452 protein-coding genes, 9 tRNA genes, 3 rRNA genes, 1 other RNA gene and 1 pseudogene (1 of these 466 cut by a window edge) are annotated in these 441,506 nt (G+C 70.3%); 311 read left to right on the top strand and 155 right to left on the bottom strand.

All coding sequences use genetic code 11. From position 1 onward, the window contains the following. Position 1 precedes the first annotated feature (1 nt). The 3 genes from prpB (at position 2) to KZC57_RS08120 (ending at position 3,780) form a co-directional block, all read left to right on the top strand. Positions 2 to 910, top strand: coding sequence for a methylisocitrate lyase (prpB, locus tag KZC57_RS08130; RefSeq protein WP_247641454.1), 909 nt, complete (start codon positions 2 to 4; stop codon positions 908 to 910). A 77-nt stretch (positions 911 to 987) separates the two neighbouring features. Further along, positions 988 to 2,121 carry a bifunctional 2-methylcitrate synthase/citrate synthase gene (locus KZC57_RS08125; protein WP_247641453.1) on the top strand — a complete coding sequence of 378 codons (1,134 nt, stop codon included), beginning with the start codon at positions 988 to 990 and terminating at the stop codon, positions 2,119 to 2,121. A gap of 171 nt (positions 2,122 to 2,292) precedes the next feature. After that, positions 2,293 to 3,780 (top strand): MFS transporter, encoded by a 1,488-nt coding sequence (locus KZC57_RS08120; RefSeq protein WP_144881985.1) that lies wholly within the window; start codon positions 2,293 to 2,295, stop codon positions 3,778 to 3,780. Between the two features lie 13 nt (positions 3,781 to 3,793). Here KZC57_RS08120 and KZC57_RS08115 read toward each other — a convergent pair whose 3' ends face one another. Continuing rightward, positions 3,794 to 4,396, bottom strand: coding sequence for an antibiotic biosynthesis monooxygenase (locus KZC57_RS08115; protein ID WP_247641452.1), 603 nt, complete (start codon positions 4,394 to 4,396; stop codon positions 3,794 to 3,796). 154 nt (positions 4,397 to 4,550) lie between these two features. Next, a complete protein-coding gene (locus KZC57_RS08110) occupies positions 4,551 to 5,525 on the bottom strand; it encodes a hypothetical protein (protein ID WP_060922539.1) in 975 nt (324 codons plus the stop codon). A 392-nt stretch (positions 5,526 to 5,917) separates the two neighbouring features. Here KZC57_RS08110 and KZC57_RS08105 point away from each other — a divergent pair, with 392 nt between their 5' ends. From KZC57_RS08105 to KZC57_RS08090, 4 genes are all read left to right on the top strand, one after another. Continuing rightward, the gene (locus tag KZC57_RS08105) at positions 5,918 to 7,417 is read left to right on the top strand and encodes a CoA-acylating methylmalonate-semialdehyde dehydrogenase (RefSeq protein WP_247641451.1); all 1,500 of its coding nucleotides are present in this window, start codon (positions 5,918 to 5,920) and stop codon (positions 7,415 to 7,417) included. Positions 7,418 to 7,426: 9 nt separating this feature from the next. Continuing rightward, positions 7,427 to 8,608, top strand: coding sequence for an acyl-CoA dehydrogenase family protein (locus KZC57_RS08100; RefSeq protein ID WP_247641450.1), 1,182 nt, complete (start codon positions 7,427 to 7,429; stop codon positions 8,606 to 8,608). Beyond that, positions 8,605 to 9,483, top strand: coding sequence for a 3-hydroxyisobutyrate dehydrogenase (mmsB, locus tag KZC57_RS08095; protein WP_247641449.1), 879 nt, complete (start codon positions 8,605 to 8,607; stop codon positions 9,481 to 9,483). Before KZC57_RS08100 ends, mmsB begins: the two co-directional genes overlap by 4 nt. Positions 9,484 to 9,585: 102 nt before the next feature. Further along, complete coding sequence (locus KZC57_RS08090; protein ID WP_247641448.1) at positions 9,586 to 10,362, top strand: enoyl-CoA hydratase-related protein; 777 nt, start codon at positions 9,586 to 9,588, stop codon at positions 10,360 to 10,362. A gap of 92 nt (positions 10,363 to 10,454) precedes the next feature. On the opposite strand, the gene KZC57_RS08085 is transcribed toward KZC57_RS08090, so the two are convergent. From KZC57_RS08085 to KZC57_RS08075, 3 genes are read right to left on the bottom strand one after another with little or no spacing between them, the layout of a single operon-like run. Further along, positions 10,455 to 10,898 carry a YdeI/OmpD-associated family protein gene (locus KZC57_RS08085; protein WP_217584585.1) on the bottom strand — a complete coding sequence of 148 codons (444 nt, stop codon included), beginning with the start codon at positions 10,896 to 10,898 and terminating at the stop codon, positions 10,455 to 10,457. Beyond that, positions 10,895 to 11,365, bottom strand: coding sequence for an SRPBCC family protein (locus tag KZC57_RS08080; protein WP_217584584.1), 471 nt, complete (start codon positions 11,363 to 11,365; stop codon positions 10,895 to 10,897). Before KZC57_RS08080 ends, KZC57_RS08085 begins: the two co-directional genes overlap by 4 nt. After that, positions 11,365 to 11,901: a MarR family winged helix-turn-helix transcriptional regulator gene (locus KZC57_RS08075; protein WP_025105418.1), complete on the bottom strand. Its 537-nt coding sequence runs from the start codon at positions 11,899 to 11,901 to the stop codon at positions 11,365 to 11,367. The genes KZC57_RS08080 and KZC57_RS08075 overlap by 1 nt, the downstream gene beginning before the upstream one ends. Positions 11,902 to 12,076: 175 nt before the next feature. Here KZC57_RS08075 and KZC57_RS08070 point away from each other — a divergent pair, with 175 nt between their 5' ends. Genes KZC57_RS08070 through KZC57_RS08050 form a run of 5 tightly spaced genes read left to right on the top strand, consistent with a single transcriptional unit; the run spans position 12,077 to position 17,144 of the window. Continuing rightward, a complete protein-coding gene (locus tag KZC57_RS08070; RefSeq protein ID WP_247641447.1) occupies positions 12,077 to 12,853 on the top strand; it encodes an electron transfer flavoprotein subunit beta/FixA family protein in 777 nt (258 codons plus the stop codon). Position 12,854: 1 nt separating this feature from the next. After that, positions 12,855 to 13,826: an electron transfer flavoprotein subunit alpha/FixB family protein gene (locus KZC57_RS08065; protein ID WP_247641446.1), complete on the top strand. Its 972-nt coding sequence runs from the start codon at positions 12,855 to 12,857 to the stop codon at positions 13,824 to 13,826. A 2-nt stretch (positions 13,827 to 13,828) separates the two neighbouring features. Beyond that, on the top strand, positions 13,829 to 15,502 hold the full coding sequence (locus KZC57_RS08060) for a cytochrome b/b6 domain-containing protein (RefSeq protein ID WP_247641445.1): 1,674 nt from the start codon (positions 13,829 to 13,831) through the stop codon (positions 15,500 to 15,502). A 3-nt stretch (positions 15,503 to 15,505) separates the two neighbouring features. Then, positions 15,506 to 15,979, top strand: a complete 474-nt coding sequence (locus KZC57_RS08055) for an ASCH domain-containing protein (protein WP_247641444.1) — start codon at positions 15,506 to 15,508, stop codon at positions 15,977 to 15,979. A gap of 13 nt (positions 15,980 to 15,992) precedes the next feature. Continuing rightward, positions 15,993 to 17,144, top strand: a complete 1,152-nt coding sequence (locus KZC57_RS08050; RefSeq protein ID WP_217584579.1) for an acetyl-CoA C-acetyltransferase — start codon at positions 15,993 to 15,995, stop codon at positions 17,142 to 17,144. A gap of 53 nt (positions 17,145 to 17,197) precedes the next feature. Here KZC57_RS08050 and KZC57_RS08045 read toward each other — a convergent pair whose 3' ends face one another. After that, positions 17,198 to 17,707, bottom strand: a complete 510-nt coding sequence (locus KZC57_RS08045; RefSeq protein ID WP_060922628.1) for a GNAT family N-acetyltransferase — start codon at positions 17,705 to 17,707, stop codon at positions 17,198 to 17,200. A gap of 130 nt (positions 17,708 to 17,837) precedes the next feature. Here KZC57_RS08045 and KZC57_RS08040 point away from each other — a divergent pair, with 130 nt between their 5' ends. From KZC57_RS08040 to rocD, 7 genes are all read left to right on the top strand, one after another. Continuing rightward, entirely contained in the window at positions 17,838 to 18,398 is a 561-nt protein-coding gene (locus KZC57_RS08040; RefSeq protein ID WP_025105424.1) for an acyl-CoA thioesterase, read from the top strand. Between the two features lie 64 nt (positions 18,399 to 18,462). Then, positions 18,463 to 22,137 (top strand): proline dehydrogenase family protein, encoded by a 3,675-nt coding sequence (locus tag KZC57_RS08035; RefSeq protein ID WP_247641443.1) that lies wholly within the window; start codon positions 18,463 to 18,465, stop codon positions 22,135 to 22,137. Between the two features lie 461 nt (positions 22,138 to 22,598). Further along, entirely contained in the window at positions 22,599 to 23,033 is a 435-nt protein-coding gene (locus KZC57_RS08030) for a hypothetical protein (RefSeq protein WP_060922631.1), read from the top strand. Further along, positions 23,033 to 23,263 carry a helix-turn-helix transcriptional regulator gene (locus KZC57_RS08025; protein WP_060922632.1) on the top strand — a complete coding sequence of 77 codons (231 nt, stop codon included), beginning with the start codon at positions 23,033 to 23,035 and terminating at the stop codon, positions 23,261 to 23,263. The genes KZC57_RS08030 and KZC57_RS08025 overlap by 1 nt, the downstream gene beginning before the upstream one ends. After that, positions 23,260 to 24,258, top strand: coding sequence for an NAD(P)-dependent alcohol dehydrogenase (locus tag KZC57_RS08020; protein ID WP_247641442.1), 999 nt, complete (start codon positions 23,260 to 23,262; stop codon positions 24,256 to 24,258). Before KZC57_RS08025 ends, KZC57_RS08020 begins: the two co-directional genes overlap by 4 nt. A 163-nt stretch (positions 24,259 to 24,421) precedes the next feature. After that, positions 24,422 to 25,300, top strand: a complete 879-nt coding sequence (ddaH, locus tag KZC57_RS08015) for a dimethylargininase (RefSeq protein ID WP_247641441.1) — start codon at positions 24,422 to 24,424, stop codon at positions 25,298 to 25,300. Further along, complete coding sequence (rocD, locus tag KZC57_RS08010) at positions 25,297 to 26,607, top strand: ornithine--oxo-acid transaminase (protein WP_247641440.1); 1,311 nt, start codon at positions 25,297 to 25,299, stop codon at positions 26,605 to 26,607. Before ddaH ends, rocD begins: the two co-directional genes overlap by 4 nt. Positions 26,608 to 26,697: 90 nt before the next feature. Here the strand turns inward: rocD and KZC57_RS08005 are convergent, their stop codons facing one another. From KZC57_RS08005 to KZC57_RS07995, 3 genes are read right to left on the bottom strand one after another with little or no spacing between them, the layout of a single operon-like run. Then, on the bottom strand, positions 26,698 to 26,982 hold the full coding sequence (locus tag KZC57_RS08005) for a hypothetical protein (protein ID WP_060922636.1): 285 nt from the start codon (positions 26,980 to 26,982) through the stop codon (positions 26,698 to 26,700). Positions 26,983 to 27,042: 60 nt separating this feature from the next. Continuing rightward, a complete protein-coding gene (locus tag KZC57_RS08000) occupies positions 27,043 to 28,374 on the bottom strand; it encodes an MFS transporter (RefSeq protein WP_060922638.1) in 1,332 nt (443 codons plus the stop codon). A 5-nt stretch (positions 28,375 to 28,379) separates the two neighbouring features. After that, a complete protein-coding gene (locus tag KZC57_RS07995; RefSeq protein ID WP_247641439.1) occupies positions 28,380 to 28,820 on the bottom strand; it encodes a MarR family winged helix-turn-helix transcriptional regulator in 441 nt (146 codons plus the stop codon). A gap of 71 nt (positions 28,821 to 28,891) precedes the next feature. Here KZC57_RS07995 and KZC57_RS07990 point away from each other — a divergent pair, with 71 nt between their 5' ends. From KZC57_RS07990 to KZC57_RS07970, 5 genes are all read left to right on the top strand, one after another. Further along, positions 28,892 to 29,650, top strand: a complete 759-nt coding sequence (locus KZC57_RS07990) for a copper homeostasis protein CutC (RefSeq protein ID WP_247641438.1) — start codon at positions 28,892 to 28,894, stop codon at positions 29,648 to 29,650. Positions 29,651 to 29,659: 9 nt separating this feature from the next. After that, positions 29,660 to 30,514 (top strand): alpha/beta fold hydrolase, encoded by an 855-nt coding sequence (locus tag KZC57_RS07985; RefSeq protein ID WP_247641437.1) that lies wholly within the window; start codon positions 29,660 to 29,662, stop codon positions 30,512 to 30,514. Positions 30,515 to 31,378: 864 nt separating this feature from the next. Further along, positions 31,379 to 32,116 (top strand): DUF1684 domain-containing protein, encoded by a 738-nt coding sequence (locus tag KZC57_RS07980; RefSeq protein WP_105950480.1) that lies wholly within the window; start codon positions 31,379 to 31,381, stop codon positions 32,114 to 32,116. A 33-nt stretch (positions 32,117 to 32,149) separates the two neighbouring features. Then, positions 32,150 to 33,199, top strand: a complete 1,050-nt coding sequence (locus KZC57_RS07975) for a biotin/lipoate A/B protein ligase family protein (protein WP_025105437.1) — start codon at positions 32,150 to 32,152, stop codon at positions 33,197 to 33,199. Positions 33,200 to 33,276: 77 nt separating this feature from the next. After that, complete coding sequence (locus KZC57_RS07970; RefSeq protein ID WP_247641615.1) at positions 33,277 to 34,194, top strand: site-specific DNA-methyltransferase; 918 nt, start codon at positions 33,277 to 33,279, stop codon at positions 34,192 to 34,194. A 23-nt stretch (positions 34,195 to 34,217) separates the two neighbouring features. Here KZC57_RS07970 and KZC57_RS07965 read toward each other — a convergent pair whose 3' ends face one another. The 3 genes from KZC57_RS07965 to KZC57_RS07955 are packed head-to-tail and all read right to left on the bottom strand — an operon-like array spanning position 34,218 to position 36,462. Continuing rightward, positions 34,218 to 34,568, bottom strand: a complete 351-nt coding sequence (locus KZC57_RS07965) for a cupin domain-containing protein (RefSeq protein ID WP_247641436.1) — start codon at positions 34,566 to 34,568, stop codon at positions 34,218 to 34,220. Then, positions 34,565 to 35,968 (bottom strand): FAD-binding oxidoreductase, encoded by a 1,404-nt coding sequence (locus KZC57_RS07960; protein ID WP_247641435.1) that lies wholly within the window; start codon positions 35,966 to 35,968, stop codon positions 34,565 to 34,567. The genes KZC57_RS07965 and KZC57_RS07960 overlap by 4 nt, the downstream gene beginning before the upstream one ends. Before the next feature lie 26 nt (positions 35,969 to 35,994). Then, on the bottom strand, positions 35,995 to 36,462 hold the full coding sequence (locus KZC57_RS07955; protein ID WP_025105441.1) for an Lrp/AsnC family transcriptional regulator: 468 nt from the start codon (positions 36,460 to 36,462) through the stop codon (positions 35,995 to 35,997). A gap of 99 nt (positions 36,463 to 36,561) precedes the next feature. Here KZC57_RS07955 and KZC57_RS07950 point away from each other — a divergent pair, with 99 nt between their 5' ends. Further along, entirely contained in the window at positions 36,562 to 38,010 is a 1,449-nt protein-coding gene (locus tag KZC57_RS07950) for a gamma-aminobutyraldehyde dehydrogenase (RefSeq protein ID WP_247641434.1), read from the top strand. A 13-nt stretch (positions 38,011 to 38,023) separates the two neighbouring features. Here KZC57_RS07950 and KZC57_RS07945 read toward each other — a convergent pair whose 3' ends face one another. Beyond that, the gene (locus tag KZC57_RS07945) at positions 38,024 to 38,551 is read right to left on the bottom strand and encodes a GNAT family N-acetyltransferase (protein ID WP_247641433.1); all 528 of its coding nucleotides are present in this window, start codon (positions 38,549 to 38,551) and stop codon (positions 38,024 to 38,026) included. Between the two features lie 168 nt (positions 38,552 to 38,719). On the opposite strand from KZC57_RS07945, the gene KZC57_RS07940 reads away from it, so the two are divergent. The 3 genes from KZC57_RS07940 to KZC57_RS07930 are packed head-to-tail and all read left to right on the top strand — an operon-like array spanning position 38,720 to position 42,137. Then, entirely contained in the window at positions 38,720 to 39,865 is a 1,146-nt protein-coding gene (locus tag KZC57_RS07940) for an ROK family protein (protein WP_247641432.1), read from the top strand. Positions 39,866 to 39,888: 23 nt separating this feature from the next. Beyond that, positions 39,889 to 40,815, top strand: a complete 927-nt coding sequence (locus KZC57_RS07935; protein ID WP_247641431.1) for a polysaccharide deacetylase family protein — start codon at positions 39,889 to 39,891, stop codon at positions 40,813 to 40,815. Next, the gene (locus KZC57_RS07930) at positions 40,812 to 42,137 is read left to right on the top strand and encodes an MFS transporter (RefSeq protein ID WP_247641430.1); all 1,326 of its coding nucleotides are present in this window, start codon (positions 40,812 to 40,814) and stop codon (positions 42,135 to 42,137) included. The genes KZC57_RS07935 and KZC57_RS07930 overlap by 4 nt, the downstream gene beginning before the upstream one ends. A gap of 2 nt (positions 42,138 to 42,139) precedes the next feature. Here the strand turns inward: KZC57_RS07930 and galE are convergent, their stop codons facing one another. From galE to galT, 3 genes are read right to left on the bottom strand one after another with little or no spacing between them, the layout of a single operon-like run. Next, a complete protein-coding gene (gene galE, locus KZC57_RS07925; RefSeq protein ID WP_247641429.1) occupies positions 42,140 to 43,117 on the bottom strand; it encodes a UDP-glucose 4-epimerase GalE in 978 nt (325 codons plus the stop codon). Positions 43,118 to 43,163: 46 nt separating this feature from the next. Next, positions 43,164 to 44,348, bottom strand: coding sequence for a galactokinase (galK, locus tag KZC57_RS07920; RefSeq protein ID WP_247641428.1), 1,185 nt, complete (start codon positions 44,346 to 44,348; stop codon positions 43,164 to 43,166). Continuing rightward, on the bottom strand, positions 44,345 to 45,532 hold the full coding sequence (galT, locus tag KZC57_RS07915) for a galactose-1-phosphate uridylyltransferase (RefSeq protein ID WP_247641427.1): 1,188 nt from the start codon (positions 45,530 to 45,532) through the stop codon (positions 44,345 to 44,347). The genes galK and galT overlap by 4 nt, the downstream gene beginning before the upstream one ends. A gap of 81 nt (positions 45,533 to 45,613) precedes the next feature. On the opposite strand from galT, the gene KZC57_RS07910 reads away from it, so the two are divergent. After that, a complete protein-coding gene (locus KZC57_RS07910) occupies positions 45,614 to 46,603 on the top strand; it encodes a LacI family DNA-binding transcriptional regulator (protein ID WP_247641426.1) in 990 nt (329 codons plus the stop codon). Positions 46,604 to 46,609: 6 nt separating this feature from the next. Here the strand turns inward: KZC57_RS07910 and KZC57_RS07905 are convergent, their stop codons facing one another. After that, positions 46,610 to 48,565: a DUF2264 domain-containing protein gene (locus KZC57_RS07905; protein ID WP_247641425.1), complete on the bottom strand. Its 1,956-nt coding sequence runs from the start codon at positions 48,563 to 48,565 to the stop codon at positions 46,610 to 46,612. Next, positions 48,562 to 49,575 (bottom strand): hydroxyacid dehydrogenase, encoded by a 1,014-nt coding sequence (locus KZC57_RS07900; protein WP_247641424.1) that lies wholly within the window; start codon positions 49,573 to 49,575, stop codon positions 48,562 to 48,564. Before KZC57_RS07900 ends, KZC57_RS07905 begins: the two co-directional genes overlap by 4 nt. A 136-nt stretch (positions 49,576 to 49,711) precedes the next feature. Between KZC57_RS07900 and KZC57_RS07895 the strand changes: the two genes are divergently transcribed. The 11 genes from KZC57_RS07895 (at position 49,712) to KZC57_RS07845 (ending at position 62,013) form a co-directional block, all read left to right on the top strand. Continuing rightward, positions 49,712 to 51,547 (top strand): heparinase II/III family protein, encoded by a 1,836-nt coding sequence (locus KZC57_RS07895; RefSeq protein WP_247641423.1) that lies wholly within the window; start codon positions 49,712 to 49,714, stop codon positions 51,545 to 51,547. Further along, positions 51,544 to 52,644 (top strand): substrate-binding domain-containing protein, encoded by a 1,101-nt coding sequence (locus KZC57_RS07890; RefSeq protein WP_060922876.1) that lies wholly within the window; start codon positions 51,544 to 51,546, stop codon positions 52,642 to 52,644. The genes KZC57_RS07895 and KZC57_RS07890 overlap by 4 nt, the downstream gene beginning before the upstream one ends. A 102-nt stretch (positions 52,645 to 52,746) precedes the next feature. Beyond that, on the top strand, positions 52,747 to 53,916 hold the full coding sequence (locus KZC57_RS07885) for a Gfo/Idh/MocA family protein (protein WP_085605948.1): 1,170 nt from the start codon (positions 52,747 to 52,749) through the stop codon (positions 53,914 to 53,916). After that, positions 53,913 to 55,133 (top strand): DUF993 family protein, encoded by a 1,221-nt coding sequence (locus KZC57_RS07880; RefSeq protein WP_247641422.1) that lies wholly within the window; start codon positions 53,913 to 53,915, stop codon positions 55,131 to 55,133. Before KZC57_RS07885 ends, KZC57_RS07880 begins: the two co-directional genes overlap by 4 nt. Beyond that, positions 55,130 to 56,047, top strand: a complete 918-nt coding sequence (locus KZC57_RS07875; RefSeq protein WP_247641421.1) for a sugar phosphate isomerase/epimerase — start codon at positions 55,130 to 55,132, stop codon at positions 56,045 to 56,047. The genes KZC57_RS07880 and KZC57_RS07875 overlap by 4 nt, the downstream gene beginning before the upstream one ends. Before the next feature lie 102 nt (positions 56,048 to 56,149). Beyond that, the gene (locus KZC57_RS07870; protein WP_060922879.1) at positions 56,150 to 56,914 is read left to right on the top strand and encodes a sugar phosphate isomerase/epimerase; all 765 of its coding nucleotides are present in this window, start codon (positions 56,150 to 56,152) and stop codon (positions 56,912 to 56,914) included. A 43-nt stretch (positions 56,915 to 56,957) separates the two neighbouring features. After that, entirely contained in the window at positions 56,958 to 58,025 is a 1,068-nt protein-coding gene (locus tag KZC57_RS07865) for a LacI family DNA-binding transcriptional regulator (RefSeq protein ID WP_217584556.1), read from the top strand. Continuing rightward, positions 58,022 to 59,125, top strand: coding sequence for a glycerate kinase (locus KZC57_RS07860; protein ID WP_217584555.1), 1,104 nt, complete (start codon positions 58,022 to 58,024; stop codon positions 59,123 to 59,125). The genes KZC57_RS07865 and KZC57_RS07860 overlap by 4 nt, the downstream gene beginning before the upstream one ends. 141 nt (positions 59,126 to 59,266) lie before the next feature. Continuing rightward, a complete protein-coding gene (locus KZC57_RS07855; protein ID WP_025105461.1) occupies positions 59,267 to 60,118 on the top strand; it encodes an ABC transporter permease in 852 nt (283 codons plus the stop codon). Between the two features lie 30 nt (positions 60,119 to 60,148). Beyond that, positions 60,149 to 61,183 carry an ABC transporter substrate-binding protein gene (locus KZC57_RS07850; protein ID WP_217584554.1) on the top strand — a complete coding sequence of 345 codons (1,035 nt, stop codon included), beginning with the start codon at positions 60,149 to 60,151 and terminating at the stop codon, positions 61,181 to 61,183. 11 nt (positions 61,184 to 61,194) lie between these two features. After that, positions 61,195 to 62,013, top strand: a complete 819-nt coding sequence (locus tag KZC57_RS07845; protein WP_144882036.1) for an ABC transporter ATP-binding protein — start codon at positions 61,195 to 61,197, stop codon at positions 62,011 to 62,013. A gap of 467 nt (positions 62,014 to 62,480) precedes the next feature. Here KZC57_RS07845 and pgm read toward each other — a convergent pair whose 3' ends face one another. Beyond that, the gene (gene pgm / locus KZC57_RS07840) at positions 62,481 to 64,124 is read right to left on the bottom strand and encodes a phosphoglucomutase (alpha-D-glucose-1,6-bisphosphate-dependent) (RefSeq protein WP_217584552.1); all 1,644 of its coding nucleotides are present in this window, start codon (positions 64,122 to 64,124) and stop codon (positions 62,481 to 62,483) included. A gap of 45 nt (positions 64,125 to 64,169) precedes the next feature. On the opposite strand from pgm, the gene pheA reads away from it, so the two are divergent. Beyond that, entirely contained in the window at positions 64,170 to 65,153 is a 984-nt protein-coding gene (gene pheA / locus KZC57_RS07835; RefSeq protein ID WP_060923520.1) for a prephenate dehydratase, read from the top strand. Between the two features lie 167 nt (positions 65,154 to 65,320). Here pheA and KZC57_RS07830 read toward each other — a convergent pair whose 3' ends face one another. From KZC57_RS07830 to KZC57_RS07810, 5 genes are all read right to left on the bottom strand, one after another. Then, on the bottom strand, positions 65,321 to 65,527 hold the full coding sequence (locus KZC57_RS07830) for a methyltransferase (protein ID WP_105950464.1): 207 nt from the start codon (positions 65,525 to 65,527) through the stop codon (positions 65,321 to 65,323). A 100-nt stretch (positions 65,528 to 65,627) separates the two neighbouring features. Then, the gene (locus KZC57_RS07825) at positions 65,628 to 66,563 is read right to left on the bottom strand and encodes an endonuclease domain-containing protein (RefSeq protein WP_247641420.1); all 936 of its coding nucleotides are present in this window, start codon (positions 66,561 to 66,563) and stop codon (positions 65,628 to 65,630) included. A gap of 369 nt (positions 66,564 to 66,932) precedes the next feature. Beyond that, entirely contained in the window at positions 66,933 to 67,970 is a 1,038-nt protein-coding gene (locus KZC57_RS07820; protein ID WP_247641419.1) for an LLM class flavin-dependent oxidoreductase, read from the bottom strand. Between the two features lie 36 nt (positions 67,971 to 68,006). Then, positions 68,007 to 68,234, bottom strand: coding sequence for a DUF2795 domain-containing protein (locus tag KZC57_RS07815; RefSeq protein ID WP_217584549.1), 228 nt, complete (start codon positions 68,232 to 68,234; stop codon positions 68,007 to 68,009). A 67-nt stretch (positions 68,235 to 68,301) separates the two neighbouring features. After that, positions 68,302 to 68,724, bottom strand: a complete 423-nt coding sequence (locus KZC57_RS07810) for an Hsp20/alpha crystallin family protein (RefSeq protein WP_060922486.1) — start codon at positions 68,722 to 68,724, stop codon at positions 68,302 to 68,304. A 129-nt stretch (positions 68,725 to 68,853) separates the two neighbouring features. Here KZC57_RS07810 and KZC57_RS07805 point away from each other — a divergent pair, with 129 nt between their 5' ends. Together KZC57_RS07805 and KZC57_RS07800 are read left to right on the top strand one after the other, a co-directional pair. Beyond that, positions 68,854 to 69,162 carry a MerR family transcriptional regulator gene (locus tag KZC57_RS07805; protein ID WP_060922487.1) on the top strand — a complete coding sequence of 103 codons (309 nt, stop codon included), beginning with the start codon at positions 68,854 to 68,856 and terminating at the stop codon, positions 69,160 to 69,162. Positions 69,163 to 69,207: 45 nt separating this feature from the next. Then, positions 69,208 to 70,938, top strand: a complete 1,731-nt coding sequence (locus KZC57_RS07800; protein WP_247641418.1) for a sodium:proton antiporter — start codon at positions 69,208 to 69,210, stop codon at positions 70,936 to 70,938. 170 nt (positions 70,939 to 71,108) lie between these two features. On the opposite strand, the gene KZC57_RS07795 is transcribed toward KZC57_RS07800, so the two are convergent. The 6 genes from KZC57_RS07795 to KZC57_RS07770 form a co-directional block, all read right to left on the bottom strand. After that, on the bottom strand, positions 71,109 to 72,530 hold the full coding sequence (locus tag KZC57_RS07795; RefSeq protein ID WP_174521436.1) for a dicarboxylate/amino acid:cation symporter: 1,422 nt from the start codon (positions 72,528 to 72,530) through the stop codon (positions 71,109 to 71,111). Positions 72,531 to 72,672: 142 nt separating this feature from the next. Continuing rightward, positions 72,673 to 73,014 (bottom strand): hypothetical protein, encoded by a 342-nt coding sequence (locus KZC57_RS07790; RefSeq protein ID WP_025105474.1) that lies wholly within the window; start codon positions 73,012 to 73,014, stop codon positions 72,673 to 72,675. A 162-nt stretch (positions 73,015 to 73,176) separates the two neighbouring features. Further along, positions 73,177 to 73,413, bottom strand: coding sequence for a helix-turn-helix transcriptional regulator (locus KZC57_RS07785; protein WP_060922489.1), 237 nt, complete (start codon positions 73,411 to 73,413; stop codon positions 73,177 to 73,179). After that, positions 73,410 to 74,162 (bottom strand): hypothetical protein, encoded by a 753-nt coding sequence (locus tag KZC57_RS07780; RefSeq protein ID WP_144882040.1) that lies wholly within the window; start codon positions 74,160 to 74,162, stop codon positions 73,410 to 73,412. Before KZC57_RS07780 ends, KZC57_RS07785 begins: the two co-directional genes overlap by 4 nt. Next, positions 74,162 to 74,794, bottom strand: coding sequence for a hypothetical protein (locus KZC57_RS07775; RefSeq protein WP_060922491.1), 633 nt, complete (start codon positions 74,792 to 74,794; stop codon positions 74,162 to 74,164). Before KZC57_RS07775 ends, KZC57_RS07780 begins: the two co-directional genes overlap by 1 nt. Further along, entirely contained in the window at positions 74,794 to 75,417 is a 624-nt protein-coding gene (locus KZC57_RS07770) for a hypothetical protein (protein ID WP_060922492.1), read from the bottom strand. The genes KZC57_RS07775 and KZC57_RS07770 overlap by 1 nt, the downstream gene beginning before the upstream one ends. Before the next feature lie 175 nt (positions 75,418 to 75,592). Here KZC57_RS07770 and KZC57_RS07765 point away from each other — a divergent pair, with 175 nt between their 5' ends. The 4 genes from KZC57_RS07765 (at position 75,593) to KZC57_RS07750 (ending at position 80,197) form a co-directional block, all read left to right on the top strand. Continuing rightward, entirely contained in the window at positions 75,593 to 78,124 is a 2,532-nt protein-coding gene (locus KZC57_RS07765) for an ATP-dependent Clp protease ATP-binding subunit (protein ID WP_025105479.1), read from the top strand. 203 nt (positions 78,125 to 78,327) lie between these two features. Then, positions 78,328 to 78,828 carry an amino-acid N-acetyltransferase gene (locus KZC57_RS07760; RefSeq protein ID WP_217584545.1) on the top strand — a complete coding sequence of 167 codons (501 nt, stop codon included), beginning with the start codon at positions 78,328 to 78,330 and terminating at the stop codon, positions 78,826 to 78,828. Positions 78,829 to 78,889: 61 nt separating this feature from the next. After that, positions 78,890 to 79,534, top strand: a complete 645-nt coding sequence (locus KZC57_RS07755) for a hypothetical protein (RefSeq protein WP_247641417.1) — start codon at positions 78,890 to 78,892, stop codon at positions 79,532 to 79,534. A gap of 243 nt (positions 79,535 to 79,777) precedes the next feature. Beyond that, entirely contained in the window at positions 79,778 to 80,197 is a 420-nt protein-coding gene (locus KZC57_RS07750) for a dehydrogenase (RefSeq protein ID WP_247641416.1), read from the top strand. A gap of 18 nt (positions 80,198 to 80,215) precedes the next feature. On the opposite strand, the gene radA is transcribed toward KZC57_RS07750, so the two are convergent. Beyond that, on the bottom strand, positions 80,216 to 81,583 hold the full coding sequence (radA, locus tag KZC57_RS07745; RefSeq protein ID WP_060922496.1) for a DNA repair protein RadA: 1,368 nt from the start codon (positions 81,581 to 81,583) through the stop codon (positions 80,216 to 80,218). A 100-nt stretch (positions 81,584 to 81,683) separates the two neighbouring features. Between radA and KZC57_RS07740 the strand changes: the two genes are divergently transcribed. From KZC57_RS07740 to cydC, 5 genes are read left to right on the top strand one after another with little or no spacing between them, the layout of a single operon-like run. After that, complete coding sequence (locus KZC57_RS07740; RefSeq protein ID WP_060922497.1) at positions 81,684 to 82,358, top strand: metalloregulator ArsR/SmtB family transcription factor; 675 nt, start codon at positions 81,684 to 81,686, stop codon at positions 82,356 to 82,358. After that, positions 82,345 to 83,760, top strand: coding sequence for a cytochrome ubiquinol oxidase subunit I (locus KZC57_RS07735; RefSeq protein WP_060922498.1), 1,416 nt, complete (start codon positions 82,345 to 82,347; stop codon positions 83,758 to 83,760). Before KZC57_RS07740 ends, KZC57_RS07735 begins: the two co-directional genes overlap by 14 nt. Positions 83,761 to 83,774: 14 nt before the next feature. After that, positions 83,775 to 84,803, top strand: coding sequence for a cytochrome d ubiquinol oxidase subunit II (cydB, locus tag KZC57_RS07730; protein ID WP_060922499.1), 1,029 nt, complete (start codon positions 83,775 to 83,777; stop codon positions 84,801 to 84,803). Continuing rightward, positions 84,800 to 86,461 carry a thiol reductant ABC exporter subunit CydD gene (cydD, locus tag KZC57_RS07725; RefSeq protein WP_247641415.1) on the top strand — a complete coding sequence of 554 codons (1,662 nt, stop codon included), beginning with the start codon at positions 84,800 to 84,802 and terminating at the stop codon, positions 86,459 to 86,461. Before cydB ends, cydD begins: the two co-directional genes overlap by 4 nt. Next, on the top strand, positions 86,458 to 88,125 hold the full coding sequence (cydC, locus tag KZC57_RS07720; protein ID WP_247641414.1) for a thiol reductant ABC exporter subunit CydC: 1,668 nt from the start codon (positions 86,458 to 86,460) through the stop codon (positions 88,123 to 88,125). Before cydD ends, cydC begins: the two co-directional genes overlap by 4 nt. Positions 88,126 to 88,128: 3 nt before the next feature. Here cydC and KZC57_RS07715 read toward each other — a convergent pair whose 3' ends face one another. Then, positions 88,129 to 88,911: a hypothetical protein gene (locus KZC57_RS07715; protein ID WP_060923423.1), complete on the bottom strand. Its 783-nt coding sequence runs from the start codon at positions 88,909 to 88,911 to the stop codon at positions 88,129 to 88,131. A gap of 176 nt (positions 88,912 to 89,087) precedes the next feature. Between KZC57_RS07715 and KZC57_RS07710 the strand changes: the two genes are divergently transcribed. The 9 genes from KZC57_RS07710 (at position 89,088) to rrf (ending at position 99,835) form a co-directional block, all read left to right on the top strand. After that, on the top strand, positions 89,088 to 90,134 hold the full coding sequence (locus KZC57_RS07710) for a hypothetical protein (protein ID WP_247641413.1): 1,047 nt from the start codon (positions 89,088 to 89,090) through the stop codon (positions 90,132 to 90,134). Positions 90,135 to 90,180: 46 nt separating this feature from the next. After that, positions 90,181 to 90,271, top strand: a tRNA-Ser gene (locus KZC57_RS07705). 92 nt (positions 90,272 to 90,363) lie between these two features. Continuing rightward, positions 90,364 to 90,436, top strand: a tRNA-Ala gene (locus KZC57_RS07700). 146 nt (positions 90,437 to 90,582) lie between these two features. Further along, positions 90,583 to 91,311, top strand: coding sequence for a GntR family transcriptional regulator (locus tag KZC57_RS07695; RefSeq protein WP_247641412.1), 729 nt, complete (start codon positions 90,583 to 90,585; stop codon positions 91,309 to 91,311). 151 nt (positions 91,312 to 91,462) lie between these two features. Then, entirely contained in the window at positions 91,463 to 92,677 is a 1,215-nt protein-coding gene (locus KZC57_RS07690) for an alpha-hydroxy acid oxidase (protein ID WP_247641411.1), read from the top strand. A gap of 42 nt (positions 92,678 to 92,719) precedes the next feature. Further along, complete coding sequence (locus KZC57_RS07685; RefSeq protein WP_247641410.1) at positions 92,720 to 94,072, top strand: MFS transporter; 1,353 nt, start codon at positions 92,720 to 92,722, stop codon at positions 94,070 to 94,072. A 494-nt stretch (positions 94,073 to 94,566) separates the two neighbouring features. Continuing rightward, positions 94,567 to 96,091 (top strand): 16S ribosomal RNA (locus KZC57_RS07680). 413 nt (positions 96,092 to 96,504) lie between these two features. Further along, a 23S ribosomal RNA gene (locus tag KZC57_RS07675) occupies positions 96,505 to 99,607 on the top strand. Positions 99,608 to 99,718: 111 nt separating this feature from the next. After that, positions 99,719 to 99,835: ribosomal RNA gene (rrf, locus tag KZC57_RS07670) — 5S ribosomal RNA — on the top strand. The 16S, 23S and 5S rRNA genes sit together here, the layout of an rRNA operon. 65 nt (positions 99,836 to 99,900) lie before the next feature. Here rrf and KZC57_RS07665 read toward each other — a convergent pair. Continuing rightward, on the bottom strand, positions 99,901 to 100,638 hold the full coding sequence (locus tag KZC57_RS07665) for an IclR family transcriptional regulator (protein ID WP_247641614.1): 738 nt from the start codon (positions 100,636 to 100,638) through the stop codon (positions 99,901 to 99,903). 94 nt (positions 100,639 to 100,732) lie between these two features. On the opposite strand from KZC57_RS07665, the gene hutH reads away from it, so the two are divergent. The 3 genes from hutH to hutI are packed head-to-tail and all read left to right on the top strand — an operon-like array spanning position 100,733 to position 105,088. Further along, entirely contained in the window at positions 100,733 to 102,274 is a 1,542-nt protein-coding gene (gene hutH / locus KZC57_RS07660) for a histidine ammonia-lyase (RefSeq protein ID WP_247641409.1), read from the top strand. Continuing rightward, positions 102,267 to 103,925, top strand: a complete 1,659-nt coding sequence (gene hutU / locus KZC57_RS07655) for a urocanate hydratase (protein ID WP_247641408.1) — start codon at positions 102,267 to 102,269, stop codon at positions 103,923 to 103,925. Before hutH ends, hutU begins: the two co-directional genes overlap by 8 nt. After that, entirely contained in the window at positions 103,922 to 105,088 is a 1,167-nt protein-coding gene (gene hutI / locus KZC57_RS07650; RefSeq protein ID WP_247641407.1) for an imidazolonepropionase, read from the top strand. The genes hutU and hutI overlap by 4 nt, the downstream gene beginning before the upstream one ends. Before the next feature lie 11 nt (positions 105,089 to 105,099). Here the strand turns inward: hutI and KZC57_RS07645 are convergent, their stop codons facing one another. Continuing rightward, positions 105,100 to 106,014, bottom strand: coding sequence for an agmatinase family protein (locus tag KZC57_RS07645; RefSeq protein ID WP_247641406.1), 915 nt, complete (start codon positions 106,012 to 106,014; stop codon positions 105,100 to 105,102). 1 nt (position 106,015) lies between these two features. After that, a complete protein-coding gene (locus KZC57_RS07640; protein WP_247641405.1) occupies positions 106,016 to 107,293 on the bottom strand; it encodes a DUF445 domain-containing protein in 1,278 nt (425 codons plus the stop codon). A 36-nt stretch (positions 107,294 to 107,329) separates the two neighbouring features. On the opposite strand from KZC57_RS07640, the gene KZC57_RS07635 reads away from it, so the two are divergent. Then, entirely contained in the window at positions 107,330 to 107,602 is a 273-nt protein-coding gene (locus KZC57_RS07635; protein ID WP_060922948.1) for a metal-sensitive transcriptional regulator, read from the top strand. A 21-nt stretch (positions 107,603 to 107,623) separates the two neighbouring features. On the opposite strand, the gene KZC57_RS07630 is transcribed toward KZC57_RS07635, so the two are convergent. Both KZC57_RS07630 and KZC57_RS07625 read right to left on the bottom strand, forming a co-directional pair. Further along, positions 107,624 to 109,012, bottom strand: a complete 1,389-nt coding sequence (locus KZC57_RS07630) for an aspartate aminotransferase family protein (protein WP_247641404.1) — start codon at positions 109,010 to 109,012, stop codon at positions 107,624 to 107,626. 15 nt (positions 109,013 to 109,027) lie between these two features. Further along, complete coding sequence (locus tag KZC57_RS07625; protein ID WP_060922946.1) at positions 109,028 to 110,512, bottom strand: CoA-acylating methylmalonate-semialdehyde dehydrogenase; 1,485 nt, start codon at positions 110,510 to 110,512, stop codon at positions 109,028 to 109,030. 123 nt (positions 110,513 to 110,635) lie between these two features. Here KZC57_RS07625 and KZC57_RS07620 point away from each other — a divergent pair, with 123 nt between their 5' ends. Beyond that, complete coding sequence (locus tag KZC57_RS07620; RefSeq protein ID WP_247641403.1) at positions 110,636 to 112,150, top strand: PucR family transcriptional regulator; 1,515 nt, start codon at positions 110,636 to 110,638, stop codon at positions 112,148 to 112,150. 9 nt (positions 112,151 to 112,159) lie between these two features. Here KZC57_RS07620 and KZC57_RS07615 read toward each other — a convergent pair whose 3' ends face one another. The 5 genes from KZC57_RS07615 to KZC57_RS07595 are packed head-to-tail and all read right to left on the bottom strand — an operon-like array spanning position 112,160 to position 116,761. Further along, positions 112,160 to 112,627, bottom strand: coding sequence for an Lrp/AsnC family transcriptional regulator (locus KZC57_RS07615; RefSeq protein WP_025102615.1), 468 nt, complete (start codon positions 112,625 to 112,627; stop codon positions 112,160 to 112,162). A 55-nt stretch (positions 112,628 to 112,682) separates the two neighbouring features. After that, on the bottom strand, positions 112,683 to 113,843 hold the full coding sequence (locus KZC57_RS07610; RefSeq protein WP_247641402.1) for an acyl-CoA dehydrogenase family protein: 1,161 nt from the start codon (positions 113,841 to 113,843) through the stop codon (positions 112,683 to 112,685). Next, the gene (locus tag KZC57_RS07605; protein WP_247641401.1) at positions 113,840 to 114,598 is read right to left on the bottom strand and encodes an alpha/beta fold hydrolase; all 759 of its coding nucleotides are present in this window, start codon (positions 114,596 to 114,598) and stop codon (positions 113,840 to 113,842) included. Before KZC57_RS07605 ends, KZC57_RS07610 begins: the two co-directional genes overlap by 4 nt. 40 nt (positions 114,599 to 114,638) lie before the next feature. Then, positions 114,639 to 115,556 (bottom strand): sugar kinase, encoded by a 918-nt coding sequence (locus KZC57_RS07600; protein ID WP_247641400.1) that lies wholly within the window; start codon positions 115,554 to 115,556, stop codon positions 114,639 to 114,641. Then, positions 115,553 to 116,761: an MFS transporter gene (locus KZC57_RS07595; protein WP_247641399.1), complete on the bottom strand. Its 1,209-nt coding sequence runs from the start codon at positions 116,759 to 116,761 to the stop codon at positions 115,553 to 115,555. Before KZC57_RS07595 ends, KZC57_RS07600 begins: the two co-directional genes overlap by 4 nt. Before the next feature lie 377 nt (positions 116,762 to 117,138). On the opposite strand from KZC57_RS07595, the gene nrdH reads away from it, so the two are divergent. The 4 genes from nrdH to nrdF are packed head-to-tail and all read left to right on the top strand — an operon-like array spanning position 117,139 to position 121,024. After that, positions 117,139 to 117,372, top strand: a complete 234-nt coding sequence (gene nrdH, locus KZC57_RS07590; RefSeq protein WP_017202656.1) for a glutaredoxin-like protein NrdH — start codon at positions 117,139 to 117,141, stop codon at positions 117,370 to 117,372. 56 nt (positions 117,373 to 117,428) lie between these two features. Further along, on the top strand, positions 117,429 to 117,863 hold the full coding sequence (gene nrdI / locus KZC57_RS07585; protein WP_060922465.1) for a class Ib ribonucleoside-diphosphate reductase assembly flavoprotein NrdI: 435 nt from the start codon (positions 117,429 to 117,431) through the stop codon (positions 117,861 to 117,863). Beyond that, complete coding sequence (nrdE, locus tag KZC57_RS07580) at positions 117,860 to 120,004, top strand: class 1b ribonucleoside-diphosphate reductase subunit alpha (protein WP_060922464.1); 2,145 nt, start codon at positions 117,860 to 117,862, stop codon at positions 120,002 to 120,004. Before nrdI ends, nrdE begins: the two co-directional genes overlap by 4 nt. 39 nt (positions 120,005 to 120,043) lie before the next feature. Continuing rightward, entirely contained in the window at positions 120,044 to 121,024 is a 981-nt protein-coding gene (gene nrdF, locus KZC57_RS07575) for a class 1b ribonucleoside-diphosphate reductase subunit beta (RefSeq protein WP_060922463.1), read from the top strand. Positions 121,025 to 121,175: 151 nt separating this feature from the next. Here nrdF and KZC57_RS07570 read toward each other — a convergent pair whose 3' ends face one another. From KZC57_RS07570 to KZC57_RS07555, 4 genes are all read right to left on the bottom strand, one after another. After that, a complete protein-coding gene (locus tag KZC57_RS07570; protein WP_105950407.1) occupies positions 121,176 to 121,604 on the bottom strand; it encodes a hypothetical protein in 429 nt (142 codons plus the stop codon). Positions 121,605 to 122,073: 469 nt separating this feature from the next. After that, entirely contained in the window at positions 122,074 to 122,349 is a 276-nt protein-coding gene (locus KZC57_RS07565) for a hypothetical protein (RefSeq protein ID WP_060922461.1), read from the bottom strand. Between the two features lie 83 nt (positions 122,350 to 122,432). Next, entirely contained in the window at positions 122,433 to 123,080 is a 648-nt protein-coding gene (locus KZC57_RS07560) for a hypothetical protein (protein WP_217584767.1), read from the bottom strand. A 4-nt stretch (positions 123,081 to 123,084) separates the two neighbouring features. Beyond that, positions 123,085 to 123,399: a hypothetical protein gene (locus KZC57_RS07555; protein WP_105950405.1), complete on the bottom strand. Its 315-nt coding sequence runs from the start codon at positions 123,397 to 123,399 to the stop codon at positions 123,085 to 123,087. Between the two features lie 132 nt (positions 123,400 to 123,531). Between KZC57_RS07555 and KZC57_RS07550 the strand changes: the two genes are divergently transcribed. After that, on the top strand, positions 123,532 to 125,340 hold the full coding sequence (locus KZC57_RS07550; RefSeq protein WP_217584768.1) for an oleate hydratase: 1,809 nt from the start codon (positions 123,532 to 123,534) through the stop codon (positions 125,338 to 125,340). Positions 125,341 to 125,387: 47 nt separating this feature from the next. Beyond that, entirely contained in the window at positions 125,388 to 126,014 is a 627-nt protein-coding gene (locus KZC57_RS07545) for a hypothetical protein (protein ID WP_247641398.1), read from the top strand. A 16-nt stretch (positions 126,015 to 126,030) separates the two neighbouring features. Here KZC57_RS07545 and KZC57_RS07540 read toward each other — a convergent pair whose 3' ends face one another. Continuing rightward, positions 126,031 to 126,420: a hypothetical protein gene (locus tag KZC57_RS07540; RefSeq protein ID WP_247641397.1), complete on the bottom strand. Its 390-nt coding sequence runs from the start codon at positions 126,418 to 126,420 to the stop codon at positions 126,031 to 126,033. A 56-nt stretch (positions 126,421 to 126,476) separates the two neighbouring features. Here KZC57_RS07540 and KZC57_RS07535 point away from each other — a divergent pair, with 56 nt between their 5' ends. The 3 genes from KZC57_RS07535 (at position 126,477) to KZC57_RS07525 (ending at position 129,691) form a co-directional block, all read left to right on the top strand. After that, on the top strand, positions 126,477 to 127,097 hold the full coding sequence (locus KZC57_RS07535; RefSeq protein ID WP_082750075.1) for a cyclodeaminase/cyclohydrolase family protein: 621 nt from the start codon (positions 126,477 to 126,479) through the stop codon (positions 127,095 to 127,097). Between the two features lie 283 nt (positions 127,098 to 127,380). Beyond that, on the top strand, positions 127,381 to 127,896 hold the full coding sequence (locus KZC57_RS07530; protein ID WP_247641396.1) for a hypothetical protein: 516 nt from the start codon (positions 127,381 to 127,383) through the stop codon (positions 127,894 to 127,896). 304 nt (positions 127,897 to 128,200) lie between these two features. Beyond that, a complete protein-coding gene (locus tag KZC57_RS07525; RefSeq protein ID WP_247641395.1) occupies positions 128,201 to 129,691 on the top strand; it encodes a thioester domain-containing protein in 1,491 nt (496 codons plus the stop codon). Here the strand turns inward: KZC57_RS07525 and KZC57_RS07520 are convergent. From KZC57_RS07520 to KZC57_RS07505, 4 genes are all read right to left on the bottom strand, one after another. After that, the gene (locus KZC57_RS07520; RefSeq protein ID WP_144882192.1) at positions 129,659 to 130,675 is read right to left on the bottom strand and encodes a cation transporter; all 1,017 of its coding nucleotides are present in this window, start codon (positions 130,673 to 130,675) and stop codon (positions 129,659 to 129,661) included. The two genes, KZC57_RS07525 and KZC57_RS07520, sit on opposite strands and share 33 nt — an antisense overlap. Continuing rightward, entirely contained in the window at positions 130,672 to 131,166 is a 495-nt protein-coding gene (locus tag KZC57_RS07515; protein WP_247641394.1) for an ABC transporter substrate-binding protein, read from the bottom strand. Before KZC57_RS07515 ends, KZC57_RS07520 begins: the two co-directional genes overlap by 4 nt. A 119-nt stretch (positions 131,167 to 131,285) precedes the next feature. After that, positions 131,286 to 132,377, bottom strand: a complete 1,092-nt coding sequence (locus tag KZC57_RS07510; protein WP_247641393.1) for a YihY/virulence factor BrkB family protein — start codon at positions 132,375 to 132,377, stop codon at positions 131,286 to 131,288. A gap of 120 nt (positions 132,378 to 132,497) precedes the next feature. Then, complete coding sequence (locus KZC57_RS07505) at positions 132,498 to 133,031, bottom strand: DUF488 family protein (protein WP_025102556.1); 534 nt, start codon at positions 133,029 to 133,031, stop codon at positions 132,498 to 132,500. A gap of 114 nt (positions 133,032 to 133,145) precedes the next feature. Between KZC57_RS07505 and KZC57_RS07500 the strand changes: the two genes are divergently transcribed. Beyond that, positions 133,146 to 135,917: a hypothetical protein gene (locus tag KZC57_RS07500; RefSeq protein WP_247641392.1), complete on the top strand. Its 2,772-nt coding sequence runs from the start codon at positions 133,146 to 133,148 to the stop codon at positions 135,915 to 135,917. A gap of 64 nt (positions 135,918 to 135,981) precedes the next feature. On the opposite strand, the gene aztD is transcribed toward KZC57_RS07500, so the two are convergent. The 4 genes from aztD to aztB are packed head-to-tail and all read right to left on the bottom strand — an operon-like array spanning position 135,982 to position 140,240. Beyond that, positions 135,982 to 137,181, bottom strand: a complete 1,200-nt coding sequence (gene aztD, locus KZC57_RS07495; protein ID WP_247641391.1) for a zinc metallochaperone AztD — start codon at positions 137,179 to 137,181, stop codon at positions 135,982 to 135,984. A gap of 29 nt (positions 137,182 to 137,210) precedes the next feature. Next, positions 137,211 to 138,125: a zinc ABC transporter substrate-binding protein AztC gene (aztC, locus tag KZC57_RS07490; protein ID WP_247641390.1), complete on the bottom strand. Its 915-nt coding sequence runs from the start codon at positions 138,123 to 138,125 to the stop codon at positions 137,211 to 137,213. A 1-nt stretch (position 138,126) separates the two neighbouring features. Continuing rightward, positions 138,127 to 139,353 carry an ABC transporter gene (locus KZC57_RS07485; RefSeq protein WP_247641389.1) on the bottom strand — a complete coding sequence of 409 codons (1,227 nt, stop codon included), beginning with the start codon at positions 139,351 to 139,353 and terminating at the stop codon, positions 138,127 to 138,129. 20 nt (positions 139,354 to 139,373) lie between these two features. Beyond that, positions 139,374 to 140,240, bottom strand: a complete 867-nt coding sequence (gene aztB / locus KZC57_RS07480) for a zinc ABC transporter permease AztB (protein WP_060923545.1) — start codon at positions 140,238 to 140,240, stop codon at positions 139,374 to 139,376. 55 nt (positions 140,241 to 140,295) lie between these two features. On the opposite strand from aztB, the gene KZC57_RS07475 reads away from it, so the two are divergent. Then, entirely contained in the window at positions 140,296 to 140,952 is a 657-nt protein-coding gene (locus tag KZC57_RS07475; protein ID WP_247641388.1) for a metal ABC transporter ATP-binding protein, read from the top strand. Positions 140,953 to 140,979: 27 nt separating this feature from the next. Here the strand turns inward: KZC57_RS07475 and KZC57_RS07470 are convergent, their stop codons facing one another. Continuing rightward, positions 140,980 to 141,324 (bottom strand): hypothetical protein, encoded by a 345-nt coding sequence (locus tag KZC57_RS07470; RefSeq protein WP_060922700.1) that lies wholly within the window; start codon positions 141,322 to 141,324, stop codon positions 140,980 to 140,982. 106 nt (positions 141,325 to 141,430) lie between these two features. Between KZC57_RS07470 and KZC57_RS07465 the strand changes: the two genes are divergently transcribed. Then, positions 141,431 to 143,026, top strand: a complete 1,596-nt coding sequence (locus tag KZC57_RS07465) for a DHA2 family efflux MFS transporter permease subunit (RefSeq protein WP_247641387.1) — start codon at positions 141,431 to 141,433, stop codon at positions 143,024 to 143,026. Between the two features lie 16 nt (positions 143,027 to 143,042). Here the strand turns inward: KZC57_RS07465 and KZC57_RS07460 are convergent, their stop codons facing one another. Next, positions 143,043 to 143,873 carry a zinc-ribbon domain-containing protein gene (locus KZC57_RS07460; RefSeq protein ID WP_247641386.1) on the bottom strand — a complete coding sequence of 277 codons (831 nt, stop codon included), beginning with the start codon at positions 143,871 to 143,873 and terminating at the stop codon, positions 143,043 to 143,045. Positions 143,874 to 144,042: 169 nt separating this feature from the next. On the opposite strand from KZC57_RS07460, the gene KZC57_RS07455 reads away from it, so the two are divergent. Continuing rightward, positions 144,043 to 144,534 (top strand): DUF1269 domain-containing protein, encoded by a 492-nt coding sequence (locus tag KZC57_RS07455; protein WP_105950393.1) that lies wholly within the window; start codon positions 144,043 to 144,045, stop codon positions 144,532 to 144,534. 86 nt (positions 144,535 to 144,620) lie between these two features. Further along, positions 144,621 to 145,136, top strand: a complete 516-nt coding sequence (locus KZC57_RS07450; protein ID WP_247641385.1) for a GNAT family N-acetyltransferase — start codon at positions 144,621 to 144,623, stop codon at positions 145,134 to 145,136. A gap of 10 nt (positions 145,137 to 145,146) precedes the next feature. Here KZC57_RS07450 and KZC57_RS07445 read toward each other — a convergent pair whose 3' ends face one another. After that, a complete protein-coding gene (locus KZC57_RS07445; RefSeq protein WP_247641384.1) occupies positions 145,147 to 146,547 on the bottom strand; it encodes a threonine/serine exporter ThrE family protein in 1,401 nt (466 codons plus the stop codon). Between the two features lie 134 nt (positions 146,548 to 146,681). Here KZC57_RS07445 and KZC57_RS07440 point away from each other — a divergent pair, with 134 nt between their 5' ends. Then, positions 146,682 to 148,112: a serine/threonine-protein kinase gene (locus KZC57_RS07440; protein WP_247641383.1), complete on the top strand. Its 1,431-nt coding sequence runs from the start codon at positions 146,682 to 146,684 to the stop codon at positions 148,110 to 148,112. 39 nt (positions 148,113 to 148,151) lie between these two features. Here the strand turns inward: KZC57_RS07440 and KZC57_RS07435 are convergent, their stop codons facing one another. The 3 genes from KZC57_RS07435 to KZC57_RS07425 all read right to left on the bottom strand — a co-directional run bounded on the left by KZC57_RS07435 (position 148,152) and on the right by KZC57_RS07425 (position 149,334). Continuing rightward, entirely contained in the window at positions 148,152 to 148,490 is a 339-nt protein-coding gene (locus tag KZC57_RS07435; protein WP_105950390.1) for an ATP-dependent DNA ligase, read from the bottom strand. 152 nt (positions 148,491 to 148,642) lie between these two features. Then, on the bottom strand, positions 148,643 to 149,077 hold the full coding sequence (soxR, locus tag KZC57_RS07430) for a redox-sensitive transcriptional activator SoxR (RefSeq protein ID WP_060922707.1): 435 nt from the start codon (positions 149,075 to 149,077) through the stop codon (positions 148,643 to 148,645). A gap of 50 nt (positions 149,078 to 149,127) precedes the next feature. Continuing rightward, positions 149,128 to 149,334, bottom strand: coding sequence for a hypothetical protein (locus KZC57_RS07425; RefSeq protein ID WP_105950389.1), 207 nt, complete (start codon positions 149,332 to 149,334; stop codon positions 149,128 to 149,130). Between the two features lie 114 nt (positions 149,335 to 149,448). Between KZC57_RS07425 and KZC57_RS07420 the strand changes: the two genes are divergently transcribed. The 4 genes from KZC57_RS07420 (at position 149,449) to KZC57_RS07405 (ending at position 151,953) form a co-directional block, all read left to right on the top strand. After that, a complete protein-coding gene (locus KZC57_RS07420) occupies positions 149,449 to 149,823 on the top strand; it encodes a VOC family protein (protein ID WP_144882218.1) in 375 nt (124 codons plus the stop codon). Positions 149,824 to 149,931: 108 nt separating this feature from the next. After that, complete coding sequence (locus KZC57_RS07415; protein ID WP_247641382.1) at positions 149,932 to 151,257, top strand: NAD(P)/FAD-dependent oxidoreductase; 1,326 nt, start codon at positions 149,932 to 149,934, stop codon at positions 151,255 to 151,257. Positions 151,258 to 151,364: 107 nt separating this feature from the next. Next, a complete protein-coding gene (locus KZC57_RS07410) occupies positions 151,365 to 151,529 on the top strand; it encodes a hypothetical protein (RefSeq protein ID WP_164498166.1) in 165 nt (54 codons plus the stop codon). Positions 151,530 to 151,584: 55 nt separating this feature from the next. After that, the gene (locus KZC57_RS07405) at positions 151,585 to 151,953 is read left to right on the top strand and encodes a hypothetical protein (RefSeq protein ID WP_025102538.1); all 369 of its coding nucleotides are present in this window, start codon (positions 151,585 to 151,587) and stop codon (positions 151,951 to 151,953) included. On the opposite strand, the gene KZC57_RS07400 is transcribed toward KZC57_RS07405, so the two are convergent. Together KZC57_RS07400 and KZC57_RS07395 are read right to left on the bottom strand one after the other, a co-directional pair. Further along, complete coding sequence (locus tag KZC57_RS07400; protein ID WP_247641381.1) at positions 151,887 to 152,768, bottom strand: cytochrome c oxidase assembly protein; 882 nt, start codon at positions 152,766 to 152,768, stop codon at positions 151,887 to 151,889. The two genes, KZC57_RS07405 and KZC57_RS07400, sit on opposite strands and share 67 nt — an antisense overlap. A gap of 5 nt (positions 152,769 to 152,773) precedes the next feature. Further along, a complete protein-coding gene (locus tag KZC57_RS07395) occupies positions 152,774 to 153,235 on the bottom strand; it encodes a DUF2243 domain-containing protein (protein ID WP_217584785.1) in 462 nt (153 codons plus the stop codon). Positions 153,236 to 153,359: 124 nt separating this feature from the next. Between KZC57_RS07395 and KZC57_RS07390 the strand changes: the two genes are divergently transcribed. From KZC57_RS07390 to KZC57_RS07375, 4 genes are all read left to right on the top strand, one after another. Further along, positions 153,360 to 155,087, top strand: coding sequence for an MDR family MFS transporter (locus tag KZC57_RS07390; RefSeq protein ID WP_060922712.1), 1,728 nt, complete (start codon positions 153,360 to 153,362; stop codon positions 155,085 to 155,087). 1 nt (position 155,088) lies between these two features. Beyond that, positions 155,089 to 155,544: a MarR family winged helix-turn-helix transcriptional regulator gene (locus tag KZC57_RS07385; protein WP_025102534.1), complete on the top strand. Its 456-nt coding sequence runs from the start codon at positions 155,089 to 155,091 to the stop codon at positions 155,542 to 155,544. 52 nt (positions 155,545 to 155,596) lie between these two features. Beyond that, on the top strand, positions 155,597 to 156,064 hold the full coding sequence (locus KZC57_RS07380) for a MarR family winged helix-turn-helix transcriptional regulator (RefSeq protein ID WP_102208798.1): 468 nt from the start codon (positions 155,597 to 155,599) through the stop codon (positions 156,062 to 156,064). Between the two features lie 62 nt (positions 156,065 to 156,126). Continuing rightward, a complete protein-coding gene (locus KZC57_RS07375; RefSeq protein ID WP_308194412.1) occupies positions 156,127 to 157,215 on the top strand; it encodes an alkene reductase in 1,089 nt (362 codons plus the stop codon). A 16-nt stretch (positions 157,216 to 157,231) separates the two neighbouring features. Here KZC57_RS07375 and KZC57_RS07370 read toward each other — a convergent pair whose 3' ends face one another. Next, positions 157,232 to 158,017, bottom strand: coding sequence for a DNA/RNA non-specific endonuclease (locus KZC57_RS07370; protein ID WP_247641380.1), 786 nt, complete (start codon positions 158,015 to 158,017; stop codon positions 157,232 to 157,234). 43 nt (positions 158,018 to 158,060) lie between these two features. Next, positions 158,061 to 158,750 carry a DedA family protein gene (locus KZC57_RS07365; RefSeq protein ID WP_060922976.1) on the bottom strand — a complete coding sequence of 230 codons (690 nt, stop codon included), beginning with the start codon at positions 158,748 to 158,750 and terminating at the stop codon, positions 158,061 to 158,063. Positions 158,751 to 158,945: 195 nt separating this feature from the next. On the opposite strand from KZC57_RS07365, the gene KZC57_RS07360 reads away from it, so the two are divergent. The 5 genes from KZC57_RS07360 to KZC57_RS07340 all read left to right on the top strand — a co-directional run bounded on the left by KZC57_RS07360 (position 158,946) and on the right by KZC57_RS07340 (position 162,986). Continuing rightward, positions 158,946 to 159,095 (top strand): hypothetical protein, encoded by a 150-nt coding sequence (locus KZC57_RS07360; protein ID WP_157547026.1) that lies wholly within the window; start codon positions 158,946 to 158,948, stop codon positions 159,093 to 159,095. Positions 159,096 to 159,145: 50 nt separating this feature from the next. Continuing rightward, positions 159,146 to 160,501: an aminotransferase class I/II-fold pyridoxal phosphate-dependent enzyme gene (locus tag KZC57_RS07355; RefSeq protein ID WP_105950382.1), complete on the top strand. Its 1,356-nt coding sequence runs from the start codon at positions 159,146 to 159,148 to the stop codon at positions 160,499 to 160,501. Continuing rightward, positions 160,498 to 161,745 (top strand): aminotransferase class I/II-fold pyridoxal phosphate-dependent enzyme, encoded by a 1,248-nt coding sequence (locus KZC57_RS07350; protein WP_247641379.1) that lies wholly within the window; start codon positions 160,498 to 160,500, stop codon positions 161,743 to 161,745. The genes KZC57_RS07355 and KZC57_RS07350 overlap by 4 nt, the downstream gene beginning before the upstream one ends. Positions 161,746 to 161,758: 13 nt before the next feature. Then, positions 161,759 to 161,829 (top strand) — tRNA-Cys (locus KZC57_RS07345). Positions 161,830 to 161,873: 44 nt separating this feature from the next. Next, the gene (locus KZC57_RS07340; RefSeq protein WP_247641378.1) at positions 161,874 to 162,986 is read left to right on the top strand and encodes a DegT/DnrJ/EryC1/StrS aminotransferase family protein; all 1,113 of its coding nucleotides are present in this window, start codon (positions 161,874 to 161,876) and stop codon (positions 162,984 to 162,986) included. Between the two features lie 2 nt (positions 162,987 to 162,988). On the opposite strand, the gene KZC57_RS07335 is transcribed toward KZC57_RS07340, so the two are convergent. After that, positions 162,989 to 163,840, bottom strand: coding sequence for an AraC family transcriptional regulator (locus tag KZC57_RS07335; RefSeq protein ID WP_247641377.1), 852 nt, complete (start codon positions 163,838 to 163,840; stop codon positions 162,989 to 162,991). A 124-nt stretch (positions 163,841 to 163,964) separates the two neighbouring features. On the opposite strand from KZC57_RS07335, the gene KZC57_RS07330 reads away from it, so the two are divergent. Next, a complete protein-coding gene (locus KZC57_RS07330) occupies positions 163,965 to 164,510 on the top strand; it encodes a carboxymuconolactone decarboxylase family protein (protein WP_105950379.1) in 546 nt (181 codons plus the stop codon). Positions 164,511 to 164,575: 65 nt separating this feature from the next. Here KZC57_RS07330 and KZC57_RS07325 read toward each other — a convergent pair whose 3' ends face one another. After that, positions 164,576 to 165,289, bottom strand: a complete 714-nt coding sequence (locus tag KZC57_RS07325) for a glutamine amidotransferase (protein WP_247641376.1) — start codon at positions 165,287 to 165,289, stop codon at positions 164,576 to 164,578. A 26-nt stretch (positions 165,290 to 165,315) separates the two neighbouring features. Between KZC57_RS07325 and KZC57_RS07320 the strand changes: the two genes are divergently transcribed. Beyond that, positions 165,316 to 165,996 carry an HAD-IA family hydrolase gene (locus KZC57_RS07320; protein ID WP_247641375.1) on the top strand — a complete coding sequence of 227 codons (681 nt, stop codon included), beginning with the start codon at positions 165,316 to 165,318 and terminating at the stop codon, positions 165,994 to 165,996. Here KZC57_RS07320 and gabT (KZC57_RS07315) read toward each other — a convergent pair. Then, positions 165,980 to 167,323 carry a 4-aminobutyrate--2-oxoglutarate transaminase gene (gabT, locus tag KZC57_RS07315; RefSeq protein WP_247641374.1) on the bottom strand — a complete coding sequence of 448 codons (1,344 nt, stop codon included), beginning with the start codon at positions 167,321 to 167,323 and terminating at the stop codon, positions 165,980 to 165,982. The two genes, KZC57_RS07320 and gabT (KZC57_RS07315), sit on opposite strands and share 17 nt — an antisense overlap. A gap of 71 nt (positions 167,324 to 167,394) precedes the next feature. Here gabT (KZC57_RS07315) and KZC57_RS07310 point away from each other — a divergent pair, with 71 nt between their 5' ends. Continuing rightward, positions 167,395 to 168,174 (top strand): YggS family pyridoxal phosphate-dependent enzyme, encoded by a 780-nt coding sequence (locus KZC57_RS07310; RefSeq protein ID WP_247641373.1) that lies wholly within the window; start codon positions 167,395 to 167,397, stop codon positions 168,172 to 168,174. Between the two features lie 7 nt (positions 168,175 to 168,181). Here the strand turns inward: KZC57_RS07310 and KZC57_RS07305 are convergent, their stop codons facing one another. The 6 genes from KZC57_RS07305 to KZC57_RS07280 all read right to left on the bottom strand — a co-directional run bounded on the left by KZC57_RS07305 (position 168,182) and on the right by KZC57_RS07280 (position 173,213). Continuing rightward, positions 168,182 to 168,388, bottom strand: a complete 207-nt coding sequence (locus KZC57_RS07305; RefSeq protein ID WP_060922967.1) for a CDGSH iron-sulfur domain-containing protein — start codon at positions 168,386 to 168,388, stop codon at positions 168,182 to 168,184. Then, on the bottom strand, positions 168,385 to 169,431 hold the full coding sequence (locus KZC57_RS07300) for an iron-containing redox enzyme family protein (RefSeq protein WP_144882247.1): 1,047 nt from the start codon (positions 169,429 to 169,431) through the stop codon (positions 168,385 to 168,387). Before KZC57_RS07300 ends, KZC57_RS07305 begins: the two co-directional genes overlap by 4 nt. A gap of 104 nt (positions 169,432 to 169,535) precedes the next feature. Continuing rightward, positions 169,536 to 170,423 (bottom strand): endo alpha-1,4 polygalactosaminidase, encoded by an 888-nt coding sequence (locus KZC57_RS07295; RefSeq protein ID WP_247641372.1) that lies wholly within the window; start codon positions 170,421 to 170,423, stop codon positions 169,536 to 169,538. After that, complete coding sequence (locus KZC57_RS07290) at positions 170,420 to 171,826, bottom strand: MFS transporter (protein ID WP_060922965.1); 1,407 nt, start codon at positions 171,824 to 171,826, stop codon at positions 170,420 to 170,422. The genes KZC57_RS07295 and KZC57_RS07290 overlap by 4 nt, the downstream gene beginning before the upstream one ends. Before the next feature lie 38 nt (positions 171,827 to 171,864). Further along, positions 171,865 to 172,941 carry a YbdK family carboxylate-amine ligase gene (locus tag KZC57_RS07285; protein ID WP_247641371.1) on the bottom strand — a complete coding sequence of 359 codons (1,077 nt, stop codon included), beginning with the start codon at positions 172,939 to 172,941 and terminating at the stop codon, positions 171,865 to 171,867. A 5-nt stretch (positions 172,942 to 172,946) separates the two neighbouring features. Continuing rightward, a complete protein-coding gene (locus KZC57_RS07280) occupies positions 172,947 to 173,213 on the bottom strand; it encodes a Rho termination factor N-terminal domain-containing protein (protein ID WP_025102516.1) in 267 nt (88 codons plus the stop codon). 121 nt (positions 173,214 to 173,334) lie between these two features. On the opposite strand from KZC57_RS07280, the gene KZC57_RS07275 reads away from it, so the two are divergent. Next, positions 173,335 to 173,499, top strand: coding sequence for a hypothetical protein (locus KZC57_RS07275; RefSeq protein WP_164498167.1), 165 nt, complete (start codon positions 173,335 to 173,337; stop codon positions 173,497 to 173,499). A 69-nt stretch (positions 173,500 to 173,568) separates the two neighbouring features. Here the strand turns inward: KZC57_RS07275 and KZC57_RS07270 are convergent, their stop codons facing one another. Then, complete coding sequence (locus tag KZC57_RS07270; RefSeq protein WP_370670658.1) at positions 173,569 to 173,757, bottom strand: CsbD family protein; 189 nt, start codon at positions 173,755 to 173,757, stop codon at positions 173,569 to 173,571. A gap of 209 nt (positions 173,758 to 173,966) precedes the next feature. Here KZC57_RS07270 and KZC57_RS07265 point away from each other — a divergent pair, with 209 nt between their 5' ends. Next, complete coding sequence (locus tag KZC57_RS07265) at positions 173,967 to 174,368, top strand: hypothetical protein (protein ID WP_144882251.1); 402 nt, start codon at positions 173,967 to 173,969, stop codon at positions 174,366 to 174,368. Positions 174,369 to 174,389: 21 nt separating this feature from the next. Here the strand turns inward: KZC57_RS07265 and KZC57_RS07260 are convergent, their stop codons facing one another. Beyond that, positions 174,390 to 174,737, bottom strand: a complete 348-nt coding sequence (locus KZC57_RS07260; RefSeq protein WP_062636841.1) for a hypothetical protein — start codon at positions 174,735 to 174,737, stop codon at positions 174,390 to 174,392. Between the two features lie 291 nt (positions 174,738 to 175,028). Between KZC57_RS07260 and KZC57_RS07255 the strand changes: the two genes are divergently transcribed. Beyond that, positions 175,029 to 175,520: an FBP domain-containing protein gene (locus KZC57_RS07255; protein WP_060922428.1), complete on the top strand. Its 492-nt coding sequence runs from the start codon at positions 175,029 to 175,031 to the stop codon at positions 175,518 to 175,520. Here the strand turns inward: KZC57_RS07255 and KZC57_RS07250 are convergent. The 6 genes from KZC57_RS07250 to KZC57_RS07225 form a co-directional block, all read right to left on the bottom strand. Continuing rightward, entirely contained in the window at positions 175,517 to 176,338 is an 822-nt protein-coding gene (locus KZC57_RS07250; protein ID WP_247641370.1) for a PaaX family transcriptional regulator C-terminal domain-containing protein, read from the bottom strand. The two genes, KZC57_RS07255 and KZC57_RS07250, sit on opposite strands and share 4 nt — an antisense overlap. Continuing rightward, entirely contained in the window at positions 176,328 to 177,662 is a 1,335-nt protein-coding gene (locus KZC57_RS07245; protein ID WP_060922426.1) for a kynureninase, read from the bottom strand. Before KZC57_RS07245 ends, KZC57_RS07250 begins: the two co-directional genes overlap by 11 nt. 1 nt (position 177,663) lies before the next feature. Further along, a complete protein-coding gene (locus KZC57_RS07240; RefSeq protein WP_060922425.1) occupies positions 177,664 to 178,683 on the bottom strand; it encodes an amidohydrolase family protein in 1,020 nt (339 codons plus the stop codon). After that, positions 178,683 to 179,534: a tryptophan 2,3-dioxygenase gene (locus KZC57_RS07235; protein ID WP_060922424.1), complete on the bottom strand. Its 852-nt coding sequence runs from the start codon at positions 179,532 to 179,534 to the stop codon at positions 178,683 to 178,685. The genes KZC57_RS07240 and KZC57_RS07235 overlap by 1 nt, the downstream gene beginning before the upstream one ends. Positions 179,535 to 179,619: 85 nt before the next feature. Beyond that, positions 179,620 to 180,672, bottom strand: a complete 1,053-nt coding sequence (locus tag KZC57_RS07230) for an alpha/beta hydrolase (protein WP_247641369.1) — start codon at positions 180,670 to 180,672, stop codon at positions 179,620 to 179,622. Positions 180,673 to 180,723: 51 nt separating this feature from the next. Next, the gene (locus KZC57_RS07225; protein WP_060922422.1) at positions 180,724 to 181,248 is read right to left on the bottom strand and encodes a TetR/AcrR family transcriptional regulator; all 525 of its coding nucleotides are present in this window, start codon (positions 181,246 to 181,248) and stop codon (positions 180,724 to 180,726) included. A gap of 78 nt (positions 181,249 to 181,326) precedes the next feature. Here KZC57_RS07225 and KZC57_RS07220 point away from each other — a divergent pair, with 78 nt between their 5' ends. Next, positions 181,327 to 182,037, top strand: a complete 711-nt coding sequence (locus tag KZC57_RS07220; protein ID WP_060922421.1) for an MBL fold metallo-hydrolase — start codon at positions 181,327 to 181,329, stop codon at positions 182,035 to 182,037. A gap of 316 nt (positions 182,038 to 182,353) precedes the next feature. Here KZC57_RS07220 and KZC57_RS07215 read toward each other — a convergent pair whose 3' ends face one another. The 3 genes from KZC57_RS07215 to KZC57_RS07205 form a co-directional block, all read right to left on the bottom strand. Next, positions 182,354 to 182,881 (bottom strand): cysteine hydrolase family protein, encoded by a 528-nt coding sequence (locus tag KZC57_RS07215; RefSeq protein ID WP_060922420.1) that lies wholly within the window; start codon positions 182,879 to 182,881, stop codon positions 182,354 to 182,356. Between the two features lie 107 nt (positions 182,882 to 182,988). Beyond that, positions 182,989 to 184,428: a cytosine permease gene (locus KZC57_RS07210; protein WP_060922419.1), complete on the bottom strand. Its 1,440-nt coding sequence runs from the start codon at positions 184,426 to 184,428 to the stop codon at positions 182,989 to 182,991. A gap of 44 nt (positions 184,429 to 184,472) precedes the next feature. Then, positions 184,473 to 185,756 carry a M18 family aminopeptidase gene (locus KZC57_RS07205; RefSeq protein ID WP_247641368.1) on the bottom strand — a complete coding sequence of 428 codons (1,284 nt, stop codon included), beginning with the start codon at positions 185,754 to 185,756 and terminating at the stop codon, positions 184,473 to 184,475. 227 nt (positions 185,757 to 185,983) lie between these two features. On the opposite strand from KZC57_RS07205, the gene KZC57_RS07200 reads away from it, so the two are divergent. Beyond that, on the top strand, positions 185,984 to 186,847 hold the full coding sequence (locus tag KZC57_RS07200) for an EamA family transporter (protein ID WP_247641367.1): 864 nt from the start codon (positions 185,984 to 185,986) through the stop codon (positions 186,845 to 186,847). Between the two features lie 9 nt (positions 186,848 to 186,856). Here KZC57_RS07200 and KZC57_RS07195 read toward each other — a convergent pair whose 3' ends face one another. Continuing rightward, on the bottom strand, positions 186,857 to 187,510 hold the full coding sequence (locus KZC57_RS07195; protein ID WP_029989098.1) for a response regulator transcription factor: 654 nt from the start codon (positions 187,508 to 187,510) through the stop codon (positions 186,857 to 186,859). A 226-nt stretch (positions 187,511 to 187,736) separates the two neighbouring features. Between KZC57_RS07195 and KZC57_RS07190 the strand changes: the two genes are divergently transcribed. Further along, a complete protein-coding gene (locus tag KZC57_RS07190; protein ID WP_025102499.1) occupies positions 187,737 to 188,879 on the top strand; it encodes a sensor histidine kinase in 1,143 nt (380 codons plus the stop codon). 215 nt (positions 188,880 to 189,094) lie between these two features. Here the strand turns inward: KZC57_RS07190 and KZC57_RS07185 are convergent, their stop codons facing one another. Beyond that, complete coding sequence (locus KZC57_RS07185) at positions 189,095 to 189,838, bottom strand: GntR family transcriptional regulator (RefSeq protein WP_247641366.1); 744 nt, start codon at positions 189,836 to 189,838, stop codon at positions 189,095 to 189,097. A gap of 169 nt (positions 189,839 to 190,007) precedes the next feature. Here KZC57_RS07185 and phnD point away from each other — a divergent pair, with 169 nt between their 5' ends. From phnD to KZC57_RS07155, 6 genes are read left to right on the top strand one after another with little or no spacing between them, the layout of a single operon-like run. Further along, on the top strand, positions 190,008 to 190,931 hold the full coding sequence (gene phnD / locus KZC57_RS07180; RefSeq protein ID WP_105950366.1) for a phosphate/phosphite/phosphonate ABC transporter substrate-binding protein: 924 nt from the start codon (positions 190,008 to 190,010) through the stop codon (positions 190,929 to 190,931). A gap of 28 nt (positions 190,932 to 190,959) precedes the next feature. Next, the gene (gene phnC, locus KZC57_RS07175) at positions 190,960 to 191,787 is read left to right on the top strand and encodes a phosphonate ABC transporter ATP-binding protein (protein ID WP_247641365.1); all 828 of its coding nucleotides are present in this window, start codon (positions 190,960 to 190,962) and stop codon (positions 191,785 to 191,787) included. Further along, positions 191,784 to 193,559 carry a phosphonate ABC transporter, permease protein PhnE gene (gene phnE, locus KZC57_RS07170; RefSeq protein ID WP_247641364.1) on the top strand — a complete coding sequence of 592 codons (1,776 nt, stop codon included), beginning with the start codon at positions 191,784 to 191,786 and terminating at the stop codon, positions 193,557 to 193,559. The genes phnC (KZC57_RS07175) and phnE (KZC57_RS07170) overlap by 4 nt, the downstream gene beginning before the upstream one ends. After that, on the top strand, positions 193,556 to 194,695 hold the full coding sequence (locus KZC57_RS07165; RefSeq protein WP_247641363.1) for a TIGR03364 family FAD-dependent oxidoreductase: 1,140 nt from the start codon (positions 193,556 to 193,558) through the stop codon (positions 194,693 to 194,695). The genes phnE (KZC57_RS07170) and KZC57_RS07165 overlap by 4 nt, the downstream gene beginning before the upstream one ends. Then, positions 194,692 to 195,399, top strand: a complete 708-nt coding sequence (locus tag KZC57_RS07160) for an HAD family hydrolase (RefSeq protein WP_247641362.1) — start codon at positions 194,692 to 194,694, stop codon at positions 195,397 to 195,399. Before KZC57_RS07165 ends, KZC57_RS07160 begins: the two co-directional genes overlap by 4 nt. Before the next feature lie 10 nt (positions 195,400 to 195,409). Next, complete coding sequence (locus tag KZC57_RS07155; RefSeq protein WP_060922819.1) at positions 195,410 to 196,498, top strand: alcohol dehydrogenase catalytic domain-containing protein; 1,089 nt, start codon at positions 195,410 to 195,412, stop codon at positions 196,496 to 196,498. A 4-nt stretch (positions 196,499 to 196,502) separates the two neighbouring features. On the opposite strand, the gene KZC57_RS07150 is transcribed toward KZC57_RS07155, so the two are convergent. After that, entirely contained in the window at positions 196,503 to 197,012 is a 510-nt protein-coding gene (locus tag KZC57_RS07150; protein ID WP_025102491.1) for a CinA family protein, read from the bottom strand. Between the two features lie 260 nt (positions 197,013 to 197,272). Here KZC57_RS07150 and KZC57_RS07145 point away from each other — a divergent pair. Beyond that, positions 197,273 to 197,955 (top strand): annotated as a pseudogene (locus KZC57_RS07145) (DUF6766 family protein). On the opposite strand, the gene KZC57_RS07140 reads toward KZC57_RS07145, so the two are convergent. Next, positions 197,931 to 198,464 (bottom strand): FHA domain-containing protein, encoded by a 534-nt coding sequence (locus KZC57_RS07140; protein WP_025102489.1) that lies wholly within the window; start codon positions 198,462 to 198,464, stop codon positions 197,931 to 197,933. The pseudogene KZC57_RS07145 and the gene KZC57_RS07140 sit on opposite strands and share 25 nt — an antisense overlap. 198 nt (positions 198,465 to 198,662) lie before the next feature. On the opposite strand from KZC57_RS07140, the gene KZC57_RS07135 reads away from it, so the two are divergent. From KZC57_RS07135 to KZC57_RS16520, 3 genes are all read left to right on the top strand, one after another. Next, positions 198,663 to 199,001, top strand: a complete 339-nt coding sequence (locus KZC57_RS07135) for a hypothetical protein (RefSeq protein WP_025102488.1) — start codon at positions 198,663 to 198,665, stop codon at positions 198,999 to 199,001. A gap of 112 nt (positions 199,002 to 199,113) precedes the next feature. Beyond that, positions 199,114 to 200,013 (top strand): SDR family oxidoreductase, encoded by a 900-nt coding sequence (locus KZC57_RS07130; RefSeq protein WP_025102487.1) that lies wholly within the window; start codon positions 199,114 to 199,116, stop codon positions 200,011 to 200,013. A 59-nt stretch (positions 200,014 to 200,072) separates the two neighbouring features. Beyond that, positions 200,073 to 200,990, top strand: a complete 918-nt coding sequence (locus KZC57_RS16520; protein ID WP_247641361.1) for a DMT family transporter — start codon at positions 200,073 to 200,075, stop codon at positions 200,988 to 200,990. A gap of 22 nt (positions 200,991 to 201,012) precedes the next feature. Here the strand turns inward: KZC57_RS16520 and KZC57_RS07120 are convergent, their stop codons facing one another. Next, positions 201,013 to 201,777: a membrane protein insertase YidC gene (locus tag KZC57_RS07120; protein ID WP_105950358.1), complete on the bottom strand. Its 765-nt coding sequence runs from the start codon at positions 201,775 to 201,777 to the stop codon at positions 201,013 to 201,015. A gap of 64 nt (positions 201,778 to 201,841) precedes the next feature. Next, the gene (locus tag KZC57_RS07115; RefSeq protein WP_144882279.1) at positions 201,842 to 202,114 is read right to left on the bottom strand and encodes a DUF6412 domain-containing protein; all 273 of its coding nucleotides are present in this window, start codon (positions 202,112 to 202,114) and stop codon (positions 201,842 to 201,844) included. Between the two features lie 93 nt (positions 202,115 to 202,207). Between KZC57_RS07115 and KZC57_RS07110 the strand changes: the two genes are divergently transcribed. The 3 genes from KZC57_RS07110 to KZC57_RS07100 are packed head-to-tail and all read left to right on the top strand — an operon-like array spanning position 202,208 to position 203,920. Next, positions 202,208 to 203,245 (top strand): nitronate monooxygenase family protein, encoded by a 1,038-nt coding sequence (locus KZC57_RS07110; protein ID WP_247641360.1) that lies wholly within the window; start codon positions 202,208 to 202,210, stop codon positions 203,243 to 203,245. A gap of 31 nt (positions 203,246 to 203,276) precedes the next feature. After that, a complete protein-coding gene (locus KZC57_RS07105) occupies positions 203,277 to 203,534 on the top strand; it encodes a type II toxin-antitoxin system Phd/YefM family antitoxin (RefSeq protein WP_025102482.1) in 258 nt (85 codons plus the stop codon). Continuing rightward, positions 203,531 to 203,920, top strand: coding sequence for a type II toxin-antitoxin system VapC family toxin (locus KZC57_RS07100; RefSeq protein ID WP_025102481.1), 390 nt, complete (start codon positions 203,531 to 203,533; stop codon positions 203,918 to 203,920). The genes KZC57_RS07105 and KZC57_RS07100 overlap by 4 nt, the downstream gene beginning before the upstream one ends. 11 nt (positions 203,921 to 203,931) lie before the next feature. On the opposite strand, the gene purU is transcribed toward KZC57_RS07100, so the two are convergent. Next, on the bottom strand, positions 203,932 to 204,783 hold the full coding sequence (purU, locus tag KZC57_RS07095; RefSeq protein ID WP_062632982.1) for a formyltetrahydrofolate deformylase: 852 nt from the start codon (positions 204,781 to 204,783) through the stop codon (positions 203,932 to 203,934). 83 nt (positions 204,784 to 204,866) lie between these two features. Here purU and KZC57_RS07090 point away from each other — a divergent pair, with 83 nt between their 5' ends. Further along, positions 204,867 to 206,081 (top strand): cation:proton antiporter, encoded by a 1,215-nt coding sequence (locus KZC57_RS07090; RefSeq protein ID WP_025102479.1) that lies wholly within the window; start codon positions 204,867 to 204,869, stop codon positions 206,079 to 206,081. Continuing rightward, positions 206,078 to 206,548 carry a glutaminase gene (locus tag KZC57_RS07085; RefSeq protein ID WP_105950353.1) on the top strand — a complete coding sequence of 157 codons (471 nt, stop codon included), beginning with the start codon at positions 206,078 to 206,080 and terminating at the stop codon, positions 206,546 to 206,548. Before KZC57_RS07090 ends, KZC57_RS07085 begins: the two co-directional genes overlap by 4 nt. A 2-nt stretch (positions 206,549 to 206,550) precedes the next feature. Here KZC57_RS07085 and KZC57_RS07080 read toward each other — a convergent pair whose 3' ends face one another. Genes KZC57_RS07080 through KZC57_RS07065 form a run of 4 tightly spaced genes read right to left on the bottom strand, consistent with a single transcriptional unit; the run spans position 206,551 to position 209,902 of the window. Further along, positions 206,551 to 207,267: a GMP synthase gene (locus KZC57_RS07080; RefSeq protein ID WP_247641359.1), complete on the bottom strand. Its 717-nt coding sequence runs from the start codon at positions 207,265 to 207,267 to the stop codon at positions 206,551 to 206,553. Between the two features lie 40 nt (positions 207,268 to 207,307). Next, positions 207,308 to 208,057 carry a LysR substrate-binding domain-containing protein gene (locus KZC57_RS07075; RefSeq protein ID WP_247641358.1) on the bottom strand — a complete coding sequence of 250 codons (750 nt, stop codon included), beginning with the start codon at positions 208,055 to 208,057 and terminating at the stop codon, positions 207,308 to 207,310. A gap of 10 nt (positions 208,058 to 208,067) precedes the next feature. After that, positions 208,068 to 208,343, bottom strand: coding sequence for a hypothetical protein (locus tag KZC57_RS07070; RefSeq protein ID WP_247641357.1), 276 nt, complete (start codon positions 208,341 to 208,343; stop codon positions 208,068 to 208,070). Further along, positions 208,340 to 209,902 carry a PspC domain-containing protein gene (locus tag KZC57_RS07065; RefSeq protein WP_247641356.1) on the bottom strand — a complete coding sequence of 521 codons (1,563 nt, stop codon included), beginning with the start codon at positions 209,900 to 209,902 and terminating at the stop codon, positions 208,340 to 208,342. The genes KZC57_RS07070 and KZC57_RS07065 overlap by 4 nt, the downstream gene beginning before the upstream one ends. A gap of 114 nt (positions 209,903 to 210,016) precedes the next feature. Between KZC57_RS07065 and KZC57_RS07060 the strand changes: the two genes are divergently transcribed. Both KZC57_RS07060 and KZC57_RS07055 read left to right on the top strand, forming a co-directional pair. Then, positions 210,017 to 211,243, top strand: a complete 1,227-nt coding sequence (locus tag KZC57_RS07060; RefSeq protein WP_247641355.1) for an ATP-binding protein — start codon at positions 210,017 to 210,019, stop codon at positions 211,241 to 211,243. Next, positions 211,236 to 211,895, top strand: a complete 660-nt coding sequence (locus KZC57_RS07055; protein WP_025102472.1) for a response regulator transcription factor — start codon at positions 211,236 to 211,238, stop codon at positions 211,893 to 211,895. Before KZC57_RS07060 ends, KZC57_RS07055 begins: the two co-directional genes overlap by 8 nt. A gap of 6 nt (positions 211,896 to 211,901) precedes the next feature. On the opposite strand, the gene KZC57_RS07050 is transcribed toward KZC57_RS07055, so the two are convergent. From KZC57_RS07050 to KZC57_RS07020, 7 genes are all read right to left on the bottom strand, one after another. Continuing rightward, positions 211,902 to 212,309 (bottom strand): DapH/DapD/GlmU-related protein, encoded by a 408-nt coding sequence (locus tag KZC57_RS07050; protein ID WP_025102471.1) that lies wholly within the window; start codon positions 212,307 to 212,309, stop codon positions 211,902 to 211,904. 81 nt (positions 212,310 to 212,390) lie between these two features. After that, entirely contained in the window at positions 212,391 to 213,164 is a 774-nt protein-coding gene (locus KZC57_RS07045; RefSeq protein ID WP_247641354.1) for a DNA-formamidopyrimidine glycosylase family protein, read from the bottom strand. Further along, complete coding sequence (locus KZC57_RS07040; RefSeq protein ID WP_247641353.1) at positions 213,164 to 213,958, bottom strand: EI24 domain-containing protein; 795 nt, start codon at positions 213,956 to 213,958, stop codon at positions 213,164 to 213,166. The genes KZC57_RS07045 and KZC57_RS07040 overlap by 1 nt, the downstream gene beginning before the upstream one ends. Positions 213,959 to 213,976: 18 nt before the next feature. Then, positions 213,977 to 214,243, bottom strand: coding sequence for a Txe/YoeB family addiction module toxin (locus KZC57_RS07035; protein WP_247641352.1), 267 nt, complete (start codon positions 214,241 to 214,243; stop codon positions 213,977 to 213,979). After that, positions 214,240 to 214,488: a type II toxin-antitoxin system Phd/YefM family antitoxin gene (locus tag KZC57_RS07030; protein WP_247641351.1), complete on the bottom strand. Its 249-nt coding sequence runs from the start codon at positions 214,486 to 214,488 to the stop codon at positions 214,240 to 214,242. The genes KZC57_RS07035 and KZC57_RS07030 overlap by 4 nt, the downstream gene beginning before the upstream one ends. A 47-nt stretch (positions 214,489 to 214,535) precedes the next feature. After that, entirely contained in the window at positions 214,536 to 219,119 is a 4,584-nt protein-coding gene (locus KZC57_RS07025; protein ID WP_247641350.1) for an ATP-dependent helicase, read from the bottom strand. Between the two features lie 150 nt (positions 219,120 to 219,269). Continuing rightward, positions 219,270 to 220,952, bottom strand: coding sequence for an ABC-F family ATP-binding cassette domain-containing protein (locus tag KZC57_RS07020; RefSeq protein ID WP_025102465.1), 1,683 nt, complete (start codon positions 220,950 to 220,952; stop codon positions 219,270 to 219,272). 279 nt (positions 220,953 to 221,231) lie between these two features. On the opposite strand from KZC57_RS07020, the gene KZC57_RS07015 reads away from it, so the two are divergent. Continuing rightward, positions 221,232 to 221,501, top strand: a complete 270-nt coding sequence (locus KZC57_RS07015; protein WP_247641349.1) for a hypothetical protein — start codon at positions 221,232 to 221,234, stop codon at positions 221,499 to 221,501. Here KZC57_RS07015 and KZC57_RS07010 read toward each other — a convergent pair. Further along, positions 221,474 to 222,154, bottom strand: a complete 681-nt coding sequence (locus KZC57_RS07010; protein WP_217584815.1) for an alpha/beta hydrolase — start codon at positions 222,152 to 222,154, stop codon at positions 221,474 to 221,476. The genes KZC57_RS07015 and KZC57_RS07010 overlap by 28 nt on opposite strands. Positions 222,155 to 222,219: 65 nt before the next feature. Between KZC57_RS07010 and KZC57_RS07005 the strand changes: the two genes are divergently transcribed. Both KZC57_RS07005 and KZC57_RS07000 read left to right on the top strand, forming a co-directional pair. Then, on the top strand, positions 222,220 to 222,825 hold the full coding sequence (locus tag KZC57_RS07005; protein ID WP_025102462.1) for a DUF4916 domain-containing protein: 606 nt from the start codon (positions 222,220 to 222,222) through the stop codon (positions 222,823 to 222,825). Between the two features lie 222 nt (positions 222,826 to 223,047). After that, complete coding sequence (locus KZC57_RS07000) at positions 223,048 to 224,829, top strand: hypothetical protein (RefSeq protein WP_247641348.1); 1,782 nt, start codon at positions 223,048 to 223,050, stop codon at positions 224,827 to 224,829. A gap of 95 nt (positions 224,830 to 224,924) precedes the next feature. On the opposite strand, the gene KZC57_RS06995 is transcribed toward KZC57_RS07000, so the two are convergent. Then, the gene (locus tag KZC57_RS06995; RefSeq protein ID WP_025102460.1) at positions 224,925 to 225,992 is read right to left on the bottom strand and encodes a low specificity L-threonine aldolase; all 1,068 of its coding nucleotides are present in this window, start codon (positions 225,990 to 225,992) and stop codon (positions 224,925 to 224,927) included. A gap of 60 nt (positions 225,993 to 226,052) precedes the next feature. Here KZC57_RS06995 and KZC57_RS06990 point away from each other — a divergent pair, with 60 nt between their 5' ends. Next, a complete protein-coding gene (locus KZC57_RS06990; protein ID WP_247641347.1) occupies positions 226,053 to 227,486 on the top strand; it encodes an MFS transporter in 1,434 nt (477 codons plus the stop codon). An 18-nt stretch (positions 227,487 to 227,504) separates the two neighbouring features. Here KZC57_RS06990 and KZC57_RS06985 read toward each other — a convergent pair whose 3' ends face one another. Further along, the gene (locus KZC57_RS06985) at positions 227,505 to 228,164 is read right to left on the bottom strand and encodes an SDR family oxidoreductase (RefSeq protein WP_247641346.1); all 660 of its coding nucleotides are present in this window, start codon (positions 228,162 to 228,164) and stop codon (positions 227,505 to 227,507) included. Positions 228,165 to 228,266: 102 nt separating this feature from the next. Next, positions 228,267 to 229,718, bottom strand: coding sequence for a DUF6421 family protein (locus KZC57_RS06980; RefSeq protein ID WP_247641345.1), 1,452 nt, complete (start codon positions 229,716 to 229,718; stop codon positions 228,267 to 228,269). A 72-nt stretch (positions 229,719 to 229,790) separates the two neighbouring features. Here KZC57_RS06980 and KZC57_RS06975 point away from each other — a divergent pair, with 72 nt between their 5' ends. Then, complete coding sequence (locus KZC57_RS06975; RefSeq protein ID WP_060922394.1) at positions 229,791 to 230,249, top strand: Lrp/AsnC family transcriptional regulator; 459 nt, start codon at positions 229,791 to 229,793, stop codon at positions 230,247 to 230,249. A gap of 7 nt (positions 230,250 to 230,256) precedes the next feature. Here KZC57_RS06975 and KZC57_RS06970 read toward each other — a convergent pair whose 3' ends face one another. Further along, entirely contained in the window at positions 230,257 to 231,282 is a 1,026-nt protein-coding gene (locus tag KZC57_RS06970; protein WP_247641344.1) for a DUF5937 family protein, read from the bottom strand. A 45-nt stretch (positions 231,283 to 231,327) separates the two neighbouring features. On the opposite strand from KZC57_RS06970, the gene KZC57_RS06965 reads away from it, so the two are divergent. From KZC57_RS06965 to KZC57_RS06955, 3 genes are read left to right on the top strand one after another with little or no spacing between them, the layout of a single operon-like run. Continuing rightward, complete coding sequence (locus tag KZC57_RS06965; RefSeq protein WP_247641343.1) at positions 231,328 to 231,687, top strand: cupin domain-containing protein; 360 nt, start codon at positions 231,328 to 231,330, stop codon at positions 231,685 to 231,687. A gap of 14 nt (positions 231,688 to 231,701) precedes the next feature. Continuing rightward, complete coding sequence (locus tag KZC57_RS06960; protein WP_105950345.1) at positions 231,702 to 231,992, top strand: DUF4287 domain-containing protein; 291 nt, start codon at positions 231,702 to 231,704, stop codon at positions 231,990 to 231,992. Between the two features lie 36 nt (positions 231,993 to 232,028). Further along, a complete protein-coding gene (locus KZC57_RS06955; protein WP_247641342.1) occupies positions 232,029 to 232,997 on the top strand; it encodes a 1,4-dihydroxy-2-naphthoate polyprenyltransferase in 969 nt (322 codons plus the stop codon). A gap of 230 nt (positions 232,998 to 233,227) precedes the next feature. On the opposite strand, the gene KZC57_RS06950 is transcribed toward KZC57_RS06955, so the two are convergent. Beyond that, positions 233,228 to 233,518 carry a DUF4229 domain-containing protein gene (locus KZC57_RS06950; RefSeq protein ID WP_060922389.1) on the bottom strand — a complete coding sequence of 97 codons (291 nt, stop codon included), beginning with the start codon at positions 233,516 to 233,518 and terminating at the stop codon, positions 233,228 to 233,230. Between the two features lie 9 nt (positions 233,519 to 233,527). Further along, positions 233,528 to 234,454, bottom strand: coding sequence for a hypothetical protein (locus tag KZC57_RS06945; protein WP_247641341.1), 927 nt, complete (start codon positions 234,452 to 234,454; stop codon positions 233,528 to 233,530). Positions 234,455 to 234,823: 369 nt separating this feature from the next. Here KZC57_RS06945 and KZC57_RS06940 point away from each other — a divergent pair, with 369 nt between their 5' ends. The 5 genes from KZC57_RS06940 (at position 234,824) to KZC57_RS06920 (ending at position 240,705) form a co-directional block, all read left to right on the top strand. Continuing rightward, positions 234,824 to 235,801: a glycosyltransferase family 2 protein gene (locus KZC57_RS06940; RefSeq protein WP_060922387.1), complete on the top strand. Its 978-nt coding sequence runs from the start codon at positions 234,824 to 234,826 to the stop codon at positions 235,799 to 235,801. Further along, a complete protein-coding gene (locus KZC57_RS06935; protein WP_247641340.1) occupies positions 235,801 to 237,165 on the top strand; it encodes an alpha-2,8-polysialyltransferase family protein in 1,365 nt (454 codons plus the stop codon). Before KZC57_RS06940 ends, KZC57_RS06935 begins: the two co-directional genes overlap by 1 nt. Before the next feature lie 11 nt (positions 237,166 to 237,176). Next, positions 237,177 to 238,337, top strand: a complete 1,161-nt coding sequence (locus tag KZC57_RS06930) for an acylneuraminate cytidylyltransferase (protein WP_060922385.1) — start codon at positions 237,177 to 237,179, stop codon at positions 238,335 to 238,337. Positions 238,338 to 238,429: 92 nt separating this feature from the next. Continuing rightward, on the top strand, positions 238,430 to 239,302 hold the full coding sequence (locus tag KZC57_RS06925; protein WP_247641339.1) for an N-acetylneuraminate synthase family protein: 873 nt from the start codon (positions 238,430 to 238,432) through the stop codon (positions 239,300 to 239,302). Further along, complete coding sequence (locus KZC57_RS06920) at positions 239,299 to 240,705, top strand: DUF6716 putative glycosyltransferase (protein WP_247641338.1); 1,407 nt, start codon at positions 239,299 to 239,301, stop codon at positions 240,703 to 240,705. Before KZC57_RS06925 ends, KZC57_RS06920 begins: the two co-directional genes overlap by 4 nt. 18 nt (positions 240,706 to 240,723) lie before the next feature. On the opposite strand, the gene KZC57_RS06915 is transcribed toward KZC57_RS06920, so the two are convergent. Then, positions 240,724 to 241,551: an SDR family oxidoreductase gene (locus tag KZC57_RS06915; protein WP_247641612.1), complete on the bottom strand. Its 828-nt coding sequence runs from the start codon at positions 241,549 to 241,551 to the stop codon at positions 240,724 to 240,726. Between the two features lie 220 nt (positions 241,552 to 241,771). Between KZC57_RS06915 and KZC57_RS06910 the strand changes: the two genes are divergently transcribed. The 4 genes from KZC57_RS06910 (at position 241,772) to arfB (ending at position 244,053) form a co-directional block, all read left to right on the top strand. Next, positions 241,772 to 241,847 (top strand) — tRNA-Met (locus KZC57_RS06910). A 114-nt stretch (positions 241,848 to 241,961) separates the two neighbouring features. Beyond that, positions 241,962 to 242,522, top strand: a complete 561-nt coding sequence (locus KZC57_RS06905) for a hypothetical protein (RefSeq protein WP_247641337.1) — start codon at positions 241,962 to 241,964, stop codon at positions 242,520 to 242,522. Next, a complete protein-coding gene (locus tag KZC57_RS06900; RefSeq protein WP_247641336.1) occupies positions 242,522 to 243,454 on the top strand; it encodes a hypothetical protein in 933 nt (310 codons plus the stop codon). Before KZC57_RS06905 ends, KZC57_RS06900 begins: the two co-directional genes overlap by 1 nt. A 158-nt stretch (positions 243,455 to 243,612) precedes the next feature. Then, positions 243,613 to 244,053, top strand: coding sequence for an alternative ribosome rescue aminoacyl-tRNA hydrolase ArfB (arfB, locus tag KZC57_RS06895; protein WP_247641335.1), 441 nt, complete (start codon positions 243,613 to 243,615; stop codon positions 244,051 to 244,053). Here arfB and KZC57_RS06890 read toward each other — a convergent pair. Further along, complete coding sequence (locus tag KZC57_RS06890) at positions 244,019 to 244,684, bottom strand: TetR/AcrR family transcriptional regulator (RefSeq protein WP_247641334.1); 666 nt, start codon at positions 244,682 to 244,684, stop codon at positions 244,019 to 244,021. The two genes, arfB and KZC57_RS06890, sit on opposite strands and share 35 nt — an antisense overlap. Before the next feature lie 70 nt (positions 244,685 to 244,754). Between KZC57_RS06890 and KZC57_RS06885 the strand changes: the two genes are divergently transcribed. Then, on the top strand, positions 244,755 to 246,029 hold the full coding sequence (locus KZC57_RS06885; protein WP_247641333.1) for an MFS transporter: 1,275 nt from the start codon (positions 244,755 to 244,757) through the stop codon (positions 246,027 to 246,029). A 38-nt stretch (positions 246,030 to 246,067) separates the two neighbouring features. Here the strand turns inward: KZC57_RS06885 and KZC57_RS06880 are convergent, their stop codons facing one another. The 3 genes from KZC57_RS06880 to KZC57_RS06870 form a co-directional block, all read right to left on the bottom strand. After that, a complete protein-coding gene (locus KZC57_RS06880; protein ID WP_247641332.1) occupies positions 246,068 to 248,140 on the bottom strand; it encodes a bifunctional lysylphosphatidylglycerol flippase/synthetase MprF in 2,073 nt (690 codons plus the stop codon). 49 nt (positions 248,141 to 248,189) lie between these two features. Further along, complete coding sequence (locus KZC57_RS06875; protein WP_247641331.1) at positions 248,190 to 248,843, bottom strand: thioredoxin domain-containing protein; 654 nt, start codon at positions 248,841 to 248,843, stop codon at positions 248,190 to 248,192. A 64-nt stretch (positions 248,844 to 248,907) separates the two neighbouring features. Beyond that, entirely contained in the window at positions 248,908 to 249,327 is a 420-nt protein-coding gene (locus KZC57_RS06870; RefSeq protein ID WP_247641330.1) for a hypothetical protein, read from the bottom strand. A gap of 74 nt (positions 249,328 to 249,401) precedes the next feature. On the opposite strand from KZC57_RS06870, the gene KZC57_RS06865 reads away from it, so the two are divergent. Genes KZC57_RS06865 through KZC57_RS06855 form a run of 3 tightly spaced genes read left to right on the top strand, consistent with a single transcriptional unit; the run spans position 249,402 to position 252,275 of the window. Further along, the gene (locus KZC57_RS06865) at positions 249,402 to 249,752 is read left to right on the top strand and encodes a PLD nuclease N-terminal domain-containing protein (RefSeq protein ID WP_025102432.1); all 351 of its coding nucleotides are present in this window, start codon (positions 249,402 to 249,404) and stop codon (positions 249,750 to 249,752) included. 14 nt (positions 249,753 to 249,766) lie between these two features. Then, on the top strand, positions 249,767 to 251,416 hold the full coding sequence (menD, locus tag KZC57_RS06860; protein ID WP_247641611.1) for a 2-succinyl-5-enolpyruvyl-6-hydroxy-3-cyclohexene-1-carboxylic-acid synthase: 1,650 nt from the start codon (positions 249,767 to 249,769) through the stop codon (positions 251,414 to 251,416). Between the two features lie 16 nt (positions 251,417 to 251,432). Further along, positions 251,433 to 252,275 carry a polyphosphate kinase 2 family protein gene (locus tag KZC57_RS06855; protein ID WP_247641329.1) on the top strand — a complete coding sequence of 281 codons (843 nt, stop codon included), beginning with the start codon at positions 251,433 to 251,435 and terminating at the stop codon, positions 252,273 to 252,275. Positions 252,276 to 252,287: 12 nt separating this feature from the next. Here the strand turns inward: KZC57_RS06855 and KZC57_RS06850 are convergent, their stop codons facing one another. Next, complete coding sequence (locus KZC57_RS06850) at positions 252,288 to 253,541, bottom strand: chorismate-binding protein (protein ID WP_247641328.1); 1,254 nt, start codon at positions 253,539 to 253,541, stop codon at positions 252,288 to 252,290. 35 nt (positions 253,542 to 253,576) lie between these two features. Here KZC57_RS06850 and KZC57_RS06845 point away from each other — a divergent pair, with 35 nt between their 5' ends. Genes KZC57_RS06845 through KZC57_RS06820 form a run of 6 tightly spaced genes read left to right on the top strand, consistent with a single transcriptional unit; the run spans position 253,577 to position 259,531 of the window. Next, complete coding sequence (locus KZC57_RS06845) at positions 253,577 to 254,140, top strand: DUF402 domain-containing protein (RefSeq protein ID WP_025102428.1); 564 nt, start codon at positions 253,577 to 253,579, stop codon at positions 254,138 to 254,140. After that, the gene (locus KZC57_RS06840) at positions 254,137 to 254,856 is read left to right on the top strand and encodes a class I SAM-dependent methyltransferase (RefSeq protein ID WP_025102427.1); all 720 of its coding nucleotides are present in this window, start codon (positions 254,137 to 254,139) and stop codon (positions 254,854 to 254,856) included. Before KZC57_RS06845 ends, KZC57_RS06840 begins: the two co-directional genes overlap by 4 nt. Positions 254,857 to 254,899: 43 nt before the next feature. Next, positions 254,900 to 255,961: a polyprenyl synthetase family protein gene (locus tag KZC57_RS06835; RefSeq protein ID WP_247641327.1), complete on the top strand. Its 1,062-nt coding sequence runs from the start codon at positions 254,900 to 254,902 to the stop codon at positions 255,959 to 255,961. Between the two features lie 58 nt (positions 255,962 to 256,019). Continuing rightward, positions 256,020 to 257,393 carry an FAD-dependent oxidoreductase gene (locus tag KZC57_RS06830; protein ID WP_025102425.1) on the top strand — a complete coding sequence of 458 codons (1,374 nt, stop codon included), beginning with the start codon at positions 256,020 to 256,022 and terminating at the stop codon, positions 257,391 to 257,393. 59 nt (positions 257,394 to 257,452) lie between these two features. Beyond that, positions 257,453 to 258,484: a hypothetical protein gene (locus KZC57_RS06825; protein ID WP_247641326.1), complete on the top strand. Its 1,032-nt coding sequence runs from the start codon at positions 257,453 to 257,455 to the stop codon at positions 258,482 to 258,484. 36 nt (positions 258,485 to 258,520) lie between these two features. Next, on the top strand, positions 258,521 to 259,531 hold the full coding sequence (locus KZC57_RS06820; RefSeq protein ID WP_247641325.1) for an alpha/beta hydrolase: 1,011 nt from the start codon (positions 258,521 to 258,523) through the stop codon (positions 259,529 to 259,531). Here KZC57_RS06820 and KZC57_RS06815 read toward each other — a convergent pair. From KZC57_RS06815 to KZC57_RS06805, 3 genes are all read right to left on the bottom strand, one after another. After that, positions 259,522 to 260,154, bottom strand: a complete 633-nt coding sequence (locus KZC57_RS06815) for a GntR family transcriptional regulator (protein WP_247641324.1) — start codon at positions 260,152 to 260,154, stop codon at positions 259,522 to 259,524. The genes KZC57_RS06820 and KZC57_RS06815 overlap by 10 nt on opposite strands. A 580-nt stretch (positions 260,155 to 260,734) precedes the next feature. Next, complete coding sequence (locus KZC57_RS06810; RefSeq protein WP_247641323.1) at positions 260,735 to 261,082, bottom strand: helix-turn-helix domain-containing protein; 348 nt, start codon at positions 261,080 to 261,082, stop codon at positions 260,735 to 260,737. A gap of 10 nt (positions 261,083 to 261,092) precedes the next feature. Further along, the gene (locus KZC57_RS06805) at positions 261,093 to 262,265 is read right to left on the bottom strand and encodes a tyrosine-type recombinase/integrase (RefSeq protein ID WP_247641322.1); all 1,173 of its coding nucleotides are present in this window, start codon (positions 262,263 to 262,265) and stop codon (positions 261,093 to 261,095) included. 55 nt (positions 262,266 to 262,320) lie between these two features. Here KZC57_RS06805 and KZC57_RS06800 point away from each other — a divergent pair, with 55 nt between their 5' ends. Together KZC57_RS06800 and KZC57_RS06795 are read left to right on the top strand one after the other, a co-directional pair. Further along, the gene (locus KZC57_RS06800; RefSeq protein ID WP_247641321.1) at positions 262,321 to 262,524 is read left to right on the top strand and encodes a hypothetical protein; all 204 of its coding nucleotides are present in this window, start codon (positions 262,321 to 262,323) and stop codon (positions 262,522 to 262,524) included. Positions 262,525 to 262,568: 44 nt separating this feature from the next. Further along, positions 262,569 to 262,721, top strand: coding sequence for a hypothetical protein (locus KZC57_RS06795; RefSeq protein WP_247641320.1), 153 nt, complete (start codon positions 262,569 to 262,571; stop codon positions 262,719 to 262,721). A gap of 186 nt (positions 262,722 to 262,907) precedes the next feature. Here KZC57_RS06795 and KZC57_RS06790 read toward each other — a convergent pair whose 3' ends face one another. The 7 genes from KZC57_RS06790 to KZC57_RS06765 all read right to left on the bottom strand — a co-directional run bounded on the left by KZC57_RS06790 (position 262,908) and on the right by KZC57_RS06765 (position 268,681). Next, positions 262,908 to 263,540 (bottom strand): hypothetical protein, encoded by a 633-nt coding sequence (locus tag KZC57_RS06790; RefSeq protein ID WP_247641319.1) that lies wholly within the window; start codon positions 263,538 to 263,540, stop codon positions 262,908 to 262,910. A 17-nt stretch (positions 263,541 to 263,557) separates the two neighbouring features. Further along, complete coding sequence (locus KZC57_RS06785; protein ID WP_247641318.1) at positions 263,558 to 263,998, bottom strand: helix-turn-helix domain-containing protein; 441 nt, start codon at positions 263,996 to 263,998, stop codon at positions 263,558 to 263,560. Positions 263,999 to 264,715: 717 nt separating this feature from the next. Then, complete coding sequence (locus KZC57_RS06780; RefSeq protein WP_247641317.1) at positions 264,716 to 265,249, bottom strand: hypothetical protein; 534 nt, start codon at positions 265,247 to 265,249, stop codon at positions 264,716 to 264,718. A gap of 9 nt (positions 265,250 to 265,258) precedes the next feature. After that, entirely contained in the window at positions 265,259 to 266,470 is a 1,212-nt protein-coding gene (locus KZC57_RS06775) for a hypothetical protein (RefSeq protein WP_247641316.1), read from the bottom strand. Further along, positions 266,452 to 266,952 (bottom strand): DUF4365 domain-containing protein, encoded by a 501-nt coding sequence (locus tag KZC57_RS16580; RefSeq protein WP_374206610.1) that lies wholly within the window; start codon positions 266,950 to 266,952, stop codon positions 266,452 to 266,454. Before KZC57_RS16580 ends, KZC57_RS06775 begins: the two co-directional genes overlap by 19 nt. 430 nt (positions 266,953 to 267,382) lie before the next feature. Next, positions 267,383 to 268,189 (bottom strand): hypothetical protein, encoded by an 807-nt coding sequence (locus KZC57_RS06770; RefSeq protein WP_247641315.1) that lies wholly within the window; start codon positions 268,187 to 268,189, stop codon positions 267,383 to 267,385. A gap of 3 nt (positions 268,190 to 268,192) precedes the next feature. Next, positions 268,193 to 268,681 (bottom strand): YajQ family cyclic di-GMP-binding protein, encoded by a 489-nt coding sequence (locus KZC57_RS06765; RefSeq protein ID WP_025102421.1) that lies wholly within the window; start codon positions 268,679 to 268,681, stop codon positions 268,193 to 268,195. 84 nt (positions 268,682 to 268,765) lie between these two features. On the opposite strand from KZC57_RS06765, the gene KZC57_RS06760 reads away from it, so the two are divergent. The 45 genes from KZC57_RS06760 (at position 268,766) to rplQ (ending at position 299,224) form a co-directional block, all read left to right on the top strand. Next, positions 268,766 to 269,239: an NUDIX domain-containing protein gene (locus tag KZC57_RS06760; RefSeq protein WP_234024152.1), complete on the top strand. Its 474-nt coding sequence runs from the start codon at positions 268,766 to 268,768 to the stop codon at positions 269,237 to 269,239. 170 nt (positions 269,240 to 269,409) lie between these two features. Continuing rightward, positions 269,410 to 270,621, top strand: a complete 1,212-nt coding sequence (locus KZC57_RS06755; RefSeq protein WP_247641314.1) for a maltose ABC transporter substrate-binding protein — start codon at positions 269,410 to 269,412, stop codon at positions 270,619 to 270,621. 72 nt (positions 270,622 to 270,693) lie between these two features. Then, complete coding sequence (gene malF / locus KZC57_RS06750; RefSeq protein WP_144882344.1) at positions 270,694 to 272,298, top strand: maltose ABC transporter permease MalF; 1,605 nt, start codon at positions 270,694 to 270,696, stop codon at positions 272,296 to 272,298. Position 272,299: 1 nt separating this feature from the next. After that, positions 272,300 to 273,214, top strand: coding sequence for a sugar ABC transporter permease (locus KZC57_RS06745; RefSeq protein WP_247641313.1), 915 nt, complete (start codon positions 272,300 to 272,302; stop codon positions 273,212 to 273,214). A 48-nt stretch (positions 273,215 to 273,262) separates the two neighbouring features. Beyond that, positions 273,263 to 273,589 carry a PadR family transcriptional regulator gene (locus KZC57_RS06740; protein ID WP_025102416.1) on the top strand — a complete coding sequence of 109 codons (327 nt, stop codon included), beginning with the start codon at positions 273,263 to 273,265 and terminating at the stop codon, positions 273,587 to 273,589. 2 nt (positions 273,590 to 273,591) lie between these two features. Further along, positions 273,592 to 274,242 carry a hypothetical protein gene (locus KZC57_RS06735; RefSeq protein WP_060921242.1) on the top strand — a complete coding sequence of 217 codons (651 nt, stop codon included), beginning with the start codon at positions 273,592 to 273,594 and terminating at the stop codon, positions 274,240 to 274,242. Between the two features lie 64 nt (positions 274,243 to 274,306). After that, positions 274,307 to 274,459: a hypothetical protein gene (locus tag KZC57_RS06730; RefSeq protein ID WP_167627836.1), complete on the top strand. Its 153-nt coding sequence runs from the start codon at positions 274,307 to 274,309 to the stop codon at positions 274,457 to 274,459. Between the two features lie 112 nt (positions 274,460 to 274,571). Further along, complete coding sequence (locus KZC57_RS06725) at positions 274,572 to 275,672, top strand: ABC transporter (RefSeq protein WP_247641312.1); 1,101 nt, start codon at positions 274,572 to 274,574, stop codon at positions 275,670 to 275,672. Between the two features lie 71 nt (positions 275,673 to 275,743). Next, positions 275,744 to 276,172 (top strand): hypothetical protein, encoded by a 429-nt coding sequence (locus KZC57_RS06720; protein ID WP_060921245.1) that lies wholly within the window; start codon positions 275,744 to 275,746, stop codon positions 276,170 to 276,172. A gap of 49 nt (positions 276,173 to 276,221) precedes the next feature. Next, complete coding sequence (locus KZC57_RS06715) at positions 276,222 to 276,869, top strand: spermidine/putrescine ABC transporter substrate-binding protein (RefSeq protein ID WP_186326386.1); 648 nt, start codon at positions 276,222 to 276,224, stop codon at positions 276,867 to 276,869. Positions 276,870 to 277,096: 227 nt separating this feature from the next. Next, the gene (gene rpsL, locus KZC57_RS06710) at positions 277,097 to 277,465 is read left to right on the top strand and encodes a 30S ribosomal protein S12 (RefSeq protein ID WP_018187369.1); all 369 of its coding nucleotides are present in this window, start codon (positions 277,097 to 277,099) and stop codon (positions 277,463 to 277,465) included. A 5-nt stretch (positions 277,466 to 277,470) separates the two neighbouring features. Next, positions 277,471 to 277,941, top strand: a complete 471-nt coding sequence (rpsG, locus tag KZC57_RS06705) for a 30S ribosomal protein S7 (protein WP_017201608.1) — start codon at positions 277,471 to 277,473, stop codon at positions 277,939 to 277,941. A 96-nt stretch (positions 277,942 to 278,037) separates the two neighbouring features. Beyond that, the gene (gene fusA, locus KZC57_RS06700; RefSeq protein WP_025102411.1) at positions 278,038 to 280,152 is read left to right on the top strand and encodes an elongation factor G; all 2,115 of its coding nucleotides are present in this window, start codon (positions 278,038 to 278,040) and stop codon (positions 280,150 to 280,152) included. A 166-nt stretch (positions 280,153 to 280,318) separates the two neighbouring features. Then, positions 280,319 to 281,512: an elongation factor Tu gene (gene tuf / locus KZC57_RS06695; protein WP_025102410.1), complete on the top strand. Its 1,194-nt coding sequence runs from the start codon at positions 280,319 to 280,321 to the stop codon at positions 281,510 to 281,512. A gap of 146 nt (positions 281,513 to 281,658) precedes the next feature. Continuing rightward, positions 281,659 to 281,871 carry a hypothetical protein gene (locus KZC57_RS06690; protein ID WP_025102409.1) on the top strand — a complete coding sequence of 71 codons (213 nt, stop codon included), beginning with the start codon at positions 281,659 to 281,661 and terminating at the stop codon, positions 281,869 to 281,871. An 858-nt stretch (positions 281,872 to 282,729) separates the two neighbouring features. After that, positions 282,730 to 283,038: a 30S ribosomal protein S10 gene (gene rpsJ, locus KZC57_RS06685; protein WP_017201594.1), complete on the top strand. Its 309-nt coding sequence runs from the start codon at positions 282,730 to 282,732 to the stop codon at positions 283,036 to 283,038. An 8-nt stretch (positions 283,039 to 283,046) separates the two neighbouring features. Then, positions 283,047 to 283,706: a 50S ribosomal protein L3 gene (gene rplC / locus KZC57_RS06680; protein WP_025102408.1), complete on the top strand. Its 660-nt coding sequence runs from the start codon at positions 283,047 to 283,049 to the stop codon at positions 283,704 to 283,706. 2 nt (positions 283,707 to 283,708) lie between these two features. Continuing rightward, a complete protein-coding gene (gene rplD, locus KZC57_RS06675) occupies positions 283,709 to 284,371 on the top strand; it encodes a 50S ribosomal protein L4 (RefSeq protein WP_025102407.1) in 663 nt (220 codons plus the stop codon). Continuing rightward, positions 284,368 to 284,691 (top strand): 50S ribosomal protein L23, encoded by a 324-nt coding sequence (rplW, locus tag KZC57_RS06670; RefSeq protein ID WP_025102406.1) that lies wholly within the window; start codon positions 284,368 to 284,370, stop codon positions 284,689 to 284,691. Before rplD ends, rplW begins: the two co-directional genes overlap by 4 nt. 20 nt (positions 284,692 to 284,711) lie before the next feature. After that, positions 284,712 to 285,551, top strand: a complete 840-nt coding sequence (gene rplB, locus KZC57_RS06665) for a 50S ribosomal protein L2 (RefSeq protein WP_025102405.1) — start codon at positions 284,712 to 284,714, stop codon at positions 285,549 to 285,551. 12 nt (positions 285,552 to 285,563) lie between these two features. Beyond that, positions 285,564 to 285,845, top strand: coding sequence for a 30S ribosomal protein S19 (gene rpsS, locus KZC57_RS06660; protein WP_017201589.1), 282 nt, complete (start codon positions 285,564 to 285,566; stop codon positions 285,843 to 285,845). Positions 285,846 to 285,870: 25 nt separating this feature from the next. After that, positions 285,871 to 286,269 (top strand): 50S ribosomal protein L22, encoded by a 399-nt coding sequence (gene rplV, locus KZC57_RS06655; RefSeq protein ID WP_025102404.1) that lies wholly within the window; start codon positions 285,871 to 285,873, stop codon positions 286,267 to 286,269. Next, complete coding sequence (rpsC, locus tag KZC57_RS06650; RefSeq protein ID WP_025102403.1) at positions 286,269 to 287,021, top strand: 30S ribosomal protein S3; 753 nt, start codon at positions 286,269 to 286,271, stop codon at positions 287,019 to 287,021. The genes rplV and rpsC overlap by 1 nt, the downstream gene beginning before the upstream one ends. Beyond that, positions 287,021 to 287,440 carry a 50S ribosomal protein L16 gene (rplP, locus tag KZC57_RS06645; RefSeq protein WP_025102402.1) on the top strand — a complete coding sequence of 140 codons (420 nt, stop codon included), beginning with the start codon at positions 287,021 to 287,023 and terminating at the stop codon, positions 287,438 to 287,440. The genes rpsC and rplP overlap by 1 nt, the downstream gene beginning before the upstream one ends. Continuing rightward, entirely contained in the window at positions 287,440 to 287,757 is a 318-nt protein-coding gene (rpmC, locus tag KZC57_RS16390) for a 50S ribosomal protein L29 (protein ID WP_025102401.1), read from the top strand. The genes rplP and rpmC overlap by 1 nt, the downstream gene beginning before the upstream one ends. After that, positions 287,757 to 288,074 (top strand): 30S ribosomal protein S17, encoded by a 318-nt coding sequence (gene rpsQ, locus KZC57_RS06635; protein WP_025102400.1) that lies wholly within the window; start codon positions 287,757 to 287,759, stop codon positions 288,072 to 288,074. Before rpmC ends, rpsQ begins: the two co-directional genes overlap by 1 nt. Continuing rightward, a complete protein-coding gene (gene rplN, locus KZC57_RS06630; RefSeq protein WP_247641311.1) occupies positions 288,071 to 288,439 on the top strand; it encodes a 50S ribosomal protein L14 in 369 nt (122 codons plus the stop codon). Before rpsQ ends, rplN begins: the two co-directional genes overlap by 4 nt. A 2-nt stretch (positions 288,440 to 288,441) precedes the next feature. Then, positions 288,442 to 288,801, top strand: a complete 360-nt coding sequence (rplX, locus tag KZC57_RS06625) for a 50S ribosomal protein L24 (RefSeq protein ID WP_025102398.1) — start codon at positions 288,442 to 288,444, stop codon at positions 288,799 to 288,801. Then, complete coding sequence (gene rplE / locus KZC57_RS06620; protein ID WP_025102397.1) at positions 288,801 to 289,391, top strand: 50S ribosomal protein L5; 591 nt, start codon at positions 288,801 to 288,803, stop codon at positions 289,389 to 289,391. The genes rplX and rplE overlap by 1 nt, the downstream gene beginning before the upstream one ends. A gap of 132 nt (positions 289,392 to 289,523) precedes the next feature. Beyond that, a complete protein-coding gene (gene rpsH / locus KZC57_RS06615) occupies positions 289,524 to 289,922 on the top strand; it encodes a 30S ribosomal protein S8 (RefSeq protein WP_025102396.1) in 399 nt (132 codons plus the stop codon). Between the two features lie 6 nt (positions 289,923 to 289,928). Continuing rightward, positions 289,929 to 290,465, top strand: a complete 537-nt coding sequence (gene rplF / locus KZC57_RS06610; protein WP_025102395.1) for a 50S ribosomal protein L6 — start codon at positions 289,929 to 289,931, stop codon at positions 290,463 to 290,465. A 2-nt stretch (positions 290,466 to 290,467) separates the two neighbouring features. Continuing rightward, positions 290,468 to 290,827: a 50S ribosomal protein L18 gene (rplR, locus tag KZC57_RS06605; RefSeq protein WP_025102394.1), complete on the top strand. Its 360-nt coding sequence runs from the start codon at positions 290,468 to 290,470 to the stop codon at positions 290,825 to 290,827. Continuing rightward, the gene (gene rpsE, locus KZC57_RS06600) at positions 290,824 to 291,516 is read left to right on the top strand and encodes a 30S ribosomal protein S5 (RefSeq protein WP_308194408.1); all 693 of its coding nucleotides are present in this window, start codon (positions 290,824 to 290,826) and stop codon (positions 291,514 to 291,516) included. Before rplR ends, rpsE begins: the two co-directional genes overlap by 4 nt. Then, positions 291,516 to 291,701, top strand: a complete 186-nt coding sequence (rpmD, locus tag KZC57_RS06595; RefSeq protein ID WP_017201575.1) for a 50S ribosomal protein L30 — start codon at positions 291,516 to 291,518, stop codon at positions 291,699 to 291,701. Before rpsE ends, rpmD begins: the two co-directional genes overlap by 1 nt. After that, positions 291,701 to 292,318, top strand: a complete 618-nt coding sequence (rplO, locus tag KZC57_RS06590; protein WP_025102392.1) for a 50S ribosomal protein L15 — start codon at positions 291,701 to 291,703, stop codon at positions 292,316 to 292,318. Before rpmD ends, rplO begins: the two co-directional genes overlap by 1 nt. A gap of 153 nt (positions 292,319 to 292,471) precedes the next feature. Further along, positions 292,472 to 293,794, top strand: coding sequence for a preprotein translocase subunit SecY (secY, locus tag KZC57_RS06585; protein ID WP_025102391.1), 1,323 nt, complete (start codon positions 292,472 to 292,474; stop codon positions 293,792 to 293,794). Then, positions 293,791 to 294,414: an adenylate kinase gene (locus tag KZC57_RS06580; protein ID WP_029989083.1), complete on the top strand. Its 624-nt coding sequence runs from the start codon at positions 293,791 to 293,793 to the stop codon at positions 294,412 to 294,414. The genes secY and KZC57_RS06580 overlap by 4 nt, the downstream gene beginning before the upstream one ends. A gap of 1 nt (position 294,415) precedes the next feature. Then, a complete protein-coding gene (gene map, locus KZC57_RS06575; protein WP_217584834.1) occupies positions 294,416 to 295,267 on the top strand; it encodes a type I methionyl aminopeptidase in 852 nt (283 codons plus the stop codon). Continuing rightward, on the top strand, positions 295,267 to 295,938 hold the full coding sequence (locus tag KZC57_RS06570; protein ID WP_217584835.1) for a thioredoxin domain-containing protein: 672 nt from the start codon (positions 295,267 to 295,269) through the stop codon (positions 295,936 to 295,938). The genes map and KZC57_RS06570 overlap by 1 nt, the downstream gene beginning before the upstream one ends. Positions 295,939 to 296,111: 173 nt before the next feature. Then, positions 296,112 to 296,333: a translation initiation factor IF-1 gene (gene infA / locus KZC57_RS06565; RefSeq protein ID WP_017201569.1), complete on the top strand. Its 222-nt coding sequence runs from the start codon at positions 296,112 to 296,114 to the stop codon at positions 296,331 to 296,333. A 97-nt stretch (positions 296,334 to 296,430) separates the two neighbouring features. Beyond that, positions 296,431 to 296,547: a 50S ribosomal protein L36 gene (rpmJ, locus tag KZC57_RS06560; RefSeq protein WP_005050492.1), complete on the top strand. Its 117-nt coding sequence runs from the start codon at positions 296,431 to 296,433 to the stop codon at positions 296,545 to 296,547. Positions 296,548 to 296,693: 146 nt separating this feature from the next. Next, entirely contained in the window at positions 296,694 to 297,068 is a 375-nt protein-coding gene (gene rpsM / locus KZC57_RS06555) for a 30S ribosomal protein S13 (RefSeq protein WP_025102387.1), read from the top strand. 30 nt (positions 297,069 to 297,098) lie between these two features. Beyond that, positions 297,099 to 297,497 (top strand): 30S ribosomal protein S11, encoded by a 399-nt coding sequence (gene rpsK, locus KZC57_RS06550; RefSeq protein WP_017829189.1) that lies wholly within the window; start codon positions 297,099 to 297,101, stop codon positions 297,495 to 297,497. Positions 297,498 to 297,627: 130 nt separating this feature from the next. Continuing rightward, complete coding sequence (locus KZC57_RS06545; RefSeq protein ID WP_247641310.1) at positions 297,628 to 298,617, top strand: DNA-directed RNA polymerase subunit alpha; 990 nt, start codon at positions 297,628 to 297,630, stop codon at positions 298,615 to 298,617. 34 nt (positions 298,618 to 298,651) lie between these two features. Further along, positions 298,652 to 299,224, top strand: coding sequence for a 50S ribosomal protein L17 (gene rplQ, locus KZC57_RS06540; RefSeq protein WP_025102385.1), 573 nt, complete (start codon positions 298,652 to 298,654; stop codon positions 299,222 to 299,224). 54 nt (positions 299,225 to 299,278) lie between these two features. Here the strand turns inward: rplQ and KZC57_RS06535 are convergent, their stop codons facing one another. Then, positions 299,279 to 300,499 (bottom strand): PAS domain-containing protein, encoded by a 1,221-nt coding sequence (locus tag KZC57_RS06535; protein WP_247641309.1) that lies wholly within the window; start codon positions 300,497 to 300,499, stop codon positions 299,279 to 299,281. A 160-nt stretch (positions 300,500 to 300,659) separates the two neighbouring features. Between KZC57_RS06535 and KZC57_RS06530 the strand changes: the two genes are divergently transcribed. The 18 genes from KZC57_RS06530 to KZC57_RS06445 all read left to right on the top strand — a co-directional run bounded on the left by KZC57_RS06530 (position 300,660) and on the right by KZC57_RS06445 (position 317,775). Continuing rightward, positions 300,660 to 301,679: a tripartite tricarboxylate transporter substrate binding protein gene (locus KZC57_RS06530; RefSeq protein WP_247641308.1), complete on the top strand. Its 1,020-nt coding sequence runs from the start codon at positions 300,660 to 300,662 to the stop codon at positions 301,677 to 301,679. Between the two features lies 1 nt (position 301,680). Further along, positions 301,681 to 302,241, top strand: a complete 561-nt coding sequence (locus tag KZC57_RS06525) for a tripartite tricarboxylate transporter TctB family protein (RefSeq protein WP_247641307.1) — start codon at positions 301,681 to 301,683, stop codon at positions 302,239 to 302,241. Continuing rightward, a complete protein-coding gene (locus KZC57_RS06520; RefSeq protein WP_025102381.1) occupies positions 302,241 to 303,788 on the top strand; it encodes a tripartite tricarboxylate transporter permease in 1,548 nt (515 codons plus the stop codon). The genes KZC57_RS06525 and KZC57_RS06520 overlap by 1 nt, the downstream gene beginning before the upstream one ends. 46 nt (positions 303,789 to 303,834) lie before the next feature. Continuing rightward, positions 303,835 to 304,632 (top strand): sulfite exporter TauE/SafE family protein, encoded by a 798-nt coding sequence (locus KZC57_RS06515; protein WP_025102380.1) that lies wholly within the window; start codon positions 303,835 to 303,837, stop codon positions 304,630 to 304,632. A gap of 191 nt (positions 304,633 to 304,823) precedes the next feature. Beyond that, on the top strand, positions 304,824 to 305,828 hold the full coding sequence (locus tag KZC57_RS06510; protein WP_186326387.1) for an SIS domain-containing protein: 1,005 nt from the start codon (positions 304,824 to 304,826) through the stop codon (positions 305,826 to 305,828). Positions 305,829 to 305,847: 19 nt separating this feature from the next. After that, positions 305,848 to 307,131, top strand: a complete 1,284-nt coding sequence (locus KZC57_RS06505) for an extracellular solute-binding protein (RefSeq protein WP_139833308.1) — start codon at positions 305,848 to 305,850, stop codon at positions 307,129 to 307,131. Positions 307,132 to 307,196: 65 nt separating this feature from the next. Continuing rightward, a complete protein-coding gene (locus tag KZC57_RS06500) occupies positions 307,197 to 308,078 on the top strand; it encodes a carbohydrate ABC transporter permease (protein ID WP_025102377.1) in 882 nt (293 codons plus the stop codon). Between the two features lies 1 nt (position 308,079). Continuing rightward, positions 308,080 to 308,922, top strand: coding sequence for a carbohydrate ABC transporter permease (locus KZC57_RS06495; RefSeq protein WP_062765183.1), 843 nt, complete (start codon positions 308,080 to 308,082; stop codon positions 308,920 to 308,922). After that, positions 308,919 to 309,833 carry a PfkB family carbohydrate kinase gene (locus KZC57_RS06490; RefSeq protein ID WP_247641306.1) on the top strand — a complete coding sequence of 305 codons (915 nt, stop codon included), beginning with the start codon at positions 308,919 to 308,921 and terminating at the stop codon, positions 309,831 to 309,833. Before KZC57_RS06495 ends, KZC57_RS06490 begins: the two co-directional genes overlap by 4 nt. A 14-nt stretch (positions 309,834 to 309,847) precedes the next feature. After that, on the top strand, positions 309,848 to 310,585 hold the full coding sequence (locus KZC57_RS06485; RefSeq protein ID WP_025102374.1) for a GntR family transcriptional regulator: 738 nt from the start codon (positions 309,848 to 309,850) through the stop codon (positions 310,583 to 310,585). 92 nt (positions 310,586 to 310,677) lie between these two features. Further along, complete coding sequence (locus KZC57_RS06480; protein ID WP_247641305.1) at positions 310,678 to 311,133, top strand: MaoC family dehydratase N-terminal domain-containing protein; 456 nt, start codon at positions 310,678 to 310,680, stop codon at positions 311,131 to 311,133. After that, positions 311,130 to 311,534 (top strand): MaoC/PaaZ C-terminal domain-containing protein, encoded by a 405-nt coding sequence (locus tag KZC57_RS06475; protein WP_060921254.1) that lies wholly within the window; start codon positions 311,130 to 311,132, stop codon positions 311,532 to 311,534. Before KZC57_RS06480 ends, KZC57_RS06475 begins: the two co-directional genes overlap by 4 nt. Next, positions 311,531 to 312,661, top strand: coding sequence for a UDP-N-acetylmuramate dehydrogenase (locus KZC57_RS06470; protein ID WP_217584838.1), 1,131 nt, complete (start codon positions 311,531 to 311,533; stop codon positions 312,659 to 312,661). The genes KZC57_RS06475 and KZC57_RS06470 overlap by 4 nt, the downstream gene beginning before the upstream one ends. After that, positions 312,658 to 313,368 (top strand): FadR/GntR family transcriptional regulator, encoded by a 711-nt coding sequence (locus KZC57_RS16515; RefSeq protein WP_025102370.1) that lies wholly within the window; start codon positions 312,658 to 312,660, stop codon positions 313,366 to 313,368. Before KZC57_RS06470 ends, KZC57_RS16515 begins: the two co-directional genes overlap by 4 nt. Positions 313,369 to 313,504: 136 nt before the next feature. Next, on the top strand, positions 313,505 to 314,932 hold the full coding sequence (locus tag KZC57_RS06460) for a four-carbon acid sugar kinase family protein (RefSeq protein WP_247641304.1): 1,428 nt from the start codon (positions 313,505 to 313,507) through the stop codon (positions 314,930 to 314,932). Beyond that, positions 314,929 to 315,819 carry an NAD(P)-dependent oxidoreductase gene (locus tag KZC57_RS06455; protein ID WP_060921257.1) on the top strand — a complete coding sequence of 297 codons (891 nt, stop codon included), beginning with the start codon at positions 314,929 to 314,931 and terminating at the stop codon, positions 315,817 to 315,819. The genes KZC57_RS06460 and KZC57_RS06455 overlap by 4 nt, the downstream gene beginning before the upstream one ends. Before the next feature lie 39 nt (positions 315,820 to 315,858). Further along, positions 315,859 to 317,280, top strand: coding sequence for a GntP family transporter (locus KZC57_RS06450; RefSeq protein WP_247641303.1), 1,422 nt, complete (start codon positions 315,859 to 315,861; stop codon positions 317,278 to 317,280). A 93-nt stretch (positions 317,281 to 317,373) separates the two neighbouring features. Beyond that, positions 317,374 to 317,775: a VOC family protein gene (locus KZC57_RS06445; protein ID WP_247641302.1), complete on the top strand. Its 402-nt coding sequence runs from the start codon at positions 317,374 to 317,376 to the stop codon at positions 317,773 to 317,775. A gap of 86 nt (positions 317,776 to 317,861) precedes the next feature. On the opposite strand, the gene KZC57_RS06440 is transcribed toward KZC57_RS06445, so the two are convergent. Next, a complete protein-coding gene (locus KZC57_RS06440; RefSeq protein ID WP_025102364.1) occupies positions 317,862 to 319,064 on the bottom strand; it encodes a pyridoxal phosphate-dependent aminotransferase in 1,203 nt (400 codons plus the stop codon). An 81-nt stretch (positions 319,065 to 319,145) separates the two neighbouring features. After that, a complete protein-coding gene (ald, locus tag KZC57_RS06435; protein WP_247641301.1) occupies positions 319,146 to 320,240 on the bottom strand; it encodes an alanine dehydrogenase in 1,095 nt (364 codons plus the stop codon). A 107-nt stretch (positions 320,241 to 320,347) separates the two neighbouring features. On the opposite strand from ald, the gene KZC57_RS06430 reads away from it, so the two are divergent. Then, a complete protein-coding gene (locus KZC57_RS06430) occupies positions 320,348 to 320,866 on the top strand; it encodes an Lrp/AsnC family transcriptional regulator (protein WP_247641300.1) in 519 nt (172 codons plus the stop codon). Positions 320,867 to 320,882: 16 nt separating this feature from the next. On the opposite strand, the gene KZC57_RS06425 is transcribed toward KZC57_RS06430, so the two are convergent. The 3 genes from KZC57_RS06425 to aceA all read right to left on the bottom strand — a co-directional run bounded on the left by KZC57_RS06425 (position 320,883) and on the right by aceA (position 324,472). Continuing rightward, positions 320,883 to 321,314 carry a hypothetical protein gene (locus tag KZC57_RS06425; RefSeq protein ID WP_247641299.1) on the bottom strand — a complete coding sequence of 144 codons (432 nt, stop codon included), beginning with the start codon at positions 321,312 to 321,314 and terminating at the stop codon, positions 320,883 to 320,885. Between the two features lie 89 nt (positions 321,315 to 321,403). Continuing rightward, on the bottom strand, positions 321,404 to 323,038 hold the full coding sequence (gene aceB / locus KZC57_RS06420) for a malate synthase A (protein WP_247641298.1): 1,635 nt from the start codon (positions 323,036 to 323,038) through the stop codon (positions 321,404 to 321,406). Between the two features lie 108 nt (positions 323,039 to 323,146). Then, on the bottom strand, positions 323,147 to 324,472 hold the full coding sequence (aceA, locus tag KZC57_RS06415; protein WP_060921262.1) for an isocitrate lyase: 1,326 nt from the start codon (positions 324,470 to 324,472) through the stop codon (positions 323,147 to 323,149). Positions 324,473 to 324,714: 242 nt separating this feature from the next. Here aceA and KZC57_RS06410 point away from each other — a divergent pair, with 242 nt between their 5' ends. From KZC57_RS06410 to KZC57_RS06380, 7 genes are all read left to right on the top strand, one after another. After that, positions 324,715 to 326,160: a helix-turn-helix transcriptional regulator gene (locus KZC57_RS06410; protein WP_060921263.1), complete on the top strand. Its 1,446-nt coding sequence runs from the start codon at positions 324,715 to 324,717 to the stop codon at positions 326,158 to 326,160. Positions 326,161 to 326,182: 22 nt separating this feature from the next. Further along, complete coding sequence (locus KZC57_RS06405) at positions 326,183 to 327,313, top strand: DUF6226 family protein (RefSeq protein ID WP_247641297.1); 1,131 nt, start codon at positions 326,183 to 326,185, stop codon at positions 327,311 to 327,313. A gap of 77 nt (positions 327,314 to 327,390) precedes the next feature. Next, on the top strand, positions 327,391 to 328,494 hold the full coding sequence (locus tag KZC57_RS06400) for an ABC transporter substrate-binding protein (RefSeq protein WP_247641296.1): 1,104 nt from the start codon (positions 327,391 to 327,393) through the stop codon (positions 328,492 to 328,494). Continuing rightward, entirely contained in the window at positions 328,494 to 329,291 is a 798-nt protein-coding gene (locus tag KZC57_RS06395) for an ABC transporter ATP-binding protein (RefSeq protein ID WP_029989074.1), read from the top strand. The genes KZC57_RS06400 and KZC57_RS06395 overlap by 1 nt, the downstream gene beginning before the upstream one ends. After that, positions 329,284 to 330,132, top strand: a complete 849-nt coding sequence (locus KZC57_RS06390; RefSeq protein ID WP_062765124.1) for an ABC transporter permease — start codon at positions 329,284 to 329,286, stop codon at positions 330,130 to 330,132. The genes KZC57_RS06395 and KZC57_RS06390 overlap by 8 nt, the downstream gene beginning before the upstream one ends. 109 nt (positions 330,133 to 330,241) lie before the next feature. Further along, positions 330,242 to 331,621, top strand: coding sequence for an NtaA/DmoA family FMN-dependent monooxygenase (locus KZC57_RS06385; protein ID WP_144882373.1), 1,380 nt, complete (start codon positions 330,242 to 330,244; stop codon positions 331,619 to 331,621). Further along, on the top strand, positions 331,614 to 332,498 hold the full coding sequence (locus tag KZC57_RS06380; protein ID WP_105950314.1) for a ribokinase: 885 nt from the start codon (positions 331,614 to 331,616) through the stop codon (positions 332,496 to 332,498). Before KZC57_RS06385 ends, KZC57_RS06380 begins: the two co-directional genes overlap by 8 nt. Positions 332,499 to 332,517: 19 nt before the next feature. Here KZC57_RS06380 and KZC57_RS06375 read toward each other — a convergent pair whose 3' ends face one another. Beyond that, entirely contained in the window at positions 332,518 to 333,120 is a 603-nt protein-coding gene (locus KZC57_RS06375; protein WP_025102352.1) for a PadR family transcriptional regulator, read from the bottom strand. 103 nt (positions 333,121 to 333,223) lie between these two features. Here KZC57_RS06375 and KZC57_RS06370 point away from each other — a divergent pair, with 103 nt between their 5' ends. Next, entirely contained in the window at positions 333,224 to 333,733 is a 510-nt protein-coding gene (locus tag KZC57_RS06370) for a flavin reductase family protein (RefSeq protein WP_247641295.1), read from the top strand. Beyond that, a complete protein-coding gene (locus tag KZC57_RS06365) occupies positions 333,730 to 334,143 on the top strand; it encodes a riboflavin kinase (RefSeq protein ID WP_247641294.1) in 414 nt (137 codons plus the stop codon). Before KZC57_RS06370 ends, KZC57_RS06365 begins: the two co-directional genes overlap by 4 nt. On the opposite strand, the gene KZC57_RS06360 is transcribed toward KZC57_RS06365, so the two are convergent. After that, entirely contained in the window at positions 334,144 to 334,794 is a 651-nt protein-coding gene (locus tag KZC57_RS06360) for an amino acid deaminase (RefSeq protein WP_247641293.1), read from the bottom strand. Positions 334,795 to 334,912: 118 nt separating this feature from the next. Between KZC57_RS06360 and KZC57_RS06355 the strand changes: the two genes are divergently transcribed. The 6 genes from KZC57_RS06355 to KZC57_RS06330 are packed head-to-tail and all read left to right on the top strand — an operon-like array spanning position 334,913 to position 339,900. Continuing rightward, positions 334,913 to 335,605, top strand: coding sequence for an HAD family hydrolase (locus tag KZC57_RS06355; protein ID WP_247641292.1), 693 nt, complete (start codon positions 334,913 to 334,915; stop codon positions 335,603 to 335,605). Positions 335,606 to 335,607: 2 nt separating this feature from the next. Continuing rightward, positions 335,608 to 336,597, top strand: a complete 990-nt coding sequence (locus KZC57_RS06350; RefSeq protein ID WP_247641291.1) for a phosphate/phosphite/phosphonate ABC transporter substrate-binding protein — start codon at positions 335,608 to 335,610, stop codon at positions 336,595 to 336,597. A 1-nt stretch (position 336,598) separates the two neighbouring features. Then, positions 336,599 to 337,423 carry a phosphonate ABC transporter ATP-binding protein gene (gene phnC / locus KZC57_RS06345; protein ID WP_247641290.1) on the top strand — a complete coding sequence of 275 codons (825 nt, stop codon included), beginning with the start codon at positions 336,599 to 336,601 and terminating at the stop codon, positions 337,421 to 337,423. Beyond that, positions 337,420 to 338,247, top strand: a complete 828-nt coding sequence (phnE, locus tag KZC57_RS06340) for a phosphonate ABC transporter, permease protein PhnE (protein ID WP_247641289.1) — start codon at positions 337,420 to 337,422, stop codon at positions 338,245 to 338,247. The genes phnC (KZC57_RS06345) and phnE (KZC57_RS06340) overlap by 4 nt, the downstream gene beginning before the upstream one ends. Further along, positions 338,244 to 339,059 carry a phosphonate ABC transporter, permease protein PhnE gene (gene phnE, locus KZC57_RS06335; protein WP_085606325.1) on the top strand — a complete coding sequence of 272 codons (816 nt, stop codon included), beginning with the start codon at positions 338,244 to 338,246 and terminating at the stop codon, positions 339,057 to 339,059. The genes phnE (KZC57_RS06340) and phnE (KZC57_RS06335) overlap by 4 nt, the downstream gene beginning before the upstream one ends. Continuing rightward, positions 339,046 to 339,900 (top strand): MurR/RpiR family transcriptional regulator, encoded by an 855-nt coding sequence (locus KZC57_RS06330; protein WP_085606323.1) that lies wholly within the window; start codon positions 339,046 to 339,048, stop codon positions 339,898 to 339,900. Before phnE (KZC57_RS06335) ends, KZC57_RS06330 begins: the two co-directional genes overlap by 14 nt. A 121-nt stretch (positions 339,901 to 340,021) precedes the next feature. Here the strand turns inward: KZC57_RS06330 and KZC57_RS06325 are convergent, their stop codons facing one another. Then, entirely contained in the window at positions 340,022 to 341,530 is a 1,509-nt protein-coding gene (locus KZC57_RS06325) for a PucR family transcriptional regulator (protein WP_105950312.1), read from the bottom strand. Positions 341,531 to 341,623: 93 nt separating this feature from the next. Here KZC57_RS06325 and gabT (KZC57_RS06320) point away from each other — a divergent pair, with 93 nt between their 5' ends. The 8 genes from gabT (KZC57_RS06320) to poxB all read left to right on the top strand — a co-directional run bounded on the left by gabT (KZC57_RS06320) (position 341,624) and on the right by poxB (position 352,135). Beyond that, on the top strand, positions 341,624 to 342,985 hold the full coding sequence (gene gabT, locus KZC57_RS06320) for a 4-aminobutyrate--2-oxoglutarate transaminase (RefSeq protein WP_247641288.1): 1,362 nt from the start codon (positions 341,624 to 341,626) through the stop codon (positions 342,983 to 342,985). An 89-nt stretch (positions 342,986 to 343,074) separates the two neighbouring features. Beyond that, a complete protein-coding gene (locus tag KZC57_RS06315) occupies positions 343,075 to 344,457 on the top strand; it encodes an NAD(P)/FAD-dependent oxidoreductase (RefSeq protein ID WP_247641287.1) in 1,383 nt (460 codons plus the stop codon). Continuing rightward, on the top strand, positions 344,457 to 345,341 hold the full coding sequence (locus KZC57_RS06310) for a universal stress protein (protein WP_085606317.1): 885 nt from the start codon (positions 344,457 to 344,459) through the stop codon (positions 345,339 to 345,341). Before KZC57_RS06315 ends, KZC57_RS06310 begins: the two co-directional genes overlap by 1 nt. Then, complete coding sequence (locus tag KZC57_RS06305; RefSeq protein WP_025102346.1) at positions 345,341 to 346,897, top strand: APC family permease; 1,557 nt, start codon at positions 345,341 to 345,343, stop codon at positions 346,895 to 346,897. The genes KZC57_RS06310 and KZC57_RS06305 overlap by 1 nt, the downstream gene beginning before the upstream one ends. 14 nt (positions 346,898 to 346,911) lie before the next feature. Next, entirely contained in the window at positions 346,912 to 348,378 is a 1,467-nt protein-coding gene (locus KZC57_RS06300) for an NAD-dependent succinate-semialdehyde dehydrogenase (RefSeq protein ID WP_247641286.1), read from the top strand. Between the two features lie 66 nt (positions 348,379 to 348,444). Next, a complete protein-coding gene (locus KZC57_RS06295) occupies positions 348,445 to 349,809 on the top strand; it encodes an NAD-dependent succinate-semialdehyde dehydrogenase (RefSeq protein WP_247641285.1) in 1,365 nt (454 codons plus the stop codon). A 123-nt stretch (positions 349,810 to 349,932) separates the two neighbouring features. Continuing rightward, positions 349,933 to 350,370, top strand: coding sequence for a pyridoxamine 5'-phosphate oxidase family protein (locus KZC57_RS06290; RefSeq protein WP_105950310.1), 438 nt, complete (start codon positions 349,933 to 349,935; stop codon positions 350,368 to 350,370). A 40-nt stretch (positions 350,371 to 350,410) separates the two neighbouring features. Continuing rightward, positions 350,411 to 352,135, top strand: a complete 1,725-nt coding sequence (gene poxB / locus KZC57_RS06285) for a ubiquinone-dependent pyruvate dehydrogenase (RefSeq protein WP_060923243.1) — start codon at positions 350,411 to 350,413, stop codon at positions 352,133 to 352,135. A 62-nt stretch (positions 352,136 to 352,197) separates the two neighbouring features. Here poxB and KZC57_RS06280 read toward each other — a convergent pair whose 3' ends face one another. Both KZC57_RS06280 and KZC57_RS06275 read right to left on the bottom strand, forming a co-directional pair. Then, positions 352,198 to 354,990 (bottom strand): hypothetical protein, encoded by a 2,793-nt coding sequence (locus KZC57_RS06280; protein ID WP_247641284.1) that lies wholly within the window; start codon positions 354,988 to 354,990, stop codon positions 352,198 to 352,200. Between the two features lie 28 nt (positions 354,991 to 355,018). Beyond that, on the bottom strand, positions 355,019 to 356,839 hold the full coding sequence (locus KZC57_RS06275) for an HSP90 family protein (RefSeq protein WP_247641283.1): 1,821 nt from the start codon (positions 356,837 to 356,839) through the stop codon (positions 355,019 to 355,021). Positions 356,840 to 357,031: 192 nt separating this feature from the next. Between KZC57_RS06275 and KZC57_RS06270 the strand changes: the two genes are divergently transcribed. The 9 genes from KZC57_RS06270 to KZC57_RS06230 all read left to right on the top strand — a co-directional run bounded on the left by KZC57_RS06270 (position 357,032) and on the right by KZC57_RS06230 (position 362,781). Beyond that, positions 357,032 to 357,104 (top strand) — tRNA-Trp (locus tag KZC57_RS06270). A 39-nt stretch (positions 357,105 to 357,143) separates the two neighbouring features. Beyond that, positions 357,144 to 357,416 (top strand): preprotein translocase subunit SecE, encoded by a 273-nt coding sequence (gene secE / locus KZC57_RS06265; protein ID WP_025102339.1) that lies wholly within the window; start codon positions 357,144 to 357,146, stop codon positions 357,414 to 357,416. A 42-nt stretch (positions 357,417 to 357,458) separates the two neighbouring features. Beyond that, positions 357,459 to 358,493 (top strand): transcription termination/antitermination protein NusG, encoded by a 1,035-nt coding sequence (nusG, locus tag KZC57_RS06260; protein ID WP_060923013.1) that lies wholly within the window; start codon positions 357,459 to 357,461, stop codon positions 358,491 to 358,493. Positions 358,494 to 358,777: 284 nt separating this feature from the next. After that, positions 358,778 to 359,209 (top strand): 50S ribosomal protein L11, encoded by a 432-nt coding sequence (gene rplK / locus KZC57_RS06255; RefSeq protein WP_025102337.1) that lies wholly within the window; start codon positions 358,778 to 358,780, stop codon positions 359,207 to 359,209. Positions 359,210 to 359,220: 11 nt separating this feature from the next. Beyond that, on the top strand, positions 359,221 to 359,910 hold the full coding sequence (gene rplA / locus KZC57_RS06250; RefSeq protein ID WP_025102336.1) for a 50S ribosomal protein L1: 690 nt from the start codon (positions 359,221 to 359,223) through the stop codon (positions 359,908 to 359,910). A 199-nt stretch (positions 359,911 to 360,109) separates the two neighbouring features. After that, positions 360,110 to 360,925, top strand: coding sequence for an amino acid ABC transporter substrate-binding protein (locus KZC57_RS06245; protein WP_247641282.1), 816 nt, complete (start codon positions 360,110 to 360,112; stop codon positions 360,923 to 360,925). A gap of 3 nt (positions 360,926 to 360,928) precedes the next feature. After that, positions 360,929 to 361,594: an amino acid ABC transporter permease gene (locus tag KZC57_RS06240; protein ID WP_144882383.1), complete on the top strand. Its 666-nt coding sequence runs from the start codon at positions 360,929 to 360,931 to the stop codon at positions 361,592 to 361,594. Further along, complete coding sequence (locus KZC57_RS06235; protein WP_085606301.1) at positions 361,581 to 362,384, top strand: amino acid ABC transporter ATP-binding protein; 804 nt, start codon at positions 361,581 to 361,583, stop codon at positions 362,382 to 362,384. The genes KZC57_RS06240 and KZC57_RS06235 overlap by 14 nt, the downstream gene beginning before the upstream one ends. 40 nt (positions 362,385 to 362,424) lie before the next feature. Continuing rightward, positions 362,425 to 362,781 (top strand): iron chaperone, encoded by a 357-nt coding sequence (locus KZC57_RS06230; protein ID WP_105950306.1) that lies wholly within the window; start codon positions 362,425 to 362,427, stop codon positions 362,779 to 362,781. A gap of 4 nt (positions 362,782 to 362,785) precedes the next feature. On the opposite strand, the gene lysE is transcribed toward KZC57_RS06230, so the two are convergent. Beyond that, entirely contained in the window at positions 362,786 to 363,439 is a 654-nt protein-coding gene (gene lysE / locus KZC57_RS06225; RefSeq protein WP_060923008.1) for an L-lysine exporter, read from the bottom strand. 69 nt (positions 363,440 to 363,508) lie between these two features. On the opposite strand from lysE, the gene KZC57_RS06220 reads away from it, so the two are divergent. The 6 genes from KZC57_RS06220 to KZC57_RS06195 all read left to right on the top strand — a co-directional run bounded on the left by KZC57_RS06220 (position 363,509) and on the right by KZC57_RS06195 (position 367,493). Next, the gene (locus tag KZC57_RS06220; protein WP_247641281.1) at positions 363,509 to 364,393 is read left to right on the top strand and encodes a LysR family transcriptional regulator ArgP; all 885 of its coding nucleotides are present in this window, start codon (positions 363,509 to 363,511) and stop codon (positions 364,391 to 364,393) included. Between the two features lie 160 nt (positions 364,394 to 364,553). Continuing rightward, a complete protein-coding gene (locus KZC57_RS06215; protein ID WP_060923006.1) occupies positions 364,554 to 365,180 on the top strand; it encodes a SipW-dependent-type signal peptide-containing protein in 627 nt (208 codons plus the stop codon). Between the two features lie 42 nt (positions 365,181 to 365,222). Next, complete coding sequence (locus tag KZC57_RS06210) at positions 365,223 to 365,804, top strand: SipW-dependent-type signal peptide-containing protein (protein ID WP_234024151.1); 582 nt, start codon at positions 365,223 to 365,225, stop codon at positions 365,802 to 365,804. Then, positions 365,801 to 366,373: a signal peptidase I gene (locus tag KZC57_RS06205; protein ID WP_105950303.1), complete on the top strand. Its 573-nt coding sequence runs from the start codon at positions 365,801 to 365,803 to the stop codon at positions 366,371 to 366,373. The genes KZC57_RS06210 and KZC57_RS06205 overlap by 4 nt, the downstream gene beginning before the upstream one ends. 11 nt (positions 366,374 to 366,384) lie before the next feature. After that, positions 366,385 to 367,005 carry a hypothetical protein gene (locus KZC57_RS06200; protein WP_105950302.1) on the top strand — a complete coding sequence of 207 codons (621 nt, stop codon included), beginning with the start codon at positions 366,385 to 366,387 and terminating at the stop codon, positions 367,003 to 367,005. Then, on the top strand, positions 367,002 to 367,493 hold the full coding sequence (locus KZC57_RS06195; RefSeq protein ID WP_247641280.1) for a hypothetical protein: 492 nt from the start codon (positions 367,002 to 367,004) through the stop codon (positions 367,491 to 367,493). The genes KZC57_RS06200 and KZC57_RS06195 overlap by 4 nt, the downstream gene beginning before the upstream one ends. Before the next feature lie 15 nt (positions 367,494 to 367,508). Here the strand turns inward: KZC57_RS06195 and KZC57_RS06190 are convergent, their stop codons facing one another. Beyond that, positions 367,509 to 368,189 carry a YqaJ viral recombinase family protein gene (locus tag KZC57_RS06190; protein WP_060923575.1) on the bottom strand — a complete coding sequence of 227 codons (681 nt, stop codon included), beginning with the start codon at positions 368,187 to 368,189 and terminating at the stop codon, positions 367,509 to 367,511. Positions 368,190 to 368,428: 239 nt separating this feature from the next. Between KZC57_RS06190 and KZC57_RS06185 the strand changes: the two genes are divergently transcribed. From KZC57_RS06185 to rplL, 3 genes are all read left to right on the top strand, one after another. After that, entirely contained in the window at positions 368,429 to 369,403 is a 975-nt protein-coding gene (locus KZC57_RS06185) for a hypothetical protein (protein ID WP_247641279.1), read from the top strand. Between the two features lie 326 nt (positions 369,404 to 369,729). After that, positions 369,730 to 370,218 carry a 50S ribosomal protein L10 gene (gene rplJ / locus KZC57_RS06180; protein WP_025104226.1) on the top strand — a complete coding sequence of 163 codons (489 nt, stop codon included), beginning with the start codon at positions 369,730 to 369,732 and terminating at the stop codon, positions 370,216 to 370,218. A 48-nt stretch (positions 370,219 to 370,266) separates the two neighbouring features. After that, positions 370,267 to 370,650, top strand: a complete 384-nt coding sequence (gene rplL, locus KZC57_RS06175; RefSeq protein WP_025104227.1) for a 50S ribosomal protein L7/L12 — start codon at positions 370,267 to 370,269, stop codon at positions 370,648 to 370,650. 66 nt (positions 370,651 to 370,716) lie between these two features. Here the strand turns inward: rplL and KZC57_RS06170 are convergent, their stop codons facing one another. After that, entirely contained in the window at positions 370,717 to 371,721 is a 1,005-nt protein-coding gene (locus tag KZC57_RS06170) for a LacI family DNA-binding transcriptional regulator (protein ID WP_083371072.1), read from the bottom strand. A gap of 283 nt (positions 371,722 to 372,004) precedes the next feature. On the opposite strand from KZC57_RS06170, the gene KZC57_RS06165 reads away from it, so the two are divergent. From KZC57_RS06165 to KZC57_RS06135, 7 genes are all read left to right on the top strand, one after another. After that, positions 372,005 to 373,327 carry an ABC transporter substrate-binding protein gene (locus KZC57_RS06165; protein WP_105950299.1) on the top strand — a complete coding sequence of 441 codons (1,323 nt, stop codon included), beginning with the start codon at positions 372,005 to 372,007 and terminating at the stop codon, positions 373,325 to 373,327. A 111-nt stretch (positions 373,328 to 373,438) separates the two neighbouring features. Further along, positions 373,439 to 374,776 carry a carbohydrate ABC transporter permease gene (locus KZC57_RS06160; protein WP_247641278.1) on the top strand — a complete coding sequence of 446 codons (1,338 nt, stop codon included), beginning with the start codon at positions 373,439 to 373,441 and terminating at the stop codon, positions 374,774 to 374,776. Continuing rightward, positions 374,776 to 375,744 carry a carbohydrate ABC transporter permease gene (locus tag KZC57_RS06155; protein ID WP_025104231.1) on the top strand — a complete coding sequence of 323 codons (969 nt, stop codon included), beginning with the start codon at positions 374,776 to 374,778 and terminating at the stop codon, positions 375,742 to 375,744. Before KZC57_RS06160 ends, KZC57_RS06155 begins: the two co-directional genes overlap by 1 nt. Positions 375,745 to 375,946: 202 nt before the next feature. Continuing rightward, positions 375,947 to 377,317 carry a cystathionine beta-synthase gene (locus KZC57_RS06150; protein WP_247641277.1) on the top strand — a complete coding sequence of 457 codons (1,371 nt, stop codon included), beginning with the start codon at positions 375,947 to 375,949 and terminating at the stop codon, positions 377,315 to 377,317. Positions 377,318 to 377,371: 54 nt separating this feature from the next. Beyond that, entirely contained in the window at positions 377,372 to 378,532 is a 1,161-nt protein-coding gene (locus KZC57_RS06145; protein ID WP_060922564.1) for a cystathionine gamma-synthase, read from the top strand. Between the two features lie 47 nt (positions 378,533 to 378,579). After that, positions 378,580 to 379,221, top strand: a complete 642-nt coding sequence (locus KZC57_RS06140; protein ID WP_234024150.1) for a phosphatase PAP2 family protein — start codon at positions 378,580 to 378,582, stop codon at positions 379,219 to 379,221. Positions 379,222 to 379,239: 18 nt separating this feature from the next. Beyond that, positions 379,240 to 379,842, top strand: coding sequence for a GNAT family N-acetyltransferase (locus KZC57_RS06135; protein ID WP_158698559.1), 603 nt, complete (start codon positions 379,240 to 379,242; stop codon positions 379,840 to 379,842). 52 nt (positions 379,843 to 379,894) lie between these two features. Here the strand turns inward: KZC57_RS06135 and KZC57_RS06130 are convergent. Beyond that, positions 379,895 to 379,982, bottom strand: a tRNA-Ser gene (locus tag KZC57_RS06130). A gap of 165 nt (positions 379,983 to 380,147) precedes the next feature. On the opposite strand from KZC57_RS06130, the gene mpaB reads away from it, so the two are divergent. From mpaB to KZC57_RS06085, 12 genes are all read left to right on the top strand, one after another. After that, positions 380,148 to 381,215, top strand: a complete 1,068-nt coding sequence (mpaB, locus tag KZC57_RS06125) for a daptide biosynthesis RiPP recognition protein (protein ID WP_217584246.1) — start codon at positions 380,148 to 380,150, stop codon at positions 381,213 to 381,215. Further along, positions 381,212 to 382,471, top strand: a complete 1,260-nt coding sequence (mpaD, locus tag KZC57_RS06120; RefSeq protein ID WP_247641276.1) for a daptide-type RiPP biosynthesis aminotransferase — start codon at positions 381,212 to 381,214, stop codon at positions 382,469 to 382,471. The genes mpaB and mpaD overlap by 4 nt, the downstream gene beginning before the upstream one ends. Next, positions 382,468 to 383,640: a daptide-type RiPP biosynthesis dehydogenase gene (gene mpaC, locus KZC57_RS06115; RefSeq protein ID WP_247641275.1), complete on the top strand. Its 1,173-nt coding sequence runs from the start codon at positions 382,468 to 382,470 to the stop codon at positions 383,638 to 383,640. The genes mpaD and mpaC overlap by 4 nt, the downstream gene beginning before the upstream one ends. A gap of 5 nt (positions 383,641 to 383,645) precedes the next feature. Next, positions 383,646 to 383,780 (top strand): MpaA1 family daptide-type RiPP, encoded by a 135-nt coding sequence (gene mpaA1 / locus KZC57_RS16375; protein ID WP_255218700.1) that lies wholly within the window; start codon positions 383,646 to 383,648, stop codon positions 383,778 to 383,780. Between the two features lie 43 nt (positions 383,781 to 383,823). Continuing rightward, the gene (mpaA2, locus tag KZC57_RS16370) at positions 383,824 to 383,949 is read left to right on the top strand and encodes an MpaA2 family daptide-type RiPP (protein WP_255218699.1); all 126 of its coding nucleotides are present in this window, start codon (positions 383,824 to 383,826) and stop codon (positions 383,947 to 383,949) included. A gap of 10 nt (positions 383,950 to 383,959) precedes the next feature. Next, on the top strand, positions 383,960 to 384,079 hold the full coding sequence (mpaA3, locus tag KZC57_RS16510) for an MpaA3 family daptide-type RiPP (protein ID WP_301178377.1): 120 nt from the start codon (positions 383,960 to 383,962) through the stop codon (positions 384,077 to 384,079). Positions 384,080 to 384,147: 68 nt separating this feature from the next. After that, positions 384,148 to 384,960, top strand: a complete 813-nt coding sequence (gene mpaM / locus KZC57_RS06110) for a daptide-type RiPP biosynthesis methyltransferase (RefSeq protein ID WP_247641274.1) — start codon at positions 384,148 to 384,150, stop codon at positions 384,958 to 384,960. After that, complete coding sequence (mpaP, locus tag KZC57_RS06105) at positions 384,957 to 386,642, top strand: daptide biosynthesis intramembrane metalloprotease (protein WP_247641273.1); 1,686 nt, start codon at positions 384,957 to 384,959, stop codon at positions 386,640 to 386,642. Before mpaM ends, mpaP begins: the two co-directional genes overlap by 4 nt. A 2-nt stretch (positions 386,643 to 386,644) precedes the next feature. Further along, positions 386,645 to 387,361, top strand: coding sequence for an ATP-binding cassette domain-containing protein (locus KZC57_RS06100; RefSeq protein ID WP_186326391.1), 717 nt, complete (start codon positions 386,645 to 386,647; stop codon positions 387,359 to 387,361). Continuing rightward, positions 387,358 to 388,086 carry an ABC transporter permease gene (locus tag KZC57_RS06095; RefSeq protein ID WP_105950293.1) on the top strand — a complete coding sequence of 243 codons (729 nt, stop codon included), beginning with the start codon at positions 387,358 to 387,360 and terminating at the stop codon, positions 388,084 to 388,086. The genes KZC57_RS06100 and KZC57_RS06095 overlap by 4 nt, the downstream gene beginning before the upstream one ends. Continuing rightward, entirely contained in the window at positions 388,083 to 388,814 is a 732-nt protein-coding gene (locus tag KZC57_RS06090; protein WP_105950292.1) for a hypothetical protein, read from the top strand. The genes KZC57_RS06095 and KZC57_RS06090 overlap by 4 nt, the downstream gene beginning before the upstream one ends. A 29-nt stretch (positions 388,815 to 388,843) precedes the next feature. Beyond that, a complete protein-coding gene (locus tag KZC57_RS06085) occupies positions 388,844 to 389,752 on the top strand; it encodes a rhodanese-related sulfurtransferase (RefSeq protein WP_060922556.1) in 909 nt (302 codons plus the stop codon). An 18-nt stretch (positions 389,753 to 389,770) separates the two neighbouring features. Here the strand turns inward: KZC57_RS06085 and KZC57_RS06080 are convergent, their stop codons facing one another. The 3 genes from KZC57_RS06080 to KZC57_RS06070 are packed head-to-tail and all read right to left on the bottom strand — an operon-like array spanning position 389,771 to position 394,215. Beyond that, complete coding sequence (locus tag KZC57_RS06080) at positions 389,771 to 392,038, bottom strand: DUF3488 and transglutaminase-like domain-containing protein (RefSeq protein ID WP_247641272.1); 2,268 nt, start codon at positions 392,036 to 392,038, stop codon at positions 389,771 to 389,773. Continuing rightward, positions 392,025 to 393,215: a DUF58 domain-containing protein gene (locus KZC57_RS06075; RefSeq protein ID WP_247641271.1), complete on the bottom strand. Its 1,191-nt coding sequence runs from the start codon at positions 393,213 to 393,215 to the stop codon at positions 392,025 to 392,027. Before KZC57_RS06075 ends, KZC57_RS06080 begins: the two co-directional genes overlap by 14 nt. 10 nt (positions 393,216 to 393,225) lie before the next feature. Then, the gene (locus KZC57_RS06070; protein WP_247641270.1) at positions 393,226 to 394,215 is read right to left on the bottom strand and encodes a MoxR family ATPase; all 990 of its coding nucleotides are present in this window, start codon (positions 394,213 to 394,215) and stop codon (positions 393,226 to 393,228) included. Positions 394,216 to 394,476: 261 nt separating this feature from the next. Here KZC57_RS06070 and KZC57_RS06065 point away from each other — a divergent pair, with 261 nt between their 5' ends. From KZC57_RS06065 to KZC57_RS05985, 17 genes are all read left to right on the top strand, one after another. Beyond that, positions 394,477 to 394,944, top strand: a complete 468-nt coding sequence (locus tag KZC57_RS06065; RefSeq protein ID WP_157547022.1) for a hypothetical protein — start codon at positions 394,477 to 394,479, stop codon at positions 394,942 to 394,944. A gap of 63 nt (positions 394,945 to 395,007) precedes the next feature. Beyond that, positions 395,008 to 395,104, top strand: an RNA gene (gene ffs / locus KZC57_RS06060) — signal recognition particle sRNA small type. A 48-nt stretch (positions 395,105 to 395,152) separates the two neighbouring features. Further along, entirely contained in the window at positions 395,153 to 395,761 is a 609-nt protein-coding gene (locus tag KZC57_RS06055; RefSeq protein ID WP_247641269.1) for a rhomboid family intramembrane serine protease, read from the top strand. Beyond that, positions 395,758 to 396,456, top strand: coding sequence for a hypothetical protein (locus tag KZC57_RS06050; protein ID WP_247641268.1), 699 nt, complete (start codon positions 395,758 to 395,760; stop codon positions 396,454 to 396,456). The genes KZC57_RS06055 and KZC57_RS06050 overlap by 4 nt, the downstream gene beginning before the upstream one ends. A 62-nt stretch (positions 396,457 to 396,518) precedes the next feature. Further along, on the top strand, positions 396,519 to 398,648 hold the full coding sequence (pta, locus tag KZC57_RS06045; RefSeq protein WP_247641267.1) for a phosphate acetyltransferase: 2,130 nt from the start codon (positions 396,519 to 396,521) through the stop codon (positions 398,646 to 398,648). Beyond that, positions 398,645 to 399,865 carry an acetate/propionate family kinase gene (locus tag KZC57_RS06040; RefSeq protein WP_144882400.1) on the top strand — a complete coding sequence of 407 codons (1,221 nt, stop codon included), beginning with the start codon at positions 398,645 to 398,647 and terminating at the stop codon, positions 399,863 to 399,865. The genes pta and KZC57_RS06040 overlap by 4 nt, the downstream gene beginning before the upstream one ends. Before the next feature lie 99 nt (positions 399,866 to 399,964). Next, positions 399,965 to 400,723: a beta-phosphoglucomutase family hydrolase gene (locus tag KZC57_RS06035; protein ID WP_217584241.1), complete on the top strand. Its 759-nt coding sequence runs from the start codon at positions 399,965 to 399,967 to the stop codon at positions 400,721 to 400,723. After that, positions 400,720 to 403,227 carry a glycoside hydrolase family 65 protein gene (locus KZC57_RS06030; RefSeq protein ID WP_060923292.1) on the top strand — a complete coding sequence of 836 codons (2,508 nt, stop codon included), beginning with the start codon at positions 400,720 to 400,722 and terminating at the stop codon, positions 403,225 to 403,227. Before KZC57_RS06035 ends, KZC57_RS06030 begins: the two co-directional genes overlap by 4 nt. A 126-nt stretch (positions 403,228 to 403,353) precedes the next feature. Further along, positions 403,354 to 405,642 (top strand): DNA polymerase III subunit gamma and tau, encoded by a 2,289-nt coding sequence (locus tag KZC57_RS06025; protein ID WP_247641266.1) that lies wholly within the window; start codon positions 403,354 to 403,356, stop codon positions 405,640 to 405,642. Continuing rightward, the gene (gene recR, locus KZC57_RS06020; RefSeq protein ID WP_025104255.1) at positions 405,642 to 406,235 is read left to right on the top strand and encodes a recombination mediator RecR; all 594 of its coding nucleotides are present in this window, start codon (positions 405,642 to 405,644) and stop codon (positions 406,233 to 406,235) included. The genes KZC57_RS06025 and recR overlap by 1 nt, the downstream gene beginning before the upstream one ends. Beyond that, positions 406,232 to 407,146 carry a DMT family transporter gene (locus KZC57_RS06015; protein WP_060921884.1) on the top strand — a complete coding sequence of 305 codons (915 nt, stop codon included), beginning with the start codon at positions 406,232 to 406,234 and terminating at the stop codon, positions 407,144 to 407,146. Before recR ends, KZC57_RS06015 begins: the two co-directional genes overlap by 4 nt. Before the next feature lie 81 nt (positions 407,147 to 407,227). Next, positions 407,228 to 408,508 (top strand): aspartate kinase, encoded by a 1,281-nt coding sequence (locus KZC57_RS06010; protein ID WP_025104257.1) that lies wholly within the window; start codon positions 407,228 to 407,230, stop codon positions 408,506 to 408,508. Between the two features lie 353 nt (positions 408,509 to 408,861). Then, the gene (locus KZC57_RS06005; RefSeq protein WP_247641265.1) at positions 408,862 to 409,932 is read left to right on the top strand and encodes an aspartate-semialdehyde dehydrogenase; all 1,071 of its coding nucleotides are present in this window, start codon (positions 408,862 to 408,864) and stop codon (positions 409,930 to 409,932) included. Between the two features lie 46 nt (positions 409,933 to 409,978). Beyond that, complete coding sequence (locus tag KZC57_RS06000) at positions 409,979 to 411,451, top strand: malate:quinone oxidoreductase (RefSeq protein ID WP_060921882.1); 1,473 nt, start codon at positions 409,979 to 409,981, stop codon at positions 411,449 to 411,451. 9 nt (positions 411,452 to 411,460) lie between these two features. Then, the gene (locus tag KZC57_RS05995; RefSeq protein WP_060921881.1) at positions 411,461 to 412,114 is read left to right on the top strand and encodes a thymidine kinase; all 654 of its coding nucleotides are present in this window, start codon (positions 411,461 to 411,463) and stop codon (positions 412,112 to 412,114) included. Positions 412,115 to 412,287: 173 nt separating this feature from the next. After that, positions 412,288 to 413,010 carry a FadR/GntR family transcriptional regulator gene (locus KZC57_RS05990; protein WP_247641264.1) on the top strand — a complete coding sequence of 241 codons (723 nt, stop codon included), beginning with the start codon at positions 412,288 to 412,290 and terminating at the stop codon, positions 413,008 to 413,010. 10 nt (positions 413,011 to 413,020) lie between these two features. After that, entirely contained in the window at positions 413,021 to 414,298 is a 1,278-nt protein-coding gene (locus KZC57_RS05985) for an alpha-hydroxy acid oxidase (RefSeq protein ID WP_247641263.1), read from the top strand. 85 nt (positions 414,299 to 414,383) lie between these two features. Here KZC57_RS05985 and KZC57_RS05980 read toward each other — a convergent pair whose 3' ends face one another. From KZC57_RS05980 to KZC57_RS05960, 5 genes are all read right to left on the bottom strand, one after another. Beyond that, on the bottom strand, positions 414,384 to 415,151 hold the full coding sequence (locus KZC57_RS05980) for an HAD-IIB family hydrolase (protein ID WP_247641262.1): 768 nt from the start codon (positions 415,149 to 415,151) through the stop codon (positions 414,384 to 414,386). Then, complete coding sequence (locus tag KZC57_RS05975) at positions 415,148 to 415,624, bottom strand: VanZ family protein (RefSeq protein ID WP_247641261.1); 477 nt, start codon at positions 415,622 to 415,624, stop codon at positions 415,148 to 415,150. Before KZC57_RS05975 ends, KZC57_RS05980 begins: the two co-directional genes overlap by 4 nt. A 68-nt stretch (positions 415,625 to 415,692) precedes the next feature. After that, a tRNA-Pro gene (locus tag KZC57_RS05970) sits at positions 415,693 to 415,769 on the bottom strand. An 83-nt stretch (positions 415,770 to 415,852) separates the two neighbouring features. Next, positions 415,853 to 416,794, bottom strand: coding sequence for a metallophosphoesterase (locus KZC57_RS05965; protein WP_060921876.1), 942 nt, complete (start codon positions 416,792 to 416,794; stop codon positions 415,853 to 415,855). After that, positions 416,785 to 419,346: a transglycosylase domain-containing protein gene (locus tag KZC57_RS05960; RefSeq protein WP_247641260.1), complete on the bottom strand. Its 2,562-nt coding sequence runs from the start codon at positions 419,344 to 419,346 to the stop codon at positions 416,785 to 416,787. The genes KZC57_RS05965 and KZC57_RS05960 overlap by 10 nt, the downstream gene beginning before the upstream one ends. 89 nt (positions 419,347 to 419,435) lie before the next feature. On the opposite strand from KZC57_RS05960, the gene KZC57_RS05955 reads away from it, so the two are divergent. Both KZC57_RS05955 and KZC57_RS05950 read left to right on the top strand, forming a co-directional pair. Next, the gene (locus KZC57_RS05955; RefSeq protein WP_060921874.1) at positions 419,436 to 419,660 is read left to right on the top strand and encodes a hypothetical protein; all 225 of its coding nucleotides are present in this window, start codon (positions 419,436 to 419,438) and stop codon (positions 419,658 to 419,660) included. Next, positions 419,657 to 420,115 carry a RidA family protein gene (locus KZC57_RS05950; protein ID WP_105950280.1) on the top strand — a complete coding sequence of 153 codons (459 nt, stop codon included), beginning with the start codon at positions 419,657 to 419,659 and terminating at the stop codon, positions 420,113 to 420,115. The genes KZC57_RS05955 and KZC57_RS05950 overlap by 4 nt, the downstream gene beginning before the upstream one ends. A gap of 99 nt (positions 420,116 to 420,214) precedes the next feature. On the opposite strand, the gene acs is transcribed toward KZC57_RS05950, so the two are convergent. Further along, entirely contained in the window at positions 420,215 to 422,182 is a 1,968-nt protein-coding gene (gene acs / locus KZC57_RS05945; protein WP_247641259.1) for an acetate--CoA ligase, read from the bottom strand. 398 nt (positions 422,183 to 422,580) lie between these two features. Between acs and KZC57_RS05940 the strand changes: the two genes are divergently transcribed. From KZC57_RS05940 to KZC57_RS05885, 12 genes are all read left to right on the top strand, one after another. Beyond that, on the top strand, positions 422,581 to 423,585 hold the full coding sequence (locus KZC57_RS05940) for a TadA family conjugal transfer-associated ATPase (protein ID WP_247641258.1): 1,005 nt from the start codon (positions 422,581 to 422,583) through the stop codon (positions 423,583 to 423,585). Next, entirely contained in the window at positions 423,579 to 424,478 is a 900-nt protein-coding gene (locus tag KZC57_RS05935) for a type II secretion system F family protein (RefSeq protein WP_247641257.1), read from the top strand. The genes KZC57_RS05940 and KZC57_RS05935 overlap by 7 nt, the downstream gene beginning before the upstream one ends. 30 nt (positions 424,479 to 424,508) lie before the next feature. Continuing rightward, positions 424,509 to 424,715: a DUF4244 domain-containing protein gene (locus KZC57_RS05930; RefSeq protein ID WP_105950277.1), complete on the top strand. Its 207-nt coding sequence runs from the start codon at positions 424,509 to 424,511 to the stop codon at positions 424,713 to 424,715. Then, positions 424,712 to 425,092 (top strand): TadE family type IV pilus minor pilin, encoded by a 381-nt coding sequence (locus KZC57_RS05925; protein ID WP_231919670.1) that lies wholly within the window; start codon positions 424,712 to 424,714, stop codon positions 425,090 to 425,092. The genes KZC57_RS05930 and KZC57_RS05925 overlap by 4 nt, the downstream gene beginning before the upstream one ends. After that, positions 425,089 to 425,421, top strand: a complete 333-nt coding sequence (locus KZC57_RS05920) for an Rv3654c family TadE-like protein (RefSeq protein ID WP_306663911.1) — start codon at positions 425,089 to 425,091, stop codon at positions 425,419 to 425,421. The genes KZC57_RS05925 and KZC57_RS05920 overlap by 4 nt, the downstream gene beginning before the upstream one ends. A 78-nt stretch (positions 425,422 to 425,499) precedes the next feature. Continuing rightward, entirely contained in the window at positions 425,500 to 428,376 is a 2,877-nt protein-coding gene (topA, locus tag KZC57_RS05915) for a type I DNA topoisomerase (RefSeq protein ID WP_217584233.1), read from the top strand. Beyond that, positions 428,373 to 429,002 carry a dTMP kinase gene (gene tmk, locus KZC57_RS05910; protein ID WP_247641256.1) on the top strand — a complete coding sequence of 210 codons (630 nt, stop codon included), beginning with the start codon at positions 428,373 to 428,375 and terminating at the stop codon, positions 429,000 to 429,002. The genes topA and tmk overlap by 4 nt, the downstream gene beginning before the upstream one ends. An 87-nt stretch (positions 429,003 to 429,089) precedes the next feature. After that, a complete protein-coding gene (locus KZC57_RS05905; protein WP_060922999.1) occupies positions 429,090 to 430,247 on the top strand; it encodes a DNA polymerase III subunit delta' in 1,158 nt (385 codons plus the stop codon). Further along, a complete protein-coding gene (locus tag KZC57_RS05900; protein WP_186326392.1) occupies positions 430,244 to 431,797 on the top strand; it encodes an alpha/beta hydrolase in 1,554 nt (517 codons plus the stop codon). The genes KZC57_RS05905 and KZC57_RS05900 overlap by 4 nt, the downstream gene beginning before the upstream one ends. A gap of 69 nt (positions 431,798 to 431,866) precedes the next feature. Next, a tRNA-Thr gene (locus tag KZC57_RS05895) sits at positions 431,867 to 431,939 on the top strand. Between the two features lie 78 nt (positions 431,940 to 432,017). Further along, positions 432,018 to 432,599, top strand: coding sequence for an isochorismatase family protein (locus KZC57_RS05890; protein WP_217584231.1), 582 nt, complete (start codon positions 432,018 to 432,020; stop codon positions 432,597 to 432,599). Further along, positions 432,596 to 433,129, top strand: coding sequence for a DUF1697 domain-containing protein (locus KZC57_RS05885; RefSeq protein WP_105950272.1), 534 nt, complete (start codon positions 432,596 to 432,598; stop codon positions 433,127 to 433,129). The genes KZC57_RS05890 and KZC57_RS05885 overlap by 4 nt, the downstream gene beginning before the upstream one ends. Here the strand turns inward: KZC57_RS05885 and KZC57_RS05880 are convergent. Continuing rightward, the gene (locus tag KZC57_RS05880) at positions 433,110 to 433,328 is read right to left on the bottom strand and encodes a hypothetical protein (protein WP_105950271.1); all 219 of its coding nucleotides are present in this window, start codon (positions 433,326 to 433,328) and stop codon (positions 433,110 to 433,112) included. The genes KZC57_RS05885 and KZC57_RS05880 overlap by 20 nt on opposite strands. 25 nt (positions 433,329 to 433,353) lie before the next feature. On the opposite strand from KZC57_RS05880, the gene KZC57_RS05875 reads away from it, so the two are divergent. Continuing rightward, positions 433,354 to 433,872: a CGNR zinc finger domain-containing protein gene (locus KZC57_RS05875; RefSeq protein WP_247641255.1), complete on the top strand. Its 519-nt coding sequence runs from the start codon at positions 433,354 to 433,356 to the stop codon at positions 433,870 to 433,872. 3 nt (positions 433,873 to 433,875) lie between these two features. Here the strand turns inward: KZC57_RS05875 and KZC57_RS05870 are convergent, their stop codons facing one another. Further along, a complete protein-coding gene (locus KZC57_RS05870) occupies positions 433,876 to 434,421 on the bottom strand; it encodes a type 1 glutamine amidotransferase domain-containing protein (protein WP_247641254.1) in 546 nt (181 codons plus the stop codon). Positions 434,422 to 434,578: 157 nt separating this feature from the next. On the opposite strand from KZC57_RS05870, the gene KZC57_RS05865 reads away from it, so the two are divergent. Beyond that, complete coding sequence (locus KZC57_RS05865) at positions 434,579 to 435,043, top strand: hypothetical protein (RefSeq protein ID WP_060922992.1); 465 nt, start codon at positions 434,579 to 434,581, stop codon at positions 435,041 to 435,043. Between the two features lie 8 nt (positions 435,044 to 435,051). Here the strand turns inward: KZC57_RS05865 and KZC57_RS05860 are convergent. After that, positions 435,052 to 435,124: transfer RNA gene (locus tag KZC57_RS05860), tRNA-Lys, on the bottom strand. A 135-nt stretch (positions 435,125 to 435,259) separates the two neighbouring features. Then, the gene (locus tag KZC57_RS05855; protein ID WP_105950821.1) at positions 435,260 to 435,919 is read right to left on the bottom strand and encodes a fasciclin domain-containing protein; all 660 of its coding nucleotides are present in this window, start codon (positions 435,917 to 435,919) and stop codon (positions 435,260 to 435,262) included. Between the two features lie 167 nt (positions 435,920 to 436,086). Here KZC57_RS05855 and KZC57_RS05850 point away from each other — a divergent pair, with 167 nt between their 5' ends. The 5 genes from KZC57_RS05850 to KZC57_RS05830 all read left to right on the top strand — a co-directional run bounded on the left by KZC57_RS05850 (position 436,087) and on the right by KZC57_RS05830 (position 440,915). Further along, positions 436,087 to 437,799: a cytochrome c biogenesis protein DipZ gene (locus KZC57_RS05850; RefSeq protein ID WP_247641253.1), complete on the top strand. Its 1,713-nt coding sequence runs from the start codon at positions 436,087 to 436,089 to the stop codon at positions 437,797 to 437,799. Between the two features lie 31 nt (positions 437,800 to 437,830). Beyond that, positions 437,831 to 438,433, top strand: a complete 603-nt coding sequence (gene sigK, locus KZC57_RS05845) for an ECF RNA polymerase sigma factor SigK (RefSeq protein ID WP_174521451.1) — start codon at positions 437,831 to 437,833, stop codon at positions 438,431 to 438,433. Beyond that, the gene (locus KZC57_RS05840) at positions 438,430 to 439,200 is read left to right on the top strand and encodes an anti-sigma factor (RefSeq protein WP_247641252.1); all 771 of its coding nucleotides are present in this window, start codon (positions 438,430 to 438,432) and stop codon (positions 439,198 to 439,200) included. Before sigK ends, KZC57_RS05840 begins: the two co-directional genes overlap by 4 nt. Before the next feature lie 29 nt (positions 439,201 to 439,229). Next, the gene (locus KZC57_RS05835; protein WP_060923078.1) at positions 439,230 to 439,859 is read left to right on the top strand and encodes a hypothetical protein; all 630 of its coding nucleotides are present in this window, start codon (positions 439,230 to 439,232) and stop codon (positions 439,857 to 439,859) included. Positions 439,860 to 440,030: 171 nt separating this feature from the next. Further along, positions 440,031 to 440,915 carry an aminodeoxychorismate lyase gene (locus KZC57_RS05830; protein WP_060923077.1) on the top strand — a complete coding sequence of 295 codons (885 nt, stop codon included), beginning with the start codon at positions 440,031 to 440,033 and terminating at the stop codon, positions 440,913 to 440,915. Positions 440,916 to 440,989: 74 nt separating this feature from the next. Here KZC57_RS05830 and pstB read toward each other — a convergent pair whose 3' ends face one another. Then, positions 440,990 to 441,506 carry the 3' portion of a phosphate ABC transporter ATP-binding protein PstB gene (gene pstB / locus KZC57_RS05825; RefSeq protein WP_025104291.1) on the bottom strand. The gene runs 263 nt beyond the window's last position, so only the last 517 of its 780 coding nucleotides appear in the window; its start codon lies beyond the right edge, outside the window; its stop codon occupies positions 440,990 to 440,992.

Genomic DNA, 441,506 nt, shown 5'->3' with positions numbered 1-441,506 from the left:
GATGCTGTACTCCACCACGACGCCGGCCGAGAAGCGGCGCCTGTTCCGGGAACGGCTCGCCTCCGGGGAGCTGCTGCGCTTCCCCGGCGCGTTCAACCCCCTGAGCGCCAGACTGATCGAGCAGAAGGGGTTCGAGGGGGTCTACATCTCGGGCGCCGTGCTCTCCGCCGACCTCGGTCTGCCGGACATCGGGCTGACCACGCTGACCGAGGTCGCCGGGCGGGCGAAGCAGATCGCCCGCATGACCGACCTCCCCGCGATCGTCGACGCCGACACCGGCTTCGGCGAGCCGATGAACGTCGCGCGGACGATCCAGGAGCTCGAGGACGCCGGTCTCGCGGGAACGCACATTGAGGACCAGATCAACCCGAAGCGCTGCGGACACCTGGACGGCAAGGCCGTGGTCGACGAGGACACCGCGATCAAGCGCATCCGCGCCGCCGCCGACGCCCGCCGCGACGAGAACTTCCTGATCATGGCGCGTACCGACATCCGGGCGATCGAGGGGCTGGATGCGGCGATCGACCGGGCCAAGGCGCTCGTCGACGCGGGAGCGGACGCGATCTTCCCGGAGGCGATGCGCACGATCGGCGAGTTCGAGGCCATGGCCGCGGCGCTGGACGTGCCGATCCTCGCGAACATGACCGAGTTCGGCAAGAGCGAGCTGTTCTCCGTCGATAGCCTCCGCGACGCCGGGGTGCGCATGGTCATCTGGCCGGTGTCGCTGCTGCGGATCGCGATGGGGGCGGCGGGCCGTGCGCTCGATACGCTGAACGACGAGGGGCACCTGACCTCGAAGCTCGGGGAGATGCAGCACCGCGCCGACCTCTACGAGCTGATCGACTACGAGTCGTACAACCGTTTCGACTCCGGCGTCTTCAACTTCACACTCGACAACACCGGTCGCTGAGCGCAGCGAAGCGGACACACGACGCGGTTGCTGAGCGAGGAGCGCAGCGACGAGTCGAAGTACACGAAGGAGTGACCATGACCGAGCCGGACATCAAGAAGGGCCTCGCGGGGGTCGTCGTCGACACGACGGCGATCTCGAAGGTCAACCCCGAGACGAACAGCCTGCTCTACCGCGGCTATCCGGTGCAGGAGCTCGCAGACACGCAGTCCTTCGAGGCCGTGGCGTACCTGCTGTGGAACGGCGAGCTGCCGACGAGCGACGAGCTCGCCGCGTTCCGGCTGGAGGAGCGGAAGCACCGCGCCCTGGCCGACAACGTGAAGGCCGCCATCGACCTCGTGCCCCTCGAGGCGCACCCGATGGACGAGGTGCGCACGGCCGTGAGCCTGATCGGCGCATCGGACCCCGAGGCCGGCGGTTCCGTGCTCGACGCCGGTGGCAGCCCCGAGCAGAACCTGGCGCGCAGTATCCGCCTGTTCGCCGCGCTGCCGGCCATCGTCGCCTACGGCCAGCGTCGCCGTCGCGGCCAGGAGCTCATCGCTCCGCGCGACGACCTCGACTACTCGGCGAACTTCCTCTGGATGACCTTCGGGGAGGAGGCCGACCCGGTCGTGGTCGACGCGTTCAACCGGTCGATGATCCTCTACGCCGAGCACTCCTTCAACGCCTCGACCTTCACCGCCCGGGTCATCACCTCGACCCTCAGCGACATCTACTCGGCTGTGGTCGGGGCCATCGGCGCGCTCAAGGGCCCGCTGCACGGCGGGGCGAATGAGGCCGTGCTGCACATCTTCAAGGAGATCGGTTCGGCGGACGACGTCGAGGCCTGGCTCGACAAGGCCCTCGCGGAGAAGCGCAAGATCATGGGCTTCGGACACCGCGTCTACAAGAACGGCGACTCACGCGTGCCGACCATGAAGGCCGCGCTCGACACCCTCGTCGCGCACTACGGCCGCGAGGACGTCGCCGAGCTGTACAACGCGCTGGAGTCACAGTTCGTCGAGCGCAAGGGCATCCACCCGAACCTCGACTACCCGTCCGGCCCCGCGTACAGCCTCATCGGCTTCGACACGCTCACCTTCACGCCGCTGTTCGTCGCGGCGCGGGTGACGGGGTGGACGGCCCACGTCATCGAGCAGGCCGGCGCGAACGCCCTGATCCGCCCGTTGTCGCACTACGACGGCCCCGACGAGCGGCACGTGGCCGGCTGACTCCGTTCCGTTCGAATCGCCTGAATGGCTCCATCTCACCGCGGGATGGAGCCATTCGCGCGATTCGGAGCAGTAGCGTGCCGACGGCCCGGGGTCAAGCGGATGCGGCGGATTTCCGGGAGGAGTAAACCGGATCCGGGACGACAGCGTGTCCCGCGAGAAGGAGGCCCCATGTCCGCGTCCGACGTCACCGTCAAGGAGGTCCGGTCGCTCGTCCCCGCGCGCATGGACCGGCTCCCCTGGTCGCGCTTCCACTGGATGATCGTCGTCGGACTCGGGTTCTCCTGGATCCTCGACGGCCTCGAGGTGCAGATCGTCGCGGCTAACGGCTACGCGCAGACGCTGGGGATGGGCCCGGCCGAGGTCGGCCTCGCCGGCACCTGCTACCTGCTCGGACAGGTTTTCGGCGCCCTCGTGTTCGGCCGTCTCGCCGACCGTCTCGGCCGCAAGAACCTCTTCCTGCTCTCCCTCGGGGTGTACCTCGTCGGGTCGGCCGTCGCCGGTCTCGCGTTCGCCCCGTGGTTCTTCTACATCTGGCGCTTCGTCGCCGGGGCGGGCATCGGCGGCGAGTACGCGGCCATCAACTCGGCCATCGACGAGATCATCCCCGCGAAGTACCGCGGCCGTGTCGACATCGCCATCAACGGCACCTACTGGGGTGGTGCGGCGCTCGGTGCCGTGGCCAACATGTTCTTCCTCAACACCGACATCCTGCCCGCCGACATCGGCTGGCGGCTGAGCTTCTTCGTCGGCCCGATCCTCGGCCTCCTCATCATCTGGCTGCGGCGGCACATCCCGGAGAGCCCGCGCTGGCAGATGACGCACGGCCGCGAGGAGGAGGCGGAACGCAACGTCGACGAGATCGAGGAGCGCATCCGCAAGGAGGGCAAGACGATCGAGCCCGTCGACGAGAGCAAGGCCATCACGGTCAAGGAGTACGGCAGCGTCCCGTTCCTCGTGATCGCGAAGGTGCTGTTCAAGAAGTACCCGCGGCGCACGCTCGTCGGCATCACGATGATGGTCACGCAGTCCTTCCTCTACAACGCGATCTTCTTCACGTACGCGCTCGTGCTGGAGAACTTCTACGACACCCCGCCGGCGTCCGCGTCGCAGTACTTCATCGTCTTCGCGGTGGGCAACCTCGCCGGCGCCCTCATCCTCGGCCACTTCTTCGACACGTGGGGTCGTCGGCGGATGCTGTTCGGCACCTATGTGCTCGCGGGACTGATCCTGCTTGTCAGCGCCTTCCTCTTCAACGCGGGCGTGCTGAACGCGGGCACGCACACGGCGTTCTGGTGTGCGTCGTTCTTCTTCGCCTCAGCCGGCGCCTCCGCCGCGTATCTGACGGTGAGCGAGATCTTCCCACTCGAGCTGCGCAGCCAGGTGATCTCGTACGTCTTCTCGATCGGGCAGCTCGTCGGCGCCATCGCCCCGGTGCTCTACGGTGCACTGATCGGTGCGAGCGCGGAGTCCGGCGACCGTGGTCCGCTTTTCTGGGGCTACGTGCTCGGTGCGGCGATCATGATGTTCGGCGGTGTCGTGTGCGGTGTCTTCGGCGTCAGCGCCGCCGGGAAGTCGCTGGAGGACATCGCCGATCCGCTTTCGCTCGTGGAACCGGCGAAGAAGGGCGTCACCCCGGGCGCGGAGTCCGGCTCCTGAGAAGGCGGTTCCGCTAGCGGGCGAGCCAGTTCCGCAGGGAGCGCGTGACGAACGGCAGCACCCAGTACGTCATGATCGGCGTGAGCACGAGGGTGGTGACGAGCACCCGGAGCCACAGCGGCACGGCGTCCCATCCCGGCACCGGGCTCATGGCGTAGGTGAACGCGAGGTTCACGGGGAAGAAGCCGAGCCAGATCGAGACGGCCTGCTTCCACCGCGGCGGCGCGGGGGCGACGGTCACGGTGCTGGTCGTGCCGTCCGGGTCGACGACGGGGATGGAGCCCGTGGACGGCTCGTCGAACCAGCCCTCGATGCCGGAGCGGCGCTTGGACCGCTCGCTGCGGACGAAGCCCTGGCCCATCGACAGCCACCACGCGCGTTCCCCGGACTGCTCCCACGCGGTGAGCGCGTCCTCGCTCGCGAAGCGGTAGAGCATGTGCCAGACCTGGGAGTCCTCGCCGGCACGGACCCAGCCGGAGCCGAGGAATCCCGGGTACTTCGTCGCGAGGTTCACCCCGGTCTGCACCCACGCGGTGGCCTCGGTGATGCGCTCCGGGTCGACCTCGCGGCGGATGGAGACGGTGACGGGTTCGGACACAGGGGCGGATGCGGACATGGTGCGGTCCTCGGGGGTGAGCGGCGTCGGGGTGCGGACGCGGGGTGGCGGCGCCAGGGTCGCGGCGCCTGGTCGATTCTAGTTCCCGTTCGAGTCGCGCGATTGGCTGTGAATCCGGGCCGGATGCCGTCATTCGCGCGACTCGAACGCGGGGTCATCGCCCCAGCGCCGACGCCACACGGCGGATCAGCTCCTCGGGTCTGTGGAGGAGAGGTGCGGTGACCTCGATCACCGTCCACCCGGCAGCCCGGAGCGCCGCGACCCGCTCGACATCCCGTGCCCACTGCGCGCCGTGCATCATGCCGTGATACTCCGCCGCGACGCGTTCGGCCTCCCAGACCATGTCGACGCAGGCGAGGAAGCGACCCCGGTCGTCGAACACGTCCACGTTGAGCTGCGGTTCCGGGATTCCGGCTGCCACGAGGAGGCACCGCATCCGGCTCTCCCGCGGCGACCAGGAGTCCTCCCGCACGAGCTCGACCGCCTCCCGCAACCGTGCCGCCCCGCGTCTCCGCCCAGCCGCCAGCATCTCCCGCAGCTCATCGATCGTCGCCCAGGGCTGCCTCGTGACATCCGGCCGTCCGACCCCCGGCCTCCAGTGTCGGCAGAAGTAGTCGCCGAGCGCCACCAGGTCCACGAGCGGCAGCGTGCCGAGGGAGACCCAGGTCGCGGCGGGGGAGGTCACCCGGAGGCCGTCCCGATAACGGATCGAGGTGAGGCTGGACAGCGTGCGGTGTCCGGTCACGCCGCGGGCGCGGGGGAACGGGATCCCGCCGGACGCGCTGACATGGAGGGCGAGGTCGTCCGCCGTCGCGACGCTCCCGCGGTCGTCGAAGGCGAGCGGTAGCGGACCTCCCCAGATCGATGCGGCGGTCTCGTGACTGAAGAAGTGTCCGGTGTGCAAGATCGGCGCGTAGGACTGGGCTCGTGCCACCCGCGCTCGTCGCTGACGTTCGTACGGGTCGGCGATGTCGATCGAGGGGTCCGCTCGCGGGTGCACGCGGACGCCGTGGAACGGAGCCTCGAGGTCGGATCCGCGCAGCCGACCGCGGCTCACGCCGTGCAGTCGCGCCGTCCGTACCGCGAAGTCCACCCCGAAGCGGGCCGGAAGCTGCTGTCGTCGTCCCATGCCCCCACGCTCCCACCCCGGCGGCCGCGACGGGATCGGTCTCCACAGCCCCGCTTCGAATCGCGCACTGTGCTCTATCCCCGGCCGAAATGGAGCAAAGCAAGCGATTCGAAGAAGGAGAAGACCCCCGCCGACCCGATTCGGCGGGGGTCTCGGGAGCGAGAGTGCTCACCGTGTGCACGGGAGACGCGACTACCCGATCCGGTCTGAGTCTGTGCCGTGCATCTGCAGTTGTAATCGGCCCGGATGTCCGGCGGGTGAACGGCCGGAGAACGGGCGACGGCGGCATCCGCACGCGGGGCGCCGCAAAATGCAAGGACGTCCTCGTATTTTCACGGTCGTCGGAGTAAACTCGCCGATGTGCCAAAGAGGGCACGGAGGGATGTCGCACAATGACCCGTACTATCCCGCACTTCGTGGGCGGAACGCATGTCACCCCGGAAGACGGACGCTTCGCCGACGTCTTCGACCCAAGCACCGGAGCCGTGCAGGCCCGGGTGCCGCTCGCGTCCGCGGAGGAGGTGCGCCGCGTGATCGCGAACGCCGAAGAGGCGCAGGTCGCGTGGGCGGCGACCAACCCGCAGAAGCGCGCCCGCGTCCTCCTGCGGTTCCTCGACCTCGTGCAGCAGGAGATGACCTCGCTCGCGGAACTCCTCGCGAGCGAGCACGGCAAGACCGTCGACGACGCCAAGGGTGACATCCAGCGGGGTCTCGAGGTCATCGAGTTCTCCGCCGGAGCCCCGCACCTGCTCAAGGGCGAGTACTCCACCGGTGCCGGGGCGGGCATCGACGTGTACTCGATGCGGCAGCCGCTCGGGGTCGTCGCGGCGATCACGCCCTTCAACTTCCCCGCCATGATCCCCCTGTGGAAGGCCGGGCCCGCGCTCGCCGCCGGCAACGCCGTGGTGCTCAAGCCCAGCGAGCGCGACCCCTCGGTGCCGGTGCGCCTCGCCGAGCTGTTCCTGGAAGCGGGACTGCCGGCCGGCGTCCTCAACGTGGTGCACGGCGACAAGGAGGCGGTGGACACGCTGCTCACCGACGACCGGATCCGCGCGGTCGGCTTCGTCGGCTCCACGCCCATCGCCGAGTACATCTACGCCACCGCGGCCGCCCACGGCAAGCGCGCGCAGTGCTTCGGCGGCGCGAAGAACCACATGATCGTGATGCCGGACGCGGATCTCGACCAGGCCGTCGACGCCCTCATCGGCGCCGGCTACGGCTCCGCGGGGGAGCGGTGCATGGCCATCTCCGTCGCCGTGCCGGTCGGCGAGGAGACCGCGGACGCCCTCGCCGCCAAGCTCACCGAACGCGTCGCTCAGCTGCGGGTCGGCCCTTCCCTCGCGGCGGACGTCGACTACGGACCCCTGGTCACGCGGGCAGCCGTCGAGCGGGTCGAGGGCTACATCCAGCAGGGGATCGACGAGGGCGCGACGCTGCTCGCCGACGGCCGCGGCTTCACGGTCGACGGGCACGAGGAGGGCTTCTACCTCGGACCGACCCTGTTCGATCACGTGACGACCGACATGGCGATCTACCGCGAGGAGATCTTCGGCCCGGTGCTCGTGATCGCCCGCGCCGCCGACTACGAGGAGGCGCTGCGCATGGCCTCCGAGCACGAGTACGGCAACGGGGTCGCCATCTTCACGCGCGACGGTGACGCCGCCCGCGATTTCGCCGCTCGCGTGGAGGTCGGGATGGTGGGCGTGAACGTGCCCATCCCGGTACCGATCGCCTACTACACGTTCGGCGGCTGGAAGCGCAGCGGCTTCGGCGACCTCAACCAGCACGGCGCCGACGCCTTCCGCTTCTACACGAAGACCAAGACCGTGACGAGCCGCTGGCCGTCGGGGATCCGCGAGGGCGCGAGCTTCGTCATCCCCACGATGCACTAAGGACACGCGATGACCATGACCACCGTCACCACCACCGACGAGGAGCGCGAGGCGATCCTCGACGCCGTGCGAGAGTTCGCCGATGCGGAGCTCGCCCCGTTCGCCGCGGAACGCGACGAGAAGCACCTGTTCCCGCGGGAGTCGCTGCAGCGCGGCGGCGAGCTCGGCCTCGGCGGGATCTACGTGAGCGAGGAGTTCGGCGGCACCGGCCTCACCCGCGTCGACACCGTCGCCATCTTCGAGGAGCTCGCCAAGGCCGACCCCGCCGTGGCCGCCTACATCTCCATCCACAACATGGTGGTGTGGATGATCGACACCTACGGCGACGACGAGCAGCGGTCGCGCTGGCTGCCGTCGCTGACCGCCATGCAGGAGTTCGGCGGCTACTGCCTCACGGAGCCGGGAGCCGGATCCGACGCGGCGAACATCGCGACCAGCGCCGTCCGCGAGGGCGACGAGTACGTGCTGACCGGCGTGAAGCAGTTCATCTCCGGAGCCGGTGAGGCCGCGGTGTACGTCGTCATGGCGCGGACCGGCGAGCCGGGAGCCCGGGGCATCAGCGCCTTCCTCGTCCCCGGTGACGCGGAGAACCTGAGCTTCGGCGCCCCGGAGAAGAAGATGGGGTGGCACGCGCAGCCCACCCGCCCCGTGATCATGGACGGCGTGCGGGTGCCGGCGTCCGCGATGCTCGGGGACGAGGGGCGCGGCTTCGCGATCGCAATGTCGGCGCTCAACGGCGGACGCCTCAACATCGCGGCGTGCTCGCTCGGGGGAGCGCAGGCCGCGCTCGACAAGGCCGTGCAGTACGTGCACGAGCGCGTCGCGTTCGGGGAGCCGCTGGCGGAGAAGCAGTCGATCCTCTTCGCGATCGCCGACATGCGCACCGACCTGCAGGCCGCGAGGCTGATGGTGCGCGACGGCGCGGAGGCGGTGGACGAGAAGGCGCCGGACGCGACGATGCGCTGCGCGATGGCCAAGCGCTTCGCGACCGACGCCGGCTTCGAGGTGGCCAACCGCGCCCTCCAGCTGCACGGCGGCTACGGCTACCTGCAGGACTACGGCATCGAGAAGATCGTCCGCGACCTCCGCGTGCACCAGATCCTCGAGGGGACGAACGAGATCATGCGCCTGATCGTCGGCCGGGAGATGCTGCGACCCGCGGGGTCGACGTCGATGCGGAGCGCATCATGACCCGCGTCGCCTTCCTCGGGCTCGGGCACATGGGGCTGCCGATGGCGAAGAACCTCGTCGCCGGCGGACACGAGGTGCACGGCTTCGACCTCGTGCCCGCGGCCATCGAGGCGGCGCGGGCGGCCGCGATCCCCGTGGCGGCCAGCGGCGCGGAGGCGGTGGCGGACGCGGAGGTCGTGGTGACGATGTTCCCGGCGGGGAAGCACGTCATCGAGGCCTACCGCACGGAGCTGCTGGCGGCCGCGCGCCCCGGGACGCTGTTCATCGAGTCGTCGACCATCGCCGTGGACGAGGCGCGGGCCGCCCATGCGCTCGCGCTCGCCGCGGGCCACCGGCACATCGATGCTCCGGTCTCCGGCGGCGTGGTCGGGGCGGAGGCGGGGACCCTCGCGTTCATGGTCGGGGGTTCCGACGACGACTTCGCGGCGGCGCTGCCGCTGCTGGAGATCATGGGGAAGCGCATCGTGCACTGCGGCGGACCGGGACTCGGTCAAGCGGCGAAGGTCTGCAACAACATGGTGCTCGCGGTATCGCAGATCGCCGTCGCCGAGGCCTTCGTGCTGGGCGAGCGGTTGGGGCTGGAGCATCAGGCCCTGTTCGACGTGGTGTCCCAGGCGTCCGGGCAGTGCTGGGCGCTCACCACGAACTGCCCCGTCCCCGGTCCGGTGCCCACGAGCCCCGCGAACCGGGACTACCAGCCGGGGTTCGCGGGGGCCCTCATGGCGAAGGACCTCGGTCTCGCGCTGCAGGCCATCGAGCAGACCTCGACGGACGCCCGGATGGGTCGTCTGGCGCAGGAGCTGTATGCCGCCTACGCCGCCGGCGAGGGCGCGGCCCGCGACTTCTCCGGCATCATCACGGACATCCGTGGCTGACCTCCGGCTTTCGAATCGCCTGAATGGTCGCGAATCCGGCCGAAATGCAGCAAATCGGGCGATTCGAAGGAGAGGGTGGATGACGACAGGAAGGCGGGAGCGATGACCGAGTACGAGACGATCCTGGTGGAGCAGCGCGGACGGGTGGGCTGGATCACCCTCCACCGTCCGGAGGCGCTCAACGCGCTGAACAGCCGGCTCGCCGAGGAGGTCACCGCGGCCGCGCAGGCCTTCGATGCGGATTACGGCGTCGGGGCCATCGTCGTGACCGGCTCCGAGAAGGCCTTCGCGGCCGGCGCCGACATCAAGGAGATGGAGGGGATGTCCGCGGCGGAGATGCTCGAGACCGACCACTTCGGCGTCTGGCACGACTTCGCGGCCGTGCGCACGCCGGTCATCGCGGCGGTCTCCGGGTTCGCGCTCGGCGGCGGCTGCGAGCTGGCGATGATGTGCGACATCATCCTCGCCGCGGACACCGCGAAGTTCGGACAGCCCGAGATCAACCTCGGCGTGATCCCCGGCATGGGCGGCACCCAGCGGCTCATCCGCGCGGTGGGGTACTACAAGGCGGCGGAGCTCGTGCTGTCCGGCCGCTTCATGGGCGCCGAGGAGGCGGAGCGCTCCGGACTCGTGTCCCGCGTCGTACCCGCGGCGGACCTCCTGGCCGAGGCGACGACGCTGGCCGAGACGATCGCGTCGAAGTCGCTGCCGTCGGTCTACGCCGCCAAGGCCGCGCTCGATGCGGCGATGGAGACGACGCTGTCCGCCGGCCTCGCCCACGAAAAGCAGGCGTTCGCGGCGCTGTTCGACACGCACGACCAGAAGGAGGGGATGGCGGCCTTCCGCGAGAAGCGCACGCCGGACTTCCAGAACCGCTGACCGCGGTTCACAACTCAGGAGAATCGGTCGCGGAATCGCCGTTCGGTGGTTGCGCGCGGTTGTGGGCCGCAGTTCTCCTGAGTTGTGAACGATCAGCCGCGCAGGGACTCCACGATCTTCGCGATCCGGCGCTCGCGCGTCGCCTCCTGCTTGGCCTCGGCGACCGCCCTGGCGTGCTCCTTGCGCGCCGACGGGGAGAGGGCGTCGAACGCCGCGCGCACGGCCGGATCGGCGTCGAGGGCGCCGGCCAGCGCCGGCGGCACCTCGACCGCGCGTTCGGCGGTGTCGAGCCGGATCACGGCGTCGACCTCCTGGTCGATCTCGACCCCGAGGTCCGCGCGGGCGGCCTTGCTGAGACCGATCATGTTCTCGCCGCCCATGCGGGCCAGGCGCAGGCGAGCAGTGCGCCCGCCGATCGTGACCGCGACCGGGAAGGCCTTGCCGGCGCCGAAAGACGCCACCTGCTCGTCGGTGAGGAGGATCGCCGCGGCGGGGCCGCGACCGGCGAGGACGGTGTGCACGCGCAGTTCGCTCATGCAGGAAGAGTACGCCCGCCGTCCTCGATCGCGGCGACCAGAGCGGAGTTGCGTTCGGCGATGAGCCGCTCCATGTACCGGCCGAGCACGACGGCGTCGACGACGCGGCCGAGGGGCCCGAAGGGCGACCGGAACACGATCGTGTCGCGCATGAGGGTGCCGCGCGGGTGCTCCTCGAACACATGCTCGTGCCGGAGCTCGCGGAACGGCCCGGCGATCTGTCGGTCCGTGAACCGATGCGGCGCGTCGATGTCGAACACCACGGAGCGCAGGCGGAAAGGGATGCCGAAGTGCCGCGCGCGCCAGGTGACCGTGGACCCCTCGGTGAACGCGCCGCCCGCGGGCTCCTCGATCATCGTCTCGTCGTAACGCGCCATCGACTGCAGATGCAGTTCCGGGTCCAGTGCCGCGGCGAAGACGACAGCGCGCGATGCCGCGATCACGGTCTCGAGCACGAACCGGGGCATCAGAGCGGTTCGGGGAGGGGGCGCGGATCGATGAAGTCGCCGGCGTCGCGACGCAGGCGGGCGACGATGGCGACGAGCTCGGCGGCGTCGGCCTCGCTCATGCCGGGGTCGGCGAAGACGTCGGCGTTGAGCGCGGTCGTGGCGCGCTCGACGAGATCGCGGCCGTCGTCGGTGAGGGCGAGCATCGCCGCGCGTCCGTCGTGCGGGTGCGGTTCGCGGACGACGAGGCCGTCGCGCACGAGGCGCTCGGCCGTGCTGGTGATGGTGGTGGCGTGGACCTGCAGGCGCGCGACGACACTCGACAACGGCAGGCGTCCGGCGCGGCTGAAGGCGAGCAGCCGGAGGACCTCGTAGCGGGCGAAGCTCAGGGCGAAGGGCTTGAGGGCCGCGTCGACGCGGGCCAGGAGGAGCTGCTGGGCGCGCATCACCGAGGTGACCACCGTCATGCCGTCCGCGGCCTCGGTCCAGCCGTGCGCGATCCACTGCCGCTTCGCCTCGGCGAGCGGGTCGACGGGAAGCGGGCGGGGTCGGACCACGTCTCTACGGTACCGGGGGAGTCCGCCCCCGGCTGTCAGCGGCGAGCCGCGGGGCCCGACTGTCGACTATGTATACATTGGCGGCCGAAATCGGGGGTACCACCTGCGGATCCCTCCGCCTTTGGCTACATAGAAGAGCGTGCGGATAGACTCAGCGTGTCGTGAGGAGCATTCGATGAAGATCTTCGTCCTGGTCAAAGAGGTGCCGGACACCTATGGCGATCGCACGTTGAATCTCGAGACCGGACTCGCCGAACGCGGCGCGGGGGATGTGGTCCTCGACGAGATCACGGAACGGGCCCTCGAGGTCGCCCTGGCCCACGCCGACAAGAACGAGGGCACCGAGGTCGTGGCCCTGACGATGGCGCCGGAAAGCGCGACCGCCTCCGTGCGACGCGCCCTCGCGATCGGTGCCGGGTCAGCCGTGCACATCGTCGACGAGCAGCTCGTCGGTGCCGACCTGGGCTTCACCGCCGAGGTCCTCGCCGCCGCGATCCGCCGCGGAGCGCCCGACCTCGTCATCACCGGCAACCTGTCCACCGACGGCGCCGGCGGCGTCCTCCCCGCCATGCTCGCCGAGCACCTCGGCTGGGCGCAGGCCACCGCCCTCACCGCGGTCGAGATCACCGCCGAGGGCGTCTCCGGTACCCGGGGTGCCGACGCGGGCAACCAGCAGGTCACCGCGCCGCTGCCCGCAGTGATCTCCATCACCGAGGCGCTCCCGGACGCCCGGTTCCCGAACTTCAAGGGCATCATGGCGGCGAAGAAGAAGCCGCTGGAGGTGCTGTCCCTCGCCGACCTCGACGTGTCGGCCGACCCGGCACTCGCTCCGCGCACCATCATGACCGCGGTCTCCGAGAAGCCTCCGCGGGCGGCCGGGGTCAAGATCACCGACGAGGGCGATGCCGCCGAGAAGCTCGTCGAGTTCCTCGTGCAGAACAGGCTGGTGTGACATGGCGTACCCCGAGAACCCGATCCTCGTGCTCCTCGACGTCGACCCGTCCGGTGCACTCGCCAGCAGCACCGCCGGACTCCTCGGCGCGGCGGCGGGCATCGGCACACCGGTCGCGGTGATCGTCGGCGGCTCCGACGCCGCAGTCGCCCAGGCGGCGGAGGCCGGAGCCGCGGTCGTGCTCACGGCCGACGGCGACCCGTCCGCGCTGACGGTCCCGATCGTGGACGCGCTGCAGGCCGCCGCCGCGCAGGTGCAGCCCGCGGCCGTCCTCATCTCTAACTCGATCTCCGGACGCGATGTCGCCGGGCGGTTCGCGGTGCGGACGAAGAGTGCTCTCGCCGTGGATGCGGTCGGGGTCTCCCGTGACGACGAGGGCATCGTCGCCCACCACTCGGTCTACGGCGGGGCGTACCTCGTCGACGCGGCCGCGACGTACGGCACGCTCGTCGTCACGGTGCGCCAGGGTGCGGTGGAGGCCAGGGCCGAGGCGGTCGCCTCCCCGCAGGTCGAACAGCTCGCGGTCACTCCGTCCGGAGCGGTCGCCGCGACGGCGGGGCCCGTCGAGACGGTCGAGGCCACCTCGTCCCGGCCCGAGCTGCGCGGAGCGACCCGCGTCGTGTCGGGCGGCCGGGGTCTCGCCTCGAAGGAGAAGTTCGTGCTCGTGGAGGAGCTCGCCGACGCCCTCGGAGCCGCGGTCGGCGCCTCGCGCGCCGCAGTCGACGCGGGCTACATCCCGCAGTCCCACCAGGTCGGGCAGACCGGGGTCTCGGTGTCGCCGCAGCTCTACGTCGCGCTCGGGATCTCCGGCGCGATCCAGCATCGCGCCGGCATGCAGACGTCGAAGAACATCGTGGCGATCAACAAGGACCCGGAAGCGCCCATCTTCGACGTCGCCGACTTCGGCATCGTCGGCGACGTGTTCGCGATCGTCCCGCAGGTGATCGCCGCGCTCGAGGCGCGGAAGAAGTAGTCATGGCGACGCGGGTGCTGCGCCGCGGGCTTCCGCGGGTGCCGGGCGGCGAGCCGTGGCCGCCCGCCGACGTGACCGTCGATGCGGTCGATGCCGTCGGGGTGGCCGCCGTGGCCGAGGTGGCCGCCGTCGAGGCGCCGGTGTCCGCGACGACGGAGCGCGTCGAGCGCGGGGCCGCCGAGGTCGAGGCCGCTGTCGCGACCCCCTCGCTGTCGGAGGACGCCGCACCGCGTCCGGCCCTCCGTCGGGGCCTTCCGCGCGTGCCCGGCGGCGATCCCTGGCCGCCGTCCGCGGTCGGAGCTGCGCCGACGGCCCCGTCCCCACCCGCTGCGCTTCCGGGGGCGGCTGCGCCGTCCGCCGCCGCGCCGTCCGCCGCCGCGCCGTCCGCCGCTGCCGCTGCCGCTGCGCCTGCTGCCGAGCAGGCTGCCGCCGCGACGGCCTCGGCGCCTGCGGCGACGCCCGCCGCTGCGTCGCCCGCCGGAGGCGAGAGCGTCCGTCGTGGACTGCCCCGTGTCCCGGGCGGCGAGCCCTGGCCGCCCGCGGGGACCGTGCCCGCACGGGCGACCGCCGACACCTTCTCGGCCGTGGCGGCGGACGCCCCCGCGATCGCGGAGACTCCGGCTCCGGCCGCGGCACCCGCGACGGCGGAGCCCGCCATCCCCGGCACCGCGCTCGCCCCGGCCGCCGACATCAGCACACCGCTGCCCTGGACCCGCACGGTCTGGAACGGTCGTGCCCCCCGACACCTCCCGGCCGCCGCCTCGACCACCCCGCCCGCTCGCCGGCGCCCGACCTGGACCCAGGCGATCGCGGTGCTGTTCGGCGCCGCCGCTCTCGGCGTGCTCGCGGCCGCGGCCGTGGCTCTCGTCCGCACGCTGCTGAGCCTCCCGTTCATGCAGGACTTCCTGGCAGCCTTCCCGGGCGAGTACGAGCCGCCGATCCCGGTCGAGCCCGGCTTCGCGCCGTGGGTCAACTGGGCGCACTTCTTCAACATGTTCCTGATCGTGCTGATCATCCGCTCGGGGCTGCAGGTGCGCACCGAGAAGCGTCCGAGCGTGTTCTGGACGCCGCGGAACAACCCGAAGGGCAAGATCAGCCTGAACCTCTGGTTCCATCAGGCGCTCGACATCCTGTGGCTGCTGAACGGCGTGATCTTCGTGGTGCTGCTGTTCGCCACGGGGCACTGGGTGCGGATCGTGCCGACGAGCTGGGAGGTCTTCCCGAACGCGCTCTCGGCGGCACTGCAGTACATCTCGTTCGACTGGCCGCACGAGAACGGCTGGAACAACTACAACAGCCTGCAGCAGCTCGCCTACTTCGTCACCGTCTTCCTCGCGGCACCGCTCGCTGCCGTCACCGGGTTCCGCATGTCGGGGCTCTGGCCCAAGAAGGCGGAGCGCCTGTCGAAGGCGTACCCGGTGGAGTGGGCGCGCGCCCTGCACTTCCCGGTGATGCTCTACTTCGTGGCGTTCATCATCGCGCACGTCGCGCTCGTGATGCTGACCGGCTTCCTGCGCAACCTCAACCACATGTTCGCCGCCCAGGATGCCGCGACGTGGACGGGGTTCTGGGTGTTCATCGCCTCGCTCGTCGTGATCGCGATCGCGTGGGTCGCGGCGCGCCCGCTCGTGCTCGCGCCGATCGCGAAGGCGTTCGGCAAGGTCTCGGGGCGCTGATCCATGACCGACCGCACCGCCATCGAGGAGTACTGGCGAGAGGCCCGCATCGCGCTGCCGCACCTTCCCGAGGCTCTTCCCGAGGCGTGGGGTTTCGGCGCGACGCCGGAGCACGCCGACGAGCTCCTGGAGCTCGTGCTCCGCGGCATCAAGGTGGGCACCGCGTCCTCCGTCTGGGACTATGAGGAGACGGGGGATCCGCTGCCGACCGTCGGCGAGCTCAGCATCATCCTCGACGGAACCGGCGCCCCGCGCGCCGTGATCGAGACCACGGCGATCGACATCGTGCCTTTCGACGAGGTCGACGAGGCGCACGCCTTCGCTGAGGGGGAGGGGGACCGCACCCTGGCGCACTGGCGCGAGGTGCACGAGCGCTACTGGCGCACCCACTCCGAGAGCCCGCGCGGCTACGCCCCTGACATGCCGGTGCTGTGCGAGCGCTTCCGGCTGCTCCTGCCCGCCGGCACGGAGGACTGAGGAGAGGGAGATCATGGCAGAGGCCTACATCGTCGACGCGGTCCGTTCGCCGGTCGGACGCCGAGGCGGCGCTCTCGCGGAGATCCACCCCGCCGACCTCGGCGCGCACAGTCTGCGGGCCCTCGTCGACCGGACCGGCATCGACCCCGGCGCCGTGGACGACGTGATCCTCGGAGCCATCGATGCGATCGGCGGGCAGGCCGGGAACGTCGCCCGCACCGCGCTGCTCGTCGCCGACTTCCCGGAGCACGTGCCCGGCGTGACGATCGACCGCCAGTGCGGATCCAGTCAGCAGGCCGTGCACTTCGCCACGCAGGCGGTGCTCAGCGGCACCAGCGACCTCGTGATCGCCGGCGGGCTGCAGAACATGTCGCGGATCCCGCTCACCGCGGCCGCGACCGTCGGCCGGGAGTACGGCTTCACGACGCCGTACGCCGAGTCGCCCGGATGGCAGGAGCGGTACGGCGACCAGGAGATCTCGCAGTTCCGGGGTGCGGAGCTCATCGCCGAGCGGTGGAACATCTCGCGGGAGGAGATGGAGCAATACGCACTGGAGAGCCACCGCCGGGCGGCCGTCGCCCAGGACGAGGGGCGCTTCGCGGCGGAGATCGCGCCGCTCGCCGGGCTCGACCACGACGAGGGCGTGCGCCGGGACACCAGCCTCGAACGCATGGCCGGGCTGCCGCCGCTCACGCCCGGCGGGCGGATCACCGCGGCGGTCGCGTCGCAGATCAGCGATGCGTCGAGTGCCGTGCTCATCGCCAGTGCGCGGGCGGTGCAGGAGCACGGCCTCACCCCGCGCGCTCGCATCCACCACGTCTCCGTCCGCGGCGACGACCCCGTGCTCATGCTCACCGCGCCGATCCCGGCCACCAGGCACGCGCTGGAGCGCACAGGGCTCCGGATCGAGGACATCGACCTGTTCGAGGTCAACGAGGCGTTCGCCTCGGTCGTGCTCGCCTGGATGCGCGAGACCGGTGCGCCGCACGAGAAGGTGAACGTCAACGGCGGCGGCATCGCGCTGGGACACCCGATCGGCGCGACCGGCACCCGCATCCTCGCGACCCTGCTCAACGAGCTGGAGCGCACCGGCGGCCGGTACGGCCTGCAGACGATGTGCGAGGGCGGCGGCGTCGCGAACGTCACGATCATCGAACGCCTCTGAGGGCAGACGAAAAGGGCCGCCCCGCGGGGCGGCCCTTCCGGTGAGGACGAGGGTCAGGGACGCACGAAGCGGACCTCGGTGAGCGTCTCGCCGAGGAACGGCTCGGTGTGCGCGGCGCCGTCGAGGTGGAACCCGTTGCGCGTGTAGAACCGGTGCGCGCGGGGGTTGTCCTCGGCGACCCAGAGGTAGAGCGGCTCGTCCTTCTCGACGGCCGCGTCGAAGAGCTTCTGTCCGATGCCCGTCGAGTGGTATGCGTCGAGCAGGTAGATGAAGTACAGCTCGCGGAACGCCGGGGCGTCCTTGTCGCGGGCCGGACCCGAGCCGACGAAGCCGACGATCTCGCCGTCGACGAGCGCCGCGTTCATCTTGAAGTCGGGACCCTGCGAGGCCCAGTGCGTCCACAGCTCGGCCATACGGCGGGGCGAGACCTTCTCCAGCGCCGCCTTGCTGATGAGGTGATCGTAGGTCTCGTGCCAGCACTGCGCATGCACGCGACCGAGGGCTTCCGCATCCACATCACGGACCGGACGGACGATGACTTCGGGCTGGGCTTCGGCGCTCATGCGGTGACTCTACGGCGGGTCCGTGGAAATCGGAAATCGGGGTGACGGCCGCCGAGAGGGCCACCGGGGGCATGGAGGAATCGGACAACGAAGTTCGACCGTCGTGCGCGGATGGCTACGATCAGTCCTCGTGAACGTGATCTGGCGGACCCTCCTCGTGATCCTCGGTGCGCGTCGTCGCGTGCGGCAGGGGAAGACCCTCGACCCCACCGCCGTCGGCACCGTGACGGTGACCACCCTGCCCACGGACCTCGACATCCTCCGCCACATGAACAACGGCCGCTATCTGTCGCTGTTCGACCTCGGCCGCTGGGACCACCTCATCCGCACGGGGCTGTTCGACGTGATGAAGGAGCAGGGCTGGTACGCGGTCGTGTCGAGCGAGACGATCACCTTCCGCAAGTCGCTCCAGCTCTGGCAGCGGTTCGAGGTGCAGTCCCGCTTCATCGGGCACGACGAGAAGGCCCTGTTCCTGGAGCATCGCGCCGTGGTCGGCGGCGAGGTCTACGCCCGGGCCATCGTGCGGGCCCGCGTGCTGCGGCGCTCCGGCGGCACGGTCAGCAACGAGGAGCTCTTCGCCGCGGTGGGCAAGCCCGACGGGGTGCCCGAGATCGACGCGTGGGTGCACGACTGGGCCGCCGCGTCCGCCCTCCCTCCCGTGCGCACCCCCGCCCCCAGCATCTGGAACTGACCCGACTGGGGCCCGCCCGGTCGGGCACCCCGGGATTCCGCGACCGGAGACCTAGGGTGGTCACATGGCAGAGTCGTCGTCATCCTCCGCGGAGGCGGGGGCATCCGCATCCCTCGCCGATCAGGCCGTCGAGCTCGCGCGCCGCTGGGTGATCGAGGCGGCCGCGGCCGACGTCGACCCCGCCGCGGAACGCCTCGCCGGTGTCCTGCGCGACGCCAACGGTCTGCCGTTCACCCTCGGCTTCGTCGACGGCGTGATGCGGCCGGAGAGCCTGACCGCCGCGGCCGCCCAGCTGCGCCGGATCGCGCCCATCGTGCCGGAGTTCCTGCCGTGGTACCTGCGCTCCGCCGTGCGGCTCGGCGGCGGCGTCGCCCCGGTGCTGCCGACCCCGGTCGTCCCCCTCGCGCGGCGGGCGCTGCGCGAGATGGTGGGGCACCTCGTGGTGGACGCGCGACCCGCGAAGCTCGGACCCGCGATCGAGAAGCTGCGGGAGTCGGGCTCGCGTCTGAACCTCAACCTCCTCGGGGAGGCGGTGCTGGGCGAGGCGGAGGCGCAGCGGCGGCTCGACGGCATCCACGAGCTCATCCGGCGTCCGGACGTCGACTACGTTTCGGTCAAGGTCTCCGCGATCGTCAGCCGCATCTCGATGTGGGGCTTCGACGAGGTCGTCGACCGGGTCGTGGAGCGGCTGCTCCCGCTGTACGTGACGGCTGCGGGAGACGGCACCTTCATCAACCTCGACATGGAGGAGTACCGCGACCTCGACCTCACGATCGCCGTCTTCACGCGGCTCCTGGAGGACCCGCGGCTCACCGGACTCGAGGCCGGGATCGTGCTGCAGGCCTATCTGCCCGACGCGCTCCCGGCCCTCCAGGAGCTCACCGCCTGGGCGCAGGACCGCGTGATCCACGGGGGAGCCCGCATCAAGGTACGCCTCGTGAAGGGTGCGAACCTCGCGATGGAGCACGTCGAGGCGACGCTGCACGGGTGGACGCCCGCACCCTACGACACGAAGCTCGACACCGACGCCAACTACCTGCGCTGCCTGGACTGGGCGCTGCAGCCCGAGCACACGTCCTCGGTGCGGATCGGCGTGGCCGGCCACAACCTCTTCGGCATCGCCCACGCGTGGCTGCTGGCCGGGGAGCGCGGCGTCCGCGACGCGGTCGAGTTCGAGATGCTGCTCGGCATGGCCCAGGGGCAGGTGCAGGCGGTCTCCCGGGAAGTGGGTCCGGTGCTGCTGTACGTGCCGGTCGTCGCGCCCGCCGAGTTCGACGTGGCCATCAGCTACCTCGTGCGGCGGCTGGAGGAGAACGCGTCGTCCGAGAACTTCCTCTCCGCGGCGTTCCACCTGCACGACGACGAGACGCTCTTCGCCCGGGAGGCGGACCGCTTCCTCGACGCTCTCGACCGGGCGGGTGACCCGGCCCTCGGCCTCGGTCCGCGCCGCACGCAGGACCGCCTCGCGCCGGTGCACGAGTCCGTGCGGCCGGCGCCGGTCGGCCCGGTCGCAGAGGCCGATCTCACGAAGGCCGTGCTCGGCATCGTGCGCGGCTCGGACGACGCCGACACCGGCGCCTACCTCGAGACCGCCGTGTACGCGGCGCGCGAGCGCGGGGAGGACACCGGGGGCGCCCCGGGCTTCGAGAACACGGCCGACACGGATCTCGCCCTCCCCGCCAACCGCGAGTGGGCGGCGGGGATCCGCGCCCGGCTCGCGGACTCGACGGTCGGGACGGAGGTTCTGGACGCCGCCCGCGTCGACGACGCCGACGACCTCGGACGCATCGTGCGCGGCGTGCAGGGCGCGGCGGCGGCGTGGGGATCGCGTCCTGCGGCCGAACGCGCCGAGGTGCTGCTGCGCGCGGCGGCGGCGCTCGAATCCCGGCGTGGGGAGCTGATCGAGGTCGCGGCCGTGGAGACCGGCAAGGTCTTCGCCGAAGCCGACGTGGAGGTGAGCGAGGCCGTCGACTTCGCCCGGTACTACGCCGCGACCTGCCGTGAGCTCGATGCGATCTCCGGCGCCGTGTTCGTCCCCGCCCGCGTGACCGTCGTCGCGCCGCCGTGGAACTTCCCGCTCGCGATCCCCGCGGGTGGCGTGCTGGCGGCGCTCGCCGCGGGCTCCGGCGTGGTCCTGAAGCCCGCCCCGCAGGCGCGGCGGTGTGCGGCCGTGCTCGTGGAGGCCCTGTGGGACGGCGGCGTTCCCCGTGAGGCTCTCGCCCTTGTCGACATCGAGGAAGGCGACCTCGGCCGTGCGCTCATCACGGACGAGGCGGTGGACCGGGTGATCCTCACCGGGTCGTGGGAGACCGCGGCGCTGTTCCGCTCCTGGCGTCCCGACCTGCCCCTGCTCGCGGAGACCAGCGGCAAGAACGCCATGATCATCACGCCCTCGGCCGACCTCGACCTCGCCGTGGCCGACCTCGTGAAGAGCGCGTTCGGGCACGCGGGGCAGAAGTGCTCCGCGGCGTCGCTCGCGATCCTCGTCGGGCCGGTGGGGCGCTCGCAGCGTTTCGCCCGTCAGCTCGCCGACGCGGTCCGCTCGCTGCGGGTCGGCTGGCCCTCGGATCCGCTCGCCGAGGTGGGCCCGGTGATCGAGAAACCCGAGGGGAAGCTCGCCTGGGCCCTCTCCGAGCTGGAGGGCGACGAGCGGTGGCTCATCGAACCCGCCCTCGACCGCGCCGACGACGGCAGCGGACGGCTCTGGCGCCCCGGCGTGCGGGTCGGCGTGCAGTCCGGCTCCCGCTTCCACACCGAGGAGTTCTTCGGCCCGGTCCTCGGGATCATGCACGCCCCGACCCTCGCCAAGGCCGTCGACCTGCAGAACGCCGTCGCCTACGGCCTCACCGCGGGGCTGCATACGCAGGACCCGGACGACCTCTCCTTCTGGCTCGACCGTGTGCAGGCCGGGAACCTCTACGTCAACCGCGGCACCACGGGGGCGATCGTGCAGCGGCAGCCGTTCGGCGGGTGGAAGCGCTCCTCCGTCGGGGCCGGTGCCAAGCCGGGCGGGCCGAACCACCTCATCGGACTCGGGTCGTGGCGCGCCCAGCACGGGTCCCCGGCGTCGAGCACCCTTCATCTGCGGGGGCTCGACTCCCGGATCACGGGGCTCATCGAGGCCGCGCAGCCGTCCCTCCCGTTCGAGTCCTTCGAGTGGCTCCGGCGGTCCGCCTTGTCGGACGCGTTGGCCTGGGACCGGGAGTTCGGGCGGGTGCGGGACGTGTCGCGGCTGGAGATCGAGCGCAACCTCTTCCGCTACCGGCCCGTCCCCGTGGAGATCCGCGCCACCGAGGACGCCGCCCTGCACGACCTGCTGCGGGTCGTGATCGCGGGCGTGCGCGCGGGGGCAGGCTTCGTGGTGTCCACTCCGGTCGGGCTTCCGGCGGGCGTGCGGCATGCTCTGGGCGACCTGGACGCCGTGGTGTTCCTGGAGACGGAGGACGAGTGGCTCCAGCGGATGCAGGTGGCCGAGGGCGAGGGGTCCTCGGGAGACGCGGGGGTTCCGGTGCTTCCGCGGCATGAGCGCGTGCGGCTCGTGGGCGGACGGCAGTCGGTGGCGGCGCTGCGCTCCGCGTTGGCGGTGGCCACCGGCGGTGACCCGGACCTCGCGGTATACGACGCGGAGGTGACGGCGGCCGCCCGCATCGAGCTCCTTCCGTTCGTGCACGAGCAATCCGTCTCGATCACCGCGCACCGCTATGGAAACCCCGACCCCTGGAGCGCCTCCGTCATCTGACCCCCGCCCGTTCCGGTGCGGGTGCGAAAAGGCGCCTCCCCTCGCCATCCGGGGTGCGTTTCTGATCCCGCCCGCCGGGGGCCACCGCGCCGGTTTCGGTGCGGGTGCCAAAACGTGCCGCTGCGGAGCGACGGGGGTGCGTTTTCGATCCCGCCTGCGGTGGGTGTGCGGGAGGCGGGGGCTGCGGCGGGCAGGGGAGGTTCCTGGGACGCGGGATCGGAAAGGTGCGTCGGGGGCCTGGGGAGGGGCGTTATTGATCCCGCGTCGCGGGGTGTGGGGGAGGGAAGGGGACGCGGGATCGGAAACGGACGGGAGAGGCGGTGCGGGGGTGCGATTGTGATCCCGGGAGAGGCTGTGGGGAGGGACGGGGTGGGGACGCGAACAGGTGTAAAAGATTCTTGACACGCTCGGGAGTGCGGTCGTAGTCTCGTGTCAAGAATTTTTGACACGAGGAGATTCGCATGGTCTACGAGGAGCGCAACGTCTGGGCCGGGCTCATCGTCAGCCCGATCGTCGCGGTCGTCTACGTCGTGCTGCTGCTGCAGCAGGCCGGCGGCGGTCCGCTCACCGCCACGGACTGGTTCCCGCTGATGCTGTGGACGATCGGCGGGGGCATCGTCGGGACGATCGTGCTCAGCGTCCTCTGGGGGATCATCGCCGGGATGTCCGATCCGGACGGCGTCGGCCGCTCCGACATCCGCGACCGGGACATCGGCCGGATGGGGGCCCGCGTGGAGCAGGCCTTCGTCACCATCGCCGGCCTCGGGGTCATCGTCCTCTGCGGTCTCGGCGCCGACGTGTTCTGGATCGCGAACACCATGTTCGCCGGGTTCCTCGTGGCGGCCGTCGTCGGCGGTGTCGCCCGGGCGATCGCGTACCGCCGGGGGCTCCGCTGATGGTCAAGCCCACCCTCGTCTCCAACACCATCCGCGCCCATCGCGAGCGCGCCGGACTCACGCAGGCCGAGCTCGCCCGCACGATCGGGGTCACCAGGCAGACCCTCATCGCGATCGAACAGCAGAAGTACTCGCCGACACTCGAGCTCGCGTTCCAGATCGCCCGGGCGTTCGGGGTCGGGATCGACGACCTGTTCGCGTATCCGACCGACCCCGGAGGTGCCGCATGACCGAGACGATGCCCGCCTGGACCCGCGGGACGTACGGCCCGGCCGCCGGGACGACATTGACCCGGCAGCCCGTCCCCCAGGCGCATCGCGGCGAGGTCGTGCTGCGCGTGCAGGCCACCGCCCTCAACGCCGGCGACGTGCGGCTGCTCCTCGGCGACCCGCTGCTGGTCCGGCCGTTCTTCGGGCTCACCCGCCCGAAGCACCCGGTGCGGGGACTCGACGTCGCCGGCACCGTCGTGGCGGTCGGCGCCGACGTGGTGAACGCCGAACTCGGTGAACTCGTCGTCGGGGAGCTCCAGGGCGGCGGCGGCCTCGCCTCCCACGCCCGCATCGCGGCCGACCGCGTCGTGCCCGTCCCGCCCGATGTGACGCCCGAGGCGGCGGCCTGCCTGCCGATCGCCGGAGGAACCGCGTGGCAGGCGCTCGACGCCGCCGGGGTGGGGCTGCGGCACCGTGCGCAGCGGGTCCTCGTGATCGGGGGGTCCGGCGGCGTGGGGACGTTCGCCGTGCAGCTCGCGGCGCTCCGCGGGGCCGAGGTCTGGGCGACGTGTGGCGCGCGCAATGCCCTGCTGCTGGAACGCCTCGGAGCCGTGCGCACGCTCGATCACCGCACGTCTCCGCTCACGCACCTGCCCTCCTCGCGGTTCGACGCCGTCATCGACATCGCGGGAGGGGTGCCGATCCGCGAGCTGCAGCGCCTCGTCCGTCCGGGTGGCCGCGTGGTGCTCGTGACCGGCGACGGCGGACGCGTGCTCGGTCCGGTGCCGCGGATGATCCGCGCCGCCGTGCTCTCGCTCCGCGGGCCGCGGGTGGTGTCGCTCACGGCGACCCCGCGCCCTGAGGTCCTCACGAAGCTGCTCGAGCTCGTGGAGGAGGGGCATCTGGTACCGGTGATCGAGCGCATGTATCCATTCGACGAGGCGGTGTCCGCGCTCGCGCACGTCGAAGCCGGGCACACGGTCGGCAAGGTCGTGGTGACGCAGCGCGAGGGCTGAGGGCGACACGGGACGGATGCTGGTGGCGCCCAGGGTCCGGTGGCACAATGGTCACCGGCGTGCCCGAGTCGCATCTTCCCCTCCGCCTCTTCCGAGCAGGGGGTCGAAGGACCGCCGGGCCCCTGGACAGCGTCCGCCGCGCCCGTTCACACGAGGAGCATCCATGTCGACGCCGGAGACCGCCGTCACCACCGCCCCCACGCGCACCGCGCACCGCCGCCACTACCTGATGTGCCGTCCCGAGCACTTCACGGTGAACTACTCCATCAATCCGTGGATGGAGCCGTCGCGGCCGACCGACACCGCCAACGCCGTCGCCCAGTGGCAGAAGCTCTATGACCTGTACGTCGAGCTCGGTCACGAGGTCGAGCTCATCGATCCGCTCCCCGGCTACCCGGACATGGTCTACACGGCCAACGGCGGCTTCCTCATCGATGGCCGCGCCTACGTGCCGGAGTTCCGGTTCGTCGAGCGCCAGGGCGAGGCTCCGGCCTTCGCCGACTGGTTCCGCGCCGCGGGCTACGACACGGTGATGCCGAAGGAGGTCAACGAGGGCGAGGGCGACTTCCTGCTCGTCGGCGACGTGATCCTCGCGGGCACGGGCTTCCGCTCCACCGGCGACAGCCACCGCGAGGTCGGCGAGGTCTTCGGCCGCGAGGTCGTGTCGCTGAACCTCACCGACCCCCGCTTCTACCACCTCGACACCGCGATCGCGGTGCTCGACCCCGTGCAGGGCGGGGAGAACGGCGGTCCCGAGCGGGCGAACATCGCCTACCTCCCCGGGGCCTTCGACGACGCCAGCCGTGCCGAGCTGGAGAAGCGCTTCCCGGACGCGATCCTCGTGTCGGACGAGGACGGCGCGGTGTTCGGCCTGAACTCCTCGAGCGACGGCTACAACGTCATCATCTCGCCGCGGGCGAAGGGCTTCGAGCAGCAGCTCCGGGAGCGCGGCTACAACCCGATCACCGTCGACCTGTCCGAGCTCCTCCTCGGTGGCGGCGGGATCAAGTGCTGCACGCTCGAGCTGCGGGGTGCGAAGTGACGATCGAGCAGGCGGCGAGCGCTTCGACGAGCTCAGCGACCCAGGGAACGGACGCTTCGACCCAGGGAACGGACGCTTCGACCCAGGGAACGGACGCTTCGACGCTTCGACAGGCTCAGGGACCCAGCGCGGTCGCCGAGCCGCACGTCGCGCACAACTACCACCCGCTGCCCGTGATGATCGCGCGCGGCGAGGGGGCATGGGTCACCGACGTCGAGGGCAAGCGGTACCTCGACCTGCTCGCGGCTTATTCCGCGGTCAACTTCGGGCACCGGCACCCCGCGCTCGTCGCGGCGCTGACCGAGCAGCTCGGTCGGGTCACGCTCGTCAGCCGGGCGTTCCAGAGCGACATGCTGGAGCCCTTCGCCGCCGCCCTCGCCGAGCTCTGCGGCAAGGAGCTCGTGCTGCCGATGAACACGGGCGCCGAGGCGGTGGAGACCGGAATCAAGGTCGCCAGGGCCTGGGGCTACCGCGTGAAGGGCATCCCCGAGGGGAAGGCGCGGATCGTCGTGGCGAAGGGCAACTTCCACGGCCGCACGACGACGATCGTCAGCTTCAGCGACGACGAGACCGCGCACGACGACTTCGGCCCCTACACGCCGGGCTTCGACCGCGTGCCGTTCGGCGACGCGGAGGCGATCGCCGCGGCGATCACGGAGGACACGGCGGGCGTGCTCGTGGAGCCGATCCAGGGCGAGGCCGGGGTCGTGATCCCGCCGGAGGGGTACCTGCGCCGCATCCGCGAGATCTGCGACGAGAAGAACGTGCTGTTCATCGCCGATGAGATCCAGGCCGGCCTTGGCCGGGTCGGCGAGACCTTCGCGTGCGACCGTGAAGGCGTCGTTCCGGACCTGTACCTGCTGGGCAAGGCGCTCGGCGGCGGCATCCTGCCGGTCTCGGCCGTGGTGGGGAACACGGATGTGCTGGGCGTGATCCGCCCCGGCGAGCACGGCTCCACGTTCGGCGGCAACCCGCTCGCGGCGGCCGTCGGCCTCCGCGTGGTGGAGATGCTGCAGACGGGCGAGTTCCAGGAGCGTGCGCGGGCGCTGGGCGCGCACCTCGAGCAGGCGCTGCAGCCGCTGATCGGCAATGGGGTCACGGAAGTGCGCATCGCCGGGCTGTGGGCGGGCGTCGACATCGACCCTGCCATCGGCACCGGCCGCGAGATCGCGGAGAAGCTGCTCGACCGGGGTGTGCTCGTGAAGGACACGCATGGGCAGACCATCCGCATCGCCCCGCCGCTCGTCATCCGGGCCACGGAGCTCGACTGGGCCGTCGAGCAGCTCAAGGTGGTGCTCGACGCCTGACCGCGGCCGACCCACCCCCTTCTGTACGAGCCACCCCCTTGCGAACGTTCGCAAGGGGGTGGCTCGTCTCAAAAGGGGTGGGTCGACGGGTCAGGCCGGCGGGGAGTCGGGGTCGAGCGTGCGGAGGGTGTCCTCCTCGGCGGCGTTGTCGGCCGCGAGCTCGTCCTCGGTGTTCTCGTCGCCGCCCAGCGGAGCGTCGCGGCCCGGGCCGGAGCTGCCCTGGATGGCGCCGCCGGTCGACTCGCCGCGGGAGCTGTCGCCCTGGATCGCGCCGCCGGTGCCGTCGCCCTGGCCGGAGTTCTCGTCAGGGACGTCGACGCCGGGAGCGCCTTCGGCCGGATCCTGCGGGTGCGGGGTGCTCATGTTCTCGTCCATGACCCGACGCTACGACCGCCGGGCCGTGATGAGGAAGGCGTTGACAAACGCCTTCGCAGCTCACTCGCCGTCGCGGCGCGGGAGGCGGATGGGCGTGGTCGCCGCCGCCTTCTCCGTGTAGTCGACCGGTTCGACGGGCTGCACGACGCGCAGCGGCCGGGTCTCGTCGAGCGTCAGCCGGAAGCGGCTGCTCTCCTCACGGCGCAGACGCCCTGACGTGAGCACCCAGGTCACGCCGATCGCGCACGCGATGAAGCCGGCGGTCCCGCCGAGCATGATGGCGGCACGAGGACCGAACGCGTCGGCGACCCAGCCGGCGATCGGCGCGCCGACCGGAGTCGACCCCATGATGACGGCCATGTAGAGGGCGAGCACGCGTCCGCGCAGTGCCGGATCCGTCGTGATCTGCACGTAGCCGTTGGCCGTGGTCAGCAGCGTCACGATCATGAAGCCGGTGAACGTGAGCGTGACCGCATAGGAGAGGTAGGTGGGCATCGCGGCCGAGACGAAGGCGGCGATCCCGAAGCCGCCCGCCGCGAGGATCACCACGCGCACCCTCGCCCGGTCCCGACGCGCGGCGAGGAGGGCGCCGATCAGGGACCCGATCGCGAGCACCGAGCTCAGCACCCCGTACCCGTCGGCGCCGGCTCCGAACTCCAGCGCCATGGTCGAGGCGAAGATCGGGAAGTTCATGCCGAACGCGCCGATGAGGAACACGGTCACGAACACGACCTTGAGGTCGCTGCGCGCCCAGACGTACCGGAACCCCTCGGCGAGACCGCCGCGGTTGCGGTTCTTCGGCCGCGGTGCGAGCAGGTGCGTGCGCATGAGCAGCAGCGCGACGATCATGGCGAGGAACGTCGCGGCGTTGACGATGAACACCCAGCCGGAGCCGATCGCGACGATGAGCAGACCGCCGACCGCGGGGCCGATCATCCGGGCGAGGTTGAAGGAGGCGGAGTTGAGCGCCACGGCGTTGGAAGTCTCGGTCGCGGACACCATGTCCGACACGAAGGCCTGCCGCGCGGGGGCATCGAAGGCGTTGACGATGCCGAATCCGAGGGCGAAGGTCAGCATCATCGGCAGGGTCATCACCCCGGCGAGCAGCAGGGAGCCCACGGCGATCGCGAGAGCGAGGAGCGCGGTCTGCGTGGTCAGGAGGATCTTCCGCCGGTCGAAGCGATCCGCGACCCAGCCGGTCAGGCTCACGAGAACCAGGGGAGGACCGAACTGCAGCGCCATGGTGACGCCCATCGCGGTCGCGTCGTTGTCGGTGAGTTCGGTCAGCACGACCCAGTCCTGCGCGGTGGCCTGCATCCACCCGCCGACGTTCGACACGAGGGCTCCGGCGAACCAGATCCGGTAGTTGATGTTCGCGAAGGAGCGGAACATGGCGTTCATCGCTCCACCACCCTCCGCATCAGGGCGCTGGCTTCTCGCAGCGTCGCCAGCTCCTCCTCGGTGTAGTCGACCTCGCGGAGCATGCCGGCCAGCAGCACGTCGCGGCGGCGGATGGTCTCGACGACGATCTCGACGCCGGCGGGGGTGATATCCACCTGCACGCGGCGGCGGTCGTCCTCGTCGGGGGTGCGGGCGACATAGCCCTGCTCCTCCAGGCCGTTCACGATGCTCGTCATCGACGGGGCGGTCACGCGCTCGCGCTCGGCGAGGGTGGAGATCGTGCGCCGACCGTTCATGCGGAGGTCGGCGAGGACGGCGAGCTGAGTGTCGCTCATCATGTCGGCGGCACGGGCGCAGCGGAGCCGGCGGGCGAGCCGGAACGTGGCCATGCGGAGGTCTGTGGCGGTGAGGTGCAGGGAATCATCGGACGCAGACATACTTAGTTAGTCTATCTAATATTTCTGCCCCGAGGGCCGGGGGAGCCGAGGTCAGCGGGCACAATGGAGGGGTGACCCGAACGATCCCTCTCGAAATCGCCGTCCAGGATCCCGCCGGAGTGCGCATCGCCGCCGAGGTCGGCGCCGCTCGCGTCGAGCTCGCCACGGCCCTCGCGCTGGGCGGGCTCACCCCGTCGCCGGCCACCCTGGAGCTCGCGCTCGAAGCCGCGGGGGCGAGCGGCCCCGAGGTGCACGTCCTCATCCGTCCGCGCGCCGGCGGCTTCCACTACAGCGCCGATGAGCTGGCCGTCGCCGAACGCGACGTGCGGCACGCGGTCGCGGCGGGCGCAGCGGGAGTGGTGATCGGCGCGCTCGACGGCGAGGGCCGACTGGATCGCGACGCCATGGCCCGGCTGCGGGATGCGGCCGGGGGAGCTCCGGCGACCCTGCACCGCGCGATCGACGTGACCGCCGACCCGGTGGCGACCCTGCGGGCCGCGAGGGAGCTCGGGCTCCGGCGCGTGCTCACCTCCGGAGGGGCGTCCGCAGCGATCGACGGCATCGACACCCTGCGCGCGCTCGTCGCCGCAGCCGAGGGGCAGATCGAGGTGATGGCCGGCAGCGGCGTCGACGTCGCGAGCGCTCCGGTGCTCGCCCGGGCCGGGGTGGACGCCCTCCACTTCTCCGCGAAGCGGGCCGTGACCGAGGACGGCGGCGTGCGCATGGGCTCCGCCTCCGACGGGGTCGGCGGCTACGAGGTGACGGATCGCGACATCGCCTTCGCCATCCGCGACGCCATCCACGACGCCCTCGCGGAGACCGACCGGTAAGGCAGGACCATGACCGAGACCCGCGAGTACACCGACAGCCACGGCATCGCCATCGTCTACGACGTCCACCCGGCGGAGGGGACGCCCCGCGGCGTCGTCCAGCTCCTGCACGGGGTGGGGGAGCACGCGGGACGGTATCCCGCGCTGATCGCCGCGCTCACTGGAGCGGGATTCACCGTCTACGCCGACGACCACCGCGGGCACGGGCGCACCGGCATGCGTCAGCACGGCGACCCCGCCCGCCTCGGACGGCTCGGTCCCGGGGGACTCCGGGCGGCCAAGGACGCGGTCTGGCAGCTGACCGGCATCATCCGCGACGAGAACCCTGACCTCCCGCTCGTGCTCCTCGGGCACTCGTGGGGGTCGTTCCTCGCGCAGATGCTGGTGAACGAGCACGCGGAGGCCTTCGATGCGGTCATCCTGTCCGGCTCGGCGCTGCGCACGCCTCGCTCCCTGAATCCGGCGCCGCTGAACGCCGCGTGGGCTGCCGACGACGCGACCGGATACGAGTGGCTGAGCCGCGACCCCGCGGTGTGGAAGGCCTTCGAGGAGGATCCGCTCACGACGGGAGTGCCGCTGCTCAAGCTCTTCGGCCTGCTCGACGCGGCGCGGCTGTACGGGCGTCCGGCGAAGCACCTCGCGCGCGACATTCCGGTGCTGCTCCTCGTCGGCCGTGACGATCCGGTCGGCGGTCCCCGCAGCGTCCACAAGCTCGCCGACGCGTACCGCCGACGCTCCGGGCTCACCGACGTCACGACCCTCGTCTACCCCGACGCGCGGCACGAGATCTTCCAGGAGCTCCAGCAGGACGAGGTGCGCGCCGACGTGCTCGCCTGGCTCGACGCCCACATCCCCGCCCGCTGACCCCCGCCCCGGCCGGCCCGTTCCGGTCCGGCCCGTTCCGGTCCGGCATCACTTTCGCGCCTTCCGTCCGCCACGCGCGATCACTTTGGCGCCCGGAGCACGTCCCAGAGGTGCGTTCTTGCCCTCGCGCGAGTGTGGGGCCTCGGCGCGCGTCGACGAGGCAGCGCCCGCGGCAACGTATCGGGATCACTTTCGCGCCGCCGGCCGTCTCGCGGGATCACTTTCGGCCTGGGGCGGGCTGCGAAAGAGCGTTTTCGAACACGCGCGGTGAGCGGGTACGTTGGCGCCCGCGCTCATCGTCGGGATCACGGGCGCCTCACCCCACTCCGGGACAACGTTCGTGCCTCCCTCCGGCCCTGCGGGATCACTTTCGGGCCCGGGGTGGGCGGCGGGAGAGCGTTTTCGAACACACGCGGTGAGCGGGTACGCCGGTGGCCGCGCCGCTGATAGGGGCGGTGGTGGTGAGTTCGGAGCGTACGCGTGGCCGAGGGCCGCGCGGTGGCGGGATCAGAAATGGGCCGGAGGACGGGATGGCGGGTGCGGTTTCGATCCCGAGGGAGGTGTGTGGCGGGCGTGTCTGGCTGGCGGGATCAGAAACGGGCGCGGGATGGGGTGGCGGGGGACGGTTTCGATCCCGCGCGGGAGGCCGGCGGTGGGGGCGCCCGGGGGCGGGATCAGGAACGGGCGGGGGAGGGGGGTGGGGAGGGACGGGTGTGATCCCGCACCGGATGGAGGGACGGGCCGAGAGGTGTGTGACGCGGGATGACGCGGGGTGAAGGCGTGTGACGGAGGGAGGCCACGGGCCGTGGGGGCAGCCCTAGATTCGGGGCACATCCGCACGAGCGAGGGGGAGGGCCCGCGGCGATGAGCTTCCTGACCGACTGGCATGAGTGGCACGCGGCGCGCGAGCGCTATGCGGGGTCGGAGTACGGGCCGTCCGCGCTGGAGTCGACGAACTGGCTCATCACCGAACCCGCCGCGGTCGACGGCGTGCCCGGACTCTGGGCCCTCACCGGGGACGGCGGCATCCGCGGCAGCGAACTGGGACCGTCGGGGTCGGTCGTCACCCTCCGCGGCACCCAGACCCTGCGCCTCGGGCGGCGCGAGCTGCGTGTGTTCGACCGCAACGGACTGCTGGCCCTCCGCGTCTGGAACCCCGCTCGTCCGCAGCGGGAGTGGTTCACGGCGATCGACGCCTACGCCCCCGACGAACGATGGCGGATCCCGGCCACGTTCGAGCCCGCGCCAGACGAGCGGATCGTCGTCACGGCGGTCGACGGCGAGGAGCGCGAGACCGCGATCGCCGGACGCCTGCGGTTCGAGCTCGCCGGGGCCCCGCGCGAGCTCACGGTCACCCGCAGCGGGAGCGGAGCGCTGAGTGCGGTCTTCGCCGACGGGACGAACGGGCTGGAGACGTACCGGTTCCGGTTCCTCCCCGTCGACGAGCCCGCCGCCGACGGGTCCGCCGTGATCGACTTCAACCGGGCGTACCTGCCGCCGTGCGCCTTCTCCGACCAGTTCATCTGCCCCCTGCCCACGCCCGGCAACCGCTACTCCACGCCGATCAGGGCCGGGGAACGCGTGGTCGTGCTCGGCGGCTGACCACGGCGGCAGCGTGCGCCTTAAGCTGGATCCGTGCACGGTGAATACAAGGTTCCTGGGGGCAAGCTCGTCGTCGTCGACCTCGAGGTCGAGAACGACCGGATCGCGCGGTTCCGGCTCGCCGGGGACTTCTTCCTCGAACCGGACTCCGCGCTCGACGACATCAACGCCGCCGTCGAGGGCCTCCCCGCCGAGTCCGACGCCACGGCCATCGCCGCGGCCGTCCGCGGTGCCCTCCCCGAGGGGGCGCAGCTGCTCGGCTTCAGCCCCGAGGCCGTGGGCACCGCCGTGCGTCGCGCTCTGGTCACCGCGCCCGGGTGGCGCGACTTCGACTGGGAGATCGTCCACGAGAAGGCGGTCTCGCCGCGCATGAACCTCGCCCTCGACGAGGTGCTCACCTCCCGGGTGGGCGAGGGGCGCCGTCGTCCGACGCTGCGCATCTGGGAATGGGACGAGTCGGCCGTCGTCATCGGGTCGTTCCAGTCGTACCGCAATGAGGTCGACCCCGAGGGCGCTGCGAAGCACGGCTTCGACGTCGTCCGCCGCATCTCGGGCGGCGGAGCGATGCTCATGGCCGCGGGGCAGATCATCACCTACTCGCTGTACGTGCCGGCCTCGCTCGTGGCGGGAATGACCTTCGCCGACTCCTACGCGTTCCTCGACGACTGGGTGCTGCAGGCGCTCCGGTCGCTCGGCATCGACGCCGTCTACCAGCCGCTCAACGACATCGCGAGCCCGACCGGCAAGATCGGCGGCGCCGCGCAGAAGCGCCTCGCGAACGGTGGCGTGCTGCACCACGCCACCCTCTCCTACGACATCGACGGCCAGATGATGACCGAGGTGCTGCGCATCGGCCGCGAGAAGCTCAGCGACAAGGGCACGACCTCGGCAGCCAAGCGCGTCGACCCGCTGCGCAGCCAGACCGGACTGGAGCGGGCCGAGATCATCGAGCGCTTCAAGGACACGTTCCGCTCGCTCACCTCCGCCGAGGACGGCGGCATCACGCCGGACGAGTACGCCGATGCCCAGGCGCTGGTGGAGTCGAAGTTCTCGACCGACGCGTGGCTGCACCGGGTTCCGTGAGCCCTTCGACAGGCTCACGCCCTTCGACAGGCTCAGGGACCCAGGAGGACGGCTCAGGGACGCAGGTTCCGGGGCGGGTGTCGGTGATCGAGGGGGACAACCTCGCGGTCGCGGCGACCCTCCCGTCCGCATCCTTCACGCTCGTCTACCTCGACCCGCCGTTCAACACCGGAAGAGTGCGGGAGCGGCAGGTGGTCACCGCCCGCCGCACGTTCACAACTCCGGAGGAATCGGCTGATCCGGATGGCAACCGCTCCGAATCGGCCGACACCGCATCAGATCTCCTGGGTTCTGAACGGGCGCCCGGCGAGCCCGAGGTGCGGCACGGCTTCCACGGGCACCGGTACGAGCGGGTGCGGGGCATGCTGCGCGCGTACGATGACAGCTTCGACGACTACGGCGCCTTCCTCATGCCGCGGCTGGAGGAGGCCTGGCGGCTGCTCGCCGACGACGGCACCCTGTACCTGCACCTGGACTACCGCGAGTCGCACTACGCGAAGGTCATGCTCGACGCGGTGTTCGGCCGGGACTGCTTCCTCAACGAGCTCATCTGGGCGTACGACTACGGCGCGAAGTCCCGGCGGCGGTGGCCCACCAAGCACGACACGATCCTGGTGTACGTGAAGAACCCGCGGACGTACGTGTTCAACTCCGACGACGTCGACCGGGAGCCGTACATGGCGCCGGGACTGGTGACCGCGGAGAAGGCCGCGCGCGGCAAGCTGCCGACGGACGTGTGGTGGCACACGATCGTCCCCACCACCGGGCGGGAGAAGACGGGCTATCCGACGCAGAAGCCCGAGGGCGTCCTCCGGCGCATCGTGACCGCGTCGAGCCGGCCGGGCGACCGCGTGCTCGATCTCTTCGCGGGCAGCGGTACGACCGGAGCCGTGGCCTCCGCACTCGGTCGGGAGGCGGTGCTCGTGGACGACAACCCGGAAGCGGTGCGGGTCATGGCCGCGCGCATCCCGCACGCGGAGGTCCGCCGGGCCTGAGCGGGCCTGGTCGGCAGCAGGCGTCAGAGCCCGATCGAGACCTTCCGCAGGGTCTCACTCACCGTCCAGACCGTCCGCATGCCGGCCGTGAGCCGCATCACGGACCCCGGTCCGAGCTCCACCGGAGGGAGCGCGGGCGCGGTGAACGTCACGGTCGCGCGCCCGGAGAGCACGACGAACACCTCGTCCTCCTCGATGTCGGACGCGGTGCCCGCGGTCATCTCCCAGACCCCAACCTCGATCCCGCCCGCATCGTCGAGCACCGCGTAGGCCGTGGTCGGCGCGCCGTCGCGGACGTCCTCGTCGGGCAGCGGGGCGTGCGTCAGCGCGAGGCTCCCCGCGTCGACGACGGCCCCCGGGGGGAGCGCGGTCACGAGTCGAACCCCATGCCGAGGGCGTCGAGCGTCTTCAGGAACAGGTTCCGGCGCCCCTCGTTGTGATCCGCCCTGTCCATCGCGGCACGGACGAGGTTGATGCCGACGGACGCGGCGGGCTCCGGCGGGAACGGGATCGGCTTCTCGCGCACCATCCGGAGCTGCGTGCGCTCGGTCTCCTCGCCGGCGAGCTTGTCGAGCATCACGTCCGCAGCGAACCGGGCGGCGCCGACCCCGAGGCCGGTGAAACCCGTGGCGTAGGCGACCCGGCCGCCGCGGGCGGTGCCGAAGAACGCGCAGAACCGGCTCGACGAGTCGATCGCTCCGGCCCAGCGGTGCGTGAAGCGGAGGCCGGCGAGCTGCGGGAACGTGGTGAAGAAGTGCGAGGCCAGGCGCCGGTGGCTCTCCATCCGATCCTCGTAGGCGGGGCGCACCTTGCCGCCGAAGTGGTAGACCGCGTCGTAGCCGCCGAACAGGATCCGGTCGTCGGCGGTGAGGCGGTAGTAGTGGAACTGGTTGGCGCTGTCGGCGAGCCCCTGGCGGTTCGGCCAGCCGATGGACGCGAGCTGCTCGGCCGACAGCGGCTCCGTCATCAGCACGTAGTCGTACACGGGAACCGTCATGAGGCGGTTGCGCTTCAGGAGCGAGGGGAACACGTTCGTCGCGAGCGCCACCGTGTCGGCCGTCACCCGGCCGTGCTCCGTGACGAGGGTCACCGGACCGGAGTCCGCGCCCTCGATCCGCCGGACGAGGCTGTGCTCGTGGATCTCCACGCCGAGCTCGGCGGCCACCCGCGCGAGCTCCAGGCCCAGCTTCGCCGGGTGTACGAGAGCGCAGCCGTCCCGGTCCCACGCGCCGGCGAGGAACGTGGGCGAGTGCACCTCCGCCTGCACCGCCTCCCGGTCGAGGAAGCCCTCCTCCTCGCGCAGCCACTCGACCTGATGCGGCTCGACGGCCACCGCGAGCTGGCCCGTCCGCTCGAACTCGGCATCCATGTCGTACCGCCGCACGGTCTCGGCGATGCCGTCGAGGTTCTCGTGGCCCAGCTCCTCCAGACGGTCGATCTCCTCGGGCCAGCGGTTCACGCCGTTCTCGTGGCCGTGCGTGAGGCTGGACTCGCAGAAGCCGCCGTTGCGCCCGGACGCCGCCCAGGCCACGCGGGACGCCTCGAGGAGGACCACCCTCCGCTCCGGATCCCGCTCCTTCGCGCGCACGGCTGTCCAGAGTCCGGTGTAGCCGCCGCCGACGACCACGAGGTCCGTGTGCACGGTGCCGCGGAGTGGCGGATGCGCGGGGCGCTCGACGTCGTCGAGCCAGAAGACCGACAGGGCCGTGTCGCGCAGGGCGTCGTCGATGACGGACTGCGGAGGACGCCGGCGTTCGAAGACCGTGGTGCCCATGTTCACTCCGATGCGAGGGGAGCGCGTCAGCGCGTTCCCCAGTTGTAGAGGTCTTTGTAGAGGCCGGCGTAGAGCAGGCTCTCCGTCTGGATGATGCCGGGGATGGTACGGATGCGGGTGGCGATGAGGTCGAGCAGGTGGTCGTCGTCCTCGCACACCGCCTCGACGAGGATGTCGAACGTCCCGAGAGTGACCACGACGTACGCGAGCTCCGGGATCGCCGTGAGCTCCTCCGCGATCGCGCGGGGGTCGCCGGACACCCGGATCCCGATCATCGACATGCGGTGGAAGCCGAGCTGCAGCGGGTCGGTCACGGCGACGATCTGGATCAGGCCCGATTCGGTCAGCCGCTGCACCCGCTGGCGGGCCGCGGCCTCGCTGAGCCCCACCTCCCGGGCGATCTCCGCATAGGGACGCCGACCGTCCTCCTGCAGCAGCTCGACGATGCGCTTCGAGATGTCGTCGAGGGCGGGGGGAGGCGTCTTCGGACTCATGTACCGATCGTGACACTCGGATGGGGGCTGCGCAACTGAATCCGTCGATCTGTGGACGAAAAGCTACAGATTCCGCGTTCCGATGGCTACCATGGCGCTATGTCCTCACCGTCGACGATGACCGTGCCCCTGCAGAACTTCATCGGCGGTCGCGCCGTCACCGCAGCGGGGAGCGGGCGCCTGCCGCTCATCGATCCGGTGACGGAGGAAGCCTACGGCGAGATCCCGATCTCCGACCGCACCGACGTGGATGCCGCGTATGCCGCGGCCGCGGCGGCGTTCCCGATCTGGCGGGACACCCCGCCGTCTGCGCGCCAGCTCGCGCTGTTCCGCATCGCCGAGGAGATGGCCGCGCGGGCCGAGGAGTTCGCCGACCTCGAGTCGAAGGACACCGGCAAGCCGCGGGCGACGCTCGTCGCCGACGAGATCCTGCAGTCCGTGGACCAGCTGCGGTTCTTCGCCGGCGCCGCGCGGAGCCTCGAAGGTCGAGCCGCCGCGGAGTACCTCCCCGGGCACACCTCCTTCGTGCGCCGGGAGCCGATCGGCGTGATCGGGCAGGTGACGCCGTGGAACTACCCCCTGAACATGGCGGTGTGGAAGATCGCTCCCGCGCTCGCCGCCGGGAACACGGTCGTGCTGAAGCCGGCGGAGTCCACGCCGCTCACCACTCTGCTGCTCGCGGAGATCGTCGCGCGCCACACCCCCGCCGGCACCCTCAACATCGTGCTCGGCGACCGTGAGACCGGAGCGGCCCTCGTCGAGCATCCGACGCCGCAGATGGTGGCCATCACCGGCTCGGTGCGCGCGGGCATGGCCGTGGCCCGCTCGGCGGCCGACGACGTCAAACGCGTGCACCTGGAGCTCGGCGGCAAGGCGCCCGCGATCGTCTTCCCCGACGCGTCGATCGAGAAGGCGGTCGAGGGCATCGTCACGGGGGCCTTCTTCAACGCGGGGCAGGACTGCACCGCGGCGACCCGGGTGCTCGTGCACGCGTCGGTGCACGACGAGCTCGTCGCGGCACTGGTGGAGCGGACCCGCACGCACGCGCGGACCGGGGCGCCGGACGAAGAGGGCGTACTGTACGGACCGCTGAGCAGCGCGGCCCAGCTCGCGCAGGTGCAGGGCTTCGTCGACCGGCTTCCCGGGCATGCGACGGTCGCGACCGGCGGGGCGCGGCAGGGTGACCGGGGCTACTTCTGGGAGGCGACCGTCGTGACCGGCGTGCAGCAGGACGACGAGGTCGTGCAGGGGGAGATCTTCGGTCCCGTGCTCACCGTCCAGGCCTTCGACACCGAGGAGGAGGCGCTCGCGATGGCGAACGACGTGCCGTACGCGCTCGCCGCGTCGGTGTGGACCCACGATCATGCCCGCGCCATGCGCTTCTCCCGGGATCTCGACTTCGGGTGCGTCTGGATCAACACCCACATCCCGTTCGTGTCGGACATGCCGCACGGCGGTTTCAAGCACTCCGGATACGGGAAGGACCTGTCGCAGTACGGCTTCGACGACTACACCCGCATCAAGCACGTGATGAGCGCGCTCGACTGACGGCGGGACCGCTTCAGCGCGAGGCGAGGTGCTTGACGCGGCGGTGCTCGCGGAGCGTGAACTGCGGGCGCTGATCGATCTTCGTGGCCCCGTCGAGCTCCCACCCGTGCCGGGCATAGAAGCCGTCGGCGCGGTCGTTGCCGTCGAGCACCCAGAGGTAGGCGCGGGTGTGGCCGGCGTCGATCATGCGCTGCTCGGCGGCGTCGAGGAGGGCGTGCCCCGCCCCCGTCGACCACGCGGTCGGGTCGGCGTAGATGCCGTACAGCTCGGCGTCGTCCAGGCCGTCGGGGTCGCGGCCGGAGCCGAACGACACCCAGCCGACGACGGTGCCGTCGCGCTCGGCCACCAGGGTCCCGAGGCTCGTGGGCAGCGGGTCGGCGAAGATGCGGCGCCACCCGTCGGCCCGCTCCGAGACGGACAACCCGTCCAGCACCTCCTGGTCGATGAGGCCCTCGTAGGCCGCCTGCCACGAGCGCACGTGCACTCCGGCCACGGCCTCGGCATCGTCGGCGACGGCGTCTCGGATCACCAGGGGCGTCATCCCTCCACCCTATGCGCGCCCGCCGACGTCCTTCCGTCCCCTCCCGGTACTCGGTGACCCGGTGCTGGCGACCCGGCCGGAGAAGACGGGTCGACGGGTGCGACGCGATGTGGCAGGCTGGCGGGCACCGACTCCGCACGAGAATCGACCCCCCAGAGGTTCCGCCGCATGTCACGACCCCTCGCAGGACCGCAGACCCTGCTCCGTACACTCAACGGCCGCGCGATCCTCGAGCGCCTCGCCCGGAGCGGACCGCAGACCCGGGCCGAGCTCATGGCGGCGACCGGCCTCTCCCGCACGGCCGTGACCCAGGTGCTGCGGATGCTCGACGCGGCAGGAGCCGTCACCGCGGCCGGGGTGGACCGCGACACCCGCGGGCCGGCGGCCGGCCGTGTCGCGCTGCACCCGGACCTCGGCTTCGCGGCCGCCGTGCACGTGGACCATCACGCCGCCCACGTCGTCCTCGTCGACGCGACCGGCACCGTCAGAGCCGAGCGGCACGGCGCCTTCCCCACGGGCGCAGACCGCGTCGCGCACATCGCCGCGCTCGTCACGGCCTGCCGCCGATCCGTGAAGGGCGCGCTCCACCTCGCCGTCGTCGGAGTGCCCGGGATCGTGGCTGCCGACGGTGCGATCCGCGACGACCAGGGGCCGGACGGCGGCGCCTTCCGCGTGGCTCTCGCGGCCGCCCTCGACTGCCCGGTCCGCGTCGAGAACGACGTCAACCTCGCCGCGCTCGCCGAGTCGACCAGCGGCGTCGGCATCGACCTCTCGAGCTTCGCGCTCCTGCTGCTCGACGACGACCTCGGGGCCGGGATCGTGATCGACGGGACGCTGCATCGCGGGTTCTCCGGAGTGGCGGGCGAGGTGATGTACCTCCCGCAGACCCCGGTGCCCATCGGCGCCCCCGTCGCGGGGGCCACGGTGGTGCGCGACCTCGCCCTCGGCCTGGGGCTGGATGTCGACGCGCCGTTCCTCGCCCACCTGGAGGCGGCACAGCGCGGCGACGAGGCGGCGCAGGCGCTCGTCGCCGAGATCGGACGCCGGCTCTTCCTCGCGGCGGGCAGCGTCGCCCTCGTGCTCGATCCCGAGGCCTTCATCCTCGGCGGGGAGGCGGTGCACCCGGCGCTCCTGGACGCGATCGAGCGCGTCGCGGACGAGTTCTCCGCGCAGCTGCCGCTCCGCTTCCTCGCCTCGGCGTTCGGGCCGGAGGCGCCGCTCGTCGGAGCCGTGGGCGAGGCGGCCTCCGCGCTCCGTGCCGACGTCTTCACCCGGATCCTCACCCCCGCCCGCGCAGCCGCCGCCGGCCGCTGACCGCCCGCCCGACAGGACACGCCATGACCGCCTCCTCCGCCCTCGCCGACCGACTCGGACTGCCGTCCGGAGCCAGGGCGGTCATCCTCAACGCCGACGACTTCGGGATGTGCCATGCCGCGAACGCCGCGATCTCCGGACTCCTCGTGCGCGGCCGGATCGACTCGGCGACGGTGATGGTGCCCTGCGCGTGGTCCCCGGAAGCGCTCGCCTTCGCCGCTGCCCACCCGGACCTCGACGTGGGCGTGCACCTCGTGCTCACGAGCGAGTGGCGCCGGTACCGATGGCGTCCGCTCACCGGGGCCTCGACCCTGGTCGACGCCGACGGGTACTTCCCCGCCGACGTCGCGACGGTGGAGCAACACGCCTCCGAAGCGGACGTCGCGGCCGAGATCGCCGCCCAGCTGCAGACCGCGCTCGATGCCGGCGTCGACGTGACCCACCTCGACAACCACATGGGATCCGTCTACGGGCTGCTGACCGGCCGGGACTTCCTGCGCGCCGTCTTCGAGCTCGCCGCCCGGCATGGCCTCCCCTTCCGCCTGCCCCGCGAGATGGAAGGGGCGGACGCCGATCCGATGCTGCAGGCGAAGCTCACCGAGGCCGCGGCGGTGGCCGATGCGTTCGGCGTCGAGATCGTCGACCGGCTGTGGACGCACCCGTTCGAACTGCGCGGAGAGGGCACCGCCGACGAGGAGTCGTACGAGCAGGTCCGAGACGGCTTCCTCGCGGTGCTGCGCGCCGTCCCGCCCGGGGTCACCGAGATCTACCTGCACCCGATGGCCGACGGCGAGGAGCTGCGCGCGGCGGTGGACTTCGCGGCGGCCAAGCGCGGCTACGAGCTGCGGCTGCTCGACGACCCTCTCGTGCAGCAGACCATCGCCGAGGAGGGCCTGGTCCGCGTCGGCTGGCGCGCGATGCGGGAACTACAGCGGGGAGACGCCCGATGACGACGCTCGGCGAACGGCTGCGCGACCGCCGTCTCGACGCCGCTCCCACCCGCTCCCAGACCATCGCCTTCGGGGCCTCGGGGTTCCCGACGCAGCTGATGACGCAGACGTTCTCGGCGTTCGTCGTGTACTTCTACGTCTCGCACCTCGCCGTCCCCGCGGGGTGGGTGGCGGCGGCGATGATCGCGCACGGCATCCTCAACGCGGCGCTCAACCCGGTCGTCGGGGCGCTCTCCGACCGGATCCGCACGCCGTGGGGCCGCCGCATCCCGTGGATCGGGCTCGGCATCGTGCCGCTCGTCATCGCCTTCGCCCTCGTCTGGATGCCGCCCGCGCTCCCGGCGGCCGGGCTCATCGTGTGGTTCCTCGTGGTCGTCGCGGTCTACGACATCGCCTTCGTCGTGGTGGTGCTGAACATCTCCGCGCTGTTCCCGGAGATCTTCCGCACCACGGAGGAGCGCGCCCGCGGGAACGTGCCGCGGCAGATCTTCGCGATCCTCGGCATGGTGCTCGGCACGGCCGGAGCCCCCGCGCTCTATGACGCGATCGGCTGGCCGGGGATGGCGCTCGTGCTGTCCGGTGTCTGTCTCGTGCTGCTCGCCTGGTCGTTCCTCGGCGGGATGATCGAGCGCCGGGTGCCGGAGGCCGCCTCCGAGGCGATGCGCTGGCGGGATCAGCTCGTCTACACGTTCCGTAACCGCGCCTTCGTGCCGTACGTGCTGGGCTCGCTCTGCGTGCAGACCTCGATCGCCGTGATCCTCGCCGCCGTCCCCTTCTACGTCCGTTACTCGCTGGGGGCGGCCGAGGGCGAGGGGAGCCTCCTGCTCGGCGCCATCTTCCTCACGGCGATCCCGTCGATCGTGCTGTGGAGCGCGGTGGTCCGGCGCACCTCCCCGCGCACGGCCCTGCTCTGGAGCGTCGGGGTGTTCGGGGTCGCGGTGCTCGGGTACCTCATCCCGACCTCCGTGGGGGCGGCGGCTCTCGTCGGGATCGCGGTCGGGGTCGGCGTCGGCGGGCTGCTGCAGCTCCTCGAGGTCGTGCTCGCCCAGATCATCGACGACGACGCGCATCGCACGGGCCACCGCCGCGAGGGCGCCTACTTCGGTGTGAACGGCTTCGTCGTCCGCGGCTCCGTGGTTCTCCAGGCGATCGTCGCCGCGGCCGTGCTGACCGCGACCGGCTTCGATGCCGAGCTCGGCGACGCGCAGCCGGAGGCCGTCGACGGCGGCATCCGGCTCATGCTGGCGGTCATCCCGCTGGCGTTCACCGCCGTCGGATGGCTGTGCTTCTGGCTCTACCCGCTCCGCACCCGCGACGTGTGAGGTCAGCCGGCGGCGCGGCGGGCCTCCCAGCCCGTGCGCACCATCTCGTCGACCGTGTAGCGCATGGTCCAATCGAGGTCGCGCGCCGCGAGCTCGCCGGTCGCCACGATCCGATCCGGGTCGCCGGGGCGACGAGGGCCGACCTCCGGGGTGAAGTCGATGCCGGTGACACGGGCGACCGCATCCATGATCTGCTTCACGCTGAGGCCGTCGCCGGAGCCGAGGTTGTACGCGGGCTCGATCGGAGCGCCCGAGGCCAGGCGCTGCGCTGCGGCGACGTGGGCGGCGGCGATGTCACCCACGTGCACGTAGTCGCGGACGTTCGTGCCATCAGGGGTGTCGTAGTCGTCGCCGAAGATCTTGGGAGTGCGGCCCTCGATCAGCGCCTCGAAGACGATGGGGAAGAGGTTGTGGGGGCTGACGTCGTAGACCGTCGGGTCGGCCGAGCCCACGACGTTGAAGTACCGCAGCGAGGTGTGGCGCAGCGGGCGGTCGGAGTCGGCGGTGGCGATCGCCTGATCGCGGAGCAGCCATTCTCCGATGAGCTTCGACTCGCCGTAGGGGCTCGCGGGCCGCTTGGCGGTGTCCTCGACGACGAGGGAGACGTCCGGGGTGCCGAACACGGCCGCCGAAGACGAGAAGACGATGTTCGCGACACCCGCCGCCGCCATCGCCTCGAGGATGATCCGCGTCCCCTCCACGTTCTGGGCATAGGTGTGCAGCGGGCGCTGGACCGAGACTCCGGCGTACTTGTAGCCCGCGACGTGGATCACGCCCTCCGCCTCGTGCGTGCGCAGCGTCTCCTCGACGAGGGCGCGGTCGAGGATGCTGCCCCGCACGAACGGCACGCCCTCCGGTACGAACGAGGCCACGCCGCTGGACAGGTCGTCCAGCACGACGGGGGAGAGGCCGGCCTCCGCGAGGGCGCGGACGACGTGGGCACCGATGTAGCCGGCGCCGCCGGTGACGATCCAGGACATGCGTTCCTCTCCTGCCGCGGCGGTGGCGGCTCGACCCTTCATTGTGTCAGGCGTCGCGGCGCGGACCTGCGGACGGGCTGACCTCGAACAGGTGCGGGGCGACGAAGCCCTCCGCGGCGAACCGCCCCCGCACCGCATCGGCGAGGTGGGGCACGGCGTCGCGGTCGACGAGGGCGATCGCGGCACCCCCGAACCCGCCGCCGGTCATGCGTGCACCCCCCGCGCCCGCCGTGAGGGCGGTCTCCACGGCGGCGTCGAGCTCGGGCGTGGAGATCTCGAAGTCGTCGCGCATCGACGCGTGGGACGCGACGAGGAGGTCGCCGATGCCGCGTGCGCCCGCGGTGCGCAGCGTCGCCACGGTGTCCTGCACGCGCTGGTTCTCCGTGACGATGTGGCGCACGCGGCGGAAGGTCACGTCGTCCATCAAACTCTCGGCGCGGGCGAGGTCGGCCACGGCGACGTCGCGCAGCGCGGACACTCCGAGGATCGCGGCTCCGCGTTCGCAGGCGGCGCGGCGTTCCCGGTAGCCGCCGGTGGAGTGCGCGTGCGTGACACGGGTGTCCATCACGAGCACCGCGAGTCCGGCATCGGCCATGCCCAGCGGCACGACCTCGGCGGCGAGGGAGCGGCAGTCGAGGAAGATCGCGGCGTCGGGCTCCCCGAGCATCGAGGCCATCTGGTCCATGATCCCGGTGGGGGCGCCCACGGCCTCGTTCTCCGCCGTCCGCCCGACGCGGGCGAGGGCCACGGCGTCGAGATCGGTGCCCCAGAGCTCGTTCAGTGCCGCGGCCGTCGCGCCCTCGATCGCGGCGGACGACGAGAGCCCGGCGCCGACCGGGACGTCGGAGGCGATCGCGATGTCCAGGCCGGAGACCGCGGTCAGGTCGGCGGCCGCACGCAGCGCCCAGGCGACGCCCAGCGGGTAGGCGGCCCACTCCGGCACCGCGGGCTCCGTCCCGGGCGGGGTGGGGAAAAGGAGGTCCAGCTCGTCGAGGGCGACCTCCACCGGCTCGTCGGCGAAGGTCGAGGCGACGCGGAGCCGACCGTCGGCGCGACGACCGACCGCGGCGACCGTCCGCTGGGGGATGGCGAACGGGAGCACGAAGCCGTCGTTGTAGTCGGTGTGCTCGCCGATGAGGTTCACCCGTCCCGGCGCCGACCAGACGCCGCCCGGGGTGCGCCCGGCGAGAGCGGCGAAGAGCTCGGCGGCGGCGTCGTGTGCGGAGGTCATGCGGAGGCTTCCTGATCGGTGCGGGCGAGGGCTTCGCGGAGTCGGGCGGCGCCCTGCTCGGGCGCGACCTCGGCGGCCCACGCCCACATCGCGGCCTCGGAACCCGCGAGGAACTTGAGCTTGTCGGCGGCGCGGCGCGGGCTCGTGAGCTGCAGGTGCAGGCGCACGGTGTCGCGGCCGATGTGGACGGGGGCCTGGTGCCAGGCGGCGATGTACGGCGTCGGGCTGTCGTAGAGCGCGTCGACACCGCGGAGGAGGCGGAGGTAGAGCGGGGCGAGCTCGTCGCGCTCCTCCGTTGTGGTCTCGGCGAGGTCCGGCACGTGCCGATGCGGCATGAGGTGCACCTCGAGCGGCCACCGCGCCGCGAAGGGCACGAACGCCGTCCAGTGCTCGCCGCGGAACACCACCCGCTCGGACGCCTGCTCCTCGGCGAGGATGCGGGCGAAGAGGTCGGGCGCGGTGCGGTCGACCGCGTCCAGCACCCGGGCGGTGCGTGGGGTCACGTAGGGGTACGCGTAGATCTGGCCGTGCGGGTGGGGGAGCGTGACGCCGATCGCCTCGCCCCGGTTCTCGAACGGGAAGACCTGCTGGATGCCGGGGAGGGCGGACAGGGCGGCGGTGCGGTCGGCCCAGGCCTCGATCACGGTGCGGGCGCGGGTCTCGGTCTGCGTCCCGAAGGAGCCGGAGTGCTCGGGGCTGAAGCACACGACTTCGCAGCGGCCGACGGCGCTACGGGTGCGCCCGAGTCCGAGGGCCGCGAGGTCGTCGAGGCCGCGCGGGGGGTTCGTCGCCCCGGGGGCGGTGCCGACGGGCTCGGCAAGGGCGGGGCCGAACGCGGGGGAGCGGTTCTCGAACACGGCCACGTCGTACCGGGACGGCACCTCGGAAGGATTCCCCGGCGTCTGCGGCGCGAGCGGGTCGGCGTCGGCTCCCGGCATCATGACGCGGTTCTGGCGGTTGGCGGCGACGGTGATCCAATCGCCCGTGAGCACGTCGAGCCGCATGGTCGCGGTGTCCGGTCGAGGTGCCAGGGTCCGGGCGTCGACCGACCGCTCGGCACCCAGAGTGGTGTCCGGATCGTCGTAGTAGATGAGGTCACGGCCGTCGGCGAGGGTCGTCGCGCGTTTGACGACGCCGGCGCCGAGAAGCTCGGTGCGGATCTCAGGAGATTCGGGCGTGTTCACGTCAACATGCTAGGTGGGGCGCCGTGCTAACGTCAACATCACTGAGTTGTGAACGGAGGATCCGTGGTCGAGAAGCGCCCGATGGCGACCGCCGCTCGCGTCTCCATGGCGACCGTGGCGGCGCGCGCTGGCGTCTCCGGGCAGACCGTGTCCCGCGTCGTCAACGGCAGCCCGCGCGTCGATCCGGACACCCGGGCGCGGGTCGAGGCCGCGATGTCAGAACTGGGATACCGGCCGCACCGGGCCGCGCGGGCCCTGCGCACCGGCCGCAGCCACACCATCGGCCTCGTCGTGACCACCCTCGCCACGGTCGGCAACTCGCGCATGTTGCAGGCCACGGCCGAAGCCGCGGCGGTCCGTGGATACGCGCTCACCGTCGTCACGGCCGCGGACGGACTGGATGCCGCGTTCGCCCGGCTCGTGGACCAGGGCGTCGACGGCGCCCTCGTGCTGAACGAGGCGTCCGCGCTCGTCCCCGCCGCGACCCTGCCGCCCGGCCTGCACCTCGTCGTCGTAGACGCGCGGGCCGGTGCCGGAGCGACGGTCGTCCACAGCGATCACTTCGCGGGAGCGCGCGCCGCGACGCAGCACCTGCTGGCTCTCGGGCACGAGACCGTCCACCACCTCGCAGGGCCGGAGGAGTCGTTCGCGGCCGTGGAGCGCGAGCGTGGGTGGCGCGACGCCCTGGCGGCGGCCGGACGCACGCCCCCGGCGGTCGCGCGCGGGGACTGGAGCGCGGAGTCGGGCTTCGCCGCGGCACCGGCCCTGGGACCGGCGACGGCGGTATTCTGCGCCAACGACCAGATGGCGCTCGGGCTGCTGCGGGCGGTGGCGGAGTCCGGGCGCACGGTCCCCGCGGACGTCAGCGTGGTCGGCTTCGACGACATCCCCGAGGCGGCGAACTTCCTCCCGCCGCTCACGACCGTCCGGCAGGACTTCCCGGCGCTCGCGCAGCAAGCGGTCACGGCGCTCATCGCGGCTGTGGAGGGCGACGGGACCGCGACGGATCCCGCAGTACCCGTGGTGGTGCCGACCCGGCTCGTGGAACGGGCGAGCACGGCACGCCGCTGACGACGCTCAACCGCGGGGCAGGAACTCCTCGGGGTGAAGGGTCGTCGCGGCGCCGTCCGGCCACGACACCGTCACATCGTCCTGCCGCAGATCGAGCCGGGGAGCCCCGGGCGAACTCCCGAGCAGCACGCCCGCCGCGATCCAGGCGGCGGGTCGCACCGCCGCGGAGAGCCACGGGGTGGCGGTCTCCGGGCCGAGCGGCGTCACGTCCCGCTCCCGCCGGACGCCTGCGGTCGCGTCGTCGAGGCCGTGGAGGCCGACCACCCGGCTCTGCGTCTCCCCGCCGGGGGTGAGGGCGGCGACGGCCGCGGGGCCGGTCTCGACGACGGTGGGGGCGGATAGTGCCCACCCACCGATGCGGAGGACGTCGCCGTCGTGGATCGCCCCCTCCGTCCCCGCGCCCGGCCGGACCCGCACGAGCCGCACCTCCCACGGTCCGCGCACCACCGACACCACATCGACCACGGGGCCGACCGTGGTCTCGGTGGCCGTGCCGCCCCCGCCGACGTCGAACCTCGCGCGGATGCTGCCGTGCCAGTGCGCGGGGCCGGAGGAGCCGCCGAACGCCGTGCCGTCCGTCTCCCTCAGCATTCCCGTCAGGAAGCCCGAGCGGTGGCTCGCTCGGCCCCCGCGCACCACGGCGACCGTGCCGTCGAGCGGGTCGCGTGCCCCGGGGCCGGCGAGAACCGGGGCGGTCGCGGTGGAGTAGCCGAGTTTCGCGTACAGCGGCGCATCCGGCTTGAAGGCGCCGGGCGTGCGGTGGTCGGTGCCGTGGTTGACCACCCGCACCATGCCGTCCGCGGTGCCCGTCGCCAGCCATCCCGGGGCGAGGAGGACGCGGGCGAACGGACCCCGATCGATCGGCAGGGGCTGCTCGACGGCGGTCCAGAACGGATGCGCGGCGGGAAGCGCGAGGGGCAGAAGGCCCTTCGCCGCCCAGTACGGGGAGCCGGGGCCGGAGTAGTCCTGGGCGAGCGGGCGCCAGGGTCCGTGCCAGCCGAGAGGGAGAACTCCGGTCGCGTCCGGCGCGCCCCGGTCGGCGAAGTGCCGCACCTGCCCGCTCACCGCGCGGCGCAGCAGGCCGGGATGGTGCCGGGACGTGCCGCTGAACGCGGCCACCCCGGCCGCGGCCGCCGTGGCGAAGCGGTAGGTGAGGCTGCGCCCCTGAAGGAGCGGTCCGCCGTCGGCGCCGACGAGGTGCAGCGCGTCGTCGAGGAACGCGTCGAGCCGGCGGCGGTACCGGGCGACCCGGTCCGTGTGCCTCGGCTCCTCGCCGACCATGTCCGCCCAGAGCAGCGGATAGAAGGACAGCGCCCAGCCGGCGTAGTGGTCGAACGACCGGGCGGCACCGTCCGCGCTCCAGCCGCCCGCGCGTTCGAAGCCGTCGAGGAGTGCGAGGTCGGTCGCGCGATCCGCGGCTGAGTACGGCCCACCGACGCTCTCCAGGAACTGCTCGACGAGCACCCGGAACCACGCCCAGTTGTTCGGCGGGTAGCTGCCGCCGACGAATTTCGCGAGGTAGTCCACGGTGTGGGTCCGTGCCGTGTCGTCGAGGCGCGCCCACACCGTGTCGCGCGTGAGGTGCAGGCCCACCGCGAGCGCCGCCGCCTCGACCTTCGCCTGGTCGACCTCATCAGGGCGCGGCCACCGTTCGGCACCGTCGGGGTCGACACCGGCAGCGAGGCCCCGGGCGTACCGGTCGGCCAGCGACTCCGTGCCGAGCGGGTCGCCGGCGATGCGGAACGCGGCCAACAGGAACGTGCGGCTGAATCCCTCGAGCGCATCGACCGCGGAGCCGAAGCCACCGGGGGCGCCGGGGTAGCGGATGCCCGCACCCGCCGGGCTCGCATGTCGGGCGGCCCCGTCGAGGATCGCATCGGCCACCGTCATCAGGTGCGCACGCGTCCATCCCGTGTACGGGGAGAGCGCGCGGTCGTCCAGAGGCAGCGCGAGGAGGGTCATGCGCTGTGCGCGAGGTCGGCGCGGTGCACGGGGTGCCGCGGCGGAAGGCCGGTCACCCACGCCTCCAGCTCGTCGAGGGCGGCGTCGGCCAGCCGGTGCGCCTCGGTGCCGAGGGAGCCGGCGAGGTGCGGGGTGACCGCGACGTTCGGCAGGTGCAGCAGCGGGTGGTCGGGCGGAAGCGGCTCCGGGTCCGTGACGTCGAGGATCGCGTCGAGGCGACCGGCGGCGCACTCCGCGAGAAGCGCCTCGTGATCGAGGAGGGCGCCCCGCGCGGTGTTGAGCACCGTGGCGCCGTCGCGCAGGGCCGCGAGCTGCGCGCGGCCGATCATCCCCCGCGTCGCGGGCAGGGCGGGTGCGTGCAGGGAGAGCAGATCGACGGCGGGGAGCAGGGCGTCGAGCGGGACGAGCCGGGCACCGGCCGCGGCCACCTCCTCGGGATCCGCGTACGGGTCGGCGACGAGCACCTCAAGGCCGGGGAAGGGCCGCAGCAGGTCGACGACGCGGCGGCCGATGCGGGAGAACCCGACGATGCCGACCGTGCGGTCGAGGTTGCCGATGCGCCCGCCGACGCGAGGCCCGACGCGCAGGTCGTGCTGCGCGTCGTCCGCACGGAGCGGGAGGAGGGCGCGCTTGCCGGCGAGCAGGATCATCGCGAGCGTGTACTCCGCGACCGGGGCCGCGTTGGCCTCGGCGGCCGAGGTGAGCAGGATGTCGCGCTCCCAGAACGCCTCGGACACGAGGCCGCGCACGCTTCCCGCCGCGTGGAACACCGCGCGCAGCCGGGGGAGCCGATCGAGCAGAGGTGCGTCCAGGACCGGAGCGCCCCACCCCGTCACCAGGACCTCCACGGCGGCGAGGCGGTCGTCCAGCGTCGGGGCGTCGAGAGCGGGGGTGTGCACCGGATCGCCGGGCGCGGTGAGGGTCTGCAGGCGGGCGCGCCGCGCATCGTCGAACACGAGGTCCCACGCCTCCGTCGAGAGAGCGGCGAGGACGACTGGTCGAGGGGTCATGGGTCTCCGCGGGTCTCGGGTATGCGCTTGCCGAAGCGCGCGGTTCCAGTGAAGACTGTGCGTTCGAGTGCAGGCAACGTGATCGAACCGAAACCCTGCTGATCGAACAGACTCGAACAATGAAGGCGAGAACCGGATGCTGATCCCCCGCGGCACCCTGAGCGATCTGTGGCGAGAGCACGGCGCCGTCGCTCGGCCCGTCGTGCCGCCGAGCACCGACCGCGGGACATGGACGTCCGTGGCACCCGAACTCCGCGCGACCATCCTGGCGGCGGCGGACGGCGAGCGCGGCACCGCCTGGGCGCAACCGCTCCTCTCGCAGTGGGCCGCCTACGCCCGCACCGGTGACCGAGCCGGCTGGGAGGGGGCGGTGTTCCGTCGCGACCTCCGGCTCCGTCGCGCCGTCCTGGCCGCTGCCGTCGACCCGGCGGCCGAGCGGCTGGACGAGGTGGCGGACGGACTGTGGCTCCTGGTCGAGCAGTCGACCTGGTGCTGGCCCGCTCACGACGACGCGTTCGCCCGCGGGCGGCGCGCCCCCGACATCGAGCGCCCCGTCCTCGACCTCGGCGCGGGGGAGGCGGCGGCGCTGGCGGGGTGGGCCGTGCTGGTGCTCGGCGACGCTCTCGACGCGCACGCGCCCGGTCTGGTCGCACGGGTACGGGACGAGACGGTCCGCCGGGTGCTGCGCCCGTTCGTCGACCGCCGCGAGTGGGCGTGGGAGGGGTCGGAGGAACGCGTGCACAACTGGGCGCCGTGGATCCACGGCAACCTGCTGCCGGCGGCGCTCGCCTTCGCGGACGAACCGCTGCGTGCGCGGGTGCTCGCCCTCAGCATCGACGGCCTCGATCGCTATCTCGCCCAGCTTCCCGCCGACGGCGGCATCGACGAGGGCTTCGCCTACTGGTGGCAGGGAGCGGGGAGGGCGTTCGATGCGCTCGGCCTCCTCGACGCGCTCACCGACGGAGCAGTGGCCGCTGCGATCCGGGACGGACGCCTCGCCGGGCTGCGGGAGCTCGCCCTCTTCCCGGAGCGCGTGCAGCTCGGGGAGGGGTGGGTGGCGAGCTTCTCGGATGCGGAGGCGCGCACGGGGGAGGCCCTCCCGTGGTCCGTGCTCCACCGGGCCGCCGTCCTGTGCGGTCTGGAGGCGACGGCCGCGTTCGCCGCGCGGCACCGCCGTCCGGGGCGCGTCGTCGGAGACGAGGCCGATGTCGTCGCCGGTCTCGGCCGGACGCTGGCCGAGCTGTTCGACGCCGACTGGCAGGCGGCGCATCCCGGGCCTGCGCCCCTGCCCGGGCGCGTCGAGTTCGCCTCCCTCGGCGTGGGTCTGCGCCGTGAGCGGAGCGGGCATCCGCGGGGGCTCGCGGTCGTCGTCAAGGGCGGTCGCAACGACGAGAACCACAACCACAACGACCTCGGCGCGGTCGCGATCGCGGTCGACGGCGTCCCGGTCGTGATCGACGTCGGTCGGGCGACGTACACCGCGGCGACCTTCTCGGATGCCCGCTACCGCTTGTGGCACGTCACCAGCGGCTGGCACTCCACGCCGCTGGTCCGCGGGCGCGAGCAACAGCCGGGCGGCGCCTGGCGGGCCGCGGTGCAGGCGCGGAGCGACGGCTGGACCCTCGACCTCGGTGCGGCGTTCCCGGGCGGCGATCCGTGGCTGCGGACGGTGCTGCTGCGCGGCGGTGCGGTGACCGTGCGCGACGAGAGTCCGGCGCTCGCCGACCCGGCCACCCGCCTCGTGCTCGTGTGCGCGGGGACGCCCGAGGTGCACGGTGACGTCGTCCTCCTCCCGGGTCCGGAGGGGAAGCGGGGTCTGCGCATCGCCCACGATCCGGCGGACGTCGTCGTCGAGAGCAGGGCCGTGGACGATGCGCTCCTGGAGCGTTCGTGGGGGCCGGTGGTCTCGCGCGTCCTCTTCGCACCGCTCGACCGTCCGGAGCGCTGGGAGCTGCAGGGGAGGGCGGCATGACCGAGGAGCGCCCGACCCCGCGTTTCGGCCTCTCCCGCCGGGAACGGATCCTGGACGAGCTGCGCCGCACGGGGGCGGTGCGCGTGGCCGATCTCGCCCGCGACTTCGGGGTGGCGGAGCTCACCATCCGCCGCGACATCACGATGCTGGCGGACCGCGGGCTGCTGACCAGGGTGCACGGGGGTGCGGTGCTGCGGAGCGCGCTGGACACGACCGTCGCGCGGGCCGCCCTCCCCGGGCCGCAGTTCCGCATCGGGATGGTGGTGCCGTCGCTGAGCTACTACTGGCCGCAGGTGGTCGTCGGCGCCCGGAGCGCTGGGATGGAGGCGGGGGTGCAGCTCGTGCTCCGCGGGGCCAGCTACGCCGCGCAGGACCAACGCCGCCAGATCGCGGCGCTCCTGGAATCCGGAACCGTGCACGGGCTCATCGTGGCCCCCGAGACGCAGGGCGCCGATGGCCATGCGCTGCTCTCCTGGCTGGACACGCTCCCGGTGCCGGTCGTGCTCGTGGAGCGCCGGACCCCGCCGGCTCTCGCCCTCACCCGGATGCAGACCGTGGCGACCGACCACGCGTTCGGAGGCGCGCTCGCCGCCGGGCACCTCGCCGCGCTCGGACACCGGCGGGTCGGGATCCTCACCTCGCCGCAGTCGCCGACCTCCGCCGGGCTGCGGCAGGGCTGGTCGCGAGCCGTCGCCGAGCTTGGGCTCACGGTGACGGTGGACCGCGACGCGGCGCTGGACCGGATGGAGGGGGCAGTGCAGGCGGAGGTGGTCTCGGCGGTGCTCGCCGAGATCCGTGAGACGGGGGCGACGGCGCTGCTCGTGCACTCCGACCCGCAGGCGCTCCTGCTCCAGCAGCACCTGCAGGACGCGGGCTGGCGGCTGCCCGACGACCTCTCGCTCATCGCCTACGACGACGAGGTCGCCGAGCACGGGTCCCCACCGCTCACCGCGCTGCGGCCGCCGAAGCAGCACGTCGGGCGCCGTGCGGTCGAGCTCATCCGCGAGCGCCTGCGCGAGGGGGCGGCGCGACCCGCGGAGCGCGTGGAGGTGGCTCCGGCGCTGCACGTGCGCGCCAGCACGGCCCCTCCGCGCTAGGGACGGTTGCGAGGTCGTGCGTCTCATGCCATGATCTCGGAAAGCGCTTACCAAGATTCCCCTGTCAGCGCCGACAGCTTCCACCGAGAGGAACGGACCGAGATGGCACAGGCCCCCACCCGCGAGATCGGGATCATCATGAACGGCGTCTCCGGGCGCATGGGATACCGGCAGCACCTGGTGCGGTCGATCCTCGCGATCCGCGACGAGGGCGGGATCGAGCTTCCGGACGGCACGCGCGTGACCGTGCGGCCGATCCTCGTCGGACGCAGCGAGGCCAAGCTCGCGGAGCTGGCCGCGAAGCACGGCATCGAGGACTGGACGACCGACCTCGACGCCGCCCTCGCCGACCCGCGATGGGAGATCTACGCCGACTTCCTCGTCACGAAGGCCCGGGCGTCCGCGATCCGCAAGGCCATCGCCGCCGGCAAGGCGATCTACACCGAGAAGCCCACCGCCGAGTCGCTGGACGAGGCACTGGAGCTCGCCCGCCTCGCCCGCGACGCCGGCGTGAAGACCGGCGTCGTCCACGACAAGCTCTACCTCCCGGGTCTGCAGAAGCTCAAGCGCCTCATCGACTCCGGCTTCTTCGGCCGCATCCTCTCCGTCCGCGGCGAGTTCGGCTACTGGGTGTTCGAGGGCGACTGGCAGCCCGCGCAGCGTCCGAGCTGGAACTACCGCACGGAGGACGGCGGCGGCATCATCACCGACATGTTCCCGCACTGGAACTACGTGCTGGAGAACCTCTTCGGCGAAGTGAAGAGCGTCTACGCCCAGGCCGCCGTGCACATCGCCGACCGCTGGGACGAGAAGGGCGAGCACTACACGGCCACGGCCGAGGACGCCGCCTACGGCATCTTCGAGCTCGACGGCGGGGCGATCGCCGAGATCAACTCCTCGTGGACCGTGCGGGTGAACCGCGACGAGCTCGTGGAGTTCCAGGTCGACGGCACGCACGGCTCTGCCGTCGTCGGACTGTTCGGCGCGAAGATCCAGCCCCGCAACGCCACGCCGAAGCCCGTGTGGAACCCCGACCTGGAGGACAGCCACGACTACGACGCCGACTGGCAGCAGGTGCCCACGAACGACGTGTTCCAGAACGGCTTCCGGCAGCAGTGGGAGGAGTACCTCACCTCGTTCGTCCTCGGCACCGACTACCCGTTCGATCTGCTCGCCGGCGCGCGCGGGGTCCAGTTCGCCGAGGCCGGACTCGCGTCCAGTGCCGAGGGACGCAAGATCGTGCTCGAGCCGCTGACCCTGGACCGGGCATGACCACGCTCCGCCTGCTCGCCGCCGACGGCCGCACCGCCGACACGGAGCTCCGGGAGGCCGACGCCGTCACGCGGCCGGAGGGTCCGCTCCGCAGTCGGGTGGCCTATGCCGCCGCGCACGTCGTCCCGAAGGCGTACGCGGACAACACCCCGGGGCAGCCGGCCGACATCGACTGGGACGCGACGCTCGCGTTCCGCCGCAACGTGTACTCGTGGGGACTCGGCGTGGCCGACGCGATGGACACCGCACAGCGCAACATGGGTCTGGATGCGACGGCGGTGCGCGAGCTCATCGCCCGCAGTGCGGAGGTCGCCCGCGAGGAGGGCGGCTCAGTCGTGGTCGGGGTCAACACCGACCACATCGAGGAGGCGCGCATCCCGCTCGATCAGGTGATCGCCGCCTATCTCGAGCAGCTGCACTTCGCCGAGGAGCAGGGGGCGGGGCCGGTGCTCATGGCCTCGCGGCACCTGGCCAGGGCCGCGGAGAGCGCGGACGACTACCGCCGCGTGTACCGGGAGGTGCTCTCCCGCGCATCGGTCCCCGTCGTGCTGCACTGGCTCGGCACCGCGTTCGATCCGGAGCTGGCGGGGTACTTCGCGCCCTCGTCCTCCGGGGGGAGCGGCGGTCCCGCGTGGCAGGAGGCCGCCGAGGTGCTGCTCGACATCATCGGCGAGAACCGCGCCGCGGTCGCCGGCGTGAAGATGAGTCTGCTCGACGCGGAGTCCGAGGTCTGGGTCCGCGAGCGGCTGCCGGAGGGCGTGCGCATGTTCACCGGCGACGACTTCCACTACGTCGGCCTCATCGGCGGGGACAGCCTGACCGGCGCCCCCGCGCCCGAGGGGCCTGCGTCGCGCGGGCACTCGGACGCACTGCTCGGCGCGTTCGCCGCTCTCGCCCCGGTGGCCTCCGCCGCGATCCAGGCGCTCGACGCGGACGACCCCGAGCGGTACTTCGCCCTCCTCGGGCCGACCGAGGAGCTGAGCCGGCAGGTGTTCGCGGCGCCGACCTTCTACTACAAGACCGGGGTCGCCTTCCTGTCCTGGCTCAACGGTCATCAGCCGGCGTTCCAGATGGTCGGGGGGCTGCACTCCGCGCGGAGCCTGCCGCACCTCAGCCGCATCGTCGAGCTGGCGAACGGGGCGCTCGCCCTGGAGCGGCCGGAGCTCGCGCGGGAGCGCTGGCACGGCCTCCTCCGGCTGAACGGAGTGGACGCATGACCGCCACCCGGAGCCTGGCGGCGGAGCGCGAGTCCCGGGCGGCCGCCGTCGGGACCGTGCCGCACCCGCGGCTCTCGATCAACCAGGCCACCGTGAAGCACGCGGACCTCGCGACGGCCCTGCGCGTCACGGCGGCGGCGGGGGTCGAGGCCATCGGTCTGTGGCGGGAGCCCGTGCAGGAGGTGGGCCTCGATGCCGCCGCCCGCATGCTGACCGACTCCGGGCTGCGCTTCACGACGCACTGCCGAGGGGGCTTCTTCACGCTTCCGGCAGGTCCGGAGCGCGAAGCCGCGCTCGACGACAACCGGCGGGCGATCGAGGAGACGGCCACCCTCGCGGCGGCCGGTGCGGAGGGTTCGACCGCGGTGCTGGTCCTCGTCGCGGGTGGTCTGCCCGAGGGGTCGCGCGACCTCATCGGGGCGCGGGAGCGCGTCCGCGACGCCATCGGCGCCCTCGCGGACGACGCTCGAGCCGCCGGGGTCACCCTCGCGATCGAGCCGCTGCATCCGATGTACGCCTCGGACCGTGCGGTGGTCTCGACCCTCGGCCAGGCGCTCGACATCGCCGCGGACTTCGACCCTGCCGTGGTCGGCGCTGCCGTCGACACGTTCCACATCTGGTGGGACCCGCAAGTGCTCGACCAGATCGCCAGGGCCGGACGCGAGGGCCGCATCGCCACGTATCAGGTGTGCGACTGGAAGACCCCCCTCGCCGCAGATCCCCTCCTCTCCCGGCACTATCCGGGGGACGGTGTGATCGACTTCGCAACCCTCACCCGGGCCGTGCAGGACACCGGTTACGACCGCGACATCGAGGTGGAGATCTTCCATGCCGACGTCTGGGCCGATGACCCGGCCCGTGTGGTCCGCCGCACGGCCGAGGCCTTCGCGACGGCGGTCGCCCCCCACCTGTGAGTCCGGACTCCCCGGTCCTCCGTGGTTCCGGATGCACGACGACGGCGGAGGGAACGGGCCGGAAGGAGTCGGGGGGATCGGGAGGACTGAGAGGATGACGGGATGACGGGGATCCGTGCGGGACTGTGCTCGGTGACGTTCCGTGCCCTGCCGCCGGAGAGGATCGTCGCGCTCGCGGCCGCCGCGGGTCTCGACGTGATCGAGTGGGGCGGAGACGTGCATGTGCCGCCGGGAGAGGTCGACCGCGCGGCGGAGGTCGCGCGGATGACCACGGATGCCGGACTCGCCGTCGCGTCGTACGGGTCGTACTTCCGCGCCGGTCCGGAGGAGTCGCTCACCGCGGTCCTCGACAGCGCCACGGCCCTGGGTGCTGACCGCGTGCGGGTGTGGGCCGGTGAGCACGGCTCCGCGGAGGTGTCCGCGCCCGAGCGTGCCCGCGTCGTGACGCGCCTCCGCGCGGCGGCGGTCGAAGCGGGTGCCCGGGGCATCGGGCTCGCCCTGGAGTTCCACGGCGGCACGCTCGCCGACACCGCCCCGGCCACCCTCGAGCTGCTGCACGAGGTCGATCATCCGATGCTGTCGACGTACTGGCAGCCCACGGTCGGCGCACCCGTCCCCGTGGTGCTCGAGGAGTTCCGCCGGCTCGGCCCCCATGTCTCCGCCGCTCATGTCTTCTCCTGGTGGCCGCGCACCGAGCGCCATCCGCTCCGCTCGCGGTCCGCACTGTGGACCCGGTTCTTCGCGGACGCCGCCGCCTCCGCGCACCCGCCGCGCGACGCCCTGCTGGAGTTCGTGCCCGACGACGCCCCGGAGCTCCTCGCCGGGGAAGCCGCCGCCCTCCTCGGGTTTCTCGGGCGGCAGCCGTGAGCGCCCCTCGAAGCGGTTCCGTTCCCGTCGGTAGGCTCGGAGCATGACCCCGTCCGCCACACCGGCAGAGCCGCCGGCCGCGCGTCGCCCCCGTCACGCCCGGGGACCGGCGCCCACGTTGCATGACGTCGCACTCGAGGCCGGTGTGTCGCTGGCGACCGCGTCCCGCGTGCTCAACGGCTCCGAACGCAAGGTCGCGGCGCCCTTCCGGGAACGGGTGGAGGCCGCCGCCGAGGCCCTCGGCTACACGGCCAACGTCTCCGCGCAGGCGACCGCCCGCGGACGCTCGCCGGTGATCGCGCTCCTCGTCGCCGACATCGCCGACCCCTACTTCGGCCTCATCGCGTCGGGCGTCGCCCGCGGAGCCGATGAGCAGGGCCTCGTCGTGACCGTGGCCATCACCGAGCGCGACCCGGCGCGGGAGGCGCGCATCGTCCGCGCCCTGCGCGGCCAGCGTCCGCAGGGCCTCATCCTCGCCGCCTCGCGGACGCAGGAGGAGGGGCAGGCCGAGACCGCTCGCGAGCTCGCCGAGTTCACCCGGCTCGGCGGCCGCGTCGTCGCGTTCGGCGCGGACGGCGACGGCGATCGCCGGGTGGAGATCGACAACCGGGCCGGGGCCGCCGCGCTCGGGCGTCGCATGGCGGAACTCGGATACCGCTCGGCGGTACTCGTCGGGGCGGCGGAGGGCGTGCGCACCTCGGACGACCGGCTGGCGGGATTCCGCGCCGGATTCGCGGAAGGCGGCGGAGAGGTCGCGCAGACCGTCCGCGGAGACTTCCGTCGGGAGTCCGGGGCGACGGCGATGACCGAAGCCCTCGCCGCCGGTGTCCCCGAGGGCACCGTGGTGTTCGGCATCAGCGACGTCGTGGCGATCGGCGCGATGGCGGCCATCCGTGCAGCGGGCCGGGAGGTCGGCGCCGACATCGCGGTCTGCGGCTTCGACGACGTGCCCTCGAGTCGCGACGTCACCCCGGCCCTCACCACGGTCTGCGTGCCGCTGAGCGATGCCGGCTACCAGGCCTTCCGCGCGATCGTCGACGAGGACTGGCAGCAGCCGACGCTCCCGCTCGAGGTGGTCGTGCGTGCGAGCACCCCGGGGCTGCGGGCATGACCCGGGTCGTCATCGCGCCGGACAGTTTCAAGGGCACGATCACGGCGGCGGACGCTGCCGCGGCACTCGCCGACGGCTGGCGGGAGGTCGGGCCGGCTGCGGACATCGTGCTCCGTCCGATGGCCGACGGCGGGGAGGGGACCGTCGCCGCCTTCGCCACGGCGGTGCCCGACGCGCGACGGATGCCCATCACGGTCGACGGTCCGGCGGGCGCTCCCGTCGAGACGTCGTGGCTGCTCCTGCCGAGCACGACCGACGCCCCCGGCGGCACCGGCGTCGTCGACATCGCCTCGACCTCGGGCATCGAGCTCCTCGACGGTCTGCGCCCCTGGGACGCCGACACGACCGGCTTCGGGCAGGCGATCGCCGCGGCGCTCGATCACGGCGTCTCACGCCTGATCCTCGGCATCGGCTCCAGCGCCTCCACCGACGGGGGCACGGGCATGCTCACCGCCCTCGGGGCACGCTTCCTGGACGCGGGCGGCGATCCGGTCGCGCGGGGCGCGCGCGGGCTGGCGGACATCGTCACGGCGGATCTCGGGGCCCTGCGCGCGGCACCCGACGTCCGCGTGCTGACCGATGTCACGAATCCGCTCACCGGCCCGCGCGGCGCGGCAGCGGTGTTCGGCCCGCAGAAGGGGCTCACGGCACCGGAGGACATCGCGCGCGTCGACGACGCGCTCGCCCATCTCGCCGCCCTCTTGCCCGTCGACCCGGAGCTGCCGGGCACGGGGGCCGCCGGGGGGACGGGCGCCGCTCTCGTTCGCTGGGGCGGGGTCCTCGCTCCGGGGGCGGCTGAGGTGGCCGCGCTCATCGATCTGGCTGGCGCCGTCCGTGGTGCCGGGGTCGTGATCACCGGCGAGGGGTCCTACGACGGCCAGTCGGGCGACGGGAAGGTGCCGTCGTTCCTCGCCGCGCTCGCCGCCGAGGCAGGGGCGCGTCCTCTGCTCGCCGCGGGTCGGATCGCGGACGACGCAGACACGAGCCTCTTCGCGGAGGCGGTGTCGTTGACCGCGCTGGCGGGGTCGACGACCGCCGCCCTGACCGATCCCGCACGCTGGCTGCGGGTCGCGGGCGCGGCTCTCGCCCGGACGCGGTGACCGGCCCGGACGCCCCTCCTGCGGGGGCGACGACGGTGCGGACACGGCCATGCGTTGACACGGCAGAAGCGTCGGCATAGACTCGCAACACCGAACGGGAATGCGCTTTCCCGAATCCTTCACGAAGATGTCGAGGACCCCATGTCGTCTGCCCCCTCCGCGACCATGACCCTGGCGCTGGCCGCCGATCGTCCCGAGCCTCCGGGCATCGTCCGCTGGTGGAGCCGCCACTGGCATCCGCTCGTCTTCGTGCTCGCGGTGCTCGCGCTCTGGTGGGTCTCCACGAGCCTCGGGTGGGTGCCGGCGTTCATCATCCCGTCGCCGGCCGACACCTGGGCCGCCTTCACCGACAACGCCGCCTACCTCGCGCAGAACACCTGGGTCACCACTTACGAGACCGTGATCGGATTCGTCATCGCGGTCGTCGTCGGCGTCCTCGTCGCCGTGCTCATGGTCTACTCGCGGGGCCTGGAGCAGACGCTCTATCCCGTCATCCTCTTCGCGCAGGTCATCCCGAAGATCGCGATCGCCCCGCTGTTCGTCGTGTGGCTCGGGTTCGGGGCGGAGCCGAAGATCCTCGTGGCCGTGCTCATGGCGTTCTTCCCCGTCGTCATCTCGGGCCTCGCGGGTCTGCGCACCGTCGACCCGGAGATCCTCCAGCTCGCGTCGACCATGGGAGCGAGCCGCTTCAAGACCTTCCTCAAGGTGCGGCTGCCCGCGGCGCTGCCCGAGCTCCTCTCCGGCCTCAAGGTCGCCGCGACGCTCGCGGTCACCGGTGCCGTCGTCGGCGAGTTCGTCGGCGCGAACGAGGGCCTCGGCTACGTGATCCTCCAGGCCAACGGCAACCTCGACACCGCCATGCTCTTCGCCGCGCTCATCATCATGTCGCTGCTCGGCGTCATCCTCTTCGGCATCATCCAGATCGCCGAGCGCTTCCTCATCCCGTGGCACGCCTCCAAGCGCGACGTCGCCGCGGCCACCGTCCGACTCTGACCCCCCTCGCCCCCACGAAAGAAGGCACTGATGAAGAAGTCAGGCACCATCCTCAGCTCGATCGCCCTCGCGTCCGCCGCGGTGCTCGCCCTCTCCGGCTGCGGAGGATCGACGGCCCCGGCGAGCTCCGGCGACGGTGACGGCGGCGAGCTCACGCCGGTCACCCTCATGCTCAACTGGTACCCGTACGGCGAGCACGCCGCGTTCTACTACGGCGTCGATCAGGGCATCTTCGAGGAGCACGGCATCGACCTCACGATCAAGGCCGGCCAGGGCTCGACGAAGACCGCGCAGGCCGTCGGGCAGGGGCAGGTCGACTTCGGCTGGGCGGACACCCCGGCCGTCCTCGCGAACATCGACAAGGGCGTCGGCATCAAGAGCGTCGGCGTCTTCCTGCAGACCACGCCGTCGGCCGTCCAGGTCTTCGCCGACTCCGGCATCTCCAGCCCGGAAGACCTCAAGGGCAAGACCATCGCGGTCTCCGCGGGAGACGCCCCGACCACGACCTTCCCGATGTACCTCGAGGCCGTGGGCCTGGAGGAGGGCGACGTGACCCAGCAGAACCTCGACGCCGCGGGCAAGATCGCCGCCATGCTGTCTGGGAAGGTCGACGGGCTCATCGGCTTCGCGCACGACCAGGGCCCGACCATCGCCGACAAGAGCGGCAAGGACGTCGAGTACCTGCGCTACTCCGACGCCGGCCTGAACTTCTTCAGCAACGGCCTCATCGCGCCCACCGACACCATCGAGAACGACCCGGAGCTCGTCGAGGCGCTGGTCGCGGCGACCTCCGAGGCCTTCGAGGCCGCGCAGGAGGACCCCGAGGCGGCGGTGGCCGCGATGGAGGGCAAGGACCCGCAGATGCCGTCGCAGGAGGTCCTGCTGCACCAGTGGGAGGAGACCATCGAGCTGCTCCACACCGACGCCACCGAGGGCCAGGCTCCCGGCGCGAACGCCACCGAGGACTGGGAGTCCACGCTGGAGGTCCTGTCCGAGGCCGGGCTCATCTCGGGCGACGGCGACGTGGACACCTACTTCGACGACGCCTTCACCCCCGGGAAGTGAGACCGATCGTCATGGACACTCACGTTCAGCAGGAACGCGGACTCGCGGCCACGAGCACCGCTCCGGCGCTCGAGGTCTCTGATCTCGCGATCACCTTCGCCTCCAAGCGGCGCCAGGTCACGGCTCTCGAGGGCGTCGACCTGCGCGTGGAGGAGGGGGAGTTCCTCTCCATCGCCGGGCCCTCGGGATGCGGCAAGTCGACGCTCCTGAAGGCCGTCGCCGGACTCACCACTCCGAGCCGCGGCAGCATCCGCCTGCGCGGCGACGAGGTCCGCGGTCCGCGGCAGGATATCGGCTACGTGTTCCAGCGGGCGGCGCTCCTGGAATGGCGCAGCGTCCGCGGCAACATCCTCCTGCAGGCCGAGATGCGCGGGATGGACATGCGCAAGGCCCAGGCCCGTGCCGACGAGCTCATCGAGATGACCGGGCTCACCGGCTTCGAGAAGTCGCTGCCGCACGAGCTCTCCGGCGGTATGCAGCAGCGGGTGTCGCTGTGCCGCGCGCTGCTGCACGAGCCGCGGGTGCTGCTCATGGACGAGCCGTTCGGTGCCCTCGACGCCCTCACGCGCGAGCGCATGAACGTCGAGCTCAACCGGATCTGGAGCGCCACCGGCACGACCGTGCTGCTCGTGACCCACTCGGTCGCGGAGGCGGTCTACCTCGCCAGTCGCGTGATCGTGATGGGGCCGCGACCCGGGCGAATCCTGGAGGAGCACCGCGTCGACCTCCCGGCCCGCCGCGGCTACGCCGATGTTCTGGAGACGGAGGAGTTCCACCGCGTCTCCAGCCGCGTCCGAGAGCTCCTCGGCTCCTCCACCGACGCCGACTGACCCCCCGTCCGTCCCCCCCCCGTCCGTCCCCGCCCCCGCCCCCGTCCGTCCCTCGCCCCCGCCCCCGTCCGTCCCTCGCCCGCGTGCTGGATCAAAACCGCCCCTCCCCAGCGTCCCCCGGGCCCGTTTTCGATCCCGCGGCAGGGGCGTCAGCGGAGCGGGATCGAAAAGGTCCCTCCGAGTTCCCCGGCGAGCCCGTTTTCGATCCCGCAAGAGGAGCGGCAGACGGACCGGCGCCGACGGCCTGTTCGCGATCCCGCCACGGGCTTCGCGCGTCCCATCCCCACGCCCCGGCTAGCGGGATCAACAACGTCCCTCCCCGATCTCTGGTGGGCCCGTTTTTGATCCCGCCGCGGGCTCGTCCGTTCCGAGCCGCAGGGTGAGATCGAAAACTCCCCCGGCGGCGACCGAGGGGAGCGATTTCGATCCCGCAGCACGCCCGGGAGGCGGCGCCGAGGGAGGGGGGATCAGTCGCCGAGGGCGGCGGATACGACGGCGCGGGCCTCGGCCTGCACCTCAGCGAGATGCTCCGGGCCCCGCAGGCTCTCGGCGTAGAGCTTGTAGACGTCTTCGGTTCCGGACGGCCGCGCGGCGAACCAGGCGTGCGGAGTCTGCACCTTGAGTCCGCCGATCGCCGCACCGTTGCCGGGGGCGTGCGAGAGCTTCGCGATGATGTCCTCGCCGGCGAGGGTGGTCGCGGTCACCGACTCCGGGGCGAGCTTGCCGAGCGTAGCCTTCTGCTCGGGGGTCGCGGGGGCGTCGACGCGCTGATAGGCGGAGGCGCCGAAGGCGTCCTCCAGTTCGGCGTAGCGCTGCGACGGGGTCTTGCCGGTCACCGCGAGGATCTCGGCCGCCAGCAGGCAGAGAAGGATGCCGTCCTTGTCGGTCGACCACACGGAGCCGTCGTGTCGGAGGAACGAGGCCCCCGCCGACTCCTCGCCACCGAACGCCACGGAGCCGTCGAGCAGTCCGGGCACGAACCACTTGAAGCCGACCGGAACCTCGAGCAGACGCCGCCCGAGCGACTCGGCCACGCGGTCGATGATCATCGACGACACCAGCGTCTTGCCGACCGCGGCCTCACGCGGCCAGTGCTCCCGGTGCGAGAAGAGGTAGTCGATGGCGACGGCGAGGAAGTGGTTCGGGTTCATGAGCCCGGCGTCGGGGGTGACGATTCCGTGCCGGTCCGCGTCAGCGTCGTTCCCGGTGAGGATGTCGTAGTCGCCCTTCTTCGCCACGAGCGATGCCATGGCCGACGGGGACGACGGGTCCATCCGGATCTTCTCGTCCCAGTCCAGGGTCATGAAGCGCCAGGTGGGGTCGACCTCGGGGTTGACGACCGTGAGATCGAGGTCGTGCATCTCGGCGATCAGCGACCAGTACTCCACCGAGGCGCCACCCAGCGGGTCCGCGCCGATACGCACGCCGGCGCGGCGGATCGCCTCGATGTCGATGATCGACGGGAGGTCGCGCACATAGGCGTCGCGGAAGTCGTATCCGGTGATCGCGTCCCAGTCCACGTCGGCGAAGCGCTCGCGGCGCACCTCGGTCAGGCCGTCGGCGATGAGCTGGTTGGCGCGGTCGGCGATCCAGCCGGTCGCATCGGTGTCGGCGGGACCGCCGTGGGGCGGGTTGTACTTGAAGCCGCCGTCGCGAGGCGGGTTGTGCGAGGGGGTCACGACGATGCCGTCTGCGCGACCTGGGTCGTCGGCGGCGCGGTCGCGGTTATAGGTGAGGATCGCGTGGCTCAGCGCGGGGGTCGGTACCCAGGAATCCCGGGCGTCGACGCGTACGTCCACCCCGTTCGCGAGCAGGACCTCGATGGCGCTGCGCTCCGCCGGGAGGGACAGCGCGTGAGTGTCGCGCCCGAGGAAGAGCGGACCGGTGATGCCCTGCGCTGCGCGGTAGTCGACGATGGCCTGCGTCGTGGCGAGGATGTGGTTCTCGTTGAAGCTCTTCGTGAGCGACGAGCCGCGGTGCCCGCTGGTGCCGAACACGACCCGCTCGCTCGCGACATCCGGATTCGGCACGCGGTCGTAGTAGGCGGCGATCAGCTCGTCGACGTCGATCAGGTCACTTTCCTCCGCGGGGAGGCCGGCACGGCTGCTCATGCTCTCAGTCTGCCTCGTGAGGCGGATGCTCGCATCCGCCTTGACATGCGGGATCGCGATGAGTCACCGAGGGATAGGCTGAACGCCGTGACTGCACGCCGCACCTACAGCTACCTCGGACCGGCCGGAACCTTCACGGAGGCGGCGCTCGACCAGGTGGCCGAAGCCAGGGGGCAGGACTGGCGACCGGTGCACAACGTGGGCGAGGCGCTCGCGGACGTCCTCGAAGGACGCAGCGACGCAGCCATGATCGCGATCGAGAACTCCATCGAGGGCGGGGTCTCCACCACCCAGGACGCACTGGCGACGCTGCCGGGGCTCCGGATCATCGGCGAGTACCTGGTGCGGGTGAACTTCGTCCTCGTCGCGCCGCGCGGCACCACTCTCGACCAGGTCGAGGTCATCGCCGCGCACCCCGTCGCCTACGCGCAGTGCCACGGCTGGCTCGGCGAACACCTCCCGACCCACTCACATGTGCCGGCGGCGAGCAACGTGGCGTCGGCCATCGGCGTCCTCGACGGCACCTCGCCCGCACAGGCCGCGATCGCCGCTCCCGGCATCGTGCAGCACTACGACGTTGACGTGCTCGCCGAGGGCATCGGCGACAACGCGGCGGCCGTGACCCGGTTCGTCCTCGTCACCCGCACCACGCGTTCGCCTGCGCCGACCGGTGCCGACAAGACCTCGCTGATCGTCGAGCTCCCGCACGACCACCCTGGTTCGCTCCTCGAGATGCTGGAGCAGTTCTCGACGCGCGGCATCAACCTCTCTCTCATCGAGTCCCGGCCCATCGGCGACGAACTCGGCCGGTACCGGTTCGTGATCGACGCGGACGGTCACATCGAGCACGAGCGGATGGCCGACGCCCTGCTCGGGATCCGCCGCTTCAGCCCCCGCGTGGTGTTCCTCGGGTCTTACCCGCGCGCCGACCGGCAGATCGTGCAGTATCCCGACCGCTACTCCGACGAGGTCTTCATCGAGGCCCGCGACTGGCTCCGCGGCATCCTCTCCGGCGAACCCGAGTCCTGACCCGCCCGCACGCGCGTGCCTCCCGGTTGGCGGGATCGATAACGCGCGTTCGCCGCACGCGCGCCCCGCCGCCGCGATCTCCCACCGCAGCAGGTCTCGCGGGATCAGAAGTGCACCTCGTACCGGCTCGGGAGGCACTGTTTCGATCCCGCACGACGAGGAGCGGGTCAGTGCTCCTGGAATCGCGGCCAGGCGCTCCCCGGCAGCATACGGGCGTGCAGGGCGCCCTTCGCGGAGGCGAGGCTGGGATAGGTTCCGGCCGCCGCATCCGCCCCCGCCATGGTCACCACATAGCCGCTCTCATCGTGGCGGATGCTTCCCACCACACCGTTCGTCCCGTACGCGACCCAGAGTGCGAGTGTCTTGGTGCTCATCGTCGAACCCCTCTCTCTGCCGCCGAGGCTACGCCTCCGTGACATCCGGAGCCAGCCCCCTCATCGCGGAGAGGACCGAACGCCCACCCGTGAGCACGCCTCATCCCCGGATGCCGTGGCGAACCGTGAGTGCGCGATGCACACGGGCGGCGAGGGCGGCGCCACCGTCGCGCAGATCGAGCTCGGTGACGCGGATCACGAGCCATCCGTGATCTTCGAGGTCGCGCTGACGCCGAATGTCGATCCGCCATTGATCACGGTCCGTCCGATGGCCATCGCCCTCGTACTCGATGGCGATGCGGCATTCGGGGTAGGCGAGGTCGACCCGGGCGAGGAAGCGGCCGTCCACGGAGACGACGTGCTGGATCGCGGGCTCCGGGAGGCCGAAGCTGCGGAGGAGCAGACGCGTCTCGGTCTCTTTCGGCGATTCGACGCCCGGGCGCGCGAGAGGCAGCGCATCGCGTATGCGACCGCACCCGGGGAACCGCCCCCATCGCGTCAGCTGTCGGTCGATGCTCTCGGTGGTGGCGACGGGCCGACCCGTCCGCAGTCCCGGATAGGCGTCGGACGAGGTGAGCAGGGCATCGAGCGCGACGATCATCGGCATGGATACGAACTCCCGCGCGCAGAGGAACAGCGCACTGACCGGATCGACCGTCGGCACTCCGTGGATGCGCCACGTGTCTGCCCTCCCCGGGGCGATGCGGCGCCCGCGGACGCCGATCGTCCGGGGTGGCGAGGTCCCGGTGTGCACGGCGACGTCGAGGGGCTCATCGGGCGACCACCGGACGGACGTGGGAAGCCCCCACAGTCGGAGAGCCGTGCGTCCGGCGAACGCCTGGCCATCACGGAGGCGTGGAAGGTACGCGGCGACTCGATCGTCGAACGTGGCGGGCTCAATCGCCGACCGCACCCCGGCGAACGGCCGCGCGAGGTCTCGGCTGGAGTACCTCTTCCGCCCGACCCCGATGGCAGCGGCGTCACGGACGGCGAAGTGAGGGCCGAGGTCGGGCGGGAGGGGCACACGGTGTCGCATCCGTCCATGATGTCCGTGCACGATCGGCGTCCCGACGGATGATCGTCCTCCGCCCGGCTCTTGTGGACAACTCGAGCGCACCCGCGATTGTGGCGGAGGGCCTCTCTCGCGCCGGATCAGAAGTGGCCCTTCAATCGTGACCGAAGGCACGTTTTCCGTCCCGCATGCCGGCGGGATCAGAAAGGTGCTGCGGGAGGCGCGCCGGGGATCGTTATCGATCCCGCACCAAGTGACCGATCGGACGCGGGATCAGAAGCGTGCCGCCCGGGTCGCGTGGGGGAGCGTTAGTGATCCCGCCACGGAACGCGCACGCGCCCGCGACGGCACGCGCCCGCGACGGAACGCGCACGCGCCCGCGCTCGCGCCGGGTCACGCTCCCGCGACGAGCTCCAGCGTCTGAGCGCGCCCCGCGGCCGAGTCCTTCGGCTCCGCGTCGTAGGCACCGGCGACGGGGGAGAGCATGACCTCGTCCACCCCGTAGGTCGACGCGAACGAGCGCACCTCGGCGGCGACGGACTCCCCGGTGCCGACGAACCACCGCGACCGCGCGGCCTCGACCACCTGATCGGTCGCGGCGTCGTGCTCCGCGGCGAGGGCCTGCTCGACGGTCTCCAGCGCGACGAGCGGCTGGTTGAGTCGGAGTCGCGCCATCATCCGCAGCTGCGGCAGGGCGCGGGCCTCGGCCTCCTCCGCCGTCGGGGCGGCGACGGCGTTCACGGTGAGGAAGGTCCGCGGCTCCGGGTGCTCCTCGCTCGGACGGTAGTTCGTGCGGTAGAGGTCGAGGGCGCGTTTCAGGCCCTGTCCGGAGAAGTGGTTCGCGAACACGTACGGCAGGCCGAGGGAGGCGGCGAGCTGCGCGGAGTAGTCGCTCGACCCCAGCAGCCACACCTCGGGCACCCCGGTCGCGGCGGGGGTCGCCCGCACGGTGTACTCCCCGCCGGAGGTGAAGCGCACCGTGGCGCCGTCGGTGGTGAAGAGCGCCGCGATGTCCTGCACGTGGCGGGGGAACTGCTCCACGTCGCTGGTGGTCCCTGACCCGCGGAGGAGCTGAGTGATCACGGGGTCGCTGCCGGGCGCGCGGCCGAGGCCCAGGTCGATGCGGCCGGGGGCGATGGCCTCGAGGGCGGCGAACTGCTCGGCGACGATCAGCGGCGCGTGGTTCGGCAGCATCACGCCGCCGGAGCCGAGGCGGATGCGCGACGTGCGCGTGGCGGCGGCCGCAATGAGGACCGGAGGCGTGGTCGACGCGACCGCGGGCATGTTGTGGTGCTCGGCGAACCAGTACCGGCGATAGCCGAGCCGGTCGGCGGTCGCGGCGAGGGAGAGGGAGGCGGTGATGGCCTCGGCACTGGTCTGGCCGGAGCGGACCGGCACGAGGTCGAGGACGGAGAGGGCGACGTCGTTCATCTCCGGATGCAACCTCGGCGGCCGCTCCGGCATTCCCTACGCGGCGAGGCGCGAGGCGGGGGCGAGCGCGTCCGCGAGCGCGTTCCTGGCGAGACGGTAGCGGATGAGCCAGGCGGCGCTGAAGCTCTGCTCCGGCAGGTCGTGCAGCGCCGCGCGGTCGTCCGTCGGCAGCCCCTCCCGCGCGGCTTCGCGCAGGAGGTCGTCGCGGGTCGCCGGGTACTCCATGTCGGCGAGGAACCGGTCGAGGGTCGAGGAGAGTGCCATGGTTCGTCCTTTCCGTGAGAAGAGAGGAGTGCGGCCGGGGCGGTGCCGCAGCACCGCCCCGGGGTGATCAGGCGTCGATCGCCTGGCGCTGTTCGCCGGACTCGACAGTGATCTTGCGCGGCTTCGCCCGTTCGCTGACGGGGATCACGACCGACAGGACACCGCTCTCGTACGAGGCGCTGATGTTGTCGAGGTCCACTCCGTCGCCGAGCGAGAACTGCCGCAGGAACGATCCGGCGCCGCGCTCGCGGGCGAGCCACCGCACGCCTTCGCGGGTGTCGGCCGTGCGCTGGGCGCGGATCGTGAGCTGCCCGCCGTCCAGGTCGACGTCGATGGAGCCGGGGTCGGCGCCGGGGAGGTCGGCGTGCAGGATGTAGCGGTCCCCGTCGCGGTACAGGTCCACCGGCATCGACCGGGGCGCGCGCACGGAGTCCAGGACGCTCGCGGCGAAGCGGTCGAGCTGGCTGAAGGGATCGAAGGTCAGTGCCATGAGGTGTCTCCTTTCGTGCGGCCCTGCAAGGGCTGAGGTGTTGTGCAGATTATCTGCACCTGAGGTATAGATTTGTTATAGAACACACGCAGGAATCTTCGCAACCCCGATCCGGAGACGAGGACATTCATGACCGCACGCGACTCGCGCACCCCGCTCTACGGCATCGCCGTGGCCGCGCAGCTCGTCGACCTGCCCGAGGCGACGATCCGGCTCTTCGAGAGCAAGGGCCTCCTCGCGCCGGCCCGGAGCGACGGCGGCACGCGCCGGTACAGCGACGACGACATCACCCGCCTGCGCCGCGCGGCCGAGCTCCGCGGCGACGGCATCAACATCGCCGGGATCGCGCGGGTCCTCGACCTGCAGGATGAGAACGCGGGCCTCCGGGAGGCTCTCGATGCGGAGGCGCCGGAGCGCGTGCGCTCCGCCCGCGACTGACGCCCGGCGGACAGGGGGCGCCGACGACGCCGCTACGCTTTCCGCATGGAAGCCGGGATCTTCTACGTCCTCGTCGGAGCTGTCGCCGTGGCGGCCGTCGCGCGGTCGCGGGGGTGGCCGGCCCCGCTGCTCGTGACCGTCGTGGCGCTCGCCGCCTCGTTCCTGCCGTTCGTGCCGGAGCTGGAGATCGACGGGCACCTGCTGCTCGGGCTCGTGCTGCCTCCGCTGCTGTATTCCGCCGCCCTCGACGTGTCCTTCGTCGGGTTCAAGCGCAGCCTGCCGCAGATCCGCCGTCTCGGGATCTGGCTGGTGCTGCTCACCGCGTTCGCCGTCGGACTCGTGGCCTGGTGGATCCTGCCGTCGCTCACGCTGCCCGGCGCGTTGCTGCTCGGAGCCATCGTCGCCCCGCCGGATGCGGTGTCGGCGGCGGCGATCGGCCGTCGTCTCGGTCTGCCCCGCCGCATCATGACGGTGCTGTCCGGGGAGAGCCTCATCAACGACGCGACCTCGCTCACGCTCTACCGGGTGTTCGCCGCCATCCTCGCCGGGGCGACGGTGTCGATCTGGGATGGCATCGGGCAGTTCCTCCTGGCCGTCGGTGTGGGGGTGGGCATCGGGCTCGTCTTCGGGATCGTCCTGCATCAGCTCCGCATGCGCATCGGTGACCCGGTGGTGATCGGCACCTTCGGTCTGCTCGCCCCGTTCGGCGCGTACAACATCGCGGAGCACCTGCTCGGCTCCGGCGTCCTCGCGGTCGTGGCCATGGGGCTGTTCGTCGGCTTCAACGCCCCGCGCACCGACTACACGACCCGGCAGCAGGAGGCGCCGCTGTGGCTGTCGGCCGACCTGCTGCTGGAGAGCTTCGTGTTCGCCTACATCGGCCTCCAGTTCCCGCGGGTGCTCAGCGATCTCGGCAGCGAGTCGGTGGGGCACATCCTCCTGCTCTCCGGCGCCGTGCTGCTCGTGGTGCTCGTCGTGCGGCCGCTCTACATCTACCCGATCAGCGCGTGGTCGAACTTCCAGGACCGTCGCCGGCTCGCCCGCATGGATCGCGGCATCGCATCCGGGGAGTTCGACGAACGGCGACGGCGGTCCCGGCGGTGGCGTGATCAGAGCACGGATGAGCTGCGGACGCAGATCGTCCGGGAGCGCATGGCGGGCCTGCAGCTCACGTGGAAGGACAACGCCGTCATCTCCTGGGCGGGTATGCGTGGCGTGGTGACCCTGGCGATCGCGGTGGCCGCCGCGGATCTGGCCGGGCTCGACACCGAGGCCGCGCACGCCATCGTCGTCGTCGCCTTCATCGTCACGGTGGGCACGCTCCTGCTGCAGGGGCTCACACTGCCGCTGCTCATCCGCCGTCTGAAGATCGCGGGGGACGAGGAGCACGAGGAGGACGTCGCGGCGCTGGAGATGGTCAAGGCCAAGAGCCGCGAGGCCGGCAAGGCGTACCTCGCCGAGAAGCGCCGGGAGTGGGAGCAGAAGCACGGCGAGGTCGACCTCGGCATGTTCGATGCCTTCACCAAGCGCATGACCCGGGTGGAGAAGGACACCGACGACGCACAGCAGGTCGAGGACACCGTCGCCCGCCCCTCCTACGACGACCTCGTCGCACTGACCAAGGGATGGCTGCAGGTGCGGCGGGAGATCCTCGTCGCGGAGCGCGATGCCGGGGAGCTCGACGAGGAGGTCATGCGGGAGCTGCTTGCCGCGATGGACGCCGAGGAACTGGCACTCGACACCCGCGGCGCGACCCGCCCCCTGAGCCGCAACTGACCCCTCCCTCCTGTTGACCCACCCCCTTCCGGTCGACCCACCCCTTTCCGGCCGTGCGTAAAGGGCCGGGACGCACGCAAAGGGGTGGGTCGGCGGGGGAGGGGAAGGGGGACACGCAGAGCGCCCCACCTCCTGGATGAAGGAAGTGGGGCGCTCTTGAGGAGACCGGGTCAGCGTGCCCCGGCGGGCTCCGGGGTGGAGGCGGCGTCGGCCTCGGGGGTGTCGTCGCCGGAGTCGTCGGCGAAGGGCAGGCCCTCGCGAGGTGCGTTGTAGAGCTCCTCGTTCAGGATGCCTTCACGCTTCGCGACGATCGCGGGGACGAGCGCCTGACCGGCGACGTTCACGGCCGTGCGGCCCATGTCGAGGATCGGGTCGATCGCGAGCAGCAGACCGACGCCCTCGAGCGGGAGCCCCAGGGTGGACAGCGTCAGCGTGAGCATGACGACCGCGCCCGTGGTGCCCGCGGTGGCGGCGGAACCGACGACCGAGACGATCACGATCAGCAGGTACTGCACGAAGTTCAGCTCGATGCCGAAGAACTGCGCGACGAAGATCGCGGCGATGGCCGGGTAGATCGCTGCGCAGCCGTCCATCTTCGTCGTCGCGCCCAGCGGCACGGCGAACGAGGCGTAGGAGCGGGGCACACCGAGGTTGCGCTCGGTCACGCGCTCCGTGAGGGGGAGCGTGCCGATGGAGGAGCGGCTCACGAAGGCGAGCTGCACCGCCGGCCACACACCCGAGAAGTACTGCTTGATGGAGAGGCCGTGCGTGCGCACCAGGATCGGGTACACGACGAACAGCACGAGCGCGAGGCCGATGTAGACCGCGGCCGCGAACCAGCCGAGCGACGCCAGCTTCTCCCAGCCGTACTTGATGACGGCGGAGCCGATGAGGCCGAACGTGCCGAGCGGGGCGATGCGGATGATCCACCACAGCACGCGCTGGATGACCTTGAGCAGGGACTCGGTGAAGACGAGGAACGGCTCCGCCTTCTTGCCGGCCTTGAGTGCCGCGATGCCGACGACGGCCGCGACCACGATGACCTGCAGGATGTTGAAGCCGACGCTCGAGGTGAACGCGCCCTCGGTGGCTCCGGGGGAGGTGCTGACGGTCAGGCCGAGGAAGTTCTGCGGGATGAGGCCGAGGAGGAAGTTCCACCAGGTGCCGACGGTGTACGGCTCGCCCGGCTCCAGGCCCTCGCCGGCGCGGCTGCCCGGCTGGATCACGAGGCCGAGGACGATGCCGATGATGACCGCGATGAAGGCGGTGATCGCGAACCAGAGGATCGTCTGCCCGGCGAGGCGGGCGGCGTTCTGCACGCGACGGAGGTTCGAGATGCTCGCGACGATCGCGGTGAAGATCAGCGGGACGACGGCCGCGCGGAGCAGCGTCACGTAGGAGCTGCCGATCGTGTCGAGGGTGGCCGACAGGGCGGTCGGGTTCTCGGCCGTGGCGCCGAGCTGGCGGCCGATCAGACCGGCGGCGATGCCGAGGACGAGGGCGGCGATGATCTGGAAGCCGAACGAGGTCAGCAGCTTCCGGACCGGCCCGCGGGTGTCTGGCGCCTTCTGGGCGCGTGCGGTGGTGCTCATTGAGGTGGGGACTCCAGAATCGCGGCGCGCCGGGTGCACGCCATGAGGCTCAACGCTAGGAGAGCCTGAGAATTCCCTGGGCGGATATGACGAAGGATGACGGCCGCCCTCCCAGGCCGTCACCCTTCGCTGCGTGCCGCCCTCAGGGCGTGACGCAGTCCTGGAGGTTGTCCTGGATGATCTGGGTCGTGAGGGCCTTGTCGGCCTCGTCCCGCTGCTTGTCCTCGCCGTCGGCGATGTAGCCGAGCGTCTCGTCGCTGAGGTCGGAGTCGACCAGGGCTTCAGCCAGGCAGGTGGCGGCGTCGTCGGTCATGGCCTCCTCCTGCGGGGTGCCCTCGAAGACCTTCTGGATGCCGTCGGCGACCTCGTCGACCGAGGGGCGGCTCTCTCCCGCGCAGGCGGCGAGGGAGAAGGCGAGGGCAGCGGCCGGGACGATCGCCAGGAGGCGGAGGCCGCGACGCGAGGGGATGCGGGTGCTGATCATGAGGCGACGGTACCCACTCACAGCCGACTCATAGAAGGGGCTTGCATTCCCGTGCGTGACCATGCTCGCCCTCCCGCCGAGCCACCCCCTTCCGTGCGCTCCGGCCCCCTGCGTGCGTCCGTAAGGGGCCGGGGCGCGCGGAAGGGGGTGGGTCGACAGGGGTCAGCGATCGGCGAGGACGAGGAGGTCGCCGACCTCGCAGTCGAGCGCCTCGCAGATGGCCCGCAGCGTGGAGTAGCGGATCGCGCGGGCGCGGTCGTTCTTCAGCACGGACAGGTTCACGATGCTGACGCCGACGGCGGCGCTCAGCTCCGTCAGCGTCATCCCGCGGGCGGCCAGCAGCTCGTCCAGACGGCAGTGGATGCCGGTGAACTCGTCGTCGCTCTCCGCCGGGCTCACACCAGCCCCTCCGTCTCGCGCTCCAGGGCGGCCCGCTCCTGCTCCACGCGCATGCCCTGACGGAACACCGCGGCGAGGGCGAGGAGGCCGAGTGCCGCGGCGAACGGCAGCGGCGTGACGGTGAGCCAGTAGGTGTGCGGATACCAGGTGCTGTCCGCCGGCAGGGCCTCCCGCAGTCCGGTGGTGGCGGCGATGCCGCTCAGGAGATCGGAGAGTACGCCCAGCACCGCGAACGCGATCGCACCCCCGACGAGGGCCCGGGTCACCGTGCGGGAGAACGCGCGGCCGCGGAGGGTGTGGAAGCAGATGAGTGCGAGGATCACCGCGGGGATCGTCGTGAGCGCGAGGGTGCTGAGCTGCGCGGCCGCGGCGAGGAGGCGCAGCCCGAGCGAGGCGTTGCCCACCGTGAAGTCCGACAGCTCCGTGCCGCTGCAGGTGAGCATGGTCGTCGTGCTGTCGCCGTACTCCGAGCACGGGAGGTTCGAGGGCCAGTCGAGGAAGACGATCGTCCGGCCGTGCAGCTCCGCCCAGTCCACCGCGAACGCCTTGATGATGAACGACACCGCCCCCAGCGCGGAGAGCGTGATCCACCATCCGGACAGCGTGAGCGCCGCGTCGAGGGCGACCGTGCGGCTGCCACGGCGGCGGCTGTTCCAGACGACGAGGGCGACGACGGCCGCACAGACCGCGAGCGCGATCCCGATGTTGAGCAGAGACGGCCAGACGGCCTCCGAACCGAACGAGATCATCAGACCAGTCCCTCCGTCTCCTTCTCCAGCACGACCTTCTCCTGTTGCAGCCGGATGCCGCGACGGAAGGCGACGGCGATGAGGCCGACGGTGACCCCGGTGGCGAAGATCGGCGCGATCGCCCAGAACTCGATCGGGTGCACGGGTTCCCCGTCGCCGAGGCCGAGCGCCGCGGTCACGCCGTTGCGTCCCATCGTCTCGAGCATCACGATCGCCATCGGCGCGAGCACCAGTGTCCAGCCGATCACGTCGAAGGCGCGCGCATTGCCCGCCACGAAGAACCGTCCGCGGAGGAAGTTCCAGGCGACGAGCGTGACCGCGCCGATGACGGCGACGGCGGCCAGAGCCCACAGCGCGATGGCAGCGACGATGGCGGCGATCGACACGCCGTTCACCCCCGTCGCGAAGACCATCGCCTCCTGCGCGATGCCCTCGATCGAGATCTGCCCGGAGTCGGTGGTCGCCGAGATCGGCTGCTCGTCGATGGGGAGCGACCACGCGATCCCGTCGTCGCGGAAGGTGCTGCCCACGCGGAGCACCGTCGCGATGCCGACGGTCACGAGCGCCGCCGCCGCATAGAGGATGACGGTGATCGCGTCGGCCCGCTCGGAGCGGGTGGTGGTGGCGGCCATCAGACCAGCCCCTCCGTGTCACGCTGCAGGCGGCGGCCGATCGTGAACACGCCCGCCACGAGGGCCAACGCGAAGGCCCACCCGACCGGTGCGAGGTCGAACTGCACGAGCAGCGTCCACAGCACGTCCTCGACCGCGGGGTCGGTCGCGGCCAGATCCTTCACGATCTCGGCCCGGCCGATGCCACCGGCGAGCTGCCCGAACAGCGTGCCCGCCATCAGCAGGCAGGCGGCGACGGCGAACATCCACCCGAGGGAGGCGCGGAACGGCCGGGAGCGGATGAGGGACACGCCCAGCCACCAGACCACGGCGCACAGCGCGACCGTGGCGAGCGCGGGGAGCGCCGTCTCCAGCAGCAGCAGCCAGCGAGCGCCGGTGGGCGGCGCGGTGAGGGTGACGAGGGCGGAGTCGACGGCGGCGCCCTCGATCCCCGCCACGCCGTCGAGGGCGGAGAGGTCGACGTCGTGCACCGGCATCGCGACCGTGGGCGAGGGAGAGAACAGCGCACCGGCGGCCTGGGCGACGGCGACGATGGCGCCGATCCCGACGCTGACGGCGCCGGTGGCGATGAGCCCGAGCGCGATGCCGTCGGCGAGCGAAGGGCGTCTTTCCGTGGCGAGCATGAGCTCCTCCTGAGAGTCGGGGTTTATCGACTTTCGTTAACATAACGACTGTCGATAAACCCGTCAAGGCCTCGCTATGCCCACGGCGAACACGGGCATACCCGCCATTTCTGGTCGTTACTCTCGATGTACAAGCGCTTCATGCGTCTTCGCCCCGTGCGAATAAGGAGTCAACATGTTCGAGAGATTCACGGACCGAGCCCGTCGAGTGGTCGTCCTCGCCCAAGAAGAGGCGAAGATGCTCAACCACAACTACATCGGCACCGAGCACATCCTGCTCGGCCTCATCCACGAGGGCGAGGGCGTCGCAGCCAAGGCGCTGGAGTCGCTCGGCATCTCCCTCGACGCCGTGCGCGAGCAGGTGCAGGACATCATCGGCCAGGGTCAGCAGCAGCCGACCGGCCACATCCCGTTCACGCCGCGCGCCAAGAAGGTGCTCGAGCTGAGCCTCCGCGAGGCCCTGCAGCTCGGTCACAACTACATCGGCACCGAGCACATCCTCCTCGGCCTCATCCGCGAGGGTGAGGGCGTGGCCGCTCAGGTGCTCGTCAAGCTGGGCGCCGACCTCAACAAGGTGCGCCAGCAGGTCATCCAGCTGCTCTCCGGCGCTCCGGGCCGCGAGCCCGCGTCCGTCGGCGCGCAGTCCAACGACACCCCTTCGGGTGCGCAGGGCGGCTCGCAGGTGCTCGACCAGTTCGGTCGCAACCTCACGCAGGCCGCGCGCGACAACAAGCTCGACCCGGTGATCGGGCGCGAGAAGGAGGCGGAGCGGGTCATGCAGATCCTCTCCCGCCGTTCCAAGAACAACCCCGTCCTCATCGGCGAGCCCGGCGTGGGCAAGACCGCCGTGGTCGAGGGTCTCGCCCAGGCGATCGTCAAGGGCGATGTGCCCGAGACGCTGAAGGACAAGCAGCTCTACTCGCTCGACCTCGGCTCGCTCATCGCCGGTTCCCGCTACCGCGGTGACTTCGAGGAGCGCCTGAAGAAGGTCACCAAGGAGATCCGCACGCGCGGCGACATCATCGTCTTCATCGACGAGATCCACACCCTCGTGGGTGCGGGTGCCGCCGAGGGCGCGATCGACGCGGCCAGCATCCTCAAGCCGCTGCTCGCCCGCGGTGAGCTCCAGACGATCGGTGCCACCACGCTCGACGAGTACCGCAAGCACTTCGAGAAGGACGCCGCGCTCGAGCGCCGCTTCCAGCCGGTGCAGGTGAACGAGCCGACGCTGCCGCACGCGATCAACATCCTCAAGGGTCTGCGCGACCGCTACGAGGCGCACCACAAGGTGCAGATCACCGACGGCGCGATCGTGGCCGCGGCGAACCTCGCCGACCGCTACGTCTCCGACCGCTTCCTCCCGGACAAGGCCATCGACCTGATCGACGAGGCCGGCGCACGTCTGCGTCTGTCGATCCTGTCCAGCCCGCCCGAGCTGCGCGAGTTCGACGAGAAGATCGCCGCCGTGCGCGAGCAGAAGGAGATCGCCTCCGAGGAGCAGGACTTCGAGAAGGCCGCCTCCCTGCGCGACGAGGAGAAGAGCCTCCTCGCCGAGCGTCTGCGTCTCGAGAAGCAGTGGCGTGCGGGCGACGTCGCGACCCAGGCGGTCGTCGACGAGGGCCTGATCGCCGAGGTGCTCGCCCAGGCGACCGGCATCCCCGTGTTCAAGCTGACGGAGGAGGAGTCCAGCCGACTCGTCTTCATGGAGAAGGCGCTGCACCAGCGTGTCATCGGTCAGGAGGAGGCCATCGCGGCGCTCTCCAAGACCATCCGTCGTCAGCGTGCCGGCCTCAAGGACCCGAAGCGTCCCTCGGGCTCGTTCATCTTCGCCGGCCCCACGGGCGTCGGAAAGACGGAGCTGGCCAAGGCGCTCGCGGAGTTCCTCTTCGATGACGAGGCCGCGCTCATCTCGCTCGACATGAGCGAGTTCGGCGAGAAGCACACCGTCTCGCGGCTGTTCGGTGCCCCTCCCGGGTTCGTCGGCTTCGAAGAGGGCGGCCAGCTCACCGAGAAGGTGCGCCGCAAGCCGTTCAGCGTGGTCCTCTTCGACGAGATCGAGAAGGCGCACCCGGACATCTTCAACTCGCTGCTGCAGATCCTGGAAGAGGGTCGCCTCACCGACGGTCAGGGTCGGATCGTGGACTTCAAGAACACGGTCATCATCATGACCACGAACCTCGGTGCGCGCGACATCGCCGGCGGCCCCGTCGGCTTCCAGATCGAGGGCAACAACGCCACGAGCTACGAGCGGATGAAGGGCAAGGTCAACGAGGAGCTCAAGCGGCACTTCAAGCCCGAGTTCCTCAACCGCGTCGACGACATCATCGTCTTCCCGCAGCTGAGCAAGGACGAGCTGGTGCAGATCGTGGACCTGTTCACGAAGCGCCTCGGCGAGCGTCTGCTGGACCGCGACATGACGATCGAGCTGTCGCAGTCCGCCAAGGAGCGCCTGATCGAGATCGGCTTCGACCCGGCCCTGGGTGCTCGTCCGCTGCGTCGCGCGATGCAGCACGAGATCGAGGACCGTCTGTCGGAGAAGATCCTGCACGGCGAGCTCGACTCGGGTGACCACGTGAAGGTCGACGCGAAGGACGGGGAGTTCCTGTTCGAGCACGGCCCGCGCGGCGAGAAGGTCGCGGTCGGCGTCAACACCGGCGGCGGCGCGATCTCCGGCACGCCCGACCTGGCGATCACCGGCAACGACTGATCCTCGACACGATCACCCGAAGGGGCGGATGCGACAGCATCCGCCCCTTCGTCGTCTCCGCTCCGCCGCCCTCGTGGGCACAACTTCGGAGATGAGAGACGACACGCGGGGCGAGGCTTTCTGGCGCCGGGGTGTCGGCCGGGATCTCCGAAGCTGTGCCGCGTCTGGGAGTCGTCGCGAGGGGCGGGTCCTAGGCTGGTCGGGTGAGCGCGTACATCGTCCGGCCGGCCCGCAGCGCCGACATCGTCAGCATCCGGAACCTGCTCCAGCCGATGGTGGAGCAGCGCATCCTGCTCGGCAAGGACCTCGCCGTGCTGTACGGCGCCGTGCAGGAGTTCGTCGTGGCCGAGGCCGACGGCGAGCTGATCGGCTGCGGCGCCCTGCACGTGATCTGGGAGGACCTCGGTGAGGTGCGCACCCTGCTCGTCCGCGAGGACTGGCTGCACCACGGCGTCGGGCGGGCCATCGTCGAGCGACTCGAGGAGAACGCGCGGTCGCTCGGGCTCACCCGCCTGTTCTGCCTCACGTTCGAGGTCGACTTCTTCGGGCGTCGCGGCTTCACCCCGATCGGGGAGCAGGTCGTCGATCCGGACGTGTACTCGCAGCTCCTGCGCAGCGGAGACGCCGGCGTCGAGGAGTTCCTCGACCTCGCGCACGTGAAGCCGAACACGCTCGGCAACACCCGCATGCTCAAGGTGCTCTGAGCTCCGGACCACCGCCTCGCGCCTCCCAGGCTCGCGGAGGGGGATCGCTTAACCTGGAGGCATGCCCCGTCACTCCGCCGCCGTGTACCGTCGTCGGCGGCTGGCGGTGCTGCTCGGGCTGATCCTCATCCTCGCGATCGTCGGCGCGTCCGTCTGGCTCCTCATCGCCCGGCCGTGGGCGTCCACGGGCGCGCAGGAGCCGGCACCCGCACCGACCTCCTCCGCCTCTCCCGGACCAACGCCGTCCGGTTCTGCCTCCCCGGCCCCCTCGCCGTCCGCCGACGCCACTCCGGCTGTCGTCGCGTGCGAGGCGAAGGACGTCGAGGTGAAGGCCGTGACGGACGCGGAGTCGTACGCCGACGGCGCGACGCCGAAGCTCTCCATCTCGCTGACCAACAAGGGCACCAGGGACTGCACGATCGACGTGGGCTCCACGACCCAGGTCTTCACGGTCTCCAGCGGCTCGGACGTGTGGTGGCGTTCGACCGACTGCCAGGAGAACCCGAGCAGCATGATCGCCACGCTCACCGCCGGGTCCACCGTGGTGAGCAAGGAGCCGGTCGTCTGGGATCGCACCCGATCCAGCGTCGAGACCTGCGCGCAGGAGAACCGGCAGCGCGCTCCCGGCGGTGGCTCCTCGTATCACGTGGGCGTGTCCATCGGCGGGTTCCCCAGCGTCACCACCACCCAGATCCTCCTGTTCTGAGAGCCGCGGCCGGTGCTTGTGCTGACAGGGGCCCGGTCTTTGGGATACCATAGAGGTGACTCTCCCGCTATGCGGCAACATGCCATCCCCAGTGGCGTCGAATCACAGCGTCCCCAGCGCTTCGACACCGCCGCTCGAGAGTCCGAGGGCCCTCTCGAGTACCCCAGTCCCCAATGGAGGACTCGAGAGGGCCCCAATCTTTCTCCGGCGCCGCCGCGCCGCCCCGATGCCTAAGCTGGAACCATGGCAGCGAAGAAGGCGAAGTCCGCGAAGAGCGCGAAGAAGAAGCCCGCCCCCGAGGACTTCCGGTCGGAGGCTCTGGCGCTCGCCCTCGAGAAGCAGGACGTCGCGGCCGTCGCCCTCGCGTTGCGCCACGGGACCACCGTCGTCCCGCTCATCAAGCCCGGAACCCGCGACAACCCGCTCGACAGCGGAGAGGTGTGGACCTATCGGGACCCGAACTCGGGCGACCTCGCTCTGCTGCTCTTCAGCGACGCGAAGAACAAGCCCGCGAACCTGCCGCCCGGCGTCGGCATCTACGACGCCGCCTGGCTGCGCGCCTTCCTCTCCGCGCACCCGATCACGACCGTGTTCCTCGACATCGCGGGACCGCACCCGATGCAGGCCGACCCGGTGGAGCTGCTCAAGGCGCTCGACGCCTGAGCCGGACGCCCGTCCGGCTCAGAACGGCGGGATGTCGCGGTCGGGCCGACGGGTGTTGTTGCGTGCCCTGATGTCGCCCAGCGCCGCGCGCAGTGTCTTCGAGCGGTCGTCGACCACCTGCTCGTAGCCGAGCCGGGCAGCCTCGGACCGCCGCTGCGCGGCCTGCGTCACCGGCCGCACCTCGCCCGCGAGGCTGAGCTCGCCGACGGCGGCGACCGTGCGCGGAACCGAGATCATCTGGATGGACCCGGCGACGGCGATCGCGATGGCCAGATCGGCGGCGGGCTCCGTGAAGCGCACCCCGCCCACCGTGGACACGTAGACGTCGAGGCTGCCGGTGGGCACGCCGGCCCGGCGCTCGAGGATCGCCAGCACCATGGCCACCCGCGAGGAGTCGAGGCCGTGCACGATGCGTCGCGGGTTCGGGGCGTTGCTCGGCACGGTGAGCGCCTGCACCTCGACGGGGAGGGCCCGACGGCCCTCGAGGGAGATGGCCACGCAGGTCCCCGGCTCGGAGGCGCCCTGCGACAGGAAGAGGCCGGAGGGGTCGGGGACCTCGGCGATGCCGTCTCCGGTCATCTCGAAGCAGCCGACCTCGTCGGTGGGGCCGAAGCGGTTCTTCAGCGCGCGGATGAAGCGCAGCGAGGTCTGCCGGTCGCCCTCGAAGTGGCACACCACGTCGACGAGGTGCTCCAGCACCCGAGGCCCCGCCACCTGGCCGTCTTTCGTCACGTGCCCGACGATGACGATCGGCAGATCGCGCTCCTTCGCCACCCGGATCAGGGTCGCGGCGACCTCCCGCACCTGGCTGGGCTGACCGGCAGCGCCGTCGGTGAGGGACGACGACACGGTCTGCACGGAGTCGACGATGACGAGCTGCGGCTGCACCTCGTCGATGTGGCCGAGGATGGTGGCGAGGTCGGTCTCGCTCGCGAGGTAGAGCTCATCGTGCAGGGCGCCCGTCCGCTCCGCCCGCAGGCGCACCTGGGCCGGCGACTCCTCGGCGCTCGCGTAGAGCACCCGACGCCCGCTCCGCGCGGCCTGCGCGGCGACTTCGAGCAGCAGGGTCGACTTGCCCACGCCCGGTTCTCCGCTGAGGAGGATCGCGGCACCCGGCACGATGCCGCCGCCGAGCACCCGGTCGAACTCGCCGACGCCGCTCGTGCGTCGCGGCGCATCCTGCGTCGTGATCTGCGTGATCGGTCGCGCCGCGCGGTCGGCGGTCGGAGCGAGCGCGTTCACGCGACGGAGGATGCCGGTCTGCGCGGCCTGCTCCTGGACCGTGCCCCACTGCTGGCACTCCCCGCAGCGACCGACCCACTTCGCCGTCGTCCACCCGCACTCGGTGCAGACGTACGCGGGGGGAGCGGGTTTCCGGGTGGCCATGCCCTCAGGCTATCGGCGGCATCAGACATCCCTATCGACCAGGCGATTATTCACGGCCCGGTTCCCCCGACGGCCACCGGCCCCGGCCGATAATTGAGACATGTCCAACGGCGGGTCCGTCTGCGGGCCGATCTCCAGCTACTCCCGGGTGCGCATCCTGCACCTCCTCTTCGAGGCCGGGCACTCCGGTGCCTCCGGAGAACTCGCGATCGGCGATCTGTGCGAGGCCACCGGCCTCCACCCGAACACCGTGCGGGAGCACCTGCAGCGGCTCATCGAGGGCGGCTACGTCATCCCGACCGTTGAGCACCGCACCACCCGGGGGCGCCCGCGCACGCTGTACCGCGCGGCCACGGGGGCCCCGGACGCCTCCAGCCCGGTCGCACGGAACAAGGCCAAGGCCGCCGCCCGTCGCGGCGACCTCCTCCGCAGCGTCCTGCCCGGCACCGGGACCACCCTGGGGAAGGACGCCACCTACCAGCTCGACGCGCTCGTCGAGCACCTGGAGGAGAGCGGCTTCGAGCCGGTCGTGGACGACCGCGGTCTGACCGTCGATCTGAGTCCGTGCCCGCACGCGGCCGGCCGGCCGGAGGACCGCCCGATGCTGTGCCAGGTGCACCTCGGGCTGATGCAGGGCATCCTTGCAGAAGCGGGGGGTCCGCTCGAAGCCGAGTGCGTGCGCGAGGCCGCGCTGCCCTCCGAATGCACCGTGCAGCTGCGCGACACCGCCGCGCAGGCGTCGAACAGAACGGGAGTCGCTCATGGAATGGCTTGATCCGCTCGCCCTGGCCCGATGGCAGTTCGGCCTGACGACCGTCTACCACTACCTCTTCGTCCCGCTGACGATCGGCATGGCGCTCGTCGCCGCGATCTTCCAGACGGCGTGGGTGCGTACCGGCAAGGTGCAGTACCTGCACCTCACCCGCTTCTTCGGCAAGATCTTCCTCATCAACTTCGCGATGGGCGTCGTCACCGGCATCGTGCAGGAGTTCCAGTTCGGCATGAACTGGTCGGACTACTCCCGCTTCGTCGGCGACGTCTTCGGCGCCCCGCTCGCCTTCGAGGGCCTGCTGGCGTTCTTCTTCGAGGCGACCTTCATCGGCCTCTGGATTTTCGGCTGGGACAAGCTCCCGCAGAAGATCCACCTGGCCACCATCTGGTGCGTCTCGATCGGCAGCATCCTGTCGGCGTACTTCATCATCGCCGCCAACGCGTTCATGCAGAACCCGGTCGGCTACACCTACAACGAGGTGACCAACCGCGCCGAGCTCACCGACTTCTGGGCGCTGCTGACCAACCCCGTCGCCCTCGCCGCGTTCCCGCACACCATCTTCGGCGCGCTCATGTTCGCCGCCGGTGTCGTCATCTCGGTGTCCGCCTGGCACCTGGCGCGCGGGCAGCACTTCGACACGATGCGCATCTCGCTGAAGTTCGGCCTCTGGGCGATGATCTTCTCCACCGCGGGCGTCGTGCTCACCGGCGACCAGCTGGGCCTCGCGATGTACGCCGCGCAGCCGATGAAGATGGCCGCCGCCGAGGCGACGTTCAACACCGTCTGCGGCGCCGACGCCTCCTTCAGCATCTTCACGCTGGGCACGCCGGACGGCAGCTCGGAGCTGTTCTCGATCCGGGTGCCGTACCTGCTGTCGCTGCTGTCGACCCACACGCTCGACGCCTGTGTGCACGGCATCAACGACCTGAACGCCGAGTACGCCCAGACCTATGCGAGCACCGGTCTCACCGACTTCGCCCCCGTCCTGTGGATCACCTACTGGTCGTTCCGCTGGATGATCGGCCTCGGTATGGCCGCCGCCCTCGTCGCCGTCGCCGGCCTCTGGGTCACCCGCAAGAAGGCCACCAAGCCGGTCGCGCCGTGGATGTGGAAGGTCGCGATCTGGTCGTTCCCGCTCGCGCTCGCCGCCAACATCATGGGCTGGGTGTTCACCGAGATGGGTCGACAGCCCTGGATCGTGTTCGGTCTGATGTCCACCCGCGACGGCGTCTCGCCCGGCGTGAGCGGACTCGAGGTCCTGATCTCGCTGATCGCCTTCACCGCGATCTACGCCGCGCTGGCCGTGGTCGAGGTCCGGCTGATCGTCAAGGCCGCCCAGAAGGGGCCCGACACCGACGAACAGCCCCATGAGGAGACGGCTCAGCTGCCGTCGGTCGTGTACTGAGAGGAACGAGCATCATGGATCTCGCAACGATCTGGTTCTGGGTGGTCGCCTTCCTGTTCGTCGGCTACTTCGTCCTCGACGGGTTCGACTTCGGTGTGGGCATGTCGCTGCCGTTCCTCGGCAAGAACGACGTGTCCCGCCGGCAGGTCATCAACACGATCGGCCCCGTGTGGGACCTCAACGAGACGTGGGTCATCGTGGCCGGGGCCTCGCTGTTCGCCTCGTTCCCCGAGTGGTACGCCACGCTGTTCAGCGGGTTCTACCTGCCGCTGCTGCTCATCCTGCTCGCGCTCATCCTCCGCGGCGTCTCTTTCGAGTACCGCCATCAGCGGGAGAGTCGCAAGTGGAAGCAGGGCTTCGACCGGATGATCGTGATCGGGTCGGTCGTCCCGGCACTGCTCTGGGGCGTCGCCTTCGGGAACATCGTGCAGGGGGTGGCGATCGATGAGAACCACATCTACGTCGGCGGCTTCTTCTCGCTGCTCAACCCGTATGCGCTGCTGGTCGGCGTGACGACCCTGCTGCTCTTCTTCCTGCACGGCGTGCTGTTCGTCGCGCTGAAGACGGACGGCCAGGTGCACGAGGACGCGCAGAAGCTCGCGAAGAAGGCCGCCATCCCGACGATCCTCGTCGCCGCCGCGACGGTGATCTGGACGGTCGCGATCGCGATGGGCCGCGAGGCTCCGCTGCTCTGGCTCGTCATCGGAGCCGGTGCGCTCGCAGCGGTCAGCCTGATCGCGGCGGTCGGCTTCTCGCTGGTCCGCCGCGAGGGGTGGGCGTTCTTCTCCGGCATGCTCACGGTCATGTTCGCCGTCGTCATGCTGTTCTCCGCCCTGTTCCCGTTCGTCATGCCGTCGACCATCGATCCGGCGTACAGCCTCACGATCGCCAACGCGTCCAGCACTCCGTATACGCTGCAGATCATGAGCTGGACCGCGCTGATCGCCCTTCCGCTGGTCATCGCGTACCAGACCTGGACCTACTGGGTGTTCCGCAAGCGCGTCACCCGCCGGTCGATCGAGGGGGCTCCGGCGCACGCGTGAAACCCGTCGATCCGAGGCTGCTCCGATACGCGGCCGCCGCCCGGGGGTTCCTCCTGGCGTCGGCCGCGATCGGCGTCTTCCAGACCGCGGTGACGATCGCCTTCGCGTGGCTGCTCACCGCGGCGGTCGTGGGGGCCATCGCGGGGCGCGACGTCACCACGACCCTGGTCTGGCTGCTCGGGACCGCCCTCGTGCGGGGTCTGCTCATCGCCGCGTCCGACGCCGCGGGCACGCAGGCCGCCGCCCGCACCGGGATGCAGCTGCGCGCGGCGCTCGTCGCGGCCGTCGGACGCCTCGGCCCGGGGTGGCTCGCACAGCGCAACCAGACGCAGATCGCCGTCACCGCCGGTCACGGCCTGGAAGCCCTCGACGCATACTTCGCGCGGTACATCCCGCAGCTCGTGCTCACCGTCATCGCGACGCCGGTGCTCGTCGCGGTCATGTGGTGGCAGGACTGGCCGAGCGGGCTCACCGCCGTCATCACCCTGCCGCTCATCCCGCTTTTCCTCATCCTCATCGGGATCGCGACCCGCACGGTGCAGAAGAAGCAGTGGCAGACGCTGCAGCACCTCGCCGCCCGCTTCGCCGACACGGTGCAGGGGCTGTCGACGCTGCGGCTGTTCGGCCGGGACCGTCGGGCGGCCGACCGCATCGAGGTGACCGCCGACGAGTACCGCCGCGAGACCATGAAGGTGCTGCGGTTCTCGTTCCTCTCCGGGTTCGCGATGGAGCTGCTGTCGTCACTCGCGGTCGCGCTCATCGCGGTCGCGGTCGGGTTCCGGCTGCTGTCGGGCGACCTGAGCCTGGAGGTCGGTCTCTTCGTGCTGCTGCTCGCCCCCGAGGCGTTCCTCCCCATCCGTCAGGTGGGCGTGCAGTTCCACGCGGCGGCCGAGGGCGTCGCGGCCACGGAAGACGTGTTCGACGTGCTGGATGCGGCGCGCGACCGGGACCGGGGCGGCATGCGCCCGCACGACCCCGGCACGGATGCACGACCGAACCCCGTGGACTCGTCCGGCAGCCGTGGCCAGGTCGTGCGGACGGAACGGCGGGGACTCGTGGTCGAGGGACTCCGCGTGCGAGACCTGCCGCCGGTGTCGTTCGTCGCGGAGCCGGGGACGGTGACCCTGATCGAGGGGCCGAGCGGCTCCGGGAAGTCGAGTCTGCTCGCCGCTCTCCGCGGGGCGGTGGACTCCACGGGCTCCGCGACCTGGGGCGGACGGGACGTCGCCGAACTCGCGCCGTCCGACTGGCTCGCCTGGGCCGGGCAGACGCCGGGGCTGATGCGGGGCACGGTCGCGGAGAACGTCGCCCTCGGCGATGGGTCTCCCGACCTCGCCCGTGTGCGCCGGGCGCTCGACGCCGCGTGCGCCGAGGGCGTCGAGGCCGACCGCGTGCTGGGCGTGCAGGGCGCCGGGCTGTCGGGAGGACAGGCGCAGCGCGTCGCGGTGGCCAGGGCGCTGTACCGCCACGACGCAATGCCGGAGCGGCTGCTCGCGCTCGATGAGCCCTCCAGCGCCCTCGACGCCGACACCGAGGAGCGGCTGTGGCGGTCGCTGCGCACGCGGGCGGATGCCGGCGCGACCGTCCTGCTCGTCTCGCACCGCCGCTCGGCCAGGGACATCGCCGACCGGATCGTGGCGCTGGGGGTGAGCGCATGAATGAGACGACCCGCAGCGACCGGGTCCGGGAGGTGCTCCGGCTCGCACAGCCGCCGTTCCGCCGCTTCCTCCCCGGGCTGATCTGGGGCGTGCTGTCGGCCGCCGCCGCCGTGAGCCTGCTCGCGGTGAGCGGCTGGCTGATCGTGAGCGCGTCGATCGTCGACTCCCTCGTGCCGCTGTCCATCGCGGTCGTCGGAGTGCGGTTCTTCGCCGTGACCCGAGCCGTCACGCGGTACCTCGAGCGGCTGAGCGGTCACGACGCCGCGCTGCGGCAGCTCGCGACGACCCGGTCCGACATGGTGCGCCGCCTCATCCCGCTCTCGCCGGCGGGGCTCGGCGCGACGGACCGGGGCCAGGTGCTCGCGGCACTCGTCGATGACGTGGAGAATCTGCAGAACCTCCCGCTCCGGGTCGTGCAGCCGCTCGCCGTCTCGGGCGTCGTCGCCGTGGGGGCCGTCGGCTTCCTCGCCTTCGTCTCGCCGCCCGCCGCGCTCACCCTCGCCGTCTGCCTCCTCGTCGCCGCGCTCGCCGCCGTCGGGCTGGGCTGGATCTTCGGCTCCCGTGCGGAGGCCGCGGTGTCGGCACGGCGGGCAGAGGTGTCCGCCGCCCTCGTCGACTACTTCGGCAGCCTCGACGTGCTGCTCGCGTTCGGCGCGGAGTCACAGGCCCGAGAGCGGATCCGCGTCGCGGATGCCGCCCTGCGTCGGGTCGTCGGTCGGGCGTCGCTGGCGCAGGCCGTCGCGGCCGGAGTGGTCTCGCTGATGGCCGGCGCCGCCTCGGTGTGGGCGCTGGCGGTGGCAGCCCCGGGCCTCGCCACCGGAGCCATCGACGCTCCGTGGCTCGCGGTCGCGGTGCTCGTGCCGATGGTCGTGTTCGAAGTGTTCGGCGCCGTGCCCATCGCGGCGGCTTCTTGGCGCAGCGTCCGCGCGAGCGCGGAGCGCATCGTGGACGTGCTGCCCGAACGGATGCCGCCGGAGCTGCGGACCGACGCGGGGGAGGATGTCGAGGTCGACGGCGTCCCCGCGCTCACGCTGCGGGGAGCCACGGCGCACTGGCCCGGAGGAGCGCCGGCGCTGACCGGCGTCGACCTCGACCTCGCGCCCGGCGAGCGGGTGCTCGTCTCCGGGGCGAGCGGGGCGGGCAAGAGCTCGCTGGCGGCCGCGCTCGTGGGCTTCCTCCGTGTGGACGGCGAGTACCGGGTCGGCGATCTCGAGGCGGCGTCGCTGTCCGGGCCGTCCCTGCGCCGCGTCGTCGGTCTGTGCGAGCAGCGGCCGCAGCTCTTCGACGAGGACGTGCGGCAGAACCTCCTCTTCGCCAGGGACACGGCCACCGACGAGGAGCTCCTCGCCGTGCTCGACCGCGTGGGACTCGCGGCGTGGGTGCGCGAGCGCGGGGGGCTCGATGCGCGGGTGGGTGACCGCGGTGCGCTGGTGTCCGGCGGTCAGGCGCAGCGGATCGCCCTGGCTCGCGCGCTGCTCCGCGGCTTCCCGGTGCTCGTGCTGGACGAGCCGACGGCGGGCGTCGACCCCGAGGCCTCGGACGCTCTGCTGCGCGACCTGCTGCAGGCGACGGGGGAGCAGTCGGTGCTGCTCATCTCGCACGTGGCGCCGCCCGCGGGGACGGTCGACCGGGTCGTGCGGATCGAGGGCGGCCGGACGGTCTGAGCCTCAGCCGACGAGGTTCATGTCGGCGGGCGGCTCCATCACGATGCCCTGCGCCTCGAACGCGCGACGGCGCTCCTCGATCCGGCGGTGCATCTCGACCTGCGCCTCGTCCACCAGACGCGGGTCGAGGTCGACCGTCGGCGGATGCGGGTCGCCGTGGTGCGCGGCGATGTACGCGTCGAGCTCGGGGCCGCTGGTCCAGGAGGTGATGAGCGCGTACCGGGGACCTGTGCCGCGATGCCACACGGCATGCCAGAAGCGCTGCGTGTCGACGATGATCCGGGAGCCGGCGCGCAGCGGCAGCCGCACCTCCGTGGCCGGGTCGAACCGGTCGGAGCGGAGGATGAGCATCGAGTCGGTGTCATCGGTGAGGTTGTAGTACCCGCGGACCACCCAGCCCGTGCCCGGCTCGTTGAGGCGGTTGTTGTCGTCCTGGTGCAGGTTGTAGATCGCGTCGGCGTAGTCGTTCGGCTGGAGTTCGATGACCCGGCAGCGGCCGACGCCGGCGCCCGGGGCCAGGGCGCGGCGCTGCAGGGTCGGGGCGATCGCGACCTGCGAGGGAATCCAGACGCCGTCCTTGTCGGTGCGCGGTGGCGTGTGGTTCCAGAAGCCGTTGCAGTCGATCTCGCCGGCGTAGCTCGTCAGGGGTGCGAAGCGGGTGATGCCGGAGGAGCGCCAGCCGACGTACTCGAGGTCCTGCCACTCGGACGGGTCCATCGGGGTGGTCTCGTCGTCGAGGACCACATACCCGGTCTCGGCGAGTGCCGCAGACGTGATGAATCCCATGCTGCTTGCATCCTTCCCGTCGTTCTGCCCCCGGAGGCGGCGGGTTCTTAGGCAATCCTAATCCCGACCTCCCCTCGCCGCCCCACCCCCTTGCGTGTGTCCCACCCCCTTCCGCCCGCGCGCAGAGGGGTGGCTCGGCCGGAAGGGGGTGGGTCGGCGAGGGATATCCTGAGGCCATGACGCAGCCCCAGGGTGCCCTTCTCGTGGGCAGTGTGAACTTCGACGACGCCGAGACCACGATGCGCACCGCTGCGGAGCTGCTCGGCGACCGGTTGCGTCGCATCCCGGACGGCGAGGTGGGCAAACGGTTCCACTGGATCATGTTCCAGCCCGACGTCATCGGCCAGGCGGACGGCATCGAGCGGATCGGCGACGAGCCCATCCCGTTCCCCGCCGGCATCGACGCCCGGGGCCTGCGGATCGCCGAGGGCGTGGACCCGGCGACGATCGCACTGCCTCCGCTGGGGTACGCCTCCGCGGCGATCGAGTCGTACGGCCTCTTCGCCCGGCTGCGTGAGGAGGCGGCGGTGCCGGCGGGTACCCGGTTCCAGGTGTCGCTGCCCACCCCGCTCGCCGTCATCTCCTCGTTCTTCCTCGGCGACGACCGGGCCGCGATCGAACCCGTGTACACCGCCGCGATGCTCCGCGAGCTCGACGAGATCCTCGCCGCGATCCCGCACGACGACCTCGCCGTGCAGTGGGACGTCGCGAGCGAGATGGGCATCATCGAGGGCGCCTCCGGCTACGGTGCCGTCATGGAGGCGTGGTGGCCCGGCGACCCGTTCGACGGCCTCGTCTCGCGTCTGGCCGCCCTCGTCGACGCGGTCCCGGACGACGTCGAGGTGGGCGTGCACCTCTGCTACGGCGACGCGGGGGAGAAGCACTTCTTCGAGCCGACCGACGCCGGCTCCCTCGTCCGCTACGCCAACGCCGTCATCGCCGCGGCCCACCGTCCGCTCACCTGGCTGCACCTTCCCGTGCCGATCGGCCACGATGACGAGGCCTACTTCGCCCCGCTCGCCGCGCTCACCCCGGTCGAGGAGTTCTACCTCGGCCTCGTGCACCGGGAGGACGGCGCGGAGGGTGCCCGTCGCCGGATCGCCGCCGCCGTCCCGTTCGCGCCGGAGTTCGGCGTCGCCACGGAGTGCGGCATCGGGCGCGCCCCCGCCGGATCCACGGAGGGCATCCTCCGCGCCCACGCCGAGGTCGCCGCCGCCTGGTGACCCCGCCGATTCGCGCGCTCGGCCCCGGTGTCGTAAACTGATCCGCGGTGACGTGTCCGAGCGGCCGAAGGTGCAACTCTCGAAAAGTTGTGTAGGGTAACCCCCTACCGTGGGTTCAAATCCCACCGTCACCGCCACCACGAAGGCCCCGCCTCCCGTTGTAACGACGGAGATGCGGGGCCTTCGTCATGTCCGGGATCCCGAGCGTGATAACGTAGATGTCGTTCACGGGCCTATGGCGCAGTTGGTAGCGCGCCTCGTTCGCATCGAGGAGGTCAGGGGTTCGAATCCCCTTAGGTCCACAGGAACAGAACGAAAGAACCTCGCCCCGCATCCTCGCGGGGCGAGGTTCTTTCGTTGGAGCTGGCGCATGGGGCCGATCCGATCGCCGCGACGAGACTGCTCGGCAGCGGCCGGGGGCTCGATGCGGTGCCCCTAGGCTGAGGACATGGACGCGACGCCCAGCGAATCCGGCTCGACCCTGCACACGCATGCCGTCGACAGCCAGCGCCGTGCCGCAGCCCTCGGCGAGGGGAATCGGGTGCTGTCCCGCACGCAGAAGGTGTACGTGGCGCTACGGGACGACATCGTCCGCACGCGGCTCGCGCCGGGCGAGGTCGTCATCGAACCCGAGCTGGCCGCGCGGTTCGGGGTGTCGAAGACGCCGGTGCGTGAAGCCCTGCAGATCCTCGTCGTCGAAGGGCTCGTCGTCGCGCTCCCTCGTCGCGGTTACGTCGTCCGCCCGCTGGGCATCAGCGAGGTGCGCGAGGTGCTCGACCTGCGGTTGATCATCGAACCGCCGATGGCGGCAGGGGCGACGCGCTACGGCAACGAGGCCTTCATCGAGGAGCTCAGCTCGATCCTGGACGCGCAGCGCAGCGGCTCCGGTACGGCGGAGCTGACCGATGCGGCCCGCGCGTTCCACGAGTGCATCCTCGGCGCGGCACGCAACGCTCGGGCGAAGACGCTCATGAGCGGCCTGTTCGACGAGACGACGCGGAGTCATCACCTGATCCCGGCGATCGATGCGCGCATCCACTCGGACGTCGAGAACAACGGGCACCAGCAGGTGCTCGAAGCGATCCGCACCGGCGATCCGCGGGCGGCCGAGGAGGCCATGCGCCGACACCTCGTCGAGCTGCGGGAGTTCGTCCTCCAGGCGTTCCTCGAAGCCTGACCCACCCTGGCCTCGTCCTCGTGGCGTCATGAGCACTTGAGATATATCTGAGGAATATCGCTATTGTGCCCAAGATATTCGGGAGCTATGGTGGTGCCGACACCGCGGTCGGCTCTTCGGCCTCGATGGAAGTTGCCGAGAGGATCCAGGTTTGTTGCGACGTCGCATCCGCACCTTCACCGAGCTGTTGAGCTTCGCTCCGCCCGCGCTTCCCACCGAGGCGACGCGCGTCGCTGAAGCCCGCAGCCTCGACGACCTCCGACGGCTCGCGAAGCGACGCGTTCCCGGATTCGTCTTCGATTACGTCGAGGGGGCCGCGGTGACCGAGCAGGCTGCGCGCGACAACGAGTCGGCCTTCGCCCGCCGGAGATTCGTGCCATCCGTCACCGAGAGCGCAGCGGGAGCGTCGCTCGCCACCCGGCTGCTGGGACGCGAGCACGCGATGCCCATCGGCATCGCCCCGATCGGCCTCACCGCCCTCATGCGTGCGGCCGGCGAGACCGACGGTGTGCATGCGGCTGCGAACCGCAACGTGCCCTTCGTGCTCTCCACGATGGGCACGCGGAGCATCGAGCACGTCGCTGACGCGGCCCCCGATGCGCGCCGCTGGTTCCAGCTGTACCTGCGGCGCGATCGCGCCGCGTCGCTCGCCCTCATCGAGCGGGCCGCCGTGGCAGGGTTCGACACGCTCGTGCTGACCGTCGACACCCGGGTCCCGGGGCAGCGCTACCGCGACGACCGCAATCGACTTTCGATGCCGCCGCGTCTGACGCTGCGCACTGCCGCGCAGTCTGCACTCCACCCGGCGTGGTCGCTCGACCTTCTGGCGCACGACGCACCGGCCATGGCGAACTTCGGCCCGCGGTCTGGAAGCGTCACCGACGTGGTGAGCAGCATGTTCGATCCCGCCCTGTCCCTGGACGACGTGCGGTGGCTGAGGGGGAACTGGAACGGGCCGATCGTGGTGAAGGGCGTCCTGTCCGCCACCGACGCCGAGCGCTTCATCGACGCCGGCGCGGACGCCATCTGGCTCTCCAACCACGGTGGGCGCCAGCTCGACCGCGCGATCGCGCCGATCGAGGTCGTGGGCGCCGTGCGGGCCGCCCTCGGCGACGACGTCCCCATCGTGCTCGACTCCGGTATCCGCAGTGGGCTGGACGTCGTGGCCGCGATCGCCGCGGGGGCCGACTTCGTCTTCCTCGGCCGGGGATACATGTACGGCCTCATGGCGGGCGGCCGGGTGGGGGTCGAGAGGGCGCTCGACCTGGTGGCGAACGAGACCCTGTCGACGATGCAGCTCCTCGGTGTGCGCACGACCGCCGAGCTGCGCGGCCGGGGGACCGCGGTCCTCGCGCCCACCGGATAGCCACGACCACGCCAGCACTTTTCAATGACGAAAGGACACCCCATGGCCAACGAACAGCAGCGCACTATGACCCCGCAGGCGAGGCGCGCGATCGCCGCAGCCTACTTCGGCACCCTCATCGAGTGGTACGACTACGCCCTCTACGGCGCCGCCGCGGGCCTCGTGATCGGCCCGCTCTTCTTCCCGGACGTCATCCCGGCCTCCGCCTCGATGCTCGCCTTCGCGACCTTCGCCGTCGGCTTCGTCGTGCGGCCGCTCGGCGGCCTCCTCATCTCCCACCTCGGTGACCGGGTCGGCCGGAAGCCCGCGATGATCCTGACCATCGTGCTCATGGGGATCGCGACCGTGGGCATCGGGGTCCTCCCGACCGCCGAGGCGATCGGGTTGGCCGCGCCGATCCTGCTCATCCTGTTCCGCTTCATCCAGGGCTTCGGTGCCGGAGCGGAACTCGCCGGTGCCCTCACGCTCGTCGCGGAGTACGCACCCGAACCGCGCCGGGGACGGGTGATCGGACTGGTCACCTCGGGCGCACCTGGCGGAGCATTCCTCGCGACGTTGGCCTTCACGTTCGCGTCGATGCTTCCCGGCGACGTGCTGCTCGGCTGGGCCTGGCGCATCCCGTTCCTGGTCTCCGCCGTCCTCTTCGTCCTCGCGCTGTGGATCCGTCGCCGCCTCGAGGAGACGCCTGAGTACCGGGACGCCGTGGCGAACGCCGCGCACGCCGCGACGAAGGTGCCCCTGGCAGAGCTCTTCCGCCGCAGTCCCCGCGAACTCATCCTCGGCTTCTTCAGTGTGTGCGGTCACAACGTGACCAACTACGTGCTCAGCGCCTTCGCCCTCAGCTACCTCACGCTGACGGTCGGGATGCCCCGGGTCGAGGCGCTGATCGCGGTCCTGGTCTCTTCACTGCTCACCGCCTTCGCTCCCGTCCTCGGCGGGGTCGCGGTCGATCGCTTCGGGGCCAAGCGCGTGGTCGTCTTCGGCTCCGTCGCCGGGATCGTCCTCACGTACCCGGTCTTCCTCTCGCTGCAGTCCGGCGACCCGGTGCTGGCCGCCCTCGGGATGACGGCGCTCGGCGTCGTTGCCGTGGGCGCGACCGCGGCCTCCACGGGGACCTTCCTCACGAACCTCTTCCCGACCCGGTACCGCTTCACCGGCGTCGCGACGGCCCGGGAGCTCAACGGCGCTCTGGTCGCCGGCCCGACTCCCCTCATCGCCACCGCACTCGTCGCGGCCGCCGGGGGAGGACTCTGGCTCGTGGTGCTGTTCGTGATCGGCGCCTGCCTGGTGTCCCTGCTGGCCGTCGTCGCGACGCCGAAGCGCATCGGGGACCTGCAGCCCGAGGACCTCTCCGGTGCCTCTCGGTTCGCGCCGACCGGAAGCGCGTCAGAGTGAGGGGAACGGGCGACACGCCCGGGAATCGGCGGTGATTTGCCCGATGCCCGGAACCCACGTAAGTTATTACCTGTTCGCCCCAAACGGTTGAGCGGAGGTCCTCGGACCGGCTCCCGTCAAGCATCGAACACCTCCCGAATCCCACACACTCACTGAGTGAACAGGATGAAGGATGCTGATCCGTTCCCACGGTCAGGCCGAAGAAACTCGGACTTGACAACGGAAACGAGATCGGTAAGATAGAGAAGTTGCCCTGCGGGCCTGGTCGTGATGGCTGGGTCGTGGGAGCATCCGATCCTTGAGAACTCAACAGCGTGCACTTGTCAAATGCCAAATTATCCTCGTCTAGCTTCGGCTGGGTGAGAATTCCTTTGGATCAAAGACCAACCTCCTTGTGGGGTTGGCAACGGATGAAGTCAGCAATGAATTCGTCTCTTTGGTCAGCATCAAACTCGCTGCGTTCCGGTTTTTCCCCGGTTCGTATGCAATTTCTTTTTACGGAGAGTTTGATCCTGGCTCAGGATGAACGCTGGCGGCGTGCTTAACACATGCAAGTCGAACGGTGAACACGGAGCTTGCTCTGTGGGATCAGTGGCGAACGGGTGAGTAACACGTGAGCAACCTGCCCCTGACTCTGGGATAAGCGCTGGAAACGGCGTCTAATACTGGATATGTGACGTGACCGCATGGTCTGCGTTTGGAAAGATTTTTCGGTTGGGGATGGGCTCGCGGCCTATCAGCTTGTTGGTGAGGTAATGGCTCACCAAGGCGTCGACGGGTAGCCGGCCTGAGAGGGTGACCGGCCACACTGGGACTGAGACACGGCCCAGACTCCTACGGGAGGCAGCAGTGGGGAATATTGCACAATGGGCGAAAGCCTGATGCAGCAACGCCGCGTGAGGGATGACGGCCTTCGGGTTGTAAACCTCTTTTAGCAGGGAAGAAGCGAAAGTGACGGTACCTGCAGAAAAAGCGCCGGCTAACTACGTGCCAGCAGCCGCGGTAATACGTAGGGCGCAAGCGTTATCCGGAATTATTGGGCGTAAAGAGCTCGTAGGCGGTTTGTCGCGTCTGCTGTGAAATCCCGAGGCTCAACCTCGGGCCTGCAGTGGGTACGGGCAGACTAGAGTGCGGTAGGGGAGATTGGAATTCCTGGTGTAGCGGTGGAATGCGCAGATATCAGGAGGAACACCGATGGCGAAGGCAGATCTCTGGGCCGTAACTGACGCTGAGGAGCGAAAGGGTGGGGAGCAAACAGGCTTAGATACCCTGGTAGTCCACCCCGTAAACGTTGGGAACTAGTTGTGGGGTCCATTCCACGGATTCCGTGACGCAGCTAACGCATTAAGTTCCCCGCCTGGGGAGTACGGCCGCAAGGCTAAAACTCAAAGGAATTGACGGGGACCCGCACAAGCGGCGGAGCATGCGGATTAATTCGATGCAACGCGAAGAACCTTACCAAGGCTTGACATATACGAGAACGGGCCAGAAATGGTCAACTCTTTGGACACTCGTAAACAGGTGGTGCATGGTTGTCGTCAGCTCGTGTCGTGAGATGTTGGGTTAAGTCCCGCAACGAGCGCAACCCTCGTTCTATGTTGCCAGCACGTAATGGTGGGAACTCATGGGATACTGCCGGGGTCAACTCGGAGGAAGGTGGGGATGACGTCAAATCATCATGCCCCTTATGTCTTGGGCTTCACGCATGCTACAATGGCCGGTACAAAGGGCTGCAATACCGTGAGGTGGAGCGAATCCCAAAAAGCCGGTCCCAGTTCGGATTGAGGTCTGCAACTCGACCTCATGAAGTCGGAGTCGCTAGTAATCGCAGATCAGCAACGCTGCGGTGAATACGTTCCCGGGTCTTGTACACACCGCCCGTCAAGTCATGAAAGTCGGTAACACCTGAAGCCGGTGGCCTAACCCTTGTGGAGGGAGCTGTCGAAGGTGGGATCGGTAATTAGGACTAAGTCGTAACAAGGTAGCCGTACCGGAAGGTGCGGCTGGATCACCTCCTTTCTAAGGAGCATCTGACGCTTCGGCGTCCAGAACCCGGTTCGAAGGCACACGTTCTTCGCTGGGAGCTCATGGGTGGAACATTTGACATGGCATCGAGATCTGATCTCGGGACTAGTACGCCGCTTCGGTGGTTGGAACGTTCTGGGTGAGGGGACCGGTGCCTGCACGCTGTTGGGTCCTGAGGGACCGGATGCGGATCTTTCGGGATCTGGTCTGAACCTCTGGACCTCTTTCTGTTTGTCCCTGTGGGGGCAGGTGGATGGGGGTTCCGCCCGTACTTTGAGAACTACACAGTGGACGCGAGCATCTTGCAACTGGTCTTTGATCAGTTGCGCAAGATGATCTTAAAGATCATTAGTCAATTTCTGATTCAGTCTTCGGACTGGTCGGGTTTTTGATTCAAACTCATGTGATTTCAAGTCTTTAAGAGCAAACGGTGGATGCCTTGGCATCTGGAGCCGAAGAAGGACGTAGCAATCTGCGATAAGCCTCGGGGAACTGATAAGCAAGTTTTGATCCGAGGGTGTCCGAATGGGGAAACCCCGCTGGGCGGCGTGCCGACCTAGTGACTCCCGCCTGAATATATAGGGCGGGTAGAGGGAACGTGGGGAAGTGAAACATCTCAGTACCCACAGGAAGAGAAAGCAACCGCGATTCCGTTAGTAGTGGCGAGCGAAACCGGATCAGGCTAAACCGAGTGTGTGTGATATCCGGCAGGAGTTGCATATTCGGGGTTGTGGGACTCACCAGTCAGTTCTGCCGAGCTGGCGACGTTACAGAAGCGTATAGACGAACGGTCTTGAAAGGCCGGTCATAGAGGGTGCCAACCCCGTAGTCGAAATGCGTGTTCTGGCGTGGAGAGTATCCCAAGTAGCACGGGGCCCGTGAAATCCCGTGTGAATCTGTCAGGACCACCTGATAAGCCTAAATACTCCCAGATGACCGATAGCGGACAAGTACCGTGAGGGAAAGGTGAAAAGTACCCCGGGAGGGGAGTGAAATAGTACCTGAAACCGTTTGCTTACAAACCGTTGGAGCACCCCTGGTAGGTGTGACAGCGTGCCTTTTGAAGAATGAGCCTGCGAGTTAGCGATATGTGGCGAGGTTAACCCGTGTGGGGTAGCCGTAGCGAAAGCGAGTCTGAATAGGGCGATTCAGTCGCATGTCCTAGACCCGAAGCGAAGTGATCTATCCATGGCCAGGTTGAAGCGACGGTAAGACGTCGTGGAGGACCGAACCCACTTAGGTTGAAAACTGAGGGGATGAGCTGTGGATAGGGGTGAAAGGCCAATCAAACTTCGTGATAGCTGGTTCTCTCCGAAATGCATTTAGGTGCAGCGTTGCGTGTTTCTTGCCGGAGGTAGAGCTACTGGATGGCCGATGGGCCCTACAAGGTTACTGACGTCAGCCAAACTCCGAATGCCGGTAAGTGAGAGCGCAGCAGTGAGACTGTGGGGGATAAGCTTCATAGTCGAGAGGGAAACAACCCAGACCACCAACTAAGGTCCCAAAGCGCGTGCTAAGTGGGAAAGGATGTGGAGTTGCTCTGACAACCAGGAGGTTGGCTTAGAAGCAGCCACCCTTGAAAGAGTGCGTAATAGCTCACTGGTCAAGTGATTCCGCGCCGACAATGTAACGGGGCTCAAGCACGCCACCGAAGTTGTGGCATTGACATTATTGGTAGGCCTTCGTGGTCCAGCCGTGTTGATGGGTAGGAGAGCGTCGTGTGGCCAGCGAAGCGGCGGTGGAAACCAGCCGTGGAGGCTACACGAGTGAGAATGCAGGCATGAGTAGCGAATGACGTGTGAGAAACACGTCCTCCGAAAGACCAAGGGTTCCAGGGTCAAGCTAATCTTCCCTGGGTAAGTCGGGACCTAAGGCGAGGCCGACAGGCGTAGTCGATGGACAACGGGTTGATATTCCCGTACCGGCGAAGAACCGCCCAAGCTAATCCAGTGGTGCTAAACGTCCGAGCCTTCACATCGTCGCCTTCGGGTGACACCGTGGAGGGGAGCACGTGACCCCATGCTGGTGCGGTTAGCGTATTAACAGGTGTGACGCAGGAAGGTAGTCCAAGCCAGGCGATGGTTGTCCTGGTGCAAGTGCGTAGGCCGAGTCGTAGGCAAATCCGCGACTCATACAGGCTGAGACACGATGCGGATAAAAAGTGGATGATCCTATGCTGCCGAGAAAAGCATCGACGCGAGGTTCTAGCCGCCCGTACCCCAAACCGACTCAGGTGGTCAGGTAGAGAATACCAAGGAGATCGAGAGAATCGTGGTTAAGGAACTCGGCAAAATGCCCCCGTAACTTCGGGAGAAGGGGGGCCTTCGACGTATTAGGACTTGCTCCGAAAGCGTTTGGAGGCCGCAGAGACTAGTGGGTAGCGACTGTTTACTAAAAACACAGGTCCGTGCCAAGTCGCAAGACGATGTATACGGACTGACGCCTGCCCGGTGCTGGAAGGTTAAGAGGACCGGTTAGCCGCAAGGCGAAGCTGAGAATTTAAGCCCCAGTAAACGGCGGTGGTAACTATAACCATCCTAAGGTAGCGAAATTCCTTGTCGGGTAAGTTCCGACCTGCACGAATGGCGTAACGACTTCCCAACTGTCTCAACCGCGAACTCGGCGAAATTGCATTACGAGTAAAGATGCTCGTTACGCGCAGCAGGACGGAAAGACCCCGTGACCTTTACTACAGCTTGGTATTGGTGTTCGGTGTGGCTTGTGTAGGATAGGTGGGAGACTTTGAAGCGGTGACGCCAGTTACCGTGGAGTCATTGTTGAAATACCACTCTGGTCACTCTGGATATCTAACTTCGAACCGTAATCCGGTTCAGGGACAGTGCCTGGTGGGTAGTTTAACTGGGGCGGTTGCCTCCCAAAAAGTAACGGAGGCGCCCAAAGGTTCCCTCAACCTGGTTGGCAATCAGGTGGCGAGTGTAAGTGCACAAGGGAGCTTGACTGTGAGACTGACAGGTCGAGCAGGGACGAAAGTCGGGACTAGTGATCCGGCAGTGGCTTGTGGAAGCGCTGTCGCTCAACGGATAAAAGGTACCTCGGGGATAACAGGCTGATCTTGCCCAAGAGTCCATATCGACGGCATGGTTTGGCACCTCGATGTCGGCTCGTCGCATCCTGGGGCTGGAGTAGGTCCCAAGGGTTGGGCTGTTCGCCCATTAAAGCGGTACGCGAGCTGGGTTTAGAACGTCGTGAGACAGTTCGGTCCCTATCCGCTGCGCGCGTAGGAAGTTTGAGAGGATCTGACCCTAGTACGAGAGGACCGGGTTGGACGAACCTCTGGTGTGTCAGTTGTTCCGCCAGGAGCACCGCTGATTAGCTACGTTCGGGATGGATAACCGCTGAAAGCATCTAAGCGGGAAGCCGGCCTCAAGATGAGACTTCCATACCTTCGGGTGAGAGGCTCCCAGCCAGACTACTGGGTTGATAGGCCAGATGTGGAAGCACGGTAACGTGTGCAGCTGACTGGTACTAATAAGCCGATGACTTGATAACACACCGTTTGTTGGTGCTTGCGTCCACTGAGTGGTTCTCGATGTACGGTCGAGAACTACCTTCAACAATGATTCATCATTGCTTTAGGTTTGATTGAAACATCAATAGTGTTTCGGCGGCCATAGCGTGAGGGAAACGCCCGGTCACATTCCGAACCCGGAAGCTAAGCCTCACAGCGCCGATGGTACTGCAGGGGGGACCCTGTGGGAGAGTAGGACACCGCCGGACTCCTTTTAGTCAAGAAGGCCACCCAATGCTGGGTGGCCTTCTTGCGTTAACGCGCAGGTGCCGCGTCAGCGGGCCAGACGCGCCTCGAGCGTCGCCGCTGTCTCGCGCACCGCGTTCGCCAGTACGACCTCCGCACCGTCGGCGTCGGCCCACGTGACGGCGACCGCGGCGACCGGCCAGCCGGCCACGTCGCGCACGACGGCGCCCACCGAACGCAGACCTTTCGCGACCTCCCCGTCCTCCGTCGCATACCCCCGAGAGCGTACGTCCCGGAGGAGTTCGCGCAGCTCCCCGGGGTGGCGGGGACCTCGTCCGGTGCGGTCGGAGAATGCCGACGCCGCCGGGTACAGCGCGCGTACCTGTTCGCGGGGGAGGGCGGCGAGCATCGCGCGTCCGGTCGCGGTCAGGTGCGCGGGGAGGCGCACGCCCACGTCGGTCACCAGGGCCGGCCGCCGCGGCGCACGCTCCTCGACGATGTACAGCACGTCCCCGCCGCTCATGACCGCCAGGTGCGCGCTCTCCCCGAGCTGGTCGGAGAGCCCGGCGATGAGCGGACGGCCGAGCCGTGCCAACGGCTGCTGCCGGGCGTAGCCTCCAGCCAGCTCGAAGGCCGATGTCCCGAGCCCCCACCGGCGCTCCTCCCGGAGGTGGAGCACGAAGCCGTGGGCAGCGAGCGTGCGCAGCAGGTGATAGACCGTCGATCGCGGAAGAGCCAGCTCGCGGGCGATCGCGGACGCGGCCACCGGCGCCGGCCGGCCCGCCAAGTAGCTCAGGATGCGCAGGGTCTGCGCCGCGGCAGGCACCTGGGCGTCAGCGGTCACGGAGATGTCTGGGATCACAGACACAGGTTGCCACGAAGCCGCGTGCGCGTCGACCCCGCGGGTGTGGAATCGAGACATGAGCGATCCTGCCCCTGTCCTCGTCGGCGCCGCCCCTTTGTCTGCCGCGGATGTCGTCCGCGTCGTCCGTCACGATGTGCCCGTCGTCGTCGACCCCGCCGCGCTGGACAGGGTCGCCGAGACCCGCCGTGTGGTCGACGGCCTCGCCGCTGACCCGAACCCGCATTATGGGGTGTCCACCGGCTTCGGCGCGCTGGCGACGACCTTCATCGCTCCGGAACGTCGCCTGCAGCTGCAGGCGAGCCTCATCCGATCGCACGCCGCCGGCACCGGCGCCGAGGTCGAGCGGGAGGTCGTGCGCGGGCTCCAAGTGCTGCGCCTCCAGACGCTTGCCTCCGGGCGCACGGGGGTTCGTCCCGTCGTCGTCGAGACGTATGCCGCGCTGCTCAACGCGGGCATCGTGCCGGTGGTCCGCGAGTACGGGTCGCTGGGGTGCTCCGGGGATCTCGCGCCCCTCGCCCACATCGCCCTCGCCGCCATGGGGGAGGGCGAGGTCCGCGACGCCACGGGCCGACTCGTCCCGGCGGCCGATGCCCTTGCGGACGCCGGCATCGAGCCGCTCACGCTTGTGGAGAAGGAGGGCCTCGCCCTCATCAACGGCACGGACGGGATGCTCGGCACGCTGGTGCTCGCGCTCCATGACCTGGAGATGCTGCTGCTCACTGCCGATGTGGCGGCGGCGATGTCCGTCGAGTCGCAGCTCGGCACGGACGCGGTGTTCGCCGCCGATCTCATGGCGCTGCGTCCGCAGGCGGGACAGGCCACCTCAGCCGGCCACCTCCGTGCCCTGCTCGCCGGCTCGCCGATGGTCGCGAGCCACAAGGGTCCGGAAGACGGCCGTGTCCAGGACGCGTACTCGCTACGGTGTTCCCCTCAGGTGCACGGCGCCGCACGTGACACGCTCGGGCATGCTGCCATGATCGCGGAGCGCGAGCTCTCCAGCGTCATCGACAACCCCATCATCACCCTCGACGGCCGCATCGAGTCGAACGGCAACTTCCACGGGGCGCCCGTCGCCGCGGTCCTCGACTTCCTGGCGATCTCGATCGCCGACGTCGCCTCCGTGTCCGAGCGGCGCACCGACCGCGCGCTGGACCCGGCCCGCAGCCACGGGCTCCCGCCGTTCCTCGCGGCGGAGGTCGGAGTCGACTCCGGGCTGATGATCGCGCAGTACGCGGCGGCCGGCATCGTCTCCGAGCTCAAGCGTCTCGCGGTTCCCGCCTCGGTGGACTCCATCCCGTCCTCGGCGATGCAGGAGGACCACGTCTCGATGGGCTGGGCAGCAGCACGGAAGCTGCGTCGGGCGATCGACGGTCTCTCCCGCGTCCTCGCGATCGAGATCCTCACCGCCGCCCGCGCGCTGGATCTCCGCGCGCCGCTCGAGGCGGGGCCGGCGACCGGAGCCGTGCGCGACCTCGTCCGCACGGTCGCCGCAGGCCCCGGCCCTGACCGCCACCTCTCGCCCGAGATGGAAGCCGTGACCGACCTCGTCCAGTCGGGTGCCATCGCCCGTGTCGCAAAGGAGCACATGCATGACTGAGGAGAACGCAGCGCGCACGGTACGCGCGGCCCGCGGTGCCGAGCGCACCGCCAAGAGCTGGGGCGCGGAAGCGGCCAAGCGCATGCTCATGAACAACCTCGATCCCGAGGTCGCCGAGCACCCCGAAGACCTCGTGGTCTACGGCGGGACGGGCAAGGCGGCGCGCAATTGGGCGGCGTACGAGGCGATCGTCCGCACGCTCGACGAGCTGGAGCCCGATGAGACGCTGCTCGTCCAGTCGGGCAAGCCGGTGGGCGTGTTCCGCACCCACGAGTGGGCGCCGCGCGTGCTCATCGCCAACTCGAACCTCGTCGGCGATTGGGCGACCTGGCCGGAGTTCCGTCGTCTGGAGGAGCTGGGGCTGACCATGTACGGCCAGATGACCGCGGGCTCCTGGATCTACATCGGCACGCAGGGCATCCTGCAGGGGACGTACGAGACGTTCGCCGCGGTCGCCCGCTCGCTCGGGCGAGACTCCCTGCGGGGGACGCTGACGCTGACCGCCGGTGCGGGCGGGATGGGCGGGGCGCAGCCTCTCGCCGTGACCCTCAACGAGGGCGCGGTCCTGATCGTGGACGTCGACGAGACGCGGCTGGCCCGCCGCGTCGAGCACCGGTACCTCGACGAGTACACCACCGACCTGGACGCGGCAGTGGCCCGGGTCGTCGCGGCGAAGGAGGCCGGTCACGCCCTCTCGGTCGGCGTCGTGGGCAATGCCGCGGAGATCTTCCCCGAGCTCCTGCGCCGGGGCGTGCCGATCGACGTGGTCACCGACCAGACCAGCGCCCACGACCCGCTCGCCTACCTGCCGATCGGCATCGAGGTGGACCGCTGGAAGGAGGAGGCGGCGCGCGACCCCGAGGAGTTCACCCGCCGGTCGAGGGAATCCATGGCCGCCCACGTCGCCGCGATGGTCGGCTTCCAGGACGCCGGGGCGGCGGTCTTCGACTACGGCAACTCGATCCGCGCGGAGGCGCAGCTCGGTGGATTCGACCGGGCGTTCGCGTTCCCCGGATTCGTCCCCGCCTACATCCGCCCGCAGTTCGAGGAGGGGCGCGGACCGTTCCGCTGGGTGGCGCTGTCCGGAGACCCGGAGGACATCTTCAAGACGGACCGCGCGATCGCCGAGCTCTTCCCTGAGGACACCGCGCTGCACCGCTGGCTCGACAAGGCGGGCTCGGCCGTCCACTTCGAGGGTCTCCCGGCGCGCATCTGCTGGCTGGGCTACCAGGAGCGGCACCTCGCCGGACTGAAGTTCAACGAGATGGTCGCCTCGGGAGAGCTGTCCGCGCCGATCGTCATCGGCCGCGACCACCTCGACTCCGGCTCCGTCGCGTCGCCGTACCGGGAGACCGAGGCGATGAAGGACGGCTCCGACGCGATCGCCGACTGGCCGCTGCTCAACGCCCTCCTCAACACCGCCTCCGGGGCGTCGTGGGTGTCGCTGCACCACGGCGGCGGGGTGGGGATCGGCCGCTCGATCCACGCCGGGCAGGTCACGGTGGCGGACGGTTCGGCCCTCGCGGCGGAGAAGCTCGCCCGGGTGCTGACGAACGACCCCGGGACCGGTGTCATGCGGCACGTGGACGCCGGGTACGATCACGCCGCGGAGGTCGCGCGCGACCGCGGACTGAAGGTGCCGATGCTGTGACGACGACGCTCATCTCCGGGATCGGGGAGCTGACCACCAACGTCGCCGCCGGGGGCGACCCGACCGGCACGCTCCGCGATGCGGCCGTGCTGATCGACGGCGCGCGGATCGCGTGGGTGGGCACGTCCGCTGCGGCCCCCGCGGCCGACGAGGTCGTCGACGCCGGGGGTCGGGCCGTGATCCCTGGATTCGTCGACAGCCACAGCCACCTCGTCTTCGGCGGCGATCGGGCGGCGGAGTTCGAGGCGCGCATGGCGGGACAGCCGTACGCGGCGGGCGGCATCCGCTCGACGGTGCAGGCGACGCGGGCGGCGACCGACGACGAGCTCCGCGCCCGACTGCGCAGGTTCATCGAGGAGCTGCGGGCGCAGGGCACCACCACGGTCGAGATCAAGAGCGGCTACGGTCTCGCCGTCGCCCAGGAGGAGCGCCTCGTGCGCCTCGCCGCCGAGGTGACGCCGGAGGTCACGTTCCTCGGCGCGCACGTGGTGCCGGTCGACTACGCCGACGATCCCGATGCCTATGTCGATCTCGTCGTGGGGCCGATGCTCGACGCGTGCGCTCCGCACTCCCGGTGGATCGACGTCTTCTGCGAGACCGGCGCGTTCACGGTAGCGCAGTCACGGCGGATCCTGGAGGCGGGCATCACCCGGGGTCTCGCTCCTCGGGTGCATGCGAGCCAGCTCGGTCCGGGCGACGGCGTGCGGATGGCTGTCGAGCTGGGGGCGGCCTCGGTGGATCACGGCACCTACCTCACCGACGCGGACATCGCCGCGCTCGCCGCGTCGGACACGGTGCTCACGCTGCTTCCCGGCGTGGAGTTCTCCACGCGCCAGCCCTATCCGGATGCGCGCAGGCTCCTCGACGCGGGTGTGACGGTCGCGCTGGCGTGCGACACGAACCCGGGGTCGAGCTTCACCTCGTCCATGGCCTTCTGCATCGCCATCGCCGTGCGGGACATGGGCATGACCACGGCGGAGGCGGTCTGGGCCGCCACCGCCGGCGGCGCGCGGGCACTGCGGCGCGACGACATCGGCCGGATCGCCCCCGGCGCGCGCGCCGACCTCGTGGTGCTCGACGCCCCCTCCCGCGTGCATCTGGCGTATCGCCCGGGTGTGCCGTTGGTGCAGCGCGTCTGGAAGGACGGCCTCGCGGTCGTGTGAGGCCGCGCGGGCTAGCGTGCCGCGAGGCCGGCGAGCAGCTCGAGCACGCAGAGGGCAGCGAGTCGCACGGTGCGACGGTCCTCGGCGTCCGCGGTCGCGTCGACCTCGGCGATGTCGGCGCTCACGACCCGCGGATCAGCGGCGACCGCCCGGGTGAGGGCGCGAAGCTCCCACGCCGCCAGGCCTCCCGGAACGCTGGCCGGGCAGCCCGGTGCGACCGCGCGGTCGCACACGTCCACGTCGATGTCGAGGTGCACCCGGGCGGCGTCGCCCGCGCCCGCGATCGCGACCGCCTCGGCCACGACGTCGGCGATGCCGCGACGGCGCACGTCGTCGAGGGTGATGACCCGGATGCCCCAGTCCGCCGCGCGGCGGGCGTAGGCGGCGGAGTTCGCGAAGTCGGCGAGGCCGATCTGCACGATGCGCGTGGGGTCGACGCGGGCCGTCGGGACGCCTGCCGCGGCGGGGACGTCCTCGACGAGCCGCCGCACCGGGGTGCCGTTGGACACGCCGTCGCGCAGGTCGAAGTGGGCGTCGAACGTGATCAGGCCCGTGGTCCGGGCACCGAGCGCGACCGGGTAGGTGAGGGAGTTGTCGCCGCCGAGGGCGATGAGGAGGTCTGAGGCGTCCGCGAGCTCCCGGACCCGCTCGATCGTCCGCGCCTCTCCCGCATCGCCGTCCGGCTCCGGCACGTCCCCGGCGTCCGCGATGCGGAGCACCTCGTCCAGGTCGATCGTCGGCGGGCCGAGGACCGTCGTGCCGTAGCGGGGGAGTGCCTCGCGGATCGCGGCCGGTGTCGCGTGCGCCCCGGTCGGGGACAGCGAGGTGCGCCAGGTCGGGACGCCGAGGAGCACCGCATCGGCCGTACCCTCGAACGCGGGCCAGGCGCCGGCGCGCGGCCAGAGCGGATCGTGGGACAGCGCCATGTCAGACTCCCGGGATCAGGGCGTGGGCGACGGTGAAGATCGCGAGGCCGGCGAGGGCGCCGACGACGGTGCCGTTGAGGCGGATGTACTGCAGGTCGCGGCCGACCATGAGCTCGATCTTCTCCGTGGTCTCGGCCGGATCCCAGCGCTCGACCGTGTCGGTGATGATCGAGGCGATGTCGTGCCGGTACCGGTCGACGAGGAAGACGGCCGCATCGGAGACCCACGTGTCGACGCGGCGCTGGAGGGCGGCGTCGGTCGTGAGCCGCTCGCCGACCTCCTGCAGCGCCTGCACGGCGCGGCGCCGCAGCCCGCTCTCCGGGTCGGCGAGGGAGGTGAGGAGTCCGTTCTTGGCGGTGTTCCACGCCTCTGCGGCGAGGGCGCCGACGCGCGGGCTGTCGAAGAGCGCGGCCTTGGCGTTCTCCAGCTTCTCGCGCGTCGCGGGATCGTTCTGCAGGGCGTCCGCGAGGCGGGACAGGTACCCGTCGATCGCGAGGCGGGCCGGATGCCGCGGGTCGGCCTGCACGGCGCGGACGAACTTGACCGCCTCGTTGTACACGGTGTCGTCGATGAGGCGGTGCGCGATCTTCGGCATCCATCCGGGGAGGCGCCGGGAGACGAGTCCGGTGAAGGAGGCCGCGTTGGCGTCGAGCCATCGCCCGATGCTGTCCACCGCGAGGTCGACGGCACCGTGGTGCGCCTCCGCCTCCACGATCTTCTCCAGCCACGCCCCGGCGGGCGGCCCCCACTCCGGCGCGACGAGATGCTCGCGGGCGAGGTCGGCAAGGAGGTCGCGCACGTCGTCGTCGCTGAGCGCGTTCAGCACGGCCGTCGCGATCGTCGCTCCCTCGGCCGCCACGCGCTCGGCATGCGGGGTCTCGCGGAGCCACTCCCCGGCGCGGAGGGCGATCGCGGTGCTGGTGAGCTTGGTGCGCACGACGTCGGCGGCGAGGAAGTTCGTCTCCACGAACTCACCGAGGGTGCGGCCGATCTCGTCCTTGCGGTTCGGGATGATCGCGGTGTGCGGGATGGGGAGGCCCAGCGGACGGCGGAACAGCGCGGTCACCGCGAACCAGTCCGCGAGGGCGCCGACCATGCCGCCCTCCGCGGCGGCGCGGACGTACGCGAGCCCACCGACCCGCTCCTGGAACGCGAACGCGACGACGAAGGCGAGGGCCATGAAGATCAGCGCCCCGAGCGCGACGGCCTTCATCCGCCGCAGCGCGCGCCGACGCTCCTGGTCGGCGAGGGAGAGCAGCGTCGTGGGTGTTCGCGGCATGACGTCATCCTTTCACGGGGCGAGTAGCCTCGATACGTGATCGAAGACATCAAGAAGCGCGCCCTGCACCGCACCAGCATTCTCGAGGGTCAGATGCGCGGCGTCGCGCGGATGATCGAGAGCGAGGAGTACTGCATGGACATCATCACGCAGTCCCGCGCGATCCAGCGCTCCCTCGAGTCGCTCAACCGTCTGCTGCTGGAGAACCACCTGCGCACGCACGTCACCCACATGTTCGAGGACGGCGGCGAGGAGCGCGACAAGGCCGTCGGCGAGCTCCTCAAGGCGTTCGACTTCGACCGCAAGTAAGCGAGAGGCGCGGACGGCCTTTCAGCCGACCGCGTACCGGTCGGCGACCGCCAGCGCCTCCTCGATCGCCGCCAGCCCCCGCACCAGCTCCGCCTCCTCGATCACCAGCGGCGGGGCGATGTGCACGCGATGGAAGTGCGTGAAGGGCCAGACCCCTGCCCGCTTCGCGGCGGCGGCGAACGCCGTCATCGGTGCAGCGTCGGCACCGGTCGCGTTGAACGGCACCAGCGGCTCCCTGGTCCGCTGATCCCGCACGAGCTCCACCGCCCAGAACAGCCCGCGACCGCGCACCTCGCCCACGCTCGGATGCGACTGCGCCCACGAGCGCAGGGTCGGACCGACGACCCGCTCGCCGAGGTCGCGCACCCGTTCCAGGATGCCGTCCCGGCGGAACACCTCGAACGTGGCCACACCGGCAGCGCAGGCGAGAGGGTGCCCGGAGTACGTCAGTCCGCCCGCGAACGGGACGGTGTCGAAGGCCGTGGCGATGCGGTCGGAGATCACGACGCCGCCGAGCGGGACGTAGCCCGAGTTCACGCCCTTCGCGAAGGTGATCAGGTCGGGGCGGGCCTCGAACGCGTCGATCCCGAACCACTCGCCGAGTCGGCCGAATCCCACCATCACCTCGTCCGCGATGAAGACGATCCCGTAGCGATCGCAGAGCGCGCGCACCCCGGGAAGATAGCCAGGCGGCGGAAGCAGCACGCCGTTGGTGCCGACGACCGTCTCGACGATGATCGCGGCGATGGTCTGCGGCCCCTCGAGCTGGATGGTCTGCTCCAGGTGCGCGAGGGCGCGCTCCGTCTCCTGCTCGGGCGTCTCGCTGTGGAACGGGGAGCGGTAGAGGTACGGTCCGAAGAACCGCACGGCCCCGGTGTCCGTGACGTCGTTCGCCCAGCGGCGCGGGTCGCCGGTGAGGGAGATCGCGGTCGCGGTGGAGCCGTGGTAGCTGCGGTACATCGACAGCACCTTGCGGCGGCCCGTGGCCTGCCGGGCCATGCGCACCGCGTATTCGTTCGCCTCCGCGCCGCCGTTCGTGAAGAACACCTTCTCGAACCCGTCGGGAGCGACCTCGGCGATGAGGCGGGCGAGCTCCCCTCGGACATCGTTGGCCATCGACGGCTGGATGGTCGCGAGCCGCCCGGCCTGCTGCTGGATCGCGGCGACGAGGTCCGGGTGCTGGTGGCCGAGGTTGAGGTTCACGAGCTGGCTGGAGAAGTCGAGGTACGCGGTGCCCTCGTAGTCCCAGAAGGTCGAGCCTCGACCCGCGGCGACCGGCAGCGGGTCGATCAGCGCCTGGGCGCTCCAGGAGTGGAAGACATGGGCGCGGTCGTCGGCGCGCACCTGCGCCTCGGCGTCCGGGGCGGGGAGCGGGGAGGAGAGTCCGTGGCGGTCGGTGAAGGTCGTCATCGTGGGCGCTCCTCGTCAGTGGTTGCTCGGGAAGCCGAGGTCGATCTGCGACGGGGTGTGGTCAGGCCACCGCGTCGTCACGACCTTCGACCGCGTGTAGAAGTGCACGGACTCCGGGCCGTAGATGTGCGCGTCGCCGAACAGCGAGTCCTTCCACCCGCCGAAGGAGTAGGCGCCGATGGGCACCGGGATCGGGACGTTGACGCCGACCATGCCGACCTCGATGTCGAACTCGTACTGCCGCGCCGTCCCGCCGTCGCGCGTGAAGATCGCGGTCCCGTTGCCGTAGGCGTTCGCGTTGACGAGCGCGACCGCCTCGGCATAGGAGCCCACGCGCACGACGGACAGGACCGGGCCGAAGATCTCGTCGTCGTAGACGCGCATGCCGGGTGTGACGTCGTCGATCAGGCTCACCCCGAGGAAGAAGCCGTCGCCGTCGAACGGCGTCGTCGTGCCGTCGACGACGACCGTGGCACCCTCGCCGGGAGCTTCCGTGACGTAGGAGGCGACCCGGTCACGGTGCTCCGCGGTGATGAGCGGCCCCATCTCGCTCGCCGGGTCCGTGCCGGGGCCTATCGAGAGGCCGTCGATGCGGCGGGCGATCGCGGCGACGAGGTCGTCGGCGATGTCGCCGACCGCCACGAGCACGGACACCGCCATGCAGCGCTCGCCCGCGGAGCCGTACGCTGCGGAGACGGCGGCGTCGGCGGCCGCGTCGATGTCGGCGTCGGGCATCACGACCATGTGGTTCTTCGCGCCGCCGAGCGCCTGAACCCGCTTCCCGGCGGCGGACGCCCGTTCGTAGATCGACCGGGCGATCGGGGTCGAGCCGACGAAGCTCACCGCCTGCACCCGCGGGGAGTCGAGGAGCGCGTCCACGGCCTCCCGGTCGCCGTGCACGACGTTGAGGACGCCGTCCGGGAGACCGGCCTCGCGGAACAGCCGTGCGAGCCAGACCGCGGCGGACGGATCCTTCTCGCTGGGCTTGAGGACGACGGTGTTGCCGCACGCGATGGCGGAGGCGACCATCCACAGCGGCACCATGACCGGGAAGTTGAACGGAGTGATGGCCGCGACCACGCCGACCGGCTGCTTCACGGAGTGCACGTCGACCCCGCGGGCGACCTGCTCGCTGCGCTCGCCCTTGAGCAGGTGCACGAGACCGGCCGCGAACTCGACGTTCTCGATGCCACGGGACACCTCGCCGGCGGCGTCGGACAGGACCTTGCCGTGCTCGGACGTGACGATGGCCGCCAGCTCGCCCATGCGCTCTTTGAGGAGCTGACGGAGCCGGAAGAACACGTCGGCGCGCTTGATGAGGCTCGTCTCCCGCCACGCCGGGAGGGCCGCGGCCGCGGCGGCCACCGCGGCGTCGACCTCGGTGGCAGAGGCGAACGCGACCTCTTTCGTGACGACTCCTGTCGCCGGATCGAAGACGAGGCCTCGGCGGGCCGCGTCGCCGGTATCGGTGCCGTTGATGACGTGACGGACGATGTCCACGGATGCTCCTTCGCAGAGGGGATCGCGTCTCGCACACTCTGACCGAGGGTCGCTACGCTGGGCTCGGCCCATGCTGACAGGAAACGGAGCAGGTGCGGAGTGGCAGAGCGTCAGGACTTCTCGGTGGATCGGACAGATCGTCCGGATCGATCGCCCTCGGTGCTGCGCGTCGGGGACGTGCTCGCGCTCCCCGCGGTGCAGGAGGGGGCGCCGACCGTCCTCGTCGGGGGCCCGGCACTGGAGGCCGGGGTGCGGTGGGTCCACGCCTCGGACAGCGCCACCGTCGCCCGCCTGCTCGACGGCGGCGAGCTGCTGCTCACGACCGGCGCGGCCTGGCCGACGAGCCCCGCAGCGTTGCGCGGGCTCGTGGCGGAACTGGCGGCGGTCGGGGTGTCCGGCATCATCGTCGAACTCGGCTCGCGGATGCCCCGCGTCCCGTCCGCGGTCGTCGAGGCCTGTGCCGCCTCCGGCCTCGCTCTGATCGCGCTCGGGGTGGAGGTCAAGTTCGTCGCGGTGACCGAGGCCGTGCACCGGGCGCTGATCGAGGCCCAGACGGCAGCGCTCCGCGAGCGTCAGCGACTGCACGACCTCTTCACCGCCCTCAGCCTCCGTGGCGCACCGGCCGACCTCATCGTGTCCGAGGTCGCCCGCGCACTCGACGCCCCGGTCCGCCTCGAGAATCCGGCGGGAGAGGTCGTCGCGATCGAAGCGCTCCGCGTCCCGGTCGGCGAGGCCCTCCGACAGACGGAGCGGGGCGGCGATCGGGTGCCCGTGCAGGCGCGCGGAGTGCGCTGGGGCTGGCTCATCGCGGCGGAGGGGCCGCCGCATCCCGCCGGTCGGTCCACGGTCCTGGAGCTGGGGGCGACGGCCCTCGCCTTCGGCTGCCTCGCCGATGGGGAAGGGGCGTGGACCGTGCTCGCCCATCGCCGCCTCGTCGAGGATCTTCTCGGCGCGCGGTTCGCCCGCGAGGAAGACGTCGAGGTCCGGCTCCGGAGACTCGGTCTCGACCCGTCGGACGGTACCGTCTCCGGCCTCGTCTTCCGCACGGAGGAGGACGCGGAGAGGCTCGTCGCCCGCGCGCGTGCAGCGGGCCTGCCTGCGGTGGGGGCCCGGCGCGGAGCCGACGTGGTCCTGCTCGTGGCCGCCGGAGCCGATGCGCTGACCGATCCGGTCCTCGCGCACCTCTCCGGCGGCGCGCCCGTGACCGTCGGACCGAGCGCCGAAGGCGTCCTCGGGCTCCTGGCCTCGATCCGCGCCGCGCTCGACGTCGCCGCACGGCCGTCCGGGGGCGACGTGCCGGTGGTCCGGCGCGTCGCCGACCGGCCGCTCGAACGCCTCGTGTCCGCTCTGCGCGACGACCGGCGGCTCCAGGCGCACAGCGAGCAGATGCTGGAGCCGCTCGTCCGTCACGACCGGGATCGCCGGGGAGACCTGCTCGCGGTCCTCGCCGCCCTCGTCGCGCACCCCGGCAACCGCTCCGCGGCGGCGGCCGCGAGCCATCTCTCGCGCTCGGTGTTCTATCAGCGCCTCGCGCTCATCGGCGACCTGCTCGGCGCGGATCTGGACGACGGGGAGACCCTCGCCGCCCTGCACCTCGCCCTCCTCGCCCGCCGTCGCGAGGAGACGAAGCCGCGCTGAGGCCGACCGTCAGCGCGTGCCCCAGGCGAACTGCTGCTTCTGGAGCTTCGCGTAGATGAAGGTCTCCGTCGACACCACCCCCGGGATCGGGCGGATGCGGTCGTTGACGAGCGCCAGCAGATGATCGTCGTCCTCACACACCGCCTCGACGAGCACGTCGAACGATCCGACCGTGATCACGACGTAGTCGACCTCGTCGATGTCGGCGATCGCCTCGGCCACGCCTCGGGCGTCCCCGGCAACCTTGACGCCCACCATCGCCTGCCGGTGGAAGCCGAGCTGCATCGGGTCGGTCACCGCGACGATCTGCATCACCCCGGACTCGGTGAGCCGCTGCACCCGCTGCCGGACGGCGGCCTCGCTCAGGCCGACGATCCGGCCGATCTCGGAGTACGAGCGCCGCCCGTCCTCCTGCAGCATCTCGACGATGGTCTTGGAGATCGCGTCGAGGGTATGGTCCTTCTTCGACGGTGCCATGGTGCGATCTTGGCACCGCGGACGGTCGTGGACAACGGGGTGTGCGTGCCCCCGCTCAGGCCTCGATCGGGCCCAGCCAGGCGCTCGCCGCGGTGGCGTGCGCCGACTCCGGGTCGGAGGGGTGGAACGCGCCGGCGAGGACGTCTCGGTACAGCCGGGAGAGCTCATTGGCGCTGAAGTACGAGCCGCCACCGGCCACCAGCATCGCCTCGTCGACCACCTGCTTGGCCATCGTCACCGCCCGGTGCTTGACTCCCGAGAGCGCGGGGAACCAGCCGGCCCCGCGGTCCGTGCGCTCGTCGACATCGCGGGCGAGTACGGCGATCTGCGGAGGGAGTGCGTCGTAGGCGAGGGCCATGTCGGCGATCCGCCAGCGGATGTCCGGATCCTGGCTGTACGCGGCGCCGCTCTTCTTGGAGCGGCGCCGGTGGGCCGTCGCCACGGCCAGCTCGAGGGCCCGCCGGGCGATGCCGGTGTAGACGGAGGCGAGGAGGATCTCGAAGACCGCGAAGATGCCGAAGACGATCGGGTCGGGGCTCGGGCCGGGGTCGATGCGCCGCACGACGTGTGCCGCGTCCGCGACGGCCCCCTCGAGGCGCGTGGTCCGGCTCTGGGTGCCGCGCATGCCGAGGGTGTCCCAGTCGTCGGCGGTGGTGACCGCGGACGTGCGGTCGACGAAGGCGAACACGAGCTTCGGCGCGTCGGGGCTCGTGGTGTCGAGCCCGTGCAGGCCGAGCTTCGTCCACACGGGGGCGAGCGAGGTGAAGATCTTGGTGCCGGTGAAGGCGTAGCCGCCGTCGCCGTCCGGGGCCGCCGCCGTGTCGCTCCCGAACAGCACGAGGTCGTTGCCGCCCTCGCTGATGCCGAACGCGAAGACCTCGCCGGCCACGGCGCCGTCCTGCACGAACTCGAGACCGGGGACCCCGCGATCCGAGAAGACCTTGGCCACGCCGGTCCAGACCAGGTGCATGTTGATCGCCAGGGCGGTCGCGGGCGCGGCGCCCGCGAGCCGCTGCTGGAGGAGGGCGGCCTGCTCGAGGCCGAGCCCCGCGCCGCCGTGCTCCCGCGGCACGAGGATCGACAGGTAGCCGGCCGCGCGGAGCTCATCGAGGTCGGCCTGGGGGAAGGTGTTCTCCCTGTCGTGGATGGGGGCGCGCTCGCGGATGCGGTCGAGCAGGTCGTCGGGGAGATACGCCGACGGGTCGAAGTCGGTCATGCCAGAGCCTCCAGGAGCTGTCGGATCGATTCCTCCGGGCGGTCGCGATGCACCGAGTGGCCGGCGCCGGCCACGACCGACAGGGAGATGCGGGGGTTGCTCGCGAGCACCTCGTCGGCGAGGGCTCCGGTGAAGATGCTGGAGATCGCGGGATCGCCCCCGATCACGTGCGTGGGCACCGTTAGACGGGCTGCGTGCGCCCGGACGTCCCACGGCTGGTTCTGTGCGCTGGTCTGCTCGACCGCCCACGTGCTCGCCCGCCGGACAGCGTCGACCTTGAGCTCCTGATCCTGCGGGTGCCAGTGCGGGTGCTCCTGTCGCACCGTGTCGAGGCGGTTGTCGGCGAAGGCGCGTTCCTGGCTGCGGCGGACGTCGGCCGCGTCCTGCTGGACGACGTGGATCGCGGGATCGATGAGGACGAGGCGTCGTGTCCAGTCCGCGTCGTCCGCGGCGGCCACCGTACCGGCGGCGCCGCCGAGCGAGTGCCCGATGACGGCATCCCAGGCGCCCGCACCGGGAGGGCGCGTCGCCGCGAGGTCCGCGGCATACGCGGCGACGGAGTAGTCGAGCGCCCGCGGGGCGTCGCCGTGGCCGCGCAGGTCCACCGCCGTCGCGTGCCAGCCGGCCGCCGCGAGGGCGTCGCCGAGCCGCCACATGAGCGCGCCGGACGATCCCAGACCGTGCACGAGGAGTGCGTGTCGCGGTGCAGCGGCATCGCCCCAGCTCAGGCGGGGGAGGGTGACGGGAGCGGGCATGGCACCAGCCTACGACCGCGCCGGGACACGGCGGGCGGCGTCAGCGCGCGGGCTCCAGGGGTGGCAGGTCGGCAGCGATGCGGAGCACCCGCGCGGCGGCCTCGTGTCCGGCGGCCAGGCGGGTCTCGAGGTCGGCGCCGTCGAGCGTCGCCGCGAGGAACCCGGAGGCGAAGGCGTCTCCGGCGCCGACGGGCTCGACGACGTCGACGGTCGGTGCGGGCACGAACACCGGGTCCGCGTCGCCGAGGAAGGCCGTGGCACCGACGTCGCCGTCCTTGACGACGAGCAGTCCGCAGTGCGGGAGGTGGGCGCGGATCTCCGGTGCTGTGGCAGTGCCCCAGATGCGCTCGGCCTCGTCGCGGCCGACGAAGGCGATGTCGGCGGCGTCGGCCAGACGAGCCAGCGTGGCGGACGCCTCCTCCGGGCTCCACAGTGCCCGGCGGTCGTTGACATCGAAGGAGACGACGGCTCCGGCGGTGCGCGCGTCGGCGAAGAGCCGGTCGACCATCGCCAGGCACGTCGCGGACAGCGCCGGGGTGATGCCCGTGGTGTGCACGATGCGCACGCCGGCCAGCTGCGCGGGGGACAGGAACCCCGGTGCCATGCGCGAGGCGGCGGAGCCGCGGCGGTAGTAGTAGACGGCCGAGGACTCCACGCCGGGATCCTTGAACATGACGCCGGTCTGCGCTTCGGCGTCGAGCTCGGTCCACAGCTCGACGCGGCGCCGCTCCAGTTCGCGGGAGAGGCGGCGGCCGAGGGGATCGTCGCCGAGGCGGGAGGCCCAGGCGGCGCGGTGGCCCGCGGCCGCCACTCCGACCGCGACGTTCGCCTCCGCGCCCGCGTGCGTGATCGACGCCGTGTCGGCGGACGCGAGGTCGGCGCCGGTGGGCGTGATCAGTGCCATCGACTCGCCGACGCAGACGATCGCGGGGGAGGAAGACGGGACGGAGAGGCTCATGAGGGGGTGACCGCCAGGGGCTCGGTGTCGGGATGGGGGCTCGCGTCGCGGTGACGCAGATCGGGGAAGGAGCGCACGAACACGATCGAGACGAGCAGTCCGACGCCCGCGAAGATGGTGGCGGCCAGGTAGGCGCCGCGCCAGTCGCCGACGTCGACGAGGAAGCCCGCGACCGCCGATCCGGCCGCGGCGCCGATGAGCTGGCCGGTGCCCGCCCAGCCGAAGGCCTCGGCGGTCTCGCTGAACTTCACGCTGGCCGTGGTGATGGCGAACAGCACCGCGAGGGCGGGGGCGATGCCGATGCCGGCGAGGATGAGCGTGCCGCCCAGCCAGTAGACGTTGAGCATCACCATCGTGAGGGCCAGGCCCACGGTGACGATGAGCAGGCGGCGCGCCATGGCCCACGGACCGATCGGGATGTGGCCGAAGGCGAGGCCGCCGGCCAGGCTGCCGGCGGAGAAGACGGCGAGGATGAGGCCCGCCGCGAGGCTGCCGTGTTCGAATGTCGCGACCACGCCGACCTCGACCGCCGAGCAGGCGCCGATGAGGAGGAATCCGATGACGGTCGCGAGGAGCACGGGCGGCTTGAGCACGACCTTGCCCAGGGCGTTGCGGCTGCGGGGGATGCGCACGCGGCCGACCTCGGGGGAGAGGATGAACCACGCGCCGCCGGCGACGAGGACGATCGCTACCAGGAGCAGACCCTCCATGGTGCCGACCTGGGTGGAGACGAGGGTGATGACCACCGGCGCCAGCACCCAGATGATCTCCTGCAGGGAGGCGTCGAGGGAGAACAGGGGGGTGAGCTGACCGGCGTTGACCAGCTTCGGGTAGATGGTGCGGACGGCCGCCTGCACGGGCGGCGTCGACAGGCCGGCGATCATGCCGAGAGCCATGTAGCCGGGGACGGAGAGCGGCAGCAGCCCGAGACCGAGCACGGCGATCACGCAGACGGACAGCGTGAGGGTCAGCACCCGCCGCATGCCCCACGCGCCCATCCACCGGCTGGTGATGGGGCCGGCGACCGCCTGGCCGACGCTGGTCGCGGCGAGCACGAGGCCCGCCGATCCGTACGATCCGGTCTGCTGCTCGACATGCAGCAGGATCGCCAAGGACATCATCCCGTTGGGGAAGCGCGCGGTGAGCTGGGCGGCGATCATGCGGCCCACTCCCGGCGTGCGAAGAAGATCCCGATAGCCCGCCACCAGACAACGGTACCGGGCCGCGGGGACGTCGGGGAGACGGGCCGGTGGCCGCGGTGCCGCGACACGCCGTGGACACGCCGGCGGACGAATTCCACAGGCCTGGGGATGTCCGAAGCCCCTCGTAAGGTGCCACCTGTGGATGGATCCCTCACAGGCTCCTCCCAGCCGCGATTTCCCGCGGCTCGACGACCTCGGGAGAGGGGGTCCGCCTGTGGAAGAAACGGTGGAGAACCTGTGTTGTATCTGTAGAGAGCGGTGGAAAAACTACACGGATGTAACTACTACCCCTTGTGGTCGCACCGAATGTCCGTCCCTATATGTAGTATTGAGATCCCGGCGGAGGTCTGCCGGAGAAACCAGAGATTTGAGGGGTTCAGATGTCGATCACGGTGTACACCAAGCCTTCCTGCGTCCAGTGCAACGCGACCTACCGTGCCCTGGATGCCAAGGGCATCGAGTACGAGATCCACGACCTGTCGGAGGACCCGACGGCCCTGGAGCAGGTCAAGGCGCTCGGCTACATGCAGGCGCCGGTCGTCGTCACCGACGAGGACCACTGGTCGGGCTTCCGTCCCGACAAGATCGACGAGCTCGCGTCCCGCCTGGCGTAGTCCGACAGGCTCGCCACCCGGCCCTTCGACAGGCTCAGGAACCCAAGGAGAGAGCTATGAGCGCCGTCGCGACCGCAGCGCCGCTCCTGGTCTACTTCTCGAGCGTGTCGGGTAACACCGCGCGCTTCATCGAGAAGCTCGGGCTTCCCGCCCGACGCATCCCCCTCCACCGGAACGAAGAGGACCTCGTCGTCGACGAGCCCTTCGTGCTGGTCACCCCCACCTATGGCGGGGGTGCCGGGCGCGGGGTCGAGAAGGGGGCCGTGCCCAAGCAGGTGATCCGGTTCCTCAACGACGAGCGCAACCGGCGTCATATCCGCGGGGTCATCTCCGCGGGCAACACAAACTTCGGCGACGCGTTCTGCCTCGCCGGCGACATCATCAGCCGCAAGTGTCACGTGCCTCACTTGTATCGGCTCGAGATCTTCGGCACACAGGACGACGTGGATCGCGTGAGCGACGGATTGGAACGACGGTGGAATCTTCAATGACCGAGACAGTGGCATTCAAGGTGAACCCCGCGTACGAGGGCCTGGACTACCACGCGCTCAACGCGATGCTGAACCTGTACGACGCGAACGGGAAGATCCAGTTCGACGCCGACAAGCGCGCCGCGCGGGAGTACTTCCTGCAGCACGTGAACCAGAACACCGTGTTCTTCCACTCCCTCAAGGAGCGCCTGGACTACCTCGTGGAGAAGGAGTACTACGAGGGCGCCGTCATCGAGAAGTACTCGTTCGACTTCGTGCAGAAGCTCAACGACCTCGCCTACTCGAAGAAGTTCCGCTTCGAGACGTTCCTCGGCGCGTTCAAGTACTACACGAGCTACACGCTGAAGACGTTCGACGGCAAGCGCTACCTCGAGCGCTTCGAGGACCGCGTCGTGATGACCGCGCTCGCCCTCGCGGACGGCGACGAGAAGCTCGCCGTGAACCTCGTCGAGGAGATCATCTCCGGTCGCTTCCAGCCGGCCACCCCGACCTTCCTCAACGCGGGCAAGGCCCAGCGCGGCGAGCTCGTCAGCTGCTTCCTGCTGCGCATCGAGGACAACATGGAGTCGATCGCCCGCGGCATCAACTCCGCGCTGCAGCTCTCCAAGCGCGGCGGCGGCGTGGCCCTGCTGCTGTCGAACATCCGCGAGTCGGGTGCCCCGATCAAGCAGATCGAGAACCAGTCCTCGGGCATCATCCCCGTCATGAAGCTCCTCGAAGACAGCTTCAGCTACGCCAACCAGCTCGGCGCGCGTCAGGGCGCGGGTGCGGTGTACCTCAACGCCCACCACCCCGACATCATGCGCTTCCTCGACACCAAGCGCGAGAACGCCGACGAGAAGATCCGCATCAAGACGCTGTCGCTCGGTGTCGTGGTGCCGGACATCACGTTCGAGCTCGCCAAGAACGACGAGGACATGTACCTGTTCTCGCCGTACGACGTGGAGAAGGTCTACGGCGTCCCGTTCGGCGACATCTCGGTCACCGAGAAGTACCGCGAGATGGTCGACGACCCGCGCATCAAGAAGACCAAGATCAACGCGCGCGAGTTCTTCCAGACCGTCGCCGAGATCCAGTTCGAGTCCGGCTACCCGTACGTCATGTTCGAGGACACGGTCAACAAGGCGAACCCCATCAAGGGGCGCATCAACATGTCCAACCTCTGCAGCGAGATCCTGCAGGTGAACACGCCGACCACCTACAACGACGACCTGTCGTACAAGGAGATCGGCAAGGACATCTCCTGCAACCTCGGCTCGATGAACATCGCGCTGTCGATGGACGCCGACGACCTCGGCCAGACGGTCGAGACCGCGATCCGCGCGCTCACCGCGGTCAGCGACCAGAGCCACATCGGCTCGGTCCGCTCGATCGAGGACGGCAACGACCGGTCGCACGCGATCGGCCTCGGCCAGATGAACCTGCACGGCTACCTCGCCCGCGAGCACGTGTTCTACGGCTCGGAGGAGGGCGTCGACTTCACGAACATCTACTTCTACACCGTGCTGTTCCACGCGCTGCGCGCTTCGAACCAGCTCGCGATCGAGCGCGGCACGACGTTCGACGGGTTCGCCGACTCCACCTACGCGTCCGGCGAGTTCTTCGACAAGTACATCGACCGCGCCTGGGTCCCGGAGACCGAGAAGGTCAAAGAGCTCTTCGCGGGCAAGCACATCCCGACGCAGGAGGACTGGGTCCAGCTCAAGGCGTCGATCCAGGAGCACGGCATCTACAACCAGAACCTGCAGGCCGTGCCGCCGACCGGCTCGATCTCCTACATCAACAACTCGACCTCCTCGATCCACCCGATCGCCTCGAAGATCGAGATCCGCAAGGAAGGCAAGCTCGGTCGCGTCTACTACCCGGCGGCGTTCATGACGAACGACAACCTGGAGTACTACCAGGACGCGTACGAGATCGGCTACGAGAAGGTCATCGACACGTACGCCGCGGCCACGCAGCACGTCGACCAGGGTCTGTCGCTGACGCTGTTCTTCAAGGACACCGCCACCACGCGTGACATCAACAAGGCCCAGATCTACGCATGGCGCAAGGGCATCAAGACGATCTACTACATCCGTCTGCGTCAGCTGGCGCTCGAGGGCACCGACATGACCGAGTGCGTCTCGTGCATGCTCTGACACTTCGACAGGCTCAGTGACCCAGGAACTAGGACAAGAATGACTCCTCACTCTCCGCTCAAGCTGGTCTCCAGCGTGCAGGCGATCAACTGGAACCGCATCCAGGACGACAAGGACCTCGAGGTCTGGAACCGTCTGGTGAACAACTTCTGGCTGCCGGAGAAGGTGCCGCTGTCGAACGACGTGCAGTCGTGGAACACGCTCACCCCCGACGAGCAGCTGCTCACCATGCGGGTGTTCACCGGGCTCACGCTCCTGGACACGATCCAGGGCACCGTCGGCGCGGTGTCGCTGATCCCCGACGCGATCACGCCTCACGAGGAGGCCGTCTACACGAACATCGCGTTCATGGAGTCGGTGCACGCGAAGAGCTACTCCTCGATCTTCTCGACGCTCGCGTCGACGAAGGAGATCGACGAGGCGTTCCGCTGGTCCACGGAGAATGCGAACCTGCAGAAGAAGGCGCAGATCATCATGGACTACTACCAGGGAGACGACCCGCTCAAGCGCAAGGTCGCCTCGACGCTGCTGGAGTCGTTCCTGTTCTACTCGGGCTTCTACCTGCCGATCTACTGGTCGTCGAAGGCGAAGCTGACGAACACGGCCGACCTCATCCGCCTCATCATCCGCGACGAGGCCGTGCACGGGTACTACATCGGCTACAAGTTCCAGCGCGGACTCGAGACGGCCGACCAGGCGCGCAAGGACGAGCTCAAGGACTACACGTTCTCGCTGCTCTACGAGCTCTACGACAACGAGGTGCAGTACACGCAGGACCTCTACGACGGCGTCGGGCTGACCGAGGACGTCAAGAAGTTCCTGCACTACAACGCCAACAAGGCCCTCATGAACCTGGGCTACGAGGCGATGTTCCCCTCCAGCGTCACGAACGTGAACCCGGCGATCCTGTCGGCGCTCTCCCCGAACGCGGACGAGAACCACGACTTCTTCAGTGGGTCGGGCTCGTCCTACGTCATCGGCAAGGCCGAGGCCACGGAAGACGACGACTGGGACTTCTGAGTCCTGTGCGGGGGGACGCAAGCAGAGCAATGCGTCCGACTCCGGCCGACCCGCTCCTCGGGCTGGCCGGAGTCGCCGTCGGGTGGCCCATCGTGAGTCTGACGATCGCGGTCCGGTCGTCCGCTGTCAGCGCTCAGGCTGAACGGTCGGCCTACGGCACGTACTCGCCCGATGTGTAGTCGGCGACGAGCTTCAAGGTGCCCGCTGACGGCCGCGCCGAGACCCACACGGTGCGTGGATCCCACAGGTTCCCAGGCACCGACAGTTGCGGCGTCGCCCCTATCTCCGCGGCGAGCTGTTCCGGGGTCATACCGTCGGGCGGGCGAACCGTGAACGTCACCGCGCAGCCACCGCTTCCGCAGCCTTCGCTCTGGCCGACCACCTGCGCTCCGGCAGGGAGGGGCACGGCTGATAGGGGAGGAGTGTCGCCCTCGTCGGCCATCATGAACAGCCAGCCCAGCCGTGCGAGGTAGAACACGATGAGGAGAGCTGCGGCGACGATCAGGCCGACCCGGATCCTGCGGCGCCGGGTCGCACCCTTCTCCTGCGGACCGTGGTCGGCTATCGGGGCGGGTTCCATGGCGTGAGCATACCCATCGCCCCCGGAAGATCCATCCGCCGCAGACCGAGCAAGACATAGGCCGGCCTCCTTCGCAGGAGAGATGACGACCGTCATCGCGGTCGCGCTCGCCGCGATTCGCAAGACTATTCTGTGGCGCTGTGCTGCGCAGCAGCCTGGCGGATGTGAACACGGTTCTGGATGTCAGCGGGGAGATGTTCGACGTACGCGAATCAGGACCTTCAGATGGGGTGCACGCCTACCATTTCACGTGGACCAACGGGCCCGAAGACGGTACGTGCGGTTTCTCGCTCGGGGGTAGCAACCTCACAGCCGAGCAGCTGGAACGAGCGGCCCGGAGTTTTGTTCAGTCGTTTTTTGCGCCGGACGGCCTCGGTGCTTCCGACTTCCCCTCCTTCATGGAAGGTCGGAGATCATCGCAATGACACGGGTCGCGGGCCTCTTCCCTCCGGCGGCTATCGGGTAGACCTCAGCGTGCGCTCAGCACGAAGGCCAGAACCGCTCCCAGAACGGTGCCCGCGAGCATCGCGGCGGCGGTCCAGCCGACGATTCGACCTCGGGCGACCTCGCGTTTCGTCGCGTACACGCCCGCGCCGAGGCCACTCGCCGCCGCTGCCGCCATCGTCACGCCGGCGACGAGCGCCTGGACCCCGTAGTCCGGCGTCGGCGGGGCAGGATCGACGAGCGGTGTCGCGAAACGGTAGGTCATGACGAGGCCGAGGGCGATGAGCGAGACGGCGGTCATCGCTGCGATCAACCACCACGCTGTCGATGTACGCATCAGTCACCCGCGCCCGCGCGTCGATTCCGGTCGCGGCGTCGCTCGCATCAGCCGCCGTCCCCGAGCACGGGGACGCCCCAGATCCGTGCCGCATCGGAGATGAGGCGATCCATGCCGTCCGGTGACTCTCGGCGAAGCGGCGCGTCGTCCCTGGTCACCGGCACCGGGATCGCGACCTGTCCCGCTTCCTGCGAGACCACGATCACCAGGGTCGGATAGAGGAAGGCGCCCTCCTGGATGCCGCCCCTCGTCACGCCCTGGATCCGGTCCCGGGGAACGCTGTAGGCCGTGAGGAGACGCGCTCCGCCGCGGATCAACCGAAAGCCCGAGGGCTCGATGACCCCGGTGGGGCTCGCCGTGAGCAGGCCGCGCGGTGCGGCGCCGAGTCCGAGAAGGGGAATCGTGCGCGAGAGGTACGCGGCCACGCCGTTGAGGGCGTAGGAGCCGAAGATCCGTGCCTGCGGCTCACGCTCCCGCAGCGCTCGCCGCTGGGCGTGCTGCAGTCGTCGGATGCGTCCGAGCACGATCCAGATGATCAGACCGGCGAGTGCAACCCCCGCGCCGAACACGAGCGAGGTCGCGACGGGCGGCTCGCCGTCCAACAGGGGACGCACGAGCGCCCCCCAGACGAAGAACGCCGCCAGTGCAGCAGCTATCGCGAGCACCAGTCTGTTGGCGGGCGGGTTCCGGCGCACGAGATCAGCCGCCCCACAGGAACGCGGCGGCGGGAAGGAGCGCCAGGACGCCGAGCACGGCTCCGACGACCGGCCACGCATACCCTCCGCCGTCGGCGCGGGCGAAGACGAGCCCGATCACGCCGAGGAGGAGGGCGATGCCGCCGAAGAGGACCGCGAGCGGCAGCGTGAGGAACACCAGCCATCCGTAGTTCGGGTCCGCCGTCCCCGCCAGGACGAAGACGATCGCGGTCGGCAGGATCCCGACGATCGCCACGACGGCGGAGGCGACTCCGCATCCGAAGGCTCGGCGACGGGGCAACGGAGAGATCTGGGTCACGGGGCGATCCTAGCGATCACGCGATCTCAGCGACGGCGAGCTCCGAGCGGTCGCACAGGAAGCCCTTCCTTTCCGCATCGGTTTCGGCTGGACTGTGCGCATCGGTGTCGAACCAATCGGAGGGTGGGACAGATGTACCGCAGCAATGGGAACTACGAAGCATTCGCACGACCCCGGAAGCCGGAGGGGGCCGACGACAAGACGGTCTGGCTGGTCGGCGGCGGTCTCGCCGCGATGGCGGCCGCGATCTTCATGATCCGCGACGGGCAGGTCGCGGGGGAGCGGATCACGATCCTCGAGGAGCTCGGGCTGCCCGGCGGCGCGCTGGACGGGATCAAGTACCCCGAGAAGGGGTTCGTCATCCGCGGCGGCCGGGAGCTGGAAGACCACATGGAGTGCCTGTGGGACATGTTCCGCTCCATCCCGTCGTTGGAGATCGAGGGTGCCAGCGTGCTCGACGAGTTCTACTGGCTCAACAAGGACGACCCCAACGTCTCCCTGTGCCGGGTGACCGAGAAGCAGGGGCAGGACGCGCATACGGACAAGCTCTTCACCCTCTCGGAGAAGGCGCAGAAGGAGATCGTCGCCGTCATCCTCGCCACCCGCGAGGAGATGGAGGGCAAGCGGATCGACGAGGTGTTCGGCGACGACTTCCTCGGCAGCAACTTCTGGTTGTACTGGCGGACCATGTTCGCGTTCGAGGAGTGGCACTCGGCGCTGGAGATGAAGCTGTATCTGCACCGCTTCATGCACCACATCGGCGGGCTGCCCGACCTCTCCGCGTTGAAGTTCACGAAGTACAACCAGTACGAGTCGCTCGTGCTGCCGATGCGGAAATTCCTCGACGACCACGGCGTGCAGTTCCGGTTCCATCACACCGTGACCGACATCCAGTTCGACATCGAGGACGGTCGCATCCAGGCGACGCGCATCGACTGGGTCGCCGGCGGCGAGCCCGGCGGCGTCGACCTCGGACCGGACGACCTGTGTCTGGCGACGATCGGGTCGCTGACGGAGAACTCCGGCAACGGCGACCAGCACACCGCTCCGGAGCTGAAGACCGGCCCGGCGCCCGCCTGGGACCTCTGGAAGCGGATCGCCGCGAAGTCGCCGGCGTTCGGGCGACCGGAGGTGTTCTGCAGCGACATCGACAAGACGAAGTGGGAATCCGCCACGGTCACCACCGTCGACGAGCGCATCCCGAAGTACATCGAGAGGATCTGCAAGCGCGACCCGTTCAGCGGCAAGGTCGTCACCGGCGGGATCGTCACCGCCAAGGACTCGGCCTGGCTGATGAGCTGGACGGTGAACCGGCAGCCGCACTTCAAGGCGCAGAAGCCGAACGAGATCGTGGTCTGGGTGTACGGACTCTTCGTCGAGACGCCGGGCGACTACGTCAAGAAGCCGATGCAGGAGTGCACGGGCGAGGAGATCGCGCAGGAGTGGCTCTACCACCTCGGTGTGCCGGTGGAGGACATCGCCGAACTCGCCGCGTCGGCGGCCAAGACGGTCCCGGTGATGATGCCGTACGTGACCTCCTTCTTCATGCCGCGCCGGGCCGGCGACCGTCCGCAGGTGGTCCCGGAGGGAAGCGTCAACTTCGCCTTCCTCGGACAGTTCGCCGAGACGACGCGCGACACGATCTTCACCACCGAGTACTCCGTGCGCACCGCGATGGAGGCCACGTATCAGTTGCTCGACGTGGAACGCGGCGTGCCGGAGGTCTTCAACTCGACCTACGACATCCGCTACCTCCTCAAGGCCACCGCGCGGCTGCGCGACGGCGAGACCGTCCACCTCCCCGGCCCGAACTTCCTCCAGGGTCGCCTCCTCGACAAGCTCGACAACACGCAGATGGGAGAGCTGCTGACGGACTTCGGGCTCATCCCCGCGCACGGCGCGACGGTGCCGCGCCCGCGGGACGACGACGCGATCGCCTGAGCATGCGTTCGGCGCGACCGATGCCCGGGAACCCGTGGCCGCACGACATGACCCTCACCGTCGAGGACCGACCGCACACGCTGCTGGAGCTCCTCTGGATCCGCGAGGCGCACGGGCTGGATCCCACCGATGACGCGCTCCCGCCGCCGCTGGTCGATCGACCGGTGGCGGCCGCGCGGCGTGTGGACGAGGAGACCCGTGCGCGCTGGACGGAGGTGTGGCCCCGGATCTGGGCCGACGCCGTCGCGCACGCCGCGACCGACCCGGACCAGGCGCTGGTCGACCGCGCCTTCGCCACGACGCTGAGTCCTGATGAGCGGGAGGCGGTGCTCACTCGGATCGTCGGGCCCACAGCGCGGGACGCGTTCGGGGTGGAGGTGTCCGATGATGCGGCCTACCGCGCGTGGGAGCGGCGCGGTTCCGAGGCACATCTCGCGACGCACCTCACGACGCTCGCGGACAGCCCCGAACGCCGTGACGTCGCCACCCTGGCCGATGCCTGGCGGCGCGGCCTCGGAAGGGTGGTGACGCTGCCCTGCCGGGGGACGTACGTCAGGCAGATCGGACCGCACGCGCTCCTGGTCACCGATGAGGTGCGGAGTGACGCCGCCGCGTACCGCGCGGCGCTGGACTCGTTCGGTCGAGGTCCTTCGGAGCGCCCGTCGAGGGCGTGACGCCCCGCGTGTCGAGTCAGAGGACGAGCGGGAGGAACGACACGATCAGGCCGACGGCGCCGACCGCGGCGAAGACGATCCCGACAGTCCGCAGGACCCGGCGCAGATGAGGCGGCTCACCGATCCGGATGCGAGCCGGGTCGTTCGAGCTGTGGAACCCGTCGAGCCATCCAACGGTGGCGGCCGTGGGCTCGCCGCGGCGCAGCGGTCTCTCGTGGAAGTCGCCGCCCGCGAACCAGCGGGCGGTGAGCCGACCGTCCCGATCGATCACGGCGACCTCGACGGGGACCCACTGCCCCTCGACGAGCCGGATCAGCAGGGCCACGATGAGGAACGGGATTCCGACGCCGAGGCCGATCCAGGACAGCACCTCACCGACGAGGGCCAGGGTGTCGACGAGGTGCACGGCTCCATCGTAGAGAGAGGACGAGGCGCACCCTGCGCGCCGATAGTCTGACCGGCATGACGGATTCCGCAGACGTCCCGACATCACGGCCGATGGATGGCTGGCTCGATGCCCTGAGCCAGCCCACCGGATCGCCGGGCGGAGGAGCGGCGTCGGGAGTGATGCTCGGCCTGAGCGCCGCCCTGATGTCCATGGTGGCCGCATACACCCCTGATGAGCCCGCCGCCGTCGAGAGCGCCGACCGCCTCGTGCGCCTTCGTGCCGAAATCCTGCGGGCGGTCGAAGCGGACGGACCGGTGTCGGCGGATCTCGGCGCCGCGCTCGCTCTGTCGGCGGACGACGGGGCGCGGGAGGAGCGCGTCCGTGCAGCGGCCGTCGACGCGGCGCAGTCGGTCGCGCGGCTCGGGCGCCTCGGCCTCGCCCTGCTCCCGGAAGCGCGCACGCTCTCGGACGACGGCAACCCGTACCTGGCGGTGGATCTCGCCGTCGCGACAGAGGCTCTGCGCGGCGGGCTGTCGGGGGCCTCTCTGAACCTGCGCGCGAATCTGCAGCTCGCCCGCAGGCACGGGGCCACCACGCCGATGTTGACGTCCCTCACGGAGGACGTCGCGCGTCTGGCCGAGGCGCGCACTCAGGTCGGGGGGATCACTGCCGAGCTCTCGGAGCGTCTGGACTGACGCGGGCACCGAGCGCGCATGAGGGACTCACCCCTGCGTGAGGCGATACGAGGGTCGGCGCAGCGCGCGCACCGAGGGATACGTCTCCGCCCCGGGGAGTGGGCGCCGATCGATGTCGAAGCGCAGACTCGCGTCGTCCTCAGGGTGAGGTGACTCGAGCCGCACGTCGGCGAACGGGCGCCACCTAAAACCGGGATCCGGCTACCATGTCGACGCGAGGAGCTCGGCGGTCCGGACGGTCCCCTGCTTCGGTCGGCGGGCGGGTCTTGATAGCATCCCGCCCATGAGCACGCCGGACTCCGATGCCGCTCGGCCCGAGCACGACCGCGCCGCGATCAAGGAGCGGGTGTACGCGACGTTCACGGGCCTCGCCATCGTGCTCGTGCAGAACTCCAATGTCGAGCACACCAGCGCCCTGCAGGCCACCGTGACCCTGCTCATCGGCATCGTCGCGATCGCGCTGGCGGGCTTCGCCGCCGATCTGGTCGCGCACCTCGCGACGCATGGCAGCTTCCCCCGGGGAGCGGACCTGCGCGAGGTCCTGGGGCTCACCGGCACGGCGCTCGGCTCGGCGGCGGTGCCGCTGCTCGTCCTCCTCGCAGCCGTGCTGGGGTGGATCGAGCTGCGGACGGCTCTCACCGTCGCGTCGATCGTCTACGTCGCGATCCTCGGGCTCATCGGGTACGTCGCCGTCCGCCGGACCGGGGTGCGGTGGTGGCAGCAGCTCATCGCACTGGGCATCCTCGTCGGGCTCGGCGGCGTCGTCGTGCTCGTGCAGCAGCTCGCGCACGGACACTGACGGACACACCCGTTGCGCGGACCGTGCGCATGGTTCATCCTGAACGTGCTGCACGGGCCGGCTTGGGGGGCCTCGACGGTCACGCTGCGGCCGACGGAGCGCCTGCCACCCAACTCCCTCCCCCGGCGGGCGCTCCGCTGTGAGAGCGATCTGCCGCCGCACCGACGCGGTTCGACTCACCCGGGTGATCATCAGCCCCGCCCCTGTGATCGTGCGGCCCGCAGGCTTATCGTCGGTGGGCAACGGCGGGCTGTCGCAGTCGGAGAACCCGTCACTCGGATCATCGGCGAGATCGAGGGACACCATGCACACGGAGACCACGCGCGCGCGCACGCGGACAGCAGGGGCACTTCTGGCGACGGCCATCGCGGCGGCGATGGTGCTCTTCGGTGCGACGCCGGCGTCCGCACTGTGGGATCCCGACCCCGTGCTGCCCCGGGCGGGCTTCTTCACGCAGGTCACGATCACCGGCTCGCAGTACCCGACGAATGTGACGGGGGAGCTCACGACCCTGGCGCCTACTCCCGGCGCGTACCCGGCGACCGGCGCCTCGGTGGAGGCCGTGAGCCCGCAGCTCATCACCATCGCCGACCCCGTCTCCGGAGCGACCGCCTCGGCCTACTGCATCGACTTCAGCACGGAGACCGGCATCGGCGCGGGCTACAACATCGGGGAGTGGGACGCATCGAATGTGCCCAACCTCGATTACATCAACTACATCCTCAACAACTACTTCCCCTTCAACACCGCGAACCCGCTCTCCGGCCTCCCGCTCTCGCAGCAGGTCGCCGCGGTGCAGAGCGCGATCTGGTACTTCAGCGACGGCTTCGTGCTGGCGACGGGGACCAACGCGACCATCCGGAATGCGACGGCCGCCGTCGTCCAGGCCGCGCTCGACAGCGGCGGCCTCCCGGAGCCGGCTCTGCCGACGCTCGCGATCGACCCCGACACCACCACGGTGCCGGAGGACGGATCGATCGTGGGACCCTTCACGGTCTCCGGCACCACCAGCGGCACGCTCGACGCGGCCGTGGGCGTGGAGGTCTTCCTGGATCAGGCGGGAACCCAACCTGTTCCCGTCGGTAGCGCGGTCGCTTCCGGCACGCAGCTCTGGGCGCGGTGGACCGGGCCGGCCGCGCCGGTGAACGGGTTCCGGATCACCGCGCAGGTCTCGCTCACCCAGGGCACGGTCTACCTCTACGACACGGAGTCGTCGGACAGGCCTGCGGCGCAGAAGCTCGTCCTGGCACAGACCACGACGCTCCCGGTTCGGACCGGCGTCCGCGCGACCCCGTATGCGTCCGGGGAGATCAGCGTGCAGAAGATCATCACCGGAGACGGCGCGGGACTGCAGGGCGCCATCACCATCGACCTCGCGTGCACACCCGCCCCGGCTGAAGGCGTCGTCGTCTCCGCCACGATCCCCGCGGGCGCCACGAGCGCGGATCCCGTCGTCTTCACCGGTCTGCCGGACGGGGCGACGTGTACGGTCAGCGAGTCCGCGGACGGCGCCAACGATGCGGTCACGCTGGCCGCGCAGACCATCGAACCGGAGACGGTGACGGTCGACGCGGCCGCGACGGAGCCCGTCGTCGTGACCGTGACCAACACGTACGACCCCGTCGAGACGCCGAGCAACGGCGGCGGCGGCGAGGGCGGTGACAACGGCGGTGAGGGCGAAGGGCTCGCGGCCTCCGGGCCGACGTCCATGACGGGTGCGCTGACGGTGGCCGGGCTGGGTCTCCTGCTCGCGGGTGCTCTGCTACGGGTGCGGCGACGGACGGCGCTCCGCTGAGGATGCGGCGTCCTCGTCGTCGTCCTCCCGTCGCGTGAGATGGTCGGCGAGCTCCGGGACCAGCACGAGGACGACATCGACGAGCTTCCAATCCAGGCCCTGGCACTGCTGCCGGACACGGTCGAGCTCGGCGAGGGAGGGCAGGGCATCGTCGACGGGGACGACGAACGCTTCGACGTGGAAGAACTGTCCCTGATCCCGCGTCCGCACGGCGACGTCGCGCACCCAGGGCAGGGAACGCAGGTGGTCGAGCACGGCATGGGAGTCGGGGTGCGGCTTCTCGTCGTCGAAGGTCGTGGCCCTGGTGTCCATGAGGTCGGTGATCGCGGCGCGGGTGTTGCGCCACCCGTCCCAGAGGATGCTCCCCGCGATGAACGTCGCCGCGGCCGCGTCCGCCCACCACAGCCCGAGCCCGATCCCGCCGACCCCGACGATCGATCCCGCTGCCGTCATCCAGTCGGCCTTGTTCATGTCGGCGTCGGCGTAGAGGACCTTGTTGTGCAGATCCTTGGCCAGGCGCATCTTCACGCGGCCGAAGTAGATCGGCAGCGGGATGGTCAACGCCATCATGCCCATCATCAGCCAGCCCGACCAGATCACGTGGCCGAACACCTGGACCGAGCCGATCGGCGGCCGGTCGCCGCTCACCAGTCCGATGACGGAATCGACCAGGAGGAACGCGCCCATGGTGAACAGGGCGACGCCGGCCACGAGGTGGGCCACGCCGACCGAGCGGAAGAACCCGTACGGGTACTTCGCGGTCGCCGGCTTCGCGATGATGCGGACCGCCAGGAGGAAGGCGATCGGCGGCGCGAGGGAGAGCAGGTCTTCGATCCAGGCGGCCTTCATCGCCTGGGAGTTGCCCATCACGAGGTAGACGCCGGTGATCGCCACGGCGAGGAACGCGAGCGTGTACCACTCGAAGCGGATCGCCCGGCGAAGCGTGTCCCGCTGCGCGGGCGGAAGGGCGGGATGGCTCCTCATCGGGCGCCTCCTCGTTCGAGCAGGAAGGTCTCGAGGGTCGTGAGGAACCGGTTCTCCCCCAGAACGGTGAGCATGACGTGCTTCTTCGTCTCGCCCGCGGTCGTCGCATCGTCGAACGGGACGGTCATCGCCGCCTTGTCGACCCAGGGGGTGTCATCGGTGAACCCGCCGACGGCCAGGTCGAGGGCGTGGTCGTGCAGCCGTTCGGCGAGGTTCGCCTCACTGTCGACCGTCCAGACGACGGTCGCGTCCAGCGTCTCGGCGAAGTCCTCCACGAGGCGCACTTCGACCCCGGCCGGGTCCGAGGGATCGGTCGTGTCCGTCCACGGCGGGTTGTGGGTGATCCCGACCCGGATCTCGCCGTCGCGGGCCTCGTCGAGGGTGCCGTCGACGTCGGCGGGGATGGCCGTGCAGCCGGCGAGCATTGCGGCGATCCCGAGCCATCCTCCGACGACCCCGACCGCGCGGCGGTGTGGTCTTCCGGTGCTCATCCTGCGCATCGGCGCGCGACGACCAGGACTGAACATCGCTTCGTTCGCTCCTCTGGGGTAGGAAAAACGCGCCGCACAGGCGACGCGAAGGGCATGGCTCTCACCATAGCCCGACCGGGTCATCGTCCTCTCGTCGCCCGGTCTTCCGGCTCCGGCGCGTCATCGTCGTTCTCGATGCGGATGCGCCGTCCCTCCTCGATGTCCTTCCGCTCCTTCTCCGCACGCTTGTCGCTCTGGCGGGTGTCGCGCGCGGGAAGCTGGATGTCGCGTTCGGCGGCGATCCCGGCCTGGAGCTGACGGCCGCGCTCCAGCTCGGCGTCGAACTCGGCGCCGAACAGGAGGGCGAGGTTCGCGATCCACAGCCAGAGCAGGAACACGATGACGCCCGCCATCGATCCGTAGGTGCGCTCGTAGTTGGAGAAGGTGGTGACGTAGAGCACGAAGCCGAGAGTGGCGACGGCCAGCACCACGATCGCCACGAGGGCGCCCATGCTGATCCACCGGAACTTCGGCTGCTTGGCATTCGGGGTCGCGTAGTACAGCATCGCCACGAGGAACACGACGACGAACAGCAGCAGGGGCCACTTGGCGATGTTCCACGCGAGCTGCACGCCCTCGCCTGCGCCGATCGCGTCGCCCAGCGCCGACACCACATCCCCGGAGAGCACGAGCACGATGGCGACGATCGTCAGCGAGACGACGGTGATGAGCGTGACGAGCAGCTGCATGGGACGCAGCTTCCAGAACGGCCGCCCCTCCTCGATCTCGTAGATGCGGTTCATCACTCGGCTGAACGCTCCGACATACCCCGACGCCGACCAGAGAGCGAGGAGGATTCCGAACACGAGCGCGATTCCGGCGCCTGGCGCCTGGGAGATCTGCTCGATGGGCCCGCGGAGGGCTTTCGCGGTCTCCGGCGGTGCCACGTCGCCGATGATGCCCAGCACCGCGTCGGCGGCGGCCCCGCCCTGGCCGAACACGCCGAGCAGCGAGAAGACGGCGATCATGGCGGGGAAGATCGAGAGCACCGCGTAGTACGTGAGGGCCGCCGCGCCGTCCAAGCACTGGTCGGCGGAGAACTCCCGGACGCTCTTGACGAGGACGTACTTCCACGACCGTTTCTGCAGATCCGTCGGGCTGTCCGGCTTCTCGTCGTGCTCGGGCGGTGGAGCGAACGCGGATCCGCTTCGTGCTGTGGGTGCCTTCGACATGGTTCCTCCTCGCGTCGGCGCGAGCGCTGCTCCCGCGATCCAGTCCTATGAGGAGAGGAGGTGTTCCGGCACGGGGGTTGCGCGAACCCGAGACGAGGGGGATGCTGTGCCGGCGGAGGGTCATGCGGCCGGGTACGTGACCACCGCGTCCGCGCGGACGACGGCGCCGCCGCTGAGCTCTGCCCTATCGACGTGCCCCGGACCGAGGATATGGCGGACGACCTCGTCCCGCGCGAGGAGGTGGTCGGCGATGATCCGTCGATGGCATCGCCACCACACGCTCTCCGAGCACATGACCGTGACGCGCCGCGCGCGACCCTCGGCGCGGAGCTCATCGAGGGCGCGTCCGAAATCCGCGGACAGGGCGTGATCGGCGTAGTTGTGGAAGCTGCGGTTCTGCCACCACGCGTTGGTCTCGAAGGGCACGTCCCTGCTCACCGGGCGTCTACCCGTCAGCGCCTCTTCGCGACGGTAGGCGATCCCCGCGTCCTGCAAGGAAGAAGCCAGCGCGTCCTGGTCGAACTGCGGGTACCGCTTCGAGCCGGGGAGACGCCGCACGTCGACGACACTCTCCACGCGGCTCTCCTGCACGAGCCCGAGGAACTCGTCGATCGTGCGGGTGGAGTGCCCGATGGTGAAGAACGGCTCAGACATGAGGCGACCGTAGCCCACTCGTCCCCATCCACGGACGACCCTTGCCCTGCCGCGGTCCCCGCACCTACGGTGAGGTGACGGGTGGGGATCCGCACCCGGGGCGGGGGCCGTTCGATGAGAAAAGTCCGATTCGGAGTTCTGGGCGTGCTGCTGGCCGCCGTGGTCGGCCTCGGTGGTGCTCTTCCCGCCGTCGCCGCCGAGCCCGCTGCTCGGCTCTCGCTCTTCAAGGCGATCGAGAACCTCGACACCGGCGCCAGTCTCGGAGACCGCACCCTGTGGACGATGCACGCGGTCAACGTGGCCACGGGGGAGACCTTCACCGGGGACGGCCTCAACGGCATGCAGTCGCGCCTCATCCCGCCCGGCACCTACCGCATCTTCGAGACCGGCGGCGTGGCCGGGTACGCCTTCTTCTCCTGGAACTGCGACGGCGATGTGACGACGCAGCCCGAGCGCACGATCACCATCACCGCGGACCAGTCGATGACGTGCACGGTGCAGAACAACGCGATCCGGAGCAGCCTCACGCTCGTCAAGAACGTGCAGGGCGGGGGCGCGGCCCCGTCGGAGTGGACCCTGCGGGCGCAGGGGCCCTCGACTATCGAGGGGGCGGGCGGCTCGGCCGCGGTGCAGAACCAGCCGGCGCGGATCGGCACCTACACGTTGAGCGAATCGGGCGGACCGGCGAGCTATGTGCCGGGGCCCTGGACCTGCGAGCGGCGGGATCTGACGACCGGCGCGGTCACCGCCGTTCCCGTGGCCGGTGATCAGTTCGAGATGACCCTCGGCGGGGCGGTGACCTGCCAGATCACGAACACCGGAGACCTGCCCCACCTGACGCTCGTCAAGGAGGTCGTCGACCCGGCGGCGACCGGATATCCGCTGGCCGCCCCGTCGGACTTCGTCCTGAGCGCGAGCGGACCCGAGCGGATCTCCGGTCCTTCCGGCTCGGACGCGGTCGACCACGCCTCCGTCGACCCCGGCGCCTACACGCTCGCCGAGAGCGGTCCTGCCGGGTACAGCGGCGGTGCGTGGACCTGCGTCGACGCCACGGGCGACGGCGGGATCGATGGGGCGCTTCTCTACGTGCGGGAGAGCTCCGACATCACCTGCCGCATCACCAACACCTTCGCGGGCGGTTGGCTCACCCTCGTCAAGAACGTGGTGGGCAGCGACCAGCCGCCGTCCGACTGGACCCTGACGGCGGCGGGACCGGAGACGGTGACCGGGGCCTCCGGATCCGCTGCGGTCACCCGCGTCCCGGTGCCGGTCGGCGACTACGCGCTCGCCGAGGCGGACGGACCCGCCGGGTACGCGGCCGGGCCGTGGTCGTGCACGGGCGGCGCCCTGGCGACCGACACCGTGACCGTCGTGGCGGGGGCGGATGTCACGTGCACGGTCACGAACACCCTCGAGGTCGGCCAGCTCACCCTCGTGAAGAACGTCGTGAACGCGGGCGGCGGTCCCCTCACCGCGCAGGACTGGGAGCTCACCGCGACATCGGCCGACACCGTCATCAGCGGCGTCTCCGGCTCTGGCAAGGTCAGTTTCGCGACGGTGGCTCCGGGGGTCTTCACCCTGTCGGAGGCGAGCACCGCCCCGGCGGCGGGCTCCTATGTGAGCGAGGGCTGGTCGTGCGTCGATGACGAGGGCACCCCCGTCGGCACCGGCGACACCGTCGAGGTCGTGCCGCTGGAGAGCGTGATCTGCACCGTCACGAACCGTTGGACCCAGTCGACCCTGACGCTGCGCAAGCAGGTCGCCTCCGCCTTCGGCACGCCGGCGCTGCCCTCGGCGTGGACCCTGACCGCGACCGACGGTGCCGCCACGGTGTCGGGGCCCGCCAATTCCCCCGCCGTCACGCAGGCGGCCGTCGCCCCTGGCGCATGGTCGCTGAGCGAGGGGGACGGCCCCGCCGGCTACGATCCGCTCGGCTGGAACTGCTCGGGCGGGACGGTGACCGGCGACGTGGTCCAGGTGCCTCCGTCGGCCGATGTCGTCTGCATCCTCACCAACGCATCGATCACCCCGAGCCTGACTCTCGTCAAGCAGGTCGTGAACGGCGAGCGCGGACGCGCGGTGCCCGGTGACTTCGAGTTGAAGGCCCGCGGCCCGGGCAACGCGGCGCTCTCCGGCCCCAGCGGGTCGGAGTTCGTCACCGACATGCAGCTTCCGCCGGGGGAGTACATCTTCTCCGAGGACGGCCCGAGCGGCTATGAGGGCGAGTGGTCCTGCACCGGCACGACCTGGGACGGGACCACGGCGACGCTGGGATTCGGGGAGGACGCGATCTGCACCGCCACGAACACCTTCGTCGGCGGCACTCTGACGCTCCGGAAGACCGTCGTCGGAGACGGTCCGGGAGCCCCGACCGGGCCCGCCGACGCCACGGACTGGACCCTGCGTGCGATCGGCGGCGGGGAGTTCCCGCGCCCGCGCATCGAGGGAGCGTCCGGCGAGACGGCGGTGACCCTGGCTCCGCTCGGGGCCGGTGCGTTCCGACTCTCGGAGCGGGCGGTCGCGGGTGCGCCCACCGCGGACTACCGCAGCGACGGCTGGGAGTGCATCGGGGGAGCGCTGGAAGGCGACATCGTCCAGGTGACCGCAGGGGTCGACACCGTGTGCACGGTGACGAACGTCTACGATCCGGGCTCCGGTCCCGACCCCGAACCCGAGCCGGAACCCGAACCCGAGAACCCGGATCCGGGAACGGATGTCGAACCCGGGGCGGAGGGCGGGGCGGCCTCCGGCCTGGCCACGACAGGTCTCGCGCCGGGCGCGGCCGCGGCGGCAGGCGCCGGTGGTCTGCTCGTCCTCCTCGGTGCCGGACTCCTCGCGGCGCGGCGGCTTCGGCGCACGCGGCACGGGCATCCCGGATCGCGCTGATCTGACCTCTCCGCACACGCACGGCGGGTCCGCCCTGGAGAGGACGGACCCACCGTGCCGAGACTCAGCCGGCGGCCGGTGCGATCTCGTTCGGCGTGACCTCCAGTTCGGTGCTCGCGAGCACCTCGCCGGTGGTGAGGTCGACGGCGTGCACGCTGTCGGCGGCCGGCTCGGTCACGTACGCGATATCGCCGGCGACGACGATGGCGGGGTGCGGGTCCTGCCACTCGGCGGGCCCTTCCCACGCCTCGATGACCGGGTAGGAGTCGGTGATCTCGCCGGTCTCCGGGTCGAGCACGTGGATGGCGCCGTCGGCACCGAGGATGTAGGCCAGGTCGCCCGGGCCGCGCGCGACGTCGCGGAAGGTGTACTCCGCCCCCTCGGGCAGGGACACGACCTCGGACGTCATCGCCGCGGTGTCGATGAGCGTGACCGCGCCCAGCAGGTAGCCCTCGGCGTCGGGGTCGTTCTTGTAGTCCCCGACGATGATCGGGCTCGTCTCGCTCACGTACGCGTTGCCCATGCGGCCGTATGGCTGGTCGGGAGCGGCGAGCTTGGTGATCTCGCCGTCCTTGTAGACCAGCGCGCCGTCCTCGCAGCCGAAGACGACCACCTCGTCGGCCGCGGTGCCTTCGCCGTGGACGCCGGGGCACTGGTCGGACAAGGCGATCTCCGTACCGTCCGCATCGCGCACCACGATGCCGCTGCGACCGTCCGCATCGCCCACCGTGGTGAGGAAGGTGCCGTCCTCCAACAGCACCGAGACGCCGTGGTGTGCCTCGACGCCGTCGACGGTCTCCACCTCCGGGAGACCGCCGTCGCCGAGGTCGGCGGTGTCGAAGATCGTGGTGTCGCTCGTGCCGTCGGCGTAGAGGATGGTCTTGCCACCGTGGCGGACGACGTGGCCGGGGGTGTCGGCCTCGAACACCGTGTCGGTCAGGACCGCCTCGTCGGCTGATCCGGCCCCGGTGTCGAGCACCTGGAAGCCCTCACTCATCGTCACCATGACGTGGCGACCGTCGCCGGCCGGATTCAGGCGGGTGAACGGCTCGGAGTCGAAATCGGCGACGGTGTCGAGGGTCTCGCCGTCGAGGACGAGGATGCCGCCCTCATACGAGACGGCCACCCTGGGGCCGGCGTCCGATTCCGGGGCGTCGCTCGCGGCGGAGCCGGCTCCGGCCGTGGTCGAGCAGGAGGCGAGCGTCACGGCGGCGCCGAGGGCGACCGCCCCGACCAGCGCCCGGCGCAGGGGGAGTGTCTTCATGCGGTGCATCTTTCTTGTGAGGGATGGTCTCAGCGGGTGAGACCGGAGGCGATGCGCTCGGTGTTGACGCGCATCATGGTCAGGTAGTCCGGGGCGCCGCCGTCTTCCGCGGTGAGCGACTCGGTGAACAGCTCGATCACCTCGACGTGGACGTCGGTCTCGTCGGCGAGCGCCTGGACGAGGCGGTCGGGGGAGGAGGACTCCGCGAAGACGGCGGGTACACCCGTCTCCTCCACGGCACCCACGAGATCGGCGAGGTCGGAGGCCGAGGGGGCCGCGAGCGTGGTGCCGCCCGGGATGACGGCGCCGACGACCTCGAAGTCGAAGCGGTCGGCGAGGTAGCCGAAGACATGGTGGTTCGTCACGAGCGCCCGGCGATCCTCCGGGATCGTGGCGAACGCGGTCGTCATCTCGGCGTCGAGCGCCGTCAGCTCCTCGCGATAATCGGCCACGTCGGCGGCGAGGATGTCGGCGTCGACTCCGTCGAGCGCGGCCAGGGCGGGCTCCAGGGCGTCGACGACGTCGATCATCCGCGCCGGATCGGTCCAGAAGTGGGAGTCCGGCATTCCCGCAGCGTCGCCGTCGCGGTAGTCCAGGACTTCGATCGCGTCGCCCGCGACGAAGGACGGCACCTCGGCCGCGACGGCCGCGTCGAGATGCTGCTGCAGGCCCTCCTCGAGCCCGAGTCCGTTGGAGACGAGCAGGTCGGCGTCCCGCAGCGTGGCGGCCTCCTGCGCCGAGATCTCGAACGAGTGCGGGTCGGCGTTCGGCTTCATGAGGGTGACGACGCGAGCCTGATCGCCGACGAGCTCGCCGACCACATCGCCCAGGATGTTCGTCGAGACGACGACCACCGGCCGCGCATCGGCGGGAGGGGCGCAGGCGGTCAGAGTGACGGCGGCGAGCGCGACGAGAACGGCGGCGAGAGGTCGTAGGAGGCGCATGTCAGCGTCCCGTCTCGGCGACGAACGCCGGGGCGTCGGCGGTATCGAAGGTCCGCGCGAGGCGGGCGTCGTCGGCGTAGTCGATCTCGAACAGCCGGTGCTCCGCCGGGCCACTCAGATAGGCGCGGTGCTGATCGGCGATGAGGGCCGGAGCCTCTCCTGCCTCCAGCGATGCCGCCACCAGCGGGGTGGTCTCCGCTCGCACCGTCCCGTCGAGCGCGCTGAGCACGAGCACGCGTCCGTCCTGCGCCAGCGCGAGGAGGGTGTCGTCCTCATCGCTGACCGCGGTGACCTGCGCGAGGGGAATGGGGGCGGTGAGCACCGTCCAGGCCTGCGCGCGGGTGTCGAGGACCCGGATGTCGGTCGGTCCGGCGAGGCCGGCGACCGTGGGGCGCCCCTCGCGGTTGTGGAACGCGGACACGGCTCCGTCCGGCGATCCGTCCGGGTACGGGATGCGGTCCACGGTGAGCGCCCCGGCCTCGACACGGGCGAGCAGGGCACCGTCGGCGCAGCCGATGACCGCCCCGACCCTGGTCGTGATCGTGCCGGTCGGTGCGGCGCAGTCTTCCCGGAGGCCGGTGCGCTCGCCGTCCGCCGTGTAGCCGACGACGACTCCGCCCGTCTCCCCGTCGGCCTCGGTCACCAGCGCGAACGACCCGACCGGCACCACCAGCCCCTCGTGCGGGGAACGCTCGATGCGGAACAGCTCACGGATCTCCCCCTTCGACAGGGCCTCCGTGTCGAGGAGGACGGCGTCTCCGGACCCGGAGAAGGAGATGCCGGTGCCGCCGGTGGTCGAGCTGTTCGTCGTCGCGACCGTCGCCGCGCCGTCGCCCTCCACCGCGCCGAGCAGGGCGGGATCGGCGCGGTAGTAGTGGAAGTGGTCGACGTGGTCCCACGTCCAGACGCCGCTGTCGACGACCTCGACGCCGTCGCCGGTGTCTGCGAAGAGGTACCGGCCGTCGGTCGTCATGCCCTCCGGGGCGGCCACCGTGCCGATGTCGGTGACGCTCTCGTCCAGGAGGTCGAGGTGGGTGACCCGACCCTGCGCGTCGATGGTCGTGAGTCCGAGCTGCGGTTCGGCGACCTCTTCCGCCCCGGCGATCGCGCCGTGGCCGTCTCCGGCGGAGGAGGAGGTGGCGGGGCTCTGCGCCGCGGGCCCGGCGCAGGACGCGAGGGGGAGAGTCAGGGCCGCGACGGTGATGAGGGGAAAGAGGCGGGAGTGCACGATGAGCCTTTCGGGACGAATCAGGAGGCGGAGACAGGGGCCGGAGGGGCGATCGGCCGCGGTGTTCGCACGGCGACCCGCGCCGCCCAGGACAGACCGGCGAGGGCGATCGCGGCGGCGGCGACGGACGCTCCCGCGGCGGTGGCCGCATACCAGGACGCGAGGAGACCGGCGAGGACGGCAGCCACGCCGAAGGCGCACGCGAGCGCCATCCGCGTGGGCAGGCGCGACGTCCACTGTCCGGCGGCGACCGCGGGGGCGAGGAGCAGACCGACGACGAGCAGCGAGCCGACCGCCTGGTACGACGCCACCACCGCGAGGGTCACCAGTCCGACCAGGGCCGCCTGGGCCCACCGTGGGCGGAGCCCGAGCACCGTCGCGATGCGGGCGTCGAGGGCGAGCGCGACGAACGGCCGATGGCAGAGGGTGGCGACCGTCACTCCCACGACCGCGGCCGCCGCGAGCAGGAGGAGGTCGGGGCGGGTGATCGCGAGGATGTCGCCGAAGAGGATCGCCGTCGCATCCGTGGCGAAGCTCCCGGAGTGGGAGATGATGATCACCCCCAGGGCCAGCATCGCGACGAAGAGCAGTCCGATGCTCGTGTCGTAGGAGAGCCGGGCGCGTCGCTGCAGGGCGCCGATGCCGATGCTCATCGCGACGGCGCTGACCGCCCCGCCGACGAGCACGGGCGCCCCGAGCACCGTGGCCAGCGCGACGCCGGGCAGCATCCCGTGGGCCAGGGCCTCACCGAGGAAGGCCATCCCTCGGACGACGACCCAGGTGCCGACGACCCCGCAGAGGACCGCGACGAGAGCGCCGCCGAGGAGTCCGCGCTGGAAGAACTCGAGCGTGAACGGGGTGAGCAGGGCGGCGAGCGAGGGGGTCACGGAACGCGAGCCTATTCGTAGTTGAGAATGATTATCAAATTCATAAACTGGAGTCATGACGAGAACCCTCCGCACCGCAGACGGCGCCCTGCGTCTCGACGACGTCTCCGTCCGGCTCGGCGACCGCGAGGCCCTGCGCGGCGTCACCCTGGAGGTGGAGGCGGGCGAGTTCGTCGTGGTCACGGGTCCGAACGGCGCGGGGAAGTCGACGCTCCTGGAGGTGGCCGCCGGGGTGCGCTCACCGACCAGGGGGCGGCGGAGCGTGACCGGTCCGATCGCCTTCGTACCGCAGCGCGCCGCGGTGCCTCCGGGCCTTCCGCTCACCGCGCATGACGTCGTGACGGTCGGGACGTGGCGTCGGCTCGGGGCCTTCCGGCGGCGGGATCGGCAGGCGCGTGCGGCGGTGGCGGCGGCGATGGAGCGCACCGCCGTGTCGTCTCTGCAGCGTCTGCCGTTCGCGACGCTGTCCGGCGGCCAGCAGCAGCGTGTGCTCCTGGCTCAAGGGCTCGCGGGGCAAGCAGGCGTCCTGCTCGTAGACGAACCGACGACGGCCCTGGATGTCGCATCGGTCCGTCGCATCCGGGCGGTGCTGCGCGAGGAGGCGGATCGCGGGGCGGGCGTCCTCTGTGTCACGCACGATGCGACCCTGATCGCGGATGCCGACCGCGAGATCGCGCTCCGAAACGGCGTGCGGCTCTCCGCGCCGCGCTGAAGGGAGGGGCCGCTCAGTGGAGCGCGATCAGAGGCCGTGTCCCATGTCGAAGTCGGAAAGCGCGGGGACCTCGATGTCGCCGGGAGACGACGAGTCGCCCCGCGGCTTCGGGAACAGGCGGTGGGCCTGCAGCTCGTCGACCTCGGCGGAGAAGTCGGGATCGGGTTCCCCGGTGTGATGGGGGCTGACGAGCACGTCGTTGCCGACGCCGACGAGGAGGTCCGCCCAGTCCTTCTCGCCCTCCAGGAGGATCGGGATCTCGACGGCTTCGGACTCGCCCTCCCTGGCGATGGCGGCGGCCAGGGTGAGCAGCGTCTCCGCGACGTCGTCAGAGGTGATGAGTTGCTGGCCGGCGTAGGAGACGAGTTTCATGCGGGCATCATCGCCTGCCCGTCGCCGTCACGCACGGGGGTTGCACTCACGCGCGGGAGAGGCTAAAACTGCCTTTCCGCTCGAGTATCTAACTAAGCTAGCAAACATGGAAAGGTCTCAACGCCTGCGCTGGGTGGGGCTGGTCTTCATCAGTATCGCCGTCAGCCTCATCATCGTCGACTCGACGATCGTCAACGTCGCCATCCCGGCGATCGTCGACGACCTGGGGATCACCTCCACCGAGGTGCAGTGGGTGCAGGAGTCGTACACCCTCGTCTTCGCCGCCCTGCTGCTCGTCTTCGGCAGCCTCGCCGACCGCTTCGGCCGGCGCCGCATCATGATCGTCGGTGTCGTCGTGTTCGCGGCCGCCTCCGTCCTCGCCGCCACCGCACCGAGCGGGGGTGTCCTGATCCTCGCCCGGCTCGTGCAGGGTGTCGGCGGTGCGATGATCCTGCCGACCACCCTGTCGATCATCAACGCGACCTTCCGCGGGCGGGAACGCGGCATCGCGTTCGCCGTCTGGGGGTCGACCATCGGTGGGATGGCCGCGGTGGGGCCCCTGCTCGGCGGGTGGCTGACCACGGCCTTCTCCTGGCGCTGGGCGTTCGGCATCAACATCCCGCTCGGCCTGCTGATCGTCATCGGTGTCCTGCTGACCGTGGCTGAATCGCGCGGCGAGCGCGCGGAGCGGATCGACGTGGTGGGGGCCGTGCTCTCCGTCCTGACCATGGGCAGCCTCGTCTTCGCGCTCATCGAGGGCCGCACGTACGGCTGGTGGTTCGTGGACGAGCGCCCGCGGATCGGCGACTGGACCTGGCCGGGGGATCTCTCGCCGATCCCGCTCGCGTTCGCCGTCGCGATCCTCGGACTCGTCGCGTTCATCGCCTGGGGTCTGCACCGCCAGCGACGAGGACGCTCCACCCTGCTGGCGCTGCGCCTGTTCGCGATCCCGTCGTTCCGCAACGGGAACATCGCCGCCGCCGTGGTCTCCCTCGGGGAGTTCGGCCTCATCCTCGCCCTCCCGCTCTGGCTCCAGTTCGTTCTGGGCTTCGATGCGCTGCAGACCGGTCTGCTGCTGCTCGCCCTGGCGGGCGGATCCTTCCTCGCCAGCGGGGTGGCCGGTGCCGCGAGCGGACGGATCGCCCCGGTCTGGGTGGTCAGGGTCGGGCTCCTCGCCGAGATCGTCGGCGTCGCCGGCGTGGGGCTCGTGATCGCCCCCGATGCATCCTGGGTGCCCCTCGTCCCCTTCCTCTTCGTGTACGGGCTCGGTGTGGGGCTCGCGACGGCGCAGCTCACCGGCGTGGTGCTCGCCGACGTGCCGGTGGCGGACAGCGGTGCCGCGTCCGGCACGCAGTCGACGTCCCGCCAGCTCGGTGCGGCGCTCGGCGTGGCCGTGCTCGGCACCGTCCTGTTCACGAGCACCGCAGCTGCGCTCGGGTCGGCGCTCGACGACCGTGGCGTACCGTCGGCAGAGCGCGACCAGGTGGTGTCCGCCGTCGTGGACAGTGCCGGCGCCGCCATCGCGGGACTGGATCGGGATCCCGAGACGGCGCCGTTCGCCGAGCTGGCCCGGAGTGCGTTCTCCGACGGCACCCGCTATGCGGCGTGGACGGCGGCGGGCTTCCTCGCCGTCGGCCTGCTCTCCACAGTCGCCCTCGGCTCTCCGCGGTCGCGGCAGGAGGAGCAGCAGCCCGCTTCGTGAAGAGCCGGCGGCGCCGTCAGCGTAAGTAGGCGTCGACCAGGAGGGTGCCGCGGATGTCGCGGAGCCGGTCGATCAGCCGGGCGATGCCGCTCGCGCCGAGGGAGGCGAGCGGGAGGTCGAACGGCCCGAGTGGTTCGAGCTTCCCCATCCGCACGCGCACCACCTCCCAGCCGGCGCCGCGTACCGCGCGGTCCTTCCGGCGATCGGCCTCCTCCCTCTTCCCGACGTGCTCGAGCCCGTGCCGGCCGACCGTGTCGTACTCGATCGCGATCCGCAGCTCCGGGAGCAGGATGTCGGGCCATACCTCCGTATGCCGGAAGAACGGCCGAGCGACCTTGATCGCGTTGACGTCGTCGGGGAACAGCAGCCGTTCGGTGAGCGCCTGCCGGAGCTTCCCCTCCGCGGCCGAGGCCGGTTTCGGAGCGCACGCGCTCAGGAACGCGGTGCCCGTCGGCAGCGCGGGAGTCTTCGTGCACAGCGCCGGCGCCCGCTTCTTCGGGCGTGCGGGGAGCGCCCGCGCCTCCCCGAGGATCACGGGCTGCGGACGCGCGAGTGCCGTGCATTCGGGGCACCAGGACGAGCGCCGTCGCACCCGCCCCGGGCGTTCACGCTGCTCGGTCGGCGTCGCCGCGAACAGGTGACCGACGGCGCACTCCCAGCAGAGCAGCACATCGGCCGCCAACGGGATCTGCGAGAGCGCGATGCCGTGATTGAGCTCCGGGTGGTACTGGCGGATGAGCTCGGGGTAGGCCGCCCACGCCGCCCGATAGGTGCCGACCGCGTAGGGCACGTCGAGTCCGCGCGAGAACTGGCGTCTCGCCCACCACTGCTGCACGGACTCGGGCACGACTGCGACGGTAGGCGAGGCCACGGACATCGCCGCTGCGGAGTCACCAGGGTGAACATCGACGGCTGCTCTGTCATGTGTGCCGGGGGCGCGCCTAGGGTCGGTGGCGAAGACCGGTGCCTCTGCGCGCGTGGAGAGCATCTCCGATCGCAACCGAAAGCAGGAAACCATGGCTGAACTGATCGTCATCTCCTATGACACCGAGAGCGACGCGGAAGGCGCCTACAACCGCGTCCAGGCCCTGCAGGACGACCTCGTCGTCGAGCTCGCCGGCCTCGCGCTCGTGAAGGTGGACGGCGAGGGCAAGACGAAGGTGGAGTACCCGGGCGCCGGGAGCAGGATCGGCCTCGGCGTCGCCTCCGGCGCTCTGTTCGGTGCGCTGATCGGCATCCTGTTCTTCATCCCGGTCGCCGGCCTGGTGTTCGGCGGCCTCCTCGGGGCCCTGTTCTCCGGTCTCGACAAGACGGGCATCGACGCTGAGTTCCGCGACCGCGTGAAGGCCACCGTGACGGCCGGCAAGTCCGCCGTCGTCATCTACGCGCTCAAGATCACCGAGGACAAGTTCGCCGAGGCGCTGGCCCCGTACAACGGCACCGTCGTGCAGACCTCGCTGTCGAAGGAGGACGAGGCCGAGCTGGTCAAGGACCTCGGCGGCCACTGACCCCCGACCGATGCGCTCGCTGTGGATCCGTCCGCGGCGGGCGCATCGTCGTGTCGGGTGTCGGTGGGGCGTGACATGCTGCGAGCGTGGACACCGTGAGCCTCCGGCCCTGGTCGGCCGCCGATCTCCCTCTCCTGCAGGCGGCGAACGCCCCGGAGATGACGGTGCACCTCAACGGGCCGGAGAGTGCGGCGGAGGTGCAGGCGCGTCACGAGCGGTATCTGCGCCTCGTCGCGGAGGACGAGGCCCTGATGTTCGCGATCGTCGACGACGCCGGGCGGCCTCTCGGTTCCATCGGCGCGTGGCGGATCGCGTGGCAGGACGAGCCCGCGTGGGAGACCGGCTGGTTCGTGCTGCCCGCTGCGCAGGGTCGGCGAGTGGCCGCCCGGGCTCTGGCGCTGCTCATCGATGTCCTCCGCGATCGCGCAGGGGACGGGCGTTCGTTGCTCGCGTTCCCCGCGGTCGACAACCCGGCGTCGAACGCGGTGTGTCAGCGGGGCGGCTTCACCCGTCAGGGAGCCCTCACGGAGCAGTTCCGCGGGGCCGAGCTCACGGTCAACGTGTGGGTGCTCGACCTCGCCGCCGACTCCTCGGCGGGATGACGCCGTCGGGTCAGCGGCGCACGCGCGCCCTGGTCTTCGCGACGCCGGCGAGGGTCGCTCGCACCGGCGTTCCGAGGTAGAGGCCGAGGGAGGCGCCGGAGGCGAGCGCGATGCCGATCACGGCGGCGTCGATCAGCGATCCGCCGACGGTGAGCATCCCGGTGGAGGTACCCGCTGCGTGCACGACCTCGAGGAGACCCTGGAACACCGCGACACCGGGCACGAGCGGGACGATCGCGGCGGTCGTCACCGCGACCGAGGGCACGTGCAGGTTGTGCGCGATGAGCATGCCGACGAAGCTCGCCAGCAGCGCTCCGACCGCGCTCGCCGCGGCCGGGTGGAGCTGGAGGGCGATGGTGCCGGCGTACCCGGCGAGGGTGACGGCGCTCAGCAGGGCGCTGACGAGGATGATGCGGATGCCCGCGCCGTTGAACACGGCCACGGCGACCGCGATGATGATGGCCCCGACGAACTGATTGAGCAGCGGGCCGAAGGGCGCGGGATCGTCCGGTAGCTCCATCGTGAAGCCGAGCACGCCGCCGAGCTCCAGGCCGACGAGGATGCCGATGACCACCCCGAGCGTCTGCATCGTCAGGTCGAGGATGCGGCCGCCGGCCGTGAGCGCGAAGCCGTCGATGGCGTCCTGCGCGGCGCCCACCACCGTGAGCCCCGCGAGCATGAGCACGATTCCCGAGGCGACGATGATCGAGGGGCGGATGCCGACGAACGGTTCGATCCCCGCGCTGCCGAGCGCCGAGACGGCGACCGCGACGACCGTGGTGACGAGGCCTCCCGCGATCTGGCTGAAGAACAGCGGTACCCGCAGCCGGGCCAGGCCCGCCTGGGTGAGCGCCGCCCCCAGCGCCGCGACGAACGTGAGAGCCACGATGAGCGGGGAGGCCCCGAGCATGATGCTCACTCCGACCGCGAGGAGCGCCCGTGCGACGATGACCACCGGCTGCTGATAGCGGAACGGCACGCGGCGGATGACCCGGAACGCGGTGCGCGCGGCCTCCAGGTCCAGGCCGCCGTCGATGTCGGCCACGAGCGCCTGCACGCGCTGCAGCTTCGCGTGATCGGGGGCGGCGACGCGGACCACGCGGACGAGCGTCTCCGGCCAGACCTCCCCGCTGAGGTGGAAGGACACCGTGATCGAGTTGTAGGTCACGTCGACCTGGACGCCCTTGAGGCCGTACGCCTCGCAGACGCGGGTGATCGCGAGCGTGACCTCGTGCGCAGAGGCGCCGACCGCGAACATCGACTCCCCGATGCGCGTCGCCAGATCGAGGACCCGTGGGACGGTGTGCTCGTCGATCACCGGCATCGCCTCGGTGTGGGCGACGGTGGACGGATCGGTGTGCAGCAGCCGGCGGACGGAGAGGAGCAGTCGCTGGGGGGAACGCGCGGGCATATGTCCCATTCTCCCGCGGACGAAGACCTCCCGACCGACCGCCCCGCTGTCAAGGCCCGAGACGGCTGCTGACCGCGCTTCTACAGTGGGGTCTCGCCGCGCCGCTCCCGACGCCGTGGCAGGAGGATTCGACGATGACGGATGACTCGCTTCCCACGGAGGCGCTGCTCGATGGTCGCTACCACCTCCGGGAGTGCGTCGGGCAGGGCGGGATGGCGCGCGTGTACCGTGCGGAGGACTCGCTGCTCGGGCGCACGGTCGCCATCAAGATGCTCCGCGCGGAGACCGAGCAGGGCGCCGCCTCCGAGCGCGCCCGCGGCGAGATGACCGTGCTCGCCTCCCTGAATCATCCGGCTCTGGTCACGCTGTATGACGCGCAGCTGCATCCGGGGCGGGCCGAGTACCTGGTCATGGAGTTCGTCGACGGGCCGACACTCGCAGAGCGGATCGCCCAGGGGCCGCTGCCCTCGGACGAGGTGGCGGCGCTCGCGGCCGATCTGGCGGAGGCCCTCCATGTCGTGCACGGCGCGGGGATCGTCCACCGCGACATCAAACCCTCCAATGTCCTGCTCACCGGGCGCTCTCTCACCGGGAGCCGGTCGGGTGCCAAGCTCGCCGACTTCGGGATCTCGGTGCTCGTGGACGCGGCCCGGCTGACGTCTCCCGGAACCGTGATCGGCACCGCGGCGTACCTGGCGCCGGAGCAGTTGAACGGCGCCGCGCCCGCGCCGCCCGCCGACATCTACGCGCTGGGGCTGGTCCTGCGCGAAGCGCTCACCGGAGAGCGCGCCTTCGCCGAGGCGGAGGGGATCGGTGCCACCCTGGCCCGCTTGATCGAAGCGCCGGTCATCCCGGAATCCGTGGGCCCGGCGTGGTCCGCGCTGCTGCAGCGGATGACAGCGACGGATCCGGAGGATCGGCCGACCGCCGCCGGCGTCTTCGCGGCGGTGTCCGCCCTCGCGCACCACCCCTCGATTCCGCCGCGGCCCCCGCTTCCGGCTGCGATCGCCGCCGCAGCGCTCGCGGAGCGGGAGGCGGCCGGACCGTCCGCTCCGACACGGACCCTCGTGCTGCCCGCTCCTCCGTCTCCCGAGGTCGGGATGCTCCGCCCCCGGACTCCTCGCCTGCAGCGGACCCGGCGACGCCGCGGACTCCTGACCGGAGCCGTGGCGGTCGCGGTCGCCCTCACCGTCGCCGGAACGCTCTGGGCGGCAGGGGCGCTCAACCCGAACCCTGTGGTGACGCCTGTCGACACCGAGCCGACCCCTCGCTCGTCTCCGACGCCGGCGGTCGTGGTGCCCGCGACCGTGCCGGAAGAGGAGGACACGCCGGTCGAGGCCCCGGCACCGGAACCGGCGCCCGCGGCGCCGGACGACACGAAGGCGGAGAAGGCGCAGGAGGCCGCTCAGAAGGCCGCGCAGAAGGCCGCCGAGGAGCAGCGGAAGGCCGAGGGGGACGCGCAGAAGAAGACCGAGAAGGCTCAGGAGCGCGCCGAGAAGGAAGCGGAGACGGCCCAGGAGGAGGCGGAGAAAGCGAAAGCGGAGGACGCCGACCTCGAGGATTGAGTCCTCGGGCCTGCGCCCTCCGTATCGGCGGTGCCGGTGTCAGACGGCGAGATCCGCGAGCTGCCGTGAGGCGCTGCTCGTCTCCGTGGGCTCCGGCACCAGGTACAGGCCGTTCGGCGTGTTCGCGGTGAACGCCAGCGCGTCCACCCAGCGCCGGTTGATGGCCGGAGGCCGGCTGCCGAAGAACTTGAACACGATGTTCGAGTGCGCGTGCACCCAGACCGTCGTCCGACCGCCCCCGACGGAGGCGTCTTCCTTCCACGAGAAGGGCATCGGCTCGCCGCGCCGGAGCTTCGTCGTCATGACGAGCTGGATATGTGTGAGAGCGCGGTCCTCGATCTCGATCTTCGGACCGCCCTCATAGATGAACTTGCCCATTGGATGGATCCTTCGTTCCATCTCCACAGGAACCCGTTGCCAAGAGGCGCAACCACGCTGATCGCTGGTGGGGATGTCTCCACACTCTCACTGATCCCGGCTCCGCAACACCCCACTTTCGTCCAGCAGGTCCGTGGCGGACGTCCCCGGCCTCAGATGCGGCGGGGACCGGGGCCGTTCTCGCCGAGGGCGTCCTCCGGATTCAGCAGGCGGCAGGCCTTCAGAGACAGGCAGCCGCAGCCGATGCAGCCCGCGAGCTCGCGCTGCAGGTGCTCGAGCTGGGTGCGCCGCTCCTCGAGCTCGGCGCGCCACCGCTTGGCCACGCGGCGCCAGTCGCCGTGCGAGGGCGGGGCGTCGACGGGCAGGGTCTGGAAGAGCTCCTGGACTTCGCTGAGCGGGATGCCGATGCGCTTGGCCACGACGATGATCGAGATCCGCCGCAGCATGTGGCGGCGATAGCGCCGCTGGTTTCCGGGCGTTCGCGTCGAGGCGATGAGGCCGAGCTGCTCGTAGAAGTGCAGCGCGGAGGGCGCGACGCCTGTGCGTCGGGTGACCTCCCCGATCGGGAGGAGATCGTCCGGTTCCATCCGCCGCCCTTCCGTGGACCTCAACAATACTTGAGGAACGGACGGAACGGTCAGCGTGAGGTCGGCGGAAGCTTGTCGACGCCGTGGCGGTTCGGCTTGTCCGGCTCGGCCGCGGTCTCCGGCGTCACGTCCTGGCTGTCGGCCGGCGCGCCCGACGTCGGATAGTGCGGCTCGTCGATCTCGACGGCCTTGTCCCGCTCGTCCGCCGGGGGCAGGTGGTCCAGGGGCTGCTTGATGTCATCGGGGTGGTGGCTCATGGCCCCAGGGTGCGCTGTGCCGAGTGCGGCACCCAAGGGGGTTGTCATCCGTCCCGCGGTGTGGTCGGTGGGTGGCGCTACGGTGGGCGGACACGACCACGGAGGGTTTTCCACATGGCATCCGTCCTCGCCGGACTCGATCACATCCAGCTTCCCGTCACCGACCTCGCGGCGTCCAGCGCGTGGTACGAGCGTCTGCTCGGCTTCCGCGTCCTCACCGACTACGGGTCGAGCGCCATGCTCCGGGCCGAGGGCGGTCCGGATCTCATGCTCTGGGAGGCGCCGGGGCACTCGCCGATGAAGCTGACGGTGTCGGGGGAGGAGCGGCCGGTCTTCTTCCTGCGCACGACCGAGATCCACGCGCTCGCCGAGCGGTTCGCGGCAGAGGGCGTCGACGTGGAGAGCTTCGACGACGGCGGCTTCGCCCTCTTCCTGAAGTTCTTCGACCCGGACGGCACCCTGCTCGGACTCATCCAGCACGCCGCCTGAGCCCGGCGTCGCGAGCGGGGCGTCGGGCTCCGCTGCCCTGTCGGTGGGTGCCGGGCTGGGCTATCGTCGGGGCACGGCTCCGCGCGGAGGGGCTGCGAGGAGGGGTGCATGGAGCAGGTCGACACGGTGATCGTGGGCGCGGGCGTGGCGGGATTGACGGCGGCGCGGCTGCTGCAGGATGCCGGGCGGACGGTCGTGGTGCTCGAAGCGCGCGACCGGATCGGCGGCCGGGTGCACACGGATCGGACCGACGGCGTCATCGATCTCGGCGCCTCGTGGATCCACGGCGTCGACGGCAGCCCGGTGGCGGCGGCTGCCGAGGCCTTCGGCATGCGGACCGTGGAGTTCACCGTCGGCGGTTTCCAGGTGGACAGCCGGCCGATCGCCTATCACGGCCCCGACGGGCGCCCGCTCTCCGCCGAGGAGACACGCGCCTTCGCCGCCGATGTCCACGCGGTGGACGCCGTGCTCCCGGAGGTCATCGCCGCCTCCCGCCCCACAGCCTCCTACCGCGACGTCACGGACGAGGCCCTCTCCCGCCAGGAATGGAGCGCCGAGCGTACGCAGCGGGTGCGGGAGTACCTGGAGCATCGCGCCGAGGAGCAGTACGGGACGTGGATCGAGGACCTCGCCGCGCACGGCCTCGACGACGACGCGATCGAGGGCGAGGAGGTCGTGTTCCCCGACGGGTACGGCGTGCTCCCGGAGCGCCTGGCCGCCGGGCTCGACATCCGGCTGGAACACCTCGTCACCCGTGTCGACTGGAGCGACGACGGCGTCTGGGTGCGGACCTCGCACGGCGACTTCTCCGGGGACACGACCGTCATCACGGTTCCCGTCGGCGTGCTGCAGGCCGGGACCATGGAGATCGTCCCCCCGCTGCCGCCGGTGAACGCCGAGGCGCTGGGGCGGCTGCGCATGAACGCCTTCGAGAAGGTCTTCCTGCGGTTCCCGACGCGGTTCTGGGAAGACGGGGTGTACGCCCTCCGGCAGCAGGGCCCCGAGGCGCGGTGGTGGCACTCCTGGTACGACCTCACGGCGCTGCACGACGAGCCGCTCCTGCTCACCTTCGCCGCCGGGCCCGCCGCGGCGGCCACGCGGGACTGGAGTGACGAGCAGGTGCAGGCCTCGATCATGGCGCAGCTCCGCCGGCTCTACGGCGACGCGATCCCCGGTCCGATCGGGATGCGCCGCACGGCCTGGCAGGACGATCCGTTCGCGCACGGCTCGTACGCGTACATGACGGTGGGATCGACCACCACGGATCACGACGACCTCGCCACCCCGGTCGGCGGCGTACTGCACCTCGCGGGCGAGGCCACGTGGACCGATGATCCGGCCACCGTGCCCGCGGCCCTGTTCTCCGGGCATCGTGCGGCCGAGCGCATCCTCGGGCGGGTGGTCCCGATCGAACGGCTCTGGGCGCAGGGGTGACGCGCCCCGGCGCCGGCAGTGTGGCCGTCGCCATTCGTCCGGTCAACCCCCTGCGTCATTCCTCGCCGCCGCGCATACGGTCGTCGGACCGAACAGAGGAGGAGAGCATGAGCGACCCCCAGAACACGCAGGGCACCCCCGGCGCCGACGAGGAAGCCGACACGGCCTCCGGCGGCGCTCCCGACGACAGCGGCGAGAGCACCGACGACGTGCTCGAGCGCGAGACGACGGACGACGAGGGCAAGCCCCTCGAGAACCCGTCCGGCGGCTGACCGCCGCCCCGCCCGAGGGTAGCCGCGCCCCAGGTGGCGCGGCTACCCTCGGGTCATGCGCCGCATCGCTCTCGTCCCTCTGCTGCTCGCCGTCGGTCTCCTCGCCGGGTGTGCGCAGGTCACCCAGGCCGCGGGAGACGCGTTCGGAGTTCCGGTCGCGGAGACGTGCGCGACCATCGATGACGCGTACGCGCAGTATCAGGAGCTGCTGAGCCAAGGCGACGCATCCGCGGAGCAGCTCGATGCCGCACGCGACGACCTCGTCGCCACCCTCGACGGCGTCGCGGACGGGATGGACGGGCAGCTCGGCGACCTCATCCGCTCCGGCGCCGATCAGCTCGGCGGCATGACCGACCTTCAGGCCCCGGAGACGGTCGAGGCGATCGAGCGCCTCCACGACGGGCTCTCCTCCTTCTGCGGCTGAGCCGACTCGCGCGGTCGTGTCGCGACGTACCACTGCCGGAGCAGCAGCACGATGAGCAGCACGTCGACGGCGTCACCCGCGTAGAACATCAGCTCCGCTCCGATCCGCGCGTCCCCGGGGTCCACGCCCACCGGAGGGTGTGCCCACAGCCACTTGGCGAGGACCGAGTGCGCGGCGATGAAGACGATGAGGACGGACGCCCGTACGGTGACGGAGGCCCGATGCGGATCGGGATCGAGGCCGAGGATGCTCGCGGTGAACAGATACCCCGTCAGCAGGACGTGCAGGTGCACCGCAGCATGGAGCCACGGTGAGGCGTGCATGAGGGGGAACAGCGGCGTGGCGTAGAGGAGCCACAACCCGCCGATGTTGAGGGTGCCTGCGACCATGGGATGCGTGAGCACCCGGATCGGGGCGCTGCGCAGCACCCGGGAGAGCGCACGGGCCTCGGCGACGGGAAGGGCGCGGAGGGCCAGGGAGACCGGACGCCCGAGCACCAGGAGGAGCGGGGCCAGCATGCCCACGAGGACATGGCCGGCCATGTGCACCGGGAAGCTGCTGTGGGCCAGGGCGGCGAACGGTCCGACGGTGCCGACCGCGGCGCACAGCAGACCGCTCATCCAGGCGGCCGTCCGTGGCCGCGGCCAGGGGCTGCGGTCGCGGGTCCGCCGCAGCGCGACGAGATACAGCACGGCGGCGCCGAGGAGGAGGACGAGGGCGAGGAAGGGGAGGACGTCGATGCCCCCGCCCGTCGCGTCCGCATTGAGGCCCGGAAGTCGGGGCGGGTCGTCGTGCCCGTCGTGCCCTTCGTGCACGGCTGTCACCCCCTCGGGGCCGGTCGGGTCCGCCACACCGTGAGGGCTCCGGCAGCGAGCAGCACGACGGCCGACACGATCCAGACGGTGTCGTAGAGCACGAGGTCGACGCCGTAGCGGATCTGGTGGATCCCGAGGAGCTTGTGGTCGACGACGCCGTCGAAGAGCTGGAAGAACCCGACCCCGGCGATCACCGCGCCCGTCCATCGCGTCCAGCGCAGGGGACCGCGGCGGCGGACGTCGGCGAGGAGGAAGGCGCCGAAGATCGTGAGGAACCAGCCGAACGCGTGGAAGAACCCGTCGGAGACGAGGGCGACGTCGGAGGTCGACAGGTCGTAGAAGTGATGCCAGTGCAGCACGAGGTGGAAGACGAAGAGGTCGATCATCGAGGCGGCGATCCCGCAGCCGAACAGGAAGCCTGACAGCAGCAGACGCCGGTCGAGGCGGGAGGGGGCTGCGCTGGTCATGGGGTCAGCGTCGTCCGGTCCCTCCACTGCGGCGATGTCCTTGACCGCATCCCGCGGGTGCGGTACGAGCCGATAGTTGCGAAACCGCAACTATCGGCGTATGGTTGATCTCGATCAACTTTCTATGCAGGAGCATTCCCCCGTGACACACACCTCATCCTCTTCCGAGACCGCGCGCTCGGCCCGCGAGGTCTTCACCGCGATCTCCGGCCTCATCGTCGGCATGTTCGTCGCCGTGCTCTCCGGCACGGTCGTCTCGACCTCGATGCCCGTCATCATCGCCGACCTCGGCGGCACCCAGTCGCAGTACACCTGGGTCATCACCGCGAGCCTCCTCGCCACCGCCGTCTCGACGCCGATCTGGGGCAAGCTCGCCGACCTCGTCGACCGCAAGGTCCTCATCCAGATCTCGCTCATCCTCTTCACGGTCGGCACCGTCATCGCCGGCTTCTCGACCGACACGAACATGCTCATCGCGGTCCGCGTCGTGCAGGGCATCGGCGTCGGCGGCCTCATGTCGCTCGTCATGATCGCCGTGGCCCTCATCATCTCTCCGCGCGAGCGCGGCAAGTACATGGGCGTCGTCGGCGGCATCATGGCCCTCGGCACGATCGGCGGCCCGCTGCTCGGCGGCGTCATCACCGACGCCTGGGGCTGGCGCGCCAACTTCTTCGTCGGCGTCCCGTTCGCGATCGTCGCCCTGGTGCTGCTGCAGTTCACCCTGCACCTGCCCAAGCCGCAGCGCGGCACCAAGGTGTCCATCGACTACTTCGGCATCGTCCTGCTCGCCGTCGGCGTCTCGACCCTTCTGATCTGGGTCTCCATGGGCGGCAACCAGTTCGATTGGGACTCGGGGACCAGCATCGCGCTCGCCGTCACCGCGGGCGTCGCCATCGCCGCCTTCGTCGCCGTGGAGTTCTTCGTCAAGGAACCCATCGTCCCGATGTCGCTGTTCCGCAACCGCACCTTCACGCTGTCGGTCATCGCCTCGATCGCGATCGGCGTCTCGATGTTCGCGACCTCGGTCTTCCTCGCGCAGTACTTCCAGCTGGCCCGTGGCGCCACGCCGACCGAGTCGGGCCTGATGACCATCCCCATGATCATCGGTCAGATGGGCGCGTCGATCATCATCGGACAGCTCGTCAGCCGGTTCGGCAAGTGGAAGGGCTGGATGGTCACCGGCTCGATTCTCGCCACCATCGGCGTGAGCCTGATGGCGACCCTCCGCTACGACACTCCGTTCACCCTGGTGGCCGTGTACATGTTCGTCCTCGGCGCCGGCCTCGGCATGGTCATGCAGAACCTGACTCTCATCGTGCAGAACGACACGGCTCCGCAGCAGCTGGGCGCGGCCTCGTCGAACGTCAACTTCTTCCGCACGATCGCCGGCACCATCGGCGTGACCGTCATGGGATCGCTGCTGTCGACGAGCGTGGCCGACTTCATGAAGGACGGCCTGAAGGGCTTCGTCCCGACCACGCCCGACGAGATCAGTGCCCTGGAGCGCCTGGGCTCCGGAGACGTGCCGAAGGTGGGCGAGCTGCCCGACACGATCCGCACGATCGTCGAGAGCGCCTACGGGCACGGCATCGCGGACGCATTCATCCTCGCCATCCCGCTGGCCGTGATCGCGATCATCGCGATCGCGTTCATCAAGAACAAGCCGCTGTCCACCAAGAACGCCGCGGAGCAGCTGCGCGAGCAGGCCGAGGAGTCCGTCATCGAGGTCTCCGAGGCCGAGGTCGGCGCCAACCTCTCGACGGGGACGATCCGCACCGGGCAGGCCGGACCGGCGACCACCACCGGGTCGGTGAGCGTGCTCGAGCGCGACGATCGGAAGCAGGAGCGCTGACATGATCGCGTCCGAGGCGGTCGGCACCCCCGACGTCGACACCGCCCTCAGCGACCTCCAGGCGCATCTCAACCTCATCTTCGCGCGGACCCGGTCGCTGTGGAAGGAATCGGCGTCCCGGGTCCACCCGGAGCTGCAGGTGGCGGGGTACAAGCTGCTCACGTTCATCGACCGGGCGGGCTCGGCCAGCGCGCACGAGCTCGCCGAGCGGTTCGAGATGGACAAGTCCGTCGTCAGTCGCCAGGTGCGGATGCTGGAGGACCTGGGTCTGATCGCCTCCGTGCCGGACGAGCGCGACGGCCGGCTCCGGGTGCTCACCGCGACGCCCGCCGCGTGCACCGCTCTCACCGAGGTCCGGCGAGAGTACGGCACCCGGCTCCGCGCCGTGATCGACGAGCTCACGCCCGCCGAGATCGACGCCGCGTCCAAGGTGTTCCGGCTCCTCGCCGAGGTCTGAGCGAAGCCCCGCGACCGCCTGCGGTCGCGGGGCTTCGCCGTACACTGGCGATATGAGCGCCTCGTCCGACGATCCTGCCGACGACGCTCCCCTCGACGATCTCGACCAGGCGGTCGCCCGCGTCGAGCATGAGCTCGGCCGTCTGTTCGCCCGCATCCGCGTCGGGTGGCGCGAGGCTGCCGCCACCGTGCATCCGGACCTCCAGCCGCTCGGGTACCAGGTCCTGACCTCGATCCTCGCCGGACGGGCGACCTCGGCGGGAGCCCTCATCGAGCGCCTGCAGACGGACAAGTCCGCCGTGAGCCGACAGGTGCGCCAGCTCGAGCAGCTCGGGCTCGTCGAGAGCATCCCGGATCCGGAAGACCGCCGCGCCCGAGTCCTGGTGGCGACCCCGCTGGCCGAGGAGCGCGTCGCTCTCGCCCGCTCCCGGTACGAGGGGCGCATCGGCGAGCGCCTGCGCGGCTGGACGGCCGCCGACCTCGACCACTTCGCGAACCTCGTCGCCGATCTGGGCGGTTGATACACCGGAACACCTGGTCGATTCACGGGAATACAGCGGCCGGCCGCGTCCTTGGTCCCTCTGTGACTCTCTACGACTCCGCCGACTTCGGCTCGCTGCACCTGTCCAACCGCGTCGTCATGGCGCCGCTCACCCGCACGCGTGCGGACGCCGACGGCGTGCCGACCGCGATCATCGAGGAGTACTACCGTCAGCGCGCGGGACAGGGGCTCATCATCTCCGAGGGCGTCTGGCCCGTCCTCGAGGGCAAGTCGTACCCCGGGCAGCCGGGAATCGTGACCCCCGCGCAGATCGACGGATGGCGTCGTGTGGCCGACGCCGTGCGCGCCGAGGGCGGCACCATTGTCATGCAGCTCATGCACGGCGGTCGTGTCGGGCACCCGGACATCTCGGGCGAGCCCCGCGTCGTCGCGCCGAGCGCCCTGGCGGCACCAGGGCAGACGCGCACCCTCAAGGGCAAGGCCGACCTGCCCGTCGCGCACGCCCTCACCCTCGACGAGATCCCGGTGGTCGTCGAGCAGTTCGTCCAGGCTGCGCGCAACGCGATCGCGGCCGGCTTCGACGGCGTCGAGGTGCACGGCGCCAACGGCTATCTCGTCCACGAGTTCCTGTCTCCCGTGTCCAACGTCCGCGACGACCAGTACGGCGGCTCGCCGGAGAACCGTGCGCGCTTCGCGGTCGAGGTGACCTCGGCGGTCGCGGCAGCCGTGGGTGCCGACCGCACCGGGATCCGCCTCTCGCCGGCCCACGGCATCCAGGGCGTCATCGAGGACGACGCCGCCGACGTGCTCGCGACCTACACCGCGCTCGCCGAAGGGCTCGCGCCTCTGGGGCTGGCCTTCGTCGATGTGCTGCACCCCGAGCCCGCCGGAGAGCTCGTCCAAGCCATCCGCCGGGCGGCGGGCGCTCCGCTCATCGTCAACACCGGCTTCGGCGTCGAGACCACCCGTGCGACGGCCGAGGAGCTGGTGGCCGAGGACTGGGCGGACGCGGTCGCGGCCGGGCGTCCCGTCATCGCCAACCCCGACCTCGTGGAGCGCTGGCGGACCGGGGCCGAGCTGAACGAACCGCGCCCGGAGCTGTTCTACGGTTCGACCGCCGAGGGCTACATCGACTACCCCTCGCTGGAGGTCGCGCGCGCCGGCGAGTGATGCGGAGCGCCCGCTGTCACACGACGATGTCGTCGGCCGTGTGAAGCGGGCGCCATCCGGTCTCGCGGATCCCGCGTCGAGGGAGGACGTCGGCGTCGGGCAGCGGGCCGAGGTCGACTCCGGTGAGGGCGGTGATCTCGGAGACCGGCACCTGGAACGTGCGGAAGGCTCCGAGCGACGCGACGGCGAGGGCACCCTCCCGGGTGTCGACGAGTTCGGTCTGATCGAGGAGGAACGCGGCGGCGGCGAGTCGGCCCTCGGCATTCCAGGCCGCGATCTTCCAGTACCGGAGGGGGACGCGGATGCCGCGGTACGGGGGGTCGGTGTCGTCGAGCACGGGGGCGGTGAACACCGTGAGGCGCTGCGCGGTGGTCTCCGCATACGCGAGCACGTGATCCTCCAGTCCGAGCCAGAGGTCTTTCGACTGGTTGAACACGGCGGCCTGCGGGGCGGCGTTGGGGTACGTGAAGGTCGCCTCCATGGCCGCGCGGGCGTCGGCGAGCTCGCCCCAGCCCGGATCGCGGCGGCGCACGAGATGCCCGCGGTCGAGGTCGTTCCGGGCGTACACGGCGGGCCCCGCCTGCTCCTCCGTCGGTACCCGGGGATCGAGGCGCCACTCACCTGTCCGGGGGAGGTCCCGCAGGCGGGCGCCATCGATGGTGACGGCCGTCACCGCGGCGAGCCGCCGCTCCGGGTCCAGCAGCACCGTGAACCGCGGAGCCGGCAGGGTGCGCACCGCCATCGGAGGCACGGGGAGCGGGAGCGGGATGCCGAGGAAACCGGGGTCGTAGCCGTCCGTCATGCCTCCATCGTGCCCCGGCCCGCCGACATCGGGTGGCCGTATCTCAGGCGGACCCGTTGTCCTCGGCGCGCCGTGCCGCGGCCTCCCGCACGCGGCGGCGGATGCGCAGCGCAATGAACACCAGGAGCAGCAGGATGAGCAGGCCGACAACCACGTCGGAGATCACGCCGCTCCACTGCTCGAGGATCGGCCGGATGGCGGGGCCGAAGGCGAAGCCGAGGCCGATCCAGATGCCGTTCCAGACCGCCGAGCCGACCAGGGTGTACATCGTGAACTTCCACAGGGCCATGCGCTCGATCCCTGCCGGGATCGAGATGAAGGAGCGCACGAGAGGCACGCAGCGGCCGAACAGCACCGCGCCGCCGCCCCAGCGCGCGAAGAACGCCTCCGCCTTGTCGAAGTCGTCGTGGTCGAGGAGCGGGATGCGTCCGACGATGCGCCGGGTGCGGTCCCGGCCGACCGCGGCGCCGAGCGCGTACCAGAGCCACGCACCGACGAGCCCGCCGATGGTGGCTGCGGCCCAGGCGCCCCAGGCGTTCATCCGGCCGTCGTAGGCGAGGAAGCCCGCCGCGGGCAGGATCGCCTCGGACGGGATCGGGGGGACGAACGTCTCGATGAGCACCGCGAGACCGACACCGACCTCGCCAAGGGTCTCGATGAGGCTGAGCACCCAGCCGATGAAGCCGTCGTAGCCGGGGGCGGAAGCGGCGAGGGGCAGGGTGCCGGGGGTCATCGTGTCCTCTGTCGGGGGATCGCGGTGATCGTGCGGAGAGCGGGTCCATCGGAGCGGACGTCGCCTCTGCACGGTATCGCCCTTCCCTGGACTCCGCCTGCGTGCGCAGGGAGCGGGAGGAGCCGGCATTGTCAAGGTGCTCGCCGCCGCCGGACGGTGCGGAGATCATGGAACCCCATCGACCGAGGAGGCAGCATGACCGATCCGCGACAGGACGAGACGACCGGATTCCACGGGGAGCCCCCGACCGCGAACAACGGCGACGGCGACGCGCCGGAGGTCGACGTGACCGATCTGGAGCCGGAGGAGATCGAGGACGGCGTGGAGGTCGACGACCGTCCCTGAGCGGTAGGGGAGATTTTGACATAGGTCAAAATCTCCCCTACCGTCTAGTCATGGGCACGGCGGAGAGCAGAGACGGCGAGACCGATGCGATCAGCGGTGTCACCGCCGCGGAGATCTCCGAGAGCGTGCGCGACCTCGTCGAGCGGGGGACGCTCGTCGCCGGAGACCGTCTGCCGCCGGTCCGCACTCTCGCCGAGAGGCTGGGCGTGAATCGCAACACCGTGCTCGCCGCCTATCGCGCACTCGTCACCGCCCGCATCGCGACCACCGGCGGGCGCACCGGGACGACCGTGCTCGGCCCTGCAGCCACGCCGGATGAGGGCTTCACGCCCGGAACGGCACTCCGCGACATCGCCAACGGCAACCCGCAGGCCGCCTTGCTCCCCGACCTCGTCGCCGCTCTCGCGACCGTGCGTCCCCATCCCGTCCTCTACGGCGAATCCGTCATCGATGCCGAGCTCGCCGAGTGGGCGACACGATGGATCGCGGAGGATCAGCCTCGTCCCTTCCGGCTCTCGGTCACCGCGGGCGCGGTCGACGCGGTGGAGCGCCTGCTCGCCCAGACGCTCGTGCACGGCGACCGGGTGGGCCTGGAGGATCCGTGCTTCCTGTCCAGCATCCAGACCGCGCGGTTGGCCGGCTACACCCCGGTCGCGATACCGGTCGACGAGGAGGGGATGACGGTGGAGGGCGTCCGTGAGGCCCTGGAGAGCGGCGTGCGCGCGATCGTCTGCACGCCTCGCGCCCACAACCCCACCGGGGCCAGCATCACTCCCTCCCGCGCCGAGGAGCTCCGCGAGGTGCTCGCTCCGCACCCCCACGTGCTGGTGATCGAGGACGACCACTTCTCGCTGCTCTCCCCGACCCCGTACGCCACCATCATCGGGCCGGCCCAGGAGCGCTGGGCGCTGGTGCGGTCGGTCTCCAAGTTCCTCGGCCCTGACATGCGGTTGGCCCTCACGGCGTCCGATCCGGTCACCGCTGAGCGCCTTGCCCTTCGGCTCAGTCCCGGCACCATGTGGGTGAGCCATGTCATGCAGCAGCTCGCGGCGACGATGCTGCGCGACGAGGGAGTGCACCGGCTGGTCGCGGAGGCAGGCGCCCGGTACGCCGCGCGCAACAGGTCCTTCGCCGCGCTCGCGTCCGCTCGAGGGCTGGACGTCGCTGCGGAGAGCGGGTTGAACGTGTGGGTCGACGTCCGCGAGGATGCGGGGGTCGTCGCCGCGCGGCTCGCGCACCGCGGATGGCTCGTGCGACCAGGGTCGGAGTTCGCGCTGGAGGACGAATCCGCCAGTGGACGCCATCTGCGGCTGACCGTGCACGACCTCGATGACGCCGACCTGCGACGCCTGGCCGACGACGTGGCCGCCGCCTCCGGCCCGGCACCGGCCGAGGGGGACGGATGACGACCGGAGATGCCGGGACCGCGTTCCGGGTCGGGCGATCCTCGCGTCTCGACGGCGTGCTCTACGACCTGCGGGGCCCGGTCGCCGCGCGTGCCGCCGAGCTGGAGTCCCGCGGAGAACGGATCCTGCGCCTGAACATCGGCAACCCGGCGCCGTTCGGGTTCGAGGCGCCGCCGGTGATCGTGGAAGCTCTCCGCGAGGCGCTCCCGCATGCCCACGGATACTCGGAATCCCCGGGGCTGCCGGAGACGAGGGAGGCGATCCGCGCGCACTACGCGCGGCGGGAAGGGTTCCCGTCCCTCGGGATCGAGGCGGTGACCGTCGGCAACGGCGTGTCCGAGCTGGTGGGCCTCACGCTGCAGGCACTGCTGGAACCGGGCGACGAAGTCCTGATCCCGAGTCCCGACTATCCGCTGTGGACCGCATCGACCGTCCTCGCCGGGGGTGAGCCCGTGCATTACCCCTGTGTGGAGGAGGCAGGGTGGCTTCCGGACCTCGACGCCATGGCGGCTGCGATCGGCCCCCGGACCGTCGCTGTCGTCGTCATCAATCCGAACAACCCGACCGGCGCCGTGTACCCCAGGGAGACGCTGGAGGGCATGGCGGAGCTGGCCCGTCGCCACGGTCTGCTGCTGCTCTCGGACGAGATCTACGACCGGGTCGTGTACCCCGGATTCACGCACGTCTCCACTGCCCAGGTCGCCCCCGATGTGCCCTGCGTCACCTTCGCCGGACTGTCCAAGACCCATCGCGTCGCCGGGTACCGGGCCGCCTGGGCGCTGACGACCGGGTTCGCTGCGGACGATCCGTTCCTCTCCGGTCTGCGGCTGCTCGCGTCGATGCGGATGTGCGCGTCCGTGCCCGCGCAGCATGCGATCACGGCGGCTCTGGAGCACGACACGTCGCTCGATGCGCTCGTCTCGGCGGACGGGCGGCTGACGGCGCAACGCGACGCCGCCACGGCGGCGCTCCGCGCGATCCCCGGCGTCGACGTTCACGAGGCGGGCGGGGGGCTCTACCTCTTCCCCCGCCTCGACCCTGAGGTGTACGGCATCCGTGACGACGAGCGCCTGGTCCTCGACTTCCTCGATGCGGAACGCATCCTCCTCGTGCACGGTCGCGCCTTCAACGGCGCCGACACCGACCACGTGCGCATCGCCTTCCTGCCCGAGACGGAGACCCTGGTCGATGCGGTGCAGCGCTTCGGCCGCTTCCTGCAGGGGTACTCGCCGCCCGGCGCGTGAGGACACCTGACCCGGTGGAGTGACCGAGTGGCCAGGTCGCGGTCCGCAAGACCGTGTACGCAGGTTCGATTCCTGCCTCCACCTCCGATCCGGCTCTCGACGAGCCGTTCCCGACGAAGGGCATCTCCATGCAGAAGGACTTCATCCCGGCCGCCGCGCCGCTCATCGGCGACGACGAGGTGGCAGCCGTCGAACGGGTGCTCCGCAGCGGGATGCTCGCGCAGGGCCCCGAGGTGGCGGCGTTCGAGCGCGAGTTCGCGACCCGGTTCGTGGAGGGGCGCACCACCGTCGCGGTCAATTCCGGGACGAGCGGGCAGCTCCTGGGGCTGCTCGCCGCCGGTGTGGGGCCGGGCGACGAGGTGATCGTGCCGTCCTTCACCTTCGCGGCGGTCGCGAACTCCGTGGTGCTGGCCGGAGCGACGCCGGTGTTCGTCGACATCGAACCGACGCACTTCACGCTGGATCCGACCGGGGTCCGTGCCGCGGTCACCGCCCGCACGAAGGGCGTCATGCCCGTGCATCTGTACGGGCACCCGTTCCTCGTGGACGGTATCGAGGAGGTCGCCAACGACCACGGTCTCGCCATCTACGAAGATGCTGCGCAGGCCCACGGCGCTGCGTGGCGAGGGAGGCCGGCGGGGACCATCGGCACGTTCGGCATGTTCAGCCTCTATCCGACGAAGAACATGACGGCGATCGAGGGCGGCATGGTGTCCTGTGCGGACGAGCAGGTGGCGCGCCGTATCCGTCTGCTCCGCAACCAGGGCATGGAGACGCAGTACGCGAACGAGGTCGTCGGCTACAACAACCGGATGAGCGAGGTGCATGCCGCGGTCGGTCGGGTGCAGCTCGGGCGGGTCGCCGCCTGGACCCGGCGGCGACAGGGGAACGCCGCGTTCCTCGACGCCGCGCTCGCCGGCATCGACGGGCTCACGGTGCCCGCGGTCGCGGAGGGCGCCGAGCACGTCTACCACCAGTACACGGTGCGGATCGCCGCGGGGGAGCGCGACCGGGTACGCGACGCTCTCCGCGATGAGCACGGGGTGGGTTCCGGCGTCTACTACCCGATCCCGAACCATCGGCTGCCCTCGCTGGCGCGCTTCGCTCCGACCGATGAGCTGCCGGAGACGGAACGCGCGGCGCAGGAGGTGCTCTCCCTCCCCGTGCACCCTTCGCTCACGGCCGGCGATCTCGACCGGATCGTGACGGGGGTCGCGGCGGTGATGTCGGCCGGCGGCTGACTTCAGGCGGCGAGGCCGAGCCAGGCGCGCGGCGAGCGGCCGAGACGCTGGGTGAACGCACGGGAGAAGGCAGAGGCGCTCGCATAGCCGAGGTCGGCGGCGACAGCGCTCACCGACATCCCCGCGCGGAGCTGCTCCTGAGCGATCGTGAGGCGCCACTCCGTGAGGTAGTCCCCTGGGGCGCGGCCCACGACGTCCTTGAAGCGCGCCGCGAAGGCGCTGCGCGACATCGTTGCGGTCCGCGCGAGGGAGTCGAGCGTCCACGGTTCGCCGGGCGCCTCGTGCATCGCCACGAGGGCCGGGGCGAGGCGCTCGTCGGCCAGGCCGGGCAGCAGCCCCGGCGGCAGGGCCAGATCACCGGAGTGATCGAGCATCCAGCGCAGGAGCTGGATGAGGACGACCTCGAACATGCGGTCGGCCAGGAGGGGGCGCCCGCAGCGCACGTTGTCGACCTCGGCGAACAGGAGGTCGAGTGCTGGGCCGAGGGTGGACACCTCGTCGAGCGGAAGGACGATCACGGACGGGAGGGTGCGGACGAGCGGATGCGTCGCTCCGCCGTCGAAGTCGATCGTCGCGCAGGCGAAGTCGGACTCCTCGGTCGGGGCGTTGAGGAAGGTGTGATCGATGGGGCGGGGGAAGAACAGCAGGCTGGGGCGGGTGATCGTCTCGCGCTCGATGCCGCCGTCCGGGCGCTGGTGCGTCACCTCCATCTCGCCGCGACGCAGCACGTGGAGGAAACCGTGGCCCGCACTCGCGGCGAAGACCGTGGTCCCGCACAGGGGTCCGGTGTGGAACAGGCGGCTGCGCACCCGGAAGCGGTCGAGCAGCGGGGTGAGGCGGTCAAGCGGCGGCATGCTTCCATTCTTCTGGACGATATGTCACGAACGCAAGATCAAATGATGCGTATCGTACTGTGCGGCGAGCAAGACTGAAGGGGAAGCCGAATCCGGCCCGTCCCGAAACACAAAGGAGCAACCCATGCCCAACGTCCCTCTCGTCGACCGTGAGACCGCCACCGGCGCCGTCAAGGAGCAGCTGGAGCAGATCGGCTCCGCCTTCGGCGCCGTCCCCGCCATGTTCCGCGCGGTCGCGAACTCGCCCGCCGCGCTCACCAGCATGTGGAGCGCGTTCGGCGCTTACGGTGGGGGCACGCTCGGTGCGGCCCTGGGCGAGCAGATCGCCGTCGCCGTCGCGAACCGCAACTCGTGCGGCTACTGCCTTGCCGCGCACACGGCGCTCGGCAAGAAGGCGGGCCTCACGACCGAGGCGCTCGCCGAGGCTCAGGCCGGCAACTCCGACGACCCCCGCACGGCGGCACTGCTGGCCTTCGCGCTCAAGCTCGTCGAGGAGCGGGGTCAGGTGACCTCGGCCGACGTCGACGCCCTCCGCGCGCACGGCTGGAACGACGAGCAGATCGTCGAGACCATCGGCCAGGTCGCGCTGAACCTCTTCACGAACTACGTGAACATCGCGCTCGACGTGCCGATCGACTTCCCGACGGTGCCGCTGCGTCGCGCCGCCTGAGGTCGAGGGGAGCAGAGGCCGGATTCGCTGGGGGTCCGGCCTCTTCCGCTGCCCGGGCGTTCGCGCTAGACCTCGACCGCATCCAGCCAGTCGGTGAGGACGCGGGTGGCGAGAGTCTCGAGCCGCGGGCCGAGCGTGCGTGCCTGTTCGCGGATCGATCGCGGGTCGATGCCGTGGTGATGCAGTTCGTGGGCGTGGCCGATGAGCCAGCGCTCGATGGCGCGGTGGTCGGCTTCCAGGTGGAACTGGAGGCCGAGAGTGCGGCCCACCGCGAAGGCCTGATGCGGGAAGCCGGGCGTGTGCGCCAGGGACTGCGCGCCGGCGGGGATCGTGAACTCGTCCCCATGCCAGTGGAGCACGGGCTCGCCGTCGAGAGGGGCCAGGACGGACTCCCGGCCCTCGGGGGTCAATGCGAGCGGGCCGAAGCCGATCTCGACCGCCCCGGTCGGCCGGACCTCTGCACCCAGGGACTCGGCCAGGAGCTGCGCGCCGAGGCAGACTCCGAGCGTGGCGCCGCCGTTGTCGAGTCGCGCCGCGACGGTGGTCTTCGAGGAGCGCAGGAAGGGGTAGCGATCGTCGTCGTACACCCCGATCGGTCCGCCGAGGACGATGAGAAGGTCGGCTCCGGCGACGGCGTCCGCGTCGAGCTCGTCTATGCCGGCATCGAGGAGGGTGGTCTCGTAGCCGCGCTCCGCCAGCAGGGGAGCGAGGATGCCGAGGTCTTCGAAGGGGACGTGGCGGACGGCGAGGGCCGTTCGGGGGGTGCGGGACGCGGACATGCACTCTCCTCGGTTAGATTTGACCTATGCCAAAAATAGCACACGAGGTTCAGGGTGCCGAGGTGGTCGTGCGCACGGCGGGGATACTGTTCGACTGCGACGGCGTGCTGGTCGATTCCGTCCCGTCGGCGGCGATCGCGTGGGGCGCCTGGGCCCGTCGGTATGCCCCGGGATTCGATTTCCTCCGAGACGCCCCGCACGGCATGCGACCGAGTGAGGTGGTCGCGACGCTCGTCGAGCCGGAGCGGGCGGACGAGGCGACGGCCGACCTCCTCGCGCGTGAGCTCGCCGTCGCGTCGGCGACGGCGGGGATCCCCGGGGCGGCCGCTCTGCTCGTCGCGCTGCCGGGTGACCTGTGGGCGGTCGCGACGAGCAGCAACAGGACCGTCGCGACCGCGCGGATGCGCGGAGCGGGCATCCCGGCGCCCGCCCTGCTCGTCGCCGCCGAAGACGTGGACCGCGGCAAACCCGCGCCCGACCCCTACCTCCGAGCCGCGCTCCTGCTCGGGCGGGACCCGGGGGACTGCGTGGTCTTCGAGGACTCGGCGCCGGGGATCCATGCGGCGAGGGCAGCCGGTGCAGGGCTCGTGGTCGGGGTGGGCGCAGCCTCTGCGTCGGCGCACCCCGACCTGATCGTGCGCGACCTCTCCCGGGTGCGCTGGAGCGGCGGAGCGCTGCGTCTCCCGGTGCTCAACGGAGCGCGCTGAGGGCCTCGTCGATCACGTCCACCGCGCCGTCGAGCTGCTCGTCCGTCGTCGTGAGGGTCGGCAGGAAGCGGATCACGTTGCCGTCGCTGCCGGCGGTGAGCAGCAGGATCCCGCGCTGGGCGGCGAACTCCGCGACCATGGACGCGGCCCCGGCTAGCGGTCGTGTCGTGCCAGGTGTGCTCAGCTCGAAGGCCTGCATGGCGCCGATCCCGCGGACGTCGCCGATCACGGCGTGGCGGGCGCGCAGCCCCTCGAGTCGCGCGGACAGGTGGGCGCCGATCCGACGGGCGTCCGCGAAGAACGTCCCGTGCTCGAGCTCGTCGAACACCGCGAGGGCGGCGGCGATCGAGACCGGGTTTCCGCCGAACGTGCCGCCGAGGCCGCCCGGGTCGGGCGCGTCCATGATCTCGGCGCGGCCGGTCACTCCCGCCAGGGGCAGCCCGCCGGCGATGCCTTTCGCCGTGAGCACGAGGTCCGGAACGAGGCCGAAGTGCGTGCTCGCGAACCATGTCCCGGTGCGCCCGAGGCCCGTCTGGATCTCGTCGGCGATGAACACGACCCCGTTGCGGGTGCACCACTCCTGCAGGGTTGACAGGTAACCCGCGGCAGGGACGACGAAGCCGCCCTCGCCCTGGATGGGCTCGGCGATGACGGCGGCGAGGTCGTGGACGCCGATGCGCTGTTCGAGATGGGCGATCGTGCGCGCCGCGGCCTCGGTACCGTCGAGTCCGTCCCGGTAGGGGTAAGAGTTGGGGACGCGATGGATGTCGGGGGCGAACGGACCGAACCCGGTCCCGTACGGCGCCGCCTTGTGGTTCATCGCGAGCGCGAGGTTGGTGCGCCCGTGGAACGCGTGGTCCAGGGCAGCGACGACGCGACGCCCGGTGTGCCGTCGGGCGATCTTCACCGCGTTCTCGACGGCTTCCGCGCCGGAGTTCGCGAAGGCCGTGCGGGTCTCGTGGGTGCCGGGGACCTTCTCCGCGAGCAGCTCGGCGAGGCGCACGTACCCCTCGTAGGGGGTGACGGTGAAGAGCGTGTGCGTGACCCGGTCGAGCTGCTCCGCCGCGGCGGTGACGGCGGCGAGGTTGGTGTGGCCGATCGTCGTCACGCCGATGCCGCTGCCGAGGTCGAGGAAGCGGTTGCCGTCGACATCGGTGACCCAGGGTCCGTCGGCGTGCTCGATGTAGACGGGGAGCACGCTGCCGACCCCGCGGGGGACAACGCGTTGCCGGCGCTCGTGCAGCGCGCGACTCCGCGGCCCTGGCACCTCGGTGCGCAGGCGCGGAGTCGACAGCGAGGTGTCGGAGAACAGGCCGGGTGCGGACATGGGCGGCTCCTTCGTGAGGGGGCGTCGGCGGGCGCGCGACGTGGTCCCGAAGCTATGTTAGATTTTGACCTATGTCAAAGTTCGAACCCGCGGAGGACGGTGCTGACCGCTACCCGACGGCGTTCACCGTCGCCGACTTCCAGGCCAACGTCGCGGCGGTACGTGCGCGCATCGACGCCGCCGCCGAGCGGGCGGGACGCGAACCCGGTGCGGTGCATCTGCTCCCGGTGAGCAAGACCGTCCCGACCGATCGCGTGCGGGTGGCGATCGGCGCCGGCCTGCGTCGGCTCGGCGAGAACAAGGTGCAGGAGGCGGTGCGCAAGAACCGGGAGACGGCTGACCTGGACGTCGACTGGGTGGTCATCGGCCACCTGCAGACGAACAAGGCGAGAGACGTCGTCTCCTTCGCCGCCGAGTTCCAGGCGCTCGACCGGCTCCGGGTCGCGGAGGCCCTCGACCGGCGTCTGCAGGCCGCGGGGCGCAGTCTCGACGTGTACGTGCAGGTGAACACCTCGGCGGAGGACTCGAAGTTCGGGATGCCGCCCGAGGAGCTCCCGGGCTTCCTGAAGGCCCTGCCGACGTACGGCGCCCTTCGCGTCCGCGGTCTGATGACCCTGGCGCTGCTCACACCGGACGACGCCCGGGTGCGCGAGTGCTTCGCGCTGCTGCGCACCCTCCGCGACAGGGCCCGCGAAGAGACTCCCGAACTCATCGGCGACGGCGCGCTGTCGATGGGAATGTCCGGCGACTACGAGATCGCCGTCGAGGAGGGGGCGACGTGCGTGCGGGTCGGGCAGGCGATCTTCGGCGCGCGATCCGTCCCCGACAGCCACTACTGGCCGGAGGGCTGACCGCCGCTCAGTCCTCGGTGCGGAACCCTGCCGCCTTGTGCGTGCCGTCGCAGAACGGCTTGAGCGCGGAGAGACCGCAGCGACAAAGGGCCACCGTGCGTCGGCGCGGGTCGATCACCGTGCCGTCGCTCGCGTGCAACTCGATCTCGCCCCGCACGAGCAGGGGGCCGTCCGGGTACGCCGTGACGGTCACCGGCTCCTCGCGACCGCTCATGCCGTCGTCCTCTCCCGCAGTGCCGAGCGGCCCTCGGTCCAGGCGTCCAGGGTGTGGGCTCCGGCCCAGCCGTCGACCGTGAGGCACGCGGCCGCGCCGAACAGGATGTCCGCCAGCAGTTCCGGACGGTCCTCGGCGAGGCTGCCCGCGAGGTCACGGGCGGCGATCTGCTCGTGCACCGCGTCGGCCTCCACATGCTCTTCGAAGTACGCGGCGACCTCGTCGGCGAACCCCAGCCGGTGCAGGCCGTCGGCGTAGAACCGGCAGGGGATCGACGAGGTCATCTCGTACGCGGCGAGGTGGCCGACGATCGCGCCGACGAGCCGGCGGTTGAGCCCGAACAGGCTCATCATGTTGTGCGAGGCGAGCGTGATCGCCGGGGCGTCGTCGACATAGGCGCCGTACGTGTCGTCGAGTCCCGCGGCGCGCAGGGCCCGCGCATAGAGCTCTGCATGCACCCGCTGGGGGCGCCCACCGCCGTACTCGTCGGACTGGATCTCTACGAGCGCGGCCTTGGGACGGCCGGTCAGCCGCGGAATCGCCCAGGAGTGCGGATCGGCCTCCCGCAGGGTGTACACCGATCGCAGGATCAGCGACTCCTCCGCCTGCTCGCGGGTGGCCTTCCTCGCGATGTGCCGCGACAGGCTGGGGCCGGTGTCCGCGGCGGCGAGGGCGAACAGGGCACGACCCACGGCGTCGACCGTGGGTTCGGGAAGCTCGGGCACCGGCACGGTGTCACGCAGTGCGGCCTCGAAGGCGTCCTCGAGGACGCGGCGCGCCGTGACCACCCCGGCATCCCACTCGAGACTCGCATCGAGCTGCGGAAGCGAGCCGTAGGAGGACGCGTAGAGGACGAACAGGGCGAGCTGGATGTCGTCGTCCCTGACCGCGTCGTCGCTCGCGGCGACGGCTGCGGCGGCGAGGTCGGGGAGGGTGGCGGCGTCGTCACCGCGACCCGTGAGGACGCCGAGGACGGCGCTCGACAGGGGGCCGCGCGGCGAGAAGGCGACGGCGGTGTCGGCGTCGAGGGTGGAAACGGTCATGAGGAGGGGCTCCCATCGGATCGAACACCGGCATCCTCACCCGCGCGAGCCGAGACCACCAGGGACTTGACGCCGAGCCGGTCGGCAGGCAAGCGCGCGCGCCGTCACGGGCACCCGGCGAACACGTACCCTTCATCGTCCGGGGTGACGAGGTCGCGATCGCGGAGCACTGTCGATGCCGGGGTGTCCGGGTCGGCGCACAGCTCCGTGAACGGCCGCGGGAGCTGATCCGTGTACTCGATGTCGATCACATGAGGCCCGTAGACCCCGGTGTACGTGCCGCACTCCGCGTACGCGGCGCATTCCTCCGTCACGGCGAAGTCGAAGCCCGCGCGCTCTTTCAGGGCGTCCGCATGCTCGGCCGCGTTCTTCTGCCCCGCAGCGAGCCCGACGCGGTGCGCCGCGTCGACGAGCAGTTCCGCGAGCGCGAGGTTGTCGTCCAGGCGCAGAGCGCCGCCGGAGCGCGAGAACGAATCGAGGTTGTCGAACTCGACCGCCTGGAAGTCGGCATCCGCACAGCCCTCGATCCACGGGACCACGATCTCGGCGATGCGGGACCGCTGCTCCGCGCTGCCGGTGTCCAGGAGGGCCTCGTCGGGCCAGTCGGGGTCGAAGACCACCTCGTCGCCGTCGCGCAGGAGCAGGTCGTCGGGCCAGGTGTCCAGCTCGCCCGGCTGGGTCTGGAAGCCGTTGACGTAGCAGACGGAGTAGAGGCCGGCGGCGGGCTCCGCGCTGCGGTCGCGGCCGACGATGCCCACACCCTCGGGCGGATCGTAGGCTCCGCCGAGCTGGTAGTCCGGAAGGGCGCCGGCCGGGGGAAGCGCGACAGTGGCCGACGACCCGGTTCCCTCAGCGGGGAGAGCGGGTGGCGCGCTGCAGGCGGAGAGGGCGAGGACCCCGACGGCGATGAGGACCCCGACGGCGATGAGGGCCGCCGGCGCCGGGGAGTGGCGTGTCGTCCTTCGACCGCGCTGGGGACGAGGGACGCTCATCGCGGCTGAGGCGTCGGCTGCGCGGGGGCGTCGACGGGCGGGGCCGCCGCCTCCGAGGGGTTCCGGCGGATCCCGATCCACGACACGACGCCGCCGAGCACGAGGAGCGCCGCCGTGACCCAGGCCGCGTTGTGGAACCCGTCGAGGTCGAGCGTGCCCCCGACGATGGTCGACAGCATCGCGACCACGAGCAGACCCGCGACGCGGGAGACGGCGTTGTTCACGGCGGAGGCGATGCCGGAGTGGTTCTCGTCGATGGCCCCGAGGATCGCGGCCGTCAGCGGGGCGACGGTGAGCGACAGGCCGAGGCCCATCACGATCATGGCCGGGAGCACCTGCGCCCAGTAGTCGAAGGTGGCGTTCACGGTCAGCAGCATCAGCGCTCCGACGGCCATGATCAGCGGTCCGATCGTCATGAAGATGCGCGGGCCCCAGCGCCCTGCCCACCCGCCGGCACGCGAGCTCAGCAGGATCATCAGGATCGTCATCGGCAGACTCGCGAGCCCGGCCGCCGTCGCGCTCAGTCCCGCCCCCTGCTGCAGGTAGACGCCGACGACGAAGCCGTTGAGGGAGAGCGCGGCGTACACGAAGAGCGTGGCGAGGTTGCCCCACCCGAAGTCGCGCACCCGGAACAGCCACAGCGGCATGAGCGGCGTGGCCGAGCGGCCCTGGCGCCACAGGAAGACGGCGAAGAGTGCGGCCCCGGCCACGGCGGGGATCCAGATCGCGGGGGAGGCCCACCCGAGGTTCGGCTGCTCGATGAGGGCGAAGACGACGGCGCCCAGTCCCAGCGCGCACAGTGCACCGCTCCACCAGTCCACGCGGACGCCCCGCGGGTGCTCCGGCAGATGCAGGCGGGCGAGCAGCACCAGCGTCACTCCGATGGGGAGGACGTTGATGAGGAACACGAAGCGCCAGGACAGGAAGTCGACGAAGAGCCCGCCGAGCAGGGGGCCGACCAGTTGAGCCGCCGTGGTGAAGGCCGTCCAGACGCCGATGGCCCGCGCCTGCAGGTCGCCGCGCATGGTCGCGGTGATGAGCGCGAGGGAGCTCGGGACGAGCAGGGCCCCGGCCGCCCCCTGCGCCCCGCGAGCCACGATGAGCATGAGCGGGTCGATCGCGGCGGCGACCGCGACGGACGCGATGCCGAAGGCGATGAGGCCGATCCGCATCACCAGCACCCGTCCGTAGGCGTCGGACAGGGAGCCGGCGAGCAGGATCAGCGCGCTGAGGGTGATGAGGTAGGCGTCGACGACCCACTGCTGCGTGGTGATCCCGCCGCCCAGCTCTTCACTGATGGCGGGAAGGGCGACGTTCACCACTGTCCCGTCGAGGAACGTGACGAACGAGGCCAGCACGGCGATCGCGATGACGAGCCGCTGGAGCGGGGCGAAGGATGACACAGGCCGACCCTACTCCGGGCGACGGACGCGGGGGCCCGTCAGGCGGCCGGTGTTCCGGTACCTTCCTGCAGGAGCCGTCGGAGCGCGGGGAGCCCGTCCCGTGCGTGCGCCGCACGCTGTCGCGCCGCACCGGTCCCGTCGGCCCGCAGCCGGTCGAGGCCCGCCCGCACCGCGTCCGCTTCGCCGAGGTCGTCCAGCACCGGCCCGATGTCGTCGACCAGGTGCTCCGCCACGGTCCAGGCCGGGCAGACCTCTCCGGTGAGCGGATCCACGATGCGGGCCGTCATCCCGGCTCTCGACGCCATCCAGATCGACGCGTCGATCGTCTCCGTCTCGTCGGCGACGATCCGCTGCCCGGACGCCAGGGCGATCCCGCGGGTCAGCAGCGCGGAGAGGACGGCGTCCTCCGCGGTGAGCTGCGTGTCCGCGACGCGCGCCTCGACCGTCGGGTAGCGCTCGGAGACACGCACCGCCCAGGAGAGGGATGTCGCCTCGCCGATGGTCCCGAGGGCCAGGAGCTGGTCCACGCGCGCCCGGTAGTCGTCGACGTCGGCGAACCGGGGCGGACACCACGACGAGGGGAGCCGGCGGATGAGCATGCTCCGCCAGCTCGCGAATCCCGTGTCGAGACCGTTGCCGAACGGGCTGTTCGTGCTGAGGGCGAGCAGCAGCGGCAGCCAGGCGCGGAGACGGTTCAGGGCGCGGACCCGCTCCTCCTCGTCCGGCACCTCGACGTGCACGTGCAGACCGTTCACCTCGTGCTCGCGGGTCAGGTGCGCCAGCCGCCGGGCGACGTCGTCGTAGTGCGCCGACGGCGAGAGACGCGGCGAGCGGAGAGTGGTGAACGGCGAGCCGGTCGGTGCCGCGATCGCGCGCCGGGCGCGTGCCTGCGTGCCGATGGCCGTGCGCAACGCCGACAGCTGCTGGACGGCCTCGGCGCCGGTCCGCACCGGATCGGTGAGGGCCTCGATCTGCGAGGCCAGGTACTCGGTGGTCACGCGTCCGGTGACGACGTCATCGCCGATGCGCTCCAGGATGTCACCGCTGAGGGCGACGGGGACGAGCGAATCCTCATCGAGCAGAAGGAACTCCTCCTCGATCCCGAAGCGCGTCATCCGGGTCAGTGGTTTCGCAGTTCGGAGATGAGCTCGGCCTTGCGCTTGCCGCTGTAGCCGGTGAGGCCCAGCTCCTTGGCGCGCTTCCGCAGCTCGGGAACGGTCCAGTCCTCGTAGTCCCCGTGCTTCCCGCCGCGGCGGCCGACGGAGCTGCGGCCGTCTCGTGCGGCAGCGTTCGAGATGCGGGCGGCCTTCTCCTTCGAAGCGCCGTCGTCGCGCAGCTCTTCGTACAGTTCCGGATCCTTCAGGGAGTTGTTGCGTCGTCCTGGCATTGCTCTGCTCCTTCGCGCATCGGGAGGGTCGAAGTCAACCCCCTCCAGGGTGGGTGTGGTTCGGGTCTAGCGTGGTCTCACCGCAGTCGGGCGCCCGCGCCCCCAGAGAAGGGAAAGACCGATGAACATCCTCCTGATCATCGTCATCGTCATCGCCGTGATCCTCGCGATCACCGGAGGGCTGGTGCAGTCGCTCCAGTTCCTGCTGTGGGTCGGTCTGGTGCTCCTGGCCATCGCCGTGATCGCCTGGCTGATCCGAGCGATCACCGGCAGCCGCAAGGTCTGACCCGAGTGCGGAGGGGGAGGCTCGCCATCGGCGAGCCTCCCCCTCTTCATGGGTTCAGCGGGTGGGGGATCAGCGGTTGAACGCGTCCTTGACGCTGTCGCCGGCCTTGCCCGCGGCGTCCTTCACGTTCTCGCCGGCCTGCTTCGCGTCGGCCTTCACCTGATCCGCCTGGCCTTCGGCCTCGAGCTTCTCGTTGTCGGTGAGCTTGCCGAAGCCTTCCTTGACCTTGCCACCCAGCTTCTCAGCGGAATTCTTCATGTCATCTGCGCCACTCATAAGAGGCTCCTCTCCTGGACGGATCGATTGCTCTTCGAGCGTCGCACCGCCGTCGCGGTCCGTCCACGGGATTGACATTCACCGACGGGCGTGTCAGCGTTCCGCCCCCATCGACTCCCGCCCGCACAGGGGTTAGCCTGGCGCCAGGCGGGTGTCCTGCCCGTCGTCCTGGACGAAGGGAGCGGTGTGCGATGGACGCGATGATGATGGGTGCCATGTCCAAGAACATGGAGTCGATGCCGGACATGGAGATGATGGACATGTCGGTGCTCCAGGCGTGTATGGACGCGTGTGCCGCCTGCGAGCAGGCCTGCACGGTGTGCGCGACGCAGGAGATGGACTGCGCCCCCGCGTGCATGAACTGCGCGGACATGTGCCACACGATGATGCGATCGATGCTCCGCATGCAGGGGATGACCCCTGCCACGATGATGGCGATGCTGGACGCCTGCATCGCGATGTGCCAGATGTGCATGGACGAGTGCATGCAGCATGCCGATCACAGCGACGTCTGCCGCCTCTGCGCTCAGGCGTGCCAGGCCTGCATGAACGCGTGCATGGCGGTCCGCGACATGATGATGGCGAGCGCCTGACCCGAGGGGATCAGGCCCTCGTCACACGACGGCGACGTTGAAGCGGGTGCGTCCCACGGCGAGCACGGCGTAGTCGAGGTGGAGGGCGACCGGGCTGCCGATGGCGGCCTCCAGCGCGGCGCCGGAGCCGTTCCACAGCGTGTGCGTGGTGCCGTCGAGCGTGCGGACGACGAGGTCTCCGGCGACCGGATCCGCCGCGATCACGAACGCGTCCGCCCATCGCGCCGGGGTCGCCGCGGCGAGACGCTCCTGGATCAGGTGCAGGGCGTGGCCGGGGGCCGAGGAGGAGCAGCGGCCGCCGTTCCGGCACATGCACGTCGCACGCTCACGCACCTCGAGGGGCGGACGGCGGTGCAGCGGCGTGGACACGGGGACTCCTTCGGATCGGCGTCCGGCCAGAGTACGTCGATGAGGTCGGGATCCCGCGGCCCTCCCGACACGCGACGAAACAAACGGGTGTAGGCTCGCCGGGTGCTGTCGTCGATGAGCGCCCTCGGGGCGCGGAGCGGAGCTGCAGGCGCGTTCAGCGCCGCAGGCAGAGGCTGAGGACCGGCCGGAGGCGGAACCCCGTCCCCGGTGCTGCGTCGTACCCCGGCATCGTCCGGGTGATCCTCCGATCCGTCTCGCCGACCCGGCGATCACACCGAAAGCTCTTCTCTCATGCGTCCCATCGACGAGCGCGCCCTGCGCGCCTCCTTCTGCAACGCCTCCCGCAAGGAGGTCTCCGACATCACCCTGCCGCCCGACTTCGCCGAGACCGACTTCGAAAGGCTCGACTACCTCGGGTGGATCGACCCGAAGCTGCCCCGGCGCGCCTATGTCGTCGTGTGGATCGACGACGAGCCCGTGGGCGTCGTGCTGCAGCGCGCCGAGCAGCGCGTGCTCGCCCGTGCGCAGTGCTCGTGGTGCGAGGACGTGACGCTCCGCAACGACGTGCAGCTCTACGTGGCCCGCCGTGCCGGAGCCGCCGGTCGCAAGGGCGACACGGTCGGCGTGCTCGCGTGCGCGGAGTTCGGCTGCAACGCGGCGGTGCGCAAGCTCCCGCCGCTGGCCTATCCGGGGTACGACCGCGAGCTCGCCCGCGAGATGCGGATCCTGCGGCTGCAGGAGCACGTGACCGGATTCGTGCGCGAGGTCGCCCGGACCGACTAGGCCGTCACGGCTCGCACGTGAGCCAGGGCGGGTGCCTCCCACGCCGCCGACAGCCGGGCGAACGCCTCGAAGCTGCGTCCGCCCGGCCAGTCGGCCGGCAGCATCGCCGGGGGCAGCCCCGGATCGGTGTAGGGCAGCACCCGCCACCGGTCGATGAGGTGCACGTAGGCCGGGAAGGGCTCCTCGGGCAGGGCCGTGAGCGAGGCCTGGAAGGCTTCGTGCCCGCCGCGCAGCGCGTCGAGGTCCCACCACGTGGCGGCGGCCTCGGCCAGCGTGCCGGCCGGGGCGGGGGCCGACGCGTCGAACAGCGTCGCCCAGCGGCGGGCACCGAGTTCGTCGAGGATCTGCTCCGCCTCCGCCCTGAGGTGCCCGGGACAGATCCACAGGGCGGGGGAGACGACGCCGGCGCCGATCCAGTGCAGTCGGCGGCGCAGTTGATGGCGCACGCTGCGCGCGCTCTCCGGGATCGAGAACGACACCAGGCACCACGGATCGTCGTCGGCCATCTCCTGCATCCGGAAGATCCGGCGGTCGCCGCGCTCCAGCATCGGCACGGCCGCCGGGCTCAGCCGGTAGCCGACGGCGTCGCGGCGCTCCGGCAGGAGCAGGCCCTTCTGCTTGAGACGGGCGATGCCCGTCCGGGCGGGAGCGGCGGGGATGCCGAGGTCGGCGGCCAGCGCCACGAGGTCGGCGGCCGAGATCCAGCCTCCGAGTGGGCGCAGATACAGGCCGATCAGGGTGCGCAGGAGCGAGGCGGTGCTGCCGGGGCGGGCGTCGATGTCATCGAGCACGACCGGCGCCGCGGGGTCAGGAGACACCGGACTCCAACGCATCCCTGACCGCGAGCACCCCGGCGACGGTCTCGGCGTGCGAGGTGCTCAGCGGCGACAGCCCGAGCCGGATCCCGTCCGGGAAGCGGAAGTCGGGGATGACGCCGTCGGCCCAGAGCCTCCGGGTGACCTCCCGGAAGTCGGGGTGGCCGATCGTGATGTGTCCGCCGCGTCGCGCCGGGTCGCGAGGGCTCAGCAGGCGCACGTCCAGGGGCGCGAGCAGCTCGTCGTACGCTCGGACCGCGAGCGCGGTGAGCGACTCCGACTTCGCGCGCACGCCGTCGATGCCCGACTGCTCGATGAGGTCGATCATGCCCTGCATCGCGAGCATCGAGGTCACCGGCGGCGTGCCGCTGAGGAGCTGACGGATGCCGTCGGCGGGGACGTACTCCGGGCCCATGGCGAAGATGTCGGCCGCGCTCCACCACCCCTGGATCGGCTGCCGCAGCAGGCCCTGCAGGTCGTGGCGGAGGTAGGCGAAGGCGGGCGATCCCGGGCCGCCGTTGAGGTACTTGTAGGTGCAGCCGACGGCCATGTCGACGCCCCAGTCGTCGAGCTGCATCGGCACGACGCCCGCCGAGTGGCAGAGGTCCCACATCATCAGGGCCCCGGCCTCGTGCACGACGGCGGTGATGCCGGGCATGTCGGCGAGGGCGCCGGAGCGGTAGTCGACGTGGCTGAGCGAGACGAGCGCCGTCCGCTCGGAGACCACGGCCGCGACGTCGTCGATCGTGACGCCGTGTACCGGATCGGGCGTGATCCAGCGCAGCGTGGCCCCCATCTCCGCCGCCACGCCCTCGGCGAGGAACCGGTCGGTGGGGAAGTTGCCCTCCTCGATCACGAGCTCCGTCCGCCCCGCGGGTCCCTGAGTCGCGCCCGTGGGTCCCTGAGTCGCGCCCCTGGGTCCCTGAGTCGCGCCCCTGGGTCCCTGAGCCGCGCCCCTGGGTCCCTGAGCCTGTCGAAGGGCCCCCCGCATGAGCTTGTACAGCAGGACGCTCGTGGAGTCCGACACGACCGTCTGCCCCGCGCCCGCACCGAGGGCGACGGCGCCGATGCGGTCTCCGAGCTCCATCGGCAGGGCCATCCACTGCTCGTCCCAGGAGCGGATGAGGCGGGTGCCCCAATCCTCGCGCACGAACGCGGCGAGCTTCTCCGGCACGTCGCGCAGCGGCCGCCCGAGCGAGTTGCCGTCGAGGTAGGCGGTGACGCCCGGGGCCTCGACGAACGCGTCGAGATGCGCGGCGAGCGGGTCGGCGGCGTCCAGGGCGCGGGCGGCGTCGAGGAGGGCGGTGTCGGCGGAGCGGTCGGTCATGTCACACCTTAAGGTCGGCGGGGGTGAGGGGGCGGGCGGCCAGGGGATCGGCGGATCCCGGTGGCAGCAGGAGGAGGAGAGAGCGGGGATCGAGCGGGTCGACGGGCGCGAGGGCGCGGAGGAGGGCGTCGTCGTCGAGCCCGGCGGTGCGGAGGGCGGCGACCTCGGCGGGGTTCAGGTCGACGGGGGTCGGGCCGTTGCCCATATCGGTGCCGTAGCGGACGGTGCCGCCGGCGGCATGGAAGCGGGCGACGTTGTCGATCGCGATGGCCCTCGTGGCGGGGTCGTGGATGGCGAGGGTGCTGATCCAGGACACCCGGACGGCCTGGTCCGCGATCTCGTCGTCATCCAGACGCTCGGTGAACGGGGCGTGCGCGAGCTGCGTCGCTCCGAGGCGGACGACGCGCTGCGCTTCGCCGGTGCCCTCCGCATGGGCGACGACGGGGAGGCCGTGCGCCACGGCGAGCTCGACGATCGCGCGGAAGAGGGCGTCGGAGAAGGTCGGGCCGGCGGTGCTGTTGCTCGCGACCTTGATGCCGGAGACACCGGCCGCCACCAGCTCCTCGATCACGGTCGCGGCCGCCGTCGAGTCGGCGATCTCCCGGACGGAACCTGTCGGCGCCCACGCGCGGTCCGAGGGGTAACCGCCGGGGGGAGTGAGGAACGCGCCGGCGAAGTCGACGGTTCGCAACTCAGGAGAATCCGGCCCAGCCGCACCCGGAACCGCCTCGGAAGCGCCTCCGCCGATCGAAACTCCTGAGTTGTGAACGGCGATCCGCGCCACCGTAGACGGATCGCCGCCGAGGTCGACCACTCGTCCGAGGCGCGATGAGGCCAGGAGCGTGTGGTCGACGAGCTGCAGGTGCACGTGGTGGTCCGTGAAGCCCCCGACGATGCGGCCGGAGAGGACCGGGCCCCCCGGCGCGGATGTCTCCTCACGAAGCCGGGGGAGCCCGTCCTCGCCGAGTTCGACGACGCCGTCCCGCCAGCGCTCGCCGTCGAAGAACGTCGCCGTGAGCATCAGGAACCGATCTCGGTGCGGACGGTGTAGAGCTCGGGGAAGAAGGTCAGGTCGAGGGCGCGCTGCAGGAAGCCGACGCCGCTCGATCCACCGGTGCCGACCTTCATCCCGATGGTCCGGGACACGGTCTTGAGGTGACGGAAGCGCCAGAACTGGAAGTTGTCCTCGAGGTCGACGAGGTCCTCGCAGGCCTCGTAGAGATCCCAGTGGGTGCGCGGGTCCTGGTAGATCGCACGGATGGCAGGCACGAGGGCCGGGGTCTCGCGGTACGGTTCGCGCACGTCCCGGTCGAGGATCTCGCGGGGGATCGGGAGGCCGCGGCGAGAGGCGTAGCGGAGGAACTCGTCGTACAGCGTGGGCTTCTCCCACTCGGCCGTGAGGAGCGCGAGGTTCGCCGGGTGGTCGCGGAAGACGCTCAGCATCTTCTCGTTCTTGTTGCCCAGCGCGAACTCGACGGCCCGGTACTGCACCGACTGGAAGCCGGACGAGTTGCCGAGGGCGCCGCGGAACTGGGCGTACTCCGTCGGGGTCAGCGTCGCCAGGACCGACCACTGCTGCGTCATCACATCCTGGATGCGCTTGACCCTGGCGATGCGCTTGAGGGCGTCGCGCAGGTCGTCGGCTGCGAGCAGCTCCCGCGCCGAGCTGAGCTCATGCAGCAGCTGCTTCAGCCAGAGTTCCGTCGTCTGGTGCTGGATGATGAACAGCATCTCGTCGTGATGCTGCGGGTCGCTCACCGGATGCTGTGCCGTGAGGAGCTGGTCGAGCGCGAGGTACGAGCCGTAGGTCATGCGGCCGGAGAGGTCGGTGACGATGCCGGACTCGAGTGCGCGTTCGTTCTCGGTGTGCATCCCGTGAACATATCACTTCCGTGCCGGTCGTCACAGACATGTTATGTCCGGGCCGGAGCGCCGGGCTCGGACGAAAGGGGCCGGTTCAGCGAGTGTGTGCGTCGAGGAAGGCGATGGTGTCCGCGAGCGCCTTCCGGGCCTCGGGGAGATCGAGGTGGAACTGGTACTCGTGCGGGAGCTCCGGCTCGTGCGGCGCGGGCCAGAACACCGGAGTGACCTCGACGCCGAGTTCCTGCAGCCGCTTCGCCATCGGGATCGACTGGAGCCAGGTGAGCCCGTCGCCGTTGCCGCCGGAGATGTACGTCGCGGGGAAGTCGGCCGTGACCCAGTCGACGGTCGACATCGTGGCACCCGTCGAGTCCTCCGCCCAGGTCTTCGTGCCGGCGTAGGCCCACATCGCCGATTTGAAGCCCCACCCCGGGACCCCGTCGAGCTCGGCCAGCGCGGCGAGGTCGTAGACGCCGCAGTTCAGCACGGTCGCGACGAGCTGGTCGGCGCGGAGCGACGGGCGGATGCCGAGGATCTCGGCGTAGTCCGGATTCGTGATGAGCGTCGCCATCTGGCTGGCGAGCTGCGCCCCGGCGGAGTCTCCTGCCAGCACGATGCGTCGCGGATCGACGCCCAGCTCCGCCGCGTGCGCGTCGATGTAGGCGAGGGCCTCGTCGAGCTGGTGGACGGCGAGCGGGTACACGCCCTCGGGTCCGCGGGTGTAGTTCACGCCGATGGTCGTGTATCCCTCCGCGGCGAGGATGCGGAGGTACGGATCGACGTCCTCCTTCGAGCCCGAGATCCAGGCGCCTCCGTGGATCCACACCACGGTCGGCAGTGCGCCGTCGGCGGAGGCCGGGCGGAAGACGTCCATCGTCGTGTCCGTTCCGGCATCTCCGTAGGCGATGTCCTTCCGTTCGTCGAGCGCGGCGTCAGGGACGTGCTTCGTCATCTCCGCCGCGGTCTCGTCACCGCCCTTCGTGAACACGGAGCGGATGATCATCGCGGACGGCCATGGGGTGAGCGTGCCGACGATCGCGACGACGGCGGCGACCGCGGCGAGGGTGCCCACGGCGATCTTCGTGCGACGCCAGGGCCTCCGGGCGGTCTTCGCGGCCACGGTTGCGGCGGTGCTGCGGGAGTCTTCCACGGCCTCAGTGTGGCAGCATCCGCCGTCGCGGACCGGGAATGACGGGCGTCCTCACCCGGCGAGGCTCGCGAGGAGACGCCGGAGGCCGTACTCGAAGGCGCGGTCGACGTCACCGCCGAGTCGGAACGCCCCGGACAGCTCCATCTGCAGGAACCCGGTGGCCCAGGCGGTGAAGAGACGCGCGGCGTCGAGAGCGTCCGCCTCGCCCACCGCGGTGGCGCAGGCGCGGATGACGGGGGCGGCGGAGCGTTCCAGCGCCTCGTGCGGGACCGCGGCGTTGAACATGAGGCGGAAGCCCTCCGGGTACGCGTGAGCGAAGGTGCGATAGGTCCGGGCGAGGGTGGAGAGGTCGTCGCCGGCCGCCTCGAGCTCGGTCGCGAGGGCATCGACGGATGCCATGGCGACCGCGACTCGCAAGGCCTCCCGATCGCGCACGCGCTTGTAGAGGGAGGGGGCGCGCACGCCCACGCGCTCCGCGACCGCCTGCATCGTGAGTCCCGCAGGGCCGTCGACCTCGATGATCTCCTGGCCGGCCGCGACGATGGCATCGATCGACGTGCGTTCGGGAGTAGGCATGGATCCTCCTCGATGGCTATTGACAGTAGCCATGATAGCTACGTAACGTAGCCATCGCAATCGTCCGAGAGGATCATCATGAAGCTCGCCCCCCACCTCCACCGCCTCGGCAACGACATCGTCGCCTCGTACCTCATCGACCTGCCCGAGGGCATCACCCTCGTCGACGCCGGGTTGCCCGGGCACTGGCATGACCTTCAGCGGGAGCTCGCCGTGATCGGCCGCCCGCTGTCCGACATCCGCGGACTCGTGCTGACTCACGGCGACAGCGACCACATCGGATTCGCGGAACGACTGCGTCGCGAGTCCGGTGTTCCGGTGTTCATCCACGGCGCCGATGCCCACCGCGTGCGTACCGGGGAGAAGCCGAAGACCCCGATGGGCCCTGCCCGGCTCGGTCCGATGCTCGGCTTCCTCGCCTACGGCCTCCGCAAGAGTGCGCTCCGCACACGCCACGTCGCCGAGGTGTCCGAGGTAGCGGACGGTGACGTGCTCGACCTCCCAGGGGCCCCGGTCGTCGTGGGTCTTCCGGGGCACTCGCCGGGGAGCATCGCGGTGCACGTCCCGGCGGTCGGCGCGGTGTTCGTCGGCGACGCCCTGACCACGCGGCATGTGCTCACGGGGGAGGAGGGCGCGCAACCCGCCCCGTTCACCGACGAGCCCACGGAAGCCCTGGCCTCGCTCGACCGCCTCGCGGCGCTCGACGCCGAGTGGGTCCTTCCCGGCCATGGTGCTCCGTGGCGCGGAACTCCCGCCGACATCGCCGCCGCGGTCCGCGCGCACGCCTGACGCTCGCCCCTGTCGGGTCCAGTAACGCTCCTCGCCGCGTATGCCGAGGTGCACTTTCCGTCCCGCCCGAACGCCACAGTACGGTGCCGGATCGATAACGCACCCCAGTCGCGCGGTAGAGGTGCGTTTCGCGTCCCGCGACGGGGACTCCGTGCGGGATCGAAACCGTGCCCGGCGGACCCTCGCGAGGGGCGGAATGCGTCCCGCTGGGAGGGCCTGCCGGCGTGCGGGATCGAAAACGGGCGGGAGACGGCGTGCGGAGGTGCGATTTCCGTCCCGCACGGGCGCGGGCGCGGGCGCGGGGCGGGGGGAGGGGTCAGGGGGAGAGGAGGGTGGCGGTGTCGGTCACGGTGATCTGCGGGGGATACAGGGACATGACCTGCACGGCGGCGGCGTGGTTCTCGGCCGTGGAGCCGGCGCAGGCATCCGCCACGAGCGTCACGCGTGCCCCGGCGTCCGCGGCGGCGAGCGCGGTGGACACGACGCAGCAGTCGGTCGACACCCCTGCGAGCACGATCCGACCACCGTGCCCCACGATCGCCTCCAGTTCCTGGCCCCACTTGCCGAACGTCGGGAGGTCCACGGTGGGATGAGGAGACAGGCCTTCCGCCTCGGGGACGAGCGCGTACAACGGGTCGTCGGCGGGGCGGTCGGCGAACGGCCACGCGGCGAAGTACTCGCCCCAGGAGGTCGAGCGGTCAGCCGTCGGCAGCCACCGGGTCACGAGCACGCGCTCGCCGAAGGCCTCCGCGAGGCGCCGGATGTTCGTCATCGCGGCGGCGAAGAACGGCGAGCCCCAGGCGGAGTCGGGGGACGCGAAGATCACCTGCGGATCGACCACCACGAGCCAGCTCTCGTCCGCGGAGCCTGCCGCCCCCTCGGCCCCTGAGCCTGCCGCCTCCTGGGTCCCTGAGCCTGCCGCCTCCTGGGTCCCTGAGCCTGTCGAAGGGCTCACGACTCCTGCCGCCGGATCTTCCCCGCCCGGGCGAACCAGGTCACGAGGAACGACAGCACCAGCGCCACGAACACCCCGAGGTTCGCATACGCCCAGTCCCCGTCCGTCCCGCCGACGAGGAACAGGAGGTATCCCTGCCAGTTGTTCCACGGCGCGGCGTCCGCGAAGCCGTTGAGCACGAGGCCCCAGCCGATCACACTCGCGACGACCATGGTGCCGATCGATGTCCAGTCCCAGGCGCCGTAGCGTCCGCGGCTGTCGAAGAGGGCCTCGTCGTCATAGTCCTTCCGGCGACGCAGGATGTCGGCGATGAGGATGCCGGCCCAGGAGGCCAGCGGTACGCCGAGGGTGATGAGGAAGCTCTGGAACGGGCCGAGGAAGTCGGTCGCGAAGAACACCACGAAGATGGTGCCCGCCGTGAGGATCGCGCCGTCGATCGCCGCCGCCGACGGCCGCGGGATGCGGATGCCGAGGCTGAGCAGCGTCAGGCCGGAGGAGTAGATGCCGAGCACCGCGCCGGAGACGAGCGCGAGCACGGCCGTGAACAGGAACGGCACGAGGACCCACACCGGCAGGATGCTCGCGAGCGCGCCGATCGGGTCCGCGGCGATCGCGTCCATGAGCTCGGCGTCCGATCCCGCGAGGAGCAGACCGAAGACGACGAGGATGACCGGTGCCACCGAGCCGCCGATCGTGTTCCAGGCGACGATCGCCCCGTCGGACGCGGTGCGCTTCTGGTAGCGCGACCAGTCCGCGGCGATGTTGATCCAGCCCAGCCCGAAACCGGTCATGACCATGACGAGCGCGCCGACGACCTGGCCGATGCCGCCGTCAGGCCGGGCCAGCACCGCAGCGAGGTCGATGGTCGGCGCGGCGAGGACGATGTAGACGATCGTCACGACACCCGTGATCCAGGTCAGCACCGACTGGAGCCGCATGATCGTGTGGTAGCCGAGCACCGAGGCGGCGACGATGAGTGCCGCGACGATCACGGTCGCGAGGATCTTCAGCCAGAGGCTATCCCCGTCGCCGCCGAGCTGCGTGATGACCGTCGCCGTCGCCAGTACCGCCATGATCGCGAGGAAGGTCTCCCAGCCGATCGACGTGAGCCAGGACACGATCCCTGGCACCTTCTGCCCCTGGACGCCGAACGCGGCCCGGGAGAGCACCATCGTCGGCGCCGACCCCCGCTTGCCCGCGATCGCGATGAGGCCGCACAGCAGGAACGACACGACGATGCCGACGACCGAGACCAGGGTCGCCTGCCAGAAGGAGATGCCGAAGCCGAGCACGAACGAGCCGTAGGACATCCCGAACACCGAGACGTTCGCCGCGAACCACGGCCAGAACAGGTCGCGGGGCTGGGCGGTCCGCTCGGACTCGGGGATGATCTCGATGCCTGCACGCTCGATGAGAGCCGGCCTGATGTCGGTCATCCTCACATCCTGGCACTCCGGGGGCGCACTCCGCGCGGCCCGATTCAGCCGGCGAAGAAGGCCCCGGCCACGCGCGTCAGGTCGTGCAGGTCCGAGACCCCGGCGAGCTCACGGGCGGAGTGCATCGAGAGGATCGGAATGCCCACGTCGACCGTGCGGATGCCGAGCCGGGTCGCGGTGATCGGGCCGATCGTCGACCCGCACGGCACGCTGTTGTTCGAGACGAACTCCTGCGTCACTACCTCGGCCCGATCGCACCAGTTCCGCCAGGACGCGGCGCCGACCGCATCGGTCGCGTAGCGCTGGTTGGCGTTGAGCTTGAGGATGGGTCCGGAGCCGAGCACGGGCTGCACGACGGGGTCATGCCGGCCGATGTAGTTCGGGTGTACGGAGTGCCCCACGTCGCTGGACAGGCACCACGACGACGCGTACGCCTGGCGGCGGGCGGAGCCGTCGGCGCCGAGCCCCGCGTAGAGCCGCTCCAGCACGTCCTCGAGGAAGGGGCCTGCGGCGCCGGAGCGCGACTCGGAACCGAGCTCTTCGTGGTCGAACGCGGCGAGGATCGCGACGGGCGCGCCCGCGGCGGGTTCGTGTGCCGCAAGGGCCACGACGCCCGCGTGCACGGAGGCGAGGTCGTCGAGCCGGCCCGAGGCGAAGAACGCGTCGTCCTTGCCGAACACGGCACCCCGCGCGGCATCGGCCACGACGACGTCGTACCCGCGGATCTCCGCGACGGCCACTCTGCCGGAAGCGGCGAGCTCGCCCAGCACATCGGCCTCGGTCGGATCCCCCAGGCCCCACACCGGCTGCGTCTCGGTCTGCTTGTCGAGCGCGAGGCCGTTGTTGACCCCGCGATCGAGGTGGATGGCGAGCTGGGGGAGGCGCAGCAGGGCTCCGGTGTCGGCGAGGACGACCCGGCCGTCGGCGAGGGCGAGCCGGCCGGCGAGGCGCAGCTCCCGGTCGAGCCAGGAGTTCAGCAGCGGACCGCCGTACACCTCGACGGCGGCCTGCAGCCAGCCGCGGGCTCCGGTGGTCGGCTGCGGCTTGAGCTTGAAGCCGGGGGAGTCGGTGTGCGCCCCGAACACGTGCACGGGCGTCGTGGCGGTCGCATCCTCCGGTACCACCCACGCGATCGTCGCGCCGTCGCGGACCACGAGGTACCGGCCTCCGGGCTGCGCGGGCCAGGCGTCCTCCTCCTGCAGCCGCGTGAAGCCGGCCTCCTCCAGGCGGCGGGCCGTCTCGGCGGCTGCGTGGTAGCTCGACGGGGAAGCGGCGACGAAGTCGGCGAGGTCCTCGGCGTGGGCGAGGGCGTCCGGGGTGACGGGCATGACATGACCTTCCTGCGCGGGGTTTGCTTCGAGCGTAGTCGCGCCCGGTCACCGCACCCTTCCCGGTCGGGGATAGGGTGGTGGCGATAGCGCCTAGGGTTCCGGGGTCTGCACCCGACTGGTCCGAGCGGCGCCACGGTCCTCCTCCGCAGGAGGGCCGTCATCTGACAGGACAAAAGCCCGGAGGACCCGATTCGTCGCGCCCGCGGCGGAGGGAAGGGTCTGCCGTGTCCGCTGTCGCTCTCGTCCTCGTCCTCGCCGCTGCGATCGCCCACGCGTCGTGGAACGTCATCGCGCACGGCATCAGCCGCGCCGGCTCGCCGTTCCTGTGGTGGGGTGCGGTCGCCAGCGCCGCCGTCTGGATCGGCGCCGTGCCGTTCACGGGCGGACTCGGTGCGGCCGACCTCGGCTCGTTCGCGCTCGGGGTCTCCGTCTCCGCGGTCCTGCACGTCGCCTACATGGCCGTGCTGCAGCGCGGCTACCGGGAGGGCAGCCTGTCGACCGTCTACGCGACGGCGCGGGGCACCGGGCCGTTCCTCTCCGTGATCGTCGCCGTGCTCCTGCTCGGCGAACGCCCCTCGGCCCTGGCGCTCATCGGCGTCGCGGCGGTGATCGTCGGCGTGGTGGCGATCGGGTTCGTCGACCGCCGTCCGGCGGGGAGCGGGCGCCGCGTCGACCCCGGGCTGTTGTTCGGCGCCCTAACCGGCGTGGCGATCGCGGTCTACACGATCTGGGACGCCCACGCGGTGCGGGCGTGGGAGTTGTCACCGGTGGCGTTCATGGTGGGGACGACGCTGCTGCAGGTGCCGTTCTACTCCGTGGCGGTGCGCGGACGATGGGGTGCGGTCCTGGCGCTGGGGCGCACGCAATGGCGCCGCATCCTGGCCTTCGGCATCCTGTCGCCGCTGTCCTACATCCTCGTGCTGACCGCCATCCAGATCGCTCCGGTGGCGCTCGTGGCGCCGCTCCGCGAGGTCAGCGTCGTGCTCGTGAGCCTGTTCGGCGCCTTCGTCCTGCGGGAGTCCCGGCCGGGATGGCGGATCGGCGCCTCGCTGGTCGTCCTCGTCGGGATCGTGCTGCTCGCGCTCTGAGTCCCCGGCTCAGCGGAAGGTGACGAGTCCGGCGTGGGCGGCCGTGACGAGGATCTGCACGCGGTCGCGCAGGTGCCACTTCGACATCATGCGACCGAGGTGGGCCTTCACGGTCCCCTCCGAGACGATGAGCGCCTTGGCGATCTCGGCATTGGACATGCCCTTCGCGAGGCACTGCAGCACTTCCTCCTCGCGCTCGGTGAGCGGTTCGAGGGTCTCCGCGGCCGCGGTGGGGGTGGAGTCGCGCACGTGGCGGATGAGCATCGACGCGATGCGGGGCGACAGCGAGCTCGCTCCCGCGAACACCTCGCGCACACCCGTGACGATCTCCTCCGCACTGGAGTCCTTGAGCAGGTAGCCGGAGGCGCCGGCGCTCAGCATGGGCAGCACGGTGTCGCTGCCATCGAGCGTGGTCACGGCGAGGATGCGCACGTCGGGCCACCGTTCGGCGATCGCCGCGGTCGCCTCGATGCCGTTCATCTCCGGCATCTGGACGTCCATCATCACGACGTCCGGCTTCTCGCGCTCGACCGTCGTGAGGGCCTCCCGGCCGTCCTCTGCCTGCGCCACGACCGTGATCTCGGGCGCGCGCGACACGAAGTGCGACAGCGCGGAGCGGACCAGAGGATCGTCATCGACGATCACGACGCGGATTTCCTGCATGGAGGAAGCCTAACGGCGTGAAGCGGGCGCTCTGAGGATGTAGACCTTTGGCTATCGAGGTCTGGACGAAGGCCAGATGTGCGCTCCGCGTGCCGCCGAGAAGATGAATACAGACATCGACAAACGGCACTAGGACGGAGGTGAATGTAATGACTTTCTGGCAGCAGGTTAGCAAGTTCTTTGGTCTCGTCCGCTAGAGTACCTGGCGAATAGGAGATAGTGAACCATGGCCTTCGACCATTCGATTCGCGGTTCTGCGGATTCGCTCCGACTGGTTCGAGGCGAGAAGCTGAGCGCCGTCGAGCGCATCGTTGTTCTGGTGATCGTCTCCATCACCATCGTTGTGGACCTCATCGGCGTCATCACCGTCCCCGGTGCCAACCCGGCAGTCGTGGTGGTGAGCGTCTCGTCCACAGCTGTGTTCGCCCTCTATCTCTGGAATCCCCTCCTTGCGACATGCGCCCTCGGCGTGGTGTTCGCGACATCTTTTCTCGTAGGCAGCGAGTACCAGGTCTTGACGGCCGCCGCAGTCGCGGCAGGTCTCGTCATGAGGCTCGGATGGACCTCGCTGATCCTCTCCTACGCCGGCGCATTTCTCGTCGCAGCAGCTCTCGTCGCCATCGGTGACGCGGACGCAGGCGTGAATGTCGCCATCTATCTCGTCTTCGCCGCGGTGGCGGGCGCCGTAGGGTTCGCCCTCAGACTGGCGTTCGCCCGCGGCAGCAGACTCGAGCGTCAGCTGGAGGCTGCGGCTGAGCAGGAACGGGAAGCCGTTCTCGCCGAGCGACGATGGATCGCCGGCGAGCTGCACGACAGCATCGCGCACCACCTCACGGTGGTGTCGCTGCACGTGCAGATGCTCGAAGACCCCGACACCAGCGATGGCTCCCGGGAGGCGATCCGTGTCGCCGCCCGCAAAGCCATGACCGACCTCCGTTTCGTGATCGACCTCGCCGACGACGGCCCCCGTGCAGCGGGCATGCCGACGGGCGACCTCGTCGCCGCGGTCGAGGAGGCGCAGGCCGAGTTCGAAGCGGCAGGGCACGAGGTCGTCCTCGACGGAAACCCCGGCGACGAACGGATCCCTCGTGCCGTCGAGATCGTGCTCGCGCGCATCGTGCGCGAGTCGGCCACGAATGTTCTGAAGTACGCAGGCCCCGGCACCGTCGAGATCCGTCTCGCCGTTGACGACGACAAAGCCCATCTGTCGCTGCGCAGCCCGCTGCCCACGACGCCGCGTCGTGAGCTCTCCTCCAGCCGGACCGGGCTCGGGCGGATGGCCGAACGCGTCATGGGTGCCAGCGGCGAGTTCAGCGCCGGTGAAGTGGACGGGCACTGGCTCGTGTCCGCCGTGTTGCCGGTGGTGTGAGCCCCGCGTATCCTGAGATGAAGCCCGTGAGTCCGGCCCCGAAGCCGTAGACGAAAGTCTACGAGTGTCTCGACATTCGGCACTTCAGCGGCCTCGCGGCGCCGACATATCCTGAAGGCTCCCCAGATAAAGCGTCCCCAGCGCTGCGATCGCGGGCGCGATCTTTCTGGCTTCTTAGACTCCCGCGCCCGCGGTCGCGAATCTGTCTCCGGGCCTCAGCCGCCCACCGCTCTCATGAAGTGCCCGTCCGTCGATATCCCGGACGCCGCCACCGTGAAGCGCACCACCTCGCTGAGGTAGCGGTCCTCCGACGCCTCGAAGATGCGCCCCTCCGCGTCCCTGGACGTCCGGGTCAACCGCAGGATGGGCGTCCCGCGGGGCACGCGCAGGAGCGCCGAGTCCTGATCGTCGGCCGCCACGGCATCGATCACGTGCTGCAGGGTGACGATCGGATGCCCGACCGACGCGAGGTGCTCGGTGATCGAGACCGCGTCGAGGTCGACGTCGAACAGCCGACGGCCGACGTCCTCCGTGTAGGCCAGTCGCTCCAGCATGGTCGGCCGTCCGTCCAGCAGCCGCAGTCGTACCACGCTCACGATCGTGTCGTCGGGTCCGACGCCCAGTGCCGGGCCGAGATCGCCCGCGCGTCGCAGACTCAGCTCCTGCGTCTGCGCGCCCGGCGTGACGCCGAGATCCCGCGCCCAGCGGGTGAAGGGGACCGAGACGTCGACCGCCTGATTCGCCTTGCGCGCCACCACGCGGGCGGGGCGCCCCCGGCCGGTCTCGATCAGCCCCTCGGCGCGGAGGGCCGCCAGGGCGTTGCGGATCGGACCCCGCGACGTGTGCCACCGCTCCGCGAGCTCCGCCTCCGTGGGGACATCGTCCCCGGGCCGGAGCGTGCCGTCGACGATCCGCGCGCGGAGGTCGTCGGCAATCTGGGTGTACACAGGTTCGGCCACATAGGTACATTACTTCGTCTGTCGTGTCCGGGCCTGTGTGTTGTGGGGCCGTTCATCCAGAAGAATCGCGGGTGAACGCCGCCTGAACTCTTCCGAGATAGGTATACATGTCGGCCCGACGGCTGGGAGAGTCGTCCCTGGATCACTCCTCCCACCCTGAAAGGTCCTCATGAAGCTCCGCGCTCTCCCCGCCCTCGCCGGCGCTGCGATCCTCGCGTTCGGCCTCGCCGCCTGCTCCGGATCGGCCGATGCCACCGACGCCCCCGGCGACGCACAGTCCGCCGGCGGTTTCGCCGTCGACGAGAACACCCTCGTCTTCGGCGTCGTCCCCGACTCAGTGGACACCGAGACGAACTACCAGCCGCTCATGGACTACATCGCCGAGGTCACCGGCAAGACCGTCGAATACCACGAGTCCACCGACTACGCGGCGCTCATCGAGGCCGCCGTCGCCGGCAAGGTCGACGTCGCCTCGTTCTCGGGGTTCACCTACGTCACCGCGACCAACAACGGCGCGAAGCTCACCCCGATCTCGTCCATCGTCACCGAGGAGGGCCAGGAGCCCGGCTACTACTCGCAGGCGATCGTGCCGGCGGACAGCGACATCTCCAGCCTCGAGGACTTCGCGGGCAAGAAGGTCTGCTTCGTGGATCCCTCGTCCACCTCCGGCTACCTCTTCCCGTCGTACAACCTCCTCGAGGCGGGCGTCGACCCGAAGACCGACATCACCCCCGTGTTCGCGGGCAAGCACGATGTCAGCGTGCAGAAGGTCGGCGAGGGCGTCGAGTGCGAGGCCGGCTTCGCCGAGGACTCCGAGGTCGAGAAGTCCGACAAGGTGAAGGTCATCGCCGAGACGATGGTCCCGGGCGCTCCGCTCGTCTACTCCTCGTCCCTGCCGGACGACGTGGCGAAGCAGCTCGTCGACGCCCTCGGCGAGGTCACCATCGACGACATCATCGCGGCGGGCATCGACAGTGCGGACTCGGACGCGTTCCGCAGCGTGTTCTACGCCACCAAGCCGGTGGACGACGCCTATTACGACCTCATCCGCGACATCTGCGCCGAGACCGAAGCCGAGCAGTGCCAGGGCTGACGCCCCGCGCCTGACGACAGGAGAAGCCATGACCGCGGCATCCGACACCCTCATCCGCCTCGCCGGCGTCACGAAGACCTTCGGCAGCACCACCGCCCTCAAGGACGTCACGCTCGAGGTGGCGCGGGGAGAGATCGTCGTGCTGCTCGGGCTCTCCGGTTCCGGCAAGTCCACGCTGCTGCGGCATCTCGACGGCCTGGAGCTGCCCAGCTCCGGGTCCGTCGAGGTGCTCGGCGCGTCCGTGCCCGCGATGAAGGGCCGGGCGCTGCGACAGCTTCGCAGCAGCGTGGGCTTCATCTTCCAGCAGTTCGAGCTCGTGCCTTCGCTGACCGTCCTGGAGAACGTGCTGACCGGGTCGCTCTCCCGGATGCGCGGCCCGCGGCTCGGGCTGTGGAGCTACCCCCGCGCCGCGAAGCTCACCGCGCTGGAGCACCTCGACCGCGTCGGCCTCCTCGACCGTGCCTACCAGCGCAGTGACACGCTGTCCGGCGGGCAGCAGCAGCGGGTGGCCATCGCCAGGGCGCTCATGCAGAAGCCGGCGATCCTCCTGGCCGACGAGCCCGTCGCCTCTCTCGACCCGGAGTCGAGCGAGCAGGTGATGGCCCTCATCCGCGAGATCGCCGCCGACGAAGGCCTCACCGTCGTGTGCAGCCTGCACCAGGTCGACCTCGCGATCAGCTGGGCCGACCGGATCGTCGGGCTCCGGCACGGCGAAGTCGTCCTGGACACCCCGACGGACGGACTCACCAAGGCCGAGGTGATGGAGATCTACGGCCGCGTCGCGACGACCACGGCCGAGATGCGCGCCGTGCAGGTGGAACTCGTCGACGCCGTGACCACGGTGGGGGCGTCATGACGACGGTGGGGGCCTCGACACGGGGCGCTTCGACAGGCTCAGCGACCCAAGGCGCTTCGACAGGCTCAGCGACCCAGGGACGGGCAAGCGTCGCGGAGCGGGCGCCGAAGCGGCCGCTCTCGGCCGAGCGCATCGCTGCCGGCCTCACGCTCGTCGTCCTCGTCGTGCTCGGCATCCTGGCGGTGCGCGACGTGGGTATCTCGATCCCCGCGATGGTGCAGAGCTGGGGCAACGCCGAGAACTTCCTCGCCAGGGTCGGCGGACTCTCCTTCCCCGCGCCGGCCGACCTCGCCTGGCTCATCGCCCTGACCGTCGGCCTCGTGCTCGTCGGCACGCTGTTGGCGGCCGTGCTCTCCGTGCCCCTCGCCTACCTCGCCGCCGCCAACACCACGCCGGGCGCAGGCTGGCGCGCGGCCGCACGATTCCTCGGCGTCCTCACCCGCGCGCTGCCGGACGTCGTGCTGGCCATGGCGTTCGTGCTCATGTTCTCGCTCGGCACGCTGCCCGGCATCCTCGCGATCGGCATCCACTCGATCGGCATGATCTCCAAGATGTTCGCGGACGCCATCGAGCAGATCGACGAAGGGCCCCGTCTCGCGATCCGTGCCGCCGGTGGCTCGAAGCTCCAGGAGTTCACCGCCGGCATCCTCCCGCAGGTGCTGCCGAGCTGGGTGGCGACCGTGCTGCACCGCAACGACATCAACCTGCGCGGGAGCGTCGTGCTCGGCTACGTGGGCGTCGCCGGCCTCGGGCTCGAGATGTCGTACGCGTTCAAGGCGCTGAACTACGGCAAGGGTCTCGGGATCGCGCTCGTCATCTTCGTGCTCTGCATCGTGATGGAGATCGTCTCGAGCACCGTGCGCGGTGCGATGCTCGGCGAGCAGAAGCACACGCGGTCGTGGATGGACCGGATCGTGCACCCGCGCCTGCGTCGGCGGTCGCACGCGCCCGCCGAGGGCCGCCCGGCGTGGGCGGTGAGCCCGGAGGCCGCGGTGCGTCGTCCGTGGACCGCGCAGCGCATGCGCCACACCGCGGCGGGGATCGTCGCGCTCCTCGTCGTGGTCGGCAGCGTCGTCGTGAGCCAGATCACCTGGTCGGACCTGTTCACCTTCTGGGCGAAGCTGCCCGACGTCGCCGCCCGGTTCTGGCCGCCGTCGTTCGGCAGCTACGACACGGTCGCGATGCTGCAGGCCATGCGGGAGACCGTCGCCATCGCACTCGCCGCCACCGTCCTCACCCTCCTTCCCTCGCTGCTGCTCGGCTCGTTCGCCGCGCGCAACGTCGCTCCGCACGCGGCAGGGCGCGGCACCGCCCGTCTGCTGCTCGTCGGCATCCGCGGCATCCCCGAGCTGATCCTCGCCATCGTCCTCGTCGTCATCACGGGTCTCGGCGCGCAGGCCGGTGTCATCGCGCTCGCGATCGGCGGGATCGGACTGCTCGGCAAGCTCATCGCCGACTCCTTCGAGGAGGTCGACCGCGGGCCCGAGCGCGCGCTGCGGGCGGTGGGCGCCACACGGATGCAGACGTACACGGCGGCCACGCTGACCCAGGGCACCCGAGCGCTCATCGGGCACAGCTTCTACATGCTCGACACCAACATCCGCGCGGCCACGATCCTCGGCATCGTCGGCGGCGGCGGTGTCGGCTACTACCTGCTGAACGCCAGCCAGGGTTCGCGCTACGAGACCGTGACCGCGATCGTCCTGATGATCCTCGTGACCGTGCTCGCCGTCGAGGGTCTCGCGATGTGGATGAGGAAGGTGTTCCGATGACCGGGGCGAAGCAGAATCCGGACGTCGTCGTGGTGGGGTCCGGCATCGTCGGCCTCGGCGCCGCCTTCGCCGCCGTGCGCCGCGGGCTCCGGGTCGTCGTCGTCGAGCGCGGCGCCGCCCCGACCGGCGCCACGATCCGTAACTTCGGCCACCTCTGCATCGGCGCGCAGGGCGGAGAGGCGCAGCGGTACGCGGATGCGTCCCGTGAACTCTGGCTGCAGCTCGCCAGGGACGCGGGGTTCTGGCTCCGCGAGTCGGGCACGCTCGTGGCCGCCCGCCACGAGGACGAGCTCGCCGTGCTCTCCGCGGCGGCACAGGACGGGGGCATCCGGATGCTGGAGGCTGGCGAGCTCCTGCGTCGTGCCCCGCTGCGCCGCGACGGGCTCGTCGGCGGTGCCCTCATCGAGGCCGACCTGCAGACGAACCCGCGCACCGCGGCGACCACGATCGTGCGCTACCTGACCGCACGGGGCGTCGAGTTCCGCTTCCGTACCGCGGTCACCGCCCTCGGCGCCGGCCGGGTGGAGACCACGCGCGGGGCGATCGACACCGGGGCGGTGGTCGTAGCCGTCAACCACGACATCGACCAGCTCCTGCCCGAGGTCGCGGAGCGTCACGGGGTGGTGCGCTGTGCGCTGGACATGATGCGGGCGGCCGTCTCCTTCCCTCGTCCGCTGACCGCGCCCCTGCTGACCGGCTGGTCCCTCATCCGATACGGGAGGTTCGCCGAAGGGCCAGAGGCCCGGGTCCTCCGTGAGCGCCTGCACGCCGAGCGCCCCGATCTCGCGGCCCTCGATCTCAATCAGATGTACACGCAGCTGCCCGACGGCACGCTCATCCTCGGCGACTCGCACGTCACCGATGCCGCCCCCTCCCCGTTCCAGCCGGAGGCCGCCTTCACCGCGTTCCTGAGCGAGGCCGAGGCCCTGTTCGAGGGGGCGGCGCCGCGGGTGATCGAGCGCTGGCAGGGCGTGTACGCGAAAGCCCCCGGCGAGTTCCTCGTCGACCGCGGAGACGACGGCGCCCTCGTGCTCGCTGCGACCACCGGCATCGGCATGACCTGCGGCCTCGGGCTCGCCGACCTCAACCTCACCGCCGCCCTCGGCGGCACCCCTGCTCTGGAAGGAACACCATGACCACTCCGATCGAACTCGTCGTCCTCGACATGGCCGGCACCACCGTCGTGGACGACGGCGTGGTGGAGCAGGCGTTCCAGCGCGCCGCCGAGCGCACCGGCGTCGCCGCGCGGCTGCCCTGGGAGGATGCCCTCGAGCACGTCAGGGAGACGATGGGGCAGTCCAAGTTCGACGTCTTCCTCCATCTCGCGGGCGGCGATGCGAGCGCGGCGCGGCAGGCCACCGCGGCGTTCGAGACCGCGTACGCCGAGCTCGTCGCCGAGGACGGCGTCGCGGAGATCCCCGGAGCGGCGGACGCGATCCAGGGGCTGAAGGACGCGGGGCTCACCGTCGTCCTCACCACCGGGTTCGCTCCGGTCACGCGACAGGCGCTCATCGATGGCCTCGGATGGGGAGGACTCGTGGACCTCGCCCTGTCTCCGGTCGATGCCGGCCGCGGACGCCCCGCGCCCGATCTCGTCCTCACCGCCCTTCTGCGCACGGGAGCGTCCGCGGTGCAGGCGGTGGCCGTCGCCGGCGACACCGTGAGCGACGTCGAGTCCGGCCGTCGTGCGGGGGCCGGCTTCGTCGCGGGGGTCCTCACCGGGGCGCACGATCGCGCGGCGCTGAGCGGAGCGGGGGCTGACGCCGTGCTGTCCGACGTCACGGCGCTGCGAGCAGCGCTGGCGCAGCGCGAGCTCCTTCCTGCCGTCGCCTCCGTCTGAGGTTCGAACCATGGGAACGGTGCTGATCCGCCCACCCGGTCACCGGAGGGACGTCGCGCTGCGCCCCGCTGCCACCGCGATGGTCTGGATCGGCGAAGGCCACCCGCACGAGACCATCGCCGTCCCCGGGGTCGCGCTCGGTGACCGGGACGTGCTCGTCGCCGTGGAGATGTCGACGATCTGCGGATCGGACGTGCACACCGTGCAGGGGCGCCGGTCCGCGCCCGCGCCTCTCGTCCTCGGGCATGAGAGCGTCGGTCGGGTCATCGCGCTGGGCGATGACGGTGCGACGGCGGTGGACGGCACCCCGCTGCGCATCGGCGACCGCGTGGTGTGGTCGGTCACGGTGTCGTGCGGCACCTGCGACCGCTGTCGGCGGGGCCTCACGCAGAAGTGCCGGGATCTCGGCAAGTACGGCCACGACCGCGTCGGCGCCCACGGCGACCTGACCGGGGCGTTCGCCAGTCACGTGCAACTGCGGGCAGGTACCGCGATCGTGCGCGTGCCGGAGGCGCTGCCGGCCGCGGTGCTGGCTCCCGCAGGCTGTGCGACGGCGACCGCATGGGCCGCCGTGGCGAGGGCCGCCCGCGACATCGATCTGGACGGCGCCGCGGTGCGCATCCACGGCGCGGGATTGGTGGGGATCAGCGCCGCGGCGATCGCGGCCGAGCACGGCGCCGTCGTCGAGGTCCGGGACCCGGACGACGACCGCAGAGCCGTCGCCTCCCGTTTCGGAGCCACCGCGCTCGACCGTGACCCGGACGTGGTCATCGAGGCATCTGGGCATGCGGTGGGGGAGGCCCTCGCCGGCGTCGCCGTCGGCGGCACGGTCGTCCTCGTCGGGAGCGTGTTCCCGGCGGCGCCCGTCCCGCTGGACGCGGAGGATCTCGTCCGCCGGCTGGTCACGGTGACCGGCGTCCACAACTACGGCGCCGACGACCTCGCGGCAGCGGTGTCGTTCCTCGCGGGTCGCGGGCGCGCGTATCCGTTCGCCGAGGCCGTGGGCGCCGTGCGACCGCTGCTCGACATCGACGCCGCTCTCACGGAGGCTGCGGCGCCGGGAGCCCCGCTGCGGGTGGGGCTGGTGCCAGGCCGCTGAGGCCTCAGTCGGAACCGGTGCGCCGTGGCCCTGCGGGGTGCAGCCCCTCGGCGTGGAAGGCGAGCAGTCGCACCGCGGCGTCGACGCTCGCCGCCAGGATCTCGTCCGGGTCACCGGTCAGGGCGAGCCTCCGGTGCCCGGCGTCGTCGGCGGTCGCCCAGCCGAGGTAGACCGTGCCCGCGGGATGACCACCCTCCGGACCGGGCCCGCCCACGCCGGTCGTCGAGACGCAGATGTCGGCGTCGAAGAGCTCCCGTGCGCCCCGGGCGAGCTGCTCCGCGCAGGCTGCGGAGGTCGGGTCGGTGCCCGGGGTGAGCCCCAGCACCCTCTCCTTGACCTCCGTGAAGTACGCGACGATGCCGCCGGCGAACCAGCCGGAAGCGCCCTCGCCGGCACCGATCGTGTTCGCGAGGCGTCCGGAGGTGAGCGACTCCGCCACGCTCACGCGCAGACCTCGACTGCGGGCGAGCTCGCCCAGGTGTTCGAGGTCAGGGGTCTCGTTCGGTGCGGTCATCGGGGCGCTCCTCTCGTCGGTTCCCCTACGCTACGGACCCCGCGGCGCCCTGTCGCAGGGGATTGACAACGGCGTCCGCGTCAAGCCCCTGGAGGGCCGTCCTCCTTGGCGCCATCGTCGAGGCGAGTCACACCGACGAAGGAGGCGGACATGGCGGAGGATGCGCGGGACACCGCGGGAATGCGGGCGGTCTTCTGGATCTGGGCGGGGATCATCGGCGTCGGTCTCGCCGTGATGATCGGCCTGCCGCTGGGAGGGCGATGACGATGGGCTCGCGCATCAAGGACCACGCCCTCAGCCTCTTCTTCCTCGCCCTCTTCGTGCTGGCTCTGGCAGGCCAGGCCGTCGCCGGCTACCTCCGCAACAACGACGAGCTCCTCGATCATGGGCAGCCGACGATCGGCTTCGGAGACTTCCTCTGGTCGTCCGACTTCGCGGTCGACGTCGCCGAGAACTGGCAGTCGGAGTTCCTGCAGTTCTTCCTCTTCATCGCCGCGACGATCTGGTTCGTGCAGAAGGGCTCGCCGGAGTCGAAGAAGCCCGGCGACGAGGGCCCGGGCAGCGACGCGGATCAGCTCGTCGGCGCGCACGCCCGCCCGGACTCTCCGCGGTGGGCCCGGGCGGGCGGGTGGCGATCGGCGGTGTTCGGCAACTCGCTGCTGCTCGTGATGGGGCGGTGTTCGTGCTGTCCTGGCTCGCGCAGTCGCTCGCCGGGACAGTGGTGATGAACGAGGAGAACGCGATGCACGGCCTCGCCGCGATCACCTGGGGCGACTACGTCACCAGCTCGGACTTCTGGGACCGCACGTTGCAGAACTGGCAGTCCGAGTTCCTCGCGGTGGGGACGATGGTCGCGTTCGCGATCTACCTCCGTCAGCGAGGGTCAGCGGAGTCGAAGCCCGTCGGCACCCCGCACCATCAGTCGGCCTTGGAATCCGACTGAGACCGCTCGTCGTTGACGTCGGCCTGCGACAGCCGCTCGTCGTCGGCGTCGTAGCCCGCACGCGCCTCCTGCAGCGGCTGGTCGGAGTACTCGCCGCCCTGGCGTCCGCCGAAGGGACGGCCGTGGTCGGCGAACTCGTCGCGGGCGAAGACCAGCTCCCACGGGCCCACCGTGAAGCGCGATCCGGTGCGCAGCGTCTCGGTGCGCTCGCCGGGGTGGGTCGCGTCGGCGTCGGGGTTGGAGTTCATCTCGCCGTCGGCGTGCAGGGTCACGACGTACTCGTCGCGGTCGTCATGCACGACTGTCGCGTGCACCGGCTCGGTGTCGGCGAGGCGCAGCTCGTTCCCGGCGGCCGATCCGATGCGGACCTCCTCCATGTCGAGCGCGAACTCGGTGCGCTCGTCGTCGCGCCGTACGCGCAGTCGCGGGTTGCCCGCGCCGCGCTCGGCGTGGGTGGTGCCGGGCGTGTAGCCCTCCTCGGGACGGTCGTCGATGTGGCGGTCAGTCATGGCGGTGCCCTCCTCGGGTGTCGATGATTCGAGGCTAATCGCCGCGCGGATCGCGCGCAGGGCCTTGACTTCCACGCGCGCATCGCCCTCCGAGGCTGATTTGCCGTGCGCCCCGTCCGAGGGCTTACCCTCTACCCATAGGCCGATCCCGGCAGTGTCCGCCGGGCTGAGGACCACCCGACCGAGGAGCATCACCCGATGGGCAAGTTCATCTACGAAGGCAGCGTGAAGACCGAGATCGAGGATCGGGCGCTCACGCACCTGCAGCTCGTCATCACGGCCAAGCTGCGTCGCGGCGAGCCGTTCCCGTTCAGCTGGCGCGAGGACGCCAGCGTCGGCGGTGGCCGGACCACCGTCTGGATCCAGCCGGGCAGCTCGCTCGTCTTTAAGTACTTCGGCAGCCGCCAGCCCGCCGTCAACCGGGCGTGGGTCGAAGCGCTCGCCTTCACCGCGAACTCCCCGAGCGGGCTCTACCTCGTCCCCGAGCCCGCAGAGGGTGCCGAGCCCCCGCACGGCGAGGTCCCCTCCGCCGGCTGACACCCGCTTTCGCGGAGACCGCCCCGGGCTGTCAACCCCCTGCCGTCCGCCCTCCGAAGCCGCGAGGCTCGATCACGACCCGATCGACAGCCCCATGACAGGAGGAGCGGATATGACCGACACCACCCGCGACGGCGGCCTCACCGACCCCCGACACGCCCACCACGAGGACGGATTCCCGGCGCAGAGCCAGGACCAGCCGGGCCTGACCGAGAAGACGACCCCGGAGCCGGACCACGGCGAGCAGTCCTACGTCGGCCACGGCCGGCTCGAGGGACGGCGCGCTCTCATCACCGGCGGTGATTCCGGCATCGGACGGGCGGTCGCGATCGCCTTCGCCCGCGAGGGTGCCGACGTGGCCATCGTGCACATGCCCGAGGAGCAGGCGGACGCGGAGGAGACGCTCGCGCTCGTCCGCGAAGCCGGTCGCACCGGTGTCAGCATCCCGGGCGACGTCCGTGAGGAGGCCTTCGCGACCGACGCCGTGCATCGTGCGCGTCGCGAGCTCGGCGGCCTCGACGTGCTCGTGCTCAACGCGGCCTATCAGCACGACATCGACGGCTTCGAGAACCTCGATACCGAGAAGATGCGCCGCGTGTTCGACACGAACCTCGCCGGCCTCGTCTTCTCGGCCCGGGCTGCGTTCCCCGACCTCGAGCCGGGATCCAGCATCATCGTGACCTCGTCGGTGCAATCGGCGCAGCCGTCGCCGGGACTCATCGACTACGCCATGACGAAGGCGGCCCAGGTCGCGTTCGTCAAGGCGCTCGCGGAGGAGGCCGGTCCGCGCGGGGTGCGCGTCAACGCCGTCGCGCCGGGGCCGATCTGGACGCCGCTGATCCCCGCGACCGGATGGGGGCCGGAGCGCCTGGAGACGTTCGGTCAGGACACCCCGCTCGGACGCGCGGGGCAGCCCGCAGAACTCGCCGGTGCGTACGTGTACCTCGCCTCGGCGGAGTCGTCGTACGTATCCGGCGCGGTGCTCGCGGTGACGGGTGGCAAGCCGCTCTGATCCGGGCGAGGACGGCGCAGGCGGCGGGGAGGCAGGGCCCCGCCGCCTAAGCTTGTCTGGTGCAGAGACCCGCGGCATCCGGCCCCTTCGTGGGCGTCGCGCTCGTCATCGGGTCCTGCCTCTCGTTGCCGTTCGGCGCCGCCGTGGCCGCGCAGCTCTTCCCCGTCCTCGGGCCGTGGGGCGTGACGTCGCTCCGCGTCGCGATCGCCGCGCTGCTGCTGGTCGTCATCGTACGCCCCCGACCCCGCGCCTGGACCCGGTCGCAGTGGCTCGCCGCCGTGCTGTTCGGGGTGTCGCTGGCCGCGATGAACGGGTTCTTCTATGCGGCGATCGACCGCATCCCCCTGGGGCCGGCCGTGGCCATCGAGTTCCTCGGGCCGCTCGTGCTCGCCGCCGTGCTGACCCGTCGTCTCGCCGACGCGGTCTGGGTGGGCGTGGCCCTGCTGGGCATGGCGCTGCTCGGGGTCGACGGCCTCGTCGGCGCCGAACCCCTCGATCCGCTCGGCGTGGTCTTCATCCTCGTCGCGGCCGGATTCTGGGTCATGTACATCCGGATGAGCGCGCGCGTCGGCGCCCTCATCCCCGGCAGCAGCGGGCTCGCGATGGGGCTCGTCGTCGCGGCCGCGCTCCTCATCCCCGTGGGCGTGCCGGCGGCGGCGACGGTGGCGCTGGACCCGCAGCTCCTCCTCCTCGCGGCGGTCACCGCGGTGCTGTCGTCGGTCATCCCGTACAGCTTCGAGCTCGCAGCGCTCCGCCGGCTCCCGCAGCGGGTGTTCGGCGTGCTGCTGAGCCTGGAGCCCGCGTTCGCGACCCTCGCCGGGTGGCTCATCCTCGGACAAGACGCCACGCCGCTGCGGCTGCTCGCGGTGGCGCTCGTGATCGCCGCGAGCGTCGGGACGACGCTGGGCGTGCGCCGCGACCGGAGGGGCGACGGCCCCGCGGGACCGTTCACCGCGCCGATCCCGCTTCCCGACTGACATCCCTCCGATCGGGCGGCTCTCACGCCCGGACGGCCACCGGCTCCGGCAGCGGGTACCGGCGGCGCAGGACCACCCGCTGCACGAGGGTCCACACCACCGTGACCGTGAGGTAGAGCGCGGCGGCCAGGGGCACGAAGGCCGCGAAGACCGCGGTGAGGTAGTGCAGCGCCGACATCATCCGGAGCACGCCGGGGGAGCTGAGCGGGGAGTCGTCGCCCTCGACGGGGACCGGTCGGAACACCCGCCGGGTGACCTCGGCGACGGCGATCATCACGGCCAGCAGCACGCCGAAGACCGCGAACGTCGCCGCGGTCGCGGTGCCGCCGAACAGCGCCGACACCAGGCTCGTGCCGAGCGGGGCGCCGAAGAGGTCGTGGGTGAGCAGCTCGTTCGGGTGCCCGGCGATCTCCGGTCGCAGGAACAGTGTGTAGAGCAGGCCGACGACCGGTGCCTGTGCCAGCACGGGCAGCATCCCGGCGAAGGGCGAGGTGTTCTCGGCGCGGTAGAGCGCCATCATCTCCTGCTGCAGGCGCTCCGGGTTCTTCCGGTGGCGCTGCTGCAGCGCGCGCAGCTTCGGGGCGAGGCGGGCCCTGGTCTGCTCGGCTCGGGCCTGGGAGATGCCGACGGGGATGAGGAGGGCGCGCACGAGGAGGGTCACGAGGACCACGGCGAGGGCGGCGGCGGAGGGTCCGGCGAGGGGTTCGAGAAGGGTCGAGAGGCCGTTCAGGGCACCGTAGGCGGCGTCCAGGAGCGCGGCGAGGGGAGGGAAGGCGAAGATGTCCACGGGCAGGTCCGTTCGATGAGGTCGGGAGGGGTCGGCGAAGGCCGCGCGGTCCCGGTCGGACGGGCTACGCGGCGGTCGAGGCTCCCGGCGCTCGCGGACGAGGGTGTCCCGCGGCATCCGGATCGCTCTGCGGGAGGAGCGTTCCGACATCGATCGCCCGCAGCGGGTGCGGGGCATCGGCGGAGGTCTGGTGGCGCACGCTCAGCGCGAGCGAGAGCGTGAGGACCGTGACGGCGAGCAGCGCGATCGCGAGGCCGAGCGCGGCGGCATCCGGCATCGTCACGAGGCCGATCGCGGCCGCGACGAAGCCGAGCATCTGCCCGAACCACTCGCTCATGCCGCGAGCTTACCCCGTTCGAATCGCCCGAATTGCTGTATCCGGGCCGCCGATGGAGCCATTCAGGCGATTCGAAGGGCGTACGGTCGGGGTATGGCGACAGAACTTCTGGGAGTCGAGCATCCGATCGTGCTGGGACCGTTCGGGGGGAGCTCGTCGGTGGCGCTGACGGCGGCGGTGAGCGCGGCCGGCGGGCTGGGATCGTACGGGCTGTACGGCTACGACGGCGACCGGATCCGCGCTGTCGGAGCCGAACTGCACCGCGCCACCGACCGTCCCTTCGCCTTGAACATCTGGCTGCCCGTGGGGGACGAGGTCGCGCCGAACCCGCAGCACGCGGTCTTCGCCCAGGCGCTGGAGCCGTTCTACGAGGCCGTCGGGGTTCCGGTGCCGGCCCGGCCCGAGCGCTACGTACCCGAGCTCGACGAACAGCTCGACGCGATCTGGGAGGTCGCCCCGGCCGTGCTGAGCGTGGTGTTCGGGGTGCCGTCCGCCGCTCTCGTCGCCGAGGCCCGCGACCGCGGCATCCGCATCGTCGGCACCGCCACCACCGTCGCGGAAGCCGTCGCGCTCGCCGAGGCCGGAGTCGATGCGGTCGTCGCCTCGGGAGCCGAGGCGGCCGGGCACCGCGTGTCCTTCCTCCGTCCCGCTGCCGAGTCGCTCGTGGGCACCGTCGCGCTCGTGCCGCAGATCGTGGACGCGGTCGACGTGCCCGTCATCGCCGCGGGCGGGATCGCGGACCGCCGCGGGGTCGCTGCGGCCTTCGCCCTCGGTGCCTCCGGCGTGCAGGTGGGGACGGCGTTCCTCGCGACCGCCGAGTCCGCCGCGACGGCAGCGCACCGCGACGCCATCCGGACCACCGCCGCCGACCAGACCGTGCTGACCAGCGCGATGAGCGGACGCCTCGCCCGCGGAGCCCGCAACCGCGCGGTGCGGGCGATCGAGGCCAGCGGCACGATCGCCCCCTTCCCGATGCAGAACTGGCTCACCGGGCGCTTCCGCGCGGCGGCAGGGGAGCAGAACCTGGGCGAGCTGCAGTCGCTGTGGATGGGGCAGGCCGCCCCGCTCGCGCGCGGGACCACCGCTGCCGAGGTCTTCGCGGAGCTCGCCGCCGGAGTCCCCGGCCGGTGAGGAACGCCAGGTTCCTGGCTAGAATGGCGTCATGTCCACGCAGAACGTCTTGGAAGCGCGAAACAACCTCTCGCGCCTGATCGCCGAGTCTCAGGCGGGTGAGGACGTGGTCATCACGAAGCGGGGCACTCCGGTCGCCCGTCTGGTCCCCATCGGTCCGGTCGACGTGGTGCGGAGCGGCCGCCTCCTCGTCGAGTGGATCGAACAGCATCCGCTTCCGCCCCGGCTCGCTCGGACCGCCGAGGAGCTGGACGCACAGGTCGCCGAGAACCGGGACGCCTGGGAATGATCTATCTCGACTCGTGCATCCTCATCTACGCCATCGAGGACCGCGGTCCGAGGGGCGATGCCGTGCGTCGGGCACTCCGCGACGTCGATGACGAGGTGGCGTCGAGTCCGCTGGCGCTCCACGAATGCCTCGTGCTCCCCGCCCGCGAGCGCAATCCGGAGCTCCGTGACCGGTACCTGGCTCTCTTCGAGAGGATGGAGATCGTGGCGCTCGATACGGCCGCGTTCGTCCGGTCGGCCGAGCTCCGGGCCGACTTCGGCCTGAAGACCCCGGACGCGCTGCACCTCGCCGCCGCCCAGCTGTCGGGGTGCACGGAGCTGTGGACGAACGACAAGCGCCTCGCCGCCGCGTCGCATGGGCTCGCCGTGGACATCCTCGACCGCTGAGCGGCCGGGCGCTAGAGGATGACGGTCGAGCGGCCGTGCACGATCACGCGGTCCTCGGCATGCCACTGCACGGCCCGGGCCAGCACCAGACGCTCGACGTCGGCGCCCCGGCTCTGCAGCTCTGCCGCGGACTCGGAGTGCGTGACCCGCGTGACGTCCTGCTCGATGATCGGCCCCTCGTCGAGGTCGGCCGTGGCGTAGTGCGCCGTGGCCCCGATCAGCTTCACGCCGCGCTCCTTCGCCCTGGCGTACGGGTTCGCGCCGATGAACGCGGGCAGGAACGAGTGGTGGATGTTGATGACGGGGGCTTCGAGGCGCGTGATGAAGTCGTCGCTGAGGATCTGCATGTACCGGGCGAGCACGACGAGGTCGACGTTGCCGCGGAGGAGGTCGAGCTGACGCTCCTCCATCGCCTGCTTGTCCGTCGACGGGATGTGCACGAACGGCACGCCGAAGGAGCGGACGGCCTCGGCGAGGTCGGGGTGGTTCGAGACGACCATGGTGATGTCGATGTCGAGCTGACCCCGCTGCGTGCGCCACAGCAGCTCCATCAGGCAGTGGTCGTACTTCGACACGAAGATCGCCACGCGCTTGCGGCGGGCGACGTCGTGCAGCGACCACTCCATGCCGAAGCGCTCGGCGACCGTCGCGATGTCGGCCTCCAGCGCGGGGCGCGCGGCGGCCAGCCCGTCGAGGTGGATGACGGTCCGCTGGAAGAACCGCCCGCCCTCGGAGTCGGTCGAGTGCTGGTCGAGCGAGATGATGTTGGCCCCGTGCTGGGCGAGCACGCCGGCGACCGCGGCGACGATGCCGGGCTGGTCGTCGCAGGCGATCAGCAGGCGGGCGGTATCGGGCTGGGTCATGGCTGCTCCTCGGGGTGTGCATCGATTCTGCCGTGCCGCGCGGGTGGGGAGCGAATCGCCCGCGGCGTCGCTACCCTGAGACCGTGGATGCGAGCGACATCGGACTGGTGCTGATCCCCCTGCTGGCGGTGGCCGCACCGCTTCTCGCGCGCGGGGTGCGTCCGCTCGTCCGGGTGCCGATCGTGGTGTTCGAGCTCGTCCTCGGCATCCTCGTCGGGCCGGCTGTGCTCGGCTGGGTCGAGCCCGGTCCGCTGCTGGAGAAGCTCAGCGACTTCGGGCTCGCTGTGCTGTTCTTCGTCGCCGGCTCCGAGATCGACTTCCGCCAGGTGGCCGGCAAGCCCCTCGCCCGGGCGTCGCTGGGCTGGCTGCTCAGCGTCGTGCTCGGCATCGGGCTCGGGTTCTTCTTCGCCCCTGGCGAGGGCATGGTCGTCATCGGGATCGCGCTGAGCTCGACCGCCCTCGGCACGCTGATGCCGATCCTGCGCGACGCGAAGGAGCTGGACACCCCGTTCGGCCGCGCCATCAGCACCATCGGCGCCGTGGGGGAGTTCCTGCCGCTGATCGCGATCTCGATCTTCCTCAGCACTCGGACGACGCCACTGGCCACCGCGGTGCTGCTGACCTTCGTCGTGCTGGCGGGACTCGCCGTCCTCGTCGCGCACCGGGTGCCGCACGGGCGCCTGCACGGCATCGTGCGCGCGACCCTCCACACCTCCGACCAGTTCGGGGTGCGCTTCGTGATCCTCCTCATCGCGGCCCTCGTCGGCCTCAGCGTCATGCTCGACCTCGACATGCTCCTGGGAGCGTTCGTCGCCGGTGCGATCTGGCGCATCATCATGGCCAGGGCCCCGGAGAAGGATGCCGAAGAGGTCGAGAGCAAGATCGAGGGCCTGGCTTTCGGCTTCCTCGTGCCGGTGTTCTTCCTCTACACGGGGGTGACCTTCGACCTGCAGGCGCTGCTGACGTCTCCTTCGGCGATGTCCCTGGTGCCGGTGTTCCTGCTGGCGCTCCTGGTGATCCGCGGGTCGGCCGCCCAGCTCTCCGCCCCGGCGGGCGCGAGCGGACGTGACCGCGCCGCGCTCGGCCTGCTCGCGGCCACCGGGCTGCCGATCATCGTCGCGGTCACCGCGATCGGCGTGGACCAGGACATGCTCGACTCCGGGACCGCGGCCGCGCTCGTCGGGGCGGGCATGCTGTCGGTGCTCCTGTACCCGCTGATCGGGATGACGCTACGTGGCGATCGCGCTCAGGTCGCCGGCCCGCGCCTCGCCGACCAGACGACGCTGGGGGAGCTGTGACCACCGCCTCCGCCCTGCTGACCCAGGCCGTGCAGGAGCTCGCCGGTGCACCCCGCGAGGGGCTCGGAGAGGAGAAGGACTCGCGCTGGCGTGGGCGGCGGATCGTCCGTGTCGGCGAGGCCTGGCACCTCGGCGTCATCCTGCTCACCGACACGCATACCTTGGCGACGGCGGAGGTGCTCCGCGCGGCGGACCCGGGGCGTCGGGGATACACCGCCGAGTCGGCACGCGCACGGGCCGAGCGCCGGGCCCTCGCCCTCCGCGGCGGCTTCCGCGAAGGGGATGTCGTGCACGTCGGCTGGAGCGTGATCGACGTCGACGCGGTGGACGCCGGAGGCTCCTCCGGTCCGCTCGCGCTCATCGACGGCGTGCCGTCGGTGCGCTGGAGTCAGGCGGGCGGTTTCATGCCGCTGGACGCCTACCTGCGCGAGCGCGTCCCGCTGCTCCGCGGCGACGCGCCGTCCTGATCTCAGCCGAACAGCTCGGCGAAGCGGCGGAGCAGGGCGGCGCCCTCGGTGACCGAGGCCGAGAGGACCTCCTGCTGCACCGCGTCGAACTGCGCCGGATCGAAGTACCCCGTCGTGCGATAGAACGTCATCCGATCGGCGAAGTCGCGCGGCGTCGGCTCGGGATGGAACTGCGCGGCGTACAGGTGGGTGCCCACCCGGTAGGCCTGCACGGGGCAGGTCGGGTTGGTGGCGAGCAGGACGGCCCCGGGCGGGGTCGTCGCGGCGCTCTCCTTGTGCGCGGTGAAGACGGTGAGTGCCGGACCGGACGGGCCGAACACGGGATCGACGGCGCCCTCCGGTGTCGTCTCGATGACCGTCGCGCTCGCCGCCTCCGGCATGGTCGTCACGACCTCGCCGCCGAGGAGGCGGGTGAGCACGCCGATGCTGAAGCAGGTGAAGAAGGCGGCGATCCGCTGCTCCCGCGCCGCGCGGGCGAGCGTCTCCAGGTCGGCCTCCACGCGTCGCTGCACCGCAGTCTTCTCGGCGTCGGTGACATTGAACGGCGAACCGCCGATGACGACGCCGCGGTACCGGTCGAGATGGGCCGGAGTCAGCGGCTCGTGCAGCAGATCGAGACGATCGACCACGTCGACTCCGAGCGCCCGCCGGAACGAGGCGTGCTCGGCATCCGCCGCCCCGGTCTCGGGTCGCACGCAGACGTAGAGAAGCGAGGCCATCAGGCGATTCTAACGAGGGGGAGGGTCCGGTCCTGACGGCTCAGCGGGACGAGTTCGCGGTGCGTCCTCGGACGATGCCGACGAACGTCTCGACGTCGGGCGTGGTCCGGTCGCGCGGCCAGGCGAGGGCCACGGTCGAGACCGGGCCGTCGGCGAGGACGCGGTAGTCGGCGTCCTTCCGGTGGTGCAGTCGGGCCAGTGACATCGGCACGAGGACGATGCCGACACCCGTCGCCGCCGTGGCGATCGCGTCGGCGGTCGGCAGGGGGCCGACGCGTGTGGGGATGGTGCCCGGCAGCTCCACCGGTCCAAGCACGTCGTCGGACAGGGAGTGCAGCACCTCGCCGGCGAGGTCGGCTTCCGTCAGCTCATCCGCCGCCAGCAGGTGCGAATCGGTCGAGGCCACGACGACCGGGACCTCGTCGTACAGCGGGATGACGTGCAGGGCGTCATCGTCCAGCGGGAGGCGCACGAGGGCGGCGTCGAGATCGTCGAGCGCCTCTCGCTGCCCGGCTACCTCGATCGGGACGAGTTCGAGGGCCACGTGGGGCAGTCGCCGCTTCCACGTGTCGATCCACTTGCCCGGCGTCGCTCCGGGCACGGCACCGAGGCGGAACGTCCGCGGCTCCTCGGGTGCGGCGGTCGGCGCGTCGAACACGACCTTCTCGGCGCGGGGTGAGCGGCGCGGGGCCGGCTTCCCCTGGCGTGAGCCGCCGCCCGCGGCACGGCCCCGGTGGGCGGGGGAGCCCTTGCCGGAGCCCTTCGCGGGTCGTCGTCCCTGGTGCGCCATGGGATCCAGGCTACTCGGCGTGCTCGGAGTCCTCGGCGGGGGAGTTCCGCTGGGTCCGCCGGACCAGTCCGGCGACACCGCCGACGAGGAACAAGGCCCCCGCCGTGAGGAGCACGATCGTGAGCAGGGTGGCGGGGGTCATCGTCCCCACGCCGTCGGCCAGCGCGGCGCGGCGCTCCGCATCCGTGAGGAACCACAGCGCCCCCGCGGCAATCGCGGCGAAGGTCGTGCCCCAGATGACGGCTGCCCAGCGCACCCGGGGTGCGGTGATGGTCTCGGTGCTCATTCCTGGCCCTCCTCGGGCTCTGGCAGGGTCACGACGATGACGCCGCTCGCCTGGTCGATGGTCACGGGCTGGATCGTGGAGGGACTGCCCTCCTCGGCGGAGATGTTCGCGGCGAGGACGTTCTCGTCACCCCGCGGCGTCGCGGCGATGACGCCGGTGTCCATGACCATCGGGTCTTCCGGATCGACGCGGAGCCAGCTCACCTCCACCCCGTCGCCCACAGTGCCGCGGAGCTGCAGCTGCACGCCGGCATCGACGAAGATCTCGGTCCGCCCCGACCCCTTCTCGATCTCGATAGGGCGGGGGCCGCCGTCGTGCCGGTGGAGCTGCAGGTACAGGTCGCCGAACGGCTGTCGGACGTGCGCCTCCTGGTTGTTCGTGAGCGAGGCGTACCCGAGGGTGAGACCGGGCATCGTGGACAGGAAGCCCGTGAGGAGACCCGCGGCCAGCGTCAGCACGGTGAGGAAGGCCAGGGCGCCACTGCGGCGACGGAGGGCTCCGGCCGTGATCATCGCCAGGGCCAGGACCAGCGCGCCGGACAACAGCCCCAGCGCGCCGCCGAGGGCTTCACCGACGGCGAGTCCCACGCCGGCGCCGACGACGATCGCGAGTCCGAGGGCGGTCATGACGAAGGGGAAGCCGGCGCGCGGATTCGACGCGCGGCGGACGCGTCGGCGCTCTGCGGCTGCGGCGGCGAACACGGCCGCCTCGGCCTGACGCTCCCGGCGGAGCTGGTCGCGTGCGGCGCGCTCGGCATCCTGCTGCTGCCGGCGCCAGGCCTGATCCTGCTCCTTCCAGGCGGCGTGCTGGGCGCGCCAGGTCTCCAGCGCGGCGGGGTCCTGGGTGCCCGGAGGCAGGGGTGCCGGAGGTGCGGGGATGGCGAGGACGTCGTGCCCGATGGTGTCGGCGAGCGGTACCGAGACCGCAGCGTCCGTCGCCGTGGAGGGAGTGGCGTCCGCCCCCGTGGCGGGACCCGAACCCGCGTCGGGGGCGGACGCAGCCGGGGCCGCCGGATCGGCGGAAGCCCCCGCCGGATCCGGCGCGGAAGCGCCCGGAGTGCGGCGCGCGGCACGCACGATGAGGAAGAGCAAGGCGGCGGCGAGCACGAGCCCGACCACCCAGGTGAGGGTCGACAGTGCCGACCAGCCGTCGTAGCCGAGGCCGAACAGGCGCCCGGCGAGCGGTGCCGTCGGGAAGAGCCCGATCACGGCGAGGGCGAGGATGCCGAGTTGCACGGGGTCGTACCGGCGCTGCAGCAGATCACGCAGATGCACGCGGCCGTCGACGTCCGGCAGCACCGCCCAGGCGAGGGCGTACAGGAACAGGGCGGGAAGACCGAAGAGGGCCGCGACGACGAGGACCCCGCGCACGATCAGCGGATCGATGCGGAGGCGGATCGCGATGCCCGCCGCGACACCGCCGAGCCAGCCGTCGGTGCGCACCACGCCGAGGCCGGCGACCCACAGCAGGAACCGGTCGGCACCGCGCGGCCGGCGGGGGGCTTCCGGTGCCGATGCCTCGTGGTCGGCGGGCGGTGGCGGAGCGGTCGGAATCGTCATGAGTCGATCCTCGCGGTCCGCAGCGCCGCGGGGCCATGGGGGGATCCCCTGAGCACACCCTGATTCCGCGCCGGGGAGGTCCCGGAGAGGGGAGGCGGATGATTGGATGACGGTATGCCCTCCGCCGTCTCCACACTCCCCGGCTCCGCGCCGGCGACCGTGCGTCCGGCGCTGACCCGCGACCGCGACGCCCTCGTGACCGGGGTGAGCGCCGGACTCGCACGCCACCTCGGTGTGCGCGTCGGGCTGGTGCGGGCGCTGTTCGTCGCTCTGACGCTCTGCGGCGGTGCGGGCGTGCTCCTGTACGCCTGGTGCTGGACCTTCATGCCGTGGACGGACGGGACGACCGCGCCGACGCGTCGCCTCCCGGTCGCCTGGCTCCTGCTGGTCCCCGCGGCCGTCGGCGCCCTCGTCGTCGTGGTGTGGCGCGGGGGCAGCGACTGGCTGAACGGATCGATCCCTCCGGGCACGGCGGCCGTGGTCGTCGGCGGCACCACGCTGTGCGCGACCGCCTCCGGGCTGTGGGCGACGCTCATCGATCGCACCGACACGGCCCGCGGCCCTCGGCACACCACCATCGTCCGCATCCTCGCGGTGCTCGTCCTCGGCCTCGTGGTCCTCCTGCTCCTCTCGTGGCCGATCGCGCGCTCGGGTGTCGTGCTCGTACTGCTCCCGCTGGCCGGGTTGGTGACAGTGGTGGCCTCGGCCCTCATCCCGCGCTGGCGGGAACTGGCGGGGGAGCGGGTGCGCCGCATCCGGGAGGAGCAGCGCAGCGTCATGGCCGCCCACCTGCACGATTCGGTGCTGCAGACGCTCGCCCTCATCCAGAACCGGGCCGGGGCATCGAGCGAGGCGGCACGGCTGGCCCGCGCGCAGGAGCGGGAGCTGCGTGCCTGGCTGTACGACGGCGATGCTCCGGCGGACAGCGACCTGCCGACCGACCTGCGCGACTACGCCGGAGCGCTCGAGATCGACCACCCGGTCCGGATCGAGGTGGTCTCCGCCGGGCTGTCGGCGGAGCGGGCGAGCGGAGAACTGGCAGCTGCGGCCCGGGAGGCGATGCTGAACGCCGCCCGGCACGCGGGCGGCGCGATCTCCGTCTACATCGAGGGTCGTGTCGACGGGGTCGACGTGTTCGTGCGCGACCGCGGTCCCGGATTCCGGCTCGACGAGGTGCCCGGCGATCGGCTCGGCGTGCGGGAGTCGATCATCGGGCGGTTGCGTCGCGCGGGCGGCACGGGGTCGGTGCGCAGTGACGACGCCGGTACCGAGGTGCATCTGCGCCTGCCCACCATCTCGTCCCCGGAGCGGGGACCGATCCGACAGGAGCCCCGTGGCTGATCCGCTTCGCGTCGTGATCGTCGACGACCACTCCATCTTCCGCTCGGGCCTGCGGGCCGATCTCGATGCGAGCGTGCAGGTCGTGGGCGAGGCGGCGGACGTGCCCTCGGCGATCGCCGTGATCGTGGAGACGGACCCGGACGTGGTGCTCCTCGATGTGCACCTCCCCGGCGGTGAGGGCGACGACGCGACGGGTGGGGAAGCCGTGATCCGAGGGACGCGGCCGACCACGACGCGGTTCCTCGCGCTGAGCGTCTCCGATGCGGCGGCCGACGTCGTCCGGGTCATCCGGGCCGGGGCGCGCGGCTACATCACGAAGGGGTCATCGGGCCGCGAGGTGAGCGAGGCTGTGCGCGCCGTCGCCGAGGGGGACGCGGTGTTCTCGCCGCGGCTCGCGGGATTCGTGCTCGACGCGTTCGGCGCCGTCGCCGGCGAGACCGCCACCGCGACGGACGAGCTCGACCGCCTCTCCTCGCGCGAGCAGGAGGTGATGCGACTGATCGCCCGCGGCTACGCCTACAAGGAAGTCGCCGCCGCGCTGTTCATCTCGATCAAGACCGTCGAGACGCACGTGTCGTCGGTGCTGCGCAAGCTGCAGCTCTCCTCCCGCCACGAGCTCACCGCCTGGGCGTCGGAGCGGCGCCTGCTCTGAGAGCGGTCAGGCCGCCAGCCAGAGACCCTTCTGATCGGTGGCGACGGTGAGCCCCGCCGCGACCGTCTCGTCGTCGCCGATGCGGGCGCCTCGCACGATGCGCGCGCCGGCGCCGATGTCGGTGCGGACTCCCACGTGCGCGTGATCTCCGACCGCCGCGCCCTGGCCGACGTGCGCGTGGGCGTCGATGTACGCGCCCTCGCCGATCACGGCGTCCTCGTCCACCCACGCACCGCGGGCGACGATGGCCCCCGCTCCGACGCGTGCTCCCGGTTCGATGTAGGCTCCCGCCTCGATGTGCGCCTTCGGATGCACCTTGGCGCCATGCGCGACGAGACCGCGACCGTTGGCGTGCTTGCGGTACCGCAGCGTCGCTCCGTGGTCGTTCTCGATGTCGACGTAGTTCTTGCCCACGATTCCTCCCGTGCTCCGGAGTTCTCCGGATATATCAACAACCACGGGAGGGGGAGATTCATTCCCGCGGATGGATACGGCTCAGCGCTGGCACCGGGGGCACCAGAACGTGATCCGCTCTCGGGTCGGATCGGCCCCCAGCTCCCCGCGACGGATGAGCGTTCCGCAGCGTCGGCAGGGGCGTCCGGCGCGTCCGTAGACCCACGTGGCCTGGCCCGGACGATCGATGCCGGTGAAGGTGCGGTTGCGGCGGTCGCGGTTCGCGCGGATGGTCCGCACACCCAGGTCGAGGAGGGCGGCGACGTCGACCTCCGGGGTCGGGGTGGTCGGCAGGATTCCGCGGAGGAACAGGAGTTCTGCCGCGTACTCGTTGCCGAACCCCGCGACGTTGCGCTGATCGAGCAGGGCGACGTGGATGGCCCGGGTGTCGGCGCCGAGCCGGCGCGCGGCCTCGATCGCGTCCCAGTCGGCGGCGAGCGGATCGGGGCCGAGGTAGCCGACGAGGTCGTCTTCATCGCGGGTGGGGACGACTTCGACGTCGGCGATGTCCACGCCCACCGCCTCGCGCTCCGCCGTGCCGACGATCGCCCGCACCTTGAACGCGGGATGCCGCCACTTCTCGCCGGGCCGGTACACGAACCAGGCGCCGTCCATGCGCAGATGCGAATGCAGCGTGCTCTCGCCGATCCGCAGCAAGAGGTGCTTGCCGCGGGGGATGGCGCCGTGCACCCGCTGTCCGGTCAGATCGAGGGTCGCGAAGCGCGGCACGCGGAGGTCGAAGCGCGTGACCTCCCCGCCCGCGAGAGCCTCGTCCAGGCGGCGGGCCGTGCGGAAGACGGTATCTCCCTCGGGCATCAGGCGATCCCCGGAGTGCGGTCGTGCCGTCCCGGGGCCGGCGCAGGGGTGGCGACGGCGAGCGGGGTGCGGGCCTGCATGTCGCGCGCCAGCATCGTGCTTCCCGCGACCGCGGCCGGCATCACGGCGACGGCGCCGCCCGGGATGAGGAAGCAGAGCTGGGTGGCGACGCCGAAGCCGAGCACGCGGGCGCGACTGCCCGAGAACAGCGCGGCGCGGGCGGCGGGGCTGAGATCGCGCGCATCGAAGGCGCGACCGGTCAGCTCCCGCGCGAGCAGGCGGCCCGTGAGGACCACGCCGGACACCGCGCCGAGGACGCCGCCGACACCGGGTACGAGGCCGATGAGGAGCACGAGGACGGCGATCAGGAGGCCGAGCACGACCAGTCGGAGACCTTCACCGACGGTGGTCCAGAAACTGCCGCCGTCGGCGGGAGGCGGGTCGCCCAGGTCCTTCTCCACGGCATGCCAGATGCGCTGATAGAACGGGTCGCCGATCGTGAGGGTGAGGGCGCTGAACACCGAACTGGCCAGCGCGAGCGCGGCGGCGACCACCACGAGGCTGACCGCGGTCCGCAGGAACCCGCGCCAGGGCTCGACCCAGCCGTCGGCGAAGGGGGTGAGCCACGCGGACAGCGACGGCATCGACAGGATCAGGGGCACGAGGACGGCCACGAGGAGCACGAGCGCGATGACCGCGGGGACGAGCCCGAGCGCCATCATGCCCGGACGGGTGCGCCACACGCCGAAGCCGCGGAACAGGGTGCGGACGCCGGCGGCGAACTCTCGGATCATGGCTCCAGGGTAGGGGGGTCAGTAGTGATAGCGGGCCTGCAGGATGGTCACGTGGCGATCGGTCGCCGTGTAGACGAGGCGATGAGCCTCATCGATGCGCCGAGACCAGGCGCCGGCGAGCGCGTGCTTGAGGGGCTCGGGCTTGCCGATCCCCTGGAAGGGGTCGTCGCGGAGGGTGTCGGCGATCAGGAGGTTGATTCGCTTGAGAGCGCGACGGTCCTCCGCCTGCCAGTACACGTAGTCCTCCCACCCTTCGGGTGTCCAGACGAGGAGCCGGGTCGTCATGCCTCGTCGAGGTCGTGCTCCGAGACGTCGTCGTCGCGGGCAGCGGCCAGGGCGCTGAGGAGTCGCTGAGCGTTCGCGGGCGAGCGCAGCAGGTAGCTCGTCTCCACCAGGGAGTCGTACTCCGCCTTGGACATGAGGACGGCACTTCCTCGGCGCGAGGTGATCTCCACTTCGCTGTGATCGAGGTTCACGCGCTCGATCAGGCCGAACAGATCGCGCCGCGCTTCACTCGTCGTGATGGCCATGTCGTTCCCCTTCTGGTACGGAATATGGTACCACTCGTGAGGCCGAGTCAGACGGCCTTGCGAAGGGTGAAGCCGCGCGGCGTCTGGACGAAGCCCGCCTCCTGCAGGGCCCGCCCGAGGATCGTGCCGTACACGCCCTCTCCGTTCACCTTCTCGACGGTGAGGGTGTCGAGGCGGCGGTCCCTGGCCGTCGTCGCGAGGTCGGCGGCGGCGGCCTGCAGCACCTCCTCGTCGTCCGTGAAGCACAGCACGGTCCGTCCGCCGCGCTCGAGCGACAGGGCGAGGGCGCCGTCGACGAGCACCACGAGCCCGCCGGCCTTGCGCCCCGGGCGATGCGAGACGCCCTCGAGCTTCGGCCACCCGAGCGCCGCACCGTAGGGGTTCGCGGGGTCGGTGGCCGCCAGGGTGACGGCCTTCCGCGGCGGCGGATCGGCGAGGCCGGCGTACGTGCGGAGACGGTCGACCGTGGCGGAGGCGGCGAACTGCGCGGCGCCGAGCTTCTCGATCACGTAGCCGCGACGGCAGTGCCCCGCCTCCTCGAATCCGGCCAGCACGCGGTACGCCTGCGCGAAACCTCCGGGGACGCCCTCGGACCGCACGGCCCCGCGAGTGACCACCCCGTAGCGGTCGAGGAGCAGTCCGGCGGTGACGGTCGCGCGCCTCGCCGGATCGGTCTCGACCTCGGGGAGCAGCGACCAGCGACCGCCGATGGAGGTCGGGCGCGGAGCCGTGCGCGTGAGCGACATGCCGCGATAGGTGCGCGCACGCGGAGCGCGGCGCTTGACCTTGTGGGCCTGGGAGCCCCCGGTCAGCAGCGAGCGGATCGGCGCGAAGGTGTCGTTGGTCACGTGCCCGGACCAGGTCAGCGACCACAGGGCCTCCAGCACCGACTGCTCGTTCTCGGCGCCGGTCATCTCCTTGAGCTGCGCGGCGAAGTAGGCGCCGCCCGCCGCGAGGGCCGCGAGGAGGCGCGCCTCCAGCGACTCCGCGGCGATCTCCGCGTCCGGATCGGGCAGGGTGAACGGGGCGAGATCGGCCGGGTGCAGCGAGACCCACCCGTCGCGGCCGGGGAGCGTGCCGTGTCCCGACCAGATCACCTCGCCCGCGGCCGTGAGTTCGTCGAGCATCGCCGGGGTGTAGTCGCGCACCCGCGACGGCAGGACGAGCGACTCCCAGGCGCTGGCGGGGATGGGGACGCCGGCGAACTGCTCGATCACGGTGAGCACGCCGTCGATGCCCTCCAGGGGTCGACCGAGATGCTGCCAGTCCGGCAGGAACCGGGCGTAGGCCTCCGGGGAGACCGGCTCGACGGACCCGCGGATCGCCGCGAGCGACCGCATGCGCAGCCGCCGCAGCACCTCGGTGTCGCACCACTCGATGTCGTCGCCGCTGCCGGCCGCGGTGGGGAGGAAGTACCCGCTCGTGAGGCGGCCGTTCGTCTCCAGGCGTTGCAGGGTGTGCCGGGCGACCGCGGTGCCGAGACCGAAGCGCTCAGCGACGGACGCGGTGGTGAAGGGGCCGTGGGTGCGGGCGTGACGGGCCACGAGGTCGCCGAGGGGATCCGCCAGCGGCTCGAGGAAGGCCACGGGGATGCCGGTCGGCAGGGCTGCGCCGAGAGCGTCGCGCAGGCGTCCGGCGTCCTCGATCGCGGCGACCCTGGCCACCCCGGCGATCGTGACGGGTATGGCCCGCCGCGCGGTCACGAGGTCGTCGAGCAGCGTCGCCGCGGTCGCTCCGCCGGTGGACTCCGGATCGAGGCGTGCCGCCACCTCGTCGGCGTCGAGCGGGCCGAGCAGCCGGAGCAGGTCGGCGACGCCCTCCACGCCGCGCGCCCGACGCTCCGGGTCGAGGCGCTGGGCCTCGCGCTCGAACTGCGCGATGACGTCGGGGTCGAGGAGCTCGCGCAGCTCGACCGTGCCCAGCAGCTCGCCCAGCAGTGCGGGATCGACGGACAGGGCGGCCGCTCGGCGCTCGGCCAGCGGCGAGTCGCCCTCGTACATGAACGCGCCGACGTAGCCGAAGAGGAGGTCGCGCGCGAACGGCGACGGCTGCCCCGGCTGGGTCTCGACGAGGCGGATGCGGCGGTCGGCGATGCTGGTCGCGAGCTTCCGGAGCGACGGCAGGTCGTAGACGTCCTGAAGCACCTCGCGCAGGGTCTCCAGGATCACGGGGAAGGTGGGATGCCGGCGGGCGACCTCGAGGAGCTGGGCCGAGCGCTGGCGCTGCTGCCAGAGCGGCGTGCGGCGGTTGGGGTTCGTGCGGGGCATGAGCAGCGCCCGCGCGGCGCACTCGCGGAACCGCGAGGCGAACAGCGCCGAGCCGCCGACCTCCTGCGTGACGAGCTGCTCCAGCTCGTCCGGATCGAACACGAAGAGCTCCGCACCGGGCGGCTCCGACTCGGCGTCGGGGATGCGCACGATGATGCCGTCGTCGCTCGCCACCGCGGAGCCCTCGACGCCGAGACGCTCCCGCACGCGCGCATTGATCGCGAGCGCCCAGGGCGCATGCACCTTCATGCCGTACGGGGAATGGAGGATGACCCGCCAGTCGCCGACCTCGTCGTGTCCGCGCTCCACGGTGAGCGTGCGGTCCGTCGGCAGGGTGCCCGTGGCCTCCCGCTGCTCGGAGAGATGCGCGAGGAGATTGGCCCGCGCCTGCTCGTCGAGCCCGGCTGCGATGAGACGCTGCTCCGCCTTCTCCGGCTTCGCGGCGGACACCTCGCGGGAGAACGCCCCGAGCGCCTCGCCCAGCTCGAACGGGCGGCCGATGCCGTCGCCGTGCCAGAACGGCACCTTGCCTGGCTGGCCGTAGGCGGGGATGACGTTGACGCGGTCGTGGGTGATCTCGGCGATGCGCCAGCTCGTGGTGCCCAGGGTGAACACGTCGCCGACGCGGGACTCGTAGACCATCTCCTCGTCGAGCTCGCCCACGCGGGCACCCGTGGACTCGCCCGCCACGAAGACGCCGAAGAGGCCGCGGTCGGGGATGGTGCCGCCGCTCGTGACCGCGATCCGCTGTGCGCCGGGGCGGCCGGTGAGGGTGCCGGCATCGCGATCCCAGACGAGGCGCGGGCGCAGCTCGGCGAACTCGTCGGAGGGGAAGCGGCCGGCCAGCAGGTCGAGGGTGGCCTCGTACGCGGAGCGGGGGAGGGACTGGAACGGGGCGGACCGGCGGACGGTCTCGAACCACTCCTCGACGCTGATGGCGCCGAGGGCGCTGGCCGCGACGGTCTGCTGGGCGAGGATGTCCAGCGGGTTGCGCGGCACCTGGATGGCCTCGATCTTCCCCGCCAGCATCCGCTCGGTCACGATCGCGGTGTGCAGCACGTCGCCGCGGTGCTTCGGGAACAGGGCCGCGCGGCTGATCTCGCCGACCTGATGTCCGGCGCGACCCACGCGCTGGAGTCCGGAGGCGGCGGACGGCGGCGCCTCGACCTGGATCACGAGGTCGACGGCACCCATGTCGATGCCGAGCTCCAGGCTGCTCGTGGCGACGACGCACCGGAGCACCCCCGACTTCAGCTCCTCCTCGACCTGTGCGCGCTGTTCTTTCGACACCGAGCCGTGGTGGGCCTTGGCGAGCACGGGATCGGCGCCCGCGGTGGTTCCCGCCTGCGCCATCATCGCGGCGGGCACGGCCGGCTCCGGAAGCGCGACCCCGATCCGCTCCGCATAGATCTCGTTCAGCCGTCCGGTCAGCCGTTCGGCGAGGCGGCGGGAGTTCGCGAAGACGATGGTGGAGTTGTTCTGGAGGATGCGGTCGACGATCGCCTCCTCGACGTGCGGCCACACCGAGCCGGTGACCTCGGTGTACTCCGCATCGATCCCCGGGGCCTCCGGCGGCGCCCCGGGCGGGGGTGGCGGGTTGGTCATGTCGTCCATCGGCACGACGACGCCGAGCTCGAAGGTCTTCGATGCCGGGGGAGCGACGATCTCGACCGGGTCGGCGCCGCCGAGGAACCGCGCGACCTCGTCGATCGGGCGGACGGTGGCCGAGAGGCCGATGCGCTGCGCTGCGGTCTCCGCGCCGTGGGAGCGGCGGAGGGCGTCGAGGCGCTCCAGGCTCACCGCGAGGTGCGCGCCGCGCTTGGTGGCGGCGACCGCGTGCACCTCGTCGATGATGACCGTGTGCACGTCGCGCAGGGTGTCGCCGGCCCGGCTCGTGAGCATGAGGTACAGCGACTCGGGGGTCGTGATGAGGATGTCGGGCGGATCGGATACGAGTTTGCGGCGATCGCTCGACGTGGTGTCTCCCGAGCGGACGCCCACGGTGATGCCGGGGGCGGTGAGACCGAGCCGCCGCGCGGACTGCCCGATGCCGATGAGGGGCGAGCGCAGGTTGCGCTCCACGTCCACGCCGAGGGCCTTGAGCGGGGAGATGTAGAGGATCCGCGTGCGGGACCCGTCCTTCTTCGGCTCCTCCGGGAGGGCGGCGCGCTCGCGGAACACGCTGTCGATGGCCCAGAGGAACGCCGACAGCGTCTTGCCGGAACCGGTCGGAGCGACGACGAGGGCGTGCTTGCCGGCGGAGATCGCCTCCCACGCGCCCGCCTGCGCCGGCGTGGGTGCGGTGAAGGCACCCCGGAACCAGTCCTGTGTGGCCGGGGTGAAGCGGTCGAGCACGTCGCTCATGCCTCCATCATTCCCGACCCCACCGACATCCGGCCCGGACCTTGACAGCCCCCTCTCCCGCCCGCACGACCCGGTCCCGTCCGCACGACCGAACCGAGGTTCCGGTCATGCGGGCGGACAAGGTTCGTGCAGGCGGAATGGGTGACGAGGTCACACGACCTCCCGCAGCACGCCGTCCGCGTCGATCTCGAGCGTGAGGTCGAGGTCGAGTCGGGAGAGGAAGGCGTCGTCGTGACTCACCACGAGCACCGCCCCGCGGTAGGCCCGCAGCGCCTCGACGAGCTGGTCGACCGTGTCGAGATCGAGGTTGTTCGTCGGCTCGTCGAGGACGACGAGGTGCGGAGCCGGATCCGTGAGGAGCAGCCGGGCCAGAGCGACCCGGAACCTCTCCCCGCCGGACAGCGCGGACACCGGACGGTCGGCCGTCCCGCCCCGGATGAGGAACCGCGCGAGCCGGTTGCGGAGCTCCTTCTCCGGGACCTGCGGTGCCGCGACGGCCACGTTCGCGAAGACGGACAGGCTCTCGTCGAGACCGTCGACGCGCTGCGGGAGGTAGCCGATCCGGTCAGTGAGCGCCTCCGCCCGGAGCTCCGGCCGTTCATAACTCAGGAGATCGCGCCCGATCTCCGCCTCCAGCGTCGGATTCGGACGTTCCGGCGCCTCTTGTCCTGAGTTGTGAACGGCCCCGTCGACCAGCCGCTCCAGCAGGGTCGTCTTGCCGGCGCCGTTGCGTCCGACGAGGGCCACGCGCTCCGGGCCCTGGATCACCCATGACCGCTCCGGTCCGCCGAGCTCGGCGATCCGGCGGCTCCGCGACACGTCGGGGTCCGGCAGCTCGATCTTCATCGAGGCGTCGGACCGCACCCGTCGTCCCGCGGCATCGTGTGCCGCGCGGGCCGCGTCCTCCTTCGCGCCCACCTCGGTGCGCAGCCTCCCCGCGGACACCTCGGCGGCCATCTTCCGACCGTGCGCGATGATCTTCGGGACGCGCTTCTCGACCTCGGCCTTCTTGGCGGTCCGGGCCCGGTGAGCGAGCTTGACCTCGGCCTCGATCCGCTGGCGCTTCTCCTTGCGGAGCACCTGGGCGGCGGCGACCTCGGCCTGCTTCGCCGCGTCCTGCTCCGCGTCCAGCCAGGCGCGCCACTCGGAGTAGGGGCCGCCGAACACGGAGAGGTTCCGTCCGTACAGCTCGGCGGTGTCGTCCATGAGCTCGAGCAGAGCGAGGTCATGGCTCACGACGATGAGCGTGCCCTTCCACGACTGCACCATCGCGGCGAGGGCCGCCCTGGCGTCACGGTCGAGATTGTTCGTCGGCTCGTCGAGGAGGGTGAGGGGAGCCCGCCGCAGCCGGATGCCGGCGATCGCGACGAGCACGGCCTCCCCTCCGGACAGCTCGCCGACCGTGCGGTCGAGGAACGCGGGGGCGAGCCCGGCCTCCGCGAGGGAGGCCTCCGCCCGCGCCTCGATGTCCCAGTCGTCGCCGACCGCGTCGAAGTGCGCGGGGTCGACGTCACCGGCGGTGATGGCCCGCACGGCATCGAGGGCGGCCGTCACCCCGAGGAGGTCGGATACCCGGCGGTCCACGTCGAGCGTGAGCTGCTGGGGGAGGAAGGCGACCTCGCCCGAGGTGCTGAGCGTTCCGGAGGTGGGGGAGAGTTCCCCGGCGATCAGCCGGAGCAGCGTGGACTTGCCGGCGCCGTTGCGGCCGACCAGTCCCGTGCGCCCGGCGCCGAAGGCTCCGGACACGCCGTCGAGGGCGACCGTGCCGTCGGGCCAGGTGAGGGAGAGGCGGTCGAGGACGACGGCGGCGTGCGAGGAAGAGGGCTGTGACATGGGGTGTCTCCTGTCGAGTGCGAGGGTGCACTGACACCGAGCCCTTCGGACCGTGGAGTCACGGAAGCGGAGGAGCGTCTGCCGGGGAGTCGGCGATCGTCGGGTCAGCGCGCGAGAAGAGGGGCGCGGAGGCGACGATTCAGATCAAAGGACTTCCAGACACGGCGGACAGGACGCCACGACGATACCCGGGCGTGTCGCGCCGCGCAACTCCCGGGCGTGTCGCCGCTCCGTCGCGCGGGGGATGCGGGGCCGCGCGACGGCTCGTACCGTGGAGGCATGGCAGACGATCGGAACCCCAGTCCCGAGGAGATGCGCGCCAGGACCGGCCTCGGCATCGGCCTCGCGCTCGGCGTGGCCATCGGTGTCTCCATGGGCGTCGCGTTGCAGAACTGGGCGCTCGGCCTGGTCTTCGGCGTCTCGATCGGCATCGCGCTGTCCGTGGCCTTCCGTGGATCGGGAGGCAGCGCCGAGAAAGGGCCGGAGGACGACGACGCCGGATCGGACTCCGCCGACGGCGCTCAGGACGGCCGGGACCCCTCCGCCTGATCCGCGCCGATCCCCTCGACCCAGGTCGTGAGGAACCGGTGCACGTCGCCGAGCTCCTCCTCCGAGATGCTGTGGGTCAGTCCGCTGTAGACGCGACCGGACAGGGACGTGTGCGCGGGGAGCCATTGCGCCGTGTGGGCGATCAGCGGCGCGGGGATGACGTCGTCGTGGGAACCGCGTCCCCAGAACACCGGGGGGCTGACCTCCGCGAGGTGCGCATCGCCGGGAAGGGCGTCCGGGGCGGCGTAGCCGCTCAGCGCGACGACCGCGCCGAACCGTTCGGGGGCCAGCCGCAGGGCCTGCAGCGACACCGCGGCGCCCTGGGAGAACCCGAGCAGCGCCACCGACGGCGCGTCCGCCGCGGCATCGTCGAGCCAGCGCAGGAACGCCTCCGCCGCGAGGGTGACGGCGGCGGAGCTGCGTCCGTCGAGCCCCTCGATCGGGTACCAGGAGCGACCGGGGGCCGGCCACGGCGGAGTCAGCGGTGCGGCGACGGAGGCCACCGCGACGTCGGCGGGGAGATACGGGACGAGGCCGAAGAGGTCGTGCTCGTCGGCGCCGTACCCGTGCAGCAGCACGAGCAGCGGGAGCCCGGCGCGGTCGGTGCGCGACCAGCGCGTCGCCGCATCGTCGATCGTCAGGTTCTCGGTCACACCGTCATCCTGCCAGGGCTCGCGCCGGTGCTGCCATCGACGAGGACGGCTGGTAGAAAGGAGGCATGGCGGTGCGCACACCCGATCCGGAGCCGGAGCCCGAAGACGAGGGCCTCGGTTCGTTCCGCGATGCGAACCCGCCGGTGCCGGATGCGAACCCCGGCTGGCTGAGCGACGTCGAGCTGGAAGAGGCGCGGCGCCACCTTCCGATGCTCTACGTCGAGGCGATCCCCGTGCGCACGGACGGCTCCGGTCAGGTCACCGAGATCGGCGTGCTGCTGCGGTCCACCCCGCTCGGCGAGATCACACGCACCATCGTGTCGGGCCGCGTGCGCTTCGGCGAGACGATCCGCGACGCGCTGTTCCGCCACGTCGAGAACGACCTCGGGCCGATGGCCTTCCCGCTCCTGCCGCCGCAGCCGCTGCCGTTCACGGTGGCCGAGTACTTCCCCATCCCGGGCGTGAGCGCGTATCACGACGACCGTCAGCACGCCGTCTCCCTCGCCTTCGTGGTGCCCGTGACCGGGACGTGCGAGCCGCGCCAGGACGCCCTCGAGGTGACGTGGTTCTCGCCCGAGGCCGCCGCCTCCGACGCCGTCGCCGCCGAGATGGAGGGCGGTCGCGGCACCCTCATCCGCCACGCGCTCGCCAGCCTCGGCCTCCTTCGCTGAAGCCCGTCCTTCTCCCTCCTACTTCTCCCGAGACCCCGGGGTCGAGTCGAGACCCCGGCTACGGCGCGCGCATAGTGCGGGGTCTGGGCGAGAACCCGGGGTCTCGGCGCGCGGTCAAGGCTTGTCTTCCGAGCCAGGGACCCTGTATTCATGACGAAGGTGATCTGCTCAGAACGCCCTGATCCTCGCGGTCGTCGACCGCGTCCGTCCCGAAGGATGCCCATGGCGTTCGCCGCTCCTCTCCGCACCCTCCGCGCACTGGCCGTCACGGTCGCCGTTGCGCTCCTCGCCTCCGGGCTCGTCTTCGTCGCGGCGCCCGCCACTGCGACGGCTGCCGCCGACCCCGCCTTCCCCGGGGTCGCTGAAGCGCTTCCCGCGGCGGTGGAAGCAGCCGCGGGGGTCGCTGCCGCCGATCCCGGTGAGGCGGATCCGGCGGGCACCGCCACCGTCACCGGACGGGTCACGTTCCCGGACGGCACCGATCTGAGTATGGGGCGGACTTTCGTCGCGGCCTATGCGCCGGGGGCGGACGTCGGTTCCCCGCTCGCGGCCGCCGCCGTGACCGACGGGTCTTACTCCTTGCGCGTCCCGCAGGGCGACGTCGTCCTCGGTGTGGTGTCGGAAGGGCGCGCCGTCTTCGATCAGGGTGGTCCGCAAAGCGGCGAGATCGTGTCCGTGGGACCCGACGGGGTCGTGCGTGACGTGGTGCTCGAGCGCTCCGCCCTCGTCTCCGGGCGCGTCACCGCGCCGACGGGCGTGGACATCACCGGGCAGCGGGTCGTCGTCGCCGTCTACCCGGTGGCCGGAGCCGGGGCCCCGGTCTCCGCGGCCAACGTCGTGACGGACGCCGGTACCTTCGCGGTCGGCGGGCTGCCGGCGGGCGAGTATCGCGTCGCCTTCGTGTCCTCGGTCGCGGGCGCGGTCTCGGAGTGGTGGCAGGACGCGCCTCGATTCGAGAAGGCTCGACCCCTCGTGCTGGCTGCAGGGGAGGCGCGGCCGGGGATCGATGCCGCACTCGAGGCGTTGCACCGCATGGAGACCTCGGTGCCCACGATCAGCGGTACGCCTGTCGTCGGGCAGACCCTTCGAGCGCTCCCGGGGGCCTGGACCGCGGGGGCCGCGCTCAGCTACCAGTGGTACGCGAACGGAAAGGCGATCGCCAAGGCGACAGCCTCCTCCCTCGCGCTGACGACAGCGCACGCGGGGACGCGCATCACCGTTCAGGTCACCGGGAAGAAGGCCACCTTCGCGTCGGCGACGGTCGCCTCAGCGGCGACGGCCGCCGTGCTCCGCCCGCTCGTCGCGCCGACGCCGTCGATCACCGGTACGCCGACCGTCGGGCAGACCCTCAAGGTCCGGACCGGAACCTGGACGGCGGGAACACGGCTGACGTATCAGTGGTACATCAACGGCGCCCCTGTCGCACGTGCCACCGCAGCCTCGTTCACGCTCCCGTCGTCGGCCGCCGTGAAGACGGTGACCGTCGTCGTCTCCGGGGCCAAAGCCGGGTACGCCGCCGCATCGCGGCGCTCGAAGCCGACAGCCGCGGTGAAGGGGATCCTGTCCGCACCGACGCCTCGGATCACCGGATCAGCGATCGTTGGCTCTCGCCTCACCGCCGTGCCGTACACCTGGACCAGCGGCACCCGGCTGAGCTACCAGTGGTACCTCAATGGCCGGGCCATCTCCCGTGCGACCGGCTCGACGCTCGTCGTCACCCCGGCGATGGTGAAGGCGAGGATCACGGTTCGCGTCACCGGCACGAAGAGCGGCTACATCTCCGCCGCGCGCACATCGGCTCGGACGGCCGCCGTCGTCTATCCGGGGCGCACCAAGCCGATCTCGACCTGGAACTGCCCCGCGTGGGCTCCCATCAAGGGCAACGCGCAGTCGATGATCTATCACGTGCGGAGCGGGGCGTACTACGCGAAGACGAAGCCGGAGGCGTGCTTCTCCACCGAGAGCGCCGCCGTCAAGGCGGGCTACCGCAAGTCGAAGCGGTAGGCCTCCGTCAGCCGAGACCCCGGGTTCCCGCCCATACCCCGGCGTACACCCGCGAGCGCCCCGGGGTCTCGGCGCGCACCCGGGGTCTCGGCGCGTCAGGGGCGGGTGAGGCGGGCGAGCGCGTCGACGAAGGCGTCGACGTCGGACTCCTCGGTGTCGAAGCCGCACATCCAGCGCACCTCGCGGCGGGCGGCGTCCCAGTCGTAGAAGCGGAACACGTCGCGGAGCTGATCGGCGACGCCCTCGGGCAGGGTCGCGAACACGCCGTTCGCCTGCGTCGGCTGCGTGAACTCCACCCCGACGATCGATCCGTCGGCGAGACCGTCCTCGATCCGCGCGCGGAGCCGGGCCGCCATGGCGTTGGCGTGCCGGGCGTTGCGCAGCCAGAGGTCGCCGTCGAGCAGTGCGATGAGCTGCGCCGAGACGAAGCGCATCTTCGACGAGAGCTGCATGTTGAACTTGCGTGCGTAGTTGAGGCCCACGGCGGCGTCCGGGTTCAGCACGACGATGGCCTCGCCGAGCATGGCGCCGTTCTTCGTGCCGCCGAAGGTGAGTACGTCCACCCCGGCGTCGGTCGTGAATGCCCGCAGCGGCAGATCGAGGGCGGCGGCCGCGTTCGACAGGCGCGCGCCGTCGACGTGCAGCTTCATGCCGCGCGCGTGGACGTGATCCGCGATCGTGCGGATCTCCTCCGCCGTGTACAGCGTGCCGAGCTCGGTCGACTGCGTGATCGAGACCACGAGCGGCTGCGCGCGGTGCTCGTCGCCCCAGCCCCAGGCCTCGCGGTCGATGAGCTCGGGGGTGAGCTTGCCGTCGTCGGTGGGGACGGTGAGGAGCTTGAAGCCCCCGATCTTCTCCGGTGCTCCGCCCTCGTCGACGTTGATGTGCGCGGTCGAGGCCGCGATCACGGCCCCCCAGCGCGGCAGCATCGACTGCAGGCCGGTGACGTTCGCCCCGGTGCCGTTGAACACGGGGTACGCGGCGGCGGTGTCGCCGAAGTGGGCCTGGAACACCTCCTGCAGGCGCGCGGTGTAGGCATCCTCGCCGTAGGCCACCTGATGGCCCCCGTTCGCGGCCGCGAGGGCCGCCAGGACCTCGGGGTGGATGCCGGAGTAGTTGTCACTGGCGAAGCCCCGGATGGCGGGGTCGTGCGGGATGCTCACCGGACAAGCCTAATCGCCTTCCCCTACCGGATGTCCGAGGCCCGCTCTACCCTCGAACCCATGGAACGCAGCGCGGCGAAGACCGCTTTCGCGAACGTCCTCGTCAACACGTTGATCGCGAACGTCACGACGAGCTTCCTGTGGTTCGCCCTCACCTTCTGGGTCTACATCGAGACCCGGTCGGTGCTGGCCACGGGCATCATCGGCGGTGCCTACATGCTGTTCGTGGCGTTCTTCGCGATGGTGTTCGGCACCATCGTCGACCGTCATCGCAAGCACCGCGTCATGCTCCTGTCGAGCGTCATCTCGGCGGCGGCGTTCCTCGTCGCGGGCGTCCTCTACCTGTGGCAGCCCGAGGCGTCCCTGCTCGACCTCGGCGGACCGTGGTTCTGGCTGTTCTCCGGCGTCATCCTGTTCGGCGGGGTGATCGAGCAGCTCCGCAACATCGCGCTGTCCACCACGGTGACGCTGCTGGTGCCGGAGGAGAAGCGCGCCAACGCCAACGGTCTCGTCGGCACGGTGCAGGGGCTCGCCTTCCTCGTCACGAGCGTCTTCTCCGGCCTCTCCATCGGCTTCCTCGGCATGGGGTGGACCCTGGGGATCGCGATCGTGGCGATGGCCCTCACCTTCGCGCACCTGCTGTTCATCCGGATCCCGGAGTCCGAGCCCGAGGTCGACCCGGAGGCGAAGAGCGCCGTCGACTTCCGCGGCAGCGTCCAGGCCATCCGCCAGGCGCCCGGACTGTTCGCGCTCATCGTCTTCTCGACCTTCAACAACCTCATCGGCGGCGTCTACATGGCGCTCATGGATCCGTACGGGCTCACGCTCTTCGACGCGCAGATGTGGGGGTTCGCCCTGGCCTTCGCGTCGACCGGATTCCTGATCGGCGGGGGACTGGTGGCCAAGTTCGGCCTCGGCAGGAAGCCCGTGCGCACGATGCTGCTCATCGTGATCGCGATGGGACTCCTCGGGGCGATCTTCATGCTGCGCGAATGGTGGCCGCTGTACGTCCTCGGCATGTGGGTGTACATGGCGCTCGTGCCGCCCGTCGAGGCCGCGGAGCAGACCGTGATCCAGAAGGTCGTCCCGTTCGCGCGCCAGGGACGGGTGTTCGGCACCGCGGCCGCGATGGAGGCGGCGGCGGCCCCGATCACCGCGTTCCTCATCGCCCCGATCGCCGAGTTCCTCGTGATCCCGTACATGGACAGTGCGCAGGGGCAGCGGCAGTGGGGGTGGCTCCTCGGCGACGGTGAGGCGCGCGGGATCGCACTCATCTGCCTCTTCGCGGGTCTGATCATGGTGGTCGCCGCGACCCTGGCCTTCTTCACCCGGTCATATCGCACCCTCACCGAGCTCTACGCGACCGCCCCGGATTCGGCTCCGGAAGAGGCTCCCGAACGGGCAGTCGACGCCGTGGATGAAGCGGGCGACGGCCCGCACGCGATCCGTGACGCCCCACCGATCGTCCCCGGCATACCGCCCGAGCCCCGGTGACCGCCCGAGGAGCGGGATTCAGCCCAGCTCGAGCACCCGGTCGTTGAGGTCGGCGGCGTCGGTGTCCCAGAGTCCGACGAGACGCGCGGCGAGGGCATCGGGATCGAGCGCCTTGGCGCGGAACACGACGGCAGCGGCGCGCAGCGGTCCGTCGGCCTCGCGCGCCGCCTTGGCGTACCCCTGGGCGACGGCACGGGTCCAGGCCTCGCTCGCTGCCTTGACCGCCGCGTAGTTCGCTCCGCCGGCGAGGGGCCGTGCGACGGAGGTCGACGACACGATCGCGAATCGTCCGGCGGCGGAGGCGCGGAGGGAGCCATCGAACGCGCGGCTCGTCGCGCGCACCGCCTCCAGCGCCGGCAGCAGCGCCGCGAAGTCGTCGTCGGTCTGCCCGGCGAGTCCGCCGCCGCCCCGCCAGCCGCCCACGAGGGGCACGACCGCATCGACCGTCTCGAGCCGCCCGGCGAGCGCCGTCATGTCGGCGAGGGAGGTCGCGTCGGCGACCGCCGTCTCGGCGCCCGCCTCGGCCAGGGCGCGTAGTCGCTCGGACGTGCGTCCGGTGGCGATCACCCGGGCCCCGGCATCGCGCAAGGCCCGCGTCGCCGCGAGTCCCGCCGCGCTCGTGGCCCCCGCCAGCACGACCACCCGGCCCTGCGCTTCCCGGCTCGTCGGCGTCGTCATGCGGTGTCCTCTCGGTCGGAGATGCCTCTGCGGCCGGACCCGGGATCCGGGTCTCCGGCCGCAGAGGGGGTGCGCCCCAGCGTCACAACGGAGCGATGCGGATCAGTCGTCCGTACCGCGGATGCCGACCGTCGACTCGATGACCGGCTTCATCTTCTTGTCGAGCGTCTCGAAGAACATCGACAGCGGGAACTCGTCGTCCAGGACCGCGTCGGTGTAGCCCTTCGGTGCTCCGGCGAGGATCTCGTCGGACAGCCCGCGCGCCCACTGCGATGCGGGGTGCGGGGTCAGCGTGCCGCGGACCAGCTCGTACGCGGCGAGCCAGTGCGCGACCTTGGGGCGATCGATCGAGTGCCAGTACAGGTCGTCGATCGCGTCACCGAGGGCCACGACGGCGTCCGGCACGTTCTCCCAGTCGAACGCGAGCGCCGTGTCGGTCCAGTGCAGCACGCCGCGCTGGTGCAGCCACGCGAACAGGAGCTGGCCACCCACCGCGTCGTAGTTGCGCACGCGCGTGCCGGTGATGGCGAAGCGGAAGATGCGGTCGAAGATCACGGCGTACTGCACGAGGTGCGCATACTCGTGCATCTCCCGCTCGGTCTCCGTGAGCTCCTCGCCCGCGGCGACCCGGGCATCCAGCGCCCGCTCGATCTTCACCGACTCGCGGAACGCCGTCATGTCGCAGCGCATCTCCTCCAGCGAGTACAGGAAGAACGGCATCCGCTGCTTGATCATGAACGGGTCGAAGGGCAGGTCTCCGCGCATGTGGGTGCGGTCGTGGATGATGTCCCACATCACGAAGGTCTTCTCGGCGACCTCCTGATCCTCCAGCATCGCCGCCGCGCGCTCGGGAAGGTCGAGGTTGGTGATCTCCGAGGCTGCACGGACCACGCGGCGGTAACGGGCGGCCTCACGGTCCTGGAAGATCGCGCCCCACGTGAAGGTCGGGATCTCGCGCATGGCGACGGTCTCCGGGAAGAGCACCGCGGAGTTCGTGTCGTAGCCGGGCGTGAAGTCGACGAGTCGCAGCGAGACGAAGAGCTTGTTGCCGTAGTCGCCGGCCTCGAGCCCGGCGATGAACTCCGGCCAGATGGTCTCGACGATGAGCGCCTCGACCAGGCGGTCGCTGGAGCCGTTCTGCGTGTACATCGGGAAGACCACGAGGTGGCGGATCCCGTCTATGCGGTGCTGCTGCGGCTGGAACGCCACGAGCGAGTCGAGGAAGTCGGGCACGCCGAAGCCCTCGGACGCCCAGCGCTCGAAGTCGGCGACGGAGGCCGCGAGGTAGTCCGCGTCGTGCGGGAAGGCGGGGGCGAGTGCCCGGATCGCGGCGGTGATCTGCCCGACGAGCGCGGTCGCCTGGTCCTGGGTCACTGAACTCGTCGAAGCGCCAGGGATCGAGCCGTCCTTGATCTGGAGCTCACGGAGGGCGATCGCGGCCTGCTTGAGCTGCGCCCAGGCGGCGGAGTTCTCCGCGATCGACGCATCCTCGACGACCTCGGGTTCGCCGACGACGGCCTGAACAGCGGAACTGTTGGCGGAAACGAGGGACATCGGAACCTCCGATCGCAGTGAAAAACGGAAAGATTCCGGTGATAACGGAATCCTGACGATAATCTTACAGCCATGGATGATTCTGTCGACCGTGCGATCCTGGCGACCATCTCCCGCGACGGGCGGGCGACGCTGTCACAGCTCTCCGACGCCGTCGGGCTCTCGGTGTCGGCGGTGCAGTCCCGGCTGCGGCGGCTCGAGACCCGCGGCGTCATCACCGGCTACCGGGCGATCCTGGACCCGGAGCAGGCGGGCACTCCGTTGTCCGCCTTCATCGAGATCACCCCGCTCGATCCGGCCCAGCCGGACAACGCCCCCGAGCTCCTGGAGCACCTCGATGCGATCGAGGCCTGCCACTCCATCGCCGGCGACGCGAGCTACATGCTCTTCGTCCGCGTGCCGACGCCGCGCGACCTGGAGCAGCTCGTCCGCGACGTCCGGCTCGCGGCGAACGTGAGCACGCGCACGACCGTGGTCCTGCAGACCTATTACGAGCACCGGCCGATCATCCCGGTCTCGACCGCCGAGTAGGGCGGCGTCAGAGCAGCGCGCCGACGAGCGCCTCGCCCAAGGGCGTGCGCACGTGCTGCATGCGGGAGCCGTCCCGTTCGCTCACCACGAGCCCGGCGTCCCGCAGCACGGTGAGATGGTGTGATGCGGTCGACAGCGCGAGCCCCGCATCAGCGGCCACCTCCGATGTCGTGCGCGGTGTCCCGGCGGTGAGGAGGATGCCGGCGCGCGCCGGTCCGAGCAGGGCGCCCAGGGCGGCCACGGTCTCGGTGGTGTCCCGTGCCCACCCCGCGGTCACGCCACGGGCGGGATAGAACAGCGTCGGCTGTGCGGGCGGCTCGGTGAGCACCAGGCAGCCCCAGGACGAGAGGACGGAGGGCACCAGCACGAGGCCGCTGCCGCGACAATCCACCTCCTCGCTGTGCCGGCGGAGCGAGACCCGCACCGCGCCCGCACCCCACGAGACCTGGGGATGGAGGGCGCCGGCCATCCCGGCGATGCCGGTCGTCGCGATCACTCGGGCACGAACGGCGATGTCGGCCCGGAGGAGGCGCTCCAGCTGAGGCCAGGTCGGTGCCAACGCGGCCTCCCAGACCTCCCCCCAGGCATCCGCGATCATCGCACGGGCGCGCTGCGGCCGGGCGGACAGATCGCGCAGGGCCTGACGCTGTGCACCCGTCGAGCGCTGAATCCGCTTGCCGAGGTCGACGCGCAGCGGGTCGAGCGCCGCCTCCCGCAGGGCGGCGAGTTCGTCCTCGGGGGTCAGATCGCCGCGCGGCGTGCTGGTGAGGAAGTCCGGGAGGTAGCCGTCGTCGCCGATCACCGTCGCCAGGAGCGCGAAGGCGTCGCGCGGCAGCCCCTCCCTCGCGGTGCGGAGCCACCCCCACTGCAGGGGGTGCGCCGCCGGGCGGAGGAGCACGCGCACCGCATGCGCCAGTTCGTGCCCGGGGGAGATGCCGAACCGCACCGCCTGGATGTCGCCGGGACTCAGGTGGAACTCGACCCGGTGATCCGGGTGGTCGACGCCCTCGACCGGCGCAGAGTTTCGATCCACATCGAAACTCTAGGAGGTGCGACGTGTGCTGTCGACACTGGGGTCATGACCGAGATCCACCTTCCCACCCTCGTCCCGAGCGGTGCGATCCGCATCGGCACAGGGAGCAGCCTCCGATTCGTCGGCGCCGACCACGGAGCCGCCGTCTCCTACTTCTTCGTCGAGAACCAGCCAGGAGAGGGGCCGGGGCTGCACTGGCACCCCTACCCTGAGACCTGGATCGTGCTCGAGGGCATGGTGCGGATCCGGATCGGCGACGACGTCCTCGTCGCGAGAGCCGGAGACACCGCCACCGCGCCCGCCTTCACGCCACACGGCTTCACCAACGCGGGGACCGGGCTCCTCCGGATCCTCTGCATCCACGCGTCCGACACGATCATCCAGACGTTCCTCGACGAGGACTGAGAGCGGAGACCACCATGTCCTTCCAGGCATACCTCGACAAGGTCGAGACCCAGACCGGCCTCACGCCACGGCAGTTCATCGCCCTCGCGCACGAGCAGGGGTTCGACGAGAGCACGAAGTCCACCGTCGTCCTGAACTGGCTCAAGCAGGAGTACGGCCTCGGCCACGGCCACGCGCAGGCGATGGTCCACGTCATCCTCAAGGGGCCGAAGATCAGCGACAAGCACGTCGGCACGACCGGGACGCACGCCGACAAGACCGACGAGCTCTGGCTCGACGGCAAGGACAGCAACCCGCACCGCTGAGTTCGCCGCCTCGCCGCGACGACTAGGATTCCGTGGGTGGCAGCATCCTCCCAGCGCAAGAAAAAATCCGGTCGGCGCACCCCGCCGCGCACCAGCGGCAACCCGGCCAAGCGGCCGGTCGTCGAGGCGGGTCCCGTGACGATCGGCGACTGGATCGGTGCGGCGCGTCTGCGCACGCTGCCCCTCGCGATCGCCCCCGTCATCATCGGTACGGGAGCCGCGCGCAGCACCGGGCCGGAGTTCCACTGGGTGATCGCGCTCGCGTGCCTCGCCGTCGCGGTCCTGCTGCAGATCGGCGTGAACTTCACCAACGACTACAGCGACGGGATCCGCGGCACCGACGCCCAGCGGGTCGGCCCGGCGCGGCTCACGGCCTCCGGACGGGTGAAGCCGCGCACGGTGCTCGTCATCGGCCTGGTCTTCTTCGCGCTCGCCGCGGTGGTCGGTATCGCGATCGTCGTGCGGACCGGGCAGTGGTGGATGCTCGCCGTGGGTGCGGCCTGCATCGTCGCCGCGTGGTTCTACACCGGCGGGAAGCGGCCCTACGGGTACTACGGCCTCGGTGAGGTCTTCGTCTTCGTGTTCTTCGGGCTCGTCGCGACTCTCGGCACCACCTGGGTGCAGGTCTTCATGCTCCCGCAGCAGGCCTGGCTGGGGGCGATCGCCGCCGGACTGTTCGCGTGCGCGGTGCTGCTGGCCAACAACCTCCGCGACATCGATCAGGACCGCGAGGTCGGCAAGCGCACGCTGACGGTCCTCATCGGCCGCCGCGCCACACAGGTCCTCTTCACGCTCTTCGTGCTCGTGCCGTTCGGCATCGCCGTGTTCCTCGCGTTGCTGTTCCCGATCGCCTGGATCTCGCTGCTCGCGCTCCTGGCCGGTCTTCCCGCGATCGCGATCGTCTGGACCTACCGGCAGCCGCGGGAGCTGGTCATCGCCCTCGCCCTGACGTCGCTGACCTCGCTGCTCTACGCGGGCGCCCTGTTCTGGGCCTTCGTCGGCTGAGCTGCTCCCCGTCTCCTGCGCCTCTCCGGGCACAGCTTCGGAGCTCGCGACCGACACGCCGTCATCTCGGACCTGTCCTCGGTGCGTCGTGCGGTCGCTCCGAAGTCGTGCCCGGCGACCCGGGCACAGGGACCGAGATGCCGGTCGAACCTATGGGTCAGCCGAGAGTTTTGAGACGCGGTCCAACAATCGGACCTGCCCCAGAGGTCCGAAGCTGTGTACGGCGGGCGTCAGGGGCGGTCGTCGGGGGCGCCGTCGACGAGTTCGTCCTCGGCCGCGGCGTCGGCCTGCTGCCCGGAGACTCTTCCCTGCCGGCGCTCGTGCAGGCGCGCGGAGGCGTCGGAGAGCGGGGTGCGCAGGAACAGCATCGAGATGCTCGCGCCGATGAGGGCCGCGAAGATCGCCGCCAGCCACCAGAACTCGCGGAAGATCGGGAAGAAGAACCACAGGATGGCCAGCGGGACGAGGAACGCCAGCAGGCGCAGCACGGTGTAGACGAGGAGGGGGGCGGGCTTCTTCACCCGTTCAGTCTACGTTCGCCCCCCCGTGCTCCCGCTGTGACGCCGGAGTCCGAGGCTCGCGAACGGGATGCCCCGCACCACGCGCCGCCACGGATGTTCCCCCAGGGTCCACAGCAGCTCGTCATCCGGGTCCAGGGCCAGATCCTCGCAGCCGACCGGCAGGGCCACCGGGTGGCGGGTGAGGGCCTGGCGAGGGCCCGACCACAGCACCCCGGGGCGCAGGTGGTCGGACTGTGACACGAAGTAGCGGTCGCCCCACCGCACGGCTCCCTGCATGTGCCGGATGCCGGGGGTGAACCGCTCGTGTTCGACGAAGGCGTCGTCGGTGCCGTCGGGGATCGTGAACTCGCCGATCGCCCCGGTCTCCTGACCCCGGTACTCGCCGATGAGCACGCGGGGGAGTGGCGTCCCGTCCGCGTCGAACACGCGACCGAGGAAGGAACACCGCAGCGCCACCGGGTGGCGATGGGTCCGCACCGCGACGACCGTGGTCCGCCGGTCCCGGCGGCCGGTGCCTCCGCGGATCCGCTGCGCCTCCGTGCCGTGCACCCGTCGAAGCGCGCCCAGGTCGAACTCCCAGATGCCCTGACCTGTCGCCGCCGCGAACAGGCGATCGCCGAACCAGGCGAGACCGCCCGCATGGATGGGCGCGGGCTGCAGGACGCCGTCGTCGTCGGCGACCGCCAGCACGATGTCGAGGCGGCGGGCGCGCGCTCGATCCACGAGGACGACCCGCGAGGCGAGGTGGCGACCGGCGCGATCCTGGCGGAACCAGCTCACCGCGAGGGCGCGCCGTCCGCGGCGCTCGCCGACGTCGATGCCCTGGGGGTACCAGCGCTGCGTCCACGAGCGGGCGGTGAGCCAGCGCAGCTCGATGCCGCCCCGCCGGCGGCGCCGACGCACCGGGCGCCACATCGTGTTCCAGGGCCACCGCATGCCTCCATCGTCCCCGATCCGACGGTGGTGTGCGAATATTCACGGATTGACCTAGGTCGATTCGCGCGATCGAACAGACGGTTGTATCGTGTTACGTGTTGAGTGCTGATCTTCATGGAGTCGCTCTCGACGACGCCTCGCGGTTCGCTGGTGGGGGCCAGTACCGCCGCGGGGTGGCCGTCGCCTCACGGTGGCGGTTCACCGGGTGTTCGCATCCGGCAGTGCAACGCACTGGGGGTGTGGCTCGTTCGGGTGCGGGCCACACCTCAGCGCGCATCTCGCGCCGACACCGGGCGTTCACCATGCGGTCGCCCTCCGGACACCGTCGCCTGTCAGGATGACGAGCCCATCGTCCATCCCGGGAGCTCCGTGCGCACGCCCCTCGTCACCGTCATCCTGCCTGCCAAGGACGCCGGGCCGTACATCGGCACCACGCTGGAGACGCTCACCCGGCAGTTCGATGATCCGGCCGCCCTCAAGCTCGTGGCGATAGACGACGGCTCGAGAGATGACACCGGCGCGCTCCTGGAGCACTACGCGGATCGGTTCCCGCGCGCTGAGGTGCTCCGCAATCCGGAACCGCGCGGGCTCGCCTCGGCACGCAACCAAGGGCTCGCGCATGTGGAAGGAGAGGCGTTCTGCTTCGTCGACGGCGACGACTGGATGCAGCCGCAGCGCCTCGCGGTCCTCGCCGCGCGCCTGCGAGAGCTCCGATGCGACTTCCTCCGGACGGATCATGTGACCGTCTCCGGGATGCGACGCGCGCTCGTCCGTGCTCCGTATCCGTGGCGGGAACGGGTCGTGCCGCCCCGGGAGGCGATCCTCCCCGTCGATGAGCCGAGCATGGTGGACTACCCGTTCGCCTGGGCGGGACTGCTGCACCGCCGCGTGCTCGACCGCGGGCTGGCCGCGTTCCCCTCCGGCCTCTTCACGGCCGAGGATCGTCCGTGGGTCTGGCGCCTGCACCTTGAGGCCGCCTCATTCGCCGTGGTGGACGCCCCGGCGCTGCTCTACCGTCGTGGCGTCGAGAGCTCGCTCACCCAGGTGCACGACCGCCGCCAGCTCGACTTCGCCCCGGCGCTGACCCAGGTGCTCGACCTCGTCCGGGCGGACCGCGAGGCCGACCGCTTCCTTCCGAAGGCCGTCTGGACCGCGCTCGCCCTCAGCGCGCATCACCTGGTGCGCTCACGGCGCATGACGCCGCCCGTGCGGAGGGAGATGCGCCGGCGGATCCGGCTGCTGTTGCAGGACCTCCCCGCCGCGGAGGTCGCCGGGGTGCTCGCCCGGCTCGACGGACCACGTCGGCGGGTGCTGGCGCGAAGCCTGCGCCGCGGAGGTCACGCCTGATGAGTCGCCTCTTCGCCCTGCACAGCGCCTACGGACTCGCCACCGCGGCCGCCGCGATCGACGCCGGGCTGCTCGACGCGGGCGCCGACGGCGGCGGTCGGATGGCGGAGCGGGTGCTCGTGCCGTTCACCTCGTCGCGCGTCCCGGAGACGGTCGTGGGCATCGCCGAGGATCCTGCGCTGCGCTCCCTCCGCGGCCGTTTCCATCGAGTGGAGGCGCTGGCCGACGTGCTCGGTCCCCTGCATCCGAGTGCGTGGGAGCCGACGGATGCCGACCTCCCCGTCCTGGGTCGGCTTCTCGCGCGAGCGTGGCGGCTCGACCCGCGGGAGATCGAGCTCTTCGTGCAGAGCCCCCAGGTCGCACCCGCTCGCACGCTCCTCTCCCTGTTCCCGGAGGCCCGGGTGACCATCGTCGGCGACGGCCTCATGACCTACGCGCCGATGCGGGTCCGGCTGCCGCATGCGGTTGCGGCACGCATCGAGCGCGTCGTGTACGCCGACGTGGTGCCCGGCGTCCGTCCGCTGGTGGGGTCTCCGCACGCGGTGCCTGTCCCGGTGCCTCCCGAGTCCTTCGCCGCTGCTCTGCGCGAGACGGGCGAATCCTCAGAGGGGCCCCCTGCTGCAGGGCCGGCGACCGTGCTCGTACTGGGACAGTACGTCGCGGCCCTCGGCCTGATGACTGCGGCCGAGGAGGTCGCGCTCCAACGGCGCCTGGTCGACCGGGCGGCGGAAGAGCGCCCGGAGCGGATCGTCTTCAAGCCCCATCCCGCGGCACCGCCGCAGCTCGCCCACGCCGTGCGCGCGCATGCGGAGAGTCGCGGTCTCACGTTCGTGGAGGATCGCGGTCGCCTGCCTGCCGAACTCCTGGCGGAGCGCCTCGACGCACGCGCCGTCGTGGCGACCTTCTCGACGGCTCTGCCCACGGTCCGTACCCTGTTCGGGCGGACGATCGGTGCCGCAGGGACGACGGAACTGCTCCGCACCCTCGCCCCGGTGGAGAACAGCAACCGCATCCCGCTGACGATCGTCGATGCGCTCACCCGGACGCCCTCGCCCTACGCCGACTCGGATCGGCTGCAGCTCCTCGTCGACGCGGTGGGCTACATGATGCAGCCGGAGATCGCAGGACACCTCCGCGTCCGGGCCGAGCAGTTGCTCGACGGCCTCGACGAGGAGGAACGCCGCCGCTACTTCGCCCCCGACCGGTTGGCTGCGCTCGCCCTTCCCGGGGGCTCGGCACCGCGCGGCGCGCGCGGCCTGCTGCGTCCACGCGGAGGCGTGGGTCGGGTCGAGGAATGGCAGCTCACGGCTGTCGGCGCCCGCCGCCGTGCGGGCCGAGCCTGGCGGGAGATCCGGGGACGATGAGGAGACACGACATGGACGAACGCGTGCGGCCGGCGGTGGCGATCATCCCCGCGCGGGGCGGGTCGAAGCAGATCCCGAGGAAGAACCTCGAGCGTGTGGGAGGGGTTCCGCTGGTGGCCAGAGCCGTGCACGCCGCGCGGGCGGCGGCGTGCTTCGATCTCGTGGTCGTCTCGACCGACGACGACGAGATCGCCGCGGTGGCCGAGGAGGCGGGTGCACGGGTGGTCCGGCGTCCGGCCGAGCTCTCCGGAGACACCGCGGCCTCGGAGGCGGCGATCCTGCATGCGCTCGATGAGCTGGAGCGCGACGGCGAGCGCTTCGAGATCGTCGCCTTCCTGCAGGCCACCTCGCCCTTCCTCCCGAGCGCGGCGCTGGCCGGTGCCGTCGGCGACGTGCGGCGGGGAGAGTCGGACAGCGCCTTCTCCGCCGTCGAGACCTACGGCTTCCTCTGGCACCGGGGGACCGACGGCACGGCGGAGGCGATCAACCACGAGGCCGGCCACCGCCCTCGCCGCCAGGACCGAGAGCCGCACTACCTGGAGACCGGAGCCTTCTACGTCTTCCGGGCCGACGGGTTCCGCGCCCATCGGCACCGTTTCTTCGGTCGTATCGGCATCGCCCCCGTGCCTGAGGAGACCGCGATCGAGATCGACGACGACGCACAGCTCCAGGCCGCTCGGGCCCTCGCCGTTCTGCACGAACGGCCCGGGCGCGTCCCCGCCCGCGCCGTGGTCACGGATTTCGACGGCGTGCACACGGACGACACCGCGATCATCGACGCCTCGGGCGGGGAGCGGGTGCGGGTCAGCCGGGAGGACGGGATGGGCGTCGCGCTCCTGCGGCGGGCGGGGGTGCCGATGCTGATCCTCTCCACCGAGGTGAACCCGGTGGTGCGCGCTCGCGCCGACAAGCTCCGTGTCCCCGTCCTGCACGGGATCGACGACAAGGAGGCTGCGCTCCGACAGTGGGCCCGGGAGCAGGATGTGGCGCTCGCCGACGTCGCCTACCTCGGCAATGACGTCAACGATCTCCCCGCGATGCGGATCGTGGGCTGGCCGGTCGCCGTCGCGGACGCGCACCCGCTCGTGCGGGCGGAGGCACGCGTCGTGCTGCGGCGGCGCGGCGGCGATGGAGCCGTGCGCGAGCTCGTCGAGCGGGTGTTGTCGAGCTGACGGCCCCCGGTAACCGTCCCGTCGGCCGGTGTTCACCCGTGGCCCGTACTCAGGAAGGACGGGGTGAAAACCGCTCGACGACCGGAGGAATCATGACTGTCAGCATCGGATCGCACGTGATCGGCGGCGGCCGTCCCGCCTACGTCATCGCGGAGATCGGCCTCAACCACAACGGCGACGTCGACATCGCGAAGCGCCTTATCGACGTCGCGGCCCGAGCCGGCGCGGACGCGGTGAAGTTCCAGAAGCGCACGCCCGAGATCTCCACGCCGGAGCACATGCGCGATGTGCCACGGGAGACGCCGTGGGGAACGATGACGTACCTCGACTATCGCCGTCGGGTGGAGTTCGGCCGTGACGAGTACGTCGAGATCGGCGACCACGCCACGATCCAGGGCCTGGACTGGTTCGCCTCGCCGTGGGATGTGCCGAGCGTCGCGTTCCTCGAAGACCTCCACGTCGTGGCGCACAAGGTCGCGTCGGCGAGCCTGACCGACACGGAACTGCTCGTCGCGCTGCGGGAGACCGGGAAGCCGGTCATCCTCTCGACGGGCATGTCCACGATGGAGCAGATCGATCGTGCGCTGGACACGCTCGGCACCGACCGCGTCGTCCTCATGCACGCGACCTCGACCTACCCCCTCGAGCCCGAGGAGGCGAACCTGCGGGTGATCGCGACCCTGCGAGACCGCTACCCCGGGATCCCCGTCGGGTACTCGGGACACGAGCGGGGCCTGCAGATCTCGCTCGCCGCGGTCGCGATGGGGGCGGTCGCCGTGGAGCGCCACATCACGCTGGACCGGACGATGTGGGGCTCCGACCATGCCGCATCCCTGGAGCCGGGAGGGCTGGAGCACCTGGTCCGCGACATCCGGGTCATCGAGAGCGCGGTGGGCGACGGCGTCAAGCGCGTGTTCGACAGCGAGCGCGCGCCGATGGCGAAGCTCCGCCGCGTGCCCGCATGACCGCCGATGCCGGGATGCGTGTGGTCGCCATCGCGGACGCCGACTCGTTCGTGAAGTGGGCGGCATCGCTGCTGGGGGCCGTGCCTGGTCTGCGGTCGCAGCTCCTGCTGGTGCGCACGCCGCTGACGGTGAGTGGCGCGCAGCAGGATGCGGCACTGGCGGGCACCGGCTTCGGCGCCGCTGACGTCACTCGGCTCGACCTCGATCGCGTGGTCGGATGGCTCGAGGCCGAGCGCCCTGACGTCGTGCTGCTCGCCGGGCGGGGACCGTTCGTCCGGCTCCTCGGCGGAATCGTCGATGCGCTGCCGCATCGCCCCGTGACCGTCTCCGGGCTTCCCGGCATGGCGATCCCCGCACAGCGTGGGGCGCTCGACTATCGACGACACACCGACCTGCTGATCGTGCACTCGCACCGCGAGCGCCGGGCGTTCGCCGAGCTCGGCGAGCGCATCGGGGTGCAGATGCCGCTCGCGCTGGCGACCCTCCCCTTCGCGCGGGGACGCGAGCGGTGGGGCGGCAGCCGTCTCCGGGAATCCAGGGCGGCCGGATCCCTCTCCGCGGGTACGGGCGGAGTCGCTCTCGCGGAGCGTCGTGTCGCCGCGACGCCAGCGGCGCTCCGCCGGCCCGGGGCGACGGACGTCGTCTTCGCCGGGCAGGCCCTCGTCCCTGCCCGCCCCGAGCAGCGAGCGGCGATCGCCGCCCTGCTCGTGCGCGCCGCGGAGGCCGAACCGTCGCGCCGAGTGGTCGTGAAGCTGCGGTCCCGTCCGGGGGAGGCTGAGACCCACCGCGATCGTGATCCGTACACACGGCTCTTCATCCATGGCCGCCCGGCGAACCTCGTCTTCTCGCACGCGCCGATGGCGACCGCTCTCGAGTCCGCCGCCGGCCTGGTCACGGTGAGCTCGACGGCGGCGGTCGAGGCGCTGGCCCACGGGGTTCCCGTGATCGCGCTCGACCGCTTCGGGGTGCACAAGAGCCTGCTCAACACGGTCTTCATCGGAAGCGGTCTGCTGGGCGGCGCCGGCGAGGTCGTCGCCGGCCGATTCCGCCACCCGCACCCCTCCTGGCTCCGCGACAACTACTTCCACCCGGAGGCGGAGTCGGACTGGTGGGACCGGGTACAGGAGCTCGTCGCGCTGCGGCGGGCCGGCGCCCTGCCGCATCGCCGGGTGCCCCCGGCCCGGGGTGGGGCCTGGCATGAAGGCTGGCGTCGCGCGAGCGTGCTCGGCCGCACGGACCGCTCCCTCACCGGACGCCTCGCGCTCGCCGCCGGCGTGCCCGCGACGCGTGCGCTCTCGGTGCTGCGTTCGGGCCGCCGTCGGACCGGTCAGGACACCTGGGCCGACCCGACCACGGACTACACGCTCGAACCGAACCCGTTCCAGGACTCGATCCGCCGCTGAGTCACGGCCGGTCCGCGCTCAGACCGTGCGCCAGTCGTGGCTCTCGATCGCCGCGCCCGCCTGGGGTCCCATCTGCAGCATCCCGCCGTCGATCACGACGGAGGCGCCGGAGATGTAGGCGGCCTCGGGCGAGGCGAGGAACGCGATCAGGGCGGCGACCTCGCGGGCGTCGCCGGGGCGTCCGAGCGGGATGCCGGGGCGGTCCTCGGTGTGCGGGTCGGTGTCGGTCTGCCCGGTCATCGGGGTCGCGATCTCACCCGGAGCGACGCTCACGGCGCTGATCCCATACCGGCCGAGCTCCAGTGCGAGGTTCTTCATGAGTCCGCCGAGGCCATGCTTGGCGGTGTCATACGCGCTCGCCCCCACCATCGGCTGGTGCTCGTGCACGCTGGTCACGGAGATCAGCCGCCCACCGCGCCCCGCGGTGACCATCGACCGGGCCGCCCGCTGCAGGCAGACGAAGGCTCCGGTGAGATCGGTGTCGAGCACCCGGTTCCACTCGTCGAGCGTGACGTCGAGGAACGGGGTCTGGAGTCCGGCCCCCGCGTTGTTGACGAACACGTCGACGCCGCCGAGCTCTGCGATCAGCCCGTCGATCACGTCGCCGCACGCGGGGATGTCGGAGACGTCGAGCTGTGTCACCACCGCGCGGGCGCCGTGGCTGCGCACCTCGTCCGCAGTCTCCTGGGCGCCGGCCTCGTCGCGGTGCCAGGTGATGCCGACGTCGATACCCGCTGCGGCGAGGGCGACGGCGGTGGCACGTCCGATCCCGGAGTCGGCACCGGTCACGATCGCGCGGCGGGCCTCGGCCTCGAGCCGCGCCTGCGGCTCTCCAGCCTCCGCCATCGGGGTCGGGGTCTTGTCGTTGTGCTGAGATTCGGACATGTCGGCCTCCTGCTCGGGCGTCATCGGTGCGAGCGACGGTACGGCGGCGGCGCGGCGCGGTCGAACCGGTTGACGGTGAGCGACGGCGACGCTAGCCGTCTCCGTCATCCGGCGACTCATGGTGTTATCCCAGGCAACGGTTCTGGCGGGGATGATCACGGCCGGGTAACGTCATCCCCATCGCGGCGATCCGGGCGGTCCCGGGCCCCGGCTCATATCCGGAGGCGTTGCGGGTTCGACTCCCGCCGTCGCGTCCACTCGGTCCCCTGCGCGGCCGCTCATCCCGGATGATGGAGGCATGCCTTCCGCCCGGACGGGGGTCCATGGCGCGCCACCGGCGATGGAGCCTGCTCTGCGCTACTGTGCTCACCATGAGCATCCCTGCTTTCGCATCGACCGGAATGCTCCCACTAGGCCGGCATAGCTGCGACCTATCCGAGTTCGAGGCAGTCTTCGTGACCGCGAGTCGGTTTCGCGGGTCAAGTTCGAGGGTAGAGCTCTTCGCGGACTTCCTCTCCGCGGTTCAGTTTCTCCGCGAGGAGTTCAGTGATGAACTGGTCGAGTGCGTGTGGATCGGTGGCGGATTCACGACAGCGAAGATCGATCCGACAGACATCGACGTCACGTTCATCCTCAACTGGAGTGCATACGACAGCCTGTCGAACTCGAAGCGGGGAAAGCTCAGCAAGCTGTTGCGAGCTGGCGGCTTCAAGAGGCTTGCCTTGTCGGTGGACGGGTTCATGATGGTTCGGGAGCGGGTCGCGCAGCCGTGGGCAGGGGCTGGACTCGGTTCCGACGGGGCAGACTACTTTCCTCTCAGGGGCGCGTGGGACGATTGGTGGAGCAGAGACCGCGCGCACACCACGTCAGATTCTCCGCCAGTGATCGAAGATGCAGATCCGGTTCGAGGGTATGTGGAGGTGATGATCTGATGGTCGAGACCAATCCGTCTCGTACTTCGGGTGATCTCTCGCGACTTCTCGACGAGATCGATGACGATGTTGCTGACACCATGTTCGGCGTCAATCATCTTTCCGCAGTACGTTTACTCGAGGATCATGGCAACAAGTTCCATATGGTGAGCGCCCGGTTCACAGGTGAGCTTCCCGGCCTACACGAGATCGGTGTGCGCGAGGCCACGACAGTCCTGGGGGAGCTCCAAGAGATCATCTCGGAGGTTGGCGCGGTCCTTCGGGACGAGTCTCCTAGGCGAGGGCCATTGCCCGCGGAGGTCCTTCAGGCCACTGAACTGCGGTTCGCCCCTCGAGTTCTTCCAGGCTCAGTGATTTTCACGCTGCACCCAGCACACGACGAGCCACTTTTCAGTGCTGGTACCTCGACCCTGGACATCGCGTTGGACAGCATCTTTGGCTTGTTTGACAAGGTCGAGCGGCCAGTATCGACCGGAACGAATGGTCCGGCCGACGTTGCGGAAGCCCTTCGAGAATACGGGCCCCGCACAGCGCGGCATCTTGTGAAGTTCGCCGCTGCGCTTGACCAGAGCGGCTTGAACATCGATGTTGGCGTGATGGCGAGTGGACGGATGTCGCGTGCGGCGAGGATCTCTCGCGCTGGCGCCCGCTTTCTTGGGGGCCTTGCTGAAGATGCGACGAGCAGAACAAACGAGATCCACTTGGTCGGACGGGTGCACAACCTAGGCACGGACAACAAGCATCGATTCGACGACGAGGAGCGCGGTCGTATCACAATGACGGCAGATGCCGAGGTGACTGCGGTACTACTCAATTCCTTCGCTGAGTCTCGAGTGCGGGTGAGGGCGAGTGAGACAGAGTCGGTGAAGGTTGCGACCGGCGCTACGTCATACCGCTACCACGCCACAAGCGCCGAGCTGTTGGACGGCTAGGGTCGTTGACGTTCCGCAACTAGTGATCGAAAGTGATTCCGGATGCGGTGATGTTGTGACCGCGCGTGAGGCCGATTGTGTCCCATCTTGCGGGTTCGACTCCCGCCGTCGCGTCCACTCGGTCCCGTGCTCTGCCGCTCATCCCGGATGATGGAGGCATGCCTTCCGCCCCTCGCCCCGGACTCCGGGTCTCCGCGGGTCTGACGATCCCGGAGGCCGAGCTGTCCTGGCGGTTCTCCCGATCGTCGGGGCCCGGCGGACAGGGCGTGAACACCACGGACTCCCGGGTCGAGCTCGTGTGGGACGCGGCGCACTCGGGGGCCCTGTCGCTGACGCAGCGCGAGCGGATCCTGGAGCGGCTCCGCGGACGACTGGTCGACGGCGTGCTGACGATCGCCGCGTCCGAGCACCGCGCGCAGCTGCGCAATCGGGAAGCGGCCAGGGAACGGCTCGCCGCGCTCGTCGCGGAGGCGATACGTCCGCCGGCGCCGGCCCGACGGGCGACGAAGCCGAGTCGGGGATCGAAGGAGCGGCGGCTGACGGCGAAGCACCGCCGCACCGACGTCAAGAGCCTGCGGCGGCGCCCCCGCGAGGACTGACGTCCGGACCCGTGTGTGCGCTCCGCGAGCCGGTGAGCTGCTCCTCGATCGGGGCCCAGCCGTGTTCGAGGAGCGCGGAGCCGGCGTCGAGTACCGCCTGCTGGTCGTCGCTCTCGGTGACGAGGATCTGCATCTGCAGGACGAACCGCGCGTACACCCGGACCTCGGGGGTGGGGGTCGGGATGCCGAGCTCGTCGGCGATGGCCGCGGCGAGCGCATCCTCATGGCGCAGCCACATCTTCGACGCGTAGTCGCGAAGCGCCGGCGTCTCGTTGAGGAAGCGCAGGAAGACGCGGGCCACGTCGTCGCCGTGCTCGTCGAGGTTGGCGCCGACCTCGGCCGCGTAGAAGTCGTGGATGGCCCGATTGATCGTCACGCCGGTCGGCCGGTCGCGCACCGCCGCGACGAGGCGATCGCGCTGCTCGTCGTCCTCGTCGAAGACGAGCGCCTCCTTCTGCGGAAAGTGGGCGAACACGGTGGTGGGGGAGACGTCGGCGGCGTCGGCGACCTCGCGGATGCTCACGTTGTCGAACCCGCGCTCCAGGAACATCCGGGTGGCCACGTCGGAGATGTTCTTGCGGGTCGCGGCCTTCTTGCGCTCGCGGCGGCCCGGGGGCGAGGGCGTCGTCATGCGGCCACCTTATCGCGCATCGGAATCGAAACTGTATTGACACTAAAACTGGTATCGCTACACTTTCGGTATGACTTCACCTCATCTCCCCGTTCGTGGCGCCGGCCGCGCCTGGGTCATGCTCGTCGTCCTGACGATGCTCACGGTCATCGGCATGACCGTCGTCCTCCCTGTCCTGCCGTTCGTCGTGCTGCAGTACGTCGCGCATGAACACGACCTCGCCCTCTGGGTCGGCGTGCTGGAAGCGGTCAACGGGCTGTGCGCCTTCCTCGCCGCACCGCTCCTCGGGCGGCTTTCCGACCGGTTCGGACGACGACCCGTCATCATCGTCGCGGCGTTCGGTGCGGCCTTCTCGATGGCGCTGTTCGGCGTGGGCGGAGCGATCTGGGTGCTCGTGCTCGCCCGTGTCATCCAGGGGCTGACGGCCGGAGACCTTCCCGCCCTGTTCGCCTATCTGGCTGACATCACGCCGCCCGAGAAGCGCGCGCAGCGCTTCGGCCTCCTCGGCGCGCTGACCGGCATCGGCACCATGATCGGACCCGCCATCGGCGGTTTGCTCGCCGCGATCGATCTGCGCCTGCCCGTGTTCCTCACCGCGACGGTCGGCCTCACGATCGCGGTCCTCAGCATCTTCCTGTTGCCGGAGAGCCTGCGGCCGGAGAACCGCATCGCCCGGATCGCACTCCGCGACGTCCAGCCGTTCGGCGTGTTCCGTACCGCGTTCGGTCGGCCCGAGCTCCGCGGACTGATGATCGCGTTCGCACTGCTCGCCCTGCCGTTCGGCTTCTTCGTGAACAACTTCAGCGTGCTCGCCCTCGACGCCATCCAGTGGGGGCCGACGCAGATCGGCCTGCTCACGGCGGGGGTCGGCATCATCGACATCCTCATCCAGGGTGTGCTGCTCGGCATCCTGCTGCCGCGGATGGGGGAGCGCGGCGTGATCGTCAGCGCCATCACCGCGCAGGCGATCGGTCTCGCCGGTCTCGCGGTCGTGGCCTCGCTGCTCGCCCAGCCGTGGCTCTTCATCGTCGGCGCGCTCCTGCTCGCCGCCGGTCAGGGCGCGGCGCAGGCTGCGATGGACGGCGCGATGTCCAACGCCGTCGGCGACGACGAGCAGGGCTGGCTCGGAGGGGCCACGCAGTCCCTCAACGCCGCGATCGGCACGATCGCCCCGTTGGTCGCGGCGGCCCTCTACACCGCGGTCAGCCATGCCGCGCCGTACTGGCTCGGCGTCGGGATCATGGTGGCCGCCGCGCTCGTCGTCGCGCGGGCGCACATCGCGAACACCGCGAAGCGTGAGCCGCAGGCGCAGGAGGCCGGCGAGGTGGCCGAAGCGCGGGTCTGAGCACAAGGAGCCGGTGCAGCGTCGAGGGTCCGCGGGGGTCAGCGCTCCCCGCGGACGAGCTCCACCCCCGCCCCGGCGAACTGCCGCAGCGTGGCATCGGGGAGGAAGGCCCGGGTGAGGGCTCCGCCGATACGGGTGAGGTCGCTCTCGTCGCGGAAGAGGAGGTAGAGGGTCTCGTAGCGGGGGTGGAACTTCTCCTTGAAACGGTGCAGCGAGCGGAAGCCGTAGACGGGCTCGAGCGCGTCGGCCAGGCGCTCGCTCAGCGCGGCGATCACGCCCGCGTCGGGCGGGTAGTCGTGCGCGAGCGGAGCGCCGGAGAGCGACATGATCTCGGCGCCCTCCTCCGAGAACTGCTGGGCGGAGGCGCCGATCAGGTACTCCATCACCGGTCCGAAGCCGCCCTCGCGGCGTCGCATGAGGTCGAGGGTCCAGCCGCGCACCACCCCGCCCTCCCCGTACACGGGCAGCCAGGAGAGGAAGCCGTCGACGTCGCCGTTCGGAGCGATCGCGAGGGCGAGTCGCACCTCGGGGTCCTCCGCCTCCTCCAGAGTTCCCAGCGTGAACCGCATCTCCGGAAGGTCCTTGTCGCCGACCCACGCCTCAGAGATCGCGCGGAGCTGCTGCCGCAATCCCCAGGTCTCCGCGGTGAGGTGGGTGAGTCGGAAGGTCATCTGCTCCCGCCCCGCCCGGTTGAGGGAGGTGCGCACCGGTTGCCACCGCTTGCCGGTGAAGGTGAGACCAGGGAGGTCGACGATCGTGTCGTCCGCCACCACGAGGCTGCGCCAGGTCTCCGGGACCGCCTCCCTCGTGGCCTCGTCCGCGCTGAAGAAGCACGGCACGAGTCCGGCATCCTCGGCCGTGCGGATGAAGTCGCGCACCGCCGCCGCACGGGACTCCGCCGGCCCGATCGGGTCGGCGAGGGCCAGGGCGACGCCGTTGCGACGCTGATAGGCCACGATCCCGCCGTCCACGCGGGCGTAGCCGTTGCCCTCCCACGTCGTCATCCAGGACAGGGTGCCCCCGCCGTGCGCCCGCAGTTCGCGGCGGAGCTCGTCCGTCGTCGGGGCGGGCTGCCGGCCGAGTCCGGTCGAGCGGCGAGCGCGGAAGGCCCGGCGCACCGCGATGAGGTAGACGAGCACGAGCGCCCAGAGCACGCCCGTGGCGAGGGTGAGCTCGGTCTCGGCGTCGATCACCATCTCGAGCTGCGCTTCGCTCGTGAGGATGATGAGGACCAGCACGAGGGTGGCGGCCAGCACGTTGAGAGGTCCGAGGATGACGGCCACCATCCAGGCCCAGCGGCGACCGCGCCGCAGGCCGTTCGCGATGAACAGGATCACCGCGACATCGATCGCCGTGTCGATGAAGCCGCCGGACGCCGGTTCCGTCGGGCCGAACGGACCGTCGGTCGGCACGAGGACCGTGATGATCTCGATGGCCACGAGCGTGAGCACCGCCATCACGGCGATCAGCCGCTGCTCCCGGACGGTCGTGCGCCGCACGCGCAGGCTCCGGTCGACGAAGAGGATGAGCAGCACCGCGAACAGATGCTCCAGGTCGGCGAGCTTTCCCCAGAACATCATCGCGACGAAGACGAATCCGAGGACCACCAGCCACGCGCGCACCCGCCAGGGCGGACGGAACAGCCCGACGGCGGCGGCGATGCACGCCATGGTGCCGCCGGACGCCCCGACGTCGAGGGCCTGCGCCTGGGTCTGCGCCCACGCCCACGGCAGCTGCGACACCAGCAACAGGAACAGAGCGGTGGCGAAGATGGCGAAGAGCTGCCCGACCGCGAAGTAGGCGAGGGCGACCCGGGTGCCGCGGCGGTGCTCAAGGTAGCCCATACCCCAGAACCCGGCGATGGTGAAGAGGTACACCCAGGGCTGGTTGACGAAGAACGTCCCCGTGACCGGCGTCCACCACTTGCCCTCGGCCAGGCTCGGCAGCCCGTAGGCGACGGCGGGGAAGAGGGCCGAGTCCTCGAACGGCCGCCACAGCCCCTGCCAGATCACGCCGGTGAGCAGCACGAGACCGATCATCGTCAGCGTCGCCGGCGTGGTCCGCAGGGCCCCGAACAGGAGGCGGGCCGACGAGGGGCGCTCCGAGGTCATGCGCTCAGCGTAGAGGTGGGGCCGCCGCACGGCGACCCCACCGACCGGATCACTCGGCGACGGCCTTCGCGATCGCGTCCTCCAGGTCGTTCCACTCGACGAGCTCGACCTTCTCGCCGTCGACGAAGAAGGTCGGGGTGCTGCTCACGCCCAGCCGCTCGCCGTCGCGCTTGTCCTGCTGCACACGGGCGAGGGTCGCCGGATCGGCGACGGCGGCATCGTACGCGGCCATGTCGAGCCCGAGCTCCTCGGCGAACGCGCGGAACACCTCGGGCGTCTCCGCCGACTGCTCGCCCCACTGGGCCTGCGTCTCGAACAGGCGGTGGAACATGTCCTCGTAGCGGTCCTGCTGCGCGGCGGCCTCGGCGGCGAGAGCGGCCTGCGTCGAGTTCACGTGTCCGGGCAGGGGGAAGTACCGGGTCACGTAGCGGATGTCGCCCTCGTACGTGGCGCGCAGCTCCTCCACGATCGGGTAGAACGCGCCGCACGCCTCGCACTCGAAGTCGAGGAACTCGACGACCGTGATGGCGTCGGGGCCGCCCTCGTCGAGCACGTGGGAGTCGGTGCGGACGGTGGGCAGCTTCTCGCCGGCCTCGGGGTCGGGCTGCGCGGGCTGCTGGCTGAGGGCATAGACGATGCCGACGACGAGCAGCACGACGGCGACGGCGACGGCGATCAGGGTCGCCTTGACGGGGGTTTTCATGGGGTCTCCAAACACGGGTGATACGACGAGGGGTGCCGCGGAGGCGGCCGGAGCCGACGTCGGATCAGGTGCGGGAGATGGAGAGCTGGATGAGCGAGACCGCGGGCAGGAACGGGCGGGGGCCGGCGCGGAGGGGAGCGGTCACCCGGGGCAGGAGGCCGCGGAGACGGATCCCGCTGCGAGTGCGCAGATGACGGAAGAGGAGGACGAGGGCGACGCAGCAGAGGGCGGCCATCGCGCACGCCGCCGCGGCGGCCGGATCCGCCGGTGCGACCTCGGCGACCTGTCCCGCCGCCGAGGTGTCGACCGGCTGCGAGACGCCCGGGGCGAGGCACAGAGTCGCGTGCGCATCCGCCGTCCCGTGCGAGGCCGACCACGCGCCGACGACGAGCAGGAGCGCGAGGCCGACGGCGATGACGATCCGGCTCTGCAGGACCCGCTCGGCGCGCGCTCGCGGCGTCGGGACGGGGGCGAGGGGCGGCATGTCCCGCGCAGTCTAGCAACGGACGCTTTGCCCGCCCCGGGCCCGTCCGACCCCGACATGCCTACACTGGAGGGGTGGCGAGACTACTGATCGTCGGCGGCTTCCTTGCCGCCGTGTTCTGGGTGTACAGCATCGTCGACTGTGCCGTGCAGCCGGCGACGCGGCACCGGGGCGTGCCCAAGGCCGCCTGGGTCGCCATCGTCGTCCTCATCCCCGTCATCGGCGGGATCCTCTGGTTCGTCATCGGCCGTCGCCGGGCGAACGACCAGGGCGTGCCGCGCACCGTCGCTCCCGACGACGACCCCGCGTTCCTGCGCAGCATCAGCAAGGCGGAGCAGGACGCCCGCATCCGTCGTCTCGAGGAGGAGCTCGCGCGGCTCGACGAGGAGACCGACGAGCCGCCCGCCGCGGATCCGCGCCCGTGACGTCGTCGCCGGCGATGGAGGCCGCGGCCTCCCTGTTCGCCGACCTCGTGGCTCAGGGCGTCCGTGATGTCGTGCTGTCTCCCGGCTCGCGGTCACAGGCTCTCGCGCTCGCCGCGGCGGCCTTCGCCGACGAGGGCGCGCTGCGCGTGCACGTGCGGATCGACGAGCGGGTCGCCGGGTTCACCGCCCTGGGCATCGCACGGGAGACCCGGGTCCCCGTCGCGCTCGTGTGCACCAGCGGCACGGCTGTCGCGAACCTCCTCCCGGCCACGATGGAGGCCTTCCACTCCGGGGTGCCGCTGCTGCTGCTCACCGCCGATCGGCCTCCCGAGCTGCGGGGAGTCGGTGCGAATCAGGCGACCATCCAGGAGGGTCTGTTCCACCCCTGGGTCCGGGCGCAGATCGACGCGCCCGTTCCCGGAGACGGCGAGTGGGACGGCCTCGCCGCGCGCGTGGTCGCCCTCGCGCTCGGGGCGGCGGAACCCGAGTCCGGGCTTCCCGGCGTCGCCGGCCCGGTGCACCTGAACCTGCCGTCCCGGGAACCGCTGTCGGGCGCGATGCCGACACGGACGCTGACGCCGGGGGAGGCGCCGCGCCTGCCGGAGCCGGAGGCGTTCGCGCTGGAGCGCGGGCCGCGAACAGTGGTCCTCGCGGGCGCCGATGCGGGTGCCGCGGCGGAGGAGATCGCCCATGCCGGCGGGTGGCCGCTCATCGCGGAGATCGTCAGCGGGGCGCGCTTCGGACGCCAGGTGGTGCACGGGTATCGCCGGCTGCTGTCCCGCGACGACCTCGGCGGACGCATCGAACGGGTGGTCGTGCTCGGACACCCGACGCTCAGCCGCGAGGCCGCACGGCTGCTGTCCCGCGCGGACGTGGAGGTGATCGCGGTCCGCAGGGGCGGCGAGGAGCTGAATCTGAATCACCGCACGCGCGCCGTCGCGGCCGTCACGGTCGCCCAGGGGGAGACCGACCGGGAGTGGCTCGGCGCGTGGATGCGGGCCGCCGCCGATGAGGCCGTGGATCTCAGCGAGAACGCCCCGGACACCGAGGGGCTCTCCTCCACCGACTTCGCCGCCCGTCGTGACGCCGTGCGCGCGGAACTCGACGCGGTGCGACGCCCGCTCGACCGGGAGCGCCTCGTGGATGCGGTGTGGCGGGCCACCTGGCCGCATGACCGTCTGGTCTTCGGATCGTCGCGCCTCGTCCGCGTCGCCGACGAGGTGCTCGGCGGCAAGAAGGTCCCCGTGCACGCCAACCGCGGACTCGCCGGGATCGACGGCACGATCGCCACCGCCACGGGTATCGCCGTCGCCAGTCAGGCCGCCGGGGCCCCCGGCGTGACCCGCGTGTTGCTCGGCGACCTCGCGTTCCTCCACGACGTCGGTGCGCTGCTGTTCCCGAGCGACGAGACGGAGCCGCGCCTCCAGGTCATCGTCGGCAACGACGGCGGCGGCACGATCTTCGACGGCCTGGAGGTGGCGGGCACCGCGCCGGCCGCGCACCTCGATCGCGTGTTCTACACCCCGCACGGGGTGCGCCTGGAGCACCTCGCGCTCGCCTACGGCTGGGAGTATCAGCGGGTCACCACGCGGACCGCTCTCGACCAGGCGCTGACGACGCCGCGCGGCGGTCGCCAGATCATCGAGGTGCCGCTGCCGCGGTGACTGGCATCATGTGCGTATGAACGCGCACACCTGGACGCAGAACCTGCGGGTGCGGCCCGGCTTCCGCCTCGCCGAGGTCGACCCCGACAGCAAGCCCGGCTATGACCACGGCAAGTCCCGCGGCACGGCCGACCTCGACGCTGGTCTCGAGCGCCTGAACGACCTGCAGGAACGGCTGTTCGCCGAGAGCCGGGTGGGCACGGCGCAGGACGCGGTGCTGCTCGTCCTGCAGGCGATGGACTCCGCAGGCAAGGGCGGCATCGTCCGGCACGTGGTCGGGGGCGTCGATCCGCAGGGCGTCGCGCTCGCCGCGTTCAAGGCGCCGACGGCGGAGGAGCGGCAGCACGACTTCCTGTGGCGCGTCGAGAAGAGACTGCCGTGGCCCGGGTTCATCGGGGTGTTCGACCGCTCGCACTACGAGGACGTGCTCATCGGACGAGTACGGCAGCTCGCCGACGCCGCCGAGATCGAGCGGCGCTACGACGCGATCAACGCGTTCGAGGAGCGCGCCGCGGCCTCCGGCGTCCGCATCGTCAAGGTCATGCTGCACATCTCCCCGGAGGAGCAGAAGGCGCGGCTGATGGAGCGCCTGGAGCGCCCGGACAAGCACTGGAAGTACAACCCGGGCGACGTCGACGAGCGGATGCTGTGGCCGCAGTACATGGAGGCGTACCAGACCGTCTTCGATCGCACGTCCACCGAGGCTGCGCCCTGGTACGTCGTGCCGGCGAACGCGAAGTGGTACGCGCGGCTGGCCGTGCAGGAGCTGCTGCTCGCAGCCCTCGAGGACATCGATCCGCAGTGGCCGGTCGCCGACTTCGACGTCGAGGCCGAGAAGAAGCGCCTCGCCGCGAGCTGACCGCGGCGGACGTCAGGCCAGCGCGTCGACGAGCGGGCGGAACTTCACGCGTGTCTCGAGGAGCTCGCTCTCCGGATCCGATCCGGAGACGATCCCGGCCCCGGCGTAGGCCGTGACCGCGATCGCGTCGTCCGTCGTCGTGAACTGCGCGCACCGCAGGGCGATGGCCCACTCGCCGTTGCCGTCCGCGTCGACCCAGCCGACCGGTCCGGCGTAGCGCCCGCGGTCGAACGGTTCGAGCTCCCGGATGGCGGCGATGGCCGTCGGTGTCGGGGTGCCGGCGACGGCTGCGGTCGGATGGAGTGCGCGCACGAGGTCGAGGGCGGAACGACCGTCCTCCAGCTCGCCCTCCACATCGGTCGCGAGGTGGAAGAGGTTGGGCAGCTTGAGGAGGAAGGGCTGCTCGCTCGCCGCGAGGGCCCTGGTGTACGGGCGGAGGGATGCGAGCACGCTCTGCACGGCGTACTGGTGCTCGTCGAGGTCCTTGGTGCTGGAGGCGAGGTGCGCGGACGCGGCGGTGTCGGCGTCGGCGTCGGCCCCGCGTCCGATCGTCCCGGCGAGCACGCGCGCGGTCACCGTCCGGTCCTGCACCGTGACGAGGGTCTCCGGGCTCGCGCCGATGAGTCCGTCCACGGCGAAGACCCAGGTGTCCGGGTACCCGGTCGCGAGCGCGCGGACGAGCCGCCGCAGGTCGGAGCCCGCGGGGATGGTGCCCTGGAGGTCGCGGGCGAGGACGACCTTGCTGAGCTCGCCGTCCGCGATGCGGTCCAGCGCGCCCCGCACGGCGTCCTGGTAGCCCTGGGGGCTCTGCGCTCCGGGGCCCACGGTCCCCGCCCAGTGCGGTCCGTACTCCGCGGGCTCGACGGCACCCGGCGCACGCTCGTCGTCGGACCGGCGGATGCGGGTCTCCCAGAAGCGGTCGCCATGGCGGCCGAGGATCCGCGACGGGATGACGAGCACGCTGTCGGCGCGCGAGTCCTCGTCGAAGGTGAAGGCCCCGAACGCGACGAGTCCGGTTCCGGGGAGTCGCAGCGGGTCGGAGACCGCGGCCGCCGCCGCGAGACCCTGCCAGAGCGTCGCGAGGGTCTCGGCGCGGGTGCGCCCCTCCTCGGCCGACGGGCGGAGCTCGGCGAACGGCTCACCCACGGCCACGATCCCGTCGCCGCGGCGGAACCAGGCGAGCGGGCGGGCGGGGTCCGCGAAGGAGAGGAGGTCTTCGACCGGATCGATCTCTCGGGTCTCCACGACCAGGGGGGTGTGCTGCACGACTCCAGCCTATTCCGCGGACGTAGGGTGGGCGGATGAGCGATGCGCGTCCCGCAGCCGGTGCCGAGATGATCTTCCAGTGGCGCAAGTGGGACGGGTCGCCGCACTGGCGCCACGAGTGCGTGTACCTCGGTGCCGACCGGTGGGGCGACTGGGTGGGGCAGCCCGCCGGCTGGCACAGCGCCCGCCCGGGAGCCGAGTTCCACGCCGCCACGCCGAACGTCACCCTCGTCCCGCCGAGCGCCGACTTCGCGCTCACCGTCAATCGCCGCCACCCCCGGGGGATGCGCGTCTACATCGACCTCGGGTGGGACGTGCGGTGGGCGGACGACCCGCTGCTCGCGACCGGGATCGACATGGACCTCGACGTCGTCCGCGTGGAGGGGGAGCGCGGCACCTGGGTGGACGACCGCGACGAATGGGCGGAGCACAGCGCCCGTTACGGCTACCCGGCCACCGTCATGCGGCATCTGGAGGAGCTGGCGCTCGACCTCGAGACGCGGGTCAGGGAACGCACGGCGCCGTTCGACGACGCCACGGCCGATCCCTGGCTGGACCGACTCGAAGCGCTGGACCTCGCGCCTAGACTGGACGCGTGACCGCGAACGACAAGAACCGCGCCGATCTCGGCAAGGACCCCGCCCGCGTCAGCGGCATGTTCGACCAGGTCGCCGCCGGGTACGACCGCACGAACACCGCGATGACGTTCGGCAACGACGCGCTCTGGCGGGCCGCGACCACCCGCGCCGTCGCCCCGAAGCCGGGGGAGCGCATCCTCGACCTCGGCGCGGGCACGGCGTCCTCCTCCGCCTCCCTCGCCCGCAGCGGCGCGCAGGTCGTCGCAGCGGACTTCTCGCCCGGCATGCTCGCCGAGGGCCAGCGCCGCCACGGAGCGATGCGCAACCTCTCGTTCGTGCAGGCGGATGCCACCGCCCTGCCGTTCGCGGACGACGAGTTCGACGCGGTGACGATGTCGTACGCCCTGCGCAACGTGAACGACCCGAAGAAAGCGCTGCGCGAGCTCTACCGGGTGACCAAGCCGGGCGGCCGCCTCGTCATCAACGAGTTCTCCACCCCTCCGGGCAAGCTCTTCCGCGGGGCCTACCGGTTCTACAACGCGCAGGTGCTCCCGCGCGTGGCCCGGGTCGCCGGAACGAACGGCGACGCCTACGACTATCTGAACGAGTCGATCCGCGACTGGCCCGACCAGAAGCGGCTGTCCGCATGGATCAGGGAGGCCGGCTGGCAGGACGTCGCCTACCGCAACCTCACCTTCGGCATCGTGGCCCTGCACCGGGCGCGCAAGCCCGCGTGAGCACGGCGCGAACGGCGGCACCCGACGCAGGTAGGCTGGGAGCGTGACTTCGAGCCCCAGCGCCCCGGGTTCGCGACTCGCGAGCCGTCTCGGCTTCAGCGATCGCGTCTTCGTCGGTCCCGCCGCGCGTCGCATCGCCCGCACCATCGAGGACGGACTGGAGCTGGTCGAGACCGGGCTCGCGGACGACGTGCGTGTCGCCGACCCCCTCGCCGACGCCGCCAGCCGCTATCTGTACGAGGCCGGCGGCAAGCGCATCCGCCCCGTACTCACGCTGCTCGCGGCGCAGCTCGGCGACGGCAACACCCGAGAGGTGATCGACGTCGCGAAGGCGCTGGAGATCACGCACCTCGGCTCGCTCTACCACGACGACGTCATGGACGGCGCCGACCGCCGCCGCGGTGTCCCCGCCGCGCAGACGGTGTGGGGCAACAACATCGCCATCCTCACCGGCGACATCCTCTTCTCGCGCGCCAGCCAGCTCATGTCACGGCTCGGCGAGCGGGCCATCCGGCTCCAGGCCGACACGTTCGAACGCCTGGTCCTCGGGCAGATGCACGAGACCCTCGGTCCGCAGCCGGAGGACGACCCGATCGCGTTCTACATCCAGGTGCTCGCGGACAAGACCGGTTCGCTGATCGCCGCGGCCACCCAGGGCGGCGTGATCTTCTCGAACGCCCCCGCGGAGTACGAGGAGCCGCTGCGCGTCTACGGCGAGAAGATCGGCGTCGCCTTCCAGCTCCTCGACGACGTGATCGACCTGTCGGCCAAGCCCGAGGAGACGGGCAAGGTCCCGGGCACCGACCTGCGCGCGGGTGTCCCGACCATGCCGTACCTCCTGCTCAAGGCGGAGGACGACGACGCCGCGGCCGACCTCGCCGCCCGCATCGACGACGGCGTGGCCCTCATCGCCGACGGCGCCGACCCGGCGATCCTCGACGGACCGCTGGACGAACTCCGCGACCACGCCGTCACCCAGAAGACCCTCGAGCTCGCCCACGCGTGGACGCAGGAGGCGATCGACGCCCTCACCGCACTTCCGCGCGGCACCGTGCGCGAAGCGCTCACCCGATTCGCCGAGACCCTCGCCGAGCGCTCCAGCTGACACCGTGCACGGGCCCCGGGCCCGGGTGTCTGCCGCGACGGCACACGAAAGGACCTCTATGACCAAGCTGAGACTGGCCATCGTCGGCGCAGGCCCCGCGGGCATCTACGCCGCGGACATCCTGCTGAAGGCCGAGCGCAAGTTCGACGTGTCCATCGACCTGTTCGAGCAGCTTCCGGCCCCGTACGGGCTCGTCCGGTACGGCGTCGCCCCCGACCACCCCCGCATCAAGGGCATCATCACCGCCCTGCGCGACGTGCTCGACCGTGGCGACATCCGCCTCTTCGGCAACGTCCGCTTCGGCGAGGACATCACGCTCGACGACCTCAAGAAGCACTACAACGCGGTCATCTTCGCCACCGGGGCGATCCGTGACACGTCGCTGGACATCCCCGGCATCGACGCGGTGGGCTCCTACGGCGCCGCCGACTACGTGAGCTGGTTCGACGGCCACCCCGACGTGCCGCGGGAATGGCCGCTGGACGCCGCCTCGGTGGCGGTCCTCGGCAACGGCAACGTCGCTCTCGACGTCTCCCGCATGCTCGCGAAGCATGCGGAGGACCTTCTCGTCACCGAGGTCCCCGAGAACGTGTACGAGGGACTCAAGGCGAGCGCCGTCACGGACGTGCACGTATTCGGCCGCCGCGGCCCGGCCCAGGTGAAGTTCACGCCGCTGGAGCTCCGCGAGCTGGGGGAGCTGCGCGACGTCGACATGGTCGTCTACGACGAGGACTTCGACTACGACGAGGCCTCGAAGGACGCGGTCGCGAGCAACAAGCAGGTCATGGTCATCGACCGCATCCTGCAGTCGTGGCGCAAGCGCGACTCCGTCAACAACGCCGGCGGCACCGCCTCGCGCCGCCTGCACCTGCACTTCTGGGCGCGCCCGGTCGAGGTGCGCACCGACGAGAACGGCCGTGTCGCCGCTCTCGTATACGAGCGCACCCAGCCGGACGGTCAGGGTGGCGCGGTCGGCACCGGAGAGCTGCGTGAGGTGCCCGTACAGGCGCTGTATCGCGCGATCGGCTACTTCGGCTCGCCGCTGCCCGGGGTCCCCTTCGACAAGAAGCACGGCGTCATCCCGAACCACGAGGGCCAGGTGCTCGCGAAGGACTCCAACGACCGTGTCCCCGGCGTGTACGCCACGGGGTGGATCAAGCGCGGCCCGGTCGGGCTCATCGGCCACACGAAGTCCGATGCCATGGAGACCGTCCGTCACCTCATCAACGACCAGGGCTCGTGGTGGCACCCGGAGGACCCGTCCGAGGAGGCCATCCCGGCACTGCTCGCCGAGCGCGGCGTCGCCTGGACCGATCTGGACGGCTGGCACCGCCTCGACGAGCACGAGATCAGCCTCGGCGCCCCGCAGGAGCGTGCACGTGTGAAGGTCGTCCCGCGCGACGAGATGGTGCGCGTCTCCCGCGGCGAGTGAGTCGTCTCGGCGCCGGGGCGTGCTCCCGGCGCCGGGTCCCGCAGCCCTAGGCTGAGGCCATGCGACCTCGTGCACTCCTGGCCCTCGGCGCCGTGGCCGTGCTCCTGCTGCCCGGCTGTGCGCCCGAACCCGAGGTGAAGCCCACCGGCACTCCGACGGCCGCCGCCACGGTCGCGCCCACTCCCGCGTCGGCGCAAGCGCCCACTCCGGCCTTCGATGTGGACTGCGCCGATGTCGCCGAAGCGATGTCGGGCTCCACCGGCGAGGTCGAGGGTGAGGTGGCGGAGGCGCTGGGTGTGTGGTCGTCACCGAGCTGGTACCCCGGTCCCGCGCAGCACATGTTCCAGCGGGCGGGCGGCATCGCCTGCTCGGCGGGGACGGCGGAGCGCAACTGGGAGGTCACGATCCTCCCCGGGGCCGAGGAGACGATCACGGGCGCGGAGTCCCGCGGCGGGTACTACGGTGAGGAGTCCCGCTGCGAGAGCGGCGGATACTGCTTCTTCCAGCTGGTCGACGGCGACGTCCTGGTCTCGGCGACCGTCGTGGATCCGGAGAAGCGGCCTGACGATACCGCGACGCTCGAGGAGGCCCTGCGCGGACTCGGCGCCGCAGCCGTGGCGTCGCTGCGTGAGGTGGATGTGCTGGAGAGTGCGGTCGAGGGTGTGGACTGCACGCGGTTCCTCACCGCGACGGAGCTCGCAGAGCAGGTCGACGCCGAGGTGCACGTGATCGACGCGTTCGGCGGATGGTCCATCCCGGCCGAGGTCTACCAGGAGCGCAACGGTGCGCGGATCTGCTACTACGCCTCCGGGGACGACGAGTACGCGGCCCAGGGGTACATCATGCTCACCACGCTGCCCGGTGGCGCGTGGGCGTTCGACGAGCTCGAGGACGGGGAGGAGATCGCGATCGAGGGCGTGGATGCCGCCCGCACCGGCGTCGACGAACTCCGCCGTCCGGTGCTCGATCTTCGCGTGGGTGCGGACTGGCTGCGTCTCACGACGTTCGACGGGTCGGGGATCGACGACCTCGCGCCGATCGCGGCCACCATCGCGGACGACTTCGCCGTCGCCCGTCCGGGCGGCGAGTGACGCCGTGGGCTAGCCTGGGCGCGAGGGGGAGGACGCATGGCCGAGTGGGTTCCGGATGTTCTCGGCGATGAGTTCGCCCAGCTCACCCTCGACCTCGGCAGCGACGAGCAGGGTCCGGTGGTCGCCACCCTCGTGCGGGCTCTGACGGCTCCGGTTCCGTGGTGGGAGCGCGCCCGGCGCCGTCGCCCGTTGCTCGAGGGCGTGGACGTGCTCTACATCCACGGGTGGTCGGACTACTTCTTCCAGAAGCGGTTGGCCCGATTCTGGACGGCTCGCGGTGCCCGCTTCTTCGCCCTCGACCTGCGCAAGTACGGGCGCAGCCTGCGCGAGGGCCAGACCCCGGGCTACATCACCGACCTGTCCACCTACGACGAGGACATCGCCGCGGCCCTGGACGCGATGGGGCACGGCGAGGACGGCGAGGAGAGCGGGCGACGCCTGATCCTGTTCGGACACTCGACCGGCGGCCTGACGCTGAGCCTGTGGGCGGCCCGGCATCCCGGCGCGGCCGATGCCCTCATCCTGAACAGTCCCTGGCTCGAGTTCCAGTTCGCCCCCGTGCGCGCCGCGATCGCCCCGATGGTCGAGTTCCAGGCACGGATCCGGCCGCTCGACGTCGCGCCGCAGGTCGACCTCGGCTACTACACCCGGGCGCAGCAGGAGGTGGCCGACCCCGACGACCCGATGGAGGTCAACACCGCCTGGCGTCCCGTGCAGACGATGGCCGTGTACGCCGGGTGGCTCAACGCGATCCTCACCGGGCACAAGGCCGTCGCCGCGGGTCTCGACATCGCGGCGCCGGTCTGCGTCCTGCTGTCGAAGCGGTTCGTGCCGCCGACCCGGTGGTCGGAGGAGCTGACCTCCGCCGACTCCGTGCTCGTCGTCGACGACATCGCCCGCGCGGCCCTGCGGCTGGGTTCCACGGTGACCGTCGAACGGATCGACGGCGCCCTGCACGACGTGTTCCTGTCCCGACATGAAGCCCGGGAGGACGCGTACCGCCGCTTGCACCGCTGGGTCGTCGGCTGGCGCGCCGTTCAGACGTAGTACATCGCGCGTGCGAGGCGCTCCGCCTCATCGCCGTCGCCGGAGCGCACCGCGTCGGCGAACCCCGCATAGACCTGTCGCATCCGCTCGCGATCGCCGGGACGCACGACCCACCCGCGCAGGTTCCGGGTCACGGCGACGGCGACATCGTCGATGAGCATCCGGTGCTGGCGGTTTCCGCTGTGGTCGGCGAGGTAGGCGAAGACGGCCCACCGCGCCCGCGCCGTCGACGCCCCGTCGGTGAGCGAGTCCTGCATCCGTGCGATGAGATCCTGCACGCGCTCCCGTTGGATGGCGCTCAGTCTCGGCACCGCCATCCGCGCCGTGATGCCGCCCTGGTAGCCGGCGAACTCCAGCGATTCGGCCACCACCTGCGGCGTGACCATCGTCACCTCCGTGTACCGGCTCGGGTACATCGTCACCAGTCCCAGTCGCTCCAAGCGCTGGAGCGCTTCGCGAACCGGCGTCCGCGAGACGTGGAGCTCGTCCGCCACGTCGACGTCCCGGATCCGGTCGCCTTCGGCGAACTCTCCCTCCGTGATGAGCCGCCCGATGTGGTGGAACACCTCATCCGCCAGCAGCTGCTTGTTCTCTCCGATGCTCTTCGACTCGATCTGCCCCATGGCCCAGCCCCCGGTCGTTCTTGGTCTGCGACCGGCGTCCACTCCCGGGCGGTGAGGGAGCGACGGTCGCAGGATTGCCGTCATGCCTCCACGGGGGGCCGATCCGCGTGGGGGCGCGCAGCGGGCGGGGAGGCTTGTCATGAACCCGGGACCGGTCGGCGTGCGACGTCGGCAGACCCCAGGCCGACGCGAGCTTCGGGGGCCCGCGCCGCTCCCTCCCCTGAGCCGGCGTGGCATCCTCGAAGCGCATCCACCGCGGCGATCGGGCGTCGGACGGGGATGGCGTCGGAGTCGTGACGAATCACGACCGCTTCCAGTCTCGACGAAGAACACCGATATCTCGGTATGCGTTGACCGGGGAAAAGAAAGGGCCCGGGATGACTCCCGAGCCCTCGCCTCCGACGCGAATGGCGTCAGCGGTAGTTGATGAACAGTGCCGGATTGGTTGGTGATCGTTGCTGGCTAGCGTGTCCACTGGGATTCCGCGGGATTTGGCGTTGGCAGTGGCTGGCCGATGTTGGTCAGATCGGCGGGTTTTGCGGACTCCGTGCGGACTGAATCGCATTATTCATGAAAGCCGTCAACGCCTGAACGAACCTCGTGGCTGGCTCCATGCGTCCGGCCTCGGTGCGGACAGCGGCACGATCCCTAACGGGTGGTCAGTCCCGAAGCGTTCTGAGAGCGATGCCGAGAGCATGATGTCCTGCGCTGTGATCCCGATGAACGATGCGACCTGCTCTAGCTCCGCTGTCGTGAAGGGGTATGCGCCGGACATGCGCCCGTAGATAGTCGGCTTGCTGAGACCCAGCACCGCGACGAGATCGATGGGCTTCTTGTTCGCTCGAGCTAGTTCTGCTCTGACGGCGCCCGCCACCGCCTCGTCGAAATTCATGGCCTGCACGATACTGCCACCGAACCGGGTCTGCATGTACCGACGTTCAAGCTAGGAGATTCTCGACGCCGGTCATCGCTCGGGTTAGTCGGTCGAGGTGCGCGGGGCTCTTGTAGGAGCGGGTCATGGCGCGCGTGGAGTGTCCGACGAGTTCGACGATCAGCTCCTCCGGGACGTCTGCGGCGTAGAGAAGGTCGACCGCGGCGTGTCTGAGGTCGTGCAGCCTGACGCGTCGATCTTCTCCGAGAAGTTCCCGTTGAACGGCTGGCCACAGCCGTGTCTCCATATTCGGATCGATGGGCCTGCCTTTGCGGGTGAAGACGAGTCCCCATGGGTTCGACTCCATGGTGGCCAGGTGGTGCTCCATCATGTCCCGTAACGGGTTGATGAGCGGTACCGTGCGCCAGCCTGCTTTCGACTTGGGCCTTGTGAGGAAGAAGCCCCCGTACAGGTGCCGGTACTCGAAATCCGGTGGGGCGATGGGTAGACCGTTGTCGCCGCGTCTGAGTGTTTGCATCTGCCAACTGATATCGAGGTGCGAGCCGACTCGACCTACCTCGAGTCCGACGACCTCACCGCGGCGCGCACCCGTCAGGATGTACGTCATCCACTTGAGCCCGTCCGGCCGCGTTTTCAGCGCTTCGAGGAGGTAACGGAGCTCTTGCGTGGTGGGGACGTCGAGTTGTGGGCGTGCCGGCCGTGGCTGCTCAACCAGACGCACGGGGTTGCGTTCGATCTCCTCTTCACGGACGGCGACGTCGAAGGCGCGTGAGGCGACGACATGCGCGTTGCGAACTGTGGTCGGGGAGCACTCGTCCCGCATCCAGCGGTGCATGCGCCGTATGTCAGCGGCCCGGACGGCTGCGAGCGGAGTGCCGGCGCCTAGAGCGGGGACGATCCTCGTTTTAGCGATGGATCTATACCCGTCTGCGGTCTTGGGTCGAAGCTGCGGGTAGACGCACTCGGCAAGCCAGTAGCCGAACCACTCGCCAACGGTTGTCCCGCTGCCAGAGGGGTACGAGTCCGGCGAGGGCAGGTCAGTCCCACCACGCGCCTTCTCGAATGCCCGCAGATGAGCAAGTACGACTTCGCGCTTCTTGGAACGGTAGCTCTTCCGTCTACGTTTGCCGTCAACACTTGGAAGAGGGAGGACGACGGTCCAATATCCCCTCTGGTCTCGGAAGATCGTTCCAGTTCCCTGCGCTCGCCGCTTCGTCATGCATGGACACTACGAGCGGCGATGTGTTCACGCTAGCGTGTGGTTGGAGGCGAACATGAAGAGCTACGAAATCACTGCGGAGCGCGACGGAAAGTTCTGGTTCGTCCGCATCCCCGAGCTGGACGGGGTGACACAGGCCCGCACCGAAGCAGAAATCTCGGTGATGGCACGGGACTTCATCGCCGTAACGCTGGATGTTCCCGTTGACTCCTTCGACCTCGAGGTCACCCTGCTTCCGGGGAACGGGGATCGGAACTAGACCAAGTAGCTCCAATCCCCACCTTCCAGTATCCATGGATCACCATGAACAACAGCACACTCAAATACGGGGCCGGCGTCTTTGCCCTCGCCTCGGCCACCTGGTCATTCGCCAGCGGCAACTTCTGGCCCGGACTGCTCGCAGTCATCGCAGCCGCAATCATCGTCATCTCGATCATCCGCGAGCGGGAAGACTGATGGAGCGATACCTGTCACGCGCCGAGTTCGCCGAACGCATCGGCGTCCTCACCGGCACACTCTCCCGCTACAAACTCCCCGAACCAGACGCCATGATCGGCAGCACACGCGGATGGACAGTCGAGACAGTCGACGCGTGGAACGCCGCGCGACCGGGAAGGGGAGGCAGCGACGCCACGGGATGACCTATGCGCCCACGGGAGCATCGTCGAGCTTGTCGAACTCGATTGGGCGTGCGCCGGCGAGCACGGCTAGGTGCCTCTCGACCACATCTGCGAATCGTGGGCAGTCGTTCTTGCGCAGCATGGTGACCATGCTGGTTACTTCCTGCTCCTTCGATAGCGCATGGCGCATCGTGGCACGGGTGGCCTCCATGACGTTCCTTGAGCTCTGCGCGTTGACCAGGACAAGGAAGTCGTCTGGGTGATAGATCTCGAAAGGGAGGTCGTCCTTCACGTCGTCGGAGAGGTTGTGGAATCCCTTGTCCTTCGTTACGAGGTAGCCCACGCCAGCCTCTAGAGCCGCAGCGTAGACGTGGATGTCGCCCTCGTCGCCCCCGGGGAACGGGATCTCGCAGTCGTAGTCCCTGAGCACCGTGCACAACGTGCGTAGGTTCTCACTCATTGCGGAGACAACCCCACCGGGCGCCAGCGCGTTGTCGTCGCGCCAACGCGCAACCGCCTCGGCGATGACATCCTCGGTGACCACGATCTCGAACGCAGGAGAAAAGTGACTGCCAGCGTGGGCGAGGTTAAAGAACCATCCTCGCAGGGTCACCGAATACAGGACATCTGCATCGACAAAAACCAGCGGGGACATGGCGATCAGCCTAGCGCCTAGCCCTCTCCGCTGTACCGATACCCATCGTCTAGCATTTTCGCCAGGGCGTCCTTGCGTGCCTCTTGGCGAGATCGAGCGAAGTCAAGAACTACCGACGTCTTGAGCCTGGTGTGGCTACCCACGCGATACGCCTCAAGCTCGCCACGCTTGATCATCTTCATCAGGGTTGGCCGGGAAACCCCGAGCCGCTGCGCGGCGGTCGTCGTGGTCAGCTCTTCCGGAAGGCTCTGAACCCCTACTGCCTCTCCCGAGGCGATCTGCTGGAGGACTTCCATGAGGAAGCCGGACAGGTCCGCGGGTAGCGGTATCTCGCTAAGGGCAGTCCGAAGAACGAAGCATTGCGGCTCGGCGTCGTGAAGCTTGCCGATAGTTTCGCGCGCTTCCTCGCGGATCTCGGTGTCGATCGTTGTCGCTGGGGTGAGCGTGAGGTTTCCCATGTGACTACTCAGCCTGACTCTTCTGGTTTCTTGATTGGTTTCTTGATTGGTTACTTGATTGGTCACTTGATTGGCTGCGTCAGTTCAGCGTTCGACGACTGGCGCTTGTTTCAGATTAAGTGTAACCCCACTGTCTGCAGGGCAGCAAGATCGACTAGTCGTAGCAGATTGCACAGTCCTACGATCCTGGCTAGTCGCCGGGGGACAGTCCAGGCCGTCTATCTCAGCCGGGTTGAGCTGTGCGGCTACGTGCGGTCACTGGTTCAAGCCATAGATCACGCGTCCTAGTGTTGCTAGCCTGATCCACCTTGGCCGGAGGAAGGATGATCCGGTATGCAATCAAGAGGCCTGCCCCCACCGTGAAGCTCAGTGTTGAGTTGGATGCCATCTGTTCCCGCAACAGGTACACGACTGATACGACGCCCGTTCTGGACGAGCTCAGGGCGACTGCGGGCGAACGCACAGACGTTCTCGCTGAGGCCGTGGGCACATGGGTTGGCTACTTCGAGGACGACTACACGGCGACCCTCTGCGCAGCCCTGAGAACGCTTCCGGACCCTTGACCCGTGGATTGCGTTGGGACAGCATCGACGGTCACTCCCAGACCCGTCCACACCCGAGCGGTTAGGTCACGGTCAAGCAGCTGCCCTCCCCGCTCTACATCACGACTGATCCTGCCTCACCCGGCTTCGTTCGTTGACGAGTGCTCGGGGGAAGCTACTGATGGGTGATGGCACCGTTGGAGTCAGGAAGCGGGTATTGGCGTCGAAGCTCGGCCAGCCTCAGCGCATATCTCGCAGGTGGTTGCTCGCCGCGAAGATACGCGGCCACGATGAACGATGTCGTCGCGGTGGCATCCCGCCAGTCAGCAGGAGTCACGTCTCTTGAGTGAGGGCTGGACACGATCGTGAGCCCGTCCGCAACCACTCGCCGAACGTCCGCATCCTCGATTAGCAGGTAGGTGCGGCCCGCGACCGAGGAAAACGGGCGGATAGCCTCGCCGGACGGAAGCTCACGTCCGGCCCTGTTCTCAGCCCTCCCGAGTTCGTGTAGGTCCACAAGCGCATCGTGGAGGCGAAGAGCGTGGTCCCGGCTGTTCGACGCATGGATGTCAGCAAGGGCATCCTCACGCTCACGAGTTCTCCGTCGATCGGCAATCTTGCTCTGCTGCCAGGTCGACGCAAGAGTAACTCCACCCGTTGAGAGCGCAGTGACAAGTACGAGCGCAACCGCCGGCAAGAAGTCAGTCATGGTGGCGCCTCAGTCTGTGGACGGCAAGATGTCCTGCTCGACTTGACGTCCATGGAACTTGAGGAAGTCTCTATCTACCTCGATGGGCTCGCCAAGCCTCCAGCCATTGCCCTTTCGGATGAGCTCGCCAGAGACGGTAAACGGGAGCCGCTGAGCGTGTGCCCGGATCGCCCAGTCATAGTCCTCACCGGCAAGCGGAACAGTGATTCGCCCCAATCGCCCATTGACGTCCGCTCGCACGACAACTTCGCCCTCTGACTGCTCGCCTGTTTGAGGTGCATTACCGCGTTTGAGCTCCGTCACCGGTCCCACGAGAGTCACTTGCTCAGGCTCGTGCCTTTGCGAGAGCCGCCGCTCGACGGAGGGAAGCTCCTCGATTGTCCCCCGTTCGATAGTGATTCGCTCGGGCACCGATTCGCGTTGGGGTTCCGTAGCAGCCCATTCGAAGGAAAGATCGATCGATCGTACCCCTTCGTCGTCGCCCATATCGTGGAGAGCTTGTACCAGGGGAAGTCGCATGCCGCGTCCGAGCGCCTCGTCGAAGTCAACAAAGTCGTCCTCGCGCCTAGCGAACCGTTGAGTAGCGTCCACTCCACGAGCGAGTTGAGTCATGACCCGTCTCGTAAAGCTCGGGGCGACATCCTCGGCCGAAGGGGCCACCGCCGTACCAATGCCTGTCGACGGCATTTCGGTATCGAGTCGGGCGGCGACAGTAATGATGAAGCTGCCCTTTTTCGTATGACCCATGCGCACGTCATCCGACAGGAACTCCTTTACGGTGTTCGGAACGCGCCCGCGCCCCGCGGACGCAGGGTTCCACGCCGTCAACGCAGCAGAGCGGATCAGCTGCTCGATGTTTTCCAGGAGTGACGTTGCCTGGCTGAACGGAATCGTTCCGTCTGAGGAATGCTGATCCACTCGGACAAAAAAGAGGTCGGCATGGATCGTTGCTACCTGCTCCGCGAGGTCGGACACGCGCCAGCCGAAAACCGATGCTATGGAGTGAACCGCCTCTCCTAGCCGGCGCGAGTAGTCGGAGAGACGCTGGTCGCGAGGGAGCAGGATCGGAGGAACCCCCTCCGTAACGTCATTCGGGAGCCAAATCTGATCGAACGTCCGATCGGCCCTCAGCGACCACTGCTGAATAGCGAGAAACTGAGCGAGGTTGGAGTCGGTCAGAACGTCGCTATACTCACCGAAACCTAGAACGTCGGTTGCCATCTGCTCGCCTCCTCCATGAGCTCAAGTAGTGATGCGGGGGTGAGAACATTGCTGCGCGGTATGTGCACAGTCACTGATGCACTCCCGGGCGCGACCGCGGGGAGATCCTTACCCCACATCCAATACATATGGCTCCTCGACAGGAGACCGTCTGTGTCGTGGTGCAGCCACTGCTCAGCCCGAGCGTTAGTCGTGAGCACGCAAAAGAGGGCCGGGGTGGATCGATTTAGGCGCGCCATTTTCTCGATCGAGCGCACATCCAGCGACCAGGCAATCGTATTAGGACCCGCAACGCTCTCCTGCCCGGTGCACTTCAGCTGTACATCAATCTTTGGCCCGTACATTCCACCTTGGGACGCATAGTCAACGGATGAGCTCAGTGTCACATCTCGGACGTCGTAGTCCTGGCCCCACGACCCGACATCGAGTCCAGTAGCGCTAGCGAGCGCGTGCAGGTACGCCTTGCTCAGTTCCTCCTTCATGCCGTTGAGCGGCATCGAACCGGTCGGCAAGACATGTGAATCGACGATCGTCATCGATCGTTTCCCCCGCGCATGCGCTCATTAAAGCACACGCCGAGCCCTCCCCCCTCTAGCCAGAGCTCTCGGTCACACGTCGCTGTTGCTTCAGCGCTCATCCGCTGATCGCTTCCAGACCCGAGGCGGTCCGAACGCCTTGGCTACCCGGCTAGATGACCGGCGCGAGTGCTCCATCAGACGGGGTGTCCGGTGGAGCACTCGCATTGAGGCCGCTGGGGTTGCCCTTAAACCCACGCGAACAACTTGTCGATTGGTGGGCGTAGTGCGCGTCCGCGACCGGACTGCAGGTAGTAGTTCCACATGATCCACGCGATCTCACGGTCGCGATAGTGGGAGAGGAACCGATTGAGGAGCGCTGGGTCGGTCATCGCCACTAGTTCCTCCATCCGTTTTCGAGCGTGACACGATTAGCGGCCGAGGCTCGATGGATACGTCCATCCACAATCTGAGCGAGCCCGTCCCCACCAATCTCCAACCTTCCCGAGATCGCCAACCCATCAAGGGAGATGGGCGGGGCCGCTGCTGCCTGGACGACGACAGGTGTCTGCGAAGCAACCCAGTAGGGCTGCTGCTGGTCGGACACACTGGGTCCAGTAGTGAGGGTCGCCCGCCACTCCTCGATCGCGGAGTGCCCACCCGCCGCATCAACCTCATCAGCAGGGATCACATGCTCACCAGGCGCAAGCAACCGGAGCTCAGAGTCCTTACCCTTCGGACCACGGCCACGAACCGGACCACCCGTAGACATACCCGGCGTCTTGAGTACCGTGCCGACACCGACCGTCGAAACCGGGATGTTGAAGTGCGTACGAACCGCCTCATTCAACCGACCCAGAATCCCATTCAAGCTCGCATGAGCCTGAGACGTGTCAGCCAGAACCTTGATCTGCCGCTCCGTTGGAATCGCATAGATCTTGTCCGCCAGAGCTTCCGCCTGACTCCTCGTGGCCCCCATCTGAATCGCCGAGTTGATCAAAGCCTCCCGGCCCGCACGCATACGATCCGTGTAACCCTTAGTCGACCCATCAAGCTCGAACTGGGCAGCCGCCGCAGCCTGCGAATCAGACGCAAGGCCCACAAGCATGTCCATGTTCGCCCGACCAGCCTCAGTCGAGACATCCAGGCCACGCGAACCATCAGCAATCGCCTGGTTCACCGCTGCAAGCGTCTCCAGAGCCAACCCCTACCGGTAGTTGATGAACTGCAGATCGATGTCGAGGTCGCTGCCCTTAAGGAGCGCGATCACGGCCTGGAGGTCGTCGCGGCTCTTGGACTGCACGCGGAGCTCGTCGCCCTGGATCTGGCTCTTCACGCCCTTGGGGCCCTCGTCGCGGATGATCTTGCCGATCTTCTTCGCGTTCTCCGAGGAGATGCCGTCCTTCAGGCTCGACAGGATGCGGAACTCCTTGCCGCTGGCGAAGGGCTCTCCCGAGTCGAGGCTCTTCAGGGAGATGCCGCGCTTGATGAGCTTGGACTGGAACACGTCGAGGACGGCGTTCGCGCGCTCCTCGGTGTTCGCGGTGATGAGGATCTGCTCGCCGCTCCAGGCGATCGAAGCGCCGGTCCCCTTGAAGTCGTAGCGCTGCTCCACCTCTTTGCGCGCCTGGTTCAGGGCGTTCTCGGCCTCCTGGCGATCCACTTTCGAGACGATGTCAAAGGAACTGTCAGCCATGACTCAACTGTATCCGCGGGGGTGCGGAAAGTCCCGTGAGCGGGCTCACGGGGCGCGCGCCGCCCCGGCGCCTAGACTTCGTCGATGCCGATGTCGCCCTACGTCGAGGCGATCCGTGCGCGGATCGGACACGACTTCCTCCTGCTGCCCGGTGTCACCGCCGTCATCCGCGACGGCGAACGGTTCCTGCTGGCCCGGCACGCGCACTCCGGCGTGTGGAGTCTGCTCGGGGGCGGCATCGAGCCCGGTGAAGAGCCCACGGACGCGGTCGCCCGGGAAGTCCTCGAAGAGACGGGAGCGCGTCTGCGGATCACAGGACTCATCGGCGCGTACGGTGGCGACCCGATGGCGGTGACCTATCCGAACGGCGACCAGGTCGGCTACGTCACGGTCGCCTACGAGTGCGAGCTGCTCAGCGACCCGGCACCGGACATGGACGAGATCGTCGAACTGCGCTGGTTCCCGCGAGAGGCCATCGCCGCCTTGCCGCGGCGTGACTGGATCGACCGCGTCATCCGCGATGCGCCGCATCGTGCTGGCGGTGACGCCGCGCGCTGATGCCCTCACCATCGGCTGATATGGAAGCGTTTTCATATCAGGAGAGTCTCGTCGTGCCGATCACGGGTTGATATCAACGCGCTCGCGGATTGTGATCGCCTTTCGAAACGATGCATACTGTAAGCGCTTGCAGTCTTGCAGGCGCTCAGCACTGAGAGAGGCACACACCAATGAAGGTGAACAAGAGGGGCATGGTCGCCGCGGGCGCCATCGCCATCGTTTCGGCTCTGACGCTCGCCGGCTGCTCGACCGGCTCCGGCGGCGACGACTCTTCCTCCGGTGGAGACGGCGGCGGCACGCTGACCGTCTGGGTCGACGCCGAGCGGGTCGACGCGCTGCAGGGCGCGGCGGACGCGTACCAGGAGAAGACCGGTGTCACGGTCAAGCTGGTGGGGAAGTCCGTCGACGACATGAAGGACGACTTCATCCAGCAGGTCCCGACCGGCAAGGGCCCCGACGTGGTCATGGGCGCTCACGACTGGCTCGGCGAGCTCTCGACCAACGGCGTCGTCGCTCCGATCGAGCTCGGCGACAGCTCTGAGGACTACCTCCCCGTCGCGCTCCAGGCGGCGACCTACGAGGGCACCGTCTACATGCTCCCGTACGCGGTCGAGAACATCGCCGTCCTGCGCAACGCCGACCTCGTCCCCGAGCCCGCGACGAGCTTCGACGACATGGTCGCGAAGGGCACCTTCGTGGTGGAGCAGGGCGCCGAGGGCAACTCGTACCACCTGTACCCGTTCCAGACCGCGTTCGGCGCTCCGGTCTTCGGCACCGACGACAGCGGCAGCTACGACCCGACCGACCTGCAGCTCGGCAGCGAGGGCGGCTTCGCCTTCGCCGACTGGCTGGGAGCGCAGGGCGCGGCCGGCACGCTGAACACCGATATCGACGGTGAGATCGCCAAGCAGCAGTTCCTCGACGGCACCGCCGCCTTCTGGCTGACCGGCCCGTGGAACGTGGGCGCGGCCACCGAGGCGGGCATCAACGTCGAGATCGACCCGATCCCGAGCCCGACGGGGGAGACGGCCTCGCCGTTCGCCGGCGTCAAGGGCTTCTTCGTGAGCGCCGAGTCGAAGAACAAGGTCGCGGCCAACGACTTCCTCGTCAACTACCTCGGCACGGAGGACGTGCAGCTGGAGCTGTTCAAGGCCGGCAACGTGCTCCCGGCCCTCACGGCTGCCGCCGACACCGCGGCGTCCGACCCGATCATCGCCGGCTTCCAGGCCGTCGGCGCCGACGCGGTCCCCATGCCGGCGATCCCCGCCATGGGCGCTGTCTGGCAGTTCTGGGGCGTGGCCGAGGCCGCCATCATCAACGGCGAGGACCCGCAGGCGACGTGGCAGAAGCTCGTCGACGACGTGACCGCCGCGATCGAGTAACGGCCGACAAGATGACGACCCTGCCGGGGCGGGCCGACCAGCCCGCCCCGGCAGGACCATGACGAGGACGACATGACAGACACCGAAGAGCGCACCGCGCCCCCCACTCCTCGGCAGCGCCAGGCGGCGAAGATCGCCGAGGCGGCCTCCCGACCGATCGGGTGGATGCTGCTCAAGATCCTGTTGCTGGCGATCGTGGACGCGATCGCCGTCTACGCCGTGTTCGTGCTGCTCGTACAGCACGAGTGGCTGGTCCTCGGCCTCGTCGTCGCGGTGACGGTCCTCGTCAACTACATCTACTTCTCCCGCAAGCGCATCGCGGCGAAGTACCTCACCCCCGGCATCATCTTCCTGGTCCTGTTCCAGGTCTTCACGCTCCTCTACACGGGCTACATCGGCTTCACGAACTACGGCACCGGTCACAACGGGAGCAAGGAGCAGGCGATCTCGTCGCTGCTCGCCTCCGCGCAGGAGCGCGTCGAGGACTCTCCGACGTACCCCGTCACGGTGGTCGAGCAGTTCGGCACCTACGGCCTCCTCGTCACGGATCCGGAGGACGGCGATGCGCTCCTCGGCACGGCGGAGCAGCCTCTCGCCGAGGTCGACGCGGAGTTCGAAGGCGGCAAGGCCGTCGCCCTGGACGGGTGGACCACTCTTCCGCTCGCCACCGTCTTCACCCTGTCGGAGGAGCTGGAGCAGCTCTCCGTCCCGTTCAGTGACGACCCCAACGACGGCAGCCTCCGTGCCCCCGACGGTCAGAACGGCTACCTGTACGTCTCGACACTGACCTACGACGCCGCTGCCGACACGATCACGGACACCGCGACCGGCACGGTCTACAGCGACACCGGCGACGGTGCGTTCACGGCGGAGGACGGCGAGCAGCTGCTGCCCGGCTGGCAGACCACGGTCGGCTTCGACAACTTCGTCCGCGCGGTGACCGACGAGTCCATCCGCGGTCCGCTCATCTCCGTCACCGTCTGGACCTTCGTCTTCGCGCTGGTGTCCGTCGCGACGACCTTCTTCCTCGGCCTGCTGCTCGCGCTCGTCTTCAACAACACGCGCATGCGCTTCCGCAACGGCTACCGAATCATCCTCATCCTCCCGTACGCCTTCCCCGCGTTCCTCTCCGCGCTCGTCTGGGCCGGGATGATGAACGAGAGCTTCGGGTTCATCAACCAGGTGCTGTTCGGCGGCGCGGCCATCCCGTGGCTCACCGACCCGGTGCTGGCGAAGGTGTCCGTGCTGCTGGTGAACCTCTGGCTCGGCTTCCCGTACATGTTCCTCGTCTGCATGGGCGCGCTGCAGGGCATCCCGGACGACGTGAACGAGGCCGCCGTCATGGACGGCGCGAACGCGTGGCAGATCTTCCGCCGCATCAAGCTGCCGCTGCTGCTGGTGACCGTGGCGCCGCTGCTGATCTCGTCGTTCGCGTTCAACTTCAACAACTTCAACCTGATCTACATGCTGACCAAGGGCGGCCCGCGCTTCAGCGACGTGTCGATCCCCGTCGGCCACACCGACATCCTCATCTCGATGGTCTACAAGGTGGCGTTCACCGGACAGACCCGCGACTACGGACTCGCCTCCGCCTTCACGATCCTGATCTTCGTCGTGGTCGCGACGATCTCGATCATCAGCTTCCGCAAGACCAAGGCCCTCGAGGAGCTGAACTGACATGAGCACCGTCCCCAGCACCGCCACCGCCACCGCCCACCGCACCGCTCCGCGGCGTCGTTCGTTCGGCGCCTGGTTCGCCGACACCGGCTGGCGTCATCTCGTCGCCATCGTGGTGAGCGCCTTCGCCCTCTTCCCGCTGCTGTACGTGGTGTCGGCCTCGCTCAACCCGAAGGGCACGCTCACCGGGTCGAACCAGCTCTTCTCGGCCATCGGGATCGACAGCTACGTGCGCATCCTCAGCGACCCGCAGAATCCGTACGGGACGTGGTTCCTGAACACGCTGCTCATCGCGGTCGTGACGGGCGCGGTCACCGTCTTCATCGGGGCCTGTGCGGCATATGCCTTCTCCCGCATGCGCTTCGCGGGCCGCCGCGTGGGGCGCGTCACCATCGTCGTCGTGCAGATGTTCCCGCAGCTCCTCGCGGTCGTCGCGATCTTCCTGCTGATGTCGACGCTGGGGGACTGGTTCCCGGCGATCGGCCTCAACACGCACACCGGCCTGATCCTCGTCTATCTCGGCGGCGCGCTGGGCGTGAACACCTACCTGATGTACGGCTTCTTCAACACGATCCCGAAGGAGATCGACGAGGCCGCCCGCATCGACGGCGCCGGGCACGCGCGGATCTTCTTCACGATCATCCTGCGCCTGGTCGCGCCGATCCTCGCGGTCGTCGGTCTGCTCTCCTTCATCGGCACGGTGAACGAGTACGTGATCGCCAGCGTCATGCTCGTCGACGTGGATCAGCAGACCCTTGTCGTCGGTCTGACCAAGCTCGTCGCGAACCCCCGCTATGCCGACTGGTCGGCCTTCTCCGCCGGCGCGGTCATGGCCGCGATCCCGGTCATGGTGCTGTTCCTCTTCCTGCAGAAGTACATCGTCGGCGGTCTGACCGCCGGAGCGACAAAGGGCTGATCGAAGAACCGCTGCCGCTATCCTGCGTCACATGCTACCTTGTGAGGCATGACAGCGGACGTCGGTGCGCAGATGCGCAAGGGAGTGGTCGAGTACTGCGTACTCGGTCTGCTGTCGCGCGAGCCCATGTACGGCTGGCAGCTGTCGGATGCACTCACCGGCGCCGGGCTGATCGCCAGCATCGGCACGCTGTATCCGCTCCTCGGGCGGCTGCGCGACAACGGCTGGGTGACGACGTTCGACCGGCCGTCGGAGAGCGGTCCGGTGCGCAAGTACTACCGGCTCACGGATGCCGGTATCGATCAGCTCGCGCGCTTCCGGGCGCAGTGGGCGCCGTTCGCCCGTGCCGTCACGGGCATGGTGGGGGAAGGATGACAATGACCGAGAAGACCGCAGCCGAGCTGCGTGACGACTACCTGGCGCGGCTGGACGAGGCGATGCGCGGACTACCGCACGGTGTCGCGTCGGACATCCGCGGCGGGATCGCGGAGGAACTCGACGGGCTCGATGCGGAGGCGACCGCGGAGCGGATCGACCGGCTGGGGGACCCCCGAGGGATCGCCCGTGAGGCGGAGGACGAGGTTCCGACCGCGCCGCCCGTCGTGCTCCCTGCGCCCACGCCCGCACCCTCGGCTCCGCGCACGCCGACGACCGCGACGCGGGGCTTCGCGATCGCGGCCGCGCTCACCCTCAGCTTCGGCGGGATCGTGGTGCCGGTCGTCGGCTGGTTCGTGGGTGCGGTGCTCGTGAGCCTGAGTGCGATGTGGCGGACCTGGGAGAAGGCGGTTGCGATCCTGGTGCCCTTCGTCGCCACCGGGCTGACCGTCCTGATCGCATCGACGATGACCGGCTTCTCCACCGGATCGGCGTCCGGCAGCTCGACCGGCGGCGAAACCATGCCGGAGGTGGTGAACCCACTCGTCCCCTCCTTCGGGGAGTGGCACCTGCTCCTGCTCCTGGGGTTCCTACTGGTCCCGGCTTCCGGGCTCTGGCTGCTCTGGCGGATGCGCGGTCGTAGCGCCCGTTGAGCGACACCACCTCGACGCGGCGTTGCTCACGACCCTCGCGACGGCTCGGGCCTACGGTGAGACCATGGCACGGGTGGGTGGACGCAACCTCGGGATGAGCTGGTTCGCCGGCATCGTGTGTGCAGGGATCGTCGCCGGACTCGTCTGGCTCTCGCTGCCGATGGTGCCGATCCTCGCGCAGTTCGCCGGGGATGCGCTTCGCAGTACTTTTCCCTGAGCGGCGGAAACCGCGGGACCACGCGTATGGCGACACGACGGCACGCCTCCGGAAGCGCCGGGACAGGCGGCGGTAATCTCGCACTGCACATCCCCGATGAGAGGCGCACCCCATGAGTGATCCCGAGGCTCGTCAGCCCGAGAAGTCGAACGACGTCGACGACGTCGTCGGCAGCGCGAACGCCGGTCTCGACGCCGCGGCGGCGGCCCGCGGAGATGTCCCCGGCCACGCCGACGACGCCCGTGCGGATGATTCCCGCGCCGCAGACGTCACCGCGGCCTCCTCCGAGCCAGTGGCCGACCAGGCCGCGACCCGGCAGGAGTCCGCCGTCGACCCCGATCTCGCCGCCTTCGAGGCCGCCGAGCGGGACCACCCCGGTACTTTCAGCTCCGCCGCCCCGATGCCCTCGAGCACCGACGGCGACCGCCGTGACGCGGACCTCCGCGACGCGGACCGCCGCGATGCGACCCCCGAGACCTCGCTGTACGCGACGCCGGAGACCTCGCTGTACTCCACGCCGAGCAGCCACGCGCACGAGGAGTCGGCCATGGCCGGTGCGGCCTACGCATCGCACGCCGACGACACCGACACCCGCATCGTGCCGTCCGAACCGCTCACGAACGGCGCGGCCGCCGCGCCGCAGCAGCCGCAGCCGATCTTCGTGCAGGCGCCGGAGCCACCGCGCGAGCGTGGCAACCGCGGCACCGCCGGGGCCATCGGCCTGCTCGCCACCGTCGCCTTCGCGCTGCTCTACCTCGCCACCACACTCGGCCTCGGCGCCCTGGCCGGCGATGTGAACGGGGAGAACATCGGCGAGGCGCTCGTCGCCCCGCTGCTCACCTGGGGGTTCTGGACCCCGGTGGTCGTGTTCTTCCTCGGCTTCTGGCTCCTGGGAGCCATCATCAACCGCGGCCGCTGGGGCCTGTGGGTGGTGTTCGGCATCGTGGTCGGGCTGATCGCCTACGCCGGACACATCCTGGGCCAGCTCTTCGAGGCGCCCTTCTGGAAGCTCACGGCGTCGCAGGGTCTCGAACTCGCGGGCGAGCAGCTACTCGCCCCGCTGGCCATCGCGGCCTTCGTCTTCGCCCGCGAACTCACCATCTGGTTCGGCGCCTGGGTGGCCCGCAGCGGTGCCCGCAAGACCGAGCTGAACGAGGAGGCGCAGCGCGAGTACGAGCGCACCCTCGAGGCCGGTCCCACCCTGTCGAGGTAATCACGAACACCACCACGCCGAACCCCCGCGGGCCCGAGTCCGCGGGGGTTTCGGCTGTCCTGGCGGCGGTCATGGCCACCATCGCCTTCTTCGCCCTCGCGGTCTTCGGCCTCGGCGCCCTCAGCGTCGCCACCGACCGCGACATCATCGACGTCCCGGGCCTGGGGCAGGTCCCCGGGGTGTCCGGCATGGTCGCGGCCGTCGTCGTGTTCGCACTCACGCTGTGGGCGACGGTGCGGAGAGGACATGCCTCCTTCGGCTCCGCTCCCGTGATCGCGCTGCTCACGGCACTCGTGCACTTGGCCACGGTCTGGATCGCCGTGCTCGTCGCGACGAGCGATGTGGTCGTGGCCACGGCCGTCGCCGGAGATCTCGTCCGCGGCGGCGCGAGCCTCGTGCTCCTCGCCGCCGCAGCGGTGGCTGCCTGGGGCGGGATAGCCCTCCGCCGGACGAGGTCCGCACAGCCGCGATGGCCGTGGGAGCGTGACGAGGCGGAGTGACACCCCGTAAATCCGCGCCGTGAGCGGCGACGCGCCGTACGCTGGTGGGGTGGAGCGCTCATTGGAGACGCAGGTCGACCAGGCCGTCGAGGCCTGGTTGCGCTGGGTGCCGCGCTGGGAGCCGGCGACCCACCGCGGAAGGACTGCGCCGTGCCGGCGCTGTCTCGGCTCGCCCGTCCTCGCCGCCGCAGGCATTGCGGGCACCACGCCGCACGGTGTCCAGCATGGGCTGTCGACGCGCATCAAGACGATCGTCGACCACGCGGTCGCGGAGTACACGGCGCGGAACCTCCCGACCCTGCAGCGCGAGCTCGATCAGCAGGCAGCGCGCAACCGCGCCCGCAGCTACCGGCCGACGGAGGACCTCGACCCTGAGTTCGAGGGCATGCCGCTGGATCCGGAGCCGGTACCCGGCGCCCCCTTCCTCTTCACGATCGCCGGTCTCGCTGACGATTCCGCTGCGGAGTTGCCGCCTCTGCCCCCGCTGTCGGACGAGGCGAAGACCGCTCTCCGGCAGGAGGTCGCCCTGGCCGACGAGTACGCGAACCTCGTCGGGCGCGAGATCTGCGGGATCCTGCTCCGACACCGGATCACGATCCAGGCTGCGGTGTCGCGACATGTCGAGCCGCAGATCGAGGCGCTTCTCGCCGAGCTCACGGAGTCGCTGGACTCGCCGTTCGACCCCGACATCCCCTGACTTCGGGTGGCGCGGGGGAGTGCGACCATCATTTGACCGTCAGGTTACGCGGCATTACACTTGATCAGGTGTGTGCACGTCCTGACGTGCGCGCTGGGCGTCGGCACCTCGCCGGTCCGCCCCCACGGCATACCCACCACACCAAAAGCTCGTCGGTTCCGGCGTGCCGGTGGGTCATGATGTGAAACCCATCACGCTGTCACCGTGCAGCACTATGAGGAGAGAACGTGCCAACCATTCAGCAGTTGGTTCGCAAGGGTCGCTCGCCCAAGGTCACCAAGACCAAGGCGCCCGCGCTCAAGGCGAACCCGCAGCAGGCCGGGGTCTGCACCCGCGTCTACACCACCACCCCGAAGAAGCCGAACTCGGCGATGCGCAAGGTCGCTCGTGTGAAGCTCCGCAACGGGACCGAGGTCACCGCGTACATCCCCGGTGAGGGCCACAACCTGCAGGAGCACTCCCTGGTGCTCGTCCGCGGCGGTCGTGTGAAGGACCTCCCCGGTGTGCGTTACAAGATCGTCCGTGGCGCTCTGGACACCCAGGCCGTCAAGAACCGTAAGCAGGCTCGTTCCCGCTACGGCGCGAAGAAGGGTTGAGTTAGATGCCTCGTAAGGGTCCCGCCCCCAAGCGCCCCGTCGTCAACGACCCGGTCTACGGCGCTCCGATCGTCACCTCGCTGGTGAACAAGATCCTCGTCGACGGCAAGAAGTCGCTGGCCGAGTCGATCGTCTACGGCGCCCTCCGCGGTGTCGAGGCGAAGAACGGCCAGGACGCCGTCGCCACCCTGAAGAAGGCGCTCGACAACGTGCGCCCCACGCTCGAGGTCCGCAGCCGCCGCGTCGGTGGCTCGACCTACCAGGTTCCGGTCGAGGTCAAGCCGCACCGTGCGAACACCCTCGCGCTGCGCTGGCTCGTGAGCTACGCCAAGGGTCGTCGTGAGAAGACGATGACCGAGCGTCTCCAGAACGAGATCCTGGACGCGTCGAACGGCCTGGGTGCCGCGGTCAAGCGCCGTGAGGACACCCACAAGATGGCCGAGTCGAACCGCGCGTTCGCTCACTACCGCTGGTAACCCCTTCGACGGGCTCAGGGACCCTTCCGCGTTCCTGGGCCCGTCGCACCCCCTCTTCGCAGTACACCTGCTGCTCCAAAAGATAAGGACACTCCTGTGGCACAAGACGTGCTCACGGACCTGAGCAAGGTCCGCAACATCGGCATCATGGCGCACATCGATGCCGGCAAGACCACGACGACCGAGCGCATCCTGTTCTACACGGGCGTCAACCACAAGCTCGGCGAAACGCACGACGGTGCGTCGACCACCGACTGGATGGAGCAGGAGAAGGAGCGCGGCATCACGATCACGTCTGCCGCCGTGACCTGCTTCTGGAACAAGAACCAGATCAACATCATCGACACCCCCGGTCACGTGGACTTCACGGTCGAGGTGGAGCGTTCGCTCCGCGTCCTCGACGGTGCGGTCGCCGTGTTCGACGGCAAGGAGGGCGTCGAGCCCCAGTCCGAGACCGTGTGGCGTCAGGCCGACAAGTACAACGTGCCCCGCATCTGCTTCGTCAACAAGATGGACAAGCTCGGCGCGGACTTCTACTTCACGGTCGACACGATCATCAACCGCCTCGGCGCCAAGCCGCTGGTGCTGCAGCTCCCGATCGGTGCCGAGAACGACTTCGTCGGCGTCATCGACCTCGTCGAGATGCGTGCTCTGGTGTGGCCCGGCGATGCCAAGGGTGACGTGACCATGGGCGCCTCCTACGAGGTGCAGGAGATCCCGGCCGACCTCAAGGACAAGGCCGAGGACTACCGCCAGCAGCTGCTGGAGACGGTCGCCGAGACCGACGAGGAGCTTCTCGAGAAGTTCTTCGGCGGCGAGGAGCTCACCGTCGCGGAGATCAAGGGCGCCATCCGCAAGATGGTCGTCGCCAGCGAGATCTACCCGGTCCTCTGCGGCTCCGCCTTCAAGAACCGCGGTGTGCAGCCGATGCTGGACGCCGTCGTCGACTACCTCCCGTCCCCGCTGGACGTGCCCGCCATCGAGGCGCACGACCCGAAGGACGAGGAGAAGATCATCGAGCGTCACCCCGACGCGAAGGACCCGTTCGCGGCCCTGGCCTTCAAGGTCGCCGTGCACCCGTTCTTCGGTCGTCTGACGTACGTGCGCGTCTACTCGGGCGAGCTCGAGTCGGGCGCCCAGGTCATCAACTCGACCAAGGGCAAGAAGGAGCGCATCGGGAAGATCTTCCAGATGCACGCCAACAAGGAGAACCCGGTCGACAAGCTGACCGCCGGCAACATCTACGCCGTCATCGGCCTGAAGGACACCACCACCGGTGACACCCTCGCCGACATCGCGCAGCCGGTCGTCCTCGAGTCGATGACGTTCCCGGAGCCGGTGATCGAGGTCGCGATCGAGCCGAAGACCAAGGCCGACCAGGAGAAGCTGGGTCTCGCGATCCAGAAGCTCGCTGAGGAGGACCCGACCTTCCGTACGGAGCTCAACCCGGAGACCGGTCAGACGACCATCAAGGGCATGGGCGAGCTGCACCTCGACATCCTCGTGGACCGCATGAAGCGCGAGTTCCGCGTCGAGGCGAACGTCGGCAAGCCGCAGGTCGCGTACCGCGAGACGATCCGCAAGGCCGTCGAGAAGCACGACTACACGCACAAGAAGCAGACCGGTGGATCGGGCCAGTTCGCCAAGATCCAGTTCAACATCGAGCCGCTCGAGCTCGACGGCGAGAAGACGTACGAGTTCGTGAACGCGGTCACCGGTGGCCGCATCCCGCGCGAGTACATCGGCTCGATCGACGCCGGTTTCCAGGACGCCATGAACGTCGGTGTCCTCGCGGGCTACCCGATGGTGGGCGTCAAGGCGACCATCGTCGATGGTGCGGCGCACGACGTCGACTCCTCGGAGATGGCGTTCAAGATCGCGGGCTCCATGGGCTTCAAGGAGGCCGCGCGTCGTGCCAACCCCGTGCTGCTCGAGCCGCTGATGGCCGTCGAGGTCCGTACTCCGGAGGAGTACATGGGCGACGTCATCGGCGACCTGAACTCGCGTCGTGGCCAGATCCAGTCGATGGAGGACGCCGCCGGCGTCAAGGTCGTGCGCGCCGCGGTGCCGCTGTCCGAGATGTTCGGCTACATCGGCGACCTGCGCTCGAAGACCTCGGGCCGTGCCGTCTACTCCATGGAGTTCGACAGCTACGCCGAGGTCCCGCGCGCGGTGGCCGACGAGATCGTCCAGAAGGCCAAGGGCGAGTAATCGCTCTTCTGGGAGCCCTGGGTGCTGAGCAAGTCAAAGCACCCGGGGTTCCCAGGTCACCTACAACTTCACATTCCCTCTCTACTAAACTGAGAACCTAACCCGTAGAGAACCGGTCGCAAACCAGTGCCCGGCACCTCTACAACGACGTCCTGAGGAGGACCCAGTGGCTAAGGCCAAGTTCGAGCGGACCAAGCCGCACGTCAACATCGGAACGATCGGTCACGTCGACCACGGCAAGACCACGCTCTCCGCAGCGATCTCGAAGGTGCTTGCTGACAAGTACCCGTCCGACACGAACGTGCAGCGCGACTTCGCTTCCATCGACTCGGCGCCGGAAGAGCGCCAGCGCGGTATCACGATTAACATCTCGCACATCGAGTACGAGACCCCGAAGCGCCACTACGCCCACGTTGACGCCCCCGGCCACGCCGACTACGTCAAGAACATGATCACGGGTGCGGCGCAGATGGACGGCGCGATCCTCGTCGTCGCGGCCACCGACGGCCCGATGGCGCAGACGCGCGAGCACGTTCTGCTCGCCAAGCAGGTCGGCGTCCCCTACCTGCTCGTCGCGCTGAACAAGTCCGACGCGGTCGACGACGAGGAGATCCTGGAGCTCGTCGAGCTCGAGGTTCGCGAGCTGCTCTCGAGCCAGGGCTTCGACGGCGACAACGCTCCCGTCGTCCGTGTCTCCGCTCTCAAGGCCCTCGAGGGCGACGAGAAGTGGGTCGACGCGATCCTCGAGCTCATGCAGGCTGTCGACGACAGCGTTCCGGACCCGGAGCGTGACCGTGACAAGCCGTTCCTCATGCCCGTCGAGGACGTCTTCACGATCACCGGTCGTGGCACCGTCGTCACGGGTCGTGCCGAGCGTGGCACCCTGGCCATCAACTCCGAGGTCGAGATCGTGGGTCTGCGCCCGACGCAGAAGACGACCGTCACCGGTATCGAGATGTTCCACAAGCAGCTCGACGAGGCATGGGCCGGCGAGAACTGTGGTCTGCTCCTCCGCGGCACCAAGCGCGAGGACGTGGAGCGCGGCCAGGTCATCGTGAAGCCGGGTTCGGTCACGCCGCACACCAACTTCGAGGGCACGGCCTACATCCTGTCCAAGGACGAGGGTGGCCGCCACAACCCCTTCTACACGAACTACCGTCCGCAGTTCTACTTCCGCACCACGGACGTCACCGGCGTCATCTCGCTGCCCGAGGGCACCGAGATGGTCATGCCCGGCGACACCACCGACATGACGGTCGAGCTGATCCAGCCGATCGCCATGGAGGAGGGCCTCGGCTTCGCCATCCGTGAGGGTGGTCGTACGGTCGGCGCCGGTACGGTGACGAAGATCATCAAGTAAGCAACCGCTTCCTCGCAGAGGGGTCGAGCCTTCGGGCTCGACCCCTCTGTCGTTTCCGGATCGAGGGTTCCGTCGCCCGGTTCCGCCCGGCACAATGAGGTGTCCGGCGCGATCGTCGGAAGCACGCACCTCCGAAGGGGATTCACATGGGTATCGAGGACGCCGTCAACAAGGGCAAGGACCTGTACGAGCAGAACAAGGACAAGCTGGCCGAAGCGGTCAAGAGCGAGCAGGCCGAGGACATCAGCGACAAGGTGCTCGACGGCGTCGCCGACTTCGCGAAGAAGATCGCACCCGGTGCCGCCGAGAAGATCGATGAGATCCGCGAGAGCGCCGACAAGAGCGTGGGCAACGAGTAGATCCCGACATCTCCGTGGAGAGCGGCGGTCCCGAGAGGGGGCCGCCGCTCTTCCGTGTCGAGGGGACGCACGGCGCCCTCGGATGTGGCGGATTCTCGAAGACATCGAGTAGGATCGTGTCGACCGCCTGGGGATCTTGCGGTCGGGGTGCCGAAGGGGTTCGGCTCCCGAATCACGCGGGTTCATCCGCGTTCACACTGGGGAAAGCGATCTTGGGGATCATCGTGCGACGCGCGCACTCTCTGCGCCTGAGCGTCTCCCCGCCCGCGCGGCGGGTCTTCCGCCGCGCCCTCGGTCGAGGCATCCGGCGTCCCTTCACGCTGGATTCCTCGCGTTCGGTGTGCCCCCTCGCACCGGACGCCCTCCCCAAGCGGGGCGAGGCATGGGGATGCCTCGCCCCGCGCTCCTCCGCGGGCTGAGGCGCCCGGGAAGAGGCGTTCACTGGGAGTCCGGTGAGCGCGACACGCCCGGGTTTGCAGAAGTGAAATCCGTCGTGGCAGAATAGACAGGTTCGATATTCCGTCGCCGCTATGCGTGCGCCGGATCACTGCCAGGGCAGTGCATAGACGGCGCCTCCTCCGGGAGGCTGCAGGGTTCTAGGCCGCGGGCAGCAGGACACAATCCCGACACCTTCATCATCGAGGGCACTGCCGTGCGCGGCGGGCGTCGGGCATCCGTCACCTTCGGGTGTGCGGCTGACAGCAGAACAGTGGTGCAGCCTCTTCGACAGGCTCCCTGACCGCGAGGTCGAGAGCCGGAGAAGACGAGTGCCGAGGCGCGAACAGCGCCGACGTGCGTCCAATGCCCCAAGGCCACCCGGTCTCGGACGGTAAGACGCTTAAAGAGAGAGAGCAGACAATGGCGGGACAGAAGATCCGCATTCGCCTGAAGTCGTATGACCACGAGGTCATCGACACGTCCGCACGCAAGATCGTCGACACCGTGACCCGTGCGGGCGCGACCGTCGTCGGACCCGTGCCCCTTCCGACCGAGAAGAACGTCGTGTGCGTCATCCGGTCGCCCCACAAGTACAAGGACAGCCGCGAGCACTTCGAGATGCGCACCCACAAGCGCCTGATCGACATCGTCGACCCGACGCCCAAGGCTGTCGACTCGCTGATGCGTCTCGACCTTCCGGCCGACGTCAACATCGAGATCAAGCTCTGAGGTCCGCCATGGTTGACATCAACTCCAAGGTTTCCAAGGGCATGCTCGGCACCAAGCTCGGCATGACCCAGGTCTGGAACGAGAACGGCAAGCTCGTTCCCGTCACCGTCATCGAGCTCGCGCCGAACGTGGTCACCCAGATCCGTACCCCCGAGAAGGACGGCTACAACGCCGTGCAGATCGCGTACGGCCAGATCGACCCCCGCAAGGTGAACAAGCCCCTCTCGGCTCACTTCGAGGCTGCCGGCGTCACGCCGCGTCGTCACGTGACCGAGGTCCGCACGGCCGACGCCGCCGACTACACCCTGGGCCAGGAGCTCACGGTGGACGGCACGTTCGAGGCCGGCCAGCTCGTCGACGTCGTCGGCACGAGCAAGGGCAAGGGCACCGCCGGTGTCATGAAGCGCCACAACTTCAAGGGCGTCTCGGCATCGCACGGTGCACACCGCAACCACCGCAAGCCCGGCTCCATCGGCGCATCGTCGACCCCGAGCCGCGTCTTCAAGGGCATGCGCATGGCCGGCCGTATGGGTGGCGAGCGCGTGACCGTCCTCAACCTCACGGTGCACGCCATCGACATCGAGAAGGGACTCATGCTCGTCAAGGGCGCCGTCCCCGGTGCTCGCGGCCGCATCGTCTACGTCCGCAACGCAGTGAAGGGTGCCTGATCATGGCTGACTCCACTCTCGCGCTCGACGTCCTCAAGGCAGACGGCAAGAAGGCAGGCTCCGTCGAGCTTCCCGCCGCGCTGTTCGACGTCAAGACGAACATCCCGCTCATCCACCAGGTCGTCGTCGCGCAGCTCGCGGCGGCTCGCCAGGGCACGCACTCGACCAAGCGTCGTGGCGAGGTCTCGGGCGCCGGCCGCAAGCCCTTCAAGCAGAAGGGCACGGGTAACGCCCGTCAGGGCTCGATCCGCGCGCCGCACATGACCGGCGGTGGCATCGTGCACGGCCCGAAGCCGCGCGACTACTCGCAGCGCACCCCCAAGAAGATGATCGCTGCCGCCCTCCTGGGTGCGCTCAGCGACCGCTTCCGCGGTGACCGTCTGCACGCGATCGACACCTTCGGCACCGACGGCGCGCCGTCGACCAAGGCCGCCGCGGGCTTCCTCGCCCAGGTCGCCACGTCGAAGAACGTCCTCGTGGTCATCGAGCGCGGCGACGAGCTCGCGCTCAAGAGCATCCGCAACCTCGGCCACGTCCACGTGCTGACGTTCGACCAGCTCAACGCCTACGACGTTCTCGTCTCCGACGACATCGTCTTCACCCAGGCCGCGCTCGAGGGCTTCATCGCCTCCAAGTCCGGCGCCAACCAGGAGGTCTCCGCATGAGCGAGCAGGCATCTGTTCTCCAGACGGCCCTGAACAAGGACCCGCGCGACATCATCCTGAAGCCGGTCGTGTCCGAGAAGAGCTACGGCCTGATCGACGAGGGCAAGTACACCTTCCTCGTCGACCCGCGCGCTTCGAAGACCGAGATCAAGCTCGCCATCGAGAAGATCTTCGGCGTCAAGGTCGCGTCCGTCAACACGATCAACCGCGTCGGCAAGGCCCGTCGCACCCGCTTCGGCACCGGTAAGCGCAAGGACACCAAGCGCGCCATCGTGAGCCTGAAGTCGGGCACCATCGACATCTTCACGGCAATCGGCTGATCCGGGGGATAAGGACAATCATGGCTATTCGCAAGTACAAGCCCACGACCCCGGGCCGTCGCGGCTCGTCGGTGGCTGACTTCGCCGAGATCACCCGATCGACGCCGGAGAAGTCGCTGCTGCGCCCGATCTCGAAGACCGGTGGTCGCAACAACCAGGGCCGCATCACGACCCGTCACATCGGTGGTGGCCACAAGCGCCAGTACCGCGTCATCGACTTCCGTCGCAATGACAAGGACGGCGTGAACGCCAAGGTCGCTCACATCGAGTACGACCCCAACCGCACCGCGCGCATCGCGCTGCTGCACTACTTCGACGGCGAGAAGCGCTACATCCTCGCGCCGGCGAAGCTGAAGCAGGGCGACATCGTCGAGTCGGGCCCCGCGGCGGACATCAAGCCGGGAAACAACCTCCCGCTGAAGAACATCCCCACGGGTACCGTCATCCACGCCATCGAGCTCCGCCCCGGCGGCGGCGCGAAGATGGCGCGCTCGGCCGGTGCGTCGGTCCGCCTCGTCGCCAAGGACGGCCCCTACGCCCAGCTGCGTCTGCCCTCCGGTGAGATCCGCAACGTCGATGCGCGCTGCCGCGCGACCATCGGCGAGGTCGGCAACGCCGAGCAGTCGAACATCAACTGGGGCAAGGCCGGCCGCATGCGCTGGAAGGGCGTCCGCCCGACCGTCCGCGGTGTCGCGATGAACCCGGTCGACCACCCGCACGGTGGTGGTGAGGGCAAGACGTCCGGTGGACGTCACCCCGTCTCCCCGTGGGGTCAGGCCGAGGGCCGCACCCGCCACGCCAACAAGGAAAGCGACAAGTACATCGTGCGTCGTCGCAACGCCGGCAAGAAGCGCAAGTAGGAGTAAGAGAAGATGCCTCGCAGTCTCAAGAAGGGCCCCTTCGTCGACGAGCACCTGCTTCGCAAGGTGGTCGTGCAGAACGAAGCCGGCACGAAGAACGTCATCAAGACCTGGTCCCGCCGGTCCATGATCATCCCGGCCATGCTGGGTCACACGATCGCGGTCCACGACGGTCGCAAGCACATCCCCGTGTTTGTCTCCGAGACCATGGTCGGTCACAAGCTGGGCGAGTTCGCGCCCACCCGCACCTTCCGCGGCCACGAGAAGGACGACAAGAAGGGCCGCCGCCGCTGACGCGGTGGCGATAGAGGAGAGAGAAATGGTGGAGTCCATCGCACGCGTGCGACACATCCGCGTGACCCCTCAGAAGGCTCGTCGTGTCGTCGCGCTCATCAAGGGCAAGCAGGCCCAGGAGGCTCTGGCGATCCTGAAGTTCGCTCAGCAGTCCGCCAGTGAGCCGATCTACAAGCTTGTCGCGTCGGCCATGGCCAACGCGCAGGTCAAGGCGGATCGTGACGGCGAGTACCTCGACGAGCAGGACCTGTACGTGAAGAACGCGTACGTGGACGAGGGCACGACGCTCAAGCGTTTCCAGCCCCGTGCACAGGGTCGCGCTTTCCAGATCAAGAAGCGCACGAGCCACATCACGGTCGTGCTCTCGACGCCGGAGGCGGCTCCTGCTGCGGCCGGCGACAGCAACAAGAAGGCGAGCAAGTAATGGGACAGAAGGTCAACCCGTACGGCTTCCGCCTCGGCATCACCACGGACCACGTGTCGCGCTGGTTCTCCGACTCGACGAAGCCGGGTCAGCGTTACGCCGACTACGTGGCCGAGGACATCAAGATCCGTCGCCTGCTGCAGACGCAGCTCGACCGTGCCGGCGTCTCGAACATCGAGATCGAGCGCACCCGTGACCGCGTCCGCGTCGACATCCACACCGCCCGCCCGGGCATCGTGATCGGTCGTCGTGGTGCAGAGGCCGAGCGCATCCGCGGCGACCTCGAGAAGCTCACGGGCAAGCAGATCCAGCTGAACATCCTCGAGGTCAAGAACCCCGAGGCCGACGCCCAGCTGGTCGCCCAGGGCATCGCCGAGCAGCTCTCGGCTCGTGTGGCGTTCCGCCGCGCGATGCGCAAGGGTCTGCAGGGCGCGCAGCGCGCCGGCGCCAAGGGCATCCGCATCCAGGTCTCGGGCCGTCTCGGCGGCGCCGAGATGAGCCGGTCGGAGTTCTACCGCGAGGGTCGTGTGCCGCTGCACACGCTGCGCGCGAACATCGACTACGGCTTCTACGAGGCCAAGACCACCTTCGGCCGCATCGGCGTGAAGGTGTGGATCTACAAGGGCGACCTCACCGCCAAGGAGCTCGCGCGCGAGCAGGCCAACGCGCCGAAGTCGCGCCGTGACGACCGTGGTGACCGCCGCCGTGCCCCGCGCAACGAGGCACCTGTTGCAGAAGGAGCTTCGGCATAATGCTCATCCCCCGTAAGGTCAAGTACCGCAAGCAGCACCACCCGGGGCGCTCGGGTCAGGCCACCGGCGGCACGAAGGTCTCCTTCGGCGAGTTCGGCATCCAGGCCCTCACCCCCGCGTACGTGACGAACCGTCAGATCGAGTCCGCTCGTATCGCGATGACCCGTCACATCAAGCGTGGCGGCAAGGTGTGGATCAACATCTACCCGGACCGTCCGCTCACGAAGAAGCCTGCCGAGACCCGCATGGGTTCCGGTAAGGGTTCCCCCGAGTGGTGGGTCGCCAACGTCAAGCCGGGCCGCGTCCTCTTCGAGGTCGCGGGTGTCGACGAGCAGCTCGCTCGCGAGGCACTGACCCGTGCAATCCACAAGCTGCCGCTCAAGGCACGCATCATCAAGCGCGAGGAGGGCGACGCGTAATGGCGATCGGCACCAAGGAGCTCGCTCCGGCAGAGCTCGACACGTTCGAAGACCAGCGCCTCGTTGAGGAGCTGCGCAAGGCCAAGGAGGAGCTGTTCAACCTCCGTTTCCAGTCGGCCACCGGCCAGCTGGAGAGCCACGGCCGCATCCGCGCCGTCAAGCGCGACATCGCGCGCCTCTACACGGTGATCCGCGAGCGCGAGCTGGGCATCCGTGCGACGCCCGCTCCGGTCGAGGCTCCCGCGAAGAAGGCGACCAAGTCGAAGGCGAAGAAGGCGGACGCCGCCGAGGACGCCCCGAAGGAAGAGGCTGAGTGATGGCCACCAAGAAGGAAGCCGCCGTCGAGGCTGAGCACGCCGCTCACGACGTGCGCGACGCCGACGCCCGCGGGTACCGCAAGGCCCGTCGTGGCTATGTCGTCAGCGACAAGATGGACAAGACGATCGTCGTCGAGGTCGAGGACCGCGTGAAGCACCCGCTTTACGGCAAGGTCATCCGCCGCACGTCGAAGGTCAAGGCGCACGATGAGGCGAACTCCGCCGGCATCGGCGACCTGGTCCTGATCAACGAGACCCGCCCGCTGAGCGCCACCAAGCGCTGGCGTCTGGTGGAGATTCTGGAGAAGGCCAAGTGATTCAGCAGGAGTCCCGTCTCAAGGTCGCCGACAACACCGGCGCCAAGGAGCTGCTCGCGATCCGCGTCCTCGGTGGCTCGCGCCGCCGGTACGCCGGTCTGGGCGACACCATCGTCGCGACCGTCAAGGACGCGATCCCCGGTGGCAACGTCAAGAAGGGCGACGTCGTCAAGGCGGTCATCGTCCGCACCAAGAAGGAGACCCGTCGTCCCGACGGCTCCTACATCAAGTTCGACGAGAACGCCGCCGTCATCCTGAAGAACGACGGGGAGCCCCGCGGCACCCGTATCTTCGGGCCGGTCGGCCGTGAGCTTCGCGACAAGAAGTTCATGAAGATCGTCTCGCTGGCACCGGAGGTCATCTGATCATGGCGAAGATCAAGAAGGGCGACCTGGTTCAGGTCATCTCGGGCGCCAAGCCCGAGCGTGGTGGCGACCGCGGCAAGCAGGGCAAGGTCCTCGACGTCCTCGTCGAGCAGAACCGTGTCGTCGTCGAAGGCGTCAACTACGTCACCAAGCACACGCGCGTCGGTCAGACGCAGCGTGGCACGAAGACGGGTGGCCTCGAGACCGTCGAGGCCCCCATCCACATCTCGAACGTCGCACTCGTCGACCCCTCGACCAAGAAGCCGACCAAGGTCGGCCACCGGGTCGAGGAGCAGACCAAGGACGGCGTGAAGCGCACCGTCCGCGTGCGCTTCGCGAAGAAGAGCGGTAAGGACCTCTGATGGCAACGACCGACGCTGCGGTGGCTGGCAAGATCCAGCCCCGCCTGAAGGCGAAGTACAACGCCGAGATCAAGAAGGCTCTGCAGGACGAGTTCGGCTACGAGAACGTCATGCAGATCCCCGGCCTGGTCAAGGTCGTCGTGAACACCGGTGTCGGCGAGGCTGCTCGCGACAGCAAGGTGATCGATGGTGCGGTCGACGACCTCACCAAGATCACCGGCCAGAAGCCGATCGTCACCAAGGCCCGCAAGTCCATCGCGCAGTTCAAGCTGCGTGAGGGCCAGGCCATCGGTGCGCACGTCACCCTCCGTGGCGACCGTGCGTGGGAGTTCGTGGACCGCCTGGTCTCGCTCGCGCTGCCCCGCATCCGCGACTTCCGCGGTCTGTCGGCCAAGCAGTTCGACGGCAACGGCAACTACACCTTCGGTCTCCAGGAGCAGAGCGTGTTCCACGAGATCGATCAGGACAAGATCGACCGCGTCCGTGGTTTCGACATCACCGTCGTGACCTCGGCGAAGACGGACGACGAGGGCCGGGCACTGCTCCGTCACCTCGGCTTCCCGTTCCGCGCGGACGACGCCCAGGCGTGACCCTTCGACGGGCTCAGTGGTCTCGTGTCACTGAGCCCGTCGATGTGCACGTACAATTGAAGATTGCGTGCTCATCGCAGGCCGTCTGTCGTGTAACGGCAGCCGGAACCTCATGAACGAAAGTAGACAACAATGACAATGACAGACCCGGTCGCAGACATGCTGACCCGTCTGCGCAACGCGAACTCGGCGCACCACGACACCGTGACGCTGCCGTCGAGCAAGCTCAAGACGCACATCGCAGAGATCCTCCAGCAGGAGGGCTACATCGCCGGTTGGGAGACCTCCGACGCGCGCGTGGGCAAGAACCTCACGCTGACGCTGAAGTACGGCCCGAACCGCGAGCGCTCGATCGCGGGCATCAAGCGCGTGTCGAAGCCCGGCCTCCGCGTGTACGCGAAGTCGACCGAGATCCCCACGGTCCTCGGCGGCCTCGGCGTGGCCATCCTGTCCACCTCCTCCGGTCTCCTCACGGACCGCCAGGCTGAGCAGAAGGGCGTGGGCGGAGAAGTTCTCGCCTACGTGTGGTAATCCGAAATGTCGCGTATTGGACGACTTCCCATCGACGTTCCCGCGGGCGTGACCGTTTCGGTCGACGGCCGTGAGGTCGCGGTGAAGGGCCCCAAGGGTGAGCTCACCCTCACGGTGGCCAGCCCCATCGAGGTGTCGGTCGAGGAGAACCAGGTTCTCGTCACCCGCCCCGACGACGAGCGCGAGTCGCGGTCGCTTCACGGCCTGACCCGCACGCTCATCAACAACAACATCATCGGCGTGACCCAGGGCTACACCAAGGGTCTGGAGGTCGTCGGCACCGGTTACCGCGTGCAGCAGAAGGGCAACTCGGTCGAGTTCGCCCTCGGCTTCTCGCACCCGGTCCTGGTCGACCCGCCCGCCGGCATCACGCTCACGGTCGAGGGCACGAACAAGCTCACCGTTAGCGGGATCGACAAGCAGGCCGTCGGTGAGGCGGCTGCGAACATCCGCAAGATCCGCAAGCCCGAGCCGTACAAGGGCAAGGGTGTGCGCTACGCCGGCGAGGTCGTGCGTCGCAAGGCCGGAAAGGCTGGTAAGTAACCATGGCTGTGAAGTCGAAGTCCGACGCCCGCGCGCGTCGTCACGCCCGTCTTCGCAAGAAGATCGTGGGCACCGAGGTGCGTCCGCGCCTCGTCGTCAACCGTTCGGCGCGTCACGTCTTCGTGCAGCTCGTCGACGACAGCAAGGGCCACACGGTCGCCTCGGCCTCGACGCTCGAGACCGACCTGCGTTCGCTGGATGGCGACAAGACCGCCAAGGCCCGCAAGGTCGGCGAGCTCCTCGCCGAGCGTGCGAAGGCCGCAGGCGTTTCCGAGGCAGTGTTCGACCGTGGCGGCAACCGCTACGCGGGTCGTGTCGCCGCCATCGCCGACGGCGCCCGTGAAGGGGGTCTGGCACTGTGAGTGACAACAAGGAGAACGAAGTGACCGAAGCGGCTGCTGCCACTTCCGAGACGGCCGCCGGCACCGCGCAGGCTGAGCCCACTCGCGACCAGCGGGACGGCCGCCGCGGCGGACGTGACCGCAACCAGGGCGGCCGCGACCGCAACTCGCGCGACCGCGGCGACAACCAGTTCCTGGAGCGCGTCGTCACCATCAACCGCGTCTCGAAGGTCGTGAAGGGTGGTCGTCGCTTCAGCTTCACCGCTCTCGTGGTCGTCGGCGATGGCAACGGTCTGGTGGGCGTCGGCTACGGCAAGGCCCGTGAGGTCCCCCTGGCGATCTCGAAGGGTGTCGAAGAGGCGAAGCGCAACTTCTTCCGCGTCCCGCGCGTCGGCAGCACCATCCCGCACCCCGTGCAGGGTGAGTCGGCCGCCGGTGTGGTGCTCCTGCGCCCCGCCGCCGCCGGTACCGGTGTCATCGCCGGTGGTCCGGTCCGCGCCGTGCTCGAGTGCGCCGGCATCCACGACGTGCTGTCCAAGTCGCTCGGCTCGTCGAACACGATCAACATCGTGCACGCGACGGTCACCGCCCTGAAGGAGCTCGAGGAGCCCCGCGCCGTCGCCGCACGTCGTGGTCTCGAGTTCGACCAGGTCGCCCCGGCCCGGCTCGTCCGCGCCGAGGCCATCGCCGCACAGAAGGTAGGTGCCTGATGGCCGCGCGACTCAAGGTCACGCAGATCAAGTCCAAGGTGAGCGAGAAGCAGAACCAGCGCGACACGCTGCGCAGCCTCGGTCTCAAGCGGATCGGTGACACCACCGTCCGCCCCGACGACGCGCAGACGCGCGGCTACGTCAAGACCGTCGCCCACCTCGTCAAGGTTGAGGAGATCGACTAATGGCTGAGAAGAACGAGGCCGTCGAGGCCGAGAAGGCCACCAAGAAGGCGGCGGCTCCCAAGGCCGACGCCGCCAAGAAGCCCGCCGCGAAGAAGGCACCGGCCAAGACCGCTGCCGCCGACGCCAAGGCCGACGGCTCCGCCAAGGCTGCGCCGAAGAAGGACGCCCCGGCGTCCCGCCCCGGTGTGCTGAAGGTCCACCACCTGCGTCCCGTCCCCGGCTCCAACACCGCGAAGACCCGTGTCGGTCGCGGTGAGGGCTCGAAGGGCAAGACGGCCGGTCGCGGCACGAAGGGCACCAAGGCCCGCAACACCGTGCGCGTCGGCTTCGAGGGTGGCCAGATGCCGCTGCACATGCGCACGCCGAAGCTGCGCGGCTTCAAGAACCCGTTCCGCGTCGAGTACCAGGTCGTGAACCTGGAGAAGCTCGCGGAGCTCTACCCCCAGGGTGGCGACGTCACCGTGAGCGACCTGGTCGCCAAGGGTGCGGTTCGCAAGAACGAGAAGGTCAAGGTTCTCGGAGGCGGCGACATCGCCGTGAAGCTCACCGTCGCGGTCGACAAGGTCTCGGGTTCTGCCGAGCAGAAGATCGTGGCTGCGGGCGGATCCGTCAAGTAACCACTGCGGAAGAGGGGTCGGAGATTCTCCGGCCCCTCTTCTGGTTCGGCGGGGGAGAAGCCGACCGCTCGCATTCCCCGGACCTCGGAGTGGGTTACCCTGGTGTTTCAGCCGCCCCTCGAGGGTTCGGCCACCTTTTCAGGAGGAACGTTCTTGTTTAGCGCCATCGCGCGGATCTTCCGCACGCCCGACCTGCGTCGGAAGATCGGTTTCACTCTCGCGATCATCGCGATCTACCGTCTGGGCTCGAACGTCCCTGCGCCGTTCGTCAACTTCCCGAACGTCGAGCAGTGTCTCGCTGCCAACGCCGGCACCGAGGGCCTGCTCGGACTCGTCAACCTCTTCTCCGGCGGCGCGCTGCTGCAGTTGTCGATCTTCGCGCTCGGCGTCATGCCGTACATCACCGCGACGATCATCACGCAGCTCCTGCGCGTCGTCATCCCGCACTTCGAGGCCCTGCACAAGGAAGGCCAGGCCGGACAGGCCAAGCTGACCCAGTACACGCGGTACCTCACGATCGCCCTCGCGCTCCTGCAGTCGACGACACTCGTCACTGTGGCCCGTACAGGCCAGCTCTTCGGCACGACCGACATCGGGGCGTGCACACAGCTCCTCACGAACGACGTGTGGTGGGCGCAGGTGCTCATCATCATGGCGATGACGGCCGGCACCGGTCTGATCATGTGGTTCGCCGAGCTCGTCACGGAGCGGGGCATCGGCAACGGCATGTCTCTGCTGATCTTCACCTCGATCGCTGCGACCTTCCCCGGCGCGATGTCGATCATCTGGCAGACCCGCGGCTTCGAGGTGTTCCTCCTCGTGCTGCTCGTCGGCATCATCGTGATGGGGCTCGTGGTCTTCGTCGAGCAGTCGCAGCGGCGCATTCCCGTGCAGTACGCGAAGCGCATGGTGGGCCGCCGCACGTACGGTGGGACGAACACGTACATCCCGATCAAGGTCAACATGGCGGGCGTGATCCCGGTCATCTTCGCCTCGTCGCTGCTGTACATCCCGGCGCTCATCGCGCAGTTCAACACCCCGCAGGACGGCTCCACGCCGCCCGCGTGGGTCAGCTGGATCAGCGCGAACTTCACCACCGGCAACAGCCCGATCTACATGGCGGCGTACTTCCTGCTGATCATCGGGTTCACCTACTTCTACGTCGCGATCACGTTCAACCCGGTCGAGGTCGCCGACAACATGAAGAAGTACGGCGGCTTCATCCCCGGGATCCGGGCCGGCCGTCCGACCGCGGAGTACCTGGACTACGTGCTCACCCGCATCACGCTCCCCGGTTCCCTCTACCTGGGTCTGATCGCCCTCATCCCGTTGATCGCCCTCGCCACGGTCGGCGCCAACCAGAACTTCCCGTTCGGTGGCGCGTCGATCCTCATCATCGTCGGCGTGGGTCTCGAGACGGTCAAGCAGATCGATGCCCAGCTGCAGCAGCGACACTACGAAGGACTTCTCCGATGACGGTTCGACAGGCTCACCGACCCACTGCCCGTTTGCTCATCGTCGGCCCCCAGGGTTCCGGCAAGGGCACGCAGGGTGTGCGCATCGCCGAGTCCTACGGGATCCCCGTCGTCTCGACCGGCGACATCTTCCGCGCGAACATCAAGGAGGGGACGGCTCTCGGCCAGCAGGTCACGGCGATCCTCGACAAGGGCGACCTCGTGCCGGACGAGTTGACGAGCGAGATCGTGCGCGACCGGCTGAGCCAGGACGACGCGCAGAACGGCTTCCTCCTCGACGGCTACCCCCGCAACACCGCTCAGGTCGCGCACCTGGACGCGTTCCTCGAAGGACGCGGCGAGGCGCTGGACGCGGTGATCCTCCTCGACGTCCCGCGCGAGGAGAGCATCGCCCGCCTCGCGCTCCGGGCCGCCGAGCAGGGGCGTTCCGACGACACGGACGAGGCCATCGCGCACCGACTCGACATCTACGAGAAGGAGACGGCGCCGATCATCGAGGTCTACAGCAGCCGCGGCATCGTCGACCGCATCGACGGTGTGGGCTCCCTCGAGGAGATCACGGAGCGCATCTCCGCCGCCCTGGCCGCTCGTGGGCTGCGTTCCACCACGTCCGCCGTCTGAGATGTTCCGGCGCTCGATCTACAAGACCCCGGCTCAGCTGCGAGCCATGGTCGAACCCGGCCTCATCACCGCCGAAGCCCTCGATGGCGTCCGGGCCCTCATCAAGCCGGGGGTGAAGACGATCGAGCTCGACGCCGCCGCGAACCGCGCCATCCTGCAGCGGGGGGCGGAGTCGAACTTCCAGCTCGTCAAGGGGTACCACCACACGATCTGCGTCTCGGTCAACGAGCAGGTCGTGCACGGCATCCCGGGGGAGCGGGTCCTCCAGCCCGGCGACATCGTCTCGGTGGACTGCGGCGCCCAATTCGAGGGCTGGAACGGTGACAGTGCGATCACGGTCGTCGTCCCCGATCCCGAGCGCCCCGAGCTCGTCGCGCGCCGCGAGGAGCTCTCCCGCGTGACCGAGGGGTCCATGTGGGCGGGGATCGCCGCGATGGCCACGGCCTCGTCGATCGACGAGATCGGCGCCGCCATCCAGGACTACATCGAAGCGCAGGGGCCGTCCGCCGTGAGCGGTGAGCCCTACGGGATCCTCCGCGAGTACGTCGGACACGGCATCGGGCGGAAGATGCACGAGGCCCCCAGCGTCTTCAACTACCGGACGCCCGACCGCGGCGCGGACGTGAAGCCCGGGCTCGTGCTCGCCATCGAGCCCATGGTCACCGCCGGCGGCGAGGCGACGTTCGTGGAGGATGACGACTGGACCGTCACGACGGTCGACGGCACTGACGGCTCACATTGGGAACATAGCGTCGCCCTGCATGATGGGGGCATCTGGGTGCTCACCGCGCCCGATGGTGGAAGAGCCGGACTCGCCCCGTTCGGGGTCGAGCCTCGAGAGATCGGAAAGTAATGGCAGCGGCGAAGAGCAACACCAACTGGTTCGCGATCGGCGTCTCCATCGCCGTCGTCGTGGTCCTGGTGGCCCTCGGCGGACTCGTGGTGTTCCTCAACAACCAGGCGACCTCTCCCGGCGCCACCCCGACCGCTAACGAGAACTTCGACGCCGAGGCCGGCTCCATCTCCATGGGTGACGGCGACACGACGGTGTCGGTCTTCCTCGACTTCCAGTGCCCGGTCTGCAAGTCCTTCGAGGACCAGTTCGGCGCCGCCCTCGAGGCCAAGGCGCAGAGCGGCGAGATCACCCTCGAGCAGCACCCCATCGCGATCCTGGACCGCTTCTCGCAGGGCACCGAGTTCTCCTCCCGTTCGGCCGGTGCCGCGTTCTGCGTCGCCGAGTCGGACTCCGACCTCTACTTCGACTACGCGAAGGTCCTGTTCGAGAACCAGCCGGCGGAGAACACCCCCGGCCTCACGAACGAACAGCTCGCCGAGTTCGCCACCCAGATCGGCGCGGGCGACGACGTCGTGTCCTGCATCACGGACGAGACGTACCGCAAGTTCGGTGCCGCGCAGGCGAAGGCCAACGACATCCAGGGCACGCCGACCGTCGAGATCGACGGCGAGCGGCTCGACCTCCAGAACCAGGAAGACATGAAGCGGTTCACCGACCTGCTCGGCTGAGACCCGCTCACCCGCTCGACGCCCCATTCGGCCAAGTTGCCGGATGGGGCGTCGTCGGATAACATAGATCTTTGGTGCCTTGTGCCATGCGTTCGGCGTGTCCGATCCGGCCCGGTACCGCACACCACCCACCCACCGCAGATCGACCGATCTGCAGAAGCGTCAGCGAGGCTATGGCTAAGAAAGACGGTGTCATCGAGATCGAGGGCGTGATCTCCGAGGCTCTTCCCAACGCGATGTTCCGCGTTGAGCTCAGCAACGGACACAAGGTCCTGGCAACGATCTCCGGAAAGATGCGGCAGAACTACATCCGTATCATCCCCGAGGACCGTGTGGTCGTGGAGCTCAGCCCCTACGACCTGACCCGCGGCCGCATCGTCTACCGCTACCGCTGATCGGTCGAGAAGTAACGGCTGCCCTTCGACGGGCTCAGGGACCCCGGTCTCGGAGGTCGGACATCGGGCAGCACGAAGACAGCGAACAGGAAACATCATGAAGGTCAACCCCAGCGTCAAGCCGATCTGCGACCACTGCAAGGTGATCCGCCGCCACGGCCGCGTGATGGTGATCTGCAAGAGCAACCCGCGCCACAAGCAGCGCCAGGGCTGAGCCCCCGCTGCGTGAGCGCCGCTCTCGCAATCTCATAACTCAATACGAAACGGCAGGATCAGAACCCGCGGAAGCGGGGGACACCTCGGGGCGGAGGCCCGGGCACCGATCCTGCTCCACACCTCCACAACACCCAGGAGAACCGCATGGCACGTCTTGCCGGCGTTGACATCCCGCGCGACAAGCGCGTGGTGATCGCCCTTACCTACATCTACGGCGTCGGCCGTACCCGCTCGGTCGAGATCCTCAAGGCGACCGACATCGACGAGAGCATCCGCGTGAAGGACCTCAGCGATGACCAGCTCATCGCCCTCCGCGACTACATCGAAGGCAACTACAAGGTGGAGGGTGACCTGCGCCGCGAGGTCGCCGCAGACATCCGCCGCAAGGTCGAGATCGGCTCCTACGAGGGCCTCCGCCACCGTCGTGGCCTTCCGGTCCGCGGTCAGCGCACCAAGACCAACGCCCGTACCCGCAAGGGCCCGAAGCGCACCGTCGCCGGCAAGAAGAAGGCCCGCTAAGCAGCGGCCAGGGACTAGGAGAACACTTTCATGGCTGCACCCAAGGCCGCCGCGCGCAAGCCGCGCCGCAAGGAGAAGAAGAACATCGCGCTGGGCCAGGCCCACATCAAGTCGACGTTCAACAACACCATCGTTTCGATCACCGACCCGTCCGGCGCCGTCATCGCCTGGGCTTCGTCGGGTGGCGTGGGCTTCAAGGGCTCCCGCAAGTCGACCCCCTACGCCGCAGGCATGGCAGCGGAGTCCGCTGCCCGCCAGGCCGCTGAGCATGGCGTGAAGAAGGTCGACGTCCTCGTGAAGGGTCCGGGCTCCGGCCGCGAGACCGCGATCCGCTCGCTGCAGGCCGCCGGCCTCGAGGTGGGTTCGATCCAGGACGTCACCCCGCAGGCGCACAACGGCTGCCGTCCGCCGAAGCGCCGCCGCGTCTGATGCGTGTGCCGAGCCGCTCGTCCTTCGGGTCGAGCGGCTCGGCGCCCCGCGTGGGGCATCGACTTCCACAACTCAAGACCTCACCCCACCACATGTCATATAGCGGGCATGTGATCGAAAGGAACACAGAGTGCTTATTGCACAGCGTCCCACACTGACCGAGGAAAAGATCGTCGAGAACCGGAGCCGGTTCATCATCGAGCCTATGGAGCCCGGCTTCGGCTACACGATCGGCAACGCGCTGCGTCGCAGCCTGCTGTCGTCGATCCCCGGCGCCGCTGTCACCAGCGTCCGCATCGACGGTGTGCTGCACGAGTTCAGCACGATCCCCGGCGTGAAGGAGGATGTCACCGAGATCATCCTCAACATCAAGCAGCTGGTGGTCTCCAGCGAGCGCGACGAGCCCATCACCGCGTACCTCCGCAAGACCGGTGCCGGTGAAGTGACCGCCGCCGACATCTCGGCTCCGGCCGGTGTCGAGGTGCACAACCCCGAGCTCGTCATCGCGACGCTCAACGACACCGCCAAGTTCGAGCTCGAGCTCACCATCGAGCGCGGCCGTGGCTACGTCTCCGCGACGCAGAACCGCAACGAGTACGCCGAGGCCGGTCAGATCCCGATCGACTCGATCTACTCGCCCGTGCTCAAGGTCAGCTACCGCGTCGACGCCACCCGTGCCGGTGAGCGTACCGACTTCGACAAGCTCATCCTCGACGTCGAGACCAAGTCGGCGATCAGCCCGCGCGACGCCGTCGCTTCGGCCGCCAAGACGCTCACCGAGCTGTTCGGTCTCGCCCGCGAGCTGAACGTCGAGGCCGAGGGCATCGAGATCGGCCCGGCGCCGGTGGAGGCTGTGAACTCCAGCGAGCTGTCGATGCCGATCGAGGACCTCGACCTGTCGGTCCGCTCGTACAACTGCCTGAAGCGTGAGGGCATCAACACCGTTTCTGAGCTCGTCGCCCTGTCGGAGACGCAGCTCATGAACATCCGCAATTTCGGCCAGAAGTCGGTCGACGAGGTGCGCGACAAGCTCATCTCGCTCGGTCTGTCGCTCAAGGATTCGGTGCCCGGTTTCGACGGCGCCCACTTCTACGGCGGCAGCGAAGACGAGTCCTTCTGATACCCGACCCTTTCTGACCAGGAGTTAGACGATTATGCCCAAGCCCACCAAGGGTCCCCGCCTCGGAGGCGGCCCCGCCCACGAGCGCCTGCTGCTTGCCAACCTCGCGGCTGCGCTGTACACCCACAAGTCGATCAAGACGACCGAGACGAAGGCCAAGCGCCTGCGTCCGCTCGCCGAGCGCCTCATCACCTTCGCCAAGCGCGGGGACCTGCACGCCCGCCGTCGCGTGCTGTCGGTCATCGGTGACAAGGAAGTCGTGCACGTCCTGTTCAACGAGATCGCTCCGCTCGTCGCGGACCGCGAGGGTGGCTACACCCGCATCACCAAGGTCGGCAACCGCAAGGGCGACAACGCTCCCATGGCCGTGATCGAGCTCGTCCTCGAGCCCGTCACCCCGAAGGCGAAGTCGACCAAGAAGGCCGCCGCGGCTCCGAAGGACGAGAAGCCCGCTGCCGAGGAGGCTCCCGCTGAGGAGGCCGTCGAGGCTCCCGCGGACGAGACCGCTGCCGACGACACGGCTGCCGAGGCCGGCGCCGAGTCGCAGGCCGAGGGCGAGGCCGCTGAGGCCGCCGCCGAGGACGCTGTCGAGAAGAAGTCCGAGTAAGGACCGCTCTCCCACGAAGCCCGCCGCCCCTCTCGGGGTGGCGGGCTTCGTCGTTCAGCGGGGATCGGTGATCCGATAGCGCGCTCCGGGGCGCCCCTTGGTCGAGTAGTCCAGGGACCGCACGGCCTGGCCGGTGGCGGCGAGGTGCTCGAGATAGCGACGGGCGCTGACGCGGGAGATGGCGAGGTCATCCCCGATCTCGGTCGCCGAGGCATCCGGTCGGACGGCGAGGGCGGCGGAGACCCGTTCCAGGGTCTCCGCACTCAAGCCCTTCGGCAACCCGTACCGCTCCCGGAAGGCGATGATGGCGTCGGCCGCCTCGACCCGGCGGACGACGTCGTGCAGCTCGGTGTGGTCGCGGAGCAGGAGCGTCGCTCCCACGTCGGCGGATCCGTCTCCGGAGGCGGTGCTGCGGGCGACGAGCACATGCGAGCCGACGATGACGGGGCGGCCCGCGGCCTCGCCTTCCCGGAGCACGGTGGCGAGGTCGGCGCCGAGCACCTCGTCGGCGGGAGCACCGTCGAGATCGGCGGCATCGCGGCCGAGGAACCTCGCAGCCGCGTCGTTGACCAGGGTGATCCGACCGCCGCCGTCCACGGTGACGACGCCTTCGCTGAGCCCGTGCAGGGTCGTCTCCTGGTTCTTGACCAGCGCCGCGATCTGGTGCGGCTCGAGCCGGTAGATGCGTCGCCGGATGAACGACGTCACCCACGCGGCCCCGAAGACCCCGAGGACCGCTGCCACGAGCATGGCGGAGATGAGACCCACGAGGTTGCTGGTGAACTCCTCGTTCAGCTCGGACTCCAGGATGCCGACGGAGGCCGTGCCGATGACGGCACCGTCCTCGTCGCGGATGGGCACCTTCACCCGCCACGAGGTCCCGAGCGTGCCGGTCTGCGTGCCGACGAAGATCTCGCCGCCGAGCGGGATCGACGGGTCGGTGGACACCCGCTCGCCGATGCGGTCGGTGTTCGGATGCGAGTACCGGATGCCCTCGTCGTTGGCGACCACGACGTACGCGAGGTCGGAGGCCTCGCGGATGACCTCGGCGACCGGCTGGATGGCAGCGGCCGGGTCCTCGTCGTCGAACGCATCGAGGACGACGGGGAGAGCGGCGACGGACTGGGCGACCGCCTGCATGCGGTCCTTGTAGGCCTCGCGAAGCGCGTTCTCCTGGAACGCTCCGGCGGCGATGCCGGTGCCGAGGGTCACCAGGAACACGATCAGCGCCTGCAGCGCGAGCAGCTGCACACGGAGCGTCATCTTCGAGGCCACGGATCCATTCTCCCGGGTGGGTGGACGGGCCGCGAGCCGGCGCCGGAGCTGTTCGCGACCAATAGTTACGGAACGCGACCAATGGTTTCCGAAGCTTGAGCGGGCGCATCGGCGCCTCGACAGTGGACGGATTGCACTCGAACGCTCAAGGAGGAGCGCCATGAATCACGCCCGCATCGGGACCCTCGCCGCGGCAGTCGCCGCGACCGCCCTCGTCCTCACCTCGTGCTCGACCGCCGACGGCGGAACGGCCGGCTCCGACGGCGGCGACGACGCGGCCGCCATCACCGACGTCAACATCGTCGTCCCCGCCGACCCGGGCGGCGGCTGGGACCAGACCGGCCGCGCCCTCTCGCAGCTGCTCACGCAGGAGGACATCGTCGGTTCGGCGCCCGTCACCAACGTCGGCGGCGCGGGAGGCACGGTGGGTCTCGCGCAGCTCGCCAACGAGAAGGATCCGGCGACCCTCATGGTCATGGGCCTCGTGATGGTGGGCGCGGTGGAGACCAACGCCTCCGCCGTCCGCATCGAGGACATGACCCCGATCGCCCGACTCACGGACGAGCCCCTCGTCGTGGTCGTCCCCGCGGACTCGGAGTACGACACGCTGGAGGACCTCGTCGAGGATGTCGTGGACAAGGGCCAGGAGGTCACGATCACGGGCGGCTCCGCCGGGGGAGCCGATCACATCCTCGCCGGGCTGCTGCTCGAGGAGGCGGGACTCGACGGCGCCGAGATCGCCGAGAAGCTGAACTACACGCCCAACTCGGGCGGCGGCGAGGCCACCTCGCTGATCCTCGGAGGCAAGGTCTCGGCCGGCATCTCCGGCGTGGGCGAGTTCCTGCAGCATATCGAGGCCGGCTCCATGAAGGCCCTCGCCGTCTCGTCGGAGGAGCCGGTCACGCAGCTGCCGGACGTCGACACGATCACCGAGTCCGGGTACGACGTCGTGCTCACCAACTGGCGCGGCGTGATCGCTCCGGGTGGGATCAGCGACGCCGAGCGCTCGGAACTCGAGCGCCTCGTCACCGAGCTGGAGGCGTCCGACGCGTGGAAGGACGAGCTGGAGACGCGAGGGTGGGCGGACGCGTTCCTCACCGGCGCGGAGTTCGACGAATTCCTCGACGGCAACATCGCCGAGGTCACCACGACGCTGCAGAACATCGGGCTGGTCGGCTGAGATGACGACCGGGTCTTCCGGACCCGGCGAGGAGGTGCGGACCGACGCCCGTCGGTCCGCACGTCTCGTCGCGTCCCTGCCGCGGGGGGAGCTCGTCTTCGCCCTGCTCATGGTGGCTCTCGGCGTGTTCGCGTTCGCCGGTGTGTTCACCATCCATGTGCCCGCGGGTGGCCAGGTCGGGCCGACGGTCTTCCCGCTGTTCGTCTCGGTGCTGCTTCTGGGCTCGTCTCTCGCCGTCGTGGTGAGCATCCTCCGCGGCCACCGCGGTGTGCCCGAGGAGGGGGAGGACGTCGATCAGAGCCTGCCGACCGACTGGCTCACGCTCGTGAAGATCGCGGCGCTCGTGGTCGCTCATCTGCTCCTCATCGAGCCGCTCGGCTGGGCCCCGGCGGCGGCTCTGCTGTTCGGCGGCGTCGCGTGGGCGCTCGGCGCCCGCCGCTGGTGGATGGCGCTCCTCATCGGCAGCATCCTCGCGCTGGTCGTCCAGGTCGTGTTCGGCGGTCTGCTCGGGCTGTCGCTCCCCTGGGGACCGGCGCTCGGTTGGCTGGGAAGGATGTTCTGATGGACAGCTGGAGTTTGCTCCTCGAGGGGTTCGCGACCGCGCTGCAGCCCCAGTACCTCGTGTTCGCCTTCTTCGGCGTGCTGATCGGCACCGCCGTTGGAGTGCTCCCCGGGATCGGGCCGGCGATGACCGTCGCCCTGCTCCTTCCCCTCACCTACACGTTGGAACCGGCCGCAGCGCTCATCACGTTCGCGGGGATCTACTACGGCGGCATGTACGGCGGGTCGACCACGAGCATCCTGCTGAACACCCCGGGGGAGTCGTCGTCGATCGTGACGGCGATCGAGGGCAACAAGATGGCCAAGCTCGGGCGGGGCGCGGCGGCGCTGGCCACCGCGGCGCTCGGGTCGTTCGTCGCGGGGACCCTCGCCACCGTAGGCCTGACGCTGCTCGCACCGGTGCTCGCGCAGTTCGCCGTGAACCTCGGGCCCGCCGACTACGTGGCTCTCATCGTCGTAGCCTTCGTCACCGTCGGTGCGCTGATGGGGTCCTCCGTGCCGCGCGGCCTGCTGTCGCTCGGCGTCGGCTTGTTCCTCGGCCTGGTCGGCACCGACTGGCTCTCGGGCCAGCAGCGGTACACGCTCGGCCTGCTGCCCCTGGCGGACGGCATCGACGTGGTGCTCGTGGCCGTGGGGCTCTTCGCGGTCGGCGAGACGCTGTACGTCGCGGCCCGGCTGCGGCACGGCGCGATCGACGTGATCCCCGTGTCGCGCGGGTGGCGCAGCTGGATGACGAAGGACGACTGGCGCCGCTCATGGAAGCCGTGGCTCCGCGGCACCGCCATCGGCTTCCCGATCGGCACGATCCCGGCCGGCGGTGCCGACGTGGCGACCTTCCTGTCCTACGCCACCGAGCGCAAGCTCTCGCGCCGCAAGGACGAGTTCGGCCGCGGGGCCATCGAAGGCGTCGCGGGCCCGGAGTCGGCGAACAACGCGGCGGCCGCGGGCGTGCTCGTGCCGCTGCTGACGCTGGGACTTCCGACGACGGCGACGGCCGCGATCATCCTCACCGCGTTCCAGACGTACGGTCTGCAGCCCGGGCCGCAGCTGTTCACCGGACAGGCTGACCTCGTCTGGGCACTGGTGGCGAGCCTCTACATCGGCAACGTGATCCTGCTCGTGCTGAACCTGCCGCTCGTGGGCATGTGGGTGAAGCTCCTGCAGATCCCGCGGCCGTACCTGTACGCGGGCATCCTCCTGTTCGCCGCCTTCGGCGCGTACGCGCTGAACTTCGCGGTCGTCGACATCCTGATCCTGCTGATCATCGGCGTCCTCGGCTACTTCCTGCGGCGGTACGGGTTCCCGGTGGCGCCGCTGGTGGTGGGCATGATCCTCGGGCCGATGGGCGAGGAGCAGCTGCGGCGCGCGCTGCAGCTCAGCCAGGGCGACCTGACGACGCTCATCGCGCAGCCGTTCTCCGCAGTCGCCTACGTCATCCTCGCGCTGCTCATCGTCGGCGGGCTGTGGCTGCGGCGCCGACAGCGCCGGTACGAGCAGGCGCTCACGGAGTCCATCGCGGTGCCCGTCAAAGCGGACTCGGAGGTTTGAGCCCGCTCGATTCGAGGAGGGGAGAGGCCGGGAGTAGGCTGGTCCGGTGAGCGATGCGACGGTCCTGAAGCGCGGGCCTCGCGCCTACGCCACGTTCATCGGCATCGGCCTCCTCGCCGGCCTCCTCTCCGGTCTCTTCGGCGTCGGCGGCGGCACGGTCATCGTCCCCCTGCTGGTGCTGCTGCTCGCGTTCGACCAGCGGCTCGCGGCCGGGACCTCGCTGGCGGCGATCGTCCCGACGGCGACCGTCGGGGTCATCTCCTACGCTGCGTCGGGCTCCGTCGCCTGGATCCCGGCGCTGATCCTCGCCGCCGGAGCCGTGGTCGGAGCGCAGATCGGCACCCGCCTGCTCCCGCGGATCTCGCAGACCGCCCTCCGCTGGGGGTTCGTCGGCTTCCTCGTCGTCGTTATCGTGAGCCTCTTCCTCGTCATCCCCTCGCGCGACGCCGTCTTCGAGCTCACCTGGCTCACCGGGATCGCCCTGGTGGTCGTGGGAATCGGAACCGGCATCCTGGCCGGGCTCATCGGCGTGGGCGGCGGTGTGATCGTCGTCCCGGTGCTCATGCTCGCGTTCGGCACGAGCGACCTCGTCGCGAAGGGCACCTCGCTGCTCATGATGATCCCGACCGCGCTCTCCGGCACGGTCGGCAATCTCCGCAACCGCAACGTCGATCTCCTCGCCGCGCTGCTCATCGGCGTCTCGGCGTGCACCACGACGGCCCTCGGCGCCTGGCTGGCGACCATCGTCGACCCGACCGTCGGCAACCTCCTCTTCGCCGCGTATCTCGTCGTGATCGCGGTGCAGATGGCCCTCAAGGCCGTCCGCGGGCGTCGGCGCGGCTGACGCCGCGGCCGCCGTTCCTGCGGCGCGAGCCGACCGCTGAAGCGCGCCGGACCCGTCCCTTTCCCTGACTCCCGCGAACGATTTTCGCCGCGCCTCTTTACAGGCCGTGCTGCGCTCGCTATCGTCGGTCATCACATGACGTCATATAACGAGTCATGATGTTTGATCGAAGGTCATCAGAAGGGACCATCTTGTCTGCCACCGCTCTGTTCGTCGACTCCGCCGCTATCGAGAACCAGCTCGCTGCGGCCCGCCAGGCGATCGCGACCCGAGACACCATCTCGCGCGTCGTGCTCACCGCCTGCGGCGGCTCCTTTGCCGTCATGCAGCCCATCGAGTACCTGTTCGGCACCAAGGCGGTGTCGCTCGAGGCGACCGCACTCAATGCTGCCGAGTTCACCAGCCGCGCCTCGTCGCGCGTCGACGCCGACACCCTCGTCGTGCTCTGTTCGCACTCCGGCACCACGCCGGAGACGGTCGCCGCGGCGAAGCACGCACGCGAGCGCGGTGCGCTCACGGTCGCCTTCACGTTCGACCCGACGTCGCCGCTCGCCGAGGCATCGGAGCACGTGGTGGCGTATCAGCACGGCGAGGGGAAGAGCGAGGCCCACGTCGGCCCCGCGCTGCTGCTGCGCCTGGCGGCCGGGATCCTGGACGACCGTGAACAGGCCGGCATCGCCGGTGCGGTCGACGAGGCCGTCGCCCAGTTGCCGACCCTCGTGCCGGCAGCGCGCGAAGCGCACTCCGCAGCCGCCGATGCCTGGGGATACCGCCACCGTCGCGAGTCCCTCATCTACACGATGGCGGCAGGCTCCAACTACGGCTCCGCGTACTCGTTCGCCATCTGCCTGCTGCAGGAGATGCAGTGGGTGCACTCCGCCGCCATCCACGCCGGCGAGTACTTCCACGGCCCCTTCGAGATCACCGAGGAGGATGTGCCGTTCATCGCGCTGCTCGGACTCGATGAGACTCGGTCCGTCGAGCAGCGCGCGGTGGACTTCGTCACGAAGCACTCGGATCGGGTGCTCGTCATCGACGCCCAGGAGTTCGGCCTCGATGTCGTCGCTCCGGAGGTGCGCGGCATCGTCGCCCACCTCCTCTTCAACGTCGTGCTCCGCGCGTACGCGGATGCACTCGCCGACCACCGAGGACACCCCCTCAGCGTGCGCCGCTACATGTGGCGCATGGAGTACTAGGAACGAAAGGATCGCAACGATGCGAACATCAGCCCGGATCGGCGTGGCGGCTGCGGCCGCCGCCGCCCTCGTCCTGCCCCTGGCCTCGTGCGCCGGCGGCGAGAGCGAGGCCTCGGACGGCCAGGTGGAGATCAGCTTCTTCCACCGCTGGCCCAACGAGCCGAAGAACTCGTACTACACCGACATGGTGGCGGAGTTCGAGAAGGAGAACCCCGACATCAAGGTCTCCGTCGAGAGCGTGCTCAACGACGCCTACAAGGACAAGGTGAAGGTCGTCGCGGGCTCCGCCAACGCTCCGGACGTCCTGTTCACCTGGAGTGGCTCGTTCGTGGACGAGCTCGTCTCCAACGACGCCCTGCTCGATCTCGGGCCGTGGCTCGAGGAGGACACGGACTTCCGGGACAGCTTCTACCCGAGCCAGCTGGAAGCCTTCGAGGTGGACGGCACCTCCTACGGTCTGCCAGTGGGAATGCAGTCGAAGCTGTTCTTCTACAACAAAGACGTGTTCGAGGAGCTGGGTCTCGAGCCGCCGGCGACGTGGGACGAGTTCATCGACGTCCTGGAGACGATCCAGGACGCCGGCATGACCCCGATCGAGTACGGCGCGCAGGAGCAGTGGACGATCGCGCACTACGTCGGCACGCTGAATCAGCGTGTCGTCGATCCGGAGGTGTTCGCAGCGGATCAGGATCCGGCGACCGGCGCGTTCACGGACGAGGGGTATGTCCGGGCGCTGGAGCGCTTCCAGGAACTCGCCGAGTACATGAACGACGACCTCACGGCCGTCGGGCATGAGATCGCGCGTAACGCCTGGATCGCGGGGGAGGCGCCGATCATGTACATGCAGAGCGCCGAGGTGGGGTACTTCGGCGACGCGCAGTTCGAGTACGGCACGTTCAACTTCCCTGCGGTCGAGGGCGGCAAGGGCGATCCGGCGGAGCTGACCGGAGCTCCGGAGGGCTTCGCGATCTCGAAGACCACGAAGCACCCCGAGGAGGCGCAGCGGTTCCTCGAGTTCCTGCTCAGCAAGCAGAGCGGCATCGCCTATGCGGAGCGCGCGGGCGAGCTGAGCCCGGTCAAGGGTGCGGTCGAGGAGGCGGACGTGCCCGAGATCTCACGGGAGCTCGCCCAGGGGATCGTCGACGCCTCGGCGATGACGACCTGGCTCGACAACGCCTACGATCCGCAGATCGTGCAGGCGTACCTGTCCGAGACTCAGCTGATGCTCAGCGGCCAGCAGACCCCCGAGGGGGTCATGGCCGCCGTGCAGGAAGCCGCGAAGCGCGTGCGCGACGCCTCCTGATCCGCACCGGGGCCGCCGGCATCCTCGGCCGGCGGCCCCTCCCACCTTTCGGAAGAGACACCGTGATGAGAACACGCTCTCGAGCCTGGTCGAACCTGCTCTACGTGCTTCCCGCGATCATCCTGATCGGGGTGTTCGTGTACTACCCGCTGGTCGCCAATGCGGCCTTCGGCTTCTTCTCCTTCAGCGCCGGCAGCGGTGAGATGCGCTTCGTCGGCCTCGACAACTTCGCGCGGCTCCTCAGCGATCCGATCATCGCGACGGCCCTGGGCAACAACATCCTGTACGCGATCGTCTCGATCGTGTGCCAGGTGGGTGGTGCCCTCGTGATCGCCGCCTGGCTGACCCGGCTGCTCGGTCCGCGCATGGGCGCATTCCTGCGCAGCGTGTACTTCTTGCCCGCCGTGATCTCGATGACCGTGATCGCGCTGCTGTTCACGTTCGTGTACAACGCCCGCGGCGGACTCCTCAACGCTCTGCTGGAGGCGATCGGACTCGGCAGCCTGCAGACGGCGTGGCTCGCCGATGTCGACACGGCGATGGGAGCGGTCATCGGCGTCTCCCAGTGGCAGAGCATCGGCTACGTCTGCATGCTCTACGTCGTCGCACTGCAGCAGATCCCGGAGGAATACTACGAAGCCGCGTCGCTGGACGGCGCCGGACGGATTCGCCAGTTCTTCAGCATCACCGTCCCGCAGGCCAAGGAGATGATCTTCGTCGCGATGATCCTCACCGTCTCCGGCGCTTTCACGGTGTTCAACGAGCCTTACATCCTGACCAAGGGCGGTCCGGGAAACACCACCCAGGTCCTCGCGACCTACATGTACAACCAGGGTTTCTTCCAGAACGAGATGGGCTACGCCTCGGCCATCGCGAGCCTGATCTTCGTGATCACGCTCGTGCTGTCCGTCGTGCAGATGGTCTCGTTCCGAAGCGGGAGGCAATGACATGAGCAGTACCCGGCTTCGTCCGGCGGAGCGTATCCGCCGTGCCCCGGTCCAGGTGATCCTGGCCGTCTACGCTGTCGTGATCGCCTACCCCCTGCTCTGGATGGTGATCTCTTCGTTCAAGTCCTCATCCGAGATCTTCGCCGATCCGTGGGGGCTGCCGTCGGTCTGGCTCGTCCAGAACTATGCCGCCGCCTGGGATCGCGGGATCTCCGACTACTTCCTCAACTCCGTCATCGTGACGGTCATCTCCACCGCCGCGACCGTCGCACTCGCGGCACTGTGCGCCTACGGCATGGTGAGGCTGTCGAGCCGCGTGGCGAACGTCGTGCTGATCGTGGCGATGGGCGGGCTGGTGGTGGCACCGCAGGTGAGCCTCATCCCGCTCTACCGCCTTCTCGACACGATGGGACTGCTGAACACCTACTGGGCGATGATCCTCCCTTATGTGGCGTTCCGTCTGCCGATGGCGATCCTGCTCATCCGTTCGGTCTTCCTCGGCATCCCCCGCGAGCTCGAGGACGCCGCGACCATCGATGGCTGCCGCTCGTTCGGCGTCTTCCGGCACGTCTACCTGCCGCTGAGCGCGTCCGTGCTGACGACCGCCGCCGTCCTCACCGGTTACTTCGCCTGGAATGAGTTCCTCTTCGCGATCGTCTACATCGACGCTGATGCGCTCCGCACCATCCCCGCGGGACTCATGTCGTTCCGCGACTCCCTCTCCACGGAGTGGGGTGTGCTCCTGGCAGGATTGACCATCGCGGCCCTGCCCATCGTGGTGGTGTTCCTCGCGCTGCAGCGGTACTTCGTCGCCGGCGTCGCGGCGGGGAGTGTGAAGGGATGACGATGGATACGGATCAGCTCCGGGATGCGCTCGCCGCGGTCCCACCGCCCTCGCTGGTCGGCGTCGGGGACAACGTGCTCGACTGCTATCTGCATGAGGACCTGGCCTACCCCGGGGGCAACGCCCTGAACGTCGCCGCGTACAGCCGGCTCTTCTTCGGCGGCACAGCCGGATTCGTCGGGATCATGGGAGACGACCGTTTCGCGGACCACGTGCGGGGCGTCCTCGACGAGGTCGGAGTGGACGGCGCCCGCATCAGACGCGTGCGTGGCGCGAACGGCATGGCTTTCGTCGCGTTGGACGAGGACGGCGACCGGCGCTTCGTCGCCTCGAACCGCGGGGGAGTCCAGGCCGAGCTGCGGCTGCGTCTGAGCGAGGCCGATCACGAGTACCTCTCCGGCTTCGACCGCGTGCACACCTCGGTCTACTCGTCGTTGGAGCCGGAGCTTCCGGCCATCGCGGAACGGGGGAGCCGCGTGTCGTACGACTATTCCGACGACGCGTCGCCGGATATGATCCGGGCGACAGCTCCGCACGTCGACGTGGGGTTCTTCTCCGGCGGCCACCGCAGTGATTCCGAGATCGACGCCCTCGGCCGCTTCGCCGTGGCCTGCGGTATGGGGTCGGCCGTGGTGACGCGGGGTGCCCGCGGCTCTGTGGGCTTCGAGGCCACTTCCGTGCGGCGCACCGGTATCCGCGAGGTCGACGCCGTCGATGCGCTCGGTGCCGGGGACGCCTTCCTCACCGGGTTCCTCGCGGCGCGGGCGGGCGGGGCCGATCTCGCCGGATGTCTCGATATCGCCGCCGTCAGCGGAGCGCTCGCCTGCACGTTGCGCGGGGCGTTCGGATACCCTGTGCATGCGGGGGACGACGCACGCGCGCAGATGCTGCGACGATACCCGGCGCCGTAGAGGAGGACTCCGACGTGACTCAGCTGTCGTCAGCCGTCGGTTCGACCCCGCTGCACGAACAGGTGCGAAGCCTGCTGATGCGGGAGATCGACGCCGGGACCTATGCCGAAGGCGAGCGGCTTCCGTCCGAACCCGAGCTGTGCGAGCGCTTCGGTGTCAGCCGGATCACCGTGCGGCGGGCGGTGGCCGACCTCGAGGGCCTCGGCATCGTGCGTCGACAGCAGGGCCGTGGGACCTTCGTCGCTCCGCGACGCGAGGTGATCGGCGCCATGACCCTCGGTGGCTTCGCGGACACCGTGGTGGCAGACGGGGTCAAGTCCCGACGGATCATGCGCGCCGAGACGACCCCCGCCGACGAGAAGCGCGCGCGCCGCCTCGGCGTCCCCGTCGGCGACCCGGTGTTCCGGTTGGTGCGGGTCTTCGCTCTCGACGGCATCCCGCTCTCCATCGACGACAGCCGGTATTCTCTGACGCGCTTCCCGGATTTCGATCGGCACATCGACCACGACACCTCCACGTATCAGGTGCTCCGCGACGTGTACGGCGTTGAGTTCTCGGAGATGTACCGCGAGATCGACGTCGGCTTCACGACCGCGCAGACCGCGGAGTGGCTGGCCCGTCCGGAGCACGATCCGCTCATCGTCGTCCGGAAGCGCGCACTCGACCGGGCTGGTGAGGTCGTTCACACGTCACGGGTGAAGGTCGTTCCGAGTCGGATGACGCTGAACATGGTGGTTCGCTCCCAGGGGTGAGGCCGGCCGGGTCTCGCGATGCCGCATATCGTCCGGGTTTCCGCCGGCCCCGCCCGGACCGGACTGTCGGCGTGCCTCGGTAGGATCGACGGGTGGCAGTGAACCAAGAACTTGTCGGCCGGGAGTTCCCGCCGACCGCCCCCTACCTCGTCGGGCGGGAGAAGGTGCGCGAGTTCGCGCGCGCCGTATTCGCCGACGCCCCGCAGCACACCGACGTCGAGGCTGCCCGTGCGGCCGGCTTCGCCGATGTCGTCGCGCCGCCGACCTTCGCGATGGTCCTGCAGGACCTCACGCTGCAGCAGCTGCTGGCCGAGCCGGATTCCGGCATCGTCTTGGCGCGCACCATCCACGCCGAGCAGCGGTTCCGCTACACCAGGCCGATCGTCGCGGGAGCCGAGCTGACGGCGCAGCTGCGCGTCACCGGCATCCGCATGATGGGCGGCAACGCCATGATCACGAGCGAGGCCGAGATCACCGACGACGGGGGCGCGCACGTCGTCACCGCCACCAGCGTGCTCCTCGTCGGCGCCGAGGGGGAGACCGCATGAGCGCGTTCACCGTGGGAGACGTGCTCGCCGAGCGCACCGTGCACCTGACGAGGGAGTCGCTCGTCCGCTACGCCGGGGCTTCTGGAGACTTCAACCCGATCCACTATCGCGACGACGTCGCCGCCGCCGTGGGTCTGCCCGGCGTGCTCGCGCACGGCATGCTGACCATGGGCATCGCCTCCTCTGTGGTCGTGGCCGCGCTCGACCCGCAGACCCGGATCCTCGACTACGGTGTGCGCTTCACGAAGCCCGTGGTGGTCGACCCCGAGACCGGCGCCGACGTGCACGTCGTCGCGACGGTCGGCGCGGTGGACGATGAGTCCGCGCGCATCGACCTCAAGGTCACGACCGGCGACACCACCGTGCTCGTCAAGGCGCAGCTGCGCGTCGCCGTCCGATGAGCGACGTCGAGCCGATCCGGCTGGCCGAGCTCACGACGCTCCGCACCGGCGCCGCCCCCGCGCGCATGCGCGAGGCGACGACGACGGCGGAGCTCGTCGCGGTCCTCCGGGAGACCTGGGCGGAGGGCGACCCCTGGCTGGTACTCGGCGGGGGTTCGAATCTCTTCGTCGGCGACGAGCCGTTCGAGGGCACCGTCATCCGCATCCGCACGAGCGGGATCGAAGAGCTCCCGTCGCCGCATGCCGGCCGCATCCGCCTGCGCGCGCAGGCCGGACACGGCTGGGACGATCTGGTGTCGTACGCGGTCGAGCGGGGCTATGCCGGACTCGAGGCCATGAGCGGCATCCCCGGCACGGTCGGCGCTGCGCCCGTGCAGAACATCGGCGCCTACGGGCAGGAGATCCAGGAGACCCTGGTCGAGGTCGAGCTGATCGATGAGGGTTCCGGCGAGATCTCCACTGTTCCGGCGACCGAGCTCGGGCTCGGATTCCGCACCTCGGTGCTCAAGCACCATCACGGGAGCGAGCCGCAGCGCCGGGCCGTGATCCTGTCCCTCACGGTCGATCTCCTCGTCGCCCGCGAACGCGTGGTCCGCGGTGAGCAGCTGCGACGCGCTCTCGGCCTGACCGACGACACCCCGGTGCCGCTGGTATGGGTCCGGGAGCGCATCCTCGCCACGCGCGCATCGAAGGGCATGCTGCTCGATGCCGACGACCCGGACACGCACGGGGTCGGCTCCTTCTTCCAGAACGCGATCGTCACGGCCGCCCAGGCCCGGTCCCTTCCGCCGGAGTGCCCGCGCTGGCCGGTCGCCCCCGACCTCGACGCCGTGACCGTCATCCCCCTCGCCTCCTACGACGGACACGTGCCGCCGACGAAGACCGAGGCCCCGGACGTGAAGGTGAGCGCCGCCTGGCTGATCGAGCAGGCCGGCATCCGCAAGGGGTTCAAGCTGCCCCGCTCGCGGGCGTCCGTCTCGACCAAGCACGCCCTGGCCCTGACCAACCGGGGCGGCGCCACGGCGGCCGAGGTCGCCGAGCTCGCCCGTTTCATCCAGCACCGCGTGCACGCCGAGTTCGGTCTGGTGCTGCAGCCGGAACCCGTTCTGGTGGGCGTCGACCTGTGACGAAGCTCGAGCGGGTGTCGCGGACGCAGGCCGTCGTGGACGGACTGCTCGACGCCATCATCACGGGTCGGCTCGAAGCCGGACAGCCGCTGCCGCCCGAGGGGGAGCTCGCGGAGCAGTTCGGGGTCTCCCGCCTCACGATGCGCGAGGGCGTCCGCCTCCTGCAGGCGCAGGGCGTGATCGTCGCGGTGCCCGGCACCCGACACCGCATCGCGCCGACCGACGAGTGGACGGGCCTCGACGCGGTCGTCCGGCACGCCCAGAGCGCAGGCGCCCGAGAGCGCTCGTCGCTGGAGATGCTCGAGATGCGCATGATGTTCGAGACCGGGGCGGCGGAGTTCGCGGCGGGGCGCCGCACCGAGGAGCACCTCGCCGAGATGGCCGCGCTCCTCGAGGAGATGCAGGCGGCGCACGAGCGGGCCGACGTGGACGCCTTCGTGGCCGCCGACCTCGCCTTCCACGACGTGATCATCCGCGCGGCGGAGAACCGCATCCTCGTGGCCTCGATGCGTCCGCTGACGACGATGCTGCAGGCCACCCGCAGCGAGACGAGTGCCATCCCGGACATCCGGGAGCACGCGCTGGCGGAGCACGCGGCGGTGCTGGAGGCGATGCGGACCGGGTCCGGCGCGGCTGCCCGCCAGGCCATGCGCAGCCACATGCGCCAGACCCGCGACGACCTGCTGCGCTACGTCCACGGGCGCTGAGCAGCACGCTCTCCGTCGGTTTGGAAGGACGGTGATCGTGAGGTACGCTCGTCGTTATCTGATATCGGATAGCGATGCAGATTCCCCTGGCCCGTGGCCCCCACCACGGGCCATCTTCCGGAACGAAGGAGTTCGTGTGCACATCGACGACCTGCTGGCCCCCCTGCCTGCACCCGTCGCCGTCACCGCGGCCGACGTCCGCACCGAGGTCGACCCCGCCGCCGTGCTCCTCGTCCTCGACGACGACCCGACCGGCACGCAGTCGGTCGCGAACCTCCCGGTCCTCACCCGATGGGAGCGCGCAGACCTGGACGAGGCGCTCGCGACCGGCGCCGCCGCCGTCTATGTGCTCACGAACACCCGGTCCCTCGACGAGGAGGCCGCGGCCGCCCGCAACCGCGAGATCGTCGACGTGGCCCTCGCCGCCGCCGAGGCCCAGGGGCGGCGCGTGACGTTCGTGTCCCGGGGCGACTCGACGCTGCGCGGCCACTTCCCGCTCGAGACCGACGTCCTCTCCGCGGAGATCGGCTCCCGCTCCGGTCGCACCCCCGCACTGACCCTGCTCGTCCCCGCGTTCCCCGACGCCGGGCGCATCACGGTCGACTCCGTGCACTACTGGGTGACCGACGGCGAGGCCACCCCGGTCGGCGAGACGCCTTTCGCGGCGGACGCGACCTTCGGCTACGGCTCTTCCGACCTGCGCGAGTGGGTCGCCGAGAAGACCGGCGGACGCATCCCGGCGTCCGCGGTCGCGGGTCTCGACATCCGCACCATCCGCGCCGGGGTGGACGCCGTGGCCGGCTTCCTCGAGGGACTGACCGACGGCACGGTCGTGGTGGTCGACGTGGTCGAGGAATCGGACATGCGCGTCGTCGCGCTCGCGCTGCACCGCTTGCGGGACCGCGACGTGCTCCTCCGAGTCGGCCCGCCCTACGTGCGCGCGCACATCGGACAGGAGATCGCCGAGCCGGTGCGCGCGGAGGACATCCCCTTCGCGCATGATCGCGGTGGCCTCGTGGTCGTCGGCAGCCACGTGCCGCTCACCACCGCTCAGCTCGAAGCTCTCACAGCGGCCCGGCCGAACACCCGCACGATCGAACTCGAGGTGCGTGCCCTCATCGGCTCCGAGCGCGAGATCCACCTCGAGACGCAGGCGCACGCCGTCGCCGAAGCGCTCGCTACGGGGACCGTGATCGTGCACACCACCCGCGAACTCGTCACGGGTGCCGACGGCGACGAGAGCCTGGCGATCGCCCGCCGCATCTCCGGCGGCGTGGTCGAGCTCGTGCGTCGGGTCCTCGCCATCGCTCCGCCCCGCTTCGTCATCGCGAAGGGCGGGATCACCTCCAGCGATGTCGCGAGCGAGGCCCTCGAGATCCGCCGGGCCACCGTGCTCGGTCCCATGCTGCCCGGCCTCGTGTCGCTGTGGCAGCCGGAGACCGGCCCTGCCGTCGGTATCCCGTACGTCGTGTTCGCCGGCAACGTCGGCGACGCGGACTCCCTCGTCACGGTCGTCGCCACGCTCGCAGGCGACGATGGAAACAACCCGGAAGGACACTCATGACATCCACCGTCGCTGTCATCGGACTCGGCGCCATGGGGCTGCCGATGGCCACCCGCCTCGCCGAGCGCTTCGCGGTGCGTGGCTTCGACATCGCTGCCGAACGCGTCGCCCTCGCCGCAGAGGCGGGTGTCACGCCGGCGGCGTCCGCAGCCGACGCCGTGGACGGTGCCGACGCGGTGCTGGTCGCCGTCCGGACCGGCGCGCAGCTCGAGGCGCTGCTCTTCGGCGAGGACGGGCTCGCCCCGCACCTCGCGGACGGCGCGGTCGTGATCCTCACCAGCACGGTGGGCACGGACGGCATCGATGCCATCGCCGCCCAGCTCGCCGCGCACGGTGCGCAGCTCGTCGACGCTCCGCTGTCCGGAGGGCCGGTCCGTGCCGGGGAGGGCGACCTCCTCATCGTCGTCGGCGCCACCCCGACCGCTCTGGAGACCGCGCGGCCCGTGCTCGACCAGCTCGCCTCGACGCTGTCCATCGTCGGCGACAAGCCCGGGGACGGCCAGGCGCTGAAGACCGTCAATCAGCTCCTCTGCGGCGTGCACATCGCCGCGGCCGCGGAGGCGCTCGCGCTCGCCGACGCCCTCGGACTGGATCGCGCCCGCACACTGGACGCGCTGACGGCCGGTGCCGCGAACTCCTTCATGCTCGGCAACCGCGGTCCGCGCGCCCTGCAGGCCTACGACGAGGACGGCGCCGAGGTGCTCAGCCGCCTCGACATCTTCGTCAAGGACCTCGGCATCGTCGGCGACGCCGCCCGCCGTGCGCACCTGTCCACGCCGGTCGCTGCCGCGGCCGAGCAGCTGTTCCTCCTCGGCGAAGCGCAGGGCCTCGGGGCCCTGGACGACTCCGCCGTCATCCGCGTCGTCGCACCCGAACGACTGTCCTGAGCGCGACGTCGCGCCCTCACTGAAAGAAGAGATCCAGAGATGCTTCCTCTTCCGATCCTCATCCTGATCGGCCTGGCGGGCCTCGGCCTGCTGCTCCTGCTCATCATCCGGTTCAAGATGCAGGCGTTCTACGCCCTCATCCTCGTGTCGATCATCGTCGGCATCGCGGCAGGTCTACCGCTGACCACGATCCCCGCCGACGGCGACACCCCCGAGCAGCTCGGCGTCATCCAGGCGATCATCGCCGGTGTCGGCGGCACCCTCGGCTCGGTGGCCGTGCTCGTCGCCCTCGGCTCGATGCTCGGCAAGATCATCGAGCTGTCCGGCGGCGCCGAGTCGCTCGCCGGACGCTTCACCAGCTGGCTGGGCCCGAAGCGCGTCGGCATCGCGCTCGTCATCGCCGCCGGCATCCTGGCGATCCCGGTGTTCTTCGATGCCGGCTTCATCATCCTCATCCCCATCGTGTTCGCCTTCTCGAAGGTGGCCGGTCTCAACCCGATCAAGTTCGGCCTGCCGGTCGCGGGCATCATGCTCGCGGTGCACGTCGCGGTGCCCCCGCACCCGGGCATCGTCGGCGGTTCCGCGATCCTCGGGGCCGACATCGGCTGGGTGACGATCTTCTCCCTCGCGATCTCCGTGCCGCTCGGCGTGCTGTCCTACCTGGTGGCGAAGTGGATCAACACCCGCGAGTTCGCGATGCTCGCGGCCACGAAGGAGATGTACGACAACTTCGGCACGGAGAAGTCGACGCTCACCGGCGGACTCGGCGAGGGCGAGAAGGCGCCGGGCGCCGGCACCGTCCTCGGCCTCATCCTCCTGCCGCTCGTGCTCATCATGCTCGGCACCGCCGTGGCGCCGCTGTTCGAGGCCGGGACGTTCTGGAACGGATTCCTCAGCATGGTCGGCCAGCCGATCTTCGCCCTCATGGTCGCGATCGCCGCCGCGATGTACCTGCTCGGCGTGCGTCGCGGCTGGTCGGCCGCCCACCTCGGCGAGGTCATGGAGTCGGCGCTGCCGGCCGCCGCCGTCATCATCCTCGTGACGGGTGCCGGTGGTGCCTTCGGGCGTATCCTCACGGAGACCGGGATCGGTGGAGCGGTCGCCGAGGTGCTCGCCTCCAGCGGCATGCCCCTGCTGCTCGCGGCCTTCCTCATCTCCCTCATCATGCGTGCCGCCCAGGGATCCGCGACCGTCGCGATCGCCACCACCGCGGGGCTCCTGCTGCCGTCGGTCTCCGCGATGGGGCTCGACACCGTGCACACCGCGCTGCTCGCGGTCGCGATCGGCTACGGCGGCCTCGGCCTCAGCCACGTGAACGACTCGGGCTTCTGGGTGGTCACGCGGTACCTCGGCCTCTCGGTGAAGGACGGTCTGCGCACCTGGACGCCGCTCACGACGGTGCTCGGCGTGACCGGCTTCGCGTTGACCTGGATCCTCTACGCGGTGATCCCCGTCTCCTGACCCGTCCGCACGAACGGCCGTCGCCTCCGGGTGGCGGCCGTTCGGCGTCTCCGGCGGGTGGTGACCGGGGCCACGGCGGACTACGCTCGCGGGATGAGCGGACTGATCCCGTACCTGCTGTTCCCCGGCAATGCCGCAGAAGCGCTCGGCCACTACCGCGACGTCTTCGGCGGCGAGCTCCAGCTGATGGACTACGCGAGCGCCGGTCGTCACGACGGCCCGGGCGATGCGGTCGCGCACGGACAGCTCAGCGGGCTGGTCGAGCTCGCCGGGGCCGACGCGGGAGCCGATGACGACGCGGTCCAGATGAGCGGGATGTTCCTCTCGCTCCTCGGCACCGCCGCCCCGGGGACGCTCACCCGCTGGTACGACCGCCTCGCCTCCGGCGGCCGCGTGATCGACCCGCTGCAGCAGCGCCCGTGGGGAGACGTCGACGGCACCCTCGTCGATCGGTACGGCGTCCGCTGGCTGATCGGCTTCCACCCCGAGGACTGACTGACCCGAGACCCCGGATTCACGCCGAGACCCCCTCGTACCTGCGCAGGTACGAGGGGGTCTCGGCGCTAAAGCGGGGTCTCGGGTCAGGAGGAGAACAGACGCTGCAGGCGCTGCACGCCCTCGAGGAGCTGGTCGTCGCCGAGCGCGTACGACATGCGGATGTAGCCCGACGGACCGAACGCTTCACCGGGGACGACGGCGACCTCGGCCTGGTCGAGGATGAGGTCGGCGAGCTCCAGCGAGGTGGTCGGGGTCACGCCGCCCCAGGTGCGACCGAGCAGGCCCTGAACGTCGGGGTAGACGTAGAACGCGCCGAGCGGGTTCGGGACCACGAGTCCGTCGATCTTGGACAGTTCCGACACGATGAGCTGGCGGCGGCGGTCGAAGGCCTCGCGCATCTTCTCGGCCTCGTCCTGCGGACCGTTGAGCGCCGCGATCGCCGCCTTCTGCGCGACGTTGTTCACGTTGCTCGTGAGGTGCGACTGCAGGTTCCCGGCGATCTTGATGGCGTCGGCCGGACCCACCATCCAGCCCACACGCCAGCCGGTCATCGCGTAGGTCTTGGCGACCCCGTTGACGAGGATCGTCTGGTTCGCAGCCTCCGGCACGGCCTCCACGATCGAGGTCGCCTTCACGCCCTCGTAGGTGAGGTTCTGGTAGATCTCGTCGCTGATGATCCAGATGCCGTGCTCCACCGCCCACTCGCCGATGGCCTTCGTCTCCTCGGCGGTGTACACGGAGCCGGTGGGGTTCGACGGCGACACGAACACGAGGACCGTCGTACGATCGGTGCGCGCCGCCTCGAGCTGCTCGACGGTCACCTTGTACTCCTGGTCGGCGCCGGCGAAGACCTCGACCGGGGTGCCGTCGGCGAGACGGATCGCCTCCGGGTAGGTCGTCCAGTACGGAGCCGGCAGCAGCACCTCGTCGCCGGGGTTCACGACCGCCTGGAACGCCTGGTACACCGACTGCTTCCCGCCGTTGGTGACGATGACCTGACCGGGGGAGACCTCGAGGCCGGAGTCGCGGAGCGTCTTGGCGGCGACCGCCTCGCGCAGCGCCGGCAGTCCGGGAGCGGGGGTGTACCGGTAGCTCGCGGGGTCGGCCAGCGCCTCGGCCGCCGCATCGACGATGAACTGCGGCGTGGCGAAGTCGGGCTCGCCCGCGGCATACGAGATGACGGGCTTGCCCTCGGCCTTGAGGGCCTTGGCCTTGGCATCGACCTTGAGGGTCGCGGACTCGGCGATGGCGGACAGCTTGCGGGAGAGAGGAGCGCGTTCGGTCACGGTTACGAGCGTACTCGGGTCGATACGGCGGGGGAGGTGTGGGATGCCGCCAAGATCCGAGGTTCTTTCGGGTTCGACAGGTCAGTCGGTGGAGAGGCCGTGCGCCTGGGCGACGGCGTCCAGCGTGATGCGTCCCCCCTGCACGTTGAGGCCCTTCGCGAGGGCAGCGTCGTCGGAGGCCGCCCGCTCCCAGCCCTTGGCCGCGATCGCCGAGACGTAGGGGAGGGTGGCGTTCGTGAGCGCCCGGGTCGCGGTCGTCGGCACGGCTCCCGGCATGTTCGCGACGCAGTAGTAGATCGAGTCGTGCACCGCGAAGGTCGGGTCGTCGTGCGTGGTCGGACGGGAGCCCTCGAAGCAGCCGCCCTGGTCGATCGCGATGTCGACGAGCACGGACCCCGGCTTCATCGCCGCGACCATGTCGTCGGTCACCAGCTTGGGGGCCGCGGCGCCGGGGATGAGGACCGAGCCGATCACGAGGTCCGCCGTCGTCAGCTCCTCGGCGATGTCGTACCGGCTCGACGCGCGCGTCTCCAGGGCGCCGCCGTAGCGGTGCTCGAGCTCGCGCAGGCGGGGGAGCGCCACGTCGACGACGGTGACCTTCGACCCGAGTCCGAGCGCGTTCGCGGCGGCGTGCTCGCCCGCGACGCCGCCGCCGATCACCACGGTCTTGGCCCGCGGGGTGGCGGCGATGCCGCCCAGCAGCATGCCGCGGCCGCCCTGCGAACGCAGCAGCGAGTGGGACCCCATGACGACGGAGAGGCGACCGGCGATCTCGCTCATCGGCACGAGCAGGGGCAGCGTGCGATCCGGCAGCTGCACGGTCTCGTAGGCGACGGCGGTCGTGCCGGCCGCCACGAGCGCCTCGGTCAGCGGGCGGTCGGCCGCGAGGTGGAGGTAGGTGAAGAGCGTGAGGTCGGGGCGGAGGAAGCCGTACTCCTCGGCCACGGGCTCCTTGACTTTGATGAGAAGGTCGGCCTCGCCCCACGCGTCGGCGGCGGTCGCGACGATCTCCGCACCGGCCGCGCGGTACGCGTCGTCATCGATGCTCGACCCGACGCCGGCTCCCGACTGCACGAGCACCCGGTGGCCTTCCCGCACGAGCCGATCGGCCCCGGCCGGGGTGAGGGCGACGCGGTTCTCGTTGTTCTTGACTTCGGTCGGGACGCCGATCTTCATCGATCCTCCAGGTCTCGGGGGCGCAGGGTGCAGACAAGGATCGCAGAAACGTCGAGACATCGACAGATTCGATGAAGACTCTTCGGTGCGAGTCCGAATCCTGAATAATGCTTCGTATGACCACCGCCTCCGCGTCGCCCGAGCCGAACAGCGTTCGGGCGCCTGCTCTCGACCCCACCGACGCGCGGATCGTGCAGCTCCTCACCGCCGACGGGAGGATGACGAACGCCGAGCTGGCCGGACGGCTGGGAGTCGCCCCGTCAACGGCGCACGCACGCCTGCGCGGGCTGATCGAGCGCGGGGTCATCACCGGGTTCCATGCGAGCGTCGACGAACGCGAGCTCGGCGCCGGACTCCAGGCGATCATCGGCGTCAGCCTGCGCCCGGCCGCCCGACGGGAGAGCATCGTGGAGTTCGCGGATCGCGTGCGCGCGCTGCCGCAGGTGATCCAGGTGTTCTTCCTCGGCGGAGACGACGACTTCCTCCTGCACATCGCGGTCGCCGACTCGTCGGAGATGCGCGAGTTCGTGCTCGAGCACCTGTCCGCTCAGAGCAGCGTGGCATCGACCCGCACGAGCATCGTGTTCGACTACCACCGCAACTCGGTCGCCGCGTCGTTCCACTGAGTCGCCGCGCGGCGACTCAGGTCTCGAACGAGGAGGGGACGGCGCAGTAGTCGGCGAAACGCCGGGTGGGATGGGCCGGATCGGTCACGTCGACCAGGGCGTTCGCCGCGGTGTGCGGGGGCTCGTCTCCGGCGAGCTGCCAGAGGACGTAGTTCCACATCCCGCGTGCGCTCGGCGACACGATCGCGCCCGGTCCGGACACGAGGAGCACGGCGTCGCTGTCGGTGGCGCGGAACGGCGCCACGACGTCGGCGCGGAGGGCGGCTTCCTCCCCGTCCGCGGTGTGTGCGCGCTCGACGGTCTGGCCGGCAGCGGTGAGCGCGGCGGCCAGGCCATCCGCGGCCACGCGCGAACGCTCGGCGTCGGCCCCGGCGACCGCGACCAGCCGTCGCCCCCGCGGATAGAGGTGCAGGAACTCCTCGGCGATGCTGCTCCATACGGCGCTCATGGCTCCAGGCTACGCCCGGCAGGGAGCGTGCGGGCCGGGTGGGACGTGAGGATGCCGCGGACCTCGCGGCCCGCGGCATCCCGGCGTCGTCAGTCCTCGTCGACCAGGAACCGGCTGTAGGCGCCCAGGGTGAGGAAGGTCGGGAACTCCTCGCGGAGGGCGACCTCGCGGAAGATCTCGGCGGCGTCGTCGAAGCGGTCGCCCTCGCGTCGCTCGACCTCGTCCAGCACCTCGCCGATCAGCCCTTCGACGTACTCGACCGTGATGGGGGTGCCGTCCTGCGTGGTGCGGTCCTGGTGGATCCACTGCCACACCTGGGAGCGGCTGATCTCCGCGGTCGCGGCATCCTCCATAAGGTTGTCGATCGCGACGGCGCCGAGCCCGCGCAGCCAGGCCTCCAGGTAGCGGATGGCGACCGAGACGTTGTCCCGCACGCCCTGCGCCGTGATCGGGCGACCGATGTGCAGGTCGAGCAGGTCGCGTGCCTCCACGTGCACGTCGTCGCGCTGGCGGTCGATCTGGTTCGGGCGGTCTCCGAGCACGGCGTCGAACTCGGCCTGCGCCGTCGGGATCAGGTCCGGGTGGGCGACCCAGGTGCCGTCGAAGCCGTCGCCGGCCTCGCGCTTCTTGTCAGCCGACACCTTCTCCACCGCGCGTGCCGTCACCTCGGGGTCGCGGCGATTGGGGATGAACGCGCTCATGCCGCCGATCGCGAAGGCGCCGCGCTTGTGGCATGTCTGCACCAGCAACTCGGTGTAGGCCCGCATGAACGGCACCGTCATCGTGACCTCGCCGCGGTCGGGGAGCACGAAGCGAGCGCCGCGGCCGCGGTAGTTCTTGATGATGGAGAAGATGTAGTCCCAGCGCCCGGCGTTGAGGCCCGCGCAGTGGTCGCGCAGCTCGTACAGGATCTCGTCCATCTCGAACGCGGCAGGCAGCGTCTCGATCAGCACGGTCGCGCGGATGGTGCCGTGCGGGATGCCGATGTACTCCTCGCTGAAGGAGAACACGTCGTCCCACAGCTTGGCCTCGTCGCTCGACTCCAGCTTCGCGATGTAGAAGTACGGTCCGCGTCCGCCCTCGATCAGCGCCTGCGCGTTGTGCAGGAAATAGAGGCCGAAGTCGACCAGGGAGCCGGACGCCGAGGTGCGGCGGCCGGAGCGGTCGATGAAGGCGAGGTGCTTCTCCGGCAGATGCCACCCGCGCGGGCGCATCACGATCGTGGGGGTGCGCTCGGCGGTGACGCGGTACTCCTTGCCCTCGGGGGAGGTGAAGGAGAGCTCGCCCCGGATCGCGTCGCGGAGGGACAGCTGCCCTTCGATGACGTTCTTCCAGGTCGGGCTCGTGGCGTCCTCCTGGTCGGCGAGCCAGACGCGAGCCCCGGAGTTCAGGGCGTTGATCGTCATCTTCGGGTCGGTGGGGCCGGTGATCTCGACGCGGCGGTCCTCGAGCCCGGGGCCGGCGCCGGCGACGCGCCAGGTGGTGTCCTGACGGATGTGCGCGGTGTCCTCGCGGAACTGCGGGTCGTGCCCGTTGCCGATCTCGAAGCGGCGGCGCATCCGGTCGGCCAGCCGGTCATGGCGGCGGGAGGCGAATCGGTGGTGGAGCTCGGTGAGGAAGGCGATCGCCTCCGGGGTGAGGATCTCGTCGTAGCGATCGCGCATCGGCCCGGCGATCTCGATCGCGGGCCCCTGCCGGGTCGTCTGAATCGGTGCGGTGGTCATGATGGTGTCCTTTGCCTTATGCCGAGCCCCCGGGGTGTCGTCGAGACCCCGCGCTCCCGGCGTGTGCGGGGCGGGGTCTCGACGAGAACCGGGGGTCTCGGGGGAGAATCAGTGGAACTGGGCGGTCTCGGTGGAGCCGGCCAGGGCGAGGGTCGCGCTGTCGGGGTTGAGCGCGGTGGAGATGACGTCGAAGTAGCCGGTGCCCGCCTCGCGCTGGTGCTTGGTGGCGGTGTAGCCGTCGGCCTCGGCGGCGAACTCGGCTTCCTGCAGCTCGACGTAGGCGCTCATGGCGCGCTCGGCGTAACCGCGGGCGAGATCGAACATGGAGTGGTTCAGGGCGTGGAACCCGGCCAGGGTGATGAACTGGAACTTGTAGCCCAGGTCTGCCAGCTCCTGCTGGAACGTCGCGATCTCGGCGTCCGACAGGTGGCGCTTCCAGTTGAAGCTCGGCGAGCAGTTGTAGGCCAGGAGCTTACCGGGGAACTGTGCGTGGATCGCGGTGGCGAACTCCCGTGCCAGCGCGATGTCCGGCTCCCCGGTCTCGACCCAGAGCAGGTCGGCGTAGGGGGCGAACGCGAGGCCGCGGCTGATGACCGACTCGATGCCCGGGCGGATCCGGTAGAAGCCCTCGGACGTGCGCTCGCCGGTGGTGAACTCCCGGTCGCGCTCGTCGACGTCGCTCGTGAGTAGATCGGCGGCGAGGGCATCCGTGCGGGCGATGATGACGGTCGGAACGCCGGCGACGTCCGCCGCGAGTCGTGCCGCGTTCAGCGTGCGGATGTGCTGCTGCGTGGGCACGAGCACCTTGCCGCCGAGGTGGCCGCACTTCTTCTCGCTCGCGAGCTGGTCCTCCCAGTGGATGCCGGCGGCACCGGACTGGATGAGGGACTGCGCGAGCTCGTAGGCGTTGAGCGGACCGCCGAAACCCGCCTCGGCGTCGGCGACGATCGGCGCGAGCCAGTCCTGCGTGATCTCGCCCTCGGCGTGCTCGAGCTGGTCCTGCCGGAGCAGGGCGTTGTTGATGCGGCGCACGACCGCCGGGACCGAGTTCGCGGGGTAGAGCGACTGATCGGGGTAGGTCTGTCCTGCGAGGTTGCCGTCCGCGGCGACCTGCCAGCCGGAGAGGTAGATGGCCTTCAGCCCGGCGCGCACCTGCTGCACGGCCTGGCCTCCGGTGTAGGCGCCGAGAGCCCGGATGTAGTCCTCCGTGTGCAGAAGGTTCCAGAGGTTCTCCGCGCCGCGGTGGGCGAGGGTGGCGTCCTCGCGGACCGAGCCGCGGATGCGGATGACGTCCTCCGCGGAGTAGGTGCGCTCGACGCCGTCCCACCGCGGGTCGGTGTCCCAGATCTCCTGAAGCTCCGCGGCCGTCTGGACCTGGTCGCCGGCGCGCAGGCCGGCGGGGCGCGGGGTGGGGGTCGCTGCGGTGTTCGTCATGGTGTCTCCTCGGATGGGAATCGGCGTCGGTGCCGATGGCGTGCCTCCACTCTGTGTGAAGTTCCCCTGCTCTCCCACGCCGGATCCAGGAGAAGTTTGCGCGAATTTCTGCTTTTGTGACAGACTCGGCCCTCACGCCCCGCTCACCCGGCTTGCCGGGATCAGAAAAGACCCCGGCGCGGTCTCGCGCGGAGCGTTCCCGATCCCGCACCGACGCGGACGGTGGGCCGAGAGGATCCGACATGGACGACACCACGGAAGACGCCGACGCCCTCACCGTCGGCCGACGCATCCGCCAGCTGCGCACAGCACGGGGCCTGACGCTCGAGGAGCTCGCCGCCGCGGTCGATCGCGCGCCGAGCCAGATGTCGATGATCGAGACGGGCAAGCGCGAGCCCAAGCTCACGCAGCTGCAGGCCATCGCCCGCGCGCTCGGGGTGACCATCGACGCGCTGCTTTCCGGGGAGCCGCTCGACGAGCGCAGCGCGATCGAGATCGCCCTGGAACGCGCGATGAAGGGGCAGACGTTCCAGGCGCTGGGCATCGCGCCGTTCCGCATCGCCAAGAGCGTGCCGACGGAGGCGCTCAAGGCGCTGCTCGCCCTGCAGGGCGAGATCGACCGCCTCAAGGACGAGCGCGCCGCGACGCCCGAGGAGGCGCGGCGCGCCAATGTGGACCTCCGGCACTTGATGCGGCGACAGGACAACCACTTCGCCGACCTCGAGGCGAAGGCGGCCGAGATCCTCGCAGCCGTCGGTCATCCCGGGGGGCCGCTGACCCAGCGCACCGCATCCGAGATCGCGGCGTACCTCGGCTTCACCCTCCACTACGCCGCCGACCTGCCGCAGACCACCCGCAGCGTCGCCGACCTCGCGAACGGCCGGCTGTACCTGTCGAGCAGCGTGCCGGCCAAGGGGGATGCCCGCACCGCGGTCCTGCAGGCGCTGTCGAGTCGCATCCTGGGGCACGCCGAGCCGCGCAGCTACGCCGAGTTCCTCCGCCAGCGCGTCGAGACGAACTACCTCACCGGCGCCCTGCTGATGCCGGAGGCCGACGTCGTCCCTGCCCTGCAGGACGCGAAGCAGCGGCGCGCGATCTCCATCGAAGACCTCCGTGACGCGTACTCGGTGTCGTACGAGACGGCGGCGCACCGCTTCACGAACCTCGCCACCCGGCACCTCGACATCCCCGTGCACTTCCTCAAGGTGCACGAGTCGGGCACGATCACCAAGGCGTACGAGAACGACGACGTGAACTTCCCGACCGACCGGCTCGGCGCCATCGAGGGGCAGATGTGCTGCCGCCGGTGGACCTCCCGGGTGGTCTTCGACGAGGACGACCGCTTCAATCCGTACTACCAGTACACCGACACCGGAAACGGCACCTACTGGTGCACCGCCCGTGTGGAGGCGTCGAGCGAGGGCCTGCACTCGGTCAGCGTGGGCGTGCGGTTCGACGACACGAGGTGGTTCGTCGGCAGGGACACCCCGCACCGCGGCGTCTCGAAGCACTCGGTCGAGGTGTGCTGTCGTCGGGCCCCCGCCGAGCTGGAGGAGCGGTGGCGCGAGAACTCCTGGCCCAACGTGAAGACCCCGCGCACGCTGCTCGCGACTCTGCCCACGGGAGCCTTCCCCGGCGTGGACACCACCGACGTGTACGAGTTCCTGGAGTCTCACGCGCCCCGGTGATCCCGCTCGGTACGCTCGGTCGATGAGCAGCGGTGTCTTCCCCGGTCCCTTCGGTCCGATGCCCGAGGCGGGTGCCGCCGCGATCCTGTGGATGCCCCCGCAGCCGGACGCTCCGGGGCCGGTCCGGTTCGTCGACGGCTTCGAGCCCTTCGTCGAGTTCGCGCGGGGCCAGGGGAACGACCCTGCAGCGCTCGCCGTCGATCTCGGGGCGACGTGGGACTTCATCGCCGGTCATCCGGAGGTCCTCGAGAGCGACAGGCTGGCCACGGCGGCGGCGCGGTTCGTGGGGAACGTCATCGCGGTCGTGCATCCGGCCGCGACATGGCGGATGACGGGCGAGCCGGAGATCGGGACCAACACCCTCTCGATCCCGGTCGCGGGCCTCGTGCAGGGGATGGTGCAGCAGCCCGAGCAGCGGGACGCGCTTCTGCAGATGCTCGCGTCGTGGGAGCAGGACGACCTCGACGACGAGGAGATGAGGGCGCTGTCCGCGGAGGATTCCGCTCCCGCGGTCGTCGTCATCCCGGCGCGCGCGTATGTCCGGCCTGCTCTCCCGCTCCTGGACTTCCATGACGAGAGCGGCGAGGTCATCCGTTACGGACGCCGCTGGCCCGATGGCATCGCGCCGGAGGAGTCGTACTCTCGGGAGAGCCACCCGGAGCGCTTCGCGCCGCTGCTTCTCGTGGTCGATGCGCTCGTCGAGCACCTCTCCCGCGAGTACGAGGTCGAGGCGCGGCGAGAGTCGGGGGAGGACGGGACGGAACGCATCGTGCTCGCACCGGCGTACGGTGCGCGAGTCATCCTCACGCCGACCGTTCCCTCCGTCAGCATCGAGGCGGGCGCCCACTTCCACGCGATCGTGCCGTCGTGCATCTGCGATGCCTGCGACGAGACCGCCGAGACCGCGGCGGACGAGCTGGAGCGGATCGTGCTGTCGATCGTCGCTGGCGGCTTCCGGGAGAAGTACCCCGTCGGTCGCCGTGCGTGGCTGTACACCGAGATCCGGTCGCCGGACGGCGAGCGGCGGGAGAGCAGTTCCGGCCCCGCCCCGGACCACTCCGTCGAGGATCACGAGCGCGCGGCGGCCCTGCTGAGCGGACTCGACGACGGCTGGTGGCCTGCCTGGCCGCTCCGCTCGACCGCACAAACTTAGTTTGATCTTGCTTAGTCAAGATTGACTATGTTACTTTCATCGAGCCATCAATGACGAACGGCCGAGAAGGGACCCTCATGGCTACTTCCTCTGCGGAAACCCGATTCCGCACCACTGCCACCCTGACGTGCGTTCTCGCCGCCACGCTGACGCTCGGAGCATGCTCCTCGCCGGCGCCCGGCGGCGATACCGCCCCCACGAGCGCGGGCGGCAGCGACGCCTGCCAGCGCAACCAGGATGCCGGCACCATCACCTACATCTCCGGCTACGGCTACTCCGCTAGCGCCGGGCAGCTCGACGTGTTCCTGGCGAAGGAGCTGGGCTACTTCGACGACCTCTGCCTCGACGTGGAGATCAACGCCTCCGGCGCGAACGGGCAGCAGCTCGTCGCCTCGGGGCAGGCGCAGTTCACCGCTCTCGGCTCCGCCTCCGACGTGATGCTCGCCGCGGCGAACAGCAAGAACCTCACCGCGGTCGCGACCTACGGCACGACCCCGCCGTTCTCGATCTTCGGCAACGAGAAGCTCACCGACCTCACCGACCTCGAAGGCGGTTCGCTCGGGTACTTCATCAACCTCACGCCCATCGCCTCGGCCATGCTCGACGAGGCCGGCGTCGACGTCTCGAAGATCGAGATGGTGAAGATGACCAACTACGACCCGACCGTCGTCGTGCGCGAGCAGGTCGATGCGATCGTCGGCTACGCCTCCAACCAGCCGCAGACGCTCAAGGCACAGGACCTCCCGTTCAGCGAGTTCCTGCCCTCCGACCTCGGCGTCGAGGGCACGTACAACGTCATGGAGGTGAACTCGCGCTTCCTCGACGAGCACCGCGAGGTCGCGGCCGACTTCATGCGCGCGAGCCTCAAGGCCCTGCAGTTCTGTCTCGACGAGGCGGACGAGTGCATCGACATGCTGGCGGCCCTCGCGGAGGAGAACGGCCAGGGTGCGGCATTCCCGCGCGATCAGCTCGCCCGCACGTGGGAGGTGGAGTCGGCCTGGGTGCGCGAGAGCGCGGGCGGCAACCCCGGCGTGCAGACGGCGGACATGTGGCAGCCGGAGTACGAGATCGTGCAGGAGTACGGCGACGTGAAGGACCTCCCCGCCATCGCCGACATGATGGACCCGGATCTCGTGGCGGACCTGTACGACGGCGACACCCTCATCTGGGCGGAGAAGTGATGACCGCGGCACAGGGGGCGGGCGTCGAGGTCAGGAACGTCTCGAAGGCCTTCGGCGTCGACGGAGCCCAGGTGACCGTGCTCGACGACGTGAGCCTCACGATCGGCATGGGCGAGTTCGTGTCGGTGATCGGCCCCAGCGGCTGCGGCAAGTCCACGCTGCTCAAGGTGGTCGCCGGACTCCTCGACGCCGACTCCGGCACCGTCACGATCGACGGCGAGAGCGTCACGGCGGCCTCCCGCGACAAGAAGATCGGTCTCGTCCCGCAGTCCCCGGCGCTGCTGCCGTGGAAGACGGTGCGCGAGAACGTCGAGCTCCCCGTGCGGATCAACCGCGGAGCCAACGGCGACCGCGCCCTCCGCGACCCGGCCGAGCTGTTGTCGACGTTCGGGCTCGGCCATGCGCTGAAGAAGTACCCCGGGCAGCTCTCCGGCGGTATGCAGCAGCGCGCCGCGATCGCCAGGGCCTTCGTGTTCGATCCGGCGATCATGCTGATGGATGAGCCGTTCTCGGCCCTCGACGAGATGAACCGGGACCTGCAGCGCATCGCCCTGCTGGACTTCTGGCAGTCGAACCGCAAGGCCGTGATGTTCGTCACGCACTCGGTGCCGGAGGCGATCATGCTGTCCGACCGCATCGTGGTCATGGCGGCCCACCCCGGACGCATCGCCGAGGTGATCGATGTGAACCTCCCGCGGCCGCGGACCGAGGAAGCGTATGCGACAGACGAGTTCCGCGACCTGGAGGCAGTCGTGCGCGGTGCGCTGCGCGCGCAGACGGAGAAGGCCCATGTCTGAGCTGACGATGAGAGACACCACCGCCACCCTCGCCACCGCCCGGCTGAAGGCGCAGCCCCGCCGCGGCATCCCCGGGTGGCTCCGCTGGGGCTCCTGGGTGCCGACCCTGATCACGTTCGTGATCGCGGCCCTGCTCTGGCAGATCGTGGCGTGGACCAACCCCTACGTCCTCCCGACGCTGGAGGCCATCGGCGCCAGCCTCGTCGAGGACGCGGGGATGTACTGGTCGAACTTCCTCGTGACGCTGCTTGAGGTCGTCGTCGGCGCCTCGGCCGGCATCCTCGCGGGTTTCCTCCTGGCGGTCGTGATGGCCGAGTTCCAGATCATCGAGCGCGCCGTCATGCCGCTGGTCATCATCGTGATGGTGACGCCGATCGTCGCGATCGCCCCGGCGCTCGTCGTCGCCTTCGGGTTCGGCATGGTGCCGAAGTTCATCGTCACCGGCCTCGTGGTGTTCTTCCCGATGCTCGTGAACTCGCTCGCCGGCCTCCGCGACGTGGACCAGAAGGCGCTCGATGTGTTCACGACGCTGCACGCCTCGCGGTGGGAGATCTTCCGCGAGCTGCGGTTCCCCGGCAGCATGCCGTACGTGTTCGCCGGTCTGCGGATCGCGCTGCCCCTCGCCGTGGTCGGCGCGGCCGTGGCCGAGTTCGTCGCGGCAGGACAGCAGGCCGGTCTCGGCTCCCTCGTCACCACGTCGGCCGCGCAGGCGAATCTGCCCGTGACCTGGGCGAGCATCGCCCTGCTCTGCCTGCTCGGGGTGCTGCTCATCGTGCTCCTCGCGGTCGTGCGCCGGCGCGTCCTGTGGTGGAGCGACGGCGAGGTCACCGCGAAGGGCTGACCGTACGACCCCCCGGTCCCGGGGGCGCGACCCCTGCGCCCCCGGGTTCCCCCGGCGTGCCCGGAAACTCCGAACGACACCATCCCCCACTCCCAGGAAGGCATCCGCCATGACCGCTCAGCACCCCGTGAAGACCCTGCGGCTCGGACTCTTCGAGAACGCCCAGGCCAACGACTCCGGCACCGCGACCTGGCGCCACCCCGACAACCGGCGCTACCTCTTCGACAAGCTCGACTACTGGCGCGACACCGCGCGCCTGGTCGAGGACGCAGGGTTCGACTTCCTCTTCCTCGCCGACGCGTGGGGCTGGGCCGACGTCGCCGGCGAGCGTCCGGACATCTGCTCGGTCGAGGGCCTGGACCTGCCGCGGCTCGACCCGGCGATCATCCTCGCCGCGCTCATCCCGGAGACCTCCCGCCTCGGCCTCGTCGCCACAGGGTCGACCCTGCTCGAGCCGCCGTACTCCTTCGCCCGGCGCCTGGCCACCCTCGACATCCTGTCCGGCGGCCGGATCGGCTGGAACGTCGTCACCACCGGCACCGCCGACACCGCGGTGCAGGGCTTCGGTGTGCCGATGGTCGGGCACGACGAGCGCTACCTGATGGCGGACGACTTCATGCAGGTCGTCTACAAGCTGTGGGAGGAGGCCTGGGAGGAGGGCGCGCTGGAGCGCGACAAGGCGGGCCGTTTCGCCGACCCGGCCAAGGTGCACCGCATCGCGCACGACGGGCCCTACTTCCGCTCGCACGGCTACGGCAACACGCAGCGCTCGCCGCAGGGCACGCCGGTGCTGTTCCAGGCCGGGGCGTCGCCCGCGGGCCGCGAGTTCGGCGGCAAGCACGGCGAGGCGATCTTCGTGGGGAGCGGCTCTGTCGAGCAGCTCCGTGCGCATTCCTCGGCGATCCGCGAGGAGGCGGTGAAGAACGGTCGTGGCGCGCACGAGGTGAAGATCATGTCGGCGTTCGCCGCTGTCGTCGGCAGCACCGAGGAAGAGGCGCGCCGCACGTATGCGGAGGTCGCCGACGCGCAGAACCCCGAGGTCACCGTGGCGTCCTACGCCTGGTTCACCGGCCTCGATCTGTCGTCGTATGACCCGAGCACGCCGATGTCGGAGCTCAGCACCGAACTCTCGCAGACGCAGGTCGCCCGCTTCGCCGACAAGACGGTGGGCGACGTGCTGGGCGACTGGCACGCGCACGGGGTAGGCGCCCGGCCGATCGTGGGTACGCCGGAGCAGGTGGCGGACCGGATGATGGAGCTTGCCGACGGCGCGGACCTCGACGGCTTCCTCTTCGCCCCGGTGATCCCCCCGGCGTCGACCGCCGACTTCATCGAGCACGTGCTGCCTATTCTCAAGGAGCGCGGGGCGATCACCGACCCCGCCGCCGAGCCGCAGTCGCTGCGGGAACGGCTGATGGGCACCCCGACGCCCGCGCTCGCCGAGTCCCACGTGGGCTCGTCGTTCCGGCGGACGATGGCCCGTGTCTGAGACCCTCGCCGGCGTGGCCGTCGTGGGGAGCGCGAACCTCGATCTCGTGGTCGAGGTCTCGCGCCCACCCCGCGTCGGCGAGACGCTGCTCGGTCGGGCCGGGGGACGCTTCCCCGGTGGCAAGGGCCTCAATCAGGCCGTCGCGGCGGCGCGCACCGGAGCCTCGACGCGGTTCTGCGGTGTCGTCGGAGCGGACGAGGCGGGGGCCGTGCTGGAGGCGGCGCTCACGGAAGCGGGCGTGGACGCCGCGCTCCGCCGCTCCGCGTCCGCGCCGACCGGGGTCGCGCATGTGCTGGCCTTCGACGACGGCGACAACAGCATCCTCGTGGCGGCGGGGGCGAACGGCGAGCTCACTCCGGAGGACGCCGTGGCCGGGATCGCCGGGGCGGCTGTGGTGCTCGCCCAGCTCGAGGTGCCGTTCGCCGCGGTCGCCGCGGCCCTCGTGGCCGCCCGGGGTGCGGGGGCGCGCACGATCCTCAACGCCGCCCCCGCGCACGAGGCGGCGGTCGAGCTGCTCCCGGAAGTGGACGTGCTGGTCGTGAACGAGACGGAGTGCGCGGAGCTCGGCGGCGTCGAGCGGCTCCTCGGCGCCGGTGCCGGAGCGGTCGTGCTCACGGAGGGGGCCGCGGGTGTGACGCTGCATCGGCCGGGACGGCCCGGGGCGCACGTGGCGGCCTTCCGCATAGACGCCGTCGACACGACGGGAGCCGGGGACGCCTTCTGCGGCGCCCTCGCCGCCGGGCTCGCCCAGGGTCGAGACACCGAGCACGCTCTCGTGCGCGCCTGTGCCGCGGGGGCGATCGTCGCCCGACACCGCGGGGCGACCACCCCGGCGCTCACCGCCGATGCCCTCGACGCCCTGGTGGCCGGGCGCTGAGTCGCGTGCGCCCTGCGGGTCACCGCGGGGGAGCGGGTTCCGCCTCCGTCGTCTCCGCCGTCTCGCCGGCGAACGTGTACGCTCCGGCGCGCAGCCGCTCCAGCAGCGTCAGGAGCCACTCCTTCTCGGCGGTGAGTCGGGCGGTGGAGAGGTCGAAGATCTCGCGGACGTACTCCGGGGTCGTCTCCGAGCGCAGGGTGTCCTGCACGTCGAAGCCGTTCTGCGTGATGATCGCGTCGCTCTTGATGAGCCGATGCTCGAGCCCGGCGATGACCTCCTGCCGGCTGAGGACGAACATGAACGAGGCCACGGTCATGATCGCCTGGGTGTCGAAAGCCGCGACGTTCCACAGGTTCTCACGCAGCATGCGCTGCAGTTCCACCTCGCCGGCCGGGGTGATGCGGTAGGTGGTGCGCGCCGGGCGCTTGCCCTCGGTCTCGGTGCCGCTCTCCGCCACGTAGCCGTCGACCTCGAGCGCGCGGAGGGCGTTGTAGATCGAACCGGGCTGGATGTGCGCCCATTCGTCGACGTGCCACGTCATGAGCTCGCGGCGGAGGAAGTAGCCGTGAACGGGCTGGAACTGCTTGACGGCGCCGAGGACGACGAGGCGGGTGGTCGACATGCGCTTCATGCTAACGGCTCGGTGTCGTGAAATCTGTTGTTTGCATGGTCAAAAATGCATATGATTCAAATTAGTCAAAGTTGACTAACGAAAGGACTTCGTGATGACCACTGCCGTGACCGACGCCCTGCCGCGGGACCGCGCTCTCCGTCGCGCCTTCTCCGTTTACCCGACCGGTGTGGTCGCGCTGGCCGCCCACGTCGAGGACCGTGCCGTCGGCATGGCGGTGAACTCCTTCACCTCGATCTCGCTGGAGCCCGCGCTCGTCGCCGTCAGTGCCGCCCGCACCTCGAAGACGTGGCCCGTGCTTCGCGCCGTCCCCGAACTGGGGATGAGCGTCCTCGCCGCGCACCACGAGCCGCTCAGCCGCTCGCTTTCCGCGCGCGAAGGGGACCGGTTCGGCGGCCATGCCTGGCATCGCTCGGAGGGCGGGGCCGTGTTGATCGACGACGCCGCGCTCTGGCTCACCTGCCGCCTGCACAGCACGTTCGACGGCGGCGACCACGAGATCGCGCTCTACGAGATCCAGGACGTGACGCTCTTCGACGACGTCGAGCCGCTCGTGTTCCACCAGAGCCGCTACCGCGCGATCTCGCCCGCCGTAGACGTGTGACCGGACCGGCGCTCCCGGTGCTCTCCGGCCTCGTCGTCCCCGGCGACGGCCGCGGGCGACTGCTCGGCTTCCCGACCGCGAACCTCGCCCTGCCCGAGCGGCTGCTGCCCGACGACGGCATCTACGCGGCCTGGGCGCGGCTGCCCGATGACGACCGGCGGTGGGAGGCGACGGCGAGCGTCGGAGCCAACCCGACGTTCTGCGGCGACCGGGCGCGGCGACTCGAGGTGCACCTGCACGACGTCGACCGCGACCTCTACGGACAGCGGCTGTCGGTCGAGCTCGTCGCGCTGCTCCGGCCGACCCTCCGTTTCGATGGGGTCGAGGAGCTCGTCGCTCGCACCGCCGCGGATGTCGCGGCCTCCCGGCGGCTCCTCGCCGCGGAGCGGCGCACGTTCGCACGACGCTGACTACACCGCGTTCCAGCGAAGTCGCGGCAGAGAGGGGAACTCGGTGAGGATCGCCGCGGCGTCGGTCACGGGGAAGAGTGTCACCGGGAGTGGAGAGAGCCCCGGCGATGGTGCGACCGCGTAGGCCAGAGCGGCCGGCCCCTCCGGCGCGCTCAGAGAGACCCGACTCTCGCGGCCGGCGACGACGACCGTGGAGCTGTGGGGGCCTGCGGATAGGGCTGCCGCCGCGGCAGTCGCTCGGGCCAGGAGTGTCGGACCGGGAAGCCAGGGCAGGAAGGCGTCCGCAGCGAGTCCGAGGGCCAGGGCCAGGGCCGGGGTCAACCAGCGGTCGCTCTTGAGGCCGTAGGGAGTGGGCTCCCGCGAGAGCAGGTACCCGTAGCAGTGCAGGAGGCCGGCATTGCCGGTCGGCCAGGTCGCAGAGAGGCCCGCGCGCCGGTGGAGTTGGGCGAACAGGGCCGGCGTGATGACACCCGTGCCGGTGTTCTCGTCGACCGCCGTCGATCGGCCCCACGCGGCGAAGCGCCCGGCATCCCGATCGGCTCGGAGTGAGGCGTCGAGCCAGGGCAACGCGTCGATCGCGCCCTGCGCGGCGACAGGGGTGTCGATCGCCGCACGGTCGGCGGCGTGCATGAGGGCAGCGAGTTCGGACACGGCGTTCACCATACGGGAGCGAGGTGGACGGAGTGTTCACGCGGAGTTCATGCGGCGTGGGCGTTCTGTCCATATCCATCGCTCAAGGTGGACGAAGCGTCCGCACAGAAGGAATCCCGTGACCACCATCCTCCTCTTCGATTTCGACGGCACGATCGCGCTCGGCGACGGGCCCGTCCTCGCCTATGCCCGGCACGTGGCCATCGCGCTGGGCGCGCCGGAGCGCTTCGTCCACGACATCCGCACCGCGATCGCCGCCGCGGGCCCCGACGCCGTCGACGGTTACGACGTCGTCCGCCGCGCGGCGGACGGCCTGGGTGCCGACCGTGCCGTGCTCAGCGCGGCGTACATGGCGAGCCGCGCTCAGCTCGCCACGGCAGCGGCACCGGTCACGGTCCCGAGCGGCCTGGTCGAGTTCCTCCGGACCGCCGGCTCCGTGGCGGAGCGCGTGCTGGTGACCAATGCCCCCGCCGTGCGCCTTCCGGAGGCGCTGGAGCACCTGGGGCTTGCCGGACTGTTCGACCGCATCGTGACCGACGCCCGCAAGCCCGCGGGGATGGAGAAGGTCCTCGACGCGCTGCCGTCCGGTGCCCGTGTGCTGAGCATCGGCGACATGTGGCGCAACGATCTCGCCCCCGCACACGCTCGCGGCCACGCCACCGCGCTGATCGGGGGTTTCGCCGACCCGGCCGCGACCCCGACTTTCCGTGCGGCCGACTTCGCGACGCTCGCCCCGCAGCTCGAAGCCTGGCTGCCGGCCACCGACTCCTCCATTCCGCCCATCTCACACACCCTCACCACCGAAGGATGATCATGCGTACCTCCCCCTTCCGTCGCCCGGTTCTCGGTCTCGCCGCCGCCGGCGCCCTGCTGACCGTCGCGCTCGCCGGGTGCTCCGGCACCGCCGCCGGGTCCGACCCCTCCGGCGTCCCCGCCGAAGATCCGGACTCCCTCGTCCTCGCCCTCGTCCCGTCGCAGGACCAGGACGGCCTCGTGGACACCGCCGCCCCGCTGACCGACTACCTCACGGAGGAGCTCGGGATCGAGGTGACAGGTGTCGTCTCGAAGGACTACCAGGCCGCGGTCGAGGCGATGGGCGCGGGGCAGGCGCAGATCGGCTTCCTGCCGTCGCTGCAGCTCTGGCAGGCGAACGACATGTACGACGCCTCCGTCGTGTTGCAGACCGAGCGCAACGGCAACATCACCTACCCGGCGCAGTTCATGACGAACAACCCCGACAAGTACTGCGAGGACGAGCCGGTCGCGCGTGACGGGATGCTCTTCTGCAACGGCGCCGACGCCATGACTGGGCCCGCCGGTCTCGACAGCATCGACAAGGTGGAAGGCGCGAAGGTCGCCGTCCTCGGCCCGGGGTCCCCCGCCGGTTACATCTACCCGATCCTCGCGCTCCAGGAGGCCGGCCTGGACACGGACGCGGACGTCGAGCAGATCCCGGTGACGGCGAACGACGCGTCCGTGCTGGCCGTCTACAACGGCGACGCGGAGGTCGGCTTCAGCTTCTGGGACGCCCGCACGATCGTGCAGAAGGACACCCCGGACGTGGGGGAGAAGGTCGTCGTCTTCGCCATGACCGAGGAGATCCCGAACGACGGCGTCGCTCTGTCGGCCGACCTGTCCCCGGAACTGCAGGAGCGCATCACGACCGCGCTCGAGGAGTTCTCGAACACGGAGGAGGGCTCGACGATCCTGGAGAGCATCTACTCGATCACCAAGCTCGCACCGGCCGACCCCGCGTCGCTCGACGTCGTCGCCCGGGCCGCCGAGGCACTGGGGCTGCAGTAAGTTGTCCGCTCCGCATCACCCGGTGGACGTCGCGGCTCCGGCCGCGGCGTCCACGCCGTGGTCCATCCGCCTCGAGGAGGTGACTGTGCGGTACCCGAACGGCACGGTCGGACTGAACCGTGTCTCCCTGGACATCGCCGCCGGCGAGATGGTCGCGGTCGTCGGACTCTCCGGCTCGGGGAAGTCCACGCTCATCCGCACGATCAACGGCCTGGTGCCGGTCACCTCCGGCACCCTCGACGTCGGCGGGCATCGCGTGAGCGGCGCCTCCCCACGCACGCTGCGTCGGCTCCGGGGGGACATCGGCATGGTCTTCCAGAGCTTCAACCTCGCCGGTCGCGCCAGCGTGCTGCAGAACGTGCTCGTCGGGCGTCTCGCCCACACGCCGCTCTGGCGCACGCTCCTCGGTGCCTATCCTGAGGTCGACCGGCAGCGCGCGTACCACGCGCTCGACCGGGTCGGGATCCTGCCCAAGCTGCACGCGCGGGCCTCCGATCTCTCCGGCGGCCAGCAGCAGCGCGTCGCGATCGCTCGCGCTCTAGCCCAGGAACCTCGCGTCGTCCTGGCGGACGAGCCGGTGGCCAGCCTCGACCCACCCACCGCGCACGGCGTGATGAACGACTTGCGCCGCATCAACCGCGACCTGGGCATCACGGTGCTCGTCAACCTCCATCTGCTCGACCTCGCACGTGAGTACGGCGCCCGCATGATCGGCATGCGCGCGGGGGAGGTCGTCTACGACGGTCCCGCCGCCGGCGCCTCGGACGCGGATTTCGAGAGCATCTACGGCCGCTCGCTCACCGCGGACGATCGGCTGGACGCATGACCGCCCCCGCCGTCGCTCCGGGGACCGCGCCGGCACCGCTCGACGTCCCCGCGCGTCCCCCCGGCGCCTGGAAGGGGCCCGCCGTCCTGGCGGGGGTGGTGGCGGTGACCGTCGTGATGTGTCTGCCCGGCATCGGGATCGGAGTCGACCTCGACGCGATCGCGCGCAACTGGCAGAACGGCGCCGACAAGGTACTGAAGCTGCTCGTGCCCGACTGGTCGTTCTTCCCGCGCACGGTTCCGCCACTGATCGAGACCTTGCAGATGGCGGTCATCGCCACTGCGATCAGTGCCGTCGTGTCGCTGCCGCTCAGCTTCTGGGCCGCGCGGGCGACGAACCCGAACACGGCCGTGCGGCTGGTCGTGCGAGGCGCCCTCAACGTCGTCCGCAGCGTTCCCGACCTGCTGTACGCCGCCATCCTCGTCGCGATGGTGGGCGTCGGCGCCCTTCCCGGGATCCTGGCGCTGGTCCTGTTCAACGTCGGGATCATCGTCAAGCTCGTGTCCGAGGCGATCGACACGAACGACCGCGGCCCCCTCGAAGCCGGCAGGGCGGCGGGTGCGACGCAGACCCAGATCAACCGCACGCTCGCGCTTCCGGACGCCTGGCCCGCCTTCGCGAACCAGACCCTCTACGTCTTCGAGCTCAACGTGCGCGCCTCGACCGTGCTCGGCCTGGTCGGGGCGGGCGGCATGGGGCTGCTCATCGACGCCGTCCGCACCTTCTACCGCTATGACCAACTCTCGCTCATCATCCTCGAGATCCTCATCGTGGTGATCGTGATCGACGTGGTCTCCGACGCCGTCCGACGGAGGCTCATATGACCGCGCCTCTCACCGCCGTCCCCGCCCGGCCTCGGCGCCCCTGGCTCCTCCTCGGATGGGGCCTCGTGACCGGCGTGATCGTGCTGGCCTTCTGGTCGATCGACGTCTCCTGGGCGCGCCTCGCCGATCTCCCGGCGGAGATCGTGCGCTACACCGTGCTCATGTTCGGCGACCCGAACTGGGAGAAGCTCCCCGAGGCTCTGTGGCAGACCTGGCGGAGCATCGAGATGGCCTGGGTCGGCACCGTACTCGGCATCCTCCTCGCGACACCCCTGAGCCTGCTGGCCGCTCGCGGCTTCGGACCGGTCTGGCTGCGCAATCTGCTTCGCGGGCTGTTCTCCCTCATCCGCGCGGTCCCGGAGATCATCATCGCGATCGTGATCCTCTCGGTGACAGGGCTCACGCCCTTCACGGGAGCCCTGGCGCTCGCACTCAACGGCATCGGCACCCTCGGCAAATGGGGCTATGAGGCCGTCGAAGCCGTGCCCCGTGGCCCCATCGAGGCGGCACACGCGGCCGGCGGCAGCACTCTCCAGGTGCTGCGATGGGGAGTGTGGCCGCAGGCGGAACCGGCGTTCTGGTCGTTCTGGCTCTACCGCTTCGAGATCAACGTGCGCTCGTCGGCCGTCCTCGGGCTCATCGGCGTCGGCGGCATCGGCGACATGCTCACCTCCTACACCCAGTACCGTGAGTGGTCGACGGTGGGTGTCCTGCTCATCGTGGTGGTCGTGGTGACGATGCTGATCGACGCGGCATCCGGCGCGATCCGCCGCCGGATCATGGAGGGAGCCCGAGTCCGTGTTCGCCCCTAGCGCTCCGCCGACCGTGCGCATCGCCGCGGTTCGCAACACCCTGCAGCCGGCGGAGCGGCGGGTGGCCGAGCTCATCCTGGACTCCGCCGACGCCGTCGTGGAGTGGACAGCGCAGGAACTCGCCGACCGGGCCGGAGTCGGCCGCGCCACCGTCGTCCGCGCGTGTCAGGGCTTCGGTTACCGCGGCTACCCACAGCTCCGGGTCGCGTTGGCCGCCGAGCTCGGCGGGGGGAGCGGTGACGCCGCGGTCGATCACGGGCCCGGTGTGCTGGGACGGATGCGCGCCGAGATCGGCCGAGTCGCGGCGTCCCTCCCTGTGCTTGCGAGTCTCCTGGACCCGGCGACCGTCGACGCGGCAGTCGGCGCGACCGCTTCCGCGCGACGTGTGCTGGTCCTGGCGAACGGTCTCTCGTCGCCGATCGCCAGCGACCTGGCGATGCGGCTCACGGCGGCAGGGCGACCGGCGGAGTTCATCGCCGACGCCATCGCCCAGCAGATCGCGGCCCGGCATCTCACGGAGCAGGACGTGTGCGTCATCGTCAGCGGTTCCGGAGCCAATGAGGCGAGCCTGCGTGTCGCGACTGCCGCCGCCCGCGGCGGTGCGACGGTGATCGCGCTCACCTCGTTCGCGTCCTCCGCGCTGACCGACGCGGCCTCCCTGTCACTCGTCATCACCCCGGCCGGGGTGAGCTTCCGCGAAGAGCTGCAGCACGCCTCCCGCGTCGCTTTCCTCGTGTTCGCCGAGGTGTTCGCGGCCGCGGTCACCTCCGCGCGCGGCGACGCTGCCGTCCAGGCTCGGGCACACGCCCTCGAAGTGGTCTCCGACAACCTCGACGGCTGAGGGACCACGGTTCCGGCTGCACGATCCCAGTCCGGATGCACGAGCAGGCGGGCCGATCCGTCGTGCACGTGTCGCGCAGTCGTGCGGGTGACGCGGGGTGAGGGGGGCGGAAGGGGCCGGGTCAGTCGCGCGCGGTCTGCAGCAGCGCCCACACCTCGGCCCGGGCGGGGAAGGTCGTCAGGTCGACCCCGAGGAGGGCTCCGGCGTGGGAGACCCGGGAGCGGAGGGTGTGCCGGTGGATGCCCAAGGCGGCGGCGGCCTGCTCGGCCCGCGCGTCGTGGTCGAGCCAGGTGCGCAGCGCGTGTTCGAGCGCGGTGCCGTGGGCGGCGTCGTGCTCCCGGAGCGGGGCGAGTCGCGACTCGGCGACGAGCCGGGCCTCATCCGTGGCCAGAGCGGTGAGCAGGCTCGACCCGACCGTGTCGGCGTACCGGACGGCACCGCTCGTGCCGGGCTGACGGAGCGCGACGAGCGCCTGCGCGTGGGCCCGGGAGAAGGCGTCGTACCCCTCCGGAGCGGAGACGCCGACGCGGGCGGTGAAGCGGGCGGCCACATCGTCGAGAAGCGGCTCGTCGGTCGCGGAGATGCAGATGACGACGCCGTCCTCGGAATCGGCGAGGAACGCGGGAGTGCCGTGGTCGAGGCGCCGGCGCTCCCACCAGTCCAGGAGCGGTTCCGCCGGGGCGTCTCCCGTCACGGCGACCACCACGGGGGCGGGCGGGAGGCTCCCGAGCACCCGGCGCGCGAGGCCGGGGTCGTCGCCCAGGAGCGAGCGCAGCAGCTGCGTGTGCAGGCGGCGACGGCCGCGCGCGAGCTGCTCGCTCTGCTCCCGCGCGAGTCCGGCCATCGCGATGACCGACGTGACGACGGCTCTGGCCTCCTGGTCGAGGGCGTCGGCCTCCACGGCGAGCACGCCGCGCAGGTGCCCGCCCCGCCCCACCGTGAAGAGCATGAAGGTGTGTGCCTCGAGGGTGAGGGACTGCCCTGCCTCGAGTCCGCGGTCGAGGATCTCCTGGACCCGCGTCCCGAGCTCCTCCCGGACGCCTGCGGAGAGGGCGTCCCGGGGGTGGGTGACGAGCAGGTCCCCCGTCGCATCGAACATGCCCGCCCAGGCGTCGAGCCGACGGCCGAGTTCGGTGACGATGGCGTCCAGCCCGCGCGGTCGGAGCGCGGCGAGGGCCAGGGCGCGCTGGGTGTCGAGCGCCCAGGTGCGCCGGGCGTAGGCCTGCGCCGCGATCGCTTCGGAGTGGGCGCGGGCCACGGCGATGAACGGCGTGCGGTACGGCACCTCGAACAGCGGGATGCCCTGGTCGGCGCACGCCGCGATCAACTCTTCCGGCGTGCCCGAGCGATGCACGTCGGTGCCGAACCCGAGCCCCAGCACCCCGCGCTCGGCGAGGCGCACGACGTAGGGCGGGATGGCGTCCGCGTCGTCGAACTGGGCGCCGGTGGTGAGGAGCACCAGGTCTTCCGCGAGGAAGGGTGTCGGATCCGCGAGATCCGAGCTGTGCACCCAGCGCAGCGGACGGTCGAGTGCGCCGTCAGGCAGATCCGCGGCGGCGGAGACGAGGCGCAGGTCCAGATCACGGCGCCGCAGCAGGGCGGACAGCGTGGGCGGATCGGTGGGGGCCATGCGATCTCCGGTTGTACGAGACGGCGAAATCAATTCTCCGATTGTACGACCCGGCGAATGCGGGCGTCTCCGATGCCGCCGTACGCTCGCGACATGGCTCTCCTCGACACCGCAGCACCCGCAGTCCCCCTCGGCGGCCCCGACCTCCCGCAGGAGCGTCGCCTCGTCACGGAACTCCCCGGCCCGCGGTCGGCCGAGGTCCTCGCCCGCAAGGCGGACGCGGTCGCCGCCGGTGTCGGACACACCGTGCCCGTCGCCGCCGTCGCCGCCGGGGGAGGGGTGGTCGTCGACGCCGACGGCAACTCGCTCATCGACCTCGGCTCCGGCATCGCGGTGACCACGGTCGGCAACGCGCACCCGAAGGTCGCCGCGGCCGTCGCCGCGCAGGCCGCGCAGTTCACGCACACCTGCTTCATGATCTCGCCGTACGAGTCGTACGTCGGCGTCGCCGAGGCGCTCAACCGCGTCACCCCCGGTGACTTCGCCAAGAAGAGCGCCCTGTTCAACTCCGGCGCCGAGGCCGTCGAGAACGCGATCAAGATCGCCCGCAAGCACACCGGACGCCAGGCCGTCGTCGCGTTCGACCACGGCTACCACGGCCGCACGAACCTCACCATGGCGCTGACCGCGAAGTCGATGCCCTACAAGAGCGGCTTCGGCCCGTTCGCCCCCGAGGTCTACCGCGCGCCGATGTCCTACCCGTTCCGCGACGGACTCGAGGGCGCAGAGGCCGCGGCCCGCGTGATCGTCCAGCTCGAGAAGCAGATCGGCGCCGACAACCTCGCGGCCGTCATCATCGAGCCCATCCAGGGCGAGGGTGGCTTCATCGTCCCCGCCGACGGCTTCCTCCCCGCGATCGTCGACTGGTGCCGCGCGAACGGCGTCGTCTTCATCGCCGACGAGGTGCAGACCGGGTTCGCCCGCACCGGGCACATGTTCGCCAGCGAGATCTTCGGCATCGAGCCCGACCTCATCACCACCGCCAAGGGCATCGCGGGCGGGCTGCCCCTCGCGGCCGTGACCGGTCGCGCCGAGATCATGGACGCCTCGCACTCCGGCGGCCTCGGCGGCACCTACGGCGGCAACCCGATCGCCTGCGCGGCGGCGCTCGCGGCCATCGACGTGTTCGAGAACGACGGCGTCATCGAGCGGGCCCGCGAGATCGGCGAGATCCTCATCGGCCGCCTCACCGCCCTCCAGTCCGAGGACGCCCGCATCGGCGACGTCCGCGGTCACGGCGCGATGGTCGCGGCCGAGTTCGTGGACCCGGAGACCAAGGCTCCGGACGCCGCGCTCACGGCCGCCGTTGCCAAGGCGTGCATCGCTCAGGGCGTCATCGTCCTCACCTGCGGCACGTACGGCAACGTCATCCGCTTCCTCCCGCCGCTGTCCATCGGCGACGAGCTGCTGAACGAGGGCCTCGACGTCGTGGCCGAGGCGCTCGCCGGCGCCTGACACTGTCCGGTCGCGTCCCCGGATCGGGGGATTTCGGGACGCGACCGGTACTTCTTCCCCCGCATCCCCCGACGACGAAGGAGTTGCAGATGGCTGAGATCACCCGCGACGTGCTGATCGTGGGCGCCGGAGCCGCAGGGCTCACGGCGGCCAACGACCTGCGGAAGGCCGGACTGTCGGTCGCCGTGCTGGAGGCCCGCGACCGCGTGGGTGGCCGGCTGTGGACCGACGTGATCGACGGCGCCATGCTGGAGATCGGCGGCCAGTGGGTCTCGCCCGACCAGGACGCCCTCAAGGACACGATCGAGGAGCTGGGGCTCGAGACCTACAGCCGCTACCGCGAGGGTGACAGCGTCTACGTCGGCCCGGATGGTCAGGCCCACCGCTTCACGGGCGAGATGTTCCCGGTGTCGGCGGAGACCGAGGCCGTGATCGCCCGCATCACCGGCATCCTCGATGCCCTCGTCGCCGAGATCGACCCGGACAAGCCGTGGGAGCACCCGAACGCGGCCGAGTGGGACTCCATCTCGTGGGACGCCTGGCTGCGGTCGCAGACCGACGACGACGAGGCCGTGCGCAACCTCGCCTTCGCGACCGGCTCGGCGATGCTGACCAAGCCGACCCATGCCTTCTCGCTCCTGCAGTCGCTGCTGATGGCGGCGTCCGCCGGCTCGTACTCGAATCTCGTCGACGCCGATTTCATCCTCGACAAGCGCGTCGTGGGAGGGCTCCAGCAGGTGCCGCTGCGCCTCGCCGAGCGCCTGGGTGACGACGTGCTGCTGAACCAGCCCGTCCGCAGCCTGGAGTGGTCGGACGACGGGGTCGTGGCGACCACCGACGACCTCACGGTCCGGGCACGGTACGCGATCCTCGCGCACGCCCCCATCCTCTACAACCGCATCTCCTTCGTCCCGCCGCTGCCGCGTCGTCAGCACCAGCTGCACCAGCACCTGTCGATGGGCTTCGTCATCAAGGTGCACGCCGTCTACGACCGCCCGTTCTGGCGCGAGCAGGGCCTGAGCGGTACGGCGTTCAGCCCGTACGAGCTCTCGCACGAGGCGTACGACAACACCAACCACGGGGACGAGCGCGGCACCGTGGTCGGCTTCGTGTCCGACGCCAACGCCGACGGCGTGTTCGAGCTGTCGGCCGAGGAGCGCAAGGAGCGCATCCTCGAGTCGCTCTCGCACTACTACGGTCCCGAGGCCAAGAACCCGGTCGTCTACTACGAGAGCGACTGGGGCAGCGAGGAGTGGACCCGCGGCGCGTACGCCGCGAGCTTCGACCTCGGGGGTCTGCACCGCTACGGCGCCGACCTGCGCACGCCGGTCGGACCGATCCACTTCGCCTGCAGCGACATGGCCGGAGCGGGTTACCAGCACGTCGACGGGGCGATCCGCATGGGCCACCTCGTCGCGGCGAACATCGTCGACGCCCGCCGCGAGGCCGGCGCTCCCGAGAGCATCGGCTGATGACCGGCTCGGTCGTCGTCGGCTACACGGCGACGGATGCGGGGGCCGACGCGGCGGCGCTGGGCGCACGACTGGCGCGCAGCATCGGCGCGACCCTGCACCTCGTGATCGTGCTGCCGACCGAGGGGACCCGGAGCGCCGCCGTGCCACCGGAGCGCGCCTACGAGGACGTCATCCGGAAGCAGGCGCGGAGCTGGCTGCAGGACGCGGTGGTGCGTCTGCCGCAGGAGCTCGTGCGCAGCGGCCACGTGCGCTTCTCGGAGTCGTTCGCCGAGGGCCTCATCGCCGCCGGTGAGGAGTTCGACGCCAGCGTCATCGTGATCGGCACGGCCGGTGGAGGCCTCTTCGGCCGGCACCGCCTGGGCAGCGTCGCGTCGGAGCTGCTGCACTCCTCGCCGATCCCGGTGGCCCTCGCGCCGTCCGGTCTCGCGCAGCAGGACGACCACGTGCTCCCGCGCGTCACCGTCGCCGTGGGCACCCGACCCGGCGCGGAGGGCGTGCTCGACCAGGCCGTCGCCCTCGCCGGCGCCGCCGAGGTGAGCCTGCGGCTGGTGTCGCTCGTGCCGTTCGACGTGCCCCCGGGACTCGACACCGGGGCGATCCGCCTCGCCGGCAGCGAGCACGCGCACCAGGTGCTGGCCGTCGCCGCCGAGCGGCTGCCGGACGGCCTCGGCGCCGTCGTCGAGGAGGCCCCCGGCGAGACGGTGGAGGACGCCGTCGCCGGGCTCTCCTGGCTCCCCGGCGAGGTCGTGCTCGTCGGCTCCAGCCGGCTGGCGCAGCCGCGCCGACTCTTCCTGGGCTCCACGGCGGCGAAGATGCTGCACGAACTGCCCGTCCCCATGATCGTCGTCCCGCGTACCCGCGATGAAGCAGGAGACCGCTGATGAGCAGCACCAACCGGGCGACGGAGCCCGCATCCGGCGTCACGACCGGAATCTCGACGAAGGGCCTGAGCGCCGGCACCGTCGGCCTGATCGGCGCCGTCGTGATCGGCATCTCGTGCATCGCCCCCGCCTACACCTTCACGGCCGCCGTCGGCCCCACCGCGTCCGAGGTCGGCGCGCAGATCCCGGCGATCATCCTCGTCGGCTTCATCCCGATGCTTCTGGTCGCCTTCGGCTACCGCGAGCTCAACAACCGCATGCCCGACTCCGGCACCTCCTTCACCTGGGCCGCCAGGGCGTTCGGGCCGTGGGTGGGCTGGATGGCCGGCTGGGGTCTCGTGGTCGCCACGATCCTCGTGCTGTCCAACCTCGCCGGCGTCGCGGTCGACTTCCTGTTCCTGCTGCTGTCGCAGATCACGGGCAACGCGGAGATCGCCGATCTCGCCGGCGTGACCTGGATCAACATCGGCGTCTGCCTGCTCTTCATGCTCGGCGCGACGTGGGTGTCGTACCGCGACATGCAGACCACGCAGAAGCTGCAGTACTGGCTCGTCGGATTCCAGATCCTCGTGCTCGTGTTCTTCGCGGTCGCCGCGATCGTGCAGGCCGTGGGCGGCAACGGCTTCGACTACCAGCCGTTCGACCTCAACTGGTTCAACCCGTTCGCGATCTCGTCGTTCAGCGCGGTCGCCGCCGGTCTGTCGCTGTCGATCTTCATCTTCTGGGGCTGGGACGTCACCCTCACGATGAACGAGGAGACGAAGGACCCGGAGAAGACCCCGGGGCGCGCGGCCACCGTCACGGTGCTCACGATCGTCTCGCTGTACCTGCTCCTCGCCGTCGCGATGATCATGTTCGCGGGCGTCGGCACGGGGGAGCTCGGCCTCGGCAACGGCGACATCCAGGAGAACGTGTTCTTCCACCTCTCCGGACCGATCCTCGGGCCGCTCGCGTTCCTCGTGTCCCTCGCGGTGCTCACGAGCTCGGCGTCGTCGCTGCAGTCGACGTTCGTCGGTCCGGCCCGCACCCTGCTCGCGATGGGCCACTACGGCGCGCTCCCGAAGTCGTTCGCGAAGGTGAGCCCACGGTTCTTCACCCCGGGCTACGCCACGATCGTGTCGGCCATCGTGGCCTCCGCGTTCTACGCGGTGATGCGCGTGGTCAGCGAGGACACGCTGTGGGACACGATCCTCACGCTCGGCATGATGATCTGCTTCTACTACGGGATCACCGCGTTCGCCTGCGTCTGGTACTTCCGCAAGCAGTGGTTCGACTCGGCGCGGAACGTCTTCTTCACCTTCCTGTTCCCGCTGGTGGGCGGCATCATCCTGGCGATCCTGTTCTTCACCACGCTGATCGACTCCATGGACCCGGCCTACGGCTCCGGGTCGGAGATCGGCGGCATCGGGATCGTCTTCATCCTCGGCATCCTCATCATCGTCGTCGGCATCGCCGTGATGATCTGGAACGCCATCCGCCGCCCCGCCTTCTTCCGCGGTGAGACGCTGGGTATGGACGCTCCGCCCAGCCGTCGTCGTCGTCCCACGTCCGTCTGAAAGAGAGAGAATCCATGAGCACTCAGAACGAGCAGGCGCTGCTCGACAGCATCCCCACCGGCCTCTTCATCGGCGGGGAGTGGATCGAGGGGGAGACCGGCGCGACCTTCGACGTCAAGGACCCCTCGACGAACCAGGTGATCCGCACGATGGCCGACGCCACCCCCGCGGACGGCATCCGGGCGCTCGACGCCGCCGTCGCCGCGCAGGAGGAGTGGGCCGCGACGGCACCGCGCGTGCGCGGCGAGATCCTCCGCCGGGCGTTCGATCTCGTGCAGGAGCGCAAGGAGGACCTCGCGCTGCTGATGACGCTCGAGATGGGCAAGCCCCTCGCCGAGGCCCGCGGCGAGGTCGCCTACGGCGGCGAATTCCTCCGCTGGTTCAGCGAGGAGGCCGTGCGCATCAGCGGCCGCTACGGCCTCAACCCCGAGGGCACCGGTCACATGATCGTGTCCCAGCGCCCCGTCGGCCCGTCGTTCTTCGTCACGCCGTGGAACTTCCCGTTCGCGATGGCCACGCGCAAGATCGCCCCCGCCCTCGCCGCCGGCTGCACCGTGGTGATCAAGCCCCCGGCACTGACGCCGCTCACGACCATCTTCTTCACGACCCTGCTCGAGGAGGCCGGTCTGCCCAAGGGCGTCGTCAACGTCGTGCAGACCTCGAAGTCGAGCGCCCTGTCCGCCCCGATCATCGCCGACCCGCGCCTGCGCAAGCTGTCCTTCACCGGGTCGACCGAGGTCGGCCGCAAGCTCATCGCCCAGGCAGCCGAGGGCGTGCTCCGGGTCTCGATGGAGCTCGGCGGCAACGCGCCGTTCGTCGTGTTCGACGACGCGGACCTCGACAAGGCCGTGGACGGCGCTCTCGCCGCGAAGTTCCGCAACATCGGTCAGGCCTGCACGGCGGCGAACCGCTTCATCGTGCACAAGGACGTCGCGGGCGAGTTCGCCAAGCGCGTCACCGAGCGTGTCAACGGCATGAAGATCGGCCGCGGCACGGAGGAGGGCGTGGCGATCGGCCCGCTCATCGACGAGGACGCCGTGGCCAAGGCCGGCGAGCTCGTGGACGACGCCGTCGAGCGCGGCGCGACCCTGCTCGCGGGCGGCAAGGCGCTCGAGGGCACCGGCACGTTCTACGAGCCCACGGTCCTCACCGACGTCGTCCCCGGTTCCGCGATCCTCCGCGAGGAGATCTTCGGCCCGGTGCTCGCGATCGCGACCTTCGAGACCGAGGACGAGGCCGTGCGCCTCGCCAACGACACCGAGTACGGCCTGGTTTCCTACGTCTTCACCGAGAACCTGCAGCGCGGTCAGCGGATGATCGACGCGCTGGAGACCGGCATGATGGGTCTCAACGTGGGTGTCGTCTCGAATGCGGCGGCTCCCTTCGGCGGCGTCAAGCAGTCCGGCGTCGGCCGCGAGGGCGGCTTCGAGGGCATCCACGAGTACCTGTCCACCAAGTACACGCTGATCCCGGTCTCCTGACCTTCCCCCTGAACGGCCTGGGTCCCTGAGCCTGTCGAAGGGCCCCAGCACACGAGAGGACAACTCATGACCGACTACGCCGTCGTCAACCCCGCCACTGGCGAGACCCTGGCGTCGTACGACACGTTCACCGACGCGCAGATCGAGGAGGCCGTCGCCGCCGGGGACGAGGCCCACCGCGAGTGGTCGCGCTCCACCACGGTCGCCGACCGTGCCGCGCTGCTGCGCCGTGCGGCCGAGCTGCACCGCGAGCGCCGCGAGGAGCTGGCCGACATCTTCGTGCGCGAGATGGGCAAGCCGCGGGAAGCCGCACTCGGCGAGGTCGACTTCGCCGCCGACATCGCGGAGTACTACGCGGACCAGGCCGAGGACATCATGGCCGACCAGCCCATCAAGATCCTCGGGGAGGGGTCGGCGATCATCCGCCGCTCCTCGCTGGGACCGCTCGTGGGCATCATGCCGTGGAACTTCCCGGCGTACCAGATCGTGCGCTTCGCCGCGCCGAACCTGATCGTCGGCAACACGATCCTTCTGAAGCCCGCGCCGCAGTGCCCGGAGTCGTCGAGCGCGATCGAGGCGATCTACCACGACGCCGGCTTCCCCAAGGGCGCGTACCAGAACGTGCTCGCCACGAACGACCAGATCGCGGCGATGATCGCGGACTGGCGGGTTCAGGGCGTGTCGCTGACCGGCTCCGAGCGTGCAGGCGCCGCGGTCGCCGAGGTCGCGGGCCGCAACCTCAAGAAGGTCGCACTGGAGCTCGGCGGGTCCGACCCGTTCATCGTGCTCTCCACCGACGACCTCGACGCCACCGTGCAGGCGGGCGTGGACGCGCGCCTCGACAACAACGGGCAGGCCTGCAACGGCGCCAAGCGCTTCATCATCGTCGACGACCTCTACGACGCGTTCGTGGAGAAGTTCACGGCGGCGATGGCGGCCGTCGAGGCGACCGATCCCACGCTCGACGACACGGTCCTCGGCCCGGTCTCGTCGGAGGCGGCGGCGGAGAACCTGCAGAAGCAGATCGACACCGCCGTGGCCCAAGGTGCGACCCTGCTCACGGGCGGCACGCGCGACGGGGCGTTCTTCGCACCGACCGTGCTCGCCGACGTGACCCCGGAGATGGACGTCTACCGCGAGGAGCTGTTCGGCCCCGCGGCCGTCGTCTACCGTGTCGCGGACGAGGAGGCGGCGGTCGCGCTGGCCAACGACACCACGTTCGGTCTCGGCTCCTACGTCTTCACGACGGACGAGGCGCAGGCGGAGCGGGTGGCCGACAGGATCGAGGCCGGCATGGTCTACGTGAACCTCGTGCTCGCCGACAGCCCCGAGCTCCCGTTCGGCGGCATCAAGCGCAGCGGCACGGCTCGGGAGCTCGGCCACCTGGCCGCCGACGAGTTCGTCAACAAGAAGCTGATCCGCATCGGCTGACCGTCGACCCACCCCCTTGCGGCCGAGCGGCCCCCTTGCGTGCGCACGCAAGGGGGCCGCTCGCACGAGAGGGGCCGGGTCGACGGGGGTGCGCGTCGAGGACGGACGAGGCACAATGGCGGCATGAGTGCGCACACGGATCCGGTCCAGTCCCTCACCGCGGAGCAGAGCTGGGAGCACCTGCGCAGCCAGGAGCTCGGGCGGCTCGTGACCCGGGTCGGCGAGACCATCGACATCTTCCCCGTGAACTATGCCGTGGACGGCGAAGGACTCCTGTTCCGCACGGCCCCCGGGAGCAAGCTGTTCGAGCTGACGGTCAACGCCGACGTGCTCTTCGAGGTCGACGACCACACGGACACCGCCGCCTGGAGCGTCATCGTGCGCGGGCGTGCGGAGGCTCTGGAGACCGACGCCGACATCGAGCGGGCGGAGGCGGCGGGTCTGCGTCCGTGGATCCCGACCGACAAGCGCGTGTACGTGCGCATCGCCCCGGCGTCGGTGTCCGGCCGCGCGTTCCGGCGCGATCCCGAGCCCGACCGGGACGGCCCGCAGGAGTACTGAGCCCGGCCCGGGGAGGCCTCGGCGGGCGTAGGGTCGGGGTATGGCCAACGTCGCTGAGAACATCGTCAAGACTCTGAACGCCAACGGAGTCGACCGGGTCTACGGCATCCCGGGCGACTCCCTGAACGGACTCACGGACGCCCTCCGCAAGGACGGCCGGATCCGCTGGGTGCACGTACGCCACGAGGAGTCCGCCGCCTTCGCCGCCGCGGCCGACGCCGGCACCACCGGAGACCTCGCCGTCGTGGCGGGCTCGTGCGGCCCCGGCAACCTGCACCTCATCAACGGCCTGTACGACGCGCAGCGCTCCCGCGTGCCGGTGCTGGCCATCGCCGCGCACATCCCGACCGTCGAGATCGGCACCGGGTACTTCCAGGAGACCCACCCGCAGGAGCTGTTCCGCGAGTGCAGCGTGTACGTCGAGTACGTTGCTGACCCGTCGCAGATGCCGCGGCTGATGGAGATCGCGATGCGCGCGGCCATCGAGCAGCGCGGCGTCGCCGTCCTCGTGATCCCGGGTGACGTGGCGCTGTCCGAGATCGCGGACGACCGCGCTGTGGTGATCGAGCGCACCCGCCCGCTGATCCAGCCCAGCGGCCCGGAGCTGGAGAAGGCCGCGACCATGCTGAACGCGGCGAAGAAGGTGACCATCCTCGCCGGGGCCGGCGTGGAGGGTGCGCACGACGAGGTGATCGCGCTCGCCGACGCGCTCGGAGCCCCCATCGTCCACGCGCTGCGGGGCAAGGAGTTCATCGAGTACGACAACCCGTTCGACGTCGGGATGACCGGGCTGCTCGGCTTCGCGTCCGGCTACCGGGCCATGGAGGCCGCCGACACGCTCCTCGTCCTCGGCAGCGACTTCCCGTACGAGCAGTTCTACCCGGAGCACGCGACCACCATCCAGGTCGACATCCGCGGGTCCCAGCTCGGCAAGCGGCACCCGCTCGACCTCGGCCTCGTCGGTGACGTGAAGGCGACCGCCGAAGCCCTGCTGCCCCGTCTCGCGCGGAAGGACGACCGCGGCCACCTCGACGACGCCGTGGCCCACTACCGGAAGACGCGCAAGAAGCTCGACGAGCTCGCGGTGCCGGCCAAGGGAAAGCGGCCCATCCATCCGCAGTACCTCGCCCGACTCCTGGACGAGTACGCCGCCGACGACGCGATCTTCACCGCCGACGTGGGCTCGCCCACCGTCTGGGCCGCGCGCTACCTGTCCATGACCGAGGGGCGCCGGCTGATCGGATCGTTCACGCACGGCTCGATGGCGAACGCCCTGATGCACGGCATCGGCGCGCAGGTCGCGCATCCGGATCGTCAGGTCGTGGCGCTCGCCGGCGACGGCGGCCTCGCGATGATGCTCGGCGAGCTGCTCACGCTCACCCAGAACGGTCTCCCGGTCAAGACGATCGTGGTGAACAACTCGTCGCTGAACTTCGTGGAGCTGGAGATGAAGGCCGCCGGCTTCGTCACCTACGGCACCGGGTTGGACAACCCCAGCTTCGCGGCGATCGCCGAGGCCATGGGCATCTTCGCCCGTCGGGTGGAGCGCAGCGAGGATCTGCCGGAGGCCGTCCGCGAGGTCCTCGCGCACGACGGTCCCGCGCTCCTCGACGTCGTGACCGAGCGCCAGGAGCTGTCCATGCCGCCCGCGATCGAGGCCGCGCAGGTCAAGGGCTTCGCGCTCTACGCCATCCGCACGGTCATGTCGGGTCGCGGCGACGAGCTGCTCGACCTCGCACGGGCGAACTGGCGTCAGCTCTTCTGACGCGGCCCTCCGCCACGTGACGCCGGCTCGGGACCCCCTCCGGATCCCGAGCCGGTGTCGTGTCAGCTCTCGACGAGTGCCCTGACCTCTGCGGCCTCGGCGTGCCGCCCCAGTGCCTCCAGCATGTCGCCGAGCTCCAGCGCCGCCACCTGACGCAGCGGTGGGAAGCCCTCGGCATGCTCCAGGGCGCTCCGGTACACCGGCACGGCATCGGCCGGGCGGTCGTTCCCCGCGAGCACCCGGCCCGCGAAGAGTTCCGAGCTTCCGGCGGCGCCCTGGTCGCCGAGCGCCGCGAAACCGTCGGCGGCGGTGAGAGCCGCGGCGACGGCCTCATCGGTCCGGCCCAGCTGAGCGAGCGCGCGGCCGCGAGAGTCGGTCACGTCAGCGAGCAGCCAGCCGGCTTCATGCTCCTGGGCGAGCGCGGCGACCTCGTCGAAGAGCGGGAAGGCGCGCTCGTCACCCCGGCCTGCGTAGGCCTGGCCGAGGCTGTGCAGCACCTCGGACAGCGCGCCGACGGCCTCGGGGGCACGCCGCACGATGTCCGCAGCGCCCTCCAGCAGCCGGACGGCGTCGTCGTGCTCCTCGAACCGGGCGAGGATCTTCGCCTGCTCCGTCATGGCCATGGCCTGGTCGGCGTGGGACTCCGCCTGCCCGAACAGCTCGGCCGCGTAGCCGTGTGCGCCGACCGCCTGACCGAACTCGCCGGACTCGGCGAGCGACCGGGCCAGGAGCGAGGCGGTCATGGCGCGCGAACCCGCAGGAGTCTCGGCGTTCTCCTCGCGTTGGAGCACGTCGCCGAAGAGCTCGGCTGCCTCCTCCGCGTCTCCCGCGCGGAGCATCGCCCTGGCCAGCCGGAAGTCGACGCCGGTGCGATCGCCGTCGTCCTGCAGGCGAGCGGCCAGACGGTAGCGGGCGACGGCCTTCTCGGGCTCCTCGGCGTCCTCCCAGAGCGCGCCCGCGAGCACATGGGCCTCGGCGAGAGCGCGGGTGGCGCCGAGTTCGGCGAGCAGCCGGCACACCTCGTCGGCGTCGACGGCCCCGTCCTGGTACGCACCCGTGCCGCCGCGTACGCGGGCCCGGGTCTGCAGCGCGTGGGCCCGGTGTCCGGCGGACAGGTCCTCCTGGGAGAGGAAGCGGTCGAGGAGCGTGCGACCGGCGTCGAGGTCGCCCTTGCTCAGCACGGCGCCGATCGCCACGAGGGTCGTGGTGTTGGACAGCCGGGTGTCCTCGGCCTCCGCGAACGAGCGCGCGGCGAGCTCGGCGAGGTCGAGCGCCGCATCCGGCTCCTCCGCCCGGAGGTGCAGCGACGCGCGGCTGATCGCCAGATCGCCGCGCGACCACGCGGGAAGACGGTCGGCCTCGGCCAGTTCCTCTTCGAGCGCCGCCATGGTCTCGTCGGTGTGCAGGCCGAAGGTCGCCAGGCCGAGCCGCTCCTCGAGGTCGGCCTGCGCGTCGTTCCCGGCGGCCCGAAGCGCGGCGATCCGTTCGGGGAGAAGGCGCTCGGCCTCGTCCACGCGATCGAGTGCGACGAGGATGCCGAGGTGCATCGACAGGAGCTGCGCGCGCTTGGCGGCGTCGTCGATCTCCAGGGCGTGCGGGAGGGCGGCGAGGGTCTCCTGCTCGGCGCCGAACTGCGCGAGCTGCATCGCCCGCTCGAACCAGCCGTCCGGGTCGGTCGGGGTCGTGGCCGGCGCGGGGGCGACGAACGCGTCGGAGCGGATCGGGACGTCGTAGCTCTCGTCGGCGAGAGCGCGCATCCGGGCGAGGCTGCGGGCGTGGCCGTCAGTGCCGTCCCGCTCGTCGAACTGTGCGCCGATGCGCTCGGCCGTCGACCAGGCGGTCGCGGCGAGCTCGGCGGCGCTCCACGGGCCGTCGTGCGCGCCCAGCAGCGGCACGAGCGCCGGGGCGTCGGCGCCGCGGACCGGGGTGTCGCCGTGTCCGGCGGCGGTGACGCGGTCGAGAGCGACCGCGAAGGCGGTGAGGGCGGCGAAGTGCGCGTCGACGTTGAGGCCGTCGTGGGCCAGCCACGCGATGTGCTTCTCGATCAGGGCCAGCGCCCGCGCCTCGTTGCCGGTGATCGCGGCGAACACGATGTTGTTGGCCACGATGCGCAGGTTGTCCGGGTTGTCCTTCGCCAGGCGGTAGCTGCGCAGGTGCGCGGTCTTCGCGTCCTCCGCGCGACCGGCACGCAGATACGGCAGCAGCACGCGGGACAGGGCGTGCTCCGGCTCTTCGCCGCACGAGAACCCGCCCTCGAGCATCTCCTCGACGAGGCGGATCGCGTCGGCGTCCCGGTCGGTCTCCGCGAAGAATCCCGCGAACTGGCTGCGGCTGCACGCATCGCAGTGGCTGTGCTCGTCGCGCGGCGTGGCCTCGAGCTGCACCCGGAGGGCCTCGGCGGCGTCGAACCGACCGGAATCCCAGGCGTCCTCGAAGCGGGCGGTCAGCACGCCGCTGAGGCCGAGCCCTGCGGCGCGGTAGTGCGCCTCCATGTCGTCGAGCACCGCCGTGATCTGCTCCTGCGAGAAGGCGGGGGAGGAGCGCAGGGACGACGCCATCCACTTGAACTGCCACATGAGGTCGGCCCCGCCGTTGTCGAGGTCGGCGGGGAACCGCTGCGGGTCGGCGTCGTGATGCGCCAGGCACCAGGCGAAGGAGTTGAGCATGACGTCGGTGGCCCCGACCATGTTCGCCGAGGCGGTCTGGCGCATCCGGGCCTCGTACTCCAGCCGTTCATCGCCGATCTCGATGGCCAGCGCGACGGCCTCCGCCACGAGGGCCTGCTCGGCCGGGCCCCACGGGGTGCGATCGATCTCCTCGATGAGCTGCTGGAAGCGCTTCTTCGGACGTGCCATGGAGGGCCCTTTCGGGTAGTCGGGGGTGTCAGCGCGCGTCGAAGGGGAGCGTGTCCCCCTCGAGGCCGGCGGAGAGCGAGACGAGGTCGGAGAGGGCGCTGGTCATGAGCGCCCGATCGGCGTCCGAGAGCGGGTGGTGACCTGCGAGGAGCGCCTGGATGTAGAGGAGTTGGACCGTGCGCGCGAACACGGCGTCGTCCTCGACACGGACGAGGGCGCGGACGACGCGGTTGGACCAGTTCAGGCACAGCCGCGCCGTGAGGTCGTCGTCTCGCGCGGACGAGAGCGTCTGGTCGATGCGGTCGAGCACCCCGCCCCAGAGCGTGCTCGCGATGCCTTTGGTGCGTCCACGATCGATCGTCCGCAGCACCTCGGGATCCGCGACGTAGAGCCCGGTCAGCTCGGGGCGATCGATCGCCCTGACCACGACGGCACAGTCGGAGGCGGCGAGCACGGCGCCGGCGCGGGACTCCAACGCCATCGCGATGTCCCGGTCGTCGAGCGGCGGCGGGTCGAGGCGATCGAGCTCCCCGGTCACATCGACCTGCTCGACCGTGACCTGCGGGTAGAGGTCGGGGAGCAGGCGGATCAGATCGGCGTCATAGAGGTAGCCGCCGTTGACGAGCACCTCGTCCGAGGGGGAGATGCCCGCCACCTGGCGGAACTCGTCGACGGTCTGGGCGTAGCGCACGTGAGGGTAACGCTCCACGAGCTCGCCGATCCGCAGCGTGCCGTGCGTCGTCTCCACGGTGAGCCAGCGGGTGATGAAGCGCGCGAGCTCCTCATCGTGGCGCACCAGGGACTTGAGTCCGACCTCGTGCACGGCGACGAACTGCGCGAGACGATGCGGTTCGCGCAGCCCGAGTTCGAGCACCCAGCGGCGGATCCCGGCGCCGAGTTGCTCCCGGACGTGCTCCAGGGCCGTGTCCTCGACGAGGGATTCGCGGCTCGCGGTCGGTGCGAGGCCGGTGGAGTCGACGACGGCGCGCACGAAGAAGGCCCAGTCGGGCAGGACGTCGTCGACGCGCTCGGACAGCAGCATGCGCCCCAGGTACATACGGGTCGCCTGGCGGGCGCCGGGCGGGGGTGCGAAGGGCAGCACGTACGCCAGGCCCTGCGTCCCGGTCGCCGGCTCGCTCAGCGGGATCACGTCCAGCGGGGCGGCCCCGAGCAGGTCGCGACCGTACTGCACGGCCGCCTCGATGTCGGCGGCGGAGTCGAGGAAGGGCGGCTCGCGCGTCACGTCGATGTCCCCGCCCGGCGCGTCGATGGTCACCCGCACCGGCAGGAACTCCCCGAACGTGGTCGCGAGCTCGTGCACGGCCGCCGGCCGCAGCAGCTCGTCGGCGTCGAAGCGCGGCACGAGGTGCACGCTGGTGCCGATCGGCAGGTCGTCGTCGATCTCCACGACGCGGAACGTGCCGTCGGCGCTGCCCGTCCACTCCACCGCGGGTCCGCCTCTGGCGCTGCGGGAGCGGATGACGATGGTGTCGGCGACCATGAAGCAGCTCAGCAGCCCGATGCCGAACTGGCCGAGGAAGTCGCTCCGGGGGAGGTCGAAGATGTCCCGCTTGGAGCTGCGTCCGACGGTCGCGAGCAGATCGGCGACCTCGGCTGCGGTCAGGCCCACCCCGTCGTCGCGGAGCACGAACTCACCGGTCTGCGCGGTGAGCGGCGTGATGCGGATGCGGCTCCCGCCCCCGTCGACCTCACGGCGCGCCGCGATCGCGTCCCTCGCGTTCTGGAGCAGCTCCCGCAGATAGACCCGGGGACTGGAGTAGATGTGCCGGCTGAGCAGATCGACGACTCCGCGCAGATCCACCTGGAACTGCTGCACATCCCCACTCACATGCGTCCCTTCCTGCTTCGTCCGCCCGCCGAGCCTAGCAACAACGCGGGTTCCGCTTCCTGTTCGGCACCACCGGATCGATGCCGTATGCTTGGTGAGCAGTTGTTCTCTGCATTCTTTCGCCGTGCCTGGCGTCTACGACATCGGCCGGTGGCAGGGTGGGGAGGGCATCCCCGAGACCTCCGGGTCTCTAGGGCGGTAGCTCAATTGGCAGAGCAGCGGTCTCCAAAACCGCAGGTTGCAGGTTCGATTCCTGTCCGCCCTGCGCGTCAGCGCACGCTGACACACGAAAGGTACATTCAGGATGGATCAGGACGAACCGCGCGGCGACGTCGTCGCGGCCGGCGCCACGCGCCAGAAGAAGGGCAACCCCTTCTCCCGGTTCTTCGGGGGCATCGCCCTGTTCATCCGCCAGGTCATCGCCGAACTGCGCAAGGTCGTCACCCCGACCCGCAAGGAGCTTTTCAAGTTCACGGGTGTGGTGCTCGTCTTCGTCCTGATCGTCATGGGCATCGTCTACGGTCTCGACTACGTCTTCGGGCTCCTGACGCACTACGTGTTCGGAATCCCTGGCTGATGACCCCCGCGGCGACAGCCGCAGCTATGGAGAAGAAGCAACGTGTCTGAACGATATTCCGACGACGCCGACTGGGCGACCGCCGCAGAGCAGTCCAGCGAGGAGGACGAGGCCCAGGAGGGCAACGTGCTCGCCGCCGAGGAGCTCTCGGTCACCTCTGCCGAGCACGTCGCGGTCCACGTCGAGGACGAGGACGGCGAGCAGGAGACGGAAGACATCGACATCGACATCGACGACCCGGAGGCGGACGCCATCGTGAACGACGCTCTGAACCTGGACGAAGCCGCGGAGTCCGAAGCCGCCGCCGAGGTCCTCAACGATTCCGTGGCCGAGGAGGTCGCGGAGCAGGAGGCCGAGGCGGCCGACGAGGTCACCCCGTACGAGGGACCTGACGTGAACGGCGAGGACGACCGTCCCGCCGCCGAGTCCGACGACGACGAGTCGGCTTCCGAGGAAGACCCGTACGAGGCCTTCCGCATGGACCTGCGCATGCTCCCCGGCAAGTGGTACGTCATCCACTCGTACGCCGGCTTCGAGCGCAAGGTCAAGGCGAACATCGAGCAGCGCAAGTCGACGCTCGAGGTCGAGGACGAGATCTACCAGGTCGAGGTCCCGATGGAGGACGTCGTCGAGATCAAGAACGGCCAGCGCAAGATGGTCACCCGTGTGCGCATCCCCGGCTACGTGCTGGTGCGCATGGAGCTCACGGAAGACACCTGGTCGGTCGTGCGGCACACCCCCGGCGTCACCGGCTTCGTGGGCAACGCCCACAACCCGACGCCGCTGCGCTTCGAAGAGGCCTTCAACATGCTGAAGTCCCTCGTCGAGGTCAAGGACGTCCCGACCGCCAAGAACATCGCGGCCAAGGGCGGCGTCGCCGTCGCCCGCCCGCTTCCCGCCGAGGTCGACTTCGAGATCGGCGAGACCATCACGATCAAGGAGGGCTCGTTCGCGGGTCTTCCCGGTTCGATCAGCGAGATCAAGCCGGAGAGCGGCAAGCTCACGGTCCTCGTCTCCCTCTTCGAGCGCGAGACCCCGGTCGAGCTGTCGTTCGACCAGGTCACCAAGATGATCTGACACTGTCTCGAGAACGGCCGCCTCTTCAGGGGCGGCCGTTTTCTTTCCCCCGACCCACCCCCTTTCGTGTCTCCCGGCCCCTTGCGGACGTACGCAACGGGCCGGCTCGTACGGAAGGGGCCGGCTCGCCAGCGGGGGAGAGATCAGGTAGACTTACGTGGTTTGTGCGATAGCCCGCATGGGTCCCTGAGCTTGTCGAAGGGCGCGCAGACGACCACGGGCCGGAGAGGCCGGAGCCGTGGGAGAAGCGGATGCTCGCATCCGCCTCGAGGAAAGGAAAGAGAATGGCACCGAAGAAGAAGGTGACCGGCCTGATCAAGCTTCAGATCAACGCCGGTGCCGCCAACCCGGCGCCGCCGATCGGCCCCGCGCTCGGTCAGCATGGCGTCAACATCATGGAGTTCTGCAAGGCGTACAACGCCGCGACCGAGTCGCAGCGCGGCAACGTCATCCCCGTCGAGATCACCGTCTACGAGGACCGCAGCTTCACCTTCGTCCTGAAGACCCCGCCCGCGGCGGAGCTCATCAAGAAGGCCGCCGGCGTGCAGAAGGCTTCGGCCACCCCGCACACCGTCAAGGTCGGCAAGATCACCAAGGACCAGGTCCGTCAGATCGCCGAGCAGAAGCAGGCCGACCTGAACGCGAACGACATCGAGGCCGCCTCGAAGATCATCGCCGGCACCGCCCGTTCCATGGGCATCACGGTCGAGGGCTGAGGAGAATAATCATGGCTACCAAGTCCAAGGCTTACAAGGCTGCCGCCGAGAAGATCGAGGCAGACCGTTTCTACACGCCGTCCGAGGCCGTCGCGCTCGCGAAGGAGACCGGTTCGGCGAAGTTCGACTCGACCGTCGAGGTCGCGCTGAAGCTCGCCGTCGACCCCCGCAAGGCGGACCAGATGGTGCGCGGCACCGTCATCCTGCCCCACGGCACCGGTAAGACCGCCCGCGTCATCGTGTTCGCCACCGGCCCCGCGGCCGAGGCTGCGATCGCCGCCGGCGCCGATGAGGTCGGCGGCGCCGAGCTCATCCAGAAGGTCGCCGACGGCTGGACCAACTTCGACTCCGCGGTCTCGACCCCGGAGCTCATGGGCCAGGTCGGTCGTCTCGGCAAGGTGCTCGGTCCCCGTGGCCTGATGCCGAACCCGAAGACCGGCACCGTGACTCCGAACCCGGCCAAGGCCGTCGAGGAGATCAAGGGCGGAAAGATCGAGTTCCGCGTCGACAAGCACGCCAACGTGCACTTCGTCATCGGCAAGGCCTCGTTCTCGGCCGAGCAGCTGAACGAGAACATCGACGCCGCTCTCGAGGAGATCGTCCGCCTCAAGCCGTCCAGCGCCAAGGGCCGTTACATCCAGAAGGGTGCGGTGTCGACCACGTTCGGCCCCGGCATCCCGCTGGACGTCAACGCCATCTGACGCGTCGACGGGTCTCGCACCCGTCGCACCGAACGCCCCCGGGTCCTCCTCGGGGGCGTTCTGCGTTCCCGGAGGCCTCGCCGCCCCGACATCCGGCGTCATCCGATGCGGGCAAGGTCGGAGGCGCCGCGTACTGTGGGGGAGTTCCCGCGGTCGTCGCGTAAACTCGCATCCGCGCTTTCTCGCCCCAGGAGGGTCCATGTCCCGTCGTCTCATCGCCGTCACCGCACTCGTCGTCGCCGCCGCGGCCCTGACCGCCTGCAGCGGCTCGAGCACGCCCGCGAGCACCGACGGCGAGAGCGCCGCCGGCTCCGACTTCGGCCTGGTCAAGGACGGCACGCTGACGGTCGCGACCGAGGGCACCTACCGCCCGTTCAGCTTCCACGCCGACGGCGGCTCCGGCGATCTCACCGGCTACGACGTCGAGATCATCCAGGCCGTCGCCGACGAGCTCGGCCTGAAGGTCGAGTTCCAGGAGACCCAGTGGGACGCGATCTTCGCGGGCCTCGATGCCAGCCGCTTCGACGTGATCGCGAACCAGGTGTCGATCAACGACGAGCGCGAGGCGAAGTACCTCTTCAGCACCCCGTACACGGTGTCGCCCGGCGTGATCGTGGTCAAGGAGGACGACGACTCCATCTCCTCCTTCGACGACCTCGAGGGCAAGACGACGGCCCAGTCCCTCACGAGCAACTGGTACGAGCTGGCCACCGAGTCCGGTGCCAAGGTCGAGGGCGTCGAGGGCTGGGCGCAGGCCGTGGAGCTCCTCCGCCAGGGGCGGGTGGACGCGACCGTCAACGACAAGCTGACCTTCCTCGACTACGAGACGACCAACAGCCCGACGGGCCTGAAGATCGCCGCGGAGACCGACGACGCCGGGGAGCAGGCCTTCGTGTTCACGAAGGACAAGGAGGCGCTCGTCGATGCGGTCGACGAGGCGCTCGACAAGCTCCGTGCCGACGGCACCCTGGCCGAGATCAGCGAGAAGTACTTCGGCGAAGACGTCTCGCAGTAGGCGATGCAGAATCCCTGGGAGCTCTTCTTCTCCTCGCTCGGGCCGATCGCCTGGGCGGGGCTGACGGCGACGATCCCGCTCGCCCTGGTGTCGTTCGTCCTGGGGCTCGTGATCGCGATCGGCATGGCGCTGATGCGGATCTCGGTGCATCCAGTCGTGTCCGGCATCGCGCGGTTCTACATCTCGGTGATCCGCGGCACGCCGATGCTCGTGCAGCTCTTCGTGATCTTCTTCGGCCTGCCGTCCGTCGGGGTGACCCTCGATCCGTGGCCGAGCGCCATCATCGCACTCTCGCTCAACGTCGGCGGCTACGGCGCCGAGGTCGTGCGGGCGGCGATCCTCTCGGTCCCGAAGGGGCAGTGGGAGGCCGCGTACACGGTGGGGATGAACCGCACCCGCACGTTGACCCGCATCATCCTGCCGCAGGCCGCCCGGGTGTCGGTGCCGCCGCTGTCCAACACGTTCATCTCGCTCGTGAAGGACACCTCCCTCACCTCGCTGATCCTCGTGACGGAGCTGTTCAAGGTGGCGCAGCAGATCGCCTCCGCCACGCTCGAGTTCATGGTGCTGTACCTGGCTGCGGCGCTGGTCTACTGGGTGATCTGCCTGGTGCTCTCCTTCGGGCAGAGCGCCCTGGAGAGGAGGCTCGACAGTCGTGTCGCGCACTGACCCCACGGCCGAACCGCTGCTCACCGCACGGGGCCTGCACAAGAGCTTCGGCACCACCGAGGTGCTGCGCGGCTTCGACCTCACCCTGCACCGCGGCGAGGTCGTGGTGCTCATCGGGCCCAGCGGCTCGGGGAAGACGACCGTCCTGCGCGCCCTGAACGGCCTGGAGACCCCGGACGCCGGCACCATCGCGATGGCCGGGGGCCCGGAGATCGACTTCGCACCGGAGATCCGCCCGAAGCCCCGCGTCGCGAAGCAGCAGCGGCTCGCGTTGCGTGACCGGTCGGCGATGGTGTTCCAGCATCACAACCTCTTCCCGCACCTGACCGTGCTGGAGAACGTGATCGAAGGGCCGTGGCGGGTGCAGGGCCGTCCGAAGGCCGAGGTCGTCGCCGAGGCGCAGGCGCTGCTCGCCCGGGTCGGTCTCGCCGACAAGGCGGACGCGCGGCCGCATCAGCTCTCCGGCGGGCAGCAGCAGCGGGTGGGCATCGTGCGGGCACTGGCCCTGCAGCCGGACCTGCTGCTGTTCGACGAGCCGACGAGCGCGCTCGACCCGGAGCTCGTGGGAGAGGTGCTGCTCGTCATCAAGGAGCTCGCCGATGAGGGATGGACGATGGCCGTCGTCACCCACGAGCTGAGCTTCGCCCGCGAGGCCGCAGACCATGTGCTCTTCCTGGACGACGGCGTCGTCGTCGAGCAGGGGCCGCCCGCCGAGCTGTTCAGCGCTCCGCAGCACGAGCGCACGCAGCGGTTCCTCACCCGCATCCTCCGGCCCCTCGACGGCGCGTGAGTCCTCGACCCCGCGGGCGATCGGTGGCAGGATGCGGTGCGTGGGCACCATCGACGACTACCTGACCGATCTCGACGCCGCAGACCGTGCGGTGATCGATGGCGTGTACGCGATCGCCACGGAGGAGGTGCCGGAGGCGGAACAGGGCACCGGCTACGGCATGCCGGCGCTCGTGTACGACGGCAAGCCGCTGCTCTCGGTGATGCGTGCGAAGAAGCACATCGGCGTCTACCCGTTCAGCCCCGAGGCGGTCGCCGCCGTGGCGGGCCTCCTCGACGGTCACCCCGGGGTCAGCCTCGACAAGGGGACGATCCGGTTCCAGCCGGAGCACCCCCTGCCGGTGGAGGCGGTCCGCGCGCTCATCCGGGCGCGGGTGACGCAGATCGAGGCCGGGTGAACGCCTAGGCGCCCAGCACCGGGAGCACGAGGCTCACCGCGAGCGTGATCATCACGACCGCGATCACCGCGTCGAGGAGGCGCCAGGAGCGCGGGGTGCGCAGCCACCGTCCGAGGTAGCGGGCGCCGAAGCCGAGGGCGGTGAACCAGAGGATGCTCGCCGCGACCGCCCCCGCCGCGAACAGCCACCGCTCCTCGCCGTGCGTCGCCGCGATCGACCCGAGCATCAGCACCGTGTCGAGGTACACGTGCGGGTTCAGCCACGTCAACGCCAGCGTCGTGAGGATCACCGGGGCGAGGCGGGTGCGGGTGAGCGTGCCGGTGCCCCCGGACGCCTCGAGGACCGGGGCGTCGCCCCCGTCGACCACCAGCTCCTCGCCGCCACGCCAGGCCCGCCGCGCCGCGAGCAGGCCGTACCCGAGCAGGAACAGCGCCCCTGCCCAGCGAGCCACGACGACGAGCCAGGGGGCGGCGGACAGCACGAACCCGAGCCCGGCGACGCCGGCGATGATCAGCACGGCGTCGGAGAGCGCGCACACGATCACGACGGCGAGGACGTGCTCGCGCCGGATGCCCTGACGCAGCACGAAGACGTTCTGCGCGCCGATCGCGACGATGAGGGAGAGACCGAGGCCGAGACCGGCGAGGACGGTGAGCATGTGTCGAGCCTAGGAGGGCTGAGCATGAGGTGCAGCGAAGATTCCTTCCGCACCATTAGCATCGCTGATGTGAGGATCGACCCGGAGCTCGCCGCCACGCTGGCCAGCGTCGCCGACGAGGGCACCCTCGATGCCGCGTCGCGTCGACTGCAGGTCACCCCATCCGCGGTCAGTCAGCGTCTCAAGGCGCTGGAGCAGCAACTCGGGCGGATCCTCCTCGTGCGCAGCAAGCCGGTCCGCCTCACCGAGGCGGGGGAATCCGTCGTGCGGCTCGCGCGGCAGATCGCCCTCCTCGAGCAGGATGCGCTTGCCGGGGTCGGGATCGAGGAAGACGGTGGAGGGCGCCGCATCACGGTGCCCCTGGCCGTCAATGCGGACTCCCTGGCGACCTGGTTCCTCCCTCCGATGGCCCGGCTCTCGGCTGTGCACGACATCGATCTGGATCTTCATCGCGACGATCAGAACTTCACCGCGCGCCTGCTCGAATCGGGGACCGTCATGGCGGCGGTCACGAGCGAGGCCACGGCGGTCGCGGGGTGCACGGTCACGCCCCTCGGCGTGCTCGAGTACCGCGCCATGGCCGAAGCCGCCTACGCCCGTCGATGGTTCCCGGACGGCGTGACCCCCGGTGCTCTGGCGCACGCGCCGTTCGTCGACTTCGACCGCCGGGACACCCTCCAGCACGAGTGGCTGGCCGCGCGGGGAGTGCCGGCGGCCGGGGTTCCCCGGCACTACGTCCCGGCGTCGCACGACTATGCGCTGGCCGTCGGCCTCGGGCTGGGGTGGGGGATGGTGCCGCGGCTGCAAGAGGTGCCGGGACTCGTGGCGCTGGGCGGTCCGATCCTGCGCGTGGTGCTGTACTGGCAGCAGTGGAACCTGCGCTCCGCGCTGCTCGACACGATCGCGTCCGAGGTCGCGGGGGAGGCGCGCCGGGTGCTCGCTCGCGAACCCTGACGGGGCCGGGACGGCGTCGGCGCGTGGGCGAGGCTGACGACGGCTGCCGCGAAGAGGGGCTTGTCCTCGCCCCCGGGGTCCGGCAATATACCAGCACGCGGGAGGCCTGAGCTCTACTCGTCGGGCATCCGCGCAGACCGGATTCCTGAGGGGGGAAAAGATGGCGACGAAGACGACGCAACGAAAAGTCCTTGCGGTGCTCGCGGGTGGTCTCGTCCTGGGTGTGGGGGTGGCGGGAGTTCTCGCCGCCTGGAACGACTCCGAGTTCGCGACCGGGACGTTCACGGCCGGGGCCTTCGACCTGGAGGGCTCCACGGATGGCACGACTTTCAGTGACCACAACGTGGATGACGGCGACACGGCAGCGGCACTGGCCTTCACTCTGCCGGCGGGGGTGGTCGGCAATATGTCGCCGTCCGACACCGTTTACGCCGGCCTCTGGGTGCGGCTCGCCGCCGGGACGACGACGGGAGCGGATCTGGTCGCCGACGGGACGACCGCGGACCCGGCGGCGAGTTCGAACACGGACCATCTGTCCTACGCGGTCTATCAACTCGCGCCGGGGGCGACATGCGACGCGGCCTCGGCGGTCGGCACCCCCATCGCGACCGGGGCCACGCTCGACGCGCAGACCGGTGTGACGACCGTACCTCTCACCGAGGGCGCGACCGCCGACACGGCCGGCACCGCGGTGCAGCTCTGCTTCGCCGTGACGGCGGATGCCGCGCTGGAGCCGGGGTTGGTGACGGACGCCACGTGGAAGTTCACGGCCACGTCCACGAGCTGAGTCTTCATGGACACCCGCAGAGTGAGGCGGGAGAAGGGACGGATGCGCTCCCGCCGGATCCGGGCGATACTCGCCGGGGGTCTCGTGCTGGGCGTCGGCGCGACCGCGACCCTCGCCGCCTGGAACGACTCCGAACACGGCGCCGCGACCTTCACGGCGGGCCGCTTCGACATCGTCGGGGCCACCGACGGGACGACCTTCTCCAGTCACGCGACGGCGGGAACGGCGGCCGCGCTGAACTTCCAGCTGCCGCCCACCGCCATGGCACCGGGAACGACGACGTACGCGCTGTTCAGCGTGCGGACCGCGAACCCCTCGGTGGCCGGGGTGCTGCAGCTCACGCCGGGAACACCGGGTGGAACGGGATTGGCGACGTATCTCACCTATGGGGTGCGGACGATAACCGGAACCTCCTGCACGGCGGCGACGTATCCGGCGGGGACCGCTGTCGTTCCTGACGGGTCCACCCTCACGACGGCGGGGACGACGACGCAGGCGGTCGCGGCGAACGGGGCGGCGCAGGTGAACTACTGCTTCGCGGTGACCCTGCCCACGGCGGCGGGGAACGGCGCGCAAGGGCTCACGATGACCCAGACCTGGCAGATCCAGGGAACGTCGTCATGACCAGGACCCGTCGGGAAGGGCGAGCACGGACCGGCGAGGCGGTCGGGGCTCGCGGACGCGGGCGGAGGATGCTGGGCGATCTCCTCCTGTGGTGCGCCGCTGCGGCCGGCACCATCTGCATCGTCCTCGTGATCCTCGCCGCGACGTCGCAGATCACGCTCATCCTGTTCCGGACGGGATCGATGGCGCCGACGATCCCCGCCGGCTCCGTGGCGGTCGTGCAGCGCGTGCCCGCGGAGGAGGTCGAGGTCGGGGACGTCGTGACGGTCGACCGGCCCGGTGAGCTCCCGGTGACCCATCGCGTCACGGCCGTCGAACCGGGAGCCGCCGAGGACGAGCGGATGCTCACCCTGCGCGGCGACGCCAACGCGGCGGAGGATCCCGTCGCGTATCCGGTGTCCTCCGTCCGCACGGTGCTCTTCGCGGTGCCAGGGGCGGCCGCCGTGGTGGTGGCGCTGGGTGACCCGGTGGTCCTCGCCGTGCTGACGATCGCGGCGACGGCGCTCGTGGTCTGGGCCTTCTGGCCGCGGACGCCGCGGCGGGCCCCGGTGCGCACGGAGGGGTCGTGAGACGGCGCGGGGTGGCGGCCCTCTTCGCGGCGCCTCTCCTGCTCGCCGTGGCGGTTCCGGGCGTCGCCCGGGCGGAGCCGACATCGGAGGTGATCCAGGGCGACGTGCTGCGGCTCGTCTCGATCGCGGACTGGGACTCCGCCGGAGGCATGCTTCCCGGCCAGCCCGTGCAGTGGGATGTCGAGGTCAGCGCCGACGCCGAGGAGCCCGGACGGATCCGCATCGGCGTGCGGGCGACGGGGGACGCCCGCCTCCGGGTGGACATCGCGCTGTGTTCCGAACCCTGGGGTGCCTCGGGGTGCGCGTCCGGTTCGACGGTCGTCCGCGATGACTGGAGCATCCCCCGGGACGGTGCCGAGGTGCCGGTGACCGAGATCGCACATTCCGAGACCGCCCACCTCCGTCTCGCGATCGCGCTGGATCCTGCGGATGGTGCCGGGACGACCGAGGTGCAGGTCGTCGCGCATGGGGCGGGGGAGACGGTGCTCGCCGGCCCGGGCGGCGGGCTCGCGACGACGGGGCCCTCGCCGGGGATCGCGCCCCTGATCGTGGCGGCGGGGCTGGTCGTGGTCGGCGGCGCCGCCCTCGGCGCCGGTCGGCGCCGTTCTGGCGGTGGGGAGGTGCCGCGATGAAGCGCGATCGACGAAGGGGCGCCGGGGTCGTTGCGGTCGCCCTGCTCTGTGCCGCCTTCTCCGCGTCGTCCGTCGAGTCCACGGCGGCGCGCTTCACGGATGTCGAACACGCCGCGGGATCCTTCACCGCATCGCGGCTGGTCGCGCCGTCCATCACCTCCTGCACGGTGACGAGCCTGCTCGGCACCTTCACCGGCTTCACGATCACCTGGACCTCGCCGTACCTGAAGGCGCAGCAGCGGCTGTCGATCAACACCGTCGTCGTCGACAACGGCTCGGTCAGTCAGAGCGGGAGCGGGCCGTACACGTACTCGACCACGATCAGCTCGGGCCTGCTGAGCACCTTGCTCGGAAGCCTGCTCGGCTCGTCCAACACGGTGCGGGTCGAGGCCGTTCTCCCCGGAACGTCCTGGGTCTCGCCCGCCGCGACGCGAACGCTGTCGGTGGGCGGACTGCTCGGTCTGGGCGGGAACAACACGTGCACGTGAGCACGCGCCGTCCGCTCAGTCGGCGAGGGCGAGGGCGCGGAAGGCGTCGCGCTCGCGGAGCTGCTCGCGACGGCTGTCCAGGGGAGTGGCGGAGCGGGCCGGGACCGTGCGTCCCGTCGTGCGGCGGTACAGCTCGTCGATGAGGTCGGTGGCGAGCCCCACGAGCTTCGCGATCTCGCGCTCGTCGCGGTCGATCCAGACGCAGCGGGGCTCGTCGTGGACGGGGGAGAAGTCGACGTGCTCCTCCCAGACGAACAGGGTGCGCTCGGCGCCCAGCACGTGCTGCTGCCACCACACCTGGCGCAGGTAGGTGCGGGGGATCCCCCGGAAGGCCTTGTTGGTGGTCTTGATCTCCGCGAGGCTGACACGACCGTCCGCGTCCACCGAGATGCCATCGGGCGTCGCCAGGTGGCGGTGCTCGACCTCGGCGCGGAACAGCGCGGAGGAGGGGAAGATGCCGTGCGTGGCCGCGACCCAGGCGGCGATCTCCGGCTCGCGGCGTCGGCCGTGGTCGGTGTAGGCGTTGCCGCCGAACCGCGGCCCGCCGCCGAGCTTGGCGTCGGCAGCACGGGCGATCGAGCGCTCGCTCGTGAGTCCGGCGACGTCAGTGGCCGTGATGCCGCGGGATCGTGCCCTCATCCATGCCACGCGGTCGCGCGAGTCCGCGACGATGCGAGCTTGGAGTTCCGGGGTCACCAGAAGACTCTAACTCTCCCCCACCCCCGTACCCGTCGTACACGCCGCCCCCTCCCGCCGACCCACCCCCCTGCGTGCGTCCCGGCCCCCTACGCACGCGCGCAAGGGGGTGGCTCGAACGCAAGGGGGTGGGTCGGCGAGCGAGGACGGTTCCTGCACAGGGGGCGGGAGGGGAGAGAGGGGTGTGGATAACGGGGGGAAGGCGGGGGAGTGGCGAGAGGAGAGGAAGAGTCGGGGGGATGAGACAGGTGAGTGTGGAGGAGATCAGGGGGATGCTCCTCGGTCGTCGACGGCTGGAGGAGGAGGGCTGGGGGTCTCGGACGCTCCACGCCGCGGTGGAAGGGCGGCAGCTGCATCATGTGCGCCGTGGGTGGTACCTCGCGCTGCGGACCTGGAGCGAGCTGGCCCCGGAGTCCCGGCATCGTGCGGAGGTGGTGGCCGCCGATCTCGAGGCCTCGGGGACGCGGCCTGTGTTCTCGCATGCCTCGGCCGCGGTGTTGTGGGGACTGCCGCTGTACCGGGTGCGTCCGGCCAGGGTCCATGTGACGGCCCCGCCCGACCGTCGCCACAGCACGTCCGGGATCCTGCGGCACGAGGGCACTGTCTCCCCCGGCGACATCGTGGAGCGCGACGGCATCCGCTGCACCTCCCTCGCCCGGACGGTCGTCGACCTCGCCCGAACGGTCTCTCCCGAGGCGGCCCTCGCGGGCGCGGATGCCGCCCTCGCTCTGGTCGGCGGTGACCCGTGGGAGTTCGACGACACCGCGGAGCAGGCTCTCCTGGCCGACCTCGCGGATCGGGTGCGCCGTCCGCGACTCCGCGGCATCGTGCAGGCGCGCCGGATCGTGGGTCTGGCCGACGGTCGCGCGCAACTGCCTCTGGAGAGCGTGACGCGGTACCGGCTCCATCAGCTCGGCTTCGGCAGGCCGCGTCTACAGGTACCGGTGGACGGACCGCGCGGCGGCCGGTTCTGGATGGACATCGCCGTCGACCAGTGCCGCACCTTCGTGGAGTGCGACGGCCGGGATAAGTACCTGGATGACGAGCTCCGCGGGGACCGCACCACGGAGAGGGTCGCGTTGGACGAGAAGATCCGCGAGGACTGGGTGCGCGGAACCACCGGCTGGCGGGTGGCCCGGGTGACCAGCGCGGACGTCGCTTCCCTCGCCGCGGCCGACGCGCACTTCCGTGCCTTCGGCCTCTTCGCCCGTTGAGCCCTTGACCCACCCCTTTCCGCGCACCCCGGCCCCCTACGTGCAGGCGTAAGGGGCCGGGGTGCACGGAAAGGGGTGGGTCGACGGGAAGAGGAGGGGGGATTTGGGGGAGAGGTGGGGGTGGGGTACAGTGGTCATAACCGAAGACCGCTGGTCATCGTGTGCGCGTGAGCGCACAGGATCGAAGCTCTGCATCGCAGGGGCCCGCGCAGGTGTCACGAACTTCCGAGCTCCGTGCGCTTGCGCCGGAGCTCTTCTCTTTGCAGGGGGGTCGGAGGCCGGCGCCCCACCACCGTGCGGCGCCTCGTACACACCAAGGAGTGACCATGGCGCAGAAGGATGCATCGGTCAACGAGCTCACGAAGTCATTCGAGAACTCGAACGCCGTCCTGCTGACCGAGTACCGCGGTCTGACGGTTGCCCAGCTCAAGCAGCTGCGCAACAGCATCCGTCAGGACGCTGAGTACGCCGTGGTGAAGAACACGCTGACCAAGATCGCCGCCAACAAGGCCGGCATCTCCGCGCTGGACGACGACCTCAAGGGGCCGTCGGCTGTCGCGTTCGTGCACGGTGACTTCGTCGCCACCGCCAAGGCTCTGCGTGACTTCGCCAAGGCCAACCCGCTTCTCGTGATCAAGTCGGGCATCTTCGAGGGCAAGGCCCTCACCGCCGACGAGGTCAACACGTACGCCTCGCTCGAGAGCCGCGAGGTTCTGCTGGCGAAGGCCGCGGGCATGATGAAGGCGACGATGGGCAAGGCTGCGGCCACCATCGACGCGCTTCGCGAAAAGCTGGAGACCGCCGAGGCCGCGTAAGCGACCGGCGATCTCGTCTACAAACCCCATCTATCTAGGAGATACATCATGGCGAAGCTTTCCACCGAGGAGCTGCTCGAGCAGTTCGCCGGCCTGACCCTCATCGAGCTCAACGAGTTCGTGAAGGCGTTCGAGGAGAAGTTCGAGGTCACCGCTGCTGCTCCCGTCGCCGTCGCCGGTGCCGCTGGTGGCGCAGGCGAGGCCGCGGCCGAGGAGGAGAAGGACTCCTTCGACGTCATCCTCGAGGCTGCTGGCGACAAGAAGATCCAGGTCATCAAGGCTGTCCGCGAGCTCACCTCGCTCGGCCTCGGCGAGGCCAAGGCCGTCGTCGACGGTGCTCCGAAGGCCGTCCTCGAGGGCGCCAACAAGGAGACGGCCGAGAAGGCCAAGGCTGCTCTGGAAGAGGCCGGCGCGACCGTCACCCTCAAGTAATTCCAGCGCACCAGCGCTTCTGCGAAGGCCCCGGGTTCCGCCCGGGGCCTTCGTGCGTCTGCGGGGTCAGCGCGGCGCCGCGGTCGAGCTGCGGACGACGAGGGCCGAGGCGGCCTCGACGCGCTCGACCGGAGCGTCCGGCTCACTCATCCGCCGCATGAGCAGGCGCACGGCCTCCCGGCCCTGATCCCGCGGCGACTGCCCGATGGTCGTGAGGGCGAACATCTCCGCATGCTCATGGTCGTCGATCCCGACGACGCTGAGTTCGGTGGGCACCGCGATCCCCAGGCGGCGGGCGGCGATCACGGCGCCGATGGCCGCCTCGTCGCACACGCCGACGATGGCGGTCGGTCGGTGCCGGCGGTCGCCCAGGAGTCCCGCCGCCGCGGCATAGCCCCCGGGCATCGTCGGGGCCGCCCCGGCGATGCGCGCCCGCGGAGTCAGTCCCGCCGCGTGCAGCGCCTCCCGGTAGCCGGCCAGGCGTCGCGCGTCGCCGTAGCTGAGGTCGGTGTCGTCGGTGGCGCCGCCCACGAAGGCGATGTCGGTGTGGCCGAGCTCGATCAGGTGCTCGGTGGCGATCCGCGCGGCGGCCGCGTCGTCGATCGACACGGCGCTCGATCCGGCGCTGTAGGGGCCCACGCTGACGAGCGGGCGCCCGGTGCGGTGCAGGCGCTCCAGCTCGCGGGCGCTGGGCTGGATGCCGACGGCGATGATGCCGTCGAATCTCCGGCCGGGCAGCACGCTCTCGAACAGCCGCTCCCTGGTCTCCGAGCGCTCGGGGACGCCGTAGAGCGACAGGTCGTGGTCGCGCGCGAGCAGCGCCTCCTGCACGCCCGCCAGCAGCTCGGAGAAGAACCACCGGTCGACCGGAGGCATCACCAGGCCGATGGTGCCGGTGCGCCCGGTCGCCAGGCTGGTGGCGGAGGAGTGCGCGACGTACGCGAGGTCGTGCGCCGCCTCCTCCACGCGCTGTCTCGTCTCCTCCGAGACGTAGCCGCGGCCGCTCAGGGCGCGACTCGCGGTCGCCTTGGACACACCGGCGCGCGTCGCGACGTCGGCGATCGTGCTCATCGTGTCCTCCTCGACGCGGTTCCACGACGGCGAGCCATCGGGCGCTCGCCGGGAGCCATCGTAGCCGTTCCACACGCGGGGAGGAACCGGTTCCAGACCCGCGGAACTGGGAGCGCTCCCACTGCGCGGGGGGCACCGACCTCAAACGGTTGTGATCTTGTAACCTTCCCCAGTTGTACGGCGCGAAGGAACCCGAGTAGGTTGGCCTGGAATCGGTTCCCCAATGGATGTGGCGATTGCTCTCCTTGGGCGGACTGAAGATCCACCTGAAGAGGAGAAGTACATGGCTTTGTCACAGCGATACCGCCTGCTCGCCCCCATCGCACTCGTCGGCGTCGCGTCTCTCGCGCTCGCCGGCTGCGCCGAGGGCGGGGGCGATGAGGGCGGAGAGACCAAGGACACGGTCCGGATCTCCGGCGGCATCACGGGCGTCGAGGCCGATGACCTGAACGCCTCCTTCGAGCAGTTCACGAAGGACACCGGGATCAAGGTCGAGTACACCGGCGACAAGGGCTTCGAGGGCAACATCGTCACCAAGGTGACCGGTGGCGACGCACCCGACATCGCGATCGTCCCGCAGCCCGGTCTGCTCAAGACCCTCGTCGACACCGGCAAGGTCATGCCGGCCCCGGAGGCCGTGGAGACCGCCGTCGACGAGAACTGGTCCGAGGACTGGAAGAAGTACGGCACGTTCGACGACACCTTCTACGCGGCGCCGATGCTCGCGAACCTCAAGGGCTACGTCTGGTACTCGCCGAAGCAGTTCGCCGAGTGGGGCGTCGAGGTCCCGGAGACCTGGGACGACATGATCGCCCTGACCGACACCATCGTCGAGAAGACCGGCGGTCCCGCCTGGTGCGCCGGCTTCGCCTCCGAGGCGGCGTCGGGCTGGCCGGGCACGGACTGGATCGAGGACCTCGTCCTGCGCCAGTCGGGCCCCGACGTGTACGACGACTGGGTGGCCGGCGACGTGAAGTTCACCGACCCCGAGATCAAGCAGGCCTTCGACGCCGTCGGTGAGATCCTGCTCAACCCGGAGTACGTCAACGCGGGCTACGGCGACGTCAAGAGCATCAACTCGACCGCCTTCGGCGACGTCGCCAACGCGGTGGCCAAGGGCGACTGCGCGCTGACCCACCAGGCGTCGTTCCTGTCGGCGAACTTCCTCGACACGGAGACCGCCGATGGCAACGTCCCCGAGGTCGCGCCGGACGGCGACGTCTACGCGTTCATCATGCCGGGCGAGACTGCCGGTGAGCTCCAGGTCGAGGGTGGCGGCGAGTTCGTCGCGGCCTTCTCCGACGACGAGGCCACCCAGAAGGTGCTCGAGTTCATGGCATCGCCGGAGTTCGCCGACGCCCGTGTCGAGCTCGGTGGCGTCATCTCCGCCAACAAGAACGCCGACCCGAGCCTCGCTTCGAGCGAGTTCCTCCAGGAGGCGATGACCATCATGCAGGACGACGCGACGACCTTCCGGTTCGACGCTTCCGACCTGATGCCGTCGACCGTCGGCTCGGGCTCGTTCTGGAAGGGGATGGTCGACTGGATCGACGGCAAGGACACCGACACGGTGCTCTCCGACATCCAGGCCGGCTACGAGAACTGATCGCCTCGACACGATCTTCTCAGGCTGAGCGGGGCCGGGCTGCACAAGCCCGGCCCCGCTCCACCCATCCATACTGCGCGGGAACCCAGCACGATCCAGAAGGGGACGTTCATGTCGCACGCGACCATCGAGAAACCCGTCGAGGCTGACGCGCCGCCGACGACGCACGGCACCGACGAGAAGGGGAGGAAGACCACACGCAGTATCCTCGCGATCGGATTCGTGGTCGTCGTCGCGCTGGCTCTCCTCCTCGTCTTCACCGCTCCGACCGAGGAGTCCTCGCGGATCACGATCGGGTTCTCGCTCAACAGCTTCTTCCTGTGGCTCGGTGGTCTGAATCCGCTGGTGCAGATCCCGGCCGTGCTGCTCGTGTTCGGCGTGGTCGTGGCGATCATCCTCGTGCTGATCGAGTTCGCGCCCCGCCCTGGTCGCGGCTACTTCATCATGCGGCTGGTCGCGTGCCTCGTCATCCCGGTGCTCGCGCTGTTGCTGCTCCGTCCCTACGCGAACGCCGTCGTGTACGTCGTCGCGATCGCGCTCCTCGTCGGGGCGCTCCTCTTCTTCGCGGACTTCCGCGCGCGGCAGGGAGCGGGCTATCTCTTCCAGCTCGTGCTGTTCATGGCCCCGGCGGCCATCATGCTGCTGCTCGGCCTCATCTACCCCGCGATCTCGACGATCTTCAAGTCCTTCTTCGACAAGACCGGCGACGAGTTCGTCGGGCTCGAGAACTACATCTGGGTCTTCACCAACCCGGTCGGCACGTCGTCGGTGATCAACACGATCATCTGGGCGCTGCTCGCTCCGGTGATCTCCGTGGTCATCGGCCTCGCCTACGCCGTCTTCATCGACAGGGCTCGCGGCGAGAAGTTCCTCAAGGTGCTGGTCTTCATGCCGGTGGCGATCTCGTTCGTCGGCGCCGGGATCATCTGGAAGTTCATGTACGACGCCCGGCAGGGTGACCAGATCGGTCTCCTCAACGCGATCGTGACCGCTTTCGGCGGCGACCCCGTGCAGTGGCTGGCGATCAAGCCGATCCTCAACACGCTCATGCTGCTCATCGTGTTCATCTGGACCCAGACCGGCTTCGCCATGGTCATCCTCTCGGCCGCGATCAAGGCCGTGCCGGTCGAGCAGATGGAGGCGGCCGAGCTCGACGGCACGAACGCCTGGCAGCGCTTCCGCAACGTGACCGTGCCCGGCATCCGGTCGTCGCTGATCGTCGTGCTCACGACCATCACGATCGCCTCGCTCAAGGTGTACGACATCGTCGCCGTGATGACCGGCGGACGGGACGAGACCAGCGTCCTCGGCTTCGAGATGGTCAACCAGCAGCAGCGGTTCCAGAGCTACGGGCACTCGTCGGCGCTCGCCGTCGTGCTGTTCCTGTTCGTGTTGCCGCTGATCATCTACAACGCCCGATCGATGGCCAAGCAGAGGGAGATCCGCTGATGAGTGCAACGCAGGCCACCGTCGTGGACAACCGCACCAAGCGCCAGGTGGCGCGGGACACGCGCCGCAACGAGGCGACCGCCCACAAGAAGCTGACCTCGAAGGGGGCGACGATCGCGGCCGCGGTCATCGCGCTCTTCTGGACGATCCCGACCTTCGGTCTCTTCGTGACGTCGTTCCGCCCGGGCGCCGACACGCAGAACAGCGGCTGGTGGACGGTCTTCTCCAACCCGGAGTTCACGTTCGACAACTACGTGCAGGCGTGGAACTCGGGCGGCACCTCGACGACCCTCGCGACGGCGTTCATCAACTCGCTGGCGATCACGATCCCCGCGACCGTGTTCCCGATCGTGATGGCGTCGCTCGCCGCGTACGCGTTCGCATGGATCGACTTCAAGGGTCGGAACATGCTCTTCATCTTCGTGTTCGCGCTGCAGATCGTGCCGCTGCAGATGGCCCTCGTGCCGTTGCTCAGCCTGTTCTCTGACGGACTGACGATCAACGACGTGCCGATCTTCCCCGGGTTCGGGCTGAACGAGGTGCAGTACAGCTTCGCCCGCGTCTGGATCGCGCACGCGATCTTCGCGCTGCCGCTCGCGACGTTCATGCTCCACAACTTCATCTCCGAGATCCCCGGCGAGATCATCGAGGCGGCCCGCGTGGACGGCGCCGGACACGGTCAGGTGTTCTTCCGGATCATCCTGCCGCTGGCGGCTCCGGCGATCGCGTCCTTCGCGATCTTCCAGTTCCTCTGGGTGTGGAACGACCTGCTGGTCGCGACGATCTTCGCCTCGCCCGGCGCCCTGCCGATCACCCAGGCGCTGAACTCGCTCTCCGGGACCTGGGGGAACAAGTGGTTCCTGCAGTCGGCCGGAACGTTCATCTCGATCATCGTCCCGCTGATCGTGTTCTTCGCCCTGCAGCGCTTCTTCGTGCGCGGCCTGCTGGCCGGCGCGACGAAGGGCTGACCCTTCGACAGGCTCAGGGACCCAGGCCCGTCGACAGGCTCAGGCCCTTCGACAGGCTCAGGGACCCAGGGCCCTTCGACGGGCTCAGGGACCCAGCGCCCTTCGACAGGCTCAGGGACCCAGGTTTCTGGGTCGCTGAGCCTGTCGAAGCGGCGCTGAAACACAGCCCCGCAGGCGAGGGCCCGCGCCGTACCCTGAACAGATGAAGTACGCAGACTCGATCGTCGACCTCGTCGGCGACACGCCCCTGGTGAAGCTCCAGCACGTCACCGAGGGCATCGCGTGCACGGTGCTCGTGAAGCTCGAGTACCTGAACCCGGGCGGGTCGGCGAAGGATCGGATCGCCGCGCGGATCATCGATGCCGCCGAGGCCGCGGGCGATCTGCAGCCGGGGGGCACGATCGTCGAGCCCACGAGCGGCAACACCGGCGTCGGGCTCGCCCTTGTGGCGCAGCAGCGCGGCTACCGGTGCGTCTTCGTGCTCCCGGACAAGGTGGGCGAGGACAAGATCGACGTGCTCCGCGCGTACGGTGCGGAGGTCGTCGTGACCCCGACCTCCGTCCCGGCGGACAGCCCGGAGTCGTACTACAGCGTGAGCGACCGGCTGGCACGGGAGATCCCCGGGGCCTTCAGGCCGAACCAGTACGAGAACCCGAACGGGCCGCGCAGCCACTACGAGACGACCGGGCCGGAGATCTGGCGCGACACCGACGGGCGCGTCACGCACTTCGTCGCCGGCGTGGGGACGGGCGGCACGATCACCGGCACGGGACGCTATCTGCGCGAGGTGTCCGACGACGCGGTGCGCATCATCGGGGTCGATCCGGAGGGCAGCGTCTACAGCGGCGGCACCGGCCGGCCCTATCTCGTCGAGGGCGTGGGCGAGGACATCTGGCCCGGTGCCTACGATCCCGCCGTCCCGCACGAGATCGTCGCGGTCGGCGATGCGGAGTCGTTCGCGATGACGCGGCGCCTGGCCCGCGAGGAGGGCATCCTCGTCGGCGGCTCCAGCGGCATGGCCGTCGTCGGGGCGCTGCGGGTGGCGAAGGACCTGCCGGCGGATGCGGTCATGGTCGTGCTCCTCCCGGATGGCGGACGCGGCTACCTGGGCAAGATCTTCAACGACGGCTGGATGCGCTCCTACGGGTTCAGCGAGGTGGAGGAGGGGGAGACGGTCGCCGACGTGCTCGCCGCCCGGGCCTCCCGCCACGGCCTCCCCGACCTCGTGCACGCGCACCCCACCGACACGGTGCTCGAGGCGATCGGCATGATGACGGAGTACGAGGTCTCGCAGCTCGTCGTCCTCAGCGCGGAGCCGCCCGTGATGATGGGCGAGGTCGTGGGCACCGTCGACGAGAAGGGCCTTCTCGACCTGCTCTTCCGGGGCGACGCCGAACCGAGCGACGCCGTCGGCGCACACGTGGGGGAGCGGCTGCCACTCATCGGCATCCACGCGCCGGTCGCGCAGGCACGGGCCGCGCTCGCCGACGCCGACGCCCTCCTCGTCACCGAGGACGGCAAGCCGCATACCGTGCTGACCCGACAGGACCTGCTCGGCTACCTCTCCCGGTGACGCGGGACGTAACAGGCCGGCACCCGTCGAAGGGCCCGGACGTAGGCTGAGAGCATGTCCGACCACGACCACGCCTTCGCTACCCGAGCCATCCACGCCGGTCAGGCGCCCGACCCGATCACCGGGGCGATCATCCCGCCGATCTACCAGTCGTCTACGCACGTGCAGGACGGCATCGGCGGCTTCCGGGACGGCTACGAGTACAACCGTGCGGGCAACCCGACGCGCTCCTCGCTGGAGACGCAGCTCGCCGCTCTCGAGGGCGGGGTCGGGGCGCTGTCGTTCGCGTCCGGTCTCGCCGCCGAGGACGCGTTGCTGCGCGGCATCCTCAAGCCCGGCGACCACGTGCTCCTCGGGAACGACGTCTACGGCGGCACCTACCGCCTGCTCACGAAGGTGCTCGCGCCGTGGGGGATCGACACGACCACGGTCGAGCTCTCCGACGTCGACGTGATCCGCGCGGCGATCCGACCCGAGACGCGCATCGTGTGGCTGGAGACGCCGAGCAACCCGCTGCTGAAGGTCGTCGACATCGCGCTCATCGTCGAGGTGGCGCATGCGGCCGGTGCCCTCGTCGTGGTGGACAACACGTTCGCCTCGCCGGCTCTGCAGCAGCCGCTCGCGCTCGGCGCCGATCTCGTCGTGCACTCGACGACGAAATACCTGGGCGGGCACTCCGACGTGCTGGGCGGCGCCGTCGTCTTCGGCGACGACCGCTTCGTCGAGGCCGTGAAGTTCCAGCAGTTCGCGGTGGGGGCGGTCTCGGCGCCGCTGGACGCCTGGCTGACGACCCGCGGCATCAAGACCCTCGCGGTGCGGGTGCGCCAGCACTCCGAGAACGCGCAGGCCATCGCCGAATGGGCCCAGGCGCGGCCGGAGTTCGCGCAGGTGTTCTATCCCGGCCTCCCGTCGCACCCCGGTCACGGGATCGCGGCGCGGCAGATGAGCGGCTTCGGCGGCATGCTGTCGCTCGGTCTCGCCGCGGGGGCGGACGCCGCCCGGGCCTTCGCCGAGAGCACGCACGTGTTCCAGCTCGCCGAGTCGCTCGGCGGCGTGGAGTCGCTCATCGGGTACCCGCCGGAGATGACCCACGCGTCGGTCCGCGGCACGGAGCTCGCGGTGCCGGAGAACGTCGTGCGGCTCTCGGTCGGCATCGAGGACGTGGCTGACCTCATCGCGGATCTCGAGGAGGGTCTCGCCCGCATCGCCCGCTGACCGGCACGGCGACCCGCGATCGCGGGGGCGTCCGTCACAATGGGACGATGAATCGACGGATGCTGCTGTGGTGGGGCGTCGCCTGCCTCCTCCTGGCCACTGCCCTCGGCGCTCTCGTCGTCTTCGTGTATCCGCAGACGCCCGGCCTCGACCAGTGGTGGAACGACACGATCGCCGCGGTCCGCGCGGACTGGATGCTGAGCTTCGCCCTCGCGCTGAACTGGATCGGCGGTGGCTGGGTCGCCATCCTCGCCGTGCCGCTGGCGACCATCGCCGTCCTGCTGTTGCTGCGCCGATGGCGGGGGGCGCTGTTCGCCGCGTTGTGCTTCCTCGTCAGCGCCGGAGCCGTCCAGCTCCTGAAGAACGTCTTCGGCCGTGCCCGGCCGCACGACATGCTCGTGGTGAGCGACTACGGCTCGTTCCCGTCCGGTCATACCGCGAATGCGGCGACCATCGCCCTGGTGCTCTGGGTGCTCTTCCCGCGGGTGTGGGTGGCGATCGTGGGGGCGGCCTGGATCGTGCTCATGGCGCTGTCGCGCACCTTCCTGTCGGTGCACTGGGCGACGGACACCCTCGGCGGGGCGTTCGTCGGTGCCGGTGTCGTGCTCGTGCTCGCCGCCTGGCTGGTGCCGTGGGTGCGACGCGACGTCGAGGCGACTGCCCGCGCCGATAGGCTGAGCGGAACCTGACCCGTCCGAGGAGCCCCCGTGTCGCGCATCCGTCCCTACCGTCCGACCGATCGCCCGGCGATGTTCGAGATCTGCCTGCGGACGGCCGACGCCGGGGGAGACGCCACCGGGGTGCTGCCCGATGACGAGCTGTGGGGGAACCTCTTCGCGGTGGCGTACGTCGAACGGCACCCGGACCTCGCCTGGGTCGTGGAGGCGGAGGACGGGCGCACCATCGGCTACATCGTCGCCACCGACGACACCGACGCCTTCTACGCCTGGTTCCGCGACGAGTGGTGGCCCGGCCTGCACGCGCGCTATCCGCGATCGGCGGACCCGCAGACGCGCGAGGAGAAGCTGATCGAGTACGGCTACACCAGGGAGCCGGGGGTCGAGCCGCATGCCGCCGAGTACCCGGCGCATCTGCACATCGACCTGCTCCCGGAGACCCAGGGGCAGGGACTCGGTCGCGGTCTCATCGAGACGCTCTTCGCCGAGCTGCGCCGGCGCGGTGTCCCGGCGCTGCACCTCGGCATGGATCCCGCGAACTCCGGCGCGGCCGCGTTCTACGAGCGGCTCGGCATGACCGTGCTCCCGTCCGCACCCGGTGGTCTGACGTACGGGGTGCGCTTCGACGGCTGACGCCGCCCGAAACGAGAGAAGACCTCCGCGATGCGGAGGTCTTCTTCGTCTGTGGCGGTGACGGCGGGATTCGAACCCGCGGTTGCTTGCACAACACACGCTTTCCAAGCGTGCTCCTTCGGCCGCTCGGACACGTCACCAGGGAACAACCTGTCCATCCTATCCGATGTCCCGGGGGCCTCGTGACATACCGGCGATGCCGGCCCGCGACCACGAAACCTGTTATATTGCGCGTCAGCAGAGGTCTGTATATCTTCATATGAAGACGCAATGGCGTCAGACGGATCCGGTTCTCTGGGGGGATCATGGGGACGAGTGCGACGACGGCACGGCAGGACGACGGGTCGACGGGCGAAGATCCGCTCCTCGGGCCGCACGCCCTGCGGGCGTGGGTCACCGGCGGGCACGCGGCACGCGGTCGCGTGTTCCTGCGCGAGGCGGAGACCGGGGCTGAGGCCCTCGCGGCTGCGGCCGACCCCGAGGACGTGATCCTCGAGCCCGCAGGATCGGCGCCTCGGCCGGCGGCGGCGCGGGTCGTCGGCTACGGAGGACGGCTCGCCGACCTCGGTGACGAGCTGTTCCTGGGGGAGCGTGGCGTCGAGCTCCAGGACTACATCGCGGCCTCCTTCGTCCAGATCGTCGGACCGACGGCCATGCGCTTCTTCGACGAGGCGAGCTGGCGTGCCTTCCTCGACGACGCCGACCTCGCTCGCGGCACCGGAGTCTTCGCCGCCGCGATGCTCGACCCGCGGGTGCTGCTGGCGGACCGCTCCGCTCTCGCGCGGCCGCAGGAGGTGGAGACTCCGCGCGCCGTCCGCATCGACGGGGACGGCGGTGTGCATCTCGGGCTGCAGGGGGAGGCGATCGGCCACGTGGACGACCTCCCCGACGCCCTCGGATGGGCTCTCCCGCGGGCGTCGATGCTGGGCGGCGTGCCCGGCTCGGCCGACCTCGTCGCCGAACTCGACACCCGGCCGTGGCTCCGTCGATACCTGGACGCCGCCGATCTCCGGAAGATGCTCCGCCTGCCGAACGGCACCGCCCGGATCGCGGGCTACGGGTGGGCGCTCCTCGATGACGACCTCGCGGATGCGGAGGCCCTGGCCGACGACCCGTTCCTGCTCGACACCGCCGAGGGGTTCCTGCTCGCCGACGTCCGGACGCTCCGTCGGCATCTCCTGTCGCCGCTGACCGCCGCGGTGGTCGACGCGATCCAGACCTCGAGCACACGCGGGCGGGCGGCGGCGCGCGTGGCGCGCGCTTGCGGAGTGCCCGATGCCCACGCACGGCACCTGTGCCTGGAGGCGCTCGCCGCGCTCGGCGTCCACCTCGGTGCGCGGACCGAGGACGCCTCGGGGGACGGTGCGAGATGAGCGTGCCGCACGCGCTGTGGACGTCGATGCTCCCCGCCGACACCGCGTTCCCTCCGGATCGGGTGGCGATCGGGGCCGCCGGTCATCGCCTCTTCTACGCCGACGGCTCCGACCGCCTCTGCGCGACCAGCGGCCTGTGGAACGTGCCCCTCGGCTTCGGCAATCCCGCGGTGACCGAGGCCGTGAGCAGGGCGACCCGCGACGCGTCGTACCTCTCGCTGTTCCGTGCCCCGCACCGGTACGCCGAAGACGCCGCCGACGCCCTCATCGCCCTCGCGGGCTCCGACCGCTACCGGCGGGTGATCTTCTCCACCTCCGGCGGGGCGGCCAACGACGCCGCCATGAAGCTCGCCCGGCAGTACTGGGCGCAGCAGGGCGCGGGCTCGCGGTCGCTCGTCGTCGGCCTGCGCGGCAGCTATCACGGCACGATGTACGGCAGTCATGTGCTGAGCGGCGACGACCTGCTGCAGTCGGTCTACGGCGTCGACAGGCGCACGGTGCGGCACGTGTCGCACACTGACGAGGGGGCGGAGCTCGAAGCGCTGCTGGAGCGTGAAGGCTCCCGCGTCGCCTCTGTCGTGGTGGAGCCCGTCCTCGGCAGCGGCGCCCATGCCTTGTCCGCCGCCTTCGTCCGTCGTCTCCTGGAGCTGAGGGAGCGGCACGGGTTCCTGCTGGTGGCAGACGAGGTGGCGACCGGTTTCGGGCGCACCGGCGCGATGTTCGCCACCGAGGGCTGGGCAGCCGCCCCAGACGTCCTCCTCGTGTCGAAGGCGTTGACGAACGGGGCGATGGGAGCGGCGGCGCTCCTCGTCGGCGACCGCATCGCGACGGCGTTCGCCCGCGGCGGATGGACGTTCGTGCACGGGGAGACGCAGGCGGGCACGCCGGCCTGCGCGGCCGCGGTCCTCGCCGTGATCGACGAGCTCCGCCGTATCGACGTCGAGGCCACCACGCAGGCCCTGGCGTCGACGCTGCATCGCCTCGCGAGGACCTGGCAGGAGGACGGGATCGTCACCGACGTCACCGGCAGCGGCTGCTTCGTCGGGGTGGGGCTCCGCCGCCCGGACGGGTCCCCGCTCTCCGGGACCGACGTCCTGGAGGTGGTGTCAGCCATCGCCGACAGCGGTGTCGTGGTGCACCCCGGTCCGAGCTCCTTCCAGCTCATCCCCGGCTACGGCTTCACCCCGGCGGAGGTGGCCGAGACCGACCGGGCCGTGCGAGGCGGCCTGGCACGGGCGCGGGAGGCGGTGGCATGACCGTGCCGTTCACCGCACGCGTCCCCACGCTGTGGCACGGGTCGCGCGCACGAGAGACGATGGTGGGTCTGACAGCGGGACGCGACACGCTGGTGCTCGCCGACGCGGCCGTCGCGCACCCCCTCCCCACCCCGCAGTCGGGCCGGACGATGACGGTGGACGCTGCCGCGGTGGATGAGCTGGGGATCCTCCTGATCGCCGAGGAGCTCGTCCGGCGACCGCCCGAGGTCATCGTGGCCGTCGGCGGCGGAAGCGTCCTCGATGCGAGCAAGATCGCGGCCCTCGCGCTCAGCCCCGGACGCCTCCTGGACTTCGCCCTGCGGCACGCGGCGACCTCGGCACTCACGATCCTGCCCGACGCGCCTCCGCCGGTCGACATCGTCGCGATGCCGACGACGCTCGGCACGTCGTCGGAGACGAACAGCGTCGCCATCCTCCGGAACCGCTGCGGAGCCCGGCTCCTCGTCGGTCGCCCGCTGCGTCCGCGCCACGCCGTCCTCGATCCCGACCAGCTCGCCACGCTCACCCCTGCTGCCGTGCGAGAGGGAGCGCTGGAGGCGTTCCTCCGGGTGGCCGGCGCCTCGACGAGTCCACGGACGGCGCGGGCCGACCGCGACGCGCGGATCCTCGGTCGGGCGTTGCTCGAGGCGGCCGCGCGGGACGTGATGTCGACGACGGGACGCCTGCGCCTCGCGCGGCTCAGCGCCGCGACCCAGCGCACGGCCGCCCTTCGCGGCACCGATCCGTACAGCGCCCGGCACTGGTACCTCGCGAACGAGGTCGCCTTCCATCTCGGCGTCCGCAAGATGACGGCCACGGCGGCGGTCATCGCCGCCGTCTGGCAGCGGATCGGTGCGGGCGATCCACGCTGGGGCGACCGCGCCAGCCTCGACGCCTTCTGGGCCGGCGTCGCGGCGGGGACAGCACTGCCTCGCGAGCCGGCCGCCGGCATCGCCGTCGTCGTCGATCAGGGCGGCCTCCCGTCACCGCCGCGCCCGAGCGCACGGGAGATCGATCGGATCGCCGCCGCCGTGGAGAGGGCGTGGGGTGATCACCGCCCCATGCTGCGCGGAATCCGCGCCGCGGACGTCCGTGCTGTGCTCCACGACTCCCGGTGGAGCCCGTCCCCGGTCGGCGATCGCCGGCCCCGAGTGGCGGAGAGGAGGTGACGGGAATGAACGAAAGCACGGAGATGAGCATCCGGTTCCAGGAGCTCGACCCGATGGAGGCCCCCAGTTGGGACAGCTTCTACCAGGGCGTGATCGGCGCGCTGGTCCTCATCGGGATCGGTGCGGCAGCCGCCACGTGATGCCGTCCGGCAGCACTCGATCGGAGAAAGGAAGGAGGGACGCATGAACGCAGCACTGCCGGCGCTCGAGTTCACCGAACTCGAGGCCATGGACGCGCCGGGCGATGCCGATGACTACATCCGCGGCTTCGCCGTGGGCGTGATCATCGGAATTCTCGCTCTGACCTAGGAGGTGCACTGTGCAGTCCACGTCGCTGGAGTTCCTGGAACTCGAACAGATCGACACCCCGCTCGAGTGGTGGGAGCACGCGAGCTACATCATCGCGATCATCGGCGGAGCCGCCGCCATCGCGACCTGACAGCGGGTGCGGGCGGGATCGTCCGCCCGCACCCCCCGACCATCCAGCCGAGGAGAGGCGATGCACGGATGACGTCCCTGATCACCGAGACCGTGGCGGCACGGCTCGACCTCGTCGGCGCGACCGCCAGGGCACAGGACCTGTACGCCGGAGCCGGCACCGACTTCTACGACCGGCTCGTCGGCCCGGACCGGGCGGAGATCCGCGAGGTCCTGGGGCTCGCGCACACGGCCCCCGGACCCGTCCTGGACCTCGCCGCGGGCAGCGGACGGCTGACGATCCCGCTCGCACGCTCCGGGCACCGCGTCACGGCGGTCGATCTCTCCGCGGACATGCTCGCCCGCCTCCGCGGCGCCGTGCCGCACGGAGCGACCGTCGAGTGCGTCGTTGCGGACATGCGCGACCTCGCGCTCGGCGGGCACTTCGGCCTCGTCGTCCTCGGGGCGACCTCCATCACGCTGCTCGATCGCGAAGACCGGGCGCGTCTCTACGCGGGCGTTCGACGTCATCTGGCCTCCGCCGGCGTCTTCGCCCTCACCATCGCGGACGGGGTGTCGGCGGACAGTCTCGCAATCCCGACCGACCGCGAGATCACGGTCCCCGGCAGCGCCGGAGACGAACCCTACCTCTTCGCACAGCAGATCGAGGACGACGGCGCCGCACGGCTGGTCAACTGGGTCCGCCTCGCGGACATCGCCCCGCGTGCGGAGGTGCCGGTCCTCACGAGTCGCCTGCACGTGCTGACCCCCGAGGTCCTCGCGGGTGAGCTCGTCGCCGCGGGGTTCACGGCGCCGGAGAGGTCTCCCGTGCGGACGCCCGCGGGTGTGGAGATCCTGCTCCTCACGACCTCCCGCGCCGGGGATGGAAGGGGCCGGCGATGACGACGGCAGGACCTCGACCCGATCGGCGTCGCCGCGGGGACGGCCGCGCCTCCCTCACGCCGGACTCGTGCCCGTCTCTCGCCGCCGGCGTCGCGTTCGAGCCGACGGCGGAGGGGTCCGGGTGGCTCGCCACCGTCCAGGGCGTGCCGACCGCCCGACTGTCCCGAGCGGTGGTCGACCTGCTGACGGCGATGGACGGCCGGACTCCCGTCTCGGCGTTGCAGACGCGCTTCGCCCCGGGGGAGACCGACGAGAGCGTGCTGCGACTGATGGAGCGCTTCCGCGACAACGGGCTCCTGGACGGGGGCGCGTCCCGGCTGCCCGGCCGTGTCACGTATCGGCCGCCGTTCACCGTGCAGTTCGCGACCCTCCGCGCTTCCGCGCTCTTCGCGCGTCTCGACCGTGTGGTCGTGCCCGTACCGCGTCGTGCGGTCCTCGCGGTCGTCGCCGCAGTGGTCGGGGCCGGGATCGTCGGCGCGGCCCTGCACCTCGGCGAGCTGGGTGCCGTGCTCGCTCGTCCTGTGCCGCTCGCCGGCTTCGCCATCGTCGTCGTGGCGCTCGGCCTCGCGACCCTGATCCACGAGACCGCGCACGGGCTCACCCTCACCCGGCTGGGAGGCCGGCCGCGGCGCGCGGGGTTCATGCTCCTTTACCTCACGCCCGCCTTCTTCGTCGATGTCACGGACGGCTGGCGGCTCCCCGACCGCCGGCATCGCGTGGCGATCGCCCTGGCCGGCCCCGCCGTCCACGCCACGGTGGCGGCGGTGGCCATGCTCGCCGCTCTCGCCCTGCCGTCGTCGGCGGCCCGCGAGACACTGCTGCTCCTCGCGATCTCCTGCACGGTCGTCGTGCTCGTGAACCTGATCCCCTTCGTGCGCTTCGACGGGTACCTCGCCCTGATGAGCGCCCTGGACGAGCCGAATCTCCGGAGGAGGTCGATCCGTGACGGCGCGGGCTTCCTCGCCCGCCTCGTGTTCGGGGCGCCGCGGCAGCCGCGGGCGCTGGAGCGGTGGTGGAGCGTGCCGTTCGGTCTCTGCTGCCTGGCGGCCCCGGTCGTCATGGTGCTGTTCGCAGTCGTCCGGACCGCGCAGCTGCTCGACGGAGGTGGCCCGGCGGCGAGCCTCTTCGTGCTCGCTCTGGAGGCCGTCGTGGTCGTGGCGGGTGTCGTCCTCCTGGTGCGCGCTCTGCTCCGGGTGTGGCGATCCGGTGCCTCGCGGTTCCGCCTCGTCGGCGTGACCGCCGCGCTCGCGGCCGGAATCGTGGCCGCCGGCATCCTCGTCCCGGTCCCGACGGCCGCGGTGCTGGGGTTCTCCGTGGACGACGACCGGGTGGTCCTGGTGCAGGGCGGACGGGATCCCGGGGCCCGCATCCCGGACGGTGCTCCGGTGGTCCTGTCGACGCGGGGCATCCTCGCCAGCGAGTACCGCGGCGAGGGGACGATCCGGACCCGACCTGCGACGGAGACCGAGGTGCCGATCGAGGCGCTCTTCCCGGTCAGGATGCCCGAGGCATCGGTCCCGGCGACGGCCGTGGCGGAGGTGGAGGTGACGGGGGAGCGGGGTGCCCTGCCGGCGGCCGGACAGGCGCGCGTCGACCTCGGCACGACCCCGCTCTGGCAGGCGCTCTGGGCGACGGTCGCGTCCCCGTTGTCAGCTCTCACGAGCGAGGAGGAGAGAGGATGAACATGAATCAGCACGCCATCGAGGTACGCGGCCTCACGAAGAGGTTCGGACGCCGCACCGCCGTCGAAAACCTGTCGTTCGCGGTGCCCCGCGGGGCGATCGTCGGGCTCCTCGGCCCGAACGGCGCGGGGAAGTCGACGACGCTGCGCGCGATCGTCGGACTCGTGCGGCCGACCAGCGGCGAGGCCGTCATCGACGGGGCGCCGTTCGGGACGCTGGACAACCCGGCGGCGCACGTCGGCGTCCACATGGACGGGTTCGGCTTCGAGCCCGGCATCTCGGGGCGACGGCACCTGGAGATCTGCCGGCTCGCCGCCGGGATGCCCCGCGACCGCGTCGACGAGGTGCTGGACGAGGTGGGCCTCGCCGCCGATGCGCGCCGTCGTGTGAAGACCTACTCGACGGGCATGGCGCAGCGGCTGGGCCTGGCCGCGGCGTTGATCGGTGCGCCGCGGACGCTCATCCTCGACGAGCCTGCCAACGGCCTGGACCCCGACGGCATCCGGTGGCTGCGCCGGTTCCTCCGCGGCTTCGCCGAACGCGGCGGCACGGTGCTCGTCTCCAGTCATCAGCTCTCCGAGCTCGAGCAGGTCGTGGACGAGGTGGTCGTCATCAAACGGCGCGCGCTCTTCGCCGGGAGGCTGGACGACCTCGTCACGGGCGGGGCCGACTCGCTCGAGAGCCGGTACTTCGACCTCGTCGAAGGAGCCCCCGCATGAGCGGCGTGATCCGCGGCGAACTGCTGCGCGCGGTGAGCGGGTTGTCGATCCTGGCCGTGTACCTCGTCGCGGTCCTCATGCCGGCCTTCGTGCTCTTCTCCGACGGCTCCCGTCTCGCGGTGGACGGCCTCGACGCGGGCACGGCGACGGCCCGGCTGCTGGAGCCGCTCGCGTGGTCGGTCATCTCGGCGGCGTTCGTCGGCGCGTACCCGGTGACGCGGGAGTACTACTACGGCTCCATGGACCGGACGCTCACGGCGGTCGGGTTCCGCCGCGCCTTCCCGGGGAAGCTGGTCGCGGGCGTCTTCATCGCCCTCACGCTGGCCGTGGTCGTCATCCTGCTGTGGACGCTCGGCATCTCCGTCTTCCTCGCCCGGCACGGGCTCAGCCTCGTGTTCACGGCGGAGGCAGGGCGCATCGTCGTGGGGGCTCTGGGCGGTGTGGTCCTCGGTGCCCTCATCGGCGGCGCGATCGGCTGGATCACCCGGAACTACTACGCGACGGCGATCATCGTCCTCGTCTTCCCGATGGCGCTGGAGTTCGCGATGCTGCGGACCGCGCCCGAGATCGCGCGGTTCTCCCCCGGCATGGCCATCGCGGCGCTGAGCGTGCCGGAGTACCAGGGCCGACTGCTCGCCTTCGCGCCCGCCCTCGCCATCGGGACGGCATGGGCGGTCGGCCTCGTCGCGCTCGCCGCCGTCCGGGGACGGCGGAGCGTCGCGTGATCGGTCGAGCGCTGCGGGCACAGGCGCGGGGCGCGGCCGGGGACGTCGTCCTCCTCGGGGTCGCGCTGGCGGCCTTCCTGCTGTCCCTCTCCCTGGCGATGAGCATCCCGGCGGAGCTCGCCGAGGCCCCGTCGGCGGCCCGGGAGGAGCTCGTCGCCCCCTTCGACGCCGTGCTCGCGACCTACGCCGGCATCCTCGCGGCCGTCTACGGCTCCTTCCGCTACACGATCGACCGGCGGGACGGCGTCGTCGCGCAGCGGCTGATGCTGGAGTCCCGATGGGCGCTGCTCGTCGCCCGGGTGCCCGCCGCGGCGCTGGGCGGCGCGGTCGTCGCGGGCGCCGCGGTGGTCGGCGGTCGCACGGCGCTGCTCGTCACCATGGGCGGCGTGCCCGTGAACGCGTCGGCCGTCGCGTCGGCTGTCGCCCTCGGTGCGGCCGCGGCGCTGTGGGGGCTGGGCGTCGGCATCGTCGTGCAGGCGCATCTCGCGGCGCTCTTCGCCGCCGCGCTCACGATGGGGTTCGGGATGCTCGTCGCGCTGTTCTGGAGCGCAGGCGCCGCATACCTGCCTCTCCCGGCCCTGCTCGGCGCCTTCCAGTTCGACGTGTCCGTCATCGGCATCCCGGCGGATCGACGCCTCGGGCCCGCGGCCGTGCCCTTCGCGGCAGGATGGGTCCTGCTCGCGGTCGGCGCAGGGGCGATCGTCTTCCTGCGGAGGGACGTGTCGTAGCGCTTCAGGAGGCGACGTAGGATTCCTGGGTGGCCACCCCCAAGATCGTCCTCTTCTACGCGTTCACCCCGCTCGCCGACCCGGAGGCCATCCGCGTCTGGCAGCGTGACCTCGGCGAGGCGCTGGGGCTGCGCGGACGGCTGCTGATCTCGGCGCACGGCGTCAACGGCACTCTGGGCGGGGACCTCCCGGCTCTGAAGAAGTGGGCGCGTTCGTTCCGCTCCTACGCCCCCTTCCGGGACACCGACATCAAATGGAGCGAGGGCACCGGACTCGACGAGGCGGGCCGCAGCCTCGATTTCCCGAAGCTGAGCGTGAAGGTGCGCGACGAGATCGTGTCGTTCGGCGCCCCGGACGAGCTCCGCGTCGACGCGGACGGCGTCGTCGGCGGAGGCGCGCGGCTCACCCCCGACCAGCTGCACGCCCTGGTCGCCGAGCGCGGGGACGAGGTCGTGTTCTTCGACGGCCGGAACGCGCTGGAGGCTGAGATCGGACGCTTCCGCGGCGCCGTCGTGCCGGACACCGAGACCACCAGGGACTTCGTGCGTCTGCTCGACTCCGGCGTGTACGACGACTTGAAGGGCAAGCCCGTCGTCACCTACTGCACCGGGGGCATCCGCTGCGAGGTGCTGTCGAGCCTCATGGTGTCCCGCGGCTTCGGCGAGGTCTACCAGCTCGAGGGCGGCATCGTCCGCTACGGCGAGACGTACGGCGACGACGGCCTCTGGGACGGATCGCTCTACGTCTTCGACGGGCGCGGGTCCGTCGACTTCTCGGATCACGCGCGCGTCATCGGCGTGTGTGCAGGGTGTGGTGCGGCGACCAAACGCACCGCGAACTGCCCCGACCTCTCCTGCCGGATGCAGTTCGTGGTCTGCGCGGACTGCGAGGCCGTCACGTGCCCGGCGCATGCGACGGCTGCTCCGTCGCAGACCTGAGCGTCCGGCGGCCGAGCGTCAGATCAGGAGCCGCGAGTCGGACCCCCGCGGGGCGTAGAGCGACCGCGGCAGCAGCACGGCTCGGGCTCGCGTCGTGCCGTCGACATGCGCGCGGAGGCTGACGAGCACGGACCGCAGGGGCGCCGCGAGATCGTCCTCCGCCGCGGACGAGCGAGCGTAGTTGGCCCGCTCCACGGCCGTGATGAGCCGCCCCAGCGCCTCCTCGTCCGCCCCCGCCTCCCGGACGAGCCCGGCGGCCCGCATCCGAGGACTGTCCGCATCCGAGACCGCGATCCGGAGGTCGAGGAGGGTGTCCCGCAGTTCCGCCCAGGCGGCGGCCGCGTCGCCTCGCGCCGCACGGCGCATGCGGACGCGCCGCTCGACGATCCGGACGGCCGCCGGAAGCAGAAGGAGGGCCACGACTCCGAGCGCGGCGAGGAGCACGGGCGTCGGGTCGAGCCGTCTCAGCTCCCCGGAGTCCGTCGAGCCGGCATCCGCGTCCCTCCGGTCGACCTCCGGGCCCGACGTCTCCTCGGTCTGAGGTGCCGTGGTCGGTGCCGGGGTGGTCGGGCTGCCGCCGGTCCCCCCTCCGGTGATCCCTGCACGGAAGGCCGTGGGCACGCCGAGGGAGGCGGTCGGCTCGAACGGTACCCAGTCGATCCCCGGGAACAGCACCTCGGGCCAGGAATGCAGCTGATCGCTCGACACCGAGAAGATCGACTCGTCTCCGCGCTTCTCATCGGTAGGCGACCCGGGGAGGTACCCCACCACGATGCGCACCTGCATGCCCAGGCTTTCGGCCATGAGGGCGAAGGAGCCTGCGAAGTGCACGCAGTACCCGGACCGCTCTTCGAGGAAACGGGCCACCGCGTCAGCGCCGGTTCCGTCGAACCCCTCGTCGACGGGCGTCTCCAGCGAGTACTCGAACTCCGACCGGAACCAGTTCTGCAGCGCGACCAGACGGTCGTAGTCGGACTCCTCGTCCGCGGTGACCTCTGACGCCAACTCGGAGATGATTCCCGGCAGCTCGACGTCCTCGCGCTCCGCGTCCTCGACAGGCGGGGCGGCCTCCGCCGCGCGGATCTGCTCCAGCGTCGGTGTCACTCGGAGCGAGGTCACGGTGTAATCGTTGCCGACCGCATCGGCACGGCGGGAGAACAGGGTGCGGTTCTCGGGCGAGACGCGCCATGCTGCGCTGAGTCCCTGCACGTCGGTGGCGGGATACGGCAGCGGCAGCCAGGAACTCGACATGCGCAGCACTCGGATCGAGGTCGTCTGCTCGGCGGTGGTGATGTCGTCTCCCCACTCCGGTTCGCCGAAGCCGTCGACCTGAGACTGCAGGTCGCCGCGATCGGGCTGCCACACGCGGCCGTCGAACCGGGAGAGCGTCGTGAGACGGAGGTACGGGGCGGCGTCCGCCTTCGCGGCCACGGTCAGCACTTCGACGGGGCTCGGCTGCCGCAGATCGTCGCCCAGCCGCAGCGAGGCATCGACCGTCACGCCGACCCCGGTGCCCGTGATGGTCGAGCCGACCGGGAGCAGCGGCGTCACGACGAAGGTGGTCGCGAGGGCGGCGGCGCCCACGGCGACCGCGACCCCTGGCGACGATCGGCGCGGCGACTCCGGATGGCGGCGGGCGGTGAAGCGGAACACGAGGAGGCCCACGACAGCCGCCGCGGCGAACCACCCCAGGTTCGGGGCACCCAGGGTGATGATCATGGGCACCGCGCCGGTGACGCCCATCAGCACGGTCGCGAGCACGGCGGATCGGTTCACGATGAGGAGATCGAGCAGGATCGCGACGACCGCGAAGCCCACGCCGAGGGCCGCTGCGAGCCCCGGAGTGGCCTCCAGCGGGGCGGAGCCGAAGACGATCTCCTCCGCTGCCGCCGCAGCCAGGACCTGGAACCGGCTCAGGGTCGCGGCCGTCGGGACGACCCCGACGGCCGCGGTGTCCCCCGCGAGGAGCAGCGTGAGCACGCCGACCGCCACGATGATCTGCCCCAGGAGGGCGAGCAGCCCGGCGATGCCCTCCGAGCGCCTGCGCAGGAGGTGACGCACGAGCGCGCCGACCCCCACGACCGCGATGATGACCACGGTCGCGACGAAGGACCAGGTCCCCGGGACGATGACGGCGGTGAACGGCCACAGCGCCGTGAGTGCGGCGAGCCCGGCGAGGGCCGCCGGCGCGAGCACACCGGGCGGCGGCTCCTCCCTGTCGCGGTGCCAGCGTGCGCTCGTGCCGGCGGGGACAGGAGCGGGCTGCGGGCGCTCAGCGCGGAACATCGGTGGCTCCCGTCCGTGCCGACAGCGCGTCGTCCCAGGCGTCCGCCACGTCGATGCCGAGCCGCGTCACCGTCCAGCCGTGGTGGCGGGCGGCGTCCTCCGCTCCCGGAAGCGGATCCGTGCTGAACAGCAGCGGCGCCGCAGCCCCGGCCGGGCGCAGCAGCGCGGCGTCCTCCTCGTCCAGCCGTCCGGTCACGTAGACGAGCGGGCCCGGCGGAGTCCCGCCCAGGAGGGCGACGAGATCGCGTCTCTCACCGCGCGGCGTCACCATCGCCAGGGCGACGAGGAGTCCGTCCCGGTCGTCCTCGTGTCCGCGGAGCGCGCCGAGGAGCGTGCCGGCGCTGTCCAGGACGTCGACGCTGTACCCCTCCGCTGCGAGGTGGACGGCGGCGGATGCGCACAGGGAGACGGCGGCCTCGAACGCCGGGTCGACGACATCGGCGCCCGGCGCCCAGCCGCCGGCGGCGCGGTCGAGCACGACGACCGCGTCCGGGCTCGATTCCTCTTCCTCCTGCCGGACCATGAGCTCGCCGCGGTGTGCCGTGGCCCTCCAGTGGATGCGACGCATCGAGTCGCCGGGGGCGTACCCCCGGGGCGAGAGGTTGTCGCTGCCCTGGCCGAGGCGGGTGGACGAGGTGTGCGCCGTCCCGCCCGCGGCGCCGATCCGCACGGCGAGCGGGGTGAGCGCGAAGACCTCCGGGACGACCGTGACGGTGCGCGTGTCGCCGAACGCCTGCTCGCGCTGGGCGAGACCGAACGGATCGACCGTCCGCAGCACGAGGGGCCCCAGGGGCCAGACGCCGCGGCGCACGCCGGTGACGAGGTAGCTGAGCTGGGGTGTGTCCGCGGGGTATTCGCCGCTCGAGTCTCCGGTGACCGCGGTGGGAAGGACGTCGTGCCACAGCCCGTGCGGGACCCGGAGGGCGCGCAACGTGAAGCGGACCGTGACCCGCGAGGTCTCGGACACCGTGAGCAGGTCGGTCGAGATCTGCCGACTGACCGTCCCGGAGCGCCGCGGGAGGCGTACGGCGAGGGCGGCGAACAGCGTGAGCGCGGCCAGCAGCACCCCGAGGTACAGCAGGATCCGCGCGCCGAGGACGTTGGCCGCGATCACGCATGCGAGGGCGGCGATGAGCGCACCGGTGCCGCGCGGCGTGAGCAGTCGACGTCGGCGCATGGCGGTGTCCTCAGGAACGGGTCGCGACGGGCACGCGCACGCGCTCCGCGATCTGGGTGAGCGCCGCCTCGACCGGCTGGGCGCCCGCCCGATGCGCGCCGCGGGCCGGGAGCAGCCGATGGGCGAACACGGGGATCAGCAGGTCCGTGATGTCATCCGGGATGACGTAGTCGCGGCCGTCCAGTGCGGCCCAGACCTTCGCGGCGCGGACGAGCTGCAACGTGGCCCGCGGGCTGGCGCCGAGGTGCAGGCTGGGGTCGTTCCGCGTCGCCTGGGCGAGGGCGACGGCGTACTCCTCGAGCGCGGGCGCCACGTGCACGGCCCGGGCCCAGGCGATGAGCTGGGAGATCGCGGTGGCGTCCGCGACCGGGGTCACGGTCGCCAGCGGGTTCACGACGTCACGCTGCCGCAGCATGAGGGCCTCGGCCGCGGGGTCGGGGTAACCCATCGAGATGCGCATCATGAACCGGTCGCGCTGCGCCTCGGGGAGCGCGTAGGTGCCCTCCATCTCCAGCGGGTTCTGCGTGGCGACGACGAGGAACGGTTCGGGCAGCCGATGCGTGGAGCCGTCGACCGTGACCTGTCCCTCCTCCATGGCCTCCAGGAGTGCGGACTGGGTCTTGGGGGAGGAACGGTTGATCTCGTCGGCGATGACGATGTGGGCGAAGACGGCGCCGCGCTTGAACTCGAACTCGCGATCGACGGGGTTGTAGACCGAGACCCCCGTGACGTCGCCGGGCAGGAGGTCAGGGGTGAACTGGATGCGCCGGACGGTGGCGTCGACGGTCGCGGCGAGGGCGCGCGCCAGCATCGTCTTCCCGACGCCGGGCACGTCCTCGATGAGCAGATGGCCTTCGGCGAGAAGGCAGACGAGGGCGCTGCGCACGGCCTCGGGCTTCCCGTCGATCACCTGGCTGATCGAGCCGAGGATGGCCGCGGTCTGGGCGGCGAATCCGTCGGCGTCGATCGCGACCGGGCTCAGGGGGGCGTTCTCTGGCATGCGTTCCCTCTCGTCCGGCGCAACGATGCGCGTGCATCGATCGTACGCTCCGCACGGCCCACGGGACCATGCCGGGCTGCCCGGTATCCCGCAGACAGCGGGCCGGCGGTCAGCCCCAGATCCGGTACCGCGCCGTCGAGCAGGGTGGTATGCATTGAGTGCTCGGATGGTGAACAGTCGCTCGGGGTCGGGTCAAACAGGGACAGGTGTGCTGCAGTGGTGAGGAGGACGCGGGCGGCTCAGGCGTGCATGGTTCTCTCGATGGCCGTGATGCTCACCGCATGTGGACCTGATACAGGCGGAATCGCCGAAGAGCGTCTCGGAAACGATGTGGGGGCCGCAGTGGCTGCGATGAGCACGGCGGTGGAGTCGACCCCCACCGGCAGCGATCCCGCCCCCGAACACTACGCGGAGGTTTCCACATTCGAACTCTTGTCCGGGCTCGAGGAACTGCCAGATGCTCGGGCAGCGAACACCATGTACTGCTTGCAGCGTGCCGGCGACACGATCACAGCCTGTGTGTTCTTCCCCATCAACGTCTCGATCCCGTCCGGCCTGGCCGGATATTCGGCAAGCGTCTATGGGTGCGCCGAGTTGTCGGGCGTGCCGGGGAGCTTCGATGTCCAGGTCGCGGACGTCGAGTGCCCGTCGGAGTTGGTCGACTGGTTCTCCGAACGAGCAGATGAGGAACCGTCCGTCGTCTCCGTCCGCGCATCGATGGATCCCTGACCTGCACAGTCTCTCGACGAGCGGGGTGTGTCATCGCGACGGTCGGCGTCGGGTAGAGTGGACGACGGCTCTCCGCGTGGCGGCATCCAGGCCAATTCCCCCAGGGCGGAAACGCAGCAAGGGTAACCGGGCTCTGCTGGGTGCGCGGAGGGTCTTTTCTTTTGCCCGCGTCCAGCCGGCCCCCGGGTGCTCCTGCGAGAATCGAGCGGTGACCGTTCCTCCGTCGGCCAGGCCCGAGCATCCGCTGCGGCGATTCGCGTCGCCCGTGCTCCTGCTCGCGGCGATGTGGGCCGTGCAGTTCGCGGACGCCGTGCTGCCGGGCTCCTTCAGCGGCCTCGGCATCCGCTCGTGGGACCCTGCGGGACTCCTGGGGATCGTCTTCGCCCCGCTGCTGCACGCGAGCTGGGCGCATCTGATCGCGAACTCCGTGCCGTTCCTCGTGCTCGGCTGCTTGGTCGCGGTCGAGGGCACGCGCCGGTTCTGGGCCGTCACCGTGATCGTCGCGGTCGTCGGCGGGCTCGGGACCTGGCTCGTGAACGCCCCCGGAACGCTGACCGTGGGCGCCTCCGGGCTCGTGTTCGGGTACTTCGGCTACGTGGTGATGCGGGTGTTCGCCCCCGGGCGCGTGTCGCACCGCATCCTCTACGCGGTGATCGCGGTCGTCGTGGTCGGCCTGTACGGCGGCACCATGCTGGCCGGGGTGTTCGGCGTCGCGGACGGCGTGTCCTGGCAGGGCCATCTGTTCGGTGCCATCGGGGGCGGTGCAGCCGCGCTCGCCGGACGGCGTCCCGACCAGCGCCGCGCCGTCGGACGATGACGGCTCGGCGCACGAGCAGGACGACGGGGACGCGGACCACGTCGACTCGGCGGCCCGCCGCGTCGCGCGAGGCCGCCAACCGCCGACGCCGCGAGGCCCGCCGTCGGGCCGCCCGGCGCGCACAGCGGAAGCGGATCCTGCGGCGCGTCGCCGTGTCCGCCGCGGTGGTGGCCGCGGGGGCGGTGCTGCTCGTGCTCATCCCGCTGGGGCTGGCGAGGGATCCGGCGCCGGTCTGCCTCGACCGGCCGTCGACCTTCCCCCAGGCGGGCGTCGCCGGGTGGAGCGGTGAACAGCTCGAGAACGCCGCGACCATCATCCGCACCGCCGACGAGCTCGGGTTCGCGCGGGACGGCCAGATCCTCGGCGTCATGACCGCGATGGGGGAGAGCAGCCTGCGCAACATCGACTACGGGGACTGGGAGACGCGCGGCTGGACCAATCCGGATGGATCGCGCACGACGAGCATCGGCCTCTTCCAGCAGCAGGACTGGTGGGGGAGCGCGGAGCAGCGGATGGATCCCGCCACCGCGGCCCGGTTGTTCTTCGAGCGCCTGGCGCGGGTCCCCGACTGGCGGTCGATGGCGCCGTCGCACGCCATCCACCGGGTGCAGGTGAACACGGACCGGGACTACTACACGCGGTACCAGGAGGATGCGGCCGCCGTCGTCGACGTGCTGTCCGGCCCGTGCGAGTGACGCGCGCGTTTGTCACGGCAGCGGCGGGGTGCGGTGTCGGGGTGCCCGCCTAAGCTGGAGCCGTGTCGCGGAGCATCTACATCACCTCGGCCGAAGGCCACACCGGGAAGTCGACGATCGCCCTCGGGGTGCTCGATGCGCTGATGCGCGTGTCGCCGCGCGTGGGCGTGTTCCGCCCGATCGCCCGCGCGGTCGCCGAGCGCGACGAGATCCTCGAGCTGCTGCTCGCCCACGACGGCGTCCAGCTCGAGTACGAGGACTGCATCGGCGTCACCTACGACGACGTGCGCGCCGATCCCGAGGGCGCGCTGTCGACCATCGTCGCGCGCTTCAAGGCCGTCGAGGCGCAGTGCGACGCCGTCGTCATCGTCGGCAGCGACTACACCGACGTCGCGAGCCCCGCCGAGCTCGGCTTCAATGCCCGGATCGCGGCGAACCTCGGCGCCCCCGTCCTGCTCGTGCTGAGCGGACGCGACCAGCAGCGGCAGGCCGAGCAGCTCGGCACGACCACGGCGCGGGAGGCCGCCGCCGTCGGCCAGATCGCCGCCCTGGCGCTGCCGGAACTGGCCGAGGAGCGCGCGGAGCTGTTCGCGGTGGCCGTGAACAGGGCCGACCCCGACGGGCTCGACGCCATCGTCGACGCGGTGCGGTCGGTCCTCCCCGAGGGCACGCCGGTCTGGGCGCTCCCCGAGGACCGCGCGCTCGTCGCGCCGTCCATCCGCGGCATCGTCTCCGCGGTCGACGGGACGCTGCTCAAGGGCGACGAGGATCGTCTGACCGCGGTCGCGCTGTCGATCGTCGTGGCCGGCATGTCGATGGTGAACGTCCTGCCGCGCCTCACCGACGAGGCCGTCGTCGTGATCCCCGCGGACCGCACCGAGGTGCTGCTCGCCGCCCTCCTCGCCGACTCCTCCGGCACGTTCCCGCGGATCGCCGGGATCATCCTCAACGGGCCGTTCCCGCTGCCGGACCCGATCCTCCAGCTGCTCGACGGCTTCGCCTCCTCGGTGCCGATCATCACCACCGACCTCGGCACCTACGACACGGCGGTGCGGGTGATGGGCACCCGCGGCCGCATCTCCGCCGACTCCCGCGGTCGCTACGACCGGGCACTCGGACTCTTCCAGGCGCACATCGACGTGGCCGAGCTCACCGAGCAGCTCGGGCTCGCGGAAGCGCACGTCGTCACGCCGCTCATGTTCCAGTACGGCCTGATGGAGCGTGCGCGGGCCGACCGCCGCCACATCGTCCTCCCCGAGGGCGACGACGACCGCATCCTCCGGGCGGCGGCGGCGCTGCTGTCCCGCGAGGTGGCGGAGCTGACGATCCTCGGCGACGACGGCGCGATCCGCGCGCGGGCGACGGAACTCGGCCTCGACATCGCCGGCGCGCAGGTGCTGAGTCCCACCGACCCAGCCCTCGTTGAGCGCTTCGCCGCCGAGTACGCGCGGCTCCGCGCCCACAAGGGGATCACGCTCGCGCAGGCCGCCGACACCGTCACCGACGTCTCCTACTTCGGGACGATGATGGTGCATCTCGGGCTCGCCGACGGCATGGTCTCCGGTGCCGCGCACACCACGGCGCACACGATCCGGCCGTCCTTCGAGATCATCAAGACGAAGCCGGGAGTGAACGTCGTCTCCAGCGTGTTCCTCATGGCCCTCGCCGACCGCGTGCTCGTGTACGGCGACTGCGCGGTCATCCCCGATCCCACGGCCGAGCAGCTCGCCGACATCGCGATCTCGTCCGCCACCACCGCCCGGCAGTTCGGCATCGACCCCCGCGTGGCGATGCTGTCGTACTCCACCGGCGAGTCCGGGTCCGGGGCCGACGTCGACAAGGTCAGGGCGGCGACGGCGCTCGTGCGCGAGCGCGCTCCCGAACTCCTCGTGGAGGGTCCGATCCAGTACGACGCCGCCGCCGACGCGGCGGTCGCCAAGGCCAAGCTGCCGGACTCGGCCGTGGCGGGGCGCGCGACCGTGTTCGTCTTCCCGGATCTCAACACCGGCAACAACACCTACAAGGCGGTGCAGCGCTCCGCCGGCGCCGTGGCCATCGGTCCGGTGCTGCAGGGGCTCAACAAACCGATCAACGACCTGTCCCGCGGCGCGCTCGTCGACGACATCGTGAACACGGTGGCCATCACGGCGATCCAGGCCCAGGGCGCCGAACGAGCGGGGGAGAAGGCGTGAGCGCGATCCTCGTCATCAACAGCGGGTCGTCCTCGCTGAAGTACAGCCTCATCGACACGGCGCACGAGGACGAGCTCGCCAGTGGGCTCATCGAGCGCATCGGGCAGGACTCCAGCCCCGTCGCCCACACCGTGCGCCCGGAGCCGGGTGACGGACCGTCGGCGACGATGCTCGACGCCACCTACCGCGACGAACAGGCCATCCCCGACCACGCCGCGGCCTTCGAGGTCATGCGCGCGCAGTTCGCCGCGCACGGCCCCTCCCTCGACGCGCATCCGCCGGTCGCGGTCGGACATCGGGTCGTGCACGGCGGTGCGCGCTTCTACGCGCCGACCCTGATCGACGCCGACGTCGAGCGGCAGATCGACGAGCTCGCCGTGCTCGCGCCGCTGCACAATCCGGCGAACCTCGCCGGCATCCGGGCGGCCCGTGCCGTGTTCTCCGACGTCCCGCATGTCGCGGTCTTCGACACCGCGTTCCATCAGACGCTCCCGCCGGCGGCCTACACCTACGCGATCGATGCGGCGCTCGCCGCCGAGCACCGTGTCCGTCGGTACGGATTCCACGGCACGAGCCACCAGTACGTCAGCGAGACCGCCGCACGCTTCCTCGGGCGCGACCTCGGAACCCTCCGGCAGCTCGTGTTCCACCTCGGCAACGGCGCCTCGGTCACCGCGATCGACGGGGGTCGCTCGGTCGAGACCTCGATGGGCCTCACGCCGCTCGAGGGCCTCGTCATGGGCACGCGGTCGGGTGACATCGACCCGGCCGCTCTCGTGCATCTGTCCCGTCGCGCCGGCTACACCATCGACGACCTCGACGCGCTGCTGAACACCCGCAGCGGGCTGGCGGGACTCGCCGGACGCAGCGACATGCGCGACATCCTCGCCGGCGTCGCCGCCGGGGAGGAGGCCGCCACGCTCGCCTTCGACGTGTACGTCCACCGCCTGCGGGCCTATGCCGGCGCCTACATCGCCCAGCTCGGCGGGGTCGACGTCGTGTCCTTCACCGCCGGCGTCGGTGAGAATGCGGCGCCCGTGCGGGCGGCGGCGATGGCGACGCTCGGCTTCGCGGGGATCGAGATCGATCCCGCCCGCAACGAGGCGAAGGAGCGCGGCGTCCGCGTCATCTCGACGGACGCCTCGGCCGTGACGGTCCTCGTCGTCCCCACCGACGAGGAGCTCCAGATCGCCAGGCAGACGGCCGAACTGCTCTGATCGCGGTCCGGGGTTACCCCGCGCGCGCCACCGCCATTACGCTTGCACAGTGGCACGGAGAGGTGCCGACCCGACCCTCGTCCTTCTCCTGGAGGCTCTGTGCCAGACGCGCTGCCCGACCTGTTCCACGCCGACGGTGTGCTGTTCGACCTCGACGGCGTCCTCACGCCGACCGCCGAGGTGCACATGCGCGCCTGGAAGGCGGTCTTCGATGACGTCTTCGCCCGCTGGGACATCACGCCGCCGTACACCGACGAGGACTACTTCGCCTACGTCGACGGCAAGAAGCGCTACGACGGCGTCGCGAGCCTGCTGCGCAGCCGCAACGTCGAGGTGCCCTGGGGATCCGTGGACGACGACCCGTCCGCCGAGACCATCTGCGGGATCGGCAACCGCAAGAACGCCGCGTTCGCGACGTCCCTCCGCAGCCAGGGCATCGCTCCGTTCCCCGGCTCCCTCGCCGTCGTCGAGGCGCTGCACGCCGCGGGGATCCCGCTCGGCGTCGTCTCCAGCTCCAAGAACGCCGAGGAGGTGCTGGCGGCCGCCGGCATCCGGTCCTTCTTCCGCGTCGTGATCGACGGCGTCGTCGCCGAGCGCGAGCACCTCGCCTCCAAGCCCGCGGCCGACATGTTCGCCGCCGGCGCCACGGCCCTCGGCGTCGACCCGGCCCGCAGCATCGCCGTCGAGGACGCCACCTCCGGCGCCGCTTCGGCCGCCGCCGCCGGCTACGCCGTCGTCATCGGCGTCGACCGCGGCGCCGGCGCCGACGCACTCCGCGCCGCCGGCGCGACCCACGTCGTCGACGACCTCGGCGTCCTGCTTCCCGCCGCCCGCACCGACACCCCGGAGACCGCATGATCGACCGCGACCGCTTCCCCGTCGACCCGTGGCGTCTCATCGAGACGCGCTACTCGGAGGAGGGCGTCGGCGAGACGCTGTTCTCGGTCGGCAACGGCTACCTCGGGCTCCGGGGCAACCACATCGAGGGGCGCGGCGCGCAGGAGCACGGCACCTTCATCAACGGCCTGCACGAGACGTGGCCGATCCGGCACGCCGAGCAGGCCTACGGCTTCGCCGAGGTCGGCCAGACGATCGTCAACGCCCCCGACGCCAAGGTGATGCGCCTCTACGTCGACGACGAGCCGATCTCCCTCGACGACGCGGACGTGCGCGAGTACGCCCGCACGCTCGACATGCGCACCGGCGTGCTGGAACGGCGCGTGGTCTGGGAGACCCCGTCCGGCAAGCGGGTGCGCATGCGGGATCAGCGTCTCGTGAGCTTCGAGGAGCGCCACCTCGCCGTGCTGCGGCTCGAGGTCGTCGTCGAGAACGCCAACGCCCCGGTCACGATCAGCTGCCAGCTGCTCAACCGTCAGGACGGGGCGGGCGTCTACGCCGGCTCCCCGATGACGACCAAGGGCGCCGCCTTCGACCCGCGCAAGGCCGAGCGCATCGCGGACCGCGTGCTGGAGCCGGCGGAGCACTGGCAGGACGGGCTGCGCTCCGCGCTGTCGTATCGGGTCGCCGCCTCCGGGATGACCGTCGCCGTCGTCGCCGATCACATCATCGAGACGGAGAACGACTACAACGTCCGCACGCTCATCGAGCCGGACATCGCCAAGAACGTCTTCCGCGTCCAGGCGAAGGCCGGCGTCCCCATCACGATCACCAAGCTCGTCAGCTACCACTCGTCCCGCGGGGTGCCCCCGCGGGAGCTCGTCGACCGCTGCCGTCGCTCGCTCGACCGGGCAGCGGACGAGGGCGTGGAGACGGTGTTCCGTCGTCAGCGCGAGTGGCTCGACGCGTTCTGGGAGCGCAGCGACGTGCAGATCGGCGGGCGGGACGACCTGCAGCAGGCCACCCGGTGGTGCCTGTTCCAGCTCGCGCAGGCCTCGGCCAGGGCGGACGGCGCCGGTGTCCCCGCGAAGGGGCTGACCGGCTCCGGCTACAGCGGCCACTACTTCTGGGACACCGAGATCTACGTGCTCCCGTTCCTCACCTACACGACGCCGCGGTGGGCCTACAACGCGCTGCGCGCCAGGGTGAAGATGCTCCCCGCGGCGCGCCGCCGGGCCGCCCAGCTCAACGAGGCCGGAGCGCTGTTCCCGTGGCGCACGATCAACGGCGAGGAGGCGTCGGCCTACTACGCCGCCGGCACCGCGCAGTACCACATCAACGCCGACATCAGCTTCGCGCTCGGCAAGTACGTGCGGGCGACCGGAGATGAGGCCTTCCTGCGCCGCGAGGGTGCAGACGTCGCGATCGAGACCGCGCGGCTCTGGGCCACCCTCGGTTTCTGGCGGGGGTCGCGGCTCGTCGAGCAGTCCGGCGCCGGCGACGGCCTCCAGACGTTCCACATCCACGGCGTCACCGGCCCGGACGAGTACACGACCGTCGTGAACGACAACCTGTACACGAACGTCATGGCGCGATACAACCTCCGGTACGCGGCCAAGGTCGTGCGGGAGATCCGCGACAGCTACCCCGAGGACTACGCGGCCCTCGTCGAGCGCACGGGCCTCGGCTCCGGTGAGGCGGAGTCCTGGGAGCGGGCCGCGGAGGCGATGTACATCCCGTACAGCGAGAGCCTCGGCATCCACCCGCAGGATTCGCTGTTCCTGGAGCGGGAGGTCTGGGACCTCGCGAACACCCCTGCCGACCAGCGCCCGCTGCTGCTGCACTTCCACCCGCTCGTGATCTACCGCTTCCAGGTGCTCAAGCAGGCCGACGTCGTGCTGGCGCTGTTCCTCCAGGGCAACCACTTCTCGCCCGAGGAGAAGAAGGCCGACTTCGACTACTACGACCCGCTGACGACGGGCGACTCGACCCTCTCGGCGGTCGTGCAGTCGATCCTCGCGGCCGAGGTGGGCTATCAGGACCTCGCGCAGAAGTACTTCGAGCAGTCGCTGTTCGTCGATCTGCACGACCTGCACCACAACGCGGCCGACGGCGTGCACGTCGCCTCGGCCGGCGGTGTGTGGACGGCCCTCGTCTGTGGCTTCGGCGGCATGCGCGACTACGGCGGCGACCTCAGCTTCGACCCGCGGCTCCCCGAGTCCTGGCCGTCGCTGTCGTTCCCGCTGCAGTGGCAGGGGACCGCGATGCAGGTGACCGTCACACGGCACGAGCTGCGCGTCGAGGTGCGCAGCGGACCTCCGGTGCCGTTCAGCGTGCGGGACAACGCGTACATCGCGACCCTGGAGGACGAGGTCATCGTCCCGCTCGCGAACCAGGGACCCGTGATCCCCGGACGCCCGACCCTGCAGGAGTTCGCCGACGCCCGCCGCGACGACGGCACGCGGCTCTCCGCCTCGGTTCCGGTGATCACGAGCGCGATCCCCGTCATCGAGACGATCGACTGACCGCCGACCCACCCCTTTGCGTGTGCCCCACCCCTTTGCGGACGTCCGCAAGGGGGTGGCTCGCGTGAAAGGGGCCGGGTCGAGTGAGAGGGGAGCAACGTCGGTGGCACGCCGTAGGCTGGAGGGGTGACCACAGCCCTCTACCGCCGCTACCGACCCGAGACGTTCGGCGAGATGATCGGGCAGTCTCAGGTGACCGATCCGCTCATGACCGCGCTGCGCGGCGACCGTGTGGGTCACGCCTATCTGTTCTCCGGCCCTCGCGGCTGCGGCAAGACCACCTCGGCGCGGATCCTCGCCCGTTGCCTCAACTGCGCGGAAGGGCCGACCGACACCCCGTGCGGGACGTGCCCGAGCTGCGTCGAGCTGTCCCGGGCCGGTGGCGGATCGCTCGACGTCGTCGAGATCGACGCGGCGAGCCACAACGGCGTCGACGACGCCCGCGACCTCCGCGAGCGGGCGACCTTCGCCCCGAGCCGTGACCGCTTCAAGATCTTCATCCTCGACGAGGCACACATGGTCACCCCGCAGGGCTTCAACGCGCTGCTGAAGCTGGTGGAGGAGCCCCCGCCGCACGTCAAGTTCATCTTCGCCACGACGGAGCCCGAGAAGGTGCTGGGCACGATCCGCTCGCGCACGCATCACTACCCGTTCCGGCTGGTGCCGCCCGCCGCGATGCTCGAGTACGTCGAGAAGCTGTGTGCGGAAGAGGGCGTCATCGTCGAGCAGGGTGTGCTGCCGCTCGTCGTCCGCGCCGGGGGAGGCTCTCCCCGCGACACGCTGTCGCTGCTGGATCAGCTGATCGCGGGCTCGGACGCCCCGGCTGGCTCGGAGACCGTCACGGTCGGCTACGCGCGCGCGGTGGCGCTGCTCGGGTACACCCACGGGGCGCTCCTCGACGAGATCGTCGATGCGCTGGCCGCGGGCGACGCCGCGACCGCCTTCCCGGCCATCGACCGCGTGGTGCAGACCGGACAGGACCCGCGGCGCTTCGTCGACGACCTCCTGGAGCGCCTGCGCGACCTCATCGTCATCGCCGCCGTCGGCTCCGGCGCCTCCGCCGTGCTCCGCGGCATCGCCGAGGACGAGCTCGACCGGATGCGCCGCCAGGCCGAGTCCTTCGGCGCCGCGCGGCTCTCCCGCACGGCCGACGTGGTCAGCGCGGCGCTCGACGACATGTCCGGCGCCACGTCACCGCGACTCCACCTCGAGCTCATGGTCGCCCGGGTGCTCGCTGCCGCTCCCGGTGGCTCGGCCCTGTCCGGCTCCTCGGCGTCGGGCGCGCTGCACCCGCCGGCGACGACGCATCCGCCGGTGATCCCGCCGGTGTCCGCCCCGCCCTCGGCGGCTGTCCCGCCCGAGCCCGAGACCGCGTCGGCGCCCGAGACGGCGACGCCCACGGCATCGGCAGCGACCTCGTCCGCACCGGCCCCGTCCGCGTCCGCGCCGGCCCCGTCCGCTCCTGCGCCGGCGGCCTCCGCTCCTGCGCCGGCGGCCTCCGCTCCTGCGCCGGCCGCAGAGCCCGAGCCCTCCCCGGAACCTGCGCCCGCTCCGGCCCCAAAGTCGTCCGCCGCGCCGTCCGCCCCCGTCACGTTCGACCGTGTCAGCGACGCCTGGCCCGCCGTGCTGAAGCGCCTCGAAGGCATCAGCCGCACGTCCTGGCTGCTCGCCACCGCCGTGCAGCCGCTGGCCTACGACGGCGAGTCCGAGGTGCTGACCCTCGGATTCACGAGTCAGCACGACGTCGCGAAGTTCAAGGGGACCACGCCGGGCTCCGGACCGTCCGACCACCTCCGCACGGCCATCGAGCAGGAGGTCGGGGTGCGGGTCAAGTACCTGCCGGCCCCGATGCCGTCCGGCGGTGCGCCGCGGCAGCCCGCCTCCTCGGCGTCCAGCGCCCCGGCCGACACCGCTCCCGCATCGGAGCCTGCGTCAGCGCGTCCCTCCCGCCCGCAGACCCGCGCCGCCGCCGCCCCCGTGACGGAGTGGGCGGTCGCACCCATCCCGACGACAGCAGCCGCCGCGCCCGCCGCGCCCCTCGCCGTCGACGAGGAGCCGGAGGAGGTCGAGGCCGCCTCCGCCGCCCCGACCCCGCCGACCGACGGCAGGATCGATCGCGATGAGCCGCCGCTGCCCGGCGACGACGACGCTCCCGCGTTCGACGAGGAGCCGCCGTACGATCCGGCCTACGAGCCCCCGGCTCCGTACGACCGCCCTCCCTCCCCACGTGCGACTCCGGCGGCGGCCCCGCAGGCGGCCGCCCGTACGACCCCCGCGGCCGCTCCACCGGTCGTCGTCGAGCGCACCCCCGCCGCCGGCGGCGTGCAGCGCTACGGAGAGGCCGTGATCCGCCAGGTGCTCGGCGCGACGTTCCTTCGCGAAGAGCCCTACGAGCCCCCCACGAGGTTCTCCTGATGTACGACGGCATCGTCCAAGAGCTGATCGACGAGTTCGGCCGCCTTCCCGGGATCGGCCCGAAATCGGCGCAGCGCATCGCGTTCCACATCTTGCAGACGCCGACGTTCGACGTCGCCCGTCTCGCCGAGCTGCTGACCGAGATCCGCATCCGGGTCCGCTTCTGCGAGATCTGCGGCAACGTCGCGGAGCAGGAACGCTGCGCGATCTGTCGCGACCCCCGCCGCAACCAGGCGCTGATCTGCGTGGTCGAGGACGCGAAGGACGTCGCGGCGATCGAGCGCACGCGGGAGTTCCGCGGCCTGTACCACGTGCTCGGCGGCGCGATCAGCCCCATCGCGGGCATCGGGCCGGACGACCTCCGGATCGCCCAGCTCATGACGCGGCTCGCCGACGGCACCGTGCAGGAGGTCATCATCGCCACGAACCCCAATCTGGAGGGGGAGGCGACGGCGAGCTACCTGAGCCGGCTCCTGACGACGATGCAGATCACGGTCTCGCGGCTCGCCTCGGGCCTCCCGGTCGGCGGCGACCTCGAGTACGCGGACGAGGTGACGCTCGGCCGGGCCTTCGAGGGCCGGCGCGTGCTGTGACCCCGCAGTCCGGCTTCTCCCGCCGGGGCTGGCTGCTCTTCGGGGTCATGGCCCTGCTCTGGGGCGTGCCCTACCTCTTCATCAGCGTGGCGGTGGATTCGATCTCCCCGCCGGCGATCGTCGCCGGACGGACACTGATCGCCGCGCTCCTCCTGCTGCCGTTCGCCCTGCGCAGCGGCGCCCTCCGTGCGGCGCTGCGGCACTGGCCGTGGGTGCTGGCCTTCGGGGCTGTGGAGATGGCCGGACCGTTCCTCCTCCTCGGGCATGCCGAGATGACGCTGCCCTCCGGCATGACCGGACTCCTCGTGGCCACGGTGCCGCTGTTCGCCGCCCTCATCGCGCTGGGCGGCGGCGACCGCGGCGTGCTGCGTCCCGCCCGCGGCATCGGTCTTCTGGTCGGCTTCATCGGTGTGGCCATCGTCGTGGCGGGGCCGGGGCTCTTCGGGGGAGAGGTGAGCCTGCTCGCGGCCGGGGAGGTGCTGCTCGTCGCGGTGCTGTACGCGATCGCGCCGTTCATCGTGGCGCGCAAGCTGAACGACGTGCCCTCGCTCGGCACGATCACGCTGTCCCTGCTGATGATCGGCATCTTCTATCTCCCGATCGGTCTGCTCACACAGCACGAAGTGCCGACGCTCCCATCGATCGGCGCGCTGCTCGCTCTCGCCGTCATCTGCACGGCATTGGCGTTCCTGGCCTTCTTCGCGCTGATCCGCGAGGTCGGACCGGTCAGGGCACCGCTGTTCACCTACGTGAACCCGGTCGTGGCGATCGTGCTCGGGGCCATCGTGCTCGCCGAACCCCTCACCCCGGGACTCCTCCTCGGATTCCCGCTGATCATCATCGGGTGCTGGTTCGCCGCCACCGGAGGGCGGCTGCGCCCGATGACGCCCGTTCCGCCCGCCCCCGCCTGAGCCGTCACATGCGCGGGGCGGCATGCGCGCCGATCGTAGAATGACCGTGGGCGGATCCGCCCGACATCCCAGGGAGTGAACGTGGCCCTCATCGTGCAGAAGTACGGCGGCTCGTCCGTCGCCGACGCAGAGAGCATCAAGCGCGTCGCCAAGCGCATCGTCGACACCCGTCGCGCCGGTCACGACGTCGTCGTCGCCGTGAGCGCCATGGGCGACACGACCGATGAGCTGCTGGACCTCGCGAACGAGGTCGCGCCGATCCCCGCCCCGCGCGAGCTCGACATGCTCCTCTCCAGCGGCGAGCGGATCTCGATGGCGCTGCTGGCGATGGCGATCCACTCCATGGGCTTCGAGGCGCGGTCGTTCACCGGCAGCCAGGCCGGCATGATCACCGACTCGCAGCACGGGGCGGCGCGCATCGTCGACGTCACACCCGTGCGGCTCCGCGAAGCCCTCGACGAGGGCGCGATCGTCATCGTCGCCGGCTTCCAGGGGTTCAATCGCGACACCCGCGACATCACCACGCTCGGCCGGGGCGGGTCGGACACGACGGCCGTCGCGCTGGCGGCCGCGCTGTCGGCCGACGTCTGCGAGATCTACAGCGATGTGGACGGCATCTTCACCGCCGACCCGCGCGTGATCCCGAAGGCGCAGAAGCTCGACCACGTCTCCAGCGAGGAGATGCTGGAGCTCGCCGCCAACGGCGCCAAGGTCCTGTACATCCGTGCCGTGGAGTACGCCCGCCGGCACGGCGTCCTCATCCACGCCCGGTCGACGTTCTCGTCGGCCGAGGGTACATACGTTCTGGGCGAGGGCATGAAGAACCCTCGCGAAGCCGAGGGAGCAGTCATGGAAGAACCGATCGTCGCCGGCGTCGCCACCGACTTCAGCCAGGCCAAGATCACCGTCGCCGGGGTGCCCGACGTCCCGGGCAAGGCCGCCGAGATCTTCAAGATCGTCGCGAAGTCCGGCGCCAACGTCGACATGATCGTGCAGAACGTCTCGGCCACGGGGCGCACGGACATCTCCTTCACGGTCCCGAAGGCCGACGCCGCTGCCGCGCTCAAGGCGCTCGCCGGCGAGCAGACCGAGGTCGGCTTCCAGAACCTCATCCACGACGACCAGATCGGCAAGCTGTCCGTGGTCGGCGCGGGGATGCGCACGCATTCCGGTGTCTCGGCGACCCTGTTCGAGGCGCTGTCCGCCGGCGGCATCAACATCGAGATGATCTCCACGTCGGAGATCCGCATCTCGGTCGTGCTCCGCGACACCGACCTCACCGAGGCCGCCCGCACCGTGCACACCGCCTACGGTCTCGACGGCGACGCGGAGGCCACGGTCCACGCCGGCACCGGTCGCTGACCCCCACGCCAGCGCGCTACGCCAGCACAGGCGTTCGCGCGGGTTCAGGCTGTGCTGTGCGCGCGTGCCTGTTGTCCCGCGTTCGCCTGCTGTCGCGGGTCTGCCTGTTGTCCCGGGGTCCACGCCAGCTCAGGCGTTCGCGCGGGTTTAGGCGGCCCTGTCCACGCGCGCCTGTTGTCCCGCGTTCGCCTGATTCGCCGGGGGCGCCTGCCTTCGTGAAACGGACGGGCTTCGGGGTGGTCGCAGCGCGATAGACTCGCGGAAACCCTGACACCGGCGCCAGGCGCAGCATCAGCATCCCGACGCCGCGCCCGAAGCCTCGTACGCCGTACCGCACGAAGCCAAGGAACATCATGACCCGCATCTCCGAATCAGGACTCTCCGTCGCCATCGTCGGCGCCACCGGCCAGGTGGGCACCGTGATGCGCGAGATTCTCGCGGAGCGTTCGTTCCCGATCCGCGAGCTGCGGCTGTTCTCCTCGGCGCGTTCCGCGGGAACGTCGATCGAGTTCGGCGGACAGACGGTCATCGTCGAGGATGTCGAGGCCGCCGACCCGTCCGGTATCGACATCGCCCTGTTCTCCGCCGGTGCCACTGCCAGCCGTGCCTACGCCCCCCGCTTCGCCGAGGCCGGTGCCGTGGTCGTCGACAACTCGAGCGCCTGGCGGATGGATCCCGAGGTCCCCCTCGTGGTCAGCGAGGTCAACCCGCACGCGATCGACGACCGGCCCAAGGGCATCATCGCGAACCCGAACTGCACCACGATGGCGGCGATGCCGGTGCTGAAGGTCCTCGACGCCGAGGCCGGCCTGGAGCGCCTGATCGTGTCGACCTACCAGGCGGTGTCCGGCTCCGGACTCGCGGGCGCGCAGGAGCTGCTCGGCCAGGTCGAGGGCGTGCTCGCGCAGGGCGACACCCTCCGCCTCGTGCACGACGGCTCCGCGGTCGACTTCCCCGAGCCCGAGAAGTACGTCGCGCCGATCGCCTTCGACGTGATCCCGCTCGCGGGCAACCTCGTGGACGACGGAGACAACGAGACCGACGAGGAGAAGAAGCTCCGCAACGAGAGCAGGAAGATCCTGGAGCTGCCCGACCTGCGCGTCGCCGGCACCTGCGTCCGCGTGCCCGTGTTCACGGGTCACTCGCTGTCCATCCACGCCGAGTTCTCCCGCGACCTGACGCCCGAGCGCGCCAGGGAGGTGCTGAGCGCGGCGCCCGGCGTCGTGCTCGACGAGGTGCCGACCCCGCTGCAGGCCGCGGGCAAGGACCCGAGCTTCGTGGGCCGCATCCGTGCCGACCAGTCGGCTCCGGAGGGCAAGGGGCTCGTGCTCTTCATCAGCAACGACAACCTCCGCAAGGGAGCGGCGCTGAACGCGGTGCAGATCGCCGAGGTCCTCGCGGAGCGGCTCGCTCCGGTCTCCTGAGGGCCGCATGGTCTGCGGTGTCCTGGCCGCGAACTAGACTGTTCAGGTGACTGAAAACGTCGATGTCGTCCTGATCGGCGGTGGCATCATGAGCGCCACCCTGGGTACCCTGCTGCACGAGCTGCAGCCGGACTGGAAGATCGTCGCCTTCGAGCGGCTGTCGGACGTGGCGCAGGAGAGCTCCAACCCCTGGAACAACGCCGGGACCGGGCACGCCGCGCTGTGTGAGCTGAACTACATGCCGCAGCAGGGCGACGCTCCGCTCGACCCCGCCAAGGCGATCTCGATCAACGAGCAGTTCCAGCAGAGCCGCCAGTTCTGGTCCTCTCTCGTCGAGAAGGGCGTGCTGGACGAGCCGTCGACCTTCATCAACGCGACGCCGCACATGACGTTCGTGCGGGGCGAGAAGGATGTGGCGTACCTCAAGAAGCGTTACGAGGTGCTCAAGGAGCAGCCGCTGTTCGCCGGCATCGAGTACAGCGAAGACTCCCGCGTCATCAATCAGTGGGCGCCGCTCCTCATGCAGAAGCGGCGGAAGGGCGAGCCGTTCGCGGCGACCCGGGTGCCCGCCGGCACCGACGTCGACTTCGGTGCCCTCACGCACCAGCTGTTCGATCACCTGCGTGAGTCGGGCGTCGCCGTGCGCACCAACCACGAGGTCAAGTCGCTCAAGCGTCAGAAGGACGGCACCTGGCTCATCAAGTACCGCACGACGGTCGGCCGCACCCCGAACGAGATCAAGGCCAAGTTCGTGTTCGTCGGCGCCGGTGGCTGGGCGCTGAAGCTCCTGCAGAATTCCGGCATCCCTGAGATCAAGGGCTACGGCGTCTTCCCGATCGGTGGCCAGTTCCTCAAGACGACGAACCCGAAGATCGTCGCGCAGCACAAGGCGAAGGTCTACTCGCAGGCCTCGGTCGGCGCGCCGCCGATGTCGGTCCCGCACCTCGACACGCGTGTCGTCGACGGCGAGGCGTCGCTGATGTTCGGGCCGTTCGCGACGTTCAGCCCGAAGTTCCTCAAGAACGGCTCGATGCTCGACATCGTCACGCAGGTCCGGCCGCACAACCTCTGGCCGATGCTGCGGGTCGCCTTCGCCAACCCCGACCTCATCACGTACCTCATCAGCGAGCTGATGAAGAACCACCGCAAGAAGGTCGACAGCCTCCGCACGTTCATGCCGACGGCCAAGGACGAGGACTGGACGCTCATCGACGCCGGTCAGCGCGCCCAGGTCATGAAGAAGGACCCGAAGAAGGGCGGCGTGCTGCAGTTCGGCACCGAGGTGGTCGCCTCGGGCGACGGCTCGATCGCCGGTCTCCTCGGAGCATCCCCCGGGGCTTCGACCGCCGTGCCGATCATGCTCGACCTGTTGAAGAAGTGCTTCCCCGGCGAGTACCCGGGCTGGGAGTCGCAGCTGCGCGACCTCATCCCCACCTTCGGCCGGAAGCTCAACGGCGACGCGGAGCTCGCGGAGGAGTCGACCACCGCGACCGCCGCCGTCCTCGGCATCAACGCCTGACCCCGGACCGTGGCGAAGCTCTACTTCCGCTACGGCGCGATGAACTCGGGCAAGTCGACTGCCCTGCTTCAGGCTGCGTACAACTACGAGGAACGCGGCCAGCATGTGCTGCTCGCCAAGCCCGCGATCGACACCAAGGGCGCCGGCGAGATCGAGAGTCGCCTCGGGGTCACGCGACCCGTCGACTTCCTCATCGGTCCGGACGACGACGCCCGCGCGCTCTTCGCGGTCCACCGCGAGCGCATGCGGCGGTCCACGGAGGAGGAGCTCCTCCCGACGGGCCCGGTCGACGTGGCCTGTCTCCTCATCGACGAGGCGCAGTTCCTCACGCCGACACAGATCGATGACCTTTTCCGTATCGCGGTGGAGGACGGCATCCCGGTGATGGCCTACGGCATCCGCAACGACTTCCGCACCCACGCGTTCCCCGGCTCCGCCCGCCTTCTGGCCATCGCGCACTCCCTGGAAGAGCTCAAGACGATCTGCCGCTGCGGGCGCAAGGCGGTGTTCAACGGCCGCGTGGTCGGCGGCCGCTTCGTGTTCGACGGCGACCAGGTCGCGATCGACGAGGGCGCCGACGGCTCCGCCTCGCCCGAGCTCACGACCTACGAGTCGCTGTGCGGCACCTGCTACCTGGAGGAGTCCGGCGGCCGCCTCGGCTGACCCGCTGACCCACCCCCTTCCGCTGGCCCCACCCCCTTCCGGTCGCCCCACCCCTCTGCGTGCGTACGCACCGGGCCGGGACGCGCGAAAAGGGGTGGCTCATGCGCGCAGCATCGCCGCGTTGCGTGGTCTGACCACACACGCTAACCTGTGGTCTGACCACAGGAGGCGAGATGACGGAGCAGCCGGCGCGCGCATGGCGACTCGTGCTCGAGCACATCGAGCGTGACCTGCTCGACGGTCGTCTCGGCCCGGGGGACCGGCTGCCGTCCGAACGGGACCTCGCGAGCGACCTCGGCGTCGGACGATCGAGCGTCCGGGAGGCGTTCCGCGTGCTCGAGGTGCTCGGACTCATCCGCACCGCCACCGGCTCGGGCCCCCAGGCGGGCGCCATCGTGATCGCCACCCCCACTGGCGGGATGTCCGCGCTCCTGAGGCTCCAGGTGGCCGCGCAGGGCTTCCCCCTCGACGATGTCGTCCGCACGCGACTGGTCCTGGAGGATGCGGTCGTGGAGGCGATGTCGTCGGCGGCCCAGCGGGACACCGTGCGGGCGCACGAGCTGCTCACCGCGATGGACGACGGCGCCCTCACTCCGGCCGAGTTCCTGGCCCTCGACGCGCAGCTGCACCTCTCCCTCGCGGAGGGCAGTGGCAACACGGTCATCGCGGCGATGATGGCGGGACTCCGCTCCGCCATCGAGTCGTACGTGCTCGCGGGCGCGGCGACCGTCGATGACTGGGACCGCATGGCCGACCGCCTGCGGTCCGAGCACCGTGCGCTGGTCGCAGCGATCGACGCGGGCGAGATCGACACCGCCCGGCGCCTGGTGCGCGCCCACATCACCGGCTACTACACCGCCGCGGGCCTCACCCGCGCCGCCACCCCGCAGAACTGAGAGGCAGAACATGGTCCAGCGCCAGCTCCCCAACCCCGCCGAGCTGTTGGAGCTCATGAAGTTCAAGAAGCCCGAGCTCGACGGGCGCAAGCGCCGCCTCGACGCCGCGCTCACCATCGACGATCTGCGCACGATCGCCAAGCGCCGCACACCCAAGGCCGCCTTCGACTACACCGACGGCGCCGCTGAGGGCGAGCTGTCGCTGAGCCGGGCACGCCAGGCGTTCCAGGACGTGGAGTTCCACCCCGGCATCCTCAAGCCGGCGCCGGACGTCGACACGGCCGTCGACATCCTCGGCGGTCCGTCTGCGCTCCCGTTCGGCATCGCGCCGACCGGCTTCACCCGGCTCATGCAGACCGAGGGTGAGGTCGCGGGCGCCGGAGCCGCGGCCGCCGCAGGTATCCCGTTCACGCTGTCCACCCTCGGGACCACCTCGATCGAGGACGTCAAGGCGGCGACGGTCCGGGAGCCGCAGGGCCCCGTGCCCGGTCGGAACTGGTTCCAGCTCTACGTCATGCGCGACCGCGAGATCTCGTACGAGCTCGCCCGTCGCGCCGCCGCCGCCGGCTTCGACACCCTGCAGTTCACGGTCGACACCCCTGTCGCCGGCGCCCGTCTCCGCGACAAGCGCAACGGCTTCAGCATCCCCCCGCAGCTCACCCTCGGCACGATCATCAACGCCATCCCGCGGCCCTGGTGGTGGTTCGACTTCCTGACCACCCCGAAGCTCGAGTTCGCTTCGCTGAGCACGACCGGCGGCACCGTCGGCGAGCTCCTCGACGCGGCGATGGATCCGACGATCAGCTACGACGACCTCGCGGTCATCCGCGACATCTGGCCCGGCAAGATCGTCATCAAGGGCGTGCAGAACGTCGAGGACTCCGTGCGCCTGCGCGACGCGGGCGTGGACGGCATCGTGCTGTCGAACCACGGTGGACGCCAGCTCGACCGCGCCCCGATCCCGTTCCACCTCCTGCCCGAGGTCCGTCGGGCGGTCGGCGACGACTTCACGGTCATGATCGACACCGGCATCATGAACGGCGCCGATATCGTGGCATCCGTCGCGCTCGGTGCCGACTTCACGCTGATCGGGCGCGCGTACCTGTACGGCCTGATGGCGGGAGGTCGCCAGGGCGTCGACCGCACCATCGCCATCCTGCGCGGCGAGATCGAGCGCACGATGCGGCTGCTGGGCGTCGCGTCCCTGGCGGAGCTCGAGCCCGGGCACGTGACTCAGCTCACTCGTCTGGTGCCCGTCTCCCGCGGGGCCGGCGTCGAGGTGCACTGACCCACCTGCACGACCAGACGACGCCTGCACGACGGATTCGGTCCTCCCGTCGTGCAGGCGGGCCGAGGTCGTGCGGCTGTGCCCGTCAGACCCGGGTGGAGAGGGTCGGCAGCAGCTCCCGCAGACGCGCGGCCGTGTCCTCCCAACCCTCGACGGCCACCGACGGCACACCCAGGGCCAGGACGGGGTAGTCGTTGCCGCCCTCGTCGAGACGGTCGCCGTAGAACAGCATCGCGGTCAGATCGATGCCGGTGTGGGTGGCGAGCTGCTGCATGCCGAACGCCTTGTCGATCCCGGCGCGGGTGATGTCGATCGAGGTCGAGCCGCCCGAGCGCACCTCGAGGCCCGGGAGCCGCGCGGCGACGGCATCGCGCAGCGCGCCGCGCTTCGAACCCGTCGGATCCCACGCATGCTTCGCGTCGCGTGGGGCCTGCTGGCCGAGCGCGGAGAACGTGATCTGCGAGCCGCGGTCCTCGAGGATCTCGCCCCAGGGCTCGGCCTCCCAGAGCCCGAGACGCTCCGCCTCCTCGCGCAGCGCGGTGAGGGCGGCGGTCTTCTCCTCGTCGCTCAGGTCATGGGCGTACACCGCGACGAAATCGCTGCCGTCATGCCGCAGGTATCGCGTGCCGCACGTCGGGAGCAGATGCAGTCGGGCGAGGGCCGCCGGGTCGGCGTCGGCGAGCTGCGCCACCACCTGCGTGCGGAACTGCGGCTCGTTGCCCCCGGAGATGATCGCGACATCGACGGAACGCAGCAGCTCACCCAGGAGCGCGGCGATCTGCGGGTCGATCGTGCCCTTGGAAGGGGCAAGGGTGTCATCGAGGTCGAAGGCGATGAGAGAGGGCGATGTCATGATGCCTCCACTGTAGGTGTTCGCGGCCGGGAGGACGGTGTGGCGGCGAGCAGCGTGCAGAATATCGCGAGGACGACGCCGATGCTCGCCCCGGTGGCGTTGGCCAGCACGTCGCTCACGGTCGCGGCGCGGTGGGGGAGGGCCAGGTACTGCGCCGTCTCGATCCCCAGCGAAAGGGCCGGACCCACGAGCAGTGATAGCAGCCACGCGCGCCGGGGCACGAGCAGGAACGCGAGCACCCCGACCGGGATGAAGACGGCGACGTTCGCCAGAACCTCGAGTCGCGTGAAGTCCAGGCTCGTCCAGCCGAGCCGCTGAATCGCGCGAAGGAGGAGGTCGAGCAGGTTGGGCATCGTCTGCTCCACGCGCGCGGGCGTGAGCGTGAGGAGGGCGACGCCGAGGAGGAAGGGGAGCCCGAGGGCGACGGCCCACACGCGCGTCGAACGCCGCGGCGGTGGCAGGAGCCTCCCCATGCGTTCCCCTCTCGCACGACATCCCGATACAGAGAAGGCCGCCCCTGCGGGCGGCCTTCTCGTGTCACTGGTCGGGGTGACAGGATTTGAACCTGCGACCTCTTCGTCCCGAACGAAGCGCGCTACCAAGCTGCGCCACACCCCGTTTTGCAACCCTCCGAGTCTACAGCGAAATGCCTCCAGCACCGAATCGAGCACTCCACCCGCGTGGCGGAACCGTTCGCGGGGTCAAGCGTGGGGGGTCAGCGTGAGCAGTGTCGCCTCGGGGCGGCACGCGAAGCGGACGGGCGCGTAGATGGAGTGCCCGCAGCCTGCGCTGACGTTCAGAGGCACCGAACGGTCGCCATGCGTCCAGGTACTGAGTCCCTTGGCCTGCTTCAGGGGGATGTCGCAGTTGGCCACGATGGCGCCGAAACCGGGGAGACAGACCTGTCCGCCGTGAGTGTGGCCGCCGAGGATGGCGTCCGCGCCGAGGTCGACGAAGCCGTTGAGCACGCGTTGATACGGCGCATGCGTGACGCCGAGCACGGGAGTGGCGTCCGACCGCGACCCGAGTTGTTCGAGCGCCGCGGGCAGCACGTCGAGGCGCTCCCAGTCGCGATGGGCGTCGTCGACGCCGAACAGGTCGACCGCCTCGCCGCGCACCGTGAGTCGCGTCGCGGTGTTGTTCAGGTCGGCCCAGCCCAGCTCGTCCGTGAAGTAGCGGTCCATCGCGGCGGTGTCGAGCAGAGTGGGCTCGCGGTGCTTCTGCGATGGTCCGGCGAAATACCGCAGCGGATTCCGGGGGGAGGGGCCGTTGACGTCGTTGGAGCCGTGCACGAACACCCCGGGAACTCCGGCGAAGGGGGCGAACGCTCGGCGGATACCCTGCAAGCCCTCCTCGTGCCCGAGGTTGTCGCCCGTGTTGACGATGAGGTCGGGCTTCAGATCGGCCAGGGACGCGAGCCAGTCCTGCTTCCGGTGCTGCCAGGGCGCCATATGCGCGTCGGAGAGGTGCAGGATGCGCAGCGGTGCCGCGCCCGCCGGAAGCGCCTCCGCCGAGACCTCCCGCACCGTGAACAGGTACCGCTCGATGCCGATACCCCAGATCGCGGTGGCTGCACCGACGGCCCCCACCGCGCCGAGCGCGATGAGGGCCGGGTGCGCCGCGCGGGACGTGCCTACTTGCACGACACTCGGATCGGCGTGGCCTTCGTCGCCGCAGAGTTCGCGGCCGGGGTCGTCGCCGTCACCGTCGCGTCTTCCGCGTTACAGGAGCCTTCTCGTTCGACCGTCGTGAAGCCGGCGGCGACGAGCGCGGCGTTGGCCTCGGTCGGACTCTGCCCTGTCACATCGGGGACGGTCGCGCCGTTGCCGTTGCTGGGCGAGATCGTGATGGTGGCCCCGGCAGCGGCCTGACCGGACGGGCTCTGTTCGACGACGATGTTCGTCGCCTTGTCGCTGTCCACCGGATCGCCCACGGAGACCTGGAAACCGGCGCGCTCGAGGGTCGCAGTCGCTTCCTCGACGGTCTGCCCGACGACATCCGGCACGTCGACACGGATCTGTCGGATGAGGTTGCCGTCCGGCTCCGGGAACCGATCGCCACCGTAGGCCTGGTTCGCGGCGTGCTGCGCGGCGCGGGCCAGCGGGTACCGCACCTCGTTGAGGAGGTGGCTGCCGGTCCAGACGTTGAACACGTTGTCGTGGTTGCCGTTCGAGCGGCCGGCCCAGACCGCGGTCGCGACCTTGGTGCTGGACTCGATCATCATGGTCGACCACAGGTCGTGCGTACCGGTCTTGCCGATCAGCGGGGTGCCGTCGAAGGGGTTGGCTCGCGCGCCGGTGCCACCGCCGGCCATGACGCCCTGCAGTGCATAGGCCGCGGTCGCCGCGACCTCCTTCGAGAGCACGCCCTCGGTGCAGGAGGCCTTGGGGAGCGGACGCTCCTTGCCTTCGGCGTCGATCACCTTGTCGATCGCGCGCGGTGTGCAGTACGTGCCGCCGCTGGCGACCGTCGCGTAGGCATTGGCCATCGCGATGGGGGAGATGTTCTTCGGTCCGAGGACGTCGTAGGGGACGTTCTCCTCCGTGACCTTCTCGCCGCTGGCCAGGGTGACGCCCATCTTGTCGGCGACCTTGTTGATGTCGCAGACGTCGAGCTTGGCGGCCATCGCGAAGAACCCGCTGTTGAGGGACTGCGCCGTGAAGGCCATCGGCGTCCCCGTGAATCCGCGAACGCGGTTGAAGTTGCCGATCTTCGCCGTGTCGGTCGTCTGCGGGCTGCCGCAGACGGGGATCTGCAGGTTGGTCTGCACCGCACCGTTCAAGGACTCCCGCACGGAGTGGCCCTTCTCGAGCCAGTCGATGAGGGTGAAGAGCTTGTAGGTCGAGCCCACCTGGAATCCGCCGGAGTTGCCGTACTTCTGGTCGCCCGCGAAGACGAGCGATGAGTACTGCTGGTCGCTGGTCGGAGTCTCCGAGAACTTCGTGTTCTGCGTGATCGAGAGGATGCGGCCCGTGCCGACCTCGATCGAGACGCCGGCAGCACCGAAGTACTTGTTGTCGAAGTTCGCCGGGACGACGTTGGCCATCTCCTCGGCCGCCGGGTCCTGCACGCGGAAGTCGAGGGTGGTGTAGATCTTCAGACCACCGCGGCGCAGCAGGTCGCGACGCTCCTGGATGTCCGCACCGAACGCCTCGTCGTTCTCGACGATCGACTTCACGTACTGGCAGAAGTAGGCGTTGCGTCCGGCGGCGGCACAGCCCTGGGTCGGGACCTTGATGGCGGGAGTGATCGCGGCGGCCTTCGCCTCGTCGTGCTGCGCCTGGGTGATCTTGCCGTCCGTGAGCATACGGCCGAGAACGTAGTCGCGGCGGTCCTTGGCGTCCTTGTACCCGTCCTCGGCGGAGTTGTGCGCGACGCCGTCGTCGGTCGTGTAGGTGCCGCCGGGCTTGTCGATGCGGTACGTGTTCGGGTTCTGCACGATGCCGGCGAGCGTCGCCGCCTGGCCGACGGTGAGCTTCGCGGCGGTCGTGGAGAAGTAGTACCGCGCGGCGGCCTCGATGCCGTAGACCGTGCCGCCGAAGTTCGCGATGTTGAGGTATCCGAGGAGGATGTCGTTCTTCGAGTAGTCCTTCTCGATCTGGATGGCGTAGCGCATCTCCTGGAGCTTGCGCTCGATGCCGTCGACGCCGGAGGCGTTGGTGGCGTCCTGCCAGCACTGCTGCAGCTCGTCCGCGTAGGTCTCGGAGGCCGTGTTGACGTTCTGCTCGCACTGCTGGATGCGGACGTTCTTCACGAACTGCTGGCTGATCGTCGAAGCGCCGCGGCTGGACGTGCCCCGCACGTTGTCGACGAGGGCCTTCACGGTCGCGCCGAGGTTGACGCCGCCGTGGGTGTAGAAGTTCTTGTCCTCACTGGAGAGGATCGCGTCGTAGAGGACGGGGGCGACCTGCTCGTAGGTAACCGGGACCCGGTTCTGCTCGTAGAACGACGCCAGCACGACCGGCTTGCCCTCGGGGTTGGTCGCGTAGATGGTCGACTGCTCCATCGGGGTGTCGACCTTGAGGACCTCGGGCAGCTCATCGAAGATGGTCAGCGCCGTGGAGCCGGCGACGCCGGTCATCGCGAGGACGGGGGTGACGCTGGCGGTGACCAGCAGACCGGCGATGGCGCTCAATCCGACGAGCCCGACGAGACCGCCGAGCACGCCCTTCACCGTGCGGTTCTTTTGGGGCATACGCTTGATCGTAGGGGAGTTCCCTGAATACCCGCTTTGACGAGCGCGGCCCGGTCTGCCCTGGACGCGCCCTGATCGACAGGAGTGCCATGACCACGTGGGAGTACCTCACCACGCCGCTGCTGATCCACAACACCGCGGCCATCCTCAACAACTGGGGCAAGCAGGGCTGGGAGCTCGTGCAGGTGGTGCAGGGCCCCGAAGGCGGTCTGGTCGCCTACTTCAAGCGCCCGGTGACCACGGACGGCTCGGCCAACGCCGGTCTCGCCGCCGCCGCCGAAGCCTCCCGCCAGTTTGAAGGGGGCCAGGCATGAGCGTCGCCGCCCGACTCTCCGAGCTCGGCATCGAGCTGCCCGCCGTCGCCGCTCCGGTCGCCGCCTACGTGCCGGCCGTCGTGCACGGTGGCCTCGTCTACACGTCTGGCCAGCTCCCGTTCGTCGACGGCGCCCTCCCGGCGACCGGCAAGGTCGGTGCGGAGGTCTCTGCGGAGGACGCCAAGGCGTTCGCCCGGACCTGCGCCCTGAACGCGCTCGCTGCGGCTGCCGATGTCGCAGGCGGTGTCGATCGGATCGCCGGTGTGGTCCGCGTCGGCGGGTTCGTCGGCTCGGCGGAGGGCTTCACCGGACAGCCCGCCGTCATCAACGGCGCGAGCGAGGTGCTCGGCGAGATCTTCGGCGAGGAGGGCCGGCACGCCCGCGCCGCGGTCGGCGTCGCGGAGCTCCCGCTCGGCAGCCCCGTCGAGGTCGAGGTTACGTTCCGCCTCGCATAGTTCCCGTGCCCCGGCTCGCCGAGACCCCGGGTACGCGCCGAGACCCCCTGTTGCAGACGCCTGCAGCAGGGGGTCTCGACGTGAACCCGGGGTCTCGCGTTACTTGACCTGGGCGGAGATGATGCTCATCACGGCGGTGTCGGCGAGCGTCGTCGTGTCGCCGACCTCGCGACCCTCGGCCACGTCGCGGAGCAGACGCCGCATGATCTTGCCGGAACGGGTCTTCGGCAGCTCCCCGACGATGTAGACGTCGCGCGGACGGGCGATCGCGCCGATCTGCTCGCCCACCCAGAGCCGCAGCTGCTGGGCGAGTCCCGCCGGGTCGTGCGCCGAGAGGTAGCTCTCCTTGATGATCACGAACGCGACGACCGCCTGACCCGTGGTCTCGTCCGAGGCGCCGACGACGGCGGCTTCGGCCGTGGCCTCGTGCGCGACGAGCGAAGACTCGATCTCCGCGGTCGACAGCCGGTGGCCGGAGACGTTCATCACGTCGTCGACCCGGCCGAGCAGCCAGAGGTCGCCGTCCTCGTCGAGGCGGGCGCCGTCGCCGGCGAAGTAGTAGCCCTGCTTCTCGAACTTCTCCCAGTACGTCTCGCGGAAACGCTCCGGGTCGCCCCAGATGCCACGCAGCATGCTCGGCCAGGGTTCGGTGATCACGAGGAGGCCGCCGTTGCCGTTGCCGACCTCGACGCCCTGTTCATCGACCACATCGATCGAGATGCCGGGCAGGGGCACCTGCGCCGAGCCGGGCTTCGTGGCGGTGATCCCGGGGAGCGCCGACACCATGATCGCGCCGGTCTCGGTCTGCCACCACGTGTCGACGATCGGCGTCGAGCCGGCGCCGATGACCTCGCGGTACCACATCCAGGCCTCAGGGTTGATGGGCTCGCCCACCGAGCCGAGCACGCGGAGCGAGGACAGGTCGAACTTCTGGGGAACGCTGCGACCGATCTTCATGAAGGAGCGGATCGCGGTCGGCGCCGTGTAGAAGATCGAGACCTTGTACTTCTCGATGAGCTCCCACCAGCGTCCGGGGTGCGGGGTGTCCGGGGTGCCCTCGTAGAGCACCTGGGTCGCGCCGTTCGCGAGGGGACCGTAGGTGACGTAGCTGTGTCCGGTGATCCAGCCGATGTCGGCGGTGCACCAGTAGACGTCGGTCTCCGGCTTCAGGTCGAAGACGTTCTTGTGCGAGTAGGCCGCCTGGGTGAGGTAGCCGCCGGAGGTGTGCAGGATGCCCTTCGGCTTCCCCGTCGTGCCCGAGGTGTAGAGGATGAAGAGCGGGTTCTCGGCGGGGAACGCCTGGGCGGTGTGGTCGGCGGAGGCGGCGGGGACGACGTCGTGCCACCAGAGGTCGCGGCCCTCGGTCCACTCCACCTCGTTCTCGCCGCGCTTGACGACGAGCACGTGCTCGACGGTCTGCTGCTCGCCCTCGCCGCGGTCGGCCAGCGCCTGGTCGACGGCCGGCTTCAGGGGGGAGACGCGGCCCTTGCGGTACCCGCCGTCCGCCGTGATCACGAGCTTGGCGCCGGCGTCGTCGATCCGGGAGCGGAGGCTGTCCGCGCTGAAACCACCGAAGACGACCGAGTGGATGGCGCCGACGCGCGCCACGGCGAGCATCGCGGCGATCGCCTCGGGGATCATCGGCAGGTAGATCGCGACGCGGTCGCCCTGACCGATGCCGAGCTCGTCGAGCACGTTCGCGACGCGCTTGACCTCGTCCGTCAGCTCGGCATAGGTGATGCGGCGGCTGTCGCCGGGCTCACCCTCCCAGAAGAGTGCGACGCGGTCGCCGTTGCCGGCCTCGACGTGCCGGTCGAGGCAGTTGTACGCCACGTTGAGCTCTCCGTCGTCGAACCACTTGGCGAAGGGCGGATTGCTCCAGTCGAGGACCTGCGTGAAGGGCTTGTGCCAGTGGACGAGCTCGCGCGACTGGTCGGCCCAGAAGCCCTCGCGGTCCGCGGCGGCGCGCTCGTAGAGCTCCTGCGAGGCGACGGATTGGGCGGCGAACTCCTCCGACGGCGCGAAGCGCCGGGTCTCGTCGAGAAGGTGATCGATCTGACTGCTCATCGGCAGGCGCTCCTTTGCGGCGTTCGGGTCGTGCAGGCATGGCCGCAGGGGGAGTGCGACCAGGTCAGGGTGAATCTATCCCCGCCCCTGACCCTCGAATACTGCCGAAAGTCGGTAGTCGAGTGGGTTTTGTCAGGACGGTCGCCTTGCGTACACTCGACGACAGCCGAAATCTCATTCCGGCCTTGGCGTGCCCGATTCCCCCGATCGAGAGCCGCCGTGGGCGGCATCTCATTCCCCCCGTGAGGTGCCGCCCTTTCTCATGGGAGCGCTCTCGCCTCCTCGTCCGCCGCGGTCGGCTCCTGCACCGCCGCGGGTGGCGTCTGGTTGTGCACAGGGTCCGACGGAACATGTGCCCCGCGCGGTCGACGCACACAGCCGCGGCCTACCTTCGCCGTATGCCTGATCGATTCGTCATCCGCCCTCGCCCTTCCGGGACTCGTGCCGCATCGCGCGCTCCGCAGGAGGCGCTCCGGAGTGAGCCGGCGTTCGCCCCGCTCGCGCCGTTCGTCGACGACGAGGTGACGGACGTGTTCCTGAACGGCGCGGACGCGCTGTTCGTGGATAGAGGGAGCGGGGCGGAACGCGTGCCGGACTGGCGGGCCACGGAACGCGAGGTCCGCGAGCTCGCCGTGGCGCTCGTCGCGATCGGAGGGCGACACCTCGACGATCAGACGCCGTGCGTCGATGTGCGGCTCGGCTCCGGCGTCAGGGTGCACGCCGCCTTGGCTCCGGTGTCGGCATTGGGCACAGCCGTGTCGATCCGCGTCCCTCGCGTACACGCGGCCGACCTCGATGCGCTCGCGGCGCGCGGGGCCTTCGATGCGCGGCAGAGGCGCTGGCTCGGCGCGCTCGTCCGCGACCGGGCGAACCTCCTGCTCACCGGGGGAACGGGCTCCGGCAAGACGACGCTGCTGTCGGCTCTGCTGTCGGAGGTCGCGCCCGATGAGCGCATCGTCACCATCGAAGACGTCGCGGAGCTGAGGCCCCGGCACCCGCACCATGTGGCTCTGGAGGCTCGCCAGGCCAATCTCGAAGGCGCCGGGGAGATCGATCTGGCGCGATTGGTGCGGGAGTCCCTGCGCATGCGGCCCGACCGTCTGGTGGTGGGCGAGTGCCGAGGGGAGGAGGTGCGCGAGCTGCTCACCGCGCTCAACACCGGGCACGACGGCGGTGCGGGCACCCTGCACGCCAGCGGTCTGGCGGACGTGCCCGCGCGCTTGGAGGCTCTGGGCGCGCTCGCCGGCATGGATGCGGTGGCCCTCGCGCGTCAGGCGGTGAGCGCCTTCACCATCGTGCTGCACCTGGAGCGCACCCCGGCCGGGGCGCGACGCATCGCGAAGGCCGGTCGTCTCGTGCTCGCAGGCGACCGTCTGGCGATCGAGGAGGTCGAGCCGTGGTGACGCTCCGTGTGCCGCGTCCGGCGTCGGCGGCCGGTCCGCATGTCGCCGATTCCGTCCAGACGCTCGCGGTGCTCCTGCAGGCCGGGGCGATCCCCCTCGTCGCCTGGCGGCATCTCGCGGGCACAGGAGACCCGTCCGCGACGGCGGTGCTGGAACGAACGGATGAGGGGGTGCCCCTGGTCGCGGCGATCGAGGCGCAGGGTGGCATGTGGACGGAGCTGGCGGCGGCGTGGGAGGTCGCCACGACGGTGGGAGCGCCGCTGGCCGACGTGCTCCGCACCATCGCCGAGGCGCTGCGCGATGCCGCGTCGGCGGCGGACGACGTCCAGGTGGCCCTGGCCGAGCCGGCGGGTACGGCGCGACTGCTGCTCTGGATGCCGCTGGCCGGCCTGCTGCTCGGCGTGGCGCTGGGCTTCGACACCCTGGGCGCGATCATCGGTAACCCCCTCGGGGGTGCGTGCGTCGTCGCCGGCCTCCTGCTGGTCGTGATCGCCCGACTGTGGACGAGACGACTACTGCGCCGTGCGCGTCCCGAGTCGGGGACGCCGGGCATGACGGCGGAGCTCGTCGCGGTCGCGCTCACGGGTGGTGCACCGATCGACCGCGCCGTCGCGCTCGTCACCGAGACCGGAGTCGTCGATCCCGCCGAGCGCGACCGCGTCGGCCAGGTGCTCGAGCTCTCCCGTGCAGCCGGCGTCCCCGCCGTGGAGCTGCTGCGCGCGGCGGCGGCACAGGACCGGCATCGTGCGAGGGTCCAGGGGCGTCTTCGCGCCGCGCGCCTCTCCACGCGGCTGCTGCTTCCGCTCGGCGTCTGCACGCTGCCTGCGTTCCTCCTGCTCGGTGTGGCGCCCCTCCTGCTCAGTGTGCTCGCCTCCACGCCCCTGCCGACTTGACCCTTCCGTGATCACCCAAAGAAAAGAGGTATGAAGATGAACGACACCCTGCCCACCCTGGACCGGCGCCGCGCCCGGGCTCTCTTCGGAGACGACACCGGCGCAGCGACCGCTGAGTACGCCATCACCACCATGGCCGCGGTCGCCTTCGCCGGTCTGCTCGTGGCGATCATGCGCTCGGACGAGGTGCGGGGAATCCTCACCGGCCTCGTCCGTCGAGCTCTGACCGTCTCATGACGGGCGGCGTACCCGATGCCGATGCGACCCCGGCACACCGGCGGTGGCGGGGCGACCGTGGCGCCGTCGCGGCGGAGCTCGCCCTGGCGCTGCCGGCCATCGTGCTGGTGCTGCTGCTCGGGGCGGGTGCTCTCGTGGCGGCGTCGAGGCAGGTCGCGCTGCAGGATGCGGCCGCCGACGCCGCGCGGCTGCTCGGCCGCGGCGAGGACCCGGCGGCGGCAGCCCGGGTCGTCCACGAGGCGATCCCGGGCGCCGGTGCCGCGTTCGCCCCTGCGGGCGACCTCGTGTGCGCCACGGCGACGCTCCGGGTCTCCCTCGGAGCGGTCATCAGCGTCCCGCTGCGCGCCTCGAGCTGTGCGCTGGACGGGGGCCGATGATGGCCGGTTCGGCGCTGGCGGCCGCGCTCCTCGTGGTGAGCGCCACGCTGTCCGTCGGTCTTGCGGCGGTGGGCGGTGCGGCGGTCACAGCACAGCGTGCGGCGGGCGCCGCCGACGCCGCCGCGCTCGCCGCCGCGGACGCCGCGAGCGGCGCGGTGCCGACGGCCGACGAGCCTTGTGCGTTGGCCGCCAGGGTCGCCGCGGCGGGCGGGGCGGCCCTGATGAGCTGTTCGCTGGAAGGGTATGTGGCGACCGTGTCCGTGGAGGCGGCGTACGCTGGACTCGCTGCCGTCTCCCGCGCTCGTGCCGGGCCACCCGAGGAACCATGACGGCGGCTCTACCCCTCGCCCGCTGTGAACGACCCCTGATAGCGGTGTGTATGGTGTGCTTCGAAGAAAGGACGCCCCTTGGCTGAAGGCAAGAAGCTCGTCATCGTCGAGTCCCCGACGAAGATGCGGTCTATTCAGGGATACCTCGGCGACGGCTACGAGGTGCTCAGCTCCGTCGGGCACATTCGCGATCTCGCCGACAAGAAGGACATCCCGGCCGAGGACAAGAAGGCGTACGGCAAGTACTCCATCGACATCGACAACGGTTTCGACCCCTACTACGTGGTCTCGGACCGCAAGACCAAGACGGTCGCCGAGCTCAAGCGCGCGCTCAAGCACGCCGATGAGGTCCTGCTCGCCACTGATGAGGACCGCGAGGGCGAGGCGATCGCCTGGCACCTGCTGGAGACGCTCAAGCCCAAGGTGCCGGTCAAGCGCATGGTCTTCCACGAGATCACCAAGGACGCGATCCAGGCCGCCGTCGGCAACACCCGTGAACTCGACCACGCCCTCGTCGACGCGCAGGAGACCCGGCGCATCCTCGACCGCCTCTACGGGTGGGATGTCTCGCCCGTGCTCTGGTACAAGGTCAAGACCGGGATCTCGGCCGGCCGGGTGCAGTCCGCCGCGACCCGCCTGATCGTCGACCGCGAGCGTGAGCGCATGGCGTTCGTCTCTGCGGAGTACTGGGACGTCGATGCCGACGCGGCCGCGACCGGCACGTCCTTCCGCATCCGCCTGGTGCGCGTGGACGGCGGCCAGCTCGCCCGAGGCTCCGACTTCGACGACACCGGGAAGCTCAAGAAGGCGGTCGTGGTCCTCGACGAGGCGAAGGCGGCAGCCCTTGCGCGCGCCGTCGACGCCGCAGGGGCGGGAACCGTCACCAAGGTCGAGGCCAAGCCGGGAACCCGCAGCCCCTACGCGCCCTTCACGACCTCCACCATGCAGCAGGAGGCGGGCCGCAAACTCTCGATGAGCGCGAAGCAGGCGATGAGCGTCGCCCAGCGCCTCTACGAGAAGGGGTACATCACCTATATGCGTACCGACTCCACGGCGCTGAGCACCCAGGCGGTGCAGGCGGCCCGGAGTCAGGCCGTGGCTCTCTACGGCGACAACGCGGTGCCCCTCAAGCCGCGCGTCTACAAGTCGAAGAGCAAGAACGCGCAGGAGGCGCACGAGGCGATCCGCCCCTCGGGGGAGAACTTCCGCACGCCGTCCTCGCTGTCCGGCGAGCTCGACCGCGAGGAGCAGCGGCTGTACGACCTGATCTGGAAGCGCACCGTCGCGAGCCAGATGTCGGACGCCAAGTACGAGACGACGACCGTCACCATCGCGGTCGAGGCGGACGGCCAGACGGCGGAGTTCACCGCTTCGGGCACGGTCTACACGTTCAAGGGCTTCCTCGAGGCCTACGAAGAGGGCCGCGACGAGAAGCGCAGCGATGCCGACGCCGCGGAGAACCAGTCCCTGCCCGCAGTCTCCGTCGGCGATGAGCTGGCGGTGTCCGCCGCGGAGGCGAAGGGGCACCGCACCACGCCGAAGCCGCGCTACACCGAGGCCTCGCTGGTGAAGGTGCTCGAGGAGAAGGGCATCGGCCGTCCGTCGACCTTCGCCACGATCCCGGAGACCATCCTCGATCGCGGGTATGCGGTCAAGCGCGGACAGGCCCTCGTTCCGACGTGGCTCGCGTTCAGCGTGGTGCGTCTGCTCGAAGAGCACTTCGCCGAGCTCGTCGACTACGACTTCACCGCGGCGCTCGAGGACGACCTCGACACCATCGCACGCGGCGAGCAGAACCGCGTGGAATGGCTGAAGTCGTTCTACTTCGGCTCAGACTCGCACGTGGGTCTTCGCCAGGTCGTCGACAACCTCGGGGAGATCGACGCCCGGGCGCTGAACTCGACGCGGATCACCGACACCGCGACCCTCCGGTTCGGCAAGTACGGCCCCTACCTCGAGGTGACGGACCCGAAGGATCCGGAGGCCAAGCCGCGGATCGTCAACGTCCCCGAAGATCTCGCGCCTGACGAACTCACGGCGGAGAAGGCCCAGGAGTTGATCGATGCGCCGGTCGCCGGCGACCGCGTCCTCGGGGTGAACCCGGAGAACGGCAAGGTCGTCGTCGTCAAGGACGGACGCTTCGGTCCCTACGTGCAGGAGAACGATCCGGTCTCCGACGATGCCGCCGTCGACGAGGCCACCGGTGAGGTCGTCGACCTTCGGCAGGCTCAGGCACCCAGCGCGAAGGGGAAGCGCGGCGCGAAGAAGGAAGCGGCGCCCAAGCCCCGCACCGCCTCGCTGTTCCGCTCGATGTCGGTGGACACGATCGATCTCGACACCGCGCTGCAGCTGCTGAGCCTGCCGCGCGTGGTCGGCGTCGACCCGGAGACGGGGGACGAGATCACCGCGCAGAACGGCCGCTTCGGTCCCTACCTGAAGAAGGGCGCCGACTCCCGGTCGCTGGAGAGCGAGTCGCAGATCTTCGACGTCACGCTGGAACAGGCGCTGGAGATCTACCAGCAGCCCAAGTACGGCGCCCGGCGGGCGTCGAGCGCGCTGGCCGAGTTCGAGGCCGACCCGGTGAGCGGTAAGCCCATCCGCGTGCGCGACGGCCGCTTCGGACCGTACGTCACCGACGGCGAGACGAACGTCACCATCCCGCGCGGACAGACCCCGGACGACATCACGTTCGAGATCGCCGTGCAGATGCTCGCGGACAAGCGCGCGAAGGGTCCGGCGCCCAAGCGCGGAGCGGCGAAGAAGGCTCCCGCCAAGAAGGCTCCCGCCAAGAAGGCACCGGCGAAGAAGGCCCCGGCGAAGGCCTCCACCGCGAAGAAGTCCACGGCGGCGAAGACGTCGACCACCTCGGCGGCCCGCTCGGCGGCGGCCAAGAAGGCGGCGGCGACCCGGGCCGCGAACGCGGCGGCGAAGGCCGCAGAGAAGGCGGACTCGTGACCGCAGGCCCGGGCCTCTGGATCACGCTGGAGGGCGGGGACGGGTCCGGGAAGACCACCCAGTCGAATCTCCTGGCCACGTGGCTGGAGCAGAGCGGTCGGACGGTCGTGCGCACCCGGGAGCCGGGTGGTTCCGAGGTCGGGCAGCTCATCCGCGACATCGTGCTCCACCATCGCGGCGACATCGCCCCGCGTGCGGAGGCGCTGCTCTACGCCGCTGACCGTGCACACCACGTCGCCACGGTCGTCCGACCCGCGCTCGCTCGCGGCGAGATCGTGCTGCAGGACCGCTACCTCGACTCCTCGGTGGCATATCAAGGCGCCGGACGCGTCCTCGACGCCACGGAGATCCGCGATCTGTCGCTGTGGGCCGCGGAAGGGGCTCTTCCGGACCTCACCGTGCTCCTCGATCTCGATCCGGCCACGGCGCGCACGCGCCTCGACTCGGCCGACAAGCCGTTCGACCGGCTGGAGGCCGAGAAGGAGGCCTTCCACGCCCGTGTGCAGGACGCCTATCTCGAACTGGCCCGCGCGGAGCCCGCTCGGTTCCTCGTGATCGACGCTGCGGCGTCGCCCGAACACATCGCTGATCGCATCCGCGCCCGCGTCTCCGCACTGTTCGACTGATCCTCCACAGAGAAGGCCCCGTCCGACGGGATGCCCGGTCCACCGGCGGGTGGTGGGAGCGTCGGCGGTCGCGATTAGGCTGAGTGCATGCCCTCGACCCTCGCCCCGCCTTTTCCCTGGGCCGACGTCTGGGGGCAGGAGGCCGCCGTCGAGACGCTGCGCGCCGCCGCGTCCGATCCCGCCGCGCTCTCGCACGCCTGGCTGATCACGGGCCCTCCGGGCTCCGGACGCTCGACCCTCGCCTACGCCTTCGCCGCCGCGCTCATCGCCGAGGGGCCGGACGACGAGGCCACGATGCGGCAGGTCCTCGCCGGTACCCACCCCGACGTGACCGCGCTCCGCACCGACAAGGTGATCATCACCATCGCCGAAGCGCGCGCCCTCGTCGAGCGCTCCTACTTCGCCCCGTCCGCCGGCCGCTATCGGGTCATCGTCGTCGAAGATGCCGACCGGATGGTGGAGCGCACCTCGAACGTGCTGCTCAAGGCGCTGGAGGAGCCGCCGGAGCAGACCGTCTGGATCCTCTGTGCGCCCAGCGAGGCCGACCTCCTCCCCACGATCCGGTCGCGCGTGCGGTCGCTCCGGCTTCGCGAACCCGACGTGGCGGACGTGTCCCGCCTCATCAGTCTCCGCACGGGAGTGGACGAGGTGGTCGCCGAGCAGGCCGCCCGACACGCGCAGCGTCACATCGGCATGGCCCAGCGTCTCGCCACCGACGATTCCGCACGTCGCCGCCGCGACGAGACGCTCCGCGCCGTGATCGGGGTGCGCGGAGTCAACGACGCCGTCGAGGTCGCCGGCCGCATCATCCAGGCGGCGACGGAGGACGCCAAGGCGCTCACCGCCGAGCGGGACGCAGCGGAACGTGCCGCTCTCCTGCGCACCGTCGGGGTCGCCGAGGGGCAGGCGGTGCCTCCGGCGCTGCGAGCCCAGGTGTCCGCGCTGGAGGACGACCAGAAGAAGCGGGCGACGCGGAGTCTGCGGGACGGCATCGACCGGGTCCTCACCGACCTGCAGTCGCTCTTCCGCGACGTCGTGATGCTGCAGTACGGTCGCGGCGACGACCTCATCAACCGCGAACTGCACCCCGAGCTGGCCGGCCTCGCCGCCGCCTGGAGCGTGGAGCGTACGCTCGTCGTGCTCGACCACCTGGCCGAGACCCGTGAGGCGCTGGAGCGCAACGTCGCCCCGCTGCTCGCACTCGAGAGTTTGCTCGTGACGGTCACGAGCGGGAGGAAACCGTGAAGACTCGATCCCTGTCCCGCCTCCGTCGCACCGCGGCCGTCGTCGCCGGCCTGGCTGCCGCCTCGGTCGCGCTCTCCGGATGCCTCTACGCCATGATCCCGGAGCAGTCCTCGAAGCCGGCCGTGGAGAAGACCCCGGACACCGAGGGTGTCGCGGAAGATCTGCTGCCGTTCTACTCCCAGGGGCTGGACTGGACCGACTGCGGGCCAGGCTTCGACTGCACGACCGTCACCGCGCCGCTCGACTGGGAAGACCCCGGAGCGGGAGAGATCGAGCTCGCCGTCGTGCGGCATCGCGCCGAGGGCGAGGCGATCGGCTCGCTGCTCACGAACCCCGGTGGCCCCGGTTCCAGCGGCGTCGACCTCATCCAGAGCAACCTCGACTACGCGGTGGGTCCGGCGCTCATCGAGAACTACGACGTCATCGGCTTCGACCCGCGCGGGGTCGGCGCCTCCACCGCCGTCACCTGCTACGACGCGAAGGAGATGGACGAGTACCTCTACGGCATCCCTTCGGCGTCGCGGGGCACCCCGGAGTGGGAGGCCGAGCTGCTCGACTCAGCCCGCGCCTTCGGCGAGGCGTGCGACGCCAACAGCGGGGGCATCCTCCCGTACATCACGACGGTGAACGCCGCCCGCGACATGGACCTCCTCCGTGCCGTCCTGGGCGACAAGGAGCTCAACTACCTCGGGTACTCGTACGGCACGTTCCTGGGCGCGACCTACGCCAAGCTCTACCCGGAGAAGGCCGGGCGGCTCGTGCTCGACGGGGCGATCGATCCCTCCGTCCCCGGCCTCGAGGTCGGTGCCACGCAGGCACTCGGCTTCGAGTCGGCGCTGCGGGCGTACATGCAGAACTGCCTCGACTCCGGCTCGTGCCCCTTCAACGGCACGGTCGATGAGGCGATGGCCGATCTCGGCGCGCTGCTGGCGAGCGCGGACCGCACGCCGTTGAAGAACGGGGACGGCCGCCTCATGGGCGCCGACGCCCTGATGACGGCGATCATCGCGGCGCTGTACTCGGAGGACAGCTGGGAGATCCTCACCCAGGCCCTGGACGAGGCGCTACAGGGCGACCCGTCGACGGCCTTCCGCCTCGCCGACTTCTACAACGGTCGGGAGAACGGCACCTACATCGACAACTCGACCGAGGCGTTCCGCGCGTACAACTGCATGGACTACCCGGTCGAGGACGACCCTGCCGCCGAGGCGGCCACCGAGAAGAAGATCGCGGAGGGGGCGCCGACCATCGCCCCGTACTGGTCCGGACCGGACCCGTGTGAGGTGTGGCCGTATCCGCCCACCGGGACCCGCGAGAAGATCACCGCGGAAGGCGCGGGGCCCATCGTCGTCGTCGGCACGACCAACGATCCCGCGACCCCGTACGAGTGGTCGGAGTCGCTCGCCGATCAGCTCTCCGAGGGCGTCCTCATCACCCGCGTGGGCGAGGGCCACACCGGTTACAACAAGGGCAACGTCTGCGTGGACGAGGCGGTGGAGGCCTTCCTCCTCGAAGGCGTGGTGCCGGAAGACGGCCTGCGCTGCGAGTGATCGCGCCTCGATTCGCGAGTGAGCGCGAGACAGGGTAATATCGGTGATCGCGCCGCTCACGCGTCGCACGCCGCTTTAGCTCAGTCGGCAGAGCATTTCACTCGTAATGAAAAGGTCGTCAGTTCGATTCTGACAAGCGGCTCAGGAAAACCCCCGGAACCCTCGTGGTCCCGGGGGTTTCCTCGTCTCCGGGCCCGGCCGCGGGGCGTACTCTCGGAGCATGAGCAGAGCGCTTCTCATCGTCGACGTGCAGAACGACTTCACCGAGGGTGGTGCCCTCGCGGTTCCGGGCGGTGACGCGGTGGCCTCCGCCGTCTCCGCCTACCTCGCGTCCCACGCCGACGACTACGAGGTGATCGTGGCCTCCCGGGACTGGCACGATGCCGACGGCGACAACGGCGGCCACTTCTCCACGACCCCGGACTACACCGACTCCTGGCCCGTGCATTGCGTCGCCGGCATGGCCGGAGCCGAGTATGATCCGTTGCTCGTGACCGACCGTGTCACCCACCACGTGCGCAAGGGCCAGGGCCGCCCGGCCTACTCGATGTTCGAGGGGGTGACCGACGACGGTGCGACGGTCGCCGCGGTGCTGAGTGCGGCCGGCGTCGTGACGGCCGATGTCGTCGGCATCGCCACGGACCACTGCGTCCGGGCTTCTGCGCTCGACGCGATCGCCCACGGCGTCCACGTCCGTGTGCTCACCGACCTGATCGCCGGGGTCGCCCCCGAACCCAGTGCCGCTGCTCTCGCCGAGCTTGCACACGCCGGTGCCGAACTGCTGGAGAGCGCGGAGACGTGAGTCGCAGCGTCCTCCTCCTCCGCGCGGTCAACGTCAGCGGACGCAACAGTGTGCCGATGATGCGGCTGCGCGAGCTGCTCGCCGCCGAGACCGACCTGGGGGACGTCTCCACCTACATCGCGAGCGGCAACATCCTCTGCGCGACGCCGCGAGAACCCGCGGCGGCCTGCGCGACGGTCCGGGCGCTCATCGCGGCGGAGTTCGGTGTCGACACACCGGTCATCCATCGCACGCACGCCGAGCTCGCCGAGTCCGAAGCGGCCCAGCCCTTCCCGGAGGGGGAGCTGAAGCTCGTGCACGCGATGTTCCTCGAGGGTGAGCCCGCCCCCGGGGCTCTCGAGGCTCTGCACGAGCGCCTGATGCCGGGGGAGCGCCTCGCCCTGGTCGGACACGATCTGTGGATCGACTACGCCCCCGGCGGGGTGCACACGACGAAGCTCTCGAAAGCCGTGCTCGACCGGGCGCTCGGGGTTCCCGGCACGGCGCGCAACCTGCGCACGGTGCGGAAGCTCATCGCGCTGACGGCGTGACCACGGCCCGGCTCAGCGCGGTCGGCGGCATCTGGGCATGCGGGGCGAGGTCCACCCGACGAGAATCGCAGTCCGGGCACCGGACGTACAGCACGACGCCCTCGCTCGTGGGATGGCGCGACTCCACGAGCCAGGCGTGCTCGTGGGTGTCGTCGGGGGAGGTGAGACGGGGGATCGGGAGGGTGTCGGAGGAGGCCATGGGACCAGCGTGATGTAATGGTCTTATGCATCTCAACCCTTACGGGGAGTATGCGGTGCTCCTCGCCGCCTCCCTCGCGAACGACTGGCCGGAGGACCGCGCGGGGATCGAGGAACGCGCGCTCGCGCTGGGGATGACGCAGACGTTTCCGCCGGCCCCCGACGACCACGCGCAGGTGCGCGTCGTGATCGACGACTGGCTGGCCATCGTGGATGAACCGGACCCCGATGCGCGGGCCGCCCTGCTCAACGATCAGCTCGCCACCGCGGGCGCCTATCCGCGGCTCACCAATCACGATGACGAGGGCTGGCACCTGCACTACCGGGACGACGTGCGCTCGCTGCCCTTCGTGCTGCGCGCGATCATCAACCTCGGCACGGCGCTGCACCTCGTGACCCGGGGGATGAACCGACTCGGGCGCTGCGACGCGCCGCCGTGCACCAACGTCGTCGCGGACGTGACGCGCAACGGCCGCCAGCGGTTCTGCTCCGTGAGGTGCGCGAACCGGGCGGCCGTGCGGCGCCATCGGGCGCGCGTGAGCTGATGGTCAGGCGGTCTGTCCCGCGTGCTTGCCCTCGCCGATCTCCTCGACCAGCTTGGCGTTGAACGCCGGGAGGTCATCGGGGGTGCGGCTCGACACGAGCCCCTCGTCGACCACGACCTCCTCGTCCACCCAGCTCGCGCCGGCATTGCGGAGATCGGTCTTCAGGCTCGGGTAGCTCGTGATCGTCCGGCCGTCGACGACGCCGGCCTCGATGAGGATCCAGGCGCCGTGGCAGATGACGCCCACCGGCTTGTGCTGCTCGAAAAACGCGCGTGCCAGGTCGATGGAGGCCTGATCCATCCGGAGGTGATCCGCGTTCACCACGCCGCCGGGCAGCACGAGCGCGTCGAACTGGTCGGCGCTGGCGTCCACGGCCTTCAGGTCGACGGCCTGTTCGTGGCCGTTCTTCCCGGTGATCGCTGCTCCGTCCGGGGCGATGAGTGTGGCGCTCGCGCCCTCCGTCGTCACCGCCTCCCAGGGGCTCGTGAGCTCGCTGTCCTCGAAGCCGTCCGTCGCCAGGAATGCCACGCGGTTTCCGGTGAGAGTCATGGTCCGTCCTTTCGGTAGGAAGTCGCCCTGTTCCGGGGACTCCTCGACCCTCTCGCAGGGCTCCGGGCGTCGCCAGGGGGTGGCCAGCCGCGGACGACGGTGATACAGAGCGGCCGCGCTGGCGGGAATGGCATCGGCGACTCGATACGATCCAGACATGCGCCTCCGCCCTGCTCTCCTCCTCCTGCCGGTGCTGGTCGTCCTCGCCGGCTGCACGCCGGCTCCGGAGCCGACACCGACCGTGACCTCCACCCCCTCGGAGACGCCGTCGTCCTCGCCCGTCCCGACCACGGCCCCGACGCCCACGGAGACGTCCGCGCCGCCGGCTGCCGGCGCCTTCGCGAAGGGGCAGCTCGTCTCTCTCTGCACCGAGAAGATCCGCTCGATCTCGCCGGATGCGACGTTCTTCGCCGACATGGCGACCACGGAGTGGCTGGAAGAGTCGGCGGTGTGGTTCGTGGCCGTCCCGGAGACGATCGACGGTCAGGACAACGTCGCCGTCTGCGGCATCGGGGGGAGCCCCGAGGCCCCGGACTTCGTGATGCACGGCGAGACGCTGCCGGACGGCGTCGCCGGGATCCGCGACGACCTGCTCGCCGGGAACGCCGGCGGCGACGACTGAGGATGCGGTGGGCCCCGTGGGGCTCGAACCCACGACCCGCGGATTAAAAGTCCGATGCTCTGCCAACTGAGCTAGAGGCCCGTGCTTCCAGTCTAGGGGGCGCACGACGAGGGGCCGTCGGCGCCACAGCCGCCGACGGCCCCTTCACCTGCCCCGTGTCCCTCCTGACAACAGGGGAGGCCGTGTGCCGGTCGGGTCGCCGGCACCATCCCTGGCTTACTCAGCCGGGGGCATCAGGACCGAGTCGATGAGGTACACGGTCGCGTTCGCGGTCTGCACGCCGCCGCAGATGACGTTGGCGTCGTTGACCATCCACTCGTCACCGCTGCCGGTCACCTCGAGGTCGGCGCCCTGGACGGTGGTGTGCATGCCCTCGATGTCGGACGGCTCGATCTGGCCGGGGACCACGTGGTACGTGAGGATCGAGGTCAGCAGGTCGCTGTCGGTCTTCAGCGTCTCGATGGTCGCGGCGTCGATCTTCGCGAAGGCGTCGTCGACCGGGGCGAACACGGTGAACTCGTCGCCGTTGAGCGTGTCGACGAGGTTCACGTCGGGGTTCAGCTCACCGCTGACCGCCGACACGAGCGTCGTCAGCATGGGGTTGTTCGAGGCGGCGACCGCCACCGGGTCCTGGGACATGCCCTGGATGGAACCGGCGCCGTCCGGGACCTCCTCCGCGTAGGCCTCGCAGCCGGGGCCGACGAGGTTCGCGGCGGGATCCATCTCCATCGGCGTCGACTCCGACGACTCCGGGGTCGTCGGCTCCGACGACTCCTCCGTGCTCGTTCCGCTGCCCATGGAACATGCCGAGAGCAGGAATGCGCTCGCCAGACCCAGGGTGACTGCTGCGGTGACCTTCTTCTTGGTGCTGAACATGTCGAGCTCCTTCGAAACTCCGGCCACGGCCTCTCCGTGGCGTCGAGGGCTGTTCGGAAGCCTCCCCGGATCGGATGGGAGGAATTTCGAGATTCTCCGAAATCGGATCCGATCCAATCCGCTGCGGGGGGTCGGCGCGAACAGCACCCGACAGAGACGAGGACCTCATGGACCTGATCATCATCGGCCTGCTCGGCGGGCTCATCACCGGCATCTCGCCGTGCATCCTGCCCGTGCTCCCGGTGATCTTCCTCACCGGCGGTGCCCAGTCGGCGTCCTACGAGGGGGAGGCGGTGCCGGCGAAGCGCAGCCGCCCCTACTTCGTCATCGCCGGCCTCGTGCTGAGCTTCACGCTCGTGACGCTCGCCGGCTCGCTCCTGCTGGGCCTGCTGAACCTGCCGCAGGACATCATCCGCTGGGTCGGCATCGCGGTGCTGGTCGTCATCGGGGTGGGACTCATCGTGCCGCGGTTCCAGCACATCCTGGAGCGGCCGTTCCAGCGCTTCGGACAGCGCGAGGTGAAGAACCGCGGCAACGGCTTCGGTGTCGGCCTCGCCCTCGGGGCCGTGTTCGTCCCGTGCGCGGGCCCGGTCCTCGCGGCCATCATCGTCGCCGGCTCCACGGGGCAGATCGGCGTGGGCACCGTGCTCCTCACCGTCTCCTTCGCGATCGGCGTCGCGGTGCCCCTGCTGGTCTTCGCGCTCGCGGGGCGCAGTGTCATCGAGCGCATCCGGGCCTTCCGGACGAAGGAGCGGGCGCTCCGGATCGCCGCCGGCGTGGCGATGATCGGCCTCGCCGTTGGTCTCGTGTTCAACGTGCCGCAGGCGCTGCAGCGTCTGCTCCCGGACTACACCGCGCCCCTGCAGGAGCAGATCGCCGACTCCGAGCAGGTGCAGGACGCCCTCGACCTCGGCGGCCTGGTGAACGAGGAGAACAAGGACCTCGACAAGTGCACGAACGGCGCGACCGAGCTGGAGTCCTGCGGGACGGCGCCCTCCATCAAGGGGATCCAGCAGTGGCTCAACACCCCGGACGGGGAGGCGATCGACCTGAAGGACCTGCGCGGCCAGGTGGTCCTCATCGACTTCTGGGCGTACTCCTGCATCAACTGCCAGCGCTCCATCCCGCACGTCGTGGCCTGGGACGAGGCCTATCGGGACGCGGGACTGCAGGTGATCGGCATCCACTCGCCCGAGTACGCGTTCGAGAAGGATCCGGGGAACGTCGCGGCGGGCGCGCGCGACTTCGGCATCGAGTACCCCGTCGCTCTCGACAACACCCTCTCCACCTGGACCAACTACCGCAACCGCTACTGGCCCGCGCACTACCTCATCGACGCGGAGGGGACCGTGCGCCACATCTCCTTCGGCGAGGGCAACTACGCCGCGACGGAGGCGATGATCCGGGAGCTGCTGCAGGACGCCGACCCCGACGTCGATCTCCCCGCCGCCACGGACGTGAAGGACGAGACCCCGGACGTGGGAGCCACGACCCGGGAGACCTTCCTCGGCTCCTCGAAGGACGTCAACTACGGCGGCGGCGACGAGTACCGTCGCGGAGACGGCAGCTTCCGCTTCCCGGACGACCAGCCCGACGACAGCTTCGCCCTGGACGGCGACTGGACGGTGGAGACCCAGTATGTGACGCCGACCGCTGACGACGCGCGGATCCGGTTGCAGTATCGGGCGGCTGAGGTGCGCATGGTCGTCGCGGGGTCGGGGGAGGTGGTGGTCACCGACGCCGACGGGAACGCGCAGACGATCCGGATCGACGGGACGCCACGCTCCTACGGGCTGCTCGAGCAGGACGACATCGCGAAGGGCACGTTCACGCTCGAGGTCCCCACCGGCGTCGAGGTGTATTCGTTCACATTCGGGTGACGTCTGCACGGGAAGAGGGAGGAGATACGGCATGCTTATGGAGATGGTCATCGATGGGATGGACGTCCCCGAGGACGGGACGGCGCCGCAGGATGCTGTCGCCGACCTCCTCGTCCGCGTCGCCTCCGGTGATCAGGCTGCCTTCGCGGCTCTGTACGACTCCCTCTCCTCCCGCGTCTTCGGTCTCATCCTCCGCGTGCTCGTGAACCGCGCGCAGAGCGAGGAAGTGCTGCAGGAGGTCTTCCTCGAGATCTGGCAATCCGCTTCCCGGTTCGCTCCGAACAAGGGACAGGGACGAACCTGGGTGATGACAATCGCGCATCGCCGGGCCGTGGATCGGGTGCGGGCTTCGCAGTCGAGTGCGGACCGGGACGTGCGCGCGGGATTCAAGGACCTCGGCGTCGCGCACGACAGCGTGGCGGAACGGGTCGAGCTGGGGATCGAAGGAGAGCGGGTCGTCGCGGCGCTGACCGGGCTTCCGGAGGCGCAGCGGGAGGCGCTCGTCCTCGCCTACTACGGCGGTTACAGTCAGAACGAGATCGCGGCGCTCGTGGGAGCACCGCTGGGCACGATCAAGACACGGATGAGAGACGGGCTGACCCGGCTCCGCACGGCGATGGGGGTGACGGCATGAACGAGAAGGACTTCACGGAGCTCGCGGCAGGTGCCGCACTCCACGCGCTCTCGGCGGACGACGAGCGTCGGTACCGCCGTGCCCTCGCCGAGCACCCGGAGTGGGCGGCGCAGGACGACGCCGACGCCGATACGGCCGCTCTCCTCGCGGACGGCGTGGCCCCGGTCGCCCCACCCGCCGGCATCCGTGCGTCCCTGCTCGCGCAGATCGCCCAGACTCCGCAGGGCGCCGCATCCGCATCCGCCTCCGAGCCCGACGGCTCCGCGGACGAGAGCCCCGCCTCCGGCGCCGCCTCTCCCGGCCCGGCTCGCCGCTGGACCCGGCTCGCGTTCGCGCTCGCCGCGTGTCTCGCGCTCCTGGTGGGCGTCGGCATCGGTGCGGTCGCGCTGAACGACCAGTTGAACCGCCCGGCGAGTGTCGTCGCGCTGCAGGAGATCGAATCCGCGGGCGACGCGCAGAAGGCGACGGTCGAGCTCGACGACGGCGCGACGGCCACCGCGCACTGGTCGGGCTCGGTCGGCAAGGCCGTACTCGTCACGGACGGGCTGCCCGAGGTCGCGGACGGCAAGACGTACGAGCTGTGGTTCGTACGCGGGGAGGACCCGATCGCCGCCGGCGTGTTCGATGTCGACGGCGGGGAGGCCACCGCGCTCCTCGAGGGCGAGATGCAGGCCGGCGACGCCATCGCGGTGACGGTCGAGCAGGAGGGCGGATCGCCGTCCGGACTGCCCACGACCGACCCGGTGATCGTCATCCCGACGGCCTGAGCGCCGGAGGCGGGGCGTACCCTGGAGGGATGCCCGAGCAGCACCATCGCCCCGTGCGTCGTCCGACGAGCGCCTTCGACAACATCGTCGGCGCCCATGATCCCGCCGAGGAGACACGCGTCGCGCACGCCACCGCCTCCGCGTTGCTGACCCGCGTCCGCGAGGACGAGAGCGGGGCGAGCGTCGAGCGGCTGATCGCCTTCACGAGCGAGCACGGCATCGACGAGATCGCGGAACTGTGGTCGAAGGCGCCGTCGCGCACCCTCCCGGGGTCGCTGTGGCGGCTGTACGTCCTCCAGCTCGCGATCCACGGCGATCCGCGCACCGCGGCCCTGCTCTACGACCGGGGCCGGGTCGAGCTGCCGTCGGCCGACGCCGTGGTCGCCGGGGCGCCCGTGCCGGCGAGCCCGGACGAGCTCGTCGCGCTCATCGACACGATCCTGCGCGGCGCCTTCCGCGGCGACTTCGCCGTGGCGCTGGAACGCGCGGCGGCGTTCTGCCGCGTCCAGGCCTCGGGGGCGACGCACACCGCCGACGACTACGAGCCCACGGAGCCCGCGCGGGCCAGCGAGCTCACCACGCGGGCGCTGCGACTGAGCAGCTATGCCCAGGACCTCGCGGCGTCGGCGGCCCTGTGGCGCACCGGTGCCCTGGCCTGAGTCCGAGCGGGCGGGACATCATCCGGACAGAGAAAGACCGGGCCGCAAGAACGCCTCTCGGCGGAAGGCCGCTCGCAGCGGCGAAAATTGGAGCCCGGGGTTATGCGGCCCGGCCACTCCAGTGTAACGCGAGGACGCGGTGGGTATTCCCGGCGGCCTAGGCTCGGTGACATGACCCGTCGCTTCGCCCTCATGATCGATCCCGTCGCCGCCGACGAGCAGCGTGCCGACTACGCCGACACGTTCACGCAGGTGGACGCCGCGGCCCCCGCCCTCAGTGTCGGCGAGCTGAGCACGCAACGGGGCGACGGCGTGTTCGAGTCCATCGGCGTGATCGACGGACATGCGCAGGAGGTCGTCCCGCATCTGGAGCGTCTTGCGCACTCGGCGCGACTCTGCGACCTTCCGGTGCCGAACCAGGAGCAGTGGCGGCAGGCGATCCAGCAGGCCGCCGCACAGCTCGGCGCGGGGGAGTCGGTCATCAAGCTGATCCTCAGCCGCGGCGTCGAGCACGGGCCGACGCCGACCGCGTGGGTCACGGCGGCTCCGGCGGCGGACTTCGCCGCGGTACGGCGGAACGGCGTCAAGGTCGTCACCCTCGACCGCGGATACGACCTCGGCGCCGCGGAACGGGCGCCCTGGCTGCTGCTCGGAGCCAAGACGCTGTCCTACGCGGTGAACATGGCGGCCCTGCGCGAGGCCAAGCGCCGCGGAGCCGACGACGCGATCTTCCTGTCGAGCGACGGCTTCGTGCTGGAGGCTCCGACGGCCTCCCTCATCCTGCGCTTCGGCGACCGCTTCACGACGCCGGCCCCGAACGGCGGGATCCTGCACGGCACCACGCAGCTCAGCGTCTACGACCACCTTCTCGCGCGGGGCTTCGAGGTCGGGTACGACCGCATCCCCGCCACCGATCTGACGCAGGCTGACGCCGCATGGCTCGTGTCGAGCGTGCGTCTCGCGACCGCCATCACCGCGATCGACGGCACGCCGGTCCCCGTCGACACCGCCCTCACGGACGACCTCAACGCCTACCTCCTCTCCCCGCGCGACTGAGCCCTCCGGCGGGACGGAGACGAGAACGGGCCCGGACGCGAGGCGTCCGGGCCCGAAGGTCGAAAGGGTGCGGGTCAGCCGAAGCGGCCGGAGACGTAGTCCTCGGTGGCCTGCACCGACGGGGTCGTGAAGATGCTCGTGGTGTCGTCGTACTCGATGAGCTTGCCGGGCTTGCCGGTGCCGGCGATGTTGAAGAACGCGGTCTTGTCGGAGACCCGGCTCGCCTGCTGCATGTTGTGCGTCACGATCACGATCGTGAACTCGTTCTTGAGCTCGCCGATCAGCTCCTCGATCGCGTAGGTCGAGATGGGGTCGAGGGCGGAGCACGGCTCGTCCATCAGCAGCACCTCAGGGGAGACGGCGATCGCGCGGGCGATGCAGAGACGCTGCTGCTGGCCGCCCGAGAGCCCGGAACCCGGGCGGTCGAGGCGGTCCTTGACCTCGTTCCACAGGTTCGCGCCGGTGAGGGACTTCTCGACGAGGTCGTCCTGCTCGCTCTTCGACATGCGCTTGTTGTTGAGCTTCACGCCGGCGAGCACGTTCTCCTTGATCGACATCGTGGGGAACGGGTTCGGCCGCTGGAACACCATG

It is taken from the genome of Microbacterium sp. KSW4-4 (assembly GCF_023091185.1).
Classification (GTDB): Bacteria; Actinomycetota; Actinomycetes; order Actinomycetales; family Microbacteriaceae; genus Microbacterium; species Microbacterium paraoxydans.
This window is presented reverse-complemented; position numbering and strand designations above follow the sequence as displayed.

What these genes read in the sequence shown, in the direction of transcription:
- prpB (WP_247641454.1), top strand. Translation starts at nt 2, where the DNA reads ATGCTGTACTCCACCACGACGCCGGCCGAGAAGCGGCGCCTGTTCCGG.
- KZC57_RS08125 (WP_247641453.1), top strand. Translation starts at nt 988, where the DNA reads ATGACCGAGCCGGACATCAAGAAGGGCCTCGCGGGGGTCGTCGTCGAC.
- KZC57_RS08120 (WP_144881985.1), top strand. Translation starts at nt 2,293, where the DNA reads ATGTCCGCGTCCGACGTCACCGTCAAGGAGGTCCGGTCGCTCGTCCCC.
- KZC57_RS08115 (WP_247641452.1), bottom strand. Translation starts at nt 4,396, where the DNA reads ATGTCCGCATCCGCCCCTGTGTCCGAACCCGTCACCGTCTCCATCCGC.
- KZC57_RS08110 (WP_060922539.1), bottom strand. Translation starts at nt 5,525, where the DNA reads ATGGGACGACGACAGCAGCTTCCGGCCCGCTTCGGGGTGGACTTCGCG.
- KZC57_RS08105 (WP_247641451.1), top strand. Translation starts at nt 5,918, where the DNA reads ATGACCCGTACTATCCCGCACTTCGTGGGCGGAACGCATGTCACCCCG.
- KZC57_RS08100 (WP_247641450.1), top strand. Translation starts at nt 7,427, where the DNA reads ATGACCATGACCACCGTCACCACCACCGACGAGGAGCGCGAGGCGATC.
- mmsB (WP_247641449.1), top strand. Translation starts at nt 8,605, where the DNA reads ATGACCCGCGTCGCCTTCCTCGGGCTCGGGCACATGGGGCTGCCGATG.
- KZC57_RS08090 (WP_247641448.1), top strand. Translation starts at nt 9,586, where the DNA reads ATGACCGAGTACGAGACGATCCTGGTGGAGCAGCGCGGACGGGTGGGC.
- KZC57_RS08085 (WP_217584585.1), bottom strand. Translation starts at nt 10,898, where the DNA reads ATGAGCGAACTGCGCGTGCACACCGTCCTCGCCGGTCGCGGCCCCGCC.
- KZC57_RS08080 (WP_217584584.1), bottom strand. Translation starts at nt 11,365, where the DNA reads ATGCCCCGGTTCGTGCTCGAGACCGTGATCGCGGCATCGCGCGCTGTC.
- KZC57_RS08070 (WP_247641447.1), top strand. Translation starts at nt 12,077, where the DNA reads ATGAAGATCTTCGTCCTGGTCAAAGAGGTGCCGGACACCTATGGCGAT.
- KZC57_RS08065 (WP_247641446.1), top strand. Translation starts at nt 12,855, where the DNA reads ATGGCGTACCCCGAGAACCCGATCCTCGTGCTCCTCGACGTCGACCCG.
- KZC57_RS08060 (WP_247641445.1), top strand. Translation starts at nt 13,829, where the DNA reads ATGGCGACGCGGGTGCTGCGCCGCGGGCTTCCGCGGGTGCCGGGCGGC.
- KZC57_RS08055 (WP_247641444.1), top strand. Translation starts at nt 15,506, where the DNA reads ATGACCGACCGCACCGCCATCGAGGAGTACTGGCGAGAGGCCCGCATC.
- KZC57_RS08050 (WP_217584579.1), top strand. Translation starts at nt 15,993, where the DNA reads ATGGCAGAGGCCTACATCGTCGACGCGGTCCGTTCGCCGGTCGGACGC.
- KZC57_RS08045 (WP_060922628.1), bottom strand. Translation starts at nt 17,707, where the DNA reads ATGAGCGCCGAAGCCCAGCCCGAAGTCATCGTCCGTCCGGTCCGTGAT.
- KZC57_RS08035 (WP_247641443.1), top strand. Translation starts at nt 18,463, where the DNA reads ATGGCAGAGTCGTCGTCATCCTCCGCGGAGGCGGGGGCATCCGCATCC.
- KZC57_RS08030 (WP_060922631.1), top strand. Translation starts at nt 22,599, where the DNA reads ATGGTCTACGAGGAGCGCAACGTCTGGGCCGGGCTCATCGTCAGCCCG.
- KZC57_RS08025 (WP_060922632.1), top strand. Translation starts at nt 23,033, where the DNA reads ATGGTCAAGCCCACCCTCGTCTCCAACACCATCCGCGCCCATCGCGAG.
- KZC57_RS08020 (WP_247641442.1), top strand. Translation starts at nt 23,260, where the DNA reads ATGACCGAGACGATGCCCGCCTGGACCCGCGGGACGTACGGCCCGGCC.
- ddaH (WP_247641441.1), top strand. Translation starts at nt 24,422, where the DNA reads ATGTCGACGCCGGAGACCGCCGTCACCACCGCCCCCACGCGCACCGCG.
- KZC57_RS08005 (WP_060922636.1), bottom strand. Translation starts at nt 26,982, where the DNA reads ATGGACGAGAACATGAGCACCCCGCACCCGCAGGATCCGGCCGAAGGC.
- KZC57_RS08000 (WP_060922638.1), bottom strand. Translation starts at nt 28,374, where the DNA reads ATGTTCCGCTCCTTCGCGAACATCAACTACCGGATCTGGTTCGCCGGA.
- KZC57_RS07995 (WP_247641439.1), bottom strand. Translation starts at nt 28,820, where the DNA reads ATGTCTGCGTCCGATGATTCCCTGCACCTCACCGCCACAGACCTCCGC.
- KZC57_RS07985 (WP_247641437.1), top strand. Translation starts at nt 29,660, where the DNA reads ATGACCGAGACCCGCGAGTACACCGACAGCCACGGCATCGCCATCGTC.
- KZC57_RS07980 (WP_105950480.1), top strand. Translation starts at nt 31,379, where the DNA reads ATGAGCTTCCTGACCGACTGGCATGAGTGGCACGCGGCGCGCGAGCGC.
- KZC57_RS07960 (WP_247641435.1), bottom strand. Translation starts at nt 35,968, where the DNA reads ATGGGCACCACGGTCTTCGAACGCCGGCGTCCTCCGCAGTCCGTCATC.
- KZC57_RS07955 (WP_025105441.1), bottom strand. Translation starts at nt 36,462, where the DNA reads ATGAGTCCGAAGACGCCTCCCCCCGCCCTCGACGACATCTCGAAGCGC.
- KZC57_RS07950 (WP_247641434.1), top strand. Translation starts at nt 36,562, where the DNA reads ATGTCCTCACCGTCGACGATGACCGTGCCCCTGCAGAACTTCATCGGC.
- KZC57_RS07945 (WP_247641433.1), bottom strand. Translation starts at nt 38,551, where the DNA reads ATGACGCCCCTGGTGATCCGAGACGCCGTCGCCGACGATGCCGAGGCC.
- KZC57_RS07940 (WP_247641432.1), top strand. Translation starts at nt 38,720, where the DNA reads ATGTCACGACCCCTCGCAGGACCGCAGACCCTGCTCCGTACACTCAAC.
- KZC57_RS07935 (WP_247641431.1), top strand. Translation starts at nt 39,889, where the DNA reads ATGACCGCCTCCTCCGCCCTCGCCGACCGACTCGGACTGCCGTCCGGA.
- KZC57_RS07930 (WP_247641430.1), top strand. Translation starts at nt 40,812, where the DNA reads ATGACGACGCTCGGCGAACGGCTGCGCGACCGCCGTCTCGACGCCGCT.
- galE (WP_247641429.1), bottom strand. Translation starts at nt 43,117, where the DNA reads ATGTCCTGGATCGTCACCGGCGGCGCCGGCTACATCGGTGCCCACGTC.
- galK (WP_247641428.1), bottom strand. Translation starts at nt 44,348, where the DNA reads ATGACCTCCGCACACGACGCCGCCGCCGAGCTCTTCGCCGCTCTCGCC.
- KZC57_RS07910 (WP_247641426.1), top strand. Translation starts at nt 45,614, where the DNA reads ATGGCGACCGCCGCTCGCGTCTCCATGGCGACCGTGGCGGCGCGCGCT.
- KZC57_RS07905 (WP_247641425.1), bottom strand. Translation starts at nt 48,565, where the DNA reads ATGACCCTCCTCGCGCTGCCTCTGGACGACCGCGCGCTCTCCCCGTAC.
- KZC57_RS07900 (WP_247641424.1), bottom strand. Translation starts at nt 49,575, where the DNA reads ATGACCCCTCGACCAGTCGTCCTCGCCGCTCTCTCGACGGAGGCGTGG.
- KZC57_RS07895 (WP_247641423.1), top strand. Translation starts at nt 49,712, where the DNA reads ATGCTGATCCCCCGCGGCACCCTGAGCGATCTGTGGCGAGAGCACGGC.
- KZC57_RS07890 (WP_060922876.1), top strand. Translation starts at nt 51,544, where the DNA reads ATGACCGAGGAGCGCCCGACCCCGCGTTTCGGCCTCTCCCGCCGGGAA.
- KZC57_RS07885 (WP_085605948.1), top strand. Translation starts at nt 52,747, where the DNA reads ATGGCACAGGCCCCCACCCGCGAGATCGGGATCATCATGAACGGCGTC.
- KZC57_RS07880 (WP_247641422.1), top strand. Translation starts at nt 53,913, where the DNA reads ATGACCACGCTCCGCCTGCTCGCCGCCGACGGCCGCACCGCCGACACG.
- KZC57_RS07875 (WP_247641421.1), top strand. Translation starts at nt 55,130, where the DNA reads ATGACCGCCACCCGGAGCCTGGCGGCGGAGCGCGAGTCCCGGGCGGCC.
- KZC57_RS07870 (WP_060922879.1), top strand. Translation starts at nt 56,150, where the DNA reads ATGACGGGGATCCGTGCGGGACTGTGCTCGGTGACGTTCCGTGCCCTG.
- KZC57_RS07865 (WP_217584556.1), top strand. Translation starts at nt 56,958, where the DNA reads ATGACCCCGTCCGCCACACCGGCAGAGCCGCCGGCCGCGCGTCGCCCC.
- KZC57_RS07860 (WP_217584555.1), top strand. Translation starts at nt 58,022, where the DNA reads ATGACCCGGGTCGTCATCGCGCCGGACAGTTTCAAGGGCACGATCACG.
- KZC57_RS07855 (WP_025105461.1), top strand. Translation starts at nt 59,267, where the DNA reads ATGTCGTCTGCCCCCTCCGCGACCATGACCCTGGCGCTGGCCGCCGAT.
- KZC57_RS07850 (WP_217584554.1), top strand. Translation starts at nt 60,149, where the DNA reads ATGAAGAAGTCAGGCACCATCCTCAGCTCGATCGCCCTCGCGTCCGCC.
- KZC57_RS07845 (WP_144882036.1), top strand. Translation starts at nt 61,195, where the DNA reads ATGGACACTCACGTTCAGCAGGAACGCGGACTCGCGGCCACGAGCACC.
- pgm (WP_217584552.1), bottom strand. Translation starts at nt 64,124, where the DNA reads ATGAGCAGCCGTGCCGGCCTCCCCGCGGAGGAAAGTGACCTGATCGAC.
- pheA (WP_060923520.1), top strand. Translation starts at nt 64,170, where the DNA reads ATGCGGGATCGCGATGAGTCACCGAGGGATAGGCTGAACGCCGTGACT.
- KZC57_RS07830 (WP_105950464.1), bottom strand. Translation starts at nt 65,527, where the DNA reads ATGAGCACCAAGACACTCGCACTCTGGGTCGCGTACGGGACGAACGGT.
- KZC57_RS07825 (WP_247641420.1), bottom strand. Translation starts at nt 66,563, where the DNA reads ATGCGACACCGTGTGCCCCTCCCGCCCGACCTCGGCCCTCACTTCGCC.
- KZC57_RS07820 (WP_247641419.1), bottom strand. Translation starts at nt 67,970, where the DNA reads ATGAACGACGTCGCCCTCTCCGTCCTCGACCTCGTGCCGGTCCGCTCC.
- KZC57_RS07815 (WP_217584549.1), bottom strand. Translation starts at nt 68,234, where the DNA reads ATGGCACTCTCCTCGACCCTCGACCGGTTCCTCGCCGACATGGAGTAC.
- KZC57_RS07810 (WP_060922486.1), bottom strand. Translation starts at nt 68,724, where the DNA reads ATGGCACTGACCTTCGATCCCTTCAGCCAGCTCGACCGCTTCGCCGCG.
- KZC57_RS07805 (WP_060922487.1), top strand. Translation starts at nt 68,854, where the DNA reads ATGACCGCACGCGACTCGCGCACCCCGCTCTACGGCATCGCCGTGGCC.
- KZC57_RS07800 (WP_247641418.1), top strand. Translation starts at nt 69,208, where the DNA reads ATGGAAGCCGGGATCTTCTACGTCCTCGTCGGAGCTGTCGCCGTGGCG.
- KZC57_RS07795 (WP_174521436.1), bottom strand. Translation starts at nt 72,530, where the DNA reads ATGAGCACCACCGCACGCGCCCAGAAGGCGCCAGACACCCGCGGGCCG.
- KZC57_RS07790 (WP_025105474.1), bottom strand. Translation starts at nt 73,014, where the DNA reads ATGATCAGCACCCGCATCCCCTCGCGTCGCGGCCTCCGCCTCCTGGCG.
- KZC57_RS07780 (WP_144882040.1), bottom strand. Translation starts at nt 74,162, where the DNA reads ATGATCTCGTTCGGTTCGGAGGCCGTCTGGCCGTCTCTGCTCAACATC.
- KZC57_RS07775 (WP_060922491.1), bottom strand. Translation starts at nt 74,794, where the DNA reads ATGGCCGCCACCACCACCCGCTCCGAGCGGGCCGACGCGATCACCGTC.
- KZC57_RS07770 (WP_060922492.1), bottom strand. Translation starts at nt 75,417, where the DNA reads ATGCTCGCCACGGAAAGACGCCCTTCGCTCGCCGACGGCATCGCGCTC.
- KZC57_RS07765 (WP_025105479.1), top strand. Translation starts at nt 75,593, where the DNA reads ATGTTCGAGAGATTCACGGACCGAGCCCGTCGAGTGGTCGTCCTCGCC.
- KZC57_RS07755 (WP_247641417.1), top strand. Translation starts at nt 78,890, where the DNA reads ATGCCCCGTCACTCCGCCGCCGTGTACCGTCGTCGGCGGCTGGCGGTG.
- KZC57_RS07750 (WP_247641416.1), top strand. Translation starts at nt 79,778, where the DNA reads ATGGCAGCGAAGAAGGCGAAGTCCGCGAAGAGCGCGAAGAAGAAGCCC.
- radA (WP_060922496.1), bottom strand. Translation starts at nt 81,583, where the DNA reads ATGGCCACCCGGAAACCCGCTCCCCCCGCGTACGTCTGCACCGAGTGC.
- KZC57_RS07740 (WP_060922497.1), top strand. Translation starts at nt 81,684, where the DNA reads ATGTCCAACGGCGGGTCCGTCTGCGGGCCGATCTCCAGCTACTCCCGG.
- KZC57_RS07735 (WP_060922498.1), top strand. Translation starts at nt 82,345, where the DNA reads ATGGAATGGCTTGATCCGCTCGCCCTGGCCCGATGGCAGTTCGGCCTG.
- cydB (WP_060922499.1), top strand. Translation starts at nt 83,775, where the DNA reads ATGGATCTCGCAACGATCTGGTTCTGGGTGGTCGCCTTCCTGTTCGTC.
- cydC (WP_247641414.1), top strand. Translation starts at nt 86,458, where the DNA reads ATGAATGAGACGACCCGCAGCGACCGGGTCCGGGAGGTGCTCCGGCTC.
- KZC57_RS07715 (WP_060923423.1), bottom strand. Translation starts at nt 88,911, where the DNA reads ATGGGATTCATCACGTCTGCGGCACTCGCCGAGACCGGGTATGTGGTC.
- KZC57_RS07710 (WP_247641413.1), top strand. Translation starts at nt 89,088, where the DNA reads ATGACGCAGCCCCAGGGTGCCCTTCTCGTGGGCAGTGTGAACTTCGAC.
- KZC57_RS07695 (WP_247641412.1), top strand. Translation starts at nt 90,583, where the DNA reads ATGGACGCGACGCCCAGCGAATCCGGCTCGACCCTGCACACGCATGCC.
- KZC57_RS07685 (WP_247641410.1), top strand. Translation starts at nt 92,720, where the DNA reads ATGGCCAACGAACAGCAGCGCACTATGACCCCGCAGGCGAGGCGCGCG.
- hutH (WP_247641409.1), top strand. Translation starts at nt 100,733, where the DNA reads ATGAGCGATCCTGCCCCTGTCCTCGTCGGCGCCGCCCCTTTGTCTGCC.
- hutU (WP_247641408.1), top strand. Translation starts at nt 102,267, where the DNA reads ATGACTGAGGAGAACGCAGCGCGCACGGTACGCGCGGCCCGCGGTGCC.
- KZC57_RS07645 (WP_247641406.1), bottom strand. Translation starts at nt 106,014, where the DNA reads ATGGCGCTGTCCCACGATCCGCTCTGGCCGCGCGCCGGCGCCTGGCCC.
- KZC57_RS07640 (WP_247641405.1), bottom strand. Translation starts at nt 107,293, where the DNA reads ATGCCGCGAACACCCACGACGCTGCTCTCCCTCGCCGACCAGGAGCGT.
- KZC57_RS07630 (WP_247641404.1), bottom strand. Translation starts at nt 109,012, where the DNA reads ATGACGACCTTCACCGACCGCCACGGACTCTCCTCCCCGCTCCCCGCC.
- KZC57_RS07615 (WP_025102615.1), bottom strand. Translation starts at nt 112,627, where the DNA reads ATGGCACCGTCGAAGAAGGACCATACCCTCGACGCGATCTCCAAGACC.
- KZC57_RS07610 (WP_247641402.1), bottom strand. Translation starts at nt 113,843, where the DNA reads ATGACCGACTTCGACCCGTCGGCGTATCTCCCCGACGACCTGCTCGAC.
- KZC57_RS07605 (WP_247641401.1), bottom strand. Translation starts at nt 114,598, where the DNA reads ATGCCCGCTCCCGTCACCCTCCCCCGCCTGAGCTGGGGCGATGCCGCT.
- KZC57_RS07600 (WP_247641400.1), bottom strand. Translation starts at nt 115,556, where the DNA reads ATGAGCCTCTCCGTCCCGTCTTCCTCCCCCGCGATCGTCTGCGTCGGC.
- nrdH (WP_017202656.1), top strand. Translation starts at nt 117,139, where the DNA reads ATGTCGATCACGGTGTACACCAAGCCTTCCTGCGTCCAGTGCAACGCG.
- nrdI (WP_060922465.1), top strand. Translation starts at nt 117,429, where the DNA reads ATGAGCGCCGTCGCGACCGCAGCGCCGCTCCTGGTCTACTTCTCGAGC.
- nrdE (WP_060922464.1), top strand. Translation starts at nt 117,860, where the DNA reads ATGACCGAGACAGTGGCATTCAAGGTGAACCCCGCGTACGAGGGCCTG.
- nrdF (WP_060922463.1), top strand. Translation starts at nt 120,044, where the DNA reads ATGACTCCTCACTCTCCGCTCAAGCTGGTCTCCAGCGTGCAGGCGATC.
- KZC57_RS07570 (WP_105950407.1), bottom strand. Translation starts at nt 121,604, where the DNA reads ATGGAACCCGCCCCGATAGCCGACCACGGTCCGCAGGAGAAGGGTGCG.
- KZC57_RS07565 (WP_060922461.1), bottom strand. Translation starts at nt 122,349, where the DNA reads ATGACCGCCGTCTCGCTCATCGCCCTCGGCCTCGTCATGACCTACCGT.
- KZC57_RS07550 (WP_217584768.1), top strand. Translation starts at nt 123,532, where the DNA reads ATGTACCGCAGCAATGGGAACTACGAAGCATTCGCACGACCCCGGAAG.
- KZC57_RS07545 (WP_247641398.1), top strand. Translation starts at nt 125,388, where the DNA reads ATGACCCTCACCGTCGAGGACCGACCGCACACGCTGCTGGAGCTCCTC.
- KZC57_RS07535 (WP_082750075.1), top strand. Translation starts at nt 126,477, where the DNA reads ATGACGGATTCCGCAGACGTCCCGACATCACGGCCGATGGATGGCTGG.
- KZC57_RS07530 (WP_247641396.1), top strand. Translation starts at nt 127,381, where the DNA reads ATGAGCACGCCGGACTCCGATGCCGCTCGGCCCGAGCACGACCGCGCC.
- KZC57_RS07525 (WP_247641395.1), top strand. Translation starts at nt 128,201, where the DNA reads ATGCACACGGAGACCACGCGCGCGCGCACGCGGACAGCAGGGGCACTT.
- KZC57_RS07520 (WP_144882192.1), bottom strand. Translation starts at nt 130,675, where the DNA reads ATGAGGAGCCATCCCGCCCTTCCGCCCGCGCAGCGGGACACGCTTCGC.
- KZC57_RS07515 (WP_247641394.1), bottom strand. Translation starts at nt 131,166, where the DNA reads ATGAGCACCGGAAGACCACACCGCCGCGCGGTCGGGGTCGTCGGAGGA.
- KZC57_RS07510 (WP_247641393.1), bottom strand. Translation starts at nt 132,377, where the DNA reads ATGTCGAAGGCACCCACAGCACGAAGCGGATCCGCGTTCGCTCCACCG.
- KZC57_RS07505 (WP_025102556.1), bottom strand. Translation starts at nt 133,031, where the DNA reads ATGTCTGAGCCGTTCTTCACCATCGGGCACTCCACCCGCACGATCGAC.
- KZC57_RS07500 (WP_247641392.1), top strand. Translation starts at nt 133,146, where the DNA reads ATGAGAAAAGTCCGATTCGGAGTTCTGGGCGTGCTGCTGGCCGCCGTG.
- aztD (WP_247641391.1), bottom strand. Translation starts at nt 137,181, where the DNA reads ATGAAGACACTCCCCCTGCGCCGGGCGCTGGTCGGGGCGGTCGCCCTC.
- aztC (WP_247641390.1), bottom strand. Translation starts at nt 138,125, where the DNA reads ATGCGCCTCCTACGACCTCTCGCCGCCGTTCTCGTCGCGCTCGCCGCC.
- KZC57_RS07475 (WP_247641388.1), top strand. Translation starts at nt 140,296, where the DNA reads ATGACGAGAACCCTCCGCACCGCAGACGGCGCCCTGCGTCTCGACGAC.
- KZC57_RS07470 (WP_060922700.1), bottom strand. Translation starts at nt 141,324, where the DNA reads ATGAAACTCGTCTCCTACGCCGGCCAGCAACTCATCACCTCTGACGAC.
- KZC57_RS07465 (WP_247641387.1), top strand. Translation starts at nt 141,431, where the DNA reads ATGGAAAGGTCTCAACGCCTGCGCTGGGTGGGGCTGGTCTTCATCAGT.
- KZC57_RS07455 (WP_105950393.1), top strand. Translation starts at nt 144,043, where the DNA reads ATGGCTGAACTGATCGTCATCTCCTATGACACCGAGAGCGACGCGGAA.
- KZC57_RS07445 (WP_247641384.1), bottom strand. Translation starts at nt 146,547, where the DNA reads ATGCCCGCGCGTTCCCCCCAGCGACTGCTCCTCTCCGTCCGCCGGCTG.
- KZC57_RS07440 (WP_247641383.1), top strand. Translation starts at nt 146,682, where the DNA reads ATGACGGATGACTCGCTTCCCACGGAGGCGCTGCTCGATGGTCGCTAC.
- KZC57_RS07435 (WP_105950390.1), bottom strand. Translation starts at nt 148,490, where the DNA reads ATGGGCAAGTTCATCTATGAGGGCGGTCCGAAGATCGAGATCGAGGAC.
- soxR (WP_060922707.1), bottom strand. Translation starts at nt 149,077, where the DNA reads ATGGAACCGGACGATCTCCTCCCGATCGGGGAGGTCACCCGACGCACA.
- KZC57_RS07425 (WP_105950389.1), bottom strand. Translation starts at nt 149,334, where the DNA reads ATGAGCCACCACCCCGATGACATCAAGCAGCCCCTGGACCACCTGCCC.
- KZC57_RS07420 (WP_144882218.1), top strand. Translation starts at nt 149,449, where the DNA reads ATGGCATCCGTCCTCGCCGGACTCGATCACATCCAGCTTCCCGTCACC.
- KZC57_RS07415 (WP_247641382.1), top strand. Translation starts at nt 149,932, where the DNA reads ATGGAGCAGGTCGACACGGTGATCGTGGGCGCGGGCGTGGCGGGATTG.
- KZC57_RS07410 (WP_164498166.1), top strand. Translation starts at nt 151,365, where the DNA reads ATGAGCGACCCCCAGAACACGCAGGGCACCCCCGGCGCCGACGAGGAA.
- KZC57_RS07405 (WP_025102538.1), top strand. Translation starts at nt 151,585, where the DNA reads ATGCGCCGCATCGCTCTCGTCCCTCTGCTGCTCGCCGTCGGTCTCCTC.
- KZC57_RS07395 (WP_217584785.1), bottom strand. Translation starts at nt 153,235, where the DNA reads ATGACCAGCGCAGCCCCCTCCCGCCTCGACCGGCGTCTGCTGCTGTCA.
- KZC57_RS07390 (WP_060922712.1), top strand. Translation starts at nt 153,360, where the DNA reads ATGCAGGAGCATTCCCCCGTGACACACACCTCATCCTCTTCCGAGACC.
- KZC57_RS07385 (WP_025102534.1), top strand. Translation starts at nt 155,089, where the DNA reads ATGATCGCGTCCGAGGCGGTCGGCACCCCCGACGTCGACACCGCCCTC.
- KZC57_RS07380 (WP_102208798.1), top strand. Translation starts at nt 155,597, where the DNA reads ATGAGCGCCTCGTCCGACGATCCTGCCGACGACGCTCCCCTCGACGAT.
- KZC57_RS07370 (WP_247641380.1), bottom strand. Translation starts at nt 158,017, where the DNA reads ATGACGGACGGCTACGACCCCGGTTTCCTCGGCATCCCGCTCCCGCTC.
- KZC57_RS07365 (WP_060922976.1), bottom strand. Translation starts at nt 158,750, where the DNA reads ATGACCCCCGGCACCCTGCCCCTCGCCGCTTCCGCCCCCGGCTACGAC.
- KZC57_RS07360 (WP_157547026.1), top strand. Translation starts at nt 158,946, where the DNA reads ATGACCGATCCGCGACAGGACGAGACGACCGGATTCCACGGGGAGCCC.
- KZC57_RS07355 (WP_105950382.1), top strand. Translation starts at nt 159,146, where the DNA reads ATGGGCACGGCGGAGAGCAGAGACGGCGAGACCGATGCGATCAGCGGT.
- KZC57_RS07350 (WP_247641379.1), top strand. Translation starts at nt 160,498, where the DNA reads ATGACGACCGGAGATGCCGGGACCGCGTTCCGGGTCGGGCGATCCTCG.
- KZC57_RS07340 (WP_247641378.1), top strand. Translation starts at nt 161,874, where the DNA reads ATGCAGAAGGACTTCATCCCGGCCGCCGCGCCGCTCATCGGCGACGAC.
- KZC57_RS07335 (WP_247641377.1), bottom strand. Translation starts at nt 163,840, where the DNA reads ATGCCGCCGCTTGACCGCCTCACCCCGCTGCTCGACCGCTTCCGGGTG.
- KZC57_RS07330 (WP_105950379.1), top strand. Translation starts at nt 163,965, where the DNA reads ATGCCCAACGTCCCTCTCGTCGACCGTGAGACCGCCACCGGCGCCGTC.
- KZC57_RS07325 (WP_247641376.1), bottom strand. Translation starts at nt 165,289, where the DNA reads ATGTCCGCGTCCCGCACCCCCCGAACGGCCCTCGCCGTCCGCCACGTC.
- KZC57_RS07320 (WP_247641375.1), top strand. Translation starts at nt 165,316, where the DNA reads ATGCCAAAAATAGCACACGAGGTTCAGGGTGCCGAGGTGGTCGTGCGC.
- gabT (WP_247641374.1), bottom strand. Translation starts at nt 167,323, where the DNA reads ATGTCCGCACCCGGCCTGTTCTCCGACACCTCGCTGTCGACTCCGCGC.
- KZC57_RS07310 (WP_247641373.1), top strand. Translation starts at nt 167,395, where the DNA reads ATGTCAAAGTTCGAACCCGCGGAGGACGGTGCTGACCGCTACCCGACG.
- KZC57_RS07305 (WP_060922967.1), bottom strand. Translation starts at nt 168,388, where the DNA reads ATGAGCGGTCGCGAGGAGCCGGTGACCGTCACGGCGTACCCGGACGGC.
- KZC57_RS07300 (WP_144882247.1), bottom strand. Translation starts at nt 169,431, where the DNA reads ATGACCGTTTCCACCCTCGACGCCGACACCGCCGTCGCCTTCTCGCCG.
- KZC57_RS07295 (WP_247641372.1), bottom strand. Translation starts at nt 170,423, where the DNA reads ATGAGCGTCCCTCGTCCCCAGCGCGGTCGAAGGACGACACGCCACTCC.
- KZC57_RS07285 (WP_247641371.1), bottom strand. Translation starts at nt 172,941, where the DNA reads ATGACGCGCTTCGGGATCGAGGAGGAGTTCCTTCTGCTCGATGAGGAT.
- KZC57_RS07280 (WP_025102516.1), bottom strand. Translation starts at nt 173,213, where the DNA reads ATGCCAGGACGACGCAACAACTCCCTGAAGGATCCGGAACTGTACGAA.
- KZC57_RS07275 (WP_164498167.1), top strand. Translation starts at nt 173,335, where the DNA reads ATGAACATCCTCCTGATCATCGTCATCGTCATCGCCGTGATCCTCGCG.
- KZC57_RS07270 (WP_370670658.1), bottom strand. Translation starts at nt 173,757, where the DNA reads ATGAAGAATTCCGCTGAGAAGCTGGGTGGCAAGGTCAAGGAAGGCTTC.
- KZC57_RS07265 (WP_144882251.1), top strand. Translation starts at nt 173,967, where the DNA reads ATGGACGCGATGATGATGGGTGCCATGTCCAAGAACATGGAGTCGATG.
- KZC57_RS07255 (WP_060922428.1), top strand. Translation starts at nt 175,029, where the DNA reads ATGCGTCCCATCGACGAGCGCGCCCTGCGCGCCTCCTTCTGCAACGCC.
- KZC57_RS07245 (WP_060922426.1), bottom strand. Translation starts at nt 177,662, where the DNA reads ATGACCGACCGCTCCGCCGACACCGCCCTCCTCGACGCCGCCCGCGCC.
- KZC57_RS07240 (WP_060922425.1), bottom strand. Translation starts at nt 178,683, where the DNA reads ATGCTCACGGCGACGTTCTTCGACGGCGAGCGCTGGCGGGACGGCGTC.
- KZC57_RS07235 (WP_060922424.1), bottom strand. Translation starts at nt 179,534, where the DNA reads ATGCACACCGAGAACGAACGCGCACTCGAGTCCGGCATCGTCACCGAC.
- KZC57_RS07225 (WP_060922422.1), bottom strand. Translation starts at nt 181,248, where the DNA reads ATGCCTACTCCCGAACGCACGTCGATCGATGCCATCGTCGCGGCCGGC.
- KZC57_RS07220 (WP_060922421.1), top strand. Translation starts at nt 181,327, where the DNA reads ATGAAGCTCGCCCCCCACCTCCACCGCCTCGGCAACGACATCGTCGCC.
- KZC57_RS07210 (WP_060922419.1), bottom strand. Translation starts at nt 184,428, where the DNA reads ATGACCGACATCAGGCCGGCTCTCATCGAGCGTGCAGGCATCGAGATC.
- KZC57_RS07205 (WP_247641368.1), bottom strand. Translation starts at nt 185,756, where the DNA reads ATGCCCGTCACCCCGGACGCCCTCGCCCACGCCGAGGACCTCGCCGAC.
- KZC57_RS07195 (WP_029989098.1), bottom strand. Translation starts at nt 187,510, where the DNA reads ATGCAGGAAATCCGCGTCGTGATCGTCGATGACGATCCTCTGGTCCGC.
- KZC57_RS07190 (WP_025102499.1), top strand. Translation starts at nt 187,737, where the DNA reads ATGGCCTTCGACCATTCGATTCGCGGTTCTGCGGATTCGCTCCGACTG.
- phnD (WP_105950366.1), top strand. Translation starts at nt 190,008, where the DNA reads ATGAAGCTCCGCGCTCTCCCCGCCCTCGCCGGCGCTGCGATCCTCGCG.
- phnC (WP_247641365.1), top strand. Translation starts at nt 190,960, where the DNA reads ATGACCGCGGCATCCGACACCCTCATCCGCCTCGCCGGCGTCACGAAG.
- phnE (WP_247641364.1), top strand. Translation starts at nt 191,784, where the DNA reads ATGACGACGGTGGGGGCCTCGACACGGGGCGCTTCGACAGGCTCAGCG.
- KZC57_RS07165 (WP_247641363.1), top strand. Translation starts at nt 193,556, where the DNA reads ATGACCGGGGCGAAGCAGAATCCGGACGTCGTCGTGGTGGGGTCCGGC.
- KZC57_RS07160 (WP_247641362.1), top strand. Translation starts at nt 194,692, where the DNA reads ATGACCACTCCGATCGAACTCGTCGTCCTCGACATGGCCGGCACCACC.
- KZC57_RS07155 (WP_060922819.1), top strand. Translation starts at nt 195,410, where the DNA reads ATGGGAACGGTGCTGATCCGCCCACCCGGTCACCGGAGGGACGTCGCG.
- KZC57_RS07150 (WP_025102491.1), bottom strand. Translation starts at nt 197,012, where the DNA reads ATGACCGCACCGAACGAGACCCCTGACCTCGAACACCTGGGCGAGCTC.
- KZC57_RS07140 (WP_025102489.1), bottom strand. Translation starts at nt 198,464, where the DNA reads ATGACTGACCGCCACATCGACGACCGTCCCGAGGAGGGCTACACGCCC.
- KZC57_RS07135 (WP_025102488.1), top strand. Translation starts at nt 198,663, where the DNA reads ATGGGCAAGTTCATCTACGAAGGCAGCGTGAAGACCGAGATCGAGGAT.
- KZC57_RS07130 (WP_025102487.1), top strand. Translation starts at nt 199,114, where the DNA reads ATGACCGACACCACCCGCGACGGCGGCCTCACCGACCCCCGACACGCC.
- KZC57_RS07115 (WP_144882279.1), bottom strand. Translation starts at nt 202,114, where the DNA reads ATGAGCGAGTGGTTCGGGCAGATGCTCGGCTTCGTCGCGGCCGCGATC.
- KZC57_RS07110 (WP_247641360.1), top strand. Translation starts at nt 202,208, where the DNA reads ATGGCGACAGAACTTCTGGGAGTCGAGCATCCGATCGTGCTGGGACCG.
- KZC57_RS07105 (WP_025102482.1), top strand. Translation starts at nt 203,277, where the DNA reads ATGTCCACGCAGAACGTCTTGGAAGCGCGAAACAACCTCTCGCGCCTG.
- KZC57_RS07100 (WP_025102481.1), top strand. Translation starts at nt 203,531, where the DNA reads ATGATCTATCTCGACTCGTGCATCCTCATCTACGCCATCGAGGACCGC.
- purU (WP_062632982.1), bottom strand. Translation starts at nt 204,783, where the DNA reads ATGACCCAGCCCGATACCGCCCGCCTGCTGATCGCCTGCGACGACCAG.
- KZC57_RS07080 (WP_247641359.1), bottom strand. Translation starts at nt 207,267, where the DNA reads ATGGCCTCGCTTCTCTACGTCTGCGTGCGACCCGAGACCGGGGCGGCG.
- KZC57_RS07075 (WP_247641358.1), bottom strand. Translation starts at nt 208,057, where the DNA reads ATGGCGCACCAGGGACGACGACCCGCGAAGGGCTCCGGCAAGGGCTCC.
- KZC57_RS07070 (WP_247641357.1), bottom strand. Translation starts at nt 208,343, where the DNA reads ATGAGCACCGAGACCATCACCGCACCCCGGGTGCGCTGGGCAGCCGTC.
- KZC57_RS07065 (WP_247641356.1), bottom strand. Translation starts at nt 209,902, where the DNA reads ATGACGATTCCGACCGCTCCGCCACCGCCCGCCGACCACGAGGCATCG.
- KZC57_RS07060 (WP_247641355.1), top strand. Translation starts at nt 210,017, where the DNA reads ATGCCCTCCGCCGTCTCCACACTCCCCGGCTCCGCGCCGGCGACCGTG.
- KZC57_RS07045 (WP_247641354.1), bottom strand. Translation starts at nt 213,164, where the DNA reads ATGCCCGAGGGAGATACCGTCTTCCGCACGGCCCGCCGCCTGGACGAG.
- KZC57_RS07040 (WP_247641353.1), bottom strand. Translation starts at nt 213,958, where the DNA reads ATGATCCGAGAGTTCGCCGCCGGCGTCCGCACCCTGTTCCGCGGCTTC.
- KZC57_RS07035 (WP_247641352.1), bottom strand. Translation starts at nt 214,243, where the DNA reads ATGACGACCCGGCTCCTCGTCTGGACACCCGAAGGGTGGGAGGACTAC.
- KZC57_RS07030 (WP_247641351.1), bottom strand. Translation starts at nt 214,488, where the DNA reads ATGGCCATCACGACGAGTGAAGCGCGGCGCGATCTGTTCGGCCTGATC.
- KZC57_RS07025 (WP_247641350.1), bottom strand. Translation starts at nt 219,119, where the DNA reads ATGAGCGACGTGCTCGACCGCTTCACCCCGGCCACACAGGACTGGTTC.
- KZC57_RS07020 (WP_025102465.1), bottom strand. Translation starts at nt 220,952, where the DNA reads ATGTCACAGCCCTCTTCCTCGCACGCCGCCGTCGTCCTCGACCGCCTC.
- KZC57_RS07015 (WP_247641349.1), top strand. Translation starts at nt 221,232, where the DNA reads ATGGCAGACGATCGGAACCCCAGTCCCGAGGAGATGCGCGCCAGGACC.
- KZC57_RS07005 (WP_025102462.1), top strand. Translation starts at nt 222,220, where the DNA reads ATGGCGGTGCGCACACCCGATCCGGAGCCGGAGCCCGAAGACGAGGGC.
- KZC57_RS07000 (WP_247641348.1), top strand. Translation starts at nt 223,048, where the DNA reads ATGGCGTTCGCCGCTCCTCTCCGCACCCTCCGCGCACTGGCCGTCACG.
- KZC57_RS06990 (WP_247641347.1), top strand. Translation starts at nt 226,053, where the DNA reads ATGGAACGCAGCGCGGCGAAGACCGCTTTCGCGAACGTCCTCGTCAAC.
- KZC57_RS06985 (WP_247641346.1), bottom strand. Translation starts at nt 228,164, where the DNA reads ATGACGACGCCGACGAGCCGGGAAGCGCAGGGCCGGGTGGTCGTGCTG.
- KZC57_RS06980 (WP_247641345.1), bottom strand. Translation starts at nt 229,718, where the DNA reads ATGTCCCTCGTTTCCGCCAACAGTTCCGCTGTTCAGGCCGTCGTCGGC.
- KZC57_RS06975 (WP_060922394.1), top strand. Translation starts at nt 229,791, where the DNA reads ATGGATGATTCTGTCGACCGTGCGATCCTGGCGACCATCTCCCGCGAC.
- KZC57_RS06965 (WP_247641343.1), top strand. Translation starts at nt 231,328, where the DNA reads ATGACCGAGATCCACCTTCCCACCCTCGTCCCGAGCGGTGCGATCCGC.
- KZC57_RS06960 (WP_105950345.1), top strand. Translation starts at nt 231,702, where the DNA reads ATGTCCTTCCAGGCATACCTCGACAAGGTCGAGACCCAGACCGGCCTC.
- KZC57_RS06945 (WP_247641341.1), bottom strand. Translation starts at nt 234,454, where the DNA reads ATGCGGTGGCCCTGGAACACGATGTGGCGCCCGGTGCGTCGGCGCCGC.
- KZC57_RS06935 (WP_247641340.1), top strand. Translation starts at nt 235,801, where the DNA reads ATGAGTCGCCTCTTCGCCCTGCACAGCGCCTACGGACTCGCCACCGCG.
- KZC57_RS06930 (WP_060922385.1), top strand. Translation starts at nt 237,177, where the DNA reads ATGGACGAACGCGTGCGGCCGGCGGTGGCGATCATCCCCGCGCGGGGC.
- KZC57_RS06925 (WP_247641339.1), top strand. Translation starts at nt 238,430, where the DNA reads ATGACTGTCAGCATCGGATCGCACGTGATCGGCGGCGGCCGTCCCGCC.
- KZC57_RS06920 (WP_247641338.1), top strand. Translation starts at nt 239,299, where the DNA reads ATGACCGCCGATGCCGGGATGCGTGTGGTCGCCATCGCGGACGCCGAC.
- KZC57_RS06915 (WP_247641612.1), bottom strand. Translation starts at nt 241,551, where the DNA reads ATGGCGGAGGCTGGAGAGCCGCAGGCGCGGCTCGAGGCCGAGGCCCGC.
- KZC57_RS06905 (WP_247641337.1), top strand. Translation starts at nt 241,962, where the DNA reads ATGAGCATCCCTGCTTTCGCATCGACCGGAATGCTCCCACTAGGCCGG.
- KZC57_RS06900 (WP_247641336.1), top strand. Translation starts at nt 242,522, where the DNA reads ATGGTCGAGACCAATCCGTCTCGTACTTCGGGTGATCTCTCGCGACTT.
- arfB (WP_247641335.1), top strand. Translation starts at nt 243,613, where the DNA reads ATGCCTTCCGCCCCTCGCCCCGGACTCCGGGTCTCCGCGGGTCTGACG.
- KZC57_RS06890 (WP_247641334.1), bottom strand. Translation starts at nt 244,684, where the DNA reads ATGACGACGCCCTCGCCCCCGGGCCGCCGCGAGCGCAAGAAGGCCGCG.
- KZC57_RS06885 (WP_247641333.1), top strand. Translation starts at nt 244,755, where the DNA reads ATGACTTCACCTCATCTCCCCGTTCGTGGCGCCGGCCGCGCCTGGGTC.
- KZC57_RS06880 (WP_247641332.1), bottom strand. Translation starts at nt 248,140, where the DNA reads ATGACCTCGGAGCGCCCCTCGTCGGCCCGCCTCCTGTTCGGGGCCCTG.
- KZC57_RS06875 (WP_247641331.1), bottom strand. Translation starts at nt 248,843, where the DNA reads ATGAAAACCCCCGTCAAGGCGACCCTGATCGCCGTCGCCGTCGCCGTC.
- KZC57_RS06870 (WP_247641330.1), bottom strand. Translation starts at nt 249,327, where the DNA reads ATGCCGCCCCTCGCCCCCGTCCCGACGCCGCGAGCGCGCGCCGAGCGG.
- menD (WP_247641611.1), top strand. Translation starts at nt 249,767, where the DNA reads ATGGAGGCCGCGGCCTCCCTGTTCGCCGACCTCGTGGCTCAGGGCGTC.
- KZC57_RS06855 (WP_247641329.1), top strand. Translation starts at nt 251,433, where the DNA reads ATGAACGCGCACACCTGGACGCAGAACCTGCGGGTGCGGCCCGGCTTC.
- KZC57_RS06845 (WP_025102428.1), top strand. Translation starts at nt 253,577, where the DNA reads ATGAGCGATGCGCGTCCCGCAGCCGGTGCCGAGATGATCTTCCAGTGG.
- KZC57_RS06830 (WP_025102425.1), top strand. Translation starts at nt 256,020, where the DNA reads ATGACCAAGCTGAGACTGGCCATCGTCGGCGCAGGCCCCGCGGGCATC.
- KZC57_RS06825 (WP_247641326.1), top strand. Translation starts at nt 257,453, where the DNA reads ATGCGACCTCGTGCACTCCTGGCCCTCGGCGCCGTGGCCGTGCTCCTG.
- KZC57_RS06820 (WP_247641325.1), top strand. Translation starts at nt 258,521, where the DNA reads ATGGCCGAGTGGGTTCCGGATGTTCTCGGCGATGAGTTCGCCCAGCTC.
- KZC57_RS06815 (WP_247641324.1), bottom strand. Translation starts at nt 260,154, where the DNA reads ATGGGGCAGATCGAGTCGAAGAGCATCGGAGAGAACAAGCAGCTGCTG.
- KZC57_RS06810 (WP_247641323.1), bottom strand. Translation starts at nt 261,082, where the DNA reads ATGCAGACCCGGTTCGGTGGCAGTATCGTGCAGGCCATGAATTTCGAC.
- KZC57_RS06805 (WP_247641322.1), bottom strand. Translation starts at nt 262,265, where the DNA reads ATGACGAAGCGGCGAGCGCAGGGAACTGGAACGATCTTCCGAGACCAG.
- KZC57_RS06800 (WP_247641321.1), top strand. Translation starts at nt 262,321, where the DNA reads ATGAAGAGCTACGAAATCACTGCGGAGCGCGACGGAAAGTTCTGGTTC.
- KZC57_RS06795 (WP_247641320.1), top strand. Translation starts at nt 262,569, where the DNA reads ATGAACAACAGCACACTCAAATACGGGGCCGGCGTCTTTGCCCTCGCC.
- KZC57_RS06790 (WP_247641319.1), bottom strand. Translation starts at nt 263,540, where the DNA reads ATGTCCCCGCTGGTTTTTGTCGATGCAGATGTCCTGTATTCGGTGACC.
- KZC57_RS06785 (WP_247641318.1), bottom strand. Translation starts at nt 263,998, where the DNA reads ATGGGAAACCTCACGCTCACCCCAGCGACAACGATCGACACCGAGATC.
- KZC57_RS06780 (WP_247641317.1), bottom strand. Translation starts at nt 265,249, where the DNA reads ATGACTGACTTCTTGCCGGCGGTTGCGCTCGTACTTGTCACTGCGCTC.
- KZC57_RS06775 (WP_247641316.1), bottom strand. Translation starts at nt 266,470, where the DNA reads ATGGCAACCGACGTTCTAGGTTTCGGTGAGTATAGCGACGTTCTGACC.
- KZC57_RS16580 (WP_374206610.1), bottom strand. Translation starts at nt 266,952, where the DNA reads ATGAAGGAGGAACTGAGCAAGGCGTACCTGCACGCGCTCGCTAGCGCT.
- KZC57_RS06765 (WP_025102421.1), bottom strand. Translation starts at nt 268,681, where the DNA reads ATGGCTGACAGTTCCTTTGACATCGTCTCGAAAGTGGATCGCCAGGAG.
- KZC57_RS06760 (WP_234024152.1), top strand. Translation starts at nt 268,766, where the DNA reads ATGCCGATGTCGCCCTACGTCGAGGCGATCCGTGCGCGGATCGGACAC.
- KZC57_RS06755 (WP_247641314.1), top strand. Translation starts at nt 269,410, where the DNA reads ATGAAGGTGAACAAGAGGGGCATGGTCGCCGCGGGCGCCATCGCCATC.
- malF (WP_144882344.1), top strand. Translation starts at nt 270,694, where the DNA reads ATGACAGACACCGAAGAGCGCACCGCGCCCCCCACTCCTCGGCAGCGC.
- KZC57_RS06745 (WP_247641313.1), top strand. Translation starts at nt 272,300, where the DNA reads ATGAGCACCGTCCCCAGCACCGCCACCGCCACCGCCCACCGCACCGCT.
- KZC57_RS06740 (WP_025102416.1), top strand. Translation starts at nt 273,263, where the DNA reads ATGACAGCGGACGTCGGTGCGCAGATGCGCAAGGGAGTGGTCGAGTAC.
- KZC57_RS06735 (WP_060921242.1), top strand. Translation starts at nt 273,592, where the DNA reads ATGACCGAGAAGACCGCAGCCGAGCTGCGTGACGACTACCTGGCGCGG.
- KZC57_RS06730 (WP_167627836.1), top strand. Translation starts at nt 274,307, where the DNA reads ATGGCACGGGTGGGTGGACGCAACCTCGGGATGAGCTGGTTCGCCGGC.
- KZC57_RS06725 (WP_247641312.1), top strand. Translation starts at nt 274,572, where the DNA reads ATGAGTGATCCCGAGGCTCGTCAGCCCGAGAAGTCGAACGACGTCGAC.
- KZC57_RS06720 (WP_060921245.1), top strand. Translation starts at nt 275,744, where the DNA reads ATGGCCACCATCGCCTTCTTCGCCCTCGCGGTCTTCGGCCTCGGCGCC.
- rpsG (WP_017201608.1), top strand. Translation starts at nt 277,471, where the DNA reads ATGCCTCGTAAGGGTCCCGCCCCCAAGCGCCCCGTCGTCAACGACCCG.
- KZC57_RS06690 (WP_025102409.1), top strand. Translation starts at nt 281,659, where the DNA reads ATGGGTATCGAGGACGCCGTCAACAAGGGCAAGGACCTGTACGAGCAG.
- rpsJ (WP_017201594.1), top strand. Translation starts at nt 282,730, where the DNA reads ATGGCGGGACAGAAGATCCGCATTCGCCTGAAGTCGTATGACCACGAG.
- rplC (WP_025102408.1), top strand. Translation starts at nt 283,047, where the DNA reads ATGGTTGACATCAACTCCAAGGTTTCCAAGGGCATGCTCGGCACCAAG.
- rplD (WP_025102407.1), top strand. Translation starts at nt 283,709, where the DNA reads ATGGCTGACTCCACTCTCGCGCTCGACGTCCTCAAGGCAGACGGCAAG.
- rplW (WP_025102406.1), top strand. Translation starts at nt 284,368, where the DNA reads ATGAGCGAGCAGGCATCTGTTCTCCAGACGGCCCTGAACAAGGACCCG.
- rplB (WP_025102405.1), top strand. Translation starts at nt 284,712, where the DNA reads ATGGCTATTCGCAAGTACAAGCCCACGACCCCGGGCCGTCGCGGCTCG.
- rpsS (WP_017201589.1), top strand. Translation starts at nt 285,564, where the DNA reads ATGCCTCGCAGTCTCAAGAAGGGCCCCTTCGTCGACGAGCACCTGCTT.
- rplV (WP_025102404.1), top strand. Translation starts at nt 285,871, where the DNA reads ATGGTGGAGTCCATCGCACGCGTGCGACACATCCGCGTGACCCCTCAG.
- rpsC (WP_025102403.1), top strand. Translation starts at nt 286,269, where the DNA reads ATGGGACAGAAGGTCAACCCGTACGGCTTCCGCCTCGGCATCACCACG.
- rplP (WP_025102402.1), top strand. Translation starts at nt 287,021, where the DNA reads ATGCTCATCCCCCGTAAGGTCAAGTACCGCAAGCAGCACCACCCGGGG.
- rpmC (WP_025102401.1), top strand. Translation starts at nt 287,440, where the DNA reads ATGGCGATCGGCACCAAGGAGCTCGCTCCGGCAGAGCTCGACACGTTC.
- rpsQ (WP_025102400.1), top strand. Translation starts at nt 287,757, where the DNA reads ATGGCCACCAAGAAGGAAGCCGCCGTCGAGGCTGAGCACGCCGCTCAC.
- rplX (WP_025102398.1), top strand. Translation starts at nt 288,442, where the DNA reads ATGGCGAAGATCAAGAAGGGCGACCTGGTTCAGGTCATCTCGGGCGCC.
- rplE (WP_025102397.1), top strand. Translation starts at nt 288,801, where the DNA reads ATGGCAACGACCGACGCTGCGGTGGCTGGCAAGATCCAGCCCCGCCTG.
- rpsH (WP_025102396.1), top strand. Translation starts at nt 289,524, where the DNA reads ATGACAATGACAGACCCGGTCGCAGACATGCTGACCCGTCTGCGCAAC.
- rplF (WP_025102395.1), top strand. Translation starts at nt 289,929, where the DNA reads ATGTCGCGTATTGGACGACTTCCCATCGACGTTCCCGCGGGCGTGACC.
- rplR (WP_025102394.1), top strand. Translation starts at nt 290,468, where the DNA reads ATGGCTGTGAAGTCGAAGTCCGACGCCCGCGCGCGTCGTCACGCCCGT.
- rpmD (WP_017201575.1), top strand. Translation starts at nt 291,516, where the DNA reads ATGGCCGCGCGACTCAAGGTCACGCAGATCAAGTCCAAGGTGAGCGAG.
- rplO (WP_025102392.1), top strand. Translation starts at nt 291,701, where the DNA reads ATGGCTGAGAAGAACGAGGCCGTCGAGGCCGAGAAGGCCACCAAGAAG.
- KZC57_RS06580 (WP_029989083.1), top strand. Translation starts at nt 293,791, where the DNA reads ATGACGGTTCGACAGGCTCACCGACCCACTGCCCGTTTGCTCATCGTC.
- map (WP_217584834.1), top strand. Translation starts at nt 294,416, where the DNA reads ATGTTCCGGCGCTCGATCTACAAGACCCCGGCTCAGCTGCGAGCCATG.
- KZC57_RS06570 (WP_217584835.1), top strand. Translation starts at nt 295,267, where the DNA reads ATGGCAGCGGCGAAGAGCAACACCAACTGGTTCGCGATCGGCGTCTCC.
- infA (WP_017201569.1), top strand. Translation starts at nt 296,112, where the DNA reads ATGGCTAAGAAAGACGGTGTCATCGAGATCGAGGGCGTGATCTCCGAG.
- rpmJ (WP_005050492.1), top strand. Translation starts at nt 296,431, where the DNA reads ATGAAGGTCAACCCCAGCGTCAAGCCGATCTGCGACCACTGCAAGGTG.
- rpsM (WP_025102387.1), top strand. Translation starts at nt 296,694, where the DNA reads ATGGCACGTCTTGCCGGCGTTGACATCCCGCGCGACAAGCGCGTGGTG.
- rpsK (WP_017829189.1), top strand. Translation starts at nt 297,099, where the DNA reads ATGGCTGCACCCAAGGCCGCCGCGCGCAAGCCGCGCCGCAAGGAGAAG.
- rplQ (WP_025102385.1), top strand. Translation starts at nt 298,652, where the DNA reads ATGCCCAAGCCCACCAAGGGTCCCCGCCTCGGAGGCGGCCCCGCCCAC.
- KZC57_RS06530 (WP_247641308.1), top strand. Translation starts at nt 300,660, where the DNA reads ATGAATCACGCCCGCATCGGGACCCTCGCCGCGGCAGTCGCCGCGACC.
- KZC57_RS06525 (WP_247641307.1), top strand. Translation starts at nt 301,681, where the DNA reads ATGACGACCGGGTCTTCCGGACCCGGCGAGGAGGTGCGGACCGACGCC.
- KZC57_RS06520 (WP_025102381.1), top strand. Translation starts at nt 302,241, where the DNA reads ATGGACAGCTGGAGTTTGCTCCTCGAGGGGTTCGCGACCGCGCTGCAG.
- KZC57_RS06505 (WP_139833308.1), top strand. Translation starts at nt 305,848, where the DNA reads ATGCGAACATCAGCCCGGATCGGCGTGGCGGCTGCGGCCGCCGCCGCC.
- KZC57_RS06500 (WP_025102377.1), top strand. Translation starts at nt 307,197, where the DNA reads ATGAGAACACGCTCTCGAGCCTGGTCGAACCTGCTCTACGTGCTTCCC.
- KZC57_RS06495 (WP_062765183.1), top strand. Translation starts at nt 308,080, where the DNA reads ATGAGCAGTACCCGGCTTCGTCCGGCGGAGCGTATCCGCCGTGCCCCG.
- KZC57_RS06490 (WP_247641306.1), top strand. Translation starts at nt 308,919, where the DNA reads ATGACGATGGATACGGATCAGCTCCGGGATGCGCTCGCCGCGGTCCCA.
- KZC57_RS06475 (WP_060921254.1), top strand. Translation starts at nt 311,130, where the DNA reads ATGAGCGCGTTCACCGTGGGAGACGTGCTCGCCGAGCGCACCGTGCAC.
- KZC57_RS06470 (WP_217584838.1), top strand. Translation starts at nt 311,531, where the DNA reads ATGAGCGACGTCGAGCCGATCCGGCTGGCCGAGCTCACGACGCTCCGC.
- KZC57_RS06455 (WP_060921257.1), top strand. Translation starts at nt 314,929, where the DNA reads ATGACATCCACCGTCGCTGTCATCGGACTCGGCGCCATGGGGCTGCCG.
- KZC57_RS06450 (WP_247641303.1), top strand. Translation starts at nt 315,859, where the DNA reads ATGCTTCCTCTTCCGATCCTCATCCTGATCGGCCTGGCGGGCCTCGGC.
- KZC57_RS06445 (WP_247641302.1), top strand. Translation starts at nt 317,374, where the DNA reads ATGAGCGGACTGATCCCGTACCTGCTGTTCCCCGGCAATGCCGCAGAA.
- ald (WP_247641301.1), bottom strand. Translation starts at nt 320,240, where the DNA reads ATGAAGATCGGCGTCCCGACCGAAGTCAAGAACAACGAGAACCGCGTC.
- KZC57_RS06430 (WP_247641300.1), top strand. Translation starts at nt 320,348, where the DNA reads ATGCTTCGTATGACCACCGCCTCCGCGTCGCCCGAGCCGAACAGCGTT.
- KZC57_RS06425 (WP_247641299.1), bottom strand. Translation starts at nt 321,314, where the DNA reads ATGAGCGCCGTATGGAGCAGCATCGCCGAGGAGTTCCTGCACCTCTAT.
- aceB (WP_247641298.1), bottom strand. Translation starts at nt 323,038, where the DNA reads ATGACCACCGCACCGATTCAGACGACCCGGCAGGGGCCCGCGATCGAG.
- aceA (WP_060921262.1), bottom strand. Translation starts at nt 324,472, where the DNA reads ATGACGAACACCGCAGCGACCCCCACCCCGCGCCCCGCCGGCCTGCGC.
- KZC57_RS06410 (WP_060921263.1), top strand. Translation starts at nt 324,715, where the DNA reads ATGGACGACACCACGGAAGACGCCGACGCCCTCACCGTCGGCCGACGC.
- KZC57_RS06405 (WP_247641297.1), top strand. Translation starts at nt 326,183, where the DNA reads ATGAGCAGCGGTGTCTTCCCCGGTCCCTTCGGTCCGATGCCCGAGGCG.
- KZC57_RS06400 (WP_247641296.1), top strand. Translation starts at nt 327,391, where the DNA reads ATGGCTACTTCCTCTGCGGAAACCCGATTCCGCACCACTGCCACCCTG.
- KZC57_RS06395 (WP_029989074.1), top strand. Translation starts at nt 328,494, where the DNA reads ATGACCGCGGCACAGGGGGCGGGCGTCGAGGTCAGGAACGTCTCGAAG.
- KZC57_RS06390 (WP_062765124.1), top strand. Translation starts at nt 329,284, where the DNA reads ATGTCTGAGCTGACGATGAGAGACACCACCGCCACCCTCGCCACCGCC.
- KZC57_RS06385 (WP_144882373.1), top strand. Translation starts at nt 330,242, where the DNA reads ATGACCGCTCAGCACCCCGTGAAGACCCTGCGGCTCGGACTCTTCGAG.
- KZC57_RS06375 (WP_025102352.1), bottom strand. Translation starts at nt 333,120, where the DNA reads ATGTCGACCACCCGCCTCGTCGTCCTCGGCGCCGTCAAGCAGTTCCAG.
- KZC57_RS06370 (WP_247641295.1), top strand. Translation starts at nt 333,224, where the DNA reads ATGACCACTGCCGTGACCGACGCCCTGCCGCGGGACCGCGCTCTCCGT.
- KZC57_RS06350 (WP_247641291.1), top strand. Translation starts at nt 335,608, where the DNA reads ATGCGTACCTCCCCCTTCCGTCGCCCGGTTCTCGGTCTCGCCGCCGCC.
- phnE (WP_247641289.1), top strand. Translation starts at nt 337,420, where the DNA reads ATGACCGCCCCCGCCGTCGCTCCGGGGACCGCGCCGGCACCGCTCGAC.
- phnE (WP_085606325.1), top strand. Translation starts at nt 338,244, where the DNA reads ATGACCGCGCCTCTCACCGCCGTCCCCGCCCGGCCTCGGCGCCCCTGG.
- KZC57_RS06325 (WP_105950312.1), bottom strand. Translation starts at nt 341,530, where the DNA reads ATGGCCCCCACCGATCCGCCCACGCTGTCCGCCCTGCTGCGGCGCCGT.
- gabT (WP_247641288.1), top strand. Translation starts at nt 341,624, where the DNA reads ATGGCTCTCCTCGACACCGCAGCACCCGCAGTCCCCCTCGGCGGCCCC.
- KZC57_RS06315 (WP_247641287.1), top strand. Translation starts at nt 343,075, where the DNA reads ATGGCTGAGATCACCCGCGACGTGCTGATCGTGGGCGCCGGAGCCGCA.
- KZC57_RS06310 (WP_085606317.1), top strand. Translation starts at nt 344,457, where the DNA reads ATGACCGGCTCGGTCGTCGTCGGCTACACGGCGACGGATGCGGGGGCC.
- KZC57_RS06305 (WP_025102346.1), top strand. Translation starts at nt 345,341, where the DNA reads ATGAGCAGCACCAACCGGGCGACGGAGCCCGCATCCGGCGTCACGACC.
- KZC57_RS06300 (WP_247641286.1), top strand. Translation starts at nt 346,912, where the DNA reads ATGAGCACTCAGAACGAGCAGGCGCTGCTCGACAGCATCCCCACCGGC.
- KZC57_RS06295 (WP_247641285.1), top strand. Translation starts at nt 348,445, where the DNA reads ATGACCGACTACGCCGTCGTCAACCCCGCCACTGGCGAGACCCTGGCG.
- KZC57_RS06290 (WP_105950310.1), top strand. Translation starts at nt 349,933, where the DNA reads ATGAGTGCGCACACGGATCCGGTCCAGTCCCTCACCGCGGAGCAGAGC.
- poxB (WP_060923243.1), top strand. Translation starts at nt 350,411, where the DNA reads ATGGCCAACGTCGCTGAGAACATCGTCAAGACTCTGAACGCCAACGGA.
- KZC57_RS06280 (WP_247641284.1), bottom strand. Translation starts at nt 354,990, where the DNA reads ATGGCACGTCCGAAGAAGCGCTTCCAGCAGCTCATCGAGGAGATCGAT.
- secE (WP_025102339.1), top strand. Translation starts at nt 357,144, where the DNA reads ATGGATCAGGACGAACCGCGCGGCGACGTCGTCGCGGCCGGCGCCACG.
- rplK (WP_025102337.1), top strand. Translation starts at nt 358,778, where the DNA reads ATGGCACCGAAGAAGAAGGTGACCGGCCTGATCAAGCTTCAGATCAAC.
- rplA (WP_025102336.1), top strand. Translation starts at nt 359,221, where the DNA reads ATGGCTACCAAGTCCAAGGCTTACAAGGCTGCCGCCGAGAAGATCGAG.
- KZC57_RS06245 (WP_247641282.1), top strand. Translation starts at nt 360,110, where the DNA reads ATGTCCCGTCGTCTCATCGCCGTCACCGCACTCGTCGTCGCCGCCGCG.
- KZC57_RS06240 (WP_144882383.1), top strand. Translation starts at nt 360,929, where the DNA reads ATGCAGAATCCCTGGGAGCTCTTCTTCTCCTCGCTCGGGCCGATCGCC.
- lysE (WP_060923008.1), bottom strand. Translation starts at nt 363,439, where the DNA reads ATGCTCACCGTCCTCGCCGGTCTCGGCCTCGGTCTCTCCCTCATCGTC.
- KZC57_RS06215 (WP_060923006.1), top strand. Translation starts at nt 364,554, where the DNA reads ATGGCGACGAAGACGACGCAACGAAAAGTCCTTGCGGTGCTCGCGGGT.
- KZC57_RS06210 (WP_234024151.1), top strand. Translation starts at nt 365,223, where the DNA reads ATGCGCTCCCGCCGGATCCGGGCGATACTCGCCGGGGGTCTCGTGCTG.
- KZC57_RS06205 (WP_105950303.1), top strand. Translation starts at nt 365,801, where the DNA reads ATGACCAGGACCCGTCGGGAAGGGCGAGCACGGACCGGCGAGGCGGTC.
- KZC57_RS06195 (WP_247641280.1), top strand. Translation starts at nt 367,002, where the DNA reads ATGAAGCGCGATCGACGAAGGGGCGCCGGGGTCGTTGCGGTCGCCCTG.
- KZC57_RS06185 (WP_247641279.1), top strand. Translation starts at nt 368,429, where the DNA reads ATGAGACAGGTGAGTGTGGAGGAGATCAGGGGGATGCTCCTCGGTCGT.
- rplJ (WP_025104226.1), top strand. Translation starts at nt 369,730, where the DNA reads ATGGCGCAGAAGGATGCATCGGTCAACGAGCTCACGAAGTCATTCGAG.
- rplL (WP_025104227.1), top strand. Translation starts at nt 370,267, where the DNA reads ATGGCGAAGCTTTCCACCGAGGAGCTGCTCGAGCAGTTCGCCGGCCTG.
- KZC57_RS06170 (WP_083371072.1), bottom strand. Translation starts at nt 371,721, where the DNA reads ATGAGCACGATCGCCGACGTCGCGACGCGCGCCGGTGTGTCCAAGGCG.
- KZC57_RS06165 (WP_105950299.1), top strand. Translation starts at nt 372,005, where the DNA reads ATGGCTTTGTCACAGCGATACCGCCTGCTCGCCCCCATCGCACTCGTC.
- KZC57_RS06160 (WP_247641278.1), top strand. Translation starts at nt 373,439, where the DNA reads ATGTCGCACGCGACCATCGAGAAACCCGTCGAGGCTGACGCGCCGCCG.
- KZC57_RS06155 (WP_025104231.1), top strand. Translation starts at nt 374,776, where the DNA reads ATGAGTGCAACGCAGGCCACCGTCGTGGACAACCGCACCAAGCGCCAG.
- KZC57_RS06150 (WP_247641277.1), top strand. Translation starts at nt 375,947, where the DNA reads ATGAAGTACGCAGACTCGATCGTCGACCTCGTCGGCGACACGCCCCTG.
- KZC57_RS06145 (WP_060922564.1), top strand. Translation starts at nt 377,372, where the DNA reads ATGTCCGACCACGACCACGCCTTCGCTACCCGAGCCATCCACGCCGGT.
- KZC57_RS06140 (WP_234024150.1), top strand. Translation starts at nt 378,580, where the DNA reads ATGAATCGACGGATGCTGCTGTGGTGGGGCGTCGCCTGCCTCCTCCTG.
- mpaB (WP_217584246.1), top strand. Translation starts at nt 380,148, where the DNA reads ATGGGGACGAGTGCGACGACGGCACGGCAGGACGACGGGTCGACGGGC.
- mpaD (WP_247641276.1), top strand. Translation starts at nt 381,212, where the DNA reads ATGAGCGTGCCGCACGCGCTGTGGACGTCGATGCTCCCCGCCGACACC.
- mpaC (WP_247641275.1), top strand. Translation starts at nt 382,468, where the DNA reads ATGACCGTGCCGTTCACCGCACGCGTCCCCACGCTGTGGCACGGGTCG.
- mpaA1 (WP_255218700.1), top strand. Translation starts at nt 383,646, where the DNA reads ATGAACGAAAGCACGGAGATGAGCATCCGGTTCCAGGAGCTCGACCCG.
- mpaA2 (WP_255218699.1), top strand. Translation starts at nt 383,824, where the DNA reads ATGAACGCAGCACTGCCGGCGCTCGAGTTCACCGAACTCGAGGCCATG.
- mpaM (WP_247641274.1), top strand. Translation starts at nt 384,148, where the DNA reads ATGACGTCCCTGATCACCGAGACCGTGGCGGCACGGCTCGACCTCGTC.
- mpaP (WP_247641273.1), top strand. Translation starts at nt 384,957, where the DNA reads ATGACGACGGCAGGACCTCGACCCGATCGGCGTCGCCGCGGGGACGGC.
- KZC57_RS06100 (WP_186326391.1), top strand. Translation starts at nt 386,645, where the DNA reads ATGAATCAGCACGCCATCGAGGTACGCGGCCTCACGAAGAGGTTCGGA.
- KZC57_RS06095 (WP_105950293.1), top strand. Translation starts at nt 387,358, where the DNA reads ATGAGCGGCGTGATCCGCGGCGAACTGCTGCGCGCGGTGAGCGGGTTG.
- KZC57_RS06080 (WP_247641272.1), bottom strand. Translation starts at nt 392,038, where the DNA reads ATGTTCCGCGCTGAGCGCCCGCAGCCCGCTCCTGTCCCCGCCGGCACG.
- KZC57_RS06075 (WP_247641271.1), bottom strand. Translation starts at nt 393,215, where the DNA reads ATGCGCCGACGTCGACTGCTCACGCCGCGCGGCACCGGTGCGCTCATC.
- KZC57_RS06070 (WP_247641270.1), bottom strand. Translation starts at nt 394,215, where the DNA reads ATGCCAGAGAACGCCCCCCTGAGCCCGGTCGCGATCGACGCCGACGGA.
- KZC57_RS06065 (WP_157547022.1), top strand. Translation starts at nt 394,477, where the DNA reads ATGGCCGTGATGCTCACCGCATGTGGACCTGATACAGGCGGAATCGCC.
- KZC57_RS06050 (WP_247641268.1), top strand. Translation starts at nt 395,758, where the DNA reads ATGACGGCTCGGCGCACGAGCAGGACGACGGGGACGCGGACCACGTCG.
- KZC57_RS06030 (WP_060923292.1), top strand. Translation starts at nt 400,720, where the DNA reads ATGATCGACCGCGACCGCTTCCCCGTCGACCCGTGGCGTCTCATCGAG.
- recR (WP_025104255.1), top strand. Translation starts at nt 405,642, where the DNA reads ATGTACGACGGCATCGTCCAAGAGCTGATCGACGAGTTCGGCCGCCTT.
- KZC57_RS06005 (WP_247641265.1), top strand. Translation starts at nt 408,862, where the DNA reads ATGACCCGCATCTCCGAATCAGGACTCTCCGTCGCCATCGTCGGCGCC.
- KZC57_RS05990 (WP_247641264.1), top strand. Translation starts at nt 412,288, where the DNA reads ATGACGGAGCAGCCGGCGCGCGCATGGCGACTCGTGCTCGAGCACATC.
- KZC57_RS05985 (WP_247641263.1), top strand. Translation starts at nt 413,021, where the DNA reads ATGGTCCAGCGCCAGCTCCCCAACCCCGCCGAGCTGTTGGAGCTCATG.
- KZC57_RS05980 (WP_247641262.1), bottom strand. Translation starts at nt 415,151, where the DNA reads ATGACATCGCCCTCTCTCATCGCCTTCGACCTCGATGACACCCTTGCC.
- KZC57_RS05975 (WP_247641261.1), bottom strand. Translation starts at nt 415,624, where the DNA reads ATGGGGAGGCTCCTGCCACCGCCGCGGCGTTCGACGCGCGTGTGGGCC.
- KZC57_RS05960 (WP_247641260.1), bottom strand. Translation starts at nt 419,346, where the DNA reads ATGCCCCAAAAGAACCGCACGGTGAAGGGCGTGCTCGGCGGTCTCGTC.
- KZC57_RS05955 (WP_060921874.1), top strand. Translation starts at nt 419,436, where the DNA reads ATGACCACGTGGGAGTACCTCACCACGCCGCTGCTGATCCACAACACC.
- KZC57_RS05950 (WP_105950280.1), top strand. Translation starts at nt 419,657, where the DNA reads ATGAGCGTCGCCGCCCGACTCTCCGAGCTCGGCATCGAGCTGCCCGCC.
- acs (WP_247641259.1), bottom strand. Translation starts at nt 422,182, where the DNA reads ATGAGCAGTCAGATCGATCACCTTCTCGACGAGACCCGGCGCTTCGCG.
- KZC57_RS05940 (WP_247641258.1), top strand. Translation starts at nt 422,581, where the DNA reads ATGCCTGATCGATTCGTCATCCGCCCTCGCCCTTCCGGGACTCGTGCC.
- KZC57_RS05930 (WP_105950277.1), top strand. Translation starts at nt 424,509, where the DNA reads ATGAAGATGAACGACACCCTGCCCACCCTGGACCGGCGCCGCGCCCGG.
- KZC57_RS05925 (WP_231919670.1), top strand. Translation starts at nt 424,712, where the DNA reads ATGACGGGCGGCGTACCCGATGCCGATGCGACCCCGGCACACCGGCGG.
- KZC57_RS05920 (WP_306663911.1), top strand. Translation starts at nt 425,089, where the DNA reads ATGATGGCCGGTTCGGCGCTGGCGGCCGCGCTCCTCGTGGTGAGCGCC.
- KZC57_RS05905 (WP_060922999.1), top strand. Translation starts at nt 429,090, where the DNA reads ATGCCCTCGACCCTCGCCCCGCCTTTTCCCTGGGCCGACGTCTGGGGG.
- KZC57_RS05890 (WP_217584231.1), top strand. Translation starts at nt 432,018, where the DNA reads ATGAGCAGAGCGCTTCTCATCGTCGACGTGCAGAACGACTTCACCGAG.
- KZC57_RS05880 (WP_105950271.1), bottom strand. Translation starts at nt 433,328, where the DNA reads ATGGCCTCCTCCGACACCCTCCCGATCCCCCGTCTCACCTCCCCCGAC.
- KZC57_RS05875 (WP_247641255.1), top strand. Translation starts at nt 433,354, where the DNA reads ATGCATCTCAACCCTTACGGGGAGTATGCGGTGCTCCTCGCCGCCTCC.
- KZC57_RS05870 (WP_247641254.1), bottom strand. Translation starts at nt 434,421, where the DNA reads ATGACTCTCACCGGAAACCGCGTGGCATTCCTGGCGACGGACGGCTTC.
- KZC57_RS05865 (WP_060922992.1), top strand. Translation starts at nt 434,579, where the DNA reads ATGCGCCTCCGCCCTGCTCTCCTCCTCCTGCCGGTGCTGGTCGTCCTC.
- KZC57_RS05855 (WP_105950821.1), bottom strand. Translation starts at nt 435,919, where the DNA reads ATGTTCAGCACCAAGAAGAAGGTCACCGCAGCAGTCACCCTGGGTCTG.
- KZC57_RS05850 (WP_247641253.1), top strand. Translation starts at nt 436,087, where the DNA reads ATGGACCTGATCATCATCGGCCTGCTCGGCGGGCTCATCACCGGCATC.
- sigK (WP_174521451.1), top strand. Translation starts at nt 437,831, where the DNA reads ATGCTTATGGAGATGGTCATCGATGGGATGGACGTCCCCGAGGACGGG.
- KZC57_RS05840 (WP_247641252.1), top strand. Translation starts at nt 438,430, where the DNA reads ATGAACGAGAAGGACTTCACGGAGCTCGCGGCAGGTGCCGCACTCCAC.
- KZC57_RS05835 (WP_060923078.1), top strand. Translation starts at nt 439,230, where the DNA reads ATGCCCGAGCAGCACCATCGCCCCGTGCGTCGTCCGACGAGCGCCTTC.
- KZC57_RS05830 (WP_060923077.1), top strand. Translation starts at nt 440,031, where the DNA reads ATGACCCGTCGCTTCGCCCTCATGATCGATCCCGTCGCCGCCGACGAG.